Raw genomic sequence first — 453,496 nt, forward strand, 5'->3', positions numbered from 1 at the left:
TGCGGGTCCGCGGCGTTGAGCATCGCCACCACCTGGTGGTAGTCGCCGCGGGCCTCGCCGTGCCGGAGGAATTTGACGTTCTCGACCTGGATCTCGGTCGCGTCCGGCTGCGTTTCGAGCAGCGTCATGACCTCGGCGACGAAGGCGTCCAGCGGCATCGCGAACTCGCTTTCCTCCTGGCCGGGCAGGAGCGCGGTGCGCACGGACGGCGGCTCCAACTCGACGACCTTCACCGAGGTGTCGGCCAGTTGCAGCCGCAGCGATTCGCTGAGCATGTGGATCGCGGCCTTCGACGCGTTGTAGCTCGGCGTGGCCTTCAGCGGCGCGAAGGCGAGGCCGGACGAAACGGTCAGGATGGTGGCGTCCGGACGCGTTTGCAGGTGCTCGACGAACGCGGCGATGAGCCGGATCGGGCCGAGGACGTTGGTGGTCACGGTGGCTTCCGCGCTGTCCACAAAGGACTCCGGGTGGTGCCAGTCCTCGACGCGCATGATGCCTGCCATCGGCACGAGCACGTTGAGGTCCGGATGCTTCGCGAGCACCTCCTTGGCCGCGGCTTCGATGCTCGCCGGATCGGTGGTGTCGATCTGGACGGTGTCGAGACCGGGGTGTTCGGCGGCGATCTGCGCGAGCAGTTCGGTGCGCCGCCCGCCGACGATGACGGTGTTGCCCTTCGCCCGCAGTTCGAGGGCGAGAGCGAGGCCGATGCCGCTGGTCGAGCCGGGGATGAAGACGGTGTTTCCGGTGATGTTCATGCCACTGAGTTTCGGCCGGCCGGCGTCGCGGCGGCAGAGAGCGCATATCGGGGGATCGGCGGTCCCTGGCTGAGGCGCCGGACCGAGCCGATACTGGACCCATGGATCGAGCTGAGCTGGCTGCCTTCCTCCGCAGCCGTCGCGAGGGATTGCGGCCCGAGGACGTCGGGCTGCCCGCGGGCGCGCGGCGGCGGGCGGCGGGACTGCGGCGGGAGGAGGTCGCGGCGCTGGCGGCGATGTCCACCGACTACTACACGCGGCTGGAGCAGCAACGTGGACCGCAGCCGAGCGAGCAGATGCTGGCCTCGCTGGCGAGGGCGTTGCGGCTCACCGACGACGAGCGCGACTACCTGTTCCACCTCGCGGGCCGCAACGCACCATCGCCGATCGTCGCGGCCACGCACGTCGCGCCCGCGCTGATGCGGGTCCTCGACCGGCTGTCGGACACGCCCGCGCTCATCCTGTCGAACCTCGGCGAAGTGCTGGTGCAGAACCGGTTCGCGGAGGCGTTGTACGGGGACCGCTCGCAGTACACGGGTCTGGCGCGCAGCGAGATCTACCGGTGGTTCACCGACCCGGACGAGCGGCTCGTCTATCCGGCGCACGACCGGGACCGGCAAAGCCGCGCGCTGGTGGCGAACCTGCGGGTCGTGCACGGGTCGATGGGGCCGCGCTCGCGAGCGGGCGAACTGGTGCGCGCGTTGACCCGCGAGAGCCCGGAGTTCGCGCGAATCTGGGAAGAACACCAAGTGGCGAAACGGTTCGAGGACCACAAGGTGCTCGTGCATCCGCAGCTCGGCGAGATCGAGGTGGACTGCCAGGTGCTGTTCACCGAGGACCAGTCGCAGGCGTTGCTCGTGCTGACCGCGCCGCCGCGCAGCGAGGCGTTCGAGAAGATCCAGCTGCTCGGCGTGCTGGGGAACGAGCAGTTCGCCGGTTAACGCGGAAGCGGGCCGGTGTAGGCGTCGCGGGCCTTCTCGACGGCGGGCAGATGCTCGTCGGTCCATTCGGCGAGCGCGGCGAAAACCGGCGACAGGCTCCGGCCGAGTTCGGTGATCTCGTACTCGACGCGCGGCGGCACCTCGGCGTAGTAGTGCCGCTCCACCAAGCCGTCGCGCTCGAGCTGCCGAAGCCGTTGCGTGAGGACCTTCCCGGTCGCGCCGAGCCGCCGTTCCAGTTCGCCGAACCGCACCGGACCGGATTGGCTGAGCGTCCACAGGATCGGGGTCGTCCACCGGCTGAACAGCAGGTCGACGGCAGGGCTGATCCGGCACGCGGCGAGCGGATCGGCCCCGGTCTGCGCGGTGGTGGTCATGCGGCTCCAATACTTTCCCTGGGGAACCTACTGTACGGCGGCTTTTAGCCTCGCTGTGTCGCTTTCGACCCCTAGCTGAGGAGCAAGTCATGATCGTCGTCACCGGCGCCACGGGCAACGTCGGCCGCCTGCTGGTCGAGTCCCTGACCGAAGCCGGGCACGCCGTGACCGCCGTTTCCCGCGGCGTGACGTCCCCGCCGCCGTCGCGGCCCGGCGTGACCCCGATGGTCGCGGACCTGGCGGACGCCGGCAGCCTGGCCCCTGCGCTGAAGGGCGCGGACGCGCTGTTTCTGCTGGTCTCCGGCGCGGGCGCGCACGTCGACGGGGAAGCTGTCCTGCGGGCGGCGGCCGACGCTGGCGTCTCGCGGGTCGTCCTGCAGTCGTCGCAGGCCGCGGGAACCCGGCCGGAAGCGGTTTCGCACGCGCCGCTCGCCGCGTTGGAAGAGGCGGTGCGGTCTTCCGGTCTGGAGTGGACAGTCCTTCGCCCCGGCGGGTTCACCACCAACACTTTCGCGTGGATCCCGACGATTCGGGCCCAGCGCAAGGTTTTCTCGCCGTTCGGCGACGTCGCGCTCCCAGCCGTGGACCCGCTCGACATCGCCGAAGTCGCCGCGGCCGCGCTGACCGGAGGCGGTCATGCCGGACAGACTTATGTCCTTACTGGACCGGAGGCGACGAGCCCGCGACAGCGCGCGGAGATCCTCGGCGCGGCCCTCGGCGAGCCGCTGGAATTCGTCGAACTTGACCGTGCGCAGGCACGCGAGCAGATGGTGCAGCAGATGCCGGAACCGGTCGCCGACGGCACGCTCGACATCCTGGGCCAGCCGCTTCCGGAGGAGCTCCGCAGTAGCCCCGATGTCGAGAAGGTGCTCGGCCGTCCGGCGACCTCGTTCGCTTCCTGGGCGAGCCGCAGCGTCGACGCGTTCCGGTGATCAGAAGTCGCGCGAGTGCAGGAGGGAGCGCACGCGGAGTTGCCGGCGGGGCTCGTGGCGACGCAGCCCGTCGACGACCACGGCGACGCCGATCCACGTCGCCCCGGCGTCGGCGACCAGGGCTTGTGCGGCGAAGGCTTGGCCGCCGGTGTCGATCCAGTCGTCCACGAACAGCGCACGGTCGCCCGCTTGGAGCAGACTGCGGCGGAAGCCGAGCCGCAGGTGCCGGTCCTGGTAATCCGGCGGCGAGGTGCGCTGGAACCACCGGTCGGAATCGCAGGTCGGGTACCGGTTCTTGCGCACCTCGACGAAGCCCGCGCCGAATTCCACCGCGACCAGCGGACCGAGCAGGCACCCGCGGGATTCGGGGCCCAGCACGACATTCGGCTGCTCGTCGGCGAACAGCGCGGCGAGCGCCGGACCCAGTTCGCGCAGCAGTCCGGGCGCACGCCACCACCCCGTCGGGTCGGGGAAGCGGTGGCGGTCCGGCCCGTCCCCGAGCAAGACGGTGGCTTCGCGGATCCGGTCCGCCACAGTGCTCGTGCGCATGCGTCGATGGTCGCAGCGGCGTCCGCCCGAAGCGAGCGAATTACGGCTTGCGCGCCGCTCCGGCCAGGATCACCGAATGCGCCGGCGTCTCGAACTCCACCTGCGGCGCGCCCTCGCCGGACTCCTCCGGATGCCACGACGGCGTCCAGGTGAGCCCCGGTTCGAGCATCTCGAACGACCCGAACAGCGCCTGGATCTCCTCGCGCGAACGCCAGATCACCGGGCTGCTCGACCGGTCGTACAGCTGCTTCAGCTCGACCAGCCCGGCGTCCACGTCGGGGGGAACGCCCTGGTCGGTGATGTGCGAGATGCCGAGGAACGAGCCGGGGGCGAGCAGATCGCGGTACCGCGCGACGATGGACGGCCCGAGGTCCTCGGTGCCGCCGCTGTCCTCGGCGGGCGGCTGCTGGACGTGCAGCACCGCGATCAGCAGCAGCGCGAGCGGTTTCTCGACGTCGATCACGCCGGTCGCCGCGATCTGCTCCCACAGCCGTTCCGGGTCGCGCATGTCGGCGTGGATCACCGCGTGCCGGTCGAGGTCGCCCGACTCGCGGAGCAGGGTTTCCGAATGCGCGACCGCGACCGGTTCATAGTCGACGTAGCAGACGTGGCTCTCGCCCGGCGCGAGTTCGTCGGCGACCTGGTGCGCGTGGCCCATGGTCGGCACGCCGGAGCCGATGTCGACGAACTGCCGCACGCCCTTTTTGACGAGGTGGCGCACGAGCCGGTGCAGGAACAGCCGGTTGGCCTTCGCGATGGGGCGGATCAGCGGGAACTCGCGGATCACCTCGTCGGCGAAGTCCCGGTCGATCGTCCAGTTCGTGGTGCCGCCGAGGTAGTAGTCGTACACCCGCGCGACGCTCGGGTGGTCGAGGTCGACCCCGGGAGGCGGGAAGGGTTCGTCGGCCACCGGTGGCTGTTCCTTTCGTTCGGGACTGCGGGTCAGCGGACGGGCGTCGCGCAGCGGCTCGCCCATTCCTTCAGGTACTGCAGGGACCTCTCGCGCGACAGGGTGGCGGCGAGCTGCGCTTCCCACGACTCCTCGTAGGAGGCGAACTCGTCCTGCCCCTGCGGCACGGTGATGAGCTTGACTTTGCTTTCCTGGTAAGCGAAATCGGGCAGGTCGGGATGGCCGAAGCGGAGGATGGTGAAGTCCTCGTCCGGGTAGGCGGCCGCGTCGCGCGGGAGGATCCGGACCTCGGCGAAGGGATGCGTCTCGACGATCCGGATCATGTGCTCGAGCTGATCGGTGGCGATGCTGGCCCTGGTGCCGTAGACGAGTTTCTCGATGCAGCTGTACTCCAGCATGAAGACCGCCCGCGGAGCAGGGCAGGCGTCGAAAAGCCGTTGCCGCGCCTTGCGTTCGGCGACCCGGTCGGTGACCCGCTCCTGGCGGCTGGCCTGGAACTGGGCGAGCATGTAATACTCCGATTGGAGCAGTCCCGGGATGCGATTCCCGGTCCAGCTGAGGATTTCCGCCGCCGCCTGCTCGCGTTCGAGGATCTCGCGGAACCACTGCGGCGTGATCATCCTCCGCTCGGCGCGGCGCGCGGACGGATCGTTGGCCTGGTTGAGCTCCCGCAGCTGATCGGCCTCGGCGGGCGGGACGGCCAGCACCTCGATGATCCGCTCGAGGTCGTCGGGCCGGGTGCCCGCCTTGCCGGACTCGATCTTCTGGATCTTGGGCTGCTTGCAGCCGATCCCGTCGGCGAGGTCGACCTGGGTCAGCCCGCGAGCGGTGCGCCACTTGAGGATCCGGGACCCCAGCCGGGAACGCTGGGTCCGCAGAGACGGCGGCGGCTGCCGGATCGGGGTGGTCACCAGGGGCTCCGTCATTTCGTCCAGGGGCCGATGTGAGAACCTCCGATGATAATGCGCCGACCCGGCGGGCAATACTCCGGGTCGGCGCCTTTTTCGCAAGGTTCCCGGCGTTTTCGGCAGAGCTGCGTTGTCGTGCCTGGTCAGCCGTCGAATTCCCCGCGTCGCACGGCCTCGACGAACCGCGCCCACTCGCCCCGGTCGAAGACCAGGACGGGAGAGTCGCCGATCTTGCTGTCCCGCACCCCGACCAGCCCGTGCTCGGCCAGGTTCACTTCGACGCAGTTGCCGGAATTAGGCCCGCAAGCAGCGGGTTTCCGCCAGGCGTGGTCCGGGAAGCGCGCCGCCGGCCCAGCTGCCGGGGCGTGGGTCGGGTGCTGCTCGTGCTCGTGCGGGTCGTAGGCGTCCACTGCAACCCCTCGTTTTCTCGTTTTCGATGAGTGAATGGAATATTCCGCGAAGTACGGAATGTGTTCGGAATATTCCTGAGGGTAGTGGCCCGGTGGATCAATGGCGCGCTGTGCGGCGGGGATTTCACCTGAATGGACACTTCTCGTGCATTGGGTGGTGCTTTCGCACGTGCAATTTCGGGTTGGTGTTGTGGATTTCGTTGTTGAGGTGGGGTTGGGGTGCTTTTTTCGTGGTTTTTTGCGGGGTGGAGGGGGTTGGGTGTCTGCGGTTGATGACAGGTTGGGGGCGGTTGAGGGGCTGAGCTGTTCGGCGGAGTCCTGTTTGCGCCACTTCGCACGGTTGCCTTGGGGCGGCCTGCTGGACCGGACTCGTGGGTCGGACTCTGCGGCCCGGGCGTGCGGGAGCCGAAGGCCGAAGAGGCAATGTTGGCCGCTCAGTGTCGAGGGATCGGCCCAAGCCAGGCGGGCGATCGAGAGCGTGGGGCGGGCAACCGTCGAGCCAGGCGAAGCCGCGCCGAGCGGGCGTGCCCGTGCGAGCCGAACTCGCGTAATCCCGAAGCGGCAGCGATCTCGGCTGCCAAGCCGTCACCCGTCGCCAGCACCCGGCGCGGCCCTGGAACGGCAACCTCGTCTCCCGGTGCCCGGCCCTGCCCGACCGGGCACCGGGAGCGCAGAACGCGGGCGGCCCTGAGCCGCCGCCGGCGTCCGCTTCGAGGGTGGTCAGGTGCCCCGGTTCGCGGTGTGCCGCTTGTGCAGCACGGCGCCGGCGACGTGGACGAGGGCAACCACGCTCGCGGTAGCCAGACCGGCCAGGACGCCAGCAGTCGCGAAGACGATCGCGGTCGCCCCGGCGAGCAGCACCAGCAGGAGCGCGATCAGCTGCCACGGCTGAGTCCCGCCGTCCCGCTGCGCGGCCAGTTCGACCGCCGTCCGCGCGGTCTTCCACGACGGGTAGGCCGGTCTCGTAGTCGGCCGCGGCGACGGTACGACCGGGGCTGGCTGGGGCATGCCCGGTTCGTGAAACGTCACGGTCACCCGGCCGGGGCGTTGACTCACGGCGACGGCATACGGTCTGTCGCCGCGGATGTCCGGTTTTTCTGTCCGACGGCATGCCTGGCCTGCATTTTCCGCGCCAGGAACGGTCATTGTGCTTCCTTTCTTCTCCGCCGGAAAAGTGCCGGAACACAGTTCCCAGCCCGCCCCCGAGGGGAACTGGTTCCGGCGGCCGCGGCGGGCGTCCCGGGTATGGAATATTCCACCCTTTTAACCCCTCCTGCCTGCGGTGATGACATCTTTGCATGCCCGTCGCCGATCGCGCTAACCCGGGGCGGGAAATTCTTCGCCGAAGCCGCCGTTCGTGGTGTTTGCGGAACGGGTTTTCGCGATCTGCCGGACTATTCCAGGTGTTATCTGTCCGCACATATTCGACCCGATCGGATGAATGTGGCCCGAGGTCCACTTTGGGGTTCGCCACCTTGATCAACCCGGCGAACGCGACGGGTGCGCTGCTACGGTGAGTGTCCGTCGCAGATGGGGGAGGGCATGGACGTACGGACCCTGGCTCGCGAGGAACGCGCCGACTTCGCGGACTTCCTCGAGACGCTCACGCCAGAGCAATGGGACCAGCCGACACTGTGCGCGGGCTGGAACGTTCGCTCGGTCGTCGCGCACGTCGTGAGCTACGACGAACTGAGCGGACGCCAGCTGGCGCAGCGGCTCGCCCGCGCGAGGCTGTCGCTGAGCCGAGCCAACGAAATCGGCCTCGCCGAATACCGGGTGCGCGCGCCGGAGGAGTTGATCGGCGTCATGCGTCGACACCCGCAGCCGGGACGGCTCCTGGGAAAATTTGGCGGGATGATCGGGTTTCTCGACGGTTTGATCCATCAACAGGACATCCGCCGCCCGCTCGGGCAGCCGAGGACGATCCCGGCGGCGCGGTTGCGCCGGGCGCTGGACCTGTCGCTGCGCGCTCCGCCGATCGGGGTGTCGCGGCGGCTGACCGGTCTGCGCGCAGTCGCGACGGATTTGGACTGGACCTCCGGGACGGGCATCGAAGTCCGCGGCCCGGCGGAGGCTTTGCTGCTCGCGCTGGCAGGCCGTCGCGCGGCGGCGGACGATCTGAGCGGCCCGGGTCTCGACGTGCTGATCAGCCGCACCACCGTGGCTTGATCCGGCTGGGGTATCGACGCTGCATGACCACGCGGCCGCTTTCGGCGTGCCGATCAGACTTCGCTGCTGTGACGTCTTGCGCTACGGCCCTGGCCCAGACGCGGCTCCCGGGGTCCTGATCGACCCCCATCGTGTCGTGATCGTGCCCGCATCCTGGCAATTCGCGCCACGGTCGTGTGACAACCCGCGCGCGGGGGTTGCGTATGCGCTTGGCGACAGCAGTCATAGCGGCGACCGCACTCCGGAAAGCGAGGTGATGCCCGCGCGGACGCTCGCCGCCTTCCCCCTCGCGGCGCCCGTGACTGCTGCCGCGCCTCGCATCGCTGAAGCAGCACGGGCGCCGTAACGCTCGCGGCGGCGTCCGCTCTCCCCGGGGGTGTCACCATCTGGTGACACCTAACCCGGCGGTAACCCGCGCTCGCTCCCCGGCGTGCGCGGAAAGCCCTTGTGGCTAAGGGGAAATCCCGGTCCCGATGATCACCCGGAACGGGGGCTTGCGTTACGCGGCGGCGACATCGGAAATGGGACTCCAAGCACCACAAGGGGAGGAGTCCGGTGTTCAGATGGCAGCAGGCGGAAGGAAAACGGCACGCACTGGACGGGCCGTTCGCGCCGCGACCCGGGGAAACGTTCACCGCATTGTGCGGAGCCGAAGTCACGGTCGCCCGCAGCGACGTGCCACAGCTCGGCGGCCACTGGTTCGATCCGACGTGCCCTGACTGCGCGGAGGAATGGCTCCGCCAGGAGGGACAGGCCCGCGCGAGTGAAGAACGGTGCCTGGTGTGAACAGGTCGATGCCGGTCTTGCGCGTGCGGTTCACGGCGGGGCCGGATTTGGCGGGAGAAGAAGCTGCCCTGGAGCGCTGGACACGGACCTCGCGGTTGGTGCCGCCACGGCCCGAGGCGGTGGCGCCACAGCTGGCATCGGCGGCGGGGCTGGCAACGCGTTGGGGAATGGCACCGGCATGTGGGTTGCCTGCCGCGGCAGCAGCACCGCGAGGGGCATCCAACCGAGTGGGAGCACGAGGCGGCCTGGCATTCGCTGGGGACAGCGCATGACCGGCCACTGGAGCAGACTGCCCGAGCAGCGCACGTCAGCAGTAGGGCTCACCGGCCCCGAGTTGGTTACCTGGATCCGGGACCTCCAAGCCACCCTGGCGTTGGATCTCGGGTTCCTGACCCGTGCGCTCGACGAACGATATCCGCGACCGGACGCGGTGCGGGATCTCGGCGAGCGCCTTCTCGACCTCGGGCGGGCCCTGATCCGGCGGGCCGATCACCTCAACGAGATCGTCCTGGCGAGCCTGCCCGCGCACGGCTGGCTGCCGCAGGCGGGTGCGCCGGAGAACGCGGCTCGGCTGGCGCATCAGGTCGGGCGGCGTCCGTTGCGGTGCGGGCCGGTGTATCTCGGGTTGTGCGGGGCCGCGTGTTATCCGGTGTTCGGGCAGGATCCGCACGATCACACGAAACGGTATACGCGCTGCGCGGACTGCCAGAGCAAGGGCGGTGCGGCCATGCTTCGCGAGTGAAGGGGGCGCAACCGCAGCGGAACTGGTGAGCCACGGCGGGCGCGAGCCGGAACAGCCCGGCCCGCGGCGGAAGCAGGGCGCGGACCGGAACACCCCAGCCAGGGGGCCAAAGGAGGGCGCGAGCCGGAGCAACCCGGCCTGCGGCGGCCGCAGGGCGCGAGCCGGAGCAACCCGGTCCGCGGCCGAAGCAGGGGCACGAGCCGGAACGACCCGGCCACCGGAGGAAGCAGGGCGCGAACCGGAACACCCCGGCCAGCGGTCAAAGCAGGGCCCACAAACCGGATCACCCGCGCGAAACCAGGCCGTCAACCCAGCATGTCCCGGGGTTTTCCGGTTTCCTGTACCGATGAGCGAGGAGACCTCCACCCGTTCCACCGAGCGGCTGTTCAAGATCGCGATCACGCTGAAGGGCCTCGACGGGGGCCTTCAGCTGATCGGGGCGCTGATCCTGGCGTTCATCCCCGCGACGGTCGTCACGGGGTTCGCCAACGCGGTCATCACCCGCGATCTGCTGGGCGACCCCTCCGGCACGCTGGCACGGCATCTGGAAACCGCTGCCGAGCATTTCGCCGGAGGGGGGACCAAGACGTTCGCCGTCATCTACCTGCTGGCGCACGGGTTGCTCAAGCTCGCCCTCGTGTGGGCGCTTGCGCGCAAGTGGGTCCGCGCCTATCCGGTCGCGATGCTCGTGCTCGCGGCGTTCGTCGTGTACGAGATCTACCGCGCCTTCGAAACGCACTCCATCGCGCTGCCGTTCTTCGCGGCGCTCGACGCGGTGATCATCGTGCTCGTCTACCGCGAGTACCGGGCCCTCAAGCGCGAGCGCGCTTAGGCGGCGGTGTGCAGCCTCTCCGTGACCAGCGCGGCCACGTCGGGGGCTTCCACGAACAGCGCCGTCGCGTTGTCTCGGCCGCCCAGGGCGATGGCGGTGGCGACCAGCGCTGAGGCGCCGCGGGCCGGGTCGGCGAGGATTTCGTCGATCGTGGCTGGCGTGAGGACCTTGTGCACGCCGTCGCTGGTGAGCAGGAGGCCGCCGCTCGGGGTTTCCGTCGTGCCGATCTCCTCGGGCTTCGTCGTGCGGACGCTCGTGGTGACCAGGTGCTCCATCCGCGGCGAGTACGGCTGGTGCCGCGAGCGGAAGTACTCCGCCATCGTGTGGTCCCGCGTCAGCTTGTGGATCATCGACCCGTCCCACGCATACGCTCGCGCGTCGCCGACCCACGCGATCCGGTATCCGCCGGCGAACGGCATCGCCACCACGAGGACTGCGTCGCCAGTGCCGCCCAGCCGGTGAACTGCTTGCTGGGCCGCCAAAACCGCCTTGACCGGACCGGCTTCGACGGGAGTCCGTGCGGCGGCCGCGGCGGCGACCTGGGCGGCTCGCCCGGCGCCGGGGTCGTCCCCGACGCCGTCGGCGAGTGCGAAGGTGATTCCGCGCGCCCCAGCGGCCGCGTAGGCGCTCACCGCGTCGGCATTGCGCTCGCGCGGGCCCTGCTCGCTCGCGGTGTGCCAGCGTGGGTATGCGGCCATCGTGACCTCCCGGACGTTCGCGGCGGATGACTCTCCGTGCCTTCCAGAATGCGCCTCGTTCCTGGGAGGAGGCTGAGGATTTCCCGACTTACCGGGTGAGCTGGTAGACAGTTTCGCCACCGACCGTGGTCGCGGTGAAGTTCGCGGCCACCCACTCGGAGATGTCGTTCGACCCGCCGCCGGGACCGCCGCCCCGGCCGCCGTCCACGTAGTACGCCACTTCGCCCGCCGCGACGTACTGCTTGAACTGCTCCAGCGTCGGGGCCGGATCGCTGCCGTCCCAGCCGCCGATGCCCATCACCGACTTGCCGCTCGCCAGCTCCAGGCTCGCCGCCGACTGCGATCCGGTCGTCGCGGCGGCCCACTTCGTCGTCGTGCCGCCCAGCAGCTGGCCGACGGAACCGTTGGCCTCGTCCATCCCGCCGCCGAAACCGCCGCCCATTCCGCTGCTCCGAGGACCCGAAGTCGGGATAGAACCGCTGTGCGGCAAGGAAACCGTCTCCGCGGCGTACCCAGCGGTGCCGACCCCGAGCGTCAGGACGATCGCCGCCGCGAGGCCGATCAAGACGGTCCGCGTCCGCGGCACCCCGACCACCACAATGGTGCTCACGAGCAACCCCAGCACCACGATCACCCAGCGCAGCGCGGGCACCCAGTCCGGCGTCCGGTCGAGCAGGATGAAGTCCCACACCGCGGTCGCCGCGATCATCCCGCCCAGCACCGTCCGCGGCGCGGGGTGCGCCCGGCCGCGCCACAGCGCGTGCCCGGAAATCGCGACCAGCGCGGCGATCGCAGGAGCGAGCTGCACCGCGTAGTACGGGTGCACGGTGCCGCTCATGAAGCTGAACACCAGCCCGGTCACCAGCAGCCACCCGCCCCAGACCAGCAGCGACGCCCGGGTCCGGTCGGTGCGCGCGGCCCGCCGGGTGAACCACAGCCCGGCCGCCAGGCCGATCAGCGCGGCCGGCAGCAGCCACGAGACCTCCGTGCCGAAGCTCGCGCCGAACATCCGCCCGAGACCGGAGCTGCCGCCGAACGCGGTGTTCCCGCCGCCCTGGCCGCCGCCCATCCCGCCCATGCCGCCGCCGTTGCCCTGCCCGCCGAAGATCCGGCCGAGCCCGTTGTATCCGAGCGCCAGCTCCCGCAGGCTGTTCCCGGTCGACCCGCCGATGTACGGCCGCGAAGCCGAAGGCCAGAGCTCCACCAGCGCCACGAACCAGCCCGCCGACACGATTACCGCGATCCCGGCGTAAACCAAGTGCAGCAACCGTTTCCCGAGCCCGGTCGGCGCGGCGATCAGATAAGCCAGCGCGAACGCGGGCAGCACGAGGAACGCCTGCATCATCTTCGTCAGGAACCCGAAACCGATTGCCACGCCAGCGAAAACGAGCCACCGAGGGCTGGCCTTCTCGACCGCTCGCACCGTGCAGTACGCACCGGCGATCAGCAGCAGCGTGAGCAGCGCGTCCGGGTTGTTGAAGCGGAACATCAGCGCGGCGACCGGCGTCAGCGCGAGCATCGCCCCGGCCAGCAATCCCGGCAGCGGCCCGGAAACCCGGCGGACAGTCAGGTACAGCAACCCGACCGACCCGACGCCCATCAGCGCTTGCGGAGCGAGCACCGTGAAACTCGAGAACCCGAAGATGCGCGCGAAAGCCGTTCCCACCCACAACGCGGCAGGCGGTTTGTCGACAGTGATCACGTTCCCGGCGTCCAATGAGCCGAACAGCCACGCCTTCATGCTCTGCGTGCCCGATTGCACGGCCGCGGCGTAGAACGAGTTGCCGAACCCGGAAGCGGTCAGATCCCAGAAGTACAGGACGGCGGTGAGCGCCAGAAGGCCGAACACCGACGGACGGACCCAGCGAAGCTTCGCGCGGTCCGGCGCGTCCGGGACGGCAGGCCGGGCGGACAGGACAGTGCTCAAGACGACTCCTCGGTAGCGGTACGGCGCGGATTGAAGACCCAGCCCCGCAGCAGCAGGAAACGCAGCACCGTGGCGGCGAGGTTCGCCAGCACGAGCACGGTCGTCTCCAGGACGAGCCCGGGATGGGTGGTGTGGTTGAGCAGGGCGAGGGAACCGCTGGTCAGCGCCAGTCCGAGGCCGAACACGATGAGCCCCTCGAACTGGTGCCGCCCGGCTCCGGCCCGGCCGCGGACGCCGAACGTCACCCGCCGGTTCACCGCGGTGTTCGCGATCGCGGTGACGAGCAGCGCGGTGAAGTTGGCCGCCTGCGCGCCGACCATGGTCCGCAGCAGCAGGAAAAGCAGCAGGTACGCGACGGTGCTGGCGACGCCGACCGCGGCGAACCGCACGAGTTGTTTGACCAGGCTCGGGGACACTCCGGGGGCCTCCACGCCGATCGGTTCGCGGCCGAGCTGTTCGCGCAGCCGGTGCACGGGGATCTCGCCGGTGAGGGTCGCGCGGGTGACCCTGGCGATGCCTTTGAGGTCTGCGGTGGCGGTCGCGATGAGGTCGACCGACGAGTCCGGGTCGTCGACCCAGTCCACCGGCACCTCGTGGATCCGCAGCCCGGCGCGCTGGGCGAGCACGAGCAGTTCGGTGTCGAAGAACCAGCCGGTGTCGCGGACGTGGGGGAGCAGCGCACGGGCGACGTCGGCGCGGATCGCCTTGAACCCGCATTGTGCGTCGGAGAATCTCGCCGCGAGCGTGCCGCGGAGGATCAGGTTGTAGCAGCGGGAGATGAACTCTCGCTTCGGCCCGCGGACCACCCGGGCGCCGCGGGCGAGGCGGCTGCCGATCGCGACGTCCGAATGTCCGGACAGCAACGGGGCGACGAGCGGGTCCAGCGCGGCGAGGTCGGTGGACAGGTCCACGTCCATGTAGGCCAGCACGGCGGCGTCCGAGGCGGACCACACGGCTTGCAGTGCGCGGCCGCGGCCCTTCTCGTCGAGGTGGTGCACTTCGACTTCAGGGAACTCGCGGGCCAGTTCTTCGGCTACGGCAAGGGTTTTGTCGGTGCTCGCGTTGTCCGCGACGGTGATCCGGTACGGATAGCCGGCGCGTTCGGCGAGGTGCGCCCGCAGTCTGCGGATGCACGGTTCGAGGTCGGCTTCCTCGTTGTAGACCGGGATGACGACGTCGAGCACGGGATGCGGGCCGCCGAGGCCGACCGGAGTCGTCCCGGGCCGCGGGGCGCCGCTGCGGGAGGGGGCGGTGGCGTTCATGAGTTCACCGTCGTCCGCCGGGCTTTGGCCACGTTGTGGTGTTCCTGTGCCTGCGCTGTGCGACGTACGCCCGCTCGGGTGATCTTGGCCGCACGGCACGGAATCAGGCAGTCAGGTCATAGACGGTGACACCGTCCACTGTGGTCATTCGGTAGTTCTCGGCCACCCACTGGACGATCCGGGCGGCCGCGTCGCTTCCGCTGCCGGACCCGCGCATCGTCATGCCGTCGCCGAGGAAGTAGCGGATCTGTCCTTGCCGGACGTACTGCTCGAACTGCGCGAGCGTCGGATACGGGTCGGTGCCGTTGAAACCACCCACCGCGAGCACAGGTTCGCCGCTGCCGAGCTGGTATCCGGCGGCGTTGTTGGACCCGACGGTCGCCGCGGCCCACCGGTGGTCGCCGGATTGCCGCAGCAGTGCTGTCAGATTCGCGCCGGGCAGGGTGGTGCCGAGCAATCCGCCGCCTCCGCCGAACATTTGCCGGGTATTCGGTCCGGCGGACGGAATCGCGCCGCTGTGCGGAGTCGCCGCGGTGGCGAGGCTGTACGCGCCGGTTCCGGTGAGCAACACGACCAGGCCCAGCACCGCGGCGATCCGCCCGAAGTGCTGAACGAAAAACAGGGCGATAGCCGCCAAAAGCCCGAGAACGAGCACGGTCGGGGCAAGCCACGGTTGCCAAGAGCCGTCCAACAGCAGGTAACTCGTTACCGTCGTCAGCGCGACACCGCCGCTCAAAAGCCCGACCGCGGCCGGATTGCCGCGGATCCGCCACAACTGGACGGCGGCGGTCCCGACGAGCGCGGCGATCGCCGGGGCGAGCGCGACGGTGTAGTAGGGGTGGATGATCCCGCCCATGAAGCTGAACACCGCGGCGGTCACGATCAGCCAACCGCCCCAGAGCACCAGCGAAGCGCGACTGCGGTCGGTGCGCGGCGCGTAGCGGGTGAACCAGAGACCAGCGCCGAGCCCGAGCACCGCGGCGGGCAGCAGCCACGCGATACCGCCCGCCATCTCGCTGCCGAACAACCGGAACAGGCCGGTGCTGCCCCAACCGCCGCCCGGACTTCCGCCGACGCTTCCGGTCTCGTCGCCGGTGATGCGGCCGAAACCGTTGTAGCCCAAGGTGAGTTCAAACAGGCTGTTGTTCTGCGACCCGCCGATGTACGGCCGGTCCGCGGCCGGCCACAACGCCACGACGGCGAGATACCAGCCTGCCGAAACCACGACCGCACCCAGTCCAGCGAGCAGATGCAGCAGACGCTTGCCGAGGGCGATCGGTGTGGCGACGAGGTACGCGAGGGCGAAGGCGGGCAGGACGAGGAAAGCTTGCAGCATCTTGGCGAGGAAGCCGAATCCGATTGCCACGCCAGCGAAAACGAGCCATCGAGGGCTGGCTTTCTCGATTGCCCGCACCGTGAAGTAAGCAGCGGTGATCAGCAACAGAACCAGCAACGCGTCTGGGTTGTTGAAGCGGAAAATCAGCGCCGCAGCCGGGGTAAGAGTGAGTACCGCGCCAGCGAGCAATCCCGCAGCCGCGCCGGAGGTGCGCCGCACAGTCGCGTATAGTAGCCACGTGGAGCCGACACCCATTAACGCTTGCGGCACCAGGATGCTCCACGCGTTCACGCCGAATAGCCGCGCGGACAGGCTCATCACCCAGAGCGCGGCTGGCGTCTTGTCCACAGTGATGCCGTTGGCCGCGTCGGTGGAGCCGAAGAACAATGCCTTCCAACTCTGGGATCCGGCTTGCGCGGCAGCGGAGTAGAACGCGTTGGCCCAGCCGGAAGCGCTGAGATCCCACAGATACAGCGCGGCCGTGGCGACGAGCAGCAGCACGAGGGCCGGGCGCACCCATCTCGGTTCGGAGCGCTGTACCGGCGCGGCGGGAACGGCGGAATGGGTCGCGACTGCGGTCATGCGGCCAGCCTCGCGGGACGACCTGGGGCCGCGATGTGCCTACCCTGTGTGCCCGCTGTGGGACTTGCGGTCATCCACGGGCGATGTGCGCTGAGCCGGAACCGCGATCGGCAGCCGCACGGCGAATTCCGTCTGGCCGGGGCGGCTCCGCATCGCGATGGTGCCGTGGTGCGCGGTCAGCACTGCGGACGCGATCGCCAGGCCCAGCCCGGTCGAACCGGCTGCCCGCGACCGTGACGAATCCCCGCGGGCGAAGCGTTCGAACACCGCCGGCTGCAACTCCGGCGGGATGCCCGGGCCGTTGTCGGTCACGGTCACTATGGCGCTGCCGTCCGCGGATCTCGTGAGAGCGGTGTCGACAGTGGTGCCGGGCGGCGTGTGGACGCGGGCGTTCGCGAGCAGGTTCGCCAAAACCTGGTGCAGCCGTTGGACATCGCCAAGGACGAGGATCGGTTCGTCCGGCATCGCAAGCTGCCAGACGTGGTGCGGACCGGCCACGTGCGCGTCGCCGACCGCGTCCGCGACCAAGCGGGTCAGGTCGACTTCGGCGACGTCCAGCGGGCGGCCCGCGTCCAGGCGGGCGAGCAGGAGGAGGTCTTCGACGAGCGCCGTCATGCGGTCGGCTTCGGACTCGATCCGGGTCATCGAATGCGCGACGTCCGGCGGGGCGTGGCTGCCGGACCGCCCGGCGAGTTCGGCGTACCCGCGGATCGCGGCGAGCGGCGTGCGCAGTTCGTGACTGGCGTCGGCGACGAACCGGCGGACGCGCAGTTCGCTGGCGTGCCGGGCTTCGAGGGCGGAGGAGATGTGGCCGAGCATGTGGTTCAGCGCCGCGCCGACCTGGCCGACTTCGGTGCGGGGGTCGGTGTCTTCGGCGGGGACTCGGACGGACAGGTCGACGTCGCCTCGGTCGAGGGGGAGTTCGGAGACTCGGGAGGCGGTTTCCGCGACGCGCTCCAGCGGGCGGAGGGTTCGGCGGACTGCGAAGGCGCCTAGGAAAGCTGCGCCGGTCACTCCGGCGGCGGCTACGCCGAAGAGGATCAGGCCGACGGTCAGGAGGGTTTGTTGCATCGCGGCCAGGGGGACGCCGGTGATGACTACGCCGTCAGGGACTGGGAAGGCGGTGAGGCGGTAGTCGCCCAGGGAGCCGATGGTGCGGGTGTAGGGGCGGCCGTTGGTGGGGAGGTCTTGCAGGGCTGTTAGTTCGTCTGGGGTGAGGGTCAGGCGTTGGCCGTGGGGGGAGAGCCAGCCGCCGGTGCCGTTGGTGCCGTCTGGGGAGAAGTGGGCGGTGACCGTGCCTGCGCCTTGGCCGGGGGCGTCGAGGGGGTTGCGTTCGCTGGCGGGCGGGCCGGGGTGGGTGGCGAAATCCAGGGCTCGGGCGGTGGCTGCGGAGAGCTGGGTGTCGGTTTGGGTCATGAGGAAGGCGCGGAGAGCGAATTCGCTGATCACGCCGATGGTCAGGCAGACGAGGGAGAGGAGGATTACTACGGAGACGGTCAGTTTTGTGCGCAGGGATTGCCGGGCCGGGCGGGCGGCGAACCTTGCGCGGGGGGTCATGGCTTGAGGGTGCGGTTCGTCGGTGTGGGGGCGATGTGTGCTCGCTGTGAGTGGGCTGTGGGGGCGGCTCGTCGCCTGGCGGCGACATTGGCCCGATCTTGGTTGCGTGGGGCACCCCGAAGCTTGATTGTGCTGACGGTTCGGGGGTGCTTGTCAAGGCGGGAAAGATGCCTTGACAAGCACCCCCGAACCGCAGGGAGGCTTCGTATCGGGGTGCGGGGGAGGGCTGGGTGCCTCGCTCGTTGGGTGCACCGGTGCGGTTTGGGTTGGGGCGGGGCTAGCGCCCCAATGCCACATTGGGTGCATGGGACGCACCCAATGTGGCGTTCGGTGCATCTGACGCACCCAATGCCGCATTGGGGCGGCATCCCGGTGGCTGGCGGCGGGCGGAGCGGTCCTCACGGACGGCGAAGTCAGCAGGTCAGCCCAGAGAGCGGGCGGCGGCGGTTGCTTGGTTGGCGTACGAGCGTCCGAACAGGACTGTGTGCACCAGGAGTGGGAAGAGTTGGTGCAGGGCGATTCGTTCTCGGTATCCGTCGGCCAGTGGTGCGAACTCGTTGTAGGCGGCCACGATTCGCTCTAACTGTGGGCAGCCGAACAGGTGCAGCATCGCTAGATCGGTCTCCCGGTGGCCGCCGTGTGCGGCTGGGTCGATTAGTACTGCTCCGTGTGCGTCCCAGAGGACATTGCCGCTCCATAGGTCCCCGTGCAGGCGGGACGGGGGTTCTGGTGGGCCAGCTACTGCCGGGATTCGGGTGCAGGCTCGTTCGAAGACGTTCGTATCAAGGATCTCGGCGGCCATTCGGACGTACGGGAGGATTCGGTATTCCGCGTACCATTCCGGCCACGAATCGCCTGGTGAGTTGCGCATCGGCGCGGTGCCGATCCAGGCGTCGGTCAAGCCGTCTGGGGGCGGGGCGCCGAAGGCTGGGGCTCCGGCTGCGTGCAGGCGCGCGAGGTTGCGGCCGAACTCCTCCGCGTGTGACGGCGTGCTCTCCGCCACTCGGTCCAGCACCAGCCACGTGTCGTCCGCGCCATGAACCCGGGGGATCCGGACCGCGTCCGCTTCGGCGAGCCAGCGGAGTCCGGCTGCTTCGGCTCGGGTCGCGCCGGGGGCGTGGCCGCGTTTCACTACCGCTTCGACGCGGTGGGCGCCGTCGGTCAGGGTGATCTCACTGAGGGTGCCTGAGGCGTCGTGTGAGTCCGTGTTCAAACCGGTGAGCCGCGCCGCCGCTGCGGCCGGACCTTCGTTCTGCTGACCGGAAACCACGTCCCGACGCTACGGGCGCGGATCGGAGCGCGCTGAGCGGCAGGTGACCCGCGGCCGGTCTTGTCAACCCTCTGGCCTAGACTCGGATATCCCGGTCAGCAGGTGACCGGGGCGGTCCCGAGGGACTGTCCGCCCCCATCGTTTACCGCTCGAGGAGAAGACCTTGAAGAGCACCGTCGAGCAGCTCAGCCCGACGCGAGTGAAGATCAATGTCGAGGTGCCGTTCGACGAGCTCAAGCCGAACTTCGACGCCGCGTACCGGAAGATCGCCCAGCAGGTGCGGGTCCCCGGTTTCCGTCCCGGCAAGGTCCCCGCTCGCGTCCTGGAAAGCCGGATCGGCCGCGCGCCGGTGCTCGACGAGGTCGTCAACGAGGCCATTCCGGCCAAGTACATCGAGGCCGTCCGCGCGGGCGAGGTCCGGACGCTCGGCCAGCCCGAGTTCGAGGTGACCAAGCTCGAGGACCGCGAGGTGCTGGAGTTCAGCGCCGAGGTCGACGTGCGGCCGGAGATCGAGCTGCCCGACCTCGCCGGCCTCGAGATCAGCGTCGACGACGTCGAGACCACCGACGAAGAGGTCGCCGAGCAGCTCGACGAGCTGCGCGCCCGCTTCGGCACCCTGACCGGCGTCGAGCGCCCGGCCCAGACCGGCGACTTCGTTTCGATCGACCTGTCGGCCAGCGTCGACGGCAAGGCCGTCGAAGAGGCATCCACCACCGGCCTGTCCTACGAGATCGGCTCCGGCCAGCTCGTGGACGGCATCGACGAGGCCATCGTCGGCGCGAACGCGGGCGAGACCAAGGTGTTCACCACCAAGCTGGTCGCGGGCGAGTTCGCCGGCCAGGACGCCGAGGTCACCGTCACCGTGCAGTCGGTCAAGGAGCGCGAGCTGCCCGAGGCCGACGACGAGTTCGCCCAGCTGGCGAGCGAGTTCGACACGATCGACGAGCTGCGCGAGGACCTGCGCACCCGGCTCGGCCGCGTCAAGACGATGCAGCAGGGCGTCCAGGCGCGCGACAAGGTCCTCGAGATCCTCCTCGAGCGCACCGACGTGCCGCTGCCGGAGAAGGTCGTCGAGGCCGAGATCGAGAACCGCAAGCACGACGCGATTCACCCGTTCGACCACGACGAGGCGCAGTTCGCCAAGGCCCTCGAGGCCGAGGGCCGCACCCTCGACGAGTTCAACGCCGAGGTCAAGGAGGAGTCGGAGAAGGCCGTCCGCACGCAGCTGCTGCTGGACACCATCGCCGACAAGGAGAAGACGTCGGTCAACGACGGCGAGCTCACCGAGCGGATCATCTACCAGGCGCAGCGCTTCGGCGTCAGCCCGGACGAGTACGTGCAGCGGGCCCAGCAGTCCGGCCAGCTGACCGCGATCTACGCCGACGTCCGCCGCGGCAAGGCTCTCGCCTCCGTCGTGCGCGGCACCACGGTGAAGGACGCGTCCGGGTCCGAGGTCGACCTCAGCGAGCTGTTCGGCGCGGACGAGGAAGCCCCCGCCGAGGAGACGCAGGTCACCGAAGAAGCGGCGGCGACCCCCGCGGAGTAAAGCTGTGAGCGAACTTGGGCGGTGTCAGGCATTCTGCACCGCCCAAGTTCGTTAGGGTCGGTTGCAAGATCTCAAGCATCTGAACACGACAGCGGCGGCGCGGCCCTCCGGCCGGCCCGCCGCCGGTGAAAAGGCAGGCAGACGTGAAGCAGCACATGCCCGAGGGGCGGACCGGCACCGCGGGGCTCAACCTCACCGACTCGGTGTTCGAGCGGTTGCTCCAGGAGCGCATCGTCGTTCTCGGCTCCGAGGTCAACGACGAGGTCGCCAACCGGCTCACCGCGCAGCTCCTGCTGCTCGACGCGGACGACGCCGAATCGGACATCCGGTTCTACATCAACTCGCCGGGCGGCTCGGTGACCGCCGGGTTCGCGATCTACGACACCATGCAGCTGATCCGCCCGGACGTGGCGACCTACGCGATGGGCATGGCGGCCTCGATGGGGCAGTTCCTGCTCTCCTCGGGCACCCCCGGCAAGCGCTACGCGCTCCCGCACGCGCGCATCCTGATGCACCAGCCGTCCGCGGGCGTCGGCGGCACCGCCTCCGACATCGCGATCCAGGCGGACCTGTTCAACAAGTGGAAGCAGGAGCTCGCGAAGATCACCGCCGAGCAGACCGGCCAGACCACCGAGCAGATCATCAAGGACGGCGACCGCGACCGCTGGTTCACCGCGCAGGAGGCGAAGGACTACGGCTTCGTCGACCACGTGCTGACCCGCGACAGCGGCCTGACCTCGAGCAACTGAGCCCCGAAGCACCACACAGGAGAGCATCATGAGCAACTTCCGGCTCCCGGGTGACTTCCGGGCTCCGCAGACTCCTCAGTCGCGGTACATCCTCCCGTCCTACGTCGAGCGCACCAGCTACGGCGTGAAGGAGTCCAACCCGTACAACAAGCTGTACGAGGAGCGGACGATCTTCCTCGGCGTGCAGGTGGACGACGCGTCGGCCAACGACGTGATGGCCCAGCTGCTGCACCTCGAGCACGAGGACCCGGACCGCGACATCAGCATCTACATCAACAGCCCGGGCGGGTCGTTCACGTCGCTGATGGCGATCTACGACACCATGCAGTACATCCGCCCGGACATCTCGACCGTGTGCCTCGGCCAGGCCGCCTCGGCCGCCGCGGTGCTGCTGGCGGCGGGCACGCCGGGCAAGCGCATGGCGCTGCCGAACGCGCGCGTGCTGATCCACCAGCCCGCCACCGAGGGCACCTACGGGCAGGTCTCGGACCTGGAGATCCAGGCCAACGAGATCCAGCGCGTGCGCCGCCAGATGGAGGTCATCCTGGCGAAGCACACGAACAAGGAACCGGACGAGATCAAGGCCGACATCGAGCGGGACAAGATCCTCACCGCCGAAGAGGCCAAGGCCTACGGCCTGATCGACGAGGTGCTCCCGTACCGGAAGGCCTCGGCGAACTGACCGCGACGGGCCGGTGCGCGGCGAATCCGCGACGCGCACCGGTCCGCTGGTCTACTGTCGGTCGTCGACGAGCCCGAAGGGGTCGGGTGTTCCCGACCGCGCCTTCGGACGGGTACCGTCGATGGCAATGCGTGTTGGTCCCGGGAACGCCTGGCAGTCCCGGGGCCGCCAGGAAGTAGTGCAGGTGCGCCCCGCGCACCGGAGGGGACGAGGTCAACGGCCATGGCACGGATCGGTGACGGCGGCGACCTGCTGAAGTGTTCTTTCTGCGGCAAGAGCCAGAAGCAGGTGAAGAAGCTCATTGCCGGGCCAGGGGTCTACATCTGCGATGAGTGCATCGACCTCTGCAACGAGATCATCGAAGAGGAGCTGGCCGAAGCCGGCGACGTGAAGCTCGACGAGCTGCCGAAGCCCGCCGACATCCACGAGTTCCTCGAGCAGTACATCATCGGCCAGGACGACGCGAAGAAGACGCTCGCGGTCGCGGTGTACAACCACTACAAGCGGATCCAGGCCGACGACAAGTCCGGGCCGAAGGACTCCAAGGACGAGCCGGTCGAGCTCGCCAAATCGAACATCCTGATGCTCGGCCCCACCGGCTGCGGCAAGACCTACCTCGCGCAGACGCTGGCGAAGCTGCTAAACGTGCCGTTCGCGATCGCCGACGCCACCGCGCTCACCGAGGCGGGCTACGTCGGCGAGGACGTCGAGAACATCCTGCTGAAGCTGATCCAGGCGGCCGACTACGACGTCAAGCGCGCCGAGACCGGCATCATCTACATCGACGAGGTCGACAAGATCGCCCGCAAGAGCGAGAACCCGTCGATCACCCGCGACGTGTCCGGCGAGGGCGTGCAGCAGGCGCTGCTGAAGATCCTCGAGGGCACCACCGCGTCGGTGCCGCCGCAGGGCGGGCGCAAGCACCCGCACCAGGAATTCATCCAGATCGACACCACGAACGTGCTGTTCATCGTCGCGGGCGCGTTCGCCGGGCTGGAAAAGATCATCAACGAGCGGGTAGGCAAGCGCGGCCTCGGGTTCGGCGCGGAGATCCGCACCAAGGCCGAGATCGAGGGCAGCGACGTGTTCTCCGACACCATGCCGGAGGACCTGATCAAGTTCGGGCTGATCCCGGAGTTCATCGGCCGGCTCCCGGTCGTGGCGACGGTGAACCACCTGGACAAGGAATCGCTCGTCTCGATCCTGACGCAGCCCCGCAACGCGCTGGTGAAGCAGTACAAGAAGCTCTTCGAGATGGACAACGTCGAGCTGGAGTTCACCAAGACCGCGCTCGAGGCGATCGCCGACCAGGCCGTGCTCCGCGGCACCGGCGCCCGCGGCCTGCGCGCGATCATGGAGGAAGTCCTCCAGCCGGTCATGTACGACATCCCGAGCCGCGAGGACGTGGCGAAGGTCGTGATCACCGAGCAGACCGTGCGGGAGAACGTCAACCCCACGATCGTGGCTCGCCAGCCGTCGCGCCGCACCCGCAGCGAGCGCGGCGAGAAGTCGGCCTGACCCGGCGGCCGCCGGGCGTTAGCAGGAGTCGGCTGTCCGGGTGTCGGCGGCGGGCGCGATAATGGACAGGATGACAACCGTGCCGCTGACCGCACCCCGGGGGGACGACACTGCCGACCCCGGCGAAGCGGTACCCGCCGAGACCGAGCCTTCCGCCGCTCCGGTCGGCATTGTCGAGCTGAGCGAACGGGTCGCCGCGTCCGTGCTGACGCGCTTCCCGTGGCTGATCCGCGCGTCCGAGATCATGCTCGCACTGTTCACGCTGGTCTGCCTGGTGGCGGTCGGCACCCGGCTCTCGGCGCTGCCGCTGCTGCCGATCCCGCTGTTCGCGGTGTCGTGGCTGTTCCTGCGCCGCCTGCGCTCGTCGGAGACCCGGGCACAACAGCTGCGGTGGTCGCTGCTGATGGCGCTGGCGGCGATGGTGGGGTTCTGGGTGATGTCGGTCGTAGCCCGCTGGGTGTCGTAACTCGCTCGCGGTAGGCGTCCTCCACGGTGGAGGATGACGCGGTGGATGCGGTCGTGCAGTGGGTGTGCACCTCGTGGACGAAGAAATCCCGCGGCGGTGCGGAGGCGGCTCGCCGCAACGCGGCCCCGATCGCGTTCCCGCTACCGGCGTTGACCGCGCCTTTCACCCACATGGTGCGGATGGATGAAGAGACGGATTTCGAGCCGCGGTTCGATGCCCGGGAAGGCGTGCAGCGAAAAGCGCCTTCATCGCTGGATTCGACGATCCGCCTCGAAGAGGCTGAAGATCGCCTGCGGGTGAAGCTGGAAACGACCCCGCACGGGAATCCTCGCCGCTGGCGTCGCCCTCCGGCGCACCGCCTGGCCCGCGGGGAATGGCTGCGGTGGCAGGTGAATTACCGCCTGGTCGGTGTCTGCAGCGGGGAGTGGCACTACCGGCTGGACACGCTGAACGTCGCGTACGGCCCGGTGTCGCCGGAACTGTTCCTCAGCACGCCGACCTATCTGGTCGACGAATTGGGGATTCTCCGCTGAGAAGGATCACGCCTTCTGTCGCAGATGCTTCCCCAAGAACCCCACCATGCTCGGCACCGTAGTGCGGAAGAACGTGTCGCTGTGCTTCCCGTGCGCCGTATACCCGATCGTCGGGTGCGTTTCCGCGATATACCGCCGCACCCCGGTGATGAACGGGTCCTCCGTGCCGCAGTAAACCGCCGTCGGGATGCCCTGCAATGCTGACTGGTGGCGCAGCGGATCCAGCGACGTCCAGTCGTTCAGTCCGGTGAAAATGCGGCGTTTCGCCATTTCCGGCCACGACGTGATCAGCGCCGGAGCGATCGCGGCGACCGCGGCGGGCGGTTGGCGGCGTTCGGCTCGGCGGCGGGCGTACAGGAGCGCTCCGAAACCGCCCATCGACACTCCGGCGCACGCGAACGGCTGGCCGTCCGTGCCGCCGAAACCGCGGGCGCGCAGCCACTGCGGGACTTCTTCCAGCAGCATCGCCATCGGGTCGTCGCCGGGGCGGACCTGGTGCCAGTAGTTGTCGCCGCCGTCGACCGCGACGAAACCGTACGCCGGCACGGCTTTGCGGGCGACGTCGCTGCCCAGCTGCTTCAGCAGTCCGCTCGGCGCGGCGGAACGGGCGGAACCGTGCAGGCCGTGCAGCATCAGCGACATCGGCAGACCGGCCGGCGGCTTCTTGCTCGGCAGCAGGAAAACGAGGTCCACTTCCCGGCCGCGGGCGTGCGAATAGACGCGTTCCACCCGCATGCTGCCCAGCTGCGTCACCGGTGTCGACGACGTGACGCCCAGCGCCCGCTGCATGGCCTGGTTGAACGGCACGACGCCGGTCGCGCTCCCCACCGCGAGCCCGGCGATGCCGAGGCCCGAAGCGCCCGCGATCAGCATGGACCGGCGGCTCACCCGCCTTCGGCCCTCAGTCTCCTCGGTCACCCGATCCCCCTCACCCATATAGCGTAAGACGTGAGGAAGGGACGAAACGTTGCCTTCGGAAGATCTTCACTCGGTTGTTGTGACCAGCCCCACGGACGCCCGGGCGGCGGCAGGGCGGTCTCCGAGCCCGACGACCAGCGTCACGCAGAGTGGCGCGAGCACCTCGGTCACCCCGCGGTCGCCCCGGCCGAAGTGGCCCAGCAACTCGAGGGTGACATAGCCGTGCACCGCGCTCCACACCTGTGCGGCGACGGTGAGCGGGTCGCCTTGGAGCCGTCCGGAGTCGATGGTGCGGCCGACGGCGGCGACCATGCCGCGGAATGACGACGCCGCCTCGCTGTCCTCCTTGGCCTTCATCAGCTCGCCGACCGGCTGTCCGTGCGCGCCCGCCTCGCGGAACATGAGAGCGAACAACTCCGGGTGCTCGACCGCGGTGCGGCGGTAGGCGAGCGCCAGCTGGTACAGATCGGCGACCGGGTCGTCGGTGCGCTCGACCGTCGCCATGTTCGCGATCAGCCGCCGGAACCCTTCCCGCGCAACGGCTTCGATGAGCGCGGACATCCCGCCGAAGTGCGTGTAGACGGCCATGGTGGACGCGCCGATCTCGGCCGCCAGCTTGCGGGCCTGCAGTGCTTCCGCGCCGCCGTCGGCCAGCAGCCGGATCGCCGCCTCGACCAGTTGCGTCCGCGCGTGTTCGCCCCGAGTCCGCTCGCTCATGCTTGCCAGTGTTCCATAACCCTGTTATACCGGTGTCCATAACCACGTTATGGACGGAGCGGGTCATGACGAATCACTTCCTCGAAGGCAACTTCGCGCCGGTCGAGCGCGAGTACACGAGCACCCGGCTGACGGTCACCGGGCAGCTGCCCGACTACCTCGACGGCCGCTACCTGCGGAACGGGCCGAACCCGGCCGACCCGGATCCCGAAACGCACCACTGGTTCCTCGGCCGCGGCATGGTGCACGGCGTACGCCTTCGCGACGGCCGGGCCGAGTGGTACCGCAGCCGCCGCGTCGGCACCGACGAGGGCGGGGCCAACACCAACGTCATCGGGCACGCCGGGCGCACGATCGCGCTGGTCGAGGGCGGGCTGCCGCAGTGGGAGCTCAGCGAGGAGCTGGACACCCTGGGCGTCTGCGACTTCGGCGGCACCCTCTCCGGGTACACCGCACACCCGAAGCGCGACCCGCGAACGGGTGAGCTGCACGCCGTCTCGTACCAATTCGGGCTCGGGAACCGGGTGCAGTATTCGGTGGTCGGCACCGACGGACGGGCGCGGCGGACGGTCGACATCGAGGTCACCGGGGCGCCGATGATGCACGATTTCTCGCTCACCGAACGGTATGTCGTGTTCTACGACCTGCCGGTCACCTTCGATCCGGACCAGGCCCCGGTGCCGGTCGACGTGCCCGACCCGCTGACCGCGCGCACCGGCCGCGGCGTGAGTTCCTTGCCGTACCGGTGGAATCCGGACTACCCGGCGCGCATCGGCGTGATGCCGCGCGAGGGGGACAACGGCGACGTCCGCTGGTTCGACGTCGGCCAGTGCTACGTCTTCCATCCGCTCAACGCCTACGACGAGGACGACCGGATCGTGCTCGACGTGGTCCGGCACCCGAAGATGTTCGACCGCGCGCTGCACGGCCCGGCCGAGGGCGAGCCGACGCTCGACCGGTGGACCGTCGACCTCACGCTCGGGAAGGTCGTAGAGGAACGGATCGACGACCACGGCCAGGAGTTCCCGCGGGTGGACGAACGTCTGGTCGGATTACCGCACCGGTACGGCTACGCGACGGCGCTCGACGACCGGTCGCGCAGCGTCGGCGCGGTGTACAAACACGACCTCCGCAAGGGTTCGGTCGATGCACACCGCTTCGGTCCCGGCCGCGAACCGGGGGAGTTCGTGTTCGTTCCGTCCAGTGCGGACGCGGGCGAGGACGAAGGCGTGCTGATGGGCTACGTGTACGACGCGGCCGAGGCGCGCAGCGATCTCGTCCTGCTCGACGCGGGCACCCTCGAAACCGTCGCCGCGGTCCACCTGCCGGACCGCGTCCCGCACGGCTTCCACGGCAACTGGGTGCCCGCCGAAGCGTGATCAGGTAAGCAGACGCTGGTCCCCGGTGTAGAGGTTCATGCTGTCGCCGCGCAGGAAACCGATCAGCGTCATGCCGTTCTCCTCGGCCAGTTCGACCGCGAGCGACGACGGCGCGGACACCGCGGCGAGCAGCCCGATGCCCGCCATCGCGGCCTTCTGCACGAGCTCGAACGAGGCGCGGCCGGAGACCAGCAGCCCCAGATCGGGCGCCGGGATCCGGCCCGCCTGCAGGGCCCAGCCGAGCACCTTGTCCACCGCGTTGTGCCGTCCCACGTCCTCGCGCACGACGACGAGCTCACCGTCCGAAGTGAACAGTCCGGCGGCGTGCAGGCCGCCGGTGGACGAGAACACCTTTTGCTTTTCCCGCAACCGATCCGGCATCTGCGAGAGCACGTCGGTCTTCACCGCGAACTCCGACGCCCCGGGGGAGAACCGGCTGCGCAGCTTCACTGCGTCGAGCGCGGCCTTGCCGCAGACGCCGCACGACGAGGTGGTGTAGAAGTTCCGCTCGACGCCGGTGTCCGGCGGAGCTACTCCTTCGGCGAGTGCGATGTCGAGCACGTTGTAGGTATTGCGGCCTTGGTCGTCGACGCCGTCGCAGTAGCGCGCCACGGCCACGTCCTCACGGGACCCCAGCACGCCCTCCGAGAGCAGGAAGCCGTGCGCGAGTTCGACGTCGTGGCCGGGCGTGCGCATTGTCACCGCCAGCGCCTTGCCGCCGACCCGCAGCTCAAGCGGTTCTTCGGCGGCCAGCGAGTCCGGCCTGCGCCGTTCGCCGGCCGCGGAGATCCGCCGTACCGGCCGTCGCACCGTCACTCTGCCCATCGCCTGCTCCACTCGTTCCGGTTGTCGTCTTCGGCGTCGAATTTTGTTGTCATCGACAAGACATTCTCAAGTCATTCGACAGTCATCCGGCGCAACGCCGAGGATCTGGTAAACCATTCCCAGCACCTCGTCACTGTTGGGAGGAGACCGCCGATGGCTGTCCCCGGCTTCCTTGCCCGTTCCCGCATCGTCGCACCGCCCGGCTGGACCCGCTGGCTCGTGCCGCCCGCTGCGCTGTCCATCCACCTGTCGATCGGCCAAGCCTACGCGTGGAGCGTCTTCAAGACGCCGCTGGAGAAGACCCTCGGACTGTCCGGCACGCAGTCCGGGCTGCCGTTCCAGCTCGGCATCGTGATGCTGGGGCTGTCCGCCGCGTTCGGCGGCACCCTGGTGGAGAAAAACGGTCCGCGCTGGGCCATGACCGTCGCCACAGTCTGCTTTTCCGCCGGGTTCCTGCTCGCCGCCCTCGGCGTCGCGACCGGGCAGTTCTGGCTCGTGGTGGCCGGCTACGGCGGGGTCGGCGGGATCGGCCTCGGCATCGGCTACATCTCGCCGGTGTCGACGCTGATCAAGTGGTTCCCGGACCGGCCGGGCATGGCCACCGGGATCGCGATCATGGGCTTCGGCGGCGGCGCGCTGATCGCGTCGCCGTGGTCGTCGGCGATGCTCGGCACCTCGCCCACGACCGGCGACATCGCGACGGCGTTCCTGATCCACGGGATCGTGTACGCGGTGTTCATGACGATGGGCGTGCTGATCGTCCGCGTCCCGGCCGACGACTGGCGTCCGGCGGGCGCGGTGAAGCAGGCCGCGGCCAAGCCGATGATCTCCACGGCGAACGTCTCGGCGGCGAACGCGCTGAAGACGCCGCAGTTCTGGTGTCTCTGGATTGTCTTGTGCCTCAACGTGACCGCGGGGATCGGCATCCTGGAGAAGGCCGCGCCGATGATCACCGACTTCTTCAAGGGCACCTCCGCGCCGGTCGGCGCCGCGTCCGCCGCCGGGTTCGTCGCGCTGCTCTCGCTGACCAACATGCTGGGCCGGTTCGTCTGGTCGTCCGCCTCGGATCTGGTGGGGCGCAAGAACATCTACCGGTTCTACCTCGGCGTCGGCGCGCTGCTGTACCTCGTGATCGCGTTGACCACGAACGGGTCGAAGCTCGTGTTCGTGCTGTGCGCGATGCTGATCCTGTCCTTCTACGGCGGCGGGTTCTCGACGCTCCCGGCGTACCTCAAGGACCTGTTCGGCACCTATCAGGTCGGCGCGATCCACGGCAGGCTGCTGACCGCGTGGTCGGCGGCGGGCGTGCTCGGGCCGCTCATCGTGGACGGGATCGCGGACAGCCAGAAGGCGGCGGGCAAGACCGGGCCGGACCTCTACCAGCTGTCGTTCTGGATCATGATCGGCCTGCTGGTGGTCGGGTTCGTCGCGAACGAATGCGTGCGCCCGGTGAAGGAGAAGTTCCACGAACCGGCCGGGCAGACCGCGGTGGGGAGCGAGGCGTGATGACGAGTGCCGAGGGCCGTTCCAGCGGCCGGACCGTTCTGCTGGTGATCGCGTGGCTGTGGGTGCTCGCCCCGTTCGGCTACGGCGTGGTCGAGCTGATCCGGAAGGTGGTCGGGCTGTTCGGCGGCTGAGTACCGCTGACCGGCACTGCCCGGAAATAAGCTCTGGACAAATGGTCAAGAGTCGTTGACCATTAGCCTCGTGACTGGGGATGACCAAGCGGGCTACGTCCCGCCGCACGACACTGTCCATGTCGAAACGACCGACCAGCTGCGCGCCGTGAGCAACGTCGTGCGGCACCGCGTGCTCGCGGTGCTGCGCGACGGGCCCGCGACGATCACGCAGGTCGCCGACCAGCTGGGGATCGCGAAAGGCAGTTCCAGCTACCACATGCGAGTGCTGGAACGGGCCGGGATCGTGCACGTGGTGCGCACGCGGAAGGTGCGCGGCGTGCTGGAGCGCTACTACGCGCACGTCGGCAAGAGCATCGAGCTGCCCGAACCCGCGGCGGGCCAGCGGGACGTGCTGCTGCAGCACGCGCTCGACGACCTCTCGACCGCGCCCGAGGGCTCGCACCGGTTCGTCCGGCTGCAGCACACGCGGATCAGCGAGACGCAGTTCGAGGAGTTCGAGCGCAGGCTGGCCGGGCTGCTCGACGAGCTGCGGGACGCGCGCGACGCCGACGAGGCCGCCGCCACCGTCGCGGTCGCGTTCTTCCGCCCGGGCCCCGGAGCGGCCCGATGACCAAGACGAAAATGCCTCCCGCGTTCAGTCGCTTGTGGACCGCCGCGACGGTCAGTTCCCTTGGCGACGGCGCGTATACCGCGGCGCTGCCCCTGCTGGCGCTGCTGCTGGACAGCGATCCGCTGGTGGTCAGCCTGGTGACGGTGGCGGTGCTCGCCCCGTATCCGGTGGCCGGGCTGTTCGCCGGGGCGCTGGTCGACCGCTGGGACCGGCGGCGCACGATGTGGCTCGCGGACCTGGCCCGAGCAGTGTTGCTGGCGGCGACGGTGGCCGCCGGCGCGTTCGGCTGGCTCAGCATTCCGGTCCTGTTCGTGGTCGCGTTCCTGCTCGGCACCGGCACGCTGTTCTTCGACACCGCCGCGCAGGCGTACCTGCCGGATTTGCTGGCGCGGGACCAGACCTTGCTTCGCCGCGCCAACGGCTATCTGCGCGGAGCGTCCACCGCGGCCGGGCAGTTCGCCGGGCCGCCGGTCGGGAGTTTCCTTTTCACCGTGGGGAGAACGCTGCCGTTCGCGGTGAACGCGCTGACGTACGTGGCCAGTGCGGTGCTGATCCGGACGCTGCCGCCGGCGCCGGTGCCGGAGCGCACGCCGGGCCGCTCGGTGTGGGCGGACTCGAAGGAGGGTTTCGCTTACGTAGTCAAGGATCGGCTGCTGCTCGGCCTCGCTTTGCGGCCCGCGGTGGGAAACCTGGCCTTCGGCGCGTTCGGGGCGGTCCTGGTGGTGTTCGCGAAGGACGCGCTGGGACTGGACTCGGCTGGCTACGGCTTCCTGCTCGCGGTGGAAGCCGCCGGAGGACTGGTGGGCGCGATGGTGCTCGCCGGGCCGCTGGAGAAATGGCTGGGCACCGGCACCGCGCTCACCGTCACCGCGGTGATCGAGGGCGGCGCGGTCCTGGTCTTCGGTCTCGCTCGGGACCCGTGGCTCGCCGGGGCGATGTTCGCGCTGTGCGGCTGCGCGATGGCGACGACCATGGTGCTCGGCGGTTCGCTGCGCCAGGTCGTGGTGCCCGCACGGCTGATGGGCCGGGTCGCCGCGGCTTCGCGCCTGGTCTCGGCTTCGGCCGCACCGGCGGGTGCCGCACTGGGCGGCTGGCTCGCCGCGACGGCCGGAGTGCGAGTGCCTTACGTGGCGGCGGCGGGGGTGCTCGTGTCGATGACTTTGGTGACGATGAGCATGACGAGCAACAAGAAGATCGAAGAGGCGCTCGCGCGGGCGAAAGCTACTCCAGCGACGGCCATCCCGTGAGCAGGGTGATCTGCGGGAAGAGCACCGCGGCCACCGGCATGGTGGTCCAGATGACGACGCTGGCGTACGGCCGGGGAACGTAACGGTTCGCGACCGCCCCGGTCGCGGCGGCGAGCGGGAAGACGAAGATCCCGTACAGGCGGCAGAAGACGCCGATGATGTACACCACGTTGAGCGGGGATTCGGTGAAGGCCGCCGCGAGGCACAGGCTGAGCGCGGCGACCGCGGCCACGAGCGCGAAGACGGCGTGCAGCGCACCGAGAACGGCTTGGCTGGTCCGGTTCGGACTGCTGGTGAGGTCCACCGGCCCAGCCTGCCCGGGAGTTGTGGAGATTCCGGGGTGGTCCGGGGGAGAAACGCGGGGAGGCCGGATATCTCAGGGCGAGCGCCGAGACGATGACCCGCACCCGGCGTTCCGCGTGTTCCTCGGGCCTGCCGCCCGCCGCGCCCCGAACCAGGCTGGCGGGTCACAGTCCGGCGAGCAGGCTTTCCTGGGCTGAATGGACGTGCGCCTCGGCCACTTGGGCCAACCGCTCCCGGTCGCCGCTGCGAATCAGTTCCGCCAGTTCGCGATGCTCGGCGACCACCCGGGCCCGGTAATGCTCATGGCCGAGCGAAACCCGTTGCAGCTGAAACAGAAACACCTGCGACCGCACCGCGTGCCACGCCTCGGTGAGGCGGCCGTTGCCCGCGGCGGCGTACACGCGGTCGTGGAACGCAATGTCCAGTGCCAGCAACTGCGGTCCGGGGGCCTTGATCCGCACCGCCTTCGCCAGGTCGGCGACCAGCGCGTCCAAGGCGGCGAGATCCGTCTCGGTCGCGTTGGCGCGCGCGGTGACGGCGGCCAGCCGGTCGAGGGCGGCGCGGACCGAATAGACCTCGGTGACGTCCTCGGCGGTCACGTCGACCACCGTGGTCGGGCGATGCCAGCCGCACCGGACCAGGCCCTCCCGGGCGAGCTGGGAGATGCCCTCGCGGACTGAACCGCGGCTGATGTCCAGCGACGCGGCCAGTTCGACCTCGCGCAACGGCGCGCCAGGCCGGAAATGGCCGGCGAAGATCGCTTCGCGCACCCGGTCGGCAGCCTCGTCGGCGAGCCCGCGGCGCGCCGCCTTCCTCAGGGGGGTGACTTCCACGTCCTAATGTTGACATTCGAACATCCGCCAGTCAACGTGGAGAGACCGATCCCCGCGCCGAAGGAGTGCCTCATGGCCGTCCGTCCCGCCTTCCACCTGGCCATACCGGTCGACGATCTGCCGAAAGCCCGCGAGTTCTACGGCGGCGTGCTCGGGCTGGCCGAGGGCCGCTCGGCGGACGCGTGGGTCGACTGGAACTTCCACGGCCACCAGGTCGTCACGCACGTGGTCCCGGGCGCTCGCGCGGAAGCGGGCCGCAATCCGGTCGACGGGCACGACGTGCCGGTGCCGCACTTCGGGCTGGTGCTCGACGTCGACACGTTCCACGACCTGGCCGGACGGCTGCGCGCGGCGGGCACCGAGTTCGTGATCGAGCCGTACCAGCGGTTCGCCGGGGAACCGGGGGAGCAGTGGACGATGTTCCTGCACGATCCGGCCGGGAACGCGCTGGAGTTCAAGGCTTTCCGCGACGAGACGCAGTTGTTCGCGAAATGAACGTCCTCGTCACCGGAGCCTCGCGCGGGATCGGCCGCGCCATCGCCGTCGCCTTCGCCACCCGGGGCGACCGGGTCGCTGTCCACTGTGGATCCAACCGGGAGGCCGCGCGCGAAACGCTCGAGGCGCTGCCCGGTTCCGGGCACGTCCTCGTGTCCGGCGACCTCGGCAACCCCGACGCCGCGCAGTGGATCGCCGACGTGGCCGAGGAACAGCTCGGCGGGGTCGACGTGCTGGTCAACAACGCCGCGGTCGGCACCACCCCGGCCACCCGCACGCCGATCGCTGAAATGTCCTATGCGGACTGGCAGGACGCGTGGCAGCGCACGCTCGACGTCAACCTCTACGGCGCGGCCAACGTGTCTTTCCACGTCGCACGCCACCTCATCGCCCGCGGCGTGCCCGGCCGGATCGTGAACATCGGATCGCGCGGGGCGTTCCGCGGCGAGCCCGAATACCTGCCGTACGGGGCGAGCAAAGCCGCGCTGCATGCGTTCGGCCAGTCGCTGGCGGTCCAGCTGGCGCCGCACGGGATTTCGGTCACCTCGGTGGCTCCGGGCTTCACCGCGACCGAGCGCGTCGCGGACCGGGTCACCGACGAGGTGCGCGAGCAGAGCCCGTTCGGCCGGGTCGCCGAACCGGAGGAGATCGCCGAAGCGGTGGTGTTCCTGGCCTCGTCGGAGACGCCGTGGGCGTCCGGTTCGATCCTCGACATGAACGGAGCGTCGCACCTGCGCTGAGTTGTGAGCTGCGTCACGAATGCAGCATTTCGGGGCGGCCAGACGTCCAGAGGGGCGTGCGGATCGCAGGAAAAGTTATCGCCGGAGCGCTGTCGACGGTGGTGTTCGCCGGCACGGCTTACGGGTTCTCGACCCTGAGCGCGCTCGACGACATCACCCGCAGCGACGTCATCGGCGGCGGCGGATCGGTGGACGAGGGCCAAAAGCACGCCGACGGCGCGCTGGACATCCTGATGGTCGGCCGGGACTCGCGCAAAGGCCCGGACGGGCAGATGCTGCCGAAGAGCGTGCTGGAAGAACTGCGCGCCGGCGCGAACGGCGACGACCTCACCGACACGTTGATCGTGCTGCGGATCCCGGACGGGCAGCAGGAGGTCAAGGCGTTCTCCATCCCGCGCGACTCGTACGTCTCGATGCCCGGCGGGAAGGGCAAGATCAACGCCGCGTTCGGCCGGGGCAAGGCCGCCGAGGCCGCGAAACTGCGCGCGGCAGGGGAGACGGACAAGGACAAGATCGAGCAGGAGTCGATGACCGCGGCGCGCAAGGCGACGCGGCAGGCGGTCGAGGACCTCACCGGCGTCACCATCGACCACTACGCCGAGGTCAACCTGCTGAGCTTCTCCGAGATCAGCAAGGCCGTCGGCGGGGTCGAGGTGTGCTTGAAACACGCCACCAAGGACGAGAACTCGGGCGCGGACTTCCCGGCAGGCAAACAGCGGCTTTCCGGCGGCGCCGCGCTCGCCTTCGTGCGACAGCGCGACAACCTGCCCGGCACCGACTTCGGCCGGATGCGGCGGCAGCAGGTGTTCCTCGCCGCGATGGCGCACCAGGTCCTTTCGGCCGGGACGCTCGCCGACCCGGGCAAGCTGAGCGACCTCATCGACGCGGTGAAGAACTCGGTGGTGCTGGACCAGTCCTGGGACATCCTGGACTTCGTCAGCAAAATGCGCGGGGTGTCCGGCGGCGGCATCCAGTTCACGACGGTCCCGGTGGTGAACCCGGACTACCGCTACGACAAGTCCCATCCCACGGCGACCGCGGTGCAGGTGGACCCGGCGCAGGTGAAAGCGTTTGCGGCCGGGCTGGTCGGCGCCGCCCCGTCGTCGTCCGCGCCGCCCGCCGCACCGAAGGCAGCGGTGGAGATCTCCAACGCCGGCGGATCCTCCGGCCTGGCAGCACGCGTCGCGGATGTGTTGAAGGGCAAGGGATTCGCCGCGACCGCCGCGGGCAACGCCCCGTCGCAGCGGACGTCGATCGTGCGCTACCCGGCCGCGCTCGCCGCCGAGGGCGCGGAGGTGGCGAAAGAGCTGGGCGGACTGTCCACAAAGGAATCGGCGGACGTTCCGGCAGGGCACATCCAGGTGGTGCTCGGGAAGGTCTACTCAGGACCGGGGGTGTCGGACGGCGGATCCGCGGCTGGTGTGCCGGTGAAAAGCGACCAGCCGCCGCCCGTCACGTCAGACGGTGACAACTGCATCGACTGACGCCTCGTGCGTGGCGATGCCGGTTCTAATCGGCATCGCCACGCACGAGATCGCGGAGTCAGGTGGTGCCACCGCGCTCGCTTCGGGGAGACACCGACGGTCGCGTCGGCGGAGGTCGCGCGTGGTGGTGCGGTTCCAGCCGGATCGCCACGGCCTTCGAGGCCAGGCTTTCCATCACGGAATCGAGCGGCAGCAACGCATTCGCCTCGGGAAGCCCGCCGCTGCACACCGGCGATCCGTCGGATCCGCGACCGCGCGGAAGCGGGGCGCGCCGTGCGTCGTGAGCGGCGATCGCGGTGCTGACCGGGATCGCCGCTCACGAGCAGGTCACGCGTGGTGGTGCGGCTCCAGCCGAATCACCACGGCCTTCGAAACCGGCGTATTCGACTTCTCCGCCACAGAATCCAGCGGCACCAACGCATTCGCCTCCGGGAAGTACGCCGCCGCACACCCCCGCGCCGTCGGGTAAGCCACCGCTCGGAAGCTGGGCGCCCGCCGATCCCCGTCTCGCCATTCCGAGACCAGATCCACGATCTCCCCGTCCGCGACCCCCAGCGCGGCCAGGTCGTCCGGGTGCACGAACACGACCCGGCGGCCGTCCTCGATGCCGCGGTAGCGGTCGGACAGGCCGTAAATCGTCGTGTTGTACTGGTCGTGGCTGCGCAGCGTCTGCAGCAGCAACCGGCCCTCGGGAACCTCGGGATACTCCAGCTCCGACACGGTGAACGTGCCCTTGCCGGTCGCCGTGCCAGTGAACTCCCGCGAGTCGCGCGGCGCGTGCGGCAGCACGAAACCGTCCGGTTCGCGGACGCGGCGGTTGTAGTCGTGACAGCCCGGCACCACCGCGGCGATACGGTCGCGGATCAGGTCGTAGTTCTTCTCGAACGACCGCCACGGCACCGAGTGGTCGGCACCGAGCAGCTTCTCCGCAAGGCGGCAGACGATGGCGACCTCGGACAGCAGTTCGTCGCTCGCCGGAGCCAGGCGGCCGCGCGAGGCGTGGACCTGCGACATCGAGTCCTCGACCGTCACGAACTGGCGGCCGGATTCCTGCTCGTCGCGTTCGGTGCGGCCGAGCGTCGGCAGGATCAGCGCGGTGCGGCCGGGCACGACGTGCGAGCGGTTGAGCTTCGTCGACACGTGCACGGTCAGCGAGCACGCCCGCAGCGCCTCCGCGGTCCGGTCCGAATCCGGGGTGGCGGAAGCGAAGTTGCCGCCCATCGCGAAGAACACCTTGCCGCGTCCGTCGAGCATCGCGCGGATCGAGTCGACGGTGTCCCAGCCGTGATTGCGCGGCACGGTGATGCCGAACTCGCGGTCGAGGGCGTCCATGAACGGCTCGGGCATCTTCTCCCACACGCCCATGGTGCGGTCGCCTTGCACGTTCGAGTGGCCGCGCACCGGGCACAGCCCCGCGCCCGGCTTGCCGATCATCCCGCGCACCAGCGCCAGGTTCACGACCTCGGCGATCGTCGGCACCGCGTGCTTGTGCTGGGTCAATCCCATCGCCCAGCAGTAGATCGTGCGCTCGGACGTCGCGATCATCCGCGCGATGTGCTCGATCTGCGCGCGTTCGAGGCCGGTCGCCTTCTCGGTTTCCGGCCAGTCTATCTCGCGCAGCTGCTTGGCCCAGTCCTCGAAGCCGTGCGTGGACTTCTCGACGAACTCGCGGTCCACAATGGACCCGGGCGCGGCGTCCTCCCACTGCAGCAGCAGATGCCCGACCGCCTGGAACAGCGCGAGGTCGCCGCCGAGCCGGATCTGCGCGAACTCGTCGGCCAGCGGCGTGCCCTTGCCGACCACGCCGCGCACGTTCTGCGGGTTCTTGAAGCGCATCAGCCCGGCCTCGGGCAGCGGGTTGACCGCGATGACCTTCGCGCCGTGCCCCTTCGCCTGCTCCAGCGCGGACAGCATCCGCGGGTGGTTCGTGCCCGGGTTCTGCCCGACGACCACGATCAGGTCGGCCTGGTGGATGTCAGCCAGCGACACCGAACCCTTGCCGATGCCGGTGGTCGCCGACAGCGCCGCGCCGGACGATTCGTGGCACATGTTCGAGCAGTCCGGCAGGTTGTTCGTGCCGTACGCGCGGACCAGCAGCTGGTACACGAACGCGGCCTCGTTGCTGGTGCGGCCGGACGTGTAAAAGATCGCCTCGTCCGGGCTCGACAGACCGCGCAGCTCGTCGGCGATCAGGCCGAACGCGTCGTCCCAGGAGATCGGCTCGTAGTGCGAACCGCCCTCCCGCAACACCATCGGCTCGGTGAGCCGGCCCTGCTGCCCGAGCCAGTAGTCGGTGCGCTCGTTCAGTTCGGACACCGGATGCGCGGCGAAGAACTCCCGGCCGACGCGGCGTTTCGTCGCCTCCTCGGCGACCGCCTTCGCGCCGTTTTCGCAGAACTCCGCCATCTTGCGCTTCTCGCCGTCGACCTGCCGCGGCTCGGGCCACGCGCAGCCCGGGCAGTCGAAGCCGTCCCGCTGGTTCAGCAGCCGCAGCGTGCGCGCGGTGCGGACCGGGCCCATCTGCTCCACCCCGCGCGCGAGCGAAACCGCGACTCCCGGGATTCCGGCCGCCCAGCCTTTCGGCTTGCCCACTTCGAGGCGGGCTTCGTCCACGTCACCAGTCGGAGCTTCGCGAGTCATGGGCACATCGTCCGCCTTCGCGGCGCGGAACCCAAGACGGGGGTGGTCACACCGCCTCCCGCCGGTCCCGTTCGCGGCGTTCGGCCCGCAGCAGCGCGCGGTCCGCCGCGGTCACGATCAGCAGCAACCCGCTGGTCACGATCAGCACGACGGCCAGCCGGTGCAGCCCTCCGGAGTCGGCGTGCCCGCCATAGCACTGGGCGATGACCGTGGCCGCGACTATCGCGCCGAGGTATTGCGCGGTCCGGAAGAGCCCGCTCGCGGTGCCCATCGTCTCGGCCGGGGTTTCGCGGTAGAGCGTCGTCTGGTTGGCGACGCTGGTGAGCCCCTGGGCCAGGCCGAACAGCGCGGCGAGCACGAGCAGCCAGATCAGCGCGGTGCCGTCGTTGACGAACAGCAGCGCGACGGATCCGGCCAGGAGCGCGGCGCCGACCAGCAGCAGCCGCAGCCGGACGCCGGTGGGCTTCCCGGACAGCGCGGCCGCGCCCACGGCGATCCCGGACATCGGCAGGAGCAGCAGCCCGGCAGCGGACTCGGCGAACCCGCGCGCCTCCTCGAGCCACTGCACGTAGCCGAACATGATGGTGTAGATCGCCAGGAAACTCAGTGCCTGCCGCAAATACGTGCGCAGGACCGGACCGTTCGCGGCGAGCATCCGCAGGTCGATGAACGGCTTCCGGGCGCGCAGTTCGACCCTCGCGAAGAGCCCGCCGAGCACGATCGCCACGGCCAGCAGCCACAGATCGCCGATGCCCGGCTCCATCAGGTAGCACAGCAACACCAGCAGCGCGGCGGAAAACAGCGCGATCCCGGCGACGTCGATCCGCTCGGCCGGCTTCTCCGCCGGAGTGTCCTTCGGCACCCACAACAGGGTCAGCACGAGCGAAATTCCGGCGAGCGGCAGGTTCACCGCGAAGATCGCCGGCCAGCCGAAGAGCGCGATCAGCACGCCGCCGAGCGTCGGGCCGATCACCATGACCGTCTGCGCGGACATCGCCAGCACGGACAGCACCCGCGCCGGAACGCCTTCGCCGATTTCGTCGGCGCGCCGGCGCAGGACCGCCATCGCGGCCGGGAAGCCGGCGCAGGTGCCGATGCCGAGCACCGCTCGGACGCCGGTGAGCCATTCGACCGAGATCGGGATCATCCCGGCGATCCCGGCCACCATCACGACGGAAGCGCCGCCGAGCAGCACGCGCCGCGCGCCGTAGCGGTCGACGAGCAGTCCGACGACCGGCTGCCCGACCGCGGTGGCCAAGTACAACGAGGAAATCAGCCAGGCCGTGCGGCCCGGGCCGGCGCCGAAGGCCTGTCCGATCGGGACGAGCGCGACGGCGATGAGCGTGGAGTTGATCGGATTGAGCACGGCGCTCGCGACCAGCGGGGTCACCAGGCGCGCGCCGAAACGGGATTTCGCGGGGGCGGTCGCGGTGTTCGTCAGTGCTCCTCGGGTTTAAGGGGGTCAGCGCTGGGCGATCCGCTGCAGCAAGGGCAGCGCGCGCCGGACCGTTTCGAGTTCGTCCTCGGTCAGTTCGTCGGTCAGCGCGGCGGCGAGCCATTCGTCGCGGTGCTGCCGGATGCCGATGACGGTCTTGGCGCCGAGATCGGAGAGCGAGATCACGACGCGCCTCCCGTCGGCCGGGTCGCGCGTGCGGTTCAGGTAGCCGAGCGAGTCGAGCACGCCGAGCGTCGCGGCCATGGACTGCTGCCGGACGTGCTCCGCGGCCGCCAGCTCGGCCTGGGTACCCGGACCTTCGCGGTGCAGCCGGTTGAGCACGGCGGTCTGCGTCGGCGTGAGGATCTCGGCGTTGTCGACCTGCCGCAGCCTGCGGTGCAGCTGGCCGACGACGCCGCGGATCCAGCCCGCGGACTCGGCGACGCGCGGGGGGACGGGCGGGTCATCGGACATAAGCACAGTCTAGCCTGTTGAGTCCAACCTGTGCATCCTCGGCCCGAAAGACGGGAAGGGCTCCTTCAGGGAATCTGATTCCCTCAAGGAGCCCTTCACGGACTTCGAGCTAGAGCGGCTGAGAGCTCGTCGCGGCGGGGGAGCCCAGTCCGACGATGTACCCGATCTTCTCGTCGTTGACCCCGATCGGCTGAACCTGGTGCACCACGATCGCCGCGGCGAGCAGCAGGACCAGTCCGACGATCGCCGCGATCCCGGGCCAGCGGCTGGGCGCCGCGCCGCCGCGGCCGTAGACCGGCGACGGAGCGTTGCGGCGTTCGCGCTTGCGCCGCTTCTTCATGTCCTTCTTGGCGCCGAGCCACGCGTCCCGCTGGGCGTGCTTGCGCCACTCCGGGTCCATGAGGTCCGGATGGGTTTCCATCCGGTCGTCCGGATCCTCCGGCCGAGTCATCGGCGCACCGCCTTTCCCCCTGCGTAACCCCGCCGCGGCGGGTTCGTAGACTTGTCCATTGTGACCGAGAACGCTCCGCAGCAGAAAACCGACCTTCCGGGTGCCTGGGACCCGGCCGCCGAGGAAGCCCCGATGTACGACCGCTGGGTAGCGGCCGGGTACTTCACGGCTGACGCTTCGTCGGAGAAGCCGCCGTTCTCGATCGTACTGCCGCCGCCGAACGTCACCGGCAGCCTGCACATGGGCCACGCGCTCAACCACACCCTGATGGACGCGATGAGCCGCCGCCGCCGGATGCAGGGCTACGAGGTGCTCTGGCTGCCGGGCATGGACCACGCGGGCATCGCGACGCAGAACGTCGTCGAGCGCCAGCTGGCCGGCGAGGGCCTCTCGCGCCACGACCTGGGCCGCGAGAAGTTCGTCGAGCGCGTCTGGGAGTGGAAGGCCGAGTACGGCGGCAAGATCCTCGGCCAGATGAAGCGCCTCGGCGACGGCGTCGACTGGTCGCGCGAGCGCTTCACCATGGACGAGAACCTGTCCAAGGCCGTCCAGACGGTGTTCAAGAACTTCTACGACGCCGGCCTCATCTACCGCGCCGAGCGGATCATCAACTGGTGCCCGCGCTGCCAGACGGCGCTGTCGGACATCGAGGTCGACCACAGCGACGACGACGGCGAACTCGTGTCGATCCGCTACGGCGACGGCGACGCCTCGATCGTCGTGGCCACCACCCGCGCGGAGACCATGCTCGGCGACACCGCGGTGGCCGTGCACCCGGACGACGAGCGGTACACGCACCTGGTCGGCACCGAGATCGAACTGCCGCTGACCGGCCGGAAGATCCCGGTGGTCGCCGACCGGCACGTCGACCCGGAGTTCGGCACCGGCGCGGTCAAGGTGACCCCGGCGCACGACCCGAACGACTTCGAGATCGGCCGCCGCCACGACCTGCCGATGCTGACCGTCATGAACGAGCGCGCCGAGGTCACCGTGCCCGGTCCGTTCGAGGGCCTCGACCGGTTCGAGGCGCGTCCCGCGGTGGTCGCCGCGCTGCGCGAGCAGGGCCGGATCGTCGCGGAGAAGCGGCCGTACGTGCACGCGGTCGGGCACTGCTCCCGCTGCGACACGGTCGTGGAGCCGCGGCTGTCGCTGCAGTGGTGGGTCAAGGTCGCCGAGCTGGCGCAGGCCGCGGGCGACGCGGTGCGCGACGGGCGGACGAAGATCCACCCGGCCGAACTCGAGAAGCGGTACTTCGACTGGGTCGACAACATGCACGACTGGACGATTTCCCGCCAGCTGTGGTGGGGGCACCGGATCCCGGTCTGGTACGGGCCGGACGGCGAGGTCGTGTGCGTGGGACCGGACGAGCAGCCGCCGTCGGGCGAGGGCTGGACGCAGGATCCGGACGTGCTCGACACGTGGTTCTCGTCCGGGCTGTGGCCGATGTCGACCATGGGCTGGCCGGAGGAGACCGCGGACCTGGCGAAGTTCTATCCGACCAGCGTGCTGTCGACCGGCTACGACATCCTGTTCTTCTGGGTCGTCCGGATGATGATGTTCGGCGTGCAGGAGATGGACGGGCGGCAGCCGTTCGACCACGTCTACCTGCACGGGCTGATCCGCGACGCCAACGGCAAGAAGATGTCGAAGTCGCGCGGCAACGTCATCGACCCGCTGGAGTGGATGGACGCTTACGGGGCGGACGCCACCCGGTTCACGCTTGCGCGCGGGGCCAACCCGGGTGCGGACATGGCGCTGGCCGACGAGTGGGCCGCCGGGTCGCGGAACTTCTGCACGAAGCTGTGGAATGCCAGCAAGTTCGCGATGATGAACGGGGCGACGGTCGAGGGGTCGTTGCCGCCTGCTGCCGAGCTGACCGAGTCGGATCGGTGGATTCTCGGGCGGCTGGCGGCGCTGGTGTCCGAAGTGGACGGGTTGTTCGAGGACTTCCAGTTCGCCAAGGTCGCCAATGCGCTGTACCAGTTCACGTGGAACGAGCTGTGTGACTGGTATCTGGAGCTGGCGAAGGTTCAGCTGTACCAAGGGGATTCCGCGCGGGTCGAGGCTACGCGGAAGGTCCTGGGGCATGTGCTGGACACTGTGCTTCGGTTGCTGCACCCGTTCGTTCCGTTTGTCACGGAGAAGCTGTGGACCGCCCTGACGGGTGGCGAGTCGTTGGTGATCGCGGCTTGGCCTTCGGCGGTTGAGGGGTATGCGGATCCGGTTGCTGATGCGCGGGTCGCTGATGTGCAGAAGCTGATCACCGAGATTCGGCGGTTCCGGGCTGACCAGGGGTTGAAACCGGGGCAGAAGGTTGCGGCTCGGCTTTCCGGGGAGGCGTTTCCGGAGGGGCATTCTGGGGCGATTCGGTCGTTGGTGCGGCTTACTGAGCCTGAGGATGGGTTTTCGGTGAGTGCTTCGTTGGAGGTCGCGCTCGCTGGTGGCGTGGTGACTGTGGAGTTGGATACTTCCGGCACTATTGATGTTGCGGCTGAGCGGAAGCGGTTGGAGAAGGACCTCGGGGCTGCGCGGAAGGAATTGGCGCAGACTGAGGGGAAGTTGGGGAATGAGGCGTTTATCGCCAAGGCGCCGGAGCACGTGATCGAGAAGATCAAGGTGCGGCGGGAGACTGCGGTGGCCGATATTGGGCGGATTGAGGCTCGGTTGGCTGCGTTGCCTGGGGCCTGAGGTCTCGGGTGGCTCGTCGCCTGGCGGCGACATTGCGCACGGGTGGTTGCGTGGGGCACCCCGAAGCTGATTGTGATGACGGACGGCGGGTGCTTGTCAAGGCGGGAAAGATGCCTTGACAAGCACCCGCCGTCCGCATTTTGGCTTCGTATCGGGGTGCGGGGGTGGTGTGGGTGCACCTCGAGTTGGGTGCGTCGGTGCCGGTTTAGAGCCGTGAGGGGAACCCTGAGGGAATCAGATTCCCTCAGGGTTCCCCTCACTCGGTTTTAGCGGAGTTGTTGGCGGATTACCTTTGCTTCGCCTTCCATTCCCGCGTAGAGCGGGTGGTAGGGGGCGGCGGCCAGCAGGTTCAGGTCTTTGCCGTTGATCCAGGCGACGCCGGGGGCTTGGCAGGCGTCGTGGCCGAAGGACGGCGTGTAGGTGTCCACATAGGACGATTGGCCGTCCGCTTCTACTGCGTTGCTCACTGCTGCGTTCAGGGCTTCTTCCACGCTCGAGAGCCAGGCGTAGTCGCCGTTCGCGAAGGGCAGGACGTTCGGGCAATAGCCTTCTGCGGGGGCGATGCGCGGGTAGCCGATGGCCAGCACCTTGGCGTGCGGCGAGCGGGCGTGGATTCCGGCCAGTACTTGCTGGATGGCTGCTTGCGTCTTCGGGAGCAGCGCCTTGATCGTGTCCACGCCGTCGACGGTGAAGTGCTGCTGGCAGGGGTTTCCGGTCGGGTCCGAGGCGCGCAAGGTCGGGCAGGTGTCCACCAGTTTGCCGAACAGGCCCGAATCGTTGCCGCCGATGCCGACCGTCACCAGGTCGGTGTCGGAGCGCAGTGCGGAGAACTGCGGGGCGTTCTGGCCCAGCGGCACGCTTTGCGGGGCGGTCATGTGCGACGTGTTCGCGCCGCCGCAGCTGACGTCGGTGAAGCGGTCCACGTCCAGGGAAGCCGCGACCATCGACGGGTAGTTGGACGTCGAGCGGAAGCAGCCGAACGGATCCAGCCTGGGCAGCGGGATGAGCGGGCCCGACGTGTACGAGTCGCCCAAGGCGACGTAATGACGGTAGTGCCGGGGCGCGGCGCTCGCGGCCGCTGCCGTCGACAGAAGCAGTGCGATGGCCGCGATCGCGGCCAGCACGATTCGGATGGTGCGCATGCGGAACCCGTCCTCCCTAGCGGTCGACCCGCTTTACCTTTCGGCACGCGGGGCGCGAGCGCTCTCCGCCGATCGGGTGGTCGGGGCGGCTTTTCACCCGGCTGCTGGGTGATCTGCGGGTTTCCGCCAGGTCAGCAGGTACCGCCAGAAGACCAGCGGGCGGACTGTGCTGCCGGGAAGCAGGCGGGCGGCGTCGCGGCGGACGTCGTTCAAGGGCGGGAATTCCATGTGCACTGGGGCCTTGGTTACCGGGTCCGGACCGCCGTTGAGGCGATCTCCGGCGAGGACGATCAGCCTGGCCGCGAGGTTCGCGGGGACGGCGACGAGTTCGCGGGCGTAGTCGCCGGGGCGGCTGGGGCGGGCGCAGCCGAGGACGGCGAGGACGCCGCCGGGGGCGAGGGCGTCGCGCAGTCTCGTGACGGTTTCGAACGGGACGTGGTGCAGGGAGGCCAGGCAGGAGATGTACGCGTACGCCTCGGGTTCCAGGGGGTCGGTCGTCACGTCTGCGCGGCGGTACTCCGCGGTGCCTGGTCCTGGGGAACCGGCGGACGTCGCGCGGGTGATCATTTCCGCCGACGTGTCGATGCCTTCGACGGTCATTCCGGCGGCGGCCAGCTTGCGGGCGAACCGGCCGTCGCCGCAGCCGACGTCCAGGGCGCGGCCGGGGCCCGGCGGCAGGAGGCGGAGCAGGGCCGGGTGGTAGTGGTGGTTGTGGTCGAAGGGCATGCGCCCGACCTTGCCACGGATCCCTGCGGGCGCGATCACGCCGAAGCCCCGGGGCCGCTGGGCGCGCGGCGGCCCCGGGTACGCTCGACGGTGTGCCGGGCCGAACCTTTCGCCTGGTCTTCCCGGTCGCGCGACCGCGCCGGGACAGCGACTTCAAGGAGTGCACGAGTGCCGCGCGGTGAGGAGCCCGAGGAGACCCGGCGGCCGGATCTCGCCGATCCGGACAGTTTCGCGGGGGTCGACGAACTGGGCGCGCTCGCGCACAGCGACGACGAGGACGATCCCGGGAACGAGCTGGAGCCGGACCTCGACGCGCCGGACGCGGCCTACACCGTCGGCGGCGGTTCGCGCGGCGGGATCGGCGGCATCGGCCAGCTCGGCGACAACCTGGCGCTCGGCCCGGTCCCGGACCTGTCCGTCGAAGAGGGCACTGAGCTGCACGAACTCGACGACGAGGGCGCGCCGGCCGAGTTCGGCGACGAGAACGGCCCGGAGGCGCGCCGCGACCTGATGGCCGCCGAGGCCGAGCTGAACCAGCGCTGGCCGGAGACGAAGCTCGAACCGTCGCTCGCCCGGATCCAGGCGTTGATGACGCTGCTCGGCGAGCCCAACCACGGCTACCCGGTGGTGCACGTCGCGGGCACGAACGGCAAGGGCTCGGTCGCGCGGATGGTCGATTCGCTGCTGACCCGGATGGGCCTGCGCTCGGGCCGCTACACCAGCCCGCACTTGCAGCTGGTCACCGAGCGGATCGCGCTCGACGGACGGCCGATCTCCGCCGCCCGCTACGCCGAGCTGTACCAGGACATCGCGCCGTACGTGGCGATGGTGGACGGCGCGAGCGAGGACGGCGTGCCGATGAGCAAGTTCGAGGTGCTCACCGGGATGGCGTTCGCGGCGTTCTCCGACGCGCCGGTTGAGGCCGCGGTGCTCGAGGCGGGCATGGGCGGCGCGTGGGACGCGACGAACGTCGCCGACGCCCAGGTCGCCGTCATCACGCCGATCGGGCTGGACCACACCGAATACCTCGGCCCGACGGCGGTCGACGCGGCCGCGGAGAAGGCCGGGATCATCAAGCCCGGGTCGGTCGCGGTGATCGGCGAGCAGGACCCCGAGGTGCTGAACGTCCTGCTGAAGCGCACGGTCGAGGTCGACGCCGCGGTGGCGCGCGCGGGCAGCGAGTTCGGCGTGCTCGAACGCGAGGTCGCGGTCGGCGGGCAAATGCTGAAGCTGCAGGGCCTCGGCGGCGTCTACGACGAGATCTTCCTGCCGCTGCACGGCGCGCACCAGGCGGCGAACGCGGCCCTCGCGCTGGCCGCGGTCGAGGCGTTTTTCGGGGCGGGCAAAGACAAGCAGCTCGTGGTCGAGGCGGTGCGCGAGGCGTTCGCCGAGGTCGAGAACCCGGGCAGGCTCGAACGCGTGCGGGCCGCCCCGGCGGTGCTGGTCGACGCGGCGCACAACCCGATGGGCGCGCGGGCGCTCGCCACGACGATCACCGACGAGTTCAACTTCCGCCGGCTCGTCGCGGTCGTCGGCGTGCTGTCCGACAAGGACGCGCGCGGCATTCTGGACGCGCTGGAGCCGGTGGTCTCCGACGTCGTGGTCACGCGCAGTTCGTCGCCGCGGTCGCTGCCGGTCGAGGACCTGGCGGAACTGGCCGCGTCGATCTTCGGCGAGGACCGCGTGCTCGCCGAACCCGACCTGGAGACCGCGATCGAGACCGCGATCGGCCTCGTGGAGCAGAACGACGACCCGGAGGAACCGCTCGCGGGCGGCGGCGTGCTGGTGACCGGATCCGTGGTCACCGCGGGCGACGCGCGCACGCTGTTCGGGAAGGAGCCGGCATGAGCGAAACCCCGGAAACGCCCGATACGCCGGTCAAGCCGCCCGCGAAGGACCCGATGAAGGGCTTCCGCGGCGTCATGGCGGGCACGCTGATCATGGAAGCGATCACCGTCGCGCTCGCGCTGCCGGTGGTCGCCAAGCTCGGCGGCGGCATCACCAGCTTCACCGGCTGGACGGTCATCGCGCTGGCCGTGGTCCTGATCGTGCTGTGCGGGATGCTCAAGCACGTCTGGGCGGTGCCGGTGATCCTGCTGCTGCAGCTGGCGATCATCGGGATCGGGATCACCCAGCCCGCGATCGCGATCATCGGCGTCATCTTCCTGGCCGCGTTCGTGTGGTTCCTGTGGCTGCGCCGCGACGTCGCGCGCCGGATGGCGGCGGGCACGTTGCCGAGCCAGCAGCAGCCGCAGGCTTGAGCCCCGCGCTCTCCGCCGCGGCACTCCCGAGAGGTGCGGCTCAGCGGTAGACACTGACCTCGATCAGGTTCCGGTCCGGGTCGCGGAAGTACACGCTGCGGATCGGCCCGGTCGCGCCCGTGCGGTCGACCGGGCCCTCCTCGACCGGCACCCCGTGCGTCGCGAGGTCCTCGACGACCTGCTCCAGCGAATCGGCCGTGATCAGGCACAGGTCCGCGCTGCCCGGCGTCGGCCGGTCCGCTTTCGGCTCGAACTCGTGCCCGGCCTCGTGCAGGTTGATCTTGCTGGCGCCGAACGCCAGCGCCTTGCGGCCGGCCCCGAACGTCACCTCGGTCATGCCGAGGACGCGCGTGTAGAAATCGACCGTCGCACCGAGGTCGGCGACGGTGAGGACGAGGTGGTCGAGCCGGTCGATGCGCATGGTTTCACCCTATTCCGATGTAACGGCCGGGCCGCCACGGCGACGGTGCAAGTGTGATCGTGGTGCGCGAGCTGAGCGTGGAGAACTGGGCGGAGTGGCGCGACCTCCGGCTGGCGGCGCTGCGCGAGGACCCGGGGGCGTTCAGCTCGACACTCGCGGACTGGCAGGGCGAAGGCGACGCCGAACCGCGCTGGCGGGCCCGGCTGCGCGACGTGTCGCTCAACGTCCTGGCCGACCTCGACGGCGTTCCGGCCGGGATGGTCAGCGGGCATCTTTCCGAACGCGGCGACAAAGCCGAGCTGCTGTCGATGTGGGTCGCCCCGCCGGCGCGCGGCAGGGGAGTCGGGGACGCGCTCGTCCGGGCCGTCGTGCGCTGGAGCGAAGGGCGCGGGGCGGGCGAGCTGGCGTTGCGCGTCGCGGGCGGCAACGAGCACGCCATGGCGCTGTACGAACGGCACGGGTTCGTGGAGCGTCCGCTGTCCGGACCGAGCGAGTGCGAGCACGAGATGGTTCGGGAAGCACACCGAGCGTGACGGCCGGCTGTGAGCTTCCTCCTGTCGGGTGAGCCGTTCACCCGGCGGTCAGCCCGAGTTGGCCGCTTGGCCGTGGTCGCCGGATAGAACGGCCGCCATGACCGAAACGACCCCTTCCCGGCGCTCGGTGCTCAAAGCCGGGATCGCCGTCCCCGCGCTCGCCGCGGCAGGCGGGCTGCTGCTGCCCGGCTCCGCCTCGGCCGCCCCGCTCGTCCGCCGCGACCGTCCGGTGCTCGCCCACGGCGTCGCGTCCGGGGACGTGACCGCCGGCTCCGGCATCGTGTGGTCGCGGGCCGACCGCCCGGCGCGGCTGATGGTCGAGGTCGCGCGCGACCCGTCGTTCCGGCACGCCCGCCGGGTGCCCGGCCCGTTCGTCACGCCCGCCACCGGCGGCACCGGCAAGGTGCGCGTCGCCGGGCTGGCCCCGGGCACCGAATACCACTACCGCGTCACCGCCGTGGACCTCGACGGCCGCGGTGCGAGCGAGCCGGTCGCCGGCCGGTTCGCCACCGCGCCGGTCGGCCGCGCGAACACGCGGATCCTGTGGAGCGGCGACGTCGTCGGCCAGAACTACGGCATCAACCCAGGCCTCGGCGGCATGACGATCTTCTCCGCGATGGCCGACCGCCGCCCGGACCTCTTCCTGCACAGCGGCGACACGGTGTACGCCGACGGCCCGCTCACCGAAACCGTCACGCTCCCCGGCGGCGCGGGCACCTGGCACAACATCGTGACGCCGGAGAAGTCGAAGGTCGCCGAAACCCTCGACGAATACCGCGGCCAGCACGCCTACAACCGGCTCGACGCGAATTTCCGCCGGTTCGCCGCCGAGGTGCCCGCCTATGTCCAGTGGGACGACCACGAGGTGGTCAACAACTGGTATCCGGGCGAAATCCTCAACGACCGCCCCGAATACACCGAAAAACGCGCCGATGCGCTCGCCCAGCGCGCGTTCCAGGCGTTCCACGAATGGCATCCGATCGACCGCCGCCAGGCCGTCGACGGCCGGGTCTACCGGAGCTTCCGCTACGGCAGCCGGGTCGAGGTGTTCGTGCTCGACATGCGCACCTACCGCGACGCCAACACCTCGGACCAGACCAAGCCCGGCCACATCCTCGGCGACGCGCAGGCCCGCTGGCTGGCCGACGGGCTCCGGCGCAGCACCGCGACCTGGAAGATCGTCCAGGCGGACATGCCGATCGGCCTCGTCGTGCCGGACGGCAAGGACATCGAGGCGGTCGCCAACGGCCTTCCCGGCGCGCCCGGCGGCCGCGAGACCGAACTGGCCTGGGTGCTGAACCAGATCTCGCGCCACCGCGTGCGCAATGTCGTGTGGCTGACCGCCGACGTGCACTACACCGCCGCGCACCATTATTCGCCCGAGCGCGCCGCGTTCCAGGACTTCGACCCGTTCTGGGAATTCGTCTCCGGCCCGCTCAACGCCGGCGCCTTCGGCCCGAACAAACTCGACCCGACGTTCGGCCCGGAAGCGGTGTTCGTGCACGCCCCGCAGACGCAGAATTCCTCGCCGGTGCAAGGGTTCCAGCACTTCGGCGAGGTGAATGTGGACGGTGCGAGCGGGGCGCTGACGGTCGACCTGCGCGACGCGACCGGGGCCTCGCTGTGGTCCAAGACGCTGCAGCCGCAGCGGCGCTGACCGGCCCGGCAGGCGCGTCGGATAGGCTCAGCGCCGAATAACACGAATCCGCACAAGGAGAAATACCGTCGTGACTGAACGCACGCTGGTCCTCGTCAAGCCCGATGGCGTCGCGCGCGGCCTCGTCGGCGAGGTCGTTTCGCGCATCGAGCGCAAGGGCCTGAAGCTGGCCGCGCTGGAACTGCGCACCGTCGAGCGCTCCGTCGCCGAGGAGCACTACGCGGAGCACAAGGAGCGCCCGTTCTTCGGCGACCTGCTGGAGTTCATCACGTCCGGCCCGCTCGTCGCGCTGGCCGTCGAGGGCCCGCGCGCGATCGCCGCGTTCCGCCAGCTCGCCGGCGGCACCGACCCGGTCGAGAAGGCCACCCCGGGCACCCTGCGCGGCGACTTCGCGCTGGAGACCCAGTACAACCTGGTGCACGGTTCGGACTCGCCGGAGTCGGCCGAGCGCGAGCTGAAGCTGTGGTTCCCGGACCTGTGATCCGGCTGAACCGGCATTGAACCGGCACTGACCCTCGCGAACGCCGGGCAGGGACTGCGGTCCCGGCCCGGCGTTCGTGTTTCCGGCCGCTTAATCCGCTGCCGGGGACTCGGCGCATCGGTTAACCTCCACCGGTGACTGCCCTGCCGCTGCCGCCGCGCGATTACCTGCCGCACCTGCGCTCGCTCACCGAGGCCTTCGCCGCGGAAGCCGAGGGCGACCTGGACAACCCGGTCCCGTACTGCGGAGACTGGACCAAGCGCGACCTCGTCGCGCATCTGGGCAACGTGCACCGGTGGGCCGCCGGCATCGTCCGCACCGGAGAGCTGAGCAAGCAGGAATTCGACGTCACGCCGAGCGGCGACCTCGCGCCCTGGTACGCCGAGAGCGCGGCCGAACTGCTGGACGCGCTCGACGCGGCCGATCCCGCCGACGCGTGCTGGGTTTTCGGTGCTGCGGAGAAGACCAAGGCATTCTGGTTCCGCCGTCAGGTGCACGAAACTGCCGTGCATTTGGTCGACTTGTTCGGCGCACGCGGCGCAACGACGCGGCTTGATCCGCTGATCGCGGCGGACGGCGTCTTCGAGGTGCTCGGCACGATGCTGCCGCGCGTCGCGCGCTGGAAGCACGAGGTTCCGCTGGCCGCGCCGATCACGTTGCGCACCACCGACACCGGGCACTCGTGGACCGTCGTGCCCGGCGAACCGCCCGAGCTGGGCGAGGGCGAAGCGGTGGCCACGGTCGCGGCGCCCGCGCAGGATTTGCTGGTGTCGCTGTGGAAGCGCACCGATGCGCAGCCGGAGATCGACGGCGACGAGGCTGTCGCGAAGGAGTTTCTCGCCGCGCGCATGACCCCCTGAGCGGATAATCCTGCGCCATTCAGGTCCCGTTCACCGCAGGGCCTTCCGGCGGTCGCGCCGATGGATTTGGCTGACCTGAGCCATTTTCGCGATCGTGGGGTACCTGGTGAAAAGATCAAGATCCGTGCTGCTCAGCGCCCTGCTGGTGCTGACGCTGGCCACGCCTGCGCATGCCGACCCGCTCTCCGCTCCGCTCGGCCCGCCGCCGGTCGAGAGCGCCTCCGCCTTCTCTTCGGCCCGGGAGGCCCCGGCGATCGCCGCGGCACCCGCCGCCGACGACGGCCTCGAGACCAGCAGCGCCACCAACGTGGTGGCGCCTGGTCTGAACCTCACCCAGTTCGACCGCTTCGACCCGAAGGGCTGGATCCGCGGCGACGCGCTGAGCGTCGACCTCACCAGCAAGGTCCTGAAGCCGACTTACCTCAGCCCGGGCACCGTTTCCGCGCGCACCCCGCTGTCTCAGCAGGTCGCTCGCGCCGGTGCGGTCGCGGGCGTCAACGGCGATTTCTTCGACATCAACGCCTCCGGCGCGCCGCTCGGCGTCGGCATCGACAAGGGCGAGCTGCACAACGCGCCCGCGTCCGGGCACAACACCACCGCGGCGATCACCGCGGAGGGACGCGCGAAGCTCGCCGACATCTTCCTCGAAGCGTCGGTCACGCTGCCGGACGGCCGAGCTGTCCCCGCCACGAACTTCAACAGCCCGGTGCTCGGCAAGGACGCGCTCGGCGTCTACACGCCGCTCTGGGGCGCTTCGGCGCGCGCGACGTCGGTCGCCGGTGCGCAGAAGGTCATCGAGGTCGAGGTCCGCGATGGTGTGGTGACGCAGGTGCGTCCGAAGCCCGCGGACGGCCCGATCCCGGCGGGAAGCACGCTGCTGCTCGGTCGCGAAGCTGGTGCGGACGCGTTGTCGGCGTTGCGCGTCGGTGATCGCGTGGGCGTTTCGTACGCGCCGCGGACCGACGCGGGCAAGATCGCGGTCGCGGTCGGCGGGAACAAAACGCTGCTGAAGGACGGACAGCTCCAGCAGCTCGACGACGTCACCCTCGCGCCGCGTACCGGCGTCGGCTTTTCCGCTGACGGCAAGCGGATGTGGCTCGTCACGGTCGACGGTCGCCAGGCCGACAGCCGTGGGATGACGGAGCTGGAAATGGCCCGGCAGCTGAAGCGGCTCGGTGCCGACGACGCGATCAACCTCGACGGCGGAGGCTCCTCGACGCTGCTCGCGCGCAACGAAGGAGAGGCTGCGCCGTCGGTGCGCAACTCGCCTTCGGACGGCGGGGAACGCTTGGTGCCCAACGGCATCGGCTTCGCGACGGTGGCCGGCAGCGGACGGCTGACTGGCTTCGCGCCCGCTCCCGCGCAGGAGGGCGACAACTCGACCCGCGTGCTGTCCGGCCTGAGCCGCGCGCTCGTGCCGAACGGCCACGACGAGACGGGTGCCGCAGTGGCGTCGCGCCCGTTCTGGACCACGTCGAACCCGTTCCGCGGCACGGTCACGAAGAACGTTTTCACCGCGCAGCCCGACTTCCTGCACCCGGACGCGCGAGCCGACGTGACGGTCACCGCGCATCAGAACTTCGTGAACGGCCGCACGAAGCTGACCGTGCTGGGCAAGCCGGTGCGCCTCGGCGCGAGCACCAAGCAGGTCGCGCTTTCGGGTGCGGAGGCGCGCGGCGAGTTCCAGGTCTACGGCTACGACGCGGACGGTTACGGCACCTGGATCGAACCGTCGGACGTGAAGCTCGAATACGACCCCGCCGTGGTGAAGATCGAGCCGTCGGGCAAGGGTTTCGCAGTCACCGCGAAGACCGCTTCCGGGGCCACCGCGATCACCGTGCACGCGGGCGGGAAGACCATGCACCTGGCGGCTTCGGTGGGCACCGAAGCCAAGGTCGCGGCACCGCTAGCCGGTCCGGAAGGCTGGTCCGCCACGGTGTATCCGGCCGTCGTCGGTGCTGCGCTTTCGTCGGCAGAGGGACGCAACGGCGGCAAGGGCCTGGCACTCGACTACCGCCTCACCGGCACGACTGCCACGCGCGCTGCGTATGTCAACGCTGCCAACCCGATCGCGGTTCCGGCTGGCACGCAGAAGATCGGCATGTGGATCAACGGCGACGGCAAGGGCGCCTGGATCCGCGCGGAACTCCGCGACGGCGCCAACACCGCGTCCATTGTGGACCTCTCGCTGAGCGTGAACTGGACCGGCTGGCGGTACGTGACCGCCGCGGTGCCCGCCGGATTGCCCGACGGGCAGCGCCTCACCCGGTTCTATGCCGTGGAAACCGCGGCGGGCAAGCAGTACGAGGGCAGACTGGTCTTCAACGACCTCACCTTCGAGGTCGCGCCGACCACGGCCGTGCCGCACGATCCGGCCGTCCCGGACCCGGCGCTGGTCACCAACGGCACGCTCGGCAAGGGCGGCCTGAAGATCGCGGTGGTCAGCGACGCTCAGTTCACCGCTGACGCTCCGGACGGCCCGCTCGTCGCCCAAGCACGCCGGGCACTGCGCGAGGCGGTTGCCGCGAAACCGGATCTCGTGCTGATCAACGGCGACTTCGTGGACCGCGGCACCGCGCCGGACTTCGTCTTGGCCCGCAAGATCATCACCGAAGAGCTGGACGGCCGCGTCCCCTGGTACTACGTGCCAGGCAACCACGAAGCCGAGGGCGGCAACGGCCTGAAGAACTTCCAGGACGCATTCGGGGAAACGCACCGCGTGGTCGACGTCCACGGCGTGCGGCTGATCCTGATGGATTCCTCGCGCGGCTCGCTGCGCGCGGGCGGATTCGACCAGGTGCGCATGCTGCGCGAGGCGCTCGACAACGCGGCGAAGGACCGTTCCGTGCGTGGTGTGGTCGTCGCGATGCACCACCCGGTGAAGGACCCGAGCCCGACCGGCAATTCGCAGCTGGGCGACCGGAAGGAGGCCGCGCTGCTGCAGACGTGGCTGACCGGTTTCGAGGAGAAGTCCGGAAAACCGGCCGCCTCGCTGGCTTCGCACGCGGGAGTGTTCGGCCTGTCGCGCACGGACGGCGTGCCGTATCTGGTGAACGGCAACTCGGGCAAGACCCCCGCCGCGGCCCCCGGCGACGGCGGCTTCGTCGGCTGGACCCTGGTGCGAGTGGACCCCTCGGACCGCGGCCAGCCGGTGCGCTTCGAAACGCGCCCGAACGTCGACGCGCTGACGGTGACCGGGCCGGGCACTCTTTCGTGGGGCGGCACCGGAAAGGTGACCGCCGCGGTGACGCAGGAGGGCCGGTCGATTCCGGTGGCGTACCCGGTGAGCGCGGCTTGGGGCGGTCGCGGCGTGCACATCGGCAGCTGGCCACCGGCGCCGTGGGATGTGGTGTCGCTCGACCCGGCCACCGGGACGGTGCGCGGGCTGCGTCCGGGAACGGCGGAGATCTCGGTGACGGTGAACGGGGTGTCCCGGTCGGTGTCGTTGACGGTGCGCTGAGTTTTTGAGGGGCGGGGCGGTCTTCGGGCCGCCCCGCCTTTTCGCTGGGCCGCGGGCTCGTCGTTTCCCCGTTCCCCGCCGGAGATCCACCCGGATGCCGTACCCGCGGCGGGGAAACCGGTCGAGAATTGTCGGTGCCTCCCTCTACTGTCGTTCCTCGTGGGAGAGTCGGCATCGGAACCAGCCCTCGTGCAAGCGAAGGCGCTGGTCAAACGGTTCGGAGAATTCGAGGCAGTCCGCGGCATCGACGTCGAGGTGCGGCGAGGGGAGGCGTTCGGCTTCCTCGGGCCCAACGGCGCGGGGAAGTCGTCGACGATGCGGATGATCGCGTGCGTGTCCCCGCGCAGCGACGGCGATCTGCGCGTCCTCGGCATGGACCCCAACGCGGACGGGCCGCGGATCCGCGCGCGCCTGGGCGTGGTGCCGCAGGAGGACAACCTCGACGTGGAGCTCACCGTCCGGCAGAACCTGCACGTTTACGGCCGCTATTTCGGCCTTTCCCGCGCCCACGTGCGGCGGAAGGCGGTCGAGCTGATGGAGTTCGCGCAGCTGTCCGACCGTGCCGAGAAACCGGTCGATTCCCTGTCCGGCGGCATGAAGCGGCGGCTCACCATCGCCCGGTCGCTGGTCAACGATCCGGAACTGCTGCTGCTCGACGAACCGACCACCGGGCTCGATCCGCAGGCACGGCATCTGTTGTGGGACCGGCTTTTCCGGCTCAAGGCCCGCGGCACCACGTTGATCGTCACTACCCATTACATGGACGAGGCAGAGCAGTTGTGCGACCGGCTCGTCGTCATGGACGGCGGCCGGATCGCCGCGGAAGGCTCGCCCGCCGACCTGATCGCGCGGCATTCCACCCGGGAAGTGGTCGAGCTCCGGTTCGCGCCGGGGGAGCAGCAGGACGCGGCCGACCGGCTCGACGGGCTGGCCGAGCGCGTCGAGGTCCTCCCGGACCGGGTGCTGCTCTACACGATGACCGGCGAGGCCACCCTCGAGCGCGCGCACGAACGCGGCCTGCGCCCGCTGTCGAGCCTCGTCCGGCGCAGTTCCCTGGAGGACGTCTTCCTCCGCCTCACCGGCCGGACGTTGGTGGACTGATGACCATTCCAGCCACCGGCCGCGTCGTCGGCCGGTTCCACGGCGCCTGGCTGCGCGTCGAGGGCTACTGGACCTGGTACCGCAGGCACTGGCTCAGCACGCTCTACTCCACCGGCCTGCAACCGGTGCTGTTCCTCGCCGCGATGGGGCTCGGGTTCGGCTCGCAGGTCAAGGCCGGTCCGGCGACCGGCGGGGTGTCGTACCTGGTGTACGTCGCCCCGGCGCTGCTCGTCGCCGGCGCCGCGCAGCAGGGTGTCAGCGAATCGAGTTATCCGGTCCTCAGCGGATTCAAATGGCAGAAGGACTATCTGGCGGTCACCGCGACGCCGGTGTCCCCGGGCCAGGTCCTCGGCGGGCACCAGATCTGGACCATGCTGCGGCTCGCCCTTTCCGGCACGGTCTACGCGCTCATCGCGTGGTTGTTCGGCGCCTGGGACAACGCGGGGGCGCTGCTGGTGGTCCTCGTCGGCGTCCTCACCGGGCTCGCGTGCGGATCGCTGATCGCCGGGCTGGCGGCGTGGACCTTCGACGAGGGACAGCGGTTCGGGCTGATCTTCCGGTTCGTCGTCATCCCGATGACCCTGTTCTCCGGCACGTTCTTCCCGATCACTCAGCTGCCGCCGTACCTGCGCTGGCTCGCCTGGATTTCCCCGCTGTGGCACGGCACCGAGCTTTCCCGCGCCGCCACGCTCGGCGGGCGGGAGCTGCTCCCGGTGCTCGGGCACCTTGCGTATCTGGCAGCACTGGTGGCGATCGGCTGGACGATCGCGCACCGCGGCTTCTACCGACGGCTGGTGGCGTGATGACCGACCTGCAGAGCGCCCCGATTCTCCCGCAGCGGCGCGGAATTCTGCTCCGCGTCCTGCCCGCGGGCATGTACAGCGGCCGCGCCACCGCGTTGATCGAACGCGCGCTCACCGTCTACGGACGGTCGTGGACGATGCTCGCGTCCGGCGCGCTCGAGCCGTTGTTCTACCTGCTCGCGTTCCAGGTCGGCTTCGGCAAACTGGTCACCACCGTGCCGGGGCCGGACGGGCAGCCGATGAGCTATGTCGCGTTCGTCGCGCCCGCGCTGCTGGCGTCGTCGGCGATGAACGGCGCGGTCTTCGAGTGCACGTACAACCTGTTCTTCAAACTGCGCTACGCCAAGACGTACGACGCGATGCTGGCGACCCCGGTCGGCCCGCTCGACGTCGCGCTCGGCGAGATCGCGTGGGCGATGATGCGCGGCGGCCTGTATTCGGTCGCGTTCCTGGCGGTCACCGGCGTCATGGGGCTGCTCACGTCGTGGTGGGCGCTGCTGCTCCTGCCCGCCGCGCTGCTCGTGTCGTTCGCGTTCGCGGCCATCAGCATCGCGCTGGTCAGCTTCCTGAAGTCGACGTCGCAATTCGACTACATCCAGCTCGTCCTGATGCCGATGTTCCTGTTCTCCACCACGTTCTTCCCGATCACGGTCTACCCGGAGGCGCTGCAGTGGGCGGTCCGCTGCTTCCCGCTCTACCACGGGATCGAGCTGATGCGCGGGCTCGCGACCGGCATCTTCTCCTGGAGCATGCTCGGCAATCTGGCGTACCTGCTGGTGCTCGCCGCGATCGGGATCTGGGGCGCGACAAGGAGGATCGCGAAACTGCTGCTTACCTGAATACCGAACGCTGAACGCGGCTCAGCGGGCCGGGCTGGGCAGTCCGTTCTGCGCGGGCGCCACCGCGGTCCGGGCGTCGACTAGACCATGGCCGTAGAAGCCGTTGTATCCGTCGTAGCCGGAGCAGTAGGCGTCCTGGGCGCCGTCGCCGGTGAGGTCGTAGTCGTCCGGGCACGGCATGGACGTCGCGCGGGAGTCCAGCGCACGGCGCAGCTCGGCGGCCGTCCACGTGGGATGCACCGATTTGAGCAGCGCCAGCACCCCGGCGACGTGCGGCGCGGCCATCGACGTCCCGCACATCGGCGCGTAACCGCCCGGAACGGTCGAAACCACGCAGCGGTCGTCGTCGCCGCCCGGGGCCGTGACATCGACCACACCGAGCCCGTACGAGCTGTAGCTCGACTTCACCCGGTCCGGGCTGATCGCCGACGCCGTCACCACGTCCCGCAGCCCGGCCGGCAGCGCCTCGCACTTCCCGGCGGCGGACGGCGAACCCGAGCGGCCCGACGGCGTGAGGTCGACCGCCTCGTTGGTCGCGGCAGCGACGTTCAGCGTGCCCTGGGAAGTCGCGTACTCCACGGCTCGCGCCAGCACCTCGTGCACCACGCCGCGGTCGTTGCCGCGCACGCAGGACAGCGACCACGGGTTCACGAACCAGCTGCTGTTGGCGATCGGCAGATGCCGCGCCGCCGACCACATGATCCCGCAGACCGCCGCCTCGGGATCTGCGTAACCGCGGTCGTCGATCACCTTCACCGACGCGATCCGGACGCCCGGCGCGACGCCGGTGATGCCCTTGCGGTCGTCGGCCGCGGCGATGATGCCCGCGACGTGCGTGCCGTGCGCGGAGGTCGTCGGCTGCCACGCGGCCGGGCTCGGGTCCGGGACGCCGGTAAGACAACCCGCCGAATCGTCCGGGTCGATCGCTGCGGCGAGGTCGGGGTGTTTCGGGTCGACGCCGGAGTCCAGGACGCCGACGACCACTGAGCGGCTGCCTTCGGTGACCTGGTGCGCGGCCGGAGCGCCGATCAGGTTCATGTCCCATTGCTGGGCGGACAGGTCTGTCGCGGGCACTCGCGCCGGGTCGCTGAGCGGGAGTGTGGCCCGAGCGGGCTGGGCGGCGGCGCCTGGCTGTTCGGCGGCTGTCCGGGTGGCTTGCGCGCTGAATGCCCGTTCCGGGCCGAGACGGTCCGCGAACGCCCGATCGGCTGACGTGACGACCGCCACGGAAATCTGCGGGTAGTAGCCGACGAGCTGCCCGCAGCCCGCGCTCGCCTGCTGGCGGGCGGAAGATTCCGGGGTCCCTCGGTCGAACGCGACGACGTAGCGCACCGCCCGCCCGCCCGAGGCGCATCCGGGGCTCGCGACGGCGGCCGGGGAGACCGCCGCGCAGCCGGCGAGGACCAGGAAGGAGCACACGGCCGCCCGCAGCGGCCGCGCCAGCACAGACACCGGACCTCCCACCGCGCGCAGGGTTGTGCCGGGCGCCCGCGCGAGCGCCCGAGCCCGCACGCTAACCACCCCGGGCCCGGCGCGACAAGCGAAGCGCGGAAGTTCGCCCGGGCGCATGATCGCGGCACGCCCGGGCGCCTGCCGCGGGACACCGACTACACCGGGTGTCCCCCCGGGTGTGGGATACTCGCGTTGGCCGCTGCGCCGACGGGCATCCCGCTCGCGTCGTGAGCGGCCCGGAGGAGTGCCGGACCGGCACCACGCGCGTCGCCCCCGGGAGGCCGGGCCAAGGTCGATGTCGTGGCGGGTGGCCCGGGGGTCGCGAGCAGGCCGGCACCCCGCCGAGCAGACCAGGAACCGAGCGGCCGCCGACCCGGCGGACCGCACGGCTGCCAGCAGGATTCCCGCCGCTGGTCACCACCACGGCGGGCACGGAACAGAAAGGGCCCCTGCGCGGCCGCGTCACCACCGGTGCGAACCGGCTGACGCGCCCGGGGGCGGAGGAGACATATGTCGAACGCGGACACACCCGCCGATCAGACCGGCGGGAATACCGTCGCACCCACGACCAGCAGGCTGGGGGAGCTGCCGCCGCGCATCCGCGTGCACGCGCTGGCGAAGCTGCTCGGCCTGAGCAGCCGCGACCTGCTCGGCAAGCTCGCCGAGCTGGGGGAGAGCCCCCGCAGCGCCCAGTCGAGCGTGACCAAGGAGGTCGCGCACCGCGTCGCGGTCATCCTCGACGCGGAGGCCGCGGGCGAGACTGACGCCGCCGCCGAGACCGCCGTCGGCACCGCCCCGGAGACCGCCGCCCCGGCCGCCGCCGAGCAGGCGACCGCGGGAGCCCAGGTCGGCGATGCCGCCCAGACGGCCGCGGCCTCGGACGCCGCCGAGCAGGGCGGCGTTTCGCGGGAGAACGAGGCCCCGGAAGCCGCCCAGGGTGCTGCAGCTCAGGCCACCGCGTCCTCGGAAGCGGCCGCCGACCAGGGCGCTGCTCCGAGCGAATCCGCCGCCCCGGAAGCCGCCGCCGCGCAGGCGACGGGCACCGCGCCGGAAGCTGCCGCGAACGCGACGGGCACCGCCTCGGAAGCCTCCGCGCCGGAAGCCCGCGCGCCGGAAACCGCCGCTGAGCAGAGCACCACTTCGGAAGCCGCCGAGCAGCCCAGCGCCGCCGCCCCCGGCTGGTCGGCCCGCCCGTTCTCGGCCGAATCCGCCGAGCCGGAAGCCGCTCAGGAATCGGGCGAGAAGCGCACCCGGACCCGTCGCTCGCGCCGCGCCGTCGCGCCCGCGATCCCGGCCGACCAGCAGGAAACCGAGCAGGCCACCCCGGCCCGCGGCCCGGTGCACGTGCCGGTCTTCGCCGCGCCCTCGCCGGTCTTCCTGCCGCCCGAGCCCGCGCAGCAGACGAGGAGCAAGCCCGAGCCGCTGTTCGGCGTCGGCGAGGCTCCCGCGCAGGCCGAGCGTCCCGACCGCACCGCCGAAACCGCTGAGGAAGACACCTCCGGCGAAGCCCGCGACGAGCGTTCCGACGAGGACGGCGACGACGCGAGCGGCCGCCGCCGGCGGCGTCGCGGACGTCGCGGCCGCGGCCGGGGCAAGGGCGGCGACGAGGCCCAGTCCGAGAACGAGGACGAAACCTCCGAAGACCAGCAGGACAAGGGTGCCAAAGACGGCGGCAAGGACGCCAAGGACACCAAGGACAAGACCGAAAAGCCGGACGAGGCGGGCGACGCCGAGGCGGAGTCCGACGACGACGCCGAGTCCGACGGCGGCAGCAAGCGCCGCCGCCGTCGCCGCCGTCGCAAGGGCGGGGACGACGACGGGGCCGAGACGACCGGCACCGACGACCCGCCGAACACCGTCACGCACGTCCGCCAGGCCAAGGCCGCCGAGGCCGAGCGCCCGGCGCGCGACGAGGTGCGCAGCGTCCGCGGCTCCACGCGGCTGGAGGCCAAGCGCCAGCGCCGCCGCGACGGTCGCGAGGCGGGCCGCCGCCGCGCCCCGATCCTGTCCGAGGCCGAGTTCCTCGCCCGCCGCGAGTCGGTCGAGCGCACCATGGTCGTCGCCGAGAAGGGCGACTCCACGCAGATCGCCGTGCTCGAGGACGGGGTGCTGGTCGAGCACTTCCTGACGTCGTCGGGCACCGGCTCGATCGTCGGCAACGTCTACCTCGGCCGCGTCCAGAACGTGCTGCCCAGCATGGAGGCCGCGTTCATCGACATCGGCCGCGGCCGCAACGCCGTGCTCTACGCCGGCGAGGTCGACTGGGACTCGGCCGGGCTGGAAGGCAAGGCGCGCAAGATCGAGCAGGCGCTCTCCACCGGCGACAGCGTCCTGGTGCAGGTCACCAAGGACCCGGTCGGGCACAAGGGCGCCCGGCTCACCACGCAGATCTCGCTGCCCGGCCGCTTCCTCGTCTACGTCCCCGCGGGCGGGGCCACCGGCATCTCCCGCAAGCTGCCGGAGAACGAGCGGCGCAGGCTCAAGGACATCCTCAAGCGGATCGTCCCGGAGGACGCGGGCGTCATCATCCGCACCGCGTCGGAGGGCATCGGCGAGGAGGAGCTGGGCCGCGACGTCGACCGGCTCAAGGCGCAGTGGGACGTCATCAAGGACAAGGCGGCGGCCGCTTCCGGCAAGAAGGGCAGCGCGCCGACCATGCTCTACGAAGAGCCGGACCTGCTGGTCAAGGTCGTGCGGGACCTCTTCACCGAGGACTTCGTCAAGCTGGAGGTCCAGGGCAGCCGGTCCTGGGACACGATCAACGACTACGTCCAGCACGTCGCGCCCGACCTCGCCGACCGGCTCAAGCGCTACACCGGCACCGGCGACGCGTTCGCCGACCACCGGATCGACGAGCAGATCACCAAGGCGCTCGACCGCAAGGTCTGGCTGCCCTCGGGCGGCTACCTGGTCATCGACCGCACCGAGGCGATGACCGTCATCGACGTCAACACCGGCAAGTTCACCGGCTCGGGCGGCAACCTCGAGGAGACGGTGACCCGCAACAACCTGGAGTCGGCGGAGGAGATCGTCCGCCAGCTGCGGCTGCGGGACATCGGCGGCATCATCGTCATCGACTTCATCGACATGGTGCTCGAGTCCAACCGCGAGCTGGTGCTGCGCAGGCTCACCGAATGCCTCGGCCGGGACCGCACGCGGCACCAGGTGGCCGAGGTCACGTCGCTCGGCCTGGTGCAGATGACGCGCAAGAAGATCGGCACCGGGCTGCTCGAGGCGTTCTCCACGCCGTGCGAGCACTGCAAGGGCCGCGGCGTCGTCGTGTCCACCGAACCGCAGCGCACCGGCGGCGGCAACGGGAACGGCCACAACGGCGGCAACGGGCACAACGGCCACAGCCACGGCGGCGGCGACACCAAGAGCTCGCGGCGCAACCGCGGCCGCGGCAAGGGCGAGGAGCAGCACTCCGAGCCCAAGCCGGAGCAGGCCGCCCCGGCCCCGACTCCGGTGCAGCGCGAATCCGTGGTGTCGGCGGTGCAGGCCATGGCCAACGCGTCCAAGGCGAAGCACGAGCACCACGCTCCAGAAGCCGAAGCGAAGGACCAGGAGACGGCCAAGCAGCCGGTCGAGCAGGCCGCCGCGCCGGACAAGGCCGAGGACAAGACGGAGGCCCCGGCCGCCGTCCAGCAGCCGGAAGCGAAGCAGCCGGAGCCCGCGGCCAGCCAGGCCGCGCCGGAGGCGGAAGCCCCGAAGGAGGCCGCGGAAGCGGACTCCGGCGAAGAACCCGAGGTCGACGTCCCGGCCCCGGCCGTGCGCAGCACCCGGCGCCGTCCGCGCCGCGCAGCTTCGCGCCCGGCAGGGCCGCCGGTGAAGGCTTCGGACCAGAGTTGATCCACCACGGGTACCCCGGGTGCAGCAGCGCCCGGGGCCTCCCGTAACCTGTAGTACGGCTCATCGCAAGCATGAGTTGCTGCGCGAGCACCTGGACCGTCTTCGGGCGGGCCGGCCGCGCCAGCCCCCTAACCCATTGTCGAGTAATGCAGGAGACATCCGTGTCGGCGTACGCGATCGTCAAGACCGGCGGCAAGCAGTACAAGGTGGCCGTCGGCGACGTCGTCGAGGTCGAGAAGCTCGAGGGCGAGCCGGGCACCGAGCACACCTTTCCCGCCGTGCTGTTCGTGGACGGTGGCGAGGTCACCACGGACGCCGACGCGTTGGCGAAGGTCTCGGTCATCGGCAAGGTCGTCGAGCAGACCAAGGGTCCGAAGATCCGGATCCACAAGTTCAAGAACAAGACCGGCTACCACAAGCGCCAGGGTCACCGGCAGAAGCTGACCCGCGTCGAGGTCACCGGCATCTCCAAGTAGTTCTTCGGATCTTCGGGACTGAAGCTTTCAAGAAGGGGCATGAGCGATGGCTCACAAGAAGGGTGCGTCCAGCTCCCGCAACGGTCGTGATTCGAACGCCCAGCGACTGGGCGTGAAGCGCTTCGGCGGCCAGGAGGTGAACGCGGGCGAGATCCTGATCCGCCAGCGGGGCACCAAGTTCCACCCGGGCGTGAACGTCGGCCGTGGCGGCGACGACACGCTGTTCGCGCTCGCCGCCGGTGCGGTCGAGTTCGGCTCGAAGCGCGGCCGCAAGACGGTCAACATCGTGCCAGTCGAGGCCTGATTCTCGGTCTCGATAGCGTCAGAACCTCCAAGCGAGGGGTGGGACCGGAATAACTCCGGCACCACCCCTCGTTTGTTTTTGTCCGGATACTTTTTCGCACATTCGCACGTGAAGTGAGGCAGAACCATGGCGTCCCGGTTCGTGGACCGCGCGGTCATCCATCTGACCGCCGGGGACGGGGGAAACGGCTGTGCCTCGGTGCACCGCGAAAAGTTCAAGCCGCTCGGCGGCCCGGACGGCGGCAACGGCGGCAACGGCGGTGACGTCACCCTCGTCGTCGACGCCAACGTGCACACCCTCCTCGACTTCCACTTCCGCCCGCACGCCCGCGCCGGCAACGGCAAAATGGGCATGGGCAGCAACCGCAACGGCGCCGCCGGCGAGGGCCTGGAGATGAAGGTCCCGCCGGGCACCGTCGTGTTCACCGAGGACGGCGAACTCGTCGCGGACCTCACCAGCCCCGGCACCCGGTTCATCGCCGCGCAGGGCGGCCGCGGCGGGCTCGGCAACGCCGCGCTCGCGTCGAAGGCCCGCAAGGCGCCGGGGTTCGCGCTGCTCGGCGAGCCCGGCGAGAGCCGGAACCTCGTGCTGGAGCTGCGGTCGGTCGCCGACGTCGGCCTGCTCGGGTTCCCGTCAGCGGGCAAGTCGTCGCTGATTTCCGTGCTGTCCGCGGCGAAGCCGAAGATCGCCGACTACCCGTTCACCACGCTCGTGCCGAACCTCGGCGTCATCACCGCCGGGTCGTCGGTCTTCACGATGGCCGACGTGCCGGGCCTGATCCCGGGCGCGTCCGAGGGCCGCGGGCTCGGCCTGGACTTCCTGCGCCACATCGAACGCTGCGCCGTGCTGGTGCACGTGGTCGACTGCGCGACGCTGGAGCCGGGCCGCGATCCGCTGTCCGATGTGGACGCTCTCGAGGAGGAGCTGGCCCGCTACACGCCGGGGCTGGGCGGCAAGCTCGAGGAGCGCCCGCGCGTGGTGGTGCTGAACAAGATCGACATCCCGGAAGCGGCCGAGCTGGCCGAGTTCGTGCGTCCCGACCTGGAGGCGCGCGGGCTGCGCGTGTTCGAGGTCTCGACCGCGTCGCGCAAGGGCCTGAAGGAGCTGACCTTCGCGCTGGCGGAGGTCGTCGAGACCTATCGCGAAGCGCAGCCGGTGCTGGAGCCGGAGAAGATCGTGCTGCACCCGCTCGCGATCGACGACAGCGGGTTCACCGTCGAACGCGACCCGGAGGAAGAGGGCGGGTTCATCGTCCGCGGTGCGCGCCCGGAGCGGTGGATCCGGCAGACGAACTTCGCCAACGACGAGGCCGTCGGCTACCTGGCGGACCGGCTCAACCGGCTCGGCGTCGAGGAAGCGCTGGCGAAGAACGGCGCCCGCCCGGGCAGCCCGGTCACCATCGGCGACATCCAGTTCGAATGGCAGCCCTCCACCCCGGGCGTCGCGGTGCATCTGTCCGGCCGCGGCACGGACGTCCGGCTGGAGCGCACCGACCGCGTCAGCGCGTCCGACCGCAAGGAAGCCCGCCGGATCCGCCGCGACGGCACCGGCGAGGACGAGGACCTGGTCGACGAGGAGACCACCCCGTCCATCGATGCCGAACTGGACGACGTGTGGGACGACGAGGAGCAGGCGGAGCGCGACCGGTGAGCGGCACGCGCCAGGAGATCGCGGAAGCCCGCCGGCTGGTCGTCAAGGTCGGTTCCTCGGCACTGACGACCGCGGGCAGCGGGCTCGACGTTGCCCGGCTCGACGCCCTGGTGGACGCCATCGCGGACCGCGTGGCCCGCGACGCGCAGATCGTCCTCGTGTCCTCGGGCGCGATCGGCGCCGGGCTCGCGCCGTTGAAGCTGGGCAAGCGCCCGCGCGACCTGGCCACCCAGCAGGCCGCGGCGAGCGTCGGGCAGCTCGCGCTGGCGCACGCGTACGCGGAATCGTTCGGCCGCTACTCCCTGACCGTCGGCCAGGTGCTGCTCACTTCCGACGATGTCGTCCGCCGCTCGCACTACCGCAACGCGCAGCGCACGTTCTCCCGGCTGCTCGCGCTCGGCGCGGTGCCGGTCGTGAACGAGAACGACACCGTTGCCACGCAAGAGATCCGCTTCGGCGACAACGACCGGCTCGCTGCCCTCGTGGCGCACCTCGTCGGCGCCGACGCGCTGGTCCTGCTGTCCGATGTGGACGGTCTGTACGACGGCGACCCGCGAGACGGCGCGACCCGCAAGATCACCGAGGTGCGCGGCGAGTCCGATGTGGAGGGCATCGCGGTCGGCATGTCGTCCTCGGGCCTCGGCACCGGCGGCATGGTCTCGAAACTTTCCGCCGCACGCACCGCGGCCGGCGCCGGAATCCCGGTGTTGCTGGCCGCCGCCGCCGACGCCGGAGACGCCCTGCGCGAGGCGAACGTGGGCACCGCGTTCGCGCCCGCCGACACCCGCCTGTCGGCCCGCCGCTTCTGGCTCGGGTACGCCGCAGACACCTCCGGCCGCCTCCGCCTGGACGACGGCGCCGTGCGAGCGATCTTGCGCCGCCGGTCGCTGCTGGCGGCGGGAATCACCGGTTTGGACGGTGATTTCGAGGCCGGTGACGTGGTCGATCTGGTGGATTCGGCGGATGTCCCGGTGGCGCGTGGCGTGGTCGGGTTCGATGCGGGGGAGTTGCCTGCGTTGATCGGCCGGTCGAGTCATGAGGTCCCGGTGGAGCATCGCCGGGAGGTTGTGCACGCGGACGACCTCGTGCCGCTGCGCCGCTAAGACCCCGAGAGATGCCGAGCAACGCGTGCGAGCTGCTCCGCGTAATACTCCACAAAGGACTCTGACGACGGATCCTCCCCGGTAAGCGCCTCGGCGATCCGGGGGAGCGACGTCGGCGCGCTCGCCGCCGCCATCAGCATCAGCAGCAGCGTCCGAGGGTCCACATCGGACGGGAAGTCGCCCGCTTCCTGCCGCGCCCGCATGTACTTGAGCTGCCCCCGCAGGAACTCGCGCTGCGACTCCGCCCCCGCCTCGCTCGGGGCGCCCTCGGCCATGTTCTCCCGCAGGAACAACCGCGCCTGGTCCTGGTCGGAGAGCCCGCTCCTGGCGAAATCCGCGACCACGTCCGCGAGCGGGCGGTCCGGCGTGGTCATCGCGGAGAACCCGGCGAACGGTTCGCTCGCCACCTCCGCGTACAGGCCTTCCTTGCCGCCGAAGTAGTACGAGATCAGCTGCTTGTTCACCCCCGCGCGCTGCGCGATGTCGCTCACCCGCGCGGCCGCGTACCCCTTGCTGCCGAACTCGGCCTTGGCCGCCTCGAAAATGCGGGCCTTCGTGCGCTCGGGATCGCGCTGGCGCTCGCCGGGGCGCGGCGCGCGGCGCGGGGTGGTCTCGGACACCTGGGCAGCCTAACCGACGCATTAATCATCCTGAAGGTTGACACAATCATCCACGAGGATGATTATGGAGACCGACCGAGAGGGGATGACCGTGAAAAAGATCAAGGTGGCAGTGGTAGGCGGCGGCACCGGCGGGTTGTGCCTCGCGCACGGCCTGTCGCGGGCCGGAGTCGAGGTGGCGGTGTACGAGCGCAGCCGCACCCGGACCGAGCGCTTGCAGGGTTACCGCGTGCACATCGCGCCGATGGGCTCGGCCGCGCTGCATGATTGCCTCCCGCCTGCGGCGTGGGAACAGTTCCTGGCCACGACGGGGGTCAGCGAGGGCACATTCGGCTTCGTCACCGAGAAGATGCGCGAGTTGGCGGCCTTCGACGCTCCGCCCAGCGCTGACCCGACCGCCGCGCACCATTCGGTCAGCCGGATTTCGATGCACCAGGTCCTGTCGTCCGGATTGGACGGAATCCTCTGGTACGACAAGGAATTCGTGCGCTACGAGACCGATTCGAAGGGCGTCGGCCTGCACTTCGCGGATGGCACGACCGCCGAGGCGGACCTGGTCGTCGGTGCGGACGGTGCGAGCTCCCGGGTCCGTGCGCAGCTGTTGCCGCACGCGAAGCGCGTGGATACCGGAATCCGGACTGTCATCGGCAAATTCCCGCTGACCGAAGCGGCTCGCACGCAGCTTCCGCGGCAACTCGCGACGGCCCCGACGCTCGTGTTGCCCCCGCCCGGCTGCGGGATGTTCACCGCGCCGCACGAGTTTCCAGCGGCTTCGGTCAACGACGAGACCGCGGTCGTCGACCCGGTGCTGTTCGACAACACCAGCAGCTACGTGATGTGGTCCTACGGCGCGAAAGCCGATCGCTTCCCGGCCGATCTCGCCGAACTGGACGGTCCCGTCCTCCGTTCGCTGATCCTGGACCGGATCCGCGACTGGCATCCGGCGTTCAGCCGGCTGGTGCGGGATTCGCCGGACGGCACGGTGAGCATGCTGCTGATCCGCACGTCGGTGCCGGTTCGCGACTGGGAGACCGGCCCAGTCACCCTGCTCGGCGACGCCGTGCACAGCATGACGCCGTTCCGCGGCATCGGCGCGAACATCGCACTGCGCGACGCACAAGTGTTGTGCCGCAACCTTTCCCACGGCGGCGACGTGACCGCTGCGGTCGCCGACTACGAGCGGCAGATGCGGAAGTACGCGTACCCACAAGTGCATGGTTCGCTCCGCAGCGCTAAGCAGTTCGTGACGGAAAGCCGGTTCAGCCGCGGGTTGACGCGCGCGTCGATGACCGCGCTGGGAGCAGCCCTCTCGCTGCGACGGAAACTGCGCGGCTGACCTCAGCCCGCGCCATACCAGCGTCCGCCCGGCGGCATGGCGTACTCCGTGTACAGAAGGGCGGCCAGGGTTTGCCAGCCGGCTTTGTCGGCGGTGAACGTCCGGCCGCCCGGCGCGATCAGCACAGCCCGGCCGTTCGCGTCGGCGACCAGCGAGATCGGTATCCGGTACTCGTCGTAGTCGTGTCGCACGAGCCAGCGCCACCCGATCGTGAACCGGCGGCGGGCGGACACCGGATACCGCACGTCGACGTCGGAAACCCCGGTGCCCGCGATCGTCCACAGCGGAGTGACCCGAAGTCCGGCGAGATGCACGAGCTGCGGCTTCTTGCCGTCCGGTTCGAAGCGGTAGTACGGCCGCCTGCACCAGCGCTCCCACCGCAGCCGCCGTCGTTCGCGGCGGATCGGGCCGTGCAGCCGGGACCGTGCTTCCTCCAGCAACGCGAGGGCACGGGCGTAGTCGGGATCGTTGCGGGACACGAGATCCTCCCCTCTCTCGCGCCCGAAGCTACTGACCCGGCCGGGGACCGGTCCCGCTCTGCTTGTCCACCAGCGACCGGAGCTGAAACTTCTGGATCTTGCCGCTGGCGGTCCGCGGGAGTTCCGGAAACAGTTCCACGCGCTCCGGCCAATACTGCTTGGTGACGCCTTTTTCGGCGAGGAAACCGCGCAGCTTCTCCAGATCCAGGTGCGCGCCGGGTTTCAGCACGAGACAGGCGCACGCGCGTTCCTGAAGGCGCGGATCGGGGACCGCGACCACCGCGACCGCTTCGACGTCCGGGTGTTCGTAAAGGACGTTCTCCACATACGCGACCGGGATGTTCTCGCCGCCGCGGATGATCACGTCCTTGGTGCGGCCGGCGATGCGGAGGTAGCCGTCGGCGTCGATGGTCGCGAGGTCGCCGGTGTCGAACCACTCGCCGGTGAAACTCTCGCGGGCCAGTTCGAGCCGTTCGGCGTAGCCGACGAACAGGAACGGCCCGGCGACCTGCAGGCGGCCCTCCGCGCCCGGCGGCAGTTCGGCCCCGTCCGCGTCGACGGTCCGGATCCGCATTCCGGGCCACGGATAACCGTCGGTGTCGATCAGCTTGTCGTCCGGATCGCCCGGGATGCCGAGCGTGACCAGCGCGTCTTCGCTCTGCCCCCAGCCGCCGAGCACGACGAGACCGGGCAGTTTCTGCCGCGCCTGCCGTACGAGCGCGCGGGGGATCGGTGCGCCCATGCAGCAGAACCGTTGCAGGGAACTGAGATCGTGGTCGGCGAGATTCGGCGCGGACAGCAGGTCGTGCAGGAACGGCGTGGCGGCCGAGGTGTAGGTGATGCCGTGCTCGGCGACCAGTTCCACGAACCGCGCGGCATCCCACACGTCTTGCAGCACGCAGGTCGCGCCGTTCTGCACGCCGAGCCTCGCGCCGTAAAGGAAACCGGTGAGATGCGCGAGCGTCGACGCCATGTGCAGGACGCTGTCGGAGGTGATGCCGAGCCGGTCGGGGAGCGGGTTGTTCGCAGCGACGGCCGTGTTGTGCGTGTGCATCACGCCCTTGGGCTCGCCGGTGGTGCCGGAGGTGAAGATCAGCAGGGTGACGTCGTTGGGATCAGGCCGCCACGACGGCAGCTCGTGCCGCTCTTCCCAAGGGGTCGCGGCGAACTCGTCCCAGGACGACCCGACCACCAGCACGTGCTCCAGGTCCGGCCACCGCGGACGGAGCCGCTCCGCCATCGCCGGATAGTCGAAACCGCGGAATTCCCGCGGCACCACCAGGATTTTCGACTTCGCGAGCGCCACCATGAAGCCGACCTCGCGGTCCCGGTAGATCGGGATGAGCGGATTGCTGACCGCGCCGATCCGGCTCGCCGCGTAGTGCACGACGATCCACTCGATCCGGTTCGGCAGCTGGAAGGACACGACGTCGCCAGGCCGGACGCCCAGTTCCAGCAGCCCGAGCGCGCACCGGTCGACCTCCTGTTTGAGCTGGCCGAACGTGACGCTGCGCTGCGAATCGACGAACGCGGTCTTGTCCGGCGCGGCCGCCGCGGCGTCGTCGAGATAGTCGGTGATGGTGCGGTTCGCCCAGTACCCGGCGCGGGTGTGGGCTTCGATCGTCTCGTCGTCGAGGATCGTCGCGAACATGGCGGGCTCCGGGTCAGCTCATGGTGAGGCCGCCGCTGACGCTGACGGTCTGGCCGGTGACGTAGGCGGCCTCGTCGGAGGCCAGGAAGGCGACCACGTTCGCGATGTCGGACGGCTGCGCGAGCCGCCGGAACGGGATGGCTTTCGTCAGTGCTTCGCGCAGCTTCGGGTTGTCGCCGCCGAGCGAGGCGAACAGTTCGGTGTCCGCGGGACCAGGGCAGACGACGTTGGCGTTGACCGTGCTGCGCGCCAGTTCCCGGGCGATCGACTTCGTGAACGCGATGATGCCGCCCTTCGCCGCCGAGTACACCGCCTCGCCCGACGAGCCGACGCGACCGGCGTCCGAGGCGATGTTGACCACGGACCCGAAACCCTGCTCGACCATCACCGGCAGCACTTCCCGGCAGGTGTTGAGCACGCCGTAGAGATTGATCTGCACGACGCGGTCCCAATCGGCGCGGTCGGACTCGACGAACGGACCCGCCTTGTCCCAGCCGGCGTTGTTGACCAGCACGTCGATCCGGCCGAACTGCGCGCGAACCTGCTCGACCGCGCCGGCGACGGATTCGGGGGAGGTGACGTCGGTCTTCACGCCGATCCCGCCGATCGCGGCCGCGGTTTCCTTCGCGGTGGTCTCGTTGATGTCGCTGACCACGACGGTCGCGCCCTCGGCGGCCAGCTTCTCGGCGATACCTCGGCCGATGCCCTGGCCCGCGCCGGTCACGATGACGACTTTGTCCTTGAGCATGGTGCTCTCCTTAGGGTGCGTAGGCGCGGCCGAGCAGGTTGCGCGCGATGACGAGCTTCGACACCTGCGCGGTGCCGTCGCCGATTTCGAGGCCGATCACGTCGCGAAGCCGTTGACCGACCGGGCTTTCGCTGGAGTACCCGAGGTGCCCGAACGTCAGCAGGCACTGGTGGATGGTCTCGGCGGCGAGCTTCGGCGCCCAGAACTTCGCCATCGCGGCCTCGGTGCTGTGCTCGGCGTCGTTGTCCTTGCGCCACAACGCCTCGTAACAGACGTGCCGGGCGCCGCGCAGGTACGTCGCCTGCTCAGCGAGCGGGAACGCGACGCCCTGAAAGGTGCCGATCGGACTGCCGAACGCTTCGCGGTCGCGAGACCACTGCAACGCCTCGTCGAGCGAAACCTGCGCTGCGCCAAGGCAGGCGAGCCCGATGATCGCGCGCGAGTAGTCGAAACCTTGCATCACGGAGACGAACCCCTGGCCTTCTCCGCCGACCAACGCTTCCTTCGGGACGGGCAGCCCGTCGAAGTGCAGGGAAGCGCGGCCGATCGCCCGGCTGCCGAGGTCGTCGAACGCTGCCCGCGAGACGTACGCGTCGTCCAGTTCGACCCAGAACGCACTGACGCCGCGAGCGCCCGGGCCGCCGGTGCGGGCGAGCACGAGCGCGACGTCGGCGGACATGCCCAAGGTGATCGACGTTTTCTCGCCGGTGAGCCGCCAGCCGTCGCCGTCCGGTTCGGCCTTCATCTCCAGCTTCGCGGCGTCGGTGCCGTGTCCGGGTTCGGTGATGCAGAACGCAGGCACGACCTCGCCGGACGCGATCGGCGGCAGCCACGCGGCCTGCTGCTCCTCGGTCGCGTTGCGGGTGAGGATGTCGCTGACCAGCGCGCTGACGATGATCAGGTAAGCCGCGTTGAAGTCGCCGCGCGCGACCTCTTCGGCCGCCATCCCGGCGACAATCGCGCTGGCCTCCTGGCCGCCGTGCCGTTCCGGGATGCGCAAGCCAGTCAGGCCCATCGAGGCCAGGTCCGCGACGAGCTGGGGTCGCAGCTTCGCCGCCTTGTCGTCGGATTGGTAATGCGGTGCAAGGACTTTCGTTGCGAACCGGCGCAGCTCGTGCCGGTAAGCGTCCTCGTCGCCGGTGAAGGTGAAGTCCATGGTCAGTGCCAGTTCACGTGCGAGACGAAGTCCGGCTTGCGCTTCTCCGCAAACGCTTGCGCACCCTCCAAGCCTTCCGGCGAGGCAGTGAACAGGTCGAGCGCGGACATGGCCAAATTGGACAGTCCGGCCTGGTGGTCGGTGTCCGCGTTGAAGGACTGCTTGAGAAAGCGCAGTGCGGTCGGGCTTTTCTCGGCGGCTTCGCCGGCCCACGCCTTGGCGGTCTTGAGCAGTTCGCCCGGCGGGACGACGGCGTTGACCAGACCCATCCGCTCCGCCTCGGCCGCGTCGTACTGGCGGCAGAAGAACCAGATCTCGCGCGCCTTCTTCTCGCCGACGACCCGAGCGAGATAAGCCGAGCCGAACCCGGCGTCGAACGACCCGACCCGCGGACCGGCCTGGCCGAACCGCGCGGTCTCGCTGGCGATCGTGACGTCGCACAGGACGTGCAGCACGTGCCCGCCGCCGACCGCGACGCCGTTGACCGCGGCGATCACCGGCTTCGGGATGTCGCGGATGAGCTTGTGCAGGTTGCCGATCTCGAACATGCCGCTCTCGGTCGGGCCGTAGTCGCCGGTCTCCGCGCGCTGTTTGACGTCGCCGCCGGTGCAGAACGCTTTCTCGCCGGCGCCGGTGAGGATCACCGCCTGCACGTGCTTGTCCGCCCACGCCAAGCGGAACGCCTTGATCAGCTCGTCGACCGTCCGCCCGCGGAAGGCGTTGTAGCGCTCCGGCCGGTCGATCGTGACGACCGCGGCCGGACCGTCGATCTCGTACCGGATGTCCTCGAACTCCATCGTTCGCTCCCGTCTGTCGTCTGACCACGGTGACAAAATTTGACTGTCGAGTCAAGAGTTGAACTTACAGTCAACCGGTAGGCTTCCGGGACAGCGGAAAACCGGGAGGAGCAGGATGGGCGCGGTGAAACCGCCGTCCGAGCGCGTGCGGCGCAAGCGGGGCAAGCGGATCCAGGAGATCCTGACGGCGGCGGCCGAACTGTTCGGCGAACGCGGCTACGACGCGGTGAGCCTGGAGCACGTCGCCGAGCGCCTGGACGTCACGAAGGGCTCGCTGTACTACTACTTCTCCAGCAAGGACGAGCTGGGCACAGCGGCGATCGAGACGCTCGGCGACGAGTGGACGGCCCGGCTGGAGCAGTTGCTCGACCGCACCGAGGGCACGCCGGAAGCCCGGCTGCGCGCGCTGATCCACGAACACGTCACGATCGCGGTCAACGACTATCCGGCGGCGCTGCGGCTGTTCTTGATGCCGCGCGAGTGGCCGAGCGCGCAACGCGAGCGCATCAAGGAACTCCGCCTCCGCCACGACGCGCTTTTCCGCGCGCTGATCGAGGAGGGCGTGGCGAGCGGCGAGTTCACCGTCACCAGCGTCGACACCGTGCTGCAGTGCATGCACGCCGCGATGAGCCAGGCGCCGACGTGGTGCGGTGAACTGCCGTCCGCCGCGCAGGGGAAAGCCGTGGACGAGGTCGCCGATACATTGCTGGCGCTCGTCCACATCGGACAGTCCGGCTAGCTCGAACGGTGTGCTAGAGGCGGCGCGGGGCTTCGATGCCGAGCAACGCCAAGCCCTGCACGAGTGTGCGCGACGTGAGCGTGGCCAGCTGTACCCGCGAAGCGCGCAGCTCTGGCGTTTCCGCGATCAGCACCGGGCACTGTTCGTAGAAGCGCGAGAAGGTGACGGCGGTGTCGTACAGGTACGTACACAGCTTGTGCGGCGCGTACGCGGACGTCGCCGCGCTGATCGCTTCGCTGAACCGCAGCAGCGTCAGCGCGAGCGCGCGTTCCGCAGGCTCCTGAAGCAGGATCGGCGCGTCCTCGGCAGGCTCTCCGGCTTTCGCGAGGATCGACTCGATCCGCGCGTGCGCGTACTGCAGGTAGACGGACGTGTTGCCGTCCTTGGCGAGCATGCGGTCCCAGTCGAACACGTAGTCGCGTTCGCGGTCGCTGGAAAGGTCGGCGTACTTCACCGCGCCGATCCCGACCGCGCGCGCGACTTCCTGCTGCTCTTCCTTGCTGAGTTCACTCCGCTCGGCAACGACTTCCGCGGCCTGCGCCACGGCTTCGTCGAGCAGGCTGGAGAGCTTGATCGTCTCGCCGGCGCGGGTGCGCATCACCTTGCCGTCCGCGCCGAGGATCGAGCCGAACCCGATGTGCTCGGCGTGCACGCCGTCGAGCCAGCCGGCCGCACGGGCCACCGCGAAGATCATCGCGAAGTGCTGCGCCTGCGGGGTGCCGACGACGTACAGCAGGTCGGTCGCGCCGCGTTCGGCGGTCCAATACCGGATGGTGGCGAGGTCGGTGGCCGCGTAGCCGTAGCCGCCGTCGCGCTTGCGGACGATTAGCGGGAGACGGTCGCCCTCGCGGTTGGTGAAGCCTTCCGGGAACACGCAGACCGCGCCGTCGCTGATCTCGGTGAGGCCGTCGGCCTCGAGTTCGTCGACGACTTCGCCCAGGTACGGGTTGTAGAAGCTCTCGCCGTAGATGTCGTCGTCGGTGAGCGTGATGCCGAGCTTGCGGTAGGCCGCGTTGAAGTGCCGTGTCGACTCATCGACGAGTTCCTGCCAGAAAGCGAGCGTGTCCGGGTCGCCGCCCTGGAGTTTCACCACCCGCTCGCGGGAGCGGGTCGCGAACGCCTCGTCGGCGTCGAACTTCCGGCGCGCGGCCTGGTAGAACGCGTTGAGGTCGCTGCGGTCGCCGGACGGTTCGTCCAGATGATGCTCGATGAGCATGCCGAACGGCGTGCCCCAGTCGCCGAGGTGGTTGTGCGGCAGCACCTCGTGCCCGACGAAGCGCAGCAACCTGCTGATCGCGTCGCCGAGCACCGTGGAACGCAGATGCCCGACGTGCATTTCCTTGGCGACGTTGGGACTGCTGTAGTCGAGCGCGACCCGGCGCGGCTGCTCGGCTTCGGCCACCCCGAGCCGGTCGTCGCGGGCCTGCTCGGCGACGCGCTGCTCGAGCCATTCGCGGCGCAGCACGAAGTTCAGGAATCCCGGCCCGGCGATCTCCGGCCGGTCGGCGACCCCGTCCAGCTCCAGGTTCTCGACGATCCCGGCCGCGACCTCGCGGGGCGGTTTGCCAAGCCGTTTGCCGAGGCTCATCGCCAGGTTGCACTGGTAGTCGACACCGTCGCGAGTGGACACCGCGATGAGCGCCGCGGACGGGTCGAGGTCGACGTCGAACGCGCGGCGGAGCGCTGCCACCACGCGTCGGGCCAGTTCCTCACTAACCTCGGGCTTGCGCACGGTGTCCCTCCTTCGCGTAGTCGATCGTTGAAGCCTACCGACCGCGCGCGAGCGGGTTTACCGCAGTTCACTGCCCTTCGTTTCGGGCATCCGGAGGATCACGAAGAACGCGATTGCCGCCCCGACAGCGACGTACCAGAAGAAGGCAGTGGCAGCACCAGCCGCGGACAGTGCGCTGAGCACGAGCGGCGCGGTCCCGCCGAACACGGCGACGGTCAGGTTGTACCAGGCGCCGATGCCGAGCCCGCGGAGTTCGGTGGGGAAGAGCTCGCTCATGATCGCCGGGGCGAGCGAGGTCATCGCGGTGTAGAGCGCGAGGCCGACGCAGAACACGATGAGCAGATTCCAAAATCCGGGTCGCACGAGGTAGGAGAGCGGGACGATCACGAGTGCCGTCGCGCCGGACCAGACCAGCAGCTGAGGCCGCCGCCCGTACCGGTCCGCGAGGGCTCCCATCGGATACTGGAGGGCGACGAAGAGCGCGGTCGCGATGGAAAGCGCGAGGAAGGTGTCGACGTCGTTCGCGCCGCGTCCCTTGACGGCGAAGGACGTGAGGGCGCTGAAGAAGGTGTAGTAGCAGAGCGTCGAGAGCATCGAGAACCCGATGAGCTGCCCGACCGCCTTCGGATGCTGGGTGATCGTGGTGAGCAACGGCCGCTCAACGCGTCGCGCGGTCTCCTTTTTCTCGTGGTACAGCTCGGTTTCCGCGAGACTGCGGCGCAACCACAGCCCGACGAGCCCGAGCACCCCGCCGAGCAGGAACGGAATCCGCCAGCCGAACGAGCTGAGGTGCGCCTTGTCCATCGTGCGGGCGAGCACGAACCCGAGCACGGTCGCGATGAGGACCGCGGACCCGGTGGAGATGTAAAAGAACGAGGAGTAGCGCCCCCGGCGTTCCTTGGGCGCGACCTCGCCGAGGTACGCGGAAGCGTTGGAAACCTCGCCGCCGAGCGAAAGCCCCTGAGCGATCCGCGCGAGCAGGAGGAGAATCGGAGCCAGCCACCCGACCTGCGCGAACGTGGGCAGCAGCCCGATCGCGACCGACCCGCCCGCCATCAGCGAAATAGTGAGAATCATGGCGGGCTTGCGCCCGTGCACGTCGGCGAACCGTCCGAGCAGCACGCCGCCGAGCGGCCGGAAGAAGAACGCGAGCGCGTAAGTGGCGAACGTGTTGATCAGCGCGAGCGTTTCGTTGCCAGGAGGGAAGAACGCGCCGGCGAAGTAGATGCTGAAGGTCGCGTAGATCGTCCAGTCGAACCACTCGAGCGCATTGCCCGCACTGGCAGCGAACAACTTCCGCACCGGCAACCGATGCCGGGCAATGCCTTCGGTCGTCGAACCGGCCATCGGGCAACCTCCACACGTCCGCACGGGCGGAACGGGACTTTGCCAGAAATGCCCGGAGATCGGTAGATCTCGGGGAAGGATGGCAGTTGGTGCTTGTCCCACTGCGGTGTGTGACGCGGGATCGCGTTTGCTGCACAGGATCGTGCGGTGGTGCAGGCTGCAGAGGATCGTGCGATGGCGGAAGCTGCACAGGATCGTGCGGTGGTGAGGGCGCAGAGGGTCGTGCGATGGCGGAAGCTGCACGGGCTCGTGCGGTGGTGCAGGCGTTGCCGCGCGGCAAATGCGCGGTGGCGCAGGCGCGCACGCCGCTTCGCGCGAGGCTGGCAGCCGGGCTGGTTGGCAGATGCTCGTCCCCGCCCCGCCCCGCCCCGCCCCGCCCCGCCCCGCCCCGCTTCGTTCGTGCGGCATCTCGGATCAGCCTGGCAGCCTTCGCTGTGCCTCGACCCGCGCTCGCAACCGCGGCGGGCAGCTCGTCGAGCGCGGGCTCACTTCACCCGGCTAGTCCCGGCCCGCCGCACTCGCCAGCCAGCAGCCGCCTTCGGCCATCCCAGCCAATCCCGCCTAGCCGCGAAGCCAATCTTGCCTAGCCGCTAAGCCGCCACCGCCCGGCCCCGCAGACAAGAGGGCACCCGCCAGCAACCGACCCGGCCGCCCCAGCAACCTCGCCCAGCCGCCCAGACCCAGCGCACCTCAAGCAGTGGTCGCCAACGCGAACGGCAACACCCCCTCCGCCCCGGCCCGGCGCAGCAGCCGTGCCGCCAGGGTCATCGTCCAGCCGGTGTCGATCAGGTCGTCCACCAGCAGCACCGGCCCGCGCGTCTGCGCGACGCTCGCCGCCACGTCCTCCGGCAGGCTCAACCTCCGCCACAGATCCGCCAGCCGCTGGGCGCTGTTCGCCTGCCGCGGCGGCGGTCCGGCCGACGCCAGTTCGCCCAGGTAATCCAGCCTGCCGATCGCCGACAGCCGCAGTGCGAGGCTGTCCACCAGTTGCGGCCGCGTCGCCGACGGGATCGCCACCACCGCCACCGGACGTTGCGCCCATTGCCATCCCGCGAGCACCTTCACGCACGCGTCGAACACCGAGTCGGGGACCTCGGCGTCCGGCGCGCCCGGGCCGAGCAGTTCGCGTAGCCGGCCGCCCCAGCCCACGTCCGTGAGCCTGCCCAGCACCTGTCCCGGCTCGGCCTGCTCCTCGGTTTTGATCCGGCCCGACAGCGGCACGTCGAGCCCTTTCATCCCGCTCGGCCACTGTTTGCGCGGCGCGACCTCGACCCCGGGCCGGTCCAGCCGTTCCCGCGTCGCACCCGCGATCTCGTCGGACACCGCGGTGCTCCAGTGCTCCCCGGTGCAGTTGTCGCACCGGCCGCACGGCACCGCCTCCGGATCGTCGAGCTGCCGCCGCAAATACTCCATTCGGCACCCGCCGGTGCGGATGTACCCGAGCATCGCCTCCTGCTCGGCCGCCCGTGCGACACCGACCCGGTCGTACCGCTCCCGGTCGTACTCCCATGGCTGCCCGGTGCTTTCCCAGCCGCCGCGCACCCGGCGCACCGCACCGTCCACATCGAGCACTTTCAGCACCATCTCCAGCCGGGACCGGGAAAGCTCGACCGACGGCTCCAGCGCGGCTGTCGAAAGTGGACGGTCGGCGTACGCGAGCGCGTTGAGCACCTGCGTGACGCGCAGCTCGTCCGGGAACGCCAGCGACCCGAAGTACGCCCAGATCGCCTTGTCCTCCCGCCCGGGCAGCAGCACCACCTCGGCCCGTTCGACGCCGCGGCCGGCACGGCCGACCTGCTGGTAGTACGCGATCGGCGACGACGGCGCGCCGAGGTGCACCACGAACCCGAGGTCCGGCTTGTCGAACCCCATCCCGAGCGCCGACGTCGCGACCAGCGCCTTGACCCGGTTCTCCAGCAGGTCGTCCTCCGCGGCCTGGCGGTCGGCCGGATCGGTTTTCCCGGTGTAGGCGGCCACCGGATAACCGCGGTCGGACAGCAGCGCGGTGACGTCGTGCGCGGCGGCGACGGTGAGCGTGTAGATGATGCCTGACCCCGGCAGCTCCGCCAGGTGCTCGGCGAGCCAGGCCAGCCGCGCCTCGTCGCTGGGCAGTTCGGCCACGGCCAGCCGCAGGCTTTCCCGGTCGAGCGGACCGCGCAGGACGAGCGTGTCCGTCTCGCCGCCGATGCCGAGCTGCTCGGCGACATCGGTGGCCACCCGGTCGTTCGCGGTCGCGGTGGTGGCCAGCACCGGCACGCCTTCCGGCAGGTCGCCCAGCAGCGTGCGCAGCCGCCGGTAGTCCGGCCGGAAGTCGTGGCCCCAGTCCGAAATGCAGTGCGCCTCGTCCACCACCAGCAGGCCGGCGCTGGCGGTGAGCTTCGGCAGCACGCTGTCGCGGAAGTCCGGGTTGTTGAGCCGTTCCGGGCTGACCAGCAGCACGTCCACCTCGCCCGCGGCCACCGACGCCTGGACCTGGTCCCACTCCTGCGCGTTCGCCGAGTTGATGGTGGCCGCGTGGATCCCCGCCCTGGCGGCGGCGGAGATCTGGTTGCGCATCAGGGCGAGCAGCGGCGACACGATGACCGTCGGCCCCGCTCCCTGTTCCCGCAGCAGCGCGGTGGCGAGGAAGTACACCGCCGACTTGCCCCAGCCGGTGCGCTGCACGACGAGCGCACGCCGGTGGTGCGCGACCAGTGCCTCGATGGCGGTCCACTGGTCTTCCCGGAGGGCGGCGTTGTCCCCGGCGAGCGCCCGGAGCAGGGTTTCCGCGCGGGTCCGGAGGTCTGGGGTGGTGTCGGTGATGTCCACGTCCCCCGGTCTACCCCATGCCCCCGACAATCCCGGAGCCGCCCGGACCGGAACGGACGGTTTCCGGCTGGAAACGCAGAGTTATGTGACTCATGTCACAACAGTAACCTAGCTCGCAGTCGCGACGGGGAGCCCTCGCGTGCCCGCGCGTATAGGCTCACCGGCTATGTCACCACGCCGGATCGGGGTCATGGGCGGCACCTTCGACCCCGTGCACCACGGCCACCTCGTCGCGGCCAGCGAGGTCCAGTCGCGGTTCGCGCTCGACGAGGTCATCTTCGTGCCGACCGGGCAGCCGTGGCAGAAGTCCGGCCGCCGCGTCACGCGCGCCGAGGACCGCTACCTGATGACGGTCATCGCCACCGCGTCCAACCCGGTCTTCTCGGTGAGCCGGGTCGACATCGACCGCGGCGGCCAGACCTACACCGTCGACACGCTGCGGGACCTGCACGAGGAATACCCGGACGACGAGCTGTTCTTCATCACCGGGGCCGACGCGCTCGAGCAGATCCTCACCTGGCACAAGGCCGACGAGCTGTTCGACTTCGCGCATTTCATCGGCGTCACCCGCCCGGGCTACCGGCTCAACTCGCACCACCTGCCGAGCGGCAAGGTGAGCCTGGTCGAGGTCACCGCGATGTCCATCTCGTCCACCGGATGCCGCGAACGCGTCGAGCGCGGCGAGCCGGTCTGGTACCTCGTGCCCGACGGCGTTGTGCGCTACATCGCCAAGAAGGACCTCTACCGCAAGGACGCCGAGGCCTGACCGGGTACCCTCGTCCGGGCGTACCCGAAATCTTGAAGGAGCACTGTGGCAGCGACGTCCGAGGCACGGGACCTGGCGGTGGCGGCCGCGCACGCGGCGGCGGACAAGCTGGCCAGCGACGTGGTCGTCCTGGACGTGTCCGAGCAGCTCGTGATCACCGACGCGTTCGTGATCGCGTCCGCGGCGAACGAGCGGCAGGTCGGCGCGATCGTCGACAACGTCGAGGAGAAGCTCCGCATCGAGGGGCACAAGCCGGTGCGGCGCGAAGGCGCGCGCGAAGGCCGGTGGGTGCTGCTCGACTACGTCGACGTCGTCGTGCACGTCCAGCACGCGGACGAGCGCTCGTTCTACGGCCTCGAGCGGCTGTGGAAGGACTGCCCGCGGATCGAGGTCGAAGGGCTGGCCACGGTCCCCGCCGACGACACCGGCGACGCGGACGGCCCGGAGGCGTGAGCCCGCGGCGGCTGCTGCTCTGGCGGCACGGCGAGACGGACTACAACGCCGCCGGCCGCATGCAGGGACACCTCGATTCGGCGCTGACCCCGGTCGGCTGGAACCAGGCCCGCTTCGCCGTGCCCGCGCTCGCGCGGTTCGCGCCGGAGCTGGTGATCGCGTCCGACCTGCGCCGCGCCACCGACACCGCGACGGTGCTCACCGAGGCGATCGGCGTGCCGCTGCAGATCGACAAGCGGCTGCGCGAGACGCACCTCGGCGAGTGGCAGGGCCTGACCGGGGCCGAGGTCGACGAGGGCTATCCGGGCGACCGCGAGCTGTGGCGCAGCGACGCCGCGTGGGCCCCGCCGGGCGGCGAGTCCCGCGTCGAGGTGGCCGAACGCGCCGCCGAGGTGGTCGACGACCTGATGCAGCCGAACTCCGGCGCCGGGGAATCGGTCCTGCTCGCCTCGCACGGCGGCCTGATCCTCGCGCTGACGGCGAAACTGCTCGGCCTTCCGGTCGAGGTCTGGCCGTCGCTCGGCGGGATCATGAACTGCCACTGGGTCGACCTCGGCCACCGCGAGGGGAAGTGGCGGTTGCACGCGTACAACGCGGGCATCACCGGCTGACCCGATGAGCCCGCAGCTGCTCGTCTTCGGCGATTCACTCTGTTTCCACGGCCCCGAGGGCCCTTGCGCGGCCGACGATCCGCGCCTGTGGCCCAACGTCGCCGCGAACGCGTTGTCCGGGCAAGCCGATCTCGTCGCAGGCATCGGCTGGACCGCACGCGACCTGTGGTGGTCTCTCACCGGCGACCCGCGCGTGTGGGCGGATCTGCGCCGCGTCGACGCTGTCGTGCTCGCTGTCGGCCACATGGACACACTGCCGTCGCCGTTGCCGACGTACTTGCGTCAGGGCCTTCGCTACCTTCGCCCCGACGGCGTGCGTCGCGTTGTACGCGGTGCCTATCTCGCTGCGCAGCCACGGTTGTCTGTCGTGATGCGCGGACGTCCTCGCGTGCTTCCTGCGAGGCTGACCGTGAGCTATCTGGACCAGTCTGTCGAAGCGTTGCGCGCGTTGCGGCCTGAGTTGCCTGTGTTCGGAATGCTGCCGTCAGTGCACCGCGCCGACGCGTACGGACGCGTACACACAGGACGCGCCGAAGCAGCCGCTGCAATCGCTTCGTGGGCCGCGCGCCGCGAAGTGCCGTTGCTCGACACGCCCGGCGTGGTTGGCGAACATGTCTTGAGCGGCGCGGGAAATCCCGACGGCATGCACTGGGGATGGGCCGGACACGAAGCAGTCGGCACCGCGATGGCGAAACTCGTTGCCCCGCACCTCGGCTCCGGCCACGTAGGCTGACGACGTGTCGGTCGCCGTGGTCACGGACTCCACCGCGCACCTGCCCGAAGGCTTCGCCGAGCGGCACTCGGTGCGGGTGGTGCCCCTGCATGTCCTCGTGGAAGGCGTCTGTTCGCTCGACGGCCTCGAGATGGGCCCCGCCGCGCTCGCGGAAGCGCTGGGGGAGCGCAAAATCGTCACGACCTCCCGGCCCACCCCGGCCGAGTTCGCCACCGCGTTTCGGGCCGCGCTCGACGCAGGCGCGGACGCGGTCGTGTCCGTGCACCTGTCGAGCGAGCTGTCCGGCACCTGGGAAGCCGCAGTGCTGGCAGCGGAAGAAGTCGGCTCGGACCGGGTGCGTGTCGTCGATTCCCGCACCACAGCGATGGGTTTGGGATTCGCTGCCCTGCACGCCGCGGACGCCGCCGCTTCCGGAGCCAGCCCGGCGGAAGTCGAAGAGGTCGCGACGAAAGCGGCCGAACGATCGTCGACGTTGTTCGTGGTAGAGACGTTGGAACACCTGCGCCGCGGCGGCCGGATCGGCTCGGCCGCGGCGTTGCTCGGCACCGCGCTCGCGGTGAAACCGGTGCTGCACATGTCCGACGGCCGGATCCTGCCGCTGGAGAAAGTGCGCACGATGAACCGCGCGATCGGGCGATTGGTCGAGTTGTCCGTGCAGGCGGCGGGTACCGGACCGGTCGAGTTGGCAGTGCATCATCTCGCCTCGCCAGAGCGGGCCGTCGAATTGGCGAACCGGCTCGAGGAAGCGATCCCAGGGTGCGCCGGGGGATGCGTGGTGTCGGAGATCGGCGCGGTCATCGGCGCGCACACTGGACCTGGCGTGCTCGGCGTGGTCGTGCAGCGCGCCTAGCTGGTTTCCTGGTTGCCGAATCGCGCGAGCAGGTGCCAGACGCGTTTGAGGTCTTGCTCGTCGTGGCCAGCGGCTTTCCCGAGTATTCGTGGATCGAGACGCCCTTCCTCGGCGAGTTCGGCACCGAGTGCGGTGAACTCCCGCTACGACGGTTCCGCTGGCCCACCAGCCGCCATCGTGGCGACGTGGGCGACCGCGCGTTCCCAAGCCTCCACTCGAATCACGGCCAAGACATCGTGATCGTGCGCTCGAAGGTGAGGTATCCGGCGCGCCGGAACGCGTTCGCCATCGGGACGTTGCCGAGATGTGTCGCCGTTCGGATGCGAGGAACGTCTTGTGCAGCAAGAATTCTGGTGCCCTCGGCGAGAATTTCGCCGAGGTAGCCATTGCCGCGATGCTCGGGCAGCGTGGCGACTCGCCATGCGGTAGGGCGCCAATTCGTCCTCGTAGTGCCGGATTACCGCTGCACGGGCGGACATCCGGGTCAGGTCGTCGCGGCTGTGCGCGTCGAGCGTTCCGTCCAAGCCGCGGATCTCTCGGAAGACCAGGCGGTTTGCGGCGGCGCGACCGGAGTCCGTGGCCGCCACTTGAAGCGCAACCGCTCGGCGAGCAGTCGCGCGCGGGTCTGTTCGAGCGCGCCCATCCGGTCTTCGACCGCGCTTCGGGTCTCGGCTTTTCCTCGCCAGTCAACGGGAATCATCCGGTTGCAGACCGGAGACCGGGTGCTGGCGGACGAGCGCGCCGGACGCGAACGCTTTTCGATCACCGGTGCCGCGCGCCAAACCCGCCAGTATGACCGCGTGCCCCGACAAAATCCGGCGCGGCACCTGCGCTGAAGGCCGAGTTGTCCCCAAGGGGCGGGTTGTCCACAGATCGCGCGGAACCCGCTCGCAGTCGGACCGGCCGACGCCTAGCGTCGATCGTGTGTTCGAGCCCTCCGCCCGAGACCAGGGCACTCCCGTCAACGTCAGGCTCACCTGGCTGGCCGACCAGCTGGCCGCGGTCCCGCACCTCAGCGGACCCGGCAGCGGGCCGGTCCGCCGCTGGCTGCCCCTCGGCCGTGCGGGCCGGTCGGCGCGCAGCCGGGCGAGTGTGTCGGCAACTGCAGACAGCCAGGAGGTGCCCGGCGGGGAACCGGATCCTCGCCTGCCCACAGGCATGGACGGCGCGGCGGTCCACTCAAGGCGGCACTCTCGCGCAGCGGGTCCGGACACTGAGCTGTCTGCAGTTGCGGACAATGCACCGCTATTGGGCGGCCAGCTGGCGGACGGTACGCCGCTCTTGCGGCCCACGGGTCGCAAAGCCCGGTTGTCTGCACTGGCCGACAACCCACCCCCGCCGGAAAGCCCCTTGCCCGGCGGCAAACTGGTCCGCAGTTGGCTGCCAGAACACATCGAAAACCGCCTGTCCCGGCGCTGGCTCCCCGGTTCGACCGGCCTGCCCGGATTTCTGGGCCGCCGGGGAATGATCTTCGCCCTGGCATTGCTGGCAGCCGCCGCCGTCATTGCCGGAGGCCTGGCCATCTTCGGCCGCTCGCCCGCAGCCGAGATCGCCCCGCCGCTCCCGACTGCCCGTGCGCAGGTGCCGCACGCGTCGAAGACCAACGAGAGCCTGGTAATCAGCGTAGTCGGCCATGTGCGCTCTCCAGGCCTGGTCACCGTGCCGTCGGGTTCCCGCGTCGCCGACGCCCTCCGCGCGGCCGGGGGTGCCAACCCGGGCGTCGACCTGACCACGCTGAACCTCGCCCGCAGACTCACCGACGGCGAGCAGCTGGCGGTCGGCGTCCCAGCCGCGCAAGCGGCACCGGTCGGTTCAGGAGCCGCAGCCAGCAAGATCGACCTGAACTCCGCGACCGCCGAACAACTCGACAGCCTCCCAGGCGTCGGCGAGGTCACCGCCCGGCGCATCACCGACTGGCGCACGCAGCACGGCGGATTCTCGAGTGTGGAACAACTTCGCGACGTCGACGGCATTGGCGAGAGCAAGTTCCAAAAAATCCGCGAGCAGGTGACCGTCGGATGAAGCTGGAAACCGAGGAAACGGCCCGGCGCGACCACGATTTCCGTCTCGTCCCCGCTGCTGTCGCCGGATGGGTGGCCACCCTCGCCGGACTGCAACTCGGCTGGTGGATCGCGACAGCGATCGGTGCCGTAGCGGTGATCGGCGCGGCAGTGCTTCTAGTGCGCGGCCGTGCCAGATACCTCGGTGCCGGGGGAGCGCTGCTGCTGGTCGGACTCATTGCCGCAGTGCCAACCGCTCTGCGGATCCACGACGCATCATCCGACCCGTTGGGAGCCGCTGCCGCACATGGCGTCACAGCGACGCTGCGGGTCGAGATCAGCGAGCGCCCGCGGCCGATCCACCAAGCCGGATACGCCGACCAACAGGCGGGAACCCGGTCAGTGGCGATCCCGGCCCGAGTCGCAACGGCCACAGTGGACGGTCTGCCAGTCGAATCGACCGGCCGGGTTCTGTTGCTGGCACCGGTCGCGGAATGGAATCGTCTGCTGCCCGGCCAGGAGGTGACGACATCCGGTCGTCTCCTGCCCGCACGCGGCGGCGAACTAACCGCAGCAGTCCTCTCCGTGCGGGCCGCGCCAGCAGATATCGGTCCGGCACCGTGGTGGCAGCAAGCCGCCGCAGCTCTGCGGAACAGCTTGCATTCGCTGTGCGCGATCCTGCCGGAGGAACCCGCGGGCCTCCTGCCCGGACTGGTGCTAGGCGACACGAGCGCGTTGCCGCAACGGGTCGAAGGTGAGTTCAAAGCCTCCGGACTCACCCACTTGATGGCAGTGAGCGGTGGCAACCTTGTAATCATCGGCGGAGCCGTACTGCTGCTGTGCCGGTTGGTCCGAGCAGGTCCGAGATTTTCCGCAACAGCGGCTGGAGCCTGCCTAGTGGGATTTCTCGTCCTGGTGGGTCCTGAACCGAGTGTGGTGCGGGCTGGCGTAATGGGCGGCATCGGCCTGCTCGCGCTGGCCCTGGGACGGCGTGGTTCAGCGTTGCCCGCATTGGCCTTCGCCGTTTGTGTACTGGTGGCGTGGGATCCGACGATGGCGGGCAATTTCGGTTTCGCTCTTTCGGTTCTCGCCACGGCAGGGCTGGTGCTGCTCGCGCCGCGCTGGGCAGATTCGTTGGTGCGGCGGGGAGTCCCGCCCGGTTACGCCGAAGGGCTAGCCGTGCCGCTAGCCGCGTTCGTGGTCACCGCTCCCGTCATCGCCGGAATGGCGGGCACGGTCAGCCTGGTTTCGGTCGTGACCAATGTTCTTGCGGCACCAGTGGTCGCGCCGGTCACCGTGCTGGGAGTGCTGGCAACGGTCGTCGGCCCGTGGTGGCCAGGTGCGGGGCATCTGCTGATCCATCTAGCGGATCCGGAAGCCCGATGGCTGATCACCGTCGCCCGGCATGGCGCGAGAGCGCCGGGCGCGGCGCTCTCGTGGCCCGGAGGCTGGTGGGGAGGATTGTGCGTGGCGGTCCTGCTGGTCGCAATCGTGGTGGCGGCGCGGTTTCGCCGGCTGCGGCTGCTAGTGGCGATCGGACTGGTCGTCGTGCTGCTGACAGTCGTGCCGGCCAAAGTCTTGGTGCCTGGCTGGCCGCCGGACGGCTGGGCGATGGTGGAATGCGATGTCGGACAAGGAGATGCGGTCGTCCTGGCCACGGCCGAGCCTGGTCGCGCCGTGGTCGTCGACACCGGGCCGGAGCCAGGGCCGGTCGATGAATGCCTGCGGAGGCTGGGCGTCGAACGGGTGCCGTTGCTTGTGCTGAGTCACCTGCACGCGGACCACATCGGCGGTCTCGCCTCGGTATTCGACGGACGGGCGGTCGGGGCGATCGCGGTAGGGCCAGGGCGTGCGCCCGCGTGGGCGTGGCAGTCGGTCTCCGGCGAAGCGCGGCGTCGCGGCGTGCCACTGGTGCAGTTGAGCGACGGGCAGCGGCTGGAGTGGCCGGGGCTGTCGCTTGAGGTGATCGGTCCGCGCTACGCCACTACCCGTGCACCGGCGTTGCAGGACGGCACGATGATCAACAACAGTTCGGTCGTCCTGCGCGCCGACACCGCGGCTGGCCGGGTTCTGCTGACCGGAGACGTCGAGCTGGCGGCGCAGGCGGATCTGCTTGCCGAGGGCGTCGACCTGCGGGCAGACGTCCTGAAGGTGCCGCATCACGGGTCGAGGTATTCGCTGCCGCAGTTTCTCGCGGCGGTGCGGCCGCGCACGGCGCTGATCAGTGTCGGCGCGGGCAACGGATACGGACATCCGAGCAAGTCCACAGTGGACGTTCTCGGAACGATGGGAGTGCTGGTCACCCGGACCGATATCGACGGGGACACCGCCGTTCTGCCCGGAGGAAGCGGACCGGCGGTGGTGCGCCGGGGCGAGCCGCGGGGTCCGCCGCGGTAGTGCGGCGGACCCCGGGCCGGTGCGTCAGTAGCCGAGTGCCTTGGCGACGGCCGCGGCGGACGGCGGCACGGTGGCCTTCGGGCCGATGTGGTTCTCGACCGCGTCGAGGGTCTTGAGGCCGTCGCCGGTGATGAGGAGGACGGTTTCCGCGTCCGGGTCGAGCTTGCCGGTTTCGACGAGCTTCTTCGCGGTCGCCACGGTGACGCCGCCCGCGGTCTCGGTGAAGATGCCTTCGGTGCGCGCGAGCAGCCGAATGCCTTCGACGACCTCTTCGTCGGTGACGTCCTCGATCGCGCCGCCGGTGCGGTTGACCACGTCGAGCACGTACGGGCCGTCGGCCGGGTTGCCGATCGCGAGCGAACGGGCGATGGTGTCCGGCTTCACCGGCTGGACCACGTCGTGGCCGTTGCGGTACGCGGTGGAGACCGGCGAGCAGCCCGTGGCCTGCGCGCCGAACACCTTGTACGGGCTGGCGTCCACGAGACCGAGCTGGCCCAGCTCGCGGAAACCCTTGTCCACCTTGGTGAGCTGGGAACCGGAGGCGATCGGCACGACGATCTGCTCGGGGATGCGCCAGCCGAGCTGCTCGGCGACCTCGTAGGCGAGCGTCTTCGAGCCCTCGGAGTAGTACGGGCGGACGTTGACGTTCACGAACGCCCACTTCGGGTGCTCGCCGGCCAGTTCGGTGGCGAGCCGGTTCACGTCGTCGTAGTTGCCGTCGACGGCGATCAGGTCGCCGTCGTAGACCGCGGTGGTGAGGATCTTCGCGCGTTCGAGGTTCTTCGGGATCAGCACGACCGACCGCCAGCCGGCGCGGGCCGCCGCGGCGGCGGTCGCGTTGGCCAGGTTGCCGGTCGAGGGACACGCCAGGACCTCGAAACCGAACTCGCGGGCGGCCGCGAGCGCGACGGCGACCACGCGGTCCTTGAACGAGTGCGTGGGGTTGCCGGTGTCGTCCTTGACCCACACGCGCTTGAGGCCGAGCTCCTTCGCGAGCCGGTCGGCGCGCACGAGCCGGGTGCAGCCGGGTTCGGTGTTCGGGGTCTCCTCGACGGTCGAGGGGACGGGAAGGAGTTTCTTGTAACGCCAGATGTTGCGCGGGCCCGCCTCGATGTCCTCGCGGCGGACGCGGCCGAAGTCGTAGGCGACCTCGAGCGGCGAGAAGTCTTCGACGGAGACGAATTCCGGAGCGAGCGGCTGCCGGTGCCCTTCTTCCTTCGACACCAGTTCGACGGCCGGACCGAGGTCGATCGTCTTGTTGGCGGAGGTGGCGCTGAGGGCTGCAGTCATCGCGAGGTTCCTTTCCTCATCTGCCCCGCCGAAGCGGGCCGGAATTGGCACCGTGGTCGTCAGCTACCCCGCGATCGCGGGATGACAGGCTGTACGCCGGTTGCCGGGGCTTCGTCGGGCCGTTCCCTCTGCCCCTCTGGATGAGCGGTATTCGGTTGTCGGAGCGCCGGTGGGCGCGTCCTCGGCTACACCGTACGACATCCCGATCAGCTCGTGCCACGGAGGCGGCCCACATCACCGGAGCGGGCGGCCCGGCGGCCGGGTGAGAAGATGGCCGGGTGACCACCGCACCCGCGCCGCTGCACCTCGTCACGGGCGAGGAAGAACTGCTCATCGAACGGGCTGTGCGAGCGTCCCTCGACGCGGCCAAGGCCGCGGACCCGACGGCCGACCTCACGCGCATGCGGGTGTCCGATCTCACACCGCCTGTGCTGGCCGAGCTGGTGAGCCCGTCGCTGTTCGCCGAGGGGCGCGTGATCGTGCTGGAGTCGGCGCAGGACATCTCGCAGGAGCTGTCCGACGCGGTCCTCGCGTACGTGAAGGCGCCTGCCGACGGCATCGTCCTCGTGGTCGTGCACAGCGGCGGCGGGCGGAGCAAAGCCGCCAAAGCGCTGCCGGGCGCGTTGAAAAAGGCGGGCGCGGAAATCACCGAATGCCCGAAGCTCACCAAACCGGCCGAGCGCGAGGCGTTCGTCCGCAACGAGGTGCGCCGCGCGGGCGGCAAGATCGACGCCGCGGGCCTGATGGCGCTGCTCGACTCGGTCGGCTCGGACCTGCGCGAACTGTCCTCGGCGGCGACGCAGCTGGTCGCCGACACCGGGGGAGTCGTCGACGAGCGGGCGGTCCGCCGCTACCACACCGGACGCGCCGACGTGACCGGCTTCGCGGTGGCCGAGAAGGCCGTCGCGGGCGACCGGGCCGCCGCGATGGAGTCCCTGCAGTGGGCGATGCAACTGGGCGTCCCGCACGTCCTGATCGCCGACGCGCTGGCCGACGCGGTCCGCACGATCGCTCGCGTGTCCGCGGCCGGGCGCGGCAACCCGAACCAGATGGCGGGCGAGCTCGGCATGCCGCCGTGGAAGATCCGCAAGGCGCAAGGGCAGTCCCGGGGCTGGGGCCAGGACGGCCTGGCGACCGCGATGCGCGTCGTGGCGCGGCTGAACGCCGAGGTCAAGGGCGCGGCGGCCGACGCGAACTACGCGCTGCAGCGCGCGGTCCTCGACGTGGTCGCGGCCAAGGGCGACCGCTGACGTCCCGGCGCCGGGAACGCCTTGAGGAGAGCCGAGCCGGTCCCCAGGACACGGAAAGGCCCGGCAGCCGAAGCCGCCGGGCCTTCCGGAAAGACTGCGCTCAGAGCTGGTTCGCGCGCTTCGCGAGAGCCGACTTCTTGTTCGCGGCCTGGTTGGCGTGGATGACGCCCTTGGTGACGGCCTTGTCGAGCTTGCGAGCGGCGTCGCGCTGCAGTTCGAGGGCCTTGTCCTTGTCACCGGCTTCGGCGGCCTCGCGGAACTTGCGGATCGCGGTCTTCACCGAGGACCGGATCGCCAGGTTGCGCTGCCGCGCCTTCTCGTTCGTCGTGATGCGCTTGACCTGCGACTTGATGTTGGCCATGGAGGCGTTCCTCTTTCACTCGGTGAAGGTCGTTGCCGCGTTCGTGTGGCTCCGGATCAGTCCCGAGGGACTGCCGGGTTTCCTCCCTGACGGAATGCCGCACGGCAACAGTCGAAAATCTTAACAGCCCTGTTCGCGGCGTTGCCGACGGCCCCGGAGCAGGCAAACGCTCGGCATCGCGGCCCCGTCTCGGTTACGGTGGGGTCCGGTAGTGCCTAGGGTTCCGTCGCCTGCCCGTGGTCCCGCAGAGCGGGTCGCGAAGACAACGAGGGCGGGCGGGCCTGGTCCGAGCGGCACCTTCGGCGGGAGACAGAGCCCCGCCGTTCATCTGACGGGACAAAAGCCTGGAGGACCCGGTCTTCAGCGTGCGCTGAAAACCTGAAGGGGTCCGGATGAACACCACAGCCCTCGCCATGGTCCTCGTCGCCGCGGTCGTGCACGCCGTGTGGAACCTTGCCGCCAAACGGGTTTCCGGCGGTCCGCGGTTCGTCTGGCTGTACTACACGGTTTCCGCGGCGGCGATGCTCCCGGTGATCGCGGTCGCGCTGGCCGTCGAACCGGAACGTCCACAGTGGACCTGGCTGCTCGCCGCCGCGGGCACCGCGGTCCTGCACGTGGCGTACGGGATCGTGCTGCAGCGCGGATACGAGGTCGGCGACCTGTCCATCGTCTACCCGCTGGCTCGCGGGACCGGGCCGCTGGTGTCGGTGCTCGTGGCCGTCACGGTCCTGGGCGAACGGCCGGGCGTGCTCGGGCTGATCGGGGCCTTCCTCGTCGTCGCGGGCGTCCTGGTGATCAGCCTCGGCGGCGGCACCGGCAACGCCCGGGCCCGCCGCGCGGGGGTGTTCTACGGCGTCGCGACCGGCGTGGTCATCGCCGCTTACACGCTCTGGGACGCGCACTCGGTCACGTCGCTCGGCGTGCCTCCGCTCGTCTACTTCGGCGGCGGCGCGATCGGCCAGAGCATCCTGCTCTCGCCGACCGCGGCGCGCGGCCGGTCGGAGATCAAGCGGCTGTGGCGCGACCACCGGCGCGAGGTGCTGATCGTCGGGCTCGCCTCGCCGGCCAGCTACCTGCTGGTCCTGTACGCCCTGCGGATCGCGCCGGTCAGCCTGGTCGCGCCGGCGCGCGAGTTGTCGATCGTCTTCGGCGGAGTCGCCGCCTGGCTCGTGCTCCGCGAGCGCAACGCGGTCCGCCGCCTCGCCGGATCGCTGGTCGTGCTGGCCGGGATCGCTGCGATTGCGGTCGCCTGAGCCGCTCGGGTAGGCAGGAACCATGGACGTACTGAGCAGCCGGGTGCTGATCCACCCCCGCGACCACGAGGTGTCCACCGCGTTCTACCGCGACGCCCTCGGCCTCGCGATCGAGCGCGAGTTCCCCGGCGGCACGCGGTTTTTCGCCGGCGGCGGGTCGATCGAGGTCGTCGGCACGGGCGAGGAGGGGCCCGGCCCGGACGTCAATCTGTTCCTGCAGGTCCGCGATCTCCCCGCGACGCTGGCCGAACTGGCCGGACGCGGGGTCGAACCGGTGCGCGAGGCCCGGCGCGAGCCGTGGGGCACCGACGAGGCGTGGATCGCCGACCCGGACGGGCTGCGGATCGTGCTCGTCGAGGTCCCGGAGGACCATCCGTTGCGCCGCGACAAGCGCTAGCCCGGTTTCACGGCCCGGAGCTGGGCGGCGAGCGCGGCGAATCCGGGCGGGTCCCAGGTCCAGGTCTGCAGGTCGGTGAACCCCGCAGCGGCGGCTTCGTCGGCCAGTTCGTGCCGCGTCACCGGAAGCCACTTCTCGTGCGCCGAAAGCAGCAGCCGTCCGCCCGGCCGGAGCACGCGGAACAGCTCGGCGAAGGCCGCCGGGCGGTCCTCCCAGAACTGGACGTTGTTCACGGTCAGCACGACGTCGGCGGACGCGTCCGCGCAGCCGGTCCGGGCCGCGCTGCCCGCGCGCACCTCGGCGCGGTCGCCGCAGCGGTCCGTGCAGAGGTCGCGCATTTGCGGCGAGGGTTCGACGCCGATCACCTCGCCGGCGAGTTTGCTCGCCGCGTCGAGGCCGACCCCGGGCCCGGGGCCGACGACGAGAACGGTCTCGTCGGGTTCTAGGCGCGCCAGGTCGACGATGCGGTGTTCGGTCGTGGCGTTGCCGATCGCCATCAGCTTGCCGCCGAGCCTGCCCAGCAGCCCGCTGGGATGGCCGAAAGCCCGGTCGAGCGCGGCGTCGAGGACGCCGGGGCCGGGCGGCGAGGGGGAGGGTGAAGTGCTCATGCTTCGAGGTCATCACGAGACGGGCGGGGCCGCATCGGGGATGACCCCCACCCGCACCCGGAGGTCCATGGGACGATGGGGTACGGACATCCCCCACCATCCCGAGGACAGCCCGAGTGACAGCGCCCAAGACGTTCGCCGACACCACCTTCACGCCGCCGGAGTTGATCCGCAACTTCTGCATCATCGCCCACATCGACCACGGCAAGTCGACGCTGGCGGACCGGATGCTGCAGCTCACCGGCGTCGTCGAGGAGCGGGCCATGCGCGCGCAGTACCTCGACCGCATGGACATCGAGCGGGAACGCGGCATCACGATCAAGGCCCAGAACGTCCGGCTGCCGTGGCAGGTGGACGGCAAGGACCACGTCCTGCACCTGATCGACACGCCCGGCCACGTGGACTTCACCTACGAGGTCTCGCGGGCGCTCGAAGCGTGCGAGGGCGCGATCCTGCTGGTCGACGCCGCGCAGGGGATCGAGGCGCAGACGCTCGCGAACCTGTACCTCGCGCTCGAGAACGACCTGCACATCATCCCGGTGCTGAACAAGATCGACCTGCCCTCGGCGGACCCGGAGAAGTATGCGGCGGAGATCGCGCACATCATCGGCTGCGAGCCCTCGGACGTGCTGCGCGTGTCGGCGAAGACCGGCATGGGCGTGACCGAGCTGCTGGACGAGTGCGTGCGGCAGGTCCCGCCGCCGGTCGGCGACGCGGACGCGCCAGCCCGCGCGATGATCTTCGACTCGGTCTACGACACCTACCGCGGCGTCGTCACCTACATCCGCGTGGTGGACGGCAAGATCACGCCGCGCGAGAAGATCAAGATGATGTCGACCGGCGCGACGCACGAACTGCTCGAGGTCGGGATCATCTCGCCGGAGCCGAAGGCCAGCAAGGGACTCGGCGTCGGCGAGGTCGGCTACCTGATCACCGGCGTGAAGGACGTGCGCCAGTCGAAGGTCGGCGACACCGTGACGTCCGAGCGGCACGGCGCGACGGAACCGCTCGCCGGGTACCGCGAACCGAAGCCGATGGTGTTCTCCGGGCTGTACCCGGTGGACGGCTCGGACTACCCGGAGCTGCGCGAGGCGCTGGAGAAGCTGCAGCTCAACGACGCCGCGCTGACCTACGAGCCGGAAACGTCGGTCGCGCTGGGCTTCGGCTTCCGCTGCGGCTTCCTCGGCCTGCTGCACCTGGAGATCACCCGGGACCGGCTGGAGCGCGAGTTCGGCCTCGACCTGATCTCGACCGCGCCGAACGTGGTGTACCGCGTGGTGCTGGAGGACCGCAGCGAGGTCGTGGTCACGAACCCGTCGGACTGGCCGACCGGGCTCAAGATCGCCGAGGTGCACGAGCCGGTGTCGAAGGTGAGCATCCTCGCGCCGTCGGAGTTCGTGGGCACGATCATGGAGCTGTGCCAGGCGAAACGCGGCACCCTGCTGGGGATGGACTACCTGTCCGAGGACCGCGTCGAGCTGCGCTACACGATCCCGCTGGCGGAGATCATCTTCGACTTCTTCGACACGCTGAAGTCGCGCACGCGCGGCTACGCGTCGCTCGATTATGAGGAGTCCGGCGAGCAGGTGGCGGACCTGGTGAAGGTCGACATCCTCCTGCAGGGCGAGACGGTGGACGCGTTCTCCGCGATCGTGCACAAGGACGCCGCTTACACGTACGGAAACCGCATGGCGACGCGTCTGCGGGAACTGATTCCGCGCCAGCAGTTCGAGGTCCCGATCCAGGCGGCGATCGGTTCGCGGATCATCGCGCGCGAAACGATCCGCGCCATCCGCAAGGACGTGCTGGCCAAGTGCTACGGCGGCGACATCTCGCGGAAGCGGAAACTGCTGGAGAAGCAGAAGGAAGGCAAGAAGCGGATGAAAACCGTCGGCCGGGTGGAGGTGCCGCAGGAGGCGTTCGTCGCGGCACTGTCCACTGAGGACAACGGGAAGAACAAGAAGTAGCATCACTTTCGGGTGAACGGCGGCTCCGGGTTTCCGGGGCCGCCGTTTTTTGTCGGTGGTGGCTGGTGTTCTCAATTGCGGACAGGGAGTCTCTGGCGCGAACAGGGAAAGGAGAGCACCATGACGGTTATGGCGGAAATCCAGAATCCTCCCGGGTCGGGGCCCATGACGGTGCACGACCTCGAGGGGATGCCGGATGACGGCCGTCGCTACGAACTCATCGACGGGACGCTCCTCGTGAGCCCCGCGCCAGGTCTGAGACACCAGACGATCGGCTATCAGTTGTACGGCGTGCTTTACGCAGCCTGCCCCGAGGACATGTTCGTCGTCGGTGCGCCGTTCGCTGTGCATGTGGGCGACCGGATAGAACTTCAGCCGGATGTGCTGGTCGGCCGGACTGAGGACTTCACCGCCAAGGATCTTCCAGTGCCGCCGGTTCTTGCAGTCGAGGTCTTGTCGCCGAGCACGTCGATTCACGACCTGAACACCAAGAAGGCGCTCTACGAACGGCTACGCGTGCCGAGCTACTGGGTGATCGACCCGGCGGCGCCTGAACTGACTGCCTTCGAACTTGACGAGGACGGCAGTTACTGCCAGGTCGCCAAGGCGGCGGGAGCTGAGGTGTTCGAAGCGCAGCGGCCGTTCCCTGTCCGCGTCGTGCCCGAGGTACTCGCCGGAAGGAGCTAAACGGTTCGGACGGCCTGCTTCATTGTGCGCGTCATGAGAAGTGCTCAGCCGTTCCCGATGATCTTGTTCACCTCCACGAACACCGCGGCCCGGCGTTCGGCGGCCATCACGCGGTCGTACTCCGCCCAGTCGTCGTGGGTGCCGGTGGCGGCTCGGAACACCTCGCGCAGCAAGGGCGGGAGGCCGTCGGCGGGGAAGGCGGGGTCGGGGGCGTCCGGGCCGATCAGGCGGACCGGGCCGGTCACCGAGAGCCAGCGCCAGCCGCGGCGGAACGTGACGGTCGCGTGGCCGTTGCGGCGCAGCAGGGCGAGTTTGCGTGCGCCGCCGACGGCGACGAAGCCTACGCTCGGCTTGCCGGTCACCGGGTCGTCCAGGATGCCCGCGTTCACGACGGACGCGTGCACGGTGCCGTCGGCGCGGGTCGTGGCCACGGTGGCGAGGCCGTTCTCCTGCACCGTCAGCGCGCGGAGCTGTTCCAGGGTTGCCGTCATGCTGTTCTGCAACGCGGCGGCGGCCCGGCGCATTTCCGGTCCGGCACTAGGCTCGGGGACATGTTCGATGATCTCGAGTTCCCGGTGATCGTGGCTCCGATGGCGGGCGGGCCGACGACTCCGCAGCTGGTCGGCGCCGTCACGGACGCGGGCGGGTTCGGTTTTCTCGCCGCGGGCTACCTCAGCCCGGAGACGCTGGACGCCCGGATCGCGCACACCGCCGACCTCACCGGCGGCCGGTTCGGCGTGAACCTGTTCGTCCCCGGCGGCCGGTCGGTGGCCGACCTCAGCGCGCACCGCGAACGGTTGCTCGCCGAGGCCGTCCGCTACGGAGTCGAACTCGGCGAACCGGTCTGGGACGACGACGAGTACCCGGCGAAGCTCGACCTCGTCGTGCGGCACCGGGTTCCGGTGGTGTCGTTCACCTTCGGCGCGCCGACGTCCGCCGAGGTGCAGCGGATCCACGAGGCGGGCGGCAAGGTCGCGGTTACCGTCACGAACCCGGAGGAAGCCGACCTCGCTGCCGCGCGCGGAGCCGACGCGCTGGTCGTGCAGGGCTTCGAAGCCGGCGGGCACCGCGGACTGTTCACCGACGACCCGGGCAACCCGGCCGGCGGCGAGGAATACGGCCTGCTCGCGCTGCTGCGGTTGCTCGGCGCGCGGACGAGCTTGCCGCTGGTCGCCGCCGGGGGACTGGTCAACGGCGCCGACGTGGCGGCAGTGCTGGCCGCCGGTGCGTCGGCGGCGCAGTTGGGCACGGCATTCCTGCTCGCGACGGAAGCCGGCACCGGCGACACCCAGCGACGCGCACTCGCCGAAGCCGGCCGGCCGACGGCGTTCACGCGCGCGTTCAGCGGACGTCCGGCGCGGGGCATGGTGAACCGCGTCCTGAGCGACCTCTCCGCCGACGCCCCCGCCGCCTACCCGCAACTGCACCACCTGAGCAAACCGGTCCGCGGGGCGGCCGCCAAAGCCGGCGACCCGGAGGCGATGTCGCTGTGGGCTGGCCAGACGTACCCCCTCGCCGGTGACGGTTCGGCAGCCTCGATCGTCGCCCGCCTGCGCACCGAGGCAAAGGCGGCAGCGGAACGGCTCGACCGGTTGCGCTGAGACCTCCGGCGGCGAGGGCTGGGGCTGCGACGGCTTGGTCGGTTGCGCCGAGTGCCTGCTGCGGCGGGGTCAAAGGCCACGACGGCTTGGCTGGCTCCTGCTGCGGTGGGCAAGGGGCGTGACGGCTTGGCTGGTTACAGCTGCGGTGGGCAAGGGGCGTGACGGTTTGGCTGGTTCCTGCTGTGGCGCGGCAAAGGGCGCGGCGGGTTGGCGGTTGCGTTGAGAGTCTGCTGCTGTGGGGCAGGGGTCGCGACGGCCTGCCGGTTGTGTTAAGGATCTGCCGCGGTGAGGGCCGGGGTCGCGACGGCTTGGCTGGTTGCGTTGAGTGTCTGCTGCGGCGGGGACCGGGGTCGCGATGGCTCGGCGGTTGCGTTCAGAATCTGCCGTAGCGGCGGCGCGACGGTTTGGCCGGTTGTGTGGGGCCTGCTGCGGCGGGGACGAGGGCCACGACGGCTTGCCGGTTGTGTTGAGAATCTGCCGCGGCGAAGGCCGGGGTCACGGTGGCTCCGCAGTTGCGTTGGAGAGCCCGCCACGGCGAGGGCAGGGGACCACAACGGCTTGGCCGGTTCCTGTGCTCCGGTCGCGAGTCGGAGTTCCTGGCCGTGGAATCCCTCAGCAGTCAGGCCTTCGCGGGCTGACTCGGCGGCGGAGCGAATCGAGCAACTATGCGTGATCCAGCCGCGGAAAGCTGTGGAGACGAAGTGCGCTCGTAGACCGGGAACGATGCCCGATCGTGCACAGACACCGCGCGAGTCCCCGAGCGGACGAGCCCAGGAGCGAGATCACCAGCAGCACAAAAAGAAACGCGGGGGACGCCACCAAAAGGCGTCCCCCGCATCACAACCCGCTCAACCAGGCGAAAGCGGTCAGTCCGAAGTGGACTTCAACCCGCCCTGCTCGTCGTCGCCGGAGCCGCGTTCCATTGCGGAGTGGCGTTTGCCGTAGGCGAAGTAGATGGCCATGCCGATCACGAACCAGATCGCGAAGCGCAGCCACGTTTCCGGCTTCAGGAACGTGATCAGCCAGATCGAGAACACCACTCCGATGATCGGGACCACCGGCATGCCGGGCGTCTTGAACGTGCGCGGGAGGTCCGGGCGCTTGTAGCGCAGCACGATCACCGCGATGCACACGACCACAAAAGCCAGCAGGATGCCGATGTTCGTCAATTCCGCGGCCTCGCCGATGGGGAGCACGCCGGCGATCAACGCCGAAGCGCCGCCCAGGATCCACGTGATGCGGGACGGGACCTTGCGCACCGGATGGGTCTTCGAGAACCACTTCGGCAGCAGGCCGTCTCGGCTCATCGAGTAGCCCACGCGGGTCGCGCCCATCAGGAACGTGAACAGGACCGTCAGGATGCCGATGATGGCACCGACCGCGATGATCGCGCCCAGCCAGCCGAGGCCTACCTTCGCGAACGCGCTCGAGAAGGCCGCTTCCGGGTTGATGTCGGTGTACTTCACCATGCCGGTCAGGACCAGGCACGCCAGCACGTACAGCACCATCGAGATCGCCAGCGAGTAGATGATCGCCTTCGGCATGTGCTTCTGGGAGTCCTGCGACTCTTCCGCCGCGGTGGACATGGCGTCGTAGCCGAAGACCGCGAAGAACACCGTTGCCGCACCGGTGAATGCGCCGCTCAGGCCGAACGGGAAGAAGTTGCTGTAGTTGCCGCTCTGGATGTGGAAGGCGCCGACCACGATCACCAGCAGCACCAGGCCGACCTTCAGGTACACCAGGAGCGTTTCGAAGCGCGCCGCGTTTTTCATGCCCTGGTTGAGAATGAAGGCGATCAGCAGGCAGAGCAGCACCGCGAACAGGTTGACCTTGTAGGACCCGGACGGGACGCCCGCCGGTTCCGTTCCTGGTGCGCCGGACATCCAGTGCGGCAGCGACACGTGCAGGAAGCCCAGCAGATCGTTGAAATAACCGGAAATCCCGATCGCGACCACGGACACGATCGCGGTGTATTCCAGCAGCAGGTCCCAGCCGATGAACCAGCCGACGATCTCGCCGAGCACCGCGTAGCCGTAGGTGTAGGCCGAACCCGCGCGCGGGATGAGGCCGGCGAACTCGGCGTAGGAGAACGCCGCCGCGGCGCTCGCGATGCCCGCGATCAGGAACGAGATCAGCACGGCCGGGCCCGCGGTCTTGTTCGCGACCGCCCCGGCGAGCGAGAAGATGCCCGCGCCGATGATGCCGCCGACGCCGATCGCGGTCAGCTGCCGCAGGCCGAGCGTGCGCTGCAGGCCGCTTTCGCCGACGCTCTCGATGGTTTCGATCGGCTTCCGCCGGAAGATCCCGGACCCGGAGCCCAGGTTAGGGCCGCCGCGCGGAGCTGACATCGATGTCTCCTCAGACTGGTGGTTCGCCGGACCCGGGTTCCGGGCCCTGGCAGGGCACCGTACCCGGAGGCGCCGCGCCTGTCACCGACTCCATAGTGTGACGATCGCGGCGGCCCTGCGTCACCCAGTCGCGGAATCGTCCTCGACGTCGCTGACCGTGGGCGCCGGGCGCGCGGCCGAGCGGACCGCGCCCGCGGCGAAGAACGCGAGCAGCTCCGCGACCTCGGCCGGGTCGTCCAGCTGCGGGCAGTGGCCCCAGTCCTCGCGGACGACGAGCCTGCTGTGCGGCACCAGGGTGTGCAGCTTCCGCCCGGACGCGGCCGTCACCAGCTTGTCCTTGCCGCACGCGACCGCGAGCAGCGGGATTTTGATCTGGTCGAGCCGGTAGGCGTCGGCCAGCTCCGCGACGAGCTGCCGGGCCTGTTCGAGCCGGGACGTCGTGGCCCGGTAATCGGGGAACAGCGTGGTGAACCGCCGGACCTGGCCCGCGTCCGCGTGCCGCGAGTCGGCGTAGAGGATCCGCGGCACGAGCTGTTCGGCGACCGCGCGGACCAGGAAACCCGGCACCGGCAACGGAAGCGAGGAGTACAGCCGCAGCGGCAGCGGATTGCGCCCGACCGTGCGCACCAGCCACGAGTCGACGAAACCGGGCGCGGCGATCGACACCGCGCCGGTGGTCGGCAGCCGGTGGTTCTGCGCCGCGCGCAGGCTCATCGTGCCGCCGAGCGAGTTGCCCGCGAGCACGACCGGGCCGAGCACGGCCTGTTCGCGCACCACCGCGGCGGTGAACGCGTCGAGCTGGGGCAGCATCGGGCCGGGGCGCAGCGGCTGCGCATCGCCGAAACCGGGAAGGTCGACGGCGATCGCGGCGATGCCCGCGGCGGCTAGTTCTCCGAGTACCGGACGCCACGTGTCGGCACTGTCGCAATACCCGTGGAGCAACACGAGCCGCGGAGCGCGCGGTTTCTCGGCGCCCTTGCGGCGCGTGCGCTTCGGTGCGGGCGCCTCGGCGACGGCGGGCCCGACCTCGAGCACGCGCGTGCGGATCCCGGCGAAGCGCCGGAACGACTCCCGGACGGGCGCCGGGTCGCTGGGGTGCCGGCCGCCCCGGTCGGCGGGTGCGGGCCGCTGCGTCGCGGTCATGTTCTCCAGGTTAACCGCCCAAGGTCGAGTTCTGGTGGAACTTCGGGGGTCACTATCTGATTGCGAAGCAGGGGTGTTGACGATTCACCGGAGAACAGGTAAAAGCGCTGGCCCAGGCTCGTTCGGCGAACAAAAGCCCAGGCCAGCGCGGTGCGACCAGGATCAGCGGGTGAAGACGATCTTGCCCGCGGTCTCCCCGGCGGCCATCGCGGCGAATCCCGCGGGGGCCTCCGTGAGGGGGAGCTCGGTGCCGATCTGCGGCTTGATGCCCTTCAGGTCGAGGTAGGCGAGCAGGTCGGCCAGCTCGTCGCGGGTGCCCATGGTCGAGCCGAGGACCCGCAGCTGCAGGAAGAACACGCGCTGCAGATCGGCCGACGGGTCGGGGCCGCTGGTCGAACCGGACACCACGACCACGCCGCCGGGCTTCAGCGACTTCAGCGTGTGTCCCCAGGTGGCCTTGCCGACGGTCTCGAACACCCCGTCCACCCGCTCGGGCAGCCGCGCGCCGGACTCGAACGTCTGGTGCGCGCCGACGCTCTCGGCCAGCGCGCGCTTCTCCTCGGTGCGCCCGGTGACCCACACGCGGAACCCGGCCGCGCGGCCGAGCGCGATCAGCGCGGTCGACACCCCGCCGGACGCGCCCTGCACCAGCATCGTCTGGCCGGGCCGCAGACCCGACTTCACGAACAGCATCCGGTACGCGGTGAGCCAGGCGGTGCCCATCGTCGCGCCCTCGGCGAAGCTCAGGCCGGCCGGCTTCGGCACCGCGTTGCGGGCCGGGACCACGACCTGGTCGGCGAACGTGCCCTGGTGCTTTTCGGTGAGCAGGGTGCGCTTCGGGTCGAGCGTGTCGTCGCCCTGCCAGCCCGGCGCGTTGATCACCGAGTGCAGCACGACCTCGGTGCCGTCGTCGAGCGTTCCCGCTCCGTCGCAGCCGAGGATCATGGGGAACTGGTCGGGCTTGATGCCGACGCCGCGCAAGGTCCACAGGTCGTGCATGTTCAGGCTGGCGGCTTTGACGTGCACCCGGACCCAGCCTTCGGGCGCCTCGGGTTCCGGCCGCTCGCCGACGACCAGCGAATCGAGCGGGGACTCGGCGTTGGGTTCCTGCGCGTATACGGCGAACATGGCAGCAACCTACCTCCCCTGCCCGACCCGGCGCAGTCGAGCGCGCGTAGGCTCACACTCGTGTTCGAGGGCCTGGCCAACTGGTGGGACGGGGTCGAGCTGTGGCTTGCCCAAGCCTGGTTCCCCGTGCAGTTCGTGCTGGTGATGGCGGTGCTCGTGCCGCTGTGCCTGCTCGCCGCGTGGGCCATCGACAAGCTGGTCGAACGCTTCGGCCGCTGGTTCGGCACGGCCCGTGACGACGACGGTCCCGGCCGCTCCTAAGCTGGCACACCATGGTCAACCGTAGGCGGATCACCGCTGCGCTCGTCGGTCTCCTCGTGCTGGTGCTCGGCGGGTGGCTCGTCAAGGAAACCGCCGGCTCCTCGGATTCGCCGGCGCCCTCGTCCTCGTCGGGCGCTCCCGCCGCCGCTTCCGGGAAGGTGCCGGGGGCGGACTCCAAGCTGCCGGTCAAACCGCTGTCCTCGCTGCCTTCGCAGGCGAAGGACACGTGGAACCTGATCCAAAAGGGCGGGCCCTACCCGTATCCGCGCAATGACGACGTCGTCTTCCAGAACCGGGAAAAGGTGCTTCCCGCGGAGAAGAACGGCTATTACCACGAGTACACCGTGAAAACGCCGGGCAGCCCGGACCGAGGGGCGCGCAGGCTGATCACGGGGGCGGGGAAAGAGTTGTATTACACAGCCGACCATTACGCGTCGTTCGTCGTTGTGGATCCCGCGCGGTGAGCGGGGAGACGGCGCAGGCCGCGGCGGACGCGGCGTTCGCGCGCGGGGCTTATCCGCACCGGGTCGACGGAACGCGGACGCTGGACAAGCTGTCGGCGCTGGACGCGATCGGCGAGGCGCTTTCCTTCCCGTCTTATTTCGGGCGGAATCTGGACGCCTTGTACGACATGCTCACGGACTTGTCGTGGCTGCCGGCCGGCGAGCACGTGCTGATTTGGACCGGGTCGGACGGGTTGAAGGCGGCCGAGCCCAAGGCGTATCTGGCGGTGCGGAGCGTGCTTTCGGACGCGCAGCGGGCGATGGGCTCCGGGGCGCATCGGCTGACCTTGGTGCTGGTCGATTCTTGAGAAGCCGTGAGGGGAACCCTGGGGTTCCCCTCACGGGCAGCGTCAGTCCTGCGGGACCCAGTTCGGCTTGCGCTTCTGGGCGAAGGCCTGAATGCCTTCCTGTCCTTCGTCGCTCGCGAAGAAGCCCGCGGACAGGGCGTTCATGTCGGCGAAGCCTTCCGCCGGGGTCGCCGGGCGCGGGCGCGCCAGCAGTTCCTTAGTGGCGGCCAGGGCCTTCGGGCCGCCGAGGGTCAGCGACTTGAGGTAGCCCTCGACCGTCTTGTCCAGGTCTTCCGCCGGGACGCAGGCGTTCAGCAGGCCGATCTCCACCGCGCGCTTCGCGTCGAAGACGTCGCCGGTCAGGAAGAGTTCGTGCGCGGCCCGGGCGTTCAGCCGCGGGAGCACCGTCAGGCTGATGACCGCCGGGATGACGCCGATCCGGACCTCCGAGAAGGCGAACGTCGCTTCCGGTACCGCGACCGCGATGTCGCACGCGGCGACCATGCCGATTCCGCCCGCGCGAGCCGGGCCCGCCAGCCGTGCGACGACCGGCTTCGGGCTCGTCCACAACTGGTCCAGGATCTGCGGGAACTCGTTCACGCCCTGGTCGGACGAACCGGCGCCGCGGGCCTCCTTCAAGTCCATGCCCGCGCAGAAGACCGGGCCGGTGTGGGTCAGCTGCACCACGCGCACCGCGTCGTCCTCGCGAGCCTTCGTCAGCGACTCGCTCAGTTCCCGCCGCAGCTGCGCCGACAGCGCGTTGCGGTTGTGCGGGGAGTCCAGGGTGATCGTGGCGATGCCGGCCGCCACCTCGTAGTGCACCAGTTCGTCAGCCATGCCTGACACTTTCGCACACCGCCCGTCCGGGAGCGGGTGTGAAGTTCATGCACGAAAACTCGTGCATGAAAACTCGTGCACCGCTACCTTGGGGGCATGGCAGAACCTCGTCGCGCTGATCTGAAGGCGCTCAAGGCGCTCGCGAACCCGTTGCGGCAGCGGATACTCGAGCTGCTGGCCTCGTCCGGACCGGCGACCTCCACGACGCTCGCCGAGCGGCTGGGCGTGACCAGCGGCGGGACCAGTTACAACCTGCGGGTCCTGGCGGAGAACGGGTTCGTCGAGGAGCTTCCCGAACGCGCGCGCGGGCGGGAGCGCTGGTGGCGCGCCGTGCCGCATGACGTGCGGTTGCCGCCTGCCGAGGACGATCCGGCGAAGGCAGCGATCGGCGACCTGCACCGGCTGTGGCTCGCGGGCGACACCGAACTGTACGAACGGTTCGAGCGCGAGCGGCCGCAGCTGGGGGAGTGGGCGGACGCGATCCCGTACTCGCGCGGCGCGATCACCGTGACCCTGGACGAGCTGGGCGACTTCTTCGAGGCGTATCTCGCTTTGCTGCGGCGGTATCAGCGGCCGGACGACGAGACGCCGGAGGGGGCGCGCCGGGTCGAGACGCGGATGCTCGCGTTCCCGGCTCCGGGCGGAGAGGAGGCCGTCCGGGACTGAAGCCGAGGAAGGCCCTGGGTGCCGAGCGGCCACTCGGCACCCAGGAATAAGGGAAAACGCGCACGATCTCCCGAAGCAAGGAGAACACTTCATGCTGCCCCGGGGCAAATCGCGGCTCGCCGCCGCGATCCTCGTGCTGGGCTCGGTCCTGCCGACCGCCCAGCCGGTATCAGCACCACCGTCCGGCGACGTCAGCTTCACCGGTTCGGGCGGAATCACGTTGCACGGCACGGTATTCCGGCCGGACGGTCCGGCGAAATCCGCGATCGTCCTGCAAGGCGGTTCGGACTGGCGGACGCGGGACAACCTCCGCGTGCAGGCCGAGATGTTCAGGCGGCTCGGCGTCACGACACTCGTGTACGACCGGCGTACCAGCGGTTATTCCAAGACCCAGCGCGATTACGGCGTGCTGGCCGACGATCTGGTCTAGGCGGTCCGCGCGTTGCGGGCGCATTCGGGAGCCGCTGAGGTCGGCGTCTGGGGCGTCAGCGAGGGCGCGTGGGTCGCGCCGCTCGCCGCGACGCGGACGGCGGACATCTCGTATGTGATCACCGTCGGCGGCTCCGGTATGGGCGGTGCCCGGCAGACCTCGTGGTACTGGGGCAATGTCCTTCGCCACCAAGGGATTTCCGGTTCGCTGCTGACGACATTGCCGGTGCGGGGAACGCGGTTCGCCGTCGGAGCGGGGCTGTTTCCCGAGGCGGACTACGACCCGGTGCCGGTGCTGCGGCGGCTGAAACAGCCGATCCTGGCGTTGTGGGGCGACCTCGACATCAACCACGTACCGGTCGAGAGTTCGCGGATTTTCGCGGAAGCGTTGGCGCAGCACCCGAATCACACGATCCGGTTCATCGCCGGGGGCGGGCCGGATTTGTACGCGACCAGCGACGCCGGGTTCGACCGGCTGTCTCGGGTCGTGCCGGGCTATCCGGCAGCGGTCGCGGATTGGCTGGCGGCTCGGCAGGGCGTGCACGTCGAGACCGCGGCCTTCGCGCAGCGGCCGTCGGAAGCGCTCCCGCCGTTGGTGTGATGGGAATCTGTTGCGGCGCAGGGGATTGCGCTCGCCCTGCTGCTGGCCGGGTTTGCGGTCGGCGGCGTGGTTTCGCTGGTGCGTCGCCGGGGGACCAGATCGTCGCGGTGGCTGGCCGGACTGGGGACGGCCACGGTCGCCGGATTCGTCGGGATGCTCGGCTGGGCGCAGATGTCCGGGATGAAGGATCTCGGACCGGTCATCGGCGGACGGCCGTTGCCGTGGCTGGCGGTGCAGGTGTTGGCGGTCGCGACGGTGGCGGCGTGGGCGGTAACCCTTGCCGGGCTACGGAAACCGGACCGGCGGCGCGGGGCGATCGCGCCGCTCGCGGCCGGGCTGGTGTTCGTGCCGTGGGCGGTCTGCTGGGGACTGCTGCTGCCGTGAACCGGCCGCGGCCACCCGGGCGCAGCGGGTGGCCGCGGTCCGGGTCAGCCGATGGTCGTGGTGGTGAAAACCGGGCTCGGGTTGGGGAAGCACGCCGTCGGCGCGGTCACGTCGCCGATGATGCTGCTCGCCACGGCCTTGAAGGTCAGGCCGGGGTCGCTGTAGCTGGTGCCGGACAGTTTCGTCTCGATCGTGCCGGAGTCGCCTGCCTTGAGGTGTGCGGTGATGGTCGGCAGTTCGAAGGTCGAACCGCCGGCGATCGGGCCGGGGAAGCTCAGCGTCGCGACGCCGTCGGCCACGCTGATCGTCGGCGCGGTGTCGCCGAGGCCGGAGCCGCCGGCGAGGTCGGCGCTGACGTAGGTCGAGTTGGCCGGGACGGGGAACTTCAGCGCGAAGGTGTTGATGTTCTTGACCTTGTTGCCGCCGACGTCGCTCGGGACGGTGTTGGGCGCGGGGTCGATGACGACGTCGAACGCGCCGCCGGGCGCGACCGTCGCGGGTGCGGTGACGTCGGCGTTCTGGGTCAGCGACACCTGCTGCGGGCCGACCACCGGCGCGTCGGCCTGGCAGTCGAAGTTGATCGCGGTCGCGGCGGACGCCGGGGCCGCCAGCGCGAGCGGAAGGGCGGCGGCCGCCGTCAGCGCGGCCAGCCGGTAAAAGTGAGGTGCTTTCATCTGTGTGCTCCTACCTGCGGGTTTCACGGGGGAGAGAGAAAGCTGCGCAGCGATTAGAGAGTTACCGGCAAGTTAAGTAGCGCGTCAAGGATTGACCGTTCACAGCAGCGCACGGTGACGAAAAATGTGAATACTGCTCACCTTGTGGCGGTAACAGTGGGCTGATCGGCCGTTCGGGCCTACCGACGGTGGTCCGACAGGGCGAGCCAGGCGAGTTCGACCCAGCGCTGCCGGGCGGGTTCCGGAACGTCCGCGCCCGGCGAGGTGGCGAGGAGCAGGCCGACGTCGTCTGCGGAGATTCCCGGTCGCAGGGCGTGCTCCCGATGGGCGGCGGTGATCAGGGATTCGATCGCGCGGGTGGCGTGCTGGCGCATCGCTTGCAGCGGCTCGGGCGACAGGTTCGAGAGTGCGGTGCGGAGAAGGCGTTCTTCGCTGAGGTCGACGACGACGCGGCGGATCAGGCCGAGAAGCTCGTCGGCCGCGGTGGTCTGCTCGGCGGCGACGCGGGCGGCGGCGTTGTCGAGCACGTCGGCGATCGCGGTGCCGAGGTCTTCGGCGATTTCTCGCACCAGGTCATGTTTGGTGGGGAAATGCCGGTAGAGGGTGCCGACGGCGACCCCGGCTTCGGCGGCGATGTCGTCCATTCCGGCCTCGGGTCCGCGAGTCGCCAGCAATCGTCGCGCGGCCGCGAGGATTGCTGCCCGGTTTCGTGCCGCGTCTGCCCGCACTGCTCGCTCCTTGCCGATAAAGGTGAACTGATGGTTCACTATACAACATGAACGAGTGGTTCAGGTTGGTGAGCGGACGCGTCGCGGTGGTCACCGGAGCGAACACCGGCCTCGGCTTCGCCACGGCCCGCGCATTGGCTGAGCACGGGGCCAGCGTCGTGCTGGCCTGCCGAGACGCGCGGAAAGCCCACGACGCGGCGAGCCGGATCGGCCGGGGAACCCAGGTCGTCCGGCTGGACCTGGCGTCGCTGGACTCCGTGCGGGAGGCGGCCGACGAGCTGCGCGCCCGGCACGACCGGATCGACCTGCTGATCAACAACGCGGGCGTGACCAACGCGCCCGGCCGGACCGCGGACGGGTTCGAGATGCAGTTCGGGGTGAACCACCTCGGCCACTTCGCGTGGACCGCGCTGCTGCTCGACCGGATGCTGGAAGTGCCGGGCTCGCGGGTGGTGACGGTCAGCAGCATCGCGCACCGGTTCGGCCGGACCGACCCGGAAGACTTGCACGCGGCCAGCGGGTATTCGGCGTCGAAACTGGCCAATCTGCTGTTCGCCTACGAACTCGCGAAACGCTTGCGGGGCACCGAAACCGTCTCGCTGGCCGCGCATCCCGGCGGAGCGACTACCGAGATTTTCCGGCACTCGTCGTCCGTCTTCCGGGATGCGAACCTGGCGATCGCGCGGCTCTTCGGGCGGACGCCCGCGATGGGTGCGTTGCCGACCCTGCGGGCGGCGACCGATCCCGGCGCGCGCAACGGCGAGTATTACGGTCCTGGCGGGCTTTTCGAGATCCGCGGCTACCCGGAGCTGGTCAAGTCCAGCGCGCGCTCGCACGACGCCGACCTGCAGAAGCGGTTGTGGGAGGCCTCGCTGCGGGCGACCGGGGCGGGCTGCCCGGTGTGAAGGTCAGGCGGCGGTGCGCAGCAGGCCGGAAATCGCGGCGGCGTACCGGCCGATCACCACGTCCGCGACGCGCGGGTCGTCCGCGAGCGGCTCGGCGATGAACGCGCCCGGGTCGGCCTCGCGGGCCAGCGCCGCGATCCGGTCCGGCAGCAGGCCGGGGGCCAGGAACCACGACGCCACCACGAGATGCCGCGCGCCGCGGTCGCGCAGCCGGGCCGCGGCGGCCGGGATGTCCGGCTGGGTCGCGCTGGCGAACGCCTCGCTGACCGGCAGGCCGAGCCGCTTTTCCCAGCGTGCGGCCACCCCGGCGACGACCGCGTTGGCCTCGGGGTTCGAGGAACCGACCGCGCTCAGCAGCACCCCGGTTCCGCCGCGGCGGCGGGCTCCGGCGAGCCGGTCGAGGGCGACGGCTTCGAGAGCCGGGTCGGCGCCGAGCACGTCCGACACCCGGATCCGGAACCCGGGGCACTCCGCGGTCACCTCGTCGACCAGCGCGGGCAGGTCGACCCGGGCGTGAAAAGCGCTGCCCAGCAACAACGGCACGACGACCGCGGAGCGGTGCCCCTGTGCGTAAAGCCCGCGGAGCACGTCAGTGACGCGCGGCTCCGACAGGTCGAGGAACGACTCGTGCACGTCCAGCCCCGGCGCCTGCGCACGGACGACGTCGACCAGCGCCCGCACCGTCGCGGCGGAGCGGGGATCGCGACTGCCGTGCGCGACGGCGACCAGGGGCGGCGTCACGAGAACCGCTCGCCGACGAGACCGGCGGCGAGCGTGTCGCCGTCCTTCGGGTCGATCACCAGGAACGCGCCGGTGCGCGGGCTCACGCCGTAGTCGTCCACCGGCAGCGGCTCGGCCAGTTGCAGGCTGACGCTGCCGATGTCGTTGAGCTCCAGGCTTGCCGGAGAGTCCACACTGGACAGGGTCTGCTCGTCGAACCGGGCGTGCAACTCGGTGGCGAGCCCCTGCACGGTCCGGGCGCCGTGCTTGATCAACACCCGCGCGCCGGTCTTGAGCGGCTTCGACGACAGCCAGCACAGCGTGCCGGTGATCTCGTCCGTGACCTCCGGCGACGCGTCGGCCGCCGCGATCAGGTCGCCGCGGCTGATGTCGATGTCGTCGGAGAGCAGCAGGGTCACCGAGGTGCCGGCGCCTGCTTCTTCCAACGGCCCGTCCGCGGTGTCGATCCGCTCGACCCGGCTGCGGATCCCTTGCGGCTGCACGACGATCTCGTCGCCCGGCCGCACCGTTCCGGCGGCGATCTGACCGGCGTAGCCGCGGTAGTCCGGATACTCGGCGGTGCGCGGGCGGATCACGTACTGCACCGGGAACCGCAGCGCCGAATCGTGCGGATCCGGTGCCACCGGCACGTTTTCGAGGTGCTCCAGCAGCGACGGGCCGTCGTACCACGGGGTCCGCTCGGACCGGGTCGCGACATTGTCGCCGACCAGCGCGGAAACCGGGATGGCGACGACGGACGCCGAGTCGTAGCCGAGGGATTCCGCGTGCGCGGTGAACTCCTTGGCGATGACGCTGAAGGTGTTCTCGTCGTAGTCGACGAGGTCGATCTTGTTCACCGCCAGCACCAGCTGCGGCACGCCGAGCAGCGCGAGCACGGCCGCGTGCCGCCGGGTCTGCTCGACCACGCCGTTGCGCGCGTCGACCAGCAGCACCGCGAGCTGCGCGGTGGACGCGCCGGTGACCGTGTTGCGCGTGTACTGCACGTGCCCCGGGGTGTCGGCGAGCACGAACGACCGCTTCGGCGTCGCGAAGTACCGGTACGCGACGTCGATCGTGATGCCCTGCTCGCGCTCCGAGCGCAGGCCGTCGACGAGCAGCGACAGGTCCGGAGTGGACAGTCCTTTGTCGACAGACGCGCGGGTGACCGCGTCGAGCTGGTCGGCGAGGACGGACTTGGTGTCGTACAGCAGCCGCCCGACCAGCGTGGACTTGCCGTCGTCCACGCTGCCCGCGGTGGCCAGCCTCAGCAGGCTCGACATCAGAAGTAGCCCTCCCGTTTGCGGTCTTCCATGGCCGCTTCGGACATCCGGTCGTCGGCGCGGGTGGCGCCGCGTTCGGTGAGCCGCGAAGCCTGGACCTCGGCGATCACTTCCTCCACAGTGGACGCCGTGGATTCGATCGCGCCGGTGCACGAACCGTCGCCGACGGTCCGGTAGCGCACGCTCAGCTCGCGCACGTCCTCGCCGGGACGCGGCCCGCCCCACGGGCCCTCGCTGAGCCACATGCCGTCGCGCTGGTAGACCGCGCGCTGGTGGGCGTAGTAAATCGACGGCAGCTCGACCTTTTCCCGCGCGATGTAGTTCCACACGTCCGCCTCGGTCCAGTTGGACAGCGGGAACACGCGGACCTGCTCGCCGGGACGGTGCCGCCCGTTGTAGAGGTTCCACAGCTCCGGCCGCTGCCGGCGCGGCTCCCACTGGCCGAAAGCGTTGCGCAGGCTGAAGATCCGCTCCTTCGCCCGCGCCCGCTCCTCGTCGCGGCGGCCGCCGCCGAAGACCGCGTCGAACTTGTTCTCCGCGATCGTCTCCAGCAGCGGCGTGGTCTGCAGCGGGTTGCGCAGGCCGTCGGCGCGTTCCTCGAGCCGTCCGTCGTCGATCCAGTCCTGGACCTTCGCGACGACCAGGCGCAGGCCGTGCTTTTCGACGACGCGGTCGCGGAACTCCAGGACCTCGTCGAAGTTGTGCCCGGTGTCCACGTGCAGCAGCGGGAACGGCACCGGCGCGGGCCAGAAGGCGTTGATCGCCAGGTGCAGCATCAGCGTCGAGTCCTTGCCGCCGGAGAACAGGATCACCGGCCGGTCGAACTCGCCCGCGACCTCGCGGAAGATGTGGATGGCCTCGGACTCAAGGGCGGCCAGGTTGTCGACGGCCGCGTCGGCCGCCGGTTCCAAAGTCGTCATGCGTCCTCTCTCAGCCGTGCAATCCGCACTCGGTCTTCGACTGCCCGGCCCACCGGCCGCTGCGCGGATCCTGCCCCGGCTCGACCTTCGCCGTGCAGGGCGCGCAGCCGATCGACAGGTAGCCGATCGACACCAGCGGGTTCTCCAGGATCCCGTTCTCGTGCAGGTAGCCGTTGAACTCGTCGTCGGTCCACGCCGCGATCGGGTTGATCTTCACCAGGCCGTTGCGCTCGTCCCAGGTGACGATCGGCGTGTTCGCGCGGGTCGGCGCGTCCACCCGGCGCACGCCGGTGACCCACGCCGAGTACTTGCCGAGCGTCTGCCGCAGCGGCACGACCTTGCGCAGGAAACAGCACTGCCCGGGGTCGCGTTCGTGCAGTTTCGGCCCGTATTCCGCGTCCTGTTCGGCGACGCTCTGCTCGGCCTGCGCGTTGACGATCCGCACGTCCGGGTACACCGTCTGCACCGCGTCGCGCACCCCGAGGGTTTCGGCGAAGTGGTAGCCGGTCTCCAGGAACAGCACGTCCACCGCGGGCTTGACCTTCGTGGCGAGGTCGATGAGGACCGCGTCCTGCATGTTCGACGCCACGATGAAGTCGTCGCCGAAGGTGTCGGCCGTCCAGCGCAGCGCCTCCTCGGCGGTCGCGTCGGCCAGTTCCTTCCCGGCGCGCTCGGCCAGCGCCCGATAGTCCGCCACCGCGGTCACTGCAGCACCCCTTCGTCCGCCCGCAGCACCCACTGCGGGAAGCGTTCGCCCGGTTCGCGGCCCGCGACGTACGCGCGCACCACGCGTTCCACGTACTCGACCAGTTCGCCCGCGGTGACCTTGTGGCCGCGCAGCTTCCGGCCGAACCCGGCGTCGGCGCCGAGCCCGCCGCCGAGGTGCACCTGGAAGCCCTCGACCTGGTTGCCGTCCGCGTCGGTGACGATCTGGCCCTTGAGCCCGATGTCCGCGGTCTGCACGCGGGCGCAGGAGTTGGGGCAGCCGTTGAGGTGCACCGTCACCGGCGTTTCGAGCTGCGCGTTGATGTCGGCGAGCGACTTCTCCAGGTCCGCGACCAGCTGCTGCGCGCGGACCTTCGTCTCGACGATCGCGAGCTTGCAGAACTCCAGCCCGGTGCACGCCATCACGCTGCGCCGCCACGGCGACGGCTTGGTCTGCAGGCCCAGTTCGGCCAGTTCCGCTTGCAGCGCCGGGACTTCCGCCTCCGGCACGTCGAGCACGACCAGCTTCTGCAGCGGGGTCAGCCGCACCCGGCGCGACCCGGCGCGCTCGGCCGCGTCGGCGACCGCGACCAGCGTGCTGCCCGACACCCGGCCGGCGATCGGCGCGGCACCGAGGTAGAACTTGCCGTCCTTCTGCTTGTGCACGCCGACGTGGTCGACCGGGACGGCCGGGTTCTGCACCGCCGGTCCGTCGATCAGCTTCCGCTTCAGGTACTGCGTTTCGAGAACTTCCCGGAATTTTTCCGGACCCCAGTCCTTGACCAGGAACTTCAGCCGCGCCCGCGAACGGAGCCGCCGGTAGCCGTAGTCGCGGAAGATGGAGACGACGCCTTCCCAGACGTCGGCCGCCTCGTCCAGCGGGACCCACACGCCGAGCCGCTGGGCGAGCATCGGGTTCGTGGACAGCCCGCCGCCGACCCACAGGTCGAGGCCGGGGCCGTGCTCGGGGTGGTCGACGCCGACGAAGGAGATGTCGTTGATCTCGTGCACGATGTCCGGCAGCCCGGAGATCGCGGTCTTGAACTTCCGCGGCAGGTTCGAAAACCGCGGGTCGCCGATGTAGCGGCGGCGGATCTCCTCGAGCGCGGGCGAGGCGTCGAGCACCTCGTCCTCGGCGATCCCGGCGACCGGCGAACCGAGCATGCCGCGCGGGCTGTCGCCGCAGGCCTCGGTGGTGGTCAGGCCGACCGACTCGAGCCGCGACCAGATCGCGGGCACGTCCTCGATCCCGATCCAGTGGTACTGGATGTTCTGCCGGTCGGTGATGTCCGCGGTGTCGCGCGCGTGCTTCTGCGACAGCTCGCCGAGCACGCGCAGCTGCTCGGTGGTGAGCGCGCCGCCGTCGGTGCGGACGCGCATCATCAGGTACTTGTCTTCCAGCTCCTCCGGCTCCAGCTGCGCGGTGCGGCCGCCGTCGATGCCCGGCTTGCGCTGGGTGTAGAGGCCGAACCAGCGGAACCGGCCGCGCAGGTCGCCCGGGTCGATCGCGTCGAAGCCCCGGTGCGCGTAGATGTTCTCGATCCGCGCGCGGACGTTGAGCGGGTTGTCGTCCTTCTTCGACTGCTCGTTCGGGTTCAGCGGCTCCCGGTAGCCGAGCGCCCACTGGCCCTCGCCGCGCTTCTGGCGCGTCCGAGGCGTGCGGCCCTTCGCGGGCGTTTCACGCGGGGGTGCGGACATGGAGATCCTCCGGGCGGGGTTGTCGAGGCGGCTCCGCCGCGGCGTCGGCGCGGGCGGCAGCGGGCCGGTGGTCCAGGTGGTGGGCTGGGCAGGCTTGGCGCGGGAGTCAGCGAACAGGCCGGCAGAGCGCGCTCGCGACCCGGAGAAGGTCGACGTGGCGGCGCGCCACGAGAAGGACACCGGCAGGACTCACCGGCTCAGATTGCCACGCGGGCCGAACGTCGTCCAAGGGCGTCCGGATCGTGGGAGAAGGCTCACTCCAGCGGTGCGAAACCGTCCCGGATGTGCATGGGGCGGGCGATCTGCCAGGTCTTTCCCGTCTTTCGGACTCCTAGTGGGACGGTATCGGCGGCTTGGCGGCGGAGCGCGCGCCCGGCGTTGCATCGTTCGGCGGCCGAACTTTCCGCCGGGTGGCGCAGGGGTGCGCGGGGACCCGGGCGCGGCGGGGGAGAATGGACGTCGTGCCTGTTCCCGACACCCACCGTCCTTCCGCCGGACTGCCCGAGACCGCGCTCGCGGGCCTCGGCACCCGTCCGTTCGGCGTGTACGTCCACGTGCCGTTCTGCGCGACCCGCTGCGGCTACTGCGACTTCAACACCTACACCGCGGGCGAACTCGGCTCCGCCGCCTCGCCGCGGTCGTGGCTGGACGCGCTGCGCCGCGAGCTGGAGCTCGGTGCGGAAATCCTCGGCAACGCACCGCAGGCAGAGACGGTGTTCGTCGGCGGCGGGACCCCGTCCATGCTCGGCGCGGACGGGCTGGCCGAGGTGCTCGACGGCGTCCGGTCGGTGTTCGGGCTCGCGCCGGGCGCGGAGGTGACGACCGAATCGAACCCGGAGTCCACTTCGCCCGAGTTCTTCGCGGGCATCCGTGACGCGGGTTACACCCGGGTTTCGCTGGGCATGCAGTCCGCCGCCCGGCACGTGCTGAAGGTGCTCGACCGCGTGCACACGCCCGGCCGTCCGGTCGACGCCGCGCGCGAGGCCCGGGCCGCCGGGTTCGAGCACGTGAATCTCGACCTTATTTACGGCACGCCGGGGGAGCGCGTCGAAGACCTGCGCGCGTCGCTCGACGCGGTGCTTTCGGCGGGCGTCGACCACGTGTCGGCGTACGCGCTCATCGTGGAGGACGGCACGGCGCTGGCCCGCCGGGTGCGGCGCGGCGAGCTGCCCGCACCGGACGACGACACGCTGGCCAGCTACTACGAGATGATCGACTCCGTCCTCGCCGGCGCGGGCCTGACCTGGTACGAGGTGTCGAACTGGGCGACCGGCGAGGCGGCGCGGTGCCGCCACAACCTCGGCTACTGGCAGGGCGGCGACTGGTGGGGCGCCGGGCCGGGCGCGCACAGTCACGTCGGCGGCGTGCGGTGGTGGAACGTCAAGCATCCCGCCAAGTACTCCAGCCTCCTCGCGGAAGGACAGAGCCCGGAAGCCGACCGCGAGGTGCTCACTCCGGAGGACCAGCACCTGGAGCGGATCATGCTGGAGCTTCGGATCTCCGACGGGCTGGCGCTGTCCGCGCTCGACGAGGCCGGAGCGAAGGAGGCCCGGGCGGCCGCCGCGGAGGGCTTGCTCGAACAGTCCGAATTGGACAGTCGGGGTCGCGCGGTGCTCACGGATCGCGGCCGCCTGCTCGCGGATGCCGTGGTCCGGAGGCTCGCCGGCTGAATTTCCGCCCGCCGGGCATAAATTCGTCCGATCGTTTGTTGGACTAACCATACGAGCGAGGGAGACGCGTATGCCGCAGGCGGTCAGATACGGCGAACACGGCGGGATCGAAGTGCTGCAGCTGGCCGAAGTGCCCCGGCCGGTGCCGGAATCCGGACAGGTGCTCGTGCGGGTCCGGGCCGCGGGGATCAATCCGGGGGAAACGAAGATCCGGGTGGGTGCGCTGGCCGAGCGCTGGCCGTCCACCTTCCCGTCCGGGCAGGGCAGCGACCTGGCCGGAGTGGTGGCCGAACTGGGCCCGGACGTCGAAGAAATCCAGGTGGGGGACGAGGTCGTCGGCTTCGTGCACACCCGCTCCAGCCACGCCGAGTACGTGCTCGTCCCGGCGGAGCATCTCGTCCCGAAGCCGGACGGGCTGCCGTGGGAGGTCGCGGGCGGCTTGTTCGTGGCCGGAACGACCGCGTACGCCGCGGTCGGCGCGGTGTGCCCGCGCGAGGGCGAGACGATCGTCGTGTCCGGAGCCGCCGGAGGGGTCGGCTCGCTCGCCGTGCAACTGGCGAAGCTCACCGGCGCGACCGTCATCGGCATTGCCGGCGAAGCGAACCACGAGTGGTTGCGCGAGCACGAGATCGTCCCGATCGCGTACGGCGAAGGGCTCGAAGAGCGGCTCCGCGAGCTGACTGGCGACCGGGTGGACGCGTTCATCGACACCTACGGCGACGGCTACGTCGAACTGGCCTTGCGGCTCGGCGTCTACCCCGGCCGGATCGACACGGTGGTCGACTTCGACGCCGCTGAGAAGTACCGGGTGAAGACCGAGGGCAACATCGCCGGCGCGAGCGCCGAGGTCATGCGCGACCTCGTTGCCTTGGCGGACAAGGGATTGCTCGAGGTCCCGATCGCCGCGACGTATCCGCTCGCGGAGGTCCAAGCCGCCTACCGCGAGCTGGAACAGGGACACGCGCGCGGAAAGATCGTGCTCACTTTCTGACCATCGCCGCCAGCCCGGCCACGAACGCCTCCAAGGCGAATTCGAGCCGGGCCTGGCTGGTGTCCGCGGTGAAGAATTCCCCGGCCTGCAACAGGTTCGGGAACGCGCTCGCGGGCAGCGACCGCATGTAGTCGGCCATCTGCCGCTCGCGTTCGCTCATTTTCTCCGGGTCGTAATCGCCGAACGTCCAGCCGCTCGCTTCGTAGGCGAATGCCTTGGTGTACGTGCTCAACGCGTCGCCGGCGAACACCGCCTGCCGCAGATCCAGGCCGCCCGCGCGCAGCAGCTGAAGCATGATTTCGCCCTGCCGCAACGAATTCGGGGTCACCGGGATCGGCGTCTGCCACGCGACCTTCGCGATGCCCGGATACGCCATCATCGCCCGGATCTGGTGCCGCACCTGCTCTTTGACCTGTTCGGTCCACCGCTGCGGATCCGGTTCCGGGCACGGCACCTCGCTCAGCGCCGCGTCGAGCATCAGCTCGTCCAGTTCCTCTTTGTTGGCCACGTACGCGTAAAGCGACGCGGGCCCGGTCTCCAGCTGCTGCGCGACCCGGCGCATCGAGACGGCGTCGATGCCCTCGGCGGCGAGGATTTCGAGCGCGGTTTTCACGATCAGTTCCTGCGACAGCATCTGCTTCGCGGCGCGCCGGCGCGGGCTCGGCGTCCGGCGCCAGGGCGGGGGCGGTGCGGTCATTCCCGAAGCCTAGACGACCTCCGCGCTTGACGCGAACGGTGTTCGTGAGTACAACTGGACCTCGTACACGAACGACGTTCGTTAAGGAGTATAAGCATGTCGCAGCGCGAAGAAGTCCTGTCCGTCCTCACCCGCCTCGCCGACGCGTGGAACAGCGGCGACGCCACCGCCTACGGGAACCTGTTCACCGAAGACGCCGATTACGTGACGTTCTTCGGGTTCCGGTCCGAGGGCCGCCAGGCGATCGCGGACTCGCACCGGGAGCTGTTCCAAGGGCCGCTGAAAGGCTCGAAGCTCACCGGGTTCGGCGAACCGCGGGTGCGTTTCCTGCGGGACGACGTCGCGGTCATCGTGACCGGCGGCGGTTCGTCGCTGACCGGAGGCGACGACCCGGCGGCGGAAGGCCGTGAAAGCACGCTGACCTACGTCCTGGTGCGGGGCGACGACGGGTGGCGGATCACCGCGTTCCAGAACACCCGGGTGTCGAAGCCGTGGGAAGCGTGAGAACGATCGTCGAGGTCTCCGGAGTCGTCTCGGCCGCGCCCGCGGAGGTGTTCGCGCGGCTGGAAAAGCGGTTGACCGCGGCGGACCGCTCGATGAAGCTGGAAGCGGATCGCGATCGCCGGTTCCTGGCCGCGCAAGGCGGCTGGTGGTACCGCGGCGAGTACGAGGTCGCCGACGACCCGGCCGGAGCCCGCGTCACGCACCGCGTCCGGAACGCCGCGACCGGGCAGTGGTGGGCGGTGCTGCTGGCGAACCGGTTCTTCGCCGGGTATCGGGGCCGGGTCAGGGCGGGCTTCCGGGCGACGCTCGCCGGACTCGGGGACGGCGGCACTGGGCGGAACGGGTGAAGGCGCGTACCGTGGGAGCCGCGACTTAGGTAAACCTTACTGAAACAGGGGTGTTCGATGGCCGAAGGTCCGGCGCGCAAGGGGAGGACCGCGGTGCGGCTGGAGGTGCTGCGCAAGGAGCACCTCACGCCGCACATGATCCGGATCGTGGCCGGCGGCGAGGGGCTCAAGGATTTCCGCCCGAACGAGTTCACCGACGCGTACGTGAAGGTGATCTTCAAGGTGGCCGGGGTGGAGTATCCGGAGCCGTTCGACCTGAACCGGATCCGCGAAGAACTGCCGCGCGAGCACGCTCCGCGGCTGCGCACGTACACCGTCCGCTCGTACGACGAGGCCGCGGGCGAACTGGTGCTCGACTTCGTCGTGCACGGCGACGAGGGGCTCGCCGGGCCGTGGGCGCAGCGCGCACAGCCGGGCGACGAGCTGCTGCTGGCCGGTCCGGGCGGGGCGTACGCGCCGCGCGCCGACGCCGGCTGGCATCTGCTGGTGGGCGACGAATCGGCGGTGCCCGCCATCGCCGCCGCGCTGGAGGCGCTGCCGGCGGGGGCGCGGGCGCACGTGTTCCTGCTCGTGGCGGACAAATCGGAGCACCAGCCGCTCGCGACCAAGGCCGACGCGCAGGTCACGTGGCTGCACCGCTCGGCGTCCGACGATCTGGTCGCCGCGGTGAAGGCGCTGCCGTGGCCGGACGAGGACGTGCACGCGTTCGTCCACGGCGAGGCCGGGTTCGTGCGGGAGCTGCGGCGGTACCTGTTCGACGAGCGCGGCGTCGCGCGGGACGCGGTGTCGCTGTCCGGATACTGGCGCGAGGGCAAGAACGACGAGGCCTGGCGCGAGGAAAAGGCGGCGGAGCGGAAAGCGGCCAGTCCGGCGTAAGGTCGCCGCCATGGCGACCGAGGTGAAGGTGGAGGCCGATCCGGCCGACGCGGGTTTCGACGGGGCACGACTGCAGCGGATCGACCGGCATTTCGCCCGGTACGTCGACGACGGTTTGCTGCCGGGCTTCCTCGCGGTGGTGAGCAGGCACGGCCGGATCGTGCACGTCGCGTCGCACGGCTCGCGCGACGTCGAGGCGGGCGTCCCGGTCGAGACCGACACGATCTGGCGGATCTTCTCGATGACGAAGCCGGTCACCTCGGTGGCGGCGATGACGTTCGTCGAGGAGGGCCTGATCGACCTCACCGACCCGATTTCCCGGTGGCTGCCCGAATTCGCCGAGCCGCGGGTGTACGCGAAAGGTTCGGCGCTGGCTCCGGTCACCGAGCCGGCGACCGAACCGATCCGGTTGTGGCACCTGCTTTCGCACACCGCGGGCCTCACCTACGGCTTCCACCACACGCACCCGGTCGACGCGGTCTACCGGGCAGGCGGGTACGAATGGGGCACGCCGCCCGGGCTGGACCTGGCGGAATGCACCCAGGCGTGGGCGCGGTTCCCGCTCGTGTTCCAGCCGGGCGCGGAATGGAACTACTCGGTGGCGAGCGACGTCCTCGGCCGCTTGGTCGAGGTGCTCGCGGGGAAGCCGCTCGACGAGGTGTTCGCCGAGCGGATCTTCGGCCCGCTGGGCATGGAAGACACCGGGTTCTGGACTTCGGACACCGACCGGCTGGCGGCGTTGTACCTGCCCGCGCCGGGGACGAAGAAGCTGGTCCGCAACGACGCCTTCGGCGCGGTGGGCACGTCGCGTCCGGCATGCCTTTCGGGCGGCGGCGGCCTGGTCTCGACGGCGGCGGACTACCACCGCTTCACGCAGATGCTGCTGCGCCGCGGCGAACTCGACGGCGTGCGGGTGCTGAGCCCGCGCACGGTCGACCTGATGACGGCCAACCACCTGCCGGGCCATGTGGACCTGGAGGCATACGGCCGTCCGCTGTTCGCGGAGATGCCCTTCGACGGGTACGGCTTCGGGCTGGGCTTCTCGGTCCTGATCGACTCGGTGAAGGCGAAAACCCTTGCCACGCCCGGCGAATACGCGTGGGGCGGGGCCGCGTCGACGGCGTTCTGGGTGGATCCGGACGAGGACCTGACGGTGGCGTTCTACACGCAGCTGCTGCCGTCGTCGACCCATCCGATCCGGCAGCAGCTGCGGCAGTTGGTGTACCAGGCGATGCTGGACTGATCAGGCGGTCAGCTTAGGGATCACCTGCGCCCCGTACGCGGCCATCGTCTCCTCCCGCTCGTCGTGCATCAGGTACAGCGCGAACTGGTCCACCCCCAGCTCCGCCAGTTCCTCCAGCCGCGCGATGTGCGCCGAGGCCGGGCCGAGCAGGCAGAACCGGTCGACGATCTCGTCCGGCACGAACGCGGTCGACGGGTTTCCGGCGCGGCCGTGGTGGGAGTAGTCGTAGCCTTCGCGCTCGCGGATGTAGTCGGTCAGCTCGTGCGGCACCGGGCCGGACGAGCCGTACCGGGCGACCAGGTCCGCGACGTGGTTGCCGACCATTCCGCCGAACCAGCGGAGCTGTTCCCGTTGGTGCGCCAGGTCTTCGCCGACGTACGCCGGGGCCGCGACGCAGATCGTGATCCCGCCCGGATCGCGCCCGGCCGCCCGGGCGGCGTCCCGGACCGCACCGATGGTCCAGCGGGCGATGGCCGGGTCGGCGCATTGCAGGATGAAACCGTCCGCGTGTTCGCCGACGGTCCGCAACGCCTTCGGGCCGTACCCGGCCATCCACATTTCCAGCCGTCCGCCGCGAATCCACGGGATCCGGACCGCGGTGTCGTTCATCGTGACCTCGCGGCCCTCGGCGAGATCCTTCACCACGCGCATGCATTCCCGCACGGTGGCCAAAGTGGACGGCGGGCGGCCGACCACCCGGTGCGCGGAGTCGCCGCGGCCGATGCCGCACACCGTGCGGTTGCCGAACATGTCGTTGAGCGTCGCGAAGGTCGACGCCATCACCGACCAGTCCCGCGTGCCCGGGCTGGTCACCATCGGGCCCACGACCAGCGCGGACGTCGCTTCGAGGATCCGCGAGTAGATCACGAACGGTTCCTGCCACAGCACGCACGAGTCGAACGTCCAGCCGTACCGGAACCCGGCGTCCTCGGCGGCCTTCATCATCCGCACGACCTCCGCCGCGGGCGGGTCGGTCTGCAGCACGATCCCGAAATCCATCAGGGGGCCCTCAATTCAGATACTGATTGAGTTCACGGGACAAGAACTTTCCGTGCCCGGGGCTCCCGTGGAAACCGTCCGGAGAGACCACGACACGACCGCGCGACAGGACAGTGTGGACCTTCCCGGTGAGCGAAAACCCTTCGTACGCCGAGTAGTCCACGTTCATGTGATGGGTCGCCGCGGACAGCGTCTGCGGCGCGGAAGGGTCGTACACCACGATGTCCGCGTCCGAACCCGCCGCGATCACGCCCTTGCGCGGGTACAGCCCGAACATCCGCGCGGGCGTCGCCGAGCACGTCTCGACCCAGCGGCCCAGCGAGATCTCGCCCGCGACGACACCCTGGTGCAGCAGGTCCATCCGGTGTTCGACGCCCGGCATCCCGTTCGGGATCGCCCGGAAATCGCCGCGCCCCAGCTCTTTCTGGTCCTTGAAGCAGAACGGGCAATGGTCCGTGGACACCACGGAGAGGTCGTTCGTGCGCAGCCCGCGCCACAGGTCCGCCTGGTGCGATTTCTCCCGCAGCGGCGGCGAAGCGACGAACTTGGCGCCCTCGAAATCGGGTTTCGCCAGGTCCTCAATGGACAGATAGAGATACTGCGGACAGGTTTCGGCGAAGACGTTCTGCCCGTTGTCCCGCGCCTCGGCGACCGCGGCGAGCGCCTGTGCGGCCGACAAATGCACGATGTACAGCGGGGATCCGGTCACTTGGGCGAGCCGGATCGCTCGCGAGGTCGCCTCGCCTTCCAGTTCGGGCGGCCGGGTCAGGCCGTGCTGCACCGGGTCGGTGTGCCCGGCGGCGACCGCCTGCGCGGCCAGTTCGTCGATCGCGATGCCGTTTTCCGCGTGCATCATGATCGTCGCGCCGATCTCGCGCGCCTGCTGCATGGCGCGCAGGATTTCCCCGTCGGTGGAATAGAAAACGCCGGGGTAGGCCATGAACATCTTGAAACTGCCGACCCCGCCGTCGACGCACGCCCGCATTTCCTTGAGCGAGGAGTCGTTGACGTCCGACACGATCATGTGGAACCCGTAGTCGATCGCGCAGTTGCCGTCCGCTTTGGCATGCCATTTGTCCAGTGTGGACAGCAGGGACGTGCCTTTGGCCTGCACGGCGAAGTCGATGATCGTCGTGGTCCCGCCCCACGCGGCGGCGATGGTGCCGGTCTCGAAGGAATCGGCCGAATGCGTGCCGCCGAACGGCATTTCCATGTGCGTGTGCGCGTCGATCCCGCCGGGCAGCACGTACTTGCCGGTCGCGTCGATCGTTTCGTCGCCGGTCAGCGTGCCGGGTGCGCCGACCGCCGCGATGGTTTCGCCGTCCACCAGCACGTCGGCGGCGACCGCGCCGGACGGCGAAACGACTTGCCCGCCTTGGATGAGGGTAGTCATCAGGCCTCCGCGAGCGGGCCGTAGCTGTCCGGGCGGCGGTCGCGGTAGAACTGCCACAGATCGCGGACCTCGGCGAGCCGGCCCATGTCGAGGTCGCGGACCACGATCTCCTCCTCGGTGTCCGAAGCCGCCTCGCCGACGAGCTGGCCTCGTGGGTCCACAAAGTACGACTGGCCGTAGAAGTCGTTGTCGCCCAGCGGTTCCACGCCGACCCGGTTGATCGTGCCCACGTAGTACTCGTTCGCCACCGCGGCCGCCGGCTGCTCCAGCCGCCACAGGTACTCCGACAGGCCGCGGCTCGTCGCCGACGGGTTGAACACGATCTGCGCCCCGGCCAGCCCGAGCGCGCGCCAGCCTTCGGGGAAGTGCCGTTCGTAGCAGATGTACACGCCGATCCGGCCGACCGCGGTGTCGAAGACCGGGTAGCCGAGGTTGCCCGGCTTGAAGTAGAACTTCTCCCAGAAGCCCTTCACCTGCGGAATGTGGTTCTTGCGGTGCATTCCGAGGTATTTCCCGTCGGCGTCGATCACCGCCGCGGTGTTGTAGTAGACGCCCGGCTGTTCCTGTTCGTACATCGGCACCACGAGCACCACGCCGTGCCGCTCGGCGACCTCCTGCATGAGCTTCGTGGTGGGGCCGTCCGGGATCGCTTCGGTGTAGGAATAGAAATCCGCGTCCTGCACCTGGCAGAAATACGGGCCGTAGAACAGTTCCTGCAAGCACACCACCTGTGCGCCTTGCGAAGCCGCCTTGCCGATGGCGTCGACCGCGTTCGCGATCATCGACTCCTTGTCGCCTGTCCACCGCTGCTGGATCAAGCCGGCTCGGACCGTGTCAGACACTGGTTTCCTCCTCGTTCCGGTGCGCGTTCAAAGGAAGGCTGAACAGGATGTAGGCGACGAAGGCGCCGACAAATCCCATTGCCCAGTTGTAGTCGTACAAAGGTTTCAGGAACGGAATGAGCCCGTCCGCCGGGAACGGACCGCCGTAGGCCCCGCCGACCGCGAGCACCGCGCCGATCAGCGTCGCGACGAGCGCGCGCCAGTGCCAGCCCGCGGTGAACCAGTACTGCCCGCTCGGCAGGTACAGGTCGGCCAGCTTCAGCCGGGTCCGTTTCACGACCCAGTATCCGGCGACGAGCACCCCGGCGACCGCGCCGAGCAGGCCGCCGTAGAAGCCGAGCCAGGCGAAAATGTAGATGTCCGGGTCGGAGTAGAGCCGCCACGGCTGGATCAGGACGCCGATCACGCCGGTGATCAGGCCGCCGAGCGCGAAGGTGATCCGCTTCGGGAAGGCGTTGGAGAAATCGTAGGACGGGCTGACGACGTTCGCCGCCAGGTTGGCCGAGATCGTCGCCAGCACCAGCGCGACCAGCGCGACGACCACCACGACCGGGCTGGAGAACTTGTCCGCCAGCTGCGCCGGGTCCCAGATGTCCTGCCCGTAGAGCACGTGCCCGCCGGACGTGGTGAGGATGGCGACGATCGCGATGAACGTCATCGTCGTCGGCAGCCCGAGGATCTGGCCGCGCATCTGCTTGCGCTGGCTGCCGCCGAAGCGGGTGAAGTCCGGCATGTTCAGCGACAGCGTCGACCAGAACGCGATCATCGCCATCAGCGACGGCGCGAACACCTTCCAGAATCCCGGCCCCCAGCCGAGCTTCCCGCTGTCGTGCAGGATCGGGCCGAGCCCGCCCGCCTTCACCAGCACGTAGCCGAGCAGGATCAGGAACCCGACCGACACCAGCGGCGCGGTCCAGTTCTCGAACTTGCGGACCGCCTCCATGCCGCGCCAGATGATCAGCATCTGCAGCAGCCAGAACACCGCGAACGACAGCCACATCGTCCAGTGCTGCCCGGCGATCACCGCCGAATCGCGCCAGCCGGACCCGGCGAGCCGCCCGACGATCACGTAGATCGCCTCGCCGCCCACCCAGGTCTGGATGCCGAACCAGCCGCAGGCGATGAACGCGCGCAGCAGCGCGGCGAGGTTCGCGCCGCGCAGGCCGTAGAACGCGCGGGCGAACACCGGGAACGGGATGCCGTATTTGGTGCCGGCGTGGCTGTTGAGCAGCATCGGCGCGAGCACGATCAGGTTGCCGATGGTGATCGTGATCAGCGCCTGCAGCCAGTTCATGCCGAGCGCGATGAGCGACGCGGCCAGCGCATAAGAAGGGATGTTATGAGCCATCCCCATCCAGAGCGCGAAATAGTTGTAGGTCGTCCAGGTCCGCTTCTCGACCGGGACCGGAGCCAGTTCGTCGTTGAAGAACCGGCTGCCTCGCAGCGCCCGCACGTCGCCGAGGTCCACCCGGCTGTGCTCACGTGTCGTCGGCTCCATTGCGGAATCCTGCGCGCCGGGCGGGGGCCGGGGGCAGAGACAGACTGTTCACTGTTCGGCCGCCCTTGGCGCAGTCTGTCGATTGCGCCGAACCGCGCCGGGATGCATGACGTACGTCACAACCCGCTCGTGACGTCCGGGCAAAACGGCGGAAACATCTCCACCGGATCTCCACATCTCACCCGGATGGCCTCCACGGTGATTGCTTAAAGTCGGCGGCATGGACAACGGGGGAAGACGGGTGCTGGTCGTCGAGGACGACCTCACCATCGCCGCGTCGATCGATGCCCGGCTGAGCGCGGAAGGGTTCTCCGTGACGGTCGCGCACGACGGCCCCGCGGCGGTCGACGCGGAGGCGGCGACCAGTCCCGACCTGGTGGTTCTCGACGTGATGCTGCCCGGTTTCGACGGTCTCGAGGTGTGCCGCCGGATCCAGGCGCGCCGTCCGGTGCCGGTGCTCATGCTCACCGCGCGCGCCGACGAGACCGACCTGCTGGTGGGGCTCGGCGTCGGCGCGGACGACTACCTCACGAAGCCGTTCTCGATGCGCGTGCTGTCCGCGCGGATCCAGGCGCTGCTGCGGCGGGTGGAGCGGTCCTCGGCGGCGGCGGAGGAACGGATCGTGCTGGGGGATCTGGAGATCGACATCGCGGAACGGCGGGTTCGCCGAGGGGGCGAACCCGCCCAGCTGACGCCGATCGAATTCGATCTCCTGGTGCATTTCGCGCGCCGTCCGCGCGCGGTGCAGCCGAGGGAACGGCTGCTGAGCGAGGTGTGGGACTGGGACGTGCAGGCGACCGGAGCCGGCACCCGGGCGGTGGACAGCCACATCAAGGCGCTGCGGCGGAAGCTCGGGGCCGACCTGATCCGGACGGTGCACGGGGTCGGGTACGCGCTGGAGGTCCCCGCGTGAAGCCGTTTGTCGCGAAGGCCGTCGATTTCCTGCCGAGACCGCTGGACCGGATCCGGTCGATCAAGCTGAAACTGGCGATCCTGATGGTCGCGTCCGGCGGGATCGCGTTCGCGTTCTTCCGCTACCAGATCGGCTGGCTGCCGCCGCGGACGACGGTGACCGCGGTGGTGATCGCGCTGCTGACGTCGCAGATCCTGGCGCACGGCATGACCAGGCCGCTGCGCGAGATGACAGCGGCCGCGCGGGCGATGGCGAAAGGCGATTACACCCGCCGGATCCGCGCCACCGCCCGCGACGAGGTCGGCTCGCTGGCCGCGGCGTTCAACCAGATGGCCGCCGACCTGTCCACCGCGGACCGGCAGCGCCGCGAACTGGTCGCGAACGTGTCGCACGAACTCCGGACGCCGATCACCGCGCTGAACGCCGTGCTGGAGAACCTCGTGGACGGCGTCGCTTCGCCGGATCCCGCGACGCTCCGCACGGCGTTGCACCAGACCGAACGCCTGGGGCGGCTGGTCACCGAACTGCTGGACCTGTCGCAGATCGACGCCGGAACGCTGCCGCTGGACCGTTCGCAGGTCGATCTCGAAGACCTGCTCGCCGAGGTCGCCGCGGAGGCGGAAGCCATGGCCGCGGCGGCAGGCCGGGGCGTCCGGTTCGCGATCTCGGTGACCCCGTCCGGCGCGACGGTGCCCGCCGACCGGGAACGGATCTACCAGGTGGTGCTGAACCTGCTGGAGAACGCCGCGCGGCACGGCCCGGCCGGGGGAGAGGTGGCGGTGCTGGCGCGGGTCGAGCCCGGGGAGGCGCGGATCGAGGTGCACGACCAGGGGCCGGGGATTCCGGAAGCCGACCGGGAACGGGTGTTCGAACGGTTCACCCGGGGAGAACGCGCTGGCGGCGGCGGGACCGGGCTGGGCTTGGCGATCGCGCGGTGGGTGGTGGAACTGCACGGGGGGACCGTCGCAGTGGTCGATCCGGTGCCTGGCGGAGGTCTTGCTGCTGGCGGCGGGCCCGGATGCCGGATCCGGGTGACTCTGCCCGCTTGAGCTGCGGGCCGCACTTCCGCTGAGGTGCGTGAGGGTTCCCCGCACGGAATCTGATTCCCGCAGGGTTCCCCTCACGTACCGCCGAGGCGCGCGCCTATCGGCAGGTGAGAATCCGCGCCCGCCGCACACACTGAAATTTGCTATCGCGAAGAGAGGTTCCATGTCCGAGCAGGTCCAGAATCACCCCGCGCATGCCGTTCCGCCGTGGGTGGTGCGCATCGTCCGGCAGCCGGGGCCGAGGCCGTTGTTCGAGCGGGCCGAAGCCGGGGTCCCCGTCGGGGCGAAGGTGGCCGCGCTGACGGTCGCGGTCGTGGCGGCGGTCGTCGTGCCGGTGGACCGGCCCGGCATCGGCTGGGTGCTGGCGTTGCTGGTCGCGGCCGTGGTGCTCTTGGCGTGCGCGCGGCTGTCCGGGGCAGGAGAAGGAAAAGCGAGGCGTTGGGGGCAGGCAGGTTGGGCACTGCTGGCGATCGCGCTGCTTGCGGTGGGAGCCCTGCGCGCGGCCGAATGGTTGTTCGTCTTGTGCGGGCTCGCGGCGGCAGTCGCGGCGTCGCTTGCCGTCGTGGGGAAGCGGACTGTGCACGGCACGACCTACGACGTGCTCGCCGTCCCGCTCGAAGCGTTCCGCGCGGTGCCGTGGCTGCTGCGCCGGAGTCCCCGGTCCGGTCGGCGACAGGGGCGGGCCCTCGGCGCGGTTCTGCTGTCCGGGCTGGTCCTGGTGGTGTTCTTGCCGTTGCTGATCACCTCGGACCCTCGCTTCGCGGAGTTCGTGAGCGGCCTCGTCCCGGAGGTGCGTCCCGGTTCGGCCGTCCAAGCCGCGCTGGTGTTCGGAGTGGGCTTCGCGGCGATGGCAGCCGTCTTCCTGATCGCCGCGGATCCCTTGCCCGCAAGGGAAAACCGGACGACCACAGTCGGCGACCGGCTGTCCTGGACGTCCTCGCTGGGCACCTTGTCGGTGCTGTTCACCGCGTACGTCGGCGTGCAAGCGGCGGCCCTTTTCGGTGGCACGGACTACGTCCTCCGCACCGACGGCCTCACCTCGGCGGACTACGCACGCGGCGGTTTCTGGCAACTCTGCGCCTGCACCGTGCTGACCCTCGGCATCGTCGCCGCGGCCCTGCGCTGGGCCCCGAAAGCCACCCGCGCCGACCGGACGGTGTTGCGGGCACTGCTCGGCGCGCTGACCGTGCTGAGCCTGGTCGTGGTGCTGTCCGCATTGAGTCGCATGTGGACCTACCAGCAGGCCTACGGATTCACCGTGCTGCGGCTGCTGGTGGAGGTGTGCGAGATCTGGCTGGGCGTGGTGTTCGTCCTGATCGGGGCGACGCTGGGCACACTTCGCGCGAACTGGCTGCCCCGCGCGGCGATCGCGACCGCTGCGCTGGCGCTGCTGGGATTGGCCGCGGCGAACCCGGAATCGGCGATCACGACCGCCAACCTGGACCGGGCGGCGCAGGGCAAGCCGCTCGACCTCCGCTACCTGCGCCAGTTCTCCGCCGACGTGGCCCCGGTCGTGGCGGAACGCCGTCCCGACGCGGCGTGCCTGCTGCGCCCGATCGCCCGTGCGCTGCCCGATGATTCTTGGCCCGCCTGGAACCTGAGCCGTTCCCGGGCCCGGGAGATCCTCCGGGCCCAGGCCCCGTGCGAATGACGGGTCAGCTCCGTGGCGCCGTCAGCCGCCAGTCGACCAGGGGGTTCTCGTCGGGGTTTTCGGCATCCGGCAGGTGCTCGGAGCGGCGCACCGCGCAGCGATGGCGCACCAGGTCGCGGCGCTCCGCCGGGGTCAGGTCCGCGTCTCCGAACGGGCTTTCCCCGTCGATGTCCGCGTTCGCGTCGACGTTGAACCGGTAGGCGTCCGCGGTCAGGTAGTCGCGGCGGAAATCGGTCTTCCACTGCGAATTGTGCCCCCAGCCGAGCGATCCGTCGCTGGTCGGCCGATGGCGGCGGAGGAACGAATCCTCCAGCGCCGACCGGTCCGCGATCCCCGCTGTCGCGTGCCGTTCCCCGGCCCGTACGACGACCCCGGCCCGGCCGAACAGCAGTTCGCCGAGCATGAGGCACGGCCACTGTTCGCCGACGAGCTCGATGGGCTCGTCCGGATCATCGCTCTGGTCGACGGCCGCGATCTCGTGGAAAAACGGATCGAACCGGGCGACTTCCATCCGTCGCATGCCCAGTGCGGAGAAAAAGCCGACGTACTCGTCCGCGGTGACGCGCACTTCGTGGTCGGGCAGGTGCAATCGGTGCGCCCACGGCGTTGCGGCTCCGTCCGGGAGGCCGGACTGGAAGCCCAGCAGCAGGAGATCGCTGATCCGGTGGAGCGCATACGCTTGCTCGAGCAGATCGCCCCAGACGTATTCCGTTCGCTGCCATTCTCCGCAGACCGCCAGCGGAGCCAGCATCTCGCGCGCGCTGGCGGCATGCTCGCCGAGCCACGGGGACAGCACGTCGGAGAACACTGCCGAGCCGGCGTATTCGTGCACCGCGAAGTACAGCTCGCGCAGGGTCGTCGGGGTCATCACGACGACGCAGCCTACGGAGGACAGTGTCGGCGTCCCACCGAATTTCCTGCTGCGGCAACCGATTCCGGGGCGGCCGGAACCGATCGCCGCCCGCCAGGATCTACAGCGCGAAGACCCCGTTCGACTGGCTGTCCGCCGCGCACTTGTTCGGGTACGTCGCCCGGTACGTGACCCGGGTGCCGTGCCAGCTGCCCAGCGCGGTGACGTCCACGGGGGAGTAGATCATCGTGCACTTCTGCCGGTGCGGGGTGATGCGGGCGAAATCGCCGTCGACCGCGGTGAGGGTCGCGCAGGCGGTGTCGCGGTGGCGGTGCGTGCCGCCGGTGGGGTCGCAGGTGAGGGACGCGCTCGTGACGCGCCCGGAGGTCTCGTGCACGGTCAGCTGCAGCACGGACTCCGGGACGTGCGGTGCGGCCAGGCCGCCGAACCCGATCACGGCCGCTGCGACCGGAGCGAAGGAAGAGAACACCATACGAGGGATATCGGCACCGCGAACCCGATCACTGTGCTCCTCGTCCGGGTGGGTTTTCCTCGCTCGGACGGGTGGCGGCACCGAGGTCGTGCGCGAGCAATGCCACGTACAGCGACAACATCGACTCCGGATCTTCCAGTCGCACTCCCAGCACCTGTTCGATGCGGGCGAGTTGCTGGTAGTACGCCGTCCGCGAGGTGTGGGCAGCGACGGCCGCGGCGGACTTGTTGCCGCCGTGCGCGCAGTAGTGCCGCAGCGCGGGGACGAGGCGACTGCCCGACGCAGCGTCGCGTTCGAGGAGCGGGCCCAGCTCTCGTGCGGCGAAGGCGTGTACGCGCTCATCGTCGGCGAGAAGGTGCAGGAGGCCGCGTAGGCGAACGTCCTTAAGACGGTGCAACGGTTGTCCGTCGTCCTCGTCAAGCGCGGCGGCAGCGACGTGTGCGGCTTCGACCAAAGTGCGTTGTGCCTCAGCGGGTCCGGTGACAGTCGTGCCTACGCCGAGCGCGGCCGGCGCGGAAGCGCGCGCGTCGTGGATGTCGGTGGCTAGGCGCTGAAGGACGGCGTCCGCGTTGGCTTCCGGTGAGAGCGCGAGAAGCGCGCGTACGGCAGTCTCGTCCGTCGAAACCAGCGCGGACACCTTCGCCCGGCGCGTCGCGAGCGCGGTCGCTTCGGCCAGCTCGCGCAACAGTGGCGGCGTAGACAGCGTCGGGCGCGTAGTCGCAGTGATGCGTGGCCGTACCGCCAGGCCGACCAGCTGTCGTCCGGTCAGCGGCACGGCGAGCGCAGAAGAGCGCGCGAGGATCTCCGCGGTCGGCGCTGGCGAATTCAGCAACTCGGTCAACACCGCGCGGTGCGCTTGCCGTTCGAGGGTGTCGGAGTCGCGCGCGACGAGCCGGTGCACCGCGAGCGCCGACGCGGCCCGTTCGGCGACCACCTGGTACCGATGCGGTGGCGGCTCGGCGCACACGAGCACCAGCCGACCCCAGTCGTGGCCCCGCGCGCCGACCACGGTGACCAGCCAGCCCGCCGCCGAGTGGTACCCGGTGCGCTCGCCGACCTGCACCACTCGCGACCGAGCCGGCCAGCCGATCAGCAGTTCACCCGGATCCGTGCCTGCCGTGTCGTAGGCGAGGACTTCGTGTTCCAGCGTCTCGAGCACGACCGACTGCTCGGTCAGCCGCGCCACCTCGGCCAGCACCGCGGCGGGCTCAGCCCCCGCGACGGTCAGCGACGTGAACGTCTCGTGCACCCGCTCCGCCGCCCGCAGTTCGGCGAGCTGCGCGTCCACAATCATCCCATTCACTGCCTCGGTCACCGCGACGTAGCGCGTCTCGCGGGACAGCGTCACGAGCGGCAATCCGCGCTGCTCAGCCGCCGTGACCAGGGCGCGCGGCAGCCGGTCGTTCCAGTGCCGCACCAGCTCGACCACCAGGCCCGCGACGCCCACCTCGGCGAGATCGGCGACGTACCGGGTCAGCGTCGCGTCGTCGTCCGGGAGCGCGACCCCCGTGGTGAGCACGAGTTCTCCGCCGCGCAGCAGATGCGCGATGTCGGCGACCTCGGCCGCGTGCGCCCAGCGCACCCGCCGTTCGAGCCCGGTGCTGCCCGCGACCACGCGCGGACACCCTTGGCGCAGCACCGGCAACGCGAGCGCCTCGGCGACGGTCGGGTACATCGGTCCCCCTTGCTGGCCGGCAGGGCACAGACTGTACGGCGGAGAGGGGTAGTCCGTACACGTTGTCGATGGCGGACCCGCCTGTCTCGCCCGGAGACTCGGGGGCACCCGACCGGAAGGAGCGGACGTCGTGACCGACCGCATCAGCCATTGGATCGACGGCAAGCCGGTCGTCGGCACCGGACGCACCGGCGACGTGTACGACCCGGCGACCGGCCAGGTCAGCGCGCAGGTGGACTTCGCGGGGCCGGCCGAGGTGGACCAGGCGGTAGCCGCCGCGGCCGCTGCCTTGCCGGGCTGGCGGGGCACGTCGCTCGCCGGGCGCACGCGGGTGCTGTTCGCCTTCCGGGAGCTGCTCCAGGCGCGCAAACACGAGCTGGCGAAGATCGTGACGAGCGAGCACGGCAAGGTCGAATCGGACGCAGCGGGCGAGGTCGCGCGCGCGATCGAGAACGTCGAATACGCGTGCGGCGCGGCGCAAATGCTCAAGGGCGGGTTCAGCGAGAACGCCTCCACCGGCGTCGACGTGTACTCGATCGCGCAGCCGCTCGGCGTGGTCGGCGTGATCTCGCCGTTCAACTTCCCGGCGATGGTGCCGCTCTGGTTCGTGCCGAACGCGCTGGCGTGCGGCAACACCGTCGTGCTCAAACCGAGCGAGAAGGACCCGTCCGCGGCGCTGTTCATCGCGGAGCTTCTTGCCGAAGCGGGCCTGCCGTCCGGCGCGTTCAACGTGCTGCAGGGCGACAAAGTCGCGGTCGACGGACTTCTCGCGCACCCGGACGTCAAGGCGATCTCCTTCGTCGGCTCGACCCCGATCGCCCGCTACGTCTACGAAACCGGCACCAGCCACGGAAAGCGCGTCCAGGCGCTGGGCGGGGCGAAGAACCACATGGTCGTACTGCCGGACGCCGACCTCGACCTGGCCGCGGACGCCGCCGTGTCCGCCGGTTTCGGCTCGGCGGGCGAACGGTGCATGGCGGTTTCGGTAGTGGTCGCCGTCGAGCCGATCGCGGACGAACTGGTGGCCAAAATAGTGGACCGGATGCGGAAACTGCGCGTCGGGGACGGCCGCAAACCGTCGTCGGAGATGGGCCCGCTGGTGACCAGGGCGCACCACGAGCGAGTTGCGTCCTATGTGGACACCGGAGTGGCCGAAGGCGCGGAACTCGTGATGGACGGCCGGGGCGTGGAGGCAGACGGAGAGAACGACGGATTCTGGCTCGGCCCCACGCTTTTCGACCGCGTCACGCCCAGTATGGCGGTGTACACCGACGAAATCTTCGGCCCCGTCCTGTCCGTCGCCCGAACGACGAGCTTCGACGACGCGCTGGCGCTCATCAATGCCAACCCGTACGGCAACGGAACCGCCATCTTCACCGGCGACGGACGCGCCGCGCGCCGCTTCCAGAACGAGGTCGAGGTAGGCATGGTAGGCGTCAACGTCCCCATCCCGGTGCCCGTCGGGTACTACTCCTTCGGCGGCTGGAAGGACTCCCTGTTCGGCGACACGCACGCCTACGGACCAGAGGGATTCCACTTCTTCACGCGGACAAAGGTGGTCACATCGCGGTGGCCGGACACCTCGCACGCGGGGGTGAACCTGGGGTTCCCGAAGAATTCGTGACCCGGGCTCACCACACGCCGTTTTCGCCGACGATGCTCGCCACCGTGCCGCTGTTCCCGAGCAGGCACACCGCGATGACTCGCTCGTCCGCCAGCCGTTTGCCACGGGCCGGATTGACCGAATGGGTGCGGCCGCCCACGCGGAGCTGCCATTTCTCGATCGTTCCCGGACCGCGCGGGGTGTGCTTGACCCCGACCGGGTAGTCGTCGGTGATCGGACCGGCACCGAAATCGTGCACCGGCCCGGGCACGACCGTCAGCGGCGCGCGGCAGTCGGCGAACTGCCGCCGCCCGAACCGGACTGCCAGCACGAGGACGACCAGGGCGACCGCCACCGCCACCAACGCGGACGCGGTGAAGCCGGATTTGGCGACCGCGACGACCGCGATCGTCACCTCGATCGCGACGAACACCCAGACCGCCCAGAAGAAGCAGCCGAGCGCCTCCCCGCGCTGGCTCGGATGCAGTCTCCCGGCGAGATTGGCGGCGGCGACCTCGCCGGGATCGGCCTTCGCGGTCACGCGGCGACCACATTGACCAGCAATTTGCTGCGCGGGGTGAAGATCGCACCGTTGGTGCGGCCGCCGAGCACCCGGCTCTTCAGATCGGGATCGAGCCGGTAGCTCTTTCCGTTCACGACGAGGTAGGTGAAGGCGATCCGTTCCGTGATCTCGTACAGGTACATCGGGGGAAGGACGCCGGACGGCCGGTGCTGCACGTGCCCGAAATCGTGCGTCAGGCCGGGCACCACGGTGACCTTGCCCTCGCGCCAGTCCGCCAGCCGCCGTCGGATCGCGCGCCCGGGATACACCGCGAGCACCAGGAAGACGAGCGACATCACGTACAGGGACGCGTTCTTCGACCAGTAGGACACCAGCGGCTTGCCGAAGTAGGCGTTGATGTTGTTGGTGGCCTGGATCATGGCGGGGCTGATGCCGAACCAGATCGGAGTCAGGACCGCCAGCGCGACGAGGACGAGCAGCACCAGGACGAGCGTCCAGAAGTTGCCGTCCAGCACCATGTTCCGCTGCGACGGATGCAGGCGTCCTTCCCGGTTGGCCTGGTCGGCGGCCGCCTGCACAGTCTCTTCCCGCACCTGTTCTCCGCTCACGCCGGAAGGATGTTGACCACGATCTTGCTGCGCCGCCGCGGTGAACACCAGACCGCCCAGAAGAGGGCGTCAAAGACCACCCCGCGTTGACTCGGGTGCAGGCTTCCGGCTGGGTCGGCGGCGGCGACCTCGCCGGGATCGGCTTTCGCGGTCACGCGGCGACCACGTTGACCAGAATCTTGCTGCGCGGGGTCAGAATCGCGGCGTTCGTGCGGTTGCCGAGCACTCGCTGCCGCATGTCGTAATCGAGCCGGTAGGTCTTGCCGTGCACGACGAGATACGTGAACGTCATCCGGTCGGTCATCTCGTAGAGGTACATCGGGTGCTGCCCGCGCGGCGGGATCTTGGTGACGTGCCCGTAGTCGTGCGTCCAGCCGGGTACCACGTCGAGTTTGCCGCTGCGCACCTCCGCCACCCGCCGCCAGATGAGCCGGGCGGGGAACACGGCGAGCGCGAGGAAGAACACCGTCAGCAGATACACCTGCCAGTTCAGCGACCAGTACGACACCGGCGGCAGACCGGCGTCGGCGTGCAACTGGTCCAGGCCCCGCACCTGGTCGGCGCTCACTCCGATCCCGATCGGAGCCATGATCGCGGCGGCGACGAACAGGATGATCCACACGACCGCCATCGAGAAGCCCGCGTTGAGGATCATCGTCCGCTGGGACGGATGCAGGCGTCCTTCCCGGTTGGCCTGGTCGGCGGCCGCCTGAACAGTCTCTTCCCGCACCTGTTCTCCGCTCACGCCGGAAGGATGTTGACCACGATCTTGCTGCGCGGGATCACGCAGACGGTGTTGTTCCGGTTCGGCTGGAGGGCTTCGAACTGCCGTTCGGTGAGCCGGTAAGTGGTGCCGCCCGCGTTCATCTCCCATTGCGAGGTGCGGGCGAAGTAGTGCCGCACGCAGATCGGGTAGGCGTGGGATTGGCCGTCCTGTTCGAAGTTGTGGGTCCAGCCGGTGATGACGGTGAGCGGGCGGCTGAGGTTCTGGTAGCTGCGGAGGCAGCTGACCAGCAAGGCCACGATGAGGAGGAGCACGAACGGCGCCGCGCCGAGAGTCTCCGCACGGTGCTGCCCGTCGAGGACGTTCGTGGTCAGCGGCAGGACGACCGCGAACACGATCAGCGCGGCGGCCAGTCCGAGCTGGAACCGGATCCATCCGCCGACCAGCAGGGACCGCTGGGACGGGTGCAGCCGCCCGGCCAAGTTCGCGGTCGCGACCTCGGCCGGGTCAGCGGAGCGCACTGTCATCGAGGACCGCCCTCGGAGCCGCCGCCCTCGGAGCCGGTGCTCTCGGAACCGCCGCCTTCGCCGCCCTCTTCGCGAGCGTGCTCCTTCTCGTACGACTCGGCGGACTCATGCGAGCGGTCGATCTGCTCGTTCTCCTGCCGCCGCCCTTCGGCCACGACGCCGGTGGTGTCGGCGGTGTTCCACTTGGGCACGCCGCCGTCGGCTTCCTGCCATTTCGACAGGTTGAGGGAGCTGCGGTTCGGTTCGGCGAACTTGGACAGGTTGTCCGGGAGCTTGGCACCGGTCGCGTCCTTCCAGTCCTCGGCCTTCTCGCCGGCCTTCTCCCACTTCTCTGCCCGGCTGAGCTTGTCCCAGTCCGCACCGGCCTGTTTGAGCTTGTTGGCCTTGTTCTCGACGGAAACCGCCGCGTCGACGCTCTTGTCGGTCAGCTTGCCCGCGTTCTTGCCGAGTTTGCGGAGTGCGTTCGCGGCGTCTTCGATCGCGCCCTTCGCCTTGCCCGCTTTCTGCGCGAGCTTCTCGAGCTGCTCCACGACCTTCGCGATCCGGCCGGAAATCTTCTCCGCGAGGATCCCGCCCTCGACCACCGTGTCGGCGATGAACGCGGCCACGGTCCCGCCGAACGTGCACCAGGACGACGCCAGCGCGGCCAGTCCCTTGATGATCAGCTCGCCGACGAACGACGAGATCATGTCGCGGATGATGCCGCGTTCGGTCCCGACGAGCGCGGCCGCGATCGTCATGCCGACCGAGGTGCCCTTGGCCTGCGCGGACGCGCCCTTCAGCGTGGCGACGTATCCGGCGGCCGTGGTCTGGTAGGCGGAGCCGCCCTGCCCCTGGAAGTCGGGTTTCACCTTGGCGGCGGCCTGCTGGTACTGAGTCGCGCTCTCGTCGAGCTGCTTGGAGATGTTCTGCCAGGTCGTCGCCTTGGCGGTGACTGCCTCCGGGTTGCCGGCGAGCTTGTCCAGGCCCTCCTTGAGGAAACTGATGTGCTCGATCAGCCAGCCGACCCCCGCAGCGGCCAACGAGCCGAGCGGGTCCATCGCGGCGCCGAGCAGGTCGAGCCCGTCGGTGATGCCGTCCATGACCAGGTTGCCCCAGTCGCCCGCGCGGGCGTCGGTGATGGTCGAGGCGACGTCGTTGAAGATCCCGGTGCCGGAGGTCTGGGCGTTGAGATTGTCCATCTCATTGCTCGACGACCCCATGTTGGTGAGCGCGCCCGAGGGCGCCTCGCTCGTCGCGACCAGCGGGTTCCCGCTCATGCCGGCAGCTCCTTCCCGAGTCCGTCGACGGTGCCGACAGTCTGTTTTTCGTGGTCGCGGTACGCGTCGTGGGCCGAGCCCAGCCGATCGGCGATATCGTCGGCGGCCCCGGCGACCAGGCCGATGAACATGCTCGCGGTCCCGGTGAAGCCCTGCATCACCATGGCGAACGGGAGGCCGACGATTCCGAAGGAATCGTCTCCCAGGGCTTGGCCCTGTTCCGCGGCCTGCGCTGCCGTGTGCACCCCGGCGGCGATGTCCTGCACGTCGCCTTTGTGCTGCTGCAGGGCCTCGAGATGGACCTGGTATCCGTCTGCCATCAGTTCCTCCCCAGGAACGAGCCGCCGCCGTAGTAGTCGTCGTCGTCCGTCGGGTCCGGTGCCGGGCGGGCCGGGCGCGCGGGACGGGACGGCGGAGCGGCGGGAGGCGCGGAATCGTCCTGCGCGTCGAAAAATTGCGGCTGCGGCGGCGCGGGCGGGGCCGTTTCCTCCGGAACTTCCGGTTCCGGGATCTGTTCTTCGAGGAATTTCATCGCGTCGCTGTTCTCGCCGATCACCGGTGCCATGATCGCGGTCAGCTGCTGCGCCGCCTGGGCCTGGGCGCGCCGGGCGGTGGCCAGGACAGCGGCCGCGAGGGCGGCGCGCGGCATCTCGTCCGCGCGGGAGCCGAACTGGAGTTCCTGCAGCGCACCGGCGGTGTTGACGGTCGCGGTGACCGCGCCGTCCTGGCTCGTCGCGGTCGCCGACACGTGCTTCAGCCGTTCCTGGGCCTCCGCGGCCCGCTGCCGGATTTCGGCGATTTCGGGAGAAAGTGCGTTCATGTCGGCCACTGCTTTCGGATCGAGTGGTTCATAGTCTTTCCGAGGCAGAAAACCGGGTTCCGGTTCCCCGTGCAAGCGAAGTTCCGAGTTGCCCGGTTCGTCGCTATTAAAAATTGTTTGCCAGCCTTTTACTCCCGCTCGCCCGGACCGGAGGGCGCGCCGGGCACCGCCGGGTCCGTAAACTCGTTGTGAGTAGCAGGAGGACCGCGAAGGAGGTGCCGGTGGCGAACACGGACGAGCGTCGCTTCGAGGTGCTGCGCGCGATCGTCGCCGACTATGTCTCGAACCAGGAGCCGGTCGGGTCGAAGACGATCGTCGAGCGGCACAACCTGGGCGTTTCCAGTGCCACCGTGCGCAACGACATGGCCGCCCTGGAAGAAGAGGGGTACATCGCCCAGCCGCACACCAGCGCGGGCCGGATCCCGACCGACAAGGGGTACCGGCTGTTCGTCGACCGGCTTTCGGAGATCAAGCCGCTGTCGGCCGCCGAGCGGCGCGCGATCACCAGCTTCCTCGACTCCGGCACCGACCTCGACGACGTGCTGCGCCGGTCGGTCCGGCTGCTCGCGCAGCTCACCCGCCAGGTCGCGGTGGTGCAGTACCCGATGCTCACCAACACCGTGGCGCGCCACCTCGAGGTGGTCCCGCTCACGCCCGCGCGGCTCATGCTGGTGCTGATCACCGACTCCGGCCGGGTCGACCAGCGCACCGTCGACCTCGGCGACGTGGTCACCGAGGAGACCGTGCTGCGGCTGCGCACCGTGCTCAACGGCGCGCTCGCCGGGCGGCGGCTGGCCGACGCGGCGGCGAACGTGGCGGAGCTGCCCGACGCCGCTCCGCCGGACCTGCGCGACCACCTCACCCGGATCTGCACCACACTGGTCGAATCGCTGGTCGAGCACCCGGAAGAGCGGATCGTGCTCGGCGGCACCGGCAACCTCACCCGCAACGTCGCGGACTTCCCCGGGTCGCTGCGCCAGGTGCTCGAAGCGCTCGAGGAACAGGTGGTGGTGCTGAAGCTGCTCGCCGCCGCCCGCAACCCCGGTGCGGTCACCGTGCTCATCGGTGAGGAAAATGAGGACGAGCAGATGCGCAGCACCTCGGTCGTGTCCATCGGCTACGGCCGGGACGACATGCTGCTCGGGGGGATGGGCGTCGTCGGGCCGACCAGGATGGACTACCCCGGCACGATCGCGGCGGTCCGAGCGGTCGCCAACTACGTGGGGCAGATCCTGTCCGGCCGCTGACCGGCGGCAGGCCGGGGACGTGGCGGAACACGAAGGAGAAGGCAGAGCAACGTGGCGAGGGACTACTACGGGATCCTCGGGGTGGCCAAGAACGCGAGCGATCAGGAGATCAAGCGCGCGTACCGCAAGCTGGCCCGTGAGCTGCACCCCGACGTGAACCCGTCGGAGGACGCCCAGCACCGCTTCGGCGAGGTGACCACCGCGTACGAGGTGCTCTCCGATCCGCAGAAGCGCAAGATCGTCGACCTCGGCGGCGACCCGATGGACGGGGGCGGCCGCGGCGGAGGCGGCGGCGACCCGTTCGCGGGCTTCGGCGGGCTCGGCGACATCATGGACGCCTTCTTCGGCGCCGCGGGCGGAGGCGGCGGACGGGGCCGCGGGCCGCGCAGCCGCGTGCAGCCCGGCTCCGACGCGCTGATCCGGCTCGGCCTCACCCTCGAGGAGTGCGCGACCGGCGTCGACCGCGAGATCACCGTCGACACCGCGATCGTCTGCGACCTGTGCCGCGGCGCGGGCACCGCCGAGGGCACCAGCACCAAGACCTGCGACACCTGCGGCGGGGCCGGCGAGGTCCAGTCCGTGCAGCGGTCGTTCCTCGGCCAGGTCGTCACCGCGCGCCCGTGCCCGGTGTGCCGCGGCTTCGGCGAGGTCATCCCCGACCCGTGCCGCCAGTGCGGCGGCGACGGCCGGATCCGGTCGCGGCGCGGCGTCACCGCGAAGATCCCGCCCGGCGTCGGCGACGGCATGCGGATCCGGCTGTCCGGCCAGGGCGAGGTCGGCCCCGGCGGCGGCCCGGCGGGCGACCTCTACGTCGAGATCGACGAGGCCCCGCACGAGGTGTTCGTCCGCGAGGGCAACGACCTGCACTGCAACTTCCGCATCCCGATGACCACCGCGGCGCTCGGCGCGACGGTCCCGATCGCCACCCTGGTCGACGGCGACTACGAACTCGACATCGAGCCCGGCACCCAGCCCAACACCGAACTGGTGCTCACCGGCAAGGGCATGCCGCGGCTGCGCTCGTCCGGCCGCGTCGACGGCCGCGGCGACCTGCACGTGCACATCGACGTCGTGGTGCCGACCAAGCTCGACGAGGCCCAGCGCGACCTGCTCGTCGACCTGGCCCAGCAGCGCGGCGAAGAGGTCCCGACGCTTGCCGCCAACGGCAGCAAGCACGGCGGCCTGTTCTCCAAGCTCCGCGCGAAGAACCGCTGACTGTGCCGGACACCACACTGCCGGTCTTCCTCGCCCCGGCGGTGCCCGCCGAAGGACGGGCGCTGCTCGACGGCGAGGAAGCCCGGCACGCGGCCACTGTGCGCCGGCTGCGCGTGGGGGAGCAGCTCGTGCTCTCCGACGGCGCCGGCGCGATGGCCCGCTGCGCCGTGGACGCCGTCGAAGCGGGCCGGGCGGCCTCGGTCACGCTCACCGTTCTCGAGCGCTGGCAAGAAGAACCGCCCGCGCTGCGCGTCCACGTCGCCCAGGCCCTCGCCAAGGGCGACCGCGGGGAATTGGCCGTCGAACTGGCCACCGAAGCCGGCGCGGACGCGATCGTGCCCTGGCGCGCCGCCCGCAGCGTCGCCCGCTGGGACGACGGACCCCGCGGCGAGAAAGCCCTCGCCCGCTGGCGCGCCACCGCCCGCTCAGCCGCGAAACAAGCCCGCCGCGCCCACGTGCCCGCCGTCGCCGAACCAGTCGGCACCCGCGAGCTCGCACAACTGGCCGCCACGATGTCCGCGACGCTCGTCCTCGAATCCGGCGTCACCAGCAAACTCACCGACCTCGACCTCCCCGACGGCGGCGACCTCCTCCTCGTCGTCGGCCCCGAAGGCGGCATCACCGACGACGAACTCGCCGCCCTCGAACAAGCCGGAGCCACCACGGTCCGCCTCGGCCCGACCGTCCTCCGCACCTCCACCGCGGCCGCCGTCGCACTAGGCGCACTAGGCGTTCTCACCGGCCGCTGGCACTGACCGCCCGGCACCCGCGAAACCCGGCAGAACCCCTAAACATCCGCACCAGGTGATGGCGCGCCGCAGCCCCGCCAGCTACTCTGCTTCGCAACGTGCGAACACGAGGGTTTCAGCCCGCTCCCACGCGGGCATTACCCTTGAGTACGCGAACCCATACCCCGCCGGGCACCTCCCCCCTCGGTCCGGCGGAGCCGCGGCGGCGGTGGAGCGACCCCCAGGCTCCACCGCGCCGCGGCGTCTTCGTATCGCCTGGCGGCGATCCTTCGCCGCCGCTGGTTCCGCCATTACTCCCGGGGGGCCGAGCCCCCCGGACCCCCACGGTGCGGTGGTTGCGTGGCGTGCGTTCGTCGCCTTGGCGAGTGGGGTGGTTGCGTGGCGTGCGTTCGTCGCCTTGGGGAGTGGGGGTTTGTAGGGTGTCGCGTATGAGTGATGCTGGCGCTGCGGAGACGTTGTTCGAGCGGATTATTGCTGGGGAGATTCCGGCGGACGTCGTGTATCAGGACGACGCCACGTTTGCGTTTCGGGACATCAATCCGCAGGCGCGGGTGCATGTGCTCGTGGTGCCTCGGAAGAGGTATCGGAACGTCGGGGAGTTGGCGGAGGCGGATCCGGAGTTGTTGAGCGCTGTGTTGTTGACGGCGCGGAAGGTTGCCGAGATCGAGGGGATCTCCGGCAGTGGGTATCGGGTGGTTTTCAACACTGATGCTGACGCCGGGCAGACGGTGTTTCATGTGCATGCCCATGTGCTCGGCGGGGAGCAGCTCGGGTTGTTCGGGAAGCCGCAGGCCGGGGTGCACTGAAACCGGGCTGCGAGCGGGTGTCGGGGACAAGTAGCATCTATGGGGTCCCTGTACGTTGACTTGCGAAGTGCGCAGAAAGCAGGACCGAGGCCACGTGGCCGGAACTGAGACGGGTGGAGCCGCCCGACCTGACAATCGGGTATCGGCCGAGGCACAGGTTCGATTCCCGATCCCGGAGGCGGCTCAGCTGAGCCTGCTGGGGTCCCGGGACGAGAACCTGCGGGTGGCCGAAGAACTGCTGGCTGCTGACGTGCACGTGCGCGGCAACGAGGTCACGCTGACCGGTGCCGCGGCCGATGTGGCGTTCGCGGAGCGGGTCTTCACCGAACTGGTGCAGCTCGCCGGCGGCGGGCAGCAGGTCGGGCCCGACACGGTGCGGCGGACTGTGGGGATGCTGTCCAGCGGCGACGCGTCGCCCGCGGAGGTGCTGAGCCTCAACATCGTGTCGCGGCGCGGGAAGACCATCCGGCCCAAGACGCTGAACCAGAAGCGGTACGTCGACGCGATCGACAAGCACACGATCGTTTTCGGGATCGGGCCCGCCGGTACCGGCAAGACGTACCTCGCGATGGCGAAGGCCGTGCAGGCGTTGCAGGCCAAGCAGGTCACGCGGATCGTGCTGACGCGTCCGGCGGTCGAGGCCGGCGAGCGGCTCGGGTACCTGCCGGGCACTTTGAACGAGAAGATCGACCCGTACCTGCGGCCGCTCTACGATGCGCTGCACGACATGGTCGAACCGGAGTCGATTCCGCGGCTGATGCAGGCGGGGACGATCGAAATCGCACCGCTGGCCTACATGCGCGGCCGGACGCTGAACGACGCCTTCATCATCCTCGACGAGGCGCAGAACACCACGCCCGAGCAGATGAAGATGTTCCTCACCCGCCTCGGGTTCGGCGCGAAGATCGTCGTCACCGGCGACATCACCCAGATCGACCTCCCCGGCGGGCAGCGCAGCGGGCTCCGCGTCGTGCGCGACATCCTCGGCGGCGTCGAGGACCTGCACTTCGCCGAGCTCACCAGCCAGGACGTCGTCCGGCACAAACTGGTCGGCGACATCGTCGACGCGTACGAGAAGTGGCAGGCCGTGCAGGACGCGCAAGAGCAGCAGGCCGGCGGCTGGAAAGGCACCCGCCGATGAGCATCGAGATCGCCAACGAATCCGGCGTCGACGTCGACGAGACGTCCATCGTCTCCGCCGCCCGCTACACGCTGGAGAAAATGGAGGTCAGCCCGCTCGCCGAGCTGTCCATCCTCTGCGTCACCCTCGAGGTGATGGAAGACCTCCACGAACGCTGGATGGACCTGCCCGGGCCCACCGACGTCATGGCCTTCCCGATGGACGAACTCGACTCCTCGCGCCGCCCCGACGCGCCCGACTCGTCCCCGGCGCTGCTCGGCGACATCGTGCTCTGCCCGGCGTTCGCGAAAGACCAGGCGAAAACCGCGGGCCACCGGCTGATCGACGAACTGCACCTGCTCACCGTCCACGGCTGCCTGCACCTCCTCGGCTACGACCACGCCGAGCCCGCCGAGGAACGCGAGATGTTCGGGCTGCAGAAGCGGATCCTCGGCGAATTCCAGGCCGCGGTCGCCGCGCACCAGGCCCGCGACGCGCAACGCGACGTCGACGACCGCGTGCTCGGCATCGCCGGGCTCGACGCGCCGCGGCCCGGGGAAACGCCCTAGGCTCCGACGATGGGAAACCCCCCGGCACAGGTCGTCATCGCGGTGACGCTGGTGCTGCTCGCGGGTGTGTTCGCCGCCGCGGACGCCGCGGTCGGCACGGTGTCGCAAGCCCGGGTCGACGGCCTCGTCCGCAACGGCCGCGTCGGAGCCCGCCAGCTCGCCGCGGTCGTCGCCGAACGCCGCAGGCACATCAACCTGCTGCTCCTGCTCCGGCTGGCCTGCGAACTCACCGCCACGGTGCTGGTCACCGTGTCCTTCGTCGCCTGGTTCGACCGGCTGTGGCTCGCCATCCTGGTGTCCGCGGTCGTCATGGTCGTGGTCAGCTACGTCCTCATCGGCGTCGGCCCGCGCACCATCGGCCGCCAGCACCCGTACCGCGTCGGCACGATCGTCGCCGGGCCGGTCCGCGCCCTCGGCACCGTCCTCGGCCCGCTGTCGCGGCTGCTGATCGTGCTCGGCAACGCGATCACCCCCGGCCGCGGCTTCCGCGAAGGCCCGTTCACCTCCGAGGTCGAACTGCGCGAACTCGTCGACCTCGCCCAGGAACGCGGCGTCGTCGAGGACTCCGAACGCGAGATGATCCACTCGGTGTTCGAACTCGGCGACACCGTCGCCCGCGAGGTCATGGTGCCGCGCACCGAGATCGTGTGGATCGAACGCACCAAAACCGTGCGCCAGGCCCTCGCGCTCGCGCTGCGCACCGGCTTCACCCGGGTCCCCGTGATCGACGATTCGGTGGACGACATCGTCGGCGTGGTCAACATCAAAGACCTCATGCCCGAGTACATGGGCCCGGACGGGCCGAGCACGGTCGTCGGCGCGGTGATGAACCCGGCGAGCTTCGTGCCCGACTCCAAACGGCTCGACGAGCTGCTCAAGGAAATGCAGCGCACGCACAACCACATGGCGATCGCGGTGGACGAGTACGGCGGCACCGCCGGCCTGCTCACCATCGAGGACATCCTCGAGGAGATCGTCGGCGAGATCACCGACGAATCCGACGCCGACGAACGCCCCGAGGTCGAGGAGCTCGAGGACGGGTCGGTCCGCGTGTCGTCCCGGCTCGGCGTCGACGACCTCGGCGAACTGTTCGGCATCGACCTCGAAGACCACGACGTGGAGACCGTGGGCGGGCTGCTCGCCGAGCGACTGGGTAGGGTCCCGCTGCCGGGGGCCGAAGCCGAGGTCGCCGGTCTTCGGCTGTTCGCCGAAGGGGGCAAGGACCGCCGCGGCCGGATGCGCATCACCTCCGTGGTCGTCCGGCCGTCGTCGGCGCGCCCGCGCACCCGCCCGCCCCAGCCCGAAGAGCACGACAGGAGAGTCGAACATGCCTGACCTCGACGCCGAGGACCAGAAGCTGGTCACGCTGGCCCGTTCGGCCCGCGCCCGCAACGGCGCGGACGAAGGCGCCGCGGTCCGCGACACCGACGGCCGCACCTACGCCGCGACCACGGTCGACCAGCCGTCGTTCAAGCTCACCGCCGTGCAGGCCGCCGTCGCCGCCGCGCTGTCCAGCGGAGCCGAAGGCCTCGAAGCCGCCGCCGTGGTCACCGCGGACGCGCTGGTCGCCGAGGCGTCCGTGCACGCGGTCCGCGACGTGACCAAGACCGCGCCGATCATCTTCGCCGACCCGTCCGGCGCCGTCGTCGAGGTGCTGCAGTCGTGACCGAACCGCACCGTTCCGGTTTCGCCTGCTTCGTCGGCCGCCCCAACGCGGGCAAATCGACGCTCACGAACGCGCTCGTCGGCACGAAGGTCGCGATCACCTCCAGCAAGCCGCAGACCACCCGGCACGCCATCCGCGGCATCGTCCACCGCGACGACGCGCAGCTGGTGATCATCGACACCCCGGGCCTGCACCGTCCGCGCACGCTGCTCGGCCAGCGGCTCAACGACATCGTGCACGAGACCTGGTCCGAAGTGGACGTCGTCGGGTTCTGCGTGCCCGCCAACGAAAAAGTCGGCCCCGGCGACCGGTTCATCGCCGCCGAGCTGAAGAAGATCGCCCGGCGCACCCCGGTGATCGGCATCGTCACCAAGACCGACCTCGTGAAGCCGGAGCAGGTCGCCGAGCAGCTGGTCGCGCTGCAAGAGGTGATGGAGTTCGCCGACCTCGTGCCGGTGTCCGCCGTCGACGGTTTCCAGGTGCAGACGGTCGCCGACCTGCTGGTGCAGCGGCTGCCCGAAGGCCCGCAGCTGTACCCGGGCGGCGAGCTCACCGACGAGCCCGAGCAGACCCTCGTCGCCGAGCTGATCCGCGAAGCCGCGCTCGAAGGCGTCCGCGACGAACTGCCGCACTCCATCGCGGTGACCGTCGAGGAAATGCTGCCGCGCGAGGACCGCGACGACCTCATCGACATCCACGCGCTGCTGTACGTGGAACGCCCCAGCCAGAAGGGGATCATCCTCGGGCACAAGGGCGAACGGCTGCGCGAGGTCGGCGCGACCGCGCGCAAGCACATCGAGCGGCTGCTGGGCACGAAGGTGTACCTCGACCTGCACATCAAGGTCGCCAAGGATTGGCAGCGGGACCCGAAGCAGCTCCGCAGGCTGGGTTTCTGACCGGTTGTGGCCGTGCCCGGCGGCGCGGGCGGGTAACGTCGAGCCGAACCGCATCCGATTTGTCCAGGGGGACCGCATGACCGGCCCGTATCCGCCGCAGGGCCCGTACCCGCCGTCGTACGGTTACCCGCCGCAGTATCCGCCGCCGCCGGACAGCAACCTGGTGTGGGCGATCCTGGCGACGGTGTTCTGCTGTCTCCCGCTGGGGATCGTCGCGATCGTCAAGGCCAGCCAGGTGAACACCTTGTGGTACCAGGGATACGCGGCCGAAGCGCACCGCGCGGCGGACGAGGCGCGCAAGTGGGCGATGTGGTCGGCGCTCAGCATCGCCATCCTGATCGGGCTGTACGTGCTCGTCGCGATCATCGTGCTGGCGGTGGCCGGGAACGTGCTCTGGTGGCATTGAGCACCGTCTACACCGGACAGCCGGCGCGCGGAACCCGTGCGGTGGCAAGGGCTCTCGCGGGCCCGGCGGCCGCGGCGGGCGGCATCGGCCTCGCCTGCGTCGCGGTGTGGTTCGGCGATCCGACCACCCCAGGCGGCCCGCTTCCGGTGTGCCCGACCAAGCTGCTTTTCGGGATCGACTGCCCGGGCTGCGGCGGGCTCCGGATGGCCTACAGCGTGCTGCACGGCGATTTTTCCGCGGCACTGCACTACAACGCGGTAGCGCTGGTGTTCGCCGCGCTCTTCGCGTGGAGCGGTCTCGCCTGGACGATGGGACGGCTGCGCGGCCGGACGATGCGGTCCTGGCTGCATTGGCGCTGGACGCCGCACGTCGTCGCGGTCGTGTTCGTCCTGTGGTTCGTGGCGCGCAACGTTCCGTTCTCGCCGTTCACCGGCCTGTACGTCTGAGTTAGCCCCGTTTTCGCTGTGCCTGGAACGGTTCCGGCGGCAGTGCCGTCCCCCGCATCACCCGATGCGGACACCTGCTCGGCCCGGCCTCGCCAGACGAGGTACGCTCCCGCGCACTGACGTGTCCACAGCGGACGCGGCCAGGCCCAGCTTGCTGCAACGAGGGGGACACTCGATGACCTATCCCTACGGCCAGTCCGGCGGACCGCCGTTCGGCGCGCCGCCGGGACAGCAGGCACCGGGGTACCCCCAGCCCGCCGGCTTCGGCCAGCCGTACGGCCGGGTCTACGCGGACTGGGGCCAGCGCGCCGGCGCCTATCTCATCGACTTCGCCCCGCTTCTCGGCGGGGTGCTGATCGCCCTGCTCGTGTCGCTGTTCTCCGGCGTCGGGGGCACGATCGTCTACCTCCTCGCGATTCTCGGCAGTCTCGCCTGGACGGTCTTCAACCGCTGGATCAACGGCGGCAACACCGGCCAGTCGCTGGGAAAGCGAATCGTCGGGATCAAACTCGTCAGCGAGGCCACCGGCGAACCGATCGGGGCCGGGATGGCGTTCGTCCGCGACCTCGCGCACGCGCTGGACAGCATGGCGTTCGCGCTCGGCTACCTGTGGCCGCTGTGGGACGACAAGGCGCAGACGTTCTCGGACAAGATCCTCAGCACGGTGGTGCTGCCCGCCGGTTCAGAGCCTTCGGGCGCGGCTGGTTTCGGACAGGGCGGTTTCGGGCAGCCGGGCGGGTTTTCCGGCCAGCCTGGCGGGTTCGGCCAGCCCGGCGGTTTTCCCGGTCAGCCGGGAGGTTTCCCGGGCACCGCGCCGCAGCCTGGTTTCGGGCAGCCCGCCTCGGGCGGCTTCCCCGCGCAGCCGGCGCCGAACGCCGGTTTTCCCGCCGCACCGCCCGGATTCGGGGCCCCGCAGCAGGGATTCGGCCAGCCGCCAGTACCGGGAACCCCGCCGCAGCAAGGATTCGGCCAGCCGCAGCCCGCGTTCGGGCAGCCGGGCCAGCCGCAGCCGGGATTCGGGCAGCCGTCCGCGGGAGCGCCGCAGCCGGGCCCCACGCCGTTCGACCAGCCCGAGCCGACCCAAGTCGTGCGCCCGCCCGCGCCACAGCAACCACAGTCCGAAGCGTTCGGCGCCGCTGAACGCACCCAGGTCGTGCATCCGGCAAGCGAGCCGGAAGCGACGCAGATGATCAAGCCGGAATCGCCGAAGCCCGGTCCGGCCCAGTCCTGATCCGCACCGGATCACGGTAAGTACGAGGAACTCGGGGGAACCCAGATGACCAATCCCTACGGCCAGCCCCAGCAGCCCTACGGCGGCCAGCCGCAGCAGCCCTACGGCCAGCAGCCGTACCCGCAGTCCGGTGCGACGCCGGCGCAGCCGTACCCGCAGCAGCCCTACGGCCAGCCCGCGCCGTACGGCCAGCCCGCTTTCGGCGGCGCGCCCGGCGGCGACCTGAGCGCCATCAAGGACTACAAGGGCTGGGCGATCGGCTGCATCTTCCTGATGTGGATCCTCGCGATCTTCGCGATCATGAAGTCGAACGAAGTCCAGTCGTACAAGATGCAGGGCAACTACGCGATGGCCCAGCAGGCGTCGCAGACGACGAAGACCCTGTGCCTCATCGCCACCATCATCGGGGCGCTCGCCTGGGTCGTCGCGATCATCATGATCATCGTGGGCCTCGTGGCCGCGTCCGAGGTGCACAGCTACTACTGCACCGGCAGCTACTGCTGAACCAGGGTGTCCCGCCCCGGCGTCGCCCCCGAAGTGGGACGATGTCGGGGTGGTGAACCTCTACCGCGACACCGGGGTGGTGCTGCGCACGCACAAGCTGGGCGAGGCCGACCGGATCGTCACCCTGCTCACGAGGCGGCACGGCAAGGTCCGGGCCGTCGCGAAGGGCGTGCGGCGCACGTCGTCGCGGTTCGGGGCGCGGCTGGAGCCGTTCGGGCACGTGGACGTGCAGTTCTATCCCGGCCGGTCGCTCGACGTCATCACCCAGGTCGAGACCGTCGACGCGTTCGCGCTGCCGCTGGTGGCCGACTACCAGCGCTACACCGCGGCGTCGGCGATCGCGGAAACCGCGGACCGGCTCTCGGCCGAAGAGGGCGAACCGGTCATGAAGCTGTACCTGCTGGTCGTGGGCGCGCTGCGGGCGCTGGCCGGCGGGCAGCGGGACGCGTCGCTGGTGCTCGACGCGTTCTTCCTCCGGGCCATGGCCTACGCGGGCTGGGCCCCGGCCATCACCGAATGCGCCCGCTGCGGCCTGCCCGGCCCGCACGCCGCGTTCAACGTCGCCGCGGGCGGCTCGATGTGCCCGGACTGCCGGATCGCCGGTTCGGTGCATCCCGCGCCCGAGGTGCTGACCCTGCTGGACGCGCTGCTGCAGGGGGAGTGGGCGGTCGCGGAATCGTCGCCGGGGATCACCCGCCGGGACGCGTCCGGCCTGGTCGCGGCGCATCTGCAGTGGCATCTGGAACGGCAGCTGCGGTCGCTCCCGCTCGTGGAGCGGCGTGCCCGGGAGGCCGCCGGGCCGGGCCCAGTAGGGTCGGCCGGGTAGGAAATCCATTCTTCAGGAGGCCGGGAGTGCTGCGCAGGGGACGGGAGACCCGCTCGGCGGGGTACGAGCTGCGGGCTCCGGATCCGCATCCCTCGGGCGCGAAGCCGCCGGAGATCCCGGCGGACCTGGTGCCGAAGCACGTCGCGCTCGTCATGGACGGCAACGGCCGCTGGGCCAACCAGCGCGGCCTGCCGCGGATCGAGGGCCACAAACGCGGCGAGGCCGTGATGATCGACGTCGCGAGCGGCGCGGTCGAACTCGGCGTGAAGTGGCTTTCGGTGTACGCCTTCTCGACGGAAAACTGGAAGCGCAGCCCCGAGGAAGTCCGGTTCCTCATGGGCTTCAACCGCGACACCATCCGCCGCCAGGTCGACTACCTCGGCTCGATCGGCGTGCGCATCCGCTGGGCGGGGCGGCGCCCGAAGCTGTGGGCGAGCGTGATCAAGGAACTGCAGGTCGCCGAAGAGAAGACCAAGAACAACACCAAGCTCAACATGACCATGTGCGTCAACTACGGCGGCCGGGCCGAACTGGGCGACGCGATGCGCCGGATCGGCCAGGACGTCGCGGCGGGCAAGATCAACCCGGACAAGATCGACGAACGCACCATCGGGAAGTACCTGTACCAGCCGGAAATGCCGGACGTGGACCTGTTCCTCCGGCCGTCCGGGGAGCAGCGGACGTCGAACTTCCTGCTGTGGCAGTCGGCGTATGCGGAGATGGTCTACCAGGACACGCTGTTCCCGGACTTCGACCGGACCCACCTGTGGCAGGCGTGCCTCGACTTCGCGAAACGCGACCGCCGGTTCGGCGGCGCGGTGGACCAGGCAGGGAGCACGAAATGAGCACCGCGGAAGCCGCCGAGACCGGCGCACTGCTCACCCGGGCGCGCGAAGCACTGGAACGGTACCTAGAGGTCCACGTCGACGACGACGGCGCGATCACGTTCTCCCACGCGGACGTCCCGTGCGTCATCCAGGCCACCCGCCTCGCCGACGGCCTCACGGTGCTCAGCCTGACCTGCGTAGTGGCCTGGGACCTGCCCGACGACCCAGCCCTGGCGGTCGCGGTCGCCGAACGGGCCGGACAGGGTCTGTTCGGGACCTTGGGCGTCGGCCACACGGAGCGCGGGGTGGACGTGACCCTGCGGTACGCCTTCCCGGCGGAGGGGATGGATCCTTCGCCGCTGGGGACGTTGCTGATGCTGGTGGTTTCGACTGCTTCGCAGCTGCGGACCGAGCTGCCTGGGGTGGAGGCCTGAGCCGGGTTTCGGCTGGGGTTGTGGTTTTCGCTTCGCTGCTGCTGTGGCGTCGGTCTACGCGGTCTGGTGGCGGGTTCGCTCTCTGATTGGCTTCGCGCTCCCGTGTGTGTCGTTGATGCCTGGGCTCTTGGTGAAATTCCCTTGGCCACACCACGTTTCGCGCCCTGCCTCGCCCGGACGGAACTCGCTGGCGCCTCGCCCGCACGTGCTTGTGCTGCATCACGGACCTCCTTAGCCGGGCCGAACTTCGCACTTGACCAGTTCGCCGCTGGCAGGTGCCCTGCTTGGCTTCCGCGTTCGCGGCCACTCCGCTATCCGTCTCGGCTGGGGTCGCGCGCCGGGCTGGAGTTCTGCCGTCTGTTCGGTGTGCGGCTTCGCTGCCGAGCTTTCCTGTCCGGGCCACTCCGCTACTCGTCCCGGCTTGGGTTGCGTGCGGAGCCCCGCCACCCGCCCGATGCGCCGCTTCGCTGCCAAGCCCTTCCGTCCAAGCCGCCCACCACCCTTCCCGAACCCTCTCCCTCCCAGCACCGCCCGCCCGATGCGCCGCTTCGCTGCCAAGCCCTTCCGTCCAAGCCTCCCCGCCCCGACCCCGCTCTCTCTCGCACCGCCCGCCCGTTTCCGCCCCTTCCGCCCTCCCAATCGGGTGACATTCACGCAAAACCGGCGCGAGGGGTCCCCTCGCACCACCGGCGGCTGGGGTTCTGTCGGACCCGGCTGGCATCATCGCCTTCGTGGAAACCCTTTCCAACAACGCCGCCGAGGAACGCCCCCGCACGCGGCGCTTCCGGATCAGCTCCATCGAGATCCTGTGCGCCGTCCTGCTGGTCGCGGTCCTGGCGCAAAGCAAGCTCCAAGACCTCTTCGACGTGCCCGCCCTGCGCACCGGATCCACCGTCTTCGTCGCGGTGTGCGTGCAGGCGCTGCCGTTCCTCGTGCTCGGCGTGCTGATCAGCGGCGCGATCGCCGCCTTCGTGCCCGCCCGCGCGCTGGAACGGGTGCTGCCGAAGAAAGCGTCGGCGGCGGTCGGCGTCGCCGGGCTGGCCGGAGTCGCGTTGCCCGGCTGCGAATGCGCGTCGGTTCCCGTCGCGCGCCGGTTGATCGGCCAAGGAGTCGCACCCGCCGCCGCGCTCACCTTCCTGCTCGCCGCGCCCGCGGTGAACCCCGTCGTGCTGGTGGCCACCGCGGTTGCGTTCCCCGGCCGTCCGGAAATGGTGTTCGCGCGGTTCGCCGGCTCGCTCGCCACCGCGATGGTGATGGGCTGGATCTGGGCCCGCTGGGGCAAGCTCTCCTGGATCACCGAACGGGCGCTGCGCCGCTTGCCCGATGTCGAACCGGGACAGCGATGGCGCGTATTCGCCGAAACCGCCCGCACCGATCTCGTGGAAGCAGGCGGATTTCTCGTCCTCGGCGCGCTGATTTCCGCCTCGCTCAACGTTCTCGTGCCCGCGAAGTGGTTTGAAGTGCTGTCCGGGCAGATCATCGTCGGCGTCGTGGTGATGGCAGTTCTGGCCGTGGTCCTGGCATTGTGCAGCGAGGCCGACGCGTTCGTCGCCGCCTCGCTCACCGCCGTGCCGTTGCTGCCGAAGCTGGTGTTCCTGGTGGTCGGCCCGGCCATCGACGTCAAGCTTTTCGCTTTGCAGACCGGCACTTTCGGCCGTTCCTTCGCCGCGCGGTTCGCCCCGGTCACCTTCGTGGTGGCGATCGCGTGCGGGACCGTCGCGGGCGTGATCTTCCTCGGAGGCGTCCAATGAGGCGCGAAACGCAGAACGTCCTGCTGATCCTCCTGGGCGGCGCCTTGGTGAAAATCGCGCTCAACGGCGACTACTTGCGCTACGTAAAACCAGCCCAGCAACCATGGATCATCGCCGGCGGAGCAGTGATGCTCGTGCTGGGCGCGACAGCCATCATCCGCGACATCGCAGCCGCACGCGCCGCGGCGAAAGCAGCGAACGAATCCGAAGCAGACACCGAACATCCAGACGCGCACGGCCACCACCATCACCCCGCGCGCTCAGCCTGGCTGCTCGTCGTCCCGGTACTGGCGGTGTTCCTCGTCGCCCCGCCCGCACTCGGCGCGGATTCGGTCACGCGCACCGAAGCACGCCTTCCCGCCAGCGCCGCGACCACCTCGGCAGCCGCGTTCCCGCCGCTCCCCGCCGGAGCAGTGGTGCCGATGGCGATGAACGAGGTCGTCACGCGCGCAGGCTGGGACGCCAACGGCACCATGAACGGACGCACCGTCGAGATCTCCGGTTTCGTCGTGCACACCGGAGGCCAAACCCTGTTGGCCCGCTTGGTAATCAGCTGCTGCGCAGCCGACGCGGCCCCCGTCACTGTGCACCTCAAAGGCGGCGGCGCCGACCGCTTCCCGAGCGACACCTGGCTGCGCGTCGCGGGCCAGATCGTCCCGGGCACCGCGACCCAGGCCAACGGCTACACGCCGGACCTGGTCCCGGTGACAGTCGAACGGATCACCGCGCCGAAGGATCCGTATGAATACTGAGAGGACCAACGCCGCCGACACGCCCGCCGCACCCGCCTCGGAACGCGGACCGCCGCCTCGGCCCGCCCGGTGCACCTGAGTTTCTTCGGCTGATCCCCGGAGCGTCCTGCTTCGTGCGCTGTTTCAAGCCCGCCGCTTGAGCAGCCCCCGAACGGACCCCGTCCACGATCGGCCCGAGTTCCTCAGAGTTGCGAAACCCCGCGGCCCGACGGCCTCGCAGCGGCTCCGCTTGCCGGAAGCCTGCTCCGACCCCTGGACGCCCGCGTCTCCGCCCAGCCCGGAGCGATTCCGCCGCCGGACACCGGTCGGGTCGCCTGCCCGACGGGCCTGGCCGACGAGGGCTACGACGCGAACGTGGGTCACGTGCGGACGAGCCCCGACGCCGATAAGGGCCGAGACGCGAGCGTGGGCCACGCTGCAGACGAGGGCTGTGATGCCGACGAGGGCCGCGACGCGAGCGTAGGTCACGACACGGACGACGCCCGCGGTGCCGACAAGGGCCGTGACGCGGACGAAGGTCACGACACGGACGACGCCCGCGGTGCCGACGAGGGCCGTGACGCGGACGAAGGTCAGCTCGCGTGCTCGGCGCAGGTGCCGGTGATCTCCACGGTGTGGCTGATGTCGGTGAACCCGTGGTCCGCGGCGATCTTCTCCGCCCAGCGCTCCACCGCGGGACCCTCGACCTCAACCGTGCGCCCGCACACCCGGCACACCAGGTGATGGTGGTGGTGCGACGAGCACCGACGGTAGATGGCCTCGCCGGAGTCGGTGCGCAGCACGTCGATCTCGCCCGCCTCGGAGAGCGACTGCAGCGTCCGGTAGACGGTGGTCAGGCCGATGCCGTCGCCGCGCTTGCGGAGTTCGTCGTGGAGCTCCTGGGCCGAGCGGAAGTCGTCGACGGTGCTCAGCAGGTCGACCACCGCCGCACGCTGCTTCGTGGAGCGCCGGCCGGGCACCGGGACCGGTTTGGGGGCCGAGGACATCGTCACTTCCCTTCCTGCACGTGGGCGACCGCGTCGACGACGATGTGCGCCAAGTGGTCGTCCACCAGCCGGTAGACGACCTCGCGGCCGCGCCGCTCGCCCTGGACCACGCCCGCGGTCTTGAGAACGCGGAGGTGCTGGCTGATCAACGGCTGGGCGACGTCGAGTTCGTCCACGAGCTCGTGCACGCACCGGTCCGCCTCCCGCAACTGCAGCACGATAGCGATCCGCACCGGAGCGGCGAGCGCCCGGAGCAGTTCGCCGGCGTCGGCGAGCACGCCGGGAGGCATGACCGCAGGCCCGGAACTGGCGGGCCGCCCCGCCGAGCCGCCTGCGTCGACGGGATGCGGAGGGTCCGCGGGCAGTTCTGCCTGACCGCCGGCAGCCGCCTCATCCGCGGCCGCCGAAGTCGCGGTGTGCTCGGTTGCGGTCGGGGCCGGAGCGGCAGGACTGTCTGCTCCGGTCTGGTCTGCGGCGGCGGAGGTGCGCTCAGCGGAAGTCGGGGTGTTCTCGGTTGCGGTCGGAGCCGGAACGGCAGAACCGCCTGCCTCGATGTGGTCTGCGGCAGCGTTCTTCACTGAGGCCTCGGCGTTCCTGGTCGTTGTCGGTCCCGGGGCGTCCGAGTCGGCCGCAGCCGGGCTGTGGTGTTCTGCGAATGCCTCGGTCGTGGCGGAGTGCGGAGCTGCGGCGGTCGTCTCGTCCGCGGCTGAGTGGGCTGCTGAGGCCTCGCCGCCGCCGGTCGATGCCGATACCGGGGCGGCTGAGTCCGCGGCAGACGCTTCTGCCGCACCGGAGTGGTTCACGGCCGAGGTCGCCGCAGCCGGACCTGCGGCACCCGAGCTCGCCGCCGCCGAGCCTGCGGCAATCGAACCTGCGGCAACCGAACCCGCCGTAGCCGGAGACCCGGCCCCCATACCGTCGGACAGGGCGCTCGAAGGTGCCGACGTCATCGCTGCCTCCACTCGCGTCCCGCGTCCGCTCCGTCTCGCCGCGTCCCAGGGCCGGGCGCCGACCAGGGGACGGCGTTTCCGAAGCCGGATGTCATTGCCGATAACCTTCGCCGCCATCGTAGTGTTCCCTTCCTCGGGCGCGGTGATCGCCGGGGCCCGGGGGACCGGCGTTCCGGATTGACCCGATCGGGTGAGTTCGTGAAGATGTGGCTTGTCGGCTTCGCAAGTCGTGACGAACGGTGCAAGGTTGTCTCGGGGGCGATTCGTCGCGTCTCGTACAGTGGCGCATCGCTCGGGGTTGCCGGAGGGCAGTGGGGAGACATGACTCGTTTCGTGACGAAGGCCGCGGTGGCGGCCCTGGTGGCACTGCCGGCGCTGGCCTCGGCCGCCGCGGCGCAGACCCAGGCCGGGCAGGCCGTCGACGAGAAGACCGGTCCGGTGTCGTTCGCCAACGTGGCGTCCGTGCGCCTGGGCGGCGACCCGCAGCACGGCGGCGCGCTGATCACCGAGACCCAGCGGTCCCCGCTCACCCCGGGCCAGTCGCAGCTCGGCACGGACCGCGTGGCGGTGCCGAAGAACGACGGCGAGCGCAATACCTTCGGCCCGAACTACGAGATCGACCTCGGCAAGTACGCGGACAGCTCGGTCAGCCCGTACCCGCAGGGCATCGCGAGCCGCGACCACCAGGTCGTCGCCGCGCTGCAGACCACGCACGTGCCCACCGCCGTCGCGGAGACCAACTACGCGCTGCGCGACAACGGCCGCAAGCAGCTCAAGGCGGTCGGCAACACGATGCTGGTCCTCGAGGGCGCGCGCAGTTCGGTCGACTGCTCCGGCCCTGGCAAGGTCACTGGCACCACGACGGCCGCCCGCGTCTGGGTGCGCGGCGAGGACGACGTGCTGAAGCAGGTCGCGATGCCCGCCACCGGGACACTCAGCGTCACCGGCCTCAAGATGGGCTCGCCCACCTCCGTGGCACAGAGCGACCCCGGCAAGACCACCTCCGACCTCGTCGTGTCCCGCGTTTCCGCGTTCGACCAGCTGATCAAGCAGGACGGCTGGCGCTCCGGCGACGTCACCGCGCAGGCCGGCTGGCGCGTCGAGATCACCACGCACGCGCGCGACGCCAAGAACACCAAGCTCAGCGACGTGCAGACCACCATGGTGCTCGGCGGCGTCAGCTGCTCGATCCCGAAGAACTTCGTCCCCGCGGCCGGCAACGGCTCGGGCAGCGGCGGCACCGTGCAGCAGCCGACCGTGCCCACCGAGGTCCCGGCCGGCTACCTCGGCCCGCAGGCCGCCGCGCCGTCCGACGACCTGCGCCTGCCGCTCGGCTTCGGCCTGCTCGGCGGCGGGCTGCTCTTCGGAGCCGCCGCGATCGTGCTCGGCCGGCGCCGCGCGGCGCGGGTCGTCCGCTCCCGCGGCGAATAGGGCCGTGCCGCGCACCGTGCTCACGGTCGCGTCGGCGGTGATCGCCGTCCTGGCGATCGCGGCCGGCGTGATCGTCCTGACCTGGGTGCCCGCGCCGAGCCCGGTCGCCGTCGCCGACCCGCCGCCCGGCTCGCTGCCGGGCGAGGACGGCGCGCCCGCCGAACTGCCCGCGGACGGCCAGGCGATCGGCCTGCAACGCCCCGGCAGCATCCGGTTGCCCGACGGCTCCGAGGCCCGGCTGAAGCGCACCGAGATCACCCAGAAAGGCATCCTGCCGATCCCGCGCGGCCTCGGCGACGCCGCGTGGTGGGGCGCCCGCCTCGGCGCGCAGCAGGGCGCGGCGGTGCTGTCCGGGCACGTCAACTGGGCAGGCACGAAGGGTCCCTTCGACGACCTGTGGCGCGTCCGCACCGGCGACAACGTCAGCATCGTCGACGCGTCCGGCGGCCGCTGGCTCTACCGCGTCACCGGCGCGACCACGATCCCGAAAGAACAACTGCCCGCGCAGGCCCCCGGCTGGTTCGCCCAGACCGGCCCGCACCGGCTGGTCCTGGTCACCTGCGGCGGCGACTACGTCGGCGGCACCGAGGGCTACGACGAGAACCGGATCGTCACGGCGGACCTGGTCTCCCGGCCGGACTGAGCCGCCAGACCTGCGGGACCGCGCCGCCAGACCTGCGGGACCGGCTGGCCGAGCATCAGCGACCCCGGTCCGCCCCGCCCAGCACGTCGCGACCGCTGCGCCGCCGTCTTGCCAGCCCGCCGCGACCGCGCCGCCTGCACGCTGCGACCGCGCCGCCACCGCCCAGCACGCTGCGGCCGCGCCGCGACTGCGCCGCCCAGCCCGCCGCGACCGCGCCGCCAGCACACTGCGACCGCGCCGCCACCGCCCGTCAGCCCGCCGCGACCGCCCGCCAGCACACTGCGGCCGCGCCGCCCAGCACGCCGCGACAGCGCCGCGTGACGGGTCCCCTCATCCGCGACCACCCGCGAGCACCAAGGTCGCGAACGCATCCGCCACCCGGCGAAAATCCGTGCAACCTCATCCCCGCCCGACCGCATGTCTCCCCAGAGAAACCTCCAGACCAGGGGAGCACGATGCAGGGGACACAGGCACAGTCAGCACGCAAACGCGGCGCGGTGATCGTCGTGAGCGCGGTCGTCGCGGTGGCGGCGGTCATCGCCGCCGTGCTGATCTTCTTCACCGGCAACGACAATTCGGCGCAGCCGCCGCAGCAGACCGGCACCGCGCAGGTCGGCGCCGGCCAGCCCGGGAACAGCCAGGCCGGCAACACCCAGCCGGACCCCGGACAGACCCCCGGCACCGTCAAGCTGCCCGGCGGCGGGCAGGCGAAGCTGATCGCCGAGGAGGTCGGCGCGGACGGCGCGCTGCCGATCCCGAAGAGCCTCGGCGAAGCGGCCTGGTGGGGGTCCGGCCTCGGGGCCGCGCAAGGCGTCACGCTGCTGTCCGGGCACGTCAACTGGGCGGGCAAGTTCGGGCCGTTCCAGGAGCTCTGGAAGATGAAGGCGGGCCAGGTCGTCACCGTCGCCGACACCGCGGGCAAGGAGTGGGAGTACAAGATCGACGAGGTGCGCACGATCCACAAATCGGACCTGGCCGCCGAATCCGCGAAGCTCTTCGACCCCGACGGCCCGCACCGGCTGGTGCTCGTCACGTGCGGCGGCGACTACGTGGGCGGCCAGGAGGGCTACGACGACAACCGGGTCGTGACGGCCTCGCCGGTCACCCGTTCGTGACCTCCGACCTGCGCGGAGGCTCCCGGGACCGGCCGGATACGCTGGACCTTCCGATAACTGTCCCCGCATGCGTCCGGAGCGTGGAGTGCCCGCCAACAAAATCGAAACCGTCGTCAGTCTGTGCAAGCACCGTGGCTTCGTCTTCCCGTCGGGAGACATCTACGGCGGCACCAGGTCGGCGTGGGACTACGGGCCGCTCGGCGTTGAGCTGAAGGACAACATCAAGCGCCAGTGGTGGAAGACCGTCGTGCAGAGCCGCGAGGACGTGGTCGGCATCGACTCGTCGGTGATCCTGCCGCGCCAGGTCTGGGTCGCCTCGGGCCACGTGAACGTGTTCACCGACCCGCTGATCGAGTGCCTCTCGTGCCACAAGCGGTTCCGGGCCGACCAGCTCGCCGAGGACTTCGAAGCGCGCACCGGCAAGACCACCACCGAGGACGACCTGTCCGAGGTGCCGTGCCCGAACTGCGGCACCCGCGGCAAGTACACCGAGCCGCGCGACTTCAACATGATGCTGAAGACGCACCTCGGCCCGGTCGAGACGGAGGAAGGCCTCGCGTACCTCCGCCCGGAGACCGCGCAGGGCATCTTCGTCAACTTCCTCAACGTGCAGAAGGCCTCGCGCAAGAAGCCGCCGTTCGGCATCGGCCAGATCGGCAAGTCCTTCCGCAACGAGATCACGCCGGGCAACTTCATCTTCCGCACGCGCGAGTTCGAGCAGATGGAGATGGAGTTCTTCGTCGAGCCGGGCGACGACGAGCAGTGGCACCAGTACTGGATCGACGCGCGCACCGACTGGTACAAGGACCTCGGCATCAAGGCCGAGAACCTGCGCCACTTCGAGCACCCGAAGGAAAAGCTCTCGCACTACGCGAAGCGCACCGTCGACATCGAATACCGGTTCGCGTTCAACGCCGGCCAGGAGTGGGGCGAGCTGGAAGGCATCGCCAACCGCACCGACTTCGACCTGACCACGCACTCGAACCACTCGGGCGTGGACCTGTCGTTCTTCGACCAGGCCTCGGGCCAGCGCTACCGGCCGTTCGTGATCGAGCCGGCCGCGGGCGTGGGCCGGTCGATGATGGCGTTCCTCGTCGACGCGTACGACGAGGAAGAGGTGCCGAACGCCAAGGGCGGCACCGACAAGCGCACCGTGCTGCACCTCGACCCGCGGCTCGCGCCGTTCAAGGCCGCGGTGCTGCCGCTGTCGCGCAACGCCGACCTGTCGCCGAAGGCGCGCGACCTGGCCGCGCGGCTGCGCAAGCACTGGAACGTCGACTTCGACGACGCCCAGGCGATCGGCCGCCGCTACCGCCGCCAGGACGAGATCGGCACGCCGTACTGCGTCACGGTCGACTTCGACACGCTCGAGGACAACGCGGTGACCATCCGCGAGCGCGACAGCATGAAGCAGGAGCGCATTTCGATCGACCAGGTCGAGTCGTACCTGGCCGGTCGCCTGCTCGGCTGCTGACCGCCGCGCAACCGTCCCGGACGGCCCCTCCTCGCACCCGCGGGGAGGGGCCGTCCGGCGTTTGCCCCCCGGCACCCCTGACACCTGTCACGGTCGGGTCGTGACGCTCGGCCTGCGTACCGGCCGCCCGTGCGCGGCAGGCTTCACCCCATGGACAACACACAGGAAATCGCGGCGGGGGCGGCGATCCGGCTAGGCGGCATCGCCAAGCGCTACGGGGACGTGCGCGCGGTCAGCCACGTCGACCTGACCATCGCGCCGGGGGAAGTGGTGGCGCTGCTCGGGCCCAACGGGGCGGGCAAATCGACCACCGTCGACATGATTCTGGGGCTCACGAAACCCGACCAGGGCACCGTTTCGGTGTTCGGCCGGACGCCCGCCGACGCGGTGCGCGTGGGGATGATCGGCGCGATGCTGCAGGGCGGCACGCTGCTGGACGACTTGACCGTGCGCGAAACCGTCGGTCTCGTCGCGAAACTGCACCGTCGTCCGATGCCGGTGCGGGACGCGCTGCGTGCCGCCGGGGTCGAGGACATCGCCGATCGGCGGGCCAACAAGCTTTCCGGCGGGCAGAAGCAGCGGGTGCGCTTCGCGGTCGCGCTGGTGTCGAATCCGGATCTGCTCGTGCTGGACGAGCCGACCGCGGCGATGGACGTCGGCAGCAGGCGCGAGTTCTGGAAGTCGATGTACTCGTTCACCGACACCGGCCGCACCGTGCTGTTCGCGACCCATTACCTGGAAGAGGCCGAGGAATTCGCCGACCGGGTCGTGCTGATGCGGGCCGGGGAGATCGTCGCCGACGGGTCCGTCGCGGAGGTCCGCGCGCTCGCCGGCGGGCGCACGATTCGCGCGGTGCTGCCGGCCGGGGTCAGTGACCAGCTGGTTTCGACGCTGCCCGCGGTCACCTCCTTCGAACTGCGCGGCGAGCGCGTCGCACTGTCCAGTTCGGACTCCGACACCACCTTGCGCGCGCTCCTCGCCGCGGTTCCGGCCGTGCGCGACATCGAGATCGGCGCGGTCGGCCTCGAAGGCGCGTTCCTTTCCCTGACCTCCGACGAAACGGAAGAAGCAGTCCGATGAATCCCGCCTACCTGGTCGTCGAAACCCGCAGGCTGTTCCGCTCGCCGCGGTTCCTGATCTTCGTCGTCGCCTTCCCGGTCATCATGTTTCTCTTGCAGGCCACGGTGTTCACCGACAAATCCGCGGCGGACCACGTCGCGGTCGCGGGCGTGCTCATGGTCAACATGATGACCTTCGGCGCCTTCGCCGCGGCCATCACGAACGGCGCCCGGCTCGCCATCGAACGGGCGGGCGGCTGGCAGCGGCAGCTGCGGCTGACCCCGCTGTCCGGCGCGGGCTACCTGGGCGGCAAAGCGCTGTCCGGGATGCTCGCCGGACTGCCCGCGCTGATCCTGGTGCCGGTCATCGCAGCCTTCTCCCAGGGCGTGCACCTCGACCCGGCGGGCTGGCTGCGGGTCTTCCTCGGCATTTTCCTGGGCACCCTTCCGCTGGTGCTGCTCGGACTGCTGCTGGGCCAGTTCGGGACGCCGGAGTCGATGCAGCCGATCAGCATGATCGTCACCCTGGGCGTCGGCTTCCTCGGCGGGCTCTGGATCCCGCTGGAGGGCATGCCGTCCTGGATGCACGACGTCGCGCAGCTCATGCCGACCTACTGGGTCCTCGGGCTGGTCCGGCCGGTCGTCGCGAACCAGCTGCTCGTGAGTCTGCCGACGGCGATCGGCGTGCTGGGCGCCTGGACGCTCGTGCTCGGGATTGTCGTGGTCAGGCGATACCGTAAGGACAGTGCCCGGGTTTGACCGGGCGGGGAGGGGAGAACGACGTGTGGCCGCTGGGACGGGAGGTGACGACCGGCGAGCCCGCCGCGCACCGGTTCGGGCTCAACGCCCGGTCGTCCTGGTGGGAAGACCCGCTGCCGGACCCGGGGCGCGGTCCGCACAAGGTCGGCTGGCCGCTCTTCTCCGCGGCGTTCCTGCTGCCGTTCCTGATCCCGGCCACCCGGGGCCTGATCGTGGACCCCGGGCCGCTGGGGATCCGGATCCTGCTCGGCGTGCTGCTCTACGCCTACGCGGCTTGTTACGCCTGGTTTCCCGCGATGTTCCGCCAGCCCCGGCGGGCGAAGCTCTGGTTCGGCGCGGGCATGCTGGCGCTGGGCCTGGTGTGCGCGCTGGTCACCGACGCCAGCCCGTACGTCGTGCTCTACGCGACCGCGACGCTGGCCTTCCTGTTCCCGGCCGCCTGGTCGGTGATCTTCAACGGGACGGCGCTGGGACTGCTGGTGCTCGTCCTGTGGCTGCGCGGGGATCTGTCCGAGCATCTCTCCGACGTCATCACGGTCGCCTCGGTGACGTCGGCGATGTTCTTCATGTCCAACCTGATCCGGGTGATCCGCAGGCTGGAGCTGGCCAACCAGGAGATCGGCACGCTCGCGGTCGCCAACGAGCGCGAGCGGGTCGCCCGAGATCTGCACGATCTGCTCGGGCACAGCCTCACCACGATCACCGTCAAGTCCGGCCTGGCGCGGCGGGTGCTGGAAAGCTCCGGCGACATCGACCGGGCGGTGCAGGAGATCCGCGAGGTCGAGGGGCTCACGCGCTCGGCGCTATCGGACGTGCGGGCGACGGTGTCGGAGTATCGCGAGGTGTCGCTGCCCGCGGAGATCGCCGGGGCGCGGGCGGCGTTGCGCGCGGCGGAGGTGGACGCCGACCTGCCGCACGCCGTCGACAACGTCCGGGCTGAATTGCAGAGCACGTTCGGTTACGTGCTGCGCGAGGCGATCACCAACGTGCTGCGACATTCCGGGGCTAAACAGGTGAGAGTGCGGCTGGGGCGCGACTGGCTGGAGGTCGAGGACAACGGCCGCGCGACGGGCGACGTCGTGCCGGGCAACGGGCTGCGCGGATTGTCCGAACGGGTGGCCGCGATCGGGGGCACGGTGACGGCGCGGGCGCGGCCCGGGGGAGGATGGGTCGTCCGGGCCGAGGTCCCGGAGCCGAGCCCGGACGGATCCGCCGTCGCGGTGCGGGCCGAACCCGCTGGAGGACTGGCGTGATCCGGGTGCTGCTGGCCGACGACCAGGCGATGGTGCGCGGCGCGCTGGCCACCGTGCTCGGCCTGGAAGCCGACATCGAGGTGGTGGCCCAGGTCGGCACCGGCGACGAGGTGGTGGCCGCGGCGAAGGAAACGGCGCCGGACGTCGCGCTGCTCGACGTGCAGATGCCCGGCATGGACGGCCTCACCGCCGCGGCCGAGCTGAAGACCGCGCTGCCGGCGTGCCGGGTGATCATCTGCACCACCTTCGGCCGCCCCGGCTACCTGGCCAGGGCGATGGCCGCGGGCGCTGCCGGGTTCGTGGTGAAGGACGCGCCGCCGGAACAGCTCGTCGAGGCGGTGCGCCGGGTCCACAGTGGACTGCGGGTGGTCGATCCGGCGCTGGCCGCGGAATCGCTCGCGACGGGAACGAGTCCGCTGACCGCGCGGGAACGCGACGTGCTCAGCGCGGCCAAGGACGGCAGTACGGTCGCGGATATCGCGAAGTCTCTTTTCCTGTCGGACGGAACTGTGCGCAACCACCTGTCGTCGGCAATCGGGAAGACGGGTGCGCGCACGCGTGCGGAGGCGGTGCGCCTGTCGGAGGAACGCGGCTGGCTTTAACCCGATGTGACATCGGGGTGCCTTTCCAGCACCGGGCAGCGGCTCTGCGAGGATGGCCGCCATGGAGGCGTGGACAGGTCCTACTGCGGGAAACTGGGTGCGCCGCATCGTTTTCGGTGCGGTGCTGGCCCTCGTCGCGGTCATCGGGGGCACCGCGTTCCGCGTGTGGCAGGTCGCGCGCGAGAACGACCGGACGCCGGCCGACGCGATCGTCGTGCTGGGTGCGGCTCAGTACAACGGCAAGCCCTCGGAGATCTTCACCGCGCGGCTGGAGAAGGCGCGGCAGCTTTACGCCGACGGCGTCTCGAAGACTGTCATCACTGCCGGGGGCAAGAAGACCCGCGACAACTACACCGAGGCGACCGCGGGAGCGCGCTGGCTCACCAAACACGGCGTGCCGGAAGCCGCGACGTTGCCGGTCGGCGAAGGCAACGACACCCTGCGCAGCCTCCGCGCGGTCGCCGATCAGGTGAAAGCGCGCGGCTGGCGTTCGGTGGTGCTGGTGAGCGATCCGTGGCATTCCTACCGGTCGCGGACGATGTCCGAGGACCTCGGGCTGGAGGCGTGGACCGCGCCGACGCACAGCGGGCCGATCGTGCAGGAGCGCTCGACGCAGGTCCGCTACATCTTCCGGGAAACCGGCGCGCTGCTGTTCTACGAGCTGACCAAGTCGCCCGCCGACGACCTGTTCGGCACGACGATGGGCTGAATTGTCGGTCCCCGCGCCTAAGCTGACGGGGTGAGTGACGGCTACCGCGAGCACGACCGCGCCCGCGTGCTGGCCGAGGAACCCAAGGGCGCGGCGCTGGCCGGTGCGCGGCCGGACGGGCGCAGCGCGTTCGCCCGCGACCGCGCGCGGGTGCTGCATTCCGCCGCGCTGCGCAGGCTGGCGGGCAAAACGCAGGTGGTCGGGCCGGGCGAGGGCGCGGAGGTCAGCGGCGCGCCGCGGACCCGGCTCACGCATTCGCTGGAGGTCGCGCAGATCGGCCGCGGCATCGCCGAGGAGCTGGGCGCGGACCCGGACCTGGTCGACACCGCGGGGCTGGCGCACGACATCGGGCACCCGCCGTTCGGCCACAACGGCGAACGCGCGCTCGACCAGGCGGCCCAGGCGTGCGGCGGCTTCGAGGGCAACGCGCAGACGCTGCGCATCCTCACGAGGCTCGAACCCAAGGCGGTCGGGCCGGACGGCGGCACGGCGGGGCTCAACCTCACCCGGGCGTGTCTCGACGCCACCACGAAATATCCCTGGCCGCGCCAGTCCGGGGAGCCGAAATACGGCGTGTACCCGGACGACACCCCCGTGTTCGGCTGGATCCGCGAGGGCGCGCCGGGCCTGCGGCGGTGCCTGGAAGCGCAGATCATGGACTGGTCGGACGACGTGGCGTACTCGGTGCACGACGTCGAGGACGGGGTGCTGGCCGGGCGGATCCGGTTGCGGCTGCTGGCCGATCCGGAGGAACGCGCGGCGGTCGCTGAGGCCGCAGCACGGCATTTCTCCACCCTGTCGGTGTCCACTTTGGAGGGTGCGGCGAAAGAGCTGCTCGACCTGCCGGTGGTGGCCGAACTGGTGCGAGCGGAGCCGGACGGTTCGCTGCGCGCCCAGGTCGCGCTGAAGCGGCTCACCAGCGAACTGGTCGGCCGGTTCGCCTCGGCCGCGGTCACCGGCACTCGCGCGGGCTACGGCGAGGGCCCGCTCACCCGGTACGCGGCGCGGCTGGCAGTGCCGGAGCAGGTCGGGGCGGAGGTGGCGCTGCTCAAAGCGCTGGCGCTGCGGTACGTGATGAGCGATCGCCGCAGGCTGGCGATGCAGGACGGGCAACGGGAGGTGATCACCGAGCTGGTGGCGGCGCTCTGCCGGCGCGCGCCCGAGGCACTGGACCCGCTGCTGGTGCCCGCCTGGAACGCGGCGACGGACGACGCGGCGCGGTTGCGGGTGGTGGTGGACCAGGTGGCGTCGCTCACCGACGCGCAGGCGTACGAATGGCATCGATGGCACACCGGACGGCACGGAACGGCGCCGCCTGCCGAACTGTGAGCTGCGGAGCGGTTCGCCTGCCGGGCCGTGAGTGAGTCGCGGGGCGGTGCTGTCTGCCGAGCCGTGAGCAGTGGAACGGCACCGCCTGCCGAACCGTGAGCCGTGGGACCACCCGTTCCGGTACGGTCGCCGCATGGCCCTGGACAGCCACCTCACTTTCACCCTGGCGTTGCACGGTGCGACCGCGCCCCCGGGAAGCGACGCGTGTCTCTCGCCGTACTCGGCGGCGAGTGCGCTCGGCCTCGCCCATCTGGCCGCGCGCGGCCGCACCGCGGACGAACTCCGCGCGGTGCTGGGCGACGACCAGGGCGAGCTGCTGCGCGCCGCGGCCGAGCTGGGCGACGACGTCCAGCTGGCGGTCGCGAACACGCTCTGGGCGGCGGACCGGATCACCGTCGAGGACAGCTTCCGGGCCGAGCTCGTGCGCTGGCCCGGCGGCAAAGCCGAGACCGCGCCGTTCGAGACCGACCCCGAGGGCGCGCGCGAGCGGATCAACGCCGACGTGGACCAGACCACTCGCGGCCTGATCCCGGAGCTGCTGCCCGAGGGCGCGATCCACCCGCACACGCGCGCCAGCCTGGTCAACGCGCTCTACCTGAAGACCGCCTGGCGGCACCCGTTCCCCGACGGGGCCACCGCGGACGCGGACTTCCACACGCCCGACGGCGTGCGCTCGGTGCCGACGATGCACCTGGACGAATCGGTCGGCTACGCGCACGAAAACGGCTGGCAGGTCGTCCGGCTGACGGCCGAGGGCGGCGTCGAGACGGTGGTCCTGCTGCCGGACGGCGACCTCGAGAGCGCTGAAGCCACGCTCGACGGGCAGTCGTTGCGCGCGCTCGTGGAAAGCCCGAAGCAGCGCAAGATCCAGCTGGCGCTGCCCAAGATCTCCCTCGACGTGCGCGCCGACCTCGAACGGGCGCTGCAGGGCCTCGGCGTGCGCGAGCTGTTCACCGACGCCGCGGATCTCACCGGTCTCACGCCGGACCGGCCGCTGTGGGTGGACAGCATCCTGCACCAGGCCGTGCTCCGGCTGGACGAACAGGGCCTCGAAGGCGCGGCCGCCACCGCGGTCCAGATGCGCACGATGTCGCTCATCTCCGGCGAACCGCTCGAGGTCCGGGTCGACCGGCCGTTCCTGCTGCTGGTGCGCCACGCCGAAACCGGCGCGGTGTACTTCTTCGCCCGGGTGGTGCGCCCCGCGTGAGCGTGTTCCGGCCCGAAGCAACCCCCGACGCGAAACCCGAAGCACCGCCTCGCGAACCCGGCGCGACCGCGGTCGCCGCCGCCGAACCGCGGATGCGCCGTTCCTGGGCCGACGCGGGGATCATCGGCGCGTACCTGGCGTTCTCCGTGCTCCTGTTCGGCGGCCTGTGGGCCGACCTCGGCCAGGGCTACCTGTGGAACAGCGCGTCGGACCAGAACCTGTGGGAATGGTTCTTCGACGTCACCGCGAAATCGGTGCAGCACCTGGAAAACCCGCTCACCAGCGGCCTGCAGAACTACCCGCTCGGCGTGAACATGATGGCCAACACGGCCATGCTGGGCGTCGGCATCCCGCTGACCCCGATCACGCTCGCCTTCGGCCCGACCGTCACCTGGGCGATCGTGCTCACCGGCAGCCTCGCCGGCAGCGCGGCGGCCTGGTACTGGGTGTTCTCGCGGCACCTCGTGCGGCACCGGGTGTCCGCGGCGATCGGCGGCGCGTTCGCCGGTTTCGCGCCGCCGATGATCTCGCACGCCAACGCGCATCCGAACTTCGTCGCGTGGTTCCTGCTGCCGTTCATCGCGCTCAAGGTGATCCAGCTGGCGCAGGGCAAGCGCCCGGTGCGCAACGGGATCTGGCTCGGCGTGCTCACCGCGTACCAGATCTTCCTCGGCGAAGAGCCGCTGCTGATCTTCGCGCTCGGCTTCCTGATCTTCGCGGTCTCCTACTGCGTTTCGCGGCGTCGCGAGGTCAAGGCGATGGTGCGGCCGGTGCTGCTCGGCGGCGGCATCGCGGTGGTGCTGACGCTGGTGGTCGTCGCGTTCCCGTTGTGGTGGCAGTTCTTCGGCCCGGACAGCTACACCGGCCTGGAGCACGGCCAGGTCGGCAACGACACCGCCGCGATGACCCGGTTCGCGACCCAGTCGGTGTCCGGGCAGCCGGAGGCGGCGGCCGCGGTGTCGCTGAACCGCACCGAGGAGAACGCGTTCTTCGGCTGGCCGCTGATCGTGCTGATGGTCGTGGTCACGGTGTGGCTGTGGCGCGAGGTCGTGGCCCGTTCTCTGGCGATCTCGATGTTCCTGATGGCGTGGCTTTCGCTCGGCTCCGAGATCACCGTGCTGCACGAGAACACCGGCGTGCCCGGCCCGTGGAAACTGCTCGCGGACCTGCCGTTGTTCGAATCGCTGCTGGAATCGCGGCTGGCGATGGCGTGCGTGCCCGCCATCGGCGCACTGCTGGCGATCGCGACCGACCGGGTGTTCTCCGCCGCCGCGAAGGGCGACCTGAAGCTGCCGGTACGGCTGATCTGGCTGGGAGCGGTCGCGGCCGTGCTGCTGCCGATCGCGCCGACCCAATTGCTGGTGCAGAAACGCCCGCCGACGCCCGCGTTCTTCGCCGACGGCACCTGGCAGACCTACGTCGCGCCCGGCGGCACGGTCGTGCCGGTGCCGCTGCCGAGTTCGGGGGAGTCCGAGCCGCTGCACTGGCAGATGGACGCCGGCCTGCGGTACGCGATGCCCGAGGGCTACTTCGTCGGACCGCAGGGACCGGACGACAAACGCGGCCGCTACGGCTCCTACCAGCGGCCGACCTCGACGCTGTTCGACCGGGTCCGCGACTCCAAGCAAGCGCAGGAGATCACCGACGCCGACCGGGACCAGGCGATCGAGGACCTGCGTTACTGGAACGCCAGCGTGCTCGTGCTGATCCCGCGCGAGCACAGCGACGCCTACCGCGCCACCGTCGACCTCCTGCTGCGCAAACCCGCGCAGTTCGTGGACGGCGTGTGGATCTGGGATGTGCGCCCGATCACCGGGCGCCGCTGACGCTGTCACATCTCGCGCGGCTGTCCCGTTCCTCCTTCGAACCACTCAGAAGGAGGACCCGACATGCCTCGTATCCCGGTCAAACGAGCCACCGACGGCGGCCCGGTGCTCAAGCTCTTCTACCGGATCGCCGGCAAGCGGTACGGCGCGGTTCCGGAGCCGATGGCCGTCGTGGCGCACCACCGCGGGCTGCTGCGGACCAGCATCGCGCACGAGCTGATGGCGGAGAAGGCGTCCAAGCACCTGCCCGCCAACGTGCGGGAGCTCGCGGTCTACCGCGTCGCCACGCAGATCGGCTGCTCGTGGTGCGTCGACTTCGGCACCATGCTGCAGCGGCACGAGGGCCTGGACATCGACCGGCTCAAGCACATCGACGAGTACGCGACGTCGCCGCTGTTCACCCGTCAGGAGCGGCTGGCGCTCGCGCTCGCCGACGCGATGTCCGGCCCGGCCGTCACGGTCACCGACGAGCAGATCGCCGAGCTGGTGGCCGAATTCGGCGAGAAGGGCGTGGTCGAGCTGACCTACCAGATCGGCCTGGAGAACTCGCGGGCGCGGATGAACAGCGCGCTCGGCATCGTCGACCAGGGCTTCACCTCGGGCGACGCCTGCCGGGTGCCGATGCCCTGACCGCGCGGCCCGGCCGGAGCGTCACTGCTCCGGCCGGGTGATGCGGGTGAGCTTGTCCGGGTTGACCTGGTCGTAGACGCCGACGATGCGGCCGTCGCGCAGGCTGAACGTCTGGACGCGCTCGTCGAGGGCCAGGTAGCCGTCGACCGCGGGCAGCTGCGGCAGCCACAGGCCGAGGTCGCCGTTGACGAGCACCGGCCGCCCGTTCGCCATCGTGCCCGGCGCGTACTTCGCCAGCACCCCGAGCACGAAGCGGGCGACCTTGTCCGGTCCGACGATCATCCGGCGGCTGGTGCGCGAGCGGCCGTCGGAATCGCCGATCATGACCACGTCCGGGTGCAGCAGTTCGGTGACCGCGCGGATGTCGCCCGCCAGCAGCGCGACGACGAACTTCTCCAGCACCGCCTGCTGCTGCGCCAGTTCGAGCCGGGCGGGCGGGTCGGAGTCCTCGACCGCGCGGCGGCCGCGCGAGGCGTGCTGGCGCGCGGCCGCCGGGCTGCAGCCCAGGACGTCGGCGATCTCGGCGAACGGCACCGCGAACGCGTCGTGCAGCACGAACGCCACGCGCTGCTCGGGCGTGAGCCGGTCGAGCACCACCATCGCGGCCATCCGCAGGCCGTCGTCGCGCACCGCGGCCTCGAGCGGATCCTCGCTCGCCGGCGCGCAGAACGGCGTGACGATCGGCTCGGGCAGCCATTCGCCCACGTACTTCTCGCGCTGCACGGCCGCCGACCGAAGCCGGTCGAGGCAGATCCGGCCGACCACGGCGGTCAGCCAGCCGCGCAGGTCGCGGATCCCGGCGCGGCCGGCGTCGTCGAGCCCGGACAGCCGCAGCCAGGCCTCCTGCGCCGCGTCCTCGGCGTCCGCGCGGGTGCCGGTGAGCCGGTAGGCCGCTCTGATCAGGTGCGGCCGGTGGACGTCGAACTCGGCGGCGAAGTCCTCCAGCGCGGTCGTGGTGCCCATGTCCCGAGTGTGCCGCACGGCGCGGCGGCGGGGAGAACTATTGTGGTGCCGTGGCAGGACTGATTCGGGAGAGCGATATCGCGGAGGTGCGTGAGCGCAACCGGATCGACGAGGTCGTGGGGGAGTACGTCGCGCTGCGCCGTGCCGGCGGGGGCAGCCTGAAGGGCCTGTGCCCGTTCCACAACGAGAAGACCCCGTCGTTCAACGTGCGCCCCACTCACGGGACCTTCCACTGCTTCGGCTGTGGCGAGGGCGGCGACGTCATCAAGTTCATTCAGAAGATCGACCTCGTGTCGTTCGTGGAGGCGGTCGAGCGGCTCGCCGACCGCGTCGGGATCCGGCTGACCTACGAGGGCGGCGGCGCGTCGGTGCAGCGCGACCGCGGCACCCGGTCCCGGCTGATCGAGGCGCACCGCGCGGCGGCCGAGTTCTACGTCGAGCAGCTCGTGACCGACGAGGCGCGGGCGGCGCGGGACTTCCTGTCCGAGCGCGGTTTCGACGCCGCCGCGGCCAAGCAGTTCGGCTGCGGGTTCGCGCCCGGCGGCTGGGACAAGCTCACCAAGCACCTGCTCAACCGCGGGTTCGAGGTGAAGGAGCTGATCGCGTCCGGCCTGTCGAAGGAGGGCCAGCGCGGCCCGATGGACCGGTTCCACCGGCGGCTGGTGTGGCCGATCCGCGACGTCGGCAACGACGTGGTCGGCTTCGGCGCGCGGCGCCTCTTCGACGACGACCGGATCTCGGCGAAGTACCTCAACACCTCCGAAACGCAGATCTACAAGAAGTCGCAGGTCATGTTCGGCCTCGACCAGGCCAAGCGGGAGATCGCGAAACGGCACCAGGTCGTCGTGGTCGAGGGCTACACCGACGTGATGGCGATGCACGCGGCGGGCGTGCCGACCGCGGTCGCGTCCTCGGGCACCGCGTTCGGCGAGGACCACATGAAGGTCCTGCGGCGGCTGATGATGGACGACGACGCCTTCCGCGGCGAAGTGATCTTCACCTTCGACGGCGACGAGGCGGGCCAGAAAGCGGCGCTCAAGGCGTTCGAGGGCGACCAGACGTTCGCCGGGCAGACCTACATCGCGGTCGCGCCGGACGGGATGGACCCGTGCGAGCTGCGCATCGCGAAGGGCGACGCCGCGGTGCGCGACCTGGTGGCGCGGCGCACGCCGCTGTTCGAATTCGTGATCAAGAGCATGCTGAAGCAGTTCGACCTGGATTCGGTCGACGGCCAGGTCGCCGCGCTGCAGAAGACCGTGCCGATGGTCGCCGCGATCAAGGACCGGGCGAGCCGGGACGGGTACGCGTCGAAGCTCGCCTGGTGGGTCGGCTGGCAGGACGTCGCGCAGGTGGTCAACCGGGTGCGCGGCGCGGCCGGGGCAGCGGCGCGGCGCGGTCCGGCCGAACCGCAGCAGCGGCGGTCCGCGGCCCGGCAGGAGGCCCCGGCGCCCGAGCCGGACAAGCAGGACCTGCCGCGTCCCGCGCCGAACGACCCCCGGTTCGTCGGGCAGCGCGAGGCGCTCAAGGCCGCGCTGCAGCAGCCCGCGATCGCCGGTCCGGAGTACGACTCGCTGCCCGAAGAAGCGTTCACGCACCCGGTGTACGTGGCGGTGCACCTGGCCGTGCTGAAGGCGGGCGGGGCGGCGTCCGGGCTCACCGGACCCGCGCTGCTGGACGCCGCGTCGGCGCACTGTCCGGAAGGGACGGTCCGCCGCGTGCTCAGCGAACTGGCGGTGGAACCGTTGCGCGCCTTGGGAGAAGTGGACTCGCGCTACATCTCCGGCGTGCTCGCGGGCGTGCAGGAGAACCTCGTCGGCAGGCAGATCGGCGAGATCAAGTCGAAGCTGCAGCGGCTGTCGCCGGTCGAGGCCCCGGACGACTACCGGGCCCTGTTCGGCGACCTGGTCGCGCTGGAGCAGTACCGGAAGTCGCTGCGCGAGCAGGCGGCGAGCGGGTGGGAGTGACGTGGGACTGCTGAACCGGTTCTTCGGCGGCGGCGTGCCCCCGGGATTCCCCGGCACGCTGGACAAGGGCGAGGATCCGGTCGCCGCGGCCGCGGTCGAGGGCGGCGGGCACCTCGTGGTGACGTCGCTGGGCCTGTGGATCCCGTCCGGCGACGGCACGACGCGGCGGGTCGGCTGGCACCTGGTGGGCAAGGCGACCTGGGGCGACGGCGTGTTCACGCTGACCGAATCGGAGGAGACCGGGCGCGCGGGCGCGGTCGCGGTGCTGGCCGACCGCGAGCCGGTGCGCTTCCGGCTGCCGCAGCCGGGGAAGGTGCCGCAGCAGGTGCGCGTGCGCGTCGACGGCTCGGTGCGGGGACGGCACCGGCACGAGTTCCCCGAGGGCGGCGCGTGGTTCGTCCAGCGCAAGGTCCCCGGCCGCGACGGCGTGGAACTGCAGGTCCGCCCCGATCCGGGCACCGACCCGGCGCTGGTCGAGGCGGTCGCGGCGGAGGTCGCGGAGAAGCTGGCCAACCGGGGCGAGTAGCAGTACGCTCGTACTCAGTACGTCTGTACTGTTTACTGGCGGGAGGCTGCTCATGTGGGATCCGGCGAAGTACCTCGACTACTCCGACCTGCGCGGCCGGCCGTTCTATGACCTGATCGGGCGAATCTCGGCGACCGAGCCCCGCCGGGTCGTCGACCTGGGGTGCGGCCCCGGCACGCTGACCCTCGACCTGGCGATCCGCTGGCCAGACGCGGTCCTGGAAGCGATGGACAGCTCGCCGGAGATGGTCGCCGCGGCCCGCGAACGCGGGGTGGCCGCCGAGGTCGGCGACGTCCGGACGTGGACCCCGAAACCGGACACCGACGTGGTCGTCTCGAACGCCGTCCTGCAGTGGGTGCCCGGACACGAAGACCTGCTGCGCCGGTGGGCCGCGGAACTCCCCGCCGGCGCGGTGCTGGCAGTGCAGGTCCCCGGCAACTTCTCGGCCCCCTCGCACGCCCTCAGCCGTCAGCTGGCGGCCTCTCCGGCGTGGGCTTCACGGCTGTCCTCGGTCACTCTGCGCGCCGAAGACGCCGTCGGCGAACCCCGCGACTACGCGAACCTCCTCGCCGACGCCGGATGCCTGGTGGACGCGTGGGAAACCACGTACGTGCAACAACTTTCCGGCCCGCGCGCCGTCCTGGAGTGGATCACCGGAACCGCACTCCGCCCCATCCGCGCCGCCCTGGGCGACGAGGACTGGGCAGCTTTCCAGGACGACCTGGCCCCGCTGCTGGACGAGGCCTACCCGCCACGCGCGGACGGGACCACGTGGTTCGAGTTCCGGCGGATCTTCTTCGTGGCCAAGATCCCCGGCTGATGTCGTACTGGAACACGAACGTCGCCCGTCATCCGGGCATCCTTCGTGCCGTGCCCGCTGGATGCGCGACCGCGCTGGACGTCGGCTGCGGAGACGGCCTGCTGGTGCGGAAACTGGCTGACGCGGTGCCGAAGGTCACCGGCATCGACAAGTCGCCGGAGATGGTGGCTCAGGCCCGTTCGCTGTCCGACGACACCTTCGTCGAGGGAGATTTTCTCTCCGCCGACCTCGGCACCTACGACTTCATCTGCTCAGTGGCCACCATCCACCACCTGGATTTCGAACCCGCCCTCACCCGGATGCGGGACCTGCTGCACCCAGGCGGCGCACTGGTAGTCGTCGGCCTGGCCCGAGACGCGAGCGCGACGGACCGGGCAGCGACGATCGCGGCAGCACCGATCGTGCGAATCGCGAAGACAGTCCGCCGCGCCCACGGCCCGGAGGGCATGCCAGCGATGCAGCCGCGGATGAGCTACCGCGAGGTGCGCACGACAGCGCAGCGGTTGCTGCCAGGCGTGCGCTACCGCCGACACGTGCTGCGCCGGTACTCGCTCACCTGGCAAAAACCGTCCTGAGCTGGGCTAGCTCAGCCGTTCCCGCGCCCGAACCTCTCGCCGAGCTTCGCCCGCGCCACCCCGGCGGCCCCCTGGACCATCGGATGGTCGGCCAGTTTGCGGTAGGTGCGCACGATCTGCTCGTACCGTCCCCGGCCGGCCTTGGTGCCCAGCACGTACCCCAGGCCCACACCCAGCAGGAACTTCTTCATCAGCGGCCACACCTCTTCCTCAGCAGGACTTCCGACTGTCCATTGTCCAACACAACCGGCTCCCGTGCGGGGCCGCCGAAAACCCACCCCCCTGTGCGAGGCGGGAACGGCATGGGCTAAAGTTCTTCCCGTCAGCCCGGAGAGATCCGGACCGGCGGAGCACGATCCCCTGTAGCTCAACTGGCAGAGCATTCGGCTGTTAACCGGAGGGTTCTTGGTTCGAGTCCAAGCGGGGGAGCTCAAAGCCCAGGTCTGAGACCTGGGCTTTTTTACTGCCCATGAGTAGGGGCGATTTAGTGTCGATTTTGACGGTCGTCCAGATGGCCGGCTGTCGAGCCGTTGGTGGTCGCCTGCAGTAGCCGGTGGCGCTTCGGAGACGTGGGACTCCGATGGCGCGCTTACCGCTATCGATACTGGAGTGGTTGGGCTCGCTCGATAGTCGATTCGTTTCTCGATGCGTGCACGCGACGCCCTCGAGCAGCTTCAGGTTGCTGATCGAGCCTTGGAACCGCGCGTGGCGTGAGCGGGCGGGTCGTGGCCGCGTGAATGTCCCCGGTGCCTCGCTGCGCGGTTCGGGTCCGATGGTGGTGGGGTTCGTCGCGGACGAGTTGATCCGGCTGTCCGAAGGTCGTAGCCGTGTGGACGAGCCAGAGCCGTGATCGAGCGGTGGACTGGTTCGTCGTTCGGAGATCCCGTGTTGGGAGGTCAATCGTGGTGCAGCACGGCGCAGGGCCAGTAGTCGTCGCGCGGGGTTGCGGGTCATGGTCGCCGCGGTCATGCAGATCTGGGCGTGACGACCGTGCTGTCTGCGCTTGTCGTGCCGTGGTGGTATCGCGACCTGATCCAGCGTTTCTGGGGGTGAAGTCCCGCTCGGCGCTGCGGTTTTGCAGGCCTCCGGATTAGACAGCAGCGGCCTGAAGGCGTCGAAAATGTGCGTTCAGAATACGGGGATGTGTTGTTTCGGATTCGGTGCCGACTGTATTGAGTAAGATTCTTGACGGTCCTGGCCTTATTGGTGAATTCAGTCGGCGTGCAGTTAGCTGGAGACAATGTGTCCGTGAGTTGTCCAATGGGTCGCGCAGCTTATGGGGTCGCTCCATACCGGTGCGGACCGCGTTGGCTGAGCGTCTCCGGCCTGCGGGAACAGCACTGCTGACCCTATCACTGTCAGTGAGGATAGGGTCACTCTAAGTCTGCAGGTTGATGCTGGCAGGTCGAGAATGGCGTGGTCGACCCCTGTCGTTCGCTACCGTTGGGTGCCGTTCGCGGACGTTGCTCACGCACGTCTGCTCCAGGGTTGCTCCAGGAAAATTCGTGAGAATGCGCGCTACAAATCTGCTTGGCGCGGCTGCCGTCAGGCGGCCCATCTGTGCAGGCCAGCGTCTGCAGCAGATGACGCAAGGTGTCGAACAGTTGAACTTCGAGTCGTTTGCGCTTGGCTTCACTGCGGTTGAGGCGACCTGGGGCGATCAGTTCCCGGGCCTGATCCGGTTCTGCGTAAGCCGATCGATCACCTGGCTCGGCAGGCAGTCGTTCTCGGTGACCCGCGCCGGTTGGGCGCTTGAACAGGTCGAGGTCTCAACGCGCCAGCTCAGTTCCCCGACCGCCGCCGGTCGCCGGCGGGCTGTGCGCGGACCGGAACCTGCACAAAGTGACCCCATGGTTGCTTATTGTGTGGTCCGATAGAGAGGACGGCCGAGTACGGTAAGTGTTGGAGGGGGTCGTTTCTGTGGTGGACGGGCCGGGGGTTCCACATTGACGTCGACAAGGTGGCGGAAGCCGGGAGCGGGATCAGCCGAAGCGTCACAGACCAACAGGGGTTCCAGCTCCGCGGCCTCTGCGGTGACGTCGAGCTGTATGGCCACCAGGGTGTGCACGACGGGTTGATGGACTTCTGCACGCGGTGGTCCGACGGCCTCGACATCCTCACCGACGACGCCGACAAGATCGGCGCCACCCTCACCAGAGCCGCGAACGCTTACCGCGGAATCGACGATGCGACAGCTCGGACCCTCCGGACCGATCCCGGCCAGCAGGCGGTCAATGATGGCTGAGCTCGGCCAAACCCAGGACCCAGCCGCCCTGATCCCCGGCAGCCCGGAGGCGATCGAAGAGAACGCGCGCGTCCTGCAAGCGCGTGCCGGAGAAGCCGGCGGTGCGGCCGACGGCCTGAAAGCGATCGACACCGGTGCGTGGCAAGGCCCGGCCGCAACAGCATTCCACGACAAATTCTCGTACGAACCCGGAAAGTGGTACGCCGCGGCCGACTCCCTGCAAGCCGCCAGCGGGGCGCTGAACGACTACGCCGGCACGCTGCGATGGGCGCAAGCTCAGGCAGCCGAGGCCGTCTCGCTGTGGACCCAAGGCCAAGCCGCAACCCAGCAGGCCAAGGCGTCCTACGACCAGGCTGCCGCGCAGGCACAGGCGAACAACCAGCCTCCGCCTGTCTTCACCGATCCGGGTGAGACACAGCGGCAAGCCGCTCGGGATGCGCTCAACCGCGCTCGCGCCCAGCTCGCGGACAGCGGCAACATCACCGCGCAGACGCTGCGCGACCGTGCCGGTCAGGCGCCGCAGAAGTCCGGCTGGCTCGACGACGTCGGGGATACGCTCGCACAGGCCGGCGCGGATGTCGTCAACGCCATGGCGTCGGCCGGGAACGCCATGCTCAACCACCCCCTGGATACCCTCGCGGCCGCTGGCGGCATCGGTCTGACTGTGATCAGCGGTGCCGGGGAAGGCTTGGGCGGGGTCCTGGACGCGACCGGCGTCGGCGCGGTCGCCGGCGTACCGCTGAACGTCGTGTCTGCGGCGGGCATCGCGGCCGGGGTCTCGATGACGGCGGCTGCTGTCACGGATCTCGCAGGTCACGCCGCTGGCGACGACCGGGTTGAACCTCTCCAAGTCAACAGCAGCAGCGAGAGCGCGGGAAGTTCTGCAGCGGACTCGTCTCCGCCGGCGGGCGCACAGGACGGCTGGGCCTCCCGGCCGTCCAACAATGGCAAGGGAACCGTGTGGCAGAAACCGGGTTCCTCCGGTGACGCGAATTCCGTCCGAGTCATGGAACCCGGAGCGGATCCGCGATACCCGAACGGCTACGTCAAGTTCACCAACGAACACAACCAGCCTGTTAAGCTTGACGGCAAGCCGGGATCCAGGGCGGAAACCCATATCCCACGCAACGCAGACGGATCGTACCCGACCCCGAAAGGATGGTAGCCGTGAATCTCGGCCTTGAGGGAAAGAAGCTGCTCTCCATAACGGTCGAATACAGTGCCGTCCTGCATTTCTCCGACGACTACACGGCGCGCATCGAATCACCGTTCAGCTTCAACGTGCCAGGGAGACGGTACAGTTTTTCCCCGGAGAGCGATCCGCAAGAATCATTCCAGCCGATGGATGTCTTGGTGTCTCAAGTCGTAGCGAAGTCCGATGCGGACGATTCTGGCACGTTGCGAATAGCGTTCGGCAACGGCGCTGCGATCCAGGCGGAGAAAGACGACGAATACGAAGCATGGACAGTATCCGGGCCTGACGGATTCCTGGTCGTCTCCATGCCTGGCGGAGAACTCGCAACCTGGGACGCCAAGCCCGACGCTCCTTGACGAGGTTCGCCCGCCGCGTGCGACGGCGAGAAGGTGGTCCGCCAAGGCGCGGATGGCGTGACATCGAGATAGCCGGGAGTATTGCGATCGAGTCGCTAGTGTTCGGCGCTGGCGAGCCTTTGCTGGACGACAGCGCCGAGGCCTTCCCGATGCTGCGGCCCGGTCTCGACCTCGCAGCCGAGCGGCGGCGGCGTGAGGTATGCCGGTGCCGGCGAGGCGATCGAGGGGAGCGACCTCTATCCGGGTGCCCGGCCGGCGTCGGCTGCCCTCCGCGCGAGCGCGGCGTGGGTGGGTGTTGCCGACAATCAGACAGAGAAGGCCGCCCGACTGCTAGTTTGAGGGCGAAGTGATGACAGAGTGTGAGGGGAGCATCACATGCCGAGATCGGGTGGCGGTTCTCCGTCTGACGCAGGCGAGGACGTGCCGACCGGGAGGCACCGGGCACCAGCGCGGCGCGGGTTGGAACGGCTTGTCGGGCCGGCGGTACGCGAGGACGGCGGGTCTTGGGTACCGGTTCGAGCCTGTTGAAGTCGAGCAGGTGCGGCTCGTGCAAACGTCATTGCAGCGCATGGTTGACCACAACGTGATTGTGCAGCGGACCGCATACGCGTACCTCAACGCGCTGAAAAAGGCCAACGGAACGTATGTGCCGCATGATGCTTGGCAAAGTGAATCCCGGAAAGCCCGCTCTTGGCGGCATGTATTAATAGGATATTGGTGACTCTTTCTCGATTTCGTCTTGCCCTGGCCGGTATCGCAGGCGTGGTGGCTGTCGGGGTCAGCGGGTGCTCCGAACCGACTCAAGGGACGGCAAGCCCGGTGCCTTCCGGTGCCAGCCAGAGTGGTTCGCCCTCGTCGTCGGGGAGCGACAATGTGGAGGCTCCGAGGGTTGCGGCTCCGGTCAATGTGGACAAATATCTCGCGGATCCGTGCAGCATGTTGACACCGTCGCAGCTGTCCGCGTTGCAGCTGAGCCAGCCCGAGGCTAACAAGGCGTCCAGCAGCGTCGGCTGCGGTTGGCGGTTCAGCGACGGGTACACGGCCGTCAGCGCCACGTTTCTGACCACGGTCAAGAACGGCTTGACGAACACCTATCGGCAAAACGCTTTCGGTTATTACAAAGACGGTTACTTCGAGCCGACGGTCGTGAGCGGTTTTCCGGCCGTGCTGGCCAACACCGCGGACCGCCGCAGTCAAGGACAGGTGACCATGCTGGTCGGAGTGTCGGATCAGACCGAAATGCTGGTGCTGATCCAGGGCCCGCCCGGTAGCAACGCCACGACAGCGGCCACGAACGTGACCAAGGCTGTCCTGTCGACGATGCAAGGCAAGTAGTGAGCTTGCGGGGGCAGTCGATGTCCGTGCAGCAGATCTACGACAACTTCGCGACCGGTGGCGGGTCGGGCGGGTTGAGGCAGGCTGCCGCCTACGTCGCCTCGTCCAGGCACATTGCGAGGTCCGGGCCGCGACTTGCCGCCCTCGGAGGCACGCACAGGGACGGCGTCGCTGCACTTTGGTCCGGTCGCCGAGTTCTCGCGTCTGAATCATGCCAGCAGAAGGCGCGGCTTCCGCGCTGCCGCTTTTGTCGGTAGGCCGTGGCACGCATTGGCCAATGCATGAGAAAGACAGTCTCGACCCTCGAACGGACGCAGCGCACGAGAACCTCAGCCTGGTGTCCACCCCGGATTTGCTGGGCAGGTATGCGGCGATACTGCGGGAGCTGCGTGACCGCAGGGTCGTAAGAACCCGGAACGCGCCGCTGGGGGACTATGCTGAACACCTCGCGGCCAAGGCGAGCTCGTACCGAATTCGGTCAAGTCCTACGACTTGCTCGCCGCGGACGGCCGCCGGATCCAGGTGAAAGCCCGGGCCATGGGGCCGGACACGCGGTCAGGCGCTGTCTTCTCCGCCTTCCGTTCTTTCGACTTCGACATCGCCGTGCTCATCGCCTTCGACAGCACGACCTACGAGCTGCGGTGGGCCCGTGAGGTGCCGGCCGCCGACATCGAAACCGCCGGACGGCATTCGTCCCATATCAACGGACGGCTGATCAGAATCAGCACTGGTGCCAAGCTCGGCGACGATGTCACTGCCCGGTTCAAGGATGTCATGTCCCGTTAGCCGGGTTCCGGCAGTTGGCAGAGTCTGCGCCAGTGCATCCGAGGACGCGCGGCGCGAGCGGGTCGATTCCGGAGTGCTCGATGCGATTGCGATCTTGGGCCGAGTCCGGGCGGCCCTGGGTGCCACGACCTCACCGGGGCCGGTGTACGACGCCAGCACCGGAAATCTCTGCCTCCGCGGCCGTACCGGAACCGATCTGGCAAAAATCTCCGAACGCCCTGTCGAGTCGCGCCCGATCCGTTCGTCTTCCTCATGTCAACGCACCCACGGCCGTGGCGGGCACCCGCCGGGAACTCGGCTTCTTCTGGAAGGACATCACCCGATGAGCACCACCTCGCAAGATCCGACCGTCCTGCATTTCGACGTCCTCGTCGACGTTCCCCTCGAGCGGGCCTTCCGCGTGTTCACCGAGCGGTTCGACGAGGTCAAGCCTCGCGAGCACAACCTCCTCGCGGTGCCGATCGAACGGACCGTGCTGGAGGCTGAGGCCGGTGGCACCGGGTACGACCTCGGTTCCGACGGCAGCCGGTGCACCTGGGCGCGGGTGCTTGCGTGCGAGCCGCCGGATCGGCTGGTTCTCAGCTGGGACATCAGCCCTCGCTGGCAGTTGGAGTCCGATCCCGGTCGTACCAGCGAGGTGGAGATCCGGTTCGTCGCCGAGGGTGCCGGGCGCACTCGGGTCGTGCTCGAGCATCGGCATCTCGACCGGCACGGCGAAGGCTGGGAGAGCTTCGCGGGGCTCGGCTCCGGTTCGGGCTGGCCGTTGTACCTCGACCGGTTCCGGGCCGCGACGGAGCGGGATGCCGCGGGAAGCTGACAACGTCCTTGCCGGGACTGATCCGGCAAGGCGCGCGCGACATGGATGGCCCCGGCTGCGACGAGTGGTCGGGGCCATTGACCTTCGGCGTCGATTCCTTGTTCGACGGCGCGGATTAATCGGGGAAAGAACTCCGGCGAAAGTGTTGATCATCATCCATCGGTCAATTCCGGCACCGGCAACCGCCGTGAGCAAAGTCCTTGCTGGACAACGGGTTGTGCCACTCGAATGGGCGACTCCGACTGGTTGAGGAAAGTTTTACCCGCCCTATAAAAAACGAACTGTTGCACAGTGAAACAGATCACCACGGCTGGATGGATACGGCATTTTTACGGCGATCACCGCTAACGTGAAGCCGTTCCCGCGCCCCGCGCATTTCGCTTCGGACGCGCCGCGCTGTTTCCATTCGGAGGTCGGACGAACGATGGGTGACCAGTCCCGGGCAAGCACTACGCCCGCGTCGGACGCGTTGTTGCGGCTGGGGCGGTATTTGACCCGGTCGAGCACCTCGCCGGACCTGCGCGCGGTGTATCGCACCGGCGGGCGCGAGGGTGACGTGTTCTACCGGGACCGCTGGAGCCACGACAAGATCGTCCCGTCCACGCACGGCGTCAACTGCACGGGGTCCTGCCGGTGGAAGGTCTATGTCAAGGACGGGATCATCACCTGGGAGAGCCAGGACCCGGACTATCCTTCGGTGGGGCCGGATCTGCCGGAATACGAACCCCGAGGCTGTCCGCGCGGTGCGTCGTTCTCCTGGTATTCCTATTCCCCGACCCGGGTGCGGTTCCCGTACGCCCGCGGCGTGCTGGTCGAGATGTACCGGACCGCGCGGGCCGGGCACGGTGATCCGGTGCGTGCTTGGGAGTCCATTGTGGACGATCCGGTGAAGCGCCGGGCTTACCAGCGCGCCCGCGGGAAGGGCGGGCTGGTGCGGGTGAGCTGGGACGAGGCCGCCGAGATCGCCGCGGCGGCGCATGTGCACGCGATCGCGCGGTACGGGCCGGACCGGGTGGCCGGGTTTTCGCCGATTCCGGCGATGTCGCTGGTCTCGCACGCGGTCGGGTCCCGGTTCATGGCCTTGCTCGGCGCGCCGATGCTGTCGTTCTACGACTGGTACGCGGACCTGCCGGTCGCCTCGCCGCAGGTGTTCGGCGACCAGACCGATGTGCCCGAGTCCGCGGACTGGTGGGACGCGGCCTACCTGGTCATGTGGGGCTCCAACGTGCCGGTCACCCGCACCCCGGACGCGCACTGGATGACCGAAGCCCGCTACCGGGGCCAGAAGGTCGTGGTGGTGTCGCCGGACTACGCGGACAACACCAAGTTCGCCGACGAGTGGCTCGCCCCGCATCCGGGCACCGACGCGGCGCTCGCGACGGCGATGGGGCACGTGATCCTCACCGAGTTCTTCGTCGAGAAAGAAATCGATTACTTCGCCGATTACGCGCGCCGCTTCACCGATCTGCCTTTCCTGGTCACGCTGGAGGAACGGGACGACGCGGCGGTGCCGGGGAAGTTCCTCACCGCCGCGGACCTCGGCCACGACGTCGCCGAGGCGGCGTGGAAGACGGTCCTGCTGGACGACCGCACCGGGGAACCGGTGGTGCCCGGCGGTTCGCTGGGGTTCCGCTGGAACGACGAGGACGAGGGGCGCTGGAACCTCGATCTCGGCGACGTCGTCCCGCGGCTGACCCTGCTCGGCGAGGGGGAAACGGTCGAGGTCCTGCTGCCGCGGTTCGATGCGACGGACGGCTCCGGGGCGGTGCTGCGCCGGGGCGTGCCGGTGCGGCGCCTCGGCGGTCGCGTGGTCACCACCGTGTTCGACCTGCTGCTCGCGCAGTACGGCGTGCGCCGCGCGGGGCTTCCCGGCAGCTGGCCGGAGTCGTACGCCGATCCGAGCCAGCCGGGCACCCCGGCGTGGCAGGAGGAGATCACGTCGGTTCCGGCCGACCAGGTGACCCGCATCGCGCGCGAATTCGCCCGCACCGCCGAGGAATCCCGCGGCCGGTGCATGATCCTGATGGGGGCCGGGACCAACCACTGGTTCCACTCCGACACCGTGTACCGCACGTTCCTCGCGCTGCTGACCATGACCGGCTGCCAGGGCCGCAACGGCGGCGGCTGGGCGCATTACGTCGGCCAGGAGAAGGTCCGCCCGCTGACCGGGCACGCGACGCTGGCCGGCGCGCTGGACTGGGTCCGGCCGCCGCGGCACATGATCGGCACCGCCTACTGGTACCTGCACACCGGCCAGTGGCGCTACGACCGGATGCGCAACGACGCGCTGCTTTCCCCGCTGGCGACCGGGAAACTCGCCGGCACGTCGGCCGCCGACACGCTGGCGACCTCGACCCGGCTCGGCTGGATGCCGTCGTACCCGACCTTCGACCGCAATCCGCTCGACCTGGTCGACGAGGCGGAGGCGGCCGGCGCGGACCCGGTGGAGCACGTCGTCGCGCGGGTCCGCAGCGGCGAGCTGGGGTTCGCCTGCGAGGACCCGGACGCGCCGGAGAACTGGCCGCGCGTGCTGACCGTCTGGCGATCGAACCTGCTGGGCTCCTCGGCGAAGGGGCACGAGTACTTCCTGCGCCATCTGCTCGGCACGGACGCGAACGTCCGCGCGGAAGAGGCGCCGCCGCAGCTGCGCCCGGAAACCGTTGCCTGGCGCGAAAAAACGCCCGAGGGCAAGCTGGACCTGATGCTGGCGCTCGATTTCCGGATGACCAGCACCACCTTGTTCGCCGACGTCGTGCTGCCCGCCGCGACCTGGTACGAGAAGCATGACCTGTCGTCCACCGACATGCACCCGTTCGTGCATTCGTTCAACGCCGCGGTCGATCCGCCGTGGCAGACCCGGACCGACTTCGACGCCTTCCACACCATCGCGCGCCGGTTCAGCGAACTGGCCCGCGTCCACCTCGGCGTGCGCAAGGACCTGGTCGCCACGCCGATGCTGCACGACACCGCGGGCGAGACCGCGCAACCCGGCGGCGTCGTCCGGGACTGGCGCGACGGCGAGACCGAGCCCGTTCCCGGCGTCACCTTCCCAGCGTTGACCGTGGTCGAACGGGATTACCCCGCGGTGGCCGCGAAACTGGCCACGCTGGGACCGCTGCTGGACGAACTCGGCACCGCCACCAAGGGCGTCGCCTACGACGTCCGGGAGGAACTGGCCTGGCTGGGCAAGAAAAACGGCCTCGCCCGCTCCGGTCCCGCCGAGGGAAGACCGCTGATCGACACCGACATCCGCGCCTCGGACGCGGTGCTCGCGCTCTCCGGCACCACGAACGGACGCCTCGCGGTGCAAGGGTTCGAACAGCTGGAGCGGCGGGTCGGGCAGGAGCTGGCGCACCTGGCCGCCGAGCACGAGGGCAAGCGGATCACCTTCGCCGACACCCGATCGCGCCCCGCCGCGGTGATCACCAGCCCGGAATGGTCGGGCAGCGAAAGCGGCGGACGGCGGTACTCGGCGTTCGTGATCAACGTCGAGCACCTCAAACCGTGGCACACGCTGACCGGGCGGCAGCACTTCTTCCTCGACCACGACTGGATGCACGAACTCGGCGAGGCGCTGCCGGTCTACCGCCCGCCGCTGGACCTCAACCGGATCTTCGGCGATACCGGCGATGCGCCCGGCGAGGTGACCGTGCGGTATCTGACCCCGCACAGCAAATGGTCCATCCACTCCACCTACCAGGACAACCTGCACATGCTGACGCTGTCCCGGGGCGGCCAGACGATCTGGGTCAGCCCGGCGGACGCGGCGGCGATCGGCGTGCGCGACAGCGACTGGGTCGAGGCGGTGAACCGCAACGGCGTGGTGGCGGCGCGCGCGATCGTGTCGCACCGGATGCCCGCGGGCACGGTGTTCATGTACCACGCCCAGGACCGCGCCGTGAACGTGCCGCGCACCGAGACGACCGGCAAACGCGGCGGCACCGGCAATTCGCTCACCCGGCTGCTGATGAAACCCACTCATCTGATCGGCGGCTACGCCCAGCTGACTTTCGGCTTCAACTACCTGGGGCCGACCGGAAACCAGCGCGACGAGGTCACCGTGCTCCGCCGCCGGGACCAGGAGGTGCGGTACTGATGAGGATCATGGCACAGCTGGCCATGGTGATGAACCTGGACAAGTGCATCGGCTGCCACACCTGTTCGGTCACCTGCAAGCAGACGTGGACCAACCGGGCGGGCACCGAGTACGTGTGGTTCAACAACGTGGAAACCCGGCCGGGGCAAGGGTATCCGCGCCGTTACGAGGACCAGGAGAGCGGCAAGGGCGGCTGGGTCCGCACTCCCGGCGGCAAGCTGAAACTGCGTGCCGGCGGACGGTTGCGCAAGCTCGCCACCGTGTTCGCCAATCCGGACTTGCCGGAGATCGGCGACTACTACGAACCCTGGACCTACGAGTACCGCACGCTCCTCGACGCCCCGCTCGGCGACGACGTGCCGACCGCGGCGCCGGTCTCCGCGGTCACCGGGCAGCCGATGCAGCCCTCCTGGGGACCGAACTGGGACGACGACCTCGGCGGCTCGACCGAACACGGCGTCGCGGACCCGGTGCTGGAACGCGTGCGGGACCAGGTCGGCGCGAAAGTGAAGATGGAGTTCGAGCAGAGCTTCATGTTCTACCTGCCGCGGATCTGCGAGCACTGCCTCAACCCCGCGTGCGTGGCCAGTTGCCCGTCCGGCGCGATGTACAAGCGCGAGGAGGACGGCATTGTCCTCGTCGACCAGGAACGCTGCCGCGGCTGGCGGATGTGCGTCACCGGCTGCCCCTACAAGAAGGTCTACTTCAACCACAAGACCGGCAAAGCGGAGAAGTGCACCTTCTGCTATCCGCGGGTGGAGGCCGGTCAGCCGACAGTGTGCTCGGAGACCTGCGTGGGCCGCCTGCGCTACCTCGGCGTGCTCCTCTACGACGCCGACCGGGTCGCCGAGGCGGCCGCGGTGCCCGACGAGCACGACCTGTACCCGGCGCAGCTGGACCTGCTGCTCGACCCGCACGATCCGGACGTGGTCCGGCAGGCCGAGCGGGCCGGGATCCCGCGCGACTGGATCGGCGCGGCCCAGCGGTCCCCGGTCTACCGGCTCATCCACGACTACCGGCTCGCGCTGCCGCTGCATCCGGAGTACCGGACCATGCCGATGGTCTGGTACGTCCCGCCGCTGTCCCCGGTGGCGGACGCGGTGTCCGGCAGCGGATTCGACGGCGAGGACGGGCACAACCTGTTCGGCGCGATCGACGCGCTGCGCATCCCGGTCGAATACCTGGCCGAGCTGTTCACCGCCGGGGACCCGGAGCCGGTCCGCGCGTCGCTGCGCCGGCTCGCCGCGATGCGCTCCTATATGCGGTCGGTGACGCTCGGCCGGGAACCGGACGACCAGCTGGCCGCCGCGGTCGGCTTGGACGGGGAGCGGATGTTCGCTATGCACCGGCTGCTGGCGCTGGCCAAGTACGACGAGCGGTACGTCATCCCGACCGCGGGCATCGGACAGGCGCACGCACTGGAAAGCATTGCCACGCAGTGCAGTCTCGACACCGACGGCGGACCCGGGATGGGCGGCGGCCCGGAGCCGGGACAGGTCGACCTGCTGAGCTGGCGCGAAGGAGAACGGCCGGACGCGCTCTTCCCGACGCTTTCGCGCGGCGGTGACCGGTGAAGCTGTTTCGCCGCCATGCCAAGGAAAACCGGCACCACGGCGTCGTGCGCGCCGTGGCTGGCTGGTGCCTGCAATACCCGGACGATTCGGTACTGGGCAAGACGGCGTTGTTGCGCGCCGCGCTGAACGAGATCGCCGACGTCCCCGGCCGGGCCGAGCTGCTCCGGGTGCTCGACCATCTCGACGGCCCCGCGCCGGGCGAGCACTACGTCGAGGTCTTCGACCGCAAACCCCGGCGCACGCTGCACCTGACCTGGTACACCGACGGCGACACCCGCCGCCGCGGCAGCTCGCTGGCCGAGCTGCGGCAGTACTACCGCGAACACGGCTTCGAACCAGCCGAGAACGAACTGCCCGATTTTCTGCCGGTGGTACTGGAATTCGCCGCCGCTGCCGCTCCGGGCGCCGCCGGCGAACTGCTCGCCCGGTTCCGTCCTGGGCTGGAACTGTTGCACCGCAACCTGATCAAGCTCGGCACGCCGTACCAGGACGCGATCGCCGCCGTGCTCGCGACGATCGCCGCGGCGGCCGCACCCCCTGTTCCGCAACCGCCGCGCGAACTGGTGGGACTCGACCCCTATCCGACCGGGAGCGCTCGATGACCAGTCTTGCCGTGCTGTTGTGGGGAGCCGCCCCGTACGCCACCGTCGCGTTGCTGATCGGCGGCACCGTCTGGCGGTACCGCTACGACAAATTCGGCTGGACGAGCCGGTCCTCGCAGCTGCACGAATCGAAGCTGCTGCGGATCGGCAGCCCGCTGTTCCACTTTGGACTGCTGATGGTGCTCGGCGGGCACGTGCTCGGCCTGCTGGTCCCGAAGAGCCTCACGGAACTGCTCGGCGTCACCGAGGACAACTACCACCTGGTGTCGCTCGCCATGGGCACTGTCGCCGGGCTGGCCGCGCTCACCGGCTTCGGAGTGCTGGTGTGGCGGCGGTTGCGCACGCCCGCGGTCCGGGCAGGCACGAGCCGCAGCGACCGCGCGATGTACCCGGTGCTCGCGCTGGCTCTGCTGGCCGGAACCGCCACGACCGTCATCGACAACGGCTTTCGCGGCGGCTACGACTACCGCGAGACGATCGCGCCGTGGTTCCGGGGCGTCCTCACGCTGGATCCGCACCCGGAGCTGATGGCGCACGTGCCGGTGGACTACCAGCTCCACACCGCGCTCGGCATGGTGCTGTTCGCGCTGTGGCCGTTTTCCCGGCTGGTGCACGCGTTCAGCGCACCGGTGCACTATCTGCTGCGGCCGTACGTGGTGTACCGGCGGCGCGATCCCGGCCAGGTCGGGAACCGGGCCGCGCGGCGGGGGTGGGAGCCGACGGTGCGGCGCTGAGCCAGGTGTGCCGGGCGGGTCACTGGCCTTGCTGGGACGCGGCGGCGTGCGCGCCGAGGTCGTCGAGGGTCAACGGGTGCCGCGGCGGCTGTTCGAGCACGATCCGGCGGGTCGCGGTCAGGTCCGCGCCGACGTGCAGCAGTTCGCCGGGACGGAGGTTCTGCCAGCCGGGGTCTTCGTCCATGCGTTCGCTGGCGACCACGGCGGCGCGGTGCCGGGCGAGACCGCTGGACCGGGCCCGGATCCGGCCCGCCGCGCTCGCGTGTTCGAGGTGCCGGTCGCCATGCGGGCCGCCTGCGCAACGCTGCAGGACGTAGAGGTCGTGGGTGTCGGGGTAGCGCAAGGCCCACAAGCCGTCCGCGGTGGTGAGAACGAGGTTGATCGCGTAGACCGGGAGATTCAGGGCGGCCCAGCGGGCGGCGGCGGTGATCCCGGCGCTCACGTCGCCGTCATGAGCGTCGATTTCTTGGGTGACGAGAGCGAAGAAACGTTCGGAGTCGGTGTCGCCCTTGACGAGCTCCCGGTACTCGCCGAGCCGGGCTTCCAGCCGGGGGAGATCGCCGAGGACGCCGTTGTGGGCGAACAACCGGCCGTGCTGGGCGAACGGATGGGTGTTGGCCGGTTCGAGGCCGCCGGTCGAGGCGTAGCGGATGTGGGCGAGGAAGGTCGTTGACGCGCATTCCTTGGCCTCGCAGGCGAACTGTTTGTCCTCGTAGGCCGCGAATGGCTGTTTCCAGACCCGCGGCGTGCCTTGCTCGTCGAAGATGCCGAGCCCGGTCCCGTCCGGTTCGCGCCGGCTCTGGGCGGCGAGGCTGTCGGGCGCTTCGAGCAGCCAGAACGTGGCGTGCACGCGCTCCGGGGCAGCGGACAGACCAAACAGACGGCACATGCCGATCCCTTCCCGTCGCGGTTCGGTCCGTGGTTACCCGGGGGAATCGGCCTCAACCCTCGCGGGCGGAGGGCGTCCAGCGGCGGCGGTTTTCAGGAGATCCGCAAGCCCCAGCTCGCGATGTCCGTTGCGAGGGAGAGCAGTTCGGCGAGACCGGCTTCGTCCTCGCGCAGCGCGTCGGGACGCCAGGCGAGGCTGAGCACGCCGTTCCAGCTCGCCCAGAGAACCGTGGCCGCTTTGCGCGCGTCGAGCGGGCGGATCGCGCCGTCGGCGATGCCGCGCTCGATCGCGTCGATCATGCGCGCGTTCTGCTCGTCGACACGGTGCGCCAGGCGGGCCGCCGTTTCGGCCGCGGCGGGGTAGTTGCCGAGCGGGGCGGGGAACGCGAGCATCCGGAAGAACTCCGGCTGTTCGAGGTAGAACCGCAGGTACTGCTCGGCCGCGGCCTCCAGCTGTTCGATCGGGGAGCGGTCGGGCGTGTAGGCGCGGTCCATGTACTCGCGGTCGACATCGAGGGCCCGGTCGACGACGGCGGCGTGCAGCCCCGCCTTCGACCCGAAGTTGTTGTAGATCGACCCCACCGCGACACCGGCGCGCTCGGCGATCTCCTCGACCGTCGTCTCCTCGAACGGGCGACCCGCGAAGACCGTCTCGGCGGCCTTGAGCAAGGCGTCGATCGTCCGCTGCTTTCGGGGGTCGCGCGCCTTCGTGCCGCCGGTCGTCATCACGCCATCGTACGGCCGGTTTCTGCATCCATTGCAAGAACTCCCCGGCGCGTGCTACCTTCCGGAGACTTCTTGCAATCGTTACAAGAATTGTGCGCCCTTCCGGCGGTGGAGGAGGAAACCCGATGTCCGAACTCCGCGAACACGCCGCCGACCAGGAAGCCGCTGAGCTCGTGGAACGGTTCGCCGAAGCCTGGAGCCGGATGGATCCGGACGCGTTCACCCCGCTGTTCCAGCCCGGCGTCCGGTTGGTCCACCCGCTCGAGCGCACCACCCGCGGCGTCGCCGAGGCACGCGAATTCATGACGCGGACCATGAACCTCGTCCCGGATCTGCGCTACGACGTCCAGGGCTGGGCGAGCGGCTCGGGTCAGGTGCTGATCTGGGGCCGCCTCTACGGAACGCTCGGCGGCAGGCCGATCGAATGGCCGCTTGTCGACCGGATCGTGGTCGAGGACGGGCTGATCGCCGAACGGACCGCCTACTTCGACCCGCTGGTGATCATCGGCGCCGTGCTGCGGCGCCCCCGCGCCTGGCTGCCCTACCTGGGCAATCGGCTGCGCAGGTTCCGTGCCGGACGCGGTACAGGCAATCGCGGCGGCACGGCGTGAGCGACGCCGGATCCGCCCGCTCGGTGACGGTCGAGGGCGCGCGGCTCGCGTTCACCGAACTCGGCAATCCTTCCGCCGAACCGATCGTGCTGCTGCACGGCTATCCGGCCAACCGCCGCTCCTGGCGCCATCAGCTGCCCGGGCTCGCCGAGGAGCATCACGTCTTCGCGCTGGACTGGCTCGGCTGGGGCGAGTCGGAACGCCGCACGGACCTGTCCTTCGACTACGACACCGAGGTGGACCGCGTCGGACGGGTGCTCGACGCGCTCGGCATCGCCGAATGCAACCTGTTCGGCCACGATTACGGCGGCTTTCTGTCCCTCGGCTTCGCCCAGCGCCATCCCGACCGAGTGCGGCGGCTCGCGATCCTCAACAGCCGCGCGCACCGCACTTTCGTGCCGAAGTGGTACGCCGTGTTCTCGCTCGTCGGCATCCTGGGACGCAGCCCGTTCGCCGCCGTGCCGCTCCCGCTGGAAACGATCAACCGGAGGGCCCTGCGCGGGCTTTTGCGCGCCGGTGTCTTCGATCGCGCGACACTGGACAGCTACCTGAACTGGATGTCCACTTCGGACGGACGGCGTTGGCTCCTGCACTTTTTCAGCGAGTACCGGGTACCTGCCCGCCAGGAACTCGCTGAGGGCCTCGACAAGATCCAGTGCCCCGCGGCGATTGTGTGGGGAACTGCGGACGAGTATCTCCGGACTTCTATCGCTGAAGAACTCGCCGCCCGGATCCCTGAAGCCGAGCTCACGTTGATTGAAGGGGCTGGGCATTTCGTGATGGAAGAGGCGCCGGACGCCGTGCTTGCCGCCCTTCGTCGGCTGTTGGGTCTCGGGAGTAGCCAGGTAACCTGGCAGAAATGAGTTTCCGGTTAGCGGCGTACGCCGTGTGCATCGAAAACGAATCGGTACTGCTCGCGCGTTACGTTTCGCCGAAGGGCGGAAGCCACTGGACCCTTCCCGGCGGCGGCGTCGAGCCCGGGGAGGATCCGTTCGACGCGGTGATCCGCGAGGTTTCCGAGGAAACCGGGTGCGAGGCGGTGGTCGAACGCCTGCTGGGAGTGGATTCCCGGATCATCCCGGCGGCCGAGCGCCTGGTGCCGGATTCGGGTCCGCATCAGAATGTCGGGATCTTCTACCAGGCCCGGATCGTCGGCGGCGAGCTGCGGCCGGAGCCCAACGGCGAGACAGCCGAGTCAGTGTGGACGCCGCTGCCCGCCGTCGTCTCGCTTCGCCGGTCGGGCCTGGTCGACGTGGGCCTTTCCCTGGCGAGGACCAAACCGCCGACGGGCCACGTCGGACCCGTCGCGGTCGGCGGGCTGATCCAGCACTGACGGATCAGCCGCTGCGCGCATACCCCGCCGCAGGAGCGGGTACTGCTTGAGCGAGCGAGAGGGGACGGTGAACATGAACGTCAACAAGCTGCTGTACCGGCCGCTCGGCCTGCTGTTCGGCGTGCTGGGCGGGCTGGCCGCCAACGCGGTGTTCGAGCAGGTGTGGAAGCTGATCTCCGGCACCAAAAAGGCTCCGGAGCCAACACAGAAAGAACGCGGCTGGGGAGAGGTGCTGCTGGCGGCATCTGTGCAGGGTGCGATCTTCGGAGTGGTCAAGGCCGCTGTCGATCGTGGCGGGGCGACTGGGTACGACAAGCTTACCGGCCAGTGGCCTGGGGATACTGAGAAGCACGACAAGGCTTGAGATCCGAAGATGCGCTAACGGCCGCGGCCTGAGCCCGGCTCCCCAACCGGACCCAGGCCGTGGTCTTTCAGGCGCAGATCACCTTGTCGATCAACGAATAGAAGGCGTCATTCGCGGGTCCGCGGCCGAACGTCAGCGAAGCTTCCACCCGGCGCTTTCCGTCCGCGCTGGTGAACGCGATCGTCCCGTACCCGGGGATTCCGCCGGTGTGCCCGAAAACCGGGATTCCGCACGGCGTGGTTCGGGTTTCCACTCCCAGCCCGTACTCCTCGGCCGCGGAGCGCGGGGTGGTCATTTGCTTCAGCAGCGGCGGCGGCACCAGCCGTCCCGCGGCCAGCGCTTGGACGAACTTGTCCAGGTCCGCCGTGGTGGAGATCATCTCGCCCGCGGCGCCGCCGAAGCTCGGGTTCAGTTCGGTGACGTCGACCAGTTTCCCGTTCATCTCCTGGTAGCCGTGTGCGTGCTTGCCCGGGATCCTGGTGCGGTCCCCGGGGACCAGCGTGTGGTGCATGCCCAGCGGGCGCAGGATCCGCTTGGTCACCGCGTCGCCCCACGCGTGTCCGGTGGTTCGCTCGATCAGCATGCCGAGCACGGTGTAGTTGGTGTTGGAATACGAGAACTTGCTGCCCGGCGGGAAATCGAGCGGCCGCGCGGTCGCGATGGCGACCAGTGATTCTGGCGAAAAGTGCTGGTAGCGGACTTTCTCCAGATCAGCGCCGTCCAACGAGATTGCCCGGAGATAGTTGTAAAGGCCGCTGGTGTGCTGCAGAAGCATCCGCACGGTGATCTCCTTGCCGCGCGGCAGGAGTCCGGGCAGGTAGTGCTCGACGGGGGTGTCGAGCTGGATCCGGTGTTCGGCGACGAGTTGCATCACTACGGTGGCTACGAACGTTTTGGTCGTGCTGCCGATCCGGAATCGCCCGGTGGGCGAGACCGGCCGCCGGGAGTCCAGTTCGGACACTCCGGCGGTCACGGTCCGGGAGTGTCCGTCGTGGACTGTCCGGATCTGCACGCCGGTCGCGCCTGCCGCGACTGTTTCTTCCGCGACGGTGCGGACGGGGTCAGCCGCGGCTGGCGTGGTGGGGGCGAGCAAGGCCGCGGTCAGGGCAAAGGGCACAGCGTTCAGCATTGGTTTCCTCGTTCAGTGTTGGCACTCAGCTGCAAAAGAACTTGTCGAGCACGGCGCGAGTCCAGTCGAAGTTCGGGCCCCGGCCCAACGTGACCGAAGCCTCGACGCGCCGTTTTCCGTCCGGGCTGGTGAACGCGACGGTCTGGAACCCCGGAATCCCGCCGGTGTGGCCGAAAACCCGCACTCCGCACGTGGTGGTCGGGGTGCGCAACCCGAGCCCGTACTCCTCGGTGGCGGAACGCGGGGTGGTCATCTGCTTCAGCAGGTCCGGCGGCACCAGCCGCCCCGCCGCCAGTGCTCGGACGAACTTGTCCAGGTCCGCTGTGGTGGAGATGATCTCACCGGCCGCCCAGGCCATGCTCGGGTTCAAGTCGGTGACGTCGACGAGTTTCCCGTTCATCTCCTGGTACCCGTGCGCGTGCGGGCCCGGGATCCCGGTGCGGTCCCCGGGAACCGACGTGTGATGCAGGCCGAGCGGCCGCAGAATACGGTGTGCCGCTTCGGTTCCCCATGCGTGTCCGGTGGTCCGCTCGATGAGCATCCCGAGCACGATGAAATTGGTGTTGGAATAGGAATGCTTGCTGCCGGGCGGGAAGTCCAGCGGCTTGGCCGTCGAGAGCGCGACCATCGACTCCGGCGAACGGTGCTGGTACCGGATCTTCTCCAGGCCGGGCCCGAGCAACGGGAGAGCGTCGGTGTAATCGTAGAGGCCGCTGGTGTGCTGCAGGAGCATTCGCACGGTGATCTGTTTGCCGTGCGGCAGGAGTCCGGGCAGATAGTGTTCGACGGGGGCGTCGAGCTGGATGCGGTGTTCGGCGACGAGTTGCAGGACCACAGTGGACGCGAACATTTTCGTCGCGCTGCCGATCCGGAACCGTCCGGTCGGCGAGACTGGCCGCCGGGAGTCCAGTTCGGACACTCCGGCGGTCACGGAGCGGGAGTGTCCGTCGTGGACTGTCCGGATCTGCACACCGGTCGCACCGGACGCGACGATCTCCTGGGCGAGCGTGCGAACCGGGTCCGGAGCAGCGGCATTCGGCGCCAGCAGCGACGCGGCCAGCACCATCGGCACGGCGGTCAACATCGGCGTCAGCCCTTGCGGCGCGCGGCGAAGCGCACGATCAGGATCAGCAGGCACGCCACGGCGATTCCGCCGGAGGTCATCCGGAACATGGTGTCCAGCCCGGTGAAACCGCCGATCGAGTTGGTGGCGGCGCTGGCGACGAAGATCAGGCAGAGCAGGGCGGTGACGGCCGGACCACCGGCCTGGCGGCTGCGGGAGGCTTCCATTTCCATGCCGACGACATTAGGAACCGCCGACGCACGCCGACATGCCTTCAACACCCGACTTCACGGTAGCGCCAGCGCTACCATGCTCGTTCGGGCCTGCCCGGTCGCGCAAGAACAGTGCGGTTCTCACGGTTCCTTCCTGACGGCCGCGGGCCCGGCTGATTATTCGGGGTTTCCGGTCGGAGGTGTCGCCGCATCCGCGGTCGGTAAAGTGATCCGCATGGCAGTGGGCCGGATCGTTTGTCTGCTTTTCGTCGCGGCCGTGCTGGGGTTCGAGAGTTTCGCGGGCGGCACGGTCCGGTGGGAGGAACTGCTCGCCGGGCTTGCCGGAGTCGGCCTCGCGGCGGCGCTGGTCCGCCGGTTCCCCTCCGCTGTCGTGGCTTGCGCGGTCGCTGTGGTGCTCGTGCTGTCGTTCGTGCCCGCCACGGCGAATCCCGTCCGGTTCTGGCCTTGGGCCGCCGTCGCCGGGTTCGCTTATCTCGCCGGGCGGTGGGGCGAGGATCGGCTGGGCGCGGTCGCCGCGGTGCTCGGCGCCGGTTTGCCGGTCGTCGTGTTCGCCGAGGTCGCCGAGCGCGGCGGATTCGGTGTCCTTCACGGTCTCTACAGCTGGTTCCTCCAGGTTCTCGTCGTCCTCGCGGTCGCGGGCGGTCCCTGGCTGACGGGGCGCTACCGGCGGCAACGCGCGCGGCTCCACGCTGCCGGGCTCGAACGGGCCGCCTTGCTCGAGCGCAACCGGATCGCGCGGGAGATGCACGATTCCCTCGGCCACGAACTGGAACTCGTCGCACTTCGCGCGGCCGCGCTGGAAGTGGCCCCCGCGCTCGACGAGGACGTTCGCGTCCGCGCTGGTGAGGTGCGGGCTGGGGTTACCGCCGCGACTGAGCGGCTGCGCGAGATCATCGGGCTGCTCGGCGAGCCGGTGCCGGATCTTGATCGCCTCGTCACCCGCGCGCAAGCCGCTGGTCAGGAGGTCCGGCTGACTGTCACCGGTGCGCCGGTGAACGTCCCCGCCGTGTATCGGGTGGTGCGGGAGGGGCTCACCAACGCCGCGCGGCACGCGCCGGGAGCGCCGGTGACCGTGGACGTCGTCGCCGAGGGCGATACCACGACCGTCACGGTCGAAAATCCGGCCGATGTTCCGGATTCCGAGTCCGGGTTCGGCATCGCCGGGCTTCGCGAGATCGGGGAGGTCACGGCCGGGATGCGCGGCGACCGGTTCGTGCTGACCGTCGTCGTGCCGGCGGAGTGCCCTCGCCCGGCGCGGGAGCGACCGCGGCTGTGGCGGCTTGCGCGGGTTCCGCTCGCGGCCGGCGGCGGGGTGCTCGTGCTCGCGCTCGGCCTGTACTTCGTGACCGGCACCGACAACCGGCTCGACCCGGCCGTGTTCGAACGGCTGGTCGTCGGGCAGTCCCAGGAGGACGTCGAGAAAATGCTGCCCCGCTTCCAGATGCTCGGCGATCCCGCGCCCGAACTGCCCGGGCCGGTCCGGGCGGCGGACTGCCGGCGCTACTGGGCGAGCGTCCAGACCGACGCGCGCCTGTTCTATCGCCTGTGCTTCGCCGACGGGCGGCTGGCGGTCAAGGAAACCGCGCCGCGGGCGGCGGTGTCGCGATGATCCGCGTCCTGCTCGCCGACGACGAACCGCTGACCCGCGCGGGCATCGCCGCCGTGCTCGCCGCCGACCCGGAGATCGAGATCGTCGCGGAGGCCGGCGACGGGCGCGCGGCCGTCGAGCTGGCGATCGCGCACCGGCCCGACGTGGTTTTGCTGGACATCGTCATGCCGGTCCTCGACGGTCTCGCCGTGGCGGCCGAGCTGACCCGGACGGTCCCGACGGCAGGCGTGCTCATGCTGACCACGTTTTCCGCCGACGAGCAGATCGCGGCCGCGCTCGACGGCGGCGCCCGCGGGTTCCTGCTCAAGACCGGCGACCCGCGCGAGCTGTTCGCCGGGATCCGCGCGGTCGCGGACGGAGCCGCCTACCTCGCGCCGACGGTCGCGCACCGGGTCATCCAGCAGGTCCGGGGAAAGCGGCTCTCGAACGAGGCACGGGCGCGCAAGGCCGTCGACGCGCTCACCCCGCGCGAACGGGAGGTGCTCGCCCTTGTCGGCGCCGGCCTGCCCAACGCCGAGATCGCCCGTCGCCTCCACGTCGTCGAGGGCACGGTGAAGGTGTTCGTCACGTCGATCCTGCGGCGTCTCGAGGTCGCGAACCGGGTGCAGGCGGCGATCATCGCGCACGAGGCGGGGCTTCTATGACCTTCGGCTAGTCCGTCCGTTGCCCGGAGATAGATGCCGGGGTACGGCCGCGGCGACGAATCTGGCCGCATGAAGAAAACCCTGATCGCTGTCGCTCTGATAGCGGCGGCTCTCGTCGGGCAGGCGGGCGTGGCTGTCGCCAGTCCGGCGGCCATGAAGCTGCCCGCGCCGACCGGCCGGTACCCGGTCGGCATGAAGGAACTGCACCTCGTCGACCGGGACCGCATCGACCCGTGGACCGGCAAAGCCCGCGAGATGATGGTGTCGCTGTGGTATCCGTCGGCCGGGAACGGCAAACCCACTCGCCAGTTCTCGCCCGGCGTCGCGGACTACTACGACCGTCTCATCGGCCCGGGCTCCGCCGATTTCGAGAGCACCGTCACCCACTCGCGCACTGGAGCGATTCCGCTGCCTGTCCGCGAACAGGCCATTCTGTACTCGCCCGGTGCGATGCAATCCCGCTTCCTCGGCACCGCGCTGGTCGAGGATCTCGCGAGCCGCGGATACCTCGTGATCGGCATGGACCACACGCCGACCGCGCCCGTCCAGTTCCCCGACCGGGTCGAGTTGCCGCAGGCCGGTCTCGACCCGGCGCAGGTGCTGGCCGAACGAGTACGCGACACGAGCTTTTTGCTCGACGAACTCGGACTGTCGCGGGTCGGCATGTTCGGCCACTCCATGGGCGGCTACACGACCGCCGACGCGATGATCGCCGACCCCAGGATCAAGGCGGGCATCAACGTCGACGGCAGCATGGATCCCCGCTACGGCAACGCCGCCCGGGTCGGCGTCACGCGCCCGTTCCTGCTCATGGGCGGCGGCACGAGCAGCGGGCGGCCCCGCAACCACCGGCACAACGACGACTGGGCCGCGTTCTGGGCCGCGTCGACCGGCTGGAAACGCGACGTGTACCTGCCCGACGCCGAACACATGAGCTTCACCGACGCGCAAGTCATGCTGCCGCAGGTCCCCGGCGACCACACTGCCATGATCGGCACTGTTGATCCCGCCGGAAGCCTTGCCGCGCAACGGAAGTACGTCGCGGCCTTCTTCGATCTGCATCTGCGTGGCCGCTCCACGACCGTGTTCGACCGGGCGGCGCATCCGGTCGTGGAGCTGATCCCGTGATCGCCGAGCTGCTCGACGGGCTCGCGTCCCTGCCTCCGGCGGCGGTGACCGCGGTCGCGGGGGTTCTGGTGTTCGGCGAGTGCACGCTGGGGCTCGGGTTTATCGCGCCGGGTGAAACGGGGTTGTTTGTCCTGGGCACGACGGCGACGGCTCCGGACCGGTTCGGCACTGTTGATCCCGCCGGAAGCCTTGCCGCGCAACGGAAGTACGTCGCGGCCTTCTTCGATCTGCATCTGCGTGGCCGTTCCACGACTGTGTTCGATCGGGCGGCGCATCCGGTCGTGGAGCTGATCCCGTGATCGCCGAGTTGCTCGACGGGCTCGCGTCTCTGCCTCCGGCGGCGGTGACCGCGGTCGCGGGGGTTCTGGTGTTCGGCGAGTGCACGCTGGGGCTTGGGTTTATCGCGCCGGGTGAAACGGGGTTGTTCGTCCTGGGCACGACAGCGACGGCTCCGGACCGGTTCGGCACCGTCGACCCCGCCGGAAGCCTTGCCGCGCAACGGAAGTACGTCGCGGCCTTCTTCGATCTGCACCTGCGCGGCCGCTCCACGACCGTGTTCGACCGGGCGGCGCATCCGGTCGTGGAGCTGATCCCGTGATCGCCGAGCTGCTCGACGGGCTCGCGTCCCTGCCTCCGGCGGCGGTGACCGCGGTCGCGGGGGTTCTGGTGTTCGGCGAGTGCACGCTGGGGCTCGGGTTTATCGCGCCGGGTGAAACGGGGTTGTTCGTCCTTGGCACGACAGCGACGGCTCCGGACCGGTTCGTCGTCATGTGGCTGGTCACCACCGTGTGTGCCATCGCGGGCGACCTCCTCGGATACTGGCTGGGACGGCGATACGGGCCGTGGCTGCGACAGACCAGACTGGTGCGGCGGTACGGCGCGACGGCATGGGATCGCGCCGCGGACACACTGCGCCGGCGGGGCGCATGGGCCGTGCTGATCGCGATCTTCCTCCCCGTGCTCCGGACGCTCGTCCCCGCGGCGGCGGGCACGTCGGGCTTGCCGCTGCGCAAGTTCCTGCCCGCCGTGGCTGTCGGGGCGACGGCCTGGTGCGCGCTGCACATCGCGATCGGCGCGGCTGCGGGCGAGGCGGCGCGGCAGATCGAAACCTGGGTCGGCCGGGGGAGTTGGATTCTTCTCGCCGTACTCGTGCTGGGCGCGGCGGGCATGGCGCTCCGCCGCGCTGCTCGGTCACGGGCGAACGTATGAGGCGCGTCTGCCGCCTAGGCTGGTCTGGCGGCAGCTTCGTCAGCCGGGGCGGTGCGCATGGAGGCGAACGCCGATACCAGTGCGGCCGCGGTGAGTCCGACGCCGAACCATATGGCTCCGGTCAGTCCGACGTTGTTCGCGAACAGGCCGCCGAGCAGCGCGCCGAGGGCGATGGAGATGTTGTACCCCATGGTGTTCAACGACATCGCCGCTTCGAACGCGTCCGGGGCCGCGGCGAGGATCATGTTCACCTGGCAGAGATTGGCCGCGCCGAAGGCAATTCCCCACAACGCCACGGACACCGCGAGACCGGCCGCGTGATTGCCGACTAGGAGCAGAAGCAGCAGCGAGACGACGAGCCCGGCGCAGGAGACGACGAAGGTCGCCTTCATGTTCTTGGTGACGGTGTGCGCGGCGGCGAAGTTGCCCGCTGCGCCGCCGACGCCGAAGACGATCAGCAGGACGGTGATCAGACCGGGCGAAGCCGCCGCTTGGCCTTCCATGAACGGGCGGATGAAGGTGTAGGCGCCGAAGTGGCCGAGCACGTAAAGCGTGACGGTGATCATGACTGCGCGCAGACGGCCGTTGCGCACCGGCAAGAGGAAGATCTCGCGGACGGGGATGGCGTCGGTCGAGGGAAGGGACGGAACCGCCGCGGCCACGAGCAGGCACACGACCGCGCTGAGCCCGGCCCAGATCGTGAATGTCGTGCGCCAGTCGGTGAGATCGGCGATGAAGGTGCCGAGCGGCACGCCGACCACCGTGCCGATGGACATGCCCGACAGGACGACCGCGGCGGCGCGGCTGGCTTGGTCCGGCACCAGGCGCGTCGCCATGCTGACGCCGATCGCCCAGAAGACCCCGTGCGCGAAGCCCATGATCAACCGGGTCGCGAGGACCACGACGAAATCAGGCGAGTGCGCGGTGATCAGATTCCCGGCGGCGAGGACGACGAGCAGCGCGGCGAGCAGCGCCCGGCGGTCGACCCGGCGGGTCCAGGCCACGATGAACGGGACGCCGACGCCTGCGGAGACGCCGTATCCGGTCACGACCATCCCGGCGATGCCCACCGAGACGGCCAGCCCGCCGCTCATCGGAGTGAGGAGGCCGACGGGCATGAGTTCCGTGGTGACGAAGACGAACAGGCTCGCCGTGATGGCGGCGACGCCGAGCCATGCCCGCGAAGACGAGGGCGAGGCAGTGCTGGATGAGGACATGCTTCTTCCTGGATTCGGTGGTTCGCGGGGTATCCGGCTCGGTTGCGCTTCAGTGCGCCGAGCCCGTCAGTTCCGGAGACCGGGCGCTCCGGTGTCTCGGGAACTGCTTGTGCGAACCAGTCTCGCGACGACCGATTCATGAGTCCAACACAACCTTGTCATCCCATCTATCGTGATTCACGATGGATAGGTGGAGTTGCAGCAGATGCGGTACGTGGTCGCCGTCGCCGAGACCATGAGCTTCACCCGCGCCGCCGAGCGGTGCCTGGTGGTGCAATCCGCGCTGAGCCACCAGATCGCGCGTCTCGAACGCGAGCTCGGCGCCCGGCTGTTCGAACGAACCAGCAGGCGCGTGCGGATCACCCCCGCCGGGGAAGCGTTCCTGTCCGCGGCCCGCGAGAGCCTCAACGCGGCCGAACGGGCTGCCGCCGAGGTTTCCGCCGCCGTCGGCGAGGTGCGCGGGCGGCTGGCTGTCGGACTGATCCCGACTGTCGCCGCGGTGGACATCCCCGACGCGCTGCGCAGATACCGCATCGAATACCCCCAGGTGCGCCTCAGCATCCGGGTCGGAGCCAGCGAAAACCTTGCTGACCAGGTCCGGCAGGGGATCATCGAGGTCGCGTTCCTCGGGCTTCCGACCTCGATGCGTCCGCAAGGAGTCAACGCACGCGAGCTGGCCCGTGACCGGCTCGTCGCCGTTGTCGCCCCGGACCACCCGCTCGCTGGGGAACGCACTGTCGACCTTCGCCGGCTCGCGACCGAGGTATTTATCGACTTGCCGCTCAACACCGCGGGCCGGAACCAGTCGGACGAGGCGTTCGCCGCCGCCGGTCTGAACCGCGAAGTCGCGTTCGAGGTGACCACCGCCGACTTCATGATGGCCCGGCTTGTCCGGCAGGGCTTGGGAATCGCGATGCTGCCGTCGATGTATGTGCCCCAGCTGTCCGACCTGACCACGATCGAGATCACGGACGCTCCGACGCGCGTCGAATACCTCATCTGGGCCGATACGGGGTTGACCCCGGCGGCGACCGCGTTTCTCGAGATGCTGGAGCTGCCGCCGGAAAAGGACGGCTGAGCGCGGCTCCGCGCTCGACCGCTGCCGTGCGCGAAGTGACTACGCTGGGGGATCGAATCGACCGTTGACGATGGGGCAGTGTTGGAGAGAGACCCGGAGTGGCCACCCGACCGTCCCGTCGAACGGGCCACCCGCCGCCCGCCGCCTGAGCACCCGCCGGCGGAAGACGGTCATCGCGGGCAGTTGCCGCAGCCGCCGCCGTCCGCGCCGCGATGGCCGCCGGTCCGGTCGTGGCGGCAGGAGCGCGGGCAGAACAGCATGCCGTTCGGCGCGCCGCCGCTGGCGCCGGACGATCCGGACGCGACGGTGTTCATCCCGCGCGTCGGCGGGGTGCCGGCGAGTTCGAAGTGGCCGGTCGTCGATCCGGATGCGTTGCGCCCCTACGACTCGCTCGCCACCCAGATGCTGCCGCGGCTGCCCGCCGCCCCGCCCGGCGAGAGGCCGGGACGCCCCGGCCGTCCGCCGCGGGTCGAGCCGAAGGCGCCGTCGATCGCCAAGTCGAGCGGGAAGATGGCCATCGCGTCGCTGGTCAGCCGGGTCACCGGATTCCTGTGGAAGATCATGCTCGTGTGGGCAGTCGGCACCGGCGTGGTCAACGACTCGTTCACGATCGCCAACACGTTGCCGAACAGCGTCTTCGAACTGCTGCTCGGCGGCGTGCTCAGCAGTGTCGTGATGCCGCTGATCGTGCGGTCGCAGGACGATCCCGACGGAGGCGCGGCGTACACGCAGCGCATGCTCACGATGGGATTGACGGTGCTGGGCGTGGGCACCGTCCTTGCCGTGGCGGCGGCACCCGCGCTGACCTCGCTGTACCTGGATCAGGGCGGGCACGCCAACTCCGAACTGACCAACGCGTTCGCCCGGCTGCTGCTGCCCGAGATCTTCTTCTACGGCGTTTTCGCGTTGGTGTCCGCGATCCTCAATGCCAAGCACATCTTCAGCCCGACGGCGTGGGCGCCGGTGATGAACAATGTCGTCGTCATCGCGACCCTGGCGTTGTTCATGCTCATGCCGGGCAAGATCTCGACCGATCCGGTGCGGATGGGCGACCCGAAGCTGCTCGTGCTCGGCATCGGCGTCACGCTGGGCATCGCCGTGCAGGCGGTGCTGCTGGTGCCGCCGCTGCTGCGGACGGGATTCCGCTTCAAGTGGCGGTGGGGCATCGACAAGCGGATGAAGGAGTTCGGCGGCCTCGCGCTGTGGATCCTCGGCTACGTCGCGATCAGCCTGGCCGGCCTCACCGTCAACACCCGGGTGCTGACCAGCGGCGACCCGGGCGGGGTGACCATCTACGCCAACGCCTGGCTGCTGTTCCAGCTGCCCTACGGGGTGATCGGGGTGTCCCTGCTGACCGCGATCATGCCGCGGCTGTCGCGCAACGCCGCGGACGGCGATGTCCGCAAGGTCGTGGCCGATCTTTCCTACGCGTCGCGCATCTCGACGGTGATGCTGGTGCCGATCGCCGCCGTGCTGACGGTGGTGGGCGAGTCGATCGGTATCGCATTGTTCAGCGGCGGCGCGAACTCCGTCGCCCAGGCGGGCCGGCTCGGCGAGGCACTGGCGGTCTCGTCGTTCGGGCTGCTGCCTTACGCGCTGGTCATGTTGCAGCTGCGGGTGTTCTACGCGATGAAGGACGCGCGCACGCCGACGCTGATCATGGTCGTGATGACCGTGGTGAAGGTTCCGCTGCTGTATCTGTGCCCGGTGTTGCTGGACCCGCACAGCATCGTGCTGGGCACCATGCTGGTGAACTCGCTGACGTTCGTGGTCGGCGCGATCCTGGGCCAGGTCTGGCTGTGGGTGAGCCTCGGCCACCTGCGCAGCAAGCGGGCGCTCGGGGTAATCCTGTTCACGCTGGTGGCGAGCGCACTCGGTGCCGCCGCGGCGCTGGCCGTCGGATGGCTCGTGCCGGACTTTGGGGGTCGGGCTACTGCGTGGGTGAAGCTGATTCTGCAGGGTCTGGTCGGGCTGGGGGTGTCGTTTGGGGTGCTGGCGGCGTTGAGGATTGAAGAGCTCGCGCCTGCGCGGAAGAGGCTTGCGCGGTTGGTTAAGCGGGGGGAGCGATCGACGGATGGGTAGTTCGGATTCAGCCGCCTGGCTGGTGAGCATCCGATGACCTCGGAGCAGACCCGTGCGCTGGTTCGGGCGGTGGAACATCTGGCGGAACCGGCCGCGGCGCAGGTCGCTTATCTGCGGACCTGTCCGTCCGCAGACGAGCTGGCTCTCGTGCGCACGCTCGCGAGGGATGCGCTGGTCCGCTTGAACAGATCCTGAGCAATTGTCAATCAGGGAGAGGCACACCGTAGTAGCTGTGGTATCCCGCTGACCAGCGCTCGACCGAGAACGAGTCGAAGTCTCGGGCTTCCTCGCACTCGGTCAGGTACTCCAGGGCCTCCCGCGCCAGCGTGGCCGGGTATTCGCGTCGAACCCGGCTTGCCTCTCTGTCGCGAGAATTCCGCGGATCTGGCGGATCCTGCTGCCGGAGCCAGGAAGGGCGCGCCTGATTTCGGACGGGAAAAGGAATCTCCCGGCAAGACGTGCATTCGCCGTACCTGCGGGGGTGTGCCCGCCCGTCCGTGATCGGCCAAGCTGGGCTGGTGGCGACGTATCGGCAGGTGTTCGGCAGACCGGAGTTCCGGGCGCTGTTCGCGAGCATGGTGGTTTCGGTCGCGGGCGATCAGTTCGCGCGGGTGGCGTTGTCGTTGCTGGTCTTCGACCGGACGCGGTCGGCGGGCTGGACCGCCGGGGTCTACGCCTTGACGTACGTGCCGTCGATTTTCGCCGGTCCGTTGCTGTCGGGCCTGGCGGATCGGTGGCCTCGGCGGCGGGTCATGGTGGCGGCGGATCTGCTGCGTGCGGGGCTCGTCACGGTCATGGCGATTCCCGCGCTGCCGTTGCCTGCGGTCGCGGCGCTGCTGGTGGTGGTCCAGGCGGCTGGGGCACCGGGCAACGCGGCTCGGGCGGCGACGGCCGCGGCGGTTCTGCCGGGGGAGGAGTTCCTGCTGGGCAAAGGCGTGCTGGACACGGTGGTCCAGCTGGCGCAGGTGGCGGGGTTCGCGACGGGCGGGACGCTGGTCGCGTTTCTCGGTCCGGGGCAGGCGCTCGTCGCGGACGGGGTGACGTTCGTGGTGTCGGCTGCGGTGGTGCGGTTCGGCATCCGGGCGCGGCCGGCGCCAGGGGTGGCGGCCGCTGGGACGCGGCTGGGGCGGTGGTGGGCCGATCTGCGGGCCGGGACGGTGCTCGTCGTGCGGACGCCGCGGTTGCGTTCGCTGGTCGGATTGGCTTGTGTGGCCGGGTTTTACGTCACCGTCGAGGGGCTGGCGGCACCGTACGCGGAGTCGATCGGCGGGTCCGCTCAGGCAGTCGGGGTGCTGCTCGCGGCGAGTCCGGCGGGGACGGTGCTCGGGATGCTGATCGTGACGCGGCTGCCGTCGCCGGTGCGGATGCGGTTGCTCGGGCCGCTCGCGGTGGCGGCCAGCGTTCCGCTCGTGGTGTGCGCGATTCAACCGGGGCTGGCCGTGACAGCGGTCTTGTGGGGGCTGTCGGGCATGGCCAGCGCTTACCATCTGCCGGCGTCGGCGGCGTTCACGTTGGCGGTTCCCGACCATCGGCGGGCCCAGGCTTACGGACTCGCCGCGACCGCGTTGACGACCAGCCAAGGTGCCGGGATCGCGCTGGCCGGGCTCGCGGCGACCGCGGCCGGCCCGAGCACGGTCCTCGCCGTCGCCGGGGTGCTCGGCGTGCTGACGGCGATCGCGGCGGGAGCGGCTTGGAACCGCGCCCGCCGCGCTGCCGAACCGGGGTAGCGGATCAGCGGGCCCACTCGTTCCCGCGGCGGCCCCATTCGTTGCCTCGGCGGATCCATTCGTTGCCCTGGCAGCGGGTCCACTCGTTGCCGCGGGCGAAACGGGTCCATTCGTTGCCGGGTGCGTTGCGCATAGTGATGCCTTTCTCGCGGTGGTTGGTCCGACCGGCGTATCGACGGCCGGTGACAATGCGATTACCGTGATTAATCTTCGTTGACAGGGGCGGATACCAGCGTGACGGGAAAGAGTGGCAGACGCATAACGACGTGGGGATTGTGGTCCCTGCGGCGTCCCGCCCTGTGCCTGGTGCTCACGGTCGACGCCGTGGCGGTCGCGATCGCGGTGCTTTCGTCCCTGTCCGCCGCGATCACCCCGACGCAGTGGCTGTGGTTCGCCATCCTCACCGCGGCCGCGGTCGCGCATCTCGAGGCGGTCCGCACGATCGAGCGGCGTCGCGAGCAGGCGTCGAAGAAAGCGCCGTACACGAATCTCAAGAGCCTGTGGGTGTTCGCCGCGCTGCTGGTGCTGCCGCTGCCGCTCGTCATCGGCTTGACCGCGGTGTCGTATGTGTATTGCTGGTACCGGGTTTACGGGCCGACGATCCTGTTCCGGAAGTTCTATTCGGCCGCGACGTTCGTGCTCGCGTCGGCCGTCGCCTCCGCTGTCCTGGACGGTCCTCTGCTGCCGCACGACGTGTGGTCGCTGCTGCGCGTGGCCGCCGCGGCCGGGGTGTGGTGGCTGGTCAACTACGCCCTGGTCGTCGTCGCGATCGGGTGGTCGTCGCCCGAGAAACTGCCGATTCGGCAGGCGCTGGGGCATCCGGGCGACCAGCTGGTCGTCGCGTCGGCGCTGGGGCTCGGCGCGACCATGGCCGTCCTGCTGGTCCACGAGCCGTGGGCGCTGCCCGCTCCGATGATCGCCGTGCTGTGCGTGCACCGCGATCTACTGCTGCCCCAGTACTTGCGGGCGTCGCGCACGGATCAGAAAACGGGCCTGGCGACGCCGGTGTACTGGGCCGACGTCGTCACCGCTGCCCTCGACCGCGCGAAACTCAGCGAGACCGGCCTCGGCGTGCTTTTCCTGGACGTCGACAAGTTCAAAGCCATCAACGACACCTACGGGCACCCGGCGGGCGACCAGGCGATCCGCGCGGTCGCCGACCTGGTGCGCGCGGAAGTCCGGTCTCAGGATCTCGTCGCCCGCTATGGCGGGGACGAACTGGCGATCCTGCTGCCGGGCCTCGAACCGGGCCAGTTGCTGGCTGTCGCCGAGCGGATCCGCTCCCGGCTGGCGCGTACTCCGGTCGTGCTCACCGCCACTACGGACGGTCAGCCTCGCACGCTGTCCGGGGTGAGCACCTCGATGGGAGTGGCGTCGTATCCCGGCGACGGCATTTCGGTCGAGCAACTGCTCATGTCGGCGGACGGTGCGCTGCTGCAGGCCAAGCAGAACGGCCGCAACCAGATCAGGGTCGCAGGAGCGGCGCCGGTGCGGGGGATGCATGGAATGTCCGAGATGCCGTCAGGGAAATCTCGGGAAGATCAGGGCAACGCGGTTGCGGATCATTCTCGTCAAATGCCCTGAATGCGACGCGATATGGCCGCCTGACGGTTCCTTCGGCCGGGACAATTTCGTTCAGTTCCAGCTGTTCCTGGACCTGTTGGGAGAATCCGAGATGAGCACCCCGTACGAGGAACTCGGTTCGCTTTAGCCGCCACCCGCAACGGTGTGCGCTGCCGGTTTGCTCCCGGTTCACTGGCTGGTGTGCGCCTCGCCGCGGACGCATGGTGGTCGGGCGGTACCCCGGTTCCCGCACCGTCCGTCGCGGCTTGACCTGCACGGACGGGTCTCGTCACTCGGAAGGGGCTCTTGTGATGACCGCTGTCGCGCGCGGTAGCCGTTCACGTTGCTTGGCTGGGGACCACGGGGTCGCGCTGCGCTCGCTGCGCGCGGCGGCCGAGAACTACGCCGCGCTGGGCTGGCCAGTGCTGCCGGGGCCGGTGTGCGACGGGTTGACGACCTGGGATCCGGTCAGTTTCGAGCGGCTTGGCGGCCGGGAGTCGACGATGTCCCCGTCTGAGGCCACGGTCGATCGCCGGGTGGTTTCGAAATGGTGGGCCGTGCATCGGCAGGCGATTCTCGCCCCGGTAGGAGAGCATTTCGACGTCGTGCGCGCGCCGACACACCTAGGCTGGCGCGCCCTAGCCGCGTTCGACGGCGGGTGCCCGCTCGGCCCGATGGCGCTGTCGCCGCACGGAGCGTTTTTCTTCGTCGAGCCCGGGACTTGCGGGGACTCCGAACTGGCGTCCGGGGTGGAGGTCCTTTCGTCGGGTGACCTCGTGGTGCTTCCGCCGAGCCGGGTCGTCGCCGGGGTTGTCTGGTGGCGGATATCGCCATTGGAGCGCGACTTGCTGGGTGACGGGGCCGGGATTTTGCGGAAGCTTGCCGAGCTTTCCGGCGAATCCGCGTAGGTCTCGCGCGCCGCACGCCGACTGGATGATTCGCGCCTGGCGCCATCGCCGAAGTCGACGAGGCGCGGGAACGAGCGCGCTGAACTCCGGTACGGGCTGGGTCACTCGTCCAGGTGGTCTCGCGGTTGTCCTCGCGATGATCGGCTATCCGAGCGCGGACCGAATGCCGCGAGGGAAGCGAGGAACGCCATGACTGCCTGGTGGGGACTGGTGGGCTTGGCCGGACTGCCCGGGATCTTCGGCCTGATCCGCGCGTCGGCCAGACGGGACCCGCTGGCGCGCTATCCGACGGCGCGCGAACCCGCGGTCCCGAACGCCGACGCGGCGCACACCCCGTTGATGACGCCCCGGGTTACGCCGGAGATGCTGCACCGCGATGGGGGTCTGCCGGGCGGTGAGGCGGAGTCTGGCCGGGTTGCGCCGGAGATGTCGCGTCGCGACGGGGGTTTGGTGGGTGGCGCGGGGGAGTCTGGCCGGGTTGCGCCGGAGATGTCGCGTCGCGACGGGGGTTCGGCGGGTGGCGTGGCGAAGCCTGCCCGGGGCGCGCCGGAGATGCCGCGTCGCGATAGGGGTCTGCCGGGTGGCGCGGCGGAGTTTGCGCGGGGCGCGCCGGAAGTGCCGCGTCGCGATGGGGGTCCGCCGGGTGGTGAGGCGGAGTCTGCTCAGGGCACGGTGCCGCGGGCGAGGGCCGGTGACCACGATCGTCCGGTGCCGACTGCGGGGGTTCGGCCGGAAGCGCCGCCGTCGGCTGGGCGGTTGCGTCGGACTGGTGCGCCGAAGTCATCGTCGGGTGGTCGGTCTGCGGTGCGGGAACCGTTATCCCGCAGGCAAGTTGCCCGGCCTTCGCCTTCCGCAGCGCAGGAACGGGACGCAGAGGGGCTCGTTCCGACGCAGCCGTTCGCCGCTCCTTCGCGCTCGGACGGCGAGCCCGGGAAATCCGGAACTCTCGCTGGCGAATTGCCGCAGGCAGCTCCGGAACGTGCCGAAGAGCCGTCGCCCACAGCGGAGCAATGGAGTCCGGGCAGGCGGCTGAGTGAGACGGCTCGTCAGTTGGCCGCCTCGGCCGTGCGGACCGTCCGGGAGCGTCGAGGCCAGTTCATCCGCATCATTCGAAAGGGGAATTCCCCATGACCGCTCAAGTACGTCGTCAGATTTGCGCTCTCGTTGCCGCGGCCGCGATCCCGCTCGCTGGGGCCGGGACCGCCGAGGCCGCCGTCGTGGCGCCTGGGACCGCGCAAGTGCAGAACACCGGCGACACCGCCAATGACGACCACGACAACGGCAACAACGGGTTGTGGGGGCTGCTCGGGTTAGTGGGTCTGCTCGGTCTCGCGGGTCTGGTGCGCCGCGGTCCCAAACCAGGTGCGATGGCGGGATACCCGGCCGCGCCGGATCGGCAGGCTCCGCCCGCGAATACCTATCCTCCCGCTGGTCCGCGACGTGAGCCGCCGGGTGTGTGAGGTTGATTTCCGGCTAGGCGGGGAGGGCCGCAGCGGCCTCCCGTCTCGTTGACGAAAGTTGCTGTGCGGGAACGGCTCGATTGCTCGGGCCGTTCCCTTGCGCACGAAGAAACCGCTGTCCGGCGCGGTGATTCCGCGCTCGTACCCGGTGAACGCGCCGGCCGGGACCGATGCGGGCCGCCAGCGCGTGGAGCGGCCGCCGGAAACGATTTGTCCGCACGAAAAAACACCGCCCGGACAGCAGCGTCCGCACGAGAAACACCGTCCCGGGCAGCAGTGTCTGCACGAAAAGCGCCGTCCCGGGCAGCAGCGTCCGCACGTAAAAACACCGCCCCGAGGCAGCAGTCGCCGCACGAAAAAGCGCCGCCCCGAGGCAGCAGTCGCCGGGGCGGCGGAAGTGGGTTACCGTGTCGAACACGCCGGGTGGGACCGGCATTGCCTCAGCCAGGGTCACCGGTCCCACCCGTGCCGACGTCGCGGGGCGTCGGGGCCGTCCGGGGCGCGGAACTGGAGTGTGCAGCTCTTTCCGTGCTCCGGACGCACCTCAGGACGCTGACGCGAACCGTCGGACTCCGTGCCTCGGCCTGCTTTCCGCACACACAGCGGGCGGCCTCGGCAGGAGGCTCAGCCGCCCTGGACGCTGCCGCCGTCGACGACGGCGCCCGAGGCGCAGTTGTACGGGGACTGGCCGGAGGCGCTGTTCTCGCCCGGCGACAGGATCGGCACGCCGATGCCGTTCAGCGAGTTGCGGACCGGGACCTGGACCCCGAGGACGTTCACGTCGTTGCCGCACAGGCCGAGCGTGCCGTTGACGTTGTGCGCCACGTCGGTGTTGTTCAGGTTCACCAGGCCGACCTGGCCGGGTCCGCCGTGGTGGTGCCCGTGGTGGTGGCCGTCCGCGGTGTCGGCGGCCGCGATGCCGCCGAACAGGAACGCGCCCGCTGCCATCGCGCCGGACACGAGACCGATCTTCTTCAGCATTCAGAACTCCTCTGGGAATTTCGGCGACCGGCGATGCCGATCGCGGACTCTGACGATTGCGTCAGCGGTCGCGGCAATGAAGGTGTGTGCTCCGCGGCCGGATGAGGAAAACGTACTGGCATTCCGGAGTCGTTTCCACCTCTCGCCACCATCGTGTCGGCCGCCGATCCGCTGACCGGGCTGCAAGGTCTCTTTCGGGTTTATCCGGGAGCGCTATTGTAATGGGGCCAACAACATTCGCTTCTCCTCGCCGGTCAAACATCGAGCCCAGCGGAATATGCGCATTCTCCGGAGATCAGAATATTCCGTGCACGCGAAAGGGCTCTGCGCCGCCGGGGACGGCGGCGCAGAGCTTCCGGAAACCGTTGCTACCGCGTGGGCCAGGCCTCCGCTTCCGCCGCGAGAGCGGTGGCGACGTCGAGTTCGCTCGAGCGCACTTGCGCGGCGAGCGTCCCCGGCCGCGGCTGGAGCAGCAGCCAGCCGGTGACGTCCTGGTCGGTGTAGCGCGGCGCTTCGTCGTCGCCGATGCCAAGGGCCGCAAAGTATTGCCGCGCGGCCCACGTTTCCGGGACCCACGCCCGTTCCCAGCGCAGCACGATCCGCGCGAGGTCGTTGCGCGGGTCGGCCGGATGGATAAGGCGGTCGCCGGCGATGGCGACCAGGCGCGGGGTGTAGGTGGCGCCCGGGGCGCCGATCATCAGGTGACTGTCCATTCCTCCCCCGAGTCCGCGGGCGGAGTTCGTCCGCCCGCGCGAAAAAAGCTGGGCATCAGCGGGGAAGGACGGCCGAGGGCGACGGCACCTCGCGGGCGCGTCCTTCCGCGGCTCTTGGCTGAACCGCTGCCGATAGTACGGATGCACCGGACGCGGCGGAAACCGGCCCGGCGCAAGGGAAACCGGCCGTCGGGCGAGGCCGCGCGGCTCCGTCCAGCACGGCCTCCGATGGCTGCGGAAAACGCTGAGAAGGACTGCCGTGGCCACGGGATCCGGCGAAATGAGCGGAAAGCTCGCCGCAATTCTGAACCACGATCTCCTCTGCTTCCGGTGTGTTCCGGCGGAATGTCCGCCAGGCGCGGCCGATGCCGCATCCCCAGTGCCGGGAGCGAAACGGTTCGGGGTCGGTTCGCTCCCGGCAGTCTCGACAATATCGGGCGGTCCGGGGAGAAAGCACGCAATTTCCGGGAAAGCATTCCGAAGAGTGTCTTTTCGGCCGGTCAGGAAATTGCGCTGGTTACCCAGCTCCTTCGGGGGCGAAACTTCACGATCGGAGGGTCCTGAGTTCTGTTTTGTCCGATCAGCAACTACTGTGCGTAATGCACAGCAAAGGGCTGGTGCGCTCGCACCAGCCCTCCGCCGTGATTCCGGTCGTGCTCGACGGATCAGTCGAGGTCAGGCTCCCGGACGTCCGCCGCGGCTTCGGTCGAGTGGCTGTACGCGCCCGTCGGACCGGCCCCGACGTCCCAGGTCCGGTATCCCACTGCTCCGGGCACTGCGAGCGCGGCTACTCCGGCCGAAGTGGCGCCGTCCGGGCCCGCGGCGAGCTCCGATGCGCTGTACCAGGCGTGGTCGCGTCCGGCGTGGCTGCTCACCTGCGCCGAGGCGGCCCCTTCCGGACCGGCTGACGTGGCTTCGTCGTGATACGAGGAACCCCAGTCCCGGGATGCCTCGCGGATTTTGCGCACCGGGGCAGCGTCAGCAGTCCGCGCCGCGGCTTTCTTGGCCCGCGATGCTGGGGCGGCCTTGACCGGGGTCACGACGTGCTCCTTGCCCGGGGTTGCCGAGCGGACAGCGGAGGAAACCGGGGCCGAGGCCTGGGTGTGCACCGCGTCCTGCGCGGGCCAAAGCGGACGGACGACGTCCCCGCTCGTTTCCCGCGACCCGTGCAGCACAGCGGCGCCGCCGATGCCCGCGAGGCTGCCGTCGTGCTCGCTCCACCGGTTGCCCCACTCGTCGACGCCGGACTCGTGGTGCAGCACGCCCGCGCCGCCGATCCCCGCGAACACGGCCGACTCCTCCTCGCTGCTGGACTGGTTGGGCCACCAGCCCGTGGTGAGCGGCAGTGTGTCGCCGGGGCCCTCGGCGGCCGCGGCGGTCCCGGGCAGGGCCAGGCACAGCGGAGCGAGGATCAAGCCGGACAGCAACGTCCGTTTCATCGACATGACAGTTCGTTTCCTTTCCAAGGGAAAGCGCCCGAAATGAAAGACGTGGAGCCGCGAACGAGCGCTGGGACGACCGGCGTTGCGCCGGGCCGGACTGACGTTACCCCTGGTCCCGCGCGAATTGCCGGCTCCGGAAAGCGATCCGCCCTCCTGGGTGCCCGCGCTTTCGTTCGGCAGCGGCGAAAAACCGGAGTTAACCTGGGGAAATCCTTTCCCGGCAAGGTAAACCGCCTTTCACGCCAGGGTGACGGAGGTTTCCGCGCGGTTCACCGGATCGGGAGGCGCGGCGTACACCCTTCCCAGTGGCAACCCCGCGACGAGCGGGCGATGTCGTTAGCGGGCAAAGACAATCGAGGGCATGTGTTCCTTACGCCGGGCCGGTGCCGCGCTCGCCGCCGTTCTGCTCAGCTTCGCCCACTGTCCGGCCGCGTCGGCTGCCAGCGCGCCGCAGCTCCTGCTAGGACAGGACTTTCCGGACCCCGACGTCGTCAAGACCGGTTCGGGATACTTCGCCTTCTCGACGACCACCGGGTCCGGCAAGGTCCCGGTGGCGAGCGCGCCCGCGCCGGAAGGCCCGTGGCAGATCGTCGGCGACGCGCTCGCGGCCGTGCCGAAGTGGGCGAAGCCGGAGGGCGGATTCTGGGCCCCGGACGTCACCGAGGCGGCGGACGGCACCTTCGTGCTGTACTTCGCCGCGACGCGCCTCCCGAACGGGCCGATGTGCCTCGGCACGGCGACTTCCGCGCAGCCCGCGGGCCCGTACCGGCCGGACGGCGACGCGCCGCTCGTGTGCGTGCCCGAGGACGGCGGCGATATCGATCCGCAAACCTTCCTCGACGCCGACGGCACCCGGTACCTGCTGTACAAGGCGAATGGCTCCGCCTCGGGCCCGCCCGCCGCGATCTTTTCGCAGAAGCTGAGCCCGGACGGACGATCGCTGTCCGGTCCCCGCACCGAACTGCTGCGCGCGGACCTCGGCTCGGAGAAGAACGTGGTCGAGGCACCAACGATGGTGAAGACGCCTTCCCGGTACGTGCTTTTCTACTCTGCCGACACGTTCCAGAGTTCCGGCTACCACACCGGTTACGCCACCGCTCCGACTCTCGCGGGCACCTTTGTCAAGGCGGACGCACCGTTTCTCTCCACTGAACGGCTCGGCGGTGCTGTCGACGGACCGGGCGGCGCGGATGTGGTCGGCGGGAACATCTACTTCCACGGCTGGCTCAACGGCGGGCGGCAGGCGCGCGGCCTGTACCGGATGCCGATCAGTTTCCCGGGCGACGTCCCGCAACTCGGCTGAGCACAGCGGAAACGGCCGCCGCGGGGCAGATGCTCCGTGGCGGCCGCTGTCAGGCCGGCGTCAGTGGCCCTGAGCCGAGCCGCCGTCGACGATCGTTCCGGAGGCGCAGTTGTACGGCGACTTGCCCGCGGCCTCGTTCTCGCCCGGCGACAGCACCGGAACGTTGATGCCCTGCGCGACGTCGCGCACCGGGACCTGCACGCCGAGCACGTTGACGTTGTTGTCGCACACGCCGCCGACGAGGTTCAGGTTGTGCACTGCGTCCAGGTTGTGCACGTTGCCGAGACCGACCTGGTCGACCGGGTCGCCCGTCGCCGTGCCTCCGGCCGCGGAAGCCGATCCGCCGAGGACGGCCATGCCCGCGGCGAGCGCCGTGGCGACGAAACCGAGCTGCTTGATCACTGGTGAAAACTCCTTGCCAACAACGACCCGCCGCGTTTCGGCGGGAAGAACGGGAAAACGGGCCGCGAATCCGGGATCGCGGCCGGGCAAACGGGGTTCGTGCTCCGGACGGGGCCGGTGCGCCCCTGGGCAGTGCTGCACCGGTCCCGCCCGGCCGGCGTCGCTCCGCGTCGGGGGCCCGCCGGGGCCGGCCCGGGAATGTCGGGCAGGTCCCGGCCCTGACGGGCGCGGACGACGCGGAGGCGAACTGCCGGACTTCGCGCCGCGGCCGGTTGCGCGTCCGGCCGGGTGCGAAGGATCAGTGGTGCTCTGTGCGCTGAATTCCGCGCGAGCCGGGGGTTGCGGACGCGACTGTGCCCGGCGCGAAACCGGGGTTGTTCAGCATGGGAAGCGCTCCTAGCGGGATGGGCGATCACGTCGGGCGAAGTGCCGGTCCGGGGGTGCGTCGGGAAACCTACTGGCGCGAAGCGGGCGGCTTCCACTTCGTTCCACCATCGTGTCGGGTCGCGATTCCCTGACCGGGATTTCCGTAACCCAATGGGGGAAGCGGTTTTCCGGGCCGGGAAAGCGGACTATCCGGTCTCCTCCGGAAGGTGCCGCGGCACGTGCGCGCCCCGCTCTTCGACCCGCCGCATCACCGGCGCGGCCAGAATCCCGTGTATCAGCACGGAAAGGGCCACGGCCAGCGCGCCCACCCGCCACAGCTGGTCGGCGCCCGGCAGGTTGGCTTGGTGGAGTCCGTAGGCGAGGTAGTACAGCGTTCCGATGCCGCGCACGCCGAAGAACGCGATCGCGAGTGCGGCGCGTCCGCGGGCGGGGGAGCGGATGAGGGAGCCGACCCCGGTGAGCGGCCGGATAACGAACACCGCGACGGCCGCGAAGAGGACTTCGAGCAGGGTTGTCCCGCGCAGCAGGCCGTCGCCGAGTGCGAAGCCCAGACCCAGCAGGGTGATGGCGACGAAAAGCCGTTCAAGCTGGCGGCCGAAGGTGTGCAGAACCTCGTGGTAGCCGTGCGAACGCTCACTGGTCCGCACGCATACGGCTGCGGTGAACACGGCGAGGAAACCGTTGCCGTGCAGCAGTTCCGCCACCGCGAACGGCAGGAAGGCCAGCGCCAGCAGCACCAATCCGTCGGAATATTCGGCCAGCCGGAAGCGCGACGACGGGATGCGGAAGAACGCCCACGCCAGGAGCCGGCCGAGGGCGAGCCCGACCAGCACCCCGATCGGCAGCGGCAGCAGCACATCGGTGCCGATCGACACGTGGGTTCCCGCTAGCAGCAGCGCGACGAGGACGAACGGCATCGCGAGACCGTCGTTGAGGCCCGCTTCGGTGGTGAGGGTGAAGCGGATCTCGTTGTCCCGCGCCAGATCCGGCTCCACGCCGGGGTCGGGGACTCCGACGTCGCCAGCCAGCACCGGGTCGGTGGGGGAGAGTGCGGAACCCAGCAGCAGCGCGGCGGCGGGCGCGAGTCCGAGCCACCACCAGCCGAGCAGGGCAACCGCGGCGATGGAAAGCGGCATCGCGACGAACAGCAGCCGCCACGGCGACATCCATCTTCGCAGCCCGAACGGCCGGTCCACGGACAGGCCCGCGCCCGCCAGCGCGAGCACGATGCCGAGCTGGGTGAAGGATTCGACCACGTCCGCGTGCCGGGCGGGCGAAGCCCAGTCGCCGAGGTAGGGCAGCGGCAGCAGGCCGAGCAGCAGCCCGGCGAGCACCATCACCAGCGGGGTGGAGAACGGGCGGTCGGCGACCAGTTTCGGCAGCACGGCCGCGGCGAGCGCGAGCAGTCCGGCGACGCCGAACACGACCGGGAGCGGCGGCACCTCAGGCGGTCGCTGAGGTGTCGAAGCGAAGTCCCTCGTCGCCCGCGTCCACGCGCACCGCGGTGCCGGGCGCGACGTCGCCGGACAGCAGCCGGCTCGACAGCGGGTTGTCCACGTACCGCTGGATCGCCCGCCGCAGCGGCCGCGCGCCGAACTGCGGTTCGTAGCCCAGTTCGCTGATCCGCCGCACCGCCTCCGGTGTGAACTCGACGGTGAGACCCTGCGCGTGCGCCCGCCGTTTCGTGCGCTCCAGCAGCAGTTCCGTGATCCGGTCGAGCTGGCCGGCTTCCAGGCGGCGGAAGACGACGATCTCGTCGATCCGGTTCAGGAACTCCGGGCGGAACGATTCGCGCAGCCGCCGCATGAGGCGTTCGCGCAGCTGGTCGCCGTCGCCGTCGGCGGGCTGGACGAAGCCGAGCGCGCCGTGGGTCGAGCTGCCGACGAGGTCCGAGCCCAAATTGCTGGTCATGATGAGGACCGTGTTGGCGAAGTTGACCGTGCGGCCGCGGCCGTCGGTGAGGCGGCCGTCGTCGAGGACCTGCAGCAGCACGTTGAACAGGTCCGGATGCGCCTTCTCGACCTCGTCGAGCAGCACCACGGAGTACGGACGGCGCCGCACCGCCTCGGTGAGCTGGCCGGCGTCCTCGTACCCGACGTACCCGGGCGGCGAACCGATGAGCCTGCTGACGGTGTGCCGCTCGGAGTACTCGCTCATGTCGATGCGCACCATGCTGTCCTGGTCGCCGAACAGCGCCTCGGCCAGCGCCCGCGCGAGTTCGGTCTTGCCGACGCCGGTGGGGCCGAGGAACAGGAAGCTGCCGAACGGCCGGTCGGGCTCCGCGAGCCCGGCGCGGGACCGCCGCACCGCCTCGGCGACCGCGCGCACGGCGTCGTCCTGGCCGATCACGCGGTCGTGCAGGTGCTCCTCCAGGCCGAGCAGGCGCTCCCGCTCGGTCTCGGTGAGCCGCGCCGCGGGCACGCCGGTCAGCCGGGAGACGACCTCGGCGATGTCCGCGTCGGTGACCTCCACCGGTCCGCCTGGGCGTTCGGCGGGCTGTTCGAGACGTTTTCGCACCTCAGCGGCCTCGTCGCGGAGCGAGGACGCGCGTTCGAAGTCTTCTTCGGCGACGGCCTGGTTCTTCTCGCACTGCAATTGGTCGAGCCTGGCCTGCAGCTCGCGCTGGCCGTCGGGCTTGGTCCGCGCGCGCAGCCGGACGCGGGCTCCGGCCTGGTCGATCAGGTCGATCGCCTTGTCCGGCAGGAACCGTTCGGTCAGATACCGGTCGGACAGGTCGACGGCCGCCCGCAGCGCGTCGTCGGTGTAGTGGACCTGGTGGTGGGCTTCGTAGCGGTCGCGGAGGCCGTGCAGGATCGACACGGCGTCCTCGACGGTCGGCTCGGGCACCAGGATCGGCTGGAACCGGCGTTCCAGCGCCGGATCGCGTTCGATGCCGGTGCGGTACTCGTCGAGCGTGGTCGCCCCGACGATGTGCAGCTCGCCGCGCGCGAGCGCCGGTTTCAGCATGTTCCCGGCGCCCTGGCCGCCGCTGCCCTCGCTCGCGCCGGCGCCGACGATCGTGTGCAGCTCGTCGACGAACACGATCAGCTGGTCGCCGTGCTCGCGGATCTCCTTGAGCAGCGCGGACATCCGCTCCTCGAAATCGCCGCGGTAGCGCGTGCCGGCGACCATCGCGGTGAGATCGAGCTGCACGACGTGGCGGCCGCTGAGGATGTCGGGCACGTCGTCGTCGGCGAGCCGCTGCGCGAGGCCTTCGACGATCGCGGTCTTGCCGACGCCCGCCTCGCCGATCAGCACGGGGTTGTTCTTGGTTCGGCGGGACAGCACCTCGACGGTCTGCTCGATCTCGTCGTCGCGGCCGATCACCGGGTCGATCCGGCCCTCGCGGGCGCGAGCGGTGAGGTCTTCGCCGTACTGGGCGAGCGTCGGGGTGTCCTGCAGCGGTGTCGGGCTGTCCGCGGCGGAGTCCTGCCGGAGGCGGTCGGTGGTCACGCCCTCTTCCCGCAGGATGCGGCCCGCTTCGGACTCCTCGTTGGCGGCGAGCGCGGCCAGCAGGTGCTCGGGGCCGATGAACGGGGAGCCGAGGCCGCGGGCGAGCTGGTGGGCGTCGATCAGCGTGCGTTTCGCACCGGGCGCCAGCGCGGTCGCCGTGGTTTCGCCGTTGGCGGCGTGGTCGCGTTCGACGCGTCCGGCGACCTTGGCCGGGTCGACCCCGGCGCGGGTCAGCGCCTGCGCGGTGGCGGGCAGCTGGGTGGCGGCCCACAGCAGGTGCTGGGTGTCGACGTGCCGCCCGCCCCACGCGCCCGCGCGGTCCGCCGCCTCCGCGACGAGCCCGCGAGCCTGGTCGGTGAGCAGGCGCGCCACGTCGACCGAGTAGCCGCGGCGGCCGGGCGCGGCCTGGCCGAAGAACTGCGACAGGAACTGGTTGAAGGGGCTGTTGCCCTGGCCGGGCGGGAAAAATCCGGTCATCGGAGCGCTCACATCTCGGAATCGGGGTCAGGAGTCCGCTTACCCGCTGCCCGCGCCGGTAAACGGGCGCCGCCGGTCGTGCCGCCAGGTCGCACGTTTCGCGCTCCCCGCACGCGGGCACTCGGGCGGTCGGAGGTGGTGGGATGTCCTCGAAGGACCGGCTGGCCGCGTACCGCGCCAAACGCGACCCGCGCCGGACCCCGGAGCCGAGCGGGGGCCGCGCGAACGCCGCACCGGTGTTCGTCGTCCAGCGGCACGACGCGAGCAGCCTGCACTTCGATTTCCGGTTGGAGATCGGCGGCGTCCTCGTCTCGTGGTCGGTGCCGAAGGGCCCGTCGCTGAACCCCTCGGACCGGCGGCTCGCCATCCGCACCGAGGACCACCCGCTCGACTATGCCCGGTTCGAGGGCACTATCCCCGCTGAGGAGTACGGCGGCGGCACCGTGATCGTGTGGGACACCGGCTCGTTCGACGTGCTCACCGAAGACCCGGCCGAACAAGCCCTCGAAGACGGCCACCTCAAGGTCTGCCTGCACGGCGAGAAGCTGAAGGGCGCCTTCTCCCTGATCCGCCGCGACTCTTCCGGCCAGGAGCAGTGGCTGCTGATCAAAAAGGACGACGAGGGCGCCGACCGTCGCCGCAAACCCGCGAAGACCCAGCTCGAATCCGTGCTCACCGGACGCACCAACCGGGACCTCGAATGACTGGTCCTGGCTGGCGCGAGCCGACCCTCGCCACCCTCACCGACCGCCGCTTTTCCGACGAGGACTGGATCTACGAGCGCAAGCTCGACGGCGTACGCGCGATCTGCGTGCGCGACGGCGGCACGCCCACGCTGTACTCCCGCAACCGCAAGGTGATGGACAACGCGTACCCGGAGATCGTGGAAGCCCTTGCCGCGCAAGGCGGACCGCGATTCGTCGCGGACGGGGAGATCGTCGCGTTCGACGGGGACCAGACCAGTTTCGCCGCGCTCCAGCCGCGCATCCACCTGACCGATCCAGAGCGCGCCCGCGCGACTGGCGTGCGCGTGTACTACTACCTCTTCGACCTCCTGTACTACGACGAGCAGGACACCACGCCGCTCGCACTGCGCGAGCGCAAGTCCATCCTGCGCGACGCTTTCACCTTCAAAGACCCGCTCCGCCTGTCCTCGCACCGCAACACCGAGGGCGAGAAGTACTTCGAGGAGGCGTGCCGCCGCGGCTGGGAGGGCGTGATCGCGAAACGCGCCGACGCGCCGTACCACCACGGCCGCTCGCCGGACTGGCTCAAGTTCAAGTGCCAGCAGGGGCAGGAGATGGTGATCGGCGGGTTCACCGCCCCGCAGGGCAGCCGCATCGGTTTCGGCGCGCTGCTGCTGGGCTACCACGAGAAGGGGCGGCTGCGGTACGCGGGCAAAGTCGGCACCGGCTTCGACCACCGGCTGTTGACCTCGCTGCACGCCGAACTGGTCCGGCGGGAAGCCGACGGTTCGCCGTTCGCCGATCCGGTGCGCGAGCCGGGTGCGCGGTGGGTGCGGCCCGAACTGGTCGCCCAGATCGGGTTCTCCGAGTGGACCCGCGACGGCCGGTTGCGGCATCCGAGGTTCACCGGCCTGCGCGAGGACAAGAAGCCGTCCGACGTGATCCGGGAGCATCCGTGAAGATTTCCCATCCCGACAAGGTTTTCTACCCCGCCGACGGTCTCACCAAGGGCGACGTCGTCGAGCATTACCGCACGGTCGCGCCCGTGATGCTGCCGCACCTGCGCGGCCGCCCGCTCACGCTGCGGCGGTACCCGGACGGCATCGAGTCCGAGGGGTGGTTCCAGAAGCATCCGGGCGAGCACTTCCCGTCGTGGCTGCGCACCGAACGCGTGCCGCGCCGGGGCGGCGGGACCGACGAGTACGTCGTGTGCGACGACGAGGATTCCCTGCTGTACCTGGCCGACCAGGGCACGGTGGAGTTCCACGTCTGGCTGTCCACTGTGGACGCGCCGGAGAAGCCGGACCTGCTGGTGCTCGATCTGGACCCGCCGGACGGCACCGACGTCGCCGACCTGCGCACCGCCGCCCGCCGCATCCGCGACCACTACGCCGACGCCGGTCTCGCCGCGTACCTCCAGGCCACCGGCGGCCGCGGCTTCCACGTCGTGGCGCCCCTCGACGCCACGGCGACCACGGACGTGGTCCTGGAACTCTCCCGAGCCTTGGCGGACCGCATCGCCGCGGCCGACCCGGAGCACCTGACCACCGCCCAGCGCAAGGACCGGCGCGGCGACCGCGTCTTCGTCGACGCGAACCGCAACGGCTACGCCCAGACGTTCGTGGCCCCGTACTCCCTGCGCGCCCGCCCCGGCGCGGCCTCGGCGACCCCGCTGGACTGGACGGAACTCGGCAAGGCCGAGCCGAACGGCTGGGGCCCGGACAAACTGCACCGGCGGCTGGCGCGCAAGGACGACCCGTGGCGCGGAATGGAGAAGGACGCCGGATCAGCGGAGAAGGCGCTGGAAAAGCTCAGCTGACCCGCCTTTCCCGCCACCGGGCTGTCCGTGAAGGACTCCTTGGGGGAATCAGATTCCTTCAAGGAGCCCTTCACGGACGACGTGCACCAGGGCCCGCGGCGATCAGACCCCGGAGACCTGCTGAATCCAGTCCCGCCCGGCGGCCACGCTGCCGTAGGTGGTGACGCTGGAGCGGTCGCTGGTGGAGCACACCCCGACCTGGATCCCGCCGTCGACCATCGGGCCGCCCGAGTCGCCGCCGGCCACCGCGCCGTTCGGGGTGCTCGCGGTGATGGCCGGTCCGCCGGAGTTGTCGCTGTCCTGGGTGTTCGAGATCGTCACCTCGGCCTTCTTCAGCACGCTCGACTGGTGGTGGCCCTCGTCGGTGCTCTGCGTCGCGCCCCAGCCGTACACGGTGGCGCTGTCGCCTTCCTGCGCGTCGTCGGAGCTGCTGGCGAGGCGGGCGTACGTGCTGCCGCCGTCGGTGTTCAGCTTGATCAGCGCCAGGTCGCCGCCGGAGTAGACGTAGGTGGAGGCGGCCTTGGCGTGCACGCCGCCGCTGGCGCTGTTGGAACCGATGTACAGGTCGATGTCGGTGAGGCGCTGTCCGTTGTTGTCGTACATGCAGTGCTTCGCGGTGAGGACCCAGCGGCTGCCGATCAGGGTGCTGGTGCAGAAGAAGGTGTAGCCGTTCGCGTGGCCGTTGAAGCGCGTGATGTAGCCGGGGTTCTGCGCGGTGCTGCCGCCGATGATCGACGGCTGGGCGGCGGGGGCCGCGGGGCTCGCGGACGCGGGGGTCACGGCGAACGCGCCGAGCACCGCGCAGGAACCGGTCAGCACGGCGAGGGCCCGGGTGAGTGCGCGCATGTCGCTCCTTGGGGACAGTTTCCGATGGGGACGCTTCCGAACGTAAGCAGCGCGGCCGGGCGGCGGAATCCGCCGAACCGCCGGTGGCGGGCAAGCGGCGGCGACGCGACTTTCGGCGGGTTGCCAACCGGTGAACGGATGCCGAGAATCCGTCTCGACCGGTCCGTTTTTTCCAGGAGAGGCGAAATGCGGTTGTTCGCCCCGGCTCCGGGCGGGGAGCGGCTGGCCAAGGCACTGGCCGAGGGGCCCTTCGAGCGCGCCCTGACGCTGGCGATCGAGCGCAGCGGCCTCGGGCTGGCGCGGCTGCGCGAACGGCTCGCGGCCTCGGGCGTGCCGGTCAGCACGACCACGCTCAGTTCCTGGCGCACCGGGCGCAGCCGTCCGGAACGGCCGGAATCGTTGCGGGCACTCGCTTTGCTCGAGCCGGTCCTGGATGTCCCGCCGGGGGCGCTGCGCGCGCTGCTGGACCGGCCGCGCACCGGCGCCCCGGCCCCGCGCGCGGCGCGCTGGGACCGGTTGTGGGAGAACCGCAGCCTGCTTCCGATGGTGCTGAACTCGTTCGAGGACTCTTCGCCGGAATCGGTCAGCGTGCACGAAACCCTGCACGTCGACGCCGCGGGACGGATGCGCGGTCTCCGCGTGCGGGAAGTGCTGCGGGCGCTGGACGAACCGGCGTTCGTGCGCATCGTCGCGCTGCGCGGGTTCACGCCCGGGCAGTCGCCGGCGCTGGTGTCGGCGCGGTACTGCCGGCCCGGCGTCGTGCGGACGACGCCGGAACAGGCGTTCTCGGTGACGGAACTGGTCCTCGACCATCCGCTGGCGCCGGGCGAGACGGGGATCGTCGAGTACCGGTTCGCGTTCCGCGACGAGGAACCGGATTCGCGCTACGACCGGCGGTTCCGGCTGCCGATCGCGGAACACCTGCTGGAAGTGCATTTCGATCCCGCGGCGCTGCCCGCGGAATGCGTGGCCTACCGGCAGGATTCGCCGTCCGGGCCGGAGCAGGAGACCGCCGAGGTCCGGTTGCGGCCCGGCGTGCCCGCGCACGTGATCCGAACCGGGCAGGGGGCCGGAATTCACGGAATGCGGTGGCGGTGGTGATTTCGTGACCGTCCGCGATCCACTGCGGACGGCCCTGGTGTGTCCTTCTTGGACAGACGGCGCTTTCCGTTGGGAACAGAGCGCTTCGCGCGCGGTCCGCTACTGAGCGTTCGATTCTGCGCTGACTGGTGGGGCGGCGCTGCGCTGTTCGGCGCAATTTCGATGTTCCTGGCGAGTAGGCAGTTTTGGCCGGAGCACCCGGGGTAGCCGACTCCACATGTTTCATCGGCCTGACGAGAGTGGACGCGACGACGGCCGGAGGCGTGATGGCTGAAAACAGCCGGTCTCCTGCCGGGCTCATGCGCGACGCGCGTGCGGTGTTCGAGGAGCTGACCGAAAAGGACATCGAATCCGTGTCGGCGTTCACCCGGGACGGCGACGGATGGAAGCTGCTGGTCGAAGTGCTTGAGCTGGAACGGGTTCCGGACACCACCAGCCTGATGGCCACGTACTGCGTGCGGGTCGACGCACAGGGCGGCTTCCTCGGCTACGAGCAGGTCCGGAAATACGCGCGCGGCCAGATCGACGCGTGAAGAAGGGAAGGCGATTTCATGACCATGGCGACCGGACGGCAGGGCCAGAACGGCCAGCTGCAACGCGGGCCGGGCACCGGAAACCTCTACGACATCCTCGAACTGATCCTGGACAAGGGTCTCGTGATCGACGCGTTCGTGCGGGTTTCGCTGGTGGGCATCGAATTGCTCACTGTGGACGCACGGATCGTCGTGGCCAGTGTGGACACTTATCTGCGATTCGCCGAGGCGTGCAACCGGCTGGATCTCACCCGTGCTTCGAACGCCACGACGCTGCCCGACTTGCTGGGCGAGGTGACCGAGAAAGGCGCCAAAGGGAAGTCCAAAGGCGCGTTGACCGGTGCGGTCGAGACGTTCGCCGAGCAGTTCCAGAAGTCCAGCGACAAGGACGAGAAGGACGAAGAGCCCGAAGAACGCCCGCGCGCTCGCAGCCGGCGCAGCAGTGCGAGGTCGAGCGAATGAGCACTTATCTGTACGGCATCACGTTCGCTGATCATCCCGCGGAGGTGGGCGATCTGCGCGGCGTCGGACCGTCGCCGTCGCCCGCTCGGGTGCTGGCGGCCGGGGACGAACTCCGTGCGGTGGTCGGCGATGTCGACGGTGAACTGCGGGCGAAGCGCAGGGATCTTCTTGCCCACCAAGAGATCTTGCAGGCATTGTGCGAAAAGGGGCCGACGCTGCCGATGCGCTTCGGTGTCGTCGCGGACGACGACACCGCTGTCGCGGAGGAGATCGCGGCGAAAGCCGAGGTGTACACGGCGGCGCTGCAACGCGTCCGCGGACACGTCGAGATGAACGTCAAAGTCTCGCACCGGGAAGAGGCCGTCCTCGGCCAGATTCTCGCCGGGGACGAGGAAATCCGGAACTTGGCCGCGAGCTTGCGGGAGGACGCTGGCCGCGGGCAGGCGGAGCAGGTGCGGTTCGGCGAACTGGTCGCCGGACGGCTGGAGGAACGCGAAGGCGAGGACGCCAACGCGGTGCTGAGCTACCTGCTTCCGCTGGCGTCCGAGCACGCTCCGGGACCGCGGGTCGACGGATGCTTTTTCAACTGCTCGTTTTTGGTGCCGCAGGAGAAATTGGCGGAATTCCAGGACGCGGTGCAGCGGCTGACGACCCTGGTCGAGGAAGTGGCGGAGGTCCGCGCACAGGGACCGCTGCCTCCATACAGCTTTACCGAGGACGAATAGTGGGACTGCTCGGCGAGATTCTCCTGCTTCCGCTGGCGCCGGTGCGGGGCGTGGTCTGGGTGACCGGGCAGGTCATCGATGCCGCCGAGCAGGAGCAGATCGCACAGTTGCAACGTGAACTCGTTGCGCTGGAAAAGGAACTGGTGGCCGGCGGGATCACCGAAGAGGATTTCGACCGCAGAGAAGACGAAATACTCGATCTGCTTGAAGAATTCGACCGGGGGGTTGCCGGATGAACGGAGTGAACAGATGACACCGGGAATGAAGGTCGCGGCCGCCGTGGTCGGCGGTTACGTGCTCGGGAGACGGAAAAAAGCCAAATTGGCGATCACCATGGGCGCCTGGCTCGTGGGGCGAAAGCTGAACCTGGACCCGAAGAAGCTGCTGTCGGACGTCACGCGCGAGCTGGCTTCGTCGCCCGAACTGGCCGGGGTCCGCGATCAGGTGCGGGACGAGGTGCTGGGTGCGGGCAAGACCCTGGCCGCGGACATCCTGACGCACCAGGCGGGGCGGCTGGCCGGTTCGCTGCAAGAGCACACCGACACCCTGCGGGACAAGGCCGCTGGTCTCCCGGCGGCGGTCAGCGGTCGCGACGACTCGGACGATCAGGAGCCGGAAGACGCCGACGACAACGAGGACGGCGGTACGGAAGAAAGCGAAACCCGCCCCCGTGCGCGCAAACGTCCGGCGAAACCGCGTGCGGCGCAAGGGTCGCGCAAGTCGTCCGGCAGTTCGTCGAGTTCGACCTCGCGGAAACGGACGTCCTCGGGCGGCCGTACGCAGAAGCGTTCCTCGGGCACTTCGGGGGTGAACCGTGGCTGAATCCCGTTCTGACAACGACGAACTCGGTCCCCTGGCGAAGCTGCGGGAATTGGCCGCGCGCAACCCCGCGACGGAACAACTGCTGCATGCCGGTGAGGAATACGCACAGGCGAAGGCCGAACAGGTGATGTCCTCGGCGGGCAGCAAACTGGGCGAGGCGTCCCGGCGGCTGGCCGACGCGGGCGGCAGCGGCTCGCTGAAGGGATTGTTCAGCGCGGGCGAGAAAATCGCCGAAGGGAAATCCCCGGTGCGGGCGGCGGTCGAGGCCGGCGGCACCGCCCTCAAGAACTCGGTGTCGGGGCTGTTCGGCAAGCGCGGCAAAGGTTCCGGCGGCAAGAAGATCATCAACATCATCGAGGACATCGACATCGGAGTGCCGGTCCGCGAGGCGTACGACCAGTGGACCGAATTCCAGAAGTTCAGCAGTTTCGCCAAGGGCGTCACGAGCGCCGAGCAGACCGACGACACGACTTCGCAGTGGCGGTTCAAGATCTTCTGGTCGAATCGGTCGATGAAGGCCACGATCACCGAACAGATCCCCGACGAGCGGATCGCGTGGACCACCGACGGGGCCAAGGGCACGATCAAGGGCGTCGTGACCTTCCACGAACTCGCCCCGAGCCTGACGAAGGTCCTGCTGGTCATCGAGTACTACCCGGCCGGGCTGTTCGAGAAGACCGGCAACATCTGGCGCGCGCAGGGCCGCCGGGCGCGGCTGGACCTCAAGCACTTCCGCCGGTTCATCACGATGGCGGGGGAGGCCTCGGGCGACGGCTGGCGCGGCGAGATCCGCGACGGCGAGGTCGTGCGCTCCCCGGAGCAGGTGCGGGAAGACGAGGGCGAGGACGGCGGCGAGGACGAACCGCGCGAGGAAGAGGACCGCGGCGAGGACGAGCCCGAAGACGAAGACCTTCCCGAGGAAGACGAAGACGACCTCGACGAGGAAGACGAAGAGGAAGACGACGAACCCGAGGACGAACGTCCCCGGGGCCGCCGCGCCGTCGCGGCGCGGTGACGAGGAGGCAGCAGATGAGCGAGTCCAGCCTGGCCGCCGGGAGACCGGCCGCCGTGTCCCGCCCGGGCGGTTCCGGCGGCGGCGCGAACCTCGCCGACATCCTGGAACGGGTGCTGGACAAGGGCATCGTGATCGCCGGGGACATCCAGGTCAACCTGCTCGACATCGAGCTGCTGACCATCAAGGTGCGGTTGCTGGTCGCGTCGGTCGAGCGGGCCAAGGAAATGGGCATCGACTGGTGGGAGCACGACCCGTCCCTGTCTTCGGGCTCGCAGCGCAAGGATCTGCTCGAGGAGAACGAACGACTGCGCGCGCAACTCGAACTCGCGCGGGGAGAGCGAGCGGAACAATGAGCTGGTATTGCTACGCAGTCACGGAATTCGCCGCGGAAAACCCGGCGGAGGGCATTGCCGGGCTCCGCGAGCAGCCGGTTTCCGCCATTTCCGAGGCCGGGCTGACCGCGCTGGCCAGCCCGGCCCCGGACGAAGGGTTCGACGAAGCGTCCCTGCAGCACCTTCCGTGGCTGGAAGAAATCGCCCGCGCGCACAACGCCGTCGTGGACGAGGCGAGCCGTCGGACGAGCGTGCTGCCGCTGCGGATGGCGACGATCTACCGCGACGAGGACCGGGTCCGGGAAATGCTCGCCGAGCATTCCGCGCAATTCTCGGAAGCGTTGCGCCGGGTCCGGGACCACGCCGAATGGGGCGTGAAAGTCTTCGCCTCGCTCCGCGCCGCCGAAGAGCCCGCTGCCGAAGCGCCCGCCGACGGACGGTCCTACTTGCGGCAACGACTCCGCCAACGCCAAGCGCGGGACACTCGGACGAACGAAGCGCTCGCGGTCGCCGAGCGAATCGAGCGGGAACTCGCGGAGCTGTCCGCGGACCTCCACCGGCATCGCACCCAGGACCCCGCCCTCACCGGCCGCGCCGACCGCAACATCCTCAACCTGGCCTGCCTGGTCCCCGACGCCGGCCGCGAACGCTTCCTGGAGCGGCTCGCCGACCTGCGGCAATCGGAGGTCGCCGGAGTCGAAGTCGAGGTCACCGGCCCGTGGGCCCCGTACTCCTTCGCGGGGATCTCGTGACGGGCGCGGTCGAGGAAACCGACCGGCTCGCCCTGGTCGACCTGCTGGACCGGCTGCTCGCCGGGGGCGTGGTGCTCACCGGCGACCTGGTGCTGTCGGTCGCCGAGGTCGATCTGGTGCACATCTCCCTGCGCGCGCTGATCACCTCGGTCCGCGAAGACTGCCCGGCGCCCTGGTGAAAGGAGGGCCGATGCCCAAGGCCGACACGCTGGCCACCCGCCTCGAAACCGACGCGGACACGGTGGAACGCGACCTGATGAAGCTGGTCCTGACAATCATCGAACTGCTCCGGCAGCTGATGGAACGCCAGGCGCTGCGCCGCGTCGAGGAGGGCGGGCTGACCGAGGCGCAGGAGGAACGCCTCGGCCTCACCCTGATGCTGCTCGAAGAACGGCTGACCGAACTCCGGGACCGGTACGACCTTTCCGCCGCGGACTTGAACCTCGACCTCGGCCCGTTGGGGACGCTGTTGTGAGTTCGTCTGGTCACGGTCCACAGCGGCAAGGACGCCGACAACCTGCCCTCGACCAGGCAGAGGTTTGGGCGCGGGGTGAGCGGGTATGGCGGCGGTATGCGACCGGCCGAGACGGAACCCATCCCGGAAACCGCCAGTGCGGTCCGGACGATCGCGCTGCGCGTCGACGGGACCGAGCACCGGCTCTCCGTGGACCCGCGCCGCACCCTCCTGGATCTGCTGCGGGAGCAGATCGGCAACTACAGCGCCAAGAAGGGCTGCGACCACGGCCAGTGCGGGGCCTGCACGGTTCTGCTCGACGGCCGCCGAGTCCTGTCGTGCCTGACGCTCGCGCTCACCTGCGACGGCACCGAAGTGACCACAGCCGCTGGCCTGGCCGAGGACGGCGAGCTGCATTCGCTGCAACAGTCGTTTGTGGACCATGACGGGTTCCAATGCGGCTACTGCACACCCGGCCAGATCTGTTCCGCGGCCGGATTGCTGGCCGAGTTCGGCGACGGAGCGCCCAGCCACGTCACTAAGTCGGTGGCCGACACTCCGCAATGGACTGACGAGGAAATCTCCGAGCGGATGAGCGGAAACCTCTGCCGTTGCGGCGCCTACGCCGGGATCGTCGCGGCGATCCGCGAGGCGGGAGAGCAGCGATGAAGCCCTTCGCGTACGGCAAACCGGCGACGACGGCCGAGGCGGTGCGGGCAGTGGCGGCCGAACCGTCCGCGATGTTCCTCGCCGGCGGCACCAATCTCGTCGACCACCTGAAACTGGGGGTGGCCCGCCCGGAGCGCATCGTCGACGTGACCGGCTTGATGTCGACCGAGATCCGTGAGAAAGACGGCGAACTGGTGATCGGCGCGGGCGTCCGCAACAGCGACCTCGCGGCCGACCGGCGGGTCCGGGAGCGGTATCCGGTGCTGGCCGAAGCGCTGCTGTCCGGGGCGTCGCCGCAGCTGCGGAACATGGCCACCGTCGGCGGGAACCCGTTGCAGCGCACCCGATGCGTCTACTTCCAGGACGTCACGACCCCGTGCAACAAGCGTTCACCCGGCTCCGGTTGCTCGGCCCTCGGCGGTTACACGCGCCATCACGCGATCCTCGGCGCGTCCGACCAGTGCGTCGCGACGCATCCCTCGGACATGGCAGTGGCGATGGCGATGCTCGACGCGCGCGTCCACGTACTCGGCCCGTCCGGAGAGCGGACGCTGCCGTTCGCGGACCTGCACCGCCTCCCCGGTGAGCACCCGGAACGCGACACTGTCCTCGAACACGGCGAACTGATCACCGGCATCACGCTGCCCGCCACGTCCTGGTCGCGCCGTTCGACCTACCGCAAGGTGCGCGACCGGGCCTCCTACGCCTTCGCGCTCGTCTCTGTCGCAGTTGGACTGTCCATTTCAGATGGTGTTATCGAGGACGTCCGGCTGGCTTTCGGCGGCGTAGCGCACAAACCGTGGCGCGCCCAGCGGGCCGAGGAGGTCCTGCGCGGCAACCGGCCTAGCGCGGACGTCTTCCGCGCAGCAGCCGATGCGGAACTCGCGGACGCCAATGCGCTGGACGGCCTCGACGGAGGGAACGCGTTCAAGATCCCGCTCGCCGCCCGCACCCTGACCGCGGTGCTGCGCGACCTGACCACCGAGGAGCGCGACCGATGACCGGACTGCTGGAACCCCGGGCGATCGGACGCGGGCTCACCCGCCGCGACGGTCCGGCGAAGGTCGCCGGAACCGCGCCGTACGCCTACGAACACCCCGCCGAAGCACCGCTGTACTGCCATCCGATTCAAGCGGCCATCGCCCGCGGTCGTTGCGTGCGGATCAGCGGCGTCGAAGCGGAAGCCCTCGACGGCGTCCGGGCGTTGATCACTCCCTTCACCGCTGAGCGGCTCGCCGACACCGACGACGCGGAACTCGCGGTGCTGCAGGATTGCGAAATACCGTTTCGCGGCAGGGTGATCGGGCTCGTCCTGGCCGAGTCGTCCGAAACCGCACGGCACGCGGCGGAACTCGTCGACATCGAATACGAGACCGATCCGTTCGTTGCCGAGCTCAAAGCTGACGATCCCGACCTGTACCAGCCGGACAAGGTCAACCCGAGTTTCGCGACCGACACGAGCGAGGGCGACCTCGAGACCGCGTCCGCCGTGACCGTGGACCAGACCTACACCACGGCGATGTACCACAACAACCCGCTCGAACCGCACACGACGACGGCCTTGTGGGACGACGGCGTGCTGACGCTGTGGGATTCCACCCAGAGCGTCCACTCGGTACGGTCCACCGTGGCGAAGACCTTCGGCCTGCCCGCCGAGCGCGTCCGGGTGATCTGCCCTTATATCGGCGGCGGTTTCGGGTCGAAGGGGATGCCGCACGCCAACGTCGTGCTCGCCGCGCTGGCCGCCCGGACCGTGCCGGGCCGTCCGGTGAAGCTCGCGCTGACCCGGCAGCAGATGTTCAGCCTGGCCGGGTACCGCACGCCGACGATCCAGCGGGTCCGGCTCGGCGCCGACCGAGACGGACGGCTTGAGTCGCTCGACATGGCCGTCGTCGAGCAGACCTCGCGGATCAAGGAGTTCGCTGAGCAGACCGCGGCGCCCGCGCGGATGATGTACGCCGCGCGGAACCGGGCCACCAGCCACCGGCTCGCGCGGCTCGACGTGCCGGTGCCGTCGTGGATGCGCGCGCCGGGGGAGTGCCCGGGAATGTTCGGCCCGGAAGTGGCGATGGACGAACTCGCCGAAGCGCTCGGCATTGACCCGATCGAACTGCGGGTGCGCAACGAACCGGAGAAGGATCCCGAAACCGGCCTCCCCTTCTCGAGCCGGCACCTGGTCGAATGCCTGCGCACCGGAGCCGAACGCTTCGGCTGGGACTCCCGGACGCGTGGTCGCCGAGACGGGCGATGGCTGATCGGCAGCGGCGTCGCGGCCTCGGTGTACCCCGCGAAGCGGATGCCCGGATCGAGCGCGACGATCCGGTACGAGAAGAACCGCTACGCCGTCGAAATCGGCGCGGCCGACCTCGGGACGGGCGCGTGGACGATCCTGCCGCAGATCGCGGCGGACGCACTGGACGTGCCAGTCGATTCCGTCGACGTCCGGATCGGCGACACCGATCTCCCCAAAGCCACGGTGGCCGGTGGTTCGACCGGAACCGCGTCGTGGGGTTCCGCAGTGGTCGCGGCCGCGGAGGCGTTCCGCGACAAATACGGCTCGGACCCCGGTGACGGTGACGAGGCACAGGCCGACACCCCGAAAAACCCGGACGACAAGAAATACTCGACGTACGGGTTCGGAGCACAGTTCGCCGAGGCGCGCGTCGACGCCGACACGGGCGAAGTCCGGGTGTCGCGGCTGCACGGCACCTTCGCGGTCGGCCGGATCGTCAACCCGGTCACCGCGCGCTCGCAGCTGCTTGGCGGCATGGTCATGGGCCTGTCGATGGCGCTGCACGAAAACAGCGTCCTCGACCCGCGGTTCGGGCATGTCGTCAACCACGACCTCGCCGAGTACCACATCGCGACCAACGCGGACGTCGAAGACCTGCGCGCGGACTGGCTCGACGAAACCGATCCGCACCTCAACCCCATGGGTAGCAAGGGAATCGGCGAAATCGGCATCGTCGGGACCGCGGCGGCGATCGCCAATGCGGTCCATCACGCGACGGGGGTTCGGGTGCGGGACCTGCCGATCACGCTCGACAAGCTCCTGCCGGGACTGCCCTGAGCAACGGCGTCACAGGGCGAAGGCGTGGTCGCCGCCGTCCGGAAGATGCCGGTCGAACCACGCGGCGGCTGCGTCGGCGACCTGTCCCAACGCGCCGGGCTCCTCGAACAGGTGCCCCGCCCCCGGCACCACCACGAGTTCCCGGTCGCCCGGCAATTGAGCCGCAGCCGCCTTGTTCAGCCTGCGCACGGTGTCGTCGTTGCCCCCGACGATCAGCAGCACCGGGCAACGCACCTCCGCCAAGACATCCGGCCAGGTCCGGCCTGCCGCCGCGGGAAACCACCGCCCGCACGACGTCCGGCCGGCTCGCCGCCGCACTCAACGCCGCGGCGGCTCCCGTGCTGGCCCCGAACAGCCCCACCGGCAATCCGCCCACCGCGGGATGCCGGCCGAGCTCGTCCAGCGCGCGCAGCAACCGGTCCCGCAGCAGCCCGATGTCGAACCGCTGCCGGTCGTGCTCTTCCTGGCTGAGCAGGTCGAACAGCAGCGTCGCGTAGCGGTGGTCCTGCAAGGTCCGGGCGACCGCCTGGTTGCGCGGGCTGTGCCGCGAACTGCCCGAGCCGTGCGCGAAAACCACCACCCCGGCAGCATCGGCGGGCACCGTCAACTCACCCTCGGCCGACGACGTCCCGGCGCCGACCGCGAACGGTTCCGTCATGGCTTCCTCCTGCCAGCGTCCGGAACCGGATATCCCGGCAGGGCGACGGCCAAACGGACGGCGGGTTAGCGTGGACCGATGCTGATCGAACATCGAGGACAACGCCCGGTGGTCCCGGAGTCGGCGTACGTCGCCCCGTCCGCGGTGCTGTGCGGCGCGGTCGTCCTCGGCGAACGAGCCCGAATCCTGCACGGCGCGGTGCTGACCGCGGAAGACGGCGAGGTCCGCACCGGTTCGGACGTAGTGGTCATGGAAAACGCCCTGGTCCGCGGCCGGTCCGCGCAACCCGCGACACTCGGGGACGCAGTGCTGGTCGGACCGCACGCCCACGTCAACGGAGCCGTGATCGAGGACGAGGTGTTCGTCGCGACCGGAGCCTCGCTGTTCCCGGGTTCAGTCGCCGGCGCCGGGTCCGAGCTGCGGATCAACAGCGTGCTGCACGTCAACTCCCACCTCGAACCCGGCACGGTGCTCCCCATCGGCTGGATCGCCGCTGGCAACCCGGCCGAACTGTTCTCCCCGGACCGGCACGACGAGCTGTGGGAACTGCAGCGCACCCTGGATTTCCCGGGCACAGTCTACGGAACGCCGAGAGGCACTCCGATGCGCGAACTCATGCGCCGCCAAGTTGAGTTTTACGGCTCCCATCGGGAAGATCGTCTTCTTGACGAATGACGTCGACCGACGCGAGCACCGTGCGGGCATCGCGCTGAAAGGCTTCGTCACCAACGATGTCGACGTCATTGGCCAAGCCGTCATCGGATTTGGCGACCCGTTCGACGAGATAGCGGCGCGGCGACGCGAGCGCCTCTCGCAGCAACGGCGCGGCGGGGGCAGCCGCGGAGCCGAGTTCGGTGAGGTCGCGCGCGATACCGGGCCAGCGGCGACGGCTGCGCGTCCAGACCGACTGCAGGACGGCGACCACAGGCTCGGGATCGCCGGTGATCCGCCACAACGCGGTCGCGGCGTTTTGGTGCAGCCATCTGTATTCGTCGGCACGATCGAGCAGCGCGCGCAACGCCGGAATCGTGGCTGCGGCGGCGGGTCCCAGGTCCCGCACGCCTGCCGCGGCCGCGCTGGCGGTGAAGTTGTCGTCCTTGCGCAACGCCCGAAGGATCACCGGCAGTGCGGTCTCGGCGTCCTTGTCCAGTTGCCACAGCGCCGTCGCGGCTCTGGCCGCGATTCCGTCATCCGGGTTCTTGAGCAGCGGTCGCAGCAACGGAACAGCCTCGGCACCGGCGCCGATCTTGGTCAGGATCGAGGCGGCCTGCGCCGGATCGGATTCCAGCGCGGCCAGGACCTCCGGTGCTGCTTCGACCGCGGCGGGCCCGATCTCTGCCAAGGAGCGGCACAGGGTTTCCCGGGCTTGGTCGTCGTTGGCGCCGAGATCTCGCAGGCGCTGCCGGATCAGCGGAACCAGTTCCGCGGCCTGCGATCCCAGACCGGCGATATGCCCATTGAGGTGATTCGGCACCGGATCCTGTTCGAGCAGCCACCTTAGCACTGGTAAAGCCCGGCTGTCGCCGCTGTGGCACAGCGCGCGGATGAGCGGGCCAACGTCGCCGCCGCCGTTGTACGGGTTCGGCACTGTCCACGCCAGGGAACCGGCCGGGGTGTACTCACCGGTGCGGGGAGCCGATTCGAGGCAGGCGACGAGCGCGTCCGCGGCCGGAGCGGCGAGTTCGCCGATGATCGACAACGTGGTGGCGGCCCGCATGCGCAGCCTCGGCGGCGAGTCGTCCAGCTGGTCGCCGATCAGGGAGACCAGTTCGCGGTGGTCGCCTCGCCAGCCGAAAAGCAGCGTCTGGGCGGCAAAGACAGCGTGGTAGCGCTGCGCCCAGTCCGCGGCGCGCAACTGCGCCGCGATGAATGCGGAGCGCGCGGCAACCCGGTCGCCGAACGCCCAGCTGACGTCGGTGACGAGGCGGTCTAGATGCGGTGCCGGCTCGCTGTTCTCGTAGCTGAGCGCACGCTGATGAAGCATGCCGCGCAAGGTTTCGGTGCTGACCGGATCCGGTCGCGGCGGCGGCGGTTCCTCAGCATAGGCAGCCTCCACCGCCGCGGTGAGCGCGGTGACGACCCCCGCTGGCACCTGCGCGGGCCCGATGCGGACGCGTTCGGTCAACGCGGCGACCCGAACCCGGGCTGACCGCGCGCCGACGGCCATCGACTCCAACGCGGCACTGATCTCTCCGTCCGTGCCCAGCATGCCCGCCGCTTCGACGAGCGCCACCTGAACCTCGGCGTCGGACTCGACCGGCAGCCGGGCCAGTACCGCGGAGGTGACCCGGGCCAGATCGTCGCGGCAGCCGGGCAGCGCCCCGGCGACCGCCCGGCGCACCTCGCGATCGGGGTCCGCGAGCAAGCTCAGCAGACCCGGACCCGCTGCCGCGAGCGTCCGGGCCGCCTCCGCCGCGGGGCCGGTGCTCGGCACTTCCCACCCCACGCCGCCGATGCTGGCGACCAGCCCCAGGACCCCGGCGCGGCCGGGCAACCCCGGCGTCGCCGCGGCTTCCAGCAGGAACGGCAGCGCGGCCACCGTGCAGTCGTAGACGTCGAGCTGGTGGTGGACCGCGCCCTCCATGCCGTCCAGCGCCCGCTCCCGCACCACCGGGTCGGGCGAAACCAGACCCCGGAGCAGGTCCGGGACATCGGTCGCCGGTCCGTACGCGTGCTTCATTCCCGCCCAGTCGATCTCGTCGAGACCAGAGAACACCGTCCACCCCGTTCCGGGCCGGGACCCCAGCCCGGCCGAGGGTGTGATCGACATCGGCGCATTCCCTGTTACGACCAGGAGAATCCCTTGGGCCCGCCGGGGTTACCGCGGCTCGAGAAACGCCCTCCCCAACGGTGTGAGCGAATGATGCACCCCACCCCCGCCCGCGTGCTCGTGATCAACCCCGCCGTCCGAAACGTCTTCGTATGTTGCACCGCAGCCGGGGAACCCCCCAGCCGCGCGGCCAACGCCGTAGTAGAGGCCTCCGCCGCCAATGTGCACGGCAGCCGCGCCCGCGTCCGCCCCACCCGGCCGGTCAGCTGGTCCTCCCGGGTTCGACCCGGGCGCGCCTCCCCAGCGCGGCTCTGCGTCCGGGATGCGTCCCCGGGCCGCGGTCCGGGAAGCGCTGTCCGCCGACCGGCGCGGATCCGTCGGCGGGCGGGGCCCGAACGGCGGCTTCCCAGACCGCGGGCGCTCAGCCGCGGATCACCTCGAACAGGCTGGTCCAGCTGTCCCGGCCGTGCCCGGCGGCGACCGCGCGCTCGTAGTGCTCCTTGACCGCGGCGGGCAGGGCCACGTCGATGCCCGCGTCCCGGCTCGCGGCGAGGATGTGGTCGGCCGTCGCGCCCATCATCTTGGCGTTCGCCTCGCTGCCGGGGTGGCTGCCGCTGTCGATGTTCTTCGCCGCCTCGTCCAGCGACGTCTGCACCAACGTCAGCAGCTCGTTCGCGTACGGCACCAGCGTCGCGGCGGACACCCCGGCGGTGCCGACGAGCGCGGCGGAGTGCAGGAATGCCGACAGCGTCGTGAGGAAAAGATCCAGCAACGACTGGTAGTACAGCTGCGCCAGGCCGGGATCCGCACCCCGGTAGTCCGGCCGTCCGATGACGCGCAGGGCCGGTTCGATCCGCTCGAACGTCGGCTGCGCGCCGCTGTAGAACACGAACGCACCCTCGGTGCCGACGACCTGCGCGGGCACCATGATCCCGCCCGCGATCATCTCCGCGCCGCGCGCGGCCAGCCATTCCGCGGCCACCCGGGTGCGCTCCGGCGTGTCCGAGCTGAGGTTCACCACGATCTTCCCGCGCAGCGCGTCCTCGGTCGGCGCGAGAATGTCGTACATCGCCTGATAATCAGTGAGACTGAGGATTACCAATTCGTTCGCGGCCAGCGCCTCCGCGACCGTTCCCGCGCGCTTCGCGCCGGCGGCCACCACGTCGTCGGCGCGGCTCGCGGTGCGGTTCCACACCGTCACCTCGTGGCCCGCTGCCAAGTAAGACCGCACCATGGCCTGGCCCATCGGGCCGAGGCCGATCATTGTCACACTCACCGGGTTCTCCTTATTTCTTCAGCAGTTCGATGACGCTCGTCAGGTTTTCCGCGCCGTGGCCGTCGGCGGCCCGGCGCAGGAGCAGCTGGTGCAGCGGCGCGAGCAGTTCGGAGCTGACACCCTGGTCAGCGGCCGCGATGGGCAGGTTTTCGAACGCGGCGGCCTGCATCCCCAGGTTCGACACGACGTTCTGGGTGTAGTCGCCGCTGTCGACCTCCACCGCAGCGTGCTGGACGAAGCTGCCCATCGCGGCCAGCCATCCGCTCAGCAACGGCGCGAATTCGACCGCCGAAAGCCCTTCGCTGCGGATCAGCGCGTAGGCCTGCAAGACGCCGGTGAACTGGCCATACATCCCCGACAACAGCGCGAGATCGTGCAACGCCGCCAGCCCCGGGTCCTCGCCGACGTAGTTGCTGCCGCCGAACGCGTCGAACGCCGCGCGGTGCGTGTCGAACACGTCCTGGGGTCCGCTGTAGAACACGAACGCGCCCGGCCGCCCGATCATCGGCGGAACCGCCATGATGCCCCCGTCGAGGAACGCCCCGCCCTGCTCCTCGACCCATTCGGCCAGTTCACGGGCCTGGCGAGGGGTGCCGTTGGTCAGATTCACCACCGTCCGGCCCGCCAGCGAGGCCGTCTTGAGCACTTCGCGCACCGACGCGTCGTCCAGCAGGCAGACGATCACCAGTTCGCTCGCCGCGACCGCCTCGGCGGCCGACCCCGCCGCCACCGCACCCCGCTCCACCAGCGGCTTCGTCTTGTCCGCAGAGCGGTTCCAGACCGTCACCGGCCGTCCCGCTTCGAGCAGCGCACCGGCCAGCGCGCTGCCCATCGCACCGAGCCCCAGCACGGTCATTGAGGTCGCATTCCCGGACATGTGGTCCCTCCAGTTCGTTGATCTGCCGACCACGGTGCCGAGGGCCGCGCACGGTTCGCTGCGGGTCCGCGCACGGATGCGGGTTACGGTGGATCTGTGCGATTCGGGATCCTGGGGCCCTTGGCCGTGAGCAGCGACGACGGCCGGCCGGTGCGGGTGCCCGAGGCCAAGGTCCGGACCCTGCTCGCGGTCCTGCTCGTGCACGAGGGCGCTCCGGTGTCGGCGGACCGGCTGGCCGACGACCTGTGGGGCGACCAGCTGCCCGGCAACCCGGTCAACACCCTGCAGACGAAGGTCTCGCAGCTGCGCCGTGCGCTCGAACGCGCCGAACCTGGGTCCGGCAGCGCGCTGGTGTTCCAGGCCCCCGGTTACGTCCTGCGGACCGAACTGGAAGCGGTGGACGTCGGACGCTTCCGTGCGTTGACCGCCGCGGCGAGCACGGCGGAAGACCCGCGGGCGAAGGCCGATTTGCTCACCGAAGCGCTGGCATTGTGGCGAGGCCCGACGCTCACCGAGTTCGCCGACGAAGCCTTCGCGCAGCCAGTGATTCAGCGGCTGGAAGAGGATCGCCTTGTCGCGCAAGAAAACCTCGCCGACGCGCGGCTCGCACTTGGCGAACATGCCACGCTGACCGCGGAGCTCGCCGACCTCGTCCGGCAGCATCCGTTGCGGGAAAGGCTGCGCGCTCTCCAGATGCGCGCGCTGTATGCGGCGGGTCGGCAGAGCGAGTCGCTGGCTTCCTACGACGAACTCCGCCGCCGTCTCGCGGACGAGCTGGGCCTCGATCCCGGCCCCGAACTGACCGCGCTGCACCGGTCGATCCTGGCGCAGGACCCGTCTCTGACTGCCGTCGTCTCGCAGCTTCCGGTGCCGCTTACCGAACTGGTCGGCCGGACCGCCGCGACCAAGGCGGTCAGCACGCTCGTTCGCGAATCCCGGTTGGTGACGCTCACTGGACCCGGCGGCGTCGGCAAGACCCGGCTCGCGCTGGAGACCGCGCACCGGCTCGGCGGCGACTTCGCCGCGGGCGCGTGGCTTGTGGAGCTGACCGGCATGGACCGGCACGAATGCGCGCTGAGCCAGTGCCCGCCGATCGAGTGGGTGGTGGAGGCGATCGCGGCGACGCTGGGCATCCGGGACGCGGCGGCGCCCGCGCAGGCGGATCCGGTGCAACGGCTGGCCGAGTCCTTGCGCGGCAAGGAAACCCTGATCGTTCTGGACAACTGCGAACAGCTGATCGAGCCGGTCGCAGCGACCGCCGCACGGCTGCTGGCGGACGCGCCCGGGCTGCGGATCCTCGCCACCAGCCGGGAACCGCTCGGACTCGCCGGCGAAACGCAGTTCCCGGTGCCCCCGCTGGACCACGACAGCGCCGCGCGGCTGTTCACCGCACGGGTCGCCGACACTGGGTACACTGTGGACAGTTCCGACGCGGAGGCGGTCGCTGAGATTTGCCGGAAACTGGACGGATTACCGCTGGCGCTCGAACTCGCCGCGACCCGCGTGCGCGCGTTGGGCGTGCCGGAGTTGTTGCGCCGCCTGGACGATCGGTTCCGTCTGCTGGGCACCACCCGCCGGGGTGTGCCCGCCCGGCAGCAGACTCTGCGCGCGATGATCGACTGGAGCTGGGAACTTCTGAGCGAGCCGGAACGCCTTGTGCTGCAGCGGTTGTCGGTGCACACCGAGGATTGCTCGCTGGACGCGGCCGAGGCGGTCTGCGCGGGCGACGGCGTCGAGGAAGGCGAAGTGCTGGGTCTGCTGGCGAAGCTTGTCGATCGCTCGCTGGTCGTGCCCGCGAACGCGCGGTACCGGTTGCTTGAGTCGGTGGCAGTGTACGGCCTGGAACGGCTGCGCGACGCTGGCGAGGTCGAGAAGACGCGGCGTCGGCACGCGGAGTATTACGTCGAGCTCGCCGGTACCGCAGACGCCGGTCTCCGCGCCCGCGACCAACGGCGCTGGCTGCAGCGCCTCGACGCGGACCTGCCGAATCTCCGTGCCGCAGCGGAGAATCTGGCCGGTTGGGGGAGCGCCGACGACGCGTTGCGCTTGGCGAACCGGCTGGCGTGGTACCGATTCCTGCGCGGCCGGATGGCCGAGGCGATGCGATCCCTGCGCGCCGCCCTCAGTTTGCCCGGCGGCGACGAGGACCTGCTCACGGAAGCGCAGGCGACGCTCACCGCACTCGGCATCCTCGCTGGCGACCGTCCCGACTGGCGTTCCGTGGCCGATCTGCCGACGAGCCCTCGGGCCAAGTGGTTCATCGGCTACGCACTGTCCACAGTGGCCGATCTGCCCGGCGCGGAACCGCTGACCCTGGAGGCACTCGCCGCCTTCGAAGCGACCGGCGACCGGTGGGGGATCGCGGCGGCCAGCGGCGACCACGCGAGCCAGGCCCTGTCGAGAGGCGATATCGCGGGAGCGTGGCGTTACGCCGATCGCTGCGCGGAGTTGTTCGCCGAAATCGGCGACAAATGGGGTCAGCTGCAGGCGAATTTCGCACAGGGCGCACTCAGTTCCCTTGCCGGGAATTACGCGCGCGCTGAAGCGGTCCACATCGAAGGATTGCAGATCGCCGAGGAACTGGGCTTGTGGCCGGAAGCGTCGTACCAGCTGTCGTGGCTAGGCCGGATTGCGTTGCTGCGCAAGGACTACGTCGCCGCCCGCGAACTGCATGACCGGGCTCGCGAGGTCGCCGCGGAGCACGGTTTCACGCCGGGGGAGATGTATGCGCTGACCGGACTGGCCCTCGGTGCCCGGCGCGAGGGCGACCTCGATCTCGCCGAACAGCATTTGCGGACGCTGCTCGAGTGGAACAAGCAGGTCGATTTCGAACCGGGGAACACGTTGATCCTCGCGGAACTCGGTTTCGTCGCCGAATTGCGCGGAGACGCGGAGACGGCGTTGCGACGGCAGCAGGAAGGGTACGAGATCGCGCACCGGACCGGCGATCCGCGAGCGATCGCGTTGTCGCTGGAGGGGCTAGCGGGTGCGCACGCACTGGCCGGAGCAGCCCGCGAAGCCGCACGGTTGCTGGGCGCGGCCGCAGCTTCCCGCGCCGGGATCGGCGCACCGCTGCCTGCCGCGGAGCGCACTGACGTCGACCGGATCACCGCCCGCGCGAGCGAGGTCCTCGGCGCGGCAGAATTCGCGGCCGAGTTCCGCGCAGGCGGCGAACGGGAAGCGCTGCCTGCGGTCCGTGAAGGACTCCTTGAGGGAATCTGATTCCCGGAAGGAGTCCTTCACGGACCGTGGCTCACGGCTCAGAAGACGGGCCGCCGGTTGCCGTGCCCGGTCGCCTGCTCGAAAGCGTGCGCGGCCCGCAACAGTCCCAGCTCGCCCCGCAGCGGCGCGATGATCTGCAGCCCCACCGGACGTCCGTCCTCGGTGAACCCGGCGGGCACCGACAGCGCCGGGCACCCGGTCGCCGAGATCGAGTACGCCGAGCGCATCCACTCCAGATAGTCGTGCATCGGTCGCCCGGCAACGACTTCCGGGTACTCCCACTCCACCGGGAACGGCGGCACCTGGCTCACCGGCGCGAGCAGCAGGTCGTACTGCGTGAAGAACTCGCGCATCCCGGTGATGAGCTGCAGCTGCCGCGTCTGCGCGCGGGCGATGTCGGCACCGGAAAGCGTTGCGCCGAAAGCGATGTTGTCGGCGAGTGTCTGCTTCATCTTGTCCGGATGCTCTTCGAGCAGACCGCTGAACCCGGTGTGGAAGAGCCAGCCGCGCAGGGTGCGGAACACGTCGTCGGCCACCGCGAGGTCCGGGCAGGCCGGTTCGACGCGGCAGCCGAGTTCGGCGAACACCCGCACCGCCGGTTCCAGCACGGCGGTGACCGCCGGGTCGACCGGCAGCCCGCCGAGGTCCGGCGACCACGCCACGCGCAGCCCGGCGAGGTCGGCGTCGAGCGACCCGGCGAACGGCGCGGCGGGCTGGTCGAGCGCGATCGGGTTGCGCTCGTCGTACCCGGCGATCACCGACAGCAGCAGCGCGACGTCGGCGACCGTCCGGCCCATCGGCCCCTGCACGCCCAGCGCCTCCCAGGGCAGCGTCGCGGGCCAGGTCGGCACCCGGCCGGGCGACGGGCGCAGGCCGACGACGTTGCAGAACGACGCCGGATTGCGCAGCGAACCGCCCATGTCGCTGCCCTCGGCGAGCGGGTGCAGACCCGCGGCCAGTGCGGCCGCCGCCCCGCCGCTGCTGCCGCCCGCGGACAGCTCGCGCCGGTACGGGTTGCGCGTGGCCCCGAAAACCGGGTTCATCGTGTGCGAACCGGCCCCGAACTCCGGCGCGTTCGTCTTGCCGAGCGTGATCGCGCCCGCGTTCCGGATCCGCTCGACGACGAGCGTGTCGCTGTCGGGGACGTGGTCGGCGAAAATGGGGGATCCGTAGGTGGTGCGGACCCCGGCGACGTCGTGCGTGTCCTTGTGCGCTACCGGAATCCCGTGCAGCGGACCGACCTCCTCGCCGTGCGCGAGACGTTCGTCGGCGGCCGCGGCCTCGCTCAGCGCGCGCTCGGCGGTGAGCGTGACGATGGCGTTGATCTGCGGGTTGACCTGCTCGATCCGGTCGAGATGGGCCTGCAGCACCTCGCGGGCGGACAGCTCGCGGACGCGCAGCCGCCGGGCCAGTTCGCGGGCGGGCAAGTAGCAGATCTCCTCAGCGCTCACTGGTTTCCTTCCTGACCCCGGTGTCCGTTCGCGACGTCAGCTTCGCGCGTGGTGCTGGGGTCGGACAAGACCTGCTCGACAAATGACGGAATCAGCCACAGTATTGGCTGATGACCGCACGGCTGGACCCACTCGACCGCCGGATCGCCGGCGCGCTGCAAGTCGACGGCCGCGCGTCCTGGCGGCGGATCGCCGAGGTGCTGGACGCGCCGGAGCGCACGGTGGCCCGGCGCGGGACGCACCTGCTGCGCACCGGCGTCGTGACGGTTGTCGCCGTTTCGCCGCACGGCGTGCCGCTGCTGGTGCGCGGCCGCTGCAGGGCCGGGCTCGGCCGTCCCGCGGGCACCGCGCTCGCGGGACGGCCGGAGACGAGCTTCTGCTACCTGATCACCGGACAGGGTGAACTGGTCGCCGAGGTCTTCTGCGACCGCAACCGGCTGCCGACCTTCATGTTCGACGAGATGGCGGCAATCCCCGGCCTGCTCGATCTCACGGCCGATACCGTCACGCGGTACTACCGCACCATCCACGAATGGCAGCCCGGCCTGCTGAGCCCGGCCGAGACGGAGGCGATCTCGTCGCTTCCGCAGCCGACTCCGCAGCCCCGGCAGCCCGACGGCGTGGACTTCAGCAGCGACGAACGCGCCATCGTGCGCGCGTTGCGCGAGGACGGCCGGCGCACGCACGAGGAACTCGCCCGTGCCGCCGGGATCTCGGAATCGACCGTCCGCCGCCGGCTGGAAGCGTTGCGGCGGGAGGAAAAGGTGTTCATCCGGGCGGTGGTGGAACCGGCCGTGCTCGGGCTGCCGGTCGAGGCGCTGCTGTGGATCCGCTGCCGCCCGCACGACGTCGACGACATCGGCCGCGCCCTCCTGGGCTCGCCGTACGTGCGCTACGCGGCGGCGATGACGGGCGAGTATCAGCTGCTCGCTGACGTCACCTTGCCCGACATCGCCGCGTTGCACGAGTTCGTCGGCAGTTCCGGCTGGTCCCGGCAGGCGGATTCGGTGCACACCGGGGTGGTGCTGAAGGCGTTGAAACGCAGCAGCGTCCTCGCGCCCGAACTGCGCCCCTGACCGGTTAGACGAGTTCCTCCAGTCCGTTCAGCACCGGCGGCAACGCGCCGCGGTGCAGCACGCCGAGCCGCTGGGTCGCCCGGGTCAGCGCGACGTACAGCTCAGCCGCGCCGCGTGGTCCGTCCTCGAGAATCCGGTCCGGGTCCACGAGCAGCACAGCGTCGTACTCCAGCCCCTTCGTCTCCGACGCCGCCACCGCGCCCGGCACGTCCGGCGGCCCGATCACGACGCTCGTCCCTTCCCGGCCCGCCTCGGCACGGACGAATTCCTCGACCGCGGCGGGCAACTCGTCGTCGGAGACCTTCCGCGACCACGGCCGGACCCCGCACGCGCGCACCGATTCCGGCGGCTCGGCCCCCGGCGCGAACTCGGCCAGCACCGCCGCCGCGACGGCCATGATTTCCGCCGGGGTGCGGTAGTTGACGGTGAGCGAACGGTAGGCCCAGCGGCCCGGGACGTACGGATCCAGCATCGTGCCCCAGTCGAGCGCACCCGCCGCCGACCGCCGCTGCGCCAGGTCGCCGACCACGGTGAACGACCGGCTCGGGCACCGCCGCATCAGCGCCCGCCAGTCCATTTCGGACAGTTCCTGCGCCTCGTCGACCACGACGTGCCGGTAGGTCCAGTCCCGGTCCGCCGCGGCACGTTCGGCGAGGTCGCGGGTGTCGTGCTCGACGAACCGCTCGGCCAGGTCGGTGTCGTAGAGCAGGTGCTCCGCGGACAGGCCGATGTCCTCGTCCATCTCCTCGCGGTCGAGCCGCATGATGTCGAGCACACCGGCCGCGTACTCGGCCTCCGCCTCGCGCTCGGAGGCGTCCTCCTGCCGTTTCGCGCGGTCCGGAGCCTTGCCGAGGAGGTCGATCAGCTCGTCCAGGAGCGGGACGTCCGACACCGTCCAGGGCTCGCCCGGCTCGCGCAGCAGCGCCGGGTCGGCACCGGCCGCCTTGAGCCGGGCGGGGGAGGAGTACAGCGTGGTCAGCAGGCTTTCCGGGGTCAGAATCGGCCAGAGGCGGTCGATTGCCTTGACAAACGCGGGGTCGGCGAGGAGTTCGTTGACGAGCGTGGAACGGAGGTCCTCCCATTCCTCCTTGTCGTCGCGGGTGAGCCAACCGCGCCCGATGCGGGACATGGCGCGTTCGGTGAGCACGTACGTGACGATCTCGACGAACACCGCCCGCGCCTCGTTGTGCGGCCGCCCGCTCTGCCGCGCCTCGTCGCGAGCCCACTCGGCGGTCGCCGCGTCGATCCGGACGGTGGTGTCGCGGAGCTCGATCAGCACGGGTTCGGCGGGCAGTTCCTGCCGGTCCGCGACCGCCGCGCGCAGGACGTCGAGCATCCGCAGAGACCCCTTGAACCGCGCGACTTCCGGCTCGTCCTCGGCGCGCGCGTGCAGCCCCGGGAGGAGACTGCCCGGGGTGGTGAACACCACGTCGGACTCGCCGAGCGACGGCAGCACGCGCCCGATGTGGTTCAGGAACGAGGGATTCGGCCCGAGAACGAGGACGCCGTGGCGCTCCATCCGCTCGCGCTGCGTGTACAGCAGATACGCGACGCGGTGGAGCGCCACGACGGTTTTCCCGGTTCCCGGCCCTCCCTCGATGACCAGGACGCCGGGATGGTCGAGCCGGATGATGCGGTCCTGCTCGGCCTGGATCGTCGCGACGATGTCCCGCATCCCCTCCCCGCGGGGCGCGTTGACCGCCGCGAGCAGGGCGTCGTTCTCCTCGCCGCTGCCGGGCGCGCCGAAGACCTCGTCGGTGAACGAGGTGACCTGCCGCCCGCGCGTGTGGAATTGCCGCCGTCGCCGCATGCCCTCGGGCGTCGCGGCGGTAGCGGTGTAAAACGCGCTCGACGCCGGCGCGCGCCAGTCGAGAAGAACGGGTTTGTACTCGTCGTCCTCGTCGAAAAGCCCGATCCGGCCGATGTAAGAATGGTCGCCTTCGACGGTGTCGAGCCGCCCGAAACACAACCCGGAGTCGGCAACCGAAAGCCGCCGCGTTTCGCGAGTGAGCGCGCGCACCTCGACGTCCCGCTCGCCCGGCGCCTCGTCGTTTCGTTTGAGGGCAGCGGTGTAGCGCTCCTTGGCCCTCCTGCGCTCCCCGTCGAGCCGCCGATAGAGCCCGGCGACGTAGTCCTGTTCGGACCGCAGTTCTTCTTCGTACCCCTGAGTTGACAAGTGCCCCTCGCTGCTGTTATTCTGAAACCAGATTCGGCGTGAACTTCTGATTGCTTGGTGAAGACGCGTCGATTTTTTATTGTCCACCTTCTGTCAAGTGGGCAGGCGGACTGGTGTTGTGCCGCGGTTTTCTCGCGTGGTGAGCTGAGCGGTCCGGGCTGGGTGGAGCGGGTCGGATCGGTGGGTCTGGCCTGGCGGGTGAAGCGGGCTTGTGCTGGCGGGCTTGTGCTGGCGGGCTTGTGCTGGCGGGCTTGTGCTGGCGGGCTTGTGCTGGCGGGCTTGTGCTGGCGGGCTTGTGCTGGCGGGCTTGTGCTGGCGGGCTTGTGCTGGCGGGTGAGCGGACTCGTGGCGGCTGACCTGTGCTGGCGGAGCCGCGCTGCCCGATCCGAGTTCGGCGGCCAGGTTCGCCGGATGGGCCGGGCGCACCGGCCAGAGCCGCGGCCTCGGTCCGCAGCCCGGGGATCAGACCCGGCTCGAAGCCCGATCAGCGCGAACGACCCGCGCCTTTGCCTGACGCGGCCATTCGGTTCCGGCGTGGCGACCTTGCCCAGGGGGCGGTTTCCACCTGTGCTGACGGCTTTGCTCGGCGTGACGACGTGCGTTCGCTTGACGCGGCAATTCGGTCCGGTGTGGCGACCTTGCCCGAGCGGGTGATTCCACCTGCGGTGACGGCTTCGCTCGGCGCGACGACGCGCGTTCTCCTGACGCGGCCATTCGGCCCGGCGCGACGACCTCGCCCAGGCGGCGATTCCACCTGCGGTGACGGCCTCGCTCGGCGCGACGACGCTGCCCGAGGCGTGCGTTCCAGCCGCACGTGTGGCCAGCTGACATCCCTGAGCGCCCTCGCACGCGACGGTCACAGGGCGGCAGGTTGAGCGTCGAAGGCCGAGCCGAATCCCCGGGCTATTCCGTGGCGGGCACCCAGGCGCGAGCGCGCACCCAATTCCGCGCGCCTTCGTGCCCCAGGCGTTGCAGCGGCGGCAAAGGGCCCCGTTTCCGGCACCGGGCCACGGCGACGGCGAACGGTTCGGCCAAGCACAATCGGCCAGCCGAAACCGACCGGACGGCGGCGGTCGCGCCGAGTCGCGCGCATGCGCTCTCGGCAGCTGCGCCGGACGGATTCCCGGCGGCAGGACATCCCCGCACGTCTCAAAGCCCGATCGTGCGCACACCGATCCCACACTCGCTCCCGACAGCCGGATTCTCATGGTCGAGCAGCGATTCTGCGGCATCCCCCGGGGCTTGCGGCAAGCCCCGGGGTGCGCTATATCTTGAAAAGGGCGGGGGAAACATTTCTTGCAGCGCGGAATCCCGCGCGGTTCACGCCTGCGTCGCCGAAGCCCAGTTCCGTACCACCGGCCGATACCCCTCCGGTTTGTCGCCCACCTTCACGCCAGGGTTGATCAGCCACGACTGGTAGTCCGGCGTGAACATCCGGTACGGCCCGGCAGGCGGCACCTCGCTCGCGCGGTCCAGGGCGTCGCGCAGGTCGGCGGGCAGGGTGAAGTCGAGCGCGTGCATCGTCGCGTCCAGCTGCTCCGCGCTGCTCGCCCCAACAATCGCCGACGCGATGCCGGGCTGCGTCGCCACCCAGTTGATCGCGACCTGCGCCATCGTCACGTTCAGCTCGTCCGCGACCGTCTCAAGCGTCTTCAGCAGTTCCCACTGCTGCGCGGTCCAGGTCCCGGCCGCCACAGCGCCCTCGCCGGTCAAACGTCCCTCGCCGCTCAGGCCGTTCGACGAGCTGCGGTATTTCCCGCTCAGGAACCCGCTGCCGAGCGGGCTCCACGCGGTGATCCCCAGGCCCAGCTCCAGGCCCGCCGGGACGTGCTCCGTTTCGATCGTTCGCTCGACCAGCGAATACGGCAGCTGCAGACTGATCATCGGCGGCAGCGAATGCGCGTCGGCGAGAGTCTGCGCGCGGCTCGCGTACCAGGCGGGCACGTCCGACAGCCCGGCGTACCGGATCTTCCCCGCCCGCACCAGGTCGTCGAACGTGCGCAGCACCTCCTCGACCGGCGTGATCCGATCCCACGTGTGCAGCAGGAACAGGTCGAGATAGTCGGTGCCGATCCGGCGCAGCGACGCCTCCACCGACCGGATCATGTGCTTGCGCCCGTTGCCGCCGGCGTTGGGATCGCCCGGGTCGACGCTGTTGGTGAACTTCGACGTCAGCACGAGCCGATCCCGGTTCCCCGTCTCGGCGATGAACTTGCCGAGCAGCCGCTCGCTCTCGCCCGCGGTGTAGAAGTCCGCGGTGTCGACGAAGTTGCCGCCCTCCTCGACATACTTGCGGAAGATCGGCCGCGCCTCCTCCTCGGACTTCCCGTAAGCGGCGTGAAACCCGTCGACGCCGAAGTTCATCGTGCCGAGCGCGAGCCTGCTGACCCGCAATCCGGACCGGCCGAGCAGGTAATACTGGTCAAGAGACATCAGGGTCCTCACTCCGTTCCCGAAACACGCGCGGGCCGTGCCCGCCTGGCTCGGCCAGGGTGCCTTCGGAAAAATGGACCAGCAAGTCCAAACTTCAGGACGGCCGACGCAGGGGGCGCGCGGCGCGAACCAGGGGCACCAGCCGATGCCGCTCGGGGGAGTGATCGTGGTCGAGGAGTTGCGCGGACCACTCGACCTGGAGCCACGACCGGCGACGGCGCTCTGTCCCGAGCTGATCGCGAGGCACATCAAAGCCACCGCACCGGCGAAGGAAGCACCGACGACTGCGAACTCCAGACCGAATGTTCCGGCCCGAATAATCCAGTCCCGAGACCTCGCTTCTCTTGCCCGCCAGGTATTTCCTCGAACGAGCACCCGCACGGATGGCGAATGCCTGGCACGCCTCGATAAGCGCTTCCCTAAACGAGCACCGCCCACCCCGCCCGCGGAAATCCGCCGTGCGAAGGCTCAGCTCGCTTCGCCCGGTCGAGCGCGCTCCGAACGAACATCGCCCAACCTGCCTCGCGTGACGCTGTTTGTCGATGGCCCGGCCCCACATCGCCGAGCGCTTCCCCGAACAAAGCACCCTCGCCTCCACCCGCCCCGCCGCACCCCTCTCCAGGACGTAGGCTGCGAGACATGCCGTCGAACATGATCAGCCTCCGCGGTGTGCGCACTCACAACCTGGCCGACGTGGACGTGGACATCCCCAAGCACCAGCTGGTCGCGGTCACCGGCGTTTCCGGGTCCGGCAAGTCGTCGCTCGCGTTCGCGACGCTGGCCGCCGAGTCGCGGCGGCAGTTGTACTCGACGATGCCCGCTTTCGTCCGCACGAAACTGCCGCACGATCCGGCTCCCGAGGCCAGTTCGCTGAGCGGCCTGACGACCGTCGTCGTGGTGGATCAGCGGCCGCTCGGGACGAATTCGCGGTCTACCGTCGGCACCGCCACCGAGGTGTGGACGATGCTGCGGATGTTGTTCTCCCGCTTGGGCGAACCGTCCGCGGGGTATTCGCCCGCCTACTCGTTCAACGATCCGTCCGGGATGTGCCCGGCTTGTGCGGGGCTCGGCACGGTCACCGACATCGACGGCGAGCGGATGATCGACCGCGGCCGTTCGCTCAACGACGGGGCGATGGTCTTCCCCAGTTTCGCGGTCGGCAGCTGGATCTGGAAGCGGTATGTCTACTCGGGATTCTTCGACAACGATCTGCCGTTGCGGGAATGGCCCGAGGAACTGGTGCAGTTCCTGCTGCACGGTCCGACGCAGAAGCCGCCGAATCCGTTGCCCCGTTTCCCGGCCAGCGCGAAGTACCAGTCGATGGTGCCGCGGATCCGCCGGCTGCTCGTGGAACGCGAGGCCAAGATGGGTCCGGCGGTGCGGACGGCCCTCGCCGACGTGACCCGGCAGCGGCCGTGTCCGGAGTGCGACGGCAGCAGGCTCGCTCCGGCCGCGCGGGAGAGCCGGGTCAACGGGGTGTCCATTGTGGACCTCGGCTACCGCGACGCGGCGGGGCTGCTGGAATTCTGCTCCGGACTGGACCACGAGTGGGCGCGTCCGCTGGTGGCGGCGTTGCGGCTGCGACTGGAATCGATGATCACGCTCGGCCTCGGGCATCTGCACTGCTACCGCGCGACGCCGACGCTCTCCGGCGGCGAATCGCAGCGGCTGAAACTGGTGCGGCACTTGGGATCGAGCCTCACCGACCTCACCTACGTCCTGGACGAGCCGACCGACGGGCTGCATCCGGCCGACGTCGCGTCCCTCGTTGACGTACTGCGGCGGCTGCGTGATCACGGCAACACGGTGCTGGTGGTGGATCACCACGAAGCGGTGATGGTCGCCGCGGACCATGTGATCGACCTCGGCCCGGGAGCAGGGGAAGCGGGCGGACGCGTGGTGTTCCACGGTCCGCCGGCGAAGCTGCGGAAGGCGGACACGACGACCGCGCGCGCGTTGCGCACCGGCGTCCGGATCAAGGACACGCTGCGGGAACCCGCGGGCTGGCTGCCGTTGCGCGGGCTGAACCGGCACACCCTGCGCGACATCGACGTCGATGTGCCGACAGGCGTCCTCACGGTGATCACCGGGGTGGCAGGGTCCGGGAAGTCGACGCTGGCGGGCGAACTCGCCGAGCGGCATCCGCGGTTCACGGTCGTCGACCAGAGTCAGATCGTCGCGACGAGCCGGTCGACGGTCGGCACCTGGCTCGGGCTCGCCGATCCGGTGCAACGCGCGTTCGCCGAGGTGAGCGGCGAATCGCCGAAGTTGTTCAACCCGCGGTCGCAGGGCGGGTGCCCGGCCTGCCGCGGCACCGGCGTGCGGCGGACCGATCTGGCGTTCCTGGAGGACGTCGACACGCCGTGCGAGGAGTGCAACGCGACCGGATTCCGCGCCGAGGCACTGGAAACGCGGCTCGACGGACGAACGGTGCTCGAAGTGCTGGGCACGCCGGTGTCGGCGCTGGCGCGATACGTGCCGCATCCGGACGTGGTCCGGCTGGCTGCGCTGCTCGGCGAACTGGGCCTCGGGCACCTCGCGAGCGGCCGCACGCTCGACACGCTCTCCGGCGGTGAGCGGCAACGGCTGAAGCTCGCCCGCCAGCTCGACTCGACCAGCGACGATCTGCTCGTCGACGAACCCACCGCGGGCCTGCATCCCAGCGACACCACGCGGATGGTGGCGCTGCTGGACCGGCTCGTCGACGAGGGCCGGACGCTCGTCGTGGTCGAGCATTCGCTGCACGTCGTCGCGGCGGCGGACTGGGTGCTCGACCTCGGCCCCGGCGCGGGCGAGAACGGCGGCCAGGTGCTCTACACCGGCACGCCGAAGGGGCTCGCCGAGCACGACGGCGCGACCGGACGCTACTTCCGGGCCGCGCTCAGCGGTTAAGCCGACCCGCGCTGTCCTCCAGTTCCGTCCGTGAGGGCCACCCTGAGGGAATCAGATTCCCCCAGGGTGGCCCTCACGACCCGAAGCCAGGGAACCGGCGCGCCCCGGTCCCGCCCTGCCCGAGAACGTCGTCCGGATTCGAGTACGGGCAGGATTTCAGCGACAGGCACCCGCAGCCGATGCAGTCGGAGAACCGGTCGCGCAGCGCGGTGAGCTCCTCGATCCGTTCCGTCAGGCGGTCGTGCCAGCGGCGGGAGATGCGCGCCCAGTCGCGTTTGGTGGGGATGCGCCGGTCCGGCAGTTCGGCGAGCGCGTCCTTGATCTGCTCCAGCGACACGCCGACGCGCTGCGCGGTCCGGATGAAGGCGATCATGCGCAGCGTGTCGCGCCGGTACTCGCGCCGGTTGCCGCTCGTGCGCCTGCTCGCGATGAGCCCGCGGCTCTCGTAGTAGTGCAGCGTCGGGACGCTCACACCGGCGCGTTCGGCGATCTGTCCCGGCTTCAGCCAGACGACCTCGCGCGTGATCTGGGGCATGGCAGCCCTTTCCGTGCTTGACCTCAAGTCCGCTTGATGAAGTCCACTGTAAGCACCGCCGGGCGGAAGGCGGCGATTGCGCGGAAAGGGAATTTTGTGCCGATTGCGACCCTGAGCATGGGGCCGACGTGCCGTGTCCGTGGTGCTGGATGGGGAATCGCCGCCTCGCGCAAACGATTGCGGGGTCCGCTGTCCCGCGGCTGCGGGAGCTGCTCGATCTGTGCGCCGCCGGATACGGTCGCGGCAAGGTGGTGCTGCGGATCGGCTGAGGAGAATTTAATTCGGTGGACGAGGCCCGTCGCGCGCGGTTATGGTTCGCCCGACCGTGACTCGACGCCAGGAGGTGAGCCCCATGAACGCTGTTTCGATGTGGGTGCTCCCCGTGTCGTCACGGTCGGGCGACTGACGTAGGGGTTGCCAGGAGCGCCTTGAGCAAAGGCACTCCGAAAGGTGACCATCATGGACACTGTGCGTTTCACCGTGGGCGAACCCGCGGTGAGCATCACCCGGGTCGAACCGGGACTCTGGCAGGCGTTGGACGACGGCAGGCTGGCCGGTCGCGCCGAAGCCACCGCCCGGCCCGACGGACGGGTCTTCCTCAGCGTCGACGCCTGGCATCGTTCAGTCTTCGACCAGCTGGCCCGCGAGATCCTGGCCGCGCTGCCGGACCCGCTCCACACCGTGGTCGACGAGACCGACCGCGAACTGCTGGACGGCTGGCAACGGGCCGGGCTGACGGTCCGGCGGCGCGAGTGGGAGTACGTCGTGCCCACGGATCCGCACGTCACCGGGCCGGTCGTGCTGCCGCAGGGCGTCACGGTCGTGCCCGCCGGATCCGCCGACGAGGGACCGCTGCGCGAGCTCGACCGCGTCGTCCGCGCCGAGGTCGAGGCGAGCGTGGGCTGGTCGGAGATGCCGGCCGAGGTACTGCCTCGACCGGCTGACGACACGATTGTGGATCCGTCGAAGTACGCCGTGGCTGTAGAGGACGGCGAGTACGTGGGTCTGCTCCGGGTGGTTCAGGTGACGCGCCTGCCCCGGATCGGGCTCATCGCCGTCCGCGCGGATCGGCAACGCCGCGGCATCGCACGCGGGTTGCTGCTGAACACGCTCGGCATCCTGCACCGAGCGGGAATCCCGACGGCCTCCGCCGAAGTGAATGAGGCCAACGAAGCGGCGACGGCGCTGTTCGAGGGCATCGGCGCGCGGCGGGCGAACAGCACGGTGGAGTTGATGCGCAATGGCCGGTAAGGGCGGGATCGAAGTCGAGGGAACCGTGGTCGAGTGCCTGCGCGACGCCCGGTTCACCGTCGAGCTGGCGAACGGGCACCACGTGCTGGCCCACATCAGCGGCAAGATCAGGAAGAACTTCATCAAGATCGTCCCGTTCGACCGGGTTTTGGTGGAGCTGAGCCCGTACGACCTCGACCGGGGCCGGATCCTGTTCCGGTACCGGAACTAGTCCGGTCCGCCCTTGCGGTTCCCGCCGGGACCGCAAGGGCGGTCAGCCCGTTTTCGCTGCGGCGATCCGGGTCAGCGCGTCGCATTTCCGGCCGAAGTTCGCCACGATGTCGGCGCCGATGATGCGCACCATGACCGCGCGCAGCGGCGTGTCCAGGACGATGCGCTGGGTCAGCTCGGCCCCGCCGGGGACGGCCGCGACGCTCAGCCGGAGGTCCATCGTCCCGAGCGGAACCGGCTGGCAGAGCGTGTACTCGTGGCCGGGCCGCCAGCTCGTGAAGGTGAAGTCCTTCGCGATTTTCGCGTGCACGCCGCCGCGGAATCCGCCGCTGGGGTAAAGGAATCCGGTCGATCCCGTCGCGACCGGCCCGTGCAGCACGACGCGCGCGACGTCCGGGTCCCAGCGCGGCCAGTTCTCGACGTCGGCGAGGACGTCCCACAACGCGGCCGGGTCGACGGCGAGGGTGCGGGTGGAGGTTTTGTCCCAGGTCATGCCCCCGAACATATACGGAACTGACAGTCTCGTAAACTGTGCTCCATGACGCACAACCGGCGCGGACGGCCGCGGGAGCAGGGGATCGACGCGGCGGTGCGAGCCGCAGTCAACGAGCTGCTGGAGGAAGTCGGCTACCAGCGATGCACGGTAGACACGATCGCCGCGCGCGCCGGCGTAGGCAAGGCGACGCTCTACCGGCGCTGGAAGTCCAAGGCGGAACTCGTCTTCGCCGCAGTCGTGCACGACGACGCCCTCGCGGCGCCACCCGACACCGGCACCTTGCGCGGCGATGTAGCAGGCGTTCTCGCTGACATTCAGTCCGCTTTGGACGGACCGCAAGTACGCAACGCCTTGCCTGGCCTGCTCGCCGACCTCCGCGCCGAAGACGCACCCACCGCCCGGCTGGGCGAGTTGTTTTTGGTGCGAGAACGGGCTTACCTGACCGAAGTGCTCGACCGCGCGATCGCCTGCGGCGAACTGGCCCGGCGCCCTGAGATGTCAGTCGTGCACGCGATGCTGCTCGGTTCGGTTTTCGCCTGGCTGCACCTTCTGCGCGAAACAGTCCCGCCCGGCGGCCTAGCCGACGCCCTCGCACCCGGCCTGTACGCCGCCATTGTCGAACTGGGCAGGTAATTTCCCCTCGCGGCCTATCACCGCCGCGGCCGAGGCGACGGCTTACGCCGGGCCAACTCGTCCGCGATTATCGCTTCCAGGCGGGTGTTCGCACTGCGAAGCACGCGGTATCCCCGATATGCCACCACGATTACCGCAATCCCGACGACCGCGGCGATCGACGCAATCGGCCCGTGCGAGATCAGCGCGTCGCGATAGTCGCGGGCGAGATAACCCAGCCCGAGCCCGGCGGCGAGCGCGTCGAGCAGCGCGAGCGGAACCCGTCCCAGGTTGCGCATGGCGGTTCTCCTCTCGGGACCCGACCCCCAGCAATCTAGGCGACCCCGAGGCCCCCGCGAGCGGTCTCGACCCGATCGGCCTACGCCCCCGGCCCGCGCGGGGCCTGTGCTAAGTTGACGTGAACTGGGGGGATCGACCTGCGGAAGCGAACCCAGGGGCCGGTAGCTCAGTTGGTTAGAGCAGGGGACTCATAATCCCTTGGCCGTCGGTTCGAGCCCGACCCGGCCCACTCTGCCTCCCTTTATATAGGGTTTGACCTGCGGAAACAGGAACGAGCTCCAATGCACGACTGATTCCCTGACCGCTGTTGAGGCACCCGTCGGGGTGCTCGGATGACATCCGGGAGCTCGTCCCGGACTGGGGAACGCATCTGAGGGCGAAGAACGGCGCCGACTCCGCGATTGACGCCTACCTCGACAGCGTGCCCATGCGGGTCAACTGCCTCGACGACGAAGACATCGCAATGGTGGCTCCCGAGATTGGGCGCCGGGAGCTGGACTGGTATTTCGGACATCTCCGCCAACCGCCGAATTGCCGCACCGGCGACGTGGGAGAGATCGTCTGGTTATCGCCGTTCCGCGAAATGGAGGTGCCGCACGTTCCGGACAATCCGCTGGCCGGTCGTGCGGTTCTGAACTGAATTCGCCGCCGGGTGCCGAAAAAAGAATAGATTTGCGGAGCCGCCTGCGCGCAGGGCTGTGGCGGTTAGTCGCAGTGGCCGGGGCGCAGAACTTTCACGAATGGCTGACGGTCTTGCGGCAACGAGGAACGCGTTCACGCGATCCCGGCGTTCAGCGCCAGAACCGCGGCCTCCCCTCGCGAGCCGATCTCCAGCTTCTTCAAGACATTCGCCACGTGGAACTTCACAGTGCTCTCCGTGATGTCGAGCCGTTCGGCGATTGCCTTGTTCCGCAGTCCTTGTGCAAGGTGCCGCAGGACTTCCAGCTCGCGGCGGTTGAGTCGCGAGAGGCCGGTGGTTTCCGTGCTGTCCCGCGCGAGGGAGCGGGGGAGGACGATCGAGACCCGGCTTCCCCAGCCCGACACCGCGTCGACCTCGACGGCGCCGCCGAGTGCCTTCGCGCGTCCGTCGAGCTGGAGGTGCAGCGCATCGACGTCGAGGCGTCCGGACTCGTGGTCGCGGATGTCCAGCCGCAGCGAAGAGTCGTCGCAGGACCACGCGACGCGCAGCCGGGTCAACGTCGGCTGGGCGGTGAACGCCAGGACCGCTGTGCAGGTCATGGCTCGCGCGGCGGGTGCGAGTTCTCCGCACAGCGGACGCGTGTCGGGCCGCGGCTCCACGAACTCCAGTTCGGCGTCGTGGTGGCGCAGAACCTGCCGTACTTCGCGGCGCAGCCGGGCGAAGGCGGTGTGCACTGGCTCTTCGGACAGCGCGAGATCGGTTTTGTGGGCCGACCGCAGGGCCACCAGCGCGGCAGAGGCGGCGTCGGTGGCGGCGGCTCGGGCGCCCTCGGCGTCCAGCTTGGCCGACCGCAGCGCGTTCAGGACCGTGACGAGGGTTCTTTCCTGCGTCGCAGCCATTTCGACGATCGTGCGCGCGCGTTCGCTCGACGCCGCACGGGACTCGGTGAGGTAATCCGGGCTCGCTTGCGTGACTTGCTGCCGGATGGACGTCGCGACGATCCCGAAAAGTTCGGCGAGCAGCACCGGGTGCGGCACCGGCTTCCGCGCCGTCCGGGGGATCAGCACCAGCAGGGTGCCGACGGGGTCGTGCACAGACCACACCGGCCGCGCCGCGCCGCCGAGCTGCGCGGTCGTCCTCGTCGCGGAGCCGGGCAGCACGGCTGCCTTCAGCGCCTCGAGCTCGGGGATCGTGATCTTGCCCGTCGTCTCCGGGTCGCCGGCGACTTTGCGGGGCCTGCCGGTGCACTCCCGGGTGAAGATCACGAGCGCGCGGTGCGGCCAGGTCTCGGCGAGGTAGCGGGAGAACCGCCCGGCGATGTCGTGCAGCGGGCCGTCGACGACGTCGCGCAGCCCCGGCAGGTCGGCGGCGGTGGAGTCGGCGGGCATCCGGCTCAGGGTAACCTCCCGGGCGCCTGGCCGGAAGACCAGGAATTCCTCGCCGGACGACGGGGTCGCGGCGGCTCGGCGCGGCACTACCGTCGGAGCGGTATGCGCTCTGGCGCATGGCTTGTCGCTCGGCACGAAGGAAGAAAGAATGCCACAGCAGGTACGCGGGGTGATCGCCCGTTCGCAGGGAAGTCCGGTGGAGCTGGCGGACATCGTGATCCCGGATCCGGGACCGGGCGAGGTCGTCGTCGCGGTGGCGGCCTGCGGGGTCTGCCATACCGACCTGACCTATCGCGAAGGCGGGATCAACGACGAGTTCCCGTTCCTCCTCGGGCACGAGGCGGCGGGCACGGTGGAAAGCGTCGGCGCCGGGGTCGACTCCGTGCGGCCGGGCGATTTCGTCGTCCTGAACTGGCGCGCGGTCTGCGGTCAGTGCCGGGCCTGCAAGCGCGGCCGCCCGCAGTATTGCTTCGACACGTTCAACGCGGCCCAGCGGATGACGCTCGCCGACGGCACCGAGCTGACCCCCGCGCTGGGCATCGGCGCGTTCGCCGACAAGACGCTCGTGCACGCCGGACAGTGCACCAAGGTCGACTCGTCGGCGGACCCGGCGGTGGCGGGTCTGCTGGGCTGCGGCGTGATGGCGGGCCTCGGCGCCGCGGTGAACACCGGCGCGGTCGGCCGCGGCGACTCGGTCGCGGTGATCGGCTGCGGGGGAGTCGGGGACGCGGCGATCGCGGGGGCCCGGCTCGCGGGAGCGACCACGATCATCGCGGTGGACCGGGACGAGCGGAAGCTCGAATGGGCCCGCGACCTCGGCGCCACGCACGTCGTCAACGCGTCGGAAACCGACACGGTCGCGGCGGTGCGGGAACTCACCGGCGGATTCGGCGCGGACGTCGTCATCGACGCGGTCGGCCGCCCGGAGACGTGGCGGCAAGCGTTCTACGCCCGCGACCTCGCCGGCACGGTCGTGCTGGTCGGCGTGCCCACGCCGGACCTGCGGCTGGAGATGCCGCTGATCGACTTCTTCTCCCGCGGCGGGGCGCTGAAGTCGTCCTGGTACGGCGACTGCCTGCCGGAGCGGGACTTCCCGATGCTGATCGATCTGCACCGGCAGGGCCGGCTCCCGCTCGAGAAATTCGTCTCCGAACGCATCGGGCTCGCCGACGTCGAGAAGGCGTTCCATGCGATGCACGCCGGCGACGTGCTGCGCTCGGTGGTGGTCTGGTGAGCGGCCCGCGCATCGAGCGTGTCGTCACCTCGGGGGTTTTCGAGCTCGACGGCGGAAGCTGGGAGGTGGACAACAACATCTGGCTGATCGGCGACGACGAAGAGGTCGTGATCGTGGACGCCGCTCACGACGAGAAGGCGATCACCGACGCGGTCGACGGCCGGAACGTCGTCGCCGTGGTGTGCACGCACGGGCACAACGACCATGTCACCGTCGCACCGGCGCTCGCCGCGAACCTCCACGCGCCGGTGCTGCTGCACCCCGGCGACCAGGAGCTGTGGGAGATGACGCACCCGGACGAGAAGTTCTGGCCGGTGCGGGACGGAGAACGGATCGCGGTCGCGGGCACGGAGCTGCGGGTCGTCCACACTCCGGGGCATTCGCCCGGCTCGGTGTGCCTGTACTTGCCCGAGGCAGGCGCGTTGTTCTCGGGCGACACCTTGTTCTCCGGCGGTCCGGGGGCCACCGGACGGTCCTTTTCGGACTTCCCGACGATCGTCTCGTCGATCCGGGACAGGCTGCTCGAACTTCCCGCCGCCACGAAGGTGCACACCGGACACGGCGACGCCACCACGATCGGCGACGAGGCGCCGCACTTGTCGGAATGGATCGCCCGCGGGCACTGAGGACAGCGGAAGGCCGGGCCGGTGAAGGCCCGGCCTTCCGCTGTCCTCAGGGGGCCGCGAGGCGGTCGAGCGGCGCCCCGGGGTCGGCGAGGCGGTCCGGGTCGATCGGGCGGCGGGAGCGGATGAGCGCTTTGACCGGCTCAGTGACTTCCCAGATGTTGACGTTCATCCCGGCGACGACCCGGTTGTCCTTGAGCCAGAAGGCGATGAACTCGAGGCCGGGCACGTCGCCGCGGAAGACGACGCGGTCGTAGCCGTCGATCGTGCCGAGGAACTCCATGCCCAGGTCGTATTGGTCGGTGTAGAAGTACGGCAGTTCGTCGTAGACGTCGTTCTTGCCGAGCATGCCCGCGGCGGCGACCGCGGGCTGGTTGAGCGCGTTCGCCCAGTGCTCGACGCGCACGTGGCGGCCCAGGTGCGGATGGTAGGCGTTGGCAACGTCCCCGGCGGCGAAAATGTCCGGGTCGCTGGTGCGCAGGCTCGCGTCCACCAGCACGCCGTTGCCGGCTCGCAGCCCGCAGGCGCGCGCGATGCCGGTGTTGGGCTGAGCGCCGATCCCGGCGACGACCGCGTCGGCCTCGAGGACGGTGCCGTCGGCGAGCTTGACGCGCTTGCCTCGCTCGACCCGGTCGACCTGGACGCCGAGGTGCAGATCGACACCGTGCCGCAGGTGCGATTCGGCGAAGACCGCGGCGACTTCGGGGCCGAGCGCGAGCAGCAGCGGCTGGGGGAGCGCTTCCACAACGGTCACGTCGAGCCCTGCACGGCGGGCGGCGGCCGCGGTCTCCAGCCCGATCCAGCCGGCGCCGAGCACGACCAGGCTGCTCGCGGTCGTGAACAAACCCTTGAGCCAATCGGAATCTTCGAGGCGGCGCAGGTAGCGGACCCCGTTGGCGCCGGGGAGCGTGCGTGCGCTGGCACCGGTGGCCAGAAGCAGTTTCGCGTAGTCGAGGCCGGTGCCGTCGGAAAACCGCACCTGGTGCGCCGCCCGGTCGATGCCGGTCGCGCGGACTCCGGGGCGCAGCTCGATGCGCTGCTCGGCGTACCAGGTCGCGTCGTGGACGTACAGGCTGTCGCGGGAGACGTTGCCCGCCAGATAGTCTTTCGACAGCGCCGGCCGTTCGTAGGGCAGGTGCTCCTCGTCTCCGACCAGGACTATCCGGCCGTCGAACCCCTTGTCCCGTAACGCTTCCGCCCCTTTTGCCCCAGCCAGTCCGGCTCCGATGACGACGAAGGTCGGCGAGGTCACAGATCAACTCCTTTGCGGTACACGCGAAAACGGGGCGGCCGGGCGGCCGCCCCGTCCCGGGTCAGCTCAGTACTGGCCGGCCCAGCGGCAGCGAGCGGCCGCCCGTCGCCGCGGACATCGCGCCGAGGAAGAGGTACACCCCGACCGCGGTGAACGCGAAGACGACATATCCGCCCACGGCGGTGAGGCTCGCGGAGCCGTTCACGGTGCCGAACAGCACGAGTGCGAGCGCGAGGTCGATCAGCGCGAAGAGAAGGGTGAACGCGGCGGGCAGGCGCAGGCTGGCCAGTGTCAGCAGGACGATCATGACCAGCCAGGCGGTCAGGAACAGCCCCTGGGTGGACACCGCGGCGTCGGCGGGGATGCCGAACCAGTTGTGGGTCAGGCCGAGCACCAGCACCGCGTAGCTGAGCCAGAATCCGGCGAAGATGCCGAACACGGAGGCTACGGCGCTCTGGCCTTGTGCGGCGGCCCATACCGCGGCGACAAGCTGGCCGAGGCCGGTGGCGGGCAGGATGATCGCGATCGAGGCCCCGACGGCGCCGGCCGGGACGTAGCCGGTCAGCACCAGGCCGAGCGCGGTGGCGCCGACGATGAAGGTCGGCACGCCGATCAGAGCGGGATCGCCCTCGGGAATGGTGCGTGCGGGCGCTTCGGTGGCTTCGGCAGTCGTCATCGTGTACTCCTCGTTGAGTTGCGAATGATCCGCGGACGGGTTACCGGGTCGTGGGCCACAGGCGGGAAAGCTCCGGATGGTCGTCGTCGATCAGCCGGTTCGCCAGTGCGATCGCTTCTTTCGGGTCGATCTGGTCGAACGCGGGCTCGCCTTGGGCGAGCGCCTCGAAGACGGTCGCGAGTTCGACCGCCGCCTCCGGGGACAAGCTGGTGTCCCGCCGGCATTCCACGTAGCGCAGCCGCAGCACTCCGGCGGCCTGCAGCAGCAACGAGCCGTAAGTGCTGCCCGCGGCGGGGTTCTGGACTTCCACGCCGACTCCCTTCTGTTCCGATCGGGCGGGTGTGGTCAGGCGGTGAGGCGGCGGAGTTCGCGGGCCGCGGCGGCGGGATCGGGCGCGTTGTAGATCCCGCCCCCGACCACCGCCACCGCCGCGCCCGCCTCCTTCACCAACCCGATCGTCGCGGCCTTCACCCCGCCCGCGATCGAGAACGCCACCCCCGCCTCCCGCCCGTCGGCCAGCAACGCCTCGATCGAATACCCCGGACGCGCCTGCTCGTCCAAACCCGCGTGGATCTCCACGAACGACACCCCCAGCTTCGCCACCTCCCGGATCCGCGCCACCCGGCCCTCGGTCACCGAAATCATGTCCGCCACCACCTCCTTCCCGTACTTGCGACCCGCCGCCACCGCACCCCGCACCGTGTCGTCGTCCGCCGCCCCCATCACCGTCACCAGATCCGCCCCCGCCTCGAACGCCAGCGTCGCCTCCAGCTCCCCCGCGTCCGCCGTCTTCAAATCCGCGAACACCAGCTTGTCCGGATGCGCCGCCTTCACCGCCGTCACCGCCGCAATCCCCGCCGACTTCACCAACGGCGTCCCCAGCTCCAAAATATCCACCTCCCCCGCCACCTGACGCGCCAACGCCAACGCCGAACCCACATCCAGCACATCCAACGCAACCTGCAACCGCACAACAAACTCCTCACGGTAGAAAGGGAAACGCGACAGGCCACCAACCATCACCCCGCCGCCGGCGCCCGGCAATGCTTCGCCGCATGAGGAAAAACAATCCCCCGATAGGCACAATCAATAACCGTGGGCCGCCGAGGCGCGAGCGGTCCGGGCCTTCGCGACCCGGCAGACCTCGGCCGGCCGGTGCGCGGAGCGTCGGCGATCCGCTGGTCACGCCCGCTTCCCGGCTTTCGTCGGCGCTGGTGCGCACGGCTTCCCGCTCGTCTCGGCCCGGCCGCCGTTCGTCCGTGATTCGGCTCCGGTCGTGCTCGAGCGGTTGCCAGGCCCCGATGCGAGCGAAGAAGCTCTCCGGAGAATAGCCGAGTTCAGGGCGACGATACCGGATAATCGCGCCGGCGGAGCCCTCGGCGGGCAACGGCGCCTGTTTGTCCTGCCGTTGTCGCCGGTCGACCGTGCGGGAGGACCTTATGAGGCGCGAATTGCCGGATTCCATTGTGGCCGAAGTGCCTTCCGTGCCTCGTGGCCGGCGTTGACGAATGTTGATTCATTGCCTCGGGGCCGCCGCGGGCGGCGGCTATCCACAGTGGAATTGCGCCTGCGCCGGGTGCGGCAAGGCCCGCGCGAAGCCGGAGCACGCGACGGCGCACGCCGGGATCGCGGTTTCCGGCGACGGCGAGCGGTGGTTCCTGTTCAACGCGACTCCCGACGTCCTCCACCAGATCGCGGCGGATCCCGTGCTGCATCCCGGTCCGGGCATCCGGGAGACGCCGGTCGCCGGGGTCGTGCTGACCGACGCGGAATTCGACCACACCATCGGCCTGCTGATGCTGCGCGAGGAATCGTCGCTGACGGTGCACGGGACCTTTCCCGTGCTGGAGGCGTTGAACCTCTGGTTCCCGGTGCGGCAGCTGCTGAGCGACTACGCCGACATCTCCTGGTCCGAGGTCCGGGCGGGCGAGCCGGTCGATCTGGACGACCGGGTGCGCGCGACCCCCTTCCTGACCGGTTCCAAAGCTCCCCGCTACGTGGGGAATTCCCAGCTCCGCGAACAGCCGGCGGAATGGGAGGTCGGCTATCGCCTGGAAGACAAGCTGACCGGCGGGATCGCGGTCTACGCGCCGACGGTGCCGCGATGGGACGAGAAGTTCGAGCAGCAGGTGGCGCCGGCCGACTGCGTGTTCGTGGACGGGACGTTCTGGACGGACGACGAAATGTCCAAGACCGGCGCGGGAAACCGGACCGGCCGGTCGATGGGGCACCTGCCGGTCAGCGGGGACGGCGGATCGGCTCGCGCGCTCGCCGCGCTGCCCGCGAAGCGGAAGATCTACACGCACATCAACAACACGAATCCGATTCTCGACGAAGAGTCCCCGGAACGGCGCTGGGTGACGGACTTGGGCATCGAAATCGGCCGAGCCGGCTTGGAGGTGGAAGTATGAGCGTCAGGTCTGCCGAGGAGTTCGAAGCGCACCTGCGGTCCATCGGAGAGAAGCGGTACCACCATCTGCACCCGTTCAACGAGCGGATGCACGCGGGCGAGCTGTCCGAGGCGGAATTTCGCGGATGGGTGCGGAACCGCTTCTACTATCAGATGAATCTCCCGAAGAAGGACGCGTTCATCCTGACCAAGCTCCCTGGCCGGGACGACCGGCGCAGGTGGATCACGCGGATCACCGACCACGACGGCCGCACCGGCGACGAAGGCGGCCTCGAAAAGTGGGTCCGCTTGGGGAAAGCAGTCGGCTTGAGCCGGGAAGAACTGTACGACGTGGACACCGTTCTGCCCGGCGTGCGGTTCGCGGTCGACGCGTACGTCGACTTCTGCCGCCAGAAGCCGTGGCTGGAGGCGGTCGCGTCGGCGCTGACGGAACTGTTCGCGCCGGACCTGCTCAGCAGGCGGATCACCGATGTCCGGCGCCATTACCCGTGGATCGCGACGGAGGGCCTGGACTACTTCCGGGCCCGGCTCACTCAGCAGCCCAAGGACATCGCGCACCTGCTCGAATTGGTGGTCGAAAACGCGAAGACCGAGCAGCAGCAGGAAGCGTGCGGCCGAGCGCTGGAGTTCAAGTGCGACGTGCTCTGGAGCCTGCTGGACGCCGTGGAACTCGCCTACCGCAAGAGTTCGTGATGAACGAGCCGGAACTGACCGCCGTGCCGAAGCTGGCGACGAAGGCGATGCTCAAGCACGACAACGTCCGGGACGTCGAATTGCTCCTGTTGCCCGAACGCGTGGTGCTGCTGAACAAATCCGGGGCGGCGATACTGGGACTGTGCGACGGCAGCCGGACCGTGCGGCAAGTGGTCGACCAGCTCGAACGCGACTTCCAGGCCGCCGATCTCGCGAACGACGTGATGAAATTCCTGCACGACGCGCGAGGCCGGGGCTGGGTGGTGGTCGCATGACCGGCCTGCCGCAGCCCTACGGCCTGCTCGCCGAGGTCACGCATCAGTGTCCTCTGCATTGCGTCTACTGCTCGAACCCGCTGAAGCTGCTCGACCGGCAGGACGAGCTGGCCACCGAGGACTGGGTGCGGGTGATCCGCGAGGCCGCCGGGCTCGGTGTCGTGCAGGTGCACTTTTCCGGCGGCGAACCGCTGGTGCGCGGCGATCTGGAGACACTGGTCGCCGAATGCCGCGGCCTCGGGCTGTACACGAACCTGATCACCAGCGGCCTCGGGCTGACGGAGGGCCGGGCGGAAGCTCTGGTCGCGGCCGGGCTCAACAGCGCCCAGCTGAGCATTCAGGGCGACGCCGCCGAGTCGACGAACTTGGTCGCGGCCAGCAAGCGGTTCGACAAGAAGGAGGCCGCCGCGCGCATCATCCGCGACGCCGGCCTGCCGTTGAACATGAACGTGGTGCTGCACCGGCTGAACCTCGACCGGCTCGACGCGATCATCGACGTCTGCGCGGAATGGGGAGCCGAGCGGCTGGAACTCGCCAACAGCCAGTACTACGGCTGGGCGCTCCGCAACCGCGAGCGGCTGATGCCGAGCAAGGCCCAGCTGGACGACGCGGTCGCCGTGTACGAGCGCCGGAAGGCCGAACTGGGGGAGCGGATGGAACTTCTCTGGATTCTCCCGGACTACTACGAGCCCTACCCGAAGCCGTGCATGGGCGGATGGGCGCAGAACGCGCTGACCGTCGCACCGGACGGCACCGTGTACCCGTGTCCGGTGGCCGCCGAGATCACCACGATGGCCTTCTCCTCGGTCCGCGACCACGACCTGGAGTGGATCTGGACGAAATCCGAGGCGTTCCAGGCCTTCCGGGGAACGGCGTGGATGCCGGATCCGTGTCAGAGCTGTCCGCGCAAGGAGATCGACTTCGGCGGCTGCCGCTGCCAGGCGTTCGCGTTGACCGGCGACGCGGCGCGCACCGATCCGGTGTGCCAGCACTCCCCGGACCATCACCTGGTCCAGGACGCTCTGGTCCGCGCCAACCACAGCGACGGCGAAGCGGCGGACCTGGTTTACCGGCGTCCCGCCGTGCGGAGGCACTGACGGATGTCACCGGCAGGCACCAAACTCACGGAGGAAGAGGCGTCGGCGCGGTCCGCGACGGTCTCGCACGTCCGGTACGAGGTGGAACTCGACCTGACGACGGGCGAGCACGAGTTCGCGACGAGCACCGTCGTCCGCTTCCGCGCAGAGCCTGGCGAGGTCTTCCTCGACTTCGCGGGAACAGCCGCGTCGGTGGAGTGCAATGACCGTGAACTGGGGCCGGCGGCACAGGCCGGGACCCGCATCCGGCTGATCGCGAGGCCGGGGGAGAACACGGTGCGCGTGGGCGGGACCGCTCCGTATTCGCGCACCGGCGAGGGCTTGCACCGTTTCCGCGACCCGCTCGACGGGCAGGTCTACCTGCACACCAAGTTCGAGCCTTTCGCGGCGCACACCGTCTTCGCCTGTTTCGACCAGCCGGACCTGAAAGCGACGGCCGGCCTGACCGTGACCGCGCCGGATCACTGGACGGTGGTCGCCAACACCGACCCGGAAAAGCTGGTGCCGCTGGAGGGCGACCGCACCAGCTGGCGTTTCGGGCCCACACCGCCGCTGCCGACCTACTTGACGGCCTTCGCCGCCGGCCCGTTCCGTCGCGTCCAAGCCTTGCACGACGGACTGCCGCTGGGCCTCTACGCGCGGAACTCCCTCTACCGCGCATTGACCAGCCAGGCGCCCGAGCTCTTCGACGTCGTCCGCCGCGGGCTCGACTTTTACCGCCGGCTGTTCGACCTGCCGTACCCGTTCGCCAAGTACGACCACGTTTTCGCCCCCGAGTACGCGTTCGGCGGCATGGAGCACCCGGGCTGCGTCACGCTCAACGAGCGGTTTCTGTTCCGGCACCGGGTCACCGAGGACACGCGGCGAAGGCGAGCCGAACTGCTGACGCACGAGATGGCGCACATGTGGTTCGGCGACTGCGTGACGATGCGCTGGTGGGACGATCTGTGGCTGAACGAGGCATTCGCGACCATGATGTCGGTCGTCGCGCAGCCTGAAGCGACGCGGTACGGCGAAGGCTGGACCGGCTTCGCGCATCACAACCTTCCCCTCGCCCGGCACGCTGACCAGTTGCCGACGAGCCACGCGATCCGGGTGGCGACGCCCGACACCGACGCGGCGCGCTCGAACTTCGGCCCGATCGTGTACCGGAAAGGCGCGGCGGTCCTGCACGAGCTGGCGGAGCGGCTGGGCTGGGACTCGTTCGTCGCGGGGGTGCGGAGTTACCTCCGGACGCACGCGTGGGGCAACGCCGGTCTCGGCGACTTCGTGGCCGCGCTGCAGCGGGCTTCAGGCGAAGAGGTCGGCCGGTGGGTCGAGGAATGGCTGCTGAGCAGCGGCGTCAATACCGTCGAAATGGTCCGGGACCGGCTTGTCCAGCACGCGGATGTTCCGCCGCGGCGGCTGAACCTCCGGGTCGCCGCGTTCGACGACCGCGAGGGCGAGATGGTGCTGCGGCGCCGCGCGCACGTTTCGCTCGATTCGGCCGAGCGCGAGCTGACCGGCTTCGGCGATGCCGATCTGGTGGTGCCCAACGACGACGCGGTGAGCCACGTCAAGGTCCGGCTGGACGCCCGGTCCCGGCAGAAGGCGCTGGCGAGCTTGTCCGCGGTGGATGATCAGCGGGTGCGGGCGGTCGTCTGGGGAGCGTTGTGGGACGAGGTGCTCGACGCGCGCTTGCCGGCGCGGAGCTACGCCTCGGCCGTTCTCGCGCACGGCCCGGGGGAGAGCGACGCCGGGATACTGGAAGCGCTGCTGGATCGCGCGGTGCGGGCGGTCCGCGTTTACGGGGATCCTTTCCGCCGCACGGAGATGCTGGCGACGCTGGCGCACCGGGTGCGGACACTGCTGGCCGCCGAAGCTCCGGGGAGCGATCGCCAACTGGTCTTCGCCCGTGCCCTGGTCGGCGTCGTCCCGGCCGGGGAACACCGTCTGCTGAGCGAAATCGCGTACGGACGATCCCCGTGGGCGGACCTGGAAGTGGATCGGGATCTGCGCTGGCGCGCGGTGTTCCGCCTCGCGTCGACGGGACAAGACCTCGACGGATGCCTGGATGTCGCGGTGGATGCGGATCCCGGTGACAGCGGCCGCCGGAACGCTTTGACCGCGGAGGCCGCCCGGCCCGCGGCGGCAGCCAAGGAAGCGGGCTGGGAGCGGCTGTTCAACGGCGAATTTTCGCTCGCCGAGCGGAAAGCCGTCATGGCGGGACTGGCGCAGCCCGAGCAAGAGGAACTGCTCACCCCGTATGCGGACCGCTACTTGAGGACGCTGGAAAGCATGCCGGGCGCCGTCGAACCGGAGTTCGCGGTGGCCTTCGCTCGCGCGCTCTATCCCCATTTCACCACCGCTGAGCAGCGCGTGCTGGCGGGTACTGACAGCCTGCTGGAAAGCACGGTGCTGCCGCGGAACGTGGTGAAGGTCCTCCGTGAGGAGCGCACCGAACTGCTGATCATGCGTGCGGCGCGCGCGTGCGACACCGCGCTTCGAACGCACTGAATGGAAGGCGCAAGGCTTCAGTCGCGTGGGCAGACTGAAGCCTTGCGCCGGCTGGAGTGGCTGTCAGCCTCGGTAGAAGTAACCAGTGGCTTCAGCGCAAACCTCGACGACCGTGTACTCCGGCGTTTCCCACTTCACGTTATTTCCTCCTGTAGAAGGATTCCGGGCGAGTGCTTCGCCGGGAAGCATCCGCGACGCGGCGCGAGTGCGGCCACCGATCTGAGCCGGACGGACGGGAAATAGCCACGGACGGCGGTTTTTCGGTGCCGAGCGGGATAAAACCCTTATCCGCCAAGGCGTTTCGCCGCTCGACGGCCAGCGGGGAAGGCCGGAAACCCCCGCAGGTGACGTACTGTGCACCGTTCGTCTTCGCAGCGGCTACGTTCGTGTCCCTCGGATTGACCACGCTCACCGGCCAGTGCAGGCTCAGTGCACACCGCGGGTCCCGTGACCGCGGGTCGCGCAGTCCGCGCACCGTCAGTGCTGCTTTCTCAGGCACAGTACGACGTATTCCGGAGCGAGAGGGGGAAATCGTGGTTCTTCCCTCAAAAATGCCTCAGCTCGCCGACCTCGACCTGCTGCTGTCCGTCGAACGCTACGGCAGCGTGGGGAAGGCGGCGCAGGCGCACAGCCTTTCCCAGCCCGCGGCCAGCATCCGGATCAGTGCCATGGAACGCAGGCTCGGCCTGCGGCTGCTCGAACGTTCCCCGACCGGGTCGAAGCTGACCGAGGAAGGGGAAATGCTCGCGAAGTACGCCCGCAACGTGATGCACGCGGCGCGGGAGCTGCTGGAGTTCGGCTCCGGTTCGTCCGGCGCGAGCCGGTTGCGGGTCGCGGGCAGCCCGGGCGTGTCCGAGCACCTGATCCCGGAATGGCTGAACCGGTCCGGGCTCTCGTTCGGCGAGGTGCGGGTGGAGGTGCGGACCGGCCGCGTCGACGAGCTGCGGCAGCTGATCCGGGCGGACCAGGCCGACGTGGCGTTCATCGACGGCTGGTGCCAGGCCGGAAGCCAGCTGCCGAAACAGTTCCGGGAAGGCCTGGTCACTCGGTACATCTGCGACGACAAGCTGGCCGTGGTCGTCGGGGCGGTGCATCCGTGGGCGAAGCGCCCCGGTCCGGTGACGGTGGAGGAGCTCGCCTCGGCCCAGCTGGTGGTGCGCGAGCGGGGATCCGGGCTCCGGGAGTTCACCGACGAACTGCTGGGTTCCGCGCGTGCTTCGCGCAGCTATGTCGAACTCCCGTCCAGCGCGGCGGTCAAGCAGGTGGTCGCCGCGGGCAGGCGGGTGACCGTGCTGAACATCTCCACCGTCCGCTCCGAAATCGCGGACGGCAGGCTGCGGCTGGTCCCGGTCGAGCAGGAGATGCCGGCGAAGCCGATTTACGCGGCGTGGAGCGAACGCCGGGGATTGCCCGGCCACGCGAAGGAGCTGGTCGAGATCGCGGCGGCGAAGGGCAGTCCCATGCCAGGCCCGCGGCCTGGCCCGAAAGTCACTAGCACAGGAGGAGTAACAATCGATGTCCACTCTTGACAAGATCGCTCGCATCATGGTCTCCGACCGGCGCGGAATCCTCGCCGCCGACGAGAGCATCGGGACGATGTCCTCCCGGCTCGAAGGGGTGGGCGTCGAAGCGACCGAGGAGAACCGGCGCGTGTACCGGGAGCTGATCGTCACCACTCCGAAGCTCCCGGAATCGGTCAGCGGCGTCATCCTCGCCGACGAGACGTTCCACCAGAAGCTGTCGAACGGCCAGACGTTCCCGCAGTTTCTCGCCGACCGCGGCATTCTCGCCGGGATCAAGGTCGACACCGGGGCGAAGCCGCTGGCGGGGGCGCCGGGCGAGAACGTCACCGAAGGGCTCGACGGGCTGCGCGATCGCGTGAAGAACTACGCGGCGCTCGGGGCGACCTTCGCCAAGTGGCGCGCGACGATCACGATCGGCGACGGTCTGCCGTCGGACCGCGCGGTGCGGGCCAACGTGCACGCGCTGGCCCGGTATGCCGGTCTGTGCCAGGAAGGCGGCATCGTGCCGATCGTCGAGCCCGAGGTCCTGATGGACGGTTCCCACTCGCTGGCGAAGTGCAAGCAGGTGACGACTTCCGTCCTGCGCTCGCTGTTCGACGAGTTGAGCCTGATGCAGGTGCAGCTCGACGGCATCGTCCTCAAACCCAACATGGTGGTCGCCGGCAAGGACTGCCCGGAGCAGCCGTCGGTCGAAGAGGTCGCGAAGGCCACTGTGGACGCTCTGCGGGAGACGGTGCCGTCTTTCGTGCCAGGCATCGCTTTCCTGTCCGGCGGGCAAAGCCCGGAAAAGGCGACCGAGCACCTCGCGGCGATGCAGAAGCTCGACCCGCTTCCGTGGGAGCTGACCTACTCGTTCGGACGGGCGCTGGTCGGGCCGGCGCTGGAGACCTGGCGAGGCGACGAGAGCAAGCGGGAAGCAGCGCAGAAGGCGCTGTCGGACCGGGCGGTGGCGAACGCGGCGGCTCGCTGACCGCCCGACGAGGTAGCTCGGCCGATGCGAGCCACGGCTCGCATCGGCCGAGCCGGGCCAAGGGAATCTCCCGTTCGCGCACAGGATGGATGTCTATGAAGAGCAAGGAATGGGGCCTCGCCGCCGCGGAGACTGCCCGGCGCCCGGACGACGCCCTTGCCCTCGAACTCGTGCGCGGCACCGAGTCCGCCGCGCTCGCGGCCGGACGGTGGGCCGGGCACCGCGACGACAGCGCCGGACTAGCCGCCATGGACGCGATGCACACGTCGCTGCGCTCGGTGGCGATGGACGGCGTAGTGGTGCTCGGGGCGGGCTCTCAGGACGATGCCCCCGCCCTCTTCCACGGCGCGGAGGTGGGCACCGGCCAAGGCCCGGTGTGCGATATCGCGATCAGCATCGGCGATGGCGTGCTGTCGGAGGCTAAGGATGTGCCCCGCGCGCTGACCGCGGTGGCGGTCAGCGCGCGCGGCGCCATGGCCGACCTGGCTTCGCAGCACAGCATGGAGAAGCTGGCGGTCGGCCCCGGCCTCGCGGACGTCGTCGACATCACCAGCCCGGTGGCGGAGAACCTGCGGAGGATCGCCGGGGCGAAAGGGGTGCGGGTGTCGGACGTCGTTGTCGCGACGCTCAATCGACGCCGGCACGTGGAACTCGCCCGGGAAATCCAGGACGCTGGTGCGCGGGTCCACTTGGTGGAGGGCGGCGAGGTCGCGGGCGCGGTCGCCGCGGCGCGGCCCGAGCATCCGATCGACGTGTTCCTGTGCACCGGGAACGCCGTGGAAGGAGTCATCGCTGCCGCCGCGTTGTCCTGCCTTGGCGGATCGATGCAGGCGCGGCTGGCGCCGGAAGGCCCCGCGGAGCGGCCGGGCGCGGTTCTTCGCACCGAGGACCTGGTCGGCAAGGAGAGCGTGGTGTTCTGTGCCTCTGGGGTGACCAGCAGCGAGCTGCTGCGCGGCGTCCGGAACGACGGCGCGGGCCGCACGACCGTTCGGTCCCTCGTGCTGTGCTCGGATCCGGACACGGTGCGGACCATCCGGTCCGAACACCGGTACGTCCGGGAGCGCGGCCGTGCGTGAGGCCGAACCTCTGCTCGCGCGTTACCGCGGGCTGATCTGCGACCTCGACGGAGTGGTGTACCGCGGGGCTTCCGCTGTCCCGCACGCGGTCGAGACCCTGAACGAGGCGGCCGCGTGCGGACTGCCGGTCGTCTTCGCGACGAACAACGCGTCCCGTCCTCCCGAGGACGTCGCTGACCACCTGCTCGAGCTGGGGCTCGCCGGGGACGACTGGTCGGTGGTCACCAGTTCCCAGGCGGCCGCGGCGTATCTGGCCGGGCGGCTGGCTCCTCGCGCGCGAGTGTGCGCGGTCGGCGGCCCGGGCGTTGCCCGCGCGCTGGCCGAAGCCGGGTTGACGCCGGTCCGGGTCGCGGACTTGGCGGGCGCGCCGGTCGAGGCGGTCGTGCAGGGACTCGGCTACGACATCACGTGGCGGGAACTCGCGGCTGTCGGCTGCTTGGCGGAAGCCGGAGCTGTGTGGGTCGCCACGAACGTCGACCGCACGCTGCCCACGCCGTACGGGAAGGCTCCGGGCAACGGCGCGCTGGTCGCCTTGGTGCAGACCGCGACGAGCGCGTCCCCGCACGTGGTCGGAAAGCCGAAGGCGGCTTTGTTCGACTTGGCTCGCGCTCGGCTCGGCACTGCTCCGCCGGACACCTTGGTGTGCGGGGACTTGCTGGGCACCGACATCGAGGGGGCGAACGCCGCCGGCCTTGACTCGCTTTTCGTGCTGAGCGGATCCTCCCGGCTCCGCGATCTGGCTTTCGCGCAGCGGCGTTCCCGTCCGACGTATGTCGCCGCCGATGTGAGCGGGCTGCTCGCCCCCGCGCTGCCGCTGGACAGCACCTCAGCCGAGTGCGTCGCCGGCCTCGGGCCGGACGGCATCCCCGCGCTGCCCGGCGGCGGTGACAACGGCCGCTTGCTCCAGGCCGTCGTCGCGGGCGCGTGGGCGGCTCGCGACGGCGGCCGGGCGATCTCCGACGACGCGCGGTTGTGGGAGCGGATCGAACAGCAGCTCGGCGTCGCCGGTCCGGGGTGATCCGGGCGCGGCCGCCGAGAAGAGGGCGCGTTGCGTTCTGCTTGCTGGCTGAGCGAGAAGATCGCTCCGCCGCTGTCCGGCGCCGGACAGCGGCGGACGGTCATTTCCCGGGCAGGGCGGGCGGTTCGCCGGTGCGTTCGTATTCCGACAGCAGATCGATCCGGCGCTGGTGCCGTCCGCCCTCGAATTCGGCGGTGAGAAACGCGTCGACGATGCGCTCGGCCTCCTCGACGGTGTGCATCCGCGCGCCGATGCCGGCCAGCAGTGCGTTGTTGTGCTGGCGTGCCAGCCGGGCGGTGTCCTCGTTCCAGGCCAGTGCCGCGCGTGCGCCGGGCACCTTGTTGGCGGCGATCTGTTCCCCGTTGCCCGAACCGCCGATGACGATGCCGAGGCTGCCTTCGTCGGCGACGACGCGGCGCGCCGCCTCGACGCAGAACGGCGGGTAGTCGTCGCCGGCGTCGTAGGCGGCGGGGCCGACGTCGGTCACTTCGTAGCCGAGGCCGGAAAGCCGTTCGGCGAAATGGTTCTTGAGTTCGAGGCCGGCGTGATCAGAGCCAAGATAGATTCGCACGGCGGCGAGTCTAGTGTCGTGCCCGGCGGATTGGCGGGAAACCTTTGCCGGACAGTCATTGGAATGCCTTATAGGCCGGAGTCAGGGTGTCGCCACCGTCGCAGGGGCGTGCGCGGCCGCTCCCGCTCGTCGACGGCGGCGCACCGTTCGGCACCGGTTGCCGACCGCTGGTGCACCGCCGGTTGCTGCCGCCGTGTTAAGGCGAAGAAGCTGGATCGTGACCGGGAGATTTCGTGACGGTGTCCTCGAGATCGAGCGGTTTTCGGGAGCAGCCAGCAGAAGGAGAACTACGTCATGTGGGAAACCCCGGAGTATACGGTCATCGAGGTGTGTGCTGAGGCCACCGGCTACTTCTACCGACGCTGACAGCCCGGCCGCACCGGCCGTGTTCCGCGAATAGGCATGGGCGCGAGGTTCCGGACGCGGGACCTCGCGCCCATCTCCGAGCGCGCTCGATCCCCCTGGAGAGGCGGTCCCCGTGAACCTCGAATTTCTTCCGCTGGTGGCGCTCGCGTTCGGCCTCAGCCTGGACAATTTCCGCTCGTCGATCGCGATCGGAACCATTCCGTTCGGCTGGCGCCGAGCGGTGCAAGTCGCCCTGGTCTTCGGACTCTGGGACGCACTGGGCCCGCTGCTGGGCGGGTTCGCCGGCCGCTACCTCGGCGAATTCGTCGGCGACTGGGGCGAGTACGTCGGCGTGGCCGCGCTGGGACTGTACGGCCTGTACTTCCTCGTCTCGGCGATCCGGAACCCGGAGACGGAAGCGGAAGACCTGGACCATCCGTGGGTGACGCTCTTCGGGCTGCCGTTTTCGCTCACCGTCGACAACTTCCTCGCCGGGGCCGGTCTCGGGATCGCCGGATTCTCTTTGGTGATCCCGATGTTCACGTTCGGCGCGATGACGGTGGTGCTGTCGCTCGCCGGGCTGTTCGTCGGCCGGATGGCCGCCAAGGTCATCCGGATCCGGGCGGATCTGCTCAGCGGAATCTCGCTCGTCGGCGCGGCGATCCTGTTGCCGCTCGCCTTCGACTGAGCGACGGGGGAGGACCGCGATGCCCGAGAATCCCGACACCCACGTCTATCGCACCTACGACCGGGTCCTGGCCGGTTCCGGCCGGTCCGGCAGGCGGAATCCTCCGGTGGCCGGCGGGACATCCGGCGACTGGTGGCCGCACCGGCTCGACCTGAAGGCGCTGCACCGGAACGGTCCCGCGAGCGACCCGATGGACGCGGATTTCGACTACGCGCGTCACTTCGCGACGCTCGATCTCGACGAACTCGCGCGGGACGTCGACGAGGTGCTGACGACCTCGCAGGAGTGGTGGCCCGCCGACTTCGGCCATTACGGGCCGCTGGTGCTGCGGATGGCCTGGCACGCCGCGGGAACTTACCGCGTCAGCGACGGCCGGGGCGGGGCCGGCGCCGGAATGCAGCGCTTCGCTCCGTTGAACAGCTGGCCGGACAACCGGAACCTGGACAAGGCACGCCGGCTCCTGTGGCCGGTGAAGCGCAAGCACGGCCGCAAGATCTCCTGGGCGGATCTGATGGTCTTCGCGGGCAACCGGGCGCTGGAGTCCATGGGCTTCAGGACTTTCGGGTTCGGGGGCGGCCGCGCGGACGTGTGGGAGCCCGACGAGACGTACTGGGGCCCGGAACGCAAGTGGCTGGCCGACGAACGCCACCACGGCCTGCACGAGCTCGAAGAGCCGTTGGCGGCGGAGGAAATGGGGCTGGTCTACGTCGATCCGCAAGGCCCGGCCACCAATCCCGACCCCGTGCTGGCCGGCCGCGACATCCGCGAGACCTTCAAGCGGATGGGGCTGAACGACGAGGAAACCGTGGCGCTCATCGGCGGCGGGCACACCTTCGGCAAGACGCACGGCCCGGCGGACCCGAACGCGACCGGCGGCCCCGAACCCGAGGGCGCGCCGCTGACCGCGCAGGGCCTCGGCTGGCTGGGCGGCAAGGGCCCCGACGCGGTGACCAGCGGGCTGGAGGGCATGTGGACCCGCACCCCGGTCACCTGGGACCACACCTTTTTCGAAACTCTTTTCCAGTACCGGTGGGACGTCGAGCTCAGCCCGGCGGGCCTGTGGCAGTGGATCCCGAGCGGCGGCGAGGGCGAGGGCACCGTTCCGGATCCGTTCGACCCGGACGCGAAACACCATCCGGTCATGCTCACCACCGACCTCGCGCTGCAGGAGGACCGGGTCTACGCGCCGATCGCGCGGCGGTTCCTCGAGAACCCGGAGGAGTTCGAGGACGCGTTCGCGCGCGCCTGGTTCAAGCTGACGCACATCGACCTGGGACCGATCGAGCGCTACCTGGGACCGCTCGTCCCGGCGGAACGGATGATCTGGCAGGACCCGGTGCCGGAGGCGGACCACGAACTCGTGGACTCCGGCGACATCGGTGCGCTCAAACGGGAAATCCTCCGCTCCGGGCTGACTGTGGCGCAGCTCGTTTCCACGGCATGGGCGTCCGCGTCGACGTATCGGGACAGCGACAAACGCGGCGGGGCGAACGGCGCGCGGATCCGGCTGGAACCGCAGCGCGGCTGGGCGGTGAACGAACCTGAGCGGCTGGACGTCGTTCTGGCAGTGCTGGAAGGGATCCAGCGGCGATTCGCCGCGTCCGCGCGAGGCGGCAAACGCGTCTCCCTGGCCGATCTGATCGTGCTCGGCGGATGCGCCGCGGTGGAACAGGCCGCCGCGGCGGGAGGATGTCCGGTCGAGGTCCCGTTTCGGCCAGGGCGCACCGACGCGACCCAGGAATGGACCGACGTCGCGTCCTTCGGCGCGTTGGAGCCGGCAGCGGACGGCTTCCGCAATTACCTGGGCAGCGGATGCCGCATGGCCCCGGAACACCTGCTGATCGACCGGGCGAGCCTGCTGACGCTGACCGCGCCGGAGACGACCGTGCTGGTCGGCGGATTGCGAGTCCTCGGCGCCAACCACGGGGGATGCCCAGCCGGGGTTTTGACCGCGGCCCCGGGTGTTCTGACGAACGACTTCTTCGTCAACCTCCTGGACACGGGAACCGAGTGGGAGCCGCGCGGCGACGGCTACGAAGGCCGCGACCGGGCCACCGGAAAGGCGAAGTGGACGGCGAGCCGGGTCGACCTCGTCTTCGGCGCGAACGCCGAACTGAGGGCGATCGCCGAGGTCTACGCCGGCGACGACGCGCGCGAGAAGTTCGTCCGGGACTTCGCCGCCGCCTGGGCGAAAGTCATGGAACTCGGCCGGTTCGACCCGCGCTGAGGATCCTCTCGTGCTGAGGTCCGTGAAGGGCTCCTTGAGGGAATCTGGTTCCCGCAAGGAGCCCTTCACGACCCTCGCCGCCGATCTGACTCAGGGTTCCCCTCACAGACGTCAGCTGGAGCGGAGAAGCAACGCGGCCCCGTCGATGCTGCGCGTCGCCGTAACGACGCCGCGCGCCGCGCTGCTGAGAAAACCCAATGTGTCCATTGTGGACTGTACCGGTGTGGTCCCGCGCACACGAGCGGTACCAGCCGGCGGGGGAACGGCGCCGATCCGCCCTTCGGTGGCAACGGATATCGGAATTGCTTTCCCCGGCGTAGGGTCGGATTTCGTTACCGGCTCGGGAATTTCCCCGGTCGACCCGGTAACCGATGCGGGTGCTTCGGGAAAGCTGTCAGAAGGTTCACGTGTGCTGACGAGGAGGTGACGTCCGATGACCATTGCCGAAGAGCGAGAAGACCTCTTGGCGGAACTCAGCGGACAGAACAAGGCGACCATCGGAGCCGTGCTCGGCACGGGCTCGGTCGGCAAGGCGACCGAGCGTGCCGACGGCACCATGGAAGCGACCATCCGGATTCCGGAGGACGCGATGCAGTGGGAGCCGGGGATCCTGATCCTGCCGCACGGCGGCGTCCTCGAGCTGACCATCATCAACGACGACAAGAACACGCACGCCTGCCTGCTCCCGAGCAACGGCGACCGGCAGTTCATCGGCCTGCTGAACCACTCCAAGGGCAGCGCGCGGCTCGAACTGGACGGCCCCGGCTGCTACTGGTACGGCTCGCCGGCGGGCAACGACGAAGGCAGGGGCCTGACCGGAGCCATCGTCGTCACCGGCGAGGTGCCGCCGGAAGCCAAACTCGACCGACCCGCCCAGCCGCGGCCGTAACAGGGAGGAACAGCCATGACCCTCGAATACGTCGACGCCGGCCGGGCGTTCAACCACAACAAGCTTTCCAACATGCCGCACAGCGCTCCGGACGTGACGAGCGGCATCAACTACGAGCGCATCCTTCAGGCGCGCAGCGAATCCCAGAACTGGATCACCTATTACGGCGCTTACGACGGCCAGCGGCACAGTCTGCTGGACCAGATCAACGCCGACAACGTCAAGAACCTGAAGGTCGCCTGGATCCACCAGGCGAGCGCGACCGGCGTGATCGCCTCCACCTCGACCTACGCGTTCGAGGCGTGCCCGATCGTCGTCGACGGCGTCATGTTCGTGACCGGCTGGGACGGCTGGCTCTGGGCGCTCGACGCGCGGACCGGCGAGCAGCTGTGGCGCTACAAGCACGCGATTCCGGTCGACGTGACGCTGTGCTGCGCGAACGTCAACCGCGGCTGCGCGGTCGCCAACGGCAAGGTCTACATGGTGACCCAGAACGCCCAGCTGGTGGCTCTCGACGCGACCAACGGCGAGAAGGTCTGGCAGAAGACCATCGGCGACGTGCGCGCGGGCGAGAGCGCTTCGATCGCCCCGCTGGTCATCAAGGACACTCTGATCACCGGTTCCGCCGGTGGCGAGTACGGGGTCCGCGGCCACATCGACTGCTGGGACCTCGAGACCGGCGAACAGCGCTGGCGCACCTACACCGTCCCGAAGCCGGGCGAGCCCGGCTCGGAGACCTGGCCCGCCGACGGCGAGGCATGGCAGCGCGGCGGCGCGAACCACTGGGTCACCGGCACGTTCGACCCTGAGCTGAACCTCTACTACGCGGGCACCGGCAACCCGGCTCCCGACTTCGACGGCGAGGTCCGCGAGGGCGACAACCTCTACACCGACAGCGTGGTCGCGCTGGACGTCGACACCGGCGAGATCAAGTGGCACTACCAGTTCACCCCGCACGACCTGTGGGACTACGACTCCACGATGGAGATGACCCTGTTCGAGCGGGACGGCAAGAAGCTGCTGGCCCACTTCGACAAGAACGGGTACATGTTCGTCCTCGACCGCACCAACGGCGAACTGCAGCACGTCACGCCGTTCGTCGACCGGATCGACTGGGGCGTCATCACCCGCGACGGCAAGGTGACGCCGCGGAAGTACCCGGACAAGGAAGGCGAGCCCTGTCACTTCTTCCCCGGCCCGGCCGGTGCGAAGGAATGGACGCACGCGTCGTACAACCCGGACCACGACCTGTTCTACGTGCCGGTCGCCGACGTGGGCGCCACCGCCACGCGGCGCCGTCGCGAGTTCAAGGAAGGCATGCCCTACTGGGGAGCCGCCGTCGAGGTCGACATCGACAACATGGCCGGTTCGGTCAGCGCGTTCGACTCGCACGGCGAGGAGAAGTGGCGCTACCGGATGGATCTGCCGATGGCCGCGTCGACGCTCAGCACCGCGGGCAACGTGGTGTTCGCGGGCACGCCCGCCGGCGAGTTCATGGCGCTGCACGCCGAGACGGGCGAGAAGCTCTGGAGCTTCCAGTGCGGCAGCGGGCACCACAGCAGCCCGAGCACCTATTCCCTCGACGGCAAGCAGTACATCACGGTGCCGGTCGGCTGGGGCGGCTGGCTCGAAGGCATTGTGCCCGGCATGTCCGGCCAGGGGCACGGCGCCGCGGTGATCACCTTCTCGCTGTGACCGGAGAATCGGTGTCGGCGGGAGGCTTCAGGAAAATTGCCGGGAGTTTCCGTTAGTGCCCGCCCGGTGCTCGAATCGCCCCGACGATTCGAGCACCGGGCGGGCTTTTTTCCCGATAAGCAACGACCGGAAAGGTGAGCTGGAATGAGCCAGTCGTCGACGGCGAAGCCGGAACGCGGAGCCGAACTGCTTTCCTGCTGGAATTGCGGGGAGGATTACCGGCAGGAGGACCGTGCGCGCCATACCGAACCGGTGCGGTGCGGGCCGTGCATCGTGTGCGCCGGAAAGCCGGCGTGCTGCAGTTGCCGTCTCATGTATTGCGTGTGCGAGGTGCACCGGTACCGCGGCTGAAGAGCCTCAGATCGCCAGCGCCCGCCGCACCGCCGGGGTGTTCCGCCGGGAAACCGGCACCATGGTCTGTTCCTGGTCGTCCATGACGAGGAACAGCTCGCCCTTGTAGCGGCGTTCGACCTCGCGGATGCGGCTCAGGTTCACCACGTACTGGCGGTGCACTCGCAGGAAGCCGGCGTCGCCCAGTTCGGTTTCGAGCTTGTCGAGGCCGGGAGAGGCGGAGCGCAGCCGTCCCTGGTCGGTCGACAGCCACACGTCATTGCCGTCCGACTGGGCGAACGAGACTTCCGGAAGCCGCAGCAGCACCATGCGGTTTTCGCGGGTCGCGACCATCCGGTGCGGCTGCGCCCGCTGAGGGCCGTCCTCGCCGGACCGGGGCAAGGGAACGCCTTCCGACGTCCCGAAGGTGACCAGGTTGCCCAGCAGGTGCCCGGACAGGAACACCGGCCGGAAGCTGATCGGCATGGGTTCGGCGGCGAGCCTGGTGAAGATCTGCGTCGAGCCGAGCCAGTCGTGATTGCGCGTCGCCTGTTTCGCGGCGTAGACGGAAGCCTGGATGAATTCCGGCAGTTCCGGTTTCCACCGCACGGCGGGATCGGGGGCGGGCGTCGAGCCGGGAATGCCGAGAAGCACGCTCGCCGTGTCGTCGGCGAGCACCACCCGCCCCGAGGGATCGACCGCGGCGAGCGCCGCGCTCGAGCGCGCCCTGGCGTCGTTGAAGGAAGCCATCAGCTGGGCGCCGTCGTCTTGGGCGCGCCGGCGAAGAATGCGCTGGGTCATCGTGGCTGCGTTGCTGAGCCAAGCCCCGGCCGCGCCGGGAAGATCCCCGCGCCAGCACGAGATGTTGAGCACCGCGACCGATTCCCTCGTCACCACGTCCCGGATCGCGACACCGGCGCAGTTCCAGTCGTGGAACGCCTGGCACCAGTGTTCCGCGCCGCGGATCACCACCGGCGCGTAGGACATCAGCGCGGTGCCCATGCCATTCGTTCCGGTGGCCCCTTCGGACCAGCAGAACCACGGCGCCAGGTTGGCCTCGGCGGCGACGGTGCGGGTGGCCGGGTCGCCCCATTGGGCCAGGACCCGTCCGCTCGCGTCGGTGATGGTCACGATGCCGCCGCCCGCATTGACCTCGTGCGCGAGCGCTGCGGCGCGGAAGCCGAGTTCCGCGATGACGACGTCGCGCTCCAGTGCCTGGTCGACTTCGGCGACGGCCACCGGAGCTTCGGTGAGGAGCGGATCGACCCGGAACTGGTCCCGGCACCGGTGCCAGGAAATCGCGACCTCGGGCCGCACGCCGCGGAGGTCGTCCTCGCCCCGGGCGAAACGTTCCCAGGCCTGGTACACCGTTGCTTCGCCACGGTTGCGTGCTGCCGCGTCGAGCCGGCGTACGTCCGCCATGTGAGACCGCCTTTGGTCCGGTGCAGATCCGAACGGGTGCGGCCCGGGTCGTCCGGGCGCTCACGGAAGCTAAGCTCCGGCTCGGCGCGGCGGCAAGCCGAGCGGGATGACTGCGGGCGAATGCCGGATGAACGGCGGCGGAACGAGGACGACCGGCGGTCGTCCTCGCACCAGCGGCGGACCGGCCCGGACCGGGCCTGCCTGCCCTACCCTTCGGAGCGCGCGGCGTGCGCTTGACCTGGGCGGCGCCGCACGGAACGATTTTCCGCCGAACGGCCACGAGCCGGGAACATCGTCCCGTATGACGGGAAATCCGGATCGCCCGCCCGCGGCGGGACAACGATCTTGTTTGTCTACAACTTCGTGACTGGGCGACGCGGACATGTCTTGTAATGCCGCGCTACGCCGAGTTACGTTGGTTACCGCTGTCACAGCCCGGCGGTCCCAGGGGACCCCGGTGCTCGAGGCGACGAGGAGGTCGCGATGACCGTGAGCGTGCCGCCGTTGGCGATTGCACCGAGTGAGTCCGGCAGACGCGGCGACCTGGCGGGCGGCTCGCTGGAAACCTCGTCGTCAGCGAGAGAAGTGGCTCAGGCCTGGGAGAGCTTCGCCGCGGGAGAGGACATCGAAACCGGCGTCCGCCCGGAGATCCTGGCGTCGTGGTACCGGTGCCGGGACCGCTACGAGGTGGACCGGACGCTGGACGTCGCGCCGGGCGCACGGGGCGACGACATCCAGCGCCTCGACAACGGCGTCATCTTCACGACGCTCGGCGGCCTCGGCGCGCTGGCCGGTCGTGAAGTGGAGCAGGACGGCGCCGTGGTCACGGTCGCGGACGGCGACGGGCGCGTCCTCGGCGCGTGGGGCGACCCCAGCGCGCGGCGGCGGGCCGAACTGCACAACCTCGCCCCGTGGTCGTCCTGGTCGGAGCAGTGCACCGGCACGAACGGGATGGGCACTTCGCTGGAAGTGTCCGGTCCGGTGACCGTGACCGGGCCGGAACACTGGTGCGAAGCGTTCCACCGGTGGTCCTGCGCGGGCATCTCGGTCCGCGACGTGGTGACCGGTTCGCCGGTCGCGTCGATCAACATCTCGCGGTGGAACGCGGCGTTGTCCGAACTGGTGCCCGCGTGGCTGACGAAGGCCGCCGCCTGCGTCGAGCAGGAGATCTACCGGCGCGCCATTTACGAGGCCGACAAAGTGATCTCCGAGTTCAACCGCAAATGCGATCAGGTCGCCGATCCGTTCCTGGCGATGGACCGCGGCGGCAATGTGATCGCGGCGAACGACGAGGCGGTGTCGCTGCTCGGGCTGACTCCCGAAAGCGGTATTTCGCCGGGCGCGACCGAACCGGCGAAACGCTGGACCCCGGACATTTCCGGGCTTCCCGAAGTAGTGCGGTGGGCCAAGGAACGCGCGCAGGGGCCGGCTCGCTGGAGCGGCTACGCGTGCCTGCCCGTGAGCCCGGGAGAGGACGCCACCCCGGTGACCCTGCGGCCGGTCCTCGACTCGGACCACGTGGTGGGGATGCTGTGCGTGTTCGGGGTGCGAGAAGGGGAACCGTACGAGGAACGCGCGGAAGCCGCGGTCGGCCCGCTGCCCCGGCGGATCGTCGGGATCCGCAACGAGCGGCTGGTGCTGCTCGCCCCGTCGGAGATCCGCTACGCCGAGGCCGACCGGAACATCGTGTGGCTGAACACGGAACGGGGAAGGATCCAGGCCGCGACCCGGGGACTGGACAACATCGAGCGTTCCCTGCTGTCCTGCGGGTTCAGCCGGGTGCACCGGCGGTTCCTGGTGAACCTGCGCCGGGTTGCCGAGCTGGAACGGGGCATCAAGGGCGAGCTGTTCCTGATCATGGACCCGCGGTCGCACGAGTCGGTTCCCGTGTCGCGGCGGCAGGCTCCCGAGCTGCGGAGGATGCTCGGCATCTGAGGTCCGCGGCGGGAGAGGCGATCGGGCGCACGGGAGCGCCCGGCAGCCGAAGCGCGGCGGCGCGGGCGCCCTCGTGCGGAGGATGCCCGGCGGCCGGACTTCGCGGCGGCAGGAACCCGTGCCGCGGAGGACGCCCCGGCAGCCAGGCCGGTCTCGCGGCCGCGGCCTCCTGCCCCGCGGGGCCGCGGCTCAGCGTTTGGCGCTTTCTGCCTGCCTGCGCAGCCCTTCCACGGCGCGGGCCGGGTCGTCGGCCGCGTACACCGCCGAGCCGGCCACAAAGCAGTCGACGCCGGCCTCCGCCGCCTGTTCGATCGTGTCGCCGTTGATGCCGCCGTCGATCTCCACCACCAGGTTCAGGTGCCCGGTGTCGACCAGCCGCCTCGCGGTGCGCGCCTTGTCCAGGACCTCGGCGATGAACTTCTGCCCGCCGAACCCGGGCTCCACCGACATCACCAGCAGGGTGTCGTAGTGCTTGAGCACGTCCAGATACGGCTCCAGCGGGGTGTTCGGCTTGATCGCGAGTCCTGCTCTCGCTCCTGCCGCGTGCACGTTCTTCGCGAGCATGACCGGATCGTTCGCGGCTTCGACGTGCACCGTGACGTTGTAGGAACCCGCTTCCGCGTACCCGATCGCCCACCGGTCCGGGTTTTCGATCATCAGATGGCAGTCCACCGGGATGTCCGTCGTCGCCAGCAGCGACTGCACGACCGGCAGGCCCAAGGTCAGATTCGGCACGAAATGCGCGTCCATGACGTCGACGTGCAGCCAATCCGCACGTCCGTGCACGGCGGCCGCTTCGTCGGCGAGCCGCGCGAAATCGGCGGAGAGGATGGACGGGGCGATCAATGGTTTATTCGACACGAGACAAATCGTAATTTCGGTTCGCCGCCGACGGGCATTGCTTGTGCGTATCGGGGGATTGCTTTTGCGCATGTGGCGCGGTGTTGCCGGAAACGGACCGGCGAGGCGATGGTGGAACGGAGTTCATCGACGACGGCGAAGGAGTTTGTTGTGCGGTTGCAGGTTGCGTTGGATGTGCTGGATGTGGGTTCGGCGTTGGCGTTGGCGCGTCAGGTGGCGGGGGAGGTGGATATTTTGGAGCTGGGGACGCCGTTGGTGAAGTCGGCGGGGATTGCGGCGGTGACGGCGGTGAAGGCGGCGCATCCGGACAAGCTGGTGTTCGCGGATTTGAAGACGGCGGACGCGGGGGAGTTGGAGGCGACGCTGGCGTTCGAGGCGGGGGCGGATCTGGTGACGGTGATGGGGGCGGCGGACGACGACACGGTGCGGGGTGCGGTGGCGGCGGGTCGCAAGTACGGGAAGGAGGTGGTGGCGGACATGATTTCGGTGACCGAGGGCCGGGTGGCGCGGATCCGGGAGGTGGCGAAGCTGGGGGTGTCGTTCGTGGAGATCCACGCGGGTTTGGACGAGCAGGCGCGTCCGGGGTATTCGATCGAGGCGTTGCTGGCCGACGGGCGGGAGGCGGGGGTGGCGTTCTCGATCGCGGGCGGGGTGAAGGCCGCGACGATCGGGTTGGTGAAGGAGGCGGGCGCGGCGGTGGCGGTGGTCGGGGGCGGGATCTACAACGCGCCCGATCCCGCCGCCGCGGCCCGCGAACTCCGCCGCCTCACCGCCTGACCACACCCGCCCGCTGCGCGCCGGACAAGCGCCGGCGCGCAGCGGAGCGGATCTGCTTTTCCGAAACCCACCGAGAATCGACATCATCGGGAGTGCGCTTCCATGGCAGCAAACCAATCCCCTGACGAGATTGCCCGCTTGACCGCCAAGCGGCTCCCGGAAGACTGGAGCGGTCTGGACGAGCGTGCGGTGGACACCGTCCGCTTGCTGGCGGCGGACGCGGTCGAGCGGTGCGGGAGCGGGCACCCGGGCACCGCCATGAGCCTCGCGCCGGTCGCTTACGCGCTGTTCCAACGGGTTCTGCGGCACGACCCCGGCGACCCGGAGTGGATCGGGCGCGACCGGTTCGTGCTGTCCGCCGGACATTCCAGCCTCACCTTGTACATCCAGCTGTACCTCTCGGGCTACGGCCTGGAACTGGACGATCTGAAGGCGCTGCGCACGTGGGGTTCGCTGACCCCGGGCCACCCCGAATACGGGCACACGAAGGGCGTCGAAATCACCACCGGCCCGCTCGGTCAAGGCTTGGCCAGCGCGGTCGGCATGGCAATGGCGGCCCGCCGCGAGCGCGGCCTGTTCGATCCGGACGCCGAGCCGGGCACGAGCGTGTTCGACCACCAAGTCTACGTGATCGCCTCCGACGGCGACATCGAAGAAGGCGTCACGTCCGAGGCGTCGTCGCTCGCCGGAACCCAGCAGCTCGGCAACCTCACGGTGATCTACGACAGCAACGAGATCTCCATCGAGGACGACACGCGCATCGCGCTGTCCGAGGACACCGCGAAGCGCTACGAGGCCTATGGCTGGCACGTGCTCACTCTGGACGGCGGCGAGGACGTAGCCGGGTTCCTCGGCGCGATCGAGCAAGCCAAGGCGGAGACCTCCCGTCCTACGCTGATCGTGCTGCGCACCGTCATCGGCTACCCCGCCCCGACGAAGATGAACACCGGCGGGGTGCACGGCTCCGCACTGGGCGCGGAAGAACTCGGCGCGGTCAAGCGCGCTCTCGGCTTCGATCCGGAGCTGAGTTTCCAGGTCGACGACGAGGTCTTGCGCCACACCCGCGAAGCAGCCTCGCGGGGCCGGGCGGACCACGAGAAGTGGCAGCTCGAATTCGACGCCTGGGCACGAAGCAACCCGCAGGGCAAGGCCCTGCTGGACCGCCTGGCCAAGCGCGAGTTCCCGGCTGGCTGGGCGGCCGATCTGCCCGTCTGGGAGCCGGGCGAACCGGGGGTCGCCACCCGCAAGGCATCGGCCGCGGTGCTGGCTGCGCTTGGCGGGGTGCTGCCCGAGCTGTGGGGCGGCTCGGCGGATCTGGCCGAGAGCAACAACACCACGATCAAGGGTGCGGATTCCTTTGGCCCGGCCGAAATCTCCACCGACGCCTGGACCGCCCAGCCCTACGGCCGCACGCTGCACTTCGGCATCCGTGAACACGCGATGGGGTCCATTCTCAACGGCATCGCGTTGCACGGCGGAACCCGTCCGTACGGCGGCACTTTCCTGATCTTCAGCGATTACATGCGCCCGGCGGTGCGCTTGGCCGCGCTGATGGAACTGCCGGTCGTCTACGTGTGGACGCACGACTCGATCGGCCTCGGCGAAGACGGCCCGACGCATCAACCGGTCGAGCACCTGGCCTCGTTGCGGGCGATCCCGGGAATGTCGGTGGCTCGCCCCGCGGACGCGAACGAGACCGCGTACGCCTGGAAGGCCGCGCTGGAGAACACCGGAGGCCCGACCGGGCTCGCGCTCACCCGGCAGAACGTGCCGACGCTGGAGGGCACCTCCGCCGACGGCGTTGCGCGCGGCGGCTACGTGCTCGCCGAAGCGTCGACCGGCACGCCCGAGCTGGTGCTGATCGGCACCGGTTCCGAAGTGCAGCTGGCGGTAGCGGCCAGGAAGATCCTCGAGGACGAAGGGATTCCCACGAGGGTCGTGTCGATGCCGTGCGTGGAGTGGTTCGACCGGCAGGATCCGGCCTACCGGGAAAAGGTGCTGCCTCCTTCGGTGCGGGCCCGGGTGGCGGTCGAAGCGGCGATCGCCCAGCCGTGGCACCGGTTTGTCGGCGATGCCGGCGAAATCGTGTCGCTGGAGCACTTCGGCGCTTCGGCGGATTTCACGACGCTGTACAGCCAGTTCGGCATCACCGTCGACGCCGTGGCGGAAGCCGCACGCCGAAGCGTGCGTTCCGTTCGGCGGTGATGTCGTTGCCGCGGGCGGCAGGAGGATCCGGGAACATCCGCCCGGAACGCGTCCACAAGGGCTGATGGGAGCCTCCTGAACGGTACGCCCGCACGAAGCGGCCCCGGCGGTGTTTTCGCCGGGGCCGCTTCCTTTTCGCCGTCATTATTCGTGATCCCAATCAGGGGATAGCTTTTCCTGATGCCGCAAGGCTTGCTGGCCGGACCGGCAGTGGAGAATCCTTGTGGTCTAAGCAGATTGGTCCGCGCGATGGCCGCGCAGGCGACGCCCCAAGGTCGCCCGCCCGCGAGTGGAGGAAGATCTCGTTGACGAACACGATTCCCAAGAAACTGGACGCTGCGCTCTTCGCCGGAGCGACCCGCGCGGTCGTCGGAGAGGTGGACCGGGTGAGCGCGGCGGTGCAGTCCGCGTCGTGGCTCCGAGCCGGCGCGCTGCTGCTCAAGGCGCCGGCGGTGTTCACCATCGGCACCGGGCGGAGCGGCCTCGCGCTGCAGATGGCCGCGATGCGGTTCATGCACCTCGGGCTTCCGACGCACGTCGTCGGCGAGGTGACGGCTCCGGCGATCGGCGAACGGGACGTCCTGGTCGCGGCATCGGGCTCCGGGTCGACCGCTCGGGTGGTGCGGGCCGCGGAGACCGCTCGGGCCCAGGGCGCCGACGTGATCGCGCTGACCACGGCTCCCGAGTCGGCGCTGGCCAAGGCCGCGACCGAGGTGCTGGTCATCCCGGCCGCGGACAAGCAGGACTTCGACGGCAACTCCTCCGTCCAGTACGCGGGCAGCCTGTTCGAACAGTCCGTCCTGCTGATCACGGATTCGCTCTTCCACGCGCTGTGGCAGACCAGCGGCACTCAAGCCCGCGAACTGTGGCGGCTCCACGCGAATCTCGAATAGCGGCCTCGCCGTCCTGATGCGACCGACCGGAATGGGAGCCCGAAATGCACTGTCAGACTGAGGCCGCGCCGCGCACGTGCGTCGATGTCCACGCGCTGGAAGCGGTGGCGCTGGCCGCGACCCGCAGCGCCGCCGTCGCCAGCTACGGCTGGGTCGGCCGGTACGACCAGAAGGCCGCCGACGCCGCTGCCACCAAGGCGATGCGCGAAGCGCTGGCGAAGGCTCCCGGCCGGGGAACCGTGGTCATCGGGGAGGGCGAAAAGGACGACGCCCCGATGCTGTTCAACGGCGAGATCGTCGGCACCGGCAACGGCCCGGATTTCGACATCGCGGTCGATCCGCTGGAAGGAACGTCCTTCTGCGCCAAGGATCTTCCCGGCTCCCTGGCGACGATCGCCTTCGGCGAGCCGGGCACGCTCTGGTCGCCGGGGCCGGGGTTCTACATGGACAAGATCGTCGTGCCCCCGCAGGCGAAAAACGTCGTCGATCTCGACGATCCGCCCGAACGCACCCTGGCCAACGTCGCCGCCGCGCTCGGCAAGAAGGTCAGCGAGCTCCGGGTGATGATCATGGACAAGCCGCGGCACCAGGACCTGATCGCCCGCGTGCTGCGGGCGGGCGCGGCGGTGCAGACCCCGGCGGGCGGCGATGTCGGCGGAAGCCTGGCCGTGCTCCTGCCGACGCTCGACGTCGACCTGCTGCTCGGCGTCGGCGGCACGCCCGAAGGCGTGATGACCGCGGCCGCGGTTCGCGCGCTGGGCGGCGGGATGCTGGGCCGCCTCGCCCCGCAACGGGACGAAGAGGCGGACGCGATCCGCGCGGCGGGCATGTCCCTCGACCGCGTCTACGAATGCGACGAACTCGCGGCAGGCGACGCTTTCTTCGTCGCGACCGGGGTCACCGGGGGCACGCTCCTCGACCGCCCCCGGAAATGCGAGGGCAAGACCACCTGCGAATCGCTGCTGATTTCCCGGGGCGAGATCCGCTACCTCACCCACACCACCTTCGAGTGACCCACGCTGTCCGCACGACCAGGGAGATCCGGTGACGTTGCATTTGGACGACCTCCGCGTTCGTCATCTCGGCGAGTGTCGTTACGATTCGCCGCTCGCCGAGATGGTGTCGACGAAACAGACCTCTCCGCACTATGTCGCCGAGGGCGACCGGGTCCTGCTCGAGGACACCGTGTCGATGCTGGCCGGGCACCGCCTCCCGCCGGCGCGCCTTCCGAGCTTCGAAGGGGCGGGCCCGCGCCGGAAGATCTACTTCGACCCGGCACGCGTCACCGCCGGGATCGTCACCTGCGGAGGGCTGTGCCCGGGGCTGAACAACGTCATCCGCGGCCTCGTCCAGGAACTCGCGGTGCACTACAAGGTGAAGCGGATCCTGGGCTTCCGGAACGGCCTGCAGGGGCTGACCGCCGACCATCGGCACGACACCGTCGAACTGACGCCGGCGCACGTCCGCGACATCCACAAGGACGGCGGCACCATCCTGGGCAGCTCGCGCGGCGGCCAGGACGCCGACGAGATGGTCGACAGCCTCGTTCTGCGGGGCGTCGACGTCATGTTCGTCATCGGCGGCGACGGCGGGATGCGCGCCGCGACGTACCTCAGCGACGCGATCCGGGCGCGCGGCCTCGACATCGCGGTCATCGGGGTGCCGAAGACCATCGACAACGACCTGCCCTTCACGGACCAGTCCTTCGGTTTCCAGAGCGCGTTCGCCCGGGCGACGGACTTCATCTCGGCGGTTTCCGTCGAAGCCGCGTCCAGCCCGAACGGGGTCGGGATCGTGAAGCTGATGGGCAGGCATTCCGGGTTCATCGCCAGTTACGCCGCGCTGGCCGCCAACGGCGCGGACATCGTGCTGATCCCGGAGATCCCGTTCGCGCTGGAAGGACGGGACGGACTGCTCGCCCACGTCGAGCAACGCGTGCGGGCGAAGGGCTACGTCGTGATAGTGCTGGCCGAAGGGGCCGGTCAGGAACTGCTCGACCGGCCCGGCGCGGCGCACCGGAACGGGCGCGCCACGGACGCGTCGGGCAACGTCAAGCTCGGCAACGTGGGGGAACTGCTCAAAGACCGCATCGCCGCGCACCTGACCGCGGCAGGCCTTCCTCCCACGATGCGTTACATCGACCCGAGCTATGCGATCCGGAGCATCGCGGCCAACCCCTACGACAGCGTGTATTGCCTGCGGCTGGCGCACGCGGCGGTGCACGCCGCCATGGCGGGCCGTACCGCGGCGGCCGTCGCGCGCTGGCGGCGGCGCTTCGTGCACGTCCCGCTGTCGTTGATGACCAGCCGCCGCAACCAAGTCGACCCCGATGGCGACCTGTGGCTGTCGGTGCTGGAAACCACCTGCCAGCCCGCGGAATTCGGCGCCGCGGCGGGCCGGGAGAAAGTGCCCATGGGCTTTTGCTGAGCGGCCGGGTTCACAGTGCGTGCGCGGTGCGGTCGTCGAAGCCGAAGTCGAGTTCATCGCTGACGGCGACTACCCCGCGCACGCACTGTGCGCTCCGAACAGCTTGCTCGGCAACGCTTCTCAGCCCGACCGTGCCGGTGAGCGTCACGACGCCATCGGCGACCCGCACCGTGACGCCTTCCGGCGCACCGGCTTCGGCCTCGGCACGGATGTCGGCGTCCGACCGCAGCAACGCGGACAGGACGTCGCGGTGGGAGATCAGCCCGACCAGCCGGGCGGCCTGATCCACCACGCACAACTGGGCGGGCTTGGCGTCCGCGAGCCGTCGGAGCGCCACGTGCAGGGGCGCGTCGGCGGCGATCGTGGGCGCGGGGGCCGTCATCAGCTCGCCGGCAGTGCGCGCAAACGCTTTTCGCCACCGGCTCCGGCGGCGCGGCCCGCCGAACGCGGGCAGCCGGTCCGCGCCGCCGTGGAACTCGCTCTTCGCCGCCACGTCGGCCGCGGTGACGAGCCCGATCGGCCGGCCGGCCGGATCGACGACCGGCAGCGCGGGCACGCCGTGTTCGAGCAGAGCCGTGACGAGGTCCCGGAACGAGGTGTCGCGTCCGGCCGAGACGACCTGGCGTGCCATGACGTCGGCTACTCGCTGATCGCACATCGCTTTCCCGGTGGCCTGGTCATTCCGGACCGGCGAAGAACTCGAGCGCGATGTTGTCCGGATCGCGGAACGAAACGCCGCTGCCGTAGTGCGCTTTCTTCACCCCGCCGTGCGAAATGCCGAGCTCGTCCAGCTTCCGGGCCCATCCGGCCAGCGCGGCGTGCGATTCGACCGCGAACCCGATGTGGTCCAGCCCCGTGCGGCGCTCGTCCGCCCGGTCCCGGGTTTCCTTGCCGTGGTGGGTGTGCAGCCCGAAGAGCATGCCGCCGCCGAGAGCGAAGACCGTGTGGTGGAATTCGCCGCCTTCCTCGTCCTCGTCCAGGACGGGCCCGGCGCCGAACAGCCTCGTGTACCACTCGGTGCTGCGCTGAAGATCGGACACGGTGATCGCGATGTGCTGCAAACCTGGGAAAGCCATGTGCACCCCTTCGCGCGGTCGGCATGCCCGCTCGCATGCGGACGTACCGGTGTTCTTACCAGCCGCCGCGCGGCCGGAGCCCGCTCGATCGAACGGGCGGCGGAGGGACCGGGACGAGCGGGCGGCGGGGCCGGATGAACGGGACGCAGGCACTGGAGAGGGACGGGACAGTCCGCTGGCTGTCCAACCCGGCGCGACGGTGGTGCGGACCGCCGAGCAACTCGGCATGGGCCGCGCCACGGTTTACCGGAAGCTGGCACAGTACGGGAGGGGGTCTCTCCAAACCCAAGGGATTTTGCTGCTGATGCTCACCGCTGACCTGCGTTTTCGCAGGTCAGCACATCGTTCGGCCCAGGAGGACTCATAATCCCTTGGCCGTCGGTTCGGGCCCGACCCGGCTCACTCTGACTTCCCTTTTATAGGGTATGACCTGCGGAAACAGCCTCGGAAACGATCTTGACGCGAGGCCTCGCGGAAGCACTGGAAACGAGCACAGCGCTGGTAACCCAAGGGATTGTTCGAGTAAGCCTGATTTCATGACCGTCGTTGAGGCGCCCGTGGAGGTGCTCGAGAGCTGGAGCGGTATTTCGAACATCTCCGCCAACGGCCGAACTTTCGCACCGGAGAGTCGCTGGCGCACAGCTGCATCGCGCAGCTCCCGCTCCGCCCGCAACGTCTCGTGCTTCATCCCAGCTCGCGAGCCACCTGCGCCAACGGACGAGCCGACGACCTCACCAACGCCACCGCATCCCGCTGGAACTCTTGCGGATACTTCGACGAACCAGACACAAACACATCCTTCCCCAGGCCAACACCAAGGATCAGTGTGTCGGCCGGCGAGCTGATCGATCGAGTGTGGGACGGCACGCCGCCGTTGCGCGCGCATGCCGCGCTTTACAGCTACTTGTCGCGGCTGCGGACAGTGTTGCGGGAGAACGGCAATGCGGTTCTGGACCGCGCCAGCCGCAGCTGTGTCCTAGCCGTCGACGACGAAGACGTGGACCACGGCCAGTTCCGCCGCCTGGTGGCGCGGGCGCGCGAACGCGGCCAAGGAAACCGACACCGCCGTTGTCCGCGACGTCGTATCCGGGTCGCTCGCTCCGGCGGATCGAGGACACGGCGCGACCTACGATGACGAGCATGGAATCGATGTCCGCCCTCGTCCATCTGGTCAGTCTCTTCATCAACTTCCGGGACTTCGACTTCGGCGAGGGATCCCATCATGGCTACCGCTGGGTTGATGCCAAGCATTTCCAGTTGCCGGCCGAGGCGCCGCAGGACCGAGATGTACTAGCGGCCTTGATCGCACACCCTCAGTTTCGGGACACGTACGACGGTGCCGGCGTTCAAGACTGGCCGCGCCATGGCCAGTGGTGGCTTCATCGCATCACCCCGGACGACTACGAGACGGTCGATGCCGCGACGGCAGTCGGCGTCATCCGCTCCTGGGCCAGCCAGCACGGGAACGTCCCAGAGCCGCTCGAAGCACGCCTGCGCCAGGAGATCTACCGCCCGATCCGCAAGGCGACCAGCACATACCTGTTGGGACAGCTTGCGGAGGACGCGCTCCACGACTATGGCCCGATCCATATCGACTACCACGAACTCGTCGTCATCGACCGGCCCGCGGCGTCGCTCACTCTCCTCGTCGCAGCCGACGATTGACCCCGCGACATCACTGCCGCCCGCGCTCGAAAAGGGGCAGTCGCGTACCCGACTCCACCATTAGTTTTCAGTCCCGCCGAGGAAATGGGGAGAAACGCGAGTCAACGTCTCACAGCGCCGAGATGGATATGTGGATCGCCCAGTTCGGCAAATGGAGATGCAAAGATCGAATTATTCCGCCGCGTGCCCTCGCGGGTCGGCCGGCTAGGCGATCCGATAGCCGATTCCCGGGGTCGTGGTGATGATCGGCGGGTTGCCGAGCTTGCGCCGCAGCCGGCCGACCGTGACCGTGACGGTGTTGGTGAACGGGTCGGCGTTCTCGTCCCACACCTGTTCGAGCAGGGTCTCGGCGCTCAGGAAACCGGGACTCGCCCGCAGCAGCGCTTCGAGAACCGCGAACTCCTTCACCGAGAGGCTGAGTTGTCGTCCGTCGCGTACGACGGTGCGGCGTACCGGGTCCAGCTCGATCCCTGCCGTGCGCAGGGTTCGGGGACGTGCGTGCGGTTTGCGACGGGCGAGCGCCTGGATGCGCAGGATCAGCTCCGGGAAGTGGAAGGGCTTGGAGAGGTAGTCGTCGGCGCCCAGAGTCAGCCCGCTGACCCGGTCGCCGGGCGCGCTCGCCGCGGTCAGCATCAGCACCATCGGCCGGTCCGCCCGTTCGGTGATCATCTGGCACAGCGTGTCGCCGTGGAGACCGGGCAGGTCTCGGTCCAGGACGACGACGTCGTGCGCGGTGAGTTCGAGTTTGGCGGAGGCAGTCAGTCCGTCGCCGGCGAGGTCGACCGCCATTCCTTGGTCCCGGAGCCCCTCCGCGACGACCTCGGCGAGGGCGCGGTCGTCTTCGACGACGAGGATCCTCATGCCGGGACCGGCGTCTTCACGGCCGGCAGGGTGATCGTCACGCGCAGGCCGCCTTCGGGACGGGCGAACAGCGCGAGCCGGCCGCGGTGGGCGGCGGCGACGGCGGCCACGATCGACAGGCCGAGTCCTGAGGAGCCGGTGCGTTCCTCGCCCAGCCGTTCGAAGGGCTGGGCCAGCCGGTCGACCTCTCGTTGGTCGAGGACGCGTCCGCCGGTCTCGACGGCCAGCACGGTCTCCTCCTCGGTCGCGGACCCGGTGACCTCGATCCAGCCGCCTTGCTCGTTGTGCGCTACGGCGTTGTCGATGACGTTGTCCACCAACCGCGCGAGCAGGGCCGGGCTGCCCTGGGCCGTCGTCGCCGGGGGCAGGTCCACCGTCACGGTCAAGCCTTTCTCGCGAATGTCGGCGAAACGTTCGCGCCGTGCCGCGTCGACGAGTTCGCCGAGGTCGACCCGGTCAGCATCGGCCAGCGCCCCGTGTTGCGCTCTGGCCAGCACGAGAAATCCGTCGAGCAGGTGATCGACTCGATCCAGCTGGGGACGCAGCCGGTCCGTGAGCGCGATTGTCGAAGCGGCTGAATGGGGCTTGGCGATCGCGACGTCCAGCGACGCCCTCATCGTCGCTAGAGGCGTGCGCAGCAGCTCAACGGCAACGGCAACGGCGCGCCCACCCGACCAACGCCGTCGCAGCGAACGCGGAACGTGTTTCCCAGGAAGGGCCAACGTTTCCGGGCTACTCGTCGAAGGTCATCTCCGGCGGTGGACGGCGGAATCCGCGGGTGATCGCGGCCAGCACCACGATTCCGATGCCCAGCTACACCAGGCCGAAGACCAGCGCGATGCCGTCCAGGTTGACCAGCAGCCACAGGTCCACCACGACGCCGATCAGCGGGAAGACCAGCCAGGTCAGCGCTCGCTTTCCGGTGCGGTCGCGCAGCCAGGTCGCGAGCACGCTGAGGTTGACGAACGTGAACGCGGTGAACGCGCCGAAGTTGATGAACGAGGTCGACGTGCTCACGTCCAGTGCCAGCGCTGCCAGCCCGACCGCTCCGGTGAGCAGGATGCCGAAGGCCGGTGTCGCGAACCGCGGGTGGAGTTTGCCGAAAACGCGCGGCAGCACGCCGTCGCGGCCCATGGCGAACATCAGCCGCGACGCGCTGGCTTGTGCCGCGATCCCGGACGCGAACTGCGCGACCACCAGACCGGCCAGGAAGACCGACGCGAAAAGGTCGCCGCCGATCGTGGTGGCGATTTCGAAGGCTGCCGAGGATTCGTCGGCGAACGCGCTGCCCGGGTGGGCCAGCTGGGTGAAATAGGCGAGGGCCACGAAGATCCCGCCGCCGATCAGCGCGGTGAGCAGGATCGCGCGGGGGATCGTCCGCTGCGGTTCGGTGGTTTCCTCGGTCAGCGTCGTCACGGCGTCGAAGCCGAGGAACGAGTACGTCGCCAGCGCGGCGCCGCCGGAGATCGTGCCCAGCGTGCTGCCCGCGTGGAAGAACGGCTGCGTGCTCGCTAGCGCCTCGCCGGCGTGCAGCACATGCCTGATCGACAGCGCGACGAAGAAGCCGATCACCAGCAGCTGGAACGCCATCAGCACGAAGTTGGCTTTTTCGGCGACTTTGATGCCCAGCACGTTGAGCAGCGTCGTCAGGACGATGAAAGCGATCAGCCAGACCCAGCGCGGCACTCCGGGGAACTCCGCCGACAGGTAGGCGCCGCCGATCAGCCAGATCACCATCGGCAGGAAGAAGTAGTCGAGCAGCACCGCCCAGCCGACGAGGAAACCGGCGCGCGCGTCGATGGCTTTCCGGACGTAGGTGTAGGCCGAGCCGGCGACCGGGTGCGCGGCCGCCATTTTCCCGTAGCTCGCGGCGGTGAACAGCATCGCGACGAGGGCGAGCAGGTAGGCGGAAGGCACGGTGCCCGCGGTGGTCGCGGCGACGATGCCGAACGTGCCGAGCACGATCAGCGGGGCCATGTAGGCGAGGCCGAACAGGACGACGCCGGGAAGGCCGAGCCGGCGCCGCAGCGCGGCCGGGGCGGTGGACGTGGCGGTCATCGGTCGTCTTCTCCTCGGGGGCTCCAGCGGCCCGGGTCGATCCGGCCCTGGTAGAGCGGCAGGTGCACAGGGGCGTCGGCGGGGCGGAACTGCGCCCACATCCGGTTGGTTCCGGCGGTGCCCTCGCGGCGGACGCGGGGCACGTCGTCGAGGTCGATCGTGTGCGCCAGGACGCCTTCGGCTTCGCCGGGCAACGCGGCGAGAACCTCGCCCTCGGGCCCGACGAGGACGCTGTCGCCGCGGCCGAACGGCCCGGCGGTGTTCACGCTCGCGACGAAGACCTGGTTGACGATGGCGTTCGCCCGGGCGAGCACGAGTTCCTGCGCGCGGTCCGGAGTGGTCGTCTGGACGGGGTTGAGCACTATCTCGGCGCCCATCCAGGCGAGGTGCCGGGCGACTTCGGGAAACCAAGCGTCGTAACAGATCGAGAAGCCGATGCGGCCGGTGCCGGGCAGGTCGGCGACGACGAAACGGTCGCCGGGGTCGTACGGCTCGTGGGGGCGCCAGGGGAAAATCTTGCGGTACCAGCCGGCCAGTTCGCCGCCGGGGGAGAAGAGCAGGGCGGTGTTGAACAGTTCGCCGCGGTCGCCGGCTTCGCACACCGTGCCGGGCGCGAGCCAGATCCCGAGATCCCCGGCCAGTTCGGCGAGTTCCCGGGTCCGGGGGCCGTGCAGCGGTTCGGCGGTTTCGCGGAGCTGCCGGGTGCGGTCGTCGCCTTCGCCGTCGACGCCGCAGAGGTGCAGTTCGGGGAAGGCGGCCAGGCGGGTGCCCGGGAACCGGTTCAGCAGGGACTCGACCTCGCCGGCGAACCCGGGGGTTCCGGCGGGCCGGGGCGGCGCCTGGGCGAGGGCGATCGGCAGTGGTCGCGGCATGGACGGAAAATAGACCATCTTGAACACTTAAACAAGAGTGCTCATCATGAGCACTTTGTGCGGTACGGTCGTCGCATGACCACGGCAGACCTCAATTCCCCCGCGGTGACCGGGATCCGGCGGCTGTCCGCTTTGGACACCGTGCGCGCGCGGATCGCGCTCGCGGTGGAGCTGGGCCTGCTGGCGCCGGGGGAGCGGCTGCCGTCGAACGCGGAGATCGCGCGGGCGCTGGACGTCGCGGAGATCACCGTGCGGCGGGCACTGGAATCCCTGGCCGAGGACGGCGTGATCGAACGCCGTCGCGGCCGGGGCGGCGGCACGCTGGTGGCCGAGCACCCGCCGGTGCGGCGGGTGCGGGAGGTGGGCGCGTACCGGGCGTCGGCCGCCGAGGTGCGGGAGCTGATCGACCACCGGCTGGTGCTGGAGTCCGGGCTGGCGCAGCTGGCGGCCACTCGGTCGCCGGACGTCCCGCGCCTGCGGGAGCTGGTGGCCCGGATGCGCGATGCAGCCGGCTGGGCCGAGTTTCACGAACTGGACACGGAGTTCCACCGCGCGGTGGCGGTGCCGGGGCCGGCCGCGGCAGTGCGGCAGTACGAGGTCGTGCTGAGGGAACTGCACCGGTTTTACCTGCCGTACCCGATGCCGAAACTGCGCGAGTCCAACCGGGAGCACGCGAGACTGGTGGACGCGCTGGAAGCCGGCCGCCCGGAAACGGCGGCCCGCGTCGTGCGCGCCCACGTCGGCCGCCTGCACGAGACGATGTTCGTCGGCCTGGAATGACCCGGCCGCCGGTGCTGACTGTCTGGAACACTTTTCTGGTCCAGTGGCCATGGGCCCTGCTGCAGGAGTTCTCCAGCAGCAGGGCGGTGTCGGCAAACGCTCGTTTGCCGACACCTCGGAAAGGGCGACGCCGGTCAGGCGCGGGCGGCGGTGTCGATCAGGTCGGCGATGGGGCTGGGCTGGGATGCCAGCGACGCGTGGCTGGCGTCGAGTTCGATGGTGTGGCGGGCGTTGATTCGCACCTGGGACCGGACCGACTGGCTGATCGCGGCGATGGACCCCGCCCTCGGCCGGGCACTGACCGCTATGCACCGCGACCCGGCCCGCCGCTGGACCGTCGCCGACCGTAGGTGGACGCTTACTGCGTCGCAATGACGGCTACGTTGTGAAGAAATCGGCGAGGGCTTTGGCGATTTGGCCAGGGGCGTTTTCCGTGGGGATGTGGTCCGCTCGCGGGATGCGCACGAGCGTGGTTCGCGGGATCTCCAAGGCGAATTTCTCGGCGTACTCCACTTTTTCGAAGCTGTCGTCCGCGCCCCAGATCAGCAGTTTGGGCGTCGTGGACCGGCGCAGCGCGGGGACGAGATCGAGGGTGTAGCGGTTGTCGGCCGCGCCCGCCATCGTCAGCCAGGAGCGGCGGACCCGGGGGTTCGTCCACGGATCCAGATACTCGGCGATCAGCTGTTCGGTGGCGGCGTCTGCCAGTGCCGAGGCCACGGCCTGCCGGCGGGCGGCGAGGAGTTCGTCGGCGGTGACGGCCGCTGCGACCGCCGGGTCCCGGAACCGTGCCACGTGGGGTGCCGGCCAGGAGTCGTAGTCCCGTGCAGCAGCAGCACCACCGGGCCGTCCCGCCCCGCGGTCAAGTAGCTGGCCGCTGCACCGTCAACCTGGACCTCGGTCCGCGACACGCCTGTTCCACTGGCTTCGCTCATCCGACCACTGTGACCGGGGGCTGGCTTCGATGCCGAGAGTCCAAAATGACATCCTTGGGTATATTCCTGCCATGGCCCGTCATCGGGTGGCAGCCCTGCTCAACGCGCCCCAGTCGCCCTTCGAACTCGCGTGTGCCGCCGAGGTCTTCGGCACCGCCTGGGAGGACGTGCCTGCCCGCTACGACTTCCGGATCTGCGCCGAGTGTCCCGGTCCGCTGCGGACCACCGCCGGTTACACGATGCTCGTCGACTGCGGGCTCGAGGCCCTGCAGGAGGCGGACACCGTGATCATCCCCGGCTGGCAGCCGGCCGACGCACCGGTGCCGTCGGCCGTCACCGAGGCGCTGCGGGCCGCTCACCGGCGAGGGGCGAGGATCGCGGCCATCTGCACGGGGGCGTTCGTCCTCGCCTGGACCGGACTGCTCGACGGACGCCGCGCGACCACCCACTGGCGCCAAACCGACCGGCTCGCCGCCGCTTTCCCCGAGGTGACGGTTGACCCGGACGTGCTCTACGTGGACCACGGCGACGTGGCGACCAGCGCCGGAACCGGGGCGGGGATCGACCTGTTGCTGCACCTCGTCCGTGCGGACCACGGCGCGGCACACGCCGCCCGGATCGCCCGGAACATGGTGCTGCCGCCGCATCGGGACGGCAGCCAGCTCCAGTACGCCGCGCAGCCCGCCCCGCCGAGAGCCGACGAGTCGTTGGCCCCGCTGCTGCAGTGGGCCACCACTCAGCTCGACACCGAACTGACCGTGGCCCGGCTCGCCGGACGGGCCGGGCTGTCGAACCGGACGCTCGCCAGGCGGTTCACCGAGCAACTCGGCACCAGCCCGGGACAGTGGCTGCTCGGCCAGCGCCTCGACGCGGCACGGGTGCTGCTGGAACAGACCGCCCTTCCGGTGGAGACCATCGCCAACCGGGTCGGGCTCGCCTCGGCGGTCAACCTGCGCCGCCACTTCCGGGCACGGCTCGGAACCACGCCTGGCGCTTACCGGCGGATCTTCGGCGAAACCCGGTAGGCGAAGAAGGACCCAGGCCATGCTCATCGCCCAGCTCGATCCGGCCGACGCGAAGGAAGCCGCGGTCCGCGTCGAGGCGGCTCAGCTTCTCGAAGTCCGGCGGCTGGCCTATCCGGCTGCCGAGCGCGCCCGCGGGTGTGGCGGGCCGCCGACGAGACGTTCCAGACGGCGCTTGATCCGCGCGGGATCATGAATCCTGGCAAGGCACCGGGCTTCTGACCGTCCACTGTAGACCGTGAAGGGCGGGGAGGCGAACCTCAGAGAGGCAGCTGGCTGAGTGCGTGCACCAGCTTCTTGCCGGTTTCGACGGCGCCCTCGTGTGCTCCGGTGAGCAGGCCCATCGCGAGCTGGGCCAGCAGGCCCTTCAACGCGGTGAGGCCCTTGCGGACGATGCCTCGGTCCGGCTCCGGCTTGACCACCTCGGCGAGGACGGCGTCGGCGGTTTCGCGGGCGTCGCGGGCGTCCGCTTCGGGCAGCCCGAGGCTGCCGAGTTGCCGCTTGACCTCGGCGACGACCTCGGCGACGGTTTCGAACCCGGGCGCCACTTGCTCGGTGTGCGCGAGGTTCTGCGTGACGTTCCGGTTGTTCCACGCCAGCTGCGAATTGTGCACGCCGCCGTGGATGACCGGGCCGTGGTGATGGTGTTCTTCGGTGGGCACGGGTTTCCTCCCGGTCAGGTGCGGTGGTCGGGTGTCGCTTGCTGGACGACGGTGTTGCCCCAGGTGAGCACGGACTGGACGACGTCCCCGTGGATGACCGGGCCGTGGTAATTGTGCACGATCTGCGGTGGCTCGGGCTTCGGCTCGACCTCGATCACCCGCAGCGGCGAGCGGAACTCTTTCAGCACGGCGCTGCCGTTGTGGTGCACGGCGCAGCCCTCGGACCCGTTGACGTCGACGTTGCGGACGAGAGCCGTCGCGCCGTGCAAATTCAGGCCGGCGGTCGTCGTGCCGGTGAAGACGCTGTCGTCGAGAACCAGGTTGGCCTTCTCCGCGACGAAGACGCCCATGGACGGCGACCCGGAAACAGTGAGTCGCCGTGCGGTCAGCGTCGCCTTGCCCAACACGGCCCCGCCACTGAGTTCGGTGTCGCTGGCCTCGCAGTCGTGCAGGTCCAGATGGGCGCTGCTGCTCGCGCTGAACGCGATCTGGCCGCCGGACACACTGCAGTTCGCGGCGCGCATCGACGAATTCTCGTGCCCGAGCATTCCCACGAGCTCGAAGTCGCGCACTCGTGCGTCGGTGACTTGAACGTCGGCGGTTCCGTTGGCCTCGACCGCGACGGGGCAGCGCGCGACGTGCAGCCGGGTCAGTTCGGAATTCCCCTGGCCCGCGAACCGCACGGCGGTGTTGTCCAACCCCTCGATGACGGTGTCGGCGGCGACCAGGCGCGCGTTCTCGACGTAGATCCCGATGTTGCCGCCGTCGAAGCGACAGCCGCTCAGGACCGGCGTGCCCTGGGTGGCCACGAACATGCCGAACTTCCGCGCCTGCCGGACCGTGACGTTCTCGAACCGTCCGGCCCCGCGGGTGTTCACATCGATTCCGGCCACCCGGGGGTTTTCGAAGGTGCATCCGCGCACGAGCGGGTCGGCGCCGTCGGCGACCACCAGCCCGGTGTCGGTCGGGCCGACGTGCGTGCCGGTGATCGTGCCGCGGGCCCCCTGGGCGTAGCGAATGCCGGTGGTCTGGGCGGCTTCGATACGGCAGTCGGCGACGTCGAGGCTCCCGTTCTGGTCCGCGGCGACCGCGGCGTCGCCGGTGCTGGTGAACCGGCAGCCGGTCACGGTGACGCGGGAACCGCGGGAGAGCAGGCCGTGGACCCGGCACCGGTCGAATCGGCTGTCGCGCACGGTGACGTCGGCGCCGGCGGTGGCCCACAGCCCGGTGTTGGCGGAGTCGGTGAACACGCAGCGTTCGAGCAGGGCGTGCGAACCGGTGAAGAGTGCGCGGCCGTACTGCAACTCGGTGTCCGTCACCGTGACCGAACTGCCGGGCGGCCCGTGCAACGCGGCGGTGTCCCCGTGCGCGACGAGGGTGCACGCGCTGATCGCGAGGGTGCCGGCAGCACAACGGGCCACGTCGTTGTCCCGCGCCCGGAGCACGAGGCCCTCCAGCCGGACGGTGCCCGAGGCTACGACGCCCGCACCGGTCGGCGGGCAGATCTCCACCGTCCCGGGCTGCCGCGCGGCGATCCGCACGTCCCCCTGCACGAACAGGCTTTCCGGATAACGCCCCGGATCCACCTCGACAACGCACGACCCCCGCCGCCCGGCGGCACTGCGCAGTGCCGACTCGATGCTCCGGTGAGCTCCGCGCTTGCCGGGCGAAACCCGGAGTCTGACCGCCATCCCGTCCCCTCCTGTGGCTCCCGAGCATAGCGGTGAGCGTCTCGTCGCACGGGGAACAAGCGAGAGTGCGTTGACCGGAGTCGACCGTCCCCGCCTCAGGCCGAAGCCGTTCGCGATCAAGTTGCCGGGTGGGCGATTCCGGTCAGCGAACCCCGTTGAAGTTGACGCGCAAGGTGTAGACCGAACTGGACGCGGTGATGAACAGTTCGTTGCGGCGCGCTCCGCCGAAGGTCAGGTTCGAGCAGATCTCCGGCACCAGCAGCTTGCCGATGCGGGTGCCATCGGGAGCGAAACAGTGCAGTCCGTCGTGGGCGGCTGCCCAGACTCGTCCTGCGGTGTCCACCCTGAGCCCGTCGAAGCCGCCGTTGTCGGAAGTGCCGAATACCTCGCCGCCGGTGAGCTTGCCGTTGTCGGTGACGTCGAAAACCCTGATGTGGCTGGGATTTTGCCGCGTGTCCGCGATGTACAGCTTGCTCTCGTCCGCGGAGAAGGCCAGTCCGTTGGGGCGTTCGAAGTCATCTGCGACGATCCGGACCTCTCCGTCCGCCGGGTCGACTCGGTAGACGTGGCAGGCACCGATCTCGCTTTCTGCTTGGTAGCCCTCGTAATCGCTGTCGATGCCGTAGCTCGGGTCGGTGAACCAGATGGATCCGTCGGATCGTTCGACGACGTCGTTAGGGCTGTTGAGCCGTCGGCCGCGATAGTGCTCCGCGAGTACGGTCACGCTGCCGTCCGGTTCGGTGCGCGTGACGCGGCGGTGGCCCTGCTCGCAGCTGACCAGCCGCCCCGCGCGGTCTCTGGTGTGGCCGTTGGCGTAGCCCGAGGGCTGCCGGAACACGCCGACCTGGCCGGTGGTTTCGTCCCAGCGCAAGGTCCGGTCGTTCGGGATGTCGCTGAACACGAGGTATCGGCCGGCCGGGAAATAGACCGGTCCCTCGGTCCAGCGGCATCCGGTGTGCAGGCGCTGCATCCACTCGTCCCCGTTGCAGCGCGCGAACCGCTCGTCCAGCACTGCGAACTCAGTCTTGACCAGGTCCACTGATTACCCCCAGGTTCTGAATGTCATCTCGTTGAGAGCTTGTCTTGCTGAACCTGGTATCGTCAAGGAGTGGATGACTTGGATCGCAAACTCCTCGCCGAGCTGCAGCGCGACGCCACCCAGGCCTATGCCGCGCTGGGGCAGGCCGTGGGATTGTCCGCGGGCGCCGCGCACGAGCGGGTGCGGAAGCTGCGCGAACAGGGCGTCATCCGGCGGACCACCGTCGACGTCGATCCGGCGGCGGTCGGCCGGGGAGTGGCGGCCTTCGTGCTGGTGGAGGCCAATGCCTGGATGGGTGACTCGCCGACGAGCGAAGCGATCGAGGCGCTCCCCGAGGTCGTCGAGGCGCACGTCATCGCGGGCCCGGCGGCTCTGCTGGTGAAGATCCGCACGTCGACTACGGAGGAGCTGCAGGCATCGCTTCGTCGCCTCTACGCGATCGACGGAGTCACGAGCACCCAGGCGATCGTCGTCCTGGAGACCTTCTTCGAGCGTCCGCTCGACACTGTTTCCGGGAGCGCCGGACAGTAGAGACCAAGCCGCCCAACGGTCACAGGTGCTTGCCGAAGAACTCGGCCAGCTTCTCCGCCGCCGGGCCGACCGCCGCCGGGCGGTCGTAAAGGTCCACATGGGACGCTCCGGGGACGCGGAACATCTCCTTCGGACCAGTCGCCCGCTGGAACGCCTCGATGCTCATCCACCCGGTCTCGGCGCGGTCGCCGACGATCATCAGCAGCGGCCGCGGCCCGAGCAGCGAGAGCGGTGCGAACGCGTCGAAGAACGCGAGCCGGTCGATGCTGTCCCAGGTCAGCGTCTTGGCGGAGCGGGGGTGCGCGCCGCGCGGGGTGCAGTAGTACTCCCAGCCTTCGTAGGCGTGCTGGCCGGCGGCGCGGGCTTCCTGTTCGTTCGCGGGGAAGACCGGCAGGCCGCCGGGCGCGGTGCGGGAAGCGGTCAGCATCGCGTCGAACACCGCCGGGTCCTGGGTTCCGTCGGCGCCGAGGCGCAGCTGGCGGGAGACGTCGGCGGCGCTGACCGTGGCGACGGCTCGCACTCGGCGGTCGGTGGAGGCGGCGGTCAGCGAGTAGCCGCCGGACGCGCAGATGCCGAGCAATCCGATCCGGGCGGGGTCGATGTCCTCGCGGCCGGTCAGGTAGCCGACTGCGGCTTTGAAGTCCTCGACTCGCTGAGCGGGGTCTTCAAGTCCGCGCGGCAGGCCCTCGCTTTCGCCCTGGTAAGCGGCGTCGAAGGCGAGAGCGGCGTAGCCCTGCGCGGCCATCAGTTCGGCGTACGAGCCCGCGGTCTGTTCCTTGACACCGGTGCCCGGGTGCCCGACGACCAGCGCGGGATGCGGGCCGGGGGCGTCGGGGAGATAGAGGTGGGCGGCGATGCGGAGGTTGTTGCTGAGGAAGGAGATGTCGTTTCGCATGTCTCCAGCTTCGGCGCGGTCCAGGGGCCGAACCAGGGACAGTGCTGCCTATGCATCCCAGTACCAGGCAAGCGGCCCCGCCCGCACGGCACACTGGTGGCATGGCAAGCGAACTGGGCGACTTCCTGCGCGCCCGCCGGGCGGCGCTCGATCCGCGGCAGGCAGGGTATCCGGACGACGGACGGCGGCGGCGCGTCCCCGGGTTGCGGCGCGAGGAGCTGGCTCAGCTCGCACACCTCAGCATCGACTACGTCGTGCGGCTCGAACAGGGCCGCACGAACCGCGTTTCCCGGTCGGTGCTCGACGCGCTGGCCGATGCCCTGCAACTCGCGCCGGACGAACGCGCGTACCTCTTCACGGTCGCCGACGTCGCGCCGGTCTCCCCGCGGCAACCGGCCCGGCCCGAGGTCGCGCCCCGGCTGCGGCAGTTGCTGGACACGATGCGCGACGTTCCGGCCATGGTGCTGCACCGCCGGATGGACGTGCTGGCCTGGAACCGCGGAAGCGCCGCCTTGCTCACTGACTTCGAGAAATTGCCGGTGGCTGAGCGGAATTTGATCCGACTGACCTTTGTGGACGAATCGTTCCGGTCGCTGTACGCCGATTGGCCGCGGGCCGCGCGCGAGTGCGTTTCGGTGCTGCGGATGGAAGCCGGCCGCACGCCGCACGATCCCGCGTTGAGCGCGCTGGTCGGCGAGCTTAGCGTGCGGGACCCGGATTTCCGGCGGTGGTGGGCGGATCACCAGGTGCGCGGGCCGCGTGCGCTGTCGAAGGTCTATCGCCATCCGGTCGCCGGGAAACTCGAACTCGACGTGCAGCAGTTCACAGTGGACACTCATCCGGAGCAGCTGCTGGTCGCCTATACCGCGGAACCGGGTTCGGCGAGTGAAGAGGCGCTGCGGTTCCTGCTGCAGTGGTCTCCCGAGCAAGCCCGCTGAAACGCAGTTCTTCTGGTCCGCACGGAATCGGGCGGGACACATTCTCGTTTCCGCATGGATGAATCCGGCCGAATCGGGGCGATTCGGTCAGGGCATTGCGCACGGCGGGTCCACTGTTAAGGTAAGGCATGCCTAACTTCCTGACCTGGCTCCGTCGACGCCCGGAACGGCTCCGGCCGGGCGCAGTCCTGCTGGCGGCGGTCCTGGCGGCCGGGGCGTGTTCGGCGCCGCAAGGCGCGGACGCCGGTGCTGCCAAACAGCCGCTCACCGACGTGCTGGGGCGGCAGGTCGAGGTTCCGGTGCCGGCGAAGCGGATTCTGCTCGACGGGGCGCGGATGCTGTACACGACCGCGTTGCTGGACAAGGAGGATCCGCTGCGGGGGATCGTCGGGTTGCCGAACGACCTGGAGCAGAACGATCCCGATTCCTGGCAGCAGTACCGGAAGGCGTTCCCCGGGCTCGACCGGATCCAGCGCACCGGGCAGGTGTACGACGGGTCGTTCTCGGTCGAGGCGGCGCTCCGGCTCCGGCCGGACGTGTTCGTGATCAGCGCGGCGAACTTCAAGGCGGCGCAGGATTCGGGCGTCGTGGACAAGCTCGACCGGGTCGGCGTTCCGACCGTCGTGGTCGACTACTTCGAGAATCCGCTCGGGAACACGGTCCCGTCGGTGCGGTTGATGGGCAAGCTGACCGGCCGGACCGCCCGGGCGGACGCGTTCGCGGCTTATTACCAGTCGGCCATAGATCGGGTCCGGTCGCGGCTGGACAGTGCGCACCAGCCGCCGACGCCGACGTTCCTGTGGCGTGCGCCGGGGTATTTCGACTGCTGTTCCAGCTTCGCGAAGTCCAATCTCGCCAAGATCGTCACCTTCGCGGGCGGGGCGAATCTGGCCGACGACGTGCTGAAAACGCGGCAGGGGACGGTTTCGCCGGAGACGGTCTTGAGCCGGAACCCGGACGTCGTCATCGCGACCGGTGCGGACTGGGCGCCCGGCACCCCGGCGAAGGCGGGTTCGTTCGTGTCGCTCGGGTATGCCGAGAAGCCGGAGGACGCGAAGGCCCAGTTGCAGTCGATCGTCCGGAAACAGGCGGGATTCCCGCAGCTGAAAGCGGTTCGCGAGCATCGGACGTACGCGGCGTGGCACCACTTCTACGATTCGCCGTACAACTTCCTTGCTGTGGAGTGGTTCGCCAAGTGGCTTCACCCGGACCTGTTCCAGGACGTCGATCCCGACGCGACGATCCGTGAGCTGCACGCGAAATTCCTGCCGGTCCCGTACCAGGGCACGTTCTGGACGGAGCTGCCGTGACGGCTCAGGCTGAACTGGCGAGCCCGGAAGTCCGCGTCGCGGAGGTCGTCGACGCACACCGCGGCCGGGCCCGGCGCAAACGGCTGACCGTGACGGCGTTGGTGCTGCTGACGATTGCCGTGGCCGTGGCGGACATCGCGGTCGGCGGCGAGGCGCTCGGAATCGGGGACACGGTGCGGGCGATCTTCACGCCGTGGGACGCGCCGGCGATGGACACGGAGATCGTCTGGCACCTCCGGATGCCGATGACGGCGACGGCCATTCTCGTCGGCGCGGCGTTGTCGCTGGCCGGGGCGGAGATGCAGACCGTGCTGAACAATCCGCTGGCCGAGCCGTTCACGCTCGGGGTGTCGGCCGCGGCGAGTTTCGGGGCGGCGCTGAGCCTGGTGGCGGGCGTGTCGGCGATCCCGGTTCTCGGGCTGGTCGGCACGGCCGGGATGGCGTGGATTTTCGCGATGCTGACCAGCGCGGTGATCATCGCGTTCAGCGTGGTGCGCGGCCCGCACACGGAAACCATGGTGCTGCTGGGGATCGCGATGGTGTTCCTGTTCACCGCGCTGCTGTCGCTGATGCAGTACGTGGCGTCGGAAGCGCAGCTGCAGCAGGTCGTGTTCTGGACGCTGGGCAGCCTGAGCCGGGCGACCTGGCCGCAGGTCGGGATGCTCGCGGTCGTCGTGCTCGTCGCGGTTCCGCTGGTGCTGCGGGCTTCCTGGAAACTGACCGCGATGCGGCTCGGCGACGACCGGGCGCGGGCGCTGGGCGTGCGGGTCGAGCGGGTGCGGATCGTGGTGCTGGCGGGGATTTCCCTCGTCGCGGCGACGGCGGTGTCGATCGCGGGCAGCATCGGGTTCGTCGGGCTGGTCGGCCCGCACATCGCGCGGATGCTGGTGGGGGAGGACCAGCGCTATTTCGGCACCGCGTCCCTGTTCGGCGGGGCCTTTCTGCTGTGCGCGTCGTCGCTGGTGGCGAAACTGCTCGTGCCCGGCGTGCTCGTCCCGGTCGGGATCGTCACCTCGATCGTCGGGGTGCCGGTCTTTCTCGGGCTGATCCTGTCCCGCAGGAGGACGCTGTGGACCTGACCCTGCACGTCGAACGGCTCGCGTTCGGCTACGGGCGCACTCCGGTGCTGCGCGAGGTGACGCTGCCCGAGGTGCGGGCGCCGGAGGTGACCGCGATCGTCGGGCCCAACGGTTCGGGGAAGTCGACGTTGCTGCGGTGCGTCGCGGGGTTCCACCGGGTCCGGGGGAGAGTCCGGCTGTCCGGGCGCGACGCGGCCGCACGCCCGGACGGCGGCGGAATCCTTTACCTGCCCCAGGATCCGCCGCCGCCGAGCTCGCTGACGGTCTTCGAGGCGGTGCTGGTCGCCCGGAAGCTGGGCGGCGGCAGACGGGACCACGACGACCGAGTGGCGGCGACCCTGCTGACGCTCGGCCTGGACGGGCTCGCCACCCGGCGGCTGTCCGATCTCTCCGGAGGGCAGCGCCAGATGGTCGGCCTGGCGCAGGCGATGACGCGCAGACCCGACGTGCTGCTGCTCGACGAGCCCACGAGCAATCTCGACCTGCGCAACCAGTTGCGGGTGCTGCGGATCGTCCGGGAGCTCGCCCGCGACCAGCCCGCGGCGGTGGTCGCCGTGGTGCACGACCTGTCGCTCGCGGCCCGGATCGCGGACCGGATCGTCGTGCTGCACGAGGGAACGGTGCATTCGTCGGGGTCGCCCGCCGAGGTGATCACCGCGGACCTGCTCGGCGAGGTCTACGAGGTGGAGGGAACCGTCCAGCACGCCGCCAACGGGGTGCTGACGGTCGCGATCGCCGACAGCATCTGAACACTTTTCTTGTGCCGCAACGGTTTTGCCGGGCGAGGCAGCGGTGTGAGGTGCTTCACGACGCGAGTACTGGGGCGGACCGTTTTCCCAGGCTGGGCTGGGCCCGCGGTGCCGGAGGATACTTCGACAGCCGGAGAAAGTTAGGTGAGCCTTGCCTAAGTGTGACGGGTCGGTTACCGTCGCTGCGACGCGGTCGGCGCAGCCGCCCGCGGACCGCCGGGAATGCGCTTCCCGGCCGGAGACCCGATTTCCACGCGCACGGTTCCCCGTTTCGATGGTGAGGGATTTTTCAGATGACGCAGCCCGATTTCCACGTGTTCACCCGCAGCGATCTGGCCGACGTGGCACTGGGCCCGGAGGACGTGATTTCCGCGGTACGGCAAGGATATCTCGCGCTGGCGGCCGGGGATTCCCGCTGTCCGACGAAGCTCATGATGCCGCTGCCGGATCAGGCGCGGGACGCGGTCGCCTATTCGATGCTCGGATTCGACGCGAATTCCCAGCAGGTCGGATTCAAGACCTCGTACCGGCAGGGAAACGACAACCGGGACAAGTACTACACGGTGATCAGCCTGTACGACGACACGACCGGACTGCCGTTCGCGCTGATGGACTGCGACCGCGTCGGAGCGTCCCGGACCCCGGCGACCACCGCGCTGATCGCGCAGGAATGCGCCAAACCGGACGCGCGGTCGGCATTGCTGATCGGCACCGGGGTGCAGGGCCAGCTCACCCTGCCGTATCTGCAGACCGCGCTGCCCGGCCTGGAACGGCTGATGCTCTTCGGTACCGCGCCGGAAGGGATCCAGGCTTGCGTGGACGCGTTTCACCGGTATTTCCCGGACCGGGAGGTCGAAATCGTCGACGACGTTCCGGAAGCCGTCGCCGAGGCGGACATCGCGGTGGCGGCGTCCGGGCGGGCCGCGCATCCGAAGGTCAAGACGAGCTGGCTGAAACCGGGTGGATTGCTCATTTCGGTGTCCAGCAAGGGAGTCGACTCCTCGTCGCTGCGAGACGCCGACTACGCGCTCGCGACGAGCGAGGGCCAGCTCGGCGTGACCGGGTCCCGTTTCGACGACGGAGAAGGGAAGGCGACCATCGACGCGGAATTCCCGGACGTGCTCGCCGGGCGCAAACCCGGACGGCGTCGTCCGTCGGACCGCGTGTTCGCCTTCAGCAGCGGAATGGTGATCACCGACATCCCGGTCGCGCACGCGCTGGCGACCCGTGCGATCGAGGCCGGCCGAGGGACGCGGGTGCGGCTGTGGAGCTGACGACGTCGACGATCTCCCTGCCGGCCCGCCAGGCGGACTGGGCCCGGCAGGCGCAAGAGGACCCGGTGCTGCTGGGCGAAATCGCCCGGGCAGTGGGCGGTCCGTTCCACGTGCTGCACCCGCGGCGGTTCGCGGACAACCTTGCCGCGTTCACCGACGCGCTCGTCGCCGCGGGAGTGTCCGGGCAGGTGTATTTCGGCAAGAAGGCGAACCGTTCGGCGTGCTGGGCGCCCGAATGCGCGAACGCCGGGGCGGGCGTCGACGTGGCCAGCGTGCCCGAGCTGGTGGCTGCGCTGGCGGGCGGCGTGCGCGGCGAGGACGTCATGGTCACCGGGGCGGCGAAGAGCGGCGATCTCGTCTGGCTGGCGGCCCGGCACCGGAGCTTGGTCGCGGTCGACGCGCTCGACGAACTGGACCGGGTGCTCGCGATCGGCCGTTCCGCCGAGCCGGTCCGGATCCTGCTGCGGCTGGTGCCGGACACCGCGCCGGGAAGCCGGTTCGGGCTCACCCCGGACGAGGTGACCGCGGCGCTGCACCGGTGCGCGGACGCGGGTTCCGCGGTGCGGATGGAGGGATTCTCCTTCCATCTCGGGGGATACGAGGTCGCGCCGCGTGCGCGGATGGCCGCGGCGGCGCTCGCACAATGCCTGCGGGCGCGGGAGTTCGGGCTGCCCGCGGCGGCGGTCTCGATCGGCGGCGGGTTCGCGGCGAGCTATCTCGAACCGGCGGACTGGACGCGGTTCACCGAGGAGTACCGGCCGTCCTGGTTCCACAATGGACAGACGTTCACCCATTTCTATCCCTATCACCAGTCGCCGACCGGCGCGGAGATGCTGGCCGAGGTGCTGGCGAGCCCGGTGCCCGGCGGGGCGACGATCGCCGCCGAATTCGCCCGGACCGGGACGGAGTTGCTGCTGGAACCGGGGCGGGCGCTGCTGGACCAGGCCGGGTTCACCGTCTTCCCGGTGCAGGGCTTCAAGGAACGCGGCGGCTACGGGATCGTGACCGTGGCCGGGCTCAGCATGAGCGTCTCCGAACAGTGGAAGGGCAGCGAGTTCCTGCCCGACCCGGTGCTGTGGCCCGGCGACGGGCCCGGCGAACCGGTCGCGGCCTGCGTGGGCGGTTCGAGCTGTCTCGAATACGACATGCTCAGCTGGCGGAAGATCCCGTTCCCCCGGCCGCCCGCGCACGGCGACCTGCTCGTGTACCCGAACACCGCCGGATACCAGATGGACAAGAACGAAACCCGTTTCCACGGCCTTCCGCTGCCCGCGCGGGTCGTGCTGGACCTGCCCGGCGCGGGCTGGCGGATCGAGGGGGAGGGCCGGTGAACGAGTTCATCCCGCGCCGCGGCCGCGGCATCGTCTCGCACGTGTCGGAGCTGATCGGGCGCACGCCGTTGTTCGAGCTGTGCACGACCGCCTCGGGCGTTCGCCTGCTGCTCAAGCTCGAACAGTTCAATCCGACCGGTTCGGCGAAGGTGCGCATGGCCGAGCAGATCATCGCCGACGCGGAACGCGAGGGCAGGCTGCGGCCGGGCGGCCGGATCGTCGAACCGACCTCGGGCAACACCGGGCTGGGGCTGGCTCTCGCCGCGCTCGAACGGGGATACCGGTTCACCGCGGTGGTCGATCACCATGCCAGCAAAGACAAATTGCGCGCCATGAAAGCGCTCGGCGCGGAACTCGTCTACGTGGCCGACGACGGCAGCGGCACGCTCCGCTCGGTCGAACGCCGCCGGGTCGCCGCCGAGCTGGTCGCGGCGGACCGCGAGGCTTACTGGCCCGACCAGCACAACCATCCCGGAAACGGCGGCGGCTACCGCGAACTGGCGAAGGAGCTGCTCGCCGACGCCGGGCAGGTCGACTGGCTGATCGGCGCGATCGGCACCGGCGGGTCCCTCTGCGGCACGGCCCGGGAGCTGCGCCGGCTGCGCTGCCCGGCGCGCACGATCGCCGTGGAACCGGACGGCTCGATCATCTTCGGCGCCCCGCCGGGCCCGTACCGGCAGACCGGAAGCGGCAGCCCGGCGGGGTTCCCGGTCGGGAAGAACGTGTGCCCGGAGCTGATCGACGAGGGCGTGCAGGCGTCCGATGTGGACGCGTTCGCGACCGCACGCGCGCTGGCCCGGCACACCGGCCTGATGGTCGGCGGATCTGCGGGCGGCGCGATTCACGTTGCGCTGGAACGGATCGACGCACTGCCGCCGGGCAGCACCGCGGTGGTGCTGGTGTGCGACGCGGGCGAGAAATACCTGGACAGCGTCTACGACGACGAATGGCTGCGCGAGCACGGGCTGCTCGCGCCGGACGTCGAAGAGCGAGTCCTGGAACGGCTGACGCGACATACTGAGGTCGGCCACGCACTGCAGTGGGTGTCGTGAACACGAGGAAGGACCGCGCAATGCCCCCGACCCGCTGGCTGGCCTGGTACCGCCCGCTGCTCGCCGTGTCCGTGCCGATCGCCGGGATCCAGCTCGCGCAGGTCGCGCTGACCACGACCGACCTGGCGATGCTCGGCGGGATGAGCGTGCGCGCGATCGCGGCGGGCGGACTGGCGATCACCCTGTACAACCAGGTCCGCACAATGTGCGTGGGCACCGTCACCGCGGTCGGCAACCTCGTCGCCGCAGCGGCGGGCCGCGGCGAAACCCGTGCTGGCACTGATCAGCTGGACGAGCAGGCGCGCACCGAGGTCCGCGACACCGTGCGCGCGTCCTTCCTCGTGGCGACGGCGGTCGGCCTGCTGGCCGCGCTGGTCCTGATCGGACTGGGCTACGCCTTGGCCTGGTTCGGCCAGGACGCCGACGTGCTCGCACTGGCCCGCCCGACGATGCTCGCGCTCGCCCCCGGCCTGATCCCGATGCTGTGGCTCAACGTGCTGCGCCAATTCGCCGTCGGCATGCGCCGTCCGGGGTCCCTGCTGTGGGTGACCATCGGCTCGGTGGGCGTCAACATCCTGCTGGACGGCGGATTCGGCTACGGCTGGTTCGGGTTCCCGGAACTCGGCGCCCCCGGCGTCGGGCTGGCCACCACGATCGTTCAGTTCCTGAACTGCTTCGCGTTCCTGCTGATCCTGCGCCGCGACGACCATCTCGCGCCCCTGCTGTCGGCGGGCTTCAGCCGCCGGGAACTGCCGACGGCGCGCGAAATCCTCCGCCTAGGGATCCCGATCAGCCTCACCTACGGTTCCGAAGCCGGCATCACCTCCGTCGCGACGGTGCTCATGGGCAGCTTCGGCCCGGCGACACTGGCCGCGCAAAGCGTGGTGAACCAGCTCGTCTACATCGTGTACCAGCTGAACATCGGTCTGTCCCAAGGCTCGTCGATTCTGATCAGCCGGGCGGTGAGCCGCCACGACCGTCCCGAGGTCACCCGGATCGCACGACAGGCGCTCACCCTGTCGGTGGCCGCGATGACGGCGGCGGGCCTGGTGTACCTCGTCGCGCCGGGCTGGGTGCTCGGGCTGTTCCTGGAGAAGCACCCGCCGCCGGAAGTGCTGTCGCTCGCGCACACGCTGCTGCTCTTCGGGATCGCGCAGCAGTACCTGAAGGGAGCGCAGAACGTCTGCGTCGGCCTGCTGCGCGGCCTGGGCAACACGAAAAGCGGCTTCCGTGCGACCCTGCTCGGCTATTGGGTGATCGGAATTCCCGTCATGGTGCTGTGCGGCTTCGGCCTAGGCTGGCACGGACCCGGGATCTGGCTCGGACTGTGCTTCGGCTTCGGCGCGACCGCGGTGCTGCTGCTGCGGAAGTTCGCTCAGGAGCTCGCTAGTACGCCGAAACTGGCCTCGGTGCGGTCCGCGACGTAGCAGTGCTGCCGGCCATGGCACCGCGTGGTCATCGTTGCCCGTCGGTGCGGGGGAGGCGGAGTTCGAGCCGGAAACCGCCGTTCGGGGTCGGGGCGGCTTGGACTGTTCCGCCCAGCAGCGCGGCGCGTTCCTTGATGCCGAGCAGTCCGTGGCGGGCGCTGGGCAGGGCCAGGACCGGACGGGTCGGCGGGGTGTTGGTGACGGTCACGGTGAGGTGCGTGTCGTCCTGCGCGAAAGCGACGGCGGCCGTGCTGCCGGGGGCGTGTTTGCGGACGTTGGTGAGCGCTTCCTGGACGGTGCGGTAGATCGTGCGCTGGACTGCCGTGTCGGCTCCCTCGGGGGCGGTTCCGGTCACTTGCGTTTCGATTCCGCTGCCGGAGAGCAGCCGGTCCAGGTCGGACAGCGTCGGCTGCGGGGTCAGCCCGGTGGTGCGGCTGCCGGAAGCGCGGAGGAGATTCACCATGTGCCGCAGTTCGTCGAGGGTGTCGACGGACAGTTTCCGGACGTTCTCGGCCGCTTGCTTCACGTTCGGCTCGGTCGTGGAGACGCTCAGCGCACCGGCCTGGACGGCGATCAGGCTGACCTGGTGGGAAACGACGTCGTGCATCTCGCGGGCGAGCTGGTTGCGTTCCTTGGCCAGGGTGGCCTGTGCGTCGAGGACGCGTTCGTGTTCCTGAGCGGCCCGGATGTCCTCCAGCCGCAACGCGAGTTCGCGTTGCGCGCGCACCAGCCGGCCGAAGAAGATCGGCGCGGCCGCGGTCATGGTCGCGTAGATCAGGGTGAGCACGGTGTCGGTGCGCGTGGGCTCGAACTGCAGGCCGGGTGCGAAGTAGCCCACCGCGGCGACGAGTCCGCAGGCGATGAGCAGCCATCGATGCGAATACCGCAGGGCGACGGAGTACAGCGCGATGAGCGTGGCGATCACCGAGCCGATGAGGACGAGCGCCGGCAGGGTGAGCACGAAGGCGGGGATCGTCCACTTTCGACGGAACAACAGCGCGCCGATGGCCACGACGGCGACAGCGATGTCCCAGGGCTCGGTCGGCTGGTTGAACCCCGCGTCGAGGGCGGCGACGGCGATCAGGCCGGTTTCGACGAGCAGCGCCTGTGCCCGGGTCACGGTTCGTGGCTCTCGAGCAGGCCGGCGCGCTGGGCGACGAGTGCGGCTTGCACCCGGCTGCCGACGCCGAGCTTGGTGAGAATGGCGGACACGTGGTCCTTGACCGTGCCGACGCTGACGTGGACGCGCTTCGCGATGTCCCCATTGGACAGACCGTCCGCGATGAGGATGAACCCGGCAGCGCCCGAGCGCAGCGCGGTGGCGATGTACTCGTCGGAGTCGAACGTGGTGAGCATCGCGACGACCGGCGGGCTGGCCAGGCCGCGCAGCTGCCGCAGCACGGTGAGACCGTCCACGTCGGGCATCCGGATGTCGAGCAGCACGACGTCGGGGCGCTGCAGGCCGGCTTCCTTCACCGCCTGCGCACCGCTCACCGTCGCGACCACCTCGATGTCGCCCGCGGCCTGCAGGATGAGGCGGAAGCCGGAGCGCACCAGCTCCTCGTCGTCGACGACGACCACTCGAATCATGACCCCAGTCTCGCCGGAACCGGGCCGTTCCGGCCATCCGGGGCCCGGCGACACGCCGGTGGCCGACCGGCTGGAAACCGGCAGCCGGGCGACGGGGAGTTCACGCCGGTTCACCGGTGTCCGCGGCGGCAGCGGCTGCCGAGGATGGAACCCGACGAAGGGAGCTCCCATGGACAACCAGGATCGCGAACTGATCCTCGGACTGGCGAACCGGCTGCGGCAGGCGCACCCGGTGGCGAAGGAGCCGGAGGCCGCCGCGCTGATCGCACAGCAGGTCGCGGCACAGCCGGACGCGGTGTACCTGCTGGTGCAGGCGGTGCTGGTGCAGGAGGACGCGCTGCGCACGGCGCAGGCGCGGATCGCGGAGTTGCAGGCCCCTCAGCCGCCTGTCTACGGGCAGCAGGCGCAACAGCCCCAGCAGGGTGGTGGCGGGTTCATGTCCCGCATGTTCGGCCAGAACCGGGACCAGGCGGGGCCGCCGCCCGCCGACGCGCCGCAGGGCCGCTCCGGCGGCGGTTTCCTGAAGACGGCGGCGGCCGCCGCGGCCGGGGTGGCCGGAGGCGCGCTGCTGTTCCAGGGCCTGAACGGGGCGTTCGGCGGGCACGAAGCCGTTGCGGGGGAACAGCACCACGGCGACGAGGGCTGGGGCGAACCGGTCGGCTGGAACGACGGCGAGCAGTGGTGAGCCGGGCGGCGTGATGGGCTTCCCGGTCCCCGAGGAGGTAGCCGGACACGCCAGGGCGGCGGGCACACTCGAGTCGCCGTGGGTGTGGCTCGGGTTCGCCGCCCTGGCGGTCGCCTGCGCGGTCGCGGCGATCCTGATGCGGCGCCGGAGGTCGGCGCGCCGGTCCGGGACCGCCCTGGCCGTGCTCTTCGCGCTGCTGGCCGCGGCCGCCTTCGCCAACGCCCGGGTCGGCTACGTTCGCTCGGGCACGGACCTCGCCTTGCTGCTGCAGCGCACCGGCCACTTGCGCGACCTCGGAATGACGGACGACGACAGTCCGGCTTCCGGGCCGTGCGGTCCGCTCGCGGAACGGCTGACCGTCGCCGACCCGGGCGACGGCGTGCCGGCCGGGCGCAATTTCGTCCTCCTCCCGCCCGGCTACGACGACCCGGCGAACCAGCACCGGCGGTATCCCGCCGTGTACCTGATCCACGGCGATCCCGGCGGCCCCGAAGACTGGCTGACCGCGGGCGACGCACCCGGGACATTGGAACAGTTCTCTCGGCTCCGGGCGCTGCCGCCGATGATCGTCGTGAGCGTCGACCTCACCGCGGGCCGCCCCGGCTTCAGCGGGGAGGGGCTCGACCTGCCGAGGGGCCCGAAGCTGGAGAGCTACCTGGTCCGCAGCGTGCTACCGGCGGTCGACGCGCGCTACCGGACCCTCCCGGACCGGGGGCAGCGGGCTCTCGGCGGCATGTCCAGCGGTGCGTTCGCTGCGCTGAACATCGGCTTGCACCATGTCGACGCGTTTGGGGCACTGTTGCTGGCTATGCCCTATGACACTCCCGGCAATCAGCAGGCGCTCCGGGCCGCTAATACGCCGCGGGACTATCTCCGCGCGATGCCGTTCCCTCGGCCGGTGAGTGTCATTCTTTCCGCCGGAAGCCGAAGCCCCGGTGATGTCGGGATGGCTCGGCGGATCGCGGAGGGGTTTCGTGCTCGTGGGCAGCGAGCGGTTGTTCGTCTTGAGGACGGTTTCGGCCATACCTGGCGGACGGCTCGCGCGTCGCTGCCGTACTTGTTGGCATTCGCGGCTGGGGTTTTCGCCAGCGCGCCGCCCCGATGAGGCCCTGGGGCGGATTCAACCGTTCTTTGTAGACAGACGATCCTCGCCACTGAGCAACTGGGTCGCGGCGAACGCGGCGTACAGCGGATCGCTCGCCGCCAGCTCGTCATGCGTGCCGAGCGCGCGGACCGTTCCGTTGTCGAGCACCGCGATTCGGTCGGCTTGGGTGACGGTGGACAGCCGGTGGGCCACGACGAGGACGGTCGTGGTCTTGGCCGCGGCGGTCACCACGTCCCGGATGGCCAGTTCGTTCACCGCGTCCAGCTGCGAGGTGATCTCGTCGAGCAGGAGAAGGCGAGGACGGCTCAGGAGTGCCCGCGCGAGCGCGATCCGTTGCCGTTCGCCGCCGGAGAGGGTGTTGCCTCGATGTCCGATCGGGGTGTCCAGGCCTGCCGGGAGGCTTGCTACCAGACCGTCCAGCCGGGTCTGCGCCACCGCTTCCCTGATTTCGTCATCGGTGGCGTCGGGGCGGCCGTAGACGAGGTTGTCGCGCAGGGTGCCCGACAGCAGCGACGCGTCCTGTTCGACATACCCGATCGCCGCGCGCACAGCGGACAGGTCCCATTCCGCGAGGTCGGTCCCGTCCAGGCGGATCCGGCCCGACGTCGGTTCGTAGAACCGTTCGAGCAGCGCGAACACCGTGGACTTGCCGGTGCCGGACGGGCCGACGAGAGCGGTCGTCCCGAGGGCCGGAATGCGCAAGTCCACTCCGCGCAGGACTTCCGGCAGGTCCGGGCCGTACCGGAACCGGACGTCCTCGAACACCAGCTCGGCCGCGTGCTGTCCGTTGGCCGACGGCTTGGCAGGCGAAGCGGGTTCGGCGGGGGCCTGTTCGACCTCGGCCAGCCGGCGCACGGCCGCCAGCCCGATCTGCAGCCTGCTGCCCGCGTGCAGCAGCTGGCCGATCGGCTCCTCCAGATAGAACACGTACAACAGGAACGCGACCAACGCGGACAGGGGCATCGCACCGGTCGCGACGCGGGCGCCGCCGATGCCGAGCACGGCGAGAAAGGACGCCTGGACCGCGAAGGTATTCGAGCCGTGGACGAGCGACTCCCAGCGCGCCGAGCGAATGCCCGCCCGCCACGCTCGTTCGGCGCCCTCCTCGATCGCCGCGGTCTCCCTGGCTTCGGCGCCCGAGGCTTTGACCGTCCGGAAAGCGCCGAGGACGCGCTCCATTCGCGAGCCGGTCTCCCCGACGGCTTCCTGGGCGGAGCGGGTGGCTTTTTCGATCATCGGCATGCCCGCGCCGGCGAGCAGGCCGACGACCAGCAGCACAGCCGCCGTGACCCCGAACAGGACGAGGTCCATCGCGGCCATCATCACGGCCATCACGACAGTCGTGACCGCACCGGTGACCAACCCGACGAGCGCGTGCGTGCACACCTCGCGCAGCAGGGTCGTGTCGCTGGTGAACCGGGACAGCAGATCGCCCGGTTCGGTGCGCTGGACCGAGGGCACCCGCAGCGACAGCACCTTCCGCGCGAACCGCTTCCTGGCGACCAGCACGACCGACTCCGCGGCCCGTTCGAGCAGGTAGTTCCCGGCGATCGCGACCAGCGCCCCGGCCAGCGCGAGGCCGACCAGCAGCATCAGCAGGCCGGTGATCGCGTCGCCCGTCCCCAGCTTGTCCACGAGCGACTTCGCCGCGAGGGGCTGGGCGGCCGCGGCGAGACCGCCGAGCAGGACTAACAACCCTCCGAAAAGGACAGTCCGCCGCTGAGGCCGGATATAACCCGTCAGCAGCCGCCAGGTCGCGCGGTCGATCGAGGTGCGCACGGGTCAGCTCCGTATTCCGTGATGGTGGTGCGAAGTCAGGCTTTTCCGTTCCAATACAACGGCTTGGCGCGGCCGAACTGGACTTTGATCGTGACGTCGGAAGGGGCCGACGGCACCGGAACAAGCAAATCGACTGTGCCTTCTTTGCCGGGCAGGATGTCGGCCTTCAGCTTGTCGCCCGCTTTGCTGGCATCGTCGACGACGAGCTTCGCGGGGTTCTCGCCGACGGTGGCGGTGAAGGAGAACTCGTTGGCCTGCAACGCTTGCTGACTGGTGTTCTTGACTTTGACGCCGAACTTCAGCCCTCGGACAAGGTCTTTCGCTCGCGCTGGATCCTGCGGAAGGTCCTGGGGAGCGGGCCGGGCCACGGTGATGACGCCGCGGTGCCCCTTCGCGTCCTCGCCGAAGGCCAGCACGGATCGCTGGGCGGCGGAGGAACTGGCCGCGTTCGTCGGCCGGTGAGCATTCTGCGGGCTTCCGCAGCCCGCCAGGACGATTCCGGCCGCGGCAAGCAGCATAATGCAGCGTTTCACTGTCTCTCCATGATTTCGGGTGCCAGAGGCGGCTCTCGCGAAGGTAAGCCGGTGCGAGAACCGTCGGCAAGCGGATCGGGGACATCGCGGACGGGTGGCGATCAAGTCCAGCCAGTCGGCTGGCCGACCCCCGCCGTGCGGGTGCCGGCTTTCAGGAACGGGTACGGCCCAAGAGTCCTCGAGCGAGGCGCAGGTATTGGGCCGCGGTCGCGTTCGGCAGGTAGGCGCGCGCGACCGCGTTGCCGATGCCGGGCAGCGCCGTGACCGCCGGGTAGACCAGATACAGCGGCTGGTACGCGGGCTGGAACTTCGCTTTGAAGGCAAGCAGGCTGCGGAAGCCGTAGATCGGTTCGATCGCCCGGCCGGTGAGGTCCAGCAGCTTTTCGAGCGCCCCGCGCACCTCCGGGTCCCGGTTCGCCAGCGGGGCGCCGGACAGGCTGAGGAAGGCCGCGCCTTCTTCCTTGGCCCGCAATGCCATCGACGCGATCAGGAATTCCATCACCCCGGGAAACGCTTGCGGCGCACGGCGCATGACATCCAGCGTCCACGCGACGATCGCGCCCTCGCGGTAGACCGGCAGCCAGCTGGTGACGCCGTGGACGGCGCCCGACGAGTCGACGGCGACCAGGCATCGGACGTCCGGCTCGGTCAGTTCGCGGAGCGTGCCGAGGGTGAACCGCATCTCGGGCATTCCCTTGCCGGAGACCCATGCCTGCGACACCGACTCGATCTGGGCGGCGAGCTGCTCGTCGGTGCCGGGGTAGTCGGCGAACTTCGCCGTCACGCCGAGTTTTCCGGCTTTGTTGAGCGCGCTGCGCACGTCCTGCCATTTCTTCCCGCGAAATACAAGATCGGACAGCGGCACGACAGCTTCTTCGGCTACCTGCACTGCTTTCCAATCGGGAAGGCGCTCCCGCATCGCGTCCGAGACCGCATAGAAACACGGTGTCCATCCGTTCTCGGCACAGAACTCGACGAATTTCTCGATCGAGGACGCATGCGAGTCTGGTGGCCCGACCGGTTCGGACGTCGTCAGCGCGACCCCGCCGATCACTCGGTAGGCGATCACCGTCGGCCCTGCGTCGTCGAACCAGTAGTCGTTGCCCCGCCAGGTGATCATGTGCGACATGGTCCCGCCTCCGTAGCGGCGGAGCAGCTCTTTGGCTCGCGTCCGGTCAGACGCCCGCCGCGCGACCCGGGCGTGCACGAAGGTCGCCATGCACCCGAGCAAAACCACGCCCCAGAACAACGGGCCGGTCCATCGGTACAAGAACAGGGCAGCGTTGTCGACGGGGACGAATTCGATGGGAAACGCTTCGAGATAGCCGGGAGGCAAATAGCGCATGGGCAGGTCGAGCAGAACCTGCGAGAAAGACGGCATCGGGTCGAAGACGGCGCCGGTCGTGTACAGGGCGGCGACATATGCGGTGGAACAAACAGCGAACGTCACGCCGGTCACCGTCGCGAATCGACGGTACGTCCGCCGCGGCGCGGCTACCCGGAACCAGCGCCGGGTCGCGACCAGGACGCCGATGACGAGAAACGGCTGCAGCAAAGGGACACTCGTTTCGAGCCAGTCGTGCAGCGTCATCCGCGCCGGGGGTTCGCCGGTATCCGAGTCGTAGGCGAGATACCAGCGGAGGAGGAGAACGCCCAGCACCGCGAGCGCGAGGTTCAGGCAGAGCGCGCTCCACCACGCGAATCTGCGTCCTCGCCGCAGTCCTTCCGCCATGACCAGCATCAGCAGCACCGGCAGAATCGACAGGAACGCCGGTCCCGCGCCGGACATCCGGAGCGTCGCCCGCAGTTGCCGGCAAGCCGATGCCGGACCTGGTTCAGCACAGGTCTGCGCGACCGCCTCGAGATCGGGAGTGGGTGCCGTCATCAGGAATTGCAGCACCGACAGCGGTCCTTCGGCAGTCTGCGTGACCGTGGCGATCAACGGGCCCGCGGCCGAGGCCGCGAGCACCATCGCGACGACGAGCCTCGACTCGGTCCGGTTGCGCACCGTTTTCTCCCGGGCGGGCCCGGCGAGGAACCAGCCGAGCACGAGACCGGAGCCGACCGCGCACAGCCGGATCGCGTCCTGGGCGAATCCCGCGTAGAGCAGGCACAGCACCGTGGTCAGGACGAGCGCCAGCCGGATCCGGGCACCCCACGGGGATTTCATCCGCCAGCTCGCCGCGGCTGCGGTTCCCATCGCCGCGGCCGTGGGCGTGACCACTGACGCCGAGGACAGATCCATTGCCCAGGAGTTCCCGAGCGCAGCCCCCACCGTGATCGCGGAGACTGCGATGACCGCACCGGCTACGTGGGTGGTCACGAAGAGCACCGCGGTGCGGAGCGTGCCGACGGACTGCTCGGCGAGACCGCACAACAACGCTACGACGATCGAGGCGCCGAGGTAAGAACCGAGGTCGCCCGCCCACAGCATTGACGTGAACGGAGCCCACCAAGCACCGGTCACTGCCGTGTCCACACCCACCCCGACCCGGGCGTCCGGCCCCGTGAGGACGCTGTCGGAGAGCAAGCCGACCGTCCAGAAGAGCACGAGGAAGCCAGTGGTGAAGGGGAGTTGTCGCGCCGGCCAGGCCAGCGTTTTCCCGAGTCGGTTCATTTCGCGGTGATGCCCATTCGTGTGGTGAGCCAAGGCAGCGCCCGTTCCAGCCCACCTGCCCATGCGGTCCAGTCGTGCGCGCCAGGGGTCTCGGCGAAGCTGACGTCCAGGCCGTTTCGGCGGCACGCCTCGAACACGGCCTTCTGCTGTGGTCCGAACTCGGTGTCGGAGCTGCCGACCGCCAGGAATCCGGCGGTGTGCGGAAAGCGCCGGGAAGCCAGCAGATCGAGCGGGTTCACCGCGCGGAAGCGGGCCGCGTCTCCGTCGAAGGCCTCCCGGACGGTGCTTTCCCGGTCGCCGAGCGTCGGCTCCCGCTGTCCGGACAGGTCGAGGAACGTCGGGAAGGTCGCCGGTCTGCGCAATGCCAGCTGGAGCGCGCAGGTTCCCCCGTAGGAGAAGCCGCCGACCGCCCAGTGCCTGCGGTCCGGATCAACCTGGAGGTGGCGATCGATCCATTCGGGCACGTCGCGTGCGAGATAGGTTTCGGCGTTGCCGAGCCGGGAGTCCAGGCACAGCGGGTTGCCCAGGAGAGAGCCGGTCGAATCGGGCATGACCACGATCGGAGCCAGGCCGTGCCGAGCCGCGGCCACGCGGTCCATGCGCTGGGCGAGCCGCCCTCCGGCGACCCAGTCTCGCGGTGCGCCGGGTTGTCCGTGCAGCAGGACGAGGACGGGCAGCAGCGGACGGTTCGGTGCGAAATAGGCTGGCGGCAAATACACGTAAGCCTTGCGGGACGTGCCGAACCCGGACCGCCTCGCCGGCACCGTGACCTGCGTCAGCGCGCCGGTAGCAGGCATCGGGCCCGTCGGTTTCCAGACCTGTTCGAGCGGCACGCCGGGCGTGGCCAGTGTCGGCGACGGAACGGGTCCGGGCACCGCGCTGAACGAGATTTCGCCGACGGGCGGGATTCCCAGCGCGGTGCGCACCGTCGGGTATTGGCCGTAGAAAGCGTTGACCTTCATCGCCGCGGTCACGACCACCACACCGGCAGCCGCCAGAACGAACGTCCGTTTGCGCCATCCGCCCCGCCAGCGCGCCGCGCCGAGCGCCAGCGCTCCGATCCCGACGCCCCACCACGCCACGACTCGCCAGGGCAAGGCATCGGGAAACGGCCGCCACATCGTGTCTACGATGATGACCGCGACCAGGCAAGCGAGCGCCACCCCGGCGGCGACGAGCGGAACCGTGCGCACCCACCAGCGCCTGTCGCGGCGGGCCAGAAGCGCGATCCCGCAACCGATCCCGGCCGCGGTGAGGACCGCGGGCACCGGCCCGTCGATCAGCGACCAGTCGAGCATCGTCGGGTACTCGGTCGCGAGCGGGGCGGAACGTTCTCAGTCACCATGGGACCGAAAGTAGGTCGCGACCCGTCTCGCCGAGTACCTGTCGATCAGCGGAAACGCGCCGCCAGGTGGCCGGAAACCGGCATCCGGTGAGCTGGGAGCGGTCCTCGTCGCTCACCGGACGAACCTCGCGGCTCGCGTGGCGAGATGCAGCAGGTACTCCAGCGGTCCGCGACGGAAGAAGCGGGACCAGAGCCAGGCGAAGACGGCAGCGCCGACGATGAACCAGGCGAGCACCGCGGCGGACGAGTCCCCGGCGTTCTTTCCGAGCGGGATTGTCAGCAACCCGCTGACGAGGAAGTGGCCGACGTAGAGGGTCAGCGACATCGTGCCCACGGCGATGACCGGAGCCAGAATCCGCCGCAGCCACGAACGCCGGGCCAGCAGCACCGTCGCGCCCACCAGCACGAGGATCGCGATGCCCACGCTGCCGAGCAGGTCGAAGGTGGACGAACTGTGCGGCCTGGCCATCAGCAGCAGCCATCCCGATCCGTCCGCGCCCTTGGGCCCGATGGACATCTCGGCCAGGGGTTCGGCCGACCCCGTTTTCTCGGCGGCACGGCCCCACGGCTGCTCTGCGAAGTCCCGAAGGTCCGCGAAGAACCTGGTCAGCAGCCAGGACAGGCCGTAGCCCACCGTGACGAGCACGGCACCAGCCGCGGCGAGCCGCCGCTGCACCGCGCGGGAGAGAAGATCCAGCCGGCCGAGCGACATTCCGGCGACCACGAACGTCATCCAGGTGATGGCCGGATAAAGACCGGTGAGCAGGAGGTCCAGAACCCCCACGTCGTTGAGCCGCTTGAGCGGGTCGTGCGCTTTGAGCGCATCCTCGACCGGTCCCGTCGCCAGCGCCGTCAAGGCGAACTTCGCCAGCGGGGCGACTACCGCGAGCCCGGCCGCGATCATCGCGAGCGTCTTGGCGCTCAGTCGCAACAGCGGCAGCGCCAGCAGGAAGTACACGCCGTAGTAGGCAAGGATCACCACAGTTCCCGCATCGGTCATCGCCAACGCGGTGCCCAGTGCGAAGAGGACCACGGCGCGAATCACGATCCGGGCGCGCGCCTGCCTGCCCGACCACCCGGTTTTCGGCTCCGTCCGGCCGGCGATCAGCATCAGCGAGAACCCCGCGAGGGTGGCGAAAAGCGCCGAAGCCCGGCCTTCCGCGAGCGCCAGCAGCCAGCCGCCGACGCCGCTCACCGAGGTCGGCGCGGGCCCGAGGTGCACGGCGTACATGCCGAATACGGCCAATGCGCGAGCCAGATCCACTCCGAGCAGCCGCACCGTCGCCGAACCTGACTCGCCCGGCACGACAGCCTCGGGCGGGGGAGCGGGAGGTCCGGGCGCGGGCTCGATCTGGGACATAGGCGACAAGGTCGCAGTCCCGGCGCCCGCCGACCATCCGGCAGGTGTCGGTCGCGACCCCGCCGGTGCGCTGGACATTCCCCGCCGACCGGACCGGAAGGCTCGGCGGAAACCGGTTGGGATTTCGCGGCACAATCCGGTAAGAACCGGGAATGCTCACCGGAAAATCGGTCGCACTCCGCGCCCGGCACGAGGCTGACGTCTCGATCTTGCAGGCCGAACTCTACGACGACGTCGCGGTCCGCTCGCGGGCCGATTCCCGCCCGTGGCGGCCGATTCCGCCGGGTTCCGCGAAGTCTCCCTATGCGGTATCCGATCCCGTCGACGACGCTGCGTGCTTCTCAGTGGTACGGCTCGCGGACAACACGCTGGCGGGAGAAGCGTTGCTGTGGGGCATCGATCTCCACAACCGGACCGCGCACGTTGGTGTCGCTCTCCGTCCGGCTTATCGGGGCCGGGGCCTCGGTACCGATGTGGTCCAGGTCCTGTGCCACTACGGCTTCACCGTCCGCGGCCTGCAGCGGCTCCAAGCCGAAACGCTGGCAGACAACGTCGCGATGATCCGGTCCGCGGCCGCCGCAGGGTTCGTGCCGGAGGGCACCTTGCGGCGCGCCGCGTGGGTCGCCGGGGAGTTCGCCGACCAGGTCGTGCTCGGGCTTCTCGCTGAGGAGTGGCGTGCCGAACAGGGGCTCCTTCACCGCTCCCCGTAGTGGTTCGCGTGCTGTTCCCGGACCACGTTCTTCTGGATCTTCCCCGTCGAAGTGCGCGGCAGTTCGTCGGCGACGATCACCGCCTTCGGCACCTTGTACCCGTCCAGCCGGTCCTTGAGCGCGGTGCGCAGGGTTTCCGCGTCGATCCGGCAGCCGGGCTTCGGGACGACGACCGCGGTGATCGCCTCCGTCCAGCGTTCGTGCGGCAGCCCTACGACGACGACCTCCGCGACGTTCGGCTCGGCGTCGTAGACCGCGCGTTCCACCTCCAGCGACGCGACGTTCTCGCCGCCGGTCTTGATGACGTCCTTCGCTCGGTCGGTGAACCACAGCACGCCGTCGGGGCCGAACCGGCCGACGTCGCCGGAGTGGAACCAGCCGTGCCGGAACGCGGTTTCCGTCGCGTCCGGGTCGCGCAGGTATCCCTCCATTGTGGACGGTCCGCGGTAGACGATCTCGCCGGTTTCCCCGCGAGGCAGCAGCGCGCCCTGCTCGTCCATGATCGCGACGTGGACGCCGGTGAGCGGGGTGCCTACGGCGCCGACGTGGGTGAGCTGGTGCTCGGGCCGGAACAGGGTGGTGACCGGCGACATCTCGGTCTGCCCGAACAGCAGCGCGAATTCGCAGCCGTAGCCGTCGAGGCAGGCCTTGATCTGGGCTTCGGGCATCGGGGCCATCGCGTAGGTGGCGCGGCGCAGCGAAGACAGGTCCCGCGCGCCGAACGACGGGTGTTCCAGCGCCGCCCGGTACATCATCGGCAGGCCGAACACCTGGGTGATCCCTTCGCCTTCGATCGTTTCGAGGAAGCGTTCGGGCTCGAAACCGCGATGGATGTGCACCGTCGCGCCGACGAGGATCGCGGGCGTGCAGAACGCGTTGAGCTGCGCGGTGTGGAACATCGGCATCATCGCGAGGAACCGGTCTGCCGAGCTCCAGCCGTTGTCCAGGGCGGCTGACATGGACTCCAGGTAGATGCCCAGATGCGTGCCGACGACGCCCTTGGGGAACGAGGTGGTGCCGGACGTGTAGAGGTAGCTCAGCGGATCGCGGTCGGCCACCAGGGCTTCTCCCGGGGCGGCCGGTCCGGCGGCGACCTCCTCCAGCGTGGTCCAGGAGCGGTCCGTCGGCGCCGGGGACCACTGCGCATCGGTACCGGGCGCGACGAAGACGTCGGACACCTGGGCGCATTCGGCGAGCGACTCGGCCATCGTCGCGACCAGCTGGGTTTCCACGACCAGGCCGCGGGCTCGGGAGTGGGTCAGCACGTAGCCGACTTCCTTCGGCCGCCAGCCCAGGTTGATCGGCACGCAGACGACGCCCAGCCGGGCGCAGGCGTAGTAGGCCGCGAGGAATTCCGCGCTGTTGCCGGAGGCGAGGGCGAGGACGTCGCCGCGTTCGTAGCCCTTCGCCGACAAGCCGCCGGCCAGGCGGTCGACCCAGTCGTCCAGTTCGGCGTAGGTCCAGGCGCGCGGGCCGTCGACGAGCGCCGGGCGGTCCGGGCGGGCGGCGGCGCTCCGGCGGAGGGAGTCCGCGACGTTGACGCGCTGGATCAGGTTGGCGGCGAGCTCCATTGCTCCTCCACGGATCGCGGGAATCCCGACCGGGGCGGTCCTCCGGGATCTTCAGGTGAGTTCCCATTCACTAATGCGGCACTGTAACGCGTGCCCGGGCTGGATGCCAGCGCGGCGATCACGGCGCGGGGCTCGTCTTGACAGGCGCGAGCGGGATGCCCATAGTGAATATCAATTCACTAGCGAGGAGGGGTCATGACCGGCAGAACCGTCTCGATCGGCAACGGCCAGGGCTTCTGGGGCGATTCGGTGCGCGGGCCGCTGCAGCTGGTGCGCGGCGGCGGCATCGGCTATCTGACGATGGACTTCCTGGCCGAGGTCACGATGAGCATCATGCAGAAGCTGCGGGCGCGGAACCCCGAGGCCGGGTACGCGACGGACTTCGTCGCGCAGCTCGAGCGGATCCTTCCGGACTGCGCGGAGCACGGCATCAAGATCGTCGCGAACGCGGGCGGGGTGAACCCGGCGGCGTGCGCGGCCGCGGTCGAGGAGGTCGCGCGGCGGCTCGGCGTCCCGGTCCGGGTCGCGACGGTCGGCGGTGACGACATCCTCGCCAGGCTGCCCGCGCTGATCGAGGACGGGCACGCGCTGGCGAACCTCACGACCGGCACTCCGCTGGCCGGCGAGCTGGCGCGCGTGCAGAGCGCGAACGTCTACCTGGGCGCGTTCCCGATCGCCGAGGCGCTGGCCGACGGCGCGGACATCGTCGTCACCGGGCGGGTGACCGACCCGTCGCTCGTGCTCGCCCCGCTCATCCACGAGTTCGGCTGGACCGCGAGCGACTACGACCGGCTCGCGGCCGGCACCGTCGCCGGGCACCTGCTCGAATGCGGCACGCAGAGCACCGGCGGCAACTACGACCGCTGGGAATCCGTGCCCGACCTGGCCGGCATCGGCTACCCGATCGCGGAGGTCGGCGAATCCGGCGAATTCGTCCTGACCAAGAAACCGGGCACCGGGGGACTGGTCGACGTCGGCACCGTCACCGCGCAGCTGCTGTACGAACTCGGCGACCCCGCCCGGTATCTCACGCCGGACGTCGTCGCGGACTTCACCTCGATCCAGCTGACCCAGGACGGCCCGGACCGCGTCCGCGTGCACGGCGTGCGCGGCAGCGCGCCCACCGACACCTACAAGGTTTCCGTCAGCACGCTCGACGGCTGGCGCACCACCGCGCAGCTGACCGTCGGCGGCCCGGACGCGGCGGCGAAAGCGCGTTGCACCGCTGATCTTCTGCTCGCGAGGCTTGCCGAGGACGGCGTGCGGTTTCCCTCGGAAGACTGCCGGGTGGAGGTCGTCGGCACCAACGTGCTGTACGAGGGAATGCTGCCGGAGCCGGCCGCGCCGCCGTCGGAAGTCGTGCTGCGGGTGTCGGTCCGGTCGCAGGACAAGGCGGCGGTCGACCGGCTCGGCGCGGAACTGGCCTCGTTGCTGACGTCCGGCCCGCCCGGGCTGACCGGTTTCGCCGGCGGGCGGCCCAAGGCCAGCGCGATCGTCGGGTTCTGGCCCGCGTTGCTCGAGAAATCCGCGGTGCGCCCGGCAGTGCGAGTCAGCGAGGTGGCGGCATGACCAGGACGACGCAGTTGCGCGAGTTCGCTTCGGCGCGCTCCGGTGACAAAGGCGCGGACGCGAACATCGGCGTCTGGACCGAAACCGACGCGGCGTACGAGTTCCTCCGGGAGAACCTGACCGCTGAACGCGTCGCCGCGCATTTCCGCGCGCTGTGCCGCGGCGAGGTCGTACGCTACGAACTGCCGAACCTGCGGGCACTGAACTTCATCCTCCACGACGCGCTCGACGGCGGCGGAGCGGCTTCGCTGCGCACGGACGCGCAAGGCAAAACCCTTTCGCTCGGGCTGCTGCAAATGGAATTCGACGTTCCCGCGGACCTCGCGCGATGACCGTCCGAATCGGACTCGCCGACGCGAGCGACGAGCGGGTGATCGAAGCGGCGGCCCGGCTGGTGGAGCAGGGCGGCATCACGCCGGTGCTGATCGGTGCCGCGCCCGGCACCGCACCCGCGGGCGCCGAGGAGCTGACCCCGCCGCCTGGCGAGTCCACAGTGGACTACCTGGCCCAGGTGCTGGAACCGGCCGGGCTCGCCGCGGGCATCAGCGGCAGCCTCACCACCAGCGCGGCGGTGCTGCGGGCGGGCATCCGGCAGCTGCGGACCGCGGACCTCGTGTGCGGCTGCTTCGCGATCCGCCACCAAGGCACGTGGGCCACCTACGCCGATTGCGTGGTCGTGCCCGACCCGGACGCGGAGCAGCTGGCGCGGATCGCCGCCGCAGCGGCCGATCACCACCGGGAGCTGTTCGGGACCGAGCCGCGGGTGGCGCTGCTGTCGTTCTCCACCGGCGGCAGCGCGGTCCACCCGCGCGCGGACAAGGTCCGGGAGGCGACCCGGCTGCTGCGCGCGACGCGGCCGGACCTGGTCGCCGACGGGGAAATCCAGTTCGACGTCGCGGTGGACGCGGGCGTGGCGGCGCGCAAGGCGCCCGGCTCGGTGCTGGCGGGCGGGGCCAATGTGCTGGTCTTCCCGTCGCTGGAGGCGGGAAACATCGCGTACAAGGTCGCCGAACGGGTCGGCGGCGCCCGGGCGCTCGGGTCGTTCGTCCTCGGCCTGCGCCGGCCCTGGGCGGACCTCTCGCGCGGCTGCAGCGCCGGCGACATCGCCGAAACCGCCGCGCTGCTCGCCGGAGCGGCGGCGCGGACCCGGTGCGGGAAAGGAATCCAGGCCGGATGAAGACACTCACGAGTACGTTCGACTTCTCCTCGGCGACCGCGGCCGCCAACCGCGAGGGCAACCTCGAACGGCTGGCCGAACTGCGCCGCCAGCTCGGCCGCGCGGTCGACGGCGGCGGCGAGAAATACGTGGCACGGCACCGGAAACGCGGCCGGCTCCTGGTGCGGGAACGGATCGAGCTGCTGCTCGACCGGGACGCGCCGTTCCTGGAGCTGGGCGGCGTCGCGGCCTGGGGCACCGAATACCCGGTCGGCGCGAGCGTCGTCACCGGCATCGGCGTGGTCAGCGGGGTCGAATGCATGATCGTCGGGCACGATCCGACCGTGCGCGGCGGCGCGTCGAACCCCTACACCTGGAAGAAAGTGCTGCGGGCCATGCAGATCGCCCGCGAGAACCGGCTCCCGGTGATCAACCTGGTCGAGTCCGGCGGCGGCGACCTGGAACGCCAGGCCGAGCTGTTCGTCCCGGCCGGGCGCCTGTTCCACGAGCTGACCGCGCTGTCGGCGGCCGGGATCCCGACCATCGCGCTGGTCTTCGGCAACTCGACCGCGGGCGGCGCGTACGTGCCGGGCATGTGCGATTACGCGGTGATGGTGCAGAACCAGGCGAAGGTGTTCCTCGGCGGCCCGCCGCTGGTGAAAATGGCCACCGGCGAGGACGCCGACGACGAAAGCCTCGGCGGCGCGGACATGCACGCCCGCACGTCCGGGCTGGCCGACTACCTCGCCCGGGACGAGCACGAATGCCTGTCGCTCGGCCGGGAGATCGTGGAGCACCTGAACTGGCGCAAGCTCGGCCCCGGCCCGACCGAACCGGCCGACGAACCGCTGTACCCGGCCGAGGACCTGCTGTCGATCGCGTCGGTCGACCTGAAGGTCCCGTTCGACCCGCGCGAGGTGGTCGCGCGGATCGTGGACGGCTCCCGGTTCGAGGAGTACAAACCGCTCTACGGCACGGCTCTGGTCACCGGCTGGGCCTCGATCCACGGCTTCCCGGTCGGCGTCCTCGCGAACGCGCGCGGCGTGCTGTTCAACGAGGAGGCCAAGAAGGGCAGCGAGTTCATCCTGCTGTGCAACCAGACCGACACCCCGCTGGTCTTCCTGCAGAACACCACCGGGTTCATGGTCGGCACGCAGTACGAGCAGAACGGCATGATCAAGGACGGCTCGAAGATGATCAACGCCGTCACCAACAGCCGGGTGCCGCACCTGACGGTCAACCTGGCCGCCTCCTACGGCGCGGGCAACTACGGCATGTCCGGCCGCTCCTACGATCCGCGGCTGCTGTTCACCTGGCCGAACTCGAAGACCGCGATCATGGGCCCGGAGCAGCTGGCCGGGGTGATGTCGATCGTCGCCCGGCAAGCCGCCGCGGCGGCCGGGCGGCCGTTCGACGAGGAGGCCGACGCGCGCCGCCGCGCCGAACTGGCGGAGCGGATCGAGGCCGAATCGCTCGCGCTGTACATGAGCGGCCAGTGCTACGACGACGGCGTGATCGACCCCCGCGACACGCGGGACACGCTCGGGATCGCCCTGTCGATGTGCCACAACAACGAGATCGAGGGGACCCGCGGGTTCGGGGTCTTCCGGATGTAGGCGAGGGACACATGATCACCAAGGTGCTGGTCGCCAACCGCGGCGAGATCGCCCGCCGGGTCTTCCGGACGTGCCGCGAACTCGGCATCGCCACGGTCGCGGTCTATGCCGATCCGGACGCCGACGCGCCGTTCGTGCACGAGGCCGACGAAGCGGTCCCGCTCGGCGGGGCGACGCCGGCCGAGTCGTACCTGCGGGCCGACCGGGTGCTCGCCGCGGCGGAACGCGTCGGCGCGGACGCGATCCATCCCGGCTACGGTTTCCTTTCGGAGAACGCGGGATTCGCGCGAGCGTGCGAGGCCGCGGGCGTCACGTTCGTCGGTCCGCCCGCCGAAGCGATCGCCGCGATGGGCAGCAAGCTGACCGCGCGGGAGATGATGGAACGCGCCGGCGTGCCGGTGCTGCCGGGCCGCGACCTGACCGGCGTCGCCGACGACAAGGTGCTCGGCATCGCCGCCGACATCGGCTGGCCGGTGCTGGTCAAGGCGTCGTTCGGCGGCGGCGGGCGCGGCATGCGGGTGGTGCGCGAACCGGGCGAGCTGCTCGAGGCGATCGCGTCGGCCCGCCGCGAGGCCGGAGCGGCGTTCGGCGACGACACAGTGTTCCTCGAGCACTACGTGGACAATCCGCGGCACATCGAGATCCAGATCTTCGGCGACCGGCACGGCACCGTGGTGCACCTGAACGAACGGGAGTGCTCGATCCAGCGGCGGCACCAGAAGATCGTCGAGGAAGCCCCGTCGCCGGTGGTGGACGAGCAGCTGCGGACCCGGATGGGCGCGGCCGCGGTGGACGCCGGGCGCGCGCTCGGCTACGTCGGGGCGGGCACGGTGGAGTTCATCGTCGCGCCGGACGGCGGGTTCTTCTTCCTGGAGGTCAACACGCGGCTGCAGGTGGAGCACCCGGTAACCGAACTGGTCACCGGCCTCGACCTGGTGCGGCTCCAGCTGGAGGTCGCCGCCGGGGCCCAGCTGCCGCCGGAGGCGCACGAGCCGCGGATCCGCGGGCACGCGATCGAAGCCCGGCTCTACGCCGAGGACCCGGCGCGCGATTTCCTGCCCGCGGCCGGTCTGCTGGAGCGCTTCGAGATCCCGGAAACCGAGGGGCTGCGGGTCGACGGCGGCGTCGAGTCGGGTTCGGTGGTGTCCACCAACTACGACCCGATGCTGGCGAAGGTCGTCGGCTACGGGCGGACGCGGGAAGAAGCGACCGCGCGGCTCGTCCGGGCGCTCCGGCGGGCCCGGGTGCACGGCGTCACCACCAACCGGGCGCTGCTGGTCGGCATCCTCGAACACCCGGAGTTCGCCGCCGCGCGGATCGACACGCATTTCCTCGACAGGCGCCGGCCGTCGACGCTGATCGAGGTCGACGACGCCGAGGTGGTCCGCGCCGCGGCGCTCGCGACCGCGCTGGCCGAGCAAGCGCACGAACGGGCGTCGGCACGGGTCCTGCCGCACGTGACGTCGGGTTTCCGGTCCTCGCCCGCGCAGCTGCAGACGCGGTCGTACCGGCATCTGGACCGCGAACTGGCCGTCGGCTACCGGCTCGGCCGCGACGTCCGGTTCGAAGTGGACGGCGAGCCGCACGAGGTCGTCGTGCACGCCTGCACGCCGCAGCACGCGGATCTCGTCGTGGACGGCGTGCGCCGGGCGTTCTCGATCGACCGGACCGGCGCGACCGTCTACGCGGGCTGGCCGGGCGGGACGGTCGAACTGGCGGTGCTGCCGCGGTTCCCGGACGCCGCCGACCACCTGCTGGAGGGATCGCTGGTCGCGCCGATGCCGGGCACGGTGATCCGGGTGGCGGTCGCGCCCGGCGAGCAGGTGCGGGCCGGGCAGCAGCTGATCGTGCTGGAGGCGATGAAGATGGAGCACGCCGTCACCGCGCCCGCCGACGCTGTCGTGGGCAGTGTCCCGGTCGCTGAAGGGTCCACTGTGGACACCGGAACGGTGCTGATCGTGCTCGAGGAAACCGGTGCGGGAGGCGAGAATGGCTGACGAGGTCCGATACGCGGTGGAAGACGGCGCCGCGTGGATCACCATCAACCGGCCGGAGGCACGCAACGCGCTCAACGCGGCGGTCCGGCGCGGCCTGAAAGCGCGCTTCGAGGAGGCGGACGCCGATCCGGCGGTATCGGTGATCGTGCTGACCGGGGCCGGGGACCGTGCGTTCTGCGCGGGCGGCGATCTGAAGGAGATGGCGAGTACCAAGCTCACTGTGCCGCCGCCGGACTTCGTACCCCAACCCGGCCGCACGTTGAAGCTCGCCAAACCGGTCGTCGCCGCGGTGAACGGCGGCGCGTACGGCGGCGGCTTCCTGCTCGCACAATCGGCGGACCTGGTCATCGCGGCGGAGGAGGCGAAGTTCGCGGTGTCGGAAGCGAAAGTCGGCCGCGGCTCACCGTGGGCCGCGCCGCTGCCGTGGCTGGTCCCGCCGCGCGTCGCGATGGAGATCCTGGTGACCGGCGAGCCGATCAGCGCCCGGCGCGCTTACGAGATCGGGCTGGTGAACCGCGTGGTGCCGGGCGCGGAACTGCTCGACGCGACACGGGAGCTGGTCGCACGCATCGCCGCCAACGCACCGCTTTCGGTCCGGGCGGCGAAGGAAATGGTGTACGCGGTCGCCGAGCACGGCCGGTCGGATGCCTTCGAGGTGGCCGAGCGGATCTGGGAACCGGTTTATCTGAGCGAAGACGCGCAGGAGGGTCCGCGCGCGTTCGCCGAGAAGCGGGTGCCGCAGTGGCGGGCGCGATGATCGACGGATTGCTGACAGACTTGGCGGCGGAGCACGACGCGCTCGCCGCGTTGCTGGCCGGACGCCCGGACCGCGACTGGTCCGCGCCGACGCCCGCGCCCGGGTGGACTGTTCGCGACCAGATCGCGCACCTGGCGCATTTCGACGGAGTCACCGCTCTGTGCGTTGGCGAGCCGGAGAAATTCGTCGCGCTGCGGGATTCGCTCGAAGATCTGCAGTCCTATGTGGACGGAATTGGAGCGGTGCACGCGGATCGGCCCGGTGCGCAGATGCTGGCCTGGTGGAACGACGAACACCGCCGTTTGCGCGCGGCGGCCGAGGCGGCGGATCCCGCGGTCCGGGTGCCGTGGTTCGGGCCGTCGATGAGCCTGGCGTCGAAGCTGACGGCGCGGATCATGGAGACCTGGGCGCACGGGCAGGATGTCGCCGACGCTTTCGGCGTGCGCCGCGAGGCGACCGCACGGCTGCGACACGTGGCGCGGATCGGGGTGCTGGCCTTCCCGAACAGCTACCGGGCGCGGGGCCGGCCAGTGCCCGACGCCGAGGTGCACGTGGCCCTGACCGCCCCGGACGGCGGCTACTGGACCTGGGGCGACCCGGCCTCCCCGAACGCGGTGACTGGACCGGCCGAGGACTTCTGCCTGGTAGTGACCCAGCGGCGGCATGTGGCGGACACGGCGTTGCGCACGCGCGGCGAGACGGCGGGGGAGTGGATGCGGGTGGCCCAGGCGTTCGCGGGCCCGCCTGGGGTTGGGCGGCGGGCGGGGCAGTTTCGCGGCTGAGCCGGGCCGGGCTGGGTTGTGGCTGGGTGTTCGCCGGTTCGCCTGGGGGTGGGTCGGTGACCGGGGCAGTTCCTTGGTTGAGGCGGGTCCGGGCTGGGTTGTGGCCGGGTGTTCGTCGGTTGGCCGGGGTGGGTCGGTGGCGGGGCAGGTTCGGGGCTGAGCTGGGGCTGGGTTGTGGCCGAGTGCTCGCCGGTTCGCCTGGGGTGGGTCGGTGGCCGGGGCAGATCCCTGGCTGAGGTGGGTCCGGGCCGGGACGTGGCCGAGTAGCCGCTGCGGGTTTGCGGCCGAGCCCTCGCATGGGGAGCGTCAGTGGTCTGGGCAGTGCCGCGACTGAGCTGGGCCAGGGCGGGGGTTTAAGCCAGGCGCACGCTCGTGGGTTTGCGGCCGAACTTCGCTGCGGGTTCGCCGCGCCAGTGCCCGCGCAGCGCTTTGTGGCCAACCCTTCGCTGCGACGGCGGGCGCGTCGGGCTTCCCCACCCGCGCGGGTCTTCCAGTGTTGCGCCCGTCCTTCCACCCGCGCCTGCCCCGCCCGTCCTCCCGCCGCGATCCCGCGAACCCTGAGTGACCCGCCGTTCACCCCGCTGGGTCCGCTTCGGCATGCCCGCCGCGCGGCCGATATCGTGGCGGGAGCGACAGGCTGGAGGTGGTGGGTGTGGCACGTTCGGCCACCCGGACGCGGGATCCCGACCGGAGAGCGAAGATTCTCGTCGCGGCGGGCGATCTGATCAGCCGCAACGGCTACCACGCGGTGTCGATGGCCGAGATCGGCCGCGACGCCGGCATTGTCGGTTCCGGGATCTACCGGCACTTCGACAGCAAGGCGGCGATCCTCGTCGCGCTCTTCGACGACATCATCGACCGGCTCATCGCTGACCAGGAGGTCGCGCTCGCCGAGCATGCCGGGCCGCGCGAGACGTTGCGGCGGCTTGTGCGCGGGCAGGCCGAGTTCGTCGTGCGCCAGCGCGCGCTGGCCCGGGTCTACCACAACGAGATCGGCAGCCTTCCCGCCGAGGACCAGGTCCGGCTGCGCCGCAAGCAGCGGCTGTACCTGGAGGAGTGGGTGCACCTCACCCGCGAGGCGCATCCGGACCTCGACGACGCGGTGGCGCGCACGCTCGTCCACGCCGCGGTCGGCGCCGTCCAGTCGAACCTGTTCCACAACGTCGGCCTCGAAGCCGACCGGCTGCTCGACTGCCTCGCCCGCGCCGCCGAGTTCGTGCTGGAGATCGCCGCGGACCAGTGACCCCGGCCGCGGAGCCCCTTGCTTAGTGAATGATGATTCTCTAAGGTGAGGGGCATCCGAGCACGCGGCGTGCTCACCGCGGAGTTCCAAAGGGGGAGCTTCATGGCCTTCGATGTCACCAGCCTCTACAACCGCCGCGCGGACGACCGCTGGAACCGCATCTGCGTGTCCGATCTGGTCGAACGCCTCACCTGGAGCGTCCCGGACGCGACCGCGATCGCGGGCTGGCCCGGCGCGTTCGGCGATCCCCGCTTCGCCCGGCTGACCTTCGCCGAGCTCGACGCGCTCACCAGCCAAGTCGCGAACGCCCTGCTCGCCCGGGGTCTGCACCGGGGCGACCGGGTGGCGATGGTGTGCGAGAACTCCGTCGAGGGCTACGCCTTCAAGCTCGGCGTCGCGAAGGCGGGCATGGTCGCGGCACCGATCAACCCGGCCATGGCGCCAGACGTGGTGCGTTACCTGATCGACCGGGTCCAGCCGCGAATGTGCGTCGTGGACGCCGACATCTGGGCCGCCGCGCCGGAGCAGTGGCGCGGTGCCGGGGTTTCTCCGGACGTGGCGGTGGAAATCGGCGGACCCGCGCCGGAAGGCAGCGAGTCGTTCTCGCACTTCGTCTCCGGCGTCTCCGAAACCGCGCCGGACACCACGATCCACGGCGACGACATCTACGAAATCCTTTTCACCTCCGGCACGACGGCGATGCCGAAGGGCGTGATGTGCTCGCACGCGGCGTCCACGCTCGCCGCGCACGGCTTCGCGCTCACCCTCACCCGCGGGGTCCCGTTCGAGGGCGCGGTGAAGGTCGCCAGCTTCCTGCCGATGATGTATCACGTCGGCCATCAGATATTTCTCCTCGCGGCGTTCGCGGCAGGCGGCTCGGCCGTCATCGGCCGGCGGCCGGACCCGGTCGCGACCGCCGACTGCATCGAGCGCGAGCGGAGCACCGCGCTGTGGGGCGGTTCCCCGGCGATGCTCGGCGCGCTGCGGCAGGAACTCGACGCGCACCCGCGTGACGTGTCGTCCCTGCGGATCGCCGTCTACGGCTGGGCCGCGCTCCCGCCCGCGGTGCTCGCCGGTCTTCGCGAGCACTGTCCACAGTTGACGGTCACGGAAATCTTCGGGCAGACGGAATCCATTGCCTGCCACCGGTTCTGGCCCGACCAGCATCCGGACCTGTACGAACGGACCGCGCCGCAGGACAACTACGTCGGAGCGCCCAGTCCGCTGCTGGCGTCGCAGATCGTGGATCCGGAAGGCGTTTCCCTGGAGGGACAGGAAGGCGTGCCCGGCGAAGCCGTCTACCGTTCGCCGGTCACCACCGCGGGCTACTACCTCGACGAAGCGGCCACGCGCGAAGCGTTCCGCGACGGCTGGTTCCACTCCGGCGACAGTTGCTCCTACGGCGAAAGCGGCCAGCGCGTGATGGTCGACCGGTACAAGGACATCGTGAAATCCGGCGGCGAGAACGTCTCCACCATCCGCGTGGAGTCGGCACTGCACCTGCATCCCGGCGTCGCGAAGGCAGCGGTGATCGGTGTTCCGGACGAACGCTGGGGCGAGCGGGTGGCGGCGTTCGTCGTGCTGGCCGAGGACGCGGCGGTCACCGAGGAAGAGCTGATCGCTTTCGCGCGGGAACGCCTGGCTGGCTTCGAAACCCCGAAAACAGTGCGGTTCGTGGACGCGCTGCCGGAAACAGTCGGCGGAAAAGTCATGAAGTACAAGTTGCGCCGACAGTATGCGTCGGCTCCGGAAGCCTCGGGACGGCACTGATGGATTTCGACGAATCGCCCGAGCACGCTGACCTGCGAGCCGCGGTCGGCAAGATCTGCGCGGGGTTCGGCGACGGGTATTTCCGCCGCGTGCTGGACGAAGACGGGCGCACCGACGAGCTGTGGCACGCCCTCGGCGACGCGGGCTTCGTCGGTGTGAACCTGCCCGAGGAACACGGCGGGGGAGGCGCGGGCATCACCGAACTCGCGATCGTGGTCGAGGAGACCGCCGCGGCCGGGATGCCGTTGCTGCTTTTGCTCGTGTCCGCCGCGATTTCCGGGGAGGTGCTGAAGGAATTCGGCACACCCGCGCAACAGCGCCGGTGGCTTCCCGCGATGGCTTCCGGCGCCGAGAAAATGGTCTTCGCGATCACCGAACCGGACGCCGGGTCGAACAGCCACCAGCTGCGCACCACCGCGCGCCGCGACGGCGACGGGTGGGTGCTGTCTGGCACGAAGTACTACATCTCCGGAGTGGACGAGGCCGCGAACCTGCTCGTCGTGGCCCGCACCGGCGCCGGCGACTCCGGACAGGGCGAAATGACGCTGTTCGTCGTGCCCACGGACGCCGACGGCCTGCACCGCAGCCGGATCCCGGTCGAAATGCGCGCGCCGGAGAAGCAGTACACGCTCAGCTTCGACGACGTCCGGGTGGACGACGACCGCCGGATCGGCGAGGTCGGCGACGGACTGCGCATCGTTTTCCGCGGCCTCAACCCGGAACGCATCGGCGGCGCCGCGATCGAAACCGGCATCGCGCGGTACGCGCTGGCGAAAGCCGCGCGCTACGCGAACGAGCGCTCGGTCTGGGGCACGCCGATCGGCGCGCACCAGGGAGTAGCCCATCCGCTCGCGGAGGCGGCGGTAGACGTCGAACTGGCACGCTTGATGACCGCGAAAGCCGCGTGGCTGCACGACGCGGGCCGCCCGGCGGGCGAGGCGGCGAACATGGCGAAATACAGCGCCGCCGATGCCGCACTGAAAGCCCTCGACGCGGCCATCCAAACCCACGGCGGCAACGGCATGGCGACCGAATACGGTCTCGCGCACCTGTGGGGAATGGCGCGCCTGCTCAAGATCGCACCGGTGAGCCGAGAGATGATCCTGAACTACGTCGCGAGCCACACACTCGGCTTGCCGCGGTCGTATTGACCCGCTGTAACGGCGAAGAGTTCGAACCTTCACCTGTCGAGCAAGGCCGGTCGCGGCCAATGCTCGCGTGAGTCGCCGAGGACTGATCCCCCACCCGGGCATCATGCCGCGTCCGCCGGCCGCGGATGTGCGGACGGCACGGTCAAATGAGGACACGTGGATCGGGCCGACGCGAGCACGACGGTGGAGGTAAGCACACAGTGCGGTTCTTGGAGGATGCGCCAGCAGTTGTCATCGGTGCGGGACTGGCCGGCTTGACCGCGGCGTGGAAGCTGCGTCGCGAAGGGCGTGAGGTCGTTGTACTCGAAGCTTCCGACCGGATCGGCGGTCGCGCCATCCAGTCGGCGGTGGAGTGGGGCGGAGGGCAGTATGCCGACTTGGGCGGGGAACTCATCGACGACAGCTATCACGCGGTGCGTGCGCTGTGCGCCGAGGTCGGCGTGGAACTCCTTGCGCCGCAAAGGTACGGAGCTCCGCAGGACGGCGACGAGTCGCTCATGGAGGCTTATCTCCGGGTGAACCGGTTCGTCGTCGGCGACCGGGTCCTGAGCCAGGACGCGCGCGACGAGATCGGCGCGGAGCTTCGGGCCGCCGCGATCGCGCATCCGTCCGCGTCCGGCGAAATCGTCGAGCAGTGGATCCGGCGGGCCCGGCTTTCCGGCCGCGCGGCCGCGGTCACGCGAGCGCTGGCTCGGCTGTTCGCACAGCTCGATCCGTGGGACTGCGACGTGCACTTCCTCTTTTCCGCTCAGCGCGGGACTTTCCAGCGGTGCCGCGGCGGGACGCTGTCGTTGCTGCGGGCGCTTGCGGAGGGACTGGACGTCCGGCTCGGCGACCCCGTCGTCCGGGTGCGGCGCACTCGCAATGCGACCGTGACTACCGCTTCCGGCAAAGAATTCGCCGCGAGTTCCGTCCTCTGCGCGGTGGGGCCGTATGCCGTCTCGACGATCGGTTTCGACCCTCCGCTGTCGGACGACCGGGTCATGACCGCCACGTCGTTGCTGCCGGCGATGGCAGGCAAGGTGATCGCCCAGTATGCGCAAGGCGATGCGGTGCGCGAGGCGTTCGAGGCGTTGGTCTGCACCGACGGGGCGATCAACACGGCCTGGGTGAGCGTGCCGGGCGAACCGGGGACGCCGGCGATCGTCACCGCCTTCATCGCCGGTGCGGAACGCGGCCTCCTGGCCGATCCGCCCGCGGCGTATTCCAGGCTCGACGAACTGGTGGAACTTGTGGTCGGACAGCCGGTCACGCGCCTGCGAGGCGACATCAAGAACTGGTGGGCCGATCCGCTCCACTTAGGAGTGACGGTGGCACCGCCGGAAAGCGCTCGCGCCGAGGTGGCCGGGATTCTCGGCGGAGAAGAGCCCCCGGTCCACTTCGCGGGCGACTACACGGACGCGCCGATGTGCGGAACGCTCGAAGGCGCGGCCAGGTCCGGGCTGCGAGCCGCCGGGGAAATCCTGCGCACCGCGGAAATCTTCCATACCAGCTACGTGACGGAAAGGCTCTCGCACTCATGACCACGGTAGTCGTCGGAGCAGGTTTGGCTGGGCTCTTCGCGGGCCGGCGGCTCACCGCTGCCGGGGAGGACGTCGTGGTGCTCGAGGCCACCCCGCACCTGGGCGGGCGGACCCGGGGCGACCGGGAGGCGCTCCGCTTCGGCGCGGTAGCCGACCTCGGAGCGTCCTTTTTGGACCGAGGGCAGGATTTCCTGCTGCGCTTCTGCCTCGAGCACGGCATCAAGCTCTCGGCCGAGCTCGCGCTGTATCCGAAGGGGCCCGGCGAGCGCTACAGCGGCGCCTCTATCCTGCTCGGCAATCTGGTGGAAGACGGTCAGCGGGTGAGCGAGGAGGAGCGCGAACGGCTGGCCAAGGAGGTCGGCGAGGCGCTCGCGGCAACGCCGCCCGGCACGGCCGAGACGGTAGCGGCTTGGGGGCGCCGCGCCGGGCTCTCCCGGGCCGCCTTCGCCCGCTACACCATGCAGACGGGGTTCAACCCGGTCCAGCGCCCGGCCGTGACGTCGTCCTGGCACGTCCATCCCGGCGACATCGGCCGGCTTTGCTGGCTCCTCGACGGCAGCACGGACGTGATCGCGCAGCAGGCGGCCGAGGGCCTCGACATCCGCTACGAACAGCCGGTGCGGCTCATCTCGCGGATCGGCAGCTCCTACCGGGTCGCGACCGAGCACGACGAGTTCGTCGCGGACGAGGTCGTCATCACCGCGTCGGTGCACGCGATCAGGAGGATCGGCTTCGACCCGGTCCTGCCGGACTGGAAGACCTCGGCGCTCCTGCGGTCGCCGATGACCCAAGGCGGGAAGATCGTCGGCCAGTACCGCGACGGCCGGCGCATCTGGGACGCGGCGGGGCCGTCGGTGCTGACCGACAGCGGCGCCGCGATGTTCTGGCTCCGGCGCACCGCGGAAGACACGGTCACGGTGCTGGGCACGATGCCCGACACCGGCGACGGGCTGCTGGACGACCACGACCGGGCGCTGGCGGTGCTGGACGACCAGATCCGGGCGATGACCGGATTCGAGCCCGTCCGGATCGGCGGCGTCGTCCAGAACTGGACGCGGGAAGAGTTCTTCGGCGGCGTGGTCAGCTCGCAGAGCGGGGGAGCCGCGCGACGGCAGGTCATCGCGGCTCCCGTCGGAGGGCTGCACTTCGCGGGCGAGGCGACCGGCTCCCGATGGGCGACCGCGATGGAAGGCGCGGCGCGCTCCGGCGAGCGCGCCGCCGACGAGATTCTGCTGAAACACCGTGCCCGGCAAGGACAATTGGCCTGATCTCGGAGCTGAGAGACCGAGGGACCCGGAACTCGAGACGGCTGGTGCGTCTCGTGCCGGGTCCCTTCCCTTGCCGCGATCCGCAATGACCACGAGGAGGTCGTTCCATGAACCCCGCCGACCAGGACACGTGCCCGTTCGGCCGTCTCCACCACATCGGCATTGTCGTGGAGCCGAGCCGCTATGCCGACACGATCGCCAATCTGTGCGCCCTGCTCGGCGGGGCGGTGACCGAGAGCGGGGAGGACGAACCGCTCGACATGAGGTGGGCATTCATCGCGTCAGCGGGCAATCCGCCGATCGAAGTCGCGGCCCCGCGCGGGAACCGGGCGACCAGCCTGGTGCGCTATCTGGAGCGGCGGGGCGGCGGCCTGCATCATGTGTCGTTCGAGACTTTCGATCTCGGTGCTGCGGCGCAGCACATCGACGCGGTGGGGCTTCCGCCGGTCGGTCGCGATGACGACCACGGCGGTTATGCGGAGGTCTTCGTGCATCCGAAGTCGTTGGGCGGCGCGCTTTTCCATGTGCTGGAGGACCGCCGCGGCTGACCGCGGTTCAGCCGCGCGCCATGCGCAGGGCCAGGCGGGCGTAGCATTCGCCGATCTCGGCCACGGACAGATGTCCCTCGGTGCGGTACCAGGTGAAGACGTACTCGCACATCGTCGAGATCGCCATCGCCGTCACGGTGACTTCGTGCGTGGTGAAGACGCGCTCGCTGCATCCCTGGTCGAGGATGTCCCGCAGGAGGTCGAGGTACGGCCGGCTGGACGCACGCAGTTCCTTGCGCATCTCCGGGGTCAACGAGGAGGCCAGGGTCGCATAGCCGAAATTGCAGTCCAATTCCGCGAGCTGGATGAGCACGTACGTCCGCGCGTAGTTCGCCAGACGCTCTTCGGCGGTGCCTTCGCGAACTGCCTGCGCGAGTGCGTCGTACGCTTCTCGGTAAAGCGTCTGCAGCGCCTGGGCGAGCAGATCTATTTTCGACGGGAAATGCCAGTAGATATTGGCCGGGGTCATCCGGGCCGCGGACGCGATCCGGGAAACCGAGGTGCCCGCGTACCCGTATTTCTGGAAGTAGCGAATGGCGGAGGCGAGAATCCGTTCTCGTGCCCCGGCCAGGTCTTCGGAGGCGACGGCCATCGATCGCCTCCGTCCGGTTTTGGCGGTGTCCATGCTCACCGGCTGGTCTCGCTCAGGCGGCTCATGCCACTAATCCGAGTTCCCGGGCCCGGGACGCCGCCTGGACCCGATTGCGCACGCCCAGCTTGCGATACACCGTGCTGGTGTGCTGTTTCACGGTGTGCCGGGAAAGATTGAGCGCCGCGGCGACCTCGGGATTGCTGAGCCCGGCGACCAGATGGTGCAGAACGTCCAATTCGCGGCTGGAAAGCAGCCCGTTCGGTTTGGCGATCTGTTCCCGCGGAAACATCCGCGCACCCTCGGCGACTCGCTGGACGACGTCCACGATCACCTTCGCGGGCATGCCCAGCGAGACGAATCCGACGGCTCCGTTCGCACAGGCGCGGGTGCGCGCGACCCGGCCCTGGCCGGACATGATCACGAGCTTCGCCATCGGCAGCGCGGCGTGCAGTTCCCGGCAGAGCGCCAGCCCGGATTCCCCGTTGACGGCCGCGCTCACGAGCACGAGCTGTGGCTGGCGCCGCCGGGCGACGTCCCTCGCGGTCCGGACCGAGTCCGCCTCGAGGCAGCTCGCCACCCACGGCTGTGCGGCGAGCAGTGCTCGCAGCCCGACCTGGACCAGTTCGTTGTCGTCCACGATGAGGACCGTCTGGGGTCCGCAGCGATCAGGCTCCGGCTTGATCACGTCGGCAACGTCAGGGGAGCGGTCCGCGGTAATCGTCATGCCCGACCTCCTATTAAACGTTCATTTAGCGACCTTAAATGGACGATCAGTAAGTGTCAAGAGCACGGATTTCAGCTGCTCAGGCGAGTGGCGGTGGGCGTGACCCCGGCGGGCGGCATCGGTCGCGCGTCCGGTTCTCGGCGTCTCGGGCGGGCTTCGCGGAGGGTCGAGGTCGCGGTGATGGCGGTCCGGAACCTGCCCGTCGAGGGGAGTTCGGCTCCGGCGGCGATACGCGCCGGTGGACGCGGGTCCGGCCCCGTCCTCCTGGCGCGAAAAGGCTCCGCGGCGATTCCAGCCGGGAATCGCCGCGGAGCCGGACAAGGAGCGCTGATCAGCCCGAGGTCATCGCGGTCCAAGCCGCGAACGCCTTGTCCGCGTTCTGGGCCCACCAGGTGCTGTCGGACAGCGCCTCTCCGTCCATTTTGGACACATTCTCCTGCGGGAGCCACTGGTGGAAGCTCGCCGGGACGTTGGGCTTCGAGGCCGGGGTCGTCGGGCCGTACGGGATGTTCTCGGTGAAGGCGGCCTGTGCCGGCGGCGTCGCGATGTAGTTCAGCAGCGCGGCTTGCGCCTTCGGAGACCTCGAGCCCTTGACCGCGTACAGGGCCGCCCACGCGGCGAAACTGTGGTTCCAGGTGACGCCGACCGGCGCCCCGTTCTGGGCCGCGATCGCCGCTCGGCCCAGATAGCACAGGCACATCGCGAAATCGCCCGCTTCGAGCTCCTGGGTTTCCTGGGCGAGCGTGGCGTCGAGGGTCAGGTTCCTGCCGAGCGTCTTGACGGTGGCCGCCGCCCGTTGCAGGTCGAGCGGGTACAGCTGGTCCGGCGCCACTCCGCTGGCGAGGAGCAGCGACTCGAGGCCGCCGGACGCGTAGTTGTACATGAGGCGCTGGCCCGGATACTTCTGGGTGTCCATGAAGTCGGTGATCTTCGCGGGCGGGTTCCCGCCGAATTTCTTGGTGTTGTACACGAGTGCGACGTTCTCGACGGAGACCGGCACGCCGCATTGGTCGGAAACGTAGCGCGGGTCGACGTCCTTGACGCTGACGCCGAAGTCGGAGCGCTTCTCGTACAGCGTGCCGCACCCCTGGGCGCCGCTGCCGGTGTCCAGCCAGACGACGTCCCACGTCGGATTGCCCGCCTGGACCATGGCCTTGATCTTGGCGGGGTCGGACGGCGAATCCGTCGCGGTCTGCGCGCCGGTGTTCTTCGCGAAGGGGTCGAGCCACGCTTTCTGGGCCGCCGTCAAGGTGTCGCCGCCGTAATTGACGAAGACGATCTTCTCGCCGGAAAGATCGCCGCCGGACTGGCCTCCGGCGCCCGCCGATGAACCGCACGCGGCGGCGAGAACGAGACTTACCGTGCTCAGCGCCGCGAGGATAACCTTGCCCTTGATGCTCATGTGTGACCTCAGTTCGGGTTCAGGGTGGGGAGATGATGCGCTTGATCGCCGGAGCCGCCGGGTTGCCGTCGCGCAGTTAGTCCACGCGGGGGAGTGCCAGGACCTCGGCGTCGCGGCGGCTCCCCCGGCTGGCGGGTAATGCCCGGCCCGGGGCGTCGGAAGAAGGCCGGGCGAAGGGAGAATCGGCCGTCCGGACCGCGAATCTGGGTGCCGCCTCGATCGCGCGGTTCGATGAGGAGGAGTTGTGGGAGACCCGAAAAGCGCAGGCGCCGCGCGCCCGGACGAACGGGTGGCGGCCGCGTCCGCTGAGATCCGCCGCACCACCACGCATTGGGGAACCTACGACTTCACCGTGCGGGACGGGCGCGCGCGGGCCACCGCGGCGCCGCCGGACAACCCGTTCGGCCAGACGCTCGCGAACGGGCTGCACGAGACGCTGGACCATCCGCTCCGGATCGTCCGCCCGCACGTCCGCGAGGGGTGGCTCGAACACGGTCCGCGGGTCGGCGGGAACCGGCGCGGCGGCGAGCCGATGGTCGAGGTCGAATGGGACCACGCGTACGACCTCGTCGCCAGGGAACTCGCCAGGGTGCGGTCCGAGCACGGCGACGAGGCCGTGTTCGGCGGCTCGTACGGCTGGGGCAGCGCCGGCCGGTTCCATCACGCGCAGAGCCAGATCCACCGGTTCCTGAACCTGGACGGCGGCTACGTCTCCTCCCGCAACAGCTACAGCGTCGGCGCGCAGGAGGTCGTGCTGCCGCACGTCCTCGGCGGCCCGGGCATGGGGATGTTCGACTGGAGCCCGCAGTGGTCCGAAATCGCCGAGCACGGCGAACTGGTCGTGAGCTTCGGCGGCGCGCCGCTGAAGAACACCCGGGTGAACCAGGGCGGGATGCGCCGCAACCGGGCGGCGGAGGCGCAACGAGCCTGTGCCGACGCCGGTGTGCGGTTCGTCCTGGTGAGCCCGTTGCGCGACGACCTCGCGCCGGAACTGCGGGCCGAATGGATTCCGATCCGGCCGGGGACCGACACCGCGCTGATGCTCGCGATGGCCGGCCACCTGGCGGCGGAGGGGCGCGAAGACCGCGAGTTCCTGGAGCGCTGCTGTGTGGGATACGAGCGGTTCCGCTCGTACCTGCTCGGCGAGCGCGACGGCGTTCCGAAGACCCCCGAATGGGCGGCGGAGATCTCGGGGGTCCCGGCGGCGACGGTCCGGGAACTCGCCGAGGCCGTCTCGCACCGGCGCACGGTCGTCTCGCTGACCTGGTCGCTCCAGCGTGCGCAGTACGGGGAGCAGCCGTACTGGGCGGGCGCGACCCTCGCCGCGATGTCCGGCTCGATGGGGCGGCCCGGGGGAGGCTTCGCCGCCGGGCTGAGCATGACCCACGGCATCGGCCTGCACCGCGGTTCGATGGGCGTCGCGAGCCTGCCCCAGGGCCGGAACCCGGTGCGCGCGTTCATTCCGGTCGCGCGCGTCTCCGACATGCTTTTGCGTCCCGGCGACACCGTGGACTACGACGGCGAGGTGCTCACGTATCCCGACATCCGGCTCGTGTACTGGGCAGGCGGGAATCCGTTCCACCACCAGCAGGACCTCAACAAGCTGCTCCGGGCGTGGAACCGGCCCGAGACGATCGTGGTCCACGATTCCTGGTGGACGCCCGTCGCCCGGTACGCGGACATCGTCCTCCCCGTCGCGACGCCGCTCGAACGCGACGACCTCGCCGCCGGGAGCCGGGACACGACCCTGCTCGCGATGCGCCGGGTCCAGGATCCGCCCGAGGGGATCCCCACCGACTTCGGGGCCTTCGCCGAGATCGCCGCTCGCCGCGGTTTCGCGGAGCAGTTCACCGAGGGCCTCGACGCCGACGGATGGGTCCGCCGGCTCTTCGCCGAAACCGCGGCGCGCCTCGCGGCTCGAGGGGTCGAGCTTCCGGACTACGACGAGTTCGTCAAGCTGCCGGACGGCGTCGAACTTCCGCTGCGCGGAGGGGACGACATCTTCGCCAAGCTGCGCGAAAACCCCGAGGCGAATCCTCTCGCGACCCCGTCCGGCCGGATCGAGATTTTCTCCGGCACCGTCGCCGGGTTCGGCTACGACGACTGTCCCGGGCACGCCGTTTGGCTGGCGCCGACGGAATGGCTGGGCAGCGCCGAGGCGGCGGCGGACGAGAACCTCTTCCATCTGCTGAGCCATCAGCCGCGGGGACGGCTGCACAGCCAGATCGACTTCTCGGCGGCGAGCCTGGCCACGAAGATCGACGGGCGCGAGGCGATCGTGCTGCACGTCGACGACGCGAATCGGCTGGGAGTGGCCGATGGCGACGTGGTCCGGGTCAGCAATGCACGCGGCGCCTGCTTGGCCGCGGTCCGGACGACCGAAGGGATCCTCCGCCGCGTCGCCGTGATGGCGACCGGGGGCTGGTACGACCCCGTTAGTCCGGGTGAACCGGGATCCCTTGACCTGCAAGGAAATCCGAACGTCTTGACGCCGGACATCGGGACTTCGCGGCTTGCCCAGGCCAGTTCGGCGCAGACTTGTCTTGTCCGTGTCGGAGCTTCTCCGGAGGCGCCGCGGAGCCGGGCCTATGAGGTGCCGGTGACGCGGCGTGCTGCACCGTGATCTCGGGCGAGGAGTAGCGCCCGTGCCTCCCCGCGACGGACTGGCTTGCAGTTCGCCGCGCTGGAACCTCGCGGCTTGCCCACGCCAGCTCGGTGCAGACTTGTCTCGGCGCATCTCGCCGCACCGTGATCTCGGGCGAGTAATAGCACCCATGCCTCCCCGCGACGGACTGGTCCACAGTCCGTCGCGGGGAGGACGCTAAGCCGTGCCGATGGCGACCCCAGCCCGGGCAGGAGCATCGTCGGTGGCGAGCACAGCGGAGTGTTCCGGGTCCCAGGTCGCCAGAACCGCGTCGCCCACCGAGACAGGGGACTGGTTGCCGGACTGTTCCTGCGCGATCATCGAAAATCCCGCGTCGAGGCGGAGTTCGAGGCGGCGGAGGCCGCCCAGGTAGATCAGCTGGACGACCCGGCCGGGGAGCGCGTTGCCGGAAAAGCTCGCCCGGGTCGCGGCGGAGTGGACGAGCACGCGCTCGGGACGCACGGTGACGACCCCGCACGTGCCCGCCTGCAGTGCCGGGCCCGCCGTCGGCAGTTTCAGTTCGTATCCGGCGCCGCGCAGGAGGCGGCCCACCGCGGTGTCCTCGACGACGCCGGGCAGCACGTTGGAGTCGCCGAGGAACTCCGCGACGAACAGGCTCTTCGGGTGTTCGTAGAGCTCCGTCGCCGTGCCGACCTGCTCGACGCGCCCGTTGTTGAAGACGGCGATCCGGTCCGACATCACCAGCGCTTCGTCCTGGTCGTGAGTCACGTAGACGAAGGTGATGCCGAGCTCGCGATGGATCCGCTTGAACTCGAGCTGCAGGCTGGCGCGGAGCCGCCGGTCGAGGGCGCCGAGCGGCTCGTCCATGAGGAGGACGCGGGGTTCGAAGACCAGCGCCCTCGCCAGCGCGACGCGTTGCTGCTGGCCGCCGGACAATTCGCGCGGGTACCTCGCCCCGAAGTCCGCGAGGCCGACCAGGTCGAGGCTGCGGGCCACGCGCTCGGCGATCTCGGCCTTGCCGGTCCGCCGGCGCTTCAGCGGGAACGCGACGTTGTTCGCGACCGTCAGGTGCGGGAAGAGGGCGTAGTTCTGGAAGACCATCCCGATGTTGCGCTTGTGCGGAGGGACCCGCTCGATCGGTTCGCCGTCCAGCAGGACGTGGCCGGTGTCGGGCTGGAGGAAACCGGCGATCATGTTGAGGGTGGTGGTCTTCCCGGAGCCGCTCGGCCCGAGGAGCGTGACGAACTCGCCGGCGGGCAGGTCCAGCGAGACGTCCGACAGCGCCCTCGCCTCGCCGTAGTGCTTGCTCAGGTTCCGGAGCCGGATGGCCGCGCCGTGGACGAGTTCAGACATTGTTGCCCTCTTTTCTGGCCGCGATGATGCCCGCGATGATCAGCAGCGTCGTGCTCACCGCGATGATCAGCGTCGACGCGGCGGCGATCGTGGGGGTCAGGGAGCTGGTCACGCTCTGGTAGAGCTGGACGGGGAGAGTCCTGGCGAACGGGCTGGCCAGGAAGAGCGAAACGATCGCTTCGTCCCAGGAAACGAGGAAGGCGAACAGGGCGCCGGTCAGGATCCCGGGAGCGAGTAGCGGCAGGGTGACGCGGAAGAAGGTCACGACCGGCCCCGCGCCGAGCGAAGCGGCGGCCCGTTCGAGCTGGCGGTCGAAACCCTGGAGCGAAGCGCGGACCGGGATGACGACCATCGGGATCGCCAGCGCGGTGTGCGCGATGACGTAGCCGCCGAACGAACCGGCCAGATGCCACTTCAGGAAGACGTAGTACACGCCGATGGCGATGACCACTCCCGGCACGATCATCGGAGCCATCAGGAAGGCCGACACGGGGCCGCGCCATCTGCCCCGGCCGCGGACGAGCGCGAACGCGCCGAGGGTCCCGAGCGTCGTGGCCAGCACGACGACGACGAGCGCGACCTGGAACGAGAGGACGAACGACTCGGTCCAGTCCGGGTCCGAGAAGAGCTGACGGAACCACTGCGTCGAGAAGCCGGGCGGCGGGAACTGGAACGTGCGCGCGCTGGTGAAGGCCATCGGGATGACGACCAGGACCGGCGCGACCAAGAGAAACGCGACGAGCACGCAGAAGACCTTGAGACTGATGCGGCGCGGTTCCTTCATCGGCGGGCCTCGCTATCTGTTGCCAGTGCGCGGGTCAGGGGCCTCCCGAGCAGCGAACCGGCGGTGAGCACCAGGAGGGTGAAAACCAGCAGCGCCAACGCCATCGCACCGCCGCGCCCGAAGGCGAGCTGCGCGGTCACCTGGCTGACGATCTGCTGTGACAACAAGCTGTTCTGCGGAGAGCCCAGCAGCGCGGGGGTGAAGTAGAAGCCGAGCGACAGCACGAAGACGATGGTGCAGCTGGCGGTGATTCCCGGCACCGACAGCGGCAGGTACACGGTCCGGAACGCGGTCCGCGGGGTGGCGCCGTGGATCTGGGCGGCGCGCAGGAGCGTCCGGTCGATCTGGGTCAGCTGCGAGTACAGGGGGAGCACCAGGAACGGGAGCATGATCTGGGTCATGCCGATCGCCACCGCGGTCGTGGTGCCGAGCAGCTTGACGTCGCCGAAACCGAGCGTCCCGAGCGCTTTGGCGACCGGGCCGGTGCTGCCGAGGAGAATGATCCAGGAATAGGTGCGCACGATCAGGCTGGTCCAGAACGGCATGAGCACCGCGGCGAGCAGCACCATGCGCCAGCGGGTGGTCACGAGCGTCATCAGGTAGGCGTAGGGGTAGCCGATCGCCAGGCACAGGACGGTCACGATCGCGGAGGTGACGAACGTTCTCCGCAGGATCGTCATCTGCTCTTCGTTGGCGAAGAACCAGTGGTAGTTGGCGAGCCCGGAATCGCCGTGCCCGATGAAATCCGTGAAGCTGCGCACGAACATCGTGCCGATCGGATAGGCGAAGAAGACGGCGAGGAAGGCCATCGACACTCCTGCGGCGACGATCCACCTCGCTCGATGCAGCATGCCGATCAACCAGTTCATGGGGGTGATTCCTCCTTCGCTAGCTTTCGCGTGCCGCGTCAGCCGGCGGTCATCGCGGTCCACGCCGCGAATGCCTTGTCGGAATTCGCGGTCCACCACTTCAGGTCGGAGACCACTTCGCCCTGCGGGCCCATCTGGGCGAGATTGTCCTGCGGGAGCCACTTCTTGAACTCTGCGGGAACCTGAGGCTTCGACGCTGGTGTCGTGGGGCCGTAAGGCAGTTGCTCGGTGAAGGCGCTCTGTGCCTCAGGCGTCGCGAGGTAGTTCAGGAGCGCGCTTTGGGCCTTGGGCGCCTTCGAGCCCTTGATCGCGTAGACGGCGTCCCATGCCTCCCAAGCCTTGTCCCACACGACGCCGATGGGTGCGCCGTTCTGGGCGGAAAGGGCGGCGCGGCCGACGTAGCACAGGCACATCGAGAAATTGCCCGATTCGAGGTCCTGGGTCTGCTGTGCGAGCGTGGCCTCGAGGGTCAGGTTTTTGCCGAGCGCGCGCACGCTCGCGGCGGCGCGCTCGGTGTCCAGCGGGTAGAGCTTGTCCGGCGCGACGCCGCTCGCCAGCAGGATCGGGTCCAATCCGCCGAGCGCGTAATTGAAGATGAGCCGCTGGCCCGGGAATTTCGCGGTGTCCATGAAGTCCGTGATCTTCGTCGGCGGGCTGCCGCCGAACTTGGCGGTGTTGTAGACCAGCGCGACGGCCTGGACCAGGATCGGCACCCCGCACTCGTCGGTGACGTACTTGGGGTCGACGTCCTTGATGTCCACGCCGGTTTCGGAACGCTTCGCGAACATGGTGCCGCAGCCGTTGGCCCCCGAGGCCGTGTCGAGGTCGATGACGTCCCAGGTGGGGTTGCCCGCGTCGACCATCGCCTTCACCTTGGCCGGGTCCGAGGGGGAATCGGTGGCGATCTGGACCCCGGTCTTCTTCCGGAACGGGTCGAGCCACGCTTTCTGGGCGGCCTTCATCGAATCGCCGCCGTAGTTCACGTAAACGAGCTTCTGCCCGGACAGGTCGTCGCCCGTCCCGGGGCCCGAGCCGGATGATGAGCCGCACGCGGACATCGCGGCGAGGCACAGCGCGCTAACCATGGCGAGCGCCACCTTGGGCTTGGCCGTCACGATCTCACCTCTCGTCAGTTCGAAGCGATGTGTGAGGATGCCTCGGACTGCGGAGATCTCGGTGCGGTACGCCACACTTGTTGGCCCACCTGGGGGACGGTGCGGCCGTCAGTTCGGAGAGCCTGAAGTCCCGTCGTAGGAGCGGCCGCAGCGGACGGCTGCGGCCTGCTTCGGGCGCTTTAGCGGCCCGGCGTGGTGCGGACCATGCGGAGCACGTATTCGAAGTGCCGGTCCGCCGCTTCGCCGATCGTGAGACGCCCGTGCGGGCGGAACCAGGTGAAGACGTATTCGCACATCGTCGCGATCGCGTGCGACATGACCGGCACGTCGACGGGGTCGAACTCGCCGCTCTCGATGCCCTCGTGCAGGATTTCGCGGAGCAGTTCGAGATAGGGGCGGCTGAGCCGGCCCAATTCGCGTTGGCCCTCGGCGGTCAGCGAGGAGGAGAGCGTCGAGTAGCTGTGGTTCCGCCGTTCCCCGGCGTCCTCGAGCTGGATCCGGATGTAGGAGCGGATGTAGTCGCCCAGCCGCTCGGTCGCGGTGCCTTCGGCGCGCACCGAATCCCGGAGGTCGGCATAGGACCGGCGGTACATGTCCTTCAGCATTTCGGCGAGCAGTTCCTGCTTCGACGGGAAATGCCAGTAGATCGCGGCCGGAGTGATGTGCGCCGCCCGCGCGATCCGGGTCATCGAGGTGCTTCCGTAGCCGGACTCCTGGAACAGGGAGACCGCGGCGGCGAGAATGCGTTCCCGCACGCCGACGCCGTCGGCTGCGGGCTCCGCGTCCGGGTTGCCGGCGTCAGAAGCAGCGCTCATGGCCCGATAGTACGGCCGGTGCCGGGAGCTTCGCGAATCCCCCGCGCCGCGCGCATGCGAACGCCTCCGCCGCGCTGGGGGAGCGCGGCGGAGGCGTTCGGTGTGCGGTCGGGGCTCAGCAGTAGGCGGTGGCGTCGATCTCCACCAGGGCGCCTTCGAAGGCGAGAGCGCTGATGCCTACGACGAGCATCGCGGGGACGCGCAGTCCGGTGGCGGCTACGGCGGCGCCGAACCCGCCGAATACCTCGTCGTTGATCTCAGGCCGATAATCGACGATGTAGATGCGGAGCTTCGCGATATCGCTGACGCGCGCACCCGCTCCCTCGGCGGCGCGAACGACGTTGCGCAGCGCCAGTTCCGTCTGTCCGGCGTAGTCGCCCGGATGCTGCAACTGGTCGTTCACGTCGACGGAGATCTGTCCGCCGATTTCGACCACCTTGGCACCGGTGGCGACGGCGACGTGCGCGAAACCGCGCGGCCGGTAGAGACCTTCGGGCTTCACGTAATCGGTGACCGGCATCAGGCTGCCTCCATCCGGATGTCGAGCGGGGCGAGCGAGGCTCGGTCGCCTGCGAACGGACCGAGCCGGTCGAAGAACACCAGCGGGTCGACGCATCCTTCGGGGCCGAACACCCCGGTCGCCGAGATTTCGCCGCGCGCCAGCATGCCGACCGCGATCGCGGTGGGCACGCAGGTCGCTTCGCCCATTTCGCCTTCGGGCATGTGATTGGTCGACACGGCGACCCGCGCCGGGCGGCCTGCCTTGGTTCCCTCGGCGTATGCGAAGACTCCGGGGAACTCGGGGACCGGCCCCGCTTCCGGTCCGCGGCGGCCGGGTTCCAGGATGAAGGCCTTGCTGGCGTCGGGAACGGTCAGCTCGCCGGAGCGGACGCGGTCCCGGACCGCGCGGGCGGCGGCGATGAGGCCGGGGCGGGCGAACATGAGGTTCAGCGATTCCTTGACGTCGGGGAAGTAGCGGGGGAGCGTGATCGGTTCCGGATGGCCGCAGGTCCACACCGGGGCGGCTCCGATGCCGGGATAGTCCACGACCAGTTCCTCGAGGGCTTCCGAGTCCTGGAAGACGCCGTCGCGCCAGACCAGGATCGGCTCGGCGAGGTTGTGGATCCAGTGTTCGATCGCGGCGGCGGGCTTGACCTCGTCGGGGTTCGACGGGGCTTTCGGGATGCCGGAGCCCCCGCGCCACACCGTGTACAGCTTGCCGACCTCGTCGAGCTGCCGGTAGGCGACCGCGGCGAGCAGATTGGACATTCCGGGAGAGGCACCCATGCCGATGATGGCTGTGACGCCCTTCGCGCGCGCGACCTCGTCGAGTTCGAGCATCTCCATCGTGGGTTCCCAGTCGTCGGCGATGTCCGTGTAGTGCTTGCCGGCGTCGAGGGCGGCCTCCAGCACCGGACGGCCGTAAAGGTAGAACGGGCCCACGGTGTTCAGCACGATGTCCGCGTCCGCGATCGCGGCGCGAAGCGCGTTCTGGTCGGTGATGTCGAGTTCGATGCCGCGGGCTTTCGCGCCCAGTTCCTCCGCGACCGCGGCGGCGCGGGCGCCGTCCCGGTCGGCAACGGTCAGCGAGGTGATCGCCGGATCGGCGACGGTCGTCCGGCAGGCGACCCGCCCCATGTCGCCGGCTCCTCCGATGATGATGAGTCGCACGCTGTTCTCCTTTCGCGTTGGTCGCCGGACGGCCCGGTCCCGGGGTTTTCGGCCGTGCTGGACGGAAAAGGTCGGCTGTGCCCGAGGGGCGCGGCGGCGAGGGACCCGCAGCGGGTCGGCTGCGGAGGTTCGGACCGGCCGTGCGATGACTGCCTTGCGGCAAGAATCGTTGTCCGGAGCGGGTTTTCGCGCACCTGATCGCCGAATACGCCCACCCGGGGGAAAGCCGCCGCGCGCGGATCCCCCCTGACTGGGCGTATTTCGCCGCGACGTGCTGGCGCGCAGCGGGCCCGGCTGGGGACGATCGCCGGGTGACCATGGATTTCGACCCACGAAATACGCCGGTTCGCGAACTGGCGCTCGCCGCGTCCGAGACCCCGCACCTCCCGCTGGTCTCCATCGAGGGCGCCCAAGCGACCTACGGCGAAGCCTGGGACGCGGTCCGCGAGACCGCGGCCGGGCTCGCGCACGCCGGCGTGCTCCCGGGGGACCGGGTGATCATCCTGACGCCGAACCGGCTGGAGGCCGTCTGGGCGTGGTTCGGCGTGCAAGCGGGGGGAGCCGTCGACGCGCCGATCTCCGCGGAAGCCCCTGGCGCGTTTCTCCAGTACCTGGCCGAGGATCTGTCGCCGAAGGCCGTCATCGGGACCTGGTCGCTGCTCGCCCGGCTCGCCCAGGTCGTTTCCACGCCGCCGGAACTGGCGGTCCTCATCGGAGAACCCGAGGGAGACGAGCCGCCCTTCGGCCCGGGCGTCAGGCACCTCAGCTTCGCCGAACTGCGTGCCCTCGGCGCGAACTCGGCTCAGGAACTGGTGCTGCCGGACGCGGACACCGTAGGCACGATCATGTACTCCTCGGGCACGACCGGCCCGTCGAAGGGCGTGATGCTCTCGCAGGGCTACTACGCGGCATTGCCGCCGGCCTACTTCGAGCTGTTCGGGCTCCGGCCGGGCGCGACCTCCTATTGCGTCCAGCCGCTGTGCCACGTCGACGGCCGGTCTGCGGTGGTCACGGCGTTGTTCCTGCGCGGGCAGCTCTTTCTGGGCACGCGGTTCAGCGCGAGCCGGTTCTGGGCGGAAGTCGAGAACTACGACGTCGACTTCTTTTTCTACGTCGGCACGATGATCCATCTGATCCACAAACAGCCTCCCCGGCCGCTTTCGCCGTCGGCCCGGCCGCGGATCGGCATCGGATCCGCCACGCCGGCCAGCGTGCAGCGGGACTTCGAGAAACGGTTCCGCTGCACGCTTATCGAGGGCTACGGCATGACGGAATTCGGGCTCCTGCTGGCGCAGCGGGCGGGCGACGCCGAGCCGGGCAATCTCGGAACGCCGCCGCCGTGGGTCGAGGTCCGGGTCGTCGACGCCGCCGACCGCCCGGTTCCCGCGGGCACGCCCGGGCAGTTGCTCGCGCGGCCGAAGAAGGCGCATCTGATGACGGCCGGGTACTGGAACCGGCCGGACGCGACGGTCGAGGCCTGGCGCGGGTTGTGGTTCCACACCGGGGATGTGGTGGTGCAGCGGCCCGACGGCCGTTTCGAGTACGTCGGGCGGCTCAAGGATTCGATCCGGCGCCGCGGCGAGAACGTGTCGGCCTGGGAGGTCGAGCAGGCCGCGGTGCGGCACGAGCGGGTTTTGGAGGCGGCGGCGATCGGCGTCCCGTCCGACGTGGGCGACGAGGATGTCGCGCTGCTTGTCGTACCGGCGGGCCACGGCGATCCCGACCCGGCGGAGCTGCGTTCGTTCCTGGCGCGCGATTTGCCGCGTTATGCGTTGCCGCGGTATGTGGAAGTCGTGGCGAGCCTTCCGAAGACTCCTTCGGAGCGGATCGCGAAGGGGATCGTGCGCGAGCGGGGTCTCTCGAGCGCGGCGTGGGACGCGGAGGCTGCGGGAGCCGCCTGATCCTTGCTCCACACGGGACCGCCAAGCACTGATCCGCCTGGCGGTCCCGTGCCCGTTCAGCCGGTTTCTTCGACGACCGCCAGCAAGTCGTCCGCGCCGCGCAGGCCCGGCTCGGTCAGCGGAGCCAGCAGGTCGAAGAAAGTGCGGGGATCGATCGCGGTCTCGGGCGCGTGAACGCCGGTGTCCAGCAGTTCCCCGCGCCGGAGCAGTTCGACTCCGACGGCGAGCGGGATTCCCGTGTTGCCGCCCATCTTCGCCGGGTGGAATGCCTTGGGGTACACCGCGACACGGCACGGGAGGCCGTTCTTCTCGCCGATCGCCAAGGACCATTCGACCGGCAGCGGGCTCCGCTCCGCGGGTGCGTCGCCGCGCGGCGGGTCGGCGAGCATCGCGGCGCCGGTGCGCAGGTCGAATTCCCCGGCCGCGAAACGAGTGCTGACCTCCCGGAGGTATTCGAGAAGCCAGGCCGGCCCGGACTGCAGGTTGAGCGACGAGCGCAGCCCGGGGTAGCGGCGCGGAAGGGTCACCGGTTCGGGGTGGCCCATCGTGTATCCCTTCACCTTGCCCAGACCGGGGAAAGCCAGTTCGACTTCCTCGACCGGCTCCACCCAGCCGGCGGCCCCGTCGACCCACGCCCGGACCGGCTGGGAACACTGGTGCAGCCAGTGCTCCACCGCCGCCGACGCGGCGGGCGCGGGAAAGCCGGGCTCGTCGACGATCGTCGCCCCGCTCAGCTTCCATCCGGTGTGGAGTTCGTGCACCGTGTCGAGCTTGCTGGCGCCGTACGCGGCGCACAGATTGGTGACTCCGGGGCTGCCGCCCAGCCCGACCACCACGTGCAGTTCTCGCCGGCGGGCCTGCCCGTCGAGGTCGAACGCGTCGAGGGTGGGCTGCCAGTCGTCGTTGATGTCCAGGTAATGGCATCCCGATTCGACGGCGGCTTCGAGAATGGGCCGAGCGAACGTGGCGAACGGCCCCATCGTGTTCACGACGACGTCGTGGTCGGCGAACGCGGCGCGGAGCTGCGCGCTTTCGGTGGCGTCGAGCCGGACGGCGCGGCACGGCGCGCCGACCGACTCGGCGACCCGACGAGCCCGTTCCAGGTCGAGGTCGGCGACGGTCAGTACGGAAGCGCTGCCGAGGCGGGCGATCGTGCGCACCGCCCAGCGGCCCATGGACCCGGCCCCGCCGACGGCGATCACGCGGAGCGGGCGATTGCGGTTGCTGGCTGACATGTGTTCTCCGGTCTGCGAGTTTCGGGTGGCCCGGGGTTACTGCGCGGTCAGCCCTCCGTCGACCACCAGGGTTTGCCCGGTCATGAAGCTGGAGGCGTCGGACGCGAGGAACACGGCAGGCCCGATGTATTCCCCGGGCTGCGCCCAGCGGCCCATCGGGGTCATCCGGCGGATGTACTTGGCCACCGGCTCGTTGGCCTCCAGGTCCGGCAGCATCGAGGTCTCCACGTAGCCGGGGCAGACGGCGTTGACGCGCACCCCCTGGCGGGCCCATTCGAGCGCGACGGCTTTGGTGAGGCCGATGAGGGCGTGCTTGGCGGAGATGTAGGCGGTGTCGTTCCGGATGGCGACGAGTCCCAGGATCGACGCGATGTTGATGACGCGTCCCTCGCTCGCCTTGAGATGCGGCGACGCGGCGCGGAGCAGGAGCCAGCACGATTGCAGGTTGAGTTCGAGGACGCGCTGGAAGGTGGCGAGATCGGTGTCCTCGATCGAGGAGTCGTGATCGTCGGCCGCGTTGTTCACCAGGACGTCCAGCCCGCCCAGTTCCTCGACGGCGGCGGCGATGCACGCGTCGATCGATTCCGGGGAACGGAGGTCGACCGCATAGGGCTGGAAGCTGCCCGGACCGTCCGCGACGAGGCCGGCCGTCTCCTTGAGGCCTTCGACGGACCGCGCCGCCCCGACGACGCGGGCTCCGCGCTGCGCGAGTCCGACGGAGATGGCCTGCCCGATGCCGCGGCTGGCCCCGGTGACGAGAACGCGTTTGCCGGTGAGATCGAAGAGGTCGGCGGAGGTGGAAGTAGTCATGCCGCCACGATGGCCGGGCAACCGGCGAAGCGGGCGGTTGCGATGCGAAGAGCGCCCACCTGGGTGGGCCGACGGCGTCGCGGCGGCTTCTGGTGGCGCACGGGCTGTTTCGGCACCAGTGGTGTCCAATGTGGAGCGTCTGGCGGCCCGCGGTGCACGTGCCGGGGAAGACCAACAGTGCCCAGGCGGGGGATGAATCCGGGAGGAGTCACCCCGCATGCTGGTGGCATGAGCTCTCGCATCAGAGTCGGCATCTACGGCACCGGGCGCACCGCGGCGGAACTGCTGGCGGCCCTTCCGCAAACCCCGTTCCTCCTGACGAGCGCGATCGTGCACTCGCCCGGCAAGGCGGGCAAGGACATCGGCGAACTCGTGGGCCAAGGTCCGGTCGGCGTGCTGGCCACCGCGGACCTCGAAGCGGCGCTGACTAGTGGCGAGTTCGACGTCCTCCTCTACGCCGGTCTCACGGGCGAACGGCATGAGCAGACCCTGGCCGCCTGCGCGGCCGCAGGGGTGGACCAGGTGCACGCCTGCTTCGTCGATCCGCGCGCGGCGCTGGCCCCGGAGGTCCGCGAGCGCGTCGAGGCCGCGGCGCGGGAATCAGGATCGCGGATGGTCGGCACTGGCATGATCCCCGGTCTGTGGCTGGACGTGCTCCCGGCTCTGCTTTCCAGCGGTGTGCCCGGGCCGGTGTCGGTGCGGGGCCAGCGGGTCTCGAACATCTCCTCGTGGGGACGCGACGTCCTGGCGCAGGAATTCGGCGTGGGCACCAGGACTTCGGGACTGTCGTGGCGGGCGGACGCGTTGCTGCGCGAATCGGCTCGCCTCGTCGCGGACGTCCTGGGCCTGGGAGACCACGCCCTGGTCTCGGAGGGCGGGCTGGCGGCGGCGGAGACCGAGTCGACGATCGGCGACATCGTGGTGCACCCGGGCGAGGTGGAGGGTTTCACGCAGAGCGTCGTCCTCCACGACGGAGAGAGCGAACGGCTTCGACTGGAGTGGTCGGGTTTCGGCGGCTCGGCGGCCAAGCCGGGACAGGCCAGCACCGACGTCGTCTTGACACTCACCGGAGGCGACGGCAGCGAACTGGTGGTGCGGGTGAACACCCCTGTCGACCCGTACCCCGGCACGGCTGCCCGGATGCTGCAGGCGGTTCGCGGACTCCGATTGCTGCCAGCGGGCCTGCATCCGCCGACCGCGTTGCCAGTGGGCTGACCGGAGGCGTTGGGCGTGCCGGAAATCTTTCCCCCACGCGGGCATAAGGCGAGTGCGGACAGCCGTTTCTCCGCGGCGGAGGAGCATCATCAGGACATGAGCATCGAGAACAGCCTTCTGCTGACGCTCCGCGCGGCCGCCGCGGAAGACCCCGGTCGCGAGTGCCTCCGGATCGTCGGGGAGAGCTTCACGCGGCAGGAGGCGCTCAGGTGCGTGGAGCAGACGGCTCGCGGTCTGCGTGCGCTCGGGGTCGAACCCGGCGACCGGATCGGCGTGATGTGCGGCAACCGGGCCGAGTACGTGTGGACGTGGCTCGGCGCCAACGCCGCCCGTGCCGTCGACGTTCCGTTCAACGCGGAAGCCCGCGGCAGGCTCCTGGAGTACTTCGTGGCCGACGCGTCGCCGCGAGTGCTGGTCGGGACTGAGGACTACCTTCAGATTCTCGCGCAGACGAGCACCTGGGACCCCGAGTTCGTGGTCTGCATCGGCGAGTGCACTTCGCGGCCGTTCGGCGACCGCTGCCGTCAGCTTTCCTTCGAGGACTTGCTGGCCTTGGGCGCCGCTTCGGACGAGGAGTTGCCCGACCCGGCTCCAGGCGATATCGCGACGATCATGTACACCTCGGGGACGACCGGTCCGTCGAAAGGCGTGATGCTGCCCCAACGGTCCTATGTGGTGCAAGCGCACAACATGGTCCAGGTCATGGAAGTCGACGCGGCGGACGTCATCCTTTGTGTACAACCGTTGTTCCACATCGACGCCCGCGCTTTCCTCACCGCCGCGCTGGTGGCGGGAGGCACCGGAGTGCTCGGCCGCAGGTTCAGCGTCAGCCGGTTCTGGGACGACGTAAGGCAAAGCGGGGCGACGGTCTTCGCCACCATCGGCACCATGCTGTGGATGCTGTACAAGCAGCCGCCGCGACCGGATGACGCCGATCTGCCCGCACGCACGGCGATGTGCTCCTCGACGCCGAGCGAGATCCTGCGCGGCTTCGAGAAACGCTTCGGGGTCCAGATCGTAGAGGCGTACGGCATGACGGAATGCACGCTGCTGACCGCCGCTCCGCCCGGGAGCACCGTGCAGGGACGCGTCGGCAGGGCAGTTCCGGGCATGGAGATCCGTCTGGTCGACGACCACGACTTCCCGGTCGCACCGGGCCAGGCGGGCGAACTCGTTTACCGGACCGGCGAACCGTTCGCGATGATGCAGGGGTACTGGGCGAAACCGGAGGAGACCGCCGCAGCCTGGCGCAATCTCTGGTTCCACACCGGCGATCTGCTCCGCCAGCACTCCGACGGGATGTTCGAATACGTCGGCCGCAAAAAGGATTCGATCCGCCACCGCGGCGAAAACGTGTCCTCCTGGGAGGTCGAACAGGCGGCCAGCGCGCACCCGCAGGTTCTCGAGGTCGCGGCGATCGGTGTCCCGTCGGAGGTCGGGGAGGAGGACGTCGCCGTTCTCGTGGTCCCGTCGCCCGGTGCGGTGATCGATCCCGCCGAACTGGTGGAGTTCCTGCGCCGGGACCTGCCTCGGTTCGCGGTGCCGCGCTACGTCGAGGTCGTCGAGAGCCTGCCGAAGACGCCGTCGGAACGGATCGAGAAGGGCAAGGTCCGGGAACGCGGGATCACAGCGGCTTGCTGGGACGCTGCCCGAGAATGAAGTTCGAGAAGCGTCCACTATGGACAGTGTCCGGTCCGGCAGATGCGGGGCGGCGGAAGGAGACGGAGTGCTGATCGGGGTGCTCAAGGAGGCCCTGCCGGGGGAGACGCGGGTGGCGGCGACTCCGGAGACGGTGGGCAAGCTGCGCGGGCTGGGTTACGAGGTGGCGGTGGAGCCGGGCGCGGGGTTGGCGTCGGGGTTCTTCGACCAGGCGTATGCGGACGCGGGCGCGACCGTGAGGCCGGTCGCCGAGGCGGACATCGTGTTCGGAGTGAACGCGCCCTCGTCCGGGCAGTTGGATGCGGTGAAGCAGGGCGCGACGGTGGTGAGCCTGCTCGCCCCGGCTCTGAAACCGGAGCTGGTGGAGGATCTCGCGAAGCGGCCGATCACCGCGCTCGCGATGGATGCGGTGCCGCGGATTTCCCGGGCGCAGTCGTTGGACGTGCTGTCGTCGATGGCGAATATCGCGGGGTATCGGGCGGTGGTGGAGGCGGCGCACACGTTCGGGCGGTTCTTCACCGGCCAGGTGACCGCGGCGGGGAAGGTCAACCCGGCGAAGGTCCTGGTGGTGGGTGCCGGGGTGGCGGGGTTGGCGGCGATCGGCGCGGCGGGGTCGCTGGGTGCGATCGTGCGGGCGACGGACCCGCGTCCGGAGGTCGCGGATCAGGTGAAGAGCCTGGGCGGGGAGTATCTGTCCATCGAGGACCCGAACGCCGAAGTCTCCGCCACCGGTTACGCGAAAGAGATGGGCGAGGACTACAAAGCGCGCGAGGCTGAACTCTATGCCACGCAGTGTCGCGAGGTGGACATCATCGTGACGACGGCGTTGATCCCGGGCCGTCCGGCTCCGCGGATCGTCACCGGTGAGATGGTGGCGTCGATGAAGCCGGGTTCGGTGATCGTGGACATGGCGGCGGCGAACGGCGGCAACGTCGAAGGCTCCGTCGCCGGGGAGAGCGTCGTGACCGACAACGGGGTCACGATCCTGGGTTACACAGATCTCGCGGGCCGTCTCCCGGCGCAGGCCTCGCAGTTGTACGGCACCAACTTGGTGAACCTGATGAAGCTGATGACCCCGGAGAAGAACGGCCGGCTGGTCGTGGACTTCGACGATGTGGTGGTCCGGTCGATCACGGTGGTGAAAAACGGCGAATTGACGTGGCCGCCCCCGCCGGTGCAGGTCTCCGCGGCGCCGCAGAAGCCTGCGGCGGCGCCGGTGAAGGAGCCGGAGAAGGCCCCGATGTCCTCGGGTCGTCGTCTGGGCGTGGTGTTGGGTGTCGCGGCGGTGGTGCTGGTGCTGGCGGCGTTGGCTCCGGCGGCGTTGTTGCCGCATTTGACGGTGTTCGCGTTGGCGATCGTGATCGGCTATTACGTGATCGGGCATGTGCATCATGCGTTGCATACGCCGTTGATGTCGGTGACGAACGCGATTTCCGGGATCATCGTGGTGGGCGCGCTGCTGAATCTGGTCAGCGGGAACACGGTGGTCGTCGTCCTGGCGGGGGTGGCGACGTTGCTGGCGACGATCAACATTTTCGGCGGGTTCGCGGTGACTCGCCGGATGCTCGCGATGTTCTCCCGCAGCTGACCCGGAAGGCGTTCTGTTCTGATGACTGTGCACACTGCGAGCCAGGCCGCCTACATCGTGGCCGGGCTGTTGTTCATTCTCGCCCTCGCCGGGCTGTCCCGGCACGAAACCGCCCGGGTGGGGAACTATTTCGGGATCGCCGGGATGATCGTCGCGCTGATCGCGACCATCGCCCAAGCGGTCACCGGCGACATCACCGGCACCTCGGTCGCGTTGATGATCGTCGCGATGGTCATCGGCGCGGGGATCGGGCTGCGGCGCGCGGCGGTGGTCGAGATGACCGGGATGCCCGAGCTGATCGCCCTGCTGCATTCCTTCGTCGGCCTCGCCGCCGTCCTGGTCGGCTGGAACGGCTACCTCCAGGTCGAATGCGACCCCACCGGCGAAGAATCCCGCCACCTGGAAGCGTTGGGGACGTTGGGGATCCATCATGCCGAGGTGTTCATCGGGGTGTTCATCGGCGCGGTGACGTTCACCGGGTCGATCGTCGCGAACCTGAAACTCTCGGCGCGGATGAAATCCGCGCCGTTGATGCTGCCCGGCAAGAACTACTTGAACCTGGGCGCGCTGGTGCTGTTCGTCGCGTTCACCGCCTGGTTCGTGATCAGCCCGGCGTTGTGGCTGCTGATCGTCGTCACCGTCCTGGCGCTGGCGTTGGGCTGGCATCTGGTGGCGTCGATCGGCGGCGGGGACATGCCGGTGGTCGTGTCGATGCTGAACAGCTACAGCGGCTGGGCGGCTGCGGCCTCAGGCTTCCTGCTGGAGAACGACCTGCTGATCATCACCGGCGCCCTCGTCGGCTCCTCGGGTGCATACCTGTCCTACATCATGTGCAAGGCGATGAACCGGTCCTTCATCTCCGTCATCGCCGGAGGCTTCGGCATCGAAGCCGGACCCAGCGGGGACAAGGACTACGGCGAGCACCGGGAAATCACCGCCGAAGGCGCGGCCGAACTGCTCACCGGAGCCTCCCGGGTGATCATCACCCCCGGCTACGGGATGGCAGTCGCCCAGGCCCAGTACGGGGTCGCGGAACTGACCCGGAAACTTAGGGACAAGGGCATCGAGGTCCGGTTCGGGATCCACCCCGTCGCCGGGCGCCTCCCGGGCCACATGAACGTGCTGCTGGCCGAGGCGAAGGTGCCGTATGACATTGTGCTGGAGTTGGACGAGATCAACGACGATTTCGCCGACACCGACGTCGTCCTCGTGATCGGCGCGAACGACACCGTCAACCCGGCCGCGGCGGAGGACCCGGGCAGTCCGATCGCGGGCATGCCGGTGCTGACGGTGTGGGAAGCGGAGAACGTGATCGTGTTCAAACGCTCCATGGCCTCCGGGTACGCGGGCGTGCAGAACCCGCTGTTCTTCCGCGACAACTCCGCGATGCTCTTCGGCGACGCCAAAGACCGCGTCAACGACATCCTCATCGCGCTGTCCTAGCCGGAAAACTCCCGTCACATCCGCGGTGCTGCCCGAGCTCAGGTGAGGCAAACTTGGGCGGTCAACGGCGACGCGGTCCGGTCCGGAAAGGACAGTGCTGCCTCGCCGTCCGAGAGTCGCGATAGGAGAACGGCGCGTGTGGCGAAAAGAATTCGGGTTGCGGGTCAGCGACTTCGACGGCCTGGGCCGGCTCACCGCGACCGCGTGCTTCATCCTCTTCGAGGAGACACGAGCGGACTGGCTGATGAAATCGTTGCAGGCACCCGCTTTTCGCTGCGTCGTGGCCAGTCAACGCCTTGACTTCGTCCACGAGGCGATGCCGGATGCCGGACCGATCACCGTCTCGCTGGCCGTGCGTACGGTGGGGGAATCGAGCGTCGACATCGTGGAGTCCTTGTCGGCGGAATCGACGGTGTGCGCCCGTTCCGAAGCCACGCTCGTGCTGTGGGACGCGGGACGGCGCGCGCCACGCCCGATTACCGAAGCCGAGCGCGCGATGTTTGAGTCGCATGCGCCGGCTCAGGACAATTCTTCACCGGTACAAGGCATTCCGCGGAAATAGTCGACCTGAACGATTCCGCGTGGTCGGCAGCGGCGCATTCGTCCCGAATGCGCCGCTGCGACTCGAGGAGACCCGGTCGGTCACGCGCTGCGGGCCAGCCTGGGCTCCTCGGCCGGGAGCAGGTCCTTGACGACCTTGCCCTCCTGCACCACGAGTTCGATCGAGTCCGGATCCGCCAGCACCGAAATGTCGCGCAGCGGATCCCCGGACACCACCACCAGATCGGCCGCTTTGCCCGGTTCCAGGGTGCCGGCCTCGTCGGCGAGACCGAGCAGTTCGGCGGCGTTCGCGGTGCCGGCGGCGATCGCGTCGGCCGGGGTCATGCCCAGTTCCACGAGGTGCGACAGTTCGAGCAGGTTGCGGCCGTGCGGGCAGACGCCGACGTCGGTGCCGAGAGCGATCTTGACCCCGGCGGCGATCGCCTTGGCGATGTTCTCGCGTGCTTTCGCCGACCACCGCACCTTCTTCTCGTACAGGTAAGCCGGAACCAGCGCCGGGTCCGGCACGCGCAAGGCGGCGCTGAGCGTCGGGACGAGCCAGGTTCCCTTCTCCAGCATCAGATCGATGCCTTCCTGGTCGATCTCGTACCCGTGCTCGACGCTGTCGACGCCGCCGCGGATCGCCGCGAGGATCCCGGCGGTTCCCTGTGCGTGCGCGGCGATCTGCCGCGGGCGCGAGTGCCGGTCCAGCTCGGCGCGGATCAGCTTGATCTGGTGTTCGGTGACGCCGAGGTCGTCCGGCTGGTCGGTCGGGCTCGAGACGCCGCCGGTGGTGCAGACCTTGATCACGTCCGCGCCGGAACGGAGCAGTTTGCGGACCGTGGTGATCACGTCGTCGTCGGTGTCCACCAGGTGCAGGCTCGGCCCGCTGACGACGGGCATCAGCAGTCCGTTGGGCAGGGTCATGTCCGCGTGCCCGCCGGTCGGCGAGAGCACCGACACGGCGATCCGCGCCCGGGGGCCTTCGATGAGCCCCTCGGCGAGTGCGCGCTGAGTACCGTGGTCGAGGCCGCCGAGATCGCGGATGGTCGTGATGCCAGCGTCGAGCGTCGCGCGCAGCCGTTGCGCGGTCTTGTATGCCGCGTAGCTGCCCGAATCGGCGATCACCGAGCGAGGTCCGTCTTCGATGGCGATCGTCGCGTGGACGTGGGTGTCGAAGAAACCGGGCAGCACGGTCCGCCCTCCGCCGTCGACAGTGCGGACCGGGGCCGGGCCGTCCGGACGGTCGCGGCGCGGGCCGACGTAAGTGAGCCGCCCGTCCGTCGCGACGATCTCGCCGTCCTCCACCGGCTCGGCGCCGGTCCCGTCGACGATCCGCACGCCGACCAGCCGGATGGTCCCGCGGTTGCTCATGGAATTCGTCCTCATTTCTCGATCGGTTCGGGTTCTTCCCGCCGGGCCCAGGCCGCGGCGAGCACGAGGAGGCCCAGCGCCGCGCACCCGGCGCAGACGGACCAGACGACGGTGTATCCGGTCTCCGCGGGAGCGCCCGCCCCGCCGGAGAGGAAGCTCGAAAGCAAGGTGCCGACGACCGCGGTCGCGACGGATCCGCCCAGCACTTTGACCGTGCTGTAGGTGCCCGAGGCGATGCCGACCCGGTCCTTCGGCGCGGCGCCGGAGATGTACGCGGGCAAGCCGCCCAGCAGCAGGCCCATGCCCAGCCCGGTCGCGACGAGCGCGCCCAGCACCGCGTCGATCGTGGCGTGCAGCAACGCCATGCTGAGGAAACCGGCGGCGGACAGGCCGATGCCGATCGCCAGCACGCCGCGCGGGCCGGCGAGGGTCGCGAGCCTGCCGTACCCGGCCGAACCCGCCACCGCGGCGAGGAAGTTCAGCGCCACTACCAACGAAATCGACTGCGCGGACAGCCCGAACCCGTACCCGGCCGCCGCCGGTTTCGCGGCGAGGAACGTGACGAGCGGAACCTGGTTGCCGAAGAAGCAGACGCCGAACAGGAGCGTCGCGGCCATCGCCGGCCACATCGCCCGGCTGGTGAACATCCGCGTGTCCACCAGCGGTCCCGGCGTCCGCCGCTCCCACCAGACCCAGGCGGCGAGCACGACCGCACCCGCGACGAGCGTGGCCAGCGCCGCCGGCGAACCCCAGCCTGCCCGGCCGGCTTGCGACAGCCCGAGCAGCACCAGCGCCAGCGCCGCGGACAGCCCGGCCGCGCCGGTCCAGTCGATCTTGCGCACGGTCCGCACCGAAGACTCGGGGATGAGGAATTTCGTGACCAGGCCGCACAACGCGGTCAGGACGACCGGGACGGCGAGCGCCGGGCGAACCCCGCCGAGCAGTTCCTCCAGCGGGCCGCCGACCAGCCCGCCGAGCACGAGCCCGGCGGTGAGCGCGCCGGCCAGCCAGCCGATCGCGCGGTTCGCGGCCGGGCCGGTCGCCTTGTCCCGCGCCAGCGCGATCTCGAGCGCGATCCACGCGGCCAGCGGGCCCTGCAGCACCCGGCCGAGCAACGCGAGCGGATAGACCGGCGCGAGCACGACGAGCAAGGCTCCGGCGGCGACGCTCCACACCGCGACGCTCAGCAGTTGCCGGTGGCCGAACCGGTCGCCGAGCGCGGCGAAAACCGGCACCGACACCGCGGCGGCCAGCAGGTGCACGCTGCTGAACCAGTTCAACGGCCCGGCTCCGACGTGCAGTTCCGCGCCGAAGCCGGCCAGCAACGGCGGGTAGAAGCCTTGCACCATGCCGCTGACCAGCTCGACGCAGATCAGGAAACCGACCGCGGACCGCAGGTTCGAGCCCGCGGGCGCCTTCGCGCCGGACGTCGCCGGCCGGCCGAGACGGGGGGTCGAAGAGGTCATCGCCGCTCCTCGCGTGGGGACGTGGGAATCTGTGGCGACAAGTGTCGGAGTCGAGCGCGAAAGGGCCGTAGAATCCCAGATATTCGTCACCGCGGCCGGTTTCCGGCGGTTTCGCGGTCAGAAGGAGGCTCATGACGCAGAATTTCGTCGACGAGCTCGACCTGCGGATCATCAACTGCCTGCAGATCCGGCCGCGCGCGACCTGGAGCGTGCTCGGACGCGTCCTCGACGTCGACCCGGTGACCATCGCGCGCCGCTGGGAACGCCTGGAGGAGGCCGGGCTCGCCTGGGTGACCTGCTATTTCGGGCTTCCGAGCGCGGACCGGGTGATGGCCTACCTGGAGATCGAGATCGCCGGCGCGCAGGTCACCGACGTCGCCGCCCGGCTCGCGCAGCACCGCGAAATCGTCAGCGTCCACCACACGACGGGCGCCCGCTCGCTGGTCGCGAGCGTGGTCGGCCGCGATCCGGCCGAGGTGTCGCACTACGTGTCGGAATCGCTTGCCACGCTGGACGGGATCGTCGCGATCCGAGCCGAGATCGTCACCGGCAAGTACAGCGACGCGGGGGAGTGGCGGCTGCGGGCGCTGTCGCCGTCCCAGCAGGACGCCCTCCAAGCCGCGTACCCGCGCCGGGACACCCCGCCGAGCACCGCGCCGGTGCAGCCGGACGAAGGGCGCGTCGTGCGCGAACTCGCCGCGAACGGCCGCCTGTCGACGAGCGAACTCGCGCGCCGGATCGGCGTCAGCGAGGCGACCGCCCGGCGCCGGCTGAACCGGCTCCTCGCCGAGGGCCGCGCGACGTTCCGCTGCGAGATCTCCCAGCAGATCTCCGGCTGGCCGCAAACCGGCATCCTGTGGGCCCGCGCGCCGGTCGGGGTGCTCGACGGCGTCGCGCGGAAACTCGCGGTGCTCCCGGTGATCCGCGCGTGCCTGACCACGACCGGGCGCAGCAACCTCATGCTGTTCGCCTGGCTGCGGGACGTGCGCGAACTGCACCAGTTCGAACGCGCGGTCGCGCAAGCCGCCCCGGAGGCGGAAGTCATCGACCGCGCGTTCTGCCTGCGCTCTTTCAAACGGATCCTGCTCATCGACGACAGCGGCCGCATCGCGGACCCGCCGGTGCTCCCGGTCGACGACGGGAGCATGCCGTTCTGAGCTCCGCGGTCCCGAAGTCAGAGGCAAAATGACAGCTTCGTCGCGACTCCGCGCTCGCATGCGATGCAACGGAGTTCAGCGCGTGCATGTGCTCTACTGCGTGCACACCCCGTCGAGAGGATCTCGTGCTGTGAAAGCCGAGCGGATGAACGCAGACGACCAGGCCGCGCCCGCCGTCGACCCGGTGTACGACCTGGACTTTCCCGGTCCGCACAAGCAGTGGGTCGCGGCCATCGAAAACTCGCCTGTGACGCCGGTCTGGTTCGGACACCGGACCGATGCCGGAGACCGGGCTGCGCTGGTGGGCAGCTTGCCGCGCGGAGCGTTCGCGGCGGGTACGGGGCCGTTGGAATGGGGTGCGCCCGGCATGGCGCTCGGGCAGCTGCTGAACGTCATCGAACCGACCCCGCCCGGTGCGGATCGCGCCGTTCTTCGCAAGGCTGTTCAGGCGCATCTGGCCGAGCGTGTCGCTGACCTGCCCAGCTGGCCGCGTTCGATGTGGACGGTGGACGGCGTCCGCGTGCAGGCAGCGGTGCTGCACTTCGCGGGCGCTTGGCTGGCGCTCGCTGACGAATTGGACGTTGTCTACTTGGCGACTGTCGGCGTCGGCATTTCTCCGGACGGTCTTGAGTTTCACCAGACGCGCGGCGAGAACTACGGTGCTGATTTCTCGGTTCCGCTGACCATTGGCCAGCTCCACCGGCTGCGTGCGGAGCAGATGCCACAGCCTTGTCAACCCCACCCGGACCTGTTGCGCCTCAAGTAACTCGCGGGGTTCAGTGGCCGGTTTTGAGTTCGGACAGCGTCAGTGCCATCTTGCGGTGGACCGCGGGCAGCCAGTCCAGCGTGCGCATCGCGGTGTTGCGCATGGCCCGCAGCGCGGGGCTGCCGAGGGTGGCGGCGCGGGTCATTTTGTCGGTGAACGCCACGATTTCCTCGGCGACCGGGCGCCGCTCGGCTTCGTAGCCGTCCAGGGTGCTGTCTGGGGCGCCGTCGCGTAGCACCGCGCTCAGTCGGCGGGCCAGGGCCAGTGCGTCTTGGATGCCGGTGTTCATGCCCTGGCCGCCGGCCGGGCTGTGGACGTGCGCGGCGTCGCCAGCAAGGAAGACGCGTCCGGCGCGGTAGCGGTCGGCCAGGCGGTGGTGCACGCGGAACCGCGAACTCCAGCCCAGATTGGTCACCTTGATCGAACCGGTCCGCGGTCCGCGGGCGTCCAGCAATGCCTGCACCTGCGAACGGTCGGGGTGCGGCGGAGCGTTGTCGACCGTCGCCACGATTCGGTGCCGGCCGCCGGGCAGGGGCGCTAGCACGGTGACTCCCTCGGGGGCGAAGTAGAGCCGGACTTCCGCGTCGGTCACGTCGCCGGTCAGGACGACGTCGGCGAGGACGAACGACTGCGGGTAGCTGTCGCCGTGGAAGGTGATGCCGGCCTGCTCGCGGACGAGACTGTGCATCCCGTCGGCGCCGATGACGTATCCGGCCCGGATCTGCTCGCCGGTGGCGAGGGTGACGGTGACGCCTGCGGGGTCCTGCGCCAACGCGGTCACCTCACTGGGCCGGGTTACCTGCCCGCCTGCCTTGTGCAGCCGCTTGAGCAGTACCTGCTCGGTAATGTCCTGCGGCACCAGCAGGGTATAGGGATGAGCGCTGGGCAGTTGGTCGAAATCGATGTGCAGCAGCACGCGATCATGCTCGCGCACAGTGAATTTCGAGACGCGGATGCCGCGTGCCACGAGTTCCTCGGTGACGCCAAGTTCCTCGAGCACCTCAAGCGTGCGGGCGTGCACGACGGCTGCCCGTGAGGTGTTCATCATTTCGGCCTGTTTGTCCACGACCATCGTTTCGACGCCCTGATCGGACAGGGAGGCCGCTGCCGCCATTCCGGCCGGACCGGCTCCCACAACCAGAACCTCGGTGCGAGCGGGTTCTTGCGCATTCATCACGATTGTCCTCACCGTTGACCGGGAAACGAGCCGGATTTACCGCGACACGAGCTGGTGCACCAAGTGCGGGCGCGCGAACAGTTCGGTGTTCGTGCCGTCGACGACGCCGGGCGGCGCTTCGCCGAACTCCGCGTCGAGCGCGAGCCGGGTCTGCGGCGAATGGCGCAGGATCATGGCAGCTTCGAGCGCTTCGCGAGATTCCGCTTTGGCAACGCACACGATGGTTTCCCCGTCTGCGGTGAGCCAGCAATCCGCCGACAGAAACCCCGGTGCACTGCGAAAAACCCGGGCGACGCCTTCCACGCGCCGGAAGAACTCGTCGCGGTAATGCGGATGCGGATAGTGGTAAGCGATGAAACCGGCCAGCATGATGTTTTCCTTTGTTCGCAACGGGAAGCCCTATCGCGTCAACGCCGCGAGGTCCGCGGTCGCCGGGCGTCCGGTGGCTTTCTGCAGCAGGGGCGAATAAATCAGCGGCGTGACGAGTTCGACAACCAGCATCGCGACGTAGAACCAGTGCGGCCAGCCGGAGTAGGCGACGGTCAGCAAGCGCACCAGCCCGCCGGCGAAGAACACCAGCATGAGGAGGTGGATCAGGCCGGCGTGCCGGTCCAGGTCCCGGGCGGCCCACACGCAGGCGATCCCGTAGGCGAGGAACAGCAGCATCGAGAACCGCAGATCGCCGTCGAGGGTGGCGTTCGGGGTGTTCGCCCCGATGATCGTGCTCGGCCCGATCAGGATGTGCGCCAGCGCGATCAGCGCGCACGCGATCCCGAAAACGACGAGATACCACCGCAATACGGCCTTCATGATCGCCTCCCGCTCCCGGATGCGCGCCGTTAGTACACACGCGTCTACTAAGCCGCCGAAGCGTAACCGCGCTAGTGGACGCGCGTCAACTAAGGTGGGGCGATGCCGCCTCGCCGCCGTCTCGCTCCGGACCAGCGCCGTGCCGAACTCCTCGACATCGGCGCGCAGCTGTTCGCCGAACTGCCCTACGAGCAGGTGCAGATGGACCGCGTCGCCGAACGCGCCGGGGTCTCCCGCGCCCTGCTGTACCGGCATTTCCCGAAGAAGAGCGTCCTGTTCGCGGCGATCTACCAGCGCGCCGCCGAGCAGTTGCAGGCCGAGATCCGGATCGAGCCAGACCTGCCGCTGACCGACCAGATCGCCGCCGGCCTCGACGCGCACATGGACTACTTCGCGGCCAACCGCCACACCGTGCTGGCCGCCAACCGCGATCTCGCCGGCGACCCCGTCGTGCAAGCCATCGTGCTGGGCGACCACCGGGCCATGCACGACGTCATGCTCGCCGCCACCGGCCTCAGCGGCGCACAGCGCGCCACCATGTCCGCGGCGCTCACGTCCTGGCTGATGTTCGTGCACACCCTGTGCCTGGAATGGCTCGAACACGACAGCCTCACCCGCGACCAGGTCCGGACCGTCAGCCTCGGCGCGCTGACCGGAATGATTGCGGCGCTGGAGGATTCGGTAGCTCGCGAGCCAGGTCGGGGGAGCAACCGGCGTGGTTCGTCGATCGGAGGTTGACCTCCACCATGGTCGAGGTTCAAGAATCTCGATCATGACATTGTGGATCTGCGACCGATGCGGCATCGAACAACCCGGCTCCCCGGAACCCCCGCACTGCGTGCTGGACCGCGGCGAGGTCGGCATCGAGGAGCGCGGCGACCTGGGCCCGCATTCGGGGAGTTGGCGCACTCACGAACAGCTTGCCGCCGAACCGCACGTGGTGCGGGAGCGGGACCACGGCCGTGGCGTGCACAGTCTGCGGCGGGAACCGGTGGTGGGGATCGGGCAGTGGTCGTTCGTCGTGCGGACCGCGCGGGGGAACGTGTTGTGGGATCCGCCGACTTCCATCGAGCCGGACACGCTCGCCGCGGTTCGGGCGCTCGGCGAGGTCGCCGCCATCGCGACCAGCCATCCGCACATGTTCGCCGCCCAGGTCAGCTGGAGTCACGCGTTCGGGCGGATTCCGGTGCTGGTGAACGCCGCTGGCCGCGAATGGCTGGGTCGCACCGATCCCGTGCTCGAGTTCTGGGCCGAGCACGCCGAGCCGGTGCCGGGGGTCGAGTTGATCCAGGTCGGCGGGCACATGCTGGGCAGTGCCGTGCTGCGCACCCAGGACGGCACGATCCTGTCCGGCGACTCGATCAGCGGCGGCCTGGCACCGAATTGGGTGTCGTTCCAGCGCAATTTCCCGAAGCACATCCCGCTGTCCGCCGCGGTGGTCCGGCGGATCGTGGACCGGCTCGACGGCTGGTCCTACGACCGGCTGTACACGCTCGGCGGCGACACGATCGACGCGGACGCCAAGGCGGTCGTGCATCGTTCCGCCGACGCGCATATCCGTTGGGTCAGCGGGGAATTCGACCATCTGACTTGAGCGGATTCCGCAGGTGGGGATCAGCCGGTGAACTCGGCCAGCACCGAGCGTTCTATCTCCGACACCGCCAGGTCCCGTCCGGCGGGCCGCAGGTACCGGGCGGTGAATTCCTCCGGTCCGGCTTGTTCTCGTTCGTGCCAGCCGTATTCGGCGAGGAAGGCTTCGACGCGGTCGGGGGCCAGGCCGAAACGCCAGAGCGGCCGCTTGCGAACGAACTCGGTGTAGGCGGCTTCGGCGCCGTAAAGGCGGGTGCCGTCGAGGAAGTCCTTGCGCACAAAGGTGAACACCAGGCGGCTGCCCGCGGACGCGGTGGCCAGGAAGTCGAACGTGCGGCGGACGCCGTCCTCGGTGAGGTATTGGGTGACTGCCTCCCAGACGAAGAAAGTCCGACCGGGGAGGTAGCCGTGCCGGGCGAGGGCGTCGGCGAGGTTTTCGGTATTGAAGTCGACCGGCACCTGCGTGAGGTTGGCGGGGACGCGGCCGAGCGCCTTGGTGAGCGCGGCGCGTTTGCGGTCGATGTTGGCGGGCAGATCGACCTCGTAGACCGGGATCTCCGCGAGCGCGGGCAGGCGGCAGGCGCGTGTGTCGAAACCCGCGCCGAGGATGACCACCGCCTCGATCCCGCCCTCGTCGAGAGCCACGCGGAGGGCATCGTCGACATAGCGTTTGCGGCACAGCATGCTCGCCCACAGGCCGGGGATCTTCTTCTCGGTCGCGGCGATCAGCGCTCGCCGGATCGGCCGGTATTTCGTCAGCGCGGCCGCGAGCCTCCCGCTGGCGGGCAGGAGGCGGCGGGCCCACGGGTCGTCGATCAGCGGCCGGGCCTCGTGCTGGTCGGCGGCGACGATGACCATCGGCCCGAACGCGGTCCGGTCGGCTCCGGTTGCCATGAGGCGCTCCTCGGTCAGGTCAATGATCGACGCTGGGCTGTTGGTGGAACAGCGCGGAGGTTAACGCCTCGGTCGCGGCGCGCGCAGCTGATGCCGTGTCGCCGTCGAAGGTGTCGAGCAGGGTTTGCCAGCCGGCGTGGCTGGTCAGGGTGTAGGCCAGCGCGAGAGCGGCCGACGCGGACACCGCGAGCCTGCCGTCCCGGTGGGCGCGTTCGACGATGCTGTTCAGGAGCGTGCGCCGCCATCGGCGGATCGCGCGGATCTGCTCGTCCAGCTCCGGTGCGTCCTGCTGGGCGAGCAGGACGGTGAGGCGCGGGCCCATCTGCTCGTACCGGGAGTAGTACGCCTCGATGATGTGCTGCAGCTGATGCTCGGGCGCGGCGTCGGGCAAGCCGAGATCCTCCACGGCCGCACGGGTTTGCGCGGTGTGGTGGTCGAACGCCGCGGTCAGCAGTTCGTCGCGGCTGGAGAAGTGGTTGTAGAGGGTGCGCAGCGCGACATCGGCCCGCTCGGCGATCTCCTGCATGGTGACCTGCTGCCCGCCCGAGGCGACCAGGGCGTCCAGGGTCGCGTCGAAGATGCGGGTCCGAGCTTCTTCGCTGGCGCGGCGCCGGGTCTGCATTGAATAACGGCGAGGCATGCGTCCAGTCTACTCATTTACATGCACGCATGCGTGCAATAAAATCCTCCGTTGCGGTACCCGCCGCGACGGCGGCCGGGCCGCACGTCCGGCGCCCGCCGGGCGGACCTCGAACCTTCTCGGTGAGGCAGTCATGACCATCGATGCGGCAACCGCCCTGGATCCCACTGTCACCAACCCGGAGCACTACCACGTGGTGTTCGAGAACGAGCGCGTCCGCGTGCTCGAATACACCGACAAGCCCGGCGACCGCACCACCCGCCACGCCCATCCCGACAGCGTGCTGGTGGTGCTCAGTTCGTTCCGCCGCCGGATGTACGCCGCCGACGACAGCACGCACGACCTGGAGCTGACCGCGGGCAAGGTCGGCTGGCTGGCCGCTCAGCAGCACGCCGGGCACAACATCGGCGACACCGACAGTCACGCCCTGTTCATCGAACTCAAAGAAGGGGTCCGGACCGAGACCGGGGTGCTCGGGCCGATCGGTCCCGCGGTGGAGTGAGGCCTGCCGGGGCACACGCTGGACGAGGCTTTCGCATCCGGCTTAACGAAGTGTCAGAAAGGGACCTTATCGATTGCTCCTCGCGATCAAAGCAGAATTGTCGGGCCGAGCGGGGTCGGATCCAGCGGGATAGGATCTGACGACAAAGCTGAGGCATGCGATGAATCCGCTGTCGCCGGTCGAGTGCAGTGTCAAACATCGCACGTGATGGGCGGACTTCTCTTTGATGTCTGCGAACCGCAGTATTTCCGCGGTCTGCGCACGGTCTGCGTAGTCTATGGTCAGGGACTGGTAGAGGGATTTGAGTTTCATCCCGACCACGCCGAAGAAGGCGGCTTCGATCAGGTCGCCGGCTTCGGTGTCGACGGTGCGCAACCGAAGTTCCGAATGGCTGACGGCATAGCGCCACGGGCGAAAAACGCGGTCGAACGTGAGGGGAAGCGCCCCGCTCGGTCCACTGTCTCGGTCAGGGGCTGAAAGGGTGGGCAACGGCGACTCCATCTCACGTTCGGCCGCGAAGCTGGGTTGTTGCGGATATAGGTCGGTTCCGGCAGTTCAGGTCAGCGTCGGCTCGGGCTCGCACTCGGGTCGGCGGGCGGTATCGCGTCGAGGGGGACGAGGCGGGTTCCTGTCCAGTGGTAGCGGACTGTCGCCGCGTCGGCGGTGGGACAGCACTGCGGGTCTTCGGCGTTGTACATCTCGTACGAGAGGGCGATGGTGGTGTCGGTGGACCACACTTCCTGGATGCCGGCGCTGTCCACCGAGGTGTCGGTGCCGAGGTACTTGCCGTCGTGGAAGAAGAAGGCCCGGTTCGCGTAGCCGTCAGCCGACTCGGCGATGGTGGCGAGGACGACCTGCAGGCCGTCGGCCGATTCCCAGGAGGTGGCTGGATAGGGGCGGTAGCCCTTCGCCTGGACGACTGCTTCGGCGTCGGCGAGGGTGTCGCGCGGGGCGGCCGGGGGCGCTGAATCCTTGGTCACGGTGGAAGTCGGGGCGCTGCTTGGCTGCGGGTCGCTGGTGGACGGCACCGGGAGAACGGGTTCCGGCGACGAGGGGGCGGCCAGCGTCGGGGCCGTCGCGCCGTCCGCAGTGCTGCGGGTCGTTCTGTCGATGCCGGTGACGGCGGTCAGTCCCAGCGCGGCGACCACGATGGCGACCGCGCAGGTGATGGCGGAGAAGACGGTGCGGCCGTCGGTGCGCGGTGGCCGGACGGCAGGCTGCGGCACCACCGCGCCGACGAGCATGAAGAGCGCACCGGCGACGCTGACCCAGGGGCCCAGCCCGATGTGCAGGAGGCCGCCAGCACTGTCGAGACCGCTCAGCAAGCTGAAGAGGAGCAATCCGCCCAGGACTCCGGCGACGCCGAACAGGACGAAGCCAGTCGCCCGGACCGCGACGCCCTCCCGCAGCACGACAGCCGCGACGATCGCGGCGGTGCCGCAGACCACCAGAGCCACGGGAAGAAAGACGAGCGGCACGGTTCGGCTGCTTGCCAGGCGAGCGACGTCGAACAGGCTCGCGTTCCCCAGCAGCACGACCTGAAACCACGGCAGGACCGGCGACACCCCGACCAGCACGCCGCCCGCGGCCAGCCCGGTCGCGGCGGCGAACCGCCGGACGGTGTCGCCCGGCGTGGCCTCGGCAGCCAGCCGGTTGCCGCAGCGCCAGCAGCGCACCGTGCCCGCCGGGACCTGCTGTGCGCAGTACGGGCACGGGAACGCGGCGGGCACCGCGCCCGGCCACGGCGCGGGGCCGCCAGAATGGGAACCGATCATCGCGTGAACTCCTCGTCTGTACCAGGACAGACGGCGGGATCGCGGAGCGTGTTACCGGGCGCTGAAATACTCGTGCTGCTCGAGCGGCACAGGCCGGAGCGGGTTGCGCTGTCCGCGAGACGCCTGAACTCGGCTGTCCATCGGACGTCGCTCAGACGCAGCACACCTTGTCGATGCGGCCGTACTCGGCGCCAGCGCTGCCGCGCAGCTGCGGCTGATGGTCCAGCGGTGCCCATTTACCGCCGACATCGCGTCAGTTCCCCGGCGGTGGCATCCACACCAGCCGAGGATCGGTCTGCACGAAGCTTCCTAGCAGTTGGTCCACTCGCATCAGCACATCCAGATCGAGCCGGACACCCGCGGCTTTCGCGTTCTCGGTCAGCTGTTCCGGCGTGCTCGCCCCGACCACCGCCGCGGCGACGGTTTCGTGTTGCAGGGTCCAGGCGAGCGCCAGCTGTGCCATGGTCAACCCCGCGTCGTCGGCGACGCCGCGCAGCAGTTCGACTCGGTCGACCAGTTCCGGGTACCGCAGCGGGCGCGCGTACGCCGGTCCGGTCGCGCGCGAGCCCGGCGGGACCGCGTCGTTGCCGTATTTGCCCGTCAGGACGCCTTGTGCCAGCGGGACAGCGGCGAACTGGCCGATGCCGAGCCGGTCGGACACCGGGATCACCTGTGCCTCCGGCACGCGCCACAGCATCGAGTAGTGCGCCTGGTTCGAGATCAGCGGCACGTCGTACCGCGCGGCCGCCTCGGCTGCCTGCGCCAGCTGGTCCGCCGTCCACTCCGCGGTGCCGACGTAGCGCACTTTGCCTTGCCGCACGAGGTCCGACAGGGCCAGGAACGTCTCCGCGACCGGTGTCTTGTAGTCGAATCTCAAGAGCTGGTAGACGTCGATGTAGTCGGTGCGCAGCCGCCGCAGCGAGCCTTCGAGGGACGCGATCACGTGTTTGCGGCTCAGCCCGGCGTCGTTGGGTCCGGGGCCTTCGGGCCAGAACACCCCGGTGCACAGGACCAGATCGTCGCGGCGGGTGCCGGCGAACGCCTCGCCGAAAGCGGCTTCCGCGGCGCCACCGTCCCAGGCCGCTGCCGTGTGGAACGTCGTGACGCCCGCGTCCAGCGCCGCGGCGACGCAGCCGGGGGCGTGGTGGTTGTACCAGTTGCCGTAGGCGATTTCGCTGACGGCGAGGCCGCTGGTGCCGAGCCTGCGGTATTCCACTTCAGCCTCCTTGGGCGGCCATCTCGGTGATCCACGCGTCCACCGCGCTGGCTTTGCGGGCGAACGTGTCCCGCACCGTTTCGTGCGGCAGGATCAGGAATTCGTCCCGGGCGAGCCCGCGCACGACCGCGTCGGCGACGTCCTCGGGTTCGAGCAGCGGCGCGGCGGCCGCGATCGCCAGCGCGGCCGGGTGGCCCGCGGCGAGACCCGGCTCCAGCAGCGCGGTGCGCACGCCGAGCGGGCACAGCGCGCTGATCCGCACCCCGCGCGGCCGGTAGGTGATCGCGAGCCATTCGGCCAGCGCGACGGCCGCGTGCTTGGTGACCGAGTACGGCGCGTCGCCCGGCACGCCGAGCAGGCCGGCGGCCGACGCGGTGAGCAGCAGGCAGCCCTCGCCGCGGGCGAGCATCGAGGGCAGCACCGCCTGCGCGGCGTGCACGTGCTGCATCACGTTGATTTCCCAGGATTTCGCCCACTGTTCGTCCGCGGCGTGCACGCCGGTGCCGAACGCGGCGCCCGCGTTGGCGCAGAACAGGTCCACCGGCCCGAACTCGGCTCGCGCGCCCGCGACCAGCGCTTTCAAGTCCTTTTTGGACGTCACGTCGGTCACCGCCGCGACGGCCCGCCCGCCCGCGTCCCGGATCCCGGCCGCCACGCGTTCGGCGCCGTCCGCGTCGAGGTCGGACACGACCACCCCGCTCGCGCCCTCGGCGGCGAATCTGCGGGCCATGGCGGCGCCGATTCCGTGCGCCGCGCCGGTGAGCACGACTACCCGTCCGATCAGTTCCACCTGTTCTCCACTATTTTCGGCGAGAGTGTTACCGGGGTGAGCAAAGTGTATTTCCGGACTGTCATTCGCATGACAAAAGCCCTGCTCAGCGGCTTGATGGGGGGTCGGTCCACGGTTTCGGACATTAGCATGGCGAGGGGGCCGGTGGTACGCTCCGCGGCAATTATTCCCGGCCGGTATTGCGTTTTCCGCAGCCCATGCGTTATTGCTGTAAACGGTTCCGCGGCGACCGTCCGCGCACCACTGCCCATCCCGGTACAGGAGGTCAGCCGATGGTCGAGCTCGTCCCGCCGTCGCACGCTCGACGGCTGCGGTGCCTGGGCATCGGCGATCCCGACACGGTGGCGGCCGTCGCGCGCGGCGGCGGGCTGGGCGTGCTCGACGGGGCCGACCCGGTCGAGCTGCGCCTGGTCGCGGCCCGGGTTCGCGTGCCTTACGGCGTGCGCACGGACGGTCCGCTGCCCGCGGGCGCGGCCTTCGCGATCCGGACGAAAGCGCCGTGGCAGGGCGCGCTCGCCGAGGTGACCGACGCCGCAACCGCCGCCGAAGCGGTCCGCGGCGGTGCGCTGGGGCTCGTCGCCGGGGTCGGCGAGTTGAGCGATTTCGTTCTGCTGCAACAGCTTCTCGGCAGGTTCGACGTCCCGGTGTGGGGCCGCGCGGCCGGAGAGCGGACGGCGGTGGGCGCGCTCGCGGGCGGCGCGGCGGGGGTGCTCCTGCCGTCCGCGACGGAGGCCAGGGTCCGCCGGATCATCGGCGCGGAGCTGTCCTCGGCAGCGTTGGGCGACCGGCTGTGCCGCACGCTGGGCACCGCGCTGCCGATCGTGCAAGGCCCGATGACGCGCGTCAGCGACCAGCCCGCGTTCGCCGCCGCGGTCGCGGACGCGGGCGGGTTTCCGTTCATCGCAGTGGCTACCGCGAACGGCGCGCGCACGGCCGAGTTGTTGCGCGGCACCGCCGAACGGCTCGGCGCCCGGCCGTGGGGCGCGGGCATTCTCGGCTTCGTCCCCGACGACCTGCGCGCCGAGCAGTTCGCCGCGATCCGGGCCGCCCGGCCGCGCTGCGTGCTGATCGCGGGCGGGAAACCGGGGCAGGCCAAGGCGTTGGAAGCCGAGGGCATCGCGACCTTCCTGCACGTTCCCTCGCCGATCCTGCTCCGCCAGTACCTCGACGCCGGGGTGCGCCGGTTCGTGTTCGAGGGAGCCGAATGCGGCGGCCACGTGGGACCGCGGTCGAGCTTCGAGCTGTGGGAAGAGCAGCTGGCTGTCCTGGCGGGGGAGAAGGACGTCGAGGTGCTGTTCGCGGGCGGGATCCACGACGCCCGTTCGACCGCGATGGTCGCCGCGATGGCCGCGCCGCTCGACGGTGCGGGCGTTTTGCTCGGCACTGCCTACCTGTTCACCAAGGAAGCCGTGCAGCACGGCGCGATCACCCGGCTGTTCCAGGAATGTGTGCTCGCCGCGGACACCACCGTCACCCTCGAAACCGCGCCGGGCCATCGCACGCGCTGCCTGCTCAGCCCGTACACGACGGAGTTCCAGCAGCTCAAGGCAGACCTGACCGACGTGCCCGCGCGGGAGGCCTGGCAACGGCTCGAAGAGCTGAACACCGGACGGTCGCGGATCGCCAGCAAGGGCGTGCGCCGCGACGGAACGCGGCTGAGCGCGCAGACCCAGCTCGCCGACGGGATGTACATGGCCGGGGAGGTCGCCGTACTGCGCGACCGCCGGACCACGATCGCGGAACTGCACGCCGAAGTCTCCTCGGGACGGACGTTCGCGCGCCCGGTCGAAGAGGCGGAGACGGCGAGCCGAGACATTGCGGTCATCGGCATGGCCGGTACCTTCGCGGGCGCACCCGATCTCGAAGCGTTCTGGTCGAACATCCTGCGCGGCGAGGATTCGGTCGCCGAGGTGCCGCCCGAGCGCTGGGATCCGGAAGTCTACTTCGGACAGTCGACGTCGAAGTGGGGCGGTTTCCTGCCGCCGCTGCCGGTCGACCCGCTGGACTACGGCATTCCGCCGTCCGCGATGAGCAGCATCGACCCGGCGCAGCTCGTGTCGCTGGAGACCGCGCGCCGCGCGCTGGCCGACGCCGGGTACGAAGACCGGGAGTTCGACCGGGAACGCACGAGCGTCGTCTTCGGCGCCGAGGCAGGCGGTGACCTCGCGAACGCGGGCACGCTGCGCTCGCTGCTCGACGGCTACTTCGAGGAGGTCCCGAGCGAACTCCGGGACCAGCTGCCCGAACCGACCGAGGACACCTTCCCCGGCACGCTCGCCAACGTCATCTCCGGCCGGATCGCCAACCGGCTCGACCTCGGCGGCGCGAACTACACCGTCGACGCCGCCTGCGGATCCTCGCTGGCCGCACTGGATCTCGCGGTCAAGGAATTGCGGAGCGGAACCAGTTCGCTCGTGCTGTGCGGGGCGGTCGACCTGCACAATGGCATCCACGACTACCTGATGTTCACCGCCGCCGGCGCGTTGTCGCCGACCGGGCGGTGCCGTCCGTTCGACGTGTCCGCCGACGGCATCGCGCTCGGCGAGGGCGTCGCCTGTCTGGTGCTCAAACGGCTTGCCGACGCCGAGCGCGACGGAGACCGGATCTACGCCGTGGTCAAGGGGGTGGGCGCGGCGAGCGACGGGAAGGCGCTGGGGCTCACCGCGCCGCGTCCGGAAGGGCAGGCCCGCGCGCTGGAACGGGCCTACCGCGACGCCGGGGTGTCTCCGGCGGACGTCGGGCTGGTGGAGGCGCACGGCACCGGAACGGTCGTCGGCGACGCGACCGAACTGCGCACTTTGACGAGCTTCTTCGCCGAGTCCGGGGCCACGCCGGGCTCCTGCGCGCTCGGTTCGGTCAAGAGCCAGATCGGCCACACGAAGTGCGCGGCCGGGCTGGCCGGGCTGATCAAGGCCGCGCTCGCGCTGTGGCACGAGGTCGTCCCGCCGACGCTGCACCTGACCAAGCCCACCACGGCCTGGGACCCGGCGGCCAGCCCGTTCACGTTCACCACCTCGGCCCGGCCGTGGGCGGACCCGGCGCGGCTGGCCGGAGTGAGCGCGTTCGGGTTCGGCGGTACCAATTTCCACGCCGTGCTCGGCGCGGGCCCGGTCGCTCCCGACCGGCGGCACGGGCTCCGCGACTGGCCCGCCGGAACCGCGGAGACCCTCGCCGGCATCGTCCCGAGCGCGGCTGACCCCGGCAAAGTCGCGTTCTTGTTCCCCGGCCAGGGCAGCCAGCGCGTCGGCATGCTCGCCGAGCTGTTCGTGCACTTCCCCGAACTGGCCGAAATCCTGCGCCTCGCCCCCGACGTCGCCGCAACCGCTTTCCCGCCGAATGCCTTCGACCCTGATTCCGTTGCGGCGCAAGAGAACGCGCTGACCGACACTCGCGTCGCGCAGCCCGCGCTGGGGCTGGTCGAAACCGCGGTGGCGCGGCTGCTGGACCAAGTCGGCGTCCGGCCGGACTTCCTCGGCGGGCACAGCTACGGCGAACTGGTCGCGCTGTCGGTCGCGGGCGCGTTCGACACCGCGACCCTCGTGCGGCTCAGCCGGGCCCGGGCGAAGGCCATCGCCGACGTTGCCGCACCCGGCACGATGGCCGCGGTGAAGGCGTCGCGCGACGTTCTCACCTCGACCCTGATCGGCCCGGACGTCGTGATGGCCAACCACAACGCGCCCGAGCAGAGTGTTCTGTCCGGGCCGGTCCCCGCGGTGGAGCGGGCGATCCGGCGGCTGCGCGAGACCGGTATCGCGGCCAAGCGGATCCCGGTGGCTTGCGCGTTCCACAGCCCGCTGGTCGCCGGAGCGGGCGACGCCTTCGCCGCGGCGCTTGCCGAGGAAGACCTCTCCGCACCTCGGTTGCCGGTGTGGTCGAACCGGTTGGCGCAGCCGTACGAAGGCGACGTCTGCGGCGAACTCGCGGCGCAGATCGGCGCACCCGTGCGGTTTCTCGACCAGATCGAATCGATGTACGCGGCGGGTGCGCGGACGTTCGTCGAGGTCGGGCCCGGCCGCGTGCTGACCGCGCTGGTGGGGGAGATCCTCGGAGACCGCCCGCACACCGCGGTCGCGTGCGGACCTGGCCTCAACGGATTCCTCACCGCGTTGTCCCGCCTCGCGCAAGCGGGCGTCGCCGTCCGCACCGAACGGCTGGTCCGGCCGTCGCGCCCCGAACCCGCCGACACCGCCTGGGCAGTCGACGGCCGGTCCGTCCGCGCACCCGGCGCCGAAACCCCCGCCCTCCCGCCTGCCCGACGGATACGGAGCACCGCGATGACCGAGCCCGCCCCCAGCCGCGACCAAGCGGTCGTCGACTTCCTGCGCACCGCCCGCGAACTCGTCGCGGCGCAGCGCGACGTGATGCTCGGCTACCTGGGCACCGCGCCCGCCGCACCCGCGCCAGCCGCCCCGGCACTCATCCCGGCGCTCATCCCGGTGATCGAGGAGCCGGTGGCCGCACCGGAACCAGCGGCGATCGAGGCAGCGCCCGCCGACGTGCTGACGACCGTGATCGGCGTGATCAGCGAACGCACCGGCTACCCGGCGGAGATGATCGCGGGCGACCTCGATCTCGAGGCGGACCTGTCGATCGACTCGATCAAACGGACCGAGATCGCCGGAACCCTGCTGGGCAAACTGGGCCTGCCCGCCGACGACCGCACCGATCAGCTCAGCCGCGACCGGACCGCGAACGCCCTCACCGCGCACCTGGAGAGCTGGTTGTCGCCCGCCCCGGCGGCGGCCGCGCCGAAGCGGTACCGGCTGGCCAGAGTGCCGGTGCCGCTCGACCCGGATCCCACGCGGCTGCGCGGAAAGTCCGTGGCGGTGCTGGGCGGCGACGCGTCGGTCCGCGAGGCTTTCGCGTGCGCCGGAGCGAAAGTCGTCACCGAGGACGCCGACCTCACCGTGCTGCTCGCCGGAGGCACCGAGGCCCCGGAGCTGTTCACCCGGCTCAAGGCGCTGCATGGAGATGTCCTGATCGCGGCGGAGCCGGGAACTGCCGGGCTTCGCGGCCTGGTCCGCTCGGCCGCGCTGGAACGCGCGGGCGCCACCCGGCTGGTCGAGGTCGGGCAAGACCTCGCGAAGGTGCTGGTCGACGAAGCCTGCAGCGACGGCCCGTCCGTCGTCGGCCATGACCACGACGGCCGCTTCACGATCGAGCCGCAGCATCAGGAACTCGGGTCGATCGCCTACTCCGGGGCCGGGCCGGGCGGCGGCGAACTCGCCGCGCTGGACCTCGGCCCGGATTCCCTGGTCCTGCTCGTCGGCGGGGCGCGCGGGATCACCGCCCGCGCGGCGGTCGCGTTCGCCGAGTCCGGCTGCCGGATCGAACTCGCCGGACGCACTCCGTGGCCCGGCGAACCCGACGACCTGCCCGCCGACCCCGCCGCGATGCGGGCCGTGCTCGCCGGACGCGGCGGATCGGTGGCCGACATCGAACGCCAGGTGCGGACCGTCCTGGCGCAGCGCGAGATCGGCCGCACCCTTGACGAGATCCGGGCTGTGGGCGGCGACCCCGCGTACCAGTCGCTCGACGTACGCGACGCGAACGCCGTGCACCAACTGGTCAAAGACCTCGTGGCGCGGCACGGCCGGATCGACGGCGTCGTCTTCGCCGCGGGCGTGATCGACGACAAGCTCATGGCGGACAAGGACGAACAGTCGTTCCGCACCGTCTTCGAGACCAAAGTGGACGGTGCGCGCGCGTTGCTCTCGGCGTTGCCGGAGTTCGGGGTTGAACCCGGGTTCGTCGCCTTCTTCGGCAGCATCGCCGCAGTGCTCGGCAACCGCGGCCAGACCGACTATGCCGCGGCGAACGACGCTCTGGAAGCGCTGAGCACGAGCTGGCCCGGCCGCGCAGTCACTGTCCACTGGGGACCGTGGGCCCCCGGCGCTGACCACAGCGGGATGGTTTCGCCGGAGCTGGCCCGCGAGTACGAACGCCGGGAGGTCGCCCTGCTCGACGCCGGAGAAGGCGTCGCGGCTCTGTTGCGCGAACTCGCCTACGGAACTGATCGCGCGGTCCTGTACACGGCGTCGCTATGGTGAGGCAGGAACCGGTCGCGCTCGTCGGGATGGGTGTTTTCCTCCCCGGAGCGTCCACTGTGGACCAGTACTGGCGGAATCTTGTCGAAGGTGCTGACGCCGTCACTGAGATTCCGGAGGATCGTCGCGACCCGGCGTTCCATGGGCAAGACGGCTCCGCGCCGGACCGGACGCACGGCCGCCGCGGCGGATTCGCTCCGGACACGCTCGAATTCGACCCAGCCGCTTACGGCGTGCCGCCGACGTCGCTGGCCGGGATCGAGCCGGACCAGCTGACGGCGCTCGCGGTCGCCGTGGCCGCAGTGGACGACGCTGGCGGTCTCAGCGGGCTCGGCGACCCCGAACGGATCGGCGTCGTGCTCGGCCGCGGCGGCTATCTTTCGCCGGGGCTGCAAGGATTCGACCAGCGGGTCCGCACGGTCCGGCAGATCGCCCGCACGGTCGGCGAACTGGTCCCGTCCGCCGGGCCGGACGTGCTCGACCGGCTGCGCACGGCGTTGCGCGAAACCCTGGGCGAGTTCCGGCCGGAGACCGCCGCCGGGCTGGTGCCGAACCTCGCCGCGGCCCGCGTGGCGAATCGGCTCGACCTCGGCGGCCCGGCCTACACCGTCGACGCCGCGTGTGCGTCGTCGCTGGTCGCGGTCGACCAGGCGATCGGGGAACTGGCCCGGGGACGCTGCGACGCCGTACTCGCCGGCGGCGTGCACCAAACGCACGACGACACGCTCTGGTCGCTGTTCACCCAGCTCGGCGCGCTGTCGCCGAGCCAGCGGATCAGCCCGCTCTCGCGCGGCGCCGACGGGATGCTGATCGGGGAGGGCACCGCGATCGTCGTGCTCAAGCGGCTGGCCGACGCCCGGCGCGACGGCGACCGCGTGTACGCCGTGCTGCGGGGCAGCGGCACGTCGAGCGACGGGCGGGGCGCGAGCTTGCTCAGCCCGTCCGTCGCGGGCCAGACCCTCGCGCTGCGCCGGGCGTGGGACGGAATGGACCCGGCGGGAATCGGCCTGCTGGAGGCGCACGGCACGGCCACGCCCGCCGGGGACGCGGCCGAGCTGACCACCGTCGCCGAAGTGTTCGGCACGACCGTCGGTCCGCGCGCGGTGATCGGCTCGGTCAAGTCGATGATCGGGCACACTCTGTCGACGGCCGGGGTCGCTGGGCTGGTCAAAGTCGCGCTCGCGCTGCACCACGAGGTGCTTCCGCCGACGCTGCACTGCGGCGACCCGAACCCGTTGCTCGACAAGACGCGGTTCCGCGTGCTGGCCGAAGCCGAGCCGTGGGGCGCGTTGCCGCGGGTGGCCGCGGTGAGCGCGTTCGGGTTCGGCGGCGTGAACGCGCACCTGGTGGTGGAGGCTGGGGATCCGGCGCCGAAACGCAAAGCACGCGTCACCGAGCCGGAACGCGTGCTGCGGCTGGCCGCGAACTCTCCGGCGGAGCTGCTGGAGCGCCTCGACCGGCCGGGGGAGCCGGGGGACGGGCGGTGCCGGATCGGGATCGTCGGCCCGGACGAACGCAAACTGGCCATGGCTCGCAAGGTGATCGGGAAAGTCGCGGCCACCGGCCGGGCGTGGCACAGCGCCGACCTCTGGTGCACCGCCGATCCGCTGCTGCCGCACGGGAAAACCGTGTTCCTGTATCCGGGGCTGGAAGCGGACGGCGAGCCGCGCCTCGCCGACGTCGCCCGGCACTTCGGACTCGATCGGCCGCACTGGTCGACCGCCAGCGTGCCCGCGCGGGCGGCGAGCGTGTCGGCGGCCGGGCTCGTGCTCGACCAGGCGTTGCGGCGGCTGGCGATCCGCCCGGACGCGCTCGCCGGGCACAGCGCCGGCGAGTGGACCGCGATGCAGGCCGCCGGGATGTACCAGCCGGAGCCGGATCTGCTGGACCGGTACTGGCCGGAAGGATTCGAACTGCCCGCCGCGGACTACCTGGTGCTGGGCTGCCCAGCCGGGCGAGTGGCCGAACTGCTCACCGAAGACCTCGTTGTCTCCCACGAGAACGCGGCCCAACAGACGATCGTGTGCGGTCCGCCGGACGCGGTCGCGGCGTTCGCCAAAACGTGCCGCAGCAAGGGAATCGTGGCGCGGACGCTGCCGTTCCGGTCCGGTTTCCATACGCCGTTGCTGCGGCCGCACCTGGAGCCGTTCACCCGGCTCGCGGCGGAGCTGGAGTTGCGCGAACCCGCCGTGCCGGTGTGGTCGGCCACGACCGCGCGGCCCTATCCCGCCGACCCGGACGCGATCCGTCGGCTGTACCTGGAGCACCTCGTGCGCCCGGTCCGCTTCCGCGAGCTGACCGAGGCCTTGCACCAGGACGGATTCCGCGTGTTCGTGCAGGTCGGCGCCGGGCAGCTGGGCTCGTTCGTCGCCGACACGCTCGGCGACCGGCGACACCTGGTCGTCGCCGCCGGATCCGGCACCCGCTCCGGGCTCGCTCAGCTCCGCCGGGTCGCGACGGCGTGGTGGACCGAAGGCGGCGCACCCGACTTCGCAGCCGCGGAGCCGCGGCGGATTCGGCTGAACACCGGGCGACCGTTGTTGACGCTCGGGGAACGGGCGCGCGGGCTGCTCGAGGACCGGAGCCTGCCGGAGCTGCCCGCGGGGACGCCCGAGGCGATCGCCGCGGAGTTCCGCGCGCTGCTCGACCAGACCCGCCAGAGCGCGGCGGACGTCGTCGCGGCTGCGGTCCAGCGTCCGGTCGAGTCCACTGTGGACGTATCGCTCGCCGCGATGCCGTACCTGCGCGACCACCGGTTCTTCCGGCAGCGCGACGACTGGCCCGACGAGACCGACTTCCGCCCGGTGGTGCCCGCGACCACGCTGGTGGACCTCGCCTGCCGGGCCGTCGAACGGACCTGGCCGGGCACGACCGCGGCCACAGTGCGCGACGCGGTGTTCTCGCGGTGGCTGATCGCCGCTCCTGCCCAGCAGGTGCCGCTGTCGCTCAGCCGTCGGGGCGACCAGGTGACTGTCGAGATCGGACCGTACGCACTGCTGACCGTCGAGCTGGGCCCGTTCCGGCCATCGCCGCCCCGCACGCGGATTCCAGCGCCGGAAACCCCGCCGCCGTTGGCCGCGGCCGAAATCTACGCACGCCGCGAGATGTTCCACGGCCCGGCGTACCAAGGCTTGGCCCGGCTGACCGGTCTCGGCGAACAGCACATCCGGGGCGAGCTGGTGGTGCCGTCCGCTCCCGGCGGGCTGCTCGACAACGTGGGCCAGCTGCTGGGCTGCTGGCTGATGGCGACCCGGACCGACGATCTGCTCGCCTTCCCCCGCTCGATCGGCCGGATCACCTGGCACGGCGCGGAACCCGGACCGGGCACCCGGGTCGAATGCCTGGTGCGAACGCGGCTGCCCCGGCCGGACGTGCTGGAAATGGACGCCGAACTGGTGCGCGACGGCCAGGTGCTCGCGACCGTCGAGGGCTGGCGGGACGTCCGGTTCCCGTGCGACCGCGCGGCCCATCGCGTCTACGCCTTCCCGCACCAGCACCTGCTTTCGGAGCGCTTGGACGGCGGTCGCGTGTCCGTCACTGACCGCTGGCCGACTGTCGCCGCGCGCGAGATCTACGCCGGTGTCTACCTCGCGGCCGAGGAACGGGCCGAATTCGCCGCGGTGTCACCGCGCGAGCAGCGTGGCTGGCTGCTGACCCGGATCGCGGCGAAGGACGCCGTCCGCGCGGAGTTGGCCGAAGAGATTTACCCGGCCGAGATCCGCGTGCATGCCGACGGCCGGGTGTCCGGCCGGGGTCGGGAGCTGCCTCGTTTCGCTGTTTCCGTTGAGCTGGACGGGGACACCGCCATCGCACAACTCAGGAGCACGACATGACCTTCGTCGAGGGTTGGCGGGATGTGCGGTTTCCGGGCGACCGCGCGGCTCGTCGCGTGTGCGTCACGGACCGTTGGCCGATTGTCGCCGCGCGCGAGATCTACCCGGCCGAGATCCGCGTGCATGCCGACGGCCGGGTGTCCGGTCGTGGTCGCGAACTGCCCGACCTCGCCATCGCCGTTGAGCTGAACGGGGACACCGCTATCGCACAACTCAGGAGCACGACATGACCATCGACCACGCCTCGGCTGTCTTCGACGTCGTCGCGGAACTGCTCGGCGAGCTGGTCGGCGACGCCGACGTGCTCGGCGTCGAGATCACGCCCGACACGACGTTCCACGAGGACCTGCAGCTGGAAAGCATCGACCTGGTGACCTTCGCGAGCATCCTGGCCGAGCACTTCGGCGAGGACGTCAACCTCGCCGAGTACCTGGCGGAGAAGGACCTCGACGACGTCATCGGGCTGACCGTCGGCGACATCGCCCGGTTCGTGGGGGAGCGCACGTGCCCACGATGACGGTGAACGGGCTGCGCACCAACGTGCAGCTCGTCCGCGCGGGCGGCGCCGAGACCGTGGTGTTCCTGCACGGCATGGGCACCGACAGCCTCGCGAGCTTCTACCTGACGCTCGCGCCCCCGGTCGCGGCCGCGGGCATCGACGTGATCAGCTACGACCTGCGCGGCCACGGCAAGACCGAGCGGCCGGTGCGCGGCTACACGCTGGCCGATTTCGTCGCCGACCTCGACGACCTGCTGGGCCAGCTCGGCGTCGAGCAGCCGGTGCACCTGGTGGGCAACAGCTTCGGCGGGACGCTCGCCTACAGCTACGCGGTCGCCAACCCGTCGCGGGTCCGCAGCATCGTGTGCATCGAGTCGGAGCCCGCGACCGAGGCGTGGGCCGGGAAAATGAGCGAAATCCTCGCGCACACCGTGCGTTTCCTCCAGGAGGAGGAGAGTTTCGACTGGATCGAGGCGAACTTCAGCGCACACCACCGGCGGCTGGCGCGGCTGGCCGCCGAGCGGATCACGTCCACGAAAATGGCCGAGGAGGTCCCGCTCGGGCCGCTGCTCTCCTGGGAACAGGTGGCGGCGATCGGCTGCCCGGTGCTGTCCGTGCTGGGCAGCCACGGCTACCAGGCCGACGATCTCGAAGCGCTCACCTCGATGCTGCCGCGCGGCGAACTGCACGTGTTCGAAGGGCAGGGGCATTCGGTGCTCGTGGAACAGCATCGCGAGGTGCGCAAGCTGGTGCTGGAATGGATCGGACGGCATTCGGCATGAGGTTCCTGCTCGTCGTCCCGCCGCTGGCCGGGCACATCGCACCGCTGCGCGGGGTGGCCGAGGAGCTGTCCGCGCGCGGCCACGAGGTGGCTTGGTGCGGGCCCTCGCCGGGAGTGTCCGGACTGGTCGCCGGGCAGGTGTTCGCGGCGGGCGACTCCCGGCCGTTTTCGGTGGCGCTGCGGCCTCCGGAGCTGCGCGGGTTCGCCGCGTTGAAGTACCTCTGGGAGTCCTATCTGGTCCCGCTCGCCGACGCGATGGTTCCGGGCGTCCAGCTCGCCGTCGACGCTTTCCGCCCCGACGTCGTCGTGGCCGACCAGCAGGCGCTGGCGGGCCCGCTGGTCGCCGCGCGCCACGGGCTGCCGTGGGCGACGTCCGCCTCGACGTCCACCGAACTGGCCGATCCGCTCGCCTCGATGCCGAGGATCGCGTCGTGGGTGGCCGGGCTCCAGACGGGATTGTGCGCACGGCACGGAGCCCGCGTCGCCGACCTGCGGTTCTCGCCGCACCTGGTGCTGGCGTTCACGACGCGCGCCCTGGCTGGGCGGCCACGGGTTTCCGCACCGGTCTGTTACGTCGGGCCGGTGCTTCCCGCTTCCCCCAACGGATTCGCGCGGTCCTTTGTGGACACTCGACCGCTCGTGGTGGTGACTCTCGGCACGTCGAACGCTTCGGCGGGAGAGCGGTTTCTCGCCGAGAGCGTCGCCGCGCTGGCCGGAATGCCGCACGTCCAGGGGCTGGTCGTCGACCCGACCGGCACGCTGGAGAGCGAGGAAGTCGCGCTGGCGTGGCGGATCCCGCAGGTCGAGGTGTTCGCGCAGGCGTCGGTGGTGGTCTGCCACGGCGGGCACAACACGGTGTGCGAAGCACTGGCGGCTGGGCTCCCGCTGGTGCTCGCTCCGATTCGTGATGACCAGTCGATGCTGGCTCAGCAGGTGGTCGCGGCGCAGGCGGGGGTTCGGTTGCGTTTCGATCGTGCTCGCGCTGCCGACATCCGTGCGGCGGTGGAGTCGGCCGAGAAGTATCGCGCGGGTGCGGCGCGGATCGGCGCGTCGTTCGCGGCGGCTGGGGGCGCGCCGGAGGCGGCGTCTCGGCTGGAGGCGTTGGTGCAGGCGGGCTAGCTGCGGTCGCGGAACGTCCGCGCGGCCAACGTGCTCCCCACCACCGCAGCCACCGCCGCGATCGCCAGTGCCGCCGCGACCGACCAGCCGACCGGGCGGGCCAAGGCCAGCGCTCGGGTCGCGTCGATCGCGTACGTCAGCGGGTTGACCGCCGACACCGCGCGGACCCACTGCGGCATCGAGTCCAGCGGCATGTACGCGCTGGAGGAGAACATCAGCGGGAACATCACCACGAACGACGCCGCCTGAAGCGTCTCGGCCTTGCGCAGCCACGTCGTGATCGCGACGAACACCCAGCTCAGGCACCAGCCCACGACCAGCGTCAGCACCAGGGCCAGGCTGAGCCCGAGCACCCCGCCGGCCGGGCGGAAGCCGAGGAACAGCACGCTCGCGGCCGAGGTCACGACCAGTTGCACGCACAGCCGCGCGGAATCGGCGAGGGTGCGGGCCATCAGCACCGAGAACAGCGAGATCGGCAGGCAGCGCAGCCGCGCGGTGAACCCGCTGTAGATCTCCGCGAGCAGACCCGCGCCCGAACTCATCGCGGTCGTCATCGAGATGTTGACCAGCGTCGCGGGCACCAGGAAGTTCACGTATCCCTGATAGGCGGCGACACTCGGCAGCGCGCCGACGCCGCTGAACACCTGGCTGAAGAGCAACAGCAGGACCACCGGTTGCAGCAAGCCGAAGAACACCAGCCGCCAGTCGCCGAACGCGGTGCGCAGCGAGCGGGCGGCGAGTACGCGGACCTGGGTCCAGAAGGTGGTTTCGGGCCACCTCGGCGGATCGGCGAGGACCGCGGCCGGTGCGCGGTGGCGGGATCGCGTCACGAGTTCGCGGCTGTCGCGTGCAGGGACAGGTATACGTCGTCGAGCGTCGGCTCGGTCACCGTCAAGTCCCGCAGCGGAGCTTCGGCCGCATCGAGCGCGCGCACCAGCATCGTGATGTCTCCGGGGCCGCGCAGCGGAACGGTCAGCGTCAGCCCGGCGCGGCCCGCTGAAAGACCGAGCCGGGACACCGCGTCCACCGCGCGCCGCACGGTGAGTTCGCTGCCCAGGGTCAGCGTCGCGGTACGGCTGCCGAGCCGCGCTTTGAGCTGGGCGGGCGTGCCGGAGACGGTGATGCGCCCGAGTCCGAGCACGACGACGTGGTCGGCCAGCCGGTCCGCCTCTTCGAGATACTGGGTGGTCAGCACGATCGTGGTGCCGCGCGCGGCCAGTTCCTCGACGACGTTCCACAACGCGGCCCGGCTCACCGGGTCGAGTCCGGTGGTCGGCTCGTCGAGGAACAGCACTTCCGGCACGCCCACCAGTCCGGCAGCCAGGTCGAGCCGCCGCCGCATGCCGCCGGAGTAGGTTCCGGCGGGCCGGTCCGCCGCGTCCTCGAGCCCGAACGACGCGATCAGTTCGGCGGCGCGCGCCCGCGCCTGCGCCGGTTTCGCACCCAGCAGCCGCGCGATCAGCAGCAGATTCCGGCGTCCGGACAATGCGTCGTCGACCGCGGCGAACTGCCCGGTGACGCCGATCCGCCGCCGGATCGCGCGCCCGCGCCGGACGACGTCGTGCCCGCACACCCGGGCGGTGCCGGAACTCGGCCGGATCCGCGTGCTGAGAATGTCGATCAGCGTGGTTTTCCCGGCTCCGTTGTGCCCGAGGACCGCGAGCACCGTCCCGGGGGCGACGGCGAGGCTGATCCCCGCGAGCGCGGTGACTTCGCGGTACTTCTTGACGAGGTCCGTCACGGCGATGACCGGCGGGCGCATGGCCGCTCCTTCCCTTTCCCGGAAAAGGTAACGAGCCGCCGCCGGGAAAAGCAAGAATCCGGTCTCCCGCTGTCCCCGGCGTAACAGTTTTCCGCGCGGCGAATAGCACGCGCGTGACAAGTCATGAGCCAGGTGAACCTTTTGCGGCAAGGCATTCCGGCTGGTGTGACAAAGAAATGTCCGGGAGGTGGTGCGCGGGCAATCGCGGCGGTATTTTCCGGAAACATTGTCCCGATTCCCCGAGGTGACGAGCCGTGAAGTTTCCGTGGAAGTCGAGAAAAGCGGCCGGTGCGCTGGCCGCCCTGACCGTCGCGAGCGCCGCGGCGGCCGCCACGCTGGCCGGGGCCGGGCTGTCGCAAGCCGCGCCGGCCAGCCTGACCCTGAACTACACCTGCCCGTTCCCGCTCATCGGCGACCAGGTGCTCGCGGTGAAGATCGACACCAACCTGCCGGACAACGCGGTCGCGGGTTCGGCGTCCACGCCGATCAAGTTCGACGTGGACGTCACCGTCCCGGAGACCGCGACCGAAGGCCTCGCACTGGTCGGCGCGACGACCCTCGACGGTTCGGCGAAGGCGGCGGCCCAGCTCAAGTATCCCGTCGACAAGACGCTGAACCTCGGCCTCCCGCTCACGATCCCCTCGACGCCGGTGCCGCCGTCCGGCGCGTTCCACGTCAAGACCAGCGGCCAGGCCCCGGCCGTGACGTTCCCCAGCGCGGGCACCGCGTCGGTGACCGTCGGGAACTTCAGCACGACGATGACCCCGCGCACCGCGTCCGGCCAGCCCACCGACCTCGGCACGTTCACCTCGGACTGCGTCGTCGTCCCCGGCCAGAACCAGCAGCTGGGCACCTTCGAGATCAAGCCCGGCGGCGGCACGACGACGCCGACCTCCCCGACTTCCTCGACCTCCTCGACCGTGCCGACCTCGTCCACCGAGCCGACCCAGCCCACCTCACCGACCTCGCCAACGTCGTCCACCGAGCCCACTCAGCCGACGTCTCCGACCGAGCCCACGTCAACGCAGCCGACTTCGCCCACCCAGCCGACGTCGTCCACTGAACCGACGCAGCCCACTTCCTCGACGCAGCCGACGTCCTCCACGGAACCGACGCAGCCCACGTCCCCGACTCAACCAACGTCATCCACCGAGCCGACGCAACCCACCTCGCCCACCTCACCGACGTCGTCGACCGAGCCGACCCAGCCCACGTCCTCGGCCCAACCGACCTCGCCGACCTCCTCCACCGAACCAACCCAGCCGACTTCCCCGACCCATCCGACGTCCCCGACCCAATCCACGGAACCGACCACCCAGCCGACCCAGCCCACCACCACGCCGCCGGGCAGCACCTCATTCACCTACTCGCTCCGCGGCAAAACCACGCTCAAGCAACTGCACGCCACCCTGCCGCTCGGCCCCGGCAAGCTCGAAGCGAAACTCGACGCGGCCGCGGGCACGTTCGACGCCCGGTTCGCGCTGCCCGCGTCGGACGTGCACTTCCGGCTGTTCGGCTTCCTCCCCGCCTCCGCGACGGTCAAGCTGAGCCAGGCAGGCGCGATCGACGGCACCCTCGCCAACGGGACGGCCAAGGCGAACGCGAAGGTGGACGTCCGGCTCGCCAAAGTGCGCCTGCTCGGCTTCCCGGTCATGACCTCGAACTCCTGCCGCACGAAAACTCCGGCTCAAGTCCCGCTCGCGTCGGCGTCCGGGTTCGACCCCGCCGCGGGCGGCAAGCTGACCGCGACCTACGCCATTCCGGCATTCACCGGCTGCGGTTTCCTGACCGGCCTGATCACCGATCTCGCCTCCGGCCCGGGCAACAAACTGGACGTGACGCTCACCCGGAAGTGAATTCGTCCCGCGAAAACGCCGACCGGCGTGACAAGAACGCGAAAATCCTTGTGCGGCAACGAGAATCGGCATTAGCTTCGGAAAGGATCGCCTTCGATGAGGAAGTCCGAATGTCTGCGCTGACCCGGTTCTCGCTGCCGCTGGTGCTGGTGCTGGCCGCGTTCTCGCTGGGCTCCGCGCAAGCCGCGCCCGGCGACAACGCGCCAGCACCGGAGCCCGCCGCCGTCAATTTCCCCGTCGGGTTCTATGTCGGAGATGCACAGCAGCCCACCACCAGCCACGTCGCGAAGCTGGGTTCGGACATCAGCTTTCCGCAGGGCCGGTTCGACGGCGCCCTGCTCGGCCTCAGCGGCCGCGTGCCGCTGACCGGCAAGCTCAGCATTCCCGTGACCGAAAGCTATTTCGTCGCCTTCCGCTTCATGCCCGCCACCGGCACGGTCGAGCTCGTCCCGGACGGCGACGTCACCGGCACCACCCAGGTGCTGACCGGCAAGGACACCAACTGCAAGCAGACGGGGACCAACCTCTGCGCCGATTCCGAGGTCACCGCGAAGGTGTTCGTGAAGCTGTCGAACGTCAAAGTGGACGGCAAGCCGCTCGACGTCGGCCCGGACTGCCGCACCGCGCAGCCTGCCGAGGTGACCCTGAAAGCCTTGCTGCCGCTGGCTTTCCCCGCGCCGCCGGCGAAGGTGACGACCACCTTCACGACGCCGCCGTTCGCCGGCTGCGTCGGCCATGAGGACTACAGCCGCCTGTTCACCGGGCTGGTTTCCGGACCGGGCAACACTTTGACGACCGATCTGGTGCTCCGCTGCGTCGGCAGCTCAGGCCCGAACGGGTGCGGGACGGCGCCGTGACGACCCTGCTGACCCAGCTCCCGCAGCGGGCGGCGAGCGGCCTGCGCGAGTTCGGCCGGATGTGCGCGATGGGGCTGGACATCATCCTCGCGATGGTCCGCCGTCCCTACCAGGTCCGGGAATTCGTCCAGCAGTTCTGGTTCATCGCCAGCGTGTCCATTTCGCCGGCGATCCTCGTCTCCATCCCGTTCGGCGCGGTGATCTCGCTGCAGCTCGGCTCGCTCACCAGCCAGATCGGCGCGCAGCAGTTCAACGGCGCGGCGAGCGTGCTGGCCGTCGTGCAGCAGGCCAGCCCGATCGTCACGACGCTGATCATCTCCGGCGCGGGCGGCAGCGCGATCTGCGCCGACCTCGGCGCGCGCACCATCCGCGAGGAGATCGACGCGATGGAGGTGCTCGGCGTTTCGGTGATCCAGCGCCTGGTCGTGCCGCGCGTGCAGGCGGCGGTCCTCGCGTGCGTCCTGCTCAACGGCCTGGTCAGCGTGGTCGGCGTGCTCGGCGGCTACTTCTTCAACGTCATCGTCCAGGGCGGCACCCCTGGGGCCTATCTGGCCAGCTTCAACGCGCTCGCGCAGCTGTCCGATCTCGTTGCCAGCTCGGTGAAAGCGGTCATCTTCGGCTTCCTCGCCGGGGTGGTGGCGTCCTACCGCGGCCTGAACCCGAGGGGCGGGCCGAAGGGCGTCGGCGACGTCGTCAACCAGTCGGTCGTCATCACGTTCCTGCTGCTGTTCTTCGTCAACACCGTGCTGACCGCCCTGTACCTGCAACTCGTTCCGGCGAAGGGAACCTGAGTGGTCAACCTCAGCAAGCCCGGCGACAAGCTGTTCGACCTCGGCGACCAGCTGCTGTTCTACGTCCGCGCGCTCGCGGCCGTCCCGCTCGCGGTGACCCGCTACTCCCGCGAGGTCGTGCGGCTGCTGGCCGAGGTGACGTTCGGCAGCGGCGCGCTCGCGGTGATCGGCGGCACGATCGGCGTGATGGTCGGGCTGTGCGTGTTCACCGGCGTCACGGTGGGGCTGCAGGGATTCAGCGCGCTCAACCAGATCAACATCTCGGCGATGACGGGCTTCCTGACCGCGTACTTCAACACCCGGGAGATCGCGCCGCTCGTCGCCGGGCTCGCGCTTTCGTCCACGGTGGGCAGCGGGTTCACCGCCCAGCTCGGCGCGATGCGGATCTCCGAGGAGATCGACGCGCTCGAGGTGATGGCCGTGCGGAGCATGCCCTACCTGGTGACGACACGGATCGTCGCCGGGTTCGTCGCGATCATCCCGCTGTACGTCATCGGTTTGCTGATCTCCTACCTCGGCTCCCGGCTGACCACGGTCGTCTTCTTCGGACAGTCCGGCGGCACCTACGACCATTACTTCACGCTGTTCCTGCCGCCGGGCGACGTGTTGTGGTCCTTCGGAAAAGTGCTGGTCTTCAGCGTCGGCGTGATCCTCACGCACTGTTTCTACGGTTACCGCGCGAGCGGCGGACCGGCCGGCGTCGGGGTCGCGGTGGGCCGGGCCGTGCGGACGTCCATCGTGCTGATCAGCGTGCTCGACCTGTTCCTCTCGCTCGCGATCTGGGGCGCGACCACCACGGTCAAGGTGTCCGGATGAACCGGGCGGCCACGCAGCTGGCCGGGGTCGCGTTCCTCGGCGTGCTCGCCCTGCTCGGGTACCTCGCGGTGGCGATCTACGACAAGGATTTCGACGACTCGGTGCTGGTCACGCTGGAGGCGGACCGGGTCGGCAGCCAGCTCGCGCCGACGGCCGAGGTGAAGGTCAAGGGGGTGCCTTTCGGCGAGGTCCGGGCGGTGCGCAGCACGCCGTCCGGAGCCGAGATCGACTTGGCCCTCGACCCGGCGAAGATCGGGCAGCTGCCGGGCAACGTCTCCGCGCGGCTGCTGCCGAAGACGGTGTTCGGCGAGCGGTACGTCAACCTCGTGCTGCCCGCTCACCCGGTCGGCGCGCTGCGTGCGGGCGACGTCATCACACAAGACCGCTCGGCCAACGCGATCGAGCTGGAGCGCGTGCTCGGCGATCTGCTGCCGCTGCTGCGGGCGGTCCAGCCGGAGAAGCTGAACAGCTCGCTCGGCGCGATCTCGCTCGCCCTCGACAACCGCGGGAAACCGCTCGGCGACAGCATCGTGCAGTTGCAGGACCTGCTGGCCAAGCTGAACCCGTTGCTGCCGCAGTTCAAGGCGGACATCACCGGACTCGCCGACGCCGCCGACGTCTATACCGGCGCGGTGCCGGACATCCTCCAGGCCTTGAGCGATTTGTCGACTACCGCGAAGACCATTGTGGACACTCGCGCCGACCTGGGCAGTCTCTACTCGAGCGTGACCGGGGCCGCCGGGAACCTGAACGATTTCCTGCGGAAGAACGCGGACAACCTCATCGGGGTGTCCGCCGCGAGCCGTCCGTCGCTGGAGCTGCTGTCGCGGTACTCGCCCGAGTTCCCGTGCCTGTTCGACGCCGTCAACCGGCTCAAGCCGCTGATGGAGAAAGCGCTCGGCAAGGGAACGAACGAACCGGGCCTGCACGTGACGCTGACCGTGCAGGACCCGCGCGACAAGTACGTGCCCGGCCGCGACAGTCCGCGCTACGACGCGACTGGCGGCCCGAAGTGCTACGGCGGCGGCGCGGCCCCGGGAGGCGATCTCGGCCCGGCGAACTCGCCGGGGGAGCGGCAGCTGGTCGCCGAACTTTTACGGCCCTCGCTGGGGGAAGTGCCGGATTGGAGCAGTGTCCTCATCGGACCGGCACTGCGCGGAACGGAGGTGACTGTCCGATGAGGAGCGTCGCGGGACCTGCGTTCAAGGGGTTGCTTTTCTTTGTCGTCACCGTGTGCGCCACCGCGGTGCTGGCGATCACGATCGCGAACTCGGGCGTCGGCACGACGGTCGGTTACACCGCCCGCTTCACCGACGCGACTTCGGTCAACCCCGGCGACGAGGTCCGGATGGCCGGCGTGCGGATCGGCCAGGTCGACGAGGTGCGCGTGGTCGAGCACCGGCTCGCCGACGTCACCTTCTCCGTCGACCGGACCCACCGGCTCACCGCCGCGGCCTCGGTCGTGATCCGCTACCGCAACCTGGTCGGGCAGCGCTATCTCTCGGTCGACCCCGGTGCCGCCGAAACAGCCCCGGTGCTCGGCGACGGCGCGCTGATCCCGCCGGACAAGACGAAACCGGCGCTTGATCTGACCACGTTGTTCAACGGCTTCAAACCGCTTTTCCAAGCCCTGTCGCCAAAAGACGTCAACCAGCTGTCCTTCGAGATCATCCAGGTCCTGCAAGGCGAGGGCAGCACGATCGAAAGCCTGCTGCAGCACACGGCGTCGCTGACGTCCACTTTGGCCGGAAAGGACGCGGTCATCGGCAAGGTGATCGGCAACCTCAACACGCTCCTCGACACCGTGAACGCGCAGGGCGACCAGTTCGACGCCCTCGTGGACACGACAGCACAACTCGTCACCGGTCTGGCCGCGGACGCGAAACCGATCGGCCAGGCCATCGGCGGCCTCGGCGAACTCACGACCTCCACCGCCGGGCTGCTGCAGGACGGCCGCCAGCCGCTCAAGGACAGCATTTCCGCGCTCGGCGACCTGTCCAAGAACCTCGCCGACAACACCCCGGTGTTCGAGCAGTTCCTCGCCAACCTGCCGAAGAAACTCGACCGCATCGGCACGATCTTCTCCTACGGCTCGTGGGCGAACTTCTACCTCTGCTCCGTGCAGACTGACGCGAAGCCCGCGCCGGGCGGGCCGATGCCTGGCATTCCGGTGACCGCTGCGAGGTGCCGGTGAAACCGCCGCGGATCAAGCCGTTCCGGCTGCGCAACCCCATCGCTGTCGGTGCGGTGACCGCGCTGGTCATGGCGCTGATCGGCACCGCGACCTTCTTCTCCGACGACCTGCCGATCATCGGCGGCGGCACGACCTACAAGGCGGAGTTCCGCGAGGCCGCCGGGCTCCGGCCGAACGACGAGGTCCGGGTCGCCGGGGTGAAGGTCGGCGAGGTCACCGAGGTCGGGCTGGCGGGCGACCACGTCGAGGTGCTGTTCCGGGTCAAGGACGCCTGGGTGGGCAACCGGACGACTGCGGCGATCAAGATCAAGACGTTGCTGGGCCAGAAGAACCTCGTGCTCGACCCGGTCGGCGACGGCGAGCTGAACCCGGACCAGCCGATCCCGGTCGAGCGCACGAGTTCGCCGTACGACGTCACCGCGGTTTTCAACGACCTGGCCGGAACCGTCGGGGCCATCGACACCGGCCAGCTCGCACAGGCGTTCCGCACGCTGTCGGAGACGCTCGGCGCGTCGGCGCCCAGCGACGTCCGGACCGCGTTCAACGGGATCGCGGCCCTGTCCCAAGCGCTCGCGTCCCGCGACGACGAGCTGGTGAAGCTGTTCCAGAACACCAACAAGGTCTCGAAGACGCTCGGCGAGCGCTCCGGTCAGATCCAGGCCCTCATCCGCGACGGCACCACGTTGCTCAAGGAACTGAACGACCGCAAGGACGCGATCGCGAAGCTGTTCAGCGGCGTCAAGAACCTGTCGATCCAGCTGCGCGGACTGGTCGCGGAGAACCAGAAAACCCTGGGTCCCGCACTCGACCAGCTCGACCGCGTCGCGACCGTGCTCCAGCGGAACCAGGGGCGGCTCGAGGACAGCCTCCGCCTCGCTGGCCCGTTCTACCGGCTGCTCGGCAACGCCGTCGGCAACGGCCGCTGGATCGACACCTATCTCTGCGGCCTCGTCCCGAACGGCGCCGCACCGGGCAGCTGCCTGCCACCGAAGAACGGGGGACGCTGATGGCGCACCAGCTCATCGACCTGGGAGCCCACGCGCGACGGCGGGCCCGGCTGCGCGCGCTCGCGTTCGGCGTGGTGTGCGCGCTCCTGGTCACGGCGGGATGGCAGCTAGCGACCGCGCCGCGCGAGCGCACCGTGACCGCGTATTTCAGCGCCGCCGTCGGCATCTACCCGAACTCGGACGTCCGTGTCCTCGGAGTCGCCATCGGCTCGGTGTCCCAAGTGGAGCCGAACGGCACCGACGTCAAAGTGACCATGACGCTCAAGCCGGACGTGCGGCTGCCCGCGAACGCCGGCGCGGTCGTCATCACGCCCAGCCTGGTCGCCGACCGGTACGTGCAGCTCACGCCCGTCTTCACCGGCGGGCCCGAGCTGCCCGACGGCGCGTCGATCCCGCGCGAGCGCACCGCGACGCCGGTCGAGGTCGACGATCTGCTGCGCAGCCTCAACCAGCTGATGGCGGCGCTCGGCCCGCAGGGCGCGAACAAGGACGGCGCGGTCAGCGACGTCCTCACGAAGTCGGCCGCGTACCTCGACGGCAACGGCGCGACGATCGGGCAGGCGATCAAGAATCTCGGCGAATTCGCCCGCGCGGCAAGCGATTCCAAGGACGACCTGTTCAGCTCGGTGGACAACATCAGCAAGTTCACCGCGATGCTCGCCGCGAACGACGGCCAGGTGAAACAGGCCATCGCGCAGATCTCGTCGCTCAGCAAGGTCCTCGCCGACCAGCGCGACCAGTTCTCCGGCGCGCTGACCGAACTGACCCAGGCACTCGGCGTCGTGCAGGGATTCATCAAGGACAACCGGGGCAAGGTGCAGTCCGATGTGGACAAACTGGCCGGGGTCACGAAGGTGCTGGTGAACCAGAAGGACTCGCTCGCCGAGGCGCTGAGCGCCGCCCCGAACGCGCTGACCAACCTGCTCGGAGCCTACGACCCGGACGCCGGCGTCATCGACGGCCGCGGCAACCTCCTCGAATTCCCGGAGACGAAATGAAATCCCTGGCGAAGGCCGCGGCGGTGCTGACGCTGGTCCTGGTCACCACCGGATGCGGGACGGGGGTGAGCGTGTACGACCTCCCGCTGCCCGGCGGCGCCGCGCTCGGCGACCACCCGATCCACGTCACCGCGAGCTTCGCCGACGTGCTGGACCTCGTGCCGCAGTCCGGCGTCAAGGTCAACGACGTGCCGGTCGGCCAGGTCACCAAGGTGCGGCTCGCGCCGGACGGGCACAGCGCGATCGTGGACCTGGTGCTCAACGGCGACGTCGACCTGCCCGCCAATGCCGTCGCGCGGCTGCGGCAGGCCAGCATCCTCGGCGAGAAGTTCGTCGAGCTGGCCCCGCCGCCCGACGCGACCCCGGCAGGCAGGCTGGTGGACCGGGCGGTCATCCCGCTCGACCGCTCCACGCTGACCCCGCAGATCGAGGAGGTCTTCGGCGCGCTTTCCCTGTTGCTCAACGGCGGCGGCGTGGCGCAGGTCCAGAACATCAGCCACCAGCTCAACGCGGCGCTCGGCGGCAAGGAAACCGCGGCCCGCAGCCTGCTGTCCAGTTTGGACAGGCTGGTGAAGGGGCTCGACGAACAACGCGGCGAGATCACCCGGGCGATCGAGAGCGTCAACCGGCTCGCCGAAACGCTGAACGCGCACACCGACCAGATCACCACGACGCTCAACGGCCTGACGCCGGGCATCAGCGTGCTCAACCAGCAGCGGGAGGCGCTGGTCGGGATGCTCAAATCGCTCGACGGGCTGACCTCGGTCGCCGTCACCACGGTCAACCGCAGCAAGGACGACCTGGTCGCCGATCTGCAGGCTCTCGCGCCGCTGCTGCGGCGGCTGGCCGATTCCGGGGACAAGCTGCCGAAGGCGATGGAGATGATCTTCACCTTCCCATTCCCGGACGCCGCGCTGGACGCGATCCGCGGCGACTACCTCAACGGCTTCCTGAAGACAGGCCACTGATGCTGACCCGGTTCGTGCGCGTCCAGGTGACGCTGTTCGTCGTCATCGCCGTTGTCGGCGTCGCCTACGTCGGGGCCACTTATGCCGGTCTGGACAAGGTGTTCTTCGGCCGCGGCTACACCGCGAAGGCGCAATTCCCCACCGGCGGCGGCATTTTCACCAACGCCGAGGTCACGTATCGGGGAGTGCCGATCGGCCGCGTCGGGCAGCTCCGGCTCACGTCCGCCGGAATGGAAGCGGATCTCGAGATCGATTCCGGCACCGCATCCGTCCCCGCCGACACCGAGGCCGTAGTCGCCGATCGGTCGGCGGTCGGCGAGCAGTACGTCGACCTGCGCCCACGCACCGCTGGCGGGCCGATGCTGCACGACGGTTCGGTGATCACCCAGGACAACACGAAGATCCCGCTTCCGGTGGACACCGTGCTGTCTACTGTGGACTCTTTCGCGTCGTCGGTGCCCAAGCCCGCCCTGCGCACCGTCGTCGACGAGCTGTACAACGCGACGTCCGGCGCCGGTCCCGCGCTGGACCAGCTGGTCGGCCGCGGCATCGAATTCGTGCAAGCCGCGAGCGCGCACGTCGCGCCCCTGACCCAGCTCGTCACCGACGCACACACCGTGCTGGACACCCAAGCGCAGCAGGCGGACGCGATCCGCAGCTTCGGCGCCAATGCCAAACTGCTCGCGTCGACCTTGAAGCAATACGACGGGGACCTCCGCAAGCTCATTCCGGCAGTGCCCGCCGCGGCGAACGAGGTCGGTTCGCTGATCCGCGACTCCGGTCCGCAGCTCGGGGTGCTGCTCGCGAACCTGCTCACCACCGCGGACGTCCTCGAATCCCGGCAAAGCGGGATCCGGCAGCTGCTGATCACCGCGCCGCGGGCAGTCGGCGCGGCCAGCGCGGTCGTCCGGCCGGACGGGGCGCATTTCGGACTGTCGCTGTCGTTCTTCGACCCGCCGCCGTGCACGACGGGATACACGACGCCGTACCGCGACGGTCTCGACACCTCGACCAGGCCGCTGAACACGGCCGCACGCTGCGCGCTGCCGAAGGGCGACCCGACGAACGTGCGCGGCTCGCAAAACGCACCGGGAGGACAGCCGTGAGGATTTTCGCGTCGCTGGCCCAGATCGCCGCGGTCCTCGCGACCGCGGCGGCCGGCTGGACCGGGTACACCTGGTGGCAAGCCGCGCACGACGACGGCGTCGCGCGCGCGGTCGTCCGGGAGGATGCCTTGCAAGCCGGGCGTTCCGCGATCGCCGGACTGACCACTTTGGACTACCGGCAGGCGGCGGCCGGATACCAGCACTGGCTGGACGTGTCCGGCGGCGCCCTGCACGACGAGCTGGCGCAAGACCGCCAAGGCAGCCTCGACCGGATCGCCCAGGCGAAAACCGTCACCACCGGGAAGGTGACCGATGCCGCGGTGACCGAAGTGGACACTGGCGCGGGCACGGCGAAGCTGATCACCTCCGTGGAACTGGTCGTGACGCCCGCCGGTCAGGAGGCGGTGACCAAACGGTCCCGGTTCCAGGCCGAGCTGACCCGCGCTCCGGACGGATGGCGGGTCACCGCGCTAGGCCAAGTCCCGGCAGGGGAGGCACCGTGACCACGCGAACGAAGAAGCGGACCGTGAAAGTAGCCGGACGCCACGGTGATCCGGCACCGGAACCGGACGACACCGTCGAAGAGCCAGCGGCACCGGTCGGGGAGCCGGCCGCGCCGCCGCGGAAACGCCGAACACCACTGGTTTTCGCGGCTGTCGCGGTCGTGATGGCCGCGCTGGCGGTCTGGTTCACCGTCGAGGCGCGCGACACGAACGCGGTGGTGGCACACAACACCGCGCTGTCCGACGTGTCGGGCACCGCGGACGCGGGCAAACAGATCAGCGCCGCGCTCGGCACGCTTTTCTCCTACCGCTACGACGATCCGGCCCGCAACGACCGGGCGGCCAAGGACCTGCTGACCGGGGCCGCGCTCACCCAGTACACCCGGTTGTTCGGCCAGGTCCGCCAGCTCGCCGCCGAACAGAAGCTTGTCGTGACCTCGACCGCCGTCGCGTCCGGGGTGAAGCTCCTGGACGGCGATCGCGCGGCCCTGCTGGTGTTCCTCGACCAGACCGGCACGCGCGGCGACGGGCAGCGCAGCACCGGGGCCGCGCAGCTGAGCGTCACCGCCGAGCGGATCGACGGGAAGTGGCGGATCACCGGGATGTCCGCCGCCTGAACGCTCCGGCAAAGTGCGTGAGGGGAACCCTGCGGGAATCTGATTCCGTCAGGGTTCCCCTCACGCATCTCCGCGCCGGGGCAGCGTTCAGACCAGGGTCGCGCGGAGGGCGAGGATCAGCTCGAAACGGTCGTCCGGGTCCCACAACCGGCCCTCGAACATCGTCTCCAGCTCCTGGGCGCGTGCGCGCACGGTCTGCGGATGGATCGCGAGCCGGTCCGCCACCTCGCGGACGTTCCCGCGCGTCTCCAGCCAGGCCAGCAACGTCCTGGCCAACCGGCTGTACTGCTTCGCCGTCAAGGCGGCCAGCGGAGCCAGCCGGCGGCGGGAGACATTCGCCGGGAGCAATGGATCCTTGTGCAGCAACAGGGTTGAGAGATGATCCGCGCACCAGGTCAGCGGCTCGTCCGGGAGCACGTTGGCGGCGACCAGCTGCAACGCCTCCCGCGCCGCCGTCAGCGAGCGGCCCGCGCGGTGCGGGGGCACCGGCGGGCCGACCGCCGCCCGATGTCCCGACAAGGCGGCGGTGAGCGGGCCTCGTTCCTCGGGTATCGCCAGCAACAACCGCGGCGCCGCGTCTTCGAGGTCTTCGAGAGCGTCGAGCCCGACGACGTCGGCCGGTCCGTCGAAAGCGACCGCGACCAACCGCCCTGGCAACGGCCACGCCGCGTCCGAGGCGGCTTCCTCGAGGATCTGGATCGGGGTCGGCGGGTCGGAGAGCAGCAGATCCAGCAGCCGGCGCCGGCGGCGTTCCCGCGCGCCCGTCGCCCGGGCCCGAGCGGCGGCGTGTCCTTCCACCGACAACGCCGACAGCTCGTCGATGTAGGCGAAAATCGCTTCGGCCAGCAGGCACAACGTCGCCGACGGCACCCCGGCCCGGGTGCCGACCTCGGCCATCCGCCGCCAGGTCACGCGCGCGCCGACCCGGTACGCCGCTTGCAGGACGTCGAGGTTGCGGCCCTGCTCGAACTCGTGCACGCCCAGCGCGACGAACACCCTCCGGCGGTCGTCGGCCACCGCGCCCGCCGCCGCGATCCGGTCGACGAACTGCAGGAGCGCCGTCTGCACCCCGCCGCGCAGCGCTTTGCCGAACGGGCCTTCGAGGGGTTGCGCGTAGCCGGGCACGGTGCGCTGGATTTCGCGCAGCACCTCGTCGGCGACGTCCAGCAGCCGAGGCCGGAAAACGGCGGCCAGTTCGCGGGGGAGCATCGCCCACAGCCGCCCCGGCCGTCCGTCTCCGCTCAGCATCGGTCCGAAGGCTGTCTCGCCGGACAGTCCTGTCACATGCCTCACCACTTCGCTGGGATGACGCGGTTCAGGAGCCGAGCAGCGCTTCCGCGCGCAGGGCGATCTCCAGGTCGAGCCGGTCGTCGGCGTTGTCGAGCCGCGCGCCGAACAGTTCGGTGAGCTGGTGCATGCGGTACCGGACGGTCTGCGGATGCACCTTGAGGATCTTCGCGATCTCGGGCGCGCTGCCCCGGGACTGCAGCCAGATCAGCAGGGTCTCGCCGAGCCGCGCGCGCTGTTTCGGCGTGAGGTCCCGGAACGGCTCCAGGCTGCGCTCGCACAGTTCGCGAACCAGGAATTCGTCGGCGAGAAGCCACAGCGTCGAGAGGTGGTCCGCGCAGTGCGTGACCGGCGCGTCCGGCAGCACGCCGCGCTGGACCAGCCGCAGCGTCCGGCGCGCCCAGAGCAGCGACCGGGGCGCGTCGGCGAGCCGGACGGCGGGGCCGAGCACCGCGCGCCAGCCGGGCAGCCGCTCGGCGAGGTCGGCCAGATGCTCGTCCGGGGCTCCGGTGACCAGGCACGGTTCGGCGCCTTCGAAGTCGACGAGGACGTCCGGATGGAGGTCGGGGGTGGCGAGGCGATGCTGCCCGGAACGCGGTTCGAGGGCGACGACAGTGACCTCTTCCGGGAGCGCCCACTGCGCGGCGGCGGCCTGCGCGGCGATGGTCTGCGGCGCGGACGGCGGATCGGCGAGCAGCAGGTCGAGCAGCCGGCGCCGGCGGCGGGCCAGATTCCCGGCCGCGCGGGTCTGCGCCGCCGTGTAGCCCTCGATCGACAGCGCGGAGATCTCGTCGACGTAGGCGAAGATCGCTTCCGCGCTGGTGCAGAGCGTTTCCGCGGGGAGCCCGGCGGTCTGCCCGAACTCCGAGAGGTGCCGCCACGCCACCCGCCCGCCGACCCGGTAAGCGGTCTGCAGGCAGTCGAGGCTGCGGCCCTCGGCGAACTCGATCTTGCCCAGGTCGCGGAAGACCGCCGACCAGGCGGCGGCGGGAGCGGCCGCGGGCTTGCCGACGCTGTCGAGGCACTGCACGATCGCCTGCCGCACGCCCTGGGTGATGACGTGCCCGAAGGCGCCTTCGATCGGCTGCCGGTACTCCGGCACCGCCAGCTGGACCTCGCGCAGGATGGCCGTCGCCAGCGGATCGACCCGCGGCGTGAAGCGGACCGCCAGCTCGCGGGGGAGCGACGCCCACAGCCCGAGCGCGCTGGAAGCCCGGACCGGCCGGGTTTCCGCGGGGCTCCGAGGGGCGGGCGGGACCGGCCCGGAACGCGGGCGGGCGGAAGGTCCGGCGGTGCGTTCGCCGGGGTGCGGCCGGTAGCCCAGCGGTGCGGGACGGACGAACCCGGAGTCCACGTCGGTCATGTTTTTATCCTTGCTGGCAACAAAACCGGCCTCTTCGCGGTCGAAGCCGATCCAGATTTTGCGGCACAGGCAACATAATTTCCCCGGAACGGCACTGTCAACGGGCCGGTGACCGCCGGGTCCGTCGCCCGTCCGGACTACACCCGAACGGGTGGAAACACCTGGGTGGAGGTGATACCTCCGGACGCGGCGAATGCTATCCGGATGACAATTTTCCGGCGGGCGTTTTCGCGTCCCCGACCGAGGCGGCGAGCCGGGTGGCCACGTCGTCGGCGGTGAGCCGCGCGGGCTCGGTGTCGGCAAGGAACTCGTTGAGCAGCAGGCAAAACCCGTCGGGGTCGGCCACGTGTGGAAAGTGTTTCGCGTTTTCCTGGACGACGAGCCTGCTGTGCGGCAGGAGTTCGGCGGTCCGCCGCCCGTGCGCGACCGGGATGAGCGGGTCGCGCGCGCCCCAGACCAGCAGCATCGGCACCGATTCGGCCAGGTACAGCTTCTCCGCGGCGCTCGCGCGCTGGCCGCGCAGGTCGATCAGGCTGCCCGCGATGGACAGGAACGCCCGCCGCCGCCCGGGATCGGCGACGGAGCCGAAATGCCGGGCCAGCTCTCGTGTTTCAGTTTTCAACGACCCGCCGAGCCGCCTGCCGAGCCGCGCCGCCTCGCGGGCGAGCGCGAGCGTCGCCGGGTTGACGGCCAGCGCGAGGAAGGCGGCCGCGCCGGGCAACGCGGCGGCCCGGAGCGCCGGGCTCACCTCGGTGCCGAGCCCGGCGCTGCCGACCAGGACCAGCCGGTCGCACATTTCCGGGAATTGGTAGGAGAACTGCATCGCGATGCCGCCGCCCAGCGAATGCCCGACGACGGTCGCGTGCCGGACGCCGGACACCGCGAGCACGTCCCGCACGATGCTCGCCATCGCGCCGAGCCCGTAGTCCGCGCGGGGTGCGTCCGAATCGCCGTGTCCGGGCAGATCCAGTGCCAGCACGCGGCGGTCGAAGGTGGCGCGGCGGTCGAAAACGGGGGTCCAGGTCGCCATGCTGCCCGCGATTCCGTGCAGCAGCACGACTGCTTCGTCGCCGGTGCCGGTCGCGGGCCGGTATTCGCGCAGCCGGACCCGTCGGCCGTGGAGGACGAGGGTGTACGTCTGGAGTGTCATCGGCAGCCTTTCTCGCGAATCCGAAATTAGGGCAGCCGCTCGCTTTCCCCGCTGTGGCAAACGCCACTTTCCGGGAATTCGGGACGCGCGTGACAGTAAAAGAAACGAAAAAACGTTCGCGGGTGCGGATTTTCCGGGACCGCCGAACGGCTTGTCGACATCGCGGCGGGGTCCGGGTCATCCTCGACGCATGGTCGCAATGACGCACCGGACGCGCTGATGTCGTGCCGCGCGAGGATTCATTTCGCCCGCCAGGAGCACCGGCCGCCCTCGCCGCGGCCGCTCGGGAGACCGTGGCGGCGGGTGCTGCCAATGCCCGCGAGCAGGCTGGAACGGGGCACCGGCCGGGGAATGCCCCGGATGACGACCGCGCGGCTGCTCCGCCTGTTCCGGCGCAACCGGCGGCGCGGCCCTGGGGGCGCGCCACGCTTCGCTGAGGTCCGTGAAGGACTCCTTGCCGGACTCAGATTCCCTCAAGGAGCCCTTCACGGACGTTCGCGGCACCGGACTGCGCCCGTGGACCGGTCGCCGGTTAGTTGTCCGTCGGATGGTGCGCGCGCATGAGGCGTTGGGCGCGCGGGGCGAGTTGCATGCCGAGCCGGTCGCCGACAAGGAGTCCTTCACGGACGTTCGCGGCATCGGACCGCGCGCGTGGACCGGTCGCGGGTTAGTTGTCCGTCGGACGGTGCGCGCGCATGAGGCGCTGGGCGCGCAGGGCGAGTTGCATGCCGAGCCGGTCGTCGGCGTCCTTGAGCCGGTCGCCGAACAGCTCCTCCAGTTGCCGCAGCCGGTTGCGGACCGTCTGCGGGTGCACGCCGAGGCGCTGCGCGATCTCCGGCGCCCCGCCCCGGGTTTCCAGCCAGGCCAGCAGGGTTTCGCTCAGCCGGTCGCGCTGCTTGGCGCTCAGCGAGGCGAACGGGTCGAGGCTCTGCCGGGCCAGTTCGGCGGCCAGGAAGTCCTCGGCGAGCAGCCAGAGCGTGGCCAGATGGTCGCGGCACCAGATGACCGGCCCGGGAGTCTCCGGTCCGGACAGCTGCAGTGCCCGGCGCGCGGTGCGCAACGCGGCTGGCGCGTCGGCCAGCGGCACGGTCGGCGACACCGCGGCCCGCCAGCCGCCGGGCATCGCCGCAAGCGGGGCCAGGTCGGCGTCCGGATCGACGGCGAGCAGATGCGGCTCCGGGCCGTCGAGGTCGGCGAGCACGCCGCCGCCGAGCAGTTCGGCCGGGAAGTCGCCGGCCTCGGGACCGCGCTCGAGGGCGACCATCGCGGCCGTTTCGGGCAGCGGCCAGCCCGCCCCGTTCGCCAGTTCGGCGATGCTGCTCGCCGCGCCTTCCGGGGCCTGGACGATCAGCTCCAGCAGCCGTCGCCGCCGGGCGGGCACGGCGCCCTCGGCGTCCGTTTGGGCCTGCTGGTAGCCGGCGATCGCGGTGGCGCACAGCTCGTCGACGTAGGCGAAGATCGCTTCCGCGCCGACCGAGATCACCGCCGGATCGACGCCCGCGGCGACCACCGCGGGGTGCATCGCCCGCCAAGCGACCCTGGCCCCGATCGTCGCGGTGTCCTGCAGCGCGTCGAGGTTGCGGCCCTCGCTGAACTCCATCGCGCCGCGGGCGCGGTAGAACGCGATCCACTGCTCGTGCGGCAGGTCCGGCGCGCCCATCGAGTCCACGCAGTGCAGCACCGCGTACTCGACGCTGCGGACCAGCACCTTCCCGAAAACCCCCTTGAGCGGCTGGCCGTAGGCCGGGACCGCGCGCTGGGTCTCCTGGATCATCGCGGCGGCGGCGTGCGCCGCGTGCGGGCGCAGGCACGCGCCGAGCGCGCGCGGCAGCGAGGCCAGCAGTGCGAAGCTGCGGTACTCGACCACGAATCCCCCTTCGAGGCGCTGGGACGGAGGGAGGTGAGCGTAGCTGAAAACGTGCGTCACTAAAAATGAACGATCGGCGCCCGAAAGAGCGACGCGAACCTGTCCTTTTGACACGGACGAGTGCGCGTTCTACGCTCCGTGCCGGCTGGTGCCGGTTATTCCTGAAACTTCAATTTCCGAGTGAGGGATTAAATCGCCATGCGCAGTTCCGCCGCTTCCGACGGCTCGGTGTGGGCACGGATCCCGCGCCGGCTGGGCGACGCGGTGCGCCCGCGGATCCCGGAGATCGCCCGGGCGTGCGTCGACGCCGTCGCCGCCGAGATCCCGGAATATTCCGGTTGCTTCGGCCGCGAACCCGGGCGGGGCGCCGCGATCGAGCAGACCCGGCGAGGGATCGAGCGGGACATCGACCGCGTGGGCGCTCCCGCGATGTGGCAGAGCGACCGGCTCGCCGATTTCCGCGCGCACGGGCGGACGGCGTTCCACGAGGGGCTCAGCCGGGAGTCGGTGCAGGCCGCGGTGCGCGTCGCGAGCCGGGTCATGTGGCGCTGGATCGCCGAAATAGCCCAGGAAACCGGCCTGTCCGGCGACGTCGTCTACGGGATGGCCGAGGGCATGCTCGGCGACGTCGAGACGGCGATGACGGCGGTGGCGGAGGGTTACAGCGCGGCCGAAGCGGAGCTGTCCGGCGACGGCGAGCGGAACCGCCGCGTGCTCCGCGCGCTGCTCGGCGACCGGCAACGGACCGAAGAGGACAGTCCGGCCGGGCTGCCCGAGCGGGTCGCGGCGGTGGTGTTCCGCGCGGTCCCGGGAGCGCCCGGGCTTCCGCCGGACCTGCTGCCGGACCACGTCATCGCGGACCTGGCGGGCGATCCGCCCGCGGCGCTCACCGCCGCGCCGGACGCCGACCTGACGGGACTCGCCGGACTGCCCGCGGGCTGGACCGCGGCGGTCGGCCCGCTGGTGCCGTCCGGCTCGGCGGCCGAATCGTTCCGGGTCGCCCGCCGGGCGGCCGGCCTGGCCGCCCGGGGGCTGCTGGACGCGCCCGGCCCGGTGGTCTGGTGCCGCGACCACGTGCCCGCGCTGCTGCTGCTCGCCGACGAATTCCTGGCCGCGCAGCTGGCCGAGACGACGCTGGCCCCGCTCGCCGGGCTTCCGGAGAAACGGCGCGAGCACCTGGCGGAGACGCTGCTGGCGCTGGTCCGGACAAGAGGCAGCGCCCCGGAGCTCGCGCGGATGCTCGACCTGCACCCGCAAACGATCCGCGCGCGGCTGAAAACGCTCGCGGAATTGTTCGGGAACCGATTGACCGACCCCGGCGAGCGGCTCCGGCTCGAGCTGGCGTTGCTGGCGGAACGGGCGCTCCCGGACCAGGGGTGAGGAGAGCGCCCGCCTGCCGGGCGATATTTACGGAACTTTAGCGACCAGGTCGCCGTCGATCTCCTTCGGACGAGCCGGTCGTGGAAAGACCCACCGCCGGTAACCGAACCAGCGGAACGCCGTGCCCGCCGCCGTGCCCAGAATCATCCCCGCGACGAAGTCGGCGATTTCCTGCGCCAGATACCCGATATGCGGCTCTTCGAGACGAAGCACGTACCGCGATACCAGCAGCGGCACGAGATTCACCGCGACCGCACCGGCATTGACCGCGAAGAACAGCGTCGCCTCTCGCAGCCGTCCGTGGCCGCCTCTGTCCACGAACGACCATTGCCGGGACAGGAAGTACGCGAAGGCCGTCGACGCGACCGTCGCGATCGCCAGTGCGGTCACCGGTTTCTCTTGCAGCACAGTGAGTTTGAGGCTGTAGTCGACCAGCACGGTGACCCCGTAGGCGGCCGCTCCGACGACGGCGAAGCGAAACAGCGCGCGCGGCTCGGGCATGGATCAGCAGTTCGACGTGGCCGGCTTGCCGGCGATCCGGTCCTTGATGAAGGACAGGACGTCGGCGTTGCCGGTGTAGACCAGCGTGATGTGGTCGGTGTCGTAGGTCTTCCAGGTTTCCTGGACGCCGGCGGCGCAGTACGTCTTGTGCAGGGCGTCGGCCTGCGCGAACTGCACCAGCTGGTCGCCGGTGGCGTGATACAGGAACAACGGGGCCTTCGGCGGGGTGGAGCCGAGCTTGTTCTCGGCCAGCCGAGCCGCCCACGCGGGCTGGATGTAGCCGGGACTCGTGGTGTAGTCGGCGATCTTCTGATTCGCGTACGTCGTCAGCAGCTCGAACGTGCACGCACTCTGCGTCATCTCGGCGAGCTTCGCGCGGCCGTTGTCGCTGAGGAACGAATCGAGTTTCAGCTCCGGGTAGGCCTGGTCGAGGCCGAGCAGGGCGTAGGCGAAGACGCCGAAACCGAACTTGCCGTCGAGTTGCAGCGTCACCTGGACCAGGTCGGCGGGCACCCCGCCGGCGGCGATCCCGGCGAGATTCAACTCCGGCGCGTACGACGGTTGCAGTTCGCCCGCCCACACCGCCGCGCCGCCGCCCTGGGAGTAGCCGCGGAAGACCACCTTCGACGTGCTGGAGAGCCCGGCGGGCGCGAGCCGTTGTGCCGCGCGGACCGCGTCGATCACGGCCGGGCCTTCGGACCGCCCCACGACGTACGTCGTCTTGGGGGAGCTTTGGTAGCCCTCGTAATCCGGGACCGCGACGGCGTAGCCCGCGTCGAGCAGGTCGTCGAGGCCGGGTTGCTCGTAGAAAGCGCCCATGTCGATCATCTTCGACGGGGCGCAGGCGAAGGCCGGACCGTGCGTGCCGGGGGCGAACGCGACGACCGGCGCGCTGGCCCGGTCCGCGTTCTTCGGCACCAGCACGGTGCCGGTGACCGCGTCCGGCTTCCCGAGTGCGTTGGTGGACAAGTACATCACCTGCCAGGCATCGACAGACGCCTTGCGCGGCCCGGCCTTCGACGGCCGCCAGCGGATCACGTCGCCGGGTTTGCCCGCGGGCAGCGGGGAAGGCGGCGTGTAGAACGAGTCGTCGGGCGGGCCCGGGCTGGGCTCCGCCGCGGCGGCCGGGGCGGCCGGGGCGAGCGCCGCGGTGAGGACGAGCGCGACCAGCGCGGCGAGCGCGCGGCGGGCGGTCACGAACTCGTCCCGTAAACGCGCTTGCAGGTGGGGGATTCGGCGAAGGCGAGGTTCAGCTCGGGGTTCGCCTTGAGGTCCTTGATCGGCCCCTCCGGGTCGGTGAGCTGGCCCATCGTCGCGTCGGCGGCGGCGATCGCCTGGTGCAGGCTCGCCTGGTCGTCGACCTTCGCCTGCTCCATCGTGGCCTTCGTCGCGGCGATCTTGTTCGTGGTCTCGCTCAGGTTGGCGGCGGCTTTGTCCACTGCGGACTGTCCGTCCGGGACGGGCGGCACGCCCGCCGCGCGGAGACCGCTCGCCATGTCGCCGAGTGCCGAGCCCAGCCGGTCGAGGAAGGCGACCATCGCGTCCCGCGTCTTGCCGGGCGCGGCGCTGTCGGCGGCGGGCGGCTGCGAGAGCTTCGCCGAGCCCGCGGCCACGCTGGTGCACACCTTGTCGACCCACGCGAGCGCCGCGGGGTCGGCGTGCCGGCCGGTGTCGGCGGGCGCGGCCGAGGAGCAGGCGGCGCACGAGATGAGCACGGCGGCCGACGTCGCCAGCACCGCGCTGTGCATTCTGTTCATGGTTTTCGAGGCTACGCAGCACGGTCGCGGGCGGGCAAGAAAGGAATGCCCGATTGGCACGCGCGTAAACATTTCCGGATTCGGTTTTGTCACCCGCGTCAGCGCCCCGTTCGTGCGGCGGGCGCGGGGAAAGTCGCCTGCGCCTGCTAGGAAAACGGCCCGCACGGCGTGCCGGGATGACAATTTGCCGGACTGCCCGGGAGATTTACGCGCCAGCCCTTGATCGGCGCTCTCCTCGCTCGCTAGCTTGCTGACCGGTAGCGATTACCGTTTTACCGCTCCGCCTTTTCGTATCACTGTTGATACCCGGAAGGACCATCGTGAGTCACCCAAGAGGCAAGAAGAAGACGGTCGTGGCCGCCGCGGCCGCGGGCGCGGCGGGGCTCGTCGCCGCCGCGCTGGTGGTCGGGGCCCAGGCCAGTGCCGCCGACCCGATCTCGCTGACCCTGAACTACCACTGCACCTTCCCGCTGGTCGGATCGCAGTCGCTGAAAGTGGTGATCAACACCGATCTGCCGCCCGCGGTGAACGCCGGGCAGGCGACCGGGGCGTTCGACATCAAGGCCGTGTCCACGATCAACGCGGACACGGTCAGCGGGCTCGGCCTGATCGGGGCCACGACCCTGGAAGGCAGCGCGACCGCGAGCGCGAAGGTGGCCGCACCCGGCCTCGACCTCCCGGTCAGCGTCCCGATCGCGCTGGACAAGACGAACATCCCGCCGTCGGGCGAGATGAACATCAACGCGACCGGCAAGACGCCGTCGCTCACGTTCACCCAGCCCGGCCAGGCGAAGATCACCGTGGGCGACCTCGCGCTCAAGGTCACCCCGCGCAAGGCGGACGGCTCGGTCACCGGGATCACCCCGGACGGCACCATCAACGCGCCGTGCACCCAGGACCCGGGCCAGAACAACACCCTCGCCACGATCACCATCAACGGCGGCGGCGGGACCTCGACCCCGCCGCCGACCTCGGACACGCCGCCCCCGACGTCCGACACGCCGCCGCCGACCTCGGCCACCCCGCCGCCGACGTCGGACACGCCGCCGCCCGGGGGCACGAAGTTCGTGTTCGGCATCGACGGGAAGACCGCGCTGAAAGCGCTTGGCAGCACCGCGCCGATCAAGGGCGGTTTCGACGCCGACGTGGACATCGCGGCCAAGAAGTTCACCGGCTCGCTGAAGCTCGACGCGACCAAGACCGACTTCAAGCTGCTCGGGTTCCTGCCGGGCAGCGCGGACGTCAAGGTCGTGCAGAACGGCACGCAGAGCGGCGAACTGGTCGGCACCGGGTTCAAGGCGCACATCAAGTTCGACGTCTTCCTGCCCACGGTCAACCTGTTCGGCTTCCCGATCAGCACCGACCCGAAGTGCGGCACGGTCAGCCCGTCGACCAGCGAGATGAGCACCGGCGACGGTTTCGACCTGCTCAAGGGCGGGAAGCTGACCGGGACCTACGCGCTGTCGGCGTTCCAGAACTGCGGTTCGTTCAACGACTGGATCAGCGCGTTCGCCAAGAGCGACGGCAACACGCTCGACCTGAACCTCGCCCGCCAGTAATCCGATCTGCCGGTCCCCGCCGCGCCGCGGCGGGGACCGGTGCCATGCCCTCGGAAAGGGGAAACCGTGCCGAAAGCCCGGTGGTTGCTCGCGGCGGGTCTCGCCTGCCTCGCCGTCGCCTGCCTGGCTTCTCCCTCGGCCGCGGCGACGCAGGTCGACAAGAAGCTGAGCTACACCTGCCCGTTTCCCCTGATCGGGGAACAGAAACTGGACGTGGAGGTGAAGGCGTCGTTCGACGTACCGTCCGCACCGGGCGGCACGCTCACGACGTCGGGCCTCGCGGTGTCGGTGGTCGTTCCGGACAAAGCCACGCGCGGCTTGGCGTTGGTCGGCGCAGCGAGCGTCGAAGGGACTGCCGCCGCAGAAGTAACGCTGGCCAACGGCTCCCTGACCCTCCCCGTGACCGTACCGCTCACCGTGGCGAAGACGACGCTGCCGCCGTCGGGTCCGTTCACCGCCCAAGCGACCGGCTCGGTACCGCCGATAGTGGTCCCGAACGCAGGCAAGACGACGATCACCCTCGGCGGTTTCAGCACCCGGCTGACCCCGAAGAAGGCCGACGGATCGTTCACCGGACTGGGCTCGTTCACCTCGGACTGCACACTCGACCCGGGACAGGATTCGGTCCTGCTGAGCTTCGACGTCGGCACCACGCAGAGCGGCTACCACTACAGCCTCACCGGCACGACGACGGTGAAGGCACTGGGAACGACGGTGCCGCTCAACGGTTCTTTCGCCGTCACCACGCAGCCGACTTTCAGCGACCGCCCGGCATTCGACCCGGCCCAAGCGGCGTTCAAGCTCTTCGGATTCGTGCCAGGAACCGCCGAACTGCGCTTCACGCCTGACGGCGAGCAAACCGGCTCGTTGGGCGACGGCGGTTTCGTGGCGCACACGAAGCTCGCGTTGGCCGTGCCGCAAGTGTCGCTGTTCGGCGTGCCCGTCGCGGACCAGAACTGCCGCGCGAGCGCCCCGATCCCGGTCGATTTGCGCACTGGCACCGGGTTCGCGTTGGCCGCCGGTGGCCCGGTGGCCGGGACGTATGCGATCCCGCCGTTGACTGACTGCGGTGCCTTCACCGGGTACCTCAGCTCGTTGTTTCAGGGGGAAGGGAACGCTTTCGCTGTCGCGTTGACGGCACGGTAGACCCCGGGGGATCGGGAAGCGGGGCACGGTGCTCGCCTAGGCGTTCGGGCGAGCGCCGTGTCCCGGCTGTGCGCGGGATGGGCTCCGGCGGGTGAGTGGCGTCAACGCGAGTCCGGTCACGAGAAACGCCGCTGCCAGGCTGAACCAGCCCACCTGGGTGCCGGTGCTCGCGAACCAGCCGAACAGGGACGGTGCGACGATCATGCTCAGGTCGAATCCCATGTTGTAGAAGCCCTGGTACCGGCCGAGCGCCGACTCGGGTGCCAGGTCGTAGAGAAAGCACCAGGAAGCGGTGCCGTACAGCACTTCTCCGCCGACGACGGCCAGCGCGATCCCGACGATCGCGGCGACAGCGATAGCACCGCGATCGGCGAGCGCCCCGACCGGAAACAGCACGGCGGCCGCGGCGAGGAGGAGGGCACCGAGCCGGGCTGCCCTGGCCGCCGTCGGCACATCGGTCACCCGGCGGCTCACCGGGATCTGGCAGACCACGATGCCGCCCGTCTGCACGACCAGCGCCACCGAGACCAGCCACAGCGGGACGTGCATCCGGCCGAGGACCCACAACGGCAACGCGATGGTGATCATCGACTCCGACAACGTCAGCACGCCGTTGGCGATCGTGAGCAGCACGAACCGGCGGTCCCGCAGCACGTTCGCCCGGCCCGCACCCGGCTCGTCCGCCCGCGCCGGGTCCGCCCGTTTCGGCGCGAGGTGCTTTCCGGCTGCCCGAACCAGCATTCCGGCGACCAAGAAAGTCATTGCCTCGACGGCAAAACTGACCCGGAACGCGACAATCGACCCGAATCCCAGCACCAGCGCACCAAGGCTGAGGCCGACGACCATCGCGACATTGCTCAGCGACTTCAGCACCGCCCGGTACGGCACCCGGTGTTCGGCATCGACGGCCCGCCCGATCAGCGCACCGATCACCGCCGCGCTGCCTCGGCCGCATGCCACCAGCACGCTCAGCAGAACGAGCGCCACCCAGCCCGGCGCGACGGTGAAGCTCAAGGTGGCTATGCCCATCAACCACACCAGCGCCGTGTAAACAGCATGTCCGTCGCGGCGATCGGCCAGCCATCCCGCCAGTGGCCCCGCCGCGATCCCCACGACCGCGGCGACACTCATGCCCGCCCCGTAGACCGGCGGAGACAGGCCAGCGTAGCGGATCAGGTAGATCGCCAGCGAGGAGTAGGACAGGCCGGTGCCGAGGTAAAGGATCGCCATCGAGACCGCAAAGAACCGTTCCTTCTTCCCCCTGAGTTCATCCAGCGAGAGGGCATCCCGCAAAGACTTCATGGAGTGACCGTAGGGGCGGATGAGCAGCCTCAACGCCGCTTCGGCGAAGTTTCGCGGACGACGAAGCAACGTACGCCGCTATATATCGTCCTAGGATATATGTGGACCATGGTGCGAAGCCGGCACGCAGCGGAGGCACGAGCATGATCGGCACCGAGACGAAGTACCGCGCCCTGGTCCGCGTCCTCCCGGCCTGGTACCGCGCCGACCGAGGCGACGAGATGGTCGGAGCCCTGCTCGACCTGCATGACGAGCAGGACCGCAAGGCGCTGTGGAGCGAACTGTGGGCGGTGCTGGCGCTGGGCGTACGCACCCGGTTGGCAGCCAGGGCGGCACCCGCCCGAACAGTTGCCCTCGGTGATCTCGTGCGGCAGGTCGCGCTCCTCGGCCTGCTCTGGGACGTGCTCAAATCGGCCTGCAACGTCAGCAACACGCTCTGGACGCTCCTCACCCTCTCGGGCCCCTACCCGAGCACCTTCCGCGCCGCGCTGACGTCGGACCTGATCACCGAGCTCATCCCGCTGGCCGCCGCGCTGATCCCGCTCGTCCTGCTGGTCGACGGCTGGCGCCGCCTGGCACGGGTCGCTGCCGTGACGATCCTGGCGGCCGGCGCGATCTGGTTCCTGGCCAAACATTCCAGCCCCGAAGCCGCCGCGTACTTCGCTCCGCAGTGGCTCCCGCTGGTGCTGTTGCTGCCAGCCTTCCACTCCGACGCCCCGCTGCCCCCGACGCGACCGTGGTGGTGGGCCATCGGCGGAAGCCTGCTCCTCGCGCCCGTCCTCGCGCTCAGGTTCGGGCTCCCCGGCGGCCTCGACCGGCTCACCGGGTTGTCCCCGCTCGTCTGGCTGTGCGCGATCGCCGGAGCCGGATACCTGCTGCTCCGGCTCCGCTCCGAACCACGCCCGGCCTGGACGTTCGCGCTGGCCCTGTGCATCGCGCTGGCGTTGGTCCAGAACCTGGTGCTGAAGAACGGCATCATTCCGTGCGACGAGATAGTGCTCGCGCAGGTTTGCTCAGCCGGGGTGATCGTGGTGGCATTGACCGTTGTGGGGATTCGCGATTACCGCCGGGCTGTCGTGAAGCGCTGAGGTCGGCGGAGTCCCTGCGACACCGCGGTGAGCGCACCTTCACCCCGGAAACCGAGCCGAAAGCCATTCGCCGATCTCCACCGCCGCCAGACTGGCCCCGGTAGGTTCGCCAGGCCGCAGCGGGCCGCCGAAATGGGTCCCTGGCACCTGACGATGCTCGACATCCTCAGCGCCCAACGCAGCGACCATCGCCTTCGCGTCGTCAGGGAAACAAGCCGCGTCTCCGGTGAGTTCCACAAACAGCGACGGGGTCCGCACGCCCGGCGCGCAGCGCAGGAACGAGGCATTGCTCGTGTTCGCCGACCAGGTCGACAGCCACGCTTCCGGGGTCACCAGCCGCGCGAAGCCGACCAGGCCGTAGTCGGTCAGGTCGGGGCGGCGGCCGAACAGCGAGCCGTACGGGCGCTCGTTCGGGTCCAGGGACAGGTCGACGAAACGCAGGTCGGCGTCGGTGCGGTAGATCGTCAGGATCTGGGGTGCCAGGGACGCTCGGCGGTCCGCGGGGTCCTGCGTGGTCTTGAACCGGGTGCGGGCTTCGGCGGCGACGGCGACGCGGGAGCGGGCTTCCGCGTCGATGCGCGCGATCCGGGCGGCTTGAGCTGTGCGGTAGCGCTCGATGAAGTCAGCGGAAAAAGCCGAAGACGACGGGGGAGGGGCGAAACCGTTGGCGGCCGAGAACGGATCTAGCTCTGGGAGCACGGACAGCGGATCCGACTCGTCGGCGACTGACGGGTCGATCAGCCGTTGCAGCAGCGCGCCTTGGCCGGGGTGCGGGGCGAGGAACACGGCGCCGTCCGGGGCGGGCAGGTCTGCGGACGCCAGGTCGACCGGTCGGCCGGACGGGGCGGCGGTGAGTCGTCGTTCTGGCGGCAGTCCTGCTTGCTGGTGGTAGAACGCGAACAGGGTGCCGCCGCCGGAGTGGCCTAGCGTGACCCGGGCGGAGAATCCCTTATCCCGCAGGAAAACCTGACCGGCGGCAACGTCTAGCAGGGCCTGTTCGTGGATCAGGTTCAGGTCGTTGTTCGGCGAGCGCGTGCCTTGCGTCCACACCGCGAAACCCCGTGCCACCAGTTCCGGGACGAGCACGTGGTGGGTCGTGTCCATCCGCGGATGCATGATCGACACGACGGTGTCGGCACCGGGCAGTGCACGCAGCACGCCGGAGACTTTCGCACCGTCTAATGTGGTCAGCTCGTGGGCGGAAGTGATGGTGCCAGAGGGGATTTCGGCGGTCTCAATGTACCGTCCAGCGCCGAGTCGCGCGGTCATCGTGCTTCCAGCCGCAGCGCGTCCTTGTCCCACTGCGTGATTTTCGCGTCCAGCAGGCCCGCAATGCTGCTGTACCACACGGCATGCCGACAGCCGGTGGCGCGGCGATCGATCACGATCGGACCCGGTGCGCTGAGTTTGAAATACGCGCCGAGCCGGTCGACGGTGACGGTGTCGGCTTGGGCCGCGACCGCCACGATCGGCTGGTTTTCGGGAACATCCAACAAGAACACGGCAGTCATCGCGCGGGCACCTCCGCCGCCGAAGACCGCTCGACGATGAGTTCCGCCTTGCGGACCAGCAGTGCGTCCATCGACGGCGCCGGGCCGGACACGACGTCGAGGAGGGCGTCGATGGTGAGGTTCGCGTCGAGGTCTTCCTGCGGCGTCACCGGACGCAGCGCCCGGGTGATCTCGACCATGTATCCGTTGGGATCGTGGGTGTAGATCGACTCGATGGTCTCGTGCTGGATCTGCATTTCGACCGGCCACTCGCTCGCGTCGAGCCGGCGGCGGTACTCCAGGAGGTGCTCCTCGCTGTCCACGTGGATCGCGAGGTGGCGCGAGCGGATGAAGAAGAGCGGCACGTCTTCGGCGAACTTCGCGTACACGTCGCCTTGCGGGCCGCCGTCGAACTGGTCCAGCCCGAAGTAGTAGAAGAACGCGAGCCGGTCGTTGTTGCCGATGTCGAAGAAGAAGTGGATGAAATCCGGGTGCTGCTCCGGGCCCCAGCCCGCGGCGCAGATCGAGTGCACCACGGGGAAACCGAGGGTGTCCCGGTAGAAGCGGACCGTCCCGGCCGGGTCGAACGTGGGGAAGGCGACGTGGTCGACGCCCTTCACCAGGTGTGTTTCGGACATGCTGGTTCTCCTTTCCGGCGGTATCAGACAGTGGCGCGGGCGCGCAGGAGACTGCCCGCGCCGTCGATCGAGACGTCGAGGCCGAGGCTGCGCAGAATGCTGTACGCGCCGGCGGTCGCGGCGGAGAGGACGGGAATCCCGAACTCCTGCTCGGCGGGCTCGATCAGGCTGAGCGAGGGCATCTGCACGCAGCAGCTGAGCACCAGAGCGTCCACATCGGACAGATCAAGCGACCGCGCGGCCGCCATCACCCGTTCGCCGGGGATGCAGCCGACCTCGTTGTTGTCGGACACTTCCAGCGCCCGCCAGCCGGCGATCTCGAACCCCTCGGCCTCGAGATAGTCCACGACCTGCTGGGCGAGCGGCTTCAGATACGGCGTCACCAAGGCGACCCGCCGGGCGCCGAGTGCGCGCAGACCTTCCGTCAGCGCACCGGCGCTGGACCGGACCAGGGCCTCGGACCCGCCGGTGGCGAGCTGTTCGGCGACGGCGGACTCGACCCGCCGGTGCTCGCCCGGGCCGCCGACCATGACGGCCACCAGGCACGCGTACAGGATCACCTCCGGCGAAGCGTCCGCGATCTCCATGACGCATCGCTCGCGCTGGGCGTTCATCGCCGCGAGGCCCGCCGGCGACACGGTGTGCATGCGCATCCGCGTCGAGTGGAACGAGAACTCCGCGGAGGGGTGCCTCGCGAGGAGGGCCGGCATCTCGGTCTCGACGGTGACGTTGCTGCTCGGTACGACGAGCCCGATCCGGTGGGTGCTCATGCGGGTCCCTTCACTTCCTTGCGTCTACGACGAGTATTCGACGCTCATGTAAAACAGTCAAGTCGTCCGCGCAGGCAGGGGGCGATGCGCACATCCCCTTGACTTTTTCTGCGCAAGCGTCGAATAATCGTCATTGTAGTCGAACCAGTGATCTGGGTCACCTAGGATCGTTCAGCTCAAGGGAGAGCGGAGCTCATGGCATACGTAATCGGAGTGGACGTCGGCGGCACGTTCACGGACGCCGTCCTCGACGACGGCGAGGGCCTGGTGCTCGCGGGCAAGACCGCCTCGACCCCGCCGGACTACTCGGACGGCGTGATGGACGTGCTCGGCGTGCTCGCGGAGCAGCTGGGCGTCCCGGTGGCGGAGATGCTGTCCCGCACCCACCACATCGCGCACGGCACCACCTCGTCGCTCAACGCGCTGGTGATGAACCAGGTCCCGGACATCGGCTTCCTGACGACCAAGGGCCACCGCGACTCGATCTACATCATGAACGTCGAGGGCCGCTACCTCGGGCGCGCGCCGGAGGAGCTGCAGAACCCGATCGGGCAGAGCAAATCGCACGGGCTGGTCCGCAAGCGCCACGCGCTGGAGGTCACCGAGCGGGTCGACCGCGACGGCCGGGTCGTCGTCCCGCTGAACGAGGACGAGGTCCGCGCCGCCGTGCGCGCCCTCGTCGCCGACGGCATCTCCGCGATCGCGGTGTCGCTGCTGTGGTCGTTCCGCAATCCCGCGCACGAACAGCGGATCCGGGAGATCGCGCACGAGATCGACCCCGGCCTGTTCGTCGCTATCTCCAGCGAGGTGTCCCCGCGCATCCGCGAGTTCGCGCGCAACGCGACCACCATCATGAGCACCCAGGTCGGCCCGGGCCTGCGCGACTACCTCGGCGAGCTGGAAAGCAAGCTGCGCAAGGAAAAGCTCGCCGGACCGCTGCTGGTGATGCAGAGCAACGGCGGGGCGGTCGCCGCGTCCGAGGCTCCGGGCAACGCGATCTCCACCGTCGGCTCGGTGCTCACCGGCGGCGTGGTCGGCGCGGTGTCGCTCGGCGAGCAGCTGGGCCACCGCAACATCATCGCCACCGACGCGGGCGGGACCACCTTCCTGGCCGGGCTCGTCGTCGACGGCGAACCGGTGCGGTCGTCGACCACGATCATCAACCACCATCCGATCAACGTGCCCACCCTCGAGGTGCACGCCATCGGCTCCGGCGGCGGCGCGATCGCGTGGATCGACGCGGGCGGCAATCTCCAGATCGGCCCGCACAGCGCGCAGGCGGTCCCCGGCCCGGCCTGCTACGGCAACGGCGGCACCGAGCCCACCAACACCGACGCGAACCTGGTGCTGGGCATCATCCCCGAACGCGGCCTGCTGGGCGGGCGGCGCGCGCTCGACGTCGGGCTGGCCCGCGACGCGATCCGCACCCGCATCGCCGAACCGCTCGGGCTGAGCGTCGAAGAAGCCGCCGCGGCGATCTACGAGGTGCAGAACGCGCAGACCGGCGACCTGCTGCGGAAGACGGTGGTCGAGGCCGGACACGACCCGCGCGACTTCATCGTGTACGCCTTCGGCGGTTCCGGTCCCGCGCACTGCGGCCGGTACGCGCAGGAGATCGGCGCCACGGATGTCGTGGTGCCGCTCGGCCAGGTCGCTTCCGCGTTCTCCGCGTACGGGCTCGCCTCGTCGGACATCGTGCTGGCCAAGGAACTTTCCGACCCGGCGGCGCTTCCGCTCGACCCGGTCCGCGTGCAGCGCAACTTCGAGGAGCTCGAGTCCGAGGTCCGCGAGATGCTCGAACGCCAGGGCATGCAGTTCTCGGCCGTCGAAATCGAGCGCGAGATCGACATGCGCTACACGATGCAGCTGGCCGAAGTGGCGACCCCGATCCCCAGCGGCGACCTGGCCGCCGAGGACGTGGCGAAGGCGGCGGATCTCTTCGAAGCCCGCTACGCCACGCTTTTCGGGCAGGACAGCGGATTCCGCGAGGCCGGCATCCAGGCCATCACCTACCGCGTCCGCGGCACCGGCGTCCTGCCGTTCTCGCCGACCCTGCCCGAACTCGAAAAGGCGGACTCCGCGGACGCGTCCCCGGCGCTCACCGGCACCCGGAAGGTGTGCCTCGGCGCGAGCCAGGGCTACGCCGACACCGCCATCTACGACTACACCAAGCTCCGCGCGGGCCACGTGCTGCGCGGTCCCGCGGTGATCGAGGTGCCCACCACCACCGTCGTGGTCCCGCACGGCACGACCGGGACCGTCGACCGGCTCGGCAACCTGCACATCGCTCTCGACCAGGCCTGAGCCCCAAGGAGAACTGGCATGACCGCACCGATCCCCGGCTCGGAAATCTTCTCCAGCCGCCCGCTCGACCCCGACGCGCTCAGCCGGGCCGTCGGCGGGACCGTCCCGCTGCACACCGTCACCCAGGACCAGATCGACGCCGTCGACCCGCTCACCTACGAGGTGATCCGGCACCGGCTGTGGTCGGTCACCGACGAGATGGGGGAGGCGCTCAAGCGCATGTCCGGTTCCCCGATCGTCACCGACGCCAACGACTTCGACTTCGCCGTCAGCGACGAGGTGGGCCAAGAGGTCCAGGTGGGCCTTTACAACACGATGCTGGTCGGGGCCGTCGACCTCGCGATCTACTGGACCCTGGAGCACCGCTCCGCCAACCCCGGCATCGCCGACGGCGACATGTTCCTGTGCAACGACCCCTGGGTCGGCGGCGGGCTGCACCAGAGCGACGTCATCGTGTACCAGCCGATTTTCCACGACGGCAAGCTCTTCGCGTGGACCAGCGCGATCTGCCACGAACCCGATCTGGGCGGTTCCGGCCTCGGCTCGTTCGACCCCGGGGCCAAGGACGTCTTCTCCGAATCGGTGCCGACGCCGCCGATCAAGGTGGTCCGCGACCGCGTCCTGCAGCGCGACGTCGCCGACGCCTGGACCCGCCGCTCGCGCGTCCCGATGCTCGTGGGCCTCGACCTGCGCGCCAAGATCGGGGCCAACACTGTCGGCCGCGACCGGCTCCTCGCGGTGATCGAGCAGTACGGCGCGGACACCGTCAAGGCCGTGATGAAGCGGATGATGAACGACTCCGAGGCGCGTTTGCGCACCAAGCTGCGCGGGCTGCCGGACGGCACCTGGAAGGCCACCGGTTACCAGGACCAGGCGTCGACCGGCGACCGCCGGCTGCACAAGATCACCGTCGCGATGACCAAATCGGACGATCGCCTGGTCTTCGATTTCACCGGCACCGACCCGCAGGCCGGCGTCATCAACTGCACCTACGCCGGGATGCGCGGCGGGGTCATGCTCGCCGTGCTGCCGGTGCTGGCCGGCGACATCCCGTGGGCCGCGGGCGGGCTGATGCGCTGCTTCGAGCTGATCTCCGAAGAGGGCACCATCAACAACGCCACCTTCCCCGCCGCGGTCAGCCGGGGCCCGATCGGACCTGCCTGGCTCACCGGGAACCTGATCGCCGAATGCCTCGCGCAGATGCTCGACCGCGACGTTGACCTCGGCAAGAGCGTCCAGGCCTCGTGCTGCGGGACGTGGGACACCGCGATCGTGGCCGGGCTGGACGAGCGCGGCGAGCAGCCGGCGCCGTTCCTGAACATCCTGATGGAGCCGATGGCGGGCGGCTACGGCGCGCGTCCGGTGGCCGACGGCATGGACACCGGCGGCCTGTTCTGCATTCCGATGGGCCGGATCCCGGACACCGAGATGACCGAATTCCTCTACCCGTTGCTGACGCTTTGGCGCCGGGAAGAACCCGACTCGGGCGGACCGGGGCGGATGCGCGGCGGGGTGAGCGCGTCGCTCGCCGTGACCCCGTACGGCAGCAGCTTGCCGATGGGGCTGGTGTTCGCGTCCGCGGGCAAGGCGGTCGCGCAGAACGGCGGCCTCGCGGGCGGTCTTCCCGGCAACACCGGTCTCGAGATCCTGGCGCGCGATTCCGGGGTGCAGGAACTGCTTTCGTCGGGCCAGCTGCCGGGTAACCTCGAAGAACTCAATGGCACCAAGGAAATCGGCGCTTGCTACGCGGAGAGCTACCTGGCTCCCGGCGAGGTGCTGTACATGCACTGGCAGGGCGGCGGAGGCTACGGCGATCCGCTGCGCCGCGATGCCGACGCGGTCGCCTGGGATGTGGCCAACGGCAAGGTGACCGCTGAAGGCGCCCGCACCAATTACGGCGTCGTGATCGCGAACGGCGAACTCGACGAGTCGGCCACCGCCGAGTTGCGCGCGAGCATGCTGGACGAGCGGCGCGACCGTTCCGAGACGCCGCTTTCCCAAGAGGCGACAGTGGATCTGCGCAACGCGCGCCGGATCGACGACAACCTGGCCGAGGTCACCATCGGCGAGGCCCGCGTGATCGCCTGTGCGCATTGCGGCCGGCTGCTGGGCGACACCAAATCCGGGAAGCTGGCGCTGGCCCGCTACGAGGGGCCGTCGAGCACGGCGGGACCGCAGGTGGTTTCGGCTCCGTCGGAGTACGTGGACGCCGAGGTCGTGTTCCGTCAGCAGTGCTGCCCGGGCTGCTGGTCGGCGGTCTACTCCGGCGTCGTTCCGGCCGACCACCCCGACCACGTCGGCGAACTGACCGCGCTGCTGACCGCCGCGCCGATCGACTGAGGAGCATTCAGTGACCGCATTCGACTGGGACGGGCGAGTGGTCCGGTACCCCGCCGATCGCGCCCGCCGCTACCGGGAGAGCGGCGAATGGAGCGACCTGCCGATCAGCGCGCGGCTGCACGAATCCGCGCTGCGGCAAGGCGATCGCCCCGCGCTCATTACCGCCGAAGGCGCCCTCACCTACCGCGAACTCGACGAGCGCACCGACCGGATCGCCGCCGGGCTGCGCAGCCTGGGCCTGCGCCGGCTCGACCCGGTGCTGTTCCAGTCGACCAACCGGACGGCGATCGTGCTCGCCTGGTACGGCTGTCTCAAGGCGGGCCTGGTGCCGGTGGCGACGCTGGCGCAGCACCGGATGCACGAGATCGGCCACATCAGCCGCAAGGTCGGCGCGGCGGCGCATCTGGTCGAGGCCGGGCTCGGGTTCGACCTGGTCGCGTTCGCCCGCCAGGTCGCCGAGGGACATCCGACGCTGCGCACCGTCCTCACGGTCGGCGCGGCGGAAGGAACGCACCGGATCGAGGACCTCGGCGCCGGGATCGATCCGGCGCGAGCACGGGCGTTCGTCGAAAGCGTCGAGGCGGAAACCGATCCGCAGGACGTCGCGGTGTTCCAATTGTCCGGCGGGACAACGGGAGTGCCGAAGGTGATCCCGCGGATCCACGCCGAGTACTGGAACAACGCGCTCCTGTACGCCCAGGCGCTGGGATGGGACGCCGACACCCGGCTCGCGCACCTCATCCCGGTCATCCACAACGCCGGCATCTCCTGCGCACTGCACGCCGCCCACTCGGTCGGCGCGACCCTGATCCTGGCCAACCCCGACCACGTCGCCGCGTTCGCGCTGATGGCGGAGCACGGCGTGACCGACGTCCTCATCGGGCACGGCCACTACCAGGCGCTTCGATCGGCCGAGTTCGACGCGGTCCTCCCCACGGTCCGGCGCACCGTGCTGTCCGGGGCGAAGGTCCCGCCGGACGTGTTCCGGCGCGTGGACGACGGCGAAACGCGGTGGGCGGGACAGATGTTCGGGATGTCCGAGGGGATGTTCCTGGCGAGCCGGGCCGGCGATCCGGAAGCCCTGCGCACGACGACCGTCGGCACGCCGATCGCGCCGTCGGACGAGGTCCGGATCCTCGAACCGGGCACCGAGACCGAAGTGCCGGACGGCGCGGTCGGCGAGTTGTGCTGCCGCGGTCCGTACACGATCCCGGGCTACTTCGACGCGCCCGAACACAACGCGGTCGCGTTCACCTCGGACGGCTTCTACCGCACCGGCGACCTCGCCGCGGTCCACGTCGTCGACGGCCGCCGGCACGTGTCGATCGAGGGCCGGATCAAGGACCTGATCAACCGCGGCGGCGAGAAGGTCAACGCCGAGGAGGTCGAGGTGCTGCTGATGAAGCACCCGGACGTCGCGATCGCCTCGGTGGTCGCGATGCCCGACGCGCGGCTGGGGGAGAAAGCCTGCGCGTTCCTGGTGTCCGCGACCGGGCAGACCCTGACGATGCCCGAGGTGCAGCGGCATCTGGACGGGCTCGGCGTGGCCAAGTTCAAGTGGCCCGAACGCCTGGTCTGGGTGCCGGAACTGCCGAAGACCAACGTCGGGAAGATCGACAAGAAGCGCCTCCGGGCCGATGCGGCGGCACCGCTCGCGGCCGGACCGACCCCGCGAGGAGCCGGAGCATGAAGCTCGACACCATCGCCGTCCTCGGCGGAGGGCCGGGCGGCCTCTACGCCGCCCGGCTGCTCAAACGCAGTCATCCCGGCGCCGAGGTGACGGTTTACGAACAAGGCGTGCCGGACAAGACCTTCGGATTCGGCGTCGGGCTGGCGTCGCGGACGCAACGGAATTTGCGGCTCGCCGACGAGGAATCGCTCGACAGCATCGTCGCTGCCTCGCACGGGCACGAGATGTCGATGCGCGTCGGCGACTCGGAGGTGCGTCTCGCGCACGGCGAACTGCTCGCCATCGGACGCGCGACCTTGTTGTCCGTACTGCAAAAGCACGCCGAAGCCGCCGGAGTGGAGCTGCGCTTCGGCGAGCGCCGGGCGGTGTCGGAGCTCGATGCCGACCTGATCGTCGCCGCCGACGGGATTTCGAGCGCGACCCGGACTGACCTGGCCGAGGAGTTCGGTCCGGAGATCGCCGAGGGCGAGGGCCTGTATCTCTGGTGCGGCACCGATTTCGCGCTGCCGCGGGCGATCTTCACCCCGGTCACTACCGAGCACGGCACCTTCGTCGCGCACGCCTATCCGTACGCCGCCGACCGCAGCACCTTCCTGATCGAAACCGACGAGCAGACGTGGCGGCGGGCGGGATTCGATGTTTCGACCCGCGAGACGCCCAACGGAGACAGCGACCAGCGCTCGCTTGGCTACCTCCAGGAAGCGTTTTCCGAGACCCTGCAAGGAAACCGGCTGATCGGCAATCGCACCAAATGGCTCCGGTTCCGCACGATCCGGTGCCGCCGTTGGCACACGCGCAACGTGGTGCTGCTCGGCGACGCCGCGCACACCGCGCATTACTCGATCGGTTCCGGGACGAAACTCGCCATGGAGGACGCGATCGCGCTTGACCGCGCGGTGCTCGCCGCCGGCGGCCTCGACGACGCCCTCGCCGCGTACGAGGCGGAGCGGCGGCCCGCCGTCGAACACCTGCAGTCCATCGCCGAACGCTCGATGGCGTGGTGGGACTCGTTCCCGGAGCGCCTGTCGATGCCGGTGGAGCAGCTGATGGTCGCGTACATGACGCGGGCCGGGAAGGTGCCCGTCGACCGGTTCGCGGAGTCCGCGCCGCAGGTCGCCGTCCCCGGTCTCGCCGCGTTCGGCGGGGTAGGGGCCGACGAGGTCCCGTGCCCGGCCTCGATCACGGAGTGGATCCTCGGCCGGCCCCTGACCGCGGGCGGGCGCCGGTTCCCCGGCCGCACCGCTCCGGAGGCGCTGCGCACCGCCGCCGGGACGCTGCCGGTCGAGATCTCGGTCCGGCCGTGGAGCCCTGAGGCGGCCGAACTGATCGCGGGTTTGCCGCCTGCGAGCGCGTACTGGCTGACCGGCCCCGGCGACCGCGAGGCGACCCTCGACCGGCTGGACCTCGGCGAGCGCATCCGCCGCGCGACCGGCGCGCTCCTGGTCGCGGACGTGCCCGCCGGGCTCCGGGCCGTCGCCGCGGGCGCGCTCGCCAGCGAGCGTGTCGATCTCGTAGCCTTCACCGGGTGATGGACTAGCCTTGGCCGCTATGACTTCCCCTGCCGCCGACCCGCCGCCCAAACGCCGGGGCCGCCCCAGCGTGCGGCGCGAACTCGTCGAACGGGAGATCAAGGAGAACGCCGCCCGGCTGTTCGCCGAGCGCGGGGTCGCCGGGACGACGCTGCAGGACATCGCCGACGCGACCGGCCTGACCCGCCAGGCGGTCTACCACTACGTGGCGAGCAAGGACGACCTGTTCGCCCAGCTGGTCAGCGAGATCGCCGACCAGCCCGCACAGCTGCTGCGCGAGATCAACGCGCTGGCGGACCTGAGCCCGACGGCGAAGCTGCGGCGCATGGCACAGACGCTGGCGCTGCACCAGATGGCGGACCCGGACCGGTTCCGGCTGATGATCCGGTCGGAATCCGATCTGCCCGAGCACCTCGCGAAGTCCTACCGGGCGAGCCGAAGGCGCGTGCTGAAGGAACTCGTCGAGGTGATCGACGGCGGCATCGCCGACGGAAGCTTCCGCAACGTCAACCCGCGCACCGCGGCGCTCGGCGTCATCGGCATGCTCAACTGGATCGCCTGGTGGCACCAGGAAGGCGGCGACGACCAGGAAACCGCCGACCAGCTCGCGGAGATGGCCGTGCGCACCGTCCGGAGCGACGACCGCGCACCGGAATCCCCGACGGTGGAAGGGATTCTCGCCAACGTCCGGCTTGAGCTGGATCTGGTCGAGCGGCTGGCCCGCCCGGACGAATCCGAGCGGGCGTAAGACGTCCGGCGCGCGGCCAGTTCGGTCAGGTCCGCGCGGACAGCTCCTCCCGGACCCGGTCGGTCACGGCGTTCGTCGAAATGCCGTAGCGGTCGTGCAACGTCGGGAGCGCACCGGCGGCCAGGAATTCGTCCGGCAGGGCGATCGGCACGACCTTCTTGCCGATGCCGCGCCGGGCGAGGGCGGCGGCGACGGTTTCGAACAGGCCGCCGATCACGCTGTGGTTTTCGAGGGTGAACACCGGACGGTCGCCCGCGATCTGGGCGAGCACGGTCTCCTCGTCGAACGGCTTGAGCGTCGCGCAATGCACGACCGCCACGTCGATTCCCCGCTTCGCCAGCTGCTCGGCGGCGAGGAGGCCACGCATGGTCATCAGGCCGGAGGAGACGAAAACGGCGTCGTCGCCGGGCCGGACCAGTTTCGCTTTGCCGAGTTCGAAGGAGTAGTCGTAGTCGTCGAGGATCCGGGGGACCGCGCCGCGCAGCAGCCGGGTGTAGCTCGGGCCGGGTGCCGCGGCGAGCTGGGGCACGGCCTGCTCGATGTCCACCGCGTCGCACGGGTCCACAATGGTCAGTCCGGGCATCCCGCGCAGGATCGCGACGTCCTCGGTCGCCTGGTGGCTCGGGCCGTAGCCGGTGGTGAGGCCGGGCAACGCCGCGACGATGTTGACGTTGAGCCCCGGTTCGGCCATGTCGAGGCACAGGAAGTCGTAGGCGCGCCGGGTGGCGAACACCGAATAGGTGGCGGCGAACGGGATCTGGCCGACCTCGGCCATGCCCGCGGCGGCGGCCATCATCACCTGCTCGGCCATGCCCATCTGGAAGAACCGGTCCGGGAACGCGCGGGCGAACACGTGCATGTCGGTGTATTTCGCCAGATCCGCGGCGAGCCCGACGATCCGCTGGTCCGCCTCGGCCGCCTTGACGAGCGCGTCGCCGAACGGGGCCCGCGTCGTGCGCACCCCGGGGTCGGCGATCGAGGCGATCATCGCGGCCGAGCGCTGCGGCTGGGCGACGGTCATCGGCGGGTCCTCTTCTCGTGTCCGGCGGTCAGCTGCTCTTTGCACACAGGCCATTCCTCGGCGGCGATCTTCATGAAGTGGAGCTTTTCCCGGCCTTCGAGCAACGGGACGCCCTTGCCGACCACGGTGTCGCAGATGACCAGGTGCGGCTGTCCGACGGCCGACGCGTTGCCGGTCGCCTCGTCCACCGCGCGCAGCAACGCCTCGGGATCGTTGCCGTCGACGCGTTGCACGTGCCAGCCGAAGGCGCGCCAGCGGTCTTCTTGGCGGTCGAGGGCGAGGACGTCACGGGTCGGTCCGTCCGCTTGCAGCCCGTTCATGTCGACGAACGCGACGAGGTTGCCGAGCTGCCAGCTCGCCGCGCTCATCGCGGCCTCCCACGTCGACCCTTCGTTGAGTTCGCCGTCGCTGAACAGCGTGAAGACCCGTTGCCCGGTCCGGCCTTGCGCGCGCAGCCCGAGGCACATCCCGACGGCGAGCCCCAGCCCGTGGCCGAGCGAACCGCCGGAGATCTCGGCGCCGGGCGTGTAGGTGGCCATCGCCGACATCGGCAGCCGCGAGCCGTCCGCGGCGTAGGTCGCCAGTTCTTCGCGGGGGAGCACCCCGGCCTCGGCGAGCGCGGAGTAGAGCAGCAGGGCGTAGTGGCCGACGGACAGGAGGAACCGGTCGCGGTCCGGCCACTCCGGATCCGCCGGGTCGAAGCGCAGGACGTCGCGGTAGAGCACGGCGAGAAGGTCGGCCGCGCCGAGCGCCTGCCCGACGTAGCCCTCGCCCTGCGCTTCGCCCTCGTCGAGGACGCCCATCCGGATGCGGTACGCCGATTCCGCGCAGGCGTCCAGCCGTCGCCGGAACGACGTCGGCGTCATCAGGTCGAGACTCACAGCGATTTTCCTTTCGGCGACAGGGATTCAGGCGGCGGGCTGGGCAGCGGGCGCGGAGCTCGCGACCGCCGCGCGGGCCGCTTCACGCTCCGCGCGGCCCCAGGTTTCCCGGGTCACCAGCGCCGAGACCAGGCCGAGCAGCGAGAACGCCAGGAACAGCAGCGCCGGGCCGAGCCAGCCCATGCCGAGGAACAGCAGCGTCGTGACGAACGGGGTGAGACCGGAGATCATCGCCGAGATCTGGTAGGCCAGCGCGGCGCCCGAGGAGCGGGTGCCCGCCTGGAACAGTTCCGGGAACCACGCGCCCTGCGATCCGGCGAGCGCGTTCTGGCAGACGCCGTAGGAGACGACGACGGTGCACACGATCGCGATCAGCGTGCCGGTGTTGACGAGCAGGAACATCGGGATCGCCCACAGCGCGGCGAACAGCGTCACCCAGACGTACACCGAGCGGCGGCCGACCCGGTCGGTGAGCGCGCCCCAGCCGACGGTCGCGGCGATGCCGATCGCCGAGGCGATGCACAGCGCCAGGATCGTTTCCCCGCTGCTGGCGAGCTTTTCCGACTTCAGGTACGAGATGAGGTAGGTGATCGACACCGCGTAGCCCGCCGTCTCGGCGATCCGCAGGCCGATGCCGCGCACCACGTTGCGCCAGTCGTCGCGCAGCACCGCCGCGATCGGGGCCTTCACCAGGTCGCCGCTGTCGCGCACGTCCTGGAACACCGGCGATTCCGGCACCTTCGCCCGCAGCACCAGCCCGACGATCACCAGCACCAGGCTGGCCAGGAACGGCACCCGCCACGCCCAGTCGCCGGGCAGGTTCACCGACACGAGGAACACCAGGTTCGCCAGCAGCAGCCCGATCGGGAACCCGGACTGCACGATCCCGGTGAACCTGCCCTTGCGCAGCCACGGCGCGTGCTCGTAGGTCATCAGGATCGCGCCGCTCCACTCGGCGCCGTAGGCGAGGCCCTGCACGATCCGGACGGTCACCAGCAGGACCGGCGCGAGCACGCCCGCCGTCGCGTAGGTCGGCAGCAGGCCGATGGCGAAGGTCGCCAGCCCCATGATGATGAGCGACGCGACCAGCACCGGCTTGCGGCCGATCCGGTCGCCGAGGTGCCCGCCGACGATCCCGCCGAGCGGCCGCGCGATGAATCCGACGCCGAGGGTCGCGAACGCCGACAGCGTGCCGGCGATGGGCGACGCGCCGGGGAAGAAGGCGTGGCCGAGGTAGAGCGCCGCGGCGGTGCCGAACCCGATGAAGTCGTAGCTCTCGATCACGGCCCCGGCGGTGGAGCCCCAGGCCACCCGGCGGGCGTCCGCGGTGCCGTGCACCGGGCCCCGCATGGTGAGCGCTTCGCTGCGCATGTCGATCGCCTCTCTCTTCCAGCGGCCGTCTCGACAGTAATCGAGCTGCCTGGCTGTCAACAATGGAGCGTATCGTGCGCTCTGCTGGATGCTCTGTCAACAGTAAATATCGGAGATAATCCCTTGTGAGAACTGATCATTCGGCGTGGCCTTGTCTGTTGACACTTCTCTGTTAACATTGCCGACCATGGAACGCCTCCCCGCGCCGGGCTGCTCCACGATCAGCTTCCGGCACCTGCCTCTGCCCGCCGCGCTGGCGGTTGTCGCGGACTGCGGCTTCGCCGAGACCGACCTCGGCGCGCTGCCCGGGGTCTGCGACCACGTGCCGTACGACCTCACCGACGCGGCGGTGCGCATCGTCGCCGGGCAGGTGCGCGCGTCCGGGCTGGCGGTGCGCTCGGTCAACGGCGACGTCGGCGACCTGAACCGCCCGCTCGCCCCGGCGGAGGCGGCGGACCGGGCGGCCCACCTGCGGCGGCTGCTCGACCTGGCCGCCGCGTGCGGGGCGCGGGCGCTCGTGCTGCCGTGCGGCGCGTTGTCGCACGAGCCGGTGACGAGCCTGGAAGCGGACCTGGACCTCGTCGCCGACCAGCTGGGCCGGGCGGCGGCGCTGGCCGCGAGCCGGGGCCTCGAGCTGTGGTGCGAAGCGCCGCATCTGTACCGGCTCTGCCACACCGTCGACCTCGCCGGTCAGCTGGCCGACCGGCTCGACCCGGCGGTCGGGCTGGTCCTCGACACCAGCCACATCGTCGCGTCCGGCGGCGACCCGGCCGCGTTCGCGCACCGGTTCGCCGGACGGATCGCGCACGTCCACCTCCGCGACGCGACGCCGGGCCAGATCAACCTGAGCATCGGCAACGGCGACGTGGACTTCGCCGCGACCTTCGCCGCGCTGCGCGCCACCGGCTACCGCGGCCACAGCTCTCTCGAACTCGAAACGCGGGACGTCACTGACGAGGAACGTCCGGCCGCTGCGGTGAAAGCCGCCGCCTACCTCGCCGCTCTCTGATTTCCCTTCTGACGCCAAGGAGACAACGGACATGACCGGAACCCGTCGCACCGCCGTGATCACCGGAGCCGGCGCGCCCCGCGGAATCGGCCGCGCCACCGCCGCCCGCTTCGCCAGGGACGGCTGGGCGGTCGTCGTGCTCGACCTCGACGAGCCCGCCGCCAAGGAAGTGGCCGGCGAACTCGCCGCGACCGGTGCGACCGCTTTCTCGCACGGCGTCGACGTCGCCGACGAAGCGTCCGTGCTCGCCGCGTACGCGGCCGTGCGGGCCGAGGTCGACGCGGGCCGCCTGCCCGGCGTCGGCGCGGTCGTCAACATCGCGGGCATCACCTCGCCGGTGCCGTTCCTGGAGACGACGCTCGACCTGTGGAACAAGGTGCTGGCGGTCAACGCGACCGGCACTTACCTGGTCACGAAAGCGTTCCTGCCCGACCTGATCGAGGCGGGCTGGGGACGGATCGTGAACATGTCCTCGGTGTCGGCGCAGCAGGGCGGCGGCGTGTTCGGCCGGACCCCGTACAGCACGGCGAAAGCCGCGATCCTCGGCTTCACCAAAGCGCTGGCGCGGGAACTGGGCGACGCCGGGGTGACGGTGAACGCGATCGCGCCCGGCGCGGTGGAGACCGACATCCGCGCCGAATCGACCACCGCCGAACTGGAAGCCGCGATCACCCGCAGCGTCCCGCTCGGCCGGCAGGCCACCGTGGACGACGTCGCCGGGGTGATCGCCTGGCTCGCCACCGACGACGCGGGCTACCTGCAGGGCACCACGATCGACGTCAACGGCGGCTCGTTCCTCCACTGACCCTCCCTTGCGGACGGAGCACACGCGATGACCTACCTCTACGACGATCCGGCGGCGTTCGCCGAGGACGCGCTCGCCGGGTTCTGCGATCTGCACGCAGGCGCGGTGCGGCGGGTGCCCGGCGGCGCGGTGCGCGCGGACCGGCCCGCCCGGCCGAAAGTCGCGGTGCTGCCGGGCGGCGGATCCGGGCACTACCCGGCGTTCTACGGCGTGATCGGGCCGGGTTTCGCCGACGGCGCGGTGAGCGGCAACCTCTTCACCTCGCCGTCCGCGCAGGACGCCTGTTCGGTGGCGGCAGCCGCGGATTCCGGCGCCGGAGTGGTGTTCAGCTACGGCAACTACGCGGGCGACGTGCTCAACTTCGGTCTCGCCGCGGAATCGCTGCGGGCACGCGGGATCCGCGCGGAACACGTCGTGGTCACCGACGACATCGCCAGCGCCCCGCCGCAACAAGCGGAGCAGCGGCGCGGCATCGCCGGCGACTTCGTGGTCTTCAAAATCCTTGGCGCGGCCGCCGAAGAAGGCCTGGATCTCGACGAGGTCGTGCGCGCCGGGCGCAAGGCCAACGCGGCGACCCGCACGATCGGCACCGCGTTCTCCGGCTGCACGTTCCCCGGCTCGGACACCCCGCTGTTCACCGTCCCGGACGGGCAGATGGGGCTGGGCCTCGGCATCCACGGCGAACCCGGGTTGCGCGACCTCCCGCTCCCGTCCGCCGCCGTTCTGGCCGAGGACTTCGTCGGCCGGATCCTCGCCGAAAAGCCCGGCGGTGCGGGCGATCGCGTCGCGGTGGTGCTCAACGGCCTCGGTTCGGTCAAGCACGAGGAACTGTTCGTGCTGTGGACCCGGATCGCCGCGCTGCTGCGGGAATCCGGCCACACGCCGGTGCTCCCGGAGGTCGGCGAACTGGTCACCAGCCTCGACATGGCAGGCGTTTCGCTCACCGTGACCTGGCTGGACGAGGAACTGGAACGCTGGTGGCGCGCGCCCGCCGCCACGCCCGCCTTCCGTCGCGGCGAAATCCGGCACGAATCGGCAGCCGCTCCGGCAGCCGACGTCGTGGCCGAACCTGCTGCGCCGCGTTACGCCGCTGCCTCGCCTGAGTCGCGAAAGCTCGCCGAAGCGATGCTGGACGGCCTGCGCGCGGCCCGAAAAGCCTTGCACAGAGCCGAAACCGAGCTGGGCGCCATCGATGCCGTCGCAGGGGACGGCGACCACGGACGCGGCATGGTCCGCGGCATCGACGCTGCTCTCGCGGGCGCCGAGTCCGCCTGGCACGACGGGGCGGGCGCGGGCGATTGTCTAGCGGCCGCCGGGGACGAGTGGGCAGCTCGGGCCGGTGGCACGTCCGGTGTCCTGTGGGGTGCCGGGTTGCGTGCGGCAGGAGAAGCCATCGGTGCGGAATCGGGGGTCGTCGACGTCCGGGTCGTGGTCGACGCGTTCGCCGACCGGGTCGTGCGACTCGGCGGCGCCGAACCGGGCGACAAGACGATGGTCGACGCGCTCGAACCGTTCCGTACCGCGCTGGTGGTGGGGAAGCCGTGGGCGGAAGCGGCCGCGGTCGCGGAAGCCGCGGCGCGGGACACCGCCGCGCTGACCCCGAAGAAAGGCCGGGCGCGCCCGCTGGCCGAACGCAGTGTCGGCACCCCGGACGCCGGTGCCGTTTCCCTCGCACTGATCGTGCGCACTCTCGCGGAAGGAATCCGATGACCTACCGGATCGCGGTCGGCTGCGACGACGCCGGCCTGGACTACAAGGAACAACTCGCCCGCGACCTGCGCGCGGATCCGCGGGTGTCAGAGGTGCTCGACCTCGGCGTGCACCGCGGCGCCGAGGACGAACACCGGCCGTACCCGGAGATCGGGCTCGCCGCGGGGGAGGCGATCCGGGCGGGCACGGTCGACCGCGCGGTGCTGGTGTGCGGGACCGGGATCGGCATGGCGCTCTCGGCGAACAAGGTGCCCGGGATCCGCGCGGCCACCGCGCACGATTCGTTCTCCGCGGAACGCTCGGTGCTGTCCAACAACTGCCAGGTGCTTGCCCTGGGCCAGCGCGTGATCGGTCTCGAACTCGCCCGCCGGCTCGTGCGCGAATGGCTCGGGTACGCCTTCGACGACCGGTCGCCGAGCGCGGCGAAGGTACAGTTGCTCGACGACTACGAACGGTGCTGACGCCGAGTCAGAGAGGAGGCGTGCGGTGAGCCGTCCGGCTTCGGCCAGCCAACCCGGCCGCAACCTGCGCCAGATGGCGGTCGACACGCTGCGCGAGGCGATCACCACCGGCCAGTTCCCGCCCGGCAGCCACCTCGGCGAGGTCCAGGTGTCCGAGCAGCTCGGGATCAGCCGGGGCACCCTGCGCGAGGCACTGCGCGAGCTGCAGCAGGAAGGCCTGGTCTCGTACGGCGAGCGGGGTCGCGTCACCGTGCGCTCGATCAACGAGAAGGACATCATCAACACCTTCACCGTGCGCGCCGCGCTGGAGGCGCTCGCGGGGGAGACGCTGGCCTCGAGTTACTACCGGGAGGAGCACTGCGCCAAGCTGCGGAAAGCGGTCGATGCGATGGCTCGTGCGGAGCGGGTGTCGCTGGAGGCGCAGATCGAGGCTGATCTGGCGTTCCATGAGCTGCTTGTGGAGCTTACGGACAATGACGCGCTGGTGCGGTCTTGGAAGCTGCTCGAGGGGGCGATTCGGATGTGCATCATGTATCGGGGGCTTGAGCGGGCGCTGTCGAATATGAGTGCTGGGCGGCATTTGGAGATCGTCACTGCTATTGAGTCGGGGGATCCGGTCAAGACGCAGCAGGTGATTTCGGATCATATGGCGGCTACTGGGCAGGCGTTGTTGTTCGGGACTGTGCGGACTCGGCCTCGTATTGATCTTGGGTAGTCGGTTTTTGGGTGGCTCGTCGCCTGGCGGCGACATTGGCCCGTGGTTGCGTGGGGCACCCCGAAGCTTGATTGTGCTGACGGGCGCAGGGAGGCTTCGTATCGGGGTGCGGGGGTGGTGTGGGTGCCTCGCTCGTTGGGTGCATCGGTGCGGGGGCGTATTGGGTTGGTGGACTGAGCGGCGGGGTCTCAGTCCACATTGGACTGTGGGTCACTGTGCGGTGGAAAGCACCAGTTCGCGATAGTTGCGCAACGCTTCCCGCCAGGATTCCAGTTCCAGTTTTTCGTTCGCCGCGTGCATTTCGCGTGGGTCTCCTGGTCCCCAGATCACGATCGGGGCTCCGGCCACCGATCCGGCTAATGCTGAGGCGTCGGTGAAGTAGGTGGCGGCTGGAGCGGTGACTTGGCCGGAGAGCGCGTCCGGCAGGCGTGGGGTCCGGACGGCGGGCAGGTCGAGATCCACCTCGGTACTGATTGCCGGATCGAGCGACGAAGCCCAGGCGATCGCGGGCGCTCCACCGTCTACGGTGCGCACGTCAAGCGTCAGAACTGCCGCAGCGGGAACGATATTCGTCGCGGTTCCGCCCTCGAAGGTGCCTACGTTGACGGTCTCCTTGCCGAGATAGTCCTCAGTGGACAGCGGAAACGAGTCGAGCGCACCTAGGGCCCGCTCGGCGAGCAGTTGGATCGCGTTGCGGCCGAGGTGCGGTGTGGACCCGTGGGCGGCTTTGCCGGACGCGGCGAGGCGCAGCCACGTGGCCCCGCGATGGCCGAGCGAGACGCGGTTTTGTGTCGCTTCGGGTACTACGACGATCTGCGGCGTCAGCTCCAGCGAGTTTGCGGCCTCCGCCGCGCCGCGGCAGCCGATTTCTTCGTCGCTGGTGATCAGGACTTGTGCGTCGGCACCGGCTTCCGCGGCGTTGCGCAACGCTTCCAGGGCGGCTACCAGGCCGCCCTTCATGTCGACGCTGCCTCGGCCGTGCAGGTACTTCTCGTCGGTGTCCGCGGAGAACGGGGTGCGGTCCCACAGATCGGGGGAGCCGACCGGGACGGTGTCGATGTGGCATACGAACAGTGGGCCGCGGCCCGATCCGGTGCCGAGCAGCATCCACGGGCGGCCGGTGGTGGAACGTTGCAGCACGCGTACGCCCGCAATAGCCGTGGCGTAGGAGGTCGCCAGTTCCTGGGCTGAGGCCTGTGCGGCGTTGCCTCCGGACGTGGTGTCTTGGCGCACGAGGTCGCGCAGCAGGTCAAGGGCGTCGTCGGTCATGCGGAGTACTCCCGGGTCGATTCGCGGACGACTAGCTGCATCGAGAGCACGTGGTCCGCGGGGCTGTCCCCGGCGGCGAGGCGGGTGATCTCGTCGACCGCTTTGCGGGCCATCTGCTCGGTCGGTTGCGCAACGGTCGTCAGGCGCGGCGAGGTCCATTCGCCGAGGGTGATGCCGTCGCAGCCGATCACCGAGAGGTCCCCTGGCACCGCGACCCCGGCGCGGCGGGCCGCTTCGAGCAGGCCTACCGCGGCGATGTCGCTGGCGGTGAACACCGCGGTCGGCTCCGCGCCGGCCCGTGCCATGTGCGCGAAGAAGTTCATGCCGAACGCCGAGCTGAAGGTGCCGCGCACGATCATCGCCTCGTCGGCCTCGATGCCGTGCGCCTTCAGCGCCGCCCGGTACCCGGCCTCGCGCTGGTCGGCCGTCCGCAGCCCGGCCGGGCCGCCGACGTGGGCGATGCGCCGGTGGCCCTGGGAGATCAGGTGGGTGGTCGCCTGGTACGCGCCGCCGAAGCTGTTCGCGGTGATGTGCGCGATCCGCGGCCCGGCGGCTTCGACGTACTCGTCGAGGAAGACCACCGGGAAATCGCCCGCCAGCCTGCCCGCGAAGGCCTCGTTGGTGCTGTTCATCCCCAGATAAATCAGCCCGCCCACGTCCGGCACCCGCATCAGGCGCTCGACGCTGGCGCGCTCCCGCGACGGCGACGAGCCGGTGAGGGCGGTGAACACGTCGATGCCGTCCGTCGCGGCGGCGTCGGCCACCGCGTCCGCCAGCGTGGAGAAATACGGGTTGTCCAGCGACGGCACCACCAGGCCGAGGCTGAGCCCGGTCACCTGTTTCTGGACGGGCGGATGCCCTTCGGCGGACAGTGCGGCATCGATGCGCCGGGCCGTCTCGGAGGCGACATTGAGCTCGCCCCGGACGTACCTCGACACCGTCGACACCGCCACCCCGGCCTCTCGGGCCACCTTCGCCAGCGACATCCGGCTCCTCCCCGTTCGAGCGTTGACGGCGACTGCAACCGCATCCTATATTGGCGTTGTTGCGCTATGTTGCGCAACACACGCTAAAGCTTTCGCCCGAAGGAGTCGTCGATGGTCAAGGTCCTGCTAGCCGGGGAGTCGTGGGTCAGTGCGACGATCGACCACAAGGGATACGACCCGTTCGCGCACACGCAGGTGGAGATCGGGTGCGAGCGGCTGCTGGCGGTGCTGGCGGCGGAAGGGGTCGAGGTGACTCACCTGCGTTCGCACGACGTGGCCGAGAAGTTCCCGCAGACGCTGGAAGAACTCGAGGCCTACGACGTCGTGCTGCTCTCCGACGTCGGCTCCAACACGCTGCTGCTGCACCCGGACACGTTCACCCGCGGCCGCCCCACGCCCAACCGGCTCAAGCTGCTGCGCGAGTGGGTCCGGGGCGGCGGCGGCCTGATGATGGCGGGCGGCTACCTGAGCTTCCAGGGTTTCGAGGGCAAGGCCAACTACCACCGGACGCCGATCGAGGAGATCCTCCCGGTCGACATCGACCCGTTCGACGACCGCGTCGAGACCCCGGAGGGCGTCCGCGCCCAGGTCGTGCAGTCCGGGCATCCGGTGGTCGCCGGTCTCGATCAGGAATGGCCGATCCTGCTGGGCTACCAGCACACCACGCTGAAGCCGGACGCCGAACTGCTCGCCACCGTCGAGGGCGACGTCATGCTGGCCGCGCGGCGGTTCGGCGAGGGCCGCACCCTCGCGTTCACCTCGGACATCTCCCCGCACTGGGCTCCGGAGGAGTTCATGAGCTGGGACGGCTACCGCAAGCTCTTCGCCCAGGCGCTGACCTGGCTCGCCGGACGCGACAGCTGAGCCGCGCGCACTCGGGATCAAGGAGGATTCGATGAGTACGTCACCCACCCGCCGCGCGACCTCGGTCGTCGTGCTGACCATCGCGACCGTCTTCGCCGGCATGCTCGGCCCGTTGCAGTCGCTGGTCAACGGACATCTCGGCACCGAACTCGGCGACGGGCACGCCGCCGCGCTGGTGTCCTTCGGCACCGGCCTGGTGCTGATGCTGGTCATCGTGCTGGCGCGGGCCCGGACGCGCGCCGCGTTCTTCCGGCTGCCGGGTCAGCTGGTGCGCGGCGAGATCCCGCGGTGGAACTTCTTCGCGGGCCTGTGCGGCGCGGTGATCGTGCTCTCCGAAGGCGTGACGGTGGGCTTCCTCGGCGTGGCGATCTTCCAGACCTCGCTGATCTCCGGCATGGTCATCTCCGGCGTGGTGTGCGACCGGCTCGGCATCGGCGTCCCGTTCAAGCAGGCGATGAGCGCGCCGCGCATCGCCGGGGCGATCCTCGCCATCTGCGCCACGGTGCTGGTCGTGTCCCCGAACTGGTCGGCCCCGCACATGATCGCGCTGGCGATCATGCCGTTCGTCGGCGGCCTGCTCGCCGGCTGGCAGCCCGCGGGCAACTCCGAGATCGGCTTGCTGTCCGGCTCGATGTTCATCTCCATCACCTGGAACTTCCTCATCGGCTTCGTGGCGCTCGGCCTCGTGTACGTCGTGCGGATGGCGGCTTCGGGCGCGCACTTCGCGTTGCCGGGCACGTGGTGGATGTACTTCGGCGGGCCGCTCGGCCTGTTGTCGATCGCGCTGATGGCCTTGCTGGTGCGCGGATTGGGCCTGCTGCTGCTGGGGCTGGCCTCCACGGCCGGCCAGCTCATCGGGTCGCTGCTGCTCGAGGTCGTCGCTCCCGCGGCGGGGTCCAGCCTGCACCTGGTCACCGTCCTCGGCGCGCTCGTGGCACTGGCGGCCGCGGCGATCGCGATGATTCCGTCCCGGCACACGGCCGAACCGGCGGTCCTCGCCCAGCCCGCCGAGGTGCATCGTGGCTGAGGTGCGCGGCGTCCTCGGTGCGGTCGAGGCGGCGGACCTCGGGCTGGTGCTGCCGCACGAGCACCTCTTCAACGACCTGTCCTCCGCCGTCGCCGAACCCTCCTACGCCTCCACTCGGCGGCTCGTCGAAGCGGAAGTGGGGCCTAGCTGGCAGTTCCTGCTTCGCCAGGATCCCTACTGCTGCGCCGACAACGTGGCGGTGAAGGACCACGCGAGTGTCGTGCGCGAGCTGGCCGCGTTTGCCGCGGCAGGCGGCGGCACGGTGGTCGACGCGACCGGCAGCGCGGCGATCGGCCGCGACCCGCGAGCGCTGGCGGCGGTGGCCGAGGCCACCGGGGTCACCGTCATCATGGGCACCGGTGCGTACCTGGAGAAATTCGAGGGCGAGCGCATCACCGCGGTCGCCGTCGAAGCGCAGACCGCGCGCATTCTCTCGGAACTGGACGAGGGCGTCGGCGAAACGGGAATCCGGGCCGGCGTCATCGGCGAGGTCGGCGTCTCGCCGCTGTTCACCGACGGGGAACGGGCTTCGCTGCGCGCCGCGGCGCTCGCGCAGGCGGCCCGGCCGAACGTCGGGCTCAACATCCACATGCCGGGCTGGCAACGCCGCGGGCACGAGGTGCTCGACCTGGTGCTGGACGAATGCGGTGCGCTGCCGGGCAAAGTCGCGCTGGCGCACAGCGATCCGTCCGGCGACGATCCCGGCTACCAGCGCGAGCTGCTCGAACGCGGCGTGCTGCTGGAGTTCGACATGATCGGCCTCGACATTTCGTTCCCCGGCGAAGGCGTGGCCCCGACGGTTTCCCAGACCGCGCACGCCGTGGCGCGATGGGTGCACGAGGGCTTCGGAGAGCAGATCATGTTGTCGCACGACCTGTTCCTCAAGCAGATGTGGACGCACAACGGCGGGAACGGGCTGGTCTTCGTGCCGACTGTTTTCGCCGATCTGCTCGAAGCCGAAGGCGTCCCGGCCGACGCGGTCGCCCGGCTGATGCGGGATGTCCCGGTGCGATGGCTGACCGCATGAGCGCCGTCGTAGCGGTCGTCGCGTCGCTCAACGTCGACCACATCGTCCAAGCACCGCGGATACCCGAACCAGGGGAGACCCTCATGGGATTCTCGGCGAGCCGGGAACTGGGCGGAAAAGGCGGCAACCAAGCCGTCGCCGCCGCCCGGCTCGGCGCGGACGTCGCGGTGATCGGATGCGTCGGCCAGGACGAGGACGGCGACGAGTACCTGAAAGCCCTCGTCGCCGAGGGCGCGGACGTCACCCATGTGCGAAGGTCGCCGCTGCCCACCGGCCGAGCAGCGATCACCGTCGACGCGGAGGGCGTCAACTCGATCGTTGTCGTGGCCGGGGCGAACGCCGACATCCCCGCAACGACAGCCGAAGCGGCGATCGACGCGATGCCAGGTCTTCGAGTCGCAGTAGGCCAGTTGGAGGCGGTGCCCGACGCGACGGAACGCGCGTTCGCGGCTGCTCGCGCACGCGGGGTGCTGACGGTACTCAACACCGCGCCCGCCGCCGACGTGGCCGGGAAGCTGCTGCCGTTCAGCGATGTGGTGGTGGCGAACGAAATCGAGTTCCGGCAGCTCACCGGCCAAGATCCCTTCGACAGCAACGGGTTGCAACGCGGCAGCGCTGACCTGTTCGCGGCGGGCTGCCGATGGGTGATCGTGACGCTGGGGGCGGAGGGGTGCGCGGTGCTCGACGCCTCGTCGTCCGCGCATGTCCCTGCCGTTGCGGTCCGGGCGGTCGACACCACGGCCGCGGGGGATTCGTTTGTCGGGGCGCTTGCTGCCCGGCTCGCGGAGATCTCCGGTGAGCCGACGACCGCGGATGTGGTGGCGGCCTGTGGTTTCGCAGCGAAAGTAGCCGCGGTCGTGGTGACGCGGCACGGGGCGCATCCCTCGCTGCCGACTCTGGCGGAGGTGGTCGAGGTGTGACGCCGCGGCTTCCTGGCCGGGAAGCGGCCGCCGGTGAGTGGCCTCGGATTTGTTCTACGGCAACGGCGTGGCAATGATCGACGGCGACAGTGTGCTGAACCGGTCGCCGATGGGCGCCGAGGGCCGCGCGGTGCTCGGCGAGTGACCGGGCGGCGTCCTGCTGGATCCGCCTGCCGCCGAGCCCGGCTGAGGCATTCCGCACCCGCGCGAGGTGAAAGTTCCTTGCCCACCAAGGAAAGGCCGCCCCGCGTACGGGACGGCCCTTCCGTCGGTACAGAGTCAGCTCACGGTCAGCGCCGTGTCGTCGAGGCAGAAGGACGTCTGCAGGCTCGAGTCTTCGGTGCCGGTGAAGGTGAGCGTCACCGTCTGGCCGGCGTACGCCGACATGTCAACGGTGCGCAGCTGGTATCCGTTCGCCTGGTTCAGGTTCGAGTAGGTGGCGAGCGTGGTCGACCCAGCCTTGACGGTGAGCTTGTCGTACGCCGTCGAGGTGGTCGTCTCGGCGGTGTCGACGTGCAGGTAGTAGCTCAGCGTCGCGTGGCAGCCCGAGGGGATGGTCACCGACTGGGAGACCGTGTCGGTGTGCGCGCTGCCGTAGCCGTCGAGGTAGGCGAGGTAGCTGCCGCTGTGCGGGGGCTCGCCGTTGGACGACGTGCTGACGACTCCGCTGGTCGCGGTCCACGGGCTGGTGCCGTTCTCGAAGCCGGGGTTGCCCAGCTTCTGGCCGGAGCAGGTTCCGCCGCCGGTCGGGGCGATCGTCCAGCTGAACGTGGTGGAGCCGGTGGCGCCGGAGGAGTCCTTGGCGGTCGCGGTCACCGAGTACGTGCCCGCGGTGGTCGGCGTGCCGGAGATCAGGCCGCTGGAGCTGATCGACAGTCCGGCGGGCAGGCCGGTAGCGGTCCAGGTGTAGCCGCCGCTGCCGCCGGACGCGGAGAGCTGCAGTTTCGCCGCGGTGCCGACGACGCCGTTCTGGCTGCCCGGGTTGTTCGCCGTGACGCCGCCGCTCGGGGTGCCCGCGGTGAAGGCCGCGGTGCCGTTCGGGGTGCCGAGACCGGTCGGGCCGTCCCAGCCCGGGCCGGCCTTGCACTGCACCGAGGACGAGCAGCTGCCGTTGCTGCCGGAGGTCACGTCGTTGAGGTTGCCGGTGTGCGAGTACGGGTAGGCGGCGGGGGTGTCGGACGCGCCGGGCGTGCCGGCGAGGGCGTAGACCGAGGCGATGATCGGGGCGGACGCGCTGGTGCCGCCGTACACGGCCCAGCCGCTGCCGCCGTAGGTCTGGTACACCGCGACGCCGGTCTGCGGGTCGGCCACGGCCGAGACGTCGGCGACCGCGCGCTTGCTGCAAGCGGTCGTCACGTTCTGGAAGGCGGGCTTGGTCACGTAGCCCGAGCAGCCGCTGCCCGCGCCGCTCCACGCGGTTTCGCCCCAGCCGCGGGCGCTGCTGTTGCGGGTCAGCGAGGTGCCGCCGACCGCGGTCACGTACTGCGACGAGGCCGGGTAGCTGATGCCGTAGCCGTTGTCGCCGGTGCTCGCGGTGATCGCGACGCCGGGGTGGTGGAAGTAGCTCGAGTCGGAGGAGGGTTCGGAGCCGTCCTCGCCGCCGCCGTAGCTGTTGGAGACGTACTTCGCGCCCATCGACACGGCGGTGTTCACCGCGGTGCCGAGATCGGCCATGCTCGGCTGGTTCGCTTCGACGAGCAGAATGTGGCAATTCGGGCAGATCGCCGAAACCATGTCGACGTCGAGCGAGATTTCGCCCGCCCAGCCGGAATCGGCGGAGGGAAGCGGACTGGTTTGCCCGTTTTCGTTGACTTTCTTGAAACAGCCGTTCGCGGTGGTGCAGGGCGGGAGCCCGTAGGTGGAGCGGTAGCTCGCGAGGTCCGATTCAGCGTTCGGGTCGTCGTTGGAGTCGACGATGGCCACCGTCGCCGAGGCGCTGCCGGCGGCGGTGAGGTTGTAGGCGGAGCGCAGGTCCGCGGGGCCGAACCCGCTGGGCAGCGCGCCGGGGGAGAGCAGCGCGCGCATGGTGTCGGTCTGGCGTTCGGCGAAACACGTGACCATGCCGGGCTTCGCCTTCTCGGCGCAGACGCGGGCGGTCGGATGCGCCGCGGCGGGCGCGGCCACGGCGGGCAGGGCCGGGGCGGTCAAGGCCAAGGCCGCGAAACCGGCCAGGGCAAGGATTCTTCGGGCTGAACGGGACACGATCCCTCCCAGGGAATTTCCTGCGAACGGCGTCGGGCCATTCGGTGCCCCGTTGTCTACAGTTCGTTCAGCCCTGGCGGTGACGCGCTGGTGCCAGTGGCGCAATGGTGTCGGCAAGCCCGGTGGAGGTGCCTCCGAATGGTTCCCGAAGCAATCGGCCATCTCCTGACGCTCGGGCTCAAAGCGGACGAAGCAGAAATCTATCTCGACCTACTTTCGTCGGGACCGGTTCCGCCTGATCGGCTAGCGCACGAGACCGGCCGCGACCCCGGCGAAGTGCGCCGCGTGCTGACCGTGCTCGCCGGGATCGGACTGGCCGGCCCGGTCGACGGCCCCGGTTCGCCGATGTCCGCACTGCGCCCGGAACCGGTGCTGGAAGTGCTGAGCAGGCAACGCGAAGCAGAGTTGGCCGGAGCCCGCGCGGCGATGACCCGGCTGTACGAGCAATACCGAAGACATGCGGTGCGTTACGACGCCGACTCGATGATCGAGGTGGTCAGCGGAACCACTGCCGCCGAACGGGTGCAGCAACTGGAACGAGCGGCGCGGAAAGAGGTCCGCGGCCTGGACTCGCCGCCGTACTACGCCGACGCGGACGCCAACGAGATCGAACTCGAGAACCTGGCCCGCGGCGTCCGCTACCGCGCCGTCTACGGGCGGCTCGCGCTGGAACGCCCCGAGTACGTCGAGGAAAACATCCTGCCCTGCGGCAAACGCGGGGAGGAGGCCCGGGTGCTGCCCGAGGTCCCGGTGAAACTGCTGATCGTCGACGACTGCGCAGCCCTGTCCGGCGCGGACCGCACTGTCCTGCTCATCCGCTCGTGCGGCCTGTTCGACGCGCTGGCCGGCTTGTTCGACATGTGCTGGCAAGTCGCGCTGCCGCTAGGCCTCGCCGACGACACCTCCGGCCCGGAAATCCGCCCCAGCGAACGACGGCTGCTGGCATTGCTCGCCGCCGGCCTCACCGACGACCAGGTCGCCCGGGTGCTCGGCGTGAGCAGGCGGACGATGTTCCGGTACCTCGAGAACTTGATGGCTCGCACGGGCGCGGCGAACCGGTTCCAGCTCGCCCTGCACGCAACGCGGAACGACTGGCTTTCGGTGGACAGCCAGCCTGGCGCTTCGCCGGTGCGGTCGGTGCCGTTGTGAGCCGGGTGGTTCCGGGTGGGGCTGAGCGGACGCGATGGGCTGCGGGGTTCGGTGCGTTGGTGAGCCGGGCGGCTCGTGTGCGGGGTGAATCGCCTTCGGCTCGCCTTGCACGCACCCGCAACGGCTGGTTTTCGGTTGGTCTCCTCCTTGCTTCGTCGGTGTGGTCTCGGTTGGGCTGAATGGACGCCGAGATAGCGCGCGGTTGGCGTGCTGGGGAGCCGGTTGGCGCGTGCGCGCGGTGAACCGTTTCCGGCTCGCTCGCGGTCCGCAAGGGCTGGCTTTCGAGTCGGGTTGAATGGACGCCGAGGTGGTGTGCTGGGGAGCCGGTCGGCCCGTGCGGGCGGTGAACCGTTTCCGGCTCGCTCTGCACGCGGTCCGCAACGGCTGGCTTTCGGGTTGGATGGGCAGCAAGATTGCGCGCGGTTGGCGTCCTGGGAAGTCGGTTGGCGCATGCGGGCGGCGAACTGCTTTCGACTCGCCCTGCACGGCGACTCGCCACCGCTGCCTTTCGGCCCGCCCTAGCCCGGTGCGGTCCCGGTTAGGCTGAATGGACGCCAAAGCGGCGCGCTGTCGGCGTGCCGGACGCCCGGTTGGCGTGCGCGAGCGGCGAACCGCGTTCGACGCGCCCTGCACAGCGACTCGCAACCGGCTGGCTTTCGGCGGACAGCCAGCCCGGCATCTTGCCCGCCACGGCCGGTCCCGCTCCGATCGGAACGCGTCCCGATTACACCGATACGGTTGCGGCCGAACAGTTTTCCCACTCAAGCAGCGGCCCCTCGGCGCGAATCAGCACCAGGCCGACGTCTGGCAGGCGCAGCTCACCCCTCTCCGTCCGCGAGCGCCGGAAAGGCCTGCCGTAGCTCCGTGAACAGCACGCCGTGCCGTCCGTAGCCGAAAGCCACCGCGGCTGACCAGAGCGCCTCGAAGGCCGCGGCGAGCGGGTCCGGTTCCCGAGCGGAGAACAGCGCCGGAAAAGCCATCGCTTGCTGCAGGCAGTTGTCGTTCCTTCCGTCCGGCGACGTGGCCAACGTGCGCGGGACCCGTTCGTCAGTGAGCAGTAGGTTCCACGCTTGCCGGTCGTCGTCGAAGGGCGGTGGCAGAGGGTCGTCCCGCTCCATCGCCGCCAGCGCGGGGGCTATCCACTCGACCTCGGTCAGTCGCGCCTCGGCGTACGCGCGCCTGACTGTCCACCGGGCGACCTGTCGCTGGATCGCCGGGTCCGTCTCCGCGAGCGCGTCGGCCAACGGCCGGTCCAGCTTCGCCACACTCAGCGCGTGGCCCCGCAATTGACGCAGCCGTTCGATCGGCAGGCTTCCGCCCCACTCCCGTATCTCGGCTTCGAGGCGCGCTTCCGCGGTGGCTTGTTCTCGTTGCCGCCGGGCGCGGCGCCGGGTTTCGGCTTTCTCCTCCGGAGTCGGGGGCGGCGGTGTTTCCCTGGCGACTCCATGCCAGTAGGCGGCCGCCGCGCTGGTCTGTTTGACCACCCGGTCCGGTTCCGGCGGACCCGGCCAGAACTGCAGCAGATAGCGGTCAGGCTCGAACTCCTCGCCCTCCGGGACGCCCAGCCGGTGCGCCTCGTCCATCCGGCTGCCGCTGTAGCGGACCCGATATCCGGTGACCGGAAGATCGAGCGGCCAGGGTTTCTCGCCGTTCAAGCCGACCAGTGCGGTTTCGCCCCGCAGCCGGAACGGCGCCTCGACGATGTCTTCCCATGTTTCGTCCACGGGCGGGGCCTCGTCGTGCAGTTCCGCCCGGAAGCGGACGTAGCCGTGGCTCAGTCCGGTGACCAGTGACAGCGCGCCCGGCACTGCCGCACCGCACAGACCGTTTCGCTGCCCGCCGAAGCATTCGGAAAACCCCGGCAGATCCGGCCAGGTCCGCACATAGAGCTGTCCGTACTCGACTCTGACCTCGCCGCTCATCAACACTCTCATCGCCGTTCCTCCCCAAGTCGGCTGCTGTCCGGGACATCATCGCGCGCACCACCGACAAAAACCGGGGCCCCGGCGGGAACCCGAGCGGGTGAACCAGTTCTGGTCAGTCCATGATCTCCCGCACGCTGTCAGCCAGCAGCCGAAGGCACCCCGGCGCCCCAGGATTGAGAAGCAGGTCAACCCCGTCGTAGTCGTTCAGCAAACGGAGCAGATCGACAGGACCAGCCGGACGCCAACCAGCGGCGCGCACTCGGCGACGGTGTGCCGGGGCGGTCGTGACGAGCAGGCAAGGGATGTTGTCCGGCGACGGCGCGACGAGCGGAGACTCATCGGTATCCACAGCCACCGCGAAGGCCGATTCGCGGAAGACGGCGGCCAGTTGATCGAAGTCCGCCTCGCCGCGCGCGGTCAGGCGGAGCACGGCGTCCAGCGGGTCGGTCGGGGAGTCTTCCGCCGACGGTTCGTAGGACGGGTTGGGCTCGAAGCGGCTGACGGACCCGTCTTCGCGCGCGAGCCAGCCGCCGACCACGGCCTCCGGCGGCGGGGTCGGGGCCTCGCTGCCGTCGGCCGTCCACGCTGGGTCGACCAGCAGCACCCACTGGTCCTCGGACATCGCTGGCGCCTCCTTCGCGTCCGATGAATCTACCGGGCGGGCTTCACTCATGGCTGGGACTTCCTTGCGCCAGTTCGGCCAGTTCAGCGGCCTGGCGAGCGGACGCCGCGCGTTCCTCCGCCTGGTACCGGCGGATGGCTGCGGCCGTATGCCAACGGTCCAGCCAGCCCAGCCCGACGACGCTCAGCCGGTGCGGCCTCGGGCGCGTCCTCGGGCCGTCGAGGGCATTCCGCAGCGCAGTGCGGAAGGCGGCCGCGGGCAGATCCTTCGCGGCCAGTTTCTGGATGACGGCGGCCAGGTCGCGGGCGTAACCATCGGGGTTCGGACGGTTGGCGAGCCGGGTGAGTTCTTCGAGCAGCAAGGCTCGGCCGCCGGGGGCGCTCAGGACGGCGTCCAGGGCGCCATGCCGTTCCAGGACCTCGACTGCCTCGGCGATCCGCGTGACGTCCGCGCCGTCTCGGGTCGCTTGGGCGAGGTCGGAGAGCACTCCGGCGGCGTCCGGCTTGCCCAGCAAGGTGTCGGTCACGCCGTGCAGATGGAGGACGGCGTGCTGCTCGGCCAGGTCGGCGTGTTGCGGGGACAGCGCGGCGAGTTCGCGGGCGGCGGTCCAGATCAGGTCCGGTCGTTCGTGCCGCGCGACGTCCTCGGCGAGGGAAGCCGCCGATTCGCCGCGGCCGAGTTCCGCGAGCACCCAGCCGAGCAGCTTGGCGGTGCCGTCCCGGTCGTTCAGCGGGATCGGCCCGGCCGGCGGCGTCGGACGGAACCACCAGCGGTGCGTGGCGGTGCGCACCAGTTCTTCGATCATCAGGTCCGCGTCGGGGGTGCCGCTGAGCAAGTAATCCGCAGTCGGGTGTTCGGCCGCGGGCAGCCGGACGGCGTCGGCTGGACGGTCTGTGCCGTCGATACGCAACTGCTCGGTGAAGTTTCGGATCGCTGTTGCGTCAGTGGTCAAGAAGGACGATCCATTAGGGACGGACACATCGGACGGTCCGTAGTGGACCCCCACGGTACGGCCGTCAGGTGTCCATGGCCGAGGTGTCGCGGGTGCGGGGGAGTCGTCCAGGCCGCGGAAAACCCTCGGCGTTGGCGTGCCAGTCGACATACCCGGGCCGAAAGCGATCCTGACTTGACCGCCCCCCTCGGACACTCGGATCTTCACCGGGACGCGGTCCAGCACGTCGGAACCCAAGGCATCGGCGAGCTTGCCGGCCAGTTCGCGCGCCGCGGCGGTGGCGTGTGCTCGGCCGTTCGGTCCGGTTCCGGTGACCTCGACCGGCGGGACCGGGCCGTCCGTCGAACGCAGGCGGGAGATCAGGTTATCCAGCGGCGTATCTGCCACCAGGACGGCGTCTGCGGCTTGCATCGTCGCGCCGCGCTGGACCTCGCCGAGGTGGTAGTGCACGCGGCTGTCGTCGACGGTCAGCAGCGCGCGGGCAGCGGGCGGGAGCGGAACGTCGTGCACCTTGCCGGTGTAACTGCTGCGGTCGGTCACGGTGCGGACGAGGGCGGACAGCTCCGGGTTCGCCGCGATGTAGGACAACGCCGCGTGCCACACCAGATCTGGGTCGGCGTGCCGGTGCACCGCGGGTTCGACCGCGGTCAGATGCAGGTCACCGTCCCGGTTGTGCAGGCCGCGCACCAGCGTCTGGATCACGCGCTGGGTTAGCTCCAGCGTCTCGAACCGGTCCGCCAGCGGGGCCGGATCGCCCTGCGGCGGCAGGAGCCAGCTGTGGTCGCTGTTCATCCGGATCTCCGTCATGCCCGGGAGTTCGAGCGCGGAGCTCAGGCCGATCCGCCGGGCCGTTTCGGTCATCGCGACCGGGCCGGAACGGTACATCACCGACTGCCGGTGCACCCGGCCCAGCGGCGTGGCGAAGAAGCCCTGGCCGAGCGAGTCCACTTCGCGCGGCATCAGATTCGCTTGCGTCTGCCCGTAGTTGTCCCGCAGCTGGTCCAAATAGGACGAGGCGAACGGGTGTCCTTTCGACATGGTGAACGCCGAGTTCGCGATGTTCCCGCCGACCCGGTGCACCGCGTAGCCGGCGTCGGACTCGGCGGCGCGGACGACGTCGTCCAGGCCGTGCACGACATTGTCGCCGTCGGTGTAGAGACCGCCGAACCGGTGCATCAGCTCCAGCCGCAGGATGTCGCTCGCCGCCGCGAACCCTGGGCCGGTCTGTTTGGCCACTTCGGACAGATAGAACTCCTGTGTCCGCATGGGATGCTCGCTGGTGAACACTTCGTCCACATTGACCAGTTGGACGCGGTGCTCGCCGGCCCAGCGCAGCAGGTCCCGGACGTCGTGCAGCGGATCCGGGCCCTCTTCCGGGGCGGTGGTGGTCAGAGCCAGTTCGGTTTGCCAGCGCGGGACGTCCGTCCACAGTACGGGGACGATGCCGTCGCCGAGCCGGTCCGCCGCGTCGCCGAAGTTGCGGCGGAAGGCGTGCATCGTGCCGGTGTCCTTGAGCGGTCCGCCCAGCCAGATCGAGTGCATCAGCAAGGGGGTGGACGTCGTCTTGGCGAGCGGTTCGACGTTGCCGGGCGCCCATGTGGACAGTTTCTCGTCGGGTCGTTCCTTCTCGAGGGTCCAGTCGCGATTGTCGTCCAGGTTGGCGGGATCGAAGTGTTCGCTGCTCAGCTGGTAGCCCTTGGCGAGGTCCAGCAGGTCCAGGAAGCTGATGCCCTGTCCGGCGGTGAGGGTCCGGAAGTCGTGTCCGCGCAGGAATTCCGGCGGTTCCGGGGCGCGGTACAGGCCGAACAGGTCTGGTCCCAGCAACGGCGCTGGCGCCGGACCGTTGACCGCGGTCTGCCGAAGGTCTGCCACGAGGTCCTCGGGCGAGGAATAGCGGGTTTCCTCGACGGGCGGCGCGCTGTCTGTTGTGGACTGCACTGAAGGGTCGCCGAAGGTGTGGAAATGCCCGCCGTCGGTGACTGCGGTGAAGCTGTCCTTCGCGCCGATGGCCTTGCCGAGTGTCGCCGAATCCCGGCCGAACAACGCAGGCTTGGTCGGCGCGTGCACTGTGGACGGACCGCCGAGTTCGCTGAGTGCTCGCTGGAAGTCGTGGGCCAGGCCGCCTGGTCCGTCGGTCTGGCCGGTGCTGCACGCGATGAGCGTGACCGAATGGGACTGCGCCAGCGGCGCGGCCTGCGCGACGATCCGGGCGAACGTATCGCCGTCGACTCGCACAGTCTTGCCGCCCAGCAAAGTCACCTTGACCGACTGTTCGCGTCCGTGGGCGAAAACGAAGAGGGAGTCGTCGTCCCACGGTGCCGCGGTGTGGTCGGCCCACTCGCCGAACCGGCGGCCGGACAGTTCCGGCGTGGCCCCGTTGGCGTTGGCCTGCTTCAGAAGCGGATCGAACTTCTCCGGCGTCGCGCCCTCCGGAAGGGTGCTGACCGTACCGGAATTGCTGGCTACCCAGTCTCGTTCGACGCTTTCGGTGTGCTCGTTCGCCGGAAGGAACGAGACAGCACGAACCCGGCCGGAGGCGTCGGTGATCTGGCGGACCTGAATGTCGTGCGGGTCGAAGCTGTACGGCCGGTCGGTGTCAGTGTCCCAACCGGACACTGTGTCGTTCGCTTCGACAGTGCCTTCGCGATGTTCTTCGACAGTGTTCTCCGCCGGACGCGGCCAGGTGTGCGCGTTGAGCTGGCTGTCCACTTCGGACTTAGCCTGCCACCATTTCCGCAGCGCCTCGTCGGCTTTGTCGCGGGCTTCCTGGATCCGGTTGGCCGCATCGTCCTGCCGCGCGGTGTGGTCGGTGTGATTGTTGCGGTACTCGTCCAGCACAGCCAGGATTTCCGCGGCGCGATCCTGCGCGGCCTGCCGCTGCTGGACCAGGTTCGCCTGCTCGTTCCGGATCTGCTGGACCTGCCGTTGCGCGTCCCAGGCCCTCGCGACCAGATCGCTTTGGTCGACAGAACCCGGTTCCTCGCCGAGAGCCAGCGACAGAAGCTGCTCGTCGAGTTCGTTGAGCCGGGTGATCTCGTCATTGCCTGCGCGCAAGGCTTGGCCCACGTCGCGAGCTTCGTTCTGCGCCGTCTGTACGGCTTGCCGCATTTGCTGCACGGGATTGCCGTCGGCCGGGAGGTGCAGCCCGCGTGCGCCGTCGGTCGTAGTGCGGACGTTGTCGTTTTCGGACAGCCACGCATCGTCGTAGTCGCGCTGTGCCTTTTCGAGTTCCTCTTCCGCCGTGCGCCAATCCTCGGCGGCCTTCTTCACCGCGTCCTGCGCCGAGGTGAGCGTCTCCGGCAAGGGCTGGCCGAGCGACTGTTCCAGGTCCGTTTCGCTCATCCGCGTCCGCGACGACTGCGGCACCCGCACCTCGACCGCCGCGGTCTTGCCGTCGACCGTCGCGACGATCCGGTACTCGACGTCGAACCCGACCAGCCCGGTCCGGCCCTTGTCCTTGCCGACGACGGACCGCTGCGCCGCGGCGGTGCTGGACGTCGGATCGCTTTGCCCGACCGGGCCGCGCACGTCGAGCCCGCCCCAGGCATGCGTGTTCCGGCCCGGGTCGGTGATGCCGCCGGTGCCGATATTGCCCTGCTGTTCGCCGGTGACCGTTTCCTTGGCCTCGCCGGTGAAAGTGGATCCGGATTGGTCCGAACGCTCCAATTTGACCGAATCGCTCAGTCCGGTCAGATCCGGTTTCACCACGCGGGTGTAGACCTTCACCGAGGCGTGGCTGCTGCCGGTTACCGCGGAGGAATGCAGATCCGGGGTCGCGAAGGGTTTGCCGACCATGTTCGGCAGATGCGCTTGCAGCGTTTCGTTGGTGATTGAGGACGAGAGCGTGTTGTGCGCGCCAGTGCCGGGTCCGGTGAGGCCGTTGCCCGCGCCGGCGAGCCGCAACGCGCGGATGGCGCCGGCCCGCACATCCGCGGCGCCACGGATCCCTTCCACGGTCGAAGACTTCGGCAGGGGACCGAAACCTTCCTGCTGCCACGCTTGGAGACGGTCCTGAGTGGACTCCGTGGCGCTGAGTTCGGTCGTCCGCGATCCGTACAGTTTGGTGTGGTACTGCTCGTCGCCGGAGATCCGGTGGTCGTCCGCGGACGACCGCGACGTCACGGTCGCCTCCTGCGAAGCGACCGGGTAGGTGCGCCCGTCCCGGGCGACGACCAGCTCGAACTGGACCTGGTGCTGGTACCGCGCCGACGGTCCGCTCGAGGAGGAGGTCAACGCGGTGGTCGTGGTCTTGGCCTCGACGGTCTGGTCGGTCTTCGCGCGGGTCCCGGTAGCGCCGAGGTACGCGCCGTCGTAGCCGCTGACCTTGGGCTGGCTGTCCTGGAACAGACCGCGGCCCGCGCCTCGTACTTGTCCGCCGTAAGACGAGCCGTGGCCGGAATTCTTTTTGTCCGTCTGAGTCGAGTTGACGACGTGGTCGACCTCGCTGCCGTCGTGCTTCACGCCCAGGAACTGCGTGTCGAGGATCTTCGCTTTGAGCTGCAATTGGTAATTGTCGGTCCAGAGCACGCCCGCGTCTTGTGCCAGCAAGGACACGCCGCCGTCGAGCGCACTGTCCACAAGGGACGTGACTGCTTCCGGAGAGGCAGTGTCGAGCGTGCGCTGGAGGTTGTTCATCGAATCGTTCAGCACCGATTTCGGCAGCAGCCTGTCGCCGAGTTTGCCGAGCTGCTGCCGGGCGTCCTGCACCAGCTTCGTCAGGTTGGGTGCGTCTTCCAGCACCGCCGAGCCGAGCGAGCTGGACTTGCCGCCTACCAGCGGCGGAGCCGAAAGTGTGCCGGGTGCCGGGGTGCGCGGTTCGACCGGCGGCAGCAATCCTTCCGCGCGTGCCTCGTCCTCGGTCATCGCCACGAAGACCGAACCCGGCAGATGGACGTCCGCACCCGCGCGCGAAATCGATCCGTTGACCAGGCCTTCCTGGCGGCTTTCCGCGATCAGCCGGACATTCGAATCGTACTGCACCAGCACGGTGCGACTGTCCGAAGAGGACCGGTTGGTGTGGTCGACGCTCGCGGTGATCTCCTGGGACGAACCGGAGCTGCGCTGCCACGGGCTCCATTTCGCGGTGCCGAAGAACTGGCCCTGGCCGTGGGTGTCGCTGCCCGGCGGCCGGATGGTGAGGCCGAGTTGCACGTTGGCTTCGACGGATTGCTTGTGCGTGCCTTCGTAACTG

Annotated in this window: 426 protein-coding genes, 2 tRNA genes, 1 pseudogene and 1 riboswitch (2 of these 430 running past the window's edge); of the genes and pseudogenes, 261 read left to right on the forward strand and 168 right to left on the reverse strand. The window is 69.8% G+C overall.

What is annotated here, in order from left to right; genetic code table 11:
* A protein-coding gene (locus FKO37_RS17665) for an SDR family oxidoreductase (protein WP_037813898.1) crosses the window boundary here: on the reverse strand, positions 1-755 show its 5' portion. It extends 10 nt beyond the left edge of the window; the window shows 755 of its 765 coding nt (coding positions 1-755); the start codon lies at positions 753-755; its stop codon lies off the left edge, out of view.
* A gap of 101 nt (positions 756-856) precedes the next feature.
* Here FKO37_RS17665 and FKO37_RS17670 point away from each other — a divergent pair, with 101 nt between their 5' ends.
* Positions 857-1,696: a helix-turn-helix transcriptional regulator gene (locus tag FKO37_RS17670; protein WP_238605121.1), complete on the forward strand. Its 840-nt coding sequence runs from the start codon at positions 857-859 to the stop codon at positions 1,694-1,696.
* Here the strand turns inward: FKO37_RS17670 and FKO37_RS17675 are convergent.
* Positions 1,693-2,070 carry a helix-turn-helix domain-containing protein gene (locus FKO37_RS17675; RefSeq protein WP_037813896.1) on the reverse strand — a complete coding sequence of 126 codons (378 nt, stop codon included), beginning with the start codon at positions 2,068-2,070 and terminating at the stop codon, positions 1,693-1,695. The two genes, FKO37_RS17670 and FKO37_RS17675, sit on opposite strands and share 4 nt — an antisense overlap.
* Positions 2,071-2,159: 89 nt before the next feature.
* Here FKO37_RS17675 and FKO37_RS17680 point away from each other — a divergent pair, with 89 nt between their 5' ends.
* Positions 2,160-3,002 (forward strand): NAD(P)H-binding protein, encoded by an 843-nt coding sequence (locus FKO37_RS17680; protein WP_037813894.1) that lies wholly within the window; start codon positions 2,160-2,162, stop codon positions 3,000-3,002.
* Here the strand turns inward: FKO37_RS17680 and FKO37_RS17685 are convergent, their stop codons facing one another.
* The 5 genes from FKO37_RS17685 to FKO37_RS17705 form a co-directional block, all read right to left on the reverse strand.
* The gene (locus FKO37_RS17685; RefSeq protein ID WP_037813891.1) at positions 3,003-3,551 is read right to left on the reverse strand and encodes a phosphoribosyltransferase family protein; all 549 of its coding nucleotides are present in this window, start codon (positions 3,549-3,551) and stop codon (positions 3,003-3,005) included.
* A gap of 40 nt (positions 3,552-3,591) precedes the next feature.
* Entirely contained in the window at positions 3,592-4,461 is an 870-nt protein-coding gene (locus FKO37_RS17690; protein WP_134729660.1) for an SAM-dependent methyltransferase, read from the reverse strand.
* Positions 4,462-4,493: 32 nt separating this feature from the next.
* Complete coding sequence (locus FKO37_RS17695; protein ID WP_238605123.1) at positions 4,494-5,372, reverse strand: helix-turn-helix transcriptional regulator; 879 nt, start codon at positions 5,370-5,372, stop codon at positions 4,494-4,496.
* Positions 5,373-5,512: 140 nt separating this feature from the next.
* Positions 5,513-5,779, reverse strand: coding sequence for a DUF397 domain-containing protein (locus FKO37_RS46920; protein ID WP_043828224.1), 267 nt, complete (start codon positions 5,777-5,779; stop codon positions 5,513-5,515).
* A gap of 720 nt (positions 5,780-6,499) precedes the next feature.
* Complete coding sequence (locus tag FKO37_RS17705; protein WP_238605125.1) at positions 6,500-6,787, reverse strand: hypothetical protein; 288 nt, start codon at positions 6,785-6,787, stop codon at positions 6,500-6,502.
* 534 nt (positions 6,788-7,321) lie between these two features.
* Between FKO37_RS17705 and FKO37_RS17710 the strand changes: the two genes are divergently transcribed.
* The 4 genes from FKO37_RS17710 (at position 7,322) to FKO37_RS17725 (ending at position 10,308) form a co-directional block, all read left to right on the forward strand.
* Positions 7,322-7,948 (forward strand): maleylpyruvate isomerase family mycothiol-dependent enzyme, encoded by a 627-nt coding sequence (locus FKO37_RS17710; RefSeq protein ID WP_167754165.1) that lies wholly within the window; start codon positions 7,322-7,324, stop codon positions 7,946-7,948.
* A gap of 555 nt (positions 7,949-8,503) precedes the next feature.
* Positions 8,504-8,734, forward strand: coding sequence for a zinc finger protein (locus tag FKO37_RS17715; protein WP_134729662.1), 231 nt, complete (start codon positions 8,504-8,506; stop codon positions 8,732-8,734).
* 268 nt (positions 8,735-9,002) lie between these two features.
* Positions 9,003-9,476, forward strand: coding sequence for a hypothetical protein (locus FKO37_RS17720; RefSeq protein ID WP_134729668.1), 474 nt, complete (start codon positions 9,003-9,005; stop codon positions 9,474-9,476).
* 346 nt (positions 9,477-9,822) lie between these two features.
* Complete coding sequence (locus FKO37_RS17725; protein ID WP_238605127.1) at positions 9,823-10,308, forward strand: DUF2127 domain-containing protein; 486 nt, start codon at positions 9,823-9,825, stop codon at positions 10,306-10,308.
* On the opposite strand, the gene FKO37_RS17730 is transcribed toward FKO37_RS17725, so the two are convergent.
* From FKO37_RS17730 to FKO37_RS17755, 6 genes are all read right to left on the reverse strand, one after another.
* Positions 10,305-11,006, reverse strand: a complete 702-nt coding sequence (locus FKO37_RS17730; protein WP_037813877.1) for a PP2C family serine/threonine-protein phosphatase — start codon at positions 11,004-11,006, stop codon at positions 10,305-10,307. The genes FKO37_RS17725 and FKO37_RS17730 overlap by 4 nt on opposite strands.
* Positions 11,007-11,094: 88 nt before the next feature.
* Positions 11,095-12,933, reverse strand: coding sequence for a glycosyltransferase family 39 protein (locus tag FKO37_RS17735; protein WP_238605129.1), 1,839 nt, complete (start codon positions 12,931-12,933; stop codon positions 11,095-11,097).
* Entirely contained in the window at positions 12,930-14,195 is a 1,266-nt protein-coding gene (locus tag FKO37_RS17740; RefSeq protein ID WP_037813871.1) for a bifunctional glycosyltransferase family 2/GtrA family protein, read from the reverse strand. Before FKO37_RS17740 ends, FKO37_RS17735 begins: the two co-directional genes overlap by 4 nt.
* 103 nt (positions 14,196-14,298) lie before the next feature.
* Positions 14,299-16,113, reverse strand: coding sequence for a glycosyltransferase family 39 protein (locus FKO37_RS17745; protein WP_037813869.1), 1,815 nt, complete (start codon positions 16,111-16,113; stop codon positions 14,299-14,301).
* Positions 16,114-16,152: 39 nt separating this feature from the next.
* Entirely contained in the window at positions 16,153-17,670 is a 1,518-nt protein-coding gene (locus FKO37_RS17750; protein ID WP_238605131.1) for a cell wall metabolism sensor histidine kinase WalK, read from the reverse strand.
* A gap of 421 nt (positions 17,671-18,091) precedes the next feature.
* Positions 18,092-18,940 (reverse strand): fructosamine kinase family protein, encoded by an 849-nt coding sequence (locus FKO37_RS17755; protein WP_374204338.1) that lies wholly within the window; start codon positions 18,938-18,940, stop codon positions 18,092-18,094.
* A gap of 163 nt (positions 18,941-19,103) precedes the next feature.
* On the opposite strand from FKO37_RS17755, the gene tig reads away from it, so the two are divergent.
* The 6 genes from tig to FKO37_RS17785 all read left to right on the forward strand — a co-directional run bounded on the left by tig (position 19,104) and on the right by FKO37_RS17785 (position 24,434).
* Complete coding sequence (tig, locus tag FKO37_RS17760) at positions 19,104-20,486, forward strand: trigger factor (RefSeq protein WP_037813864.1); 1,383 nt, start codon at positions 19,104-19,106, stop codon at positions 20,484-20,486.
* A 143-nt stretch (positions 20,487-20,629) separates the two neighbouring features.
* Positions 20,630-21,235 carry a ClpP family protease gene (locus FKO37_RS17765; RefSeq protein WP_037813861.1) on the forward strand — a complete coding sequence of 202 codons (606 nt, stop codon included), beginning with the start codon at positions 20,630-20,632 and terminating at the stop codon, positions 21,233-21,235.
* Positions 21,236-21,263: 28 nt separating this feature from the next.
* Positions 21,264-21,917: an ATP-dependent Clp protease proteolytic subunit gene (locus FKO37_RS17770; RefSeq protein WP_009081146.1), complete on the forward strand. Its 654-nt coding sequence runs from the start codon at positions 21,264-21,266 to the stop codon at positions 21,915-21,917.
* Between the two features lie 222 nt (positions 21,918-22,139).
* Positions 22,140-23,435, forward strand: a complete 1,296-nt coding sequence (gene clpX, locus FKO37_RS17775; RefSeq protein WP_037813853.1) for an ATP-dependent Clp protease ATP-binding subunit ClpX — start codon at positions 22,140-22,142, stop codon at positions 23,433-23,435.
* 70 nt (positions 23,436-23,505) lie between these two features.
* The gene (locus FKO37_RS17780; RefSeq protein ID WP_235147034.1) at positions 23,506-23,901 is read left to right on the forward strand and encodes a hypothetical protein; all 396 of its coding nucleotides are present in this window, start codon (positions 23,506-23,508) and stop codon (positions 23,899-23,901) included.
* A gap of 41 nt (positions 23,902-23,942) precedes the next feature.
* Positions 23,943-24,434, forward strand: a complete 492-nt coding sequence (locus FKO37_RS17785; protein ID WP_238605133.1) for a hypothetical protein — start codon at positions 23,943-23,945, stop codon at positions 24,432-24,434.
* Between the two features lie 6 nt (positions 24,435-24,440).
* Here the strand turns inward: FKO37_RS17785 and FKO37_RS17790 are convergent, their stop codons facing one another.
* Both FKO37_RS17790 and FKO37_RS17795 read right to left on the reverse strand, forming a co-directional pair.
* The gene (locus FKO37_RS17790) at positions 24,441-25,370 is read right to left on the reverse strand and encodes an alpha/beta hydrolase family protein (protein ID WP_043837252.1); all 930 of its coding nucleotides are present in this window, start codon (positions 25,368-25,370) and stop codon (positions 24,441-24,443) included.
* A gap of 48 nt (positions 25,371-25,418) precedes the next feature.
* Entirely contained in the window at positions 25,419-26,069 is a 651-nt protein-coding gene (locus FKO37_RS17795; protein ID WP_037813846.1) for a TetR/AcrR family transcriptional regulator, read from the reverse strand.
* 65 nt (positions 26,070-26,134) lie between these two features.
* Here FKO37_RS17795 and FKO37_RS17800 point away from each other — a divergent pair, with 65 nt between their 5' ends.
* Positions 26,135-27,448, forward strand: a complete 1,314-nt coding sequence (locus FKO37_RS17800) for a carotenoid oxygenase family protein (protein WP_238605135.1) — start codon at positions 26,135-26,137, stop codon at positions 27,446-27,448.
* On the opposite strand, the gene fdhD is transcribed toward FKO37_RS17800, so the two are convergent.
* On the reverse strand, positions 27,449-28,273 hold the full coding sequence (gene fdhD / locus FKO37_RS17805; protein ID WP_037813836.1) for a formate dehydrogenase accessory sulfurtransferase FdhD: 825 nt from the start codon (positions 28,271-28,273) through the stop codon (positions 27,449-27,451).
* 153 nt (positions 28,274-28,426) lie between these two features.
* Here fdhD and FKO37_RS17810 point away from each other — a divergent pair, with 153 nt between their 5' ends.
* The 4 genes from FKO37_RS17810 to FKO37_RS17820 all read left to right on the forward strand — a co-directional run bounded on the left by FKO37_RS17810 (position 28,427) and on the right by FKO37_RS17820 (position 31,770).
* A complete protein-coding gene (locus FKO37_RS17810; protein WP_037813833.1) occupies positions 28,427-29,779 on the forward strand; it encodes an OFA family MFS transporter in 1,353 nt (450 codons plus the stop codon).
* Positions 29,779-29,910, forward strand: a complete 132-nt coding sequence (locus tag FKO37_RS47175) for a hypothetical protein (RefSeq protein WP_255443335.1) — start codon at positions 29,779-29,781, stop codon at positions 29,908-29,910. The genes FKO37_RS17810 and FKO37_RS47175 overlap by 1 nt, the downstream gene beginning before the upstream one ends.
* A gap of 70 nt (positions 29,911-29,980) precedes the next feature.
* Positions 29,981-30,523, forward strand: a complete 543-nt coding sequence (locus tag FKO37_RS17815; protein WP_037813829.1) for a transcriptional regulator — start codon at positions 29,981-29,983, stop codon at positions 30,521-30,523.
* Entirely contained in the window at positions 30,520-31,770 is a 1,251-nt protein-coding gene (locus FKO37_RS17820; RefSeq protein WP_134729690.1) for an MFS transporter, read from the forward strand. The genes FKO37_RS17815 and FKO37_RS17820 overlap by 4 nt, the downstream gene beginning before the upstream one ends.
* Here FKO37_RS17820 and FKO37_RS17825 read toward each other — a convergent pair.
* The gene (locus FKO37_RS17825; protein WP_134663059.1) at positions 31,745-32,074 is read right to left on the reverse strand and encodes a hypothetical protein; all 330 of its coding nucleotides are present in this window, start codon (positions 32,072-32,074) and stop codon (positions 31,745-31,747) included. The two genes, FKO37_RS17820 and FKO37_RS17825, sit on opposite strands and share 26 nt — an antisense overlap.
* 163 nt (positions 32,075-32,237) lie before the next feature.
* Entirely contained in the window at positions 32,238-32,906 is a 669-nt protein-coding gene (locus FKO37_RS17830) for a GntR family transcriptional regulator (protein ID WP_037813824.1), read from the reverse strand.
* Between the two features lie 72 nt (positions 32,907-32,978).
* Between FKO37_RS17830 and FKO37_RS17835 the strand changes: the two genes are divergently transcribed.
* Genes FKO37_RS17835 through FKO37_RS17845 form a run of 3 tightly spaced genes read left to right on the forward strand, consistent with a single transcriptional unit; the run spans position 32,979 to position 35,625 of the window.
* Positions 32,979-33,401 carry a VOC family protein gene (locus FKO37_RS17835; RefSeq protein ID WP_037813822.1) on the forward strand — a complete coding sequence of 141 codons (423 nt, stop codon included), beginning with the start codon at positions 32,979-32,981 and terminating at the stop codon, positions 33,399-33,401.
* Entirely contained in the window at positions 33,398-34,141 is a 744-nt protein-coding gene (locus FKO37_RS17840; RefSeq protein WP_043837271.1) for an SDR family NAD(P)-dependent oxidoreductase, read from the forward strand. Before FKO37_RS17835 ends, FKO37_RS17840 begins: the two co-directional genes overlap by 4 nt.
* A 56-nt stretch (positions 34,142-34,197) precedes the next feature.
* Entirely contained in the window at positions 34,198-35,625 is a 1,428-nt protein-coding gene (locus FKO37_RS17845; protein ID WP_134663058.1) for an LCP family protein, read from the forward strand.
* A 327-nt stretch (positions 35,626-35,952) separates the two neighbouring features.
* Here the strand turns inward: FKO37_RS17845 and FKO37_RS17850 are convergent, their stop codons facing one another.
* The 4 genes from FKO37_RS17850 to FKO37_RS17865 form a co-directional block, all read right to left on the reverse strand.
* The gene (locus FKO37_RS17850; protein WP_238605137.1) at positions 35,953-38,265 is read right to left on the reverse strand and encodes an FdhF/YdeP family oxidoreductase; all 2,313 of its coding nucleotides are present in this window, start codon (positions 38,263-38,265) and stop codon (positions 35,953-35,955) included.
* Between the two features lie 46 nt (positions 38,266-38,311).
* Positions 38,312-39,655: an MFS transporter gene (locus FKO37_RS17855; RefSeq protein WP_051728998.1), complete on the reverse strand. Its 1,344-nt coding sequence runs from the start codon at positions 39,653-39,655 to the stop codon at positions 38,312-38,314.
* A gap of 72 nt (positions 39,656-39,727) precedes the next feature.
* Entirely contained in the window at positions 39,728-40,174 is a 447-nt protein-coding gene (locus FKO37_RS17860) for a MarR family winged helix-turn-helix transcriptional regulator (protein WP_037364487.1), read from the reverse strand.
* A 109-nt stretch (positions 40,175-40,283) separates the two neighbouring features.
* Complete coding sequence (locus tag FKO37_RS17865) at positions 40,284-40,625, reverse strand: hypothetical protein (RefSeq protein WP_238605139.1); 342 nt, start codon at positions 40,623-40,625, stop codon at positions 40,284-40,286.
* Positions 40,626-40,685: 60 nt separating this feature from the next.
* Here FKO37_RS17865 and FKO37_RS17870 point away from each other — a divergent pair, with 60 nt between their 5' ends.
* Entirely contained in the window at positions 40,686-43,313 is a 2,628-nt protein-coding gene (locus FKO37_RS17870; protein ID WP_238605140.1) for a valine--tRNA ligase, read from the forward strand.
* Positions 43,314-43,579: 266 nt separating this feature from the next.
* Here the strand turns inward: FKO37_RS17870 and FKO37_RS17875 are convergent, their stop codons facing one another.
* Both FKO37_RS17875 and FKO37_RS17880 read right to left on the reverse strand, forming a co-directional pair.
* A complete protein-coding gene (locus tag FKO37_RS17875; RefSeq protein ID WP_238605142.1) occupies positions 43,580-44,455 on the reverse strand; it encodes an SGNH/GDSL hydrolase family protein in 876 nt (291 codons plus the stop codon).
* 93 nt (positions 44,456-44,548) lie between these two features.
* Complete coding sequence (locus tag FKO37_RS17880; protein ID WP_238605144.1) at positions 44,549-45,181, reverse strand: bifunctional 2-polyprenyl-6-hydroxyphenol methylase/3-demethylubiquinol 3-O-methyltransferase UbiG; 633 nt, start codon at positions 45,179-45,181, stop codon at positions 44,549-44,551.
* 168 nt (positions 45,182-45,349) lie between these two features.
* Here FKO37_RS17880 and FKO37_RS17885 point away from each other — a divergent pair, with 168 nt between their 5' ends.
* Together FKO37_RS17885 and FKO37_RS17890 are read left to right on the forward strand one after the other, a co-directional pair.
* Entirely contained in the window at positions 45,350-47,029 is a 1,680-nt protein-coding gene (locus FKO37_RS17885) for a folylpolyglutamate synthase/dihydrofolate synthase family protein (RefSeq protein ID WP_238605145.1), read from the forward strand.
* The gene (locus tag FKO37_RS17890) at positions 47,026-47,442 is read left to right on the forward strand and encodes a DUF4233 domain-containing protein (RefSeq protein ID WP_037813787.1); all 417 of its coding nucleotides are present in this window, start codon (positions 47,026-47,028) and stop codon (positions 47,440-47,442) included. The genes FKO37_RS17885 and FKO37_RS17890 overlap by 4 nt, the downstream gene beginning before the upstream one ends.
* 40 nt (positions 47,443-47,482) lie before the next feature.
* Here the strand turns inward: FKO37_RS17890 and FKO37_RS17895 are convergent, their stop codons facing one another.
* Complete coding sequence (locus FKO37_RS17895) at positions 47,483-47,863, reverse strand: VOC family protein (protein ID WP_238605147.1); 381 nt, start codon at positions 47,861-47,863, stop codon at positions 47,483-47,485.
* Between the two features lie 53 nt (positions 47,864-47,916).
* On the opposite strand from FKO37_RS17895, the gene FKO37_RS17900 reads away from it, so the two are divergent.
* From FKO37_RS17900 to FKO37_RS17935, 8 genes are all read left to right on the forward strand, one after another.
* Positions 47,917-48,396 (forward strand): N-acetyltransferase, encoded by a 480-nt coding sequence (locus FKO37_RS17900; protein ID WP_238605149.1) that lies wholly within the window; start codon positions 47,917-47,919, stop codon positions 48,394-48,396.
* Between the two features lie 97 nt (positions 48,397-48,493).
* Positions 48,494-50,053 (forward strand): alkaline phosphatase, encoded by a 1,560-nt coding sequence (locus FKO37_RS17905; RefSeq protein ID WP_238605150.1) that lies wholly within the window; start codon positions 48,494-48,496, stop codon positions 50,051-50,053.
* 70 nt (positions 50,054-50,123) lie between these two features.
* A complete protein-coding gene (ndk, locus tag FKO37_RS17910) occupies positions 50,124-50,534 on the forward strand; it encodes a nucleoside-diphosphate kinase (RefSeq protein WP_020660996.1) in 411 nt (136 codons plus the stop codon).
* Between the two features lie 134 nt (positions 50,535-50,668).
* Positions 50,669-51,394, forward strand: a complete 726-nt coding sequence (locus tag FKO37_RS17915) for a maleylpyruvate isomerase family mycothiol-dependent enzyme (protein WP_134663049.1) — start codon at positions 50,669-50,671, stop codon at positions 51,392-51,394.
* Positions 51,395-51,518: 124 nt separating this feature from the next.
* Complete coding sequence (locus FKO37_RS17920; protein WP_238605151.1) at positions 51,519-54,854, forward strand: phosphodiester glycosidase family protein; 3,336 nt, start codon at positions 51,519-51,521, stop codon at positions 54,852-54,854.
* A 159-nt stretch (positions 54,855-55,013) separates the two neighbouring features.
* Positions 55,014-55,955, forward strand: coding sequence for an ABC transporter ATP-binding protein (locus tag FKO37_RS17925; protein WP_043837293.1), 942 nt, complete (start codon positions 55,014-55,016; stop codon positions 55,953-55,955).
* Positions 55,955-56,758 carry an ABC transporter permease gene (locus FKO37_RS17930; RefSeq protein WP_238605153.1) on the forward strand — a complete coding sequence of 268 codons (804 nt, stop codon included), beginning with the start codon at positions 55,955-55,957 and terminating at the stop codon, positions 56,756-56,758. The genes FKO37_RS17925 and FKO37_RS17930 overlap by 1 nt, the downstream gene beginning before the upstream one ends.
* The gene (locus FKO37_RS17935; RefSeq protein ID WP_037814200.1) at positions 56,758-57,597 is read left to right on the forward strand and encodes an ABC transporter permease; all 840 of its coding nucleotides are present in this window, start codon (positions 56,758-56,760) and stop codon (positions 57,595-57,597) included. Before FKO37_RS17930 ends, FKO37_RS17935 begins: the two co-directional genes overlap by 1 nt.
* Before the next feature lie 21 nt (positions 57,598-57,618).
* Here FKO37_RS17935 and FKO37_RS17940 read toward each other — a convergent pair whose 3' ends face one another.
* Complete coding sequence (locus FKO37_RS17940) at positions 57,619-59,049, reverse strand: S8 family serine peptidase (RefSeq protein WP_037813765.1); 1,431 nt, start codon at positions 59,047-59,049, stop codon at positions 57,619-57,621.
* A gap of 510 nt (positions 59,050-59,559) precedes the next feature.
* Between FKO37_RS17940 and FKO37_RS17945 the strand changes: the two genes are divergently transcribed.
* The 5 genes from FKO37_RS17945 (at position 59,560) to proB (ending at position 66,431) form a co-directional block, all read left to right on the forward strand.
* Entirely contained in the window at positions 59,560-62,898 is a 3,339-nt protein-coding gene (locus tag FKO37_RS17945) for a translation initiation factor IF-2 N-terminal domain-containing protein (protein WP_238605155.1), read from the forward strand.
* 161 nt (positions 62,899-63,059) lie between these two features.
* Positions 63,060-63,374: a 50S ribosomal protein L21 gene (gene rplU / locus FKO37_RS17950; protein ID WP_037813760.1), complete on the forward strand. Its 315-nt coding sequence runs from the start codon at positions 63,060-63,062 to the stop codon at positions 63,372-63,374.
* A gap of 46 nt (positions 63,375-63,420) precedes the next feature.
* The gene (rpmA, locus tag FKO37_RS17955) at positions 63,421-63,678 is read left to right on the forward strand and encodes a 50S ribosomal protein L27 (protein ID WP_009081082.1); all 258 of its coding nucleotides are present in this window, start codon (positions 63,421-63,423) and stop codon (positions 63,676-63,678) included.
* Positions 63,679-63,804: 126 nt separating this feature from the next.
* The gene (gene obgE, locus FKO37_RS17960) at positions 63,805-65,328 is read left to right on the forward strand and encodes a GTPase ObgE (RefSeq protein ID WP_134732972.1); all 1,524 of its coding nucleotides are present in this window, start codon (positions 63,805-63,807) and stop codon (positions 65,326-65,328) included.
* Positions 65,325-66,431 carry a glutamate 5-kinase gene (proB, locus tag FKO37_RS17965; RefSeq protein ID WP_134732974.1) on the forward strand — a complete coding sequence of 369 codons (1,107 nt, stop codon included), beginning with the start codon at positions 65,325-65,327 and terminating at the stop codon, positions 66,429-66,431. The genes obgE and proB overlap by 4 nt, the downstream gene beginning before the upstream one ends.
* Here the strand turns inward: proB and FKO37_RS17970 are convergent.
* Entirely contained in the window at positions 66,428-67,051 is a 624-nt protein-coding gene (locus FKO37_RS17970) for a TetR/AcrR family transcriptional regulator (RefSeq protein ID WP_037813743.1), read from the reverse strand. The two genes, proB and FKO37_RS17970, sit on opposite strands and share 4 nt — an antisense overlap.
* Positions 67,052-67,115: 64 nt before the next feature.
* On the opposite strand from FKO37_RS17970, the gene FKO37_RS17975 reads away from it, so the two are divergent.
* Positions 67,116-68,387 carry an NAD(P)/FAD-dependent oxidoreductase gene (locus FKO37_RS17975; protein ID WP_238605157.1) on the forward strand — a complete coding sequence of 424 codons (1,272 nt, stop codon included), beginning with the start codon at positions 67,116-67,118 and terminating at the stop codon, positions 68,385-68,387.
* A 2-nt stretch (positions 68,388-68,389) separates the two neighbouring features.
* On the opposite strand, the gene FKO37_RS17980 is transcribed toward FKO37_RS17975, so the two are convergent.
* From FKO37_RS17980 to FKO37_RS18000, 5 genes are read right to left on the reverse strand one after another with little or no spacing between them, the layout of a single operon-like run.
* Complete coding sequence (locus tag FKO37_RS17980; RefSeq protein WP_037813741.1) at positions 68,390-68,866, reverse strand: hypothetical protein; 477 nt, start codon at positions 68,864-68,866, stop codon at positions 68,390-68,392.
* Positions 68,867-68,894: 28 nt separating this feature from the next.
* Complete coding sequence (locus FKO37_RS17985; protein ID WP_238605159.1) at positions 68,895-70,517, reverse strand: AMP-binding protein; 1,623 nt, start codon at positions 70,515-70,517, stop codon at positions 68,895-68,897.
* A gap of 13 nt (positions 70,518-70,530) precedes the next feature.
* Complete coding sequence (locus tag FKO37_RS17990) at positions 70,531-71,265, reverse strand: SDR family NAD(P)-dependent oxidoreductase (protein ID WP_134732980.1); 735 nt, start codon at positions 71,263-71,265, stop codon at positions 70,531-70,533.
* Positions 71,266-71,275: 10 nt separating this feature from the next.
* Positions 71,276-72,421 carry an acyl-CoA dehydrogenase family protein gene (locus FKO37_RS17995; protein WP_037813733.1) on the reverse strand — a complete coding sequence of 382 codons (1,146 nt, stop codon included), beginning with the start codon at positions 72,419-72,421 and terminating at the stop codon, positions 71,276-71,278.
* Positions 72,422-72,423: 2 nt separating this feature from the next.
* The gene (locus tag FKO37_RS18000; protein ID WP_037813731.1) at positions 72,424-73,218 is read right to left on the reverse strand and encodes an enoyl-CoA hydratase-related protein; all 795 of its coding nucleotides are present in this window, start codon (positions 73,216-73,218) and stop codon (positions 72,424-72,426) included.
* A gap of 115 nt (positions 73,219-73,333) precedes the next feature.
* Between FKO37_RS18000 and FKO37_RS18005 the strand changes: the two genes are divergently transcribed.
* Positions 73,334-73,957, forward strand: coding sequence for a TetR/AcrR family transcriptional regulator (locus tag FKO37_RS18005; RefSeq protein ID WP_238605161.1), 624 nt, complete (start codon positions 73,334-73,336; stop codon positions 73,955-73,957).
* Between the two features lie 13 nt (positions 73,958-73,970).
* Here the strand turns inward: FKO37_RS18005 and argS are convergent, their stop codons facing one another.
* The 3 genes from argS to FKO37_RS18020 form a co-directional block, all read right to left on the reverse strand.
* Positions 73,971-75,689: an arginine--tRNA ligase gene (gene argS, locus FKO37_RS18010; protein WP_037813727.1), complete on the reverse strand. Its 1,719-nt coding sequence runs from the start codon at positions 75,687-75,689 to the stop codon at positions 73,971-73,973.
* 57 nt (positions 75,690-75,746) lie between these two features.
* Positions 75,747-77,036 (reverse strand): MFS transporter, encoded by a 1,290-nt coding sequence (locus tag FKO37_RS18015; protein WP_238605162.1) that lies wholly within the window; start codon positions 77,034-77,036, stop codon positions 75,747-75,749.
* A 690-nt stretch (positions 77,037-77,726) separates the two neighbouring features.
* Positions 77,727-79,844: a RecQ family ATP-dependent DNA helicase gene (locus FKO37_RS18020; RefSeq protein WP_238605164.1), complete on the reverse strand. Its 2,118-nt coding sequence runs from the start codon at positions 79,842-79,844 to the stop codon at positions 77,727-77,729.
* Between the two features lie 166 nt (positions 79,845-80,010).
* Here FKO37_RS18020 and nadD point away from each other — a divergent pair, with 166 nt between their 5' ends.
* The 8 genes from nadD to FKO37_RS18060 all read left to right on the forward strand — a co-directional run bounded on the left by nadD (position 80,011) and on the right by FKO37_RS18060 (position 87,654).
* A complete protein-coding gene (gene nadD / locus FKO37_RS18025) occupies positions 80,011-80,610 on the forward strand; it encodes a nicotinate-nucleotide adenylyltransferase (protein WP_078870493.1) in 600 nt (199 codons plus the stop codon).
* A gap of 45 nt (positions 80,611-80,655) precedes the next feature.
* Complete coding sequence (gene rsfS, locus FKO37_RS18030) at positions 80,656-81,063, forward strand: ribosome silencing factor (protein WP_037362547.1); 408 nt, start codon at positions 80,656-80,658, stop codon at positions 81,061-81,063.
* Complete coding sequence (locus FKO37_RS18035; protein ID WP_043837324.1) at positions 81,060-81,674, forward strand: histidine phosphatase family protein; 615 nt, start codon at positions 81,060-81,062, stop codon at positions 81,672-81,674. The genes rsfS and FKO37_RS18035 overlap by 4 nt, the downstream gene beginning before the upstream one ends.
* Before the next feature lie 4 nt (positions 81,675-81,678).
* Positions 81,679-82,407 carry a diglucosylglycerate octanoyltransferase gene (octT, locus tag FKO37_RS18040; protein WP_037813716.1) on the forward strand — a complete coding sequence of 243 codons (729 nt, stop codon included), beginning with the start codon at positions 81,679-81,681 and terminating at the stop codon, positions 82,405-82,407.
* A gap of 4 nt (positions 82,408-82,411) precedes the next feature.
* Positions 82,412-83,257, forward strand: a complete 846-nt coding sequence (locus FKO37_RS18045; RefSeq protein ID WP_037813714.1) for a DegV family protein — start codon at positions 82,412-82,414, stop codon at positions 83,255-83,257.
* Positions 83,258-83,706: 449 nt separating this feature from the next.
* Positions 83,707-84,093, forward strand: a complete 387-nt coding sequence (locus FKO37_RS18050) for a hypothetical protein (RefSeq protein ID WP_158714491.1) — start codon at positions 83,707-83,709, stop codon at positions 84,091-84,093.
* A 412-nt stretch (positions 84,094-84,505) separates the two neighbouring features.
* Entirely contained in the window at positions 84,506-85,279 is a 774-nt protein-coding gene (locus FKO37_RS18055; RefSeq protein WP_308196534.1) for a ComEA family DNA-binding protein, read from the forward strand.
* Positions 85,276-87,654: a ComEC/Rec2 family competence protein gene (locus FKO37_RS18060; RefSeq protein WP_238605165.1), complete on the forward strand. Its 2,379-nt coding sequence runs from the start codon at positions 85,276-85,278 to the stop codon at positions 87,652-87,654. The genes FKO37_RS18055 and FKO37_RS18060 overlap by 4 nt, the downstream gene beginning before the upstream one ends.
* Positions 87,655-87,678: 24 nt before the next feature.
* Here FKO37_RS18060 and thrC read toward each other — a convergent pair whose 3' ends face one another.
* Entirely contained in the window at positions 87,679-88,944 is a 1,266-nt protein-coding gene (gene thrC / locus FKO37_RS18065; protein WP_037813711.1) for a threonine synthase, read from the reverse strand.
* A 13-nt stretch (positions 88,945-88,957) separates the two neighbouring features.
* A riboswitch (SAM riboswitch) is annotated at positions 88,958-89,091 on the reverse strand.
* A 131-nt stretch (positions 89,092-89,222) separates the two neighbouring features.
* On the opposite strand from thrC, the gene holA reads away from it, so the two are divergent.
* On the forward strand, positions 89,223-90,194 hold the full coding sequence (holA, locus tag FKO37_RS18070; protein ID WP_037813709.1) for a DNA polymerase III subunit delta: 972 nt from the start codon (positions 89,223-89,225) through the stop codon (positions 90,192-90,194).
* A gap of 100 nt (positions 90,195-90,294) precedes the next feature.
* On the opposite strand, the gene rpsT is transcribed toward holA, so the two are convergent.
* Positions 90,295-90,555 (reverse strand): 30S ribosomal protein S20, encoded by a 261-nt coding sequence (gene rpsT / locus FKO37_RS18075; protein ID WP_009081037.1) that lies wholly within the window; start codon positions 90,553-90,555, stop codon positions 90,295-90,297.
* A gap of 392 nt (positions 90,556-90,947) precedes the next feature.
* Between rpsT and FKO37_RS18080 the strand changes: the two genes are divergently transcribed.
* Positions 90,948-91,808: a DMT family transporter gene (locus FKO37_RS18080; protein WP_238605167.1), complete on the forward strand. Its 861-nt coding sequence runs from the start codon at positions 90,948-90,950 to the stop codon at positions 91,806-91,808.
* Between the two features lie 22 nt (positions 91,809-91,830).
* Positions 91,831-92,205, forward strand: coding sequence for a VOC family protein (locus FKO37_RS18085; protein WP_037813704.1), 375 nt, complete (start codon positions 91,831-91,833; stop codon positions 92,203-92,205).
* Here the strand turns inward: FKO37_RS18085 and FKO37_RS18090 are convergent.
* The gene (locus FKO37_RS18090; protein ID WP_037813703.1) at positions 92,202-92,813 is read right to left on the reverse strand and encodes a class I SAM-dependent methyltransferase; all 612 of its coding nucleotides are present in this window, start codon (positions 92,811-92,813) and stop codon (positions 92,202-92,204) included. The genes FKO37_RS18085 and FKO37_RS18090 overlap by 4 nt on opposite strands.
* A gap of 116 nt (positions 92,814-92,929) precedes the next feature.
* On the opposite strand from FKO37_RS18090, the gene lepA reads away from it, so the two are divergent.
* Together lepA and FKO37_RS18100 are read left to right on the forward strand one after the other, a co-directional pair.
* The gene (lepA, locus tag FKO37_RS18095) at positions 92,930-94,780 is read left to right on the forward strand and encodes a translation elongation factor 4 (protein WP_037813702.1); all 1,851 of its coding nucleotides are present in this window, start codon (positions 92,930-92,932) and stop codon (positions 94,778-94,780) included.
* Positions 94,781-94,900: 120 nt separating this feature from the next.
* A complete protein-coding gene (locus tag FKO37_RS18100; RefSeq protein WP_037813701.1) occupies positions 94,901-95,467 on the forward strand; it encodes a Uma2 family endonuclease in 567 nt (188 codons plus the stop codon).
* A 44-nt stretch (positions 95,468-95,511) separates the two neighbouring features.
* Here FKO37_RS18100 and FKO37_RS18105 read toward each other — a convergent pair whose 3' ends face one another.
* Positions 95,512-95,958: a pyridoxamine 5'-phosphate oxidase family protein gene (locus tag FKO37_RS18105; protein ID WP_238605168.1), complete on the reverse strand. Its 447-nt coding sequence runs from the start codon at positions 95,956-95,958 to the stop codon at positions 95,512-95,514.
* A gap of 60 nt (positions 95,959-96,018) precedes the next feature.
* Between FKO37_RS18105 and FKO37_RS18110 the strand changes: the two genes are divergently transcribed.
* A complete protein-coding gene (locus FKO37_RS18110) occupies positions 96,019-97,068 on the forward strand; it encodes a nitronate monooxygenase family protein (RefSeq protein WP_238605170.1) in 1,050 nt (349 codons plus the stop codon).
* 866 nt (positions 97,069-97,934) lie between these two features.
* Here the strand turns inward: FKO37_RS18110 and FKO37_RS18115 are convergent.
* The 3 genes from FKO37_RS18115 to FKO37_RS18125 form a co-directional block, all read right to left on the reverse strand.
* Positions 97,935-99,416, reverse strand: a complete 1,482-nt coding sequence (locus FKO37_RS18115) for an amino acid permease (RefSeq protein WP_037813699.1) — start codon at positions 99,414-99,416, stop codon at positions 97,935-97,937.
* Between the two features lie 120 nt (positions 99,417-99,536).
* Positions 99,537-100,559, reverse strand: coding sequence for an alpha/beta fold hydrolase (locus FKO37_RS18120; protein ID WP_134732990.1), 1,023 nt, complete (start codon positions 100,557-100,559; stop codon positions 99,537-99,539).
* Positions 100,560-100,721: 162 nt separating this feature from the next.
* On the reverse strand, positions 100,722-101,687 hold the full coding sequence (locus FKO37_RS18125) for a zinc-binding dehydrogenase (protein ID WP_037813695.1): 966 nt from the start codon (positions 101,685-101,687) through the stop codon (positions 100,722-100,724).
* 60 nt (positions 101,688-101,747) lie between these two features.
* On the opposite strand from FKO37_RS18125, the gene FKO37_RS18130 reads away from it, so the two are divergent.
* The 3 genes from FKO37_RS18130 to FKO37_RS18140 are packed head-to-tail and all read left to right on the forward strand — an operon-like array spanning position 101,748 to position 102,759.
* Positions 101,748-101,948, forward strand: coding sequence for a hypothetical protein (locus FKO37_RS18130; protein ID WP_037813693.1), 201 nt, complete (start codon positions 101,748-101,750; stop codon positions 101,946-101,948).
* Between the two features lie 11 nt (positions 101,949-101,959).
* Entirely contained in the window at positions 101,960-102,412 is a 453-nt protein-coding gene (locus FKO37_RS18135) for a ribonuclease domain-containing protein (protein ID WP_134663027.1), read from the forward strand.
* Positions 102,409-102,759, forward strand: coding sequence for a barstar family protein (locus FKO37_RS18140; protein ID WP_037813689.1), 351 nt, complete (start codon positions 102,409-102,411; stop codon positions 102,757-102,759). Before FKO37_RS18135 ends, FKO37_RS18140 begins: the two co-directional genes overlap by 4 nt.
* 42 nt (positions 102,760-102,801) lie before the next feature.
* Here the strand turns inward: FKO37_RS18140 and FKO37_RS18145 are convergent, their stop codons facing one another.
* Positions 102,802-103,575, reverse strand: a complete 774-nt coding sequence (locus FKO37_RS18145; RefSeq protein ID WP_238605172.1) for an enoyl-CoA hydratase family protein — start codon at positions 103,573-103,575, stop codon at positions 102,802-102,804.
* A 96-nt stretch (positions 103,576-103,671) separates the two neighbouring features.
* Here FKO37_RS18145 and FKO37_RS18150 point away from each other — a divergent pair, with 96 nt between their 5' ends.
* The 4 genes from FKO37_RS18150 to FKO37_RS18165 all read left to right on the forward strand — a co-directional run bounded on the left by FKO37_RS18150 (position 103,672) and on the right by FKO37_RS18165 (position 105,655).
* Positions 103,672-104,241 carry a transcriptional regulator gene (locus FKO37_RS18150; protein WP_238605173.1) on the forward strand — a complete coding sequence of 190 codons (570 nt, stop codon included), beginning with the start codon at positions 103,672-103,674 and terminating at the stop codon, positions 104,239-104,241.
* Between the two features lie 91 nt (positions 104,242-104,332).
* Positions 104,333-104,671 carry a S9 family peptidase gene (locus FKO37_RS18155; protein WP_238605175.1) on the forward strand — a complete coding sequence of 113 codons (339 nt, stop codon included), beginning with the start codon at positions 104,333-104,335 and terminating at the stop codon, positions 104,669-104,671.
* A gap of 12 nt (positions 104,672-104,683) precedes the next feature.
* Positions 104,684-105,271 (forward strand): S9 family peptidase, encoded by a 588-nt coding sequence (locus FKO37_RS18160; protein WP_238605177.1) that lies wholly within the window; start codon positions 104,684-104,686, stop codon positions 105,269-105,271.
* 66 nt (positions 105,272-105,337) lie between these two features.
* The gene (locus FKO37_RS18165; protein ID WP_238605178.1) at positions 105,338-105,655 is read left to right on the forward strand and encodes a hypothetical protein; all 318 of its coding nucleotides are present in this window, start codon (positions 105,338-105,340) and stop codon (positions 105,653-105,655) included.
* Positions 105,656-105,699: 44 nt separating this feature from the next.
* On the opposite strand, the gene FKO37_RS18170 is transcribed toward FKO37_RS18165, so the two are convergent.
* Complete coding sequence (locus FKO37_RS18170) at positions 105,700-106,329, reverse strand: hypothetical protein (RefSeq protein ID WP_037813684.1); 630 nt, start codon at positions 106,327-106,329, stop codon at positions 105,700-105,702.
* Between the two features lie 179 nt (positions 106,330-106,508).
* Positions 106,509-107,057 (reverse strand): TetR/AcrR family transcriptional regulator, encoded by a 549-nt coding sequence (locus tag FKO37_RS18175; protein WP_238605179.1) that lies wholly within the window; start codon positions 107,055-107,057, stop codon positions 106,509-106,511.
* A 47-nt stretch (positions 107,058-107,104) separates the two neighbouring features.
* On the opposite strand from FKO37_RS18175, the gene FKO37_RS18180 reads away from it, so the two are divergent.
* Positions 107,105-107,962 carry an oxidoreductase gene (locus FKO37_RS18180; protein WP_238605180.1) on the forward strand — a complete coding sequence of 286 codons (858 nt, stop codon included), beginning with the start codon at positions 107,105-107,107 and terminating at the stop codon, positions 107,960-107,962.
* Between the two features lie 3 nt (positions 107,963-107,965).
* Here FKO37_RS18180 and FKO37_RS18185 read toward each other — a convergent pair whose 3' ends face one another.
* The 6 genes from FKO37_RS18185 to FKO37_RS47775 form a co-directional block, all read right to left on the reverse strand.
* Positions 107,966-108,703 (reverse strand): sirohydrochlorin chelatase, encoded by a 738-nt coding sequence (locus tag FKO37_RS18185; RefSeq protein ID WP_134663021.1) that lies wholly within the window; start codon positions 108,701-108,703, stop codon positions 107,966-107,968.
* Positions 108,700-109,962, reverse strand: coding sequence for a sulfate adenylyltransferase subunit 1 (locus FKO37_RS18190; RefSeq protein ID WP_134663020.1), 1,263 nt, complete (start codon positions 109,960-109,962; stop codon positions 108,700-108,702). The genes FKO37_RS18185 and FKO37_RS18190 overlap by 4 nt, the downstream gene beginning before the upstream one ends.
* Positions 109,962-110,882: a sulfate adenylyltransferase subunit CysD gene (cysD, locus tag FKO37_RS18195; RefSeq protein ID WP_238605181.1), complete on the reverse strand. Its 921-nt coding sequence runs from the start codon at positions 110,880-110,882 to the stop codon at positions 109,962-109,964. The genes FKO37_RS18190 and cysD overlap by 1 nt, the downstream gene beginning before the upstream one ends.
* A 10-nt stretch (positions 110,883-110,892) precedes the next feature.
* Positions 110,893-111,588, reverse strand: coding sequence for a phosphoadenylyl-sulfate reductase (locus FKO37_RS18200; protein WP_134733000.1), 696 nt, complete (start codon positions 111,586-111,588; stop codon positions 110,893-110,895).
* A complete protein-coding gene (locus tag FKO37_RS18205; RefSeq protein ID WP_134663018.1) occupies positions 111,585-113,285 on the reverse strand; it encodes a nitrite/sulfite reductase in 1,701 nt (566 codons plus the stop codon). Before FKO37_RS18205 ends, FKO37_RS18200 begins: the two co-directional genes overlap by 4 nt.
* A 106-nt stretch (positions 113,286-113,391) precedes the next feature.
* A complete protein-coding gene (locus tag FKO37_RS47775; protein WP_350540000.1) occupies positions 113,392-113,478 on the reverse strand; it encodes a putative leader peptide in 87 nt (28 codons plus the stop codon).
* A gap of 259 nt (positions 113,479-113,737) precedes the next feature.
* On the opposite strand from FKO37_RS47775, the gene hemW reads away from it, so the two are divergent.
* Both hemW and FKO37_RS18215 read left to right on the forward strand, forming a co-directional pair.
* Positions 113,738-114,955, forward strand: coding sequence for a radical SAM family heme chaperone HemW (hemW, locus tag FKO37_RS18210; RefSeq protein ID WP_238605182.1), 1,218 nt, complete (start codon positions 113,738-113,740; stop codon positions 114,953-114,955).
* 70 nt (positions 114,956-115,025) lie between these two features.
* Positions 115,026-115,946, forward strand: a complete 921-nt coding sequence (locus tag FKO37_RS18215) for an NADP-dependent oxidoreductase (RefSeq protein WP_238605183.1) — start codon at positions 115,026-115,028, stop codon at positions 115,944-115,946.
* Here FKO37_RS18215 and FKO37_RS18220 read toward each other — a convergent pair.
* Positions 115,936-116,643 carry a TetR/AcrR family transcriptional regulator gene (locus FKO37_RS18220; RefSeq protein WP_107051056.1) on the reverse strand — a complete coding sequence of 236 codons (708 nt, stop codon included), beginning with the start codon at positions 116,641-116,643 and terminating at the stop codon, positions 115,936-115,938. The two genes, FKO37_RS18215 and FKO37_RS18220, sit on opposite strands and share 11 nt — an antisense overlap.
* 96 nt (positions 116,644-116,739) lie before the next feature.
* Here FKO37_RS18220 and FKO37_RS18225 point away from each other — a divergent pair, with 96 nt between their 5' ends.
* The 4 genes from FKO37_RS18225 to FKO37_RS18240 are packed head-to-tail and all read left to right on the forward strand — an operon-like array spanning position 116,740 to position 119,613.
* Entirely contained in the window at positions 116,740-117,147 is a 408-nt protein-coding gene (locus FKO37_RS18225) for an SgcJ/EcaC family oxidoreductase (protein ID WP_043837374.1), read from the forward strand.
* Positions 117,135-117,494, forward strand: coding sequence for a hypothetical protein (locus tag FKO37_RS18230; RefSeq protein WP_238605184.1), 360 nt, complete (start codon positions 117,135-117,137; stop codon positions 117,492-117,494). The genes FKO37_RS18225 and FKO37_RS18230 overlap by 13 nt, the downstream gene beginning before the upstream one ends.
* Before the next feature lie 57 nt (positions 117,495-117,551).
* Entirely contained in the window at positions 117,552-118,370 is an 819-nt protein-coding gene (locus FKO37_RS18235; RefSeq protein WP_043837376.1) for a siderophore-interacting protein, read from the forward strand.
* A 10-nt stretch (positions 118,371-118,380) separates the two neighbouring features.
* Positions 118,381-119,613, forward strand: a complete 1,233-nt coding sequence (locus FKO37_RS18240; protein WP_238605186.1) for a serine hydrolase — start codon at positions 118,381-118,383, stop codon at positions 119,611-119,613.
* On the opposite strand, the gene FKO37_RS18245 is transcribed toward FKO37_RS18240, so the two are convergent.
* Genes FKO37_RS18245 through FKO37_RS18260 form a run of 4 tightly spaced genes read right to left on the reverse strand, consistent with a single transcriptional unit; the run spans position 119,614 to position 124,345 of the window.
* Positions 119,614-120,612: a TIGR03842 family LLM class F420-dependent oxidoreductase gene (locus FKO37_RS18245; RefSeq protein WP_037813650.1), complete on the reverse strand. Its 999-nt coding sequence runs from the start codon at positions 120,610-120,612 to the stop codon at positions 119,614-119,616.
* Between the two features lie 10 nt (positions 120,613-120,622).
* The gene (hydA, locus tag FKO37_RS18250) at positions 120,623-122,005 is read right to left on the reverse strand and encodes a dihydropyrimidinase (RefSeq protein WP_238605188.1); all 1,383 of its coding nucleotides are present in this window, start codon (positions 122,003-122,005) and stop codon (positions 120,623-120,625) included.
* Positions 122,005-122,847 carry a nitrilase-related carbon-nitrogen hydrolase gene (locus FKO37_RS18255; RefSeq protein ID WP_037813646.1) on the reverse strand — a complete coding sequence of 281 codons (843 nt, stop codon included), beginning with the start codon at positions 122,845-122,847 and terminating at the stop codon, positions 122,005-122,007. The genes hydA and FKO37_RS18255 overlap by 1 nt, the downstream gene beginning before the upstream one ends.
* Entirely contained in the window at positions 122,840-124,345 is a 1,506-nt protein-coding gene (locus FKO37_RS18260) for an NCS1 family nucleobase:cation symporter-1 (RefSeq protein ID WP_037813645.1), read from the reverse strand. The genes FKO37_RS18255 and FKO37_RS18260 overlap by 8 nt, the downstream gene beginning before the upstream one ends.
* A 241-nt stretch (positions 124,346-124,586) precedes the next feature.
* Here FKO37_RS18260 and FKO37_RS18265 point away from each other — a divergent pair, with 241 nt between their 5' ends.
* The 3 genes from FKO37_RS18265 to FKO37_RS18275 all read left to right on the forward strand — a co-directional run bounded on the left by FKO37_RS18265 (position 124,587) and on the right by FKO37_RS18275 (position 127,955).
* On the forward strand, positions 124,587-125,258 hold the full coding sequence (locus FKO37_RS18265; RefSeq protein ID WP_037813644.1) for a response regulator transcription factor: 672 nt from the start codon (positions 124,587-124,589) through the stop codon (positions 125,256-125,258).
* Positions 125,255-126,307, forward strand: a complete 1,053-nt coding sequence (locus FKO37_RS18270; protein WP_238605189.1) for an ATP-binding protein — start codon at positions 125,255-125,257, stop codon at positions 126,305-126,307. Before FKO37_RS18265 ends, FKO37_RS18270 begins: the two co-directional genes overlap by 4 nt.
* A 160-nt stretch (positions 126,308-126,467) precedes the next feature.
* Positions 126,468-127,955: a DUF4153 domain-containing protein gene (locus tag FKO37_RS18275; protein ID WP_238605192.1), complete on the forward strand. Its 1,488-nt coding sequence runs from the start codon at positions 126,468-126,470 to the stop codon at positions 127,953-127,955.
* A 4-nt stretch (positions 127,956-127,959) separates the two neighbouring features.
* Here FKO37_RS18275 and FKO37_RS18280 read toward each other — a convergent pair whose 3' ends face one another.
* The 3 genes from FKO37_RS18280 to FKO37_RS18290 form a co-directional block, all read right to left on the reverse strand.
* Positions 127,960-128,823 (reverse strand): hypothetical protein, encoded by an 864-nt coding sequence (locus FKO37_RS18280; protein WP_238608287.1) that lies wholly within the window; start codon positions 128,821-128,823, stop codon positions 127,960-127,962.
* A gap of 103 nt (positions 128,824-128,926) precedes the next feature.
* Positions 128,927-129,298 (reverse strand): SSI family serine proteinase inhibitor, encoded by a 372-nt coding sequence (locus FKO37_RS18285; protein ID WP_238605193.1) that lies wholly within the window; start codon positions 129,296-129,298, stop codon positions 128,927-128,929.
* Positions 129,299-129,326: 28 nt separating this feature from the next.
* Positions 129,327-130,973 (reverse strand): PucR family transcriptional regulator, encoded by a 1,647-nt coding sequence (locus FKO37_RS18290; protein WP_238605194.1) that lies wholly within the window; start codon positions 130,971-130,973, stop codon positions 129,327-129,329.
* A 130-nt stretch (positions 130,974-131,103) separates the two neighbouring features.
* On the opposite strand from FKO37_RS18290, the gene FKO37_RS18295 reads away from it, so the two are divergent.
* Complete coding sequence (locus FKO37_RS18295; RefSeq protein ID WP_238605196.1) at positions 131,104-132,597, forward strand: CoA-acylating methylmalonate-semialdehyde dehydrogenase; 1,494 nt, start codon at positions 131,104-131,106, stop codon at positions 132,595-132,597.
* Positions 132,598-132,604: 7 nt separating this feature from the next.
* Here FKO37_RS18295 and FKO37_RS18300 read toward each other — a convergent pair whose 3' ends face one another.
* The 8 genes from FKO37_RS18300 to FKO37_RS18335 are packed head-to-tail and all read right to left on the reverse strand — an operon-like array spanning position 132,605 to position 137,037.
* Entirely contained in the window at positions 132,605-133,117 is a 513-nt protein-coding gene (locus FKO37_RS18300; protein ID WP_238605198.1) for a hypothetical protein, read from the reverse strand.
* Positions 133,114-133,707: a hypothetical protein gene (locus tag FKO37_RS18305; protein ID WP_238605199.1), complete on the reverse strand. Its 594-nt coding sequence runs from the start codon at positions 133,705-133,707 to the stop codon at positions 133,114-133,116. The genes FKO37_RS18300 and FKO37_RS18305 overlap by 4 nt, the downstream gene beginning before the upstream one ends.
* Positions 133,704-133,862 carry a hypothetical protein gene (locus tag FKO37_RS18310; protein WP_238605201.1) on the reverse strand — a complete coding sequence of 53 codons (159 nt, stop codon included), beginning with the start codon at positions 133,860-133,862 and terminating at the stop codon, positions 133,704-133,706. Before FKO37_RS18310 ends, FKO37_RS18305 begins: the two co-directional genes overlap by 4 nt.
* Complete coding sequence (locus FKO37_RS18315) at positions 133,859-134,452, reverse strand: hypothetical protein (RefSeq protein WP_238605203.1); 594 nt, start codon at positions 134,450-134,452, stop codon at positions 133,859-133,861. Before FKO37_RS18315 ends, FKO37_RS18310 begins: the two co-directional genes overlap by 4 nt.
* Positions 134,449-134,958, reverse strand: coding sequence for a hypothetical protein (locus FKO37_RS18320; protein WP_238605204.1), 510 nt, complete (start codon positions 134,956-134,958; stop codon positions 134,449-134,451). Before FKO37_RS18320 ends, FKO37_RS18315 begins: the two co-directional genes overlap by 4 nt.
* Entirely contained in the window at positions 134,955-136,217 is a 1,263-nt protein-coding gene (locus FKO37_RS18325) for a hypothetical protein (RefSeq protein ID WP_238605206.1), read from the reverse strand. The genes FKO37_RS18320 and FKO37_RS18325 overlap by 4 nt, the downstream gene beginning before the upstream one ends.
* Positions 136,214-136,537 carry a type VII secretion target gene (locus FKO37_RS18330; RefSeq protein WP_238605207.1) on the reverse strand — a complete coding sequence of 108 codons (324 nt, stop codon included), beginning with the start codon at positions 136,535-136,537 and terminating at the stop codon, positions 136,214-136,216. Before FKO37_RS18330 ends, FKO37_RS18325 begins: the two co-directional genes overlap by 4 nt.
* The gene (locus FKO37_RS18335; protein WP_051729021.1) at positions 136,537-137,037 is read right to left on the reverse strand and encodes a YbaB/EbfC family nucleoid-associated protein; all 501 of its coding nucleotides are present in this window, start codon (positions 137,035-137,037) and stop codon (positions 136,537-136,539) included. Before FKO37_RS18335 ends, FKO37_RS18330 begins: the two co-directional genes overlap by 1 nt.
* Positions 137,038-137,258: 221 nt before the next feature.
* Here FKO37_RS18335 and hrcA point away from each other — a divergent pair, with 221 nt between their 5' ends.
* The 18 genes from hrcA to FKO37_RS18425 all read left to right on the forward strand — a co-directional run bounded on the left by hrcA (position 137,259) and on the right by FKO37_RS18425 (position 152,482).
* The gene (gene hrcA / locus FKO37_RS18340; protein ID WP_238605209.1) at positions 137,259-138,284 is read left to right on the forward strand and encodes a heat-inducible transcriptional repressor HrcA; all 1,026 of its coding nucleotides are present in this window, start codon (positions 137,259-137,261) and stop codon (positions 138,282-138,284) included.
* Between the two features lie 51 nt (positions 138,285-138,335).
* Positions 138,336-139,499, forward strand: coding sequence for a molecular chaperone DnaJ (dnaJ, locus tag FKO37_RS18345; RefSeq protein ID WP_037813614.1), 1,164 nt, complete (start codon positions 138,336-138,338; stop codon positions 139,497-139,499).
* Between the two features lie 2 nt (positions 139,500-139,501).
* A complete protein-coding gene (locus tag FKO37_RS18350) occupies positions 139,502-140,254 on the forward strand; it encodes a 16S rRNA (uracil(1498)-N(3))-methyltransferase (protein ID WP_037813609.1) in 753 nt (250 codons plus the stop codon).
* 422 nt (positions 140,255-140,676) lie between these two features.
* Positions 140,677-141,054 (forward strand): histidine triad nucleotide-binding protein, encoded by a 378-nt coding sequence (locus FKO37_RS18355; RefSeq protein WP_238605211.1) that lies wholly within the window; start codon positions 140,677-140,679, stop codon positions 141,052-141,054.
* Between the two features lie 94 nt (positions 141,055-141,148).
* Entirely contained in the window at positions 141,149-142,195 is a 1,047-nt protein-coding gene (locus FKO37_RS18360; RefSeq protein WP_037813601.1) for a PhoH family protein, read from the forward strand.
* Positions 142,192-142,743, forward strand: coding sequence for an rRNA maturation RNase YbeY (gene ybeY / locus FKO37_RS18365; protein ID WP_037813600.1), 552 nt, complete (start codon positions 142,192-142,194; stop codon positions 142,741-142,743). The genes FKO37_RS18360 and ybeY overlap by 4 nt, the downstream gene beginning before the upstream one ends.
* Positions 142,744-142,752: 9 nt before the next feature.
* Positions 142,753-144,078 carry a hemolysin family protein gene (locus FKO37_RS18370; protein WP_037813598.1) on the forward strand — a complete coding sequence of 442 codons (1,326 nt, stop codon included), beginning with the start codon at positions 142,753-142,755 and terminating at the stop codon, positions 144,076-144,078.
* Complete coding sequence (locus FKO37_RS18375) at positions 144,071-144,409, forward strand: hypothetical protein (RefSeq protein ID WP_043837413.1); 339 nt, start codon at positions 144,071-144,073, stop codon at positions 144,407-144,409. The genes FKO37_RS18370 and FKO37_RS18375 overlap by 8 nt, the downstream gene beginning before the upstream one ends.
* Positions 144,406-145,305, forward strand: a complete 900-nt coding sequence (gene era, locus FKO37_RS18380; protein WP_037813591.1) for a GTPase Era — start codon at positions 144,406-144,408, stop codon at positions 145,303-145,305. The genes FKO37_RS18375 and era overlap by 4 nt, the downstream gene beginning before the upstream one ends.
* A 76-nt stretch (positions 145,306-145,381) precedes the next feature.
* Complete coding sequence (locus FKO37_RS18385; RefSeq protein ID WP_043837415.1) at positions 145,382-145,711, forward strand: CD225/dispanin family protein; 330 nt, start codon at positions 145,382-145,384, stop codon at positions 145,709-145,711.
* A complete protein-coding gene (locus tag FKO37_RS18390; RefSeq protein WP_162473062.1) occupies positions 145,702-146,157 on the forward strand; it encodes a DUF2752 domain-containing protein in 456 nt (151 codons plus the stop codon). Before FKO37_RS18385 ends, FKO37_RS18390 begins: the two co-directional genes overlap by 10 nt.
* A 175-nt stretch (positions 146,158-146,332) precedes the next feature.
* Positions 146,333-147,388 (forward strand): RDD family protein, encoded by a 1,056-nt coding sequence (locus FKO37_RS18395; RefSeq protein ID WP_238605213.1) that lies wholly within the window; start codon positions 146,333-146,335, stop codon positions 147,386-147,388.
* A 45-nt stretch (positions 147,389-147,433) separates the two neighbouring features.
* Positions 147,434-147,892: a CD225/dispanin family protein gene (locus FKO37_RS18400; protein ID WP_238605214.1), complete on the forward strand. Its 459-nt coding sequence runs from the start codon at positions 147,434-147,436 to the stop codon at positions 147,890-147,892.
* 49 nt (positions 147,893-147,941) lie between these two features.
* Positions 147,942-148,718, forward strand: coding sequence for a DNA repair protein RecO (recO, locus tag FKO37_RS18405; protein ID WP_037813585.1), 777 nt, complete (start codon positions 147,942-147,944; stop codon positions 148,716-148,718).
* 26 nt (positions 148,719-148,744) lie between these two features.
* The gene (locus tag FKO37_RS18410; protein WP_037813582.1) at positions 148,745-149,563 is read left to right on the forward strand and encodes an isoprenyl transferase; all 819 of its coding nucleotides are present in this window, start codon (positions 148,745-148,747) and stop codon (positions 149,561-149,563) included.
* A complete protein-coding gene (locus tag FKO37_RS18415) occupies positions 149,560-149,979 on the forward strand; it encodes a YbjN domain-containing protein (protein WP_037813576.1) in 420 nt (139 codons plus the stop codon). The genes FKO37_RS18410 and FKO37_RS18415 overlap by 4 nt, the downstream gene beginning before the upstream one ends.
* 731 nt (positions 149,980-150,710) lie before the next feature.
* Complete coding sequence (locus FKO37_RS18420) at positions 150,711-151,730, forward strand: permease (protein WP_037813574.1); 1,020 nt, start codon at positions 150,711-150,713, stop codon at positions 151,728-151,730.
* Positions 151,727-152,482 carry a TIGR03943 family protein gene (locus FKO37_RS18425; protein WP_037813572.1) on the forward strand — a complete coding sequence of 252 codons (756 nt, stop codon included), beginning with the start codon at positions 151,727-151,729 and terminating at the stop codon, positions 152,480-152,482. Before FKO37_RS18420 ends, FKO37_RS18425 begins: the two co-directional genes overlap by 4 nt.
* 572 nt (positions 152,483-153,054) lie before the next feature.
* On the opposite strand, the gene FKO37_RS18430 is transcribed toward FKO37_RS18425, so the two are convergent.
* Positions 153,055-153,468: a Fur family transcriptional regulator gene (locus FKO37_RS18430; RefSeq protein ID WP_162473063.1), complete on the reverse strand. Its 414-nt coding sequence runs from the start codon at positions 153,466-153,468 to the stop codon at positions 153,055-153,057.
* A gap of 2 nt (positions 153,469-153,470) precedes the next feature.
* A complete protein-coding gene (locus FKO37_RS18435; RefSeq protein ID WP_037814175.1) occupies positions 153,471-153,833 on the reverse strand; it encodes a helix-turn-helix transcriptional regulator in 363 nt (120 codons plus the stop codon).
* Positions 153,834-154,739: 906 nt separating this feature from the next.
* On the opposite strand from FKO37_RS18435, the gene FKO37_RS18440 reads away from it, so the two are divergent.
* The 13 genes from FKO37_RS18440 (at position 154,740) to FKO37_RS18500 (ending at position 168,454) form a co-directional block, all read left to right on the forward strand.
* Entirely contained in the window at positions 154,740-155,849 is a 1,110-nt protein-coding gene (locus tag FKO37_RS18440) for a hypothetical protein (RefSeq protein ID WP_134733045.1), read from the forward strand.
* A 4-nt stretch (positions 155,850-155,853) separates the two neighbouring features.
* Complete coding sequence (locus tag FKO37_RS18445) at positions 155,854-156,492, forward strand: class F sortase (protein WP_043837428.1); 639 nt, start codon at positions 155,854-155,856, stop codon at positions 156,490-156,492.
* Positions 156,493-156,947: 455 nt separating this feature from the next.
* Positions 156,948-157,607, forward strand: coding sequence for a class F sortase (locus FKO37_RS18450; RefSeq protein ID WP_238605216.1), 660 nt, complete (start codon positions 156,948-156,950; stop codon positions 157,605-157,607).
* A gap of 85 nt (positions 157,608-157,692) precedes the next feature.
* Positions 157,693-159,081, forward strand: coding sequence for a glycine--tRNA ligase (locus FKO37_RS18455; RefSeq protein ID WP_037813558.1), 1,389 nt, complete (start codon positions 157,693-157,695; stop codon positions 159,079-159,081).
* Positions 159,082-159,231: 150 nt separating this feature from the next.
* Entirely contained in the window at positions 159,232-160,161 is a 930-nt protein-coding gene (locus FKO37_RS18460; protein ID WP_167754437.1) for an ABC transporter ATP-binding protein, read from the forward strand.
* Positions 160,158-160,898 carry an ABC transporter permease gene (locus tag FKO37_RS18465; protein WP_238605218.1) on the forward strand — a complete coding sequence of 247 codons (741 nt, stop codon included), beginning with the start codon at positions 160,158-160,160 and terminating at the stop codon, positions 160,896-160,898. The genes FKO37_RS18460 and FKO37_RS18465 overlap by 4 nt, the downstream gene beginning before the upstream one ends.
* A 23-nt stretch (positions 160,899-160,921) precedes the next feature.
* On the forward strand, positions 160,922-162,151 hold the full coding sequence (locus FKO37_RS18470) for a sensor histidine kinase (RefSeq protein WP_238608288.1): 1,230 nt from the start codon (positions 160,922-160,924) through the stop codon (positions 162,149-162,151).
* Positions 162,148-162,753 (forward strand): response regulator transcription factor, encoded by a 606-nt coding sequence (locus FKO37_RS18475; RefSeq protein ID WP_037813553.1) that lies wholly within the window; start codon positions 162,148-162,150, stop codon positions 162,751-162,753. Before FKO37_RS18470 ends, FKO37_RS18475 begins: the two co-directional genes overlap by 4 nt.
* A 61-nt stretch (positions 162,754-162,814) precedes the next feature.
* Positions 162,815-163,462: a YdcF family protein gene (locus FKO37_RS18480; protein WP_106961477.1), complete on the forward strand. Its 648-nt coding sequence runs from the start codon at positions 162,815-162,817 to the stop codon at positions 163,460-163,462.
* Between the two features lie 30 nt (positions 163,463-163,492).
* Positions 163,493-164,791: a deoxyguanosinetriphosphate triphosphohydrolase gene (locus tag FKO37_RS18485; protein WP_238605219.1), complete on the forward strand. Its 1,299-nt coding sequence runs from the start codon at positions 163,493-163,495 to the stop codon at positions 164,789-164,791.
* A gap of 133 nt (positions 164,792-164,924) precedes the next feature.
* Positions 164,925-165,998: a serpin family protein gene (locus FKO37_RS18490; RefSeq protein ID WP_238605220.1), complete on the forward strand. Its 1,074-nt coding sequence runs from the start codon at positions 164,925-164,927 to the stop codon at positions 165,996-165,998.
* A gap of 92 nt (positions 165,999-166,090) precedes the next feature.
* Positions 166,091-167,824 (forward strand): YfhO family protein, encoded by a 1,734-nt coding sequence (locus FKO37_RS18495; protein ID WP_238608289.1) that lies wholly within the window; start codon positions 166,091-166,093, stop codon positions 167,822-167,824.
* Between the two features lie 63 nt (positions 167,825-167,887).
* Entirely contained in the window at positions 167,888-168,454 is a 567-nt protein-coding gene (locus tag FKO37_RS18500; protein ID WP_037813540.1) for a carboxymuconolactone decarboxylase family protein, read from the forward strand.
* A 21-nt stretch (positions 168,455-168,475) separates the two neighbouring features.
* Here FKO37_RS18500 and sigJ read toward each other — a convergent pair whose 3' ends face one another.
* Positions 168,476-169,417 carry an RNA polymerase sigma factor SigJ gene (gene sigJ, locus FKO37_RS18505; RefSeq protein WP_238605221.1) on the reverse strand — a complete coding sequence of 314 codons (942 nt, stop codon included), beginning with the start codon at positions 169,415-169,417 and terminating at the stop codon, positions 168,476-168,478.
* Between the two features lie 50 nt (positions 169,418-169,467).
* Between sigJ and dnaG the strand changes: the two genes are divergently transcribed.
* The 4 genes from dnaG to FKO37_RS18525 are packed head-to-tail and all read left to right on the forward strand — an operon-like array spanning position 169,468 to position 173,302.
* The gene (gene dnaG / locus FKO37_RS18510) at positions 169,468-171,381 is read left to right on the forward strand and encodes a DNA primase (protein ID WP_037813536.1); all 1,914 of its coding nucleotides are present in this window, start codon (positions 169,468-169,470) and stop codon (positions 171,379-171,381) included.
* 1 nt (position 171,382) lies between these two features.
* Positions 171,383-171,907 (forward strand): hypothetical protein, encoded by a 525-nt coding sequence (locus FKO37_RS18515; protein ID WP_051728993.1) that lies wholly within the window; start codon positions 171,383-171,385, stop codon positions 171,905-171,907.
* Between the two features lie 52 nt (positions 171,908-171,959).
* Complete coding sequence (locus FKO37_RS18520; protein WP_238605222.1) at positions 171,960-172,727, forward strand: trans-aconitate 2-methyltransferase; 768 nt, start codon at positions 171,960-171,962, stop codon at positions 172,725-172,727.
* Complete coding sequence (locus FKO37_RS18525; protein ID WP_238605223.1) at positions 172,727-173,302, forward strand: trans-aconitate 2-methyltransferase; 576 nt, start codon at positions 172,727-172,729, stop codon at positions 173,300-173,302. The genes FKO37_RS18520 and FKO37_RS18525 overlap by 1 nt, the downstream gene beginning before the upstream one ends.
* 11 nt (positions 173,303-173,313) lie before the next feature.
* Here the strand turns inward: FKO37_RS18525 and FKO37_RS18530 are convergent, their stop codons facing one another.
* Complete coding sequence (locus FKO37_RS18530) at positions 173,314-173,493, reverse strand: hypothetical protein (RefSeq protein WP_037362580.1); 180 nt, start codon at positions 173,491-173,493, stop codon at positions 173,314-173,316.
* Between the two features lie 165 nt (positions 173,494-173,658).
* Between FKO37_RS18530 and FKO37_RS18535 the strand changes: the two genes are divergently transcribed.
* From FKO37_RS18535 to narI, 11 genes are all read left to right on the forward strand, one after another.
* Positions 173,659-173,731, forward strand: a tRNA-Asn gene (locus tag FKO37_RS18535).
* A 1,531-nt stretch (positions 173,732-175,262) separates the two neighbouring features.
* Positions 175,263-175,547, forward strand: coding sequence for a hypothetical protein (locus tag FKO37_RS18540; RefSeq protein ID WP_238605224.1), 285 nt, complete (start codon positions 175,263-175,265; stop codon positions 175,545-175,547).
* The gene (locus FKO37_RS18545) at positions 175,537-176,712 is read left to right on the forward strand and encodes a putative T7SS-secreted protein (RefSeq protein WP_238605225.1); all 1,176 of its coding nucleotides are present in this window, start codon (positions 175,537-175,539) and stop codon (positions 176,710-176,712) included. Before FKO37_RS18540 ends, FKO37_RS18545 begins: the two co-directional genes overlap by 11 nt.
* A 2-nt stretch (positions 176,713-176,714) precedes the next feature.
* A complete protein-coding gene (locus tag FKO37_RS18550; RefSeq protein ID WP_238605226.1) occupies positions 176,715-177,098 on the forward strand; it encodes a DUF6188 family protein in 384 nt (127 codons plus the stop codon).
* An 819-nt stretch (positions 177,099-177,917) separates the two neighbouring features.
* Positions 177,918-178,433, forward strand: coding sequence for a DUF3558 family protein (locus FKO37_RS18555; protein ID WP_238608290.1), 516 nt, complete (start codon positions 177,918-177,920; stop codon positions 178,431-178,433).
* A 492-nt stretch (positions 178,434-178,925) separates the two neighbouring features.
* On the forward strand, positions 178,926-179,219 hold the full coding sequence (locus tag FKO37_RS18560; protein ID WP_238605227.1) for a hypothetical protein: 294 nt from the start codon (positions 178,926-178,928) through the stop codon (positions 179,217-179,219).
* Between the two features lie 322 nt (positions 179,220-179,541).
* Complete coding sequence (locus tag FKO37_RS18565; protein ID WP_238605228.1) at positions 179,542-180,036, forward strand: SRPBCC family protein; 495 nt, start codon at positions 179,542-179,544, stop codon at positions 180,034-180,036.
* Between the two features lie 424 nt (positions 180,037-180,460).
* Positions 180,461-184,132, forward strand: a complete 3,672-nt coding sequence (locus FKO37_RS18570; protein ID WP_238605229.1) for a nitrate reductase subunit alpha — start codon at positions 180,461-180,463, stop codon at positions 184,130-184,132.
* Positions 184,132-185,706 (forward strand): nitrate reductase subunit beta, encoded by a 1,575-nt coding sequence (gene narH / locus FKO37_RS18575; protein ID WP_037818513.1) that lies wholly within the window; start codon positions 184,132-184,134, stop codon positions 185,704-185,706. The genes FKO37_RS18570 and narH overlap by 1 nt, the downstream gene beginning before the upstream one ends.
* Positions 185,703-186,308: a nitrate reductase molybdenum cofactor assembly chaperone gene (gene narJ, locus FKO37_RS18580; protein ID WP_037818512.1), complete on the forward strand. Its 606-nt coding sequence runs from the start codon at positions 185,703-185,705 to the stop codon at positions 186,306-186,308. The genes narH and narJ overlap by 4 nt, the downstream gene beginning before the upstream one ends.
* Positions 186,305-187,042: a respiratory nitrate reductase subunit gamma gene (gene narI / locus FKO37_RS18585; protein ID WP_238605230.1), complete on the forward strand. Its 738-nt coding sequence runs from the start codon at positions 186,305-186,307 to the stop codon at positions 187,040-187,042. The genes narJ and narI overlap by 4 nt, the downstream gene beginning before the upstream one ends.
* Before the next feature lie 19 nt (positions 187,043-187,061).
* On the opposite strand, the gene FKO37_RS18590 is transcribed toward narI, so the two are convergent.
* Positions 187,062-187,931: a class II glutamine amidotransferase gene (locus tag FKO37_RS18590; RefSeq protein WP_238605231.1), complete on the reverse strand. Its 870-nt coding sequence runs from the start codon at positions 187,929-187,931 to the stop codon at positions 187,062-187,064.
* A 92-nt stretch (positions 187,932-188,023) separates the two neighbouring features.
* Positions 188,024-188,656: a TetR/AcrR family transcriptional regulator gene (locus tag FKO37_RS18595; RefSeq protein ID WP_238605232.1), complete on the reverse strand. Its 633-nt coding sequence runs from the start codon at positions 188,654-188,656 to the stop codon at positions 188,024-188,026.
* A 125-nt stretch (positions 188,657-188,781) separates the two neighbouring features.
* On the opposite strand from FKO37_RS18595, the gene FKO37_RS18600 reads away from it, so the two are divergent.
* From FKO37_RS18600 to FKO37_RS18615, 4 genes are all read left to right on the forward strand, one after another.
* Complete coding sequence (locus FKO37_RS18600; protein WP_238605233.1) at positions 188,782-189,267, forward strand: nuclear transport factor 2 family protein; 486 nt, start codon at positions 188,782-188,784, stop codon at positions 189,265-189,267.
* A complete protein-coding gene (locus FKO37_RS18605; RefSeq protein WP_238605234.1) occupies positions 189,264-190,130 on the forward strand; it encodes an alpha/beta fold hydrolase in 867 nt (288 codons plus the stop codon). Before FKO37_RS18600 ends, FKO37_RS18605 begins: the two co-directional genes overlap by 4 nt.
* On the forward strand, positions 190,127-190,600 hold the full coding sequence (locus FKO37_RS18610) for an NUDIX hydrolase (RefSeq protein WP_238605235.1): 474 nt from the start codon (positions 190,127-190,129) through the stop codon (positions 190,598-190,600). The genes FKO37_RS18605 and FKO37_RS18610 overlap by 4 nt, the downstream gene beginning before the upstream one ends.
* A 73-nt stretch (positions 190,601-190,673) precedes the next feature.
* Entirely contained in the window at positions 190,674-190,964 is a 291-nt protein-coding gene (locus FKO37_RS18615; protein ID WP_037818566.1) for a DUF4235 domain-containing protein, read from the forward strand.
* Between the two features lie 67 nt (positions 190,965-191,031).
* On the opposite strand, the gene FKO37_RS18620 is transcribed toward FKO37_RS18615, so the two are convergent.
* Genes FKO37_RS18620 through FKO37_RS18630 form a run of 3 tightly spaced genes read right to left on the reverse strand, consistent with a single transcriptional unit; the run spans position 191,032 to position 193,389 of the window.
* Positions 191,032-192,093 carry a serine hydrolase gene (locus FKO37_RS18620; protein ID WP_238605236.1) on the reverse strand — a complete coding sequence of 354 codons (1,062 nt, stop codon included), beginning with the start codon at positions 192,091-192,093 and terminating at the stop codon, positions 191,032-191,034.
* A gap of 25 nt (positions 192,094-192,118) precedes the next feature.
* The gene (locus FKO37_RS18625; RefSeq protein WP_238605237.1) at positions 192,119-193,177 is read right to left on the reverse strand and encodes a serine hydrolase; all 1,059 of its coding nucleotides are present in this window, start codon (positions 193,175-193,177) and stop codon (positions 192,119-192,121) included.
* Positions 193,178-193,182: 5 nt separating this feature from the next.
* Positions 193,183-193,389, reverse strand: a complete 207-nt coding sequence (locus tag FKO37_RS18630; protein WP_134667940.1) for a hypothetical protein — start codon at positions 193,387-193,389, stop codon at positions 193,183-193,185.
* Positions 193,390-193,603: 214 nt separating this feature from the next.
* On the opposite strand from FKO37_RS18630, the gene FKO37_RS18635 reads away from it, so the two are divergent.
* The 6 genes from FKO37_RS18635 to FKO37_RS18660 all read left to right on the forward strand — a co-directional run bounded on the left by FKO37_RS18635 (position 193,604) and on the right by FKO37_RS18660 (position 197,979).
* Positions 193,604-194,998, forward strand: a complete 1,395-nt coding sequence (locus FKO37_RS18635) for a sensor histidine kinase (protein ID WP_238605238.1) — start codon at positions 193,604-193,606, stop codon at positions 194,996-194,998.
* The gene (locus FKO37_RS18640; protein WP_134734059.1) at positions 194,995-195,642 is read left to right on the forward strand and encodes a response regulator transcription factor; all 648 of its coding nucleotides are present in this window, start codon (positions 194,995-194,997) and stop codon (positions 195,640-195,642) included. Before FKO37_RS18635 ends, FKO37_RS18640 begins: the two co-directional genes overlap by 4 nt.
* Positions 195,643-195,711: 69 nt before the next feature.
* Positions 195,712-196,770 carry an alpha/beta hydrolase gene (locus FKO37_RS18645; RefSeq protein ID WP_238605239.1) on the forward strand — a complete coding sequence of 353 codons (1,059 nt, stop codon included), beginning with the start codon at positions 195,712-195,714 and terminating at the stop codon, positions 196,768-196,770.
* Positions 196,767-197,069, forward strand: a complete 303-nt coding sequence (locus tag FKO37_RS18650) for a hypothetical protein (protein WP_238605240.1) — start codon at positions 196,767-196,769, stop codon at positions 197,067-197,069. The genes FKO37_RS18645 and FKO37_RS18650 overlap by 4 nt, the downstream gene beginning before the upstream one ends.
* Positions 197,066-197,368, forward strand: a complete 303-nt coding sequence (locus tag FKO37_RS18655) for a hypothetical protein (protein WP_238605240.1) — start codon at positions 197,066-197,068, stop codon at positions 197,366-197,368. Before FKO37_RS18650 ends, FKO37_RS18655 begins: the two co-directional genes overlap by 4 nt.
* Positions 197,365-197,979, forward strand: coding sequence for a DedA family protein (locus FKO37_RS18660; RefSeq protein ID WP_238605241.1), 615 nt, complete (start codon positions 197,365-197,367; stop codon positions 197,977-197,979). The genes FKO37_RS18655 and FKO37_RS18660 overlap by 4 nt, the downstream gene beginning before the upstream one ends.
* Positions 197,980-197,993: 14 nt before the next feature.
* On the opposite strand, the gene FKO37_RS18665 is transcribed toward FKO37_RS18660, so the two are convergent.
* Entirely contained in the window at positions 197,994-199,196 is a 1,203-nt protein-coding gene (locus FKO37_RS18665) for an MFS transporter (RefSeq protein ID WP_238605242.1), read from the reverse strand.
* A 190-nt stretch (positions 199,197-199,386) separates the two neighbouring features.
* On the opposite strand from FKO37_RS18665, the gene FKO37_RS18670 reads away from it, so the two are divergent.
* From FKO37_RS18670 to FKO37_RS18685, 4 genes are all read left to right on the forward strand, one after another.
* Entirely contained in the window at positions 199,387-200,274 is an 888-nt protein-coding gene (locus tag FKO37_RS18670; protein ID WP_238605243.1) for a LysR family transcriptional regulator, read from the forward strand.
* A 258-nt stretch (positions 200,275-200,532) separates the two neighbouring features.
* The gene (gene murJ, locus FKO37_RS18675; protein ID WP_238608291.1) at positions 200,533-202,356 is read left to right on the forward strand and encodes a murein biosynthesis integral membrane protein MurJ; all 1,824 of its coding nucleotides are present in this window, start codon (positions 200,533-200,535) and stop codon (positions 202,354-202,356) included.
* Positions 202,357-202,389: 33 nt separating this feature from the next.
* A complete protein-coding gene (locus FKO37_RS18680) occupies positions 202,390-202,551 on the forward strand; it encodes a hypothetical protein (protein WP_238605244.1) in 162 nt (53 codons plus the stop codon).
* Between the two features lie 323 nt (positions 202,552-202,874).
* A complete protein-coding gene (locus tag FKO37_RS18685) occupies positions 202,875-204,083 on the forward strand; it encodes an MFS transporter (RefSeq protein ID WP_238605245.1) in 1,209 nt (402 codons plus the stop codon).
* A 4-nt stretch (positions 204,084-204,087) separates the two neighbouring features.
* Here the strand turns inward: FKO37_RS18685 and FKO37_RS47180 are convergent, their stop codons facing one another.
* Positions 204,088-204,216, reverse strand: coding sequence for a hypothetical protein (locus FKO37_RS47180; RefSeq protein ID WP_255443806.1), 129 nt, complete (start codon positions 204,214-204,216; stop codon positions 204,088-204,090).
* A 173-nt stretch (positions 204,217-204,389) separates the two neighbouring features.
* On the opposite strand from FKO37_RS47180, the gene FKO37_RS18690 reads away from it, so the two are divergent.
* The 3 genes from FKO37_RS18690 to FKO37_RS18700 all read left to right on the forward strand — a co-directional run bounded on the left by FKO37_RS18690 (position 204,390) and on the right by FKO37_RS18700 (position 208,014).
* Positions 204,390-205,667 (forward strand): GGDEF domain-containing protein, encoded by a 1,278-nt coding sequence (locus FKO37_RS18690; protein ID WP_238605246.1) that lies wholly within the window; start codon positions 204,390-204,392, stop codon positions 205,665-205,667.
* A gap of 290 nt (positions 205,668-205,957) precedes the next feature.
* Complete coding sequence (locus tag FKO37_RS18695) at positions 205,958-206,554, forward strand: bifunctional DNA primase/polymerase (RefSeq protein WP_238605247.1); 597 nt, start codon at positions 205,958-205,960, stop codon at positions 206,552-206,554.
* A 1,127-nt stretch (positions 206,555-207,681) separates the two neighbouring features.
* Entirely contained in the window at positions 207,682-208,014 is a 333-nt protein-coding gene (locus FKO37_RS18700) for a WGxxGxxG family protein (RefSeq protein WP_238605248.1), read from the forward strand.
* A gap of 624 nt (positions 208,015-208,638) precedes the next feature.
* On the opposite strand, the gene FKO37_RS18705 is transcribed toward FKO37_RS18700, so the two are convergent.
* The 3 genes from FKO37_RS18705 to FKO37_RS18715 form a co-directional block, all read right to left on the reverse strand.
* Positions 208,639-208,995: a hypothetical protein gene (locus tag FKO37_RS18705; RefSeq protein ID WP_037818485.1), complete on the reverse strand. Its 357-nt coding sequence runs from the start codon at positions 208,993-208,995 to the stop codon at positions 208,639-208,641.
* Between the two features lie 368 nt (positions 208,996-209,363).
* Positions 209,364-209,708, reverse strand: coding sequence for a hypothetical protein (locus FKO37_RS18710; protein ID WP_238605249.1), 345 nt, complete (start codon positions 209,706-209,708; stop codon positions 209,364-209,366).
* Between the two features lie 665 nt (positions 209,709-210,373).
* Positions 210,374-211,153 (reverse strand): hypothetical protein, encoded by a 780-nt coding sequence (locus tag FKO37_RS18715; protein WP_238605250.1) that lies wholly within the window; start codon positions 211,151-211,153, stop codon positions 210,374-210,376.
* 358 nt (positions 211,154-211,511) lie between these two features.
* Here FKO37_RS18715 and FKO37_RS18720 point away from each other — a divergent pair, with 358 nt between their 5' ends.
* Positions 211,512-212,453: a glycoside hydrolase family 43 protein gene (locus FKO37_RS18720; protein WP_238605251.1), complete on the forward strand. Its 942-nt coding sequence runs from the start codon at positions 211,512-211,514 to the stop codon at positions 212,451-212,453.
* A 60-nt stretch (positions 212,454-212,513) separates the two neighbouring features.
* Here the strand turns inward: FKO37_RS18720 and FKO37_RS18725 are convergent, their stop codons facing one another.
* The 3 genes from FKO37_RS18725 to FKO37_RS18735 form a co-directional block, all read right to left on the reverse strand.
* Positions 212,514-212,855 carry a hypothetical protein gene (locus FKO37_RS18725; RefSeq protein ID WP_037818481.1) on the reverse strand — a complete coding sequence of 114 codons (342 nt, stop codon included), beginning with the start codon at positions 212,853-212,855 and terminating at the stop codon, positions 212,514-212,516.
* A gap of 572 nt (positions 212,856-213,427) precedes the next feature.
* Positions 213,428-214,684 (reverse strand): sodium:proton antiporter, encoded by a 1,257-nt coding sequence (locus tag FKO37_RS18730; protein ID WP_238605252.1) that lies wholly within the window; start codon positions 214,682-214,684, stop codon positions 213,428-213,430.
* A 1-nt stretch (position 214,685) separates the two neighbouring features.
* Positions 214,686-217,172 (reverse strand): ATP-dependent Clp protease ATP-binding subunit, encoded by a 2,487-nt coding sequence (locus FKO37_RS18735; protein WP_238605253.1) that lies wholly within the window; start codon positions 217,170-217,172, stop codon positions 214,686-214,688.
* Positions 217,173-217,315: 143 nt separating this feature from the next.
* Between FKO37_RS18735 and FKO37_RS18740 the strand changes: the two genes are divergently transcribed.
* From FKO37_RS18740 to ligD (FKO37_RS18750), 3 genes are read left to right on the forward strand one after another with little or no spacing between them, the layout of a single operon-like run.
* Positions 217,316-217,876, forward strand: a complete 561-nt coding sequence (locus tag FKO37_RS18740; RefSeq protein WP_238605254.1) for a DNA polymerase ligase N-terminal domain-containing protein — start codon at positions 217,316-217,318, stop codon at positions 217,874-217,876.
* Positions 217,873-218,817, forward strand: a complete 945-nt coding sequence (gene ligD / locus FKO37_RS18745) for a non-homologous end-joining DNA ligase (protein WP_238605255.1) — start codon at positions 217,873-217,875, stop codon at positions 218,815-218,817. Before FKO37_RS18740 ends, ligD (FKO37_RS18745) begins: the two co-directional genes overlap by 4 nt.
* The gene (ligD, locus tag FKO37_RS18750; protein WP_238605256.1) at positions 218,814-219,677 is read left to right on the forward strand and encodes a non-homologous end-joining DNA ligase; all 864 of its coding nucleotides are present in this window, start codon (positions 218,814-218,816) and stop codon (positions 219,675-219,677) included. Before ligD (FKO37_RS18745) ends, ligD (FKO37_RS18750) begins: the two co-directional genes overlap by 4 nt.
* A gap of 102 nt (positions 219,678-219,779) precedes the next feature.
* Here ligD (FKO37_RS18750) and FKO37_RS18755 read toward each other — a convergent pair whose 3' ends face one another.
* Positions 219,780-220,523: a trypsin-like serine protease gene (locus FKO37_RS18755; protein WP_134667925.1), complete on the reverse strand. Its 744-nt coding sequence runs from the start codon at positions 220,521-220,523 to the stop codon at positions 219,780-219,782.
* A 186-nt stretch (positions 220,524-220,709) separates the two neighbouring features.
* On the opposite strand from FKO37_RS18755, the gene FKO37_RS18760 reads away from it, so the two are divergent.
* The 14 genes from FKO37_RS18760 (at position 220,710) to FKO37_RS18825 (ending at position 230,458) form a co-directional block, all read left to right on the forward strand.
* Entirely contained in the window at positions 220,710-221,624 is a 915-nt protein-coding gene (locus tag FKO37_RS18760; protein WP_238605257.1) for a hypothetical protein, read from the forward strand.
* A gap of 266 nt (positions 221,625-221,890) precedes the next feature.
* Positions 221,891-222,157, forward strand: a complete 267-nt coding sequence (locus FKO37_RS18765) for a gas vesicle protein (protein WP_037818560.1) — start codon at positions 221,891-221,893, stop codon at positions 222,155-222,157.
* Positions 222,158-222,175: 18 nt separating this feature from the next.
* Positions 222,176-222,619, forward strand: a complete 444-nt coding sequence (locus FKO37_RS18770) for a gas vesicle structural protein GvpA (RefSeq protein ID WP_238605258.1) — start codon at positions 222,176-222,178, stop codon at positions 222,617-222,619.
* On the forward strand, positions 222,616-223,344 hold the full coding sequence (locus tag FKO37_RS18775) for a GvpL/GvpF family gas vesicle protein (RefSeq protein ID WP_238605259.1): 729 nt from the start codon (positions 222,616-222,618) through the stop codon (positions 223,342-223,344). The genes FKO37_RS18770 and FKO37_RS18775 overlap by 4 nt, the downstream gene beginning before the upstream one ends.
* The gene (locus tag FKO37_RS18780) at positions 223,344-223,580 is read left to right on the forward strand and encodes a gas vesicle protein GvpG (RefSeq protein WP_238605260.1); all 237 of its coding nucleotides are present in this window, start codon (positions 223,344-223,346) and stop codon (positions 223,578-223,580) included. The genes FKO37_RS18775 and FKO37_RS18780 overlap by 1 nt, the downstream gene beginning before the upstream one ends.
* Positions 223,581-223,593: 13 nt before the next feature.
* Positions 223,594-224,166 (forward strand): hypothetical protein, encoded by a 573-nt coding sequence (locus FKO37_RS18785; RefSeq protein WP_238605261.1) that lies wholly within the window; start codon positions 223,594-223,596, stop codon positions 224,164-224,166.
* Positions 224,159-225,181, forward strand: coding sequence for an SRPBCC family protein (locus FKO37_RS18790; protein ID WP_238605262.1), 1,023 nt, complete (start codon positions 224,159-224,161; stop codon positions 225,179-225,181). Before FKO37_RS18785 ends, FKO37_RS18790 begins: the two co-directional genes overlap by 8 nt.
* 14 nt (positions 225,182-225,195) lie before the next feature.
* Positions 225,196-225,534 (forward strand): gas vesicle protein, encoded by a 339-nt coding sequence (locus tag FKO37_RS18795; protein ID WP_037818467.1) that lies wholly within the window; start codon positions 225,196-225,198, stop codon positions 225,532-225,534.
* Entirely contained in the window at positions 225,531-226,265 is a 735-nt protein-coding gene (locus FKO37_RS18800) for a GvpL/GvpF family gas vesicle protein (RefSeq protein WP_238605263.1), read from the forward strand. The genes FKO37_RS18795 and FKO37_RS18800 overlap by 4 nt, the downstream gene beginning before the upstream one ends.
* Complete coding sequence (locus tag FKO37_RS18805) at positions 226,232-226,444, forward strand: gas vesicle protein (protein ID WP_051172506.1); 213 nt, start codon at positions 226,232-226,234, stop codon at positions 226,442-226,444. Before FKO37_RS18800 ends, FKO37_RS18805 begins: the two co-directional genes overlap by 34 nt.
* Positions 226,445-226,455: 11 nt before the next feature.
* Positions 226,456-226,740, forward strand: a complete 285-nt coding sequence (locus FKO37_RS18810) for a gas vesicle protein K (RefSeq protein WP_238605264.1) — start codon at positions 226,456-226,458, stop codon at positions 226,738-226,740.
* A 96-nt stretch (positions 226,741-226,836) separates the two neighbouring features.
* Complete coding sequence (locus FKO37_RS18815; RefSeq protein ID WP_238605265.1) at positions 226,837-227,388, forward strand: (2Fe-2S)-binding protein; 552 nt, start codon at positions 226,837-226,839, stop codon at positions 227,386-227,388.
* Positions 227,385-228,389, forward strand: a complete 1,005-nt coding sequence (locus FKO37_RS18820; RefSeq protein ID WP_238605266.1) for a xanthine dehydrogenase family protein subunit M — start codon at positions 227,385-227,387, stop codon at positions 228,387-228,389. The genes FKO37_RS18815 and FKO37_RS18820 overlap by 4 nt, the downstream gene beginning before the upstream one ends.
* Positions 228,386-230,458 (forward strand): xanthine dehydrogenase family protein molybdopterin-binding subunit, encoded by a 2,073-nt coding sequence (locus FKO37_RS18825; RefSeq protein WP_238605267.1) that lies wholly within the window; start codon positions 228,386-228,388, stop codon positions 230,456-230,458. The genes FKO37_RS18820 and FKO37_RS18825 overlap by 4 nt, the downstream gene beginning before the upstream one ends.
* A gap of 9 nt (positions 230,459-230,467) precedes the next feature.
* On the opposite strand, the pseudogene FKO37_RS18830 reads toward FKO37_RS18825, so the two are convergent.
* Positions 230,468-231,116: pseudogene (locus tag FKO37_RS18830) on the reverse strand (dienelactone hydrolase family protein).
* Between the two features lie 78 nt (positions 231,117-231,194).
* On the opposite strand from FKO37_RS18830, the gene FKO37_RS18835 reads away from it, so the two are divergent.
* The gene (locus FKO37_RS18835; protein ID WP_238605268.1) at positions 231,195-231,791 is read left to right on the forward strand and encodes a gamma carbonic anhydrase family protein; all 597 of its coding nucleotides are present in this window, start codon (positions 231,195-231,197) and stop codon (positions 231,789-231,791) included.
* Here FKO37_RS18835 and FKO37_RS18840 read toward each other — a convergent pair.
* From FKO37_RS18840 to FKO37_RS18850, 3 genes are all read right to left on the reverse strand, one after another.
* Entirely contained in the window at positions 231,730-233,886 is a 2,157-nt protein-coding gene (locus FKO37_RS18840) for a HEAT repeat domain-containing protein (RefSeq protein WP_238605269.1), read from the reverse strand. The genes FKO37_RS18835 and FKO37_RS18840 overlap by 62 nt on opposite strands.
* Positions 233,887-234,307: 421 nt before the next feature.
* The gene (locus FKO37_RS18845; protein WP_238605270.1) at positions 234,308-235,162 is read right to left on the reverse strand and encodes an NAD(P)-binding domain-containing protein; all 855 of its coding nucleotides are present in this window, start codon (positions 235,160-235,162) and stop codon (positions 234,308-234,310) included.
* 10 nt (positions 235,163-235,172) lie between these two features.
* Positions 235,173-236,039, reverse strand: coding sequence for an NAD(P)-dependent oxidoreductase (locus FKO37_RS18850; protein ID WP_134734085.1), 867 nt, complete (start codon positions 236,037-236,039; stop codon positions 235,173-235,175).
* A 126-nt stretch (positions 236,040-236,165) separates the two neighbouring features.
* On the opposite strand from FKO37_RS18850, the gene FKO37_RS18855 reads away from it, so the two are divergent.
* Entirely contained in the window at positions 236,166-239,261 is a 3,096-nt protein-coding gene (locus FKO37_RS18855) for a BTAD domain-containing putative transcriptional regulator (RefSeq protein ID WP_308196586.1), read from the forward strand.
* A gap of 38 nt (positions 239,262-239,299) precedes the next feature.
* Here FKO37_RS18855 and FKO37_RS18860 read toward each other — a convergent pair whose 3' ends face one another.
* On the reverse strand, positions 239,300-240,712 hold the full coding sequence (locus tag FKO37_RS18860) for an amidase (RefSeq protein ID WP_238605272.1): 1,413 nt from the start codon (positions 240,710-240,712) through the stop codon (positions 239,300-239,302).
* A gap of 110 nt (positions 240,713-240,822) precedes the next feature.
* Here FKO37_RS18860 and FKO37_RS18865 point away from each other — a divergent pair, with 110 nt between their 5' ends.
* Entirely contained in the window at positions 240,823-241,788 is a 966-nt protein-coding gene (locus FKO37_RS18865) for an Lrp/AsnC family transcriptional regulator (RefSeq protein ID WP_037818452.1), read from the forward strand.
* A 4-nt stretch (positions 241,789-241,792) separates the two neighbouring features.
* Here FKO37_RS18865 and helR read toward each other — a convergent pair whose 3' ends face one another.
* Entirely contained in the window at positions 241,793-243,964 is a 2,172-nt protein-coding gene (gene helR, locus FKO37_RS18870) for an RNA polymerase recycling motor ATPase HelR (protein WP_238605273.1), read from the reverse strand.
* A 1,320-nt stretch (positions 243,965-245,284) separates the two neighbouring features.
* Positions 245,285-246,397: an aldo/keto reductase gene (locus FKO37_RS18875; protein WP_238605274.1), complete on the reverse strand. Its 1,113-nt coding sequence runs from the start codon at positions 246,395-246,397 to the stop codon at positions 245,285-245,287.
* A gap of 639 nt (positions 246,398-247,036) precedes the next feature.
* On the opposite strand from FKO37_RS18875, the gene FKO37_RS18880 reads away from it, so the two are divergent.
* Positions 247,037-249,289, forward strand: coding sequence for an ATP-binding cassette domain-containing protein (locus FKO37_RS18880; protein ID WP_238605275.1), 2,253 nt, complete (start codon positions 247,037-247,039; stop codon positions 249,287-249,289).
* A gap of 73 nt (positions 249,290-249,362) precedes the next feature.
* Here FKO37_RS18880 and soxR read toward each other — a convergent pair whose 3' ends face one another.
* Positions 249,363-249,824 carry a redox-sensitive transcriptional activator SoxR gene (soxR, locus tag FKO37_RS18885; protein ID WP_238605276.1) on the reverse strand — a complete coding sequence of 154 codons (462 nt, stop codon included), beginning with the start codon at positions 249,822-249,824 and terminating at the stop codon, positions 249,363-249,365.
* Between the two features lie 459 nt (positions 249,825-250,283).
* Here soxR and FKO37_RS18890 point away from each other — a divergent pair, with 459 nt between their 5' ends.
* The gene (locus FKO37_RS18890) at positions 250,284-251,075 is read left to right on the forward strand and encodes a GNAT family N-acetyltransferase (RefSeq protein ID WP_238605277.1); all 792 of its coding nucleotides are present in this window, start codon (positions 250,284-250,286) and stop codon (positions 251,073-251,075) included.
* Positions 251,065-251,286, forward strand: coding sequence for a translation initiation factor IF-1 (gene infA, locus FKO37_RS18895; protein ID WP_037818449.1), 222 nt, complete (start codon positions 251,065-251,067; stop codon positions 251,284-251,286). The genes FKO37_RS18890 and infA overlap by 11 nt, the downstream gene beginning before the upstream one ends.
* A gap of 42 nt (positions 251,287-251,328) precedes the next feature.
* Here infA and FKO37_RS18900 read toward each other — a convergent pair whose 3' ends face one another.
* Complete coding sequence (locus FKO37_RS18900; protein WP_238605278.1) at positions 251,329-251,778, reverse strand: SRPBCC family protein; 450 nt, start codon at positions 251,776-251,778, stop codon at positions 251,329-251,331.
* A gap of 45 nt (positions 251,779-251,823) precedes the next feature.
* Here FKO37_RS18900 and FKO37_RS18905 point away from each other — a divergent pair, with 45 nt between their 5' ends.
* Positions 251,824-252,414: a TetR/AcrR family transcriptional regulator gene (locus FKO37_RS18905; RefSeq protein WP_238605279.1), complete on the forward strand. Its 591-nt coding sequence runs from the start codon at positions 251,824-251,826 to the stop codon at positions 252,412-252,414.
* Between the two features lie 17 nt (positions 252,415-252,431).
* On the opposite strand, the gene FKO37_RS18910 is transcribed toward FKO37_RS18905, so the two are convergent.
* Complete coding sequence (locus tag FKO37_RS18910) at positions 252,432-252,692, reverse strand: hypothetical protein (protein WP_238605280.1); 261 nt, start codon at positions 252,690-252,692, stop codon at positions 252,432-252,434.
* Positions 252,693-252,848: 156 nt separating this feature from the next.
* On the opposite strand from FKO37_RS18910, the gene FKO37_RS18915 reads away from it, so the two are divergent.
* Positions 252,849-252,922: transfer RNA gene (locus tag FKO37_RS18915), tRNA-Ile, on the forward strand.
* Between the two features lie 78 nt (positions 252,923-253,000).
* Entirely contained in the window at positions 253,001-253,333 is a 333-nt protein-coding gene (locus FKO37_RS18920) for a hypothetical protein (RefSeq protein WP_238605281.1), read from the forward strand.
* A 134-nt stretch (positions 253,334-253,467) separates the two neighbouring features.
* On the opposite strand, the gene FKO37_RS47415 is transcribed toward FKO37_RS18920, so the two are convergent.
* Positions 253,468-254,721: a response regulator transcription factor gene (locus FKO37_RS47415; RefSeq protein ID WP_304512201.1), complete on the reverse strand. Its 1,254-nt coding sequence runs from the start codon at positions 254,719-254,721 to the stop codon at positions 253,468-253,470.
* Between the two features lie 148 nt (positions 254,722-254,869).
* Here FKO37_RS47415 and FKO37_RS18930 point away from each other — a divergent pair, with 148 nt between their 5' ends.
* Positions 254,870-255,955, forward strand: a complete 1,086-nt coding sequence (locus tag FKO37_RS18930) for an S-(hydroxymethyl)mycothiol dehydrogenase (protein WP_037818441.1) — start codon at positions 254,870-254,872, stop codon at positions 255,953-255,955.
* Positions 255,952-256,581, forward strand: a complete 630-nt coding sequence (locus tag FKO37_RS18935; protein ID WP_037818440.1) for an MBL fold metallo-hydrolase — start codon at positions 255,952-255,954, stop codon at positions 256,579-256,581. Before FKO37_RS18930 ends, FKO37_RS18935 begins: the two co-directional genes overlap by 4 nt.
* 46 nt (positions 256,582-256,627) lie before the next feature.
* On the opposite strand, the gene FKO37_RS18940 is transcribed toward FKO37_RS18935, so the two are convergent.
* The 4 genes from FKO37_RS18940 to hxlA (FKO37_RS18955) all read right to left on the reverse strand — a co-directional run bounded on the left by FKO37_RS18940 (position 256,628) and on the right by hxlA (FKO37_RS18955) (position 259,478).
* Positions 256,628-257,830, reverse strand: coding sequence for an FAD-dependent oxidoreductase (locus tag FKO37_RS18940; RefSeq protein WP_238605282.1), 1,203 nt, complete (start codon positions 257,828-257,830; stop codon positions 256,628-256,630).
* 61 nt (positions 257,831-257,891) lie between these two features.
* The gene (locus tag FKO37_RS18945) at positions 257,892-258,506 is read right to left on the reverse strand and encodes a GPR1/FUN34/YaaH family transporter (RefSeq protein WP_037818438.1); all 615 of its coding nucleotides are present in this window, start codon (positions 258,504-258,506) and stop codon (positions 257,892-257,894) included.
* 40 nt (positions 258,507-258,546) lie between these two features.
* Positions 258,547-258,816: a hypothetical protein gene (locus tag FKO37_RS18950; protein WP_037818437.1), complete on the reverse strand. Its 270-nt coding sequence runs from the start codon at positions 258,814-258,816 to the stop codon at positions 258,547-258,549.
* A gap of 35 nt (positions 258,817-258,851) precedes the next feature.
* Positions 258,852-259,478 (reverse strand): 3-hexulose-6-phosphate synthase, encoded by a 627-nt coding sequence (gene hxlA / locus FKO37_RS18955; RefSeq protein WP_238605283.1) that lies wholly within the window; start codon positions 259,476-259,478, stop codon positions 258,852-258,854.
* 536 nt (positions 259,479-260,014) lie between these two features.
* On the opposite strand from hxlA (FKO37_RS18955), the gene pqqB reads away from it, so the two are divergent.
* From pqqB to FKO37_RS19000, 9 genes are all read left to right on the forward strand, one after another.
* A complete protein-coding gene (gene pqqB, locus FKO37_RS18960; protein ID WP_037820718.1) occupies positions 260,015-260,917 on the forward strand; it encodes a pyrroloquinoline quinone biosynthesis protein PqqB in 903 nt (300 codons plus the stop codon).
* Positions 260,914-261,609, forward strand: coding sequence for a pyrroloquinoline-quinone synthase PqqC (gene pqqC, locus FKO37_RS18965; protein WP_037820720.1), 696 nt, complete (start codon positions 260,914-260,916; stop codon positions 261,607-261,609). Before pqqB ends, pqqC begins: the two co-directional genes overlap by 4 nt.
* Complete coding sequence (gene pqqD, locus FKO37_RS18970) at positions 261,609-261,884, forward strand: pyrroloquinoline quinone biosynthesis peptide chaperone PqqD (RefSeq protein ID WP_037820723.1); 276 nt, start codon at positions 261,609-261,611, stop codon at positions 261,882-261,884. Before pqqC ends, pqqD begins: the two co-directional genes overlap by 1 nt.
* Positions 261,881-262,981, forward strand: a complete 1,101-nt coding sequence (gene pqqE / locus FKO37_RS18975) for a pyrroloquinoline quinone biosynthesis protein PqqE (RefSeq protein ID WP_238605284.1) — start codon at positions 261,881-261,883, stop codon at positions 262,979-262,981. Before pqqD ends, pqqE begins: the two co-directional genes overlap by 4 nt.
* A 3-nt stretch (positions 262,982-262,984) precedes the next feature.
* Entirely contained in the window at positions 262,985-265,477 is a 2,493-nt protein-coding gene (pepN, locus tag FKO37_RS18980) for an aminopeptidase N (RefSeq protein ID WP_238605285.1), read from the forward strand.
* Between the two features lie 533 nt (positions 265,478-266,010).
* Positions 266,011-267,006, forward strand: a complete 996-nt coding sequence (locus FKO37_RS18985; protein ID WP_199818212.1) for a LysR family transcriptional regulator — start codon at positions 266,011-266,013, stop codon at positions 267,004-267,006.
* A complete protein-coding gene (locus tag FKO37_RS18990; protein WP_238605286.1) occupies positions 266,993-267,970 on the forward strand; it encodes a class I fructose-bisphosphate aldolase in 978 nt (325 codons plus the stop codon). The genes FKO37_RS18985 and FKO37_RS18990 overlap by 14 nt, the downstream gene beginning before the upstream one ends.
* Positions 267,971-268,065: 95 nt before the next feature.
* Positions 268,066-269,046: a fructose-bisphosphatase class II gene (locus FKO37_RS18995; protein WP_238605287.1), complete on the forward strand. Its 981-nt coding sequence runs from the start codon at positions 268,066-268,068 to the stop codon at positions 269,044-269,046.
* Positions 269,039-270,064 (forward strand): HAD-IIA family hydrolase, encoded by a 1,026-nt coding sequence (locus tag FKO37_RS19000; protein WP_238605288.1) that lies wholly within the window; start codon positions 269,039-269,041, stop codon positions 270,062-270,064. Before FKO37_RS18995 ends, FKO37_RS19000 begins: the two co-directional genes overlap by 8 nt.
* A gap of 100 nt (positions 270,065-270,164) precedes the next feature.
* Here the strand turns inward: FKO37_RS19000 and FKO37_RS19005 are convergent, their stop codons facing one another.
* Positions 270,165-270,635, reverse strand: coding sequence for a ribose-5-phosphate isomerase (locus tag FKO37_RS19005; protein WP_037820732.1), 471 nt, complete (start codon positions 270,633-270,635; stop codon positions 270,165-270,167).
* A gap of 478 nt (positions 270,636-271,113) precedes the next feature.
* Between FKO37_RS19005 and FKO37_RS19010 the strand changes: the two genes are divergently transcribed.
* The 4 genes from FKO37_RS19010 to FKO37_RS19025 all read left to right on the forward strand — a co-directional run bounded on the left by FKO37_RS19010 (position 271,114) and on the right by FKO37_RS19025 (position 276,479).
* The gene (locus FKO37_RS19010; protein ID WP_199818213.1) at positions 271,114-271,668 is read left to right on the forward strand and encodes a manganese efflux pump; all 555 of its coding nucleotides are present in this window, start codon (positions 271,114-271,116) and stop codon (positions 271,666-271,668) included.
* A gap of 19 nt (positions 271,669-271,687) precedes the next feature.
* Positions 271,688-273,895, forward strand: coding sequence for a catalase/peroxidase HPI (gene katG / locus FKO37_RS19015; RefSeq protein ID WP_238605289.1), 2,208 nt, complete (start codon positions 271,688-271,690; stop codon positions 273,893-273,895).
* A 433-nt stretch (positions 273,896-274,328) separates the two neighbouring features.
* Entirely contained in the window at positions 274,329-274,784 is a 456-nt protein-coding gene (locus tag FKO37_RS19020; protein WP_037820734.1) for an MSMEG_3727 family PQQ-associated protein, read from the forward strand.
* A 15-nt stretch (positions 274,785-274,799) separates the two neighbouring features.
* Positions 274,800-276,479: a PQQ-dependent dehydrogenase, methanol/ethanol family gene (locus FKO37_RS19025; RefSeq protein ID WP_037820735.1), complete on the forward strand. Its 1,680-nt coding sequence runs from the start codon at positions 274,800-274,802 to the stop codon at positions 276,477-276,479.
* Positions 276,480-276,836: 357 nt separating this feature from the next.
* Here the strand turns inward: FKO37_RS19025 and FKO37_RS19030 are convergent, their stop codons facing one another.
* Entirely contained in the window at positions 276,837-278,231 is a 1,395-nt protein-coding gene (locus FKO37_RS19030) for a DNA-binding protein (protein ID WP_037820736.1), read from the reverse strand.
* A gap of 483 nt (positions 278,232-278,714) precedes the next feature.
* Between FKO37_RS19030 and FKO37_RS19035 the strand changes: the two genes are divergently transcribed.
* Entirely contained in the window at positions 278,715-280,166 is a 1,452-nt protein-coding gene (locus FKO37_RS19035; RefSeq protein ID WP_037820738.1) for a DNA-binding protein, read from the forward strand.
* Between the two features lie 189 nt (positions 280,167-280,355).
* On the opposite strand, the gene rpe is transcribed toward FKO37_RS19035, so the two are convergent.
* Complete coding sequence (gene rpe / locus FKO37_RS19040) at positions 280,356-281,012, reverse strand: ribulose-phosphate 3-epimerase (RefSeq protein WP_134734447.1); 657 nt, start codon at positions 281,010-281,012, stop codon at positions 280,356-280,358.
* Between the two features lie 165 nt (positions 281,013-281,177).
* On the opposite strand from rpe, the gene hxlA (FKO37_RS19045) reads away from it, so the two are divergent.
* The 5 genes from hxlA (FKO37_RS19045) (at position 281,178) to FKO37_RS19065 (ending at position 287,329) form a co-directional block, all read left to right on the forward strand.
* Positions 281,178-281,804: a 3-hexulose-6-phosphate synthase gene (gene hxlA, locus FKO37_RS19045; RefSeq protein ID WP_238605283.1), complete on the forward strand. Its 627-nt coding sequence runs from the start codon at positions 281,178-281,180 to the stop codon at positions 281,802-281,804.
* 102 nt (positions 281,805-281,906) lie between these two features.
* Positions 281,907-284,009 (forward strand): transketolase, encoded by a 2,103-nt coding sequence (gene tkt / locus FKO37_RS19050; protein WP_238605290.1) that lies wholly within the window; start codon positions 281,907-281,909, stop codon positions 284,007-284,009.
* 305 nt (positions 284,010-284,314) lie between these two features.
* Positions 284,315-284,902 (forward strand): 6-phospho-3-hexuloisomerase, encoded by a 588-nt coding sequence (gene hxlB, locus FKO37_RS19055; RefSeq protein WP_037819249.1) that lies wholly within the window; start codon positions 284,315-284,317, stop codon positions 284,900-284,902.
* 44 nt (positions 284,903-284,946) lie between these two features.
* Complete coding sequence (gene glpX / locus FKO37_RS19060; RefSeq protein WP_134730768.1) at positions 284,947-285,915, forward strand: class II fructose-bisphosphatase; 969 nt, start codon at positions 284,947-284,949, stop codon at positions 285,913-285,915.
* Between the two features lie 31 nt (positions 285,916-285,946).
* Entirely contained in the window at positions 285,947-287,329 is a 1,383-nt protein-coding gene (locus tag FKO37_RS19065; protein WP_238605291.1) for an ATP-dependent 6-phosphofructokinase, read from the forward strand.
* Between the two features lie 10 nt (positions 287,330-287,339).
* Here FKO37_RS19065 and FKO37_RS19070 read toward each other — a convergent pair whose 3' ends face one another.
* Both FKO37_RS19070 and FKO37_RS19075 read right to left on the reverse strand, forming a co-directional pair.
* Positions 287,340-287,960: a CBS domain-containing protein gene (locus FKO37_RS19070; RefSeq protein ID WP_238605292.1), complete on the reverse strand. Its 621-nt coding sequence runs from the start codon at positions 287,958-287,960 to the stop codon at positions 287,340-287,342.
* Between the two features lie 46 nt (positions 287,961-288,006).
* On the reverse strand, positions 288,007-288,405 hold the full coding sequence (locus FKO37_RS19075) for a VOC family protein (RefSeq protein WP_037819255.1): 399 nt from the start codon (positions 288,403-288,405) through the stop codon (positions 288,007-288,009).
* Here FKO37_RS19075 and FKO37_RS47780 point away from each other — a divergent pair.
* On the forward strand, positions 288,404-288,772 hold the full coding sequence (locus FKO37_RS47780) for a helix-turn-helix domain-containing protein (protein ID WP_374204460.1): 369 nt from the start codon (positions 288,404-288,406) through the stop codon (positions 288,770-288,772). The two genes, FKO37_RS19075 and FKO37_RS47780, sit on opposite strands and share 2 nt — an antisense overlap.
* 773 nt (positions 288,773-289,545) lie before the next feature.
* Complete coding sequence (locus tag FKO37_RS19080; RefSeq protein WP_037819342.1) at positions 289,546-290,070, forward strand: hypothetical protein; 525 nt, start codon at positions 289,546-289,548, stop codon at positions 290,068-290,070.
* A 204-nt stretch (positions 290,071-290,274) separates the two neighbouring features.
* Here the strand turns inward: FKO37_RS19080 and FKO37_RS19085 are convergent, their stop codons facing one another.
* From FKO37_RS19085 to FKO37_RS19100, 4 genes are all read right to left on the reverse strand, one after another.
* Positions 290,275-290,931, reverse strand: coding sequence for a response regulator transcription factor (locus FKO37_RS19085; protein ID WP_037819257.1), 657 nt, complete (start codon positions 290,929-290,931; stop codon positions 290,275-290,277).
* Positions 290,928-291,548 carry a sensor histidine kinase KdpD gene (locus FKO37_RS19090; protein WP_078870749.1) on the reverse strand — a complete coding sequence of 207 codons (621 nt, stop codon included), beginning with the start codon at positions 291,546-291,548 and terminating at the stop codon, positions 290,928-290,930. Before FKO37_RS19090 ends, FKO37_RS19085 begins: the two co-directional genes overlap by 4 nt.
* 196 nt (positions 291,549-291,744) lie before the next feature.
* Entirely contained in the window at positions 291,745-292,989 is a 1,245-nt protein-coding gene (locus tag FKO37_RS19095) for an APC family permease (RefSeq protein ID WP_238605293.1), read from the reverse strand.
* Entirely contained in the window at positions 292,986-293,861 is an 876-nt protein-coding gene (locus tag FKO37_RS19100; protein WP_238605294.1) for a carbon-nitrogen hydrolase family protein, read from the reverse strand. The genes FKO37_RS19095 and FKO37_RS19100 overlap by 4 nt, the downstream gene beginning before the upstream one ends.
* A 75-nt stretch (positions 293,862-293,936) precedes the next feature.
* Here FKO37_RS19100 and FKO37_RS19105 point away from each other — a divergent pair, with 75 nt between their 5' ends.
* Positions 293,937-294,641 carry a FadR/GntR family transcriptional regulator gene (locus tag FKO37_RS19105; protein ID WP_238605295.1) on the forward strand — a complete coding sequence of 235 codons (705 nt, stop codon included), beginning with the start codon at positions 293,937-293,939 and terminating at the stop codon, positions 294,639-294,641.
* A 150-nt stretch (positions 294,642-294,791) separates the two neighbouring features.
* Entirely contained in the window at positions 294,792-295,016 is a 225-nt protein-coding gene (locus FKO37_RS19110) for a hypothetical protein (RefSeq protein WP_037819265.1), read from the forward strand.
* Between the two features lie 3 nt (positions 295,017-295,019).
* Here the strand turns inward: FKO37_RS19110 and FKO37_RS19115 are convergent, their stop codons facing one another.
* On the reverse strand, positions 295,020-295,433 hold the full coding sequence (locus tag FKO37_RS19115) for an alpha/beta fold hydrolase (RefSeq protein WP_238605296.1): 414 nt from the start codon (positions 295,431-295,433) through the stop codon (positions 295,020-295,022).
* 211 nt (positions 295,434-295,644) lie between these two features.
* On the opposite strand from FKO37_RS19115, the gene FKO37_RS19120 reads away from it, so the two are divergent.
* Together FKO37_RS19120 and FKO37_RS19125 are read left to right on the forward strand one after the other, a co-directional pair.
* Entirely contained in the window at positions 295,645-296,598 is a 954-nt protein-coding gene (locus tag FKO37_RS19120; RefSeq protein WP_238605297.1) for a helix-turn-helix domain-containing protein, read from the forward strand.
* A gap of 19 nt (positions 296,599-296,617) precedes the next feature.
* Positions 296,618-296,791: a hypothetical protein gene (locus tag FKO37_RS19125; protein WP_238605298.1), complete on the forward strand. Its 174-nt coding sequence runs from the start codon at positions 296,618-296,620 to the stop codon at positions 296,789-296,791.
* Positions 296,792-296,855: 64 nt separating this feature from the next.
* Here the strand turns inward: FKO37_RS19125 and FKO37_RS19130 are convergent, their stop codons facing one another.
* From FKO37_RS19130 to FKO37_RS19140, 3 genes are all read right to left on the reverse strand, one after another.
* Positions 296,856-297,257, reverse strand: coding sequence for a hypothetical protein (locus tag FKO37_RS19130; protein ID WP_238605299.1), 402 nt, complete (start codon positions 297,255-297,257; stop codon positions 296,856-296,858).
* A gap of 14 nt (positions 297,258-297,271) precedes the next feature.
* Positions 297,272-298,948 (reverse strand): right-handed parallel beta-helix repeat-containing protein, encoded by a 1,677-nt coding sequence (locus FKO37_RS19135; protein WP_238605300.1) that lies wholly within the window; start codon positions 298,946-298,948, stop codon positions 297,272-297,274.
* Positions 298,949-299,090: 142 nt separating this feature from the next.
* Positions 299,091-299,987, reverse strand: coding sequence for an SMP-30/gluconolactonase/LRE family protein (locus FKO37_RS19140; RefSeq protein WP_238605301.1), 897 nt, complete (start codon positions 299,985-299,987; stop codon positions 299,091-299,093).
* A 69-nt stretch (positions 299,988-300,056) separates the two neighbouring features.
* Here FKO37_RS19140 and FKO37_RS19145 point away from each other — a divergent pair, with 69 nt between their 5' ends.
* Positions 300,057-300,518 carry an Lrp/AsnC family transcriptional regulator gene (locus tag FKO37_RS19145; protein ID WP_238605302.1) on the forward strand — a complete coding sequence of 154 codons (462 nt, stop codon included), beginning with the start codon at positions 300,057-300,059 and terminating at the stop codon, positions 300,516-300,518.
* Between the two features lie 19 nt (positions 300,519-300,537).
* Here FKO37_RS19145 and FKO37_RS19150 read toward each other — a convergent pair whose 3' ends face one another.
* The gene (locus FKO37_RS19150) at positions 300,538-301,413 is read right to left on the reverse strand and encodes an alpha/beta hydrolase (RefSeq protein ID WP_238605303.1); all 876 of its coding nucleotides are present in this window, start codon (positions 301,411-301,413) and stop codon (positions 300,538-300,540) included.
* A gap of 101 nt (positions 301,414-301,514) precedes the next feature.
* On the opposite strand from FKO37_RS19150, the gene FKO37_RS19155 reads away from it, so the two are divergent.
* The 8 genes from FKO37_RS19155 (at position 301,515) to FKO37_RS19190 (ending at position 310,573) form a co-directional block, all read left to right on the forward strand.
* Positions 301,515-302,351: a helix-turn-helix transcriptional regulator gene (locus FKO37_RS19155; protein ID WP_238605304.1), complete on the forward strand. Its 837-nt coding sequence runs from the start codon at positions 301,515-301,517 to the stop codon at positions 302,349-302,351.
* Between the two features lie 128 nt (positions 302,352-302,479).
* A complete protein-coding gene (locus FKO37_RS19160; RefSeq protein ID WP_238605305.1) occupies positions 302,480-303,661 on the forward strand; it encodes an ABC transporter substrate-binding protein in 1,182 nt (393 codons plus the stop codon).
* A complete protein-coding gene (locus tag FKO37_RS19165; protein WP_238605306.1) occupies positions 303,658-304,740 on the forward strand; it encodes an iron ABC transporter permease in 1,083 nt (360 codons plus the stop codon). Before FKO37_RS19160 ends, FKO37_RS19165 begins: the two co-directional genes overlap by 4 nt.
* Complete coding sequence (locus FKO37_RS19170) at positions 304,731-305,489, forward strand: ABC transporter ATP-binding protein (protein WP_238605307.1); 759 nt, start codon at positions 304,731-304,733, stop codon at positions 305,487-305,489. The genes FKO37_RS19165 and FKO37_RS19170 overlap by 10 nt, the downstream gene beginning before the upstream one ends.
* Before the next feature lie 293 nt (positions 305,490-305,782).
* Positions 305,783-306,763: an ornithine cyclodeaminase gene (locus tag FKO37_RS19175; protein ID WP_238605308.1), complete on the forward strand. Its 981-nt coding sequence runs from the start codon at positions 305,783-305,785 to the stop codon at positions 306,761-306,763.
* Complete coding sequence (locus FKO37_RS19180; RefSeq protein ID WP_238605309.1) at positions 306,754-308,094, forward strand: alanine racemase; 1,341 nt, start codon at positions 306,754-306,756, stop codon at positions 308,092-308,094. Before FKO37_RS19175 ends, FKO37_RS19180 begins: the two co-directional genes overlap by 10 nt.
* Entirely contained in the window at positions 308,091-309,146 is a 1,056-nt protein-coding gene (locus FKO37_RS19185) for a PLP-dependent cysteine synthase family protein (RefSeq protein ID WP_238605310.1), read from the forward strand. The genes FKO37_RS19180 and FKO37_RS19185 overlap by 4 nt, the downstream gene beginning before the upstream one ends.
* Before the next feature lie 20 nt (positions 309,147-309,166).
* Entirely contained in the window at positions 309,167-310,573 is a 1,407-nt protein-coding gene (locus FKO37_RS19190; protein ID WP_238605311.1) for an MATE family efflux transporter, read from the forward strand.
* Between the two features lie 28 nt (positions 310,574-310,601).
* Here the strand turns inward: FKO37_RS19190 and FKO37_RS19195 are convergent, their stop codons facing one another.
* Positions 310,602-311,693 carry a sensor histidine kinase gene (locus FKO37_RS19195; RefSeq protein ID WP_238605312.1) on the reverse strand — a complete coding sequence of 364 codons (1,092 nt, stop codon included), beginning with the start codon at positions 311,691-311,693 and terminating at the stop codon, positions 310,602-310,604.
* On the reverse strand, positions 311,690-312,163 hold the full coding sequence (locus FKO37_RS19200) for a response regulator transcription factor (protein ID WP_238605313.1): 474 nt from the start codon (positions 312,161-312,163) through the stop codon (positions 311,690-311,692). Before FKO37_RS19200 ends, FKO37_RS19195 begins: the two co-directional genes overlap by 4 nt.
* A 169-nt stretch (positions 312,164-312,332) precedes the next feature.
* On the opposite strand from FKO37_RS19200, the gene FKO37_RS19205 reads away from it, so the two are divergent.
* A complete protein-coding gene (locus FKO37_RS19205) occupies positions 312,333-312,848 on the forward strand; it encodes a DUF2076 family protein (protein ID WP_238605314.1) in 516 nt (171 codons plus the stop codon).
* Between the two features lie 13 nt (positions 312,849-312,861).
* A complete protein-coding gene (locus FKO37_RS19210; RefSeq protein WP_238608292.1) occupies positions 312,862-313,953 on the forward strand; it encodes an esterase family protein in 1,092 nt (363 codons plus the stop codon).
* A 15-nt stretch (positions 313,954-313,968) separates the two neighbouring features.
* Here the strand turns inward: FKO37_RS19210 and FKO37_RS19215 are convergent, their stop codons facing one another.
* The 5 genes from FKO37_RS19215 to FKO37_RS19235 form a co-directional block, all read right to left on the reverse strand.
* Positions 313,969-315,732 carry an ABC transporter ATP-binding protein gene (locus FKO37_RS19215; protein WP_238605315.1) on the reverse strand — a complete coding sequence of 588 codons (1,764 nt, stop codon included), beginning with the start codon at positions 315,730-315,732 and terminating at the stop codon, positions 313,969-313,971.
* A 35-nt stretch (positions 315,733-315,767) separates the two neighbouring features.
* Positions 315,768-316,148 (reverse strand): hypothetical protein, encoded by a 381-nt coding sequence (locus FKO37_RS19220; RefSeq protein WP_238605316.1) that lies wholly within the window; start codon positions 316,146-316,148, stop codon positions 315,768-315,770.
* 268 nt (positions 316,149-316,416) lie between these two features.
* The gene (locus FKO37_RS19225) at positions 316,417-318,882 is read right to left on the reverse strand and encodes a bifunctional lysylphosphatidylglycerol flippase/synthetase MprF (protein WP_238605317.1); all 2,466 of its coding nucleotides are present in this window, start codon (positions 318,880-318,882) and stop codon (positions 316,417-316,419) included.
* The gene (locus FKO37_RS19230; RefSeq protein WP_238605318.1) at positions 318,879-320,180 is read right to left on the reverse strand and encodes an esterase family protein; all 1,302 of its coding nucleotides are present in this window, start codon (positions 320,178-320,180) and stop codon (positions 318,879-318,881) included. Before FKO37_RS19230 ends, FKO37_RS19225 begins: the two co-directional genes overlap by 4 nt.
* Positions 320,181-320,339: 159 nt before the next feature.
* Entirely contained in the window at positions 320,340-321,587 is a 1,248-nt protein-coding gene (locus tag FKO37_RS19235; RefSeq protein WP_238605319.1) for a DUF418 domain-containing protein, read from the reverse strand.
* Positions 321,588-321,739: 152 nt separating this feature from the next.
* Here FKO37_RS19235 and FKO37_RS19240 point away from each other — a divergent pair, with 152 nt between their 5' ends.
* The gene (locus FKO37_RS19240) at positions 321,740-322,297 is read left to right on the forward strand and encodes a GNAT family N-acetyltransferase (RefSeq protein WP_238605320.1); all 558 of its coding nucleotides are present in this window, start codon (positions 321,740-321,742) and stop codon (positions 322,295-322,297) included.
* On the opposite strand, the gene FKO37_RS19245 is transcribed toward FKO37_RS19240, so the two are convergent.
* Positions 322,282-323,868: an AMP-binding protein gene (locus FKO37_RS19245; RefSeq protein WP_238605321.1), complete on the reverse strand. Its 1,587-nt coding sequence runs from the start codon at positions 323,866-323,868 to the stop codon at positions 322,282-322,284. The two genes, FKO37_RS19240 and FKO37_RS19245, sit on opposite strands and share 16 nt — an antisense overlap.
* Before the next feature lie 195 nt (positions 323,869-324,063).
* Here FKO37_RS19245 and FKO37_RS19250 point away from each other — a divergent pair, with 195 nt between their 5' ends.
* The 13 genes from FKO37_RS19250 (at position 324,064) to FKO37_RS19310 (ending at position 339,248) form a co-directional block, all read left to right on the forward strand.
* On the forward strand, positions 324,064-325,437 hold the full coding sequence (locus tag FKO37_RS19250) for an acyclic terpene utilization AtuA family protein (protein ID WP_238605322.1): 1,374 nt from the start codon (positions 324,064-324,066) through the stop codon (positions 325,435-325,437).
* Positions 325,434-325,769, forward strand: coding sequence for a hypothetical protein (locus tag FKO37_RS19255; RefSeq protein ID WP_134666877.1), 336 nt, complete (start codon positions 325,434-325,436; stop codon positions 325,767-325,769). Before FKO37_RS19250 ends, FKO37_RS19255 begins: the two co-directional genes overlap by 4 nt.
* A complete protein-coding gene (locus FKO37_RS19260) occupies positions 325,766-326,614 on the forward strand; it encodes a phosphate acyltransferase (protein WP_238605323.1) in 849 nt (282 codons plus the stop codon). Before FKO37_RS19255 ends, FKO37_RS19260 begins: the two co-directional genes overlap by 4 nt.
* A complete protein-coding gene (locus FKO37_RS19265) occupies positions 326,611-328,209 on the forward strand; it encodes an acyl-CoA carboxylase subunit beta (protein WP_134666873.1) in 1,599 nt (532 codons plus the stop codon). Before FKO37_RS19260 ends, FKO37_RS19265 begins: the two co-directional genes overlap by 4 nt.
* Before the next feature lie 11 nt (positions 328,210-328,220).
* The gene (locus FKO37_RS19270) at positions 328,221-330,206 is read left to right on the forward strand and encodes a biotin carboxylase N-terminal domain-containing protein (RefSeq protein WP_238605324.1); all 1,986 of its coding nucleotides are present in this window, start codon (positions 328,221-328,223) and stop codon (positions 330,204-330,206) included.
* Complete coding sequence (locus FKO37_RS19275; RefSeq protein WP_238605325.1) at positions 330,199-330,963, forward strand: enoyl-CoA hydratase/isomerase family protein; 765 nt, start codon at positions 330,199-330,201, stop codon at positions 330,961-330,963. The genes FKO37_RS19270 and FKO37_RS19275 overlap by 8 nt, the downstream gene beginning before the upstream one ends.
* Before the next feature lie 8 nt (positions 330,964-330,971).
* On the forward strand, positions 330,972-331,745 hold the full coding sequence (locus FKO37_RS19280; protein ID WP_238605326.1) for a TIGR03084 family metal-binding protein: 774 nt from the start codon (positions 330,972-330,974) through the stop codon (positions 331,743-331,745).
* A gap of 652 nt (positions 331,746-332,397) precedes the next feature.
* Positions 332,398-332,988, forward strand: coding sequence for a TetR/AcrR family transcriptional regulator (locus tag FKO37_RS19285; RefSeq protein ID WP_238605327.1), 591 nt, complete (start codon positions 332,398-332,400; stop codon positions 332,986-332,988).
* A 102-nt stretch (positions 332,989-333,090) separates the two neighbouring features.
* The gene (locus tag FKO37_RS19290; protein WP_238605328.1) at positions 333,091-334,758 is read left to right on the forward strand and encodes an AMP-binding protein; all 1,668 of its coding nucleotides are present in this window, start codon (positions 333,091-333,093) and stop codon (positions 334,756-334,758) included.
* The gene (locus FKO37_RS19295; protein ID WP_238605329.1) at positions 334,758-335,909 is read left to right on the forward strand and encodes an acyl-CoA dehydrogenase family protein; all 1,152 of its coding nucleotides are present in this window, start codon (positions 334,758-334,760) and stop codon (positions 335,907-335,909) included. Before FKO37_RS19290 ends, FKO37_RS19295 begins: the two co-directional genes overlap by 1 nt.
* Positions 335,910-336,055: 146 nt before the next feature.
* The gene (locus FKO37_RS19300) at positions 336,056-337,432 is read left to right on the forward strand and encodes an NAD(P)/FAD-dependent oxidoreductase (protein ID WP_238605330.1); all 1,377 of its coding nucleotides are present in this window, start codon (positions 336,056-336,058) and stop codon (positions 337,430-337,432) included.
* Positions 337,429-338,700 carry an NAD(P)/FAD-dependent oxidoreductase gene (locus FKO37_RS19305; protein WP_238605331.1) on the forward strand — a complete coding sequence of 424 codons (1,272 nt, stop codon included), beginning with the start codon at positions 337,429-337,431 and terminating at the stop codon, positions 338,698-338,700. The genes FKO37_RS19300 and FKO37_RS19305 overlap by 4 nt, the downstream gene beginning before the upstream one ends.
* A 107-nt stretch (positions 338,701-338,807) precedes the next feature.
* Positions 338,808-339,248, forward strand: a complete 441-nt coding sequence (locus FKO37_RS19310) for a VOC family protein (RefSeq protein WP_238605332.1) — start codon at positions 338,808-338,810, stop codon at positions 339,246-339,248.
* Between the two features lie 7 nt (positions 339,249-339,255).
* Here FKO37_RS19310 and FKO37_RS19315 read toward each other — a convergent pair whose 3' ends face one another.
* The 3 genes from FKO37_RS19315 to FKO37_RS19325 all read right to left on the reverse strand — a co-directional run bounded on the left by FKO37_RS19315 (position 339,256) and on the right by FKO37_RS19325 (position 341,966).
* Positions 339,256-339,840 (reverse strand): TetR/AcrR family transcriptional regulator, encoded by a 585-nt coding sequence (locus FKO37_RS19315; protein WP_238605333.1) that lies wholly within the window; start codon positions 339,838-339,840, stop codon positions 339,256-339,258.
* Between the two features lie 61 nt (positions 339,841-339,901).
* Positions 339,902-340,564, reverse strand: coding sequence for a response regulator transcription factor (locus tag FKO37_RS19320; RefSeq protein ID WP_238605334.1), 663 nt, complete (start codon positions 340,562-340,564; stop codon positions 339,902-339,904).
* Positions 340,565-340,895: 331 nt separating this feature from the next.
* Positions 340,896-341,966, reverse strand: coding sequence for an extracellular solute-binding protein (locus FKO37_RS19325; protein WP_238605335.1), 1,071 nt, complete (start codon positions 341,964-341,966; stop codon positions 340,896-340,898).
* 244 nt (positions 341,967-342,210) lie between these two features.
* Here FKO37_RS19325 and FKO37_RS19330 point away from each other — a divergent pair, with 244 nt between their 5' ends.
* Positions 342,211-344,589, forward strand: a complete 2,379-nt coding sequence (locus tag FKO37_RS19330; protein ID WP_238605336.1) for a molybdopterin-dependent oxidoreductase — start codon at positions 342,211-342,213, stop codon at positions 344,587-344,589.
* A 198-nt stretch (positions 344,590-344,787) separates the two neighbouring features.
* On the opposite strand, the gene FKO37_RS19335 is transcribed toward FKO37_RS19330, so the two are convergent.
* The 7 genes from FKO37_RS19335 to FKO37_RS19365 all read right to left on the reverse strand — a co-directional run bounded on the left by FKO37_RS19335 (position 344,788) and on the right by FKO37_RS19365 (position 351,178).
* A complete protein-coding gene (locus FKO37_RS19335) occupies positions 344,788-345,924 on the reverse strand; it encodes an ABC transporter ATP-binding protein (protein ID WP_238605337.1) in 1,137 nt (378 codons plus the stop codon).
* Positions 345,917-346,708 carry an ABC transporter permease gene (locus FKO37_RS19340; protein ID WP_238605338.1) on the reverse strand — a complete coding sequence of 264 codons (792 nt, stop codon included), beginning with the start codon at positions 346,706-346,708 and terminating at the stop codon, positions 345,917-345,919. Before FKO37_RS19340 ends, FKO37_RS19335 begins: the two co-directional genes overlap by 8 nt.
* Complete coding sequence (locus FKO37_RS19345) at positions 346,705-347,577, reverse strand: ABC transporter permease (RefSeq protein ID WP_238605339.1); 873 nt, start codon at positions 347,575-347,577, stop codon at positions 346,705-346,707. The genes FKO37_RS19340 and FKO37_RS19345 overlap by 4 nt, the downstream gene beginning before the upstream one ends.
* A gap of 38 nt (positions 347,578-347,615) precedes the next feature.
* Positions 347,616-348,692, reverse strand: a complete 1,077-nt coding sequence (locus tag FKO37_RS19350) for an extracellular solute-binding protein (protein WP_238605340.1) — start codon at positions 348,690-348,692, stop codon at positions 347,616-347,618.
* A gap of 179 nt (positions 348,693-348,871) precedes the next feature.
* On the reverse strand, positions 348,872-349,507 hold the full coding sequence (locus tag FKO37_RS19355) for a TetR/AcrR family transcriptional regulator (RefSeq protein ID WP_238605341.1): 636 nt from the start codon (positions 349,505-349,507) through the stop codon (positions 348,872-348,874).
* 115 nt (positions 349,508-349,622) lie between these two features.
* Positions 349,623-350,027, reverse strand: a complete 405-nt coding sequence (locus FKO37_RS19360) for a RidA family protein (protein WP_238605342.1) — start codon at positions 350,025-350,027, stop codon at positions 349,623-349,625.
* A complete protein-coding gene (locus tag FKO37_RS19365; RefSeq protein WP_238605343.1) occupies positions 350,027-351,178 on the reverse strand; it encodes a saccharopine dehydrogenase family protein in 1,152 nt (383 codons plus the stop codon). The genes FKO37_RS19360 and FKO37_RS19365 overlap by 1 nt, the downstream gene beginning before the upstream one ends.
* A 317-nt stretch (positions 351,179-351,495) precedes the next feature.
* Here FKO37_RS19365 and FKO37_RS19370 point away from each other — a divergent pair, with 317 nt between their 5' ends.
* Positions 351,496-353,079 (forward strand): AMP-binding protein, encoded by a 1,584-nt coding sequence (locus FKO37_RS19370; protein ID WP_238608293.1) that lies wholly within the window; start codon positions 351,496-351,498, stop codon positions 353,077-353,079.
* 56 nt (positions 353,080-353,135) lie between these two features.
* On the opposite strand, the gene FKO37_RS19375 is transcribed toward FKO37_RS19370, so the two are convergent.
* Both FKO37_RS19375 and FKO37_RS19380 read right to left on the reverse strand, forming a co-directional pair.
* Positions 353,136-354,314, reverse strand: coding sequence for a saccharopine dehydrogenase family protein (locus tag FKO37_RS19375; protein ID WP_238605344.1), 1,179 nt, complete (start codon positions 354,312-354,314; stop codon positions 353,136-353,138).
* 36 nt (positions 354,315-354,350) lie between these two features.
* The gene (locus FKO37_RS19380) at positions 354,351-355,124 is read right to left on the reverse strand and encodes an SDR family NAD(P)-dependent oxidoreductase (RefSeq protein WP_238605345.1); all 774 of its coding nucleotides are present in this window, start codon (positions 355,122-355,124) and stop codon (positions 354,351-354,353) included.
* A gap of 228 nt (positions 355,125-355,352) precedes the next feature.
* Here FKO37_RS19380 and FKO37_RS19385 point away from each other — a divergent pair, with 228 nt between their 5' ends.
* The 5 genes from FKO37_RS19385 to FKO37_RS19405 all read left to right on the forward strand — a co-directional run bounded on the left by FKO37_RS19385 (position 355,353) and on the right by FKO37_RS19405 (position 361,591).
* Entirely contained in the window at positions 355,353-356,339 is a 987-nt protein-coding gene (locus tag FKO37_RS19385) for a hypothetical protein (RefSeq protein WP_238605346.1), read from the forward strand.
* Positions 356,340-356,435: 96 nt separating this feature from the next.
* The gene (locus FKO37_RS19390; RefSeq protein ID WP_238605347.1) at positions 356,436-357,998 is read left to right on the forward strand and encodes an AMP-binding protein; all 1,563 of its coding nucleotides are present in this window, start codon (positions 356,436-356,438) and stop codon (positions 357,996-357,998) included.
* 67 nt (positions 357,999-358,065) lie between these two features.
* Entirely contained in the window at positions 358,066-359,586 is a 1,521-nt protein-coding gene (locus FKO37_RS19395; protein ID WP_238605348.1) for a Re/Si-specific NAD(P)(+) transhydrogenase subunit alpha, read from the forward strand.
* A gap of 21 nt (positions 359,587-359,607) precedes the next feature.
* Positions 359,608-361,029, forward strand: coding sequence for a Re/Si-specific NAD(P)(+) transhydrogenase subunit beta (gene pntB, locus FKO37_RS19400; protein WP_238605349.1), 1,422 nt, complete (start codon positions 359,608-359,610; stop codon positions 361,027-361,029).
* A 136-nt stretch (positions 361,030-361,165) separates the two neighbouring features.
* On the forward strand, positions 361,166-361,591 hold the full coding sequence (locus FKO37_RS19405) for a thioesterase family protein (protein WP_238605350.1): 426 nt from the start codon (positions 361,166-361,168) through the stop codon (positions 361,589-361,591).
* Positions 361,592-361,671: 80 nt separating this feature from the next.
* Here the strand turns inward: FKO37_RS19405 and FKO37_RS19410 are convergent, their stop codons facing one another.
* Positions 361,672-362,943 (reverse strand): amidohydrolase family protein, encoded by a 1,272-nt coding sequence (locus FKO37_RS19410; RefSeq protein ID WP_238605351.1) that lies wholly within the window; start codon positions 362,941-362,943, stop codon positions 361,672-361,674.
* Positions 362,944-362,954: 11 nt separating this feature from the next.
* A complete protein-coding gene (locus FKO37_RS19415; RefSeq protein ID WP_238605352.1) occupies positions 362,955-364,409 on the reverse strand; it encodes an MFS transporter in 1,455 nt (484 codons plus the stop codon).
* Between the two features lie 131 nt (positions 364,410-364,540).
* On the opposite strand from FKO37_RS19415, the gene FKO37_RS19420 reads away from it, so the two are divergent.
* Together FKO37_RS19420 and FKO37_RS19425 are read left to right on the forward strand one after the other, a co-directional pair.
* A complete protein-coding gene (locus FKO37_RS19420) occupies positions 364,541-365,566 on the forward strand; it encodes an Lrp/AsnC family transcriptional regulator (protein WP_238605353.1) in 1,026 nt (341 codons plus the stop codon).
* Positions 365,567-365,696: 130 nt separating this feature from the next.
* Entirely contained in the window at positions 365,697-366,332 is a 636-nt protein-coding gene (locus FKO37_RS19425) for a hypothetical protein (protein WP_238605354.1), read from the forward strand.
* Positions 366,333-366,342: 10 nt separating this feature from the next.
* Here FKO37_RS19425 and FKO37_RS19430 read toward each other — a convergent pair whose 3' ends face one another.
* From FKO37_RS19430 to FKO37_RS19440, 3 genes are read right to left on the reverse strand one after another with little or no spacing between them, the layout of a single operon-like run.
* Entirely contained in the window at positions 366,343-367,506 is a 1,164-nt protein-coding gene (locus FKO37_RS19430; RefSeq protein WP_238605355.1) for an NAD(P)/FAD-dependent oxidoreductase, read from the reverse strand.
* A gap of 39 nt (positions 367,507-367,545) precedes the next feature.
* A complete protein-coding gene (locus FKO37_RS19435) occupies positions 367,546-367,878 on the reverse strand; it encodes an antibiotic biosynthesis monooxygenase (protein WP_238605356.1) in 333 nt (110 codons plus the stop codon).
* A gap of 30 nt (positions 367,879-367,908) precedes the next feature.
* Positions 367,909-368,319, reverse strand: coding sequence for a DUF4345 domain-containing protein (locus FKO37_RS19440; RefSeq protein ID WP_037812712.1), 411 nt, complete (start codon positions 368,317-368,319; stop codon positions 367,909-367,911).
* Positions 368,320-368,421: 102 nt separating this feature from the next.
* Between FKO37_RS19440 and FKO37_RS19445 the strand changes: the two genes are divergently transcribed.
* Both FKO37_RS19445 and FKO37_RS19450 read left to right on the forward strand, forming a co-directional pair.
* Entirely contained in the window at positions 368,422-369,057 is a 636-nt protein-coding gene (locus tag FKO37_RS19445) for a TetR/AcrR family transcriptional regulator (protein WP_238605357.1), read from the forward strand.
* 34 nt (positions 369,058-369,091) lie between these two features.
* Positions 369,092-369,913, forward strand: a complete 822-nt coding sequence (locus tag FKO37_RS19450) for a hydrolase (RefSeq protein ID WP_238605358.1) — start codon at positions 369,092-369,094, stop codon at positions 369,911-369,913.
* 20 nt (positions 369,914-369,933) lie between these two features.
* Here the strand turns inward: FKO37_RS19450 and FKO37_RS19455 are convergent, their stop codons facing one another.
* The gene (locus FKO37_RS19455; RefSeq protein WP_238605359.1) at positions 369,934-370,803 is read right to left on the reverse strand and encodes an SAM-dependent methyltransferase; all 870 of its coding nucleotides are present in this window, start codon (positions 370,801-370,803) and stop codon (positions 369,934-369,936) included.
* Positions 370,804-370,822: 19 nt separating this feature from the next.
* The gene (locus FKO37_RS19460) at positions 370,823-371,443 is read right to left on the reverse strand and encodes a TetR/AcrR family transcriptional regulator (RefSeq protein ID WP_134666853.1); all 621 of its coding nucleotides are present in this window, start codon (positions 371,441-371,443) and stop codon (positions 370,823-370,825) included.
* Between the two features lie 133 nt (positions 371,444-371,576).
* On the opposite strand from FKO37_RS19460, the gene FKO37_RS19465 reads away from it, so the two are divergent.
* Positions 371,577-371,945, forward strand: a complete 369-nt coding sequence (locus FKO37_RS19465; protein ID WP_037812704.1) for a hypothetical protein — start codon at positions 371,577-371,579, stop codon at positions 371,943-371,945.
* Between the two features lie 66 nt (positions 371,946-372,011).
* Here the strand turns inward: FKO37_RS19465 and FKO37_RS19470 are convergent, their stop codons facing one another.
* The 4 genes from FKO37_RS19470 to FKO37_RS19485 form a co-directional block, all read right to left on the reverse strand.
* Complete coding sequence (locus FKO37_RS19470; RefSeq protein WP_238605360.1) at positions 372,012-372,434, reverse strand: hypothetical protein; 423 nt, start codon at positions 372,432-372,434, stop codon at positions 372,012-372,014.
* Positions 372,435-372,505: 71 nt separating this feature from the next.
* Positions 372,506-373,720, reverse strand: coding sequence for an LppP/LprE family lipoprotein (locus FKO37_RS19475; protein ID WP_238605361.1), 1,215 nt, complete (start codon positions 373,718-373,720; stop codon positions 372,506-372,508).
* 253 nt (positions 373,721-373,973) lie between these two features.
* Complete coding sequence (locus FKO37_RS19480) at positions 373,974-374,936, reverse strand: aldo/keto reductase (protein WP_238605362.1); 963 nt, start codon at positions 374,934-374,936, stop codon at positions 373,974-373,976.
* A 1-nt stretch (position 374,937) separates the two neighbouring features.
* Positions 374,938-375,726 carry an SDR family oxidoreductase gene (locus tag FKO37_RS19485; RefSeq protein ID WP_238605363.1) on the reverse strand — a complete coding sequence of 263 codons (789 nt, stop codon included), beginning with the start codon at positions 375,724-375,726 and terminating at the stop codon, positions 374,938-374,940.
* Between the two features lie 272 nt (positions 375,727-375,998).
* Here FKO37_RS19485 and FKO37_RS19490 point away from each other — a divergent pair, with 272 nt between their 5' ends.
* Genes FKO37_RS19490 through FKO37_RS19515 form a run of 6 tightly spaced genes read left to right on the forward strand, consistent with a single transcriptional unit; the run spans position 375,999 to position 388,005 of the window.
* On the forward strand, positions 375,999-381,776 hold the full coding sequence (locus FKO37_RS19490; RefSeq protein ID WP_238605364.1) for a type I polyketide synthase: 5,778 nt from the start codon (positions 375,999-376,001) through the stop codon (positions 381,774-381,776).
* Positions 381,770-385,606, forward strand: coding sequence for a type I polyketide synthase (locus FKO37_RS19495; protein WP_238605365.1), 3,837 nt, complete (start codon positions 381,770-381,772; stop codon positions 385,604-385,606). The genes FKO37_RS19490 and FKO37_RS19495 overlap by 7 nt, the downstream gene beginning before the upstream one ends.
* Positions 385,603-385,836 carry a hypothetical protein gene (locus FKO37_RS19500; RefSeq protein WP_238605366.1) on the forward strand — a complete coding sequence of 78 codons (234 nt, stop codon included), beginning with the start codon at positions 385,603-385,605 and terminating at the stop codon, positions 385,834-385,836. Before FKO37_RS19495 ends, FKO37_RS19500 begins: the two co-directional genes overlap by 4 nt.
* The gene (locus tag FKO37_RS19505; RefSeq protein WP_238605367.1) at positions 385,833-386,123 is read left to right on the forward strand and encodes an acyl carrier protein; all 291 of its coding nucleotides are present in this window, start codon (positions 385,833-385,835) and stop codon (positions 386,121-386,123) included. The genes FKO37_RS19500 and FKO37_RS19505 overlap by 4 nt, the downstream gene beginning before the upstream one ends.
* Complete coding sequence (locus FKO37_RS19510) at positions 386,111-386,887, forward strand: alpha/beta fold hydrolase (RefSeq protein ID WP_134666835.1); 777 nt, start codon at positions 386,111-386,113, stop codon at positions 386,885-386,887. Before FKO37_RS19505 ends, FKO37_RS19510 begins: the two co-directional genes overlap by 13 nt.
* Positions 386,863-388,005, forward strand: a complete 1,143-nt coding sequence (locus FKO37_RS19515) for a glycosyltransferase (protein WP_238605368.1) — start codon at positions 386,863-386,865, stop codon at positions 388,003-388,005. The genes FKO37_RS19510 and FKO37_RS19515 overlap by 25 nt, the downstream gene beginning before the upstream one ends.
* Here FKO37_RS19515 and FKO37_RS19520 read toward each other — a convergent pair.
* The gene (locus FKO37_RS19520) at positions 388,002-388,835 is read right to left on the reverse strand and encodes an ABC transporter permease (protein ID WP_238605369.1); all 834 of its coding nucleotides are present in this window, start codon (positions 388,833-388,835) and stop codon (positions 388,002-388,004) included. The two genes, FKO37_RS19515 and FKO37_RS19520, sit on opposite strands and share 4 nt — an antisense overlap.
* Positions 388,832-389,767 (reverse strand): ATP-binding cassette domain-containing protein, encoded by a 936-nt coding sequence (locus tag FKO37_RS19525; protein ID WP_238605370.1) that lies wholly within the window; start codon positions 389,765-389,767, stop codon positions 388,832-388,834. Before FKO37_RS19525 ends, FKO37_RS19520 begins: the two co-directional genes overlap by 4 nt.
* 254 nt (positions 389,768-390,021) lie before the next feature.
* Between FKO37_RS19525 and FKO37_RS19530 the strand changes: the two genes are divergently transcribed.
* From FKO37_RS19530 to FKO37_RS19585, 12 genes are all read left to right on the forward strand, one after another.
* A complete protein-coding gene (locus tag FKO37_RS19530) occupies positions 390,022-391,623 on the forward strand; it encodes a DUF6801 domain-containing protein (protein ID WP_238605371.1) in 1,602 nt (533 codons plus the stop codon).
* Positions 391,624-391,733: 110 nt separating this feature from the next.
* Complete coding sequence (locus FKO37_RS19535; protein ID WP_238605372.1) at positions 391,734-392,480, forward strand: hypothetical protein; 747 nt, start codon at positions 391,734-391,736, stop codon at positions 392,478-392,480.
* Positions 392,477-393,271 carry an ABC transporter permease gene (locus FKO37_RS19540; RefSeq protein WP_238605373.1) on the forward strand — a complete coding sequence of 265 codons (795 nt, stop codon included), beginning with the start codon at positions 392,477-392,479 and terminating at the stop codon, positions 393,269-393,271. The genes FKO37_RS19535 and FKO37_RS19540 overlap by 4 nt, the downstream gene beginning before the upstream one ends.
* On the forward strand, positions 393,272-394,087 hold the full coding sequence (locus FKO37_RS19545) for an ABC transporter permease (protein ID WP_134666823.1): 816 nt from the start codon (positions 393,272-393,274) through the stop codon (positions 394,085-394,087).
* Positions 394,084-395,268 carry an MCE family protein gene (locus FKO37_RS19550; protein ID WP_238605374.1) on the forward strand — a complete coding sequence of 395 codons (1,185 nt, stop codon included), beginning with the start codon at positions 394,084-394,086 and terminating at the stop codon, positions 395,266-395,268. Before FKO37_RS19545 ends, FKO37_RS19550 begins: the two co-directional genes overlap by 4 nt.
* Positions 395,265-396,281, forward strand: coding sequence for an MCE family protein (locus tag FKO37_RS19555; RefSeq protein ID WP_238605375.1), 1,017 nt, complete (start codon positions 395,265-395,267; stop codon positions 396,279-396,281). The genes FKO37_RS19550 and FKO37_RS19555 overlap by 4 nt, the downstream gene beginning before the upstream one ends.
* Positions 396,278-397,288 carry an MCE family protein gene (locus FKO37_RS19560; protein WP_238605376.1) on the forward strand — a complete coding sequence of 337 codons (1,011 nt, stop codon included), beginning with the start codon at positions 396,278-396,280 and terminating at the stop codon, positions 397,286-397,288. The genes FKO37_RS19555 and FKO37_RS19560 overlap by 4 nt, the downstream gene beginning before the upstream one ends.
* Complete coding sequence (locus FKO37_RS19565; protein ID WP_238605377.1) at positions 397,288-398,286, forward strand: MCE family protein; 999 nt, start codon at positions 397,288-397,290, stop codon at positions 398,284-398,286. Before FKO37_RS19560 ends, FKO37_RS19565 begins: the two co-directional genes overlap by 1 nt.
* Positions 398,283-399,254: an MCE family protein gene (locus FKO37_RS19570; protein WP_238605378.1), complete on the forward strand. Its 972-nt coding sequence runs from the start codon at positions 398,283-398,285 to the stop codon at positions 399,252-399,254. Before FKO37_RS19565 ends, FKO37_RS19570 begins: the two co-directional genes overlap by 4 nt.
* Positions 399,254-400,360 (forward strand): MlaD family protein, encoded by a 1,107-nt coding sequence (locus FKO37_RS19575; RefSeq protein WP_238605379.1) that lies wholly within the window; start codon positions 399,254-399,256, stop codon positions 400,358-400,360. The genes FKO37_RS19570 and FKO37_RS19575 overlap by 1 nt, the downstream gene beginning before the upstream one ends.
* Positions 400,357-400,863, forward strand: a complete 507-nt coding sequence (locus FKO37_RS19580; RefSeq protein WP_134730685.1) for a hypothetical protein — start codon at positions 400,357-400,359, stop codon at positions 400,861-400,863. Before FKO37_RS19575 ends, FKO37_RS19580 begins: the two co-directional genes overlap by 4 nt.
* Positions 400,860-401,480, forward strand: a complete 621-nt coding sequence (locus tag FKO37_RS19585; protein WP_238605380.1) for a hypothetical protein — start codon at positions 400,860-400,862, stop codon at positions 401,478-401,480. The genes FKO37_RS19580 and FKO37_RS19585 overlap by 4 nt, the downstream gene beginning before the upstream one ends.
* Positions 401,481-401,567: 87 nt before the next feature.
* On the opposite strand, the gene FKO37_RS19590 is transcribed toward FKO37_RS19585, so the two are convergent.
* From FKO37_RS19590 to FKO37_RS19605, 4 genes are all read right to left on the reverse strand, one after another.
* Positions 401,568-402,728, reverse strand: a complete 1,161-nt coding sequence (locus FKO37_RS19590) for a helix-turn-helix domain-containing protein (RefSeq protein ID WP_238605381.1) — start codon at positions 402,726-402,728, stop codon at positions 401,568-401,570.
* A 67-nt stretch (positions 402,729-402,795) separates the two neighbouring features.
* Positions 402,796-404,130 (reverse strand): helix-turn-helix domain-containing protein, encoded by a 1,335-nt coding sequence (locus FKO37_RS19595; RefSeq protein WP_134666805.1) that lies wholly within the window; start codon positions 404,128-404,130, stop codon positions 402,796-402,798.
* 196 nt (positions 404,131-404,326) lie between these two features.
* A complete protein-coding gene (locus tag FKO37_RS19600; protein WP_238605382.1) occupies positions 404,327-405,280 on the reverse strand; it encodes an alpha/beta fold hydrolase in 954 nt (317 codons plus the stop codon).
* Positions 405,281-405,947: 667 nt separating this feature from the next.
* Entirely contained in the window at positions 405,948-407,147 is a 1,200-nt protein-coding gene (locus tag FKO37_RS19605) for a CdaR family transcriptional regulator (protein WP_134666801.1), read from the reverse strand.
* A gap of 198 nt (positions 407,148-407,345) precedes the next feature.
* Here FKO37_RS19605 and FKO37_RS19610 point away from each other — a divergent pair, with 198 nt between their 5' ends.
* Positions 407,346-408,527 (forward strand): helix-turn-helix domain-containing protein, encoded by a 1,182-nt coding sequence (locus FKO37_RS19610; protein ID WP_238605383.1) that lies wholly within the window; start codon positions 407,346-407,348, stop codon positions 408,525-408,527.
* Between the two features lie 27 nt (positions 408,528-408,554).
* On the opposite strand, the gene FKO37_RS19615 is transcribed toward FKO37_RS19610, so the two are convergent.
* From FKO37_RS19615 to FKO37_RS19625, 3 genes are read right to left on the reverse strand one after another with little or no spacing between them, the layout of a single operon-like run.
* A complete protein-coding gene (locus FKO37_RS19615; RefSeq protein ID WP_238605384.1) occupies positions 408,555-409,028 on the reverse strand; it encodes a GtrA family protein in 474 nt (157 codons plus the stop codon).
* A 3-nt stretch (positions 409,029-409,031) separates the two neighbouring features.
* Entirely contained in the window at positions 409,032-410,225 is a 1,194-nt protein-coding gene (locus tag FKO37_RS19620) for a lipase family protein (RefSeq protein WP_238605385.1), read from the reverse strand.
* Positions 410,222-410,785, reverse strand: coding sequence for a hypothetical protein (locus FKO37_RS19625; protein WP_238605386.1), 564 nt, complete (start codon positions 410,783-410,785; stop codon positions 410,222-410,224). The genes FKO37_RS19620 and FKO37_RS19625 overlap by 4 nt, the downstream gene beginning before the upstream one ends.
* Before the next feature lie 320 nt (positions 410,786-411,105).
* Here FKO37_RS19625 and FKO37_RS19630 point away from each other — a divergent pair, with 320 nt between their 5' ends.
* Positions 411,106-412,344, forward strand: a complete 1,239-nt coding sequence (locus tag FKO37_RS19630) for a DUF6801 domain-containing protein (RefSeq protein ID WP_134730669.1) — start codon at positions 411,106-411,108, stop codon at positions 412,342-412,344.
* 66 nt (positions 412,345-412,410) lie between these two features.
* The gene (locus tag FKO37_RS19635) at positions 412,411-413,490 is read left to right on the forward strand and encodes a DUF6801 domain-containing protein (RefSeq protein WP_238605387.1); all 1,080 of its coding nucleotides are present in this window, start codon (positions 412,411-412,413) and stop codon (positions 413,488-413,490) included.
* A gap of 36 nt (positions 413,491-413,526) precedes the next feature.
* On the opposite strand, the gene FKO37_RS19640 is transcribed toward FKO37_RS19635, so the two are convergent.
* Positions 413,527-414,792, reverse strand: coding sequence for an MFS transporter (locus FKO37_RS19640; protein ID WP_238605388.1), 1,266 nt, complete (start codon positions 414,790-414,792; stop codon positions 413,527-413,529).
* A gap of 143 nt (positions 414,793-414,935) precedes the next feature.
* On the opposite strand from FKO37_RS19640, the gene FKO37_RS19645 reads away from it, so the two are divergent.
* Entirely contained in the window at positions 414,936-415,880 is a 945-nt protein-coding gene (locus FKO37_RS19645; protein WP_238605389.1) for a hypothetical protein, read from the forward strand.
* 39 nt (positions 415,881-415,919) lie between these two features.
* Here the strand turns inward: FKO37_RS19645 and FKO37_RS19650 are convergent, their stop codons facing one another.
* Genes FKO37_RS19650 through FKO37_RS19665 form a run of 4 tightly spaced genes read right to left on the reverse strand, consistent with a single transcriptional unit; the run spans position 415,920 to position 418,778 of the window.
* The gene (locus FKO37_RS19650) at positions 415,920-417,149 is read right to left on the reverse strand and encodes an alpha/beta hydrolase (protein WP_238605390.1); all 1,230 of its coding nucleotides are present in this window, start codon (positions 417,147-417,149) and stop codon (positions 415,920-415,922) included.
* Positions 417,146-417,391: a hypothetical protein gene (locus FKO37_RS19655; protein WP_238605391.1), complete on the reverse strand. Its 246-nt coding sequence runs from the start codon at positions 417,389-417,391 to the stop codon at positions 417,146-417,148. The genes FKO37_RS19650 and FKO37_RS19655 overlap by 4 nt, the downstream gene beginning before the upstream one ends.
* Positions 417,388-418,008: a VOC family protein gene (locus FKO37_RS19660; RefSeq protein WP_037812693.1), complete on the reverse strand. Its 621-nt coding sequence runs from the start codon at positions 418,006-418,008 to the stop codon at positions 417,388-417,390. Before FKO37_RS19660 ends, FKO37_RS19655 begins: the two co-directional genes overlap by 4 nt.
* 23 nt (positions 418,009-418,031) lie before the next feature.
* Complete coding sequence (locus tag FKO37_RS19665) at positions 418,032-418,778, reverse strand: maleate cis-trans isomerase (RefSeq protein ID WP_037812690.1); 747 nt, start codon at positions 418,776-418,778, stop codon at positions 418,032-418,034.
* 195 nt (positions 418,779-418,973) lie between these two features.
* On the opposite strand from FKO37_RS19665, the gene FKO37_RS19670 reads away from it, so the two are divergent.
* Genes FKO37_RS19670 through FKO37_RS19690 form a run of 5 tightly spaced genes read left to right on the forward strand, consistent with a single transcriptional unit; the run spans position 418,974 to position 427,389 of the window.
* Positions 418,974-421,082, forward strand: a complete 2,109-nt coding sequence (locus FKO37_RS19670; RefSeq protein ID WP_037812688.1) for a hydantoinase/oxoprolinase family protein — start codon at positions 418,974-418,976, stop codon at positions 421,080-421,082.
* Positions 421,083-421,100: 18 nt separating this feature from the next.
* Positions 421,101-423,422 carry a hydantoinase B/oxoprolinase family protein gene (locus FKO37_RS19675; RefSeq protein ID WP_238605392.1) on the forward strand — a complete coding sequence of 774 codons (2,322 nt, stop codon included), beginning with the start codon at positions 421,101-421,103 and terminating at the stop codon, positions 423,420-423,422.
* Between the two features lie 10 nt (positions 423,423-423,432).
* Complete coding sequence (locus FKO37_RS19680; RefSeq protein WP_238605393.1) at positions 423,433-425,112, forward strand: (2,3-dihydroxybenzoyl)adenylate synthase; 1,680 nt, start codon at positions 423,433-423,435, stop codon at positions 425,110-425,112.
* Entirely contained in the window at positions 425,109-426,641 is a 1,533-nt protein-coding gene (locus tag FKO37_RS19685; RefSeq protein WP_238605394.1) for an FAD-dependent monooxygenase, read from the forward strand. Before FKO37_RS19680 ends, FKO37_RS19685 begins: the two co-directional genes overlap by 4 nt.
* 19 nt (positions 426,642-426,660) lie before the next feature.
* On the forward strand, positions 426,661-427,389 hold the full coding sequence (locus tag FKO37_RS19690; RefSeq protein ID WP_238605395.1) for a TetR family transcriptional regulator: 729 nt from the start codon (positions 426,661-426,663) through the stop codon (positions 427,387-427,389).
* 25 nt (positions 427,390-427,414) lie between these two features.
* Here the strand turns inward: FKO37_RS19690 and FKO37_RS19695 are convergent, their stop codons facing one another.
* Genes FKO37_RS19695 through FKO37_RS19705 form a run of 3 tightly spaced genes read right to left on the reverse strand, consistent with a single transcriptional unit; the run spans position 427,415 to position 430,662 of the window.
* Positions 427,415-428,410: a transketolase family protein gene (locus tag FKO37_RS19695; protein ID WP_238605396.1), complete on the reverse strand. Its 996-nt coding sequence runs from the start codon at positions 428,408-428,410 to the stop codon at positions 427,415-427,417.
* Entirely contained in the window at positions 428,407-429,291 is an 885-nt protein-coding gene (locus tag FKO37_RS19700) for a transketolase (protein WP_308196535.1), read from the reverse strand. The genes FKO37_RS19695 and FKO37_RS19700 overlap by 4 nt, the downstream gene beginning before the upstream one ends.
* Before the next feature lie 27 nt (positions 429,292-429,318).
* Positions 429,319-430,662, reverse strand: a complete 1,344-nt coding sequence (locus FKO37_RS19705) for an MFS transporter (RefSeq protein WP_043834145.1) — start codon at positions 430,660-430,662, stop codon at positions 429,319-429,321.
* Between the two features lie 187 nt (positions 430,663-430,849).
* Here FKO37_RS19705 and FKO37_RS19710 point away from each other — a divergent pair, with 187 nt between their 5' ends.
* The 5 genes from FKO37_RS19710 to FKO37_RS19730 are packed head-to-tail and all read left to right on the forward strand — an operon-like array spanning position 430,850 to position 435,362.
* Positions 430,850-431,671 (forward strand): sugar phosphate isomerase/epimerase, encoded by an 822-nt coding sequence (locus FKO37_RS19710; protein ID WP_238605397.1) that lies wholly within the window; start codon positions 430,850-430,852, stop codon positions 431,669-431,671.
* A 31-nt stretch (positions 431,672-431,702) separates the two neighbouring features.
* A complete protein-coding gene (locus FKO37_RS19715; protein ID WP_238605398.1) occupies positions 431,703-432,476 on the forward strand; it encodes an SDR family NAD(P)-dependent oxidoreductase in 774 nt (257 codons plus the stop codon).
* Positions 432,477-432,503: 27 nt separating this feature from the next.
* Positions 432,504-434,186 (forward strand): dihydroxyacetone kinase family protein, encoded by a 1,683-nt coding sequence (locus tag FKO37_RS19720; RefSeq protein ID WP_238605399.1) that lies wholly within the window; start codon positions 432,504-432,506, stop codon positions 434,184-434,186.
* The gene (locus FKO37_RS19725) at positions 434,183-434,647 is read left to right on the forward strand and encodes a ribose-5-phosphate isomerase (RefSeq protein ID WP_037812664.1); all 465 of its coding nucleotides are present in this window, start codon (positions 434,183-434,185) and stop codon (positions 434,645-434,647) included. Before FKO37_RS19720 ends, FKO37_RS19725 begins: the two co-directional genes overlap by 4 nt.
* A 25-nt stretch (positions 434,648-434,672) precedes the next feature.
* Entirely contained in the window at positions 434,673-435,362 is a 690-nt protein-coding gene (locus FKO37_RS19730; protein WP_199817629.1) for a GntR family transcriptional regulator, read from the forward strand.
* 210 nt (positions 435,363-435,572) lie between these two features.
* Here FKO37_RS19730 and FKO37_RS19735 read toward each other — a convergent pair whose 3' ends face one another.
* Together FKO37_RS19735 and FKO37_RS19740 are read right to left on the reverse strand one after the other, a co-directional pair.
* Positions 435,573-436,631 (reverse strand): M20 family metallopeptidase, encoded by a 1,059-nt coding sequence (locus FKO37_RS19735; protein WP_238605400.1) that lies wholly within the window; start codon positions 436,629-436,631, stop codon positions 435,573-435,575.
* The gene (locus FKO37_RS19740) at positions 436,628-437,617 is read right to left on the reverse strand and encodes a LacI family DNA-binding transcriptional regulator (protein WP_238605401.1); all 990 of its coding nucleotides are present in this window, start codon (positions 437,615-437,617) and stop codon (positions 436,628-436,630) included. The genes FKO37_RS19735 and FKO37_RS19740 overlap by 4 nt, the downstream gene beginning before the upstream one ends.
* A gap of 111 nt (positions 437,618-437,728) precedes the next feature.
* Between FKO37_RS19740 and FKO37_RS19745 the strand changes: the two genes are divergently transcribed.
* The 4 genes from FKO37_RS19745 to FKO37_RS19760 are packed head-to-tail and all read left to right on the forward strand — an operon-like array spanning position 437,729 to position 441,455.
* Entirely contained in the window at positions 437,729-438,481 is a 753-nt protein-coding gene (locus tag FKO37_RS19745) for a glutamine amidotransferase (protein ID WP_037812658.1), read from the forward strand.
* Positions 438,482-438,512: 31 nt separating this feature from the next.
* Positions 438,513-439,508: a DMT family transporter gene (locus FKO37_RS19750; protein ID WP_043834132.1), complete on the forward strand. Its 996-nt coding sequence runs from the start codon at positions 438,513-438,515 to the stop codon at positions 439,506-439,508.
* A complete protein-coding gene (locus FKO37_RS19755) occupies positions 439,501-440,535 on the forward strand; it encodes a phosphotriesterase (protein WP_134730641.1) in 1,035 nt (344 codons plus the stop codon). Before FKO37_RS19750 ends, FKO37_RS19755 begins: the two co-directional genes overlap by 8 nt.
* Positions 440,532-441,455 (forward strand): ribokinase, encoded by a 924-nt coding sequence (locus tag FKO37_RS19760; protein ID WP_205673251.1) that lies wholly within the window; start codon positions 440,532-440,534, stop codon positions 441,453-441,455. The genes FKO37_RS19755 and FKO37_RS19760 overlap by 4 nt, the downstream gene beginning before the upstream one ends.
* A 279-nt stretch (positions 441,456-441,734) precedes the next feature.
* On the opposite strand, the gene FKO37_RS19765 is transcribed toward FKO37_RS19760, so the two are convergent.
* Entirely contained in the window at positions 441,735-443,657 is a 1,923-nt protein-coding gene (locus FKO37_RS19765; protein WP_238605402.1) for a S53 family peptidase, read from the reverse strand.
* A 138-nt stretch (positions 443,658-443,795) separates the two neighbouring features.
* Between FKO37_RS19765 and FKO37_RS19770 the strand changes: the two genes are divergently transcribed.
* Complete coding sequence (locus FKO37_RS19770) at positions 443,796-444,806, forward strand: helix-turn-helix domain-containing protein (protein ID WP_037812648.1); 1,011 nt, start codon at positions 443,796-443,798, stop codon at positions 444,804-444,806.
* Positions 444,807-445,624: 818 nt separating this feature from the next.
* On the opposite strand, the gene FKO37_RS19775 is transcribed toward FKO37_RS19770, so the two are convergent.
* From FKO37_RS19775 to FKO37_RS19785, 3 genes are all read right to left on the reverse strand, one after another.
* Positions 445,625-446,740, reverse strand: a complete 1,116-nt coding sequence (locus FKO37_RS19775; RefSeq protein WP_238605403.1) for a hypothetical protein — start codon at positions 446,738-446,740, stop codon at positions 445,625-445,627.
* Between the two features lie 103 nt (positions 446,741-446,843).
* Entirely contained in the window at positions 446,844-447,353 is a 510-nt protein-coding gene (locus FKO37_RS19780) for a type VII secretion system-associated protein (protein ID WP_238605404.1), read from the reverse strand.
* A 43-nt stretch (positions 447,354-447,396) separates the two neighbouring features.
* Positions 447,397-453,496, reverse strand: the 3' end of a protein-coding gene (locus tag FKO37_RS19785) for a hypothetical protein (RefSeq protein WP_238608423.1). It continues 8,870 nt past the right edge of the window; only the last 6,100 of its 14,970 coding nucleotides appear in the window; the start codon falls outside the window, past its right edge; the stop codon is at positions 447,397-447,399.

The sequence above is a fragment of the Amycolatopsis sp. Poz14 genome (assembly GCF_006704225.1).
GTDB classification, from domain to species: Bacteria; Actinomycetota; Actinomycetes; order Mycobacteriales; family Pseudonocardiaceae; genus Amycolatopsis; species Amycolatopsis nivea.

What these genes read in the sequence shown, in the direction of transcription:
- FKO37_RS17670 (WP_238605121.1), top strand. Translation starts at nt 857, where the DNA reads ATGGATCGAGCTGAGCTGGCTGCCTTCCTCCGCAGCCGTCGCGAGGGA.
- FKO37_RS17675 (WP_037813896.1), bottom strand. Translation starts at nt 2,070, where the DNA reads ATGACCACCACCGCGCAGACCGGGGCCGATCCGCTCGCCGCGTGCCGG.
- FKO37_RS17680 (WP_037813894.1), top strand. Translation starts at nt 2,160, where the DNA reads ATGATCGTCGTCACCGGCGCCACGGGCAACGTCGGCCGCCTGCTGGTC.
- FKO37_RS17685 (WP_037813891.1), bottom strand. Translation starts at nt 3,551, where the DNA reads ATGCGCACGAGCACTGTGGCGGACCGGATCCGCGAAGCCACCGTCTTG.
- FKO37_RS17705 (WP_238605125.1), bottom strand. Translation starts at nt 6,787, where the DNA reads ATGCCCCAGCCAGCCCCGGTCGTACCGTCGCCGCGGCCGACTACGAGA.
- FKO37_RS17710 (WP_167754165.1), top strand. Translation starts at nt 7,322, where the DNA reads ATGGACGTACGGACCCTGGCTCGCGAGGAACGCGCCGACTTCGCGGAC.
- FKO37_RS17720 (WP_134729668.1), top strand. Translation starts at nt 9,003, where the DNA reads ATGACCGGCCACTGGAGCAGACTGCCCGAGCAGCGCACGTCAGCAGTA.
- FKO37_RS17725 (WP_238605127.1), top strand. Translation starts at nt 9,823, where the DNA reads ATGAGCGAGGAGACCTCCACCCGTTCCACCGAGCGGCTGTTCAAGATC.
- FKO37_RS17730 (WP_037813877.1), bottom strand. Translation starts at nt 11,006, where the DNA reads ATGGCCGCATACCCACGCTGGCACACCGCGAGCGAGCAGGGCCCGCGC.
- FKO37_RS17740 (WP_037813871.1), bottom strand. Translation starts at nt 14,195, where the DNA reads ATGAACGCCACCGCCCCCTCCCGCAGCGGCGCCCCGCGGCCCGGGACG.
- FKO37_RS17745 (WP_037813869.1), bottom strand. Translation starts at nt 16,113, where the DNA reads ATGACCGCAGTCGCGACCCATTCCGCCGTTCCCGCCGCGCCGGTACAG.
- FKO37_RS17750 (WP_238605131.1), bottom strand. Translation starts at nt 17,670, where the DNA reads ATGACCCCCCGCGCAAGGTTCGCCGCCCGCCCGGCCCGGCAATCCCTG.
- FKO37_RS17770 (WP_009081146.1), top strand. Translation starts at nt 21,264, where the DNA reads ATGAGCAACTTCCGGCTCCCGGGTGACTTCCGGGCTCCGCAGACTCCT.
- clpX (WP_037813853.1), top strand. Translation starts at nt 22,140, where the DNA reads ATGGCACGGATCGGTGACGGCGGCGACCTGCTGAAGTGTTCTTTCTGC.
- FKO37_RS17780 (WP_235147034.1), top strand. Translation starts at nt 23,506, where the DNA reads ATGACAACCGTGCCGCTGACCGCACCCCGGGGGGACGACACTGCCGAC.
- FKO37_RS17790 (WP_043837252.1), bottom strand. Translation starts at nt 25,370, where the DNA reads ATGGGTGAGGGGGATCGGGTGACCGAGGAGACTGAGGGCCGAAGGCGG.
- FKO37_RS17795 (WP_037813846.1), bottom strand. Translation starts at nt 26,069, where the DNA reads ATGAGCGAGCGGACTCGGGGCGAACACGCGCGGACGCAACTGGTCGAG.
- FKO37_RS17800 (WP_238605135.1), top strand. Translation starts at nt 26,135, where the DNA reads ATGACGAATCACTTCCTCGAAGGCAACTTCGCGCCGGTCGAGCGCGAG.
- fdhD (WP_037813836.1), bottom strand. Translation starts at nt 28,273, where the DNA reads ATGGGCAGAGTGACGGTGCGACGGCCGGTACGGCGGATCTCCGCGGCC.
- FKO37_RS17810 (WP_037813833.1), top strand. Translation starts at nt 28,427, where the DNA reads ATGGCTGTCCCCGGCTTCCTTGCCCGTTCCCGCATCGTCGCACCGCCC.
- FKO37_RS47175 (WP_255443335.1), top strand. Translation starts at nt 29,779, where the DNA reads ATGACGAGTGCCGAGGGCCGTTCCAGCGGCCGGACCGTTCTGCTGGTG.
- FKO37_RS17820 (WP_134729690.1), top strand. Translation starts at nt 30,520, where the DNA reads ATGACCAAGACGAAAATGCCTCCCGCGTTCAGTCGCTTGTGGACCGCC.
- FKO37_RS17835 (WP_037813822.1), top strand. Translation starts at nt 32,979, where the DNA reads ATGGCCGTCCGTCCCGCCTTCCACCTGGCCATACCGGTCGACGATCTG.
- FKO37_RS17840 (WP_043837271.1), top strand. Translation starts at nt 33,398, where the DNA reads ATGAACGTCCTCGTCACCGGAGCCTCGCGCGGGATCGGCCGCGCCATC.
- FKO37_RS17850 (WP_238605137.1), bottom strand. Translation starts at nt 38,265, where the DNA reads ATGACTCGCGAAGCTCCGACTGGTGACGTGGACGAAGCCCGCCTCGAA.
- FKO37_RS17860 (WP_037364487.1), bottom strand. Translation starts at nt 40,174, where the DNA reads ATGTCCGATGACCCGCCCGTCCCCCCGCGCGTCGCCGAGTCCGCGGGC.
- FKO37_RS17865 (WP_238605139.1), bottom strand. Translation starts at nt 40,625, where the DNA reads ATGACTCGGCCGGAGGATCCGGACGACCGGATGGAAACCCATCCGGAC.
- FKO37_RS17875 (WP_238605142.1), bottom strand. Translation starts at nt 44,455, where the DNA reads ATGCGCACCATCCGAATCGTGCTGGCCGCGATCGCGGCCATCGCACTG.
- FKO37_RS17880 (WP_238605144.1), bottom strand. Translation starts at nt 45,181, where the DNA reads ATGCCCTTCGACCACAACCACCACTACCACCCGGCCCTGCTCCGCCTC.
- FKO37_RS17890 (WP_037813787.1), top strand. Translation starts at nt 47,026, where the DNA reads ATGAGCGAAACCCCGGAAACGCCCGATACGCCGGTCAAGCCGCCCGCG.
- FKO37_RS17895 (WP_238605147.1), bottom strand. Translation starts at nt 47,863, where the DNA reads ATGCGCATCGACCGGCTCGACCACCTCGTCCTCACCGTCGCCGACCTC.
- FKO37_RS17905 (WP_238605150.1), top strand. Translation starts at nt 48,494, where the DNA reads ATGACCGAAACGACCCCTTCCCGGCGCTCGGTGCTCAAAGCCGGGATC.
- FKO37_RS17930 (WP_238605153.1), top strand. Translation starts at nt 55,955, where the DNA reads ATGACCATTCCAGCCACCGGCCGCGTCGTCGGCCGGTTCCACGGCGCC.
- FKO37_RS17935 (WP_037814200.1), top strand. Translation starts at nt 56,758, where the DNA reads ATGACCGACCTGCAGAGCGCCCCGATTCTCCCGCAGCGGCGCGGAATT.
- FKO37_RS17945 (WP_238605155.1), top strand. Translation starts at nt 59,560, where the DNA reads ATGTCGAACGCGGACACACCCGCCGATCAGACCGGCGGGAATACCGTC.
- rpmA (WP_009081082.1), top strand. Translation starts at nt 63,421, where the DNA reads ATGGCTCACAAGAAGGGTGCGTCCAGCTCCCGCAACGGTCGTGATTCG.
- obgE (WP_134732972.1), top strand. Translation starts at nt 63,805, where the DNA reads ATGGCGTCCCGGTTCGTGGACCGCGCGGTCATCCATCTGACCGCCGGG.
- FKO37_RS17975 (WP_238605157.1), top strand. Translation starts at nt 67,116, where the DNA reads ATGGAGACCGACCGAGAGGGGATGACCGTGAAAAAGATCAAGGTGGCA.
- FKO37_RS17985 (WP_238605159.1), bottom strand. Translation starts at nt 70,517, where the DNA reads ATGTTCGCGACGATCCTCGACGACGAGACGATCGAAGCCCACACCCGC.
- FKO37_RS17990 (WP_134732980.1), bottom strand. Translation starts at nt 71,265, where the DNA reads ATGCTCAAGGACAAAGTCGTCATCGTGACCGGCGCGGGCCAGGGCATC.
- FKO37_RS17995 (WP_037813733.1), bottom strand. Translation starts at nt 72,421, where the DNA reads ATGGACTTCACCTTCACCGGCGACGAGGACGCTTACCGGCACGAGCTG.
- FKO37_RS18000 (WP_037813731.1), bottom strand. Translation starts at nt 73,218, where the DNA reads ATGGAGTTCGAGGACATCCGGTACGAGATCGACGGTCCGGCCGCGGTC.
- FKO37_RS18005 (WP_238605161.1), top strand. Translation starts at nt 73,334, where the DNA reads ATGGGCGCGGTGAAACCGCCGTCCGAGCGCGTGCGGCGCAAGCGGGGC.
- FKO37_RS18015 (WP_238605162.1), bottom strand. Translation starts at nt 77,036, where the DNA reads ATGGCCGGTTCGACGACCGAAGGCATTGCCCGGCATCGGTTGCCGGTG.
- nadD (WP_078870493.1), top strand. Translation starts at nt 80,011, where the DNA reads ATGTCACCACGCCGGATCGGGGTCATGGGCGGCACCTTCGACCCCGTG.
- octT (WP_037813716.1), top strand. Translation starts at nt 81,679, where the DNA reads ATGAGCCCGCAGCTGCTCGTCTTCGGCGATTCACTCTGTTTCCACGGC.
- FKO37_RS18060 (WP_238605165.1), top strand. Translation starts at nt 85,276, where the DNA reads ATGAAGCTGGAAACCGAGGAAACGGCCCGGCGCGACCACGATTTCCGT.
- thrC (WP_037813711.1), bottom strand. Translation starts at nt 88,944, where the DNA reads ATGACTGCAGCCCTCAGCGCCACCTCCGCCAACAAGACGATCGACCTC.
- rpsT (WP_009081037.1), bottom strand. Translation starts at nt 90,555, where the DNA reads ATGGCCAACATCAAGTCGCAGGTCAAGCGCATCACGACGAACGAGAAG.
- FKO37_RS18080 (WP_238605167.1), top strand. Translation starts at nt 90,948, where the DNA reads ATGAACACCACAGCCCTCGCCATGGTCCTCGTCGCCGCGGTCGTGCAC.
- FKO37_RS18085 (WP_037813704.1), top strand. Translation starts at nt 91,831, where the DNA reads ATGGACGTACTGAGCAGCCGGGTGCTGATCCACCCCCGCGACCACGAG.
- FKO37_RS18090 (WP_037813703.1), bottom strand. Translation starts at nt 92,813, where the DNA reads ATGAGCACTTCACCCTCCCCCTCGCCGCCCGGCCCCGGCGTCCTCGAC.
- FKO37_RS18100 (WP_037813701.1), top strand. Translation starts at nt 94,901, where the DNA reads ATGACGGTTATGGCGGAAATCCAGAATCCTCCCGGGTCGGGGCCCATG.
- FKO37_RS18105 (WP_238605168.1), bottom strand. Translation starts at nt 95,958, where the DNA reads ATGACGGCAACCCTGGAACAGCTCCGCGCGCTGACGGTGCAGGAGAAC.
- FKO37_RS18110 (WP_238605170.1), top strand. Translation starts at nt 96,019, where the DNA reads ATGTTCGATGATCTCGAGTTCCCGGTGATCGTGGCTCCGATGGCGGGC.
- FKO37_RS18115 (WP_037813699.1), bottom strand. Translation starts at nt 99,416, where the DNA reads ATGTCAGCTCCGCGCGGCGGCCCTAACCTGGGCTCCGGGTCCGGGATC.
- FKO37_RS18120 (WP_134732990.1), bottom strand. Translation starts at nt 100,559, where the DNA reads ATGACCGCGACGCAGCGGCCCGCACCCGCCGACCGGGGCGGCCGGCAC.
- FKO37_RS18125 (WP_037813695.1), bottom strand. Translation starts at nt 101,687, where the DNA reads ATGTTCGCCGTATACGCGCAGGAACCCAACGCCGAGTCCCCGCTCGAT.
- FKO37_RS18135 (WP_134663027.1), top strand. Translation starts at nt 101,960, where the DNA reads ATGGTCAACCGTAGGCGGATCACCGCTGCGCTCGTCGGTCTCCTCGTG.
- FKO37_RS18145 (WP_238605172.1), bottom strand. Translation starts at nt 103,575, where the DNA reads ATGGCTGACGAACTGGTGCACTACGAGGTGGCGGCCGGCATCGCCACG.
- FKO37_RS18150 (WP_238605173.1), top strand. Translation starts at nt 103,672, where the DNA reads ATGGCAGAACCTCGTCGCGCTGATCTGAAGGCGCTCAAGGCGCTCGCG.
- FKO37_RS18155 (WP_238605175.1), top strand. Translation starts at nt 104,333, where the DNA reads ATGCTGCCCCGGGGCAAATCGCGGCTCGCCGCCGCGATCCTCGTGCTG.
- FKO37_RS18170 (WP_037813684.1), bottom strand. Translation starts at nt 106,329, where the DNA reads ATGAAAGCACCTCACTTTTACCGGCTGGCCGCGCTGACGGCGGCCGCC.
- FKO37_RS18180 (WP_238605180.1), top strand. Translation starts at nt 107,105, where the DNA reads ATGAACGAGTGGTTCAGGTTGGTGAGCGGACGCGTCGCGGTGGTCACC.
- FKO37_RS18190 (WP_134663020.1), bottom strand. Translation starts at nt 109,962, where the DNA reads ATGTCGAGCCTGCTGAGGCTGGCCACCGCGGGCAGCGTGGACGACGGC.
- cysD (WP_238605181.1), bottom strand. Translation starts at nt 110,882, where the DNA reads ATGACGACTTTGGAACCGGCGGCCGACGCGGCCGTCGACAACCTGGCC.
- FKO37_RS18205 (WP_134663018.1), bottom strand. Translation starts at nt 113,285, where the DNA reads ATGTCCGCACCCCCGCGTGAAACGCCCGCGAAGGGCCGCACGCCTCGG.
- hemW (WP_238605182.1), top strand. Translation starts at nt 113,738, where the DNA reads ATGGACGTCGTGCCTGTTCCCGACACCCACCGTCCTTCCGCCGGACTG.
- FKO37_RS18215 (WP_238605183.1), top strand. Translation starts at nt 115,026, where the DNA reads ATGCCGCAGGCGGTCAGATACGGCGAACACGGCGGGATCGAAGTGCTG.
- FKO37_RS18220 (WP_107051056.1), bottom strand. Translation starts at nt 116,643, where the DNA reads ATGACCGCACCGCCCCCGCCCTGGCGCCGGACGCCGAGCCCGCGCCGG.
- FKO37_RS18225 (WP_043837374.1), top strand. Translation starts at nt 116,740, where the DNA reads ATGTCGCAGCGCGAAGAAGTCCTGTCCGTCCTCACCCGCCTCGCCGAC.
- FKO37_RS18235 (WP_043837376.1), top strand. Translation starts at nt 117,552, where the DNA reads ATGGCCGAAGGTCCGGCGCGCAAGGGGAGGACCGCGGTGCGGCTGGAG.
- FKO37_RS18240 (WP_238605186.1), top strand. Translation starts at nt 118,381, where the DNA reads ATGGCGACCGAGGTGAAGGTGGAGGCCGATCCGGCCGACGCGGGTTTC.
- FKO37_RS18245 (WP_037813650.1), bottom strand. Translation starts at nt 120,612, where the DNA reads ATGGATTTCGGGATCGTGCTGCAGACCGACCCGCCCGCGGCGGAGGTC.
- hydA (WP_238605188.1), bottom strand. Translation starts at nt 122,005, where the DNA reads ATGACTACCCTCATCCAAGGCGGGCAAGTCGTTTCGCCGTCCGGCGCG.
- FKO37_RS18260 (WP_037813645.1), bottom strand. Translation starts at nt 124,345, where the DNA reads ATGGAGCCGACGACACGTGAGCACAGCCGGGTGGACCTCGGCGACGTG.
- FKO37_RS18275 (WP_238605192.1), top strand. Translation starts at nt 126,468, where the DNA reads ATGTCCGAGCAGGTCCAGAATCACCCCGCGCATGCCGTTCCGCCGTGG.
- FKO37_RS18280 (WP_238608287.1), bottom strand. Translation starts at nt 128,823, where the DNA reads ATGACCCCGACGACCCTGCGCGAGCTGTACTTCGCGGTGCACGAATAC.
- FKO37_RS18285 (WP_238605193.1), bottom strand. Translation starts at nt 129,298, where the DNA reads ATGGTGTTCTCTTCCTTCGCTCCGGTCGCAGCGGCCGTGATCGGGTTC.
- FKO37_RS18290 (WP_238605194.1), bottom strand. Translation starts at nt 130,973, where the DNA reads ATGTACCCGACCGTCGCCGAGGCGCTCGCGTTGCCGGTGCTGCGCCAA.
- FKO37_RS18320 (WP_238605204.1), bottom strand. Translation starts at nt 134,958, where the DNA reads ATGACAGTGCGCTCCGCTGACCCGGCCGAGGTCGCGACCGCGAACTTG.
- FKO37_RS18325 (WP_238605206.1), bottom strand. Translation starts at nt 136,217, where the DNA reads ATGAGCGGGAACCCGCTGGTCGCGACGAGCGAGGCGCCCTCGGGCGCG.
- FKO37_RS18330 (WP_238605207.1), bottom strand. Translation starts at nt 136,537, where the DNA reads ATGGCAGACGGATACCAGGTCCATCTCGAGGCCCTGCAGCAGCACAAA.
- FKO37_RS18335 (WP_051729021.1), bottom strand. Translation starts at nt 137,037, where the DNA reads ATGAACGCACTTTCTCCCGAAATCGCCGAAATCCGGCAGCGGGCCGCG.
- FKO37_RS18355 (WP_238605211.1), top strand. Translation starts at nt 140,677, where the DNA reads ATGAGTGATGCTGGCGCTGCGGAGACGTTGTTCGAGCGGATTATTGCT.
- ybeY (WP_037813600.1), top strand. Translation starts at nt 142,192, where the DNA reads ATGAGCATCGAGATCGCCAACGAATCCGGCGTCGACGTCGACGAGACG.
- FKO37_RS18370 (WP_037813598.1), top strand. Translation starts at nt 142,753, where the DNA reads ATGGGAAACCCCCCGGCACAGGTCGTCATCGCGGTGACGCTGGTGCTG.
- FKO37_RS18375 (WP_043837413.1), top strand. Translation starts at nt 144,071, where the DNA reads ATGCCTGACCTCGACGCCGAGGACCAGAAGCTGGTCACGCTGGCCCGT.
- FKO37_RS18385 (WP_043837415.1), top strand. Translation starts at nt 145,382, where the DNA reads ATGACCGGCCCGTATCCGCCGCAGGGCCCGTACCCGCCGTCGTACGGT.
- FKO37_RS18395 (WP_238605213.1), top strand. Translation starts at nt 146,333, where the DNA reads ATGACCTATCCCTACGGCCAGTCCGGCGGACCGCCGTTCGGCGCGCCG.
- FKO37_RS18400 (WP_238605214.1), top strand. Translation starts at nt 147,434, where the DNA reads ATGACCAATCCCTACGGCCAGCCCCAGCAGCCCTACGGCGGCCAGCCG.
- FKO37_RS18415 (WP_037813576.1), top strand. Translation starts at nt 149,560, where the DNA reads ATGAGCACCGCGGAAGCCGCCGAGACCGGCGCACTGCTCACCCGGGCG.
- FKO37_RS18425 (WP_037813572.1), top strand. Translation starts at nt 151,727, where the DNA reads ATGAGGCGCGAAACGCAGAACGTCCTGCTGATCCTCCTGGGCGGCGCC.
- FKO37_RS18430 (WP_162473063.1), bottom strand. Translation starts at nt 153,468, where the DNA reads ATGTCCTCGGCCCCCAAACCGGTCCCGGTGCCCGGCCGGCGCTCCACG.
- FKO37_RS18440 (WP_134733045.1), top strand. Translation starts at nt 154,740, where the DNA reads ATGACTCGTTTCGTGACGAAGGCCGCGGTGGCGGCCCTGGTGGCACTG.
- FKO37_RS18450 (WP_238605216.1), top strand. Translation starts at nt 156,948, where the DNA reads ATGCAGGGGACACAGGCACAGTCAGCACGCAAACGCGGCGCGGTGATC.
- FKO37_RS18460 (WP_167754437.1), top strand. Translation starts at nt 159,232, where the DNA reads ATGGACAACACACAGGAAATCGCGGCGGGGGCGGCGATCCGGCTAGGC.
- FKO37_RS18465 (WP_238605218.1), top strand. Translation starts at nt 160,158, where the DNA reads ATGAATCCCGCCTACCTGGTCGTCGAAACCCGCAGGCTGTTCCGCTCG.
- FKO37_RS18480 (WP_106961477.1), top strand. Translation starts at nt 162,815, where the DNA reads ATGGAGGCGTGGACAGGTCCTACTGCGGGAAACTGGGTGCGCCGCATC.
- FKO37_RS18490 (WP_238605220.1), top strand. Translation starts at nt 164,925, where the DNA reads ATGGCCCTGGACAGCCACCTCACTTTCACCCTGGCGTTGCACGGTGCG.
- FKO37_RS18495 (WP_238608289.1), top strand. Translation starts at nt 166,091, where the DNA reads ATGCGCCGTTCCTGGGCCGACGCGGGGATCATCGGCGCGTACCTGGCG.
- FKO37_RS18500 (WP_037813540.1), top strand. Translation starts at nt 167,888, where the DNA reads ATGCCTCGTATCCCGGTCAAACGAGCCACCGACGGCGGCCCGGTGCTC.
- sigJ (WP_238605221.1), bottom strand. Translation starts at nt 169,417, where the DNA reads ATGGGCACCACGACCGCGCTGGAGGACTTCGCCGCCGAGTTCGACGTC.
- FKO37_RS18520 (WP_238605222.1), top strand. Translation starts at nt 171,960, where the DNA reads ATGTGGGATCCGGCGAAGTACCTCGACTACTCCGACCTGCGCGGCCGG.
- FKO37_RS18525 (WP_238605223.1), top strand. Translation starts at nt 172,727, where the DNA reads ATGTCGTACTGGAACACGAACGTCGCCCGTCATCCGGGCATCCTTCGT.
- FKO37_RS18530 (WP_037362580.1), bottom strand. Translation starts at nt 173,493, where the DNA reads ATGAAGAAGTTCCTGCTGGGTGTGGGCCTGGGGTACGTGCTGGGCACC.
- FKO37_RS18545 (WP_238605225.1), top strand. Translation starts at nt 175,537, where the DNA reads ATGATGGCTGAGCTCGGCCAAACCCAGGACCCAGCCGCCCTGATCCCC.
- FKO37_RS18565 (WP_238605228.1), top strand. Translation starts at nt 179,542, where the DNA reads ATGAGCACCACCTCGCAAGATCCGACCGTCCTGCATTTCGACGTCCTC.
- FKO37_RS18570 (WP_238605229.1), top strand. Translation starts at nt 180,461, where the DNA reads ATGGGTGACCAGTCCCGGGCAAGCACTACGCCCGCGTCGGACGCGTTG.
- narH (WP_037818513.1), top strand. Translation starts at nt 184,132, where the DNA reads ATGAGGATCATGGCACAGCTGGCCATGGTGATGAACCTGGACAAGTGC.
- narI (WP_238605230.1), top strand. Translation starts at nt 186,305, where the DNA reads ATGACCAGTCTTGCCGTGCTGTTGTGGGGAGCCGCCCCGTACGCCACC.
- FKO37_RS18590 (WP_238605231.1), bottom strand. Translation starts at nt 187,931, where the DNA reads ATGTGCCGTCTGTTTGGTCTGTCCGCTGCCCCGGAGCGCGTGCACGCC.
- FKO37_RS18595 (WP_238605232.1), bottom strand. Translation starts at nt 188,656, where the DNA reads ATGACGACCGGCGGCACGAAGGCGCGCGACCCCCGAAAGCAGCGGACG.
- FKO37_RS18600 (WP_238605233.1), top strand. Translation starts at nt 188,782, where the DNA reads ATGTCCGAACTCCGCGAACACGCCGCCGACCAGGAAGCCGCTGAGCTC.
- FKO37_RS18610 (WP_238605235.1), top strand. Translation starts at nt 190,127, where the DNA reads ATGAGTTTCCGGTTAGCGGCGTACGCCGTGTGCATCGAAAACGAATCG.
- FKO37_RS18615 (WP_037818566.1), top strand. Translation starts at nt 190,674, where the DNA reads ATGAACGTCAACAAGCTGCTGTACCGGCCGCTCGGCCTGCTGTTCGGC.
- FKO37_RS18620 (WP_238605236.1), bottom strand. Translation starts at nt 192,093, where the DNA reads ATGCTGAACGCTGTGCCCTTTGCCCTGACCGCGGCCTTGCTCGCCCCC.
- FKO37_RS18625 (WP_238605237.1), bottom strand. Translation starts at nt 193,177, where the DNA reads ATGTTGACCGCCGTGCCGATGGTGCTGGCCGCGTCGCTGCTGGCGCCG.
- FKO37_RS18630 (WP_134667940.1), bottom strand. Translation starts at nt 193,389, where the DNA reads ATGGAAATGGAAGCCTCCCGCAGCCGCCAGGCCGGTGGTCCGGCCGTC.
- FKO37_RS18635 (WP_238605238.1), top strand. Translation starts at nt 193,604, where the DNA reads ATGGCAGTGGGCCGGATCGTTTGTCTGCTTTTCGTCGCGGCCGTGCTG.
- FKO37_RS18640 (WP_134734059.1), top strand. Translation starts at nt 194,995, where the DNA reads ATGATCCGCGTCCTGCTCGCCGACGACGAACCGCTGACCCGCGCGGGC.
- FKO37_RS18645 (WP_238605239.1), top strand. Translation starts at nt 195,712, where the DNA reads ATGAAGAAAACCCTGATCGCTGTCGCTCTGATAGCGGCGGCTCTCGTC.
- FKO37_RS18665 (WP_238605242.1), bottom strand. Translation starts at nt 199,196, where the DNA reads ATGTCCTCATCCAGCACTGCCTCGCCCTCGTCTTCGCGGGCATGGCTC.
- murJ (WP_238608291.1), top strand. Translation starts at nt 200,533, where the DNA reads ATGCCGTTCGGCGCGCCGCCGCTGGCGCCGGACGATCCGGACGCGACG.
- FKO37_RS18680 (WP_238605244.1), top strand. Translation starts at nt 202,390, where the DNA reads ATGACCTCGGAGCAGACCCGTGCGCTGGTTCGGGCGGTGGAACATCTG.
- FKO37_RS47180 (WP_255443806.1), bottom strand. Translation starts at nt 204,216, where the DNA reads ATGCGCAACGCACCCGGCAACGAATGGACCCGTTTCGCCCGCGGCAAC.
- FKO37_RS18695 (WP_238605247.1), top strand. Translation starts at nt 205,958, where the DNA reads ATGACCGCTGTCGCGCGCGGTAGCCGTTCACGTTGCTTGGCTGGGGAC.
- FKO37_RS18700 (WP_238605248.1), top strand. Translation starts at nt 207,682, where the DNA reads ATGACCGCTCAAGTACGTCGTCAGATTTGCGCTCTCGTTGCCGCGGCC.
- FKO37_RS18705 (WP_037818485.1), bottom strand. Translation starts at nt 208,995, where the DNA reads ATGCTGAAGAAGATCGGTCTCGTGTCCGGCGCGATGGCAGCGGGCGCG.
- FKO37_RS18710 (WP_238605249.1), bottom strand. Translation starts at nt 209,708, where the DNA reads ATGGACAGTCACCTGATGATCGGCGCCCCGGGCGCCACCTACACCCCG.
- FKO37_RS18715 (WP_238605250.1), bottom strand. Translation starts at nt 211,153, where the DNA reads ATGTCGATGAAACGGACGTTGCTGTCCGGCTTGATCCTCGCTCCGCTG.
- FKO37_RS18720 (WP_238605251.1), top strand. Translation starts at nt 211,512, where the DNA reads ATGTGTTCCTTACGCCGGGCCGGTGCCGCGCTCGCCGCCGTTCTGCTC.
- FKO37_RS18735 (WP_238605253.1), bottom strand. Translation starts at nt 217,172, where the DNA reads ATGACCGGATTTTTCCCGCCCGGCCAGGGCAACAGCCCCTTCAACCAG.
- FKO37_RS18740 (WP_238605254.1), top strand. Translation starts at nt 217,316, where the DNA reads ATGTCCTCGAAGGACCGGCTGGCCGCGTACCGCGCCAAACGCGACCCG.
- ligD (WP_238605255.1), top strand. Translation starts at nt 217,873, where the DNA reads ATGACTGGTCCTGGCTGGCGCGAGCCGACCCTCGCCACCCTCACCGAC.
- FKO37_RS18755 (WP_134667925.1), bottom strand. Translation starts at nt 220,523, where the DNA reads ATGCGCGCACTCACCCGGGCCCTCGCCGTGCTGACCGGTTCCTGCGCG.
- FKO37_RS18760 (WP_238605257.1), top strand. Translation starts at nt 220,710, where the DNA reads ATGCGGTTGTTCGCCCCGGCTCCGGGCGGGGAGCGGCTGGCCAAGGCA.
- FKO37_RS18765 (WP_037818560.1), top strand. Translation starts at nt 221,891, where the DNA reads ATGGCTGAAAACAGCCGGTCTCCTGCCGGGCTCATGCGCGACGCGCGT.
- FKO37_RS18770 (WP_238605258.1), top strand. Translation starts at nt 222,176, where the DNA reads ATGACCATGGCGACCGGACGGCAGGGCCAGAACGGCCAGCTGCAACGC.
- FKO37_RS18775 (WP_238605259.1), top strand. Translation starts at nt 222,616, where the DNA reads ATGAGCACTTATCTGTACGGCATCACGTTCGCTGATCATCCCGCGGAG.
- FKO37_RS18785 (WP_238605261.1), top strand. Translation starts at nt 223,594, where the DNA reads ATGACACCGGGAATGAAGGTCGCGGCCGCCGTGGTCGGCGGTTACGTG.
- FKO37_RS18795 (WP_037818467.1), top strand. Translation starts at nt 225,196, where the DNA reads ATGAGCGAGTCCAGCCTGGCCGCCGGGAGACCGGCCGCCGTGTCCCGC.
- FKO37_RS18800 (WP_238605263.1), top strand. Translation starts at nt 225,531, where the DNA reads ATGAGCTGGTATTGCTACGCAGTCACGGAATTCGCCGCGGAAAACCCG.
- FKO37_RS18810 (WP_238605264.1), top strand. Translation starts at nt 226,456, where the DNA reads ATGCCCAAGGCCGACACGCTGGCCACCCGCCTCGAAACCGACGCGGAC.
- FKO37_RS18815 (WP_238605265.1), top strand. Translation starts at nt 226,837, where the DNA reads ATGCGACCGGCCGAGACGGAACCCATCCCGGAAACCGCCAGTGCGGTC.
- FKO37_RS18820 (WP_238605266.1), top strand. Translation starts at nt 227,385, where the DNA reads ATGAAGCCCTTCGCGTACGGCAAACCGGCGACGACGGCCGAGGCGGTG.
- FKO37_RS18825 (WP_238605267.1), top strand. Translation starts at nt 228,386, where the DNA reads ATGACCGGACTGCTGGAACCCCGGGCGATCGGACGCGGGCTCACCCGC.
- FKO37_RS18835 (WP_238605268.1), top strand. Translation starts at nt 231,195, where the DNA reads ATGCTGATCGAACATCGAGGACAACGCCCGGTGGTCCCGGAGTCGGCG.
- FKO37_RS18840 (WP_238605269.1), bottom strand. Translation starts at nt 233,886, where the DNA reads ATGTCGATCACACCCTCGGCCGGGCTGGGGTCCCGGCCCGGAACGGGG.
- FKO37_RS18850 (WP_134734085.1), bottom strand. Translation starts at nt 236,039, where the DNA reads ATGTCCGGGAATGCGACCTCAATGACCGTGCTGGGGCTCGGTGCGATG.
- FKO37_RS18865 (WP_037818452.1), top strand. Translation starts at nt 240,823, where the DNA reads ATGACCGCACGGCTGGACCCACTCGACCGCCGGATCGCCGGCGCGCTG.
- FKO37_RS18875 (WP_238605274.1), bottom strand. Translation starts at nt 246,397, where the DNA reads ATGTCTCTTGACCAGTATTACCTGCTCGGCCGGTCCGGATTGCGGGTC.
- FKO37_RS18880 (WP_238605275.1), top strand. Translation starts at nt 247,037, where the DNA reads ATGCCGTCGAACATGATCAGCCTCCGCGGTGTGCGCACTCACAACCTG.
- soxR (WP_238605276.1), bottom strand. Translation starts at nt 249,824, where the DNA reads ATGCCCCAGATCACGCGCGAGGTCGTCTGGCTGAAGCCGGGACAGATC.
- FKO37_RS18890 (WP_238605277.1), top strand. Translation starts at nt 250,284, where the DNA reads ATGGACACTGTGCGTTTCACCGTGGGCGAACCCGCGGTGAGCATCACC.
- infA (WP_037818449.1), top strand. Translation starts at nt 251,065, where the DNA reads ATGGCCGGTAAGGGCGGGATCGAAGTCGAGGGAACCGTGGTCGAGTGC.
- FKO37_RS18900 (WP_238605278.1), bottom strand. Translation starts at nt 251,778, where the DNA reads ATGACCTGGGACAAAACCTCCACCCGCACCCTCGCCGTCGACCCGGCC.
- FKO37_RS18905 (WP_238605279.1), top strand. Translation starts at nt 251,824, where the DNA reads ATGACGCACAACCGGCGCGGACGGCCGCGGGAGCAGGGGATCGACGCG.
- FKO37_RS18910 (WP_238605280.1), bottom strand. Translation starts at nt 252,692, where the DNA reads ATGCGCAACCTGGGACGGGTTCCGCTCGCGCTGCTCGACGCGCTCGCC.
- FKO37_RS47415 (WP_304512201.1), bottom strand. Translation starts at nt 254,721, where the DNA reads ATGCCCGCCGACTCCACCGCCGCCGACCTGCCGGGGCTGCGCGACGTC.
- FKO37_RS18930 (WP_037818441.1), top strand. Translation starts at nt 254,870, where the DNA reads ATGCCACAGCAGGTACGCGGGGTGATCGCCCGTTCGCAGGGAAGTCCG.
- FKO37_RS18945 (WP_037818438.1), bottom strand. Translation starts at nt 258,506, where the DNA reads ATGACGACTGCCGAAGCCACCGAAGCGCCCGCACGCACCATTCCCGAG.
- pqqB (WP_037820718.1), top strand. Translation starts at nt 260,015, where the DNA reads ATGTTGATTCATTGCCTCGGGGCCGCCGCGGGCGGCGGCTATCCACAG.
- pqqC (WP_037820720.1), top strand. Translation starts at nt 260,914, where the DNA reads ATGAGCGTCAGGTCTGCCGAGGAGTTCGAAGCGCACCTGCGGTCCATC.
- pqqD (WP_037820723.1), top strand. Translation starts at nt 261,609, where the DNA reads ATGAACGAGCCGGAACTGACCGCCGTGCCGAAGCTGGCGACGAAGGCG.
- pqqE (WP_238605284.1), top strand. Translation starts at nt 261,881, where the DNA reads ATGACCGGCCTGCCGCAGCCCTACGGCCTGCTCGCCGAGGTCACGCAT.
- pepN (WP_238605285.1), top strand. Translation starts at nt 262,985, where the DNA reads ATGTCACCGGCAGGCACCAAACTCACGGAGGAAGAGGCGTCGGCGCGG.
- FKO37_RS18990 (WP_238605286.1), top strand. Translation starts at nt 266,993, where the DNA reads ATGTCCACTCTTGACAAGATCGCTCGCATCATGGTCTCCGACCGGCGC.
- FKO37_RS18995 (WP_238605287.1), top strand. Translation starts at nt 268,066, where the DNA reads ATGAAGAGCAAGGAATGGGGCCTCGCCGCCGCGGAGACTGCCCGGCGC.
- katG (WP_238605289.1), top strand. Translation starts at nt 271,688, where the DNA reads ATGCCCGAGAATCCCGACACCCACGTCTATCGCACCTACGACCGGGTC.
- FKO37_RS19020 (WP_037820734.1), top strand. Translation starts at nt 274,329, where the DNA reads ATGACCATTGCCGAAGAGCGAGAAGACCTCTTGGCGGAACTCAGCGGA.
- FKO37_RS19025 (WP_037820735.1), top strand. Translation starts at nt 274,800, where the DNA reads ATGACCCTCGAATACGTCGACGCCGGCCGGGCGTTCAACCACAACAAG.
- FKO37_RS19030 (WP_037820736.1), bottom strand. Translation starts at nt 278,231, where the DNA reads ATGGCGGACGTACGCCGGCTCGACGCGGCAGCACGCAACCGTGGCGAA.
- FKO37_RS19035 (WP_037820738.1), top strand. Translation starts at nt 278,715, where the DNA reads ATGACCGTGAGCGTGCCGCCGTTGGCGATTGCACCGAGTGAGTCCGGC.
- tkt (WP_238605290.1), top strand. Translation starts at nt 281,907, where the DNA reads ATGGCAGCAAACCAATCCCCTGACGAGATTGCCCGCTTGACCGCCAAG.
- glpX (WP_134730768.1), top strand. Translation starts at nt 284,947, where the DNA reads ATGCACTGTCAGACTGAGGCCGCGCCGCGCACGTGCGTCGATGTCCAC.
- FKO37_RS19070 (WP_238605292.1), bottom strand. Translation starts at nt 287,960, where the DNA reads ATGGCACGCCAGGTCGTCTCGGCCGGACGCGACACCTCGTTCCGGGAC.
- FKO37_RS47780 (WP_374204460.1), top strand. Translation starts at nt 288,404, where the DNA reads ATGTGCACCCCTTCGCGCGGTCGGCATGCCCGCTCGCATGCGGACGTA.
- FKO37_RS19075 (WP_037819255.1), bottom strand. Translation starts at nt 288,405, where the DNA reads ATGGCTTTCCCAGGTTTGCAGCACATCGCGATCACCGTGTCCGATCTT.
- FKO37_RS19080 (WP_037819342.1), top strand. Translation starts at nt 289,546, where the DNA reads ATGGAATCGATGTCCGCCCTCGTCCATCTGGTCAGTCTCTTCATCAAC.
- FKO37_RS19085 (WP_037819257.1), bottom strand. Translation starts at nt 290,931, where the DNA reads ATGAGGATCCTCGTCGTCGAAGACGACCGCGCCCTCGCCGAGGTCGTC.
- FKO37_RS19090 (WP_078870749.1), bottom strand. Translation starts at nt 291,548, where the DNA reads ATGAGGGCGTCGCTGGACGTCGCGATCGCCAAGCCCCATTCAGCCGCT.
- FKO37_RS19095 (WP_238605293.1), bottom strand. Translation starts at nt 292,989, where the DNA reads ATGACCGCCACGTCCACCGCCCCGGCCGCGCTGCGGCGCCGGCTCGGC.
- FKO37_RS19100 (WP_238605294.1), bottom strand. Translation starts at nt 293,861, where the DNA reads ATGCCGCGACCACTGCCGATCGCCCTCGCCCAGGCGCCGCCCCGGCCC.
- FKO37_RS19105 (WP_238605295.1), top strand. Translation starts at nt 293,937, where the DNA reads ATGACCACGGCAGACCTCAATTCCCCCGCGGTGACCGGGATCCGGCGG.
- FKO37_RS19120 (WP_238605297.1), top strand. Translation starts at nt 295,645, where the DNA reads ATGGCCCGTCATCGGGTGGCAGCCCTGCTCAACGCGCCCCAGTCGCCC.
- FKO37_RS19125 (WP_238605298.1), top strand. Translation starts at nt 296,618, where the DNA reads ATGCTCATCGCCCAGCTCGATCCGGCCGACGCGAAGGAAGCCGCGGTC.
- FKO37_RS19135 (WP_238605300.1), bottom strand. Translation starts at nt 298,948, where the DNA reads ATGGCGGTCAGACTCCGGGTTTCGCCCGGCAAGCGCGGAGCTCACCGG.
- FKO37_RS19150 (WP_238605303.1), bottom strand. Translation starts at nt 301,413, where the DNA reads ATGCGAAACGACATCTCCTTCCTCAGCAACAACCTCCGCATCGCCGCC.
- FKO37_RS19155 (WP_238605304.1), top strand. Translation starts at nt 301,515, where the DNA reads ATGGCAAGCGAACTGGGCGACTTCCTGCGCGCCCGCCGGGCGGCGCTC.
- FKO37_RS19160 (WP_238605305.1), top strand. Translation starts at nt 302,480, where the DNA reads ATGCCTAACTTCCTGACCTGGCTCCGTCGACGCCCGGAACGGCTCCGG.
- FKO37_RS19175 (WP_238605308.1), top strand. Translation starts at nt 305,783, where the DNA reads ATGACGCAGCCCGATTTCCACGTGTTCACCCGCAGCGATCTGGCCGAC.
- FKO37_RS19190 (WP_238605311.1), top strand. Translation starts at nt 309,167, where the DNA reads ATGCCCCCGACCCGCTGGCTGGCCTGGTACCGCCCGCTGCTCGCCGTG.
- FKO37_RS19200 (WP_238605313.1), bottom strand. Translation starts at nt 312,163, where the DNA reads ATGATTCGAGTGGTCGTCGTCGACGACGAGGAGCTGGTGCGCTCCGGC.
- FKO37_RS19205 (WP_238605314.1), top strand. Translation starts at nt 312,333, where the DNA reads ATGGACAACCAGGATCGCGAACTGATCCTCGGACTGGCGAACCGGCTG.
- FKO37_RS19210 (WP_238608292.1), top strand. Translation starts at nt 312,862, where the DNA reads ATGGGCTTCCCGGTCCCCGAGGAGGTAGCCGGACACGCCAGGGCGGCG.
- FKO37_RS19225 (WP_238605317.1), bottom strand. Translation starts at nt 318,882, where the DNA reads ATGAACCGACTCGGGAAAACGCTGGCCTGGCCGGCGCGACAACTCCCC.
- FKO37_RS19230 (WP_238605318.1), bottom strand. Translation starts at nt 320,180, where the DNA reads ATGCTCGACTGGTCGCTGATCGACGGGCCGGTGCCCGCGGTCCTCACC.
- FKO37_RS19235 (WP_238605319.1), bottom strand. Translation starts at nt 321,587, where the DNA reads ATGTCCCAGATCGAGCCCGCGCCCGGACCTCCCGCTCCCCCGCCCGAG.
- FKO37_RS19240 (WP_238605320.1), top strand. Translation starts at nt 321,740, where the DNA reads ATGCTCACCGGAAAATCGGTCGCACTCCGCGCCCGGCACGAGGCTGAC.
- FKO37_RS19245 (WP_238605321.1), bottom strand. Translation starts at nt 323,868, where the DNA reads ATGGAGCTCGCCGCCAACCTGATCCAGCGCGTCAACGTCGCGGACTCC.
- FKO37_RS19250 (WP_238605322.1), top strand. Translation starts at nt 324,064, where the DNA reads ATGACCGGCAGAACCGTCTCGATCGGCAACGGCCAGGGCTTCTGGGGC.
- FKO37_RS19255 (WP_134666877.1), top strand. Translation starts at nt 325,434, where the DNA reads ATGACCAGGACGACGCAGTTGCGCGAGTTCGCTTCGGCGCGCTCCGGT.
- FKO37_RS19260 (WP_238605323.1), top strand. Translation starts at nt 325,766, where the DNA reads ATGACCGTCCGAATCGGACTCGCCGACGCGAGCGACGAGCGGGTGATC.
- FKO37_RS19265 (WP_134666873.1), top strand. Translation starts at nt 326,611, where the DNA reads ATGAAGACACTCACGAGTACGTTCGACTTCTCCTCGGCGACCGCGGCC.
- FKO37_RS19270 (WP_238605324.1), top strand. Translation starts at nt 328,221, where the DNA reads ATGATCACCAAGGTGCTGGTCGCCAACCGCGGCGAGATCGCCCGCCGG.
- FKO37_RS19275 (WP_238605325.1), top strand. Translation starts at nt 330,199, where the DNA reads ATGGCTGACGAGGTCCGATACGCGGTGGAAGACGGCGCCGCGTGGATC.
- FKO37_RS19290 (WP_238605328.1), top strand. Translation starts at nt 333,091, where the DNA reads ATGGCCTTCGATGTCACCAGCCTCTACAACCGCCGCGCGGACGACCGC.
- FKO37_RS19295 (WP_238605329.1), top strand. Translation starts at nt 334,758, where the DNA reads ATGGATTTCGACGAATCGCCCGAGCACGCTGACCTGCGAGCCGCGGTC.
- FKO37_RS19300 (WP_238605330.1), top strand. Translation starts at nt 336,056, where the DNA reads ATGAGGACACGTGGATCGGGCCGACGCGAGCACGACGGTGGAGGTAAG.
- FKO37_RS19305 (WP_238605331.1), top strand. Translation starts at nt 337,429, where the DNA reads ATGACCACGGTAGTCGTCGGAGCAGGTTTGGCTGGGCTCTTCGCGGGC.
- FKO37_RS19310 (WP_238605332.1), top strand. Translation starts at nt 338,808, where the DNA reads ATGAACCCCGCCGACCAGGACACGTGCCCGTTCGGCCGTCTCCACCAC.
- FKO37_RS19315 (WP_238605333.1), bottom strand. Translation starts at nt 339,840, where the DNA reads ATGGCCGTCGCCTCCGAAGACCTGGCCGGGGCACGAGAACGGATTCTC.
- FKO37_RS19320 (WP_238605334.1), bottom strand. Translation starts at nt 340,564, where the DNA reads ATGACGATTACCGCGGACCGCTCCCCTGACGTTGCCGACGTGATCAAG.
- FKO37_RS19325 (WP_238605335.1), bottom strand. Translation starts at nt 341,966, where the DNA reads ATGAGCATCAAGGGCAAGGTTATCCTCGCGGCGCTGAGCACGGTAAGT.
- FKO37_RS19335 (WP_238605337.1), bottom strand. Translation starts at nt 345,924, where the DNA reads ATGTCTGAACTCGTCCACGGCGCGGCCATCCGGCTCCGGAACCTGAGC.
- FKO37_RS19340 (WP_238605338.1), bottom strand. Translation starts at nt 346,708, where the DNA reads ATGAAGGAACCGCGCCGCATCAGTCTCAAGGTCTTCTGCGTGCTCGTC.
- FKO37_RS19345 (WP_238605339.1), bottom strand. Translation starts at nt 347,577, where the DNA reads ATGAACTGGTTGATCGGCATGCTGCATCGAGCGAGGTGGATCGTCGCC.
- FKO37_RS19355 (WP_238605341.1), bottom strand. Translation starts at nt 349,507, where the DNA reads ATGAGCGCTGCTTCTGACGCCGGCAACCCGGACGCGGAGCCCGCAGCC.
- FKO37_RS19360 (WP_238605342.1), bottom strand. Translation starts at nt 350,027, where the DNA reads ATGCCGGTCACCGATTACGTGAAGCCCGAAGGTCTCTACCGGCCGCGC.
- FKO37_RS19370 (WP_238608293.1), top strand. Translation starts at nt 351,496, where the DNA reads ATGGATTTCGACCCACGAAATACGCCGGTTCGCGAACTGGCGCTCGCC.
- FKO37_RS19375 (WP_238605344.1), bottom strand. Translation starts at nt 354,314, where the DNA reads ATGTCAGCCAGCAACCGCAATCGCCCGCTCCGCGTGATCGCCGTCGGC.
- FKO37_RS19380 (WP_238605345.1), bottom strand. Translation starts at nt 355,124, where the DNA reads ATGACTACTTCCACCTCCGCCGACCTCTTCGATCTCACCGGCAAACGC.
- FKO37_RS19385 (WP_238605346.1), top strand. Translation starts at nt 355,353, where the DNA reads ATGAGCTCTCGCATCAGAGTCGGCATCTACGGCACCGGGCGCACCGCG.
- FKO37_RS19390 (WP_238605347.1), top strand. Translation starts at nt 356,436, where the DNA reads ATGAGCATCGAGAACAGCCTTCTGCTGACGCTCCGCGCGGCCGCCGCG.
- pntB (WP_238605349.1), top strand. Translation starts at nt 359,608, where the DNA reads ATGACTGTGCACACTGCGAGCCAGGCCGCCTACATCGTGGCCGGGCTG.
- FKO37_RS19410 (WP_238605351.1), bottom strand. Translation starts at nt 362,943, where the DNA reads ATGAGCAACCGCGGGACCATCCGGCTGGTCGGCGTGCGGATCGTCGAC.
- FKO37_RS19415 (WP_238605352.1), bottom strand. Translation starts at nt 364,409, where the DNA reads ATGACCTCTTCGACCCCCCGTCTCGGCCGGCCGGCGACGTCCGGCGCG.
- FKO37_RS19420 (WP_238605353.1), top strand. Translation starts at nt 364,541, where the DNA reads ATGACGCAGAATTTCGTCGACGAGCTCGACCTGCGGATCATCAACTGC.
- FKO37_RS19430 (WP_238605355.1), bottom strand. Translation starts at nt 367,506, where the DNA reads ATGAATGCGCAAGAACCCGCTCGCACCGAGGTTCTGGTTGTGGGAGCC.
- FKO37_RS19435 (WP_238605356.1), bottom strand. Translation starts at nt 367,878, where the DNA reads ATGCTGGCCGGTTTCATCGCTTACCACTATCCGCATCCGCATTACCGC.
- FKO37_RS19440 (WP_037812712.1), bottom strand. Translation starts at nt 368,319, where the DNA reads ATGAAGGCCGTATTGCGGTGGTATCTCGTCGTTTTCGGGATCGCGTGC.
- FKO37_RS19445 (WP_238605357.1), top strand. Translation starts at nt 368,422, where the DNA reads ATGCCGCCTCGCCGCCGTCTCGCTCCGGACCAGCGCCGTGCCGAACTC.
- FKO37_RS19450 (WP_238605358.1), top strand. Translation starts at nt 369,092, where the DNA reads ATGACATTGTGGATCTGCGACCGATGCGGCATCGAACAACCCGGCTCC.
- FKO37_RS19455 (WP_238605359.1), bottom strand. Translation starts at nt 370,803, where the DNA reads ATGGCAACCGGAGCCGACCGGACCGCGTTCGGGCCGATGGTCATCGTC.
- FKO37_RS19460 (WP_134666853.1), bottom strand. Translation starts at nt 371,443, where the DNA reads ATGCCTCGCCGTTATTCAATGCAGACCCGGCGCCGCGCCAGCGAAGAA.
- FKO37_RS19465 (WP_037812704.1), top strand. Translation starts at nt 371,577, where the DNA reads ATGACCATCGATGCGGCAACCGCCCTGGATCCCACTGTCACCAACCCG.
- FKO37_RS19475 (WP_238605361.1), bottom strand. Translation starts at nt 373,720, where the DNA reads ATGATCGGTTCCCATTCTGGCGGCCCCGCGCCGTGGCCGGGCGCGGTG.
- FKO37_RS19490 (WP_238605364.1), top strand. Translation starts at nt 375,999, where the DNA reads ATGGTCGAGCTCGTCCCGCCGTCGCACGCTCGACGGCTGCGGTGCCTG.
- FKO37_RS19495 (WP_238605365.1), top strand. Translation starts at nt 381,770, where the DNA reads ATGGTGAGGCAGGAACCGGTCGCGCTCGTCGGGATGGGTGTTTTCCTC.
- FKO37_RS19500 (WP_238605366.1), top strand. Translation starts at nt 385,603, where the DNA reads ATGACCTTCGTCGAGGGTTGGCGGGATGTGCGGTTTCCGGGCGACCGC.
- FKO37_RS19505 (WP_238605367.1), top strand. Translation starts at nt 385,833, where the DNA reads ATGACCATCGACCACGCCTCGGCTGTCTTCGACGTCGTCGCGGAACTG.
- FKO37_RS19515 (WP_238605368.1), top strand. Translation starts at nt 386,863, where the DNA reads ATGGATCGGACGGCATTCGGCATGAGGTTCCTGCTCGTCGTCCCGCCG.
- FKO37_RS19525 (WP_238605370.1), bottom strand. Translation starts at nt 389,767, where the DNA reads ATGCGCCCGCCGGTCATCGCCGTGACGGACCTCGTCAAGAAGTACCGC.
- FKO37_RS19535 (WP_238605372.1), top strand. Translation starts at nt 391,734, where the DNA reads ATGTCTGCGCTGACCCGGTTCTCGCTGCCGCTGGTGCTGGTGCTGGCC.
- FKO37_RS19550 (WP_238605374.1), top strand. Translation starts at nt 394,084, where the DNA reads ATGAACCGGGCGGCCACGCAGCTGGCCGGGGTCGCGTTCCTCGGCGTG.
- FKO37_RS19555 (WP_238605375.1), top strand. Translation starts at nt 395,265, where the DNA reads ATGAGGAGCGTCGCGGGACCTGCGTTCAAGGGGTTGCTTTTCTTTGTC.
- FKO37_RS19565 (WP_238605377.1), top strand. Translation starts at nt 397,288, where the DNA reads ATGGCGCACCAGCTCATCGACCTGGGAGCCCACGCGCGACGGCGGGCC.
- FKO37_RS19570 (WP_238605378.1), top strand. Translation starts at nt 398,283, where the DNA reads ATGAAATCCCTGGCGAAGGCCGCGGCGGTGCTGACGCTGGTCCTGGTC.
- FKO37_RS19575 (WP_238605379.1), top strand. Translation starts at nt 399,254, where the DNA reads ATGCTGACCCGGTTCGTGCGCGTCCAGGTGACGCTGTTCGTCGTCATC.
- FKO37_RS19590 (WP_238605381.1), bottom strand. Translation starts at nt 402,728, where the DNA reads ATGCTGAGCGGAGACGGACGGCCGGGGCGGCTGTGGGCGATGCTCCCC.
- FKO37_RS19595 (WP_134666805.1), bottom strand. Translation starts at nt 404,130, where the DNA reads ATGACCGACGTGGACTCCGGGTTCGTCCGTCCCGCACCGCTGGGCTAC.
- FKO37_RS19600 (WP_238605382.1), bottom strand. Translation starts at nt 405,280, where the DNA reads ATGACACTCCAGACGTACACCCTCGTCCTCCACGGCCGACGGGTCCGG.
- FKO37_RS19610 (WP_238605383.1), top strand. Translation starts at nt 407,346, where the DNA reads ATGCGCAGTTCCGCCGCTTCCGACGGCTCGGTGTGGGCACGGATCCCG.
- FKO37_RS19615 (WP_238605384.1), bottom strand. Translation starts at nt 409,028, where the DNA reads ATGCCCGAGCCGCGCGCGCTGTTTCGCTTCGCCGTCGTCGGAGCGGCC.
- FKO37_RS19625 (WP_238605386.1), bottom strand. Translation starts at nt 410,785, where the DNA reads ATGAACAGAATGCACAGCGCGGTGCTGGCGACGTCGGCCGCCGTGCTC.
- FKO37_RS19640 (WP_238605388.1), bottom strand. Translation starts at nt 414,792, where the DNA reads ATGAAGTCTTTGCGGGATGCCCTCTCGCTGGATGAACTCAGGGGGAAG.
- FKO37_RS19645 (WP_238605389.1), top strand. Translation starts at nt 414,936, where the DNA reads ATGATCGGCACCGAGACGAAGTACCGCGCCCTGGTCCGCGTCCTCCCG.
- FKO37_RS19650 (WP_238605390.1), bottom strand. Translation starts at nt 417,149, where the DNA reads ATGACCGCGCGACTCGGCGCTGGACGGTACATTGAGACCGCCGAAATC.
- FKO37_RS19655 (WP_238605391.1), bottom strand. Translation starts at nt 417,391, where the DNA reads ATGACTGCCGTGTTCTTGTTGGATGTTCCCGAAAACCAGCCGATCGTG.
- FKO37_RS19660 (WP_037812693.1), bottom strand. Translation starts at nt 418,008, where the DNA reads ATGTCCGAAACACACCTGGTGAAGGGCGTCGACCACGTCGCCTTCCCC.
- FKO37_RS19665 (WP_037812690.1), bottom strand. Translation starts at nt 418,778, where the DNA reads ATGAGCACCCACCGGATCGGGCTCGTCGTACCGAGCAGCAACGTCACC.
- FKO37_RS19670 (WP_037812688.1), top strand. Translation starts at nt 418,974, where the DNA reads ATGGCATACGTAATCGGAGTGGACGTCGGCGGCACGTTCACGGACGCC.
- FKO37_RS19675 (WP_238605392.1), top strand. Translation starts at nt 421,101, where the DNA reads ATGACCGCACCGATCCCCGGCTCGGAAATCTTCTCCAGCCGCCCGCTC.
- FKO37_RS19685 (WP_238605394.1), top strand. Translation starts at nt 425,109, where the DNA reads ATGAAGCTCGACACCATCGCCGTCCTCGGCGGAGGGCCGGGCGGCCTC.
- FKO37_RS19690 (WP_238605395.1), top strand. Translation starts at nt 426,661, where the DNA reads ATGACTTCCCCTGCCGCCGACCCGCCGCCCAAACGCCGGGGCCGCCCC.
- FKO37_RS19695 (WP_238605396.1), bottom strand. Translation starts at nt 428,410, where the DNA reads ATGACCGTCGCCCAGCCGCAGCGCTCGGCCGCGATGATCGCCTCGATC.
- FKO37_RS19705 (WP_043834145.1), bottom strand. Translation starts at nt 430,662, where the DNA reads ATGCGCAGCGAAGCGCTCACCATGCGGGGCCCGGTGCACGGCACCGCG.
- FKO37_RS19710 (WP_238605397.1), top strand. Translation starts at nt 430,850, where the DNA reads ATGGAACGCCTCCCCGCGCCGGGCTGCTCCACGATCAGCTTCCGGCAC.
- FKO37_RS19715 (WP_238605398.1), top strand. Translation starts at nt 431,703, where the DNA reads ATGACCGGAACCCGTCGCACCGCCGTGATCACCGGAGCCGGCGCGCCC.
- FKO37_RS19720 (WP_238605399.1), top strand. Translation starts at nt 432,504, where the DNA reads ATGACCTACCTCTACGACGATCCGGCGGCGTTCGCCGAGGACGCGCTC.
- FKO37_RS19725 (WP_037812664.1), top strand. Translation starts at nt 434,183, where the DNA reads ATGACCTACCGGATCGCGGTCGGCTGCGACGACGCCGGCCTGGACTAC.
- FKO37_RS19735 (WP_238605400.1), bottom strand. Translation starts at nt 436,631, where the DNA reads ATGACCGACGACGCCCTTGACCTGCTGCGCGACCTCGTGCGCCAAGAC.
- FKO37_RS19740 (WP_238605401.1), bottom strand. Translation starts at nt 437,617, where the DNA reads ATGTCGCTGGCGAAGGTGGCCCGAGAGGCCGGGGTGGCGGTGTCGACG.
- FKO37_RS19745 (WP_037812658.1), top strand. Translation starts at nt 437,729, where the DNA reads ATGGTCAAGGTCCTGCTAGCCGGGGAGTCGTGGGTCAGTGCGACGATC.
- FKO37_RS19750 (WP_043834132.1), top strand. Translation starts at nt 438,513, where the DNA reads ATGAGTACGTCACCCACCCGCCGCGCGACCTCGGTCGTCGTGCTGACC.
- FKO37_RS19760 (WP_205673251.1), top strand. Translation starts at nt 440,532, where the DNA reads ATGAGCGCCGTCGTAGCGGTCGTCGCGTCGCTCAACGTCGACCACATC.
- FKO37_RS19770 (WP_037812648.1), top strand. Translation starts at nt 443,796, where the DNA reads ATGGTTCCCGAAGCAATCGGCCATCTCCTGACGCTCGGGCTCAAAGCG.
- FKO37_RS19775 (WP_238605403.1), bottom strand. Translation starts at nt 446,740, where the DNA reads ATGAGAGTGTTGATGAGCGGCGAGGTCAGAGTCGAGTACGGACAGCTC.
- FKO37_RS19780 (WP_238605404.1), bottom strand. Translation starts at nt 447,353, where the DNA reads ATGTCCGAGGACCAGTGGGTGCTGCTGGTCGACCCAGCGTGGACGGCC.